Here is a 461,373-nt window from a genome sequence, read left to right as displayed (position 1 = left end):
AGATGTTGATAGAGCAGGAGAGCCGTCAATATAGTAGAGTAAAAATTCAATAAATCATGGCAGACAAAAATCTGCCATGATTTTAGTTTCTATTGATGAAGAAAAATCTATCCTGCATCTTGTTCTGGGTTTTCCCTAACCTTTTCATCAGGTGCTTCGGTAGGAAATTCTTCCGCTAAAGCGGTACCCTTACCATCGGCATATTCATTTTCCTCAGAAGTATAATTGCTATCATCGTTATCCGACGACTTATCTATATCTGCTTCCGTTTGCTTATTGATTTCGATATTGTTTAGTTGCCCATCTTTAGGGTTTGAAGCGTTTTTGCTTTCTTGATTTTCCATGATATCTTTCTTTTAGTTACGAGGTGAATGTAAAATGTAAACAAGGTTTTGTTGGTTTATGTTTTATACCGATGTACTAAGTTTACAACTTGAATTTCCTAATCGCTAAACAATTTTTAACAAATAGTGTTCAATAGCGAAACAACAATATGGGAACTTTCGAAATAAGATTTATGGGTACAGCGTACTGGGTTGATGCACTTACTAATGGTAAGTTTAATGTTTGGGAAGGGACGCAGCGAGTTGGCATGGTTTTTCCCTATACAACAAGATTTGAGGTACAATGGAAAGGGCAAGACGGAATAAAAGATGATTTTGCTGCAAAGCTAGGTAGCTTGATCGCTAAAAAATTTAAAATCTCATAACCTTGAAGACAAACCTTTCGTAATTATTCCCAGAAACTAGCTCGAAAGCATTTTAAGTTTTTGTAATTGTTTAATCTTTTATTGGAGAAAAATTTTTGACTAGCGGAAAGTTGAACTTCGTTGCAAGATTTGCCGAAATACAAAACATTTTATATTGGCTAGTGTTGTTTAAACGAATCCAAAAGAAACTATTAATTGGATCGTAAATAAAACCTAAAATATCATCACTATGGAAAATGTAACTAACACTGTAAGTGTTTTAAATGATTTAATTGAGATTAACAATGATCGCGTAGCTGGTTTTGAAAAAGCCCTAGCCGATATCAATGACGAAAACATTGATTTGAAAGCGCTGTTTCAAACCTATACAGCCCAAAGTCGTAAATTTAGCCAAGAATTAACCGTTTTAAGTGCACAGCACGGTGGCGATGGCGAAACTGGAAACAGTATAGCTGGTACATTGCACAGAGCTTGGATAGATGTAAAAGCTTTGTTCGGTGGCAGTGATAGAGAAAGTATACTTAACGAGGCAGAAAGAGGTGAGGACGCGATTAAAGCTGCTTATAGGCAAGCAATAGCTAGTGGTTCTTTAACTGCCGATACGCTGGACACGGTTACCACACAAGCGAGCGAAATAAATGATGCGCATGACAAAATTAAAGCATTAAGAGACCTTTCGAAATAAGAAAGTCAATATTTAAGAACCACCTTCGGGTGGTTTTTTTATTTAATTTAACTTGATAAGTGGGTTGTAGTTAGCTAGGGGACGATTTATGACGGTATTTAAAGAAAAACTTAAAAAATAAACTTTTATTTAATTGAATTTCAATAAATTATGTTACATTTGTACTTTATTTAAATACAATATAATGCAACAAGGAACAGTAAAATTTTTCAATGAGACAAAAGGTTTTGGGTTTATCGTACCAGCTAATGGTGATAACGAAATTTTTGTACACTCATCAGGTTTAATCGATAGCATCCGCGAGAATGATTCGGTTAGCTACGATGTAGAACAAGGCAAAAAAGGCCTAAACGCAATTAATGTTAAGATAGCTTAAGAGTTTTCCTTCATAAATGGAGAGTCCCGACCTAGGTCGGGATTTTTTTTTGCCATTTTTAAAACATGCTGTTCGCCAAATCAATCTATTAAGCTCCTTATAAAAAGTTATCAACTTCTCTGTAAGCGCTAATTACAGCTAGCTCGCCTGCTTTGTCGGGTTTAGAGTTTCCATGTTCCATTCCCATAACACCTTTATAACCTTTTTTGTGCAGGTGTTTAAATAGGTTCTTGTAGTTAATTTCGCCAGTTGTTGGTTCTTTTCTGCCAGGATTATCACCGATTTGAATATATGCAATTTCATCCCAACAACGATCTATGGTTTTAATTAAATCGCCTTCTGTGCGTTGCATATGGTAAATGTCATATAAAATTTTACATGACGGGCTTTGGACAGCTTTGCAAACTGCATAAGTCTCATTCGTTTTTTGTAAAAATAGTTCAGGCGTATCACTCAATGTTTCTAAAACCATAATTAAACCATGCGGTTCAAATATTTCGGCACCTGCACGCATTGCATCTATAACATGGGCAAACTGATTTCCGTAAGGGAGGTTACGTTCGTAGAAGCCTGGAACTACCGTAAGCCACTTCGCATTACATCGCTTTGCAGCTTCTACAGATTTTTTGCAGGTTTCTATAAACTTATCTTTAAACTCTTTTTTTCCTGTTGCTAAAGATGGTTTCCAATTATCGCCACCGTCTACAACAAATACACCCATTTTCATACCTAGTTTTGATAACAGGTTGCCTACTTTTTCCTGCTCTTCTACAGTTCGGTTTAAATAGCCATTGTCTTCAATCGATCTAAAGCCGTTATCATACATGAATTGAATTTGATCTAAAAAGTTTTTACCAGCGTGGTGGGCAAACATACCTTGATGTGGCGCATAGTCCATATTAAAAGGTTTATTGCTGAGATTATCTTGCTTATTTTCTAAAGCAAATGCATTATTTAGTCCGGCTCCAGTTGTAATAGCGCCTGCGGTAAGCAAGGTGCTCTTTAAAAAATCACTTCTTTTCATTCGTTAATAGTTTTCAGGTATAGTTTCTTCGGTAATTTAGTTGATTAACGAAAGATACAAAATAAGCGCATAGGTAATCTTTCAGTATCAAATTTAGTACTTCTAGGATGAAGGTATTAAGTAGAATTAAACTGCATTGGTAAATCCGGTAAAAATAAAAATGCCCACTTCTTTTGGAAATGGACATTAATTAGTCTGTTTGTTGTATTTTTTTACTACAGATTATTCAGCAACAGCTTGCTCATTTACAAAACCTTCTGCTACTGTAGTCAACGCTACATCTGTTGCTTTTTCGTTATCTAATACCTGTGTAAGTAGTTCTGCAATGTCATCTCTTCCCATTGTGCGAGCAAAGACAGCTAGCGTTCCGTAAGTTGCTATCTCATAATGCTCAACCTTTTGGGCAGCTAAAATTAATGCAGCATCACGAATCATCGTGCCGTCTTCAGTTTCTTCAATAATGCCATCTGCTTCTTCTAACAGACCTTCCATTGCATCGCATTTTTTTGCTGTAGCTTTTTCTTCCAATAATCCAAATACTTGCTCAAGAATTTCGGCATGTTGCTTTGTTTCTTGTGTGTGTTTTTCGAATGCCATAGCCAATTCTTCGCTAGTAGCTGCTTTTTGCATTTTGGGTAGGGCTTTAGCTAGATGTTTTTCTGCCCAATAAATATCTTTAAGTCCATCAATAAAAAAATCCTTAAATTCATTATTTTCAGAGTTTTCTTTTTTTGTTGAGGATGTTTTAGACGCTGCTTTTGTAGCAGGTTTTTTAGTTGCTGTTTTTGCAGCGGTTTTAGTTGTTGCCATAATTATGATTTTTAGGGTTTGATTGTGTTATTTAACGTTAATGCTATTTATTAGTTAATCTTCTTTTTCAGACTCATCGTAGTCACTCCATTGCGCTGTTCCTTCTGGCTCTGAATCAATTACCTCATTGCTTTTAACCTCACTATTTTCTATATCTAACTTTTTGGCTTCCTCTATTTCATCGTCCATGTCTTCTGGTTGAGTAGATAAGCCTTGGGTATCTTTTATATGATCAATTGGGTCTTCGATATATTCCCACTCTTTTCCCATTCCCGGCATTTGGCCCTCATTCCACGGACCTCTGAAATTATTTCCGTTGGATAGATTGAAATATTGTTGCGTAAAACGCGGATCGGCTTGCAAAACAGCAGGTGGAAAGTTGGGCTCGATTGTGGCTAAAGCTGCTTCAAACATTTTATAATGGGCAACTTCTCTAGTCATTAAGAAAGATAGTGTCTCTTTAACGTAGGGATCATCTGTGAATTTCATCAAATGCTCGTACACCAATTTTGCTCTAGATTCGGATGCAAGATTACTTCTCAAATCCACCGTTAAATCTCCGTTAGAATGGATGTAAGAGCCACACCAAGGAATTCCTTGACTATTTGCAAGTCGCGGTCCGCCAGTAGATAGGACAGGGAAGTGCGGATTCGCAGTAAGTGCTGCGTGGATGATAGACTCTCGTTTTTCGCTACCTTCCATTACTTGCATAATTTCTTCTGAATCTGCAGCGTATTTCATTTCTCCATTAACGCCTTTTAAAAGCATCTGAATGGTTGCGCCAACAATTTCTAAGTGCGAAAACTCTTCCGTTGCAATGTCCATTAGCATGTCGTACTTATCAGGATGTGGCATTTTAGCACCGAAGGCCTGAGTAAAGTATTGCATGGCTGCAGCAAGTTCGCCATTCTCTCCGCCAAACTGCTCTAGCAAGATATTGGCAAATCTTGGATCAGGACGTGATACTCTTGCATTAAATTGTAAATCTTTTACATGGTAGAACATAATATTTTAATTAATTGGTTTTTATTTTAGATAAGATGTTCTGTTACTGAACTCCGGGACTATAAGCATATCGGCGACCGATTGTTTAAGTTATTTCGCGAATTACCTTAAGTTTATCATTTTGCGTATTTACCTTGCGGTTTGTACGCTGTTTTTTAATGTAATTTATTGCAAATGTGAAGTTTATGCTGGTTTATTGTTTGCTGATTATATGCAAGAACGTTAAACATTAGGCTTGCTAGTAAAACTGTTTTTACATTTCGTAAAAACTTGAAGTTTAAATATATTCTAAACGAAAAAAGGGCAAAACAGTTAACTGTTTTGCCCTTTCTTAAGGTATGCCGTTTGGGCTTTATTATTTTATTTTTACAATAGCTGGTTTAAGCCATGGAGAACTTAAACGCACCGTTACTTCTCCAGCAGTTTTATCTTTAGTTTGTATATAAACAATCATTTTTCCGTGGAAAGCACGTTGTTTATTATCTGTATAATCACCTTTATCTGCATTATCTCCAGCTTCCATTCCTAATAATCTGGCACCGCCAATAATTTCACAGGTAATTTCATCATCAGCAGTTGCTACCGGAATGCCATCTTCGTCAATTAGCTGTAATTCAATTTGAGCCACTCCTTCTTTTCCTGCTACTGTTACTTCTTCACCTTGCAATACTTTAATTGCGCTAGGGCGTTTGCTCGACTGCAATTGGTGGCGAACGGTTTCTTTTCCGCTGGCATCCATACCAACAACTTCTAACTTACCAGCAGCAAAAGGAATATCCCAATAAATGATACCATTTTTCTGATCGTAAACTTTTGTTTGCCCAACTTCTTTACCATTTAATTCTAAACGTGCCTTAGCAGCATTTGTGTAAGTTACCACACGTATAATTTGTCCGTTTTGATAGTTCCAAATTGGCCAAGCATCCATAGAAGGGGTTTCATTTTTCTGTTGCCCCTGCTCAGATTCTAGCACAGACCAAACATCGGTAGCAGCACCACCACCTTTAAGGGCATAAGTACCTATGTAAGCCATAGGTTTTTCAGACCATAAAGATTGGCGGAAATACCCTCTAGGCTTAATAAAGCCAGCAAAATCTAATAAACCTGAATAAAAACCACGCGATGGCCATCGACCAGATTCACCCAGATAATCGATACCGGTCCACAAGAATTGTCCAAAGATATGTTCATTATCAGTAACTGCTTTCCAAGCAGCATAGTCATGGCGGTTTTCACTGCCAAAAATAACACGTTTAGGGTAAGTTTTATGATCTTGGATATATCTGCTCTCAGTATAATTATAACCTGCAATATCCAATGCGCCAGGATATTCAGTCTCGTTAGACATAGCAACTCCAGCCAAACCCGCAGTTACTGGGCGACTAGTGTCGTATTTTCTAACTACTGCGGCTAATGTTTTAGCAATGTCGCCTAAACGTTTTGCATCTGGCGCATCTTTTTTATAACCTCCAAAAATTGGCTGTGTAAACCCACCTTCGCGGTTACCAGCAAGCACAGGGTGCGAGTAAGGGTCATTCGGATAATCAACTTCGTTACCAATACTCCATGCAAAAATAGAAAGGTGGTTACGATCTCTTTTTACCATATCAGCAAGGTCTCTTTCTCCCCATTCTTTAAAAGTGTCGAAAGAACCTTGATAGCCGGGTGTACCAACGTTCCAACCCTGTAGCCATTTACGTTTCGGAAATTCCCATTCGTCAAATGCTTCGTCCATTACTAAAAGACCTAGTTCGTCGCATAAATCGTATAGCGAAGAAGCTTGAGGATTATGGCTGGTACGAATAGCATTTACACCCAGAGATTTTAACGCCAGCAATCGACGACGCCATACTTCTGGATAAACTTCGGCACCTAAAACACCAGAGTCATGGTGTAAACAAACACCTTTCACTTTAGTATTTTTGCCATTTAGTGCAAAGCCTTTATTGGCATCAAACGTGTACGTACGGAAACCTGTAGCAACAGTTGAGCTGTCTATAATTTTATTGTTTTGGCTAACAGTGGTGCGCAAACGGTAAAGGTTAGGTTCATCTATACTCCAAAGTTTTGGGCTTTTTACATTTAGATCAGTTTTTAATTCTTGATTTGCGTTACCTGCAAGTGTTACTTTAGTAGATTTTTTTGCAACGACTGCGCCACTTTTATCCAAAATTTCGCTCAAAACTGTTAACTGCACTGCAGATGTCGACTCATTTTTCAACGCAGTTTGCGTATGCAGAATTCCGTCTTTTCCTTTTACTTCAGGATATGCGTATACGCCCCATTGCTCTAAATGAACCGGATTTGCACGTACTAGATAAACGTCGCGGTAAATTCCGGATCCTGTATACCATCTAGAATCTGCATCCTGGCTATGATCTACACGCACAGTAAGTTTATTTTCTGCCCCGTATTTTACGTAAGGTGTAATATCATAATTAAATGAGATATATCCGTTAGGACGTTTACCTAAAGACTTTCCATTTAAAAAAACTTCACTTCGGTTATAAACGCCTTCGAAATATACGTATAGCTTCTTTCCTTCATCCTCTTTAGCAATAGTTAATTTTTTTTGATACCAGCCTATTCCTCCAGGCAAATATCCGGTAGCGCTTGCAAGAGACGGATTATAAGTTTGTTTAATAGTCCAATCGTGAGGAAGTTGAACGGGGCGCCACGATCTGTCGCGAGCATCTATTGTTTTTTTCGCGTCTATATCACCAAGGTGAAAACGCCAATTTGCATTGATCTTTTCTGCAGCGCCAAAGCCTGGTTGGGCATACAAATTTGCCGTTGCAAGCAAACTTAAGGCTAATGCAAAAATCGAATTCTTAAATTTTATCATGTTTTTTTGTGTATTTAGGCTATTAGGGTTCGCTTGTTAAAGCTTTGAAGCCGAAAAATAGGTAAAACTTTTTAAATGTTAATAAGACGGTTATAAAATTGTTGCGTAAGATGCCTTATTATCAAAATAGAAAATGATTTTTTGATTTAACTTTAAATTCTAAGTAGGGTTGGTACAATGCCTATGTACATCTTTGTTTGATGAATCTAATTTGGCGATGGTATTGTAAAAATAAAACGGCTCCCCTTGGTAAGTTCTGATTCTACTGAGATTTTACCACCCAGCTTTTCCAATAATACCCTAACAGTGTGTAAACCAATGCCCGTACTACTCTGTTTAAACCTATCGGACTGATTTAGTGTTACATTTCTGTCGAAAATTCTCTCTAGCTCGTTGTTTGCAATGCCTATACCGTTGTCTTCTACAATAAATTGAGTGTGCATTTCATTTTGAGCACACGATATTTTAATACAACAAGTCTGTTTATCGTTATAACGAATGGCATTTGTAAGAAGGTTTATAAAAAGTTGCTGTAAAGCAATTTCAGATGTAGTTATATGCAAACCATTTTCTGGATAGGAAATCTTCACGTTTTTAGGCATTGTGATCATCGAAACTACCTTTTGTAAAAAAATAATTATTGGGAACGAATGATGGTTCTGTGTGAGAATTTCGGGTCTAAGAGAATAAGCGAGCATGTCGCTAACGAGTTTAGCTAAATGTTTTGCTGCATTTAAATTGGTGTTTGCGAATTTTAATCCTTTATCGTCGTCGTTTTTTTTCAAATGCCTGATCAATAATTCGGCACTTAGCGAGATATTACTGAGTGGATTTTTTATGTCGTGGGCAGCAGTGGTGGCAAACCGTTGCATAAATTCATTTGTTTCTGAAAGTTGCTTGTTTAACTCTTTTAGGCCTGCTAACTGCTTTCGAAGTTCCATTTGAGCCATAACTTGTTTGGCCAAAATTTTCATAGCGTTAAGTTGCCTATCCGTTAGTTCTTTTGGAACCCTGTCTATAACGCAAAGTGTTCCAAGCGGCATTCCGTCTTGTGCAAGCAATGATATACCTGCGTAAAAAACAATGTTTGGTGCTGATGTAACTAAAGGATTGTTTGAAAATCGAAGGTCGGTTCTGGCATCGCGAATCTGCATGAATCCTGACGAGTCAACAATAGTATGTGCGCAAAAGGCTTGTTCTTTGGGCGTCTGGTTAACTTCCAAACCAACTTTACTCTTAAACCACTGTCGTGTATCGTCTACTAAGGTGATTAATGCTATAGGTGTGCCACAGATTTCTGAAGCTAGTTGAACAAGTTCTTCAAAATCCGCCTCAGGCGCCGTGTCCATCATTTTGTAAGACTCCAGTGATGCCAAGCGTTGACTTTCGAACTGGGTTTGAGGGGTGATTTTTTGCAATTTGCTGATGCTATAAGTGTTATCTGTGTTGTTTTGGTAGATGTTAAACTTGCTTGATCACTAACTTCAAGAAAACATGATCGTAATAATTAAACGCTGTAATATTAAAATGTTGATAGTAGCTCTATTAGCATCGGCAAATTTTGAAGTTGTTAGTTTCACTAATTTGTGACTTATTAAACAACAAAAAATTAATTTGGTTTTTTTTGGTACACGATTATTGCGACTTTGCAATCAAATTAAAACAGCTATTTAAATGAATATTGTTTTAAACTGTAATCCAAACTTAAATCAGGTGTTTTTGTTAGAGATTTGTTCTATAAATTGAAAATGTTATTTATGAAAAATTATATAAGGCCATCGATAGCAACGCTTGAGGCACTAGAAACTGCTCCAAGTATGTTTTTGGTACTATCGCCAGACCTGTATATTTTAACCGCCAGTGATAAATATTTAGAAGCCACACAAAATAAAAGAGAGTTACTTGTTGGAAAACATATTTTCGAAGCTTTTCCCGATAACCCAGAACTGCCTGATGCAAACGGTGTTAAAAATATTAACGATTCGTTACAAATAGTTTTGAGAACAAAAAAACCTCATTCAATGCGATTTCAGCGTTACGATGTTCCTGATATATCTAATCCAGGAAAATTTATTGTTCGTTATTGGGATCCTAGTCATACGCCAGTATTAGACAAAAATGGTGATATTAGTTATATCATTCAGCTGGCAACAAATGTTACAGATCAGGTATTGGTCAGACAAGAACTTTTAGAACGCGAAGAAGCGCAGGCCGAGTCCGCAATAGAGCTTAGCGCATTAGCATCCAAACTAGATTTAGCAGAACAAGAACTTTTAATTCTTAATATAACCTTAGAGAAGCAAATACAGCAACGGACAGTGGATTTGGAGGAAAGCAATAAGGCTTTATTTTCTACTGTACAATTACTTGAGCAATCTAATTCCCTTCTGCGCTTAAGCGAGGAGAATTTACAAGCAGCTTTTAATGCTGGAGATCTTGGCAGTTGTAGCTTGGATTTAAAAACAGGTAGGGCAGAGATGTCTGCGAGATATCGATCGCTTTATGGGCTACCGCTAACTGGAGAAATAACCTGGGAGATGGTAACAGCAGCAGTTGAGCCCGAGTTTTTGGCGGAAGTTGATATGGCGATGAAAAATGCGTTAAATTACGGCACTCCTGTTGATAGCACCTACGCTATTCGACATTTGGAAACTAAAGAAAGAAGGTGGATGCGAGTTGCCGGAAAGGTAAGAAAAGATGAAGCCGGCTCTTTTTCTCATATTTACGCCATAGTAATGGATGTAACCATTGCAAAACAAGATGAGCAACGAAAAAATGATTTCATTGCGATGGTTTCTCATGAACTAAAAACCCCGCTAACTTCAATTAATGGATATTCACAACTTCTTAATAGATTGTCTAAACTAAAGGAAGACAGTGCTATATCCGGATTGTTGGAGAAAATGGAGCGACAGGTTAAGAAAATGTCGATAATGGTAGATGGATTTTTAAACATCTCGCGACTAGAATCAGGGAAAATTCAAATAGAGGCAAAAGAATTTGATCTTTCATCACTTATCTCGGAAGTAGCAGAAGAATTTTCAGCAATGGTTTCTTCGCATAAAATAGTCGTTGCAGAAGTTTCCGAATTTAAGGTAATGGCAGATAGGGACAAAATTGGACATGTGATTAATAATTTTTTGTCGAATGCCGTAAAATACTCGCCACAGGGAACAGATATAATCTTAAAATGTGGTAGTGATGAAAATGTTGTAATACTTAGCGTAGCTGATAGTGGTATAGGAATTAATAAAATGGACTTGCCGAAAATTTTCGATAGGTATTATCGAGTGCAAGGCACACAAATAGATTTAGTATCTGGTTTCGGTATAGGACTATACTTATCTGCTGAAATAATAAAGCGACATAATGGTAAAATATGGGCCGAAAGTGAATTAGGAAAAGGTTCTGTATTCTATTTTTCTCTTCCGCTCAATCCGTAAAATTACTTAGTTCGGTAGCCAAAGTTCTTTTAACCCAGGTTGATGTTGCAGTATTTTCAGCTATGCATTGCTCAATTATTTGGCCAGCCGTTTCAATTTTTAAAGTGTCAACAAGTTTGGCTAAAAATTGATATTGGCTAAGTTTGTTCTCTTGAAGCTGGAGTATGTGGCAACTAATATAGATATCTTGGATTAGACTTTTTTCTTTTTTAAGTTTAATAGGATTGATGCTCAGAATATCTGCCGATTGGTTTGGTTTCTCTCCTAAAAGTTTTTTTACCAAACCTAGTCGCTTAACATGGTTGTTTATTTCTGTTTGCTCCGGATGTATGGCTTTTGCTAGTTCAGGCGTCAGTACTACACGATACATTTTTAGGTACGTTTTTGCACAAGATTTTTCGAATTCTATAAGGGCATCAGTCACTCCATGTAGCAATTTTTCCAGCTCATTACATTTTCCCATAACTAACTTACAAATGGCGATGAATCTGAATTGTTACTTTTCGCCTCTATTTTTCTTCCTTCGTTATGATGGCTATTTGTCCCAGTCTCATCATCTGCTGCGTGTAGATTGTCATTCAAAGAATTTGTAATCAATTTTGTAACAGTCTCCCGCTGTTCAACCCTTTGCTCAGGCATCTCGCCAGTACTTGCCGATTTTCTGCTATAAAAATTGCTTTCGTTAAAATGATGGTGAGCATAAAATTGTTGCTGATCGTATTCGGCAACGGTCTCCTCTAAACGCAAAGCTGCCGGACTACCAATTATATTCCTTATTAACTGTTCGGTGCTGTTGCTAATTTCTTCTGCCACATAATTAGGTAGTAAATTAAACTGATCTGCGTGTATGTTAGGTAAAATTATCTCATTATTGCTGGGATGAAGAGTAGCAAGACCAACGGGGATCATAATGCTTTTGCCGTTTAAATTCATCCCGTTTTCAGTCAAATCTATTATTAGGTAGCGAACCGTCATTGCATTCGTGTCGTAAAGAAGATCAGCTACAAAACCTACGTACGCTCCACCCTCGGTTTTCACTTCCCAATTTAATACATCCTGCTTCGCATTCAGAGTACCTAAATTGTCGTTTTTAAGAGAAGCCAAGTGTTTATTTGTGTTTTCCATTTTTAAGGTTTTAAAAGCTTTAACTATATCGATCTAAATTAAATCGATTGAGCTAGGAGAACACGCCTGATGGCGATTTGTTTTGTCGCCTAAAAAATGCACGCTAGCTTTTTATAGTGAATTTTGTTAAGTAATTTGTACGATGGATTTTGGTTGTCAAAATCTATCTAATCTCTGTGAATGAAAATAAGCTAAGCTACGCTACCGGTAATTCTTTTGGAAATCTGCTGGCTTAGATTTTCAATATCAAATGGTTTTGAAATAAAATCGGCAGTAGGACATTGGAGCTTTACGTCGGCTATGTCTTTGTGTGCTGATACCATGATAATTGGTACATTGCTCGTTAAGGGGTTTTGCATTAGTTCTGAGCAGAGCTGGATCCCATCGCCATCTGGCAGCATTACATCTAACAGATATAGGTCAGGTATTTCTTTCTCAAATTCCTTAAATTCTGCAATGGTAGCAAATGTGCTAATGTCATAATCTTCACCTTCTAGTATGTAGCAGTAAAGCTCACGTAGGTCATCGTTATCTTCGAGTATAAAAATTAGCTTTGCCATATAAAAGTTTTTCAGGGTATATGTAAATTCTAACCTAAAAAGCTGGCATTTGTTTCAGAAATCGTTTTATTATAAGCTAATAAATAATTAACTACTTATTTTTGGCACGATTAGGCTGATCAAGGTATACGTTAATTTTAAAATTTAAAGCCGAGGAGATATTCTTATCCTTTTCAACTACTAACTGATGCTGTGCCGAATTGTATTTTTCGATAAAGGTAGCCGTATTAGCATTAAATTTTAGAAAACCTTCGTCAAAATAACGTTCTTCAATCTCATCCGACGAATCCATAGATGAAAATGTAAGAGGGCTGATGAAACTTGTTTCATTAAGTACTTTTAACCAGTGAAATTTCTCTGAAGGAGATGCATGCTCTGATAAATCAGTTCTTTTAATTTCCACTATAGAAATTTCAGAATTCTGCATTAGATAAAGACATTCAAAAGAAGGCATAGCGATAATTGTTTCGGCTACAAATATAGTTCATCGTTTTAATACCTTTATTTAGACTTTTCCACAGCGTCAGTTTATTTTGAATGTATTTTGCAGAATGGTAAAAATATTTTTTTTCGTAAAACATTTAGGTTATTGCTACGTTTAATACAAGAGAGCGTTAATTTAGATGAGCGGGAAGAGCCTTTGGTTTTTCCCGCTTTCTTTTTTATACCTACTGTTTTGTTTGCCAAACTGAGCTATGGTTTGCCAAAATTTTAACAAACTGTTAATAGTTGTAAATATTTTGCTTTTAACAAGCTGATAAGCCCTAGCTTTGCAAAGAAAAATAGATAAGATTTAGACTTAAATACCTTGAACGGAAAAATTATCGCTCTGCGATTAAACAACCAAGACCTGGTTGATGCGTTGCGTAATACGTTAACTGTTATTACCCCAATTGCACTTTTGTATTTTTACGGGTTTTCTGCTGCAGCTTTCGGCATAGGTACTGGCGCACTATTAATTTGTCTTACAGATTTGCCAGGTAATCGTTCAAACAAATTATTTAGTGCTTGGAGTAGCATCTCAACTTTTTTTCTCGTTGCGACTATTACTGCATTTTCAAATTTTAATAAAATCGCTTTACCATTTGTGGCTGGGTTGCTAACTTTTTTGTTAGTAATGATGGCGTCTTTTGGTCAGCGTATGGCTGCCATAGGTAGTATGGGTTTGGCGGTTGTTGCTTTCACAATTGGCTTACAACCTGGTAATCCGCTAGAATACGGCGTTTTTATAGTTGCAGGAGGGGTGTGGTATTTTATTGTGAGCTTGGCACTAGCTTGGCTTTTTCCCTATCATTCTCTTGAAAGGGCTTTAAGTAAAACTAGAAAAGATACAGCTAAAATGATGCGTCTAAGAGCATTAGGCTATGACGCAAGTGCCTCTTTAACAGGTTTTAATGCTAACAACATTAAGCTACATTTAAAACTTACAGCCAGCCATGAGTTAGTTAGACAACTTTTATTGGGCGATAAATTTAATATTGGTTTTGAAAAGGAAACTCCAAAACGACTTTTAAAGCAAAGCATTATACTGATAGACCTGTATGAGCAAGTAAGCGCCCTACACTACGATTATAAAGAAATGCGTAAGCAGTTGCAAAATACGGGCGCATTAGAATTTATTAAAAGAGCAATAGAAATAACCGCTGATAGGTTAGATGGGACTAATTGCAATAAAGTTGAGTTTGATAATTTGGTTTTGGAAATCGAAAAGATAGCATCTCGACCCCCAAAAAACAATCAATTGATTACTGGTATTTTATTAAACCTTAAAGAAACAGGTTTGCTTGCATTTGCTTTAGACGATAAACACGAGTTGGACACCAAAATGCAGGTTGGGCAGTTTGCAGCATTTTTAACCGAAGGCAATCTTTCTGTCGATAAACTTAAATCTCAACTGAATTTTGGCTCACAGCTTTACAGATTTGCGCTACGTATGTCGTTTTTGATCACTGTAGTAGTTATTTTGATAGGTTATCTTCCAAATGGAAATTACGGCTATTGGTTGCCCTTGACAATAATCGTAATTAGCAGGCCAAGTTATGGGATGACATTGAAACGAAACAAAGAACGCATTATAGGTACATTTGCTGGGTTAATTTTAGGTTGGTTTTTAGTTAAGGCTAATTTGGGAGATACGCTACAGATAAGTCTCGCAATTTTGTTTTTGTTCGTGTTTTTCGCTTTTCTTTTAGTGCGCTATTGGGTTAGCGCAACCGGAATAACTTTAGCGGTGGTATTATTCCTTTCAATTTATAATGGCTTTCCAGAACAGATTCTAGCAGAGCGATTAATTTTTACCATATTGGGTTGCGCTCTAGGTCTTGGCGCCACATTTCTGTTTCCAGTAAGGCACTTGTCCAACCTAAAAATATCGGTGCAAAATGCTGTGGCAACAAATAAAAACTATCTACTAGCAGTTGTAGAAGGCGTTAATGAAGATGTGATTGATGTGAAGTTAGCTAGAAAACAATCTTATCTTTCGTTGTCGGCACTGGCAGAAAATATTTCGTTAGTTAAAAACGAACCTAAATGGAAGAGAAAAGAATACAGGGCCTTAAAACAAATTGAGCTTCTGTGTTTCCAGTTAAATGCGTTAACGGCAGCGTTGCCCATAGGAGATGGTTTAAACAAAAAACACTTGCTAACTACCATATCAGATTTGGATTACAGTTTACAAATGTTTTCTAATCTGCACCATGGAAACCTTTTTTCTATACAGCCACTTGAACAACTTTCTGGAGAATTGACCATAACCAATGTAGCCTCTAAGCTCAAGGCGATTCTCGTTTCCTAAATTTTTATTGAATTATAGTTTTACGGTATTTAGCTTCCGCAATTTAAATTCGCGTTGTTTTTTTCAGCTAATTCAATTGGCGTATAGTCTGATAATATTAGTGCTTTGCCTTTCTTAACACACACATCGTGTTCAAAATGCACAGAAGGTTTACCATCTAAAGTTCTCACCGTCCATCCGTCTTTTGCTATAAAAACATCTTTTTTACCAAGATTAATCATAGGCTCAATGGCCATAACAAGGTTTTCTTTAAGCATAAGTCCAGAGCCGCGTTTGCCGTAATTTGGCACTTGAGGATCTTCGTGCATGTTTTTACCTAAGCCATGTCCTACAAAATCTCTAACTACGCCGTAACCTTTTTTCTCGCAATGTTGTTGTATAGCGGCGCCAATATCACCTAGTCTTTTTCCAACTACCGCTTCGTTTATTCCAATAAATAACGACTCTTTAGTGGTTTTAACCAGTTCCAAAACCTCTTTGCTCGCATCACCAATTACAAATGTGTACGCATGGTCCCCATGATATTCATTTTTAATCACACCCACATCCACAGAAATAATATCTCCGTCTTTTAGAATCTCTTTGCCAGGAAAACCATGCACCACAACATCATTAACCGATGTAATGATATGATGCGGAAAGCCTTGGTATTTATAGAAAGATGGAACAGCTCCATTATCTAAAATATATTCATTGGCTAGTTTGTCAATTTCAATTGTTGCTAAGCCCGGACGTAATATTTTGGCTATTTCTGAAAGAGTTTGGCTTACTAAAAGTGCACTGATTTGCATCAGTTCTACTTGCTCATCGGTTTTGTAGATTATCATCGGCGCAAAATTACAAATAAGTTTTATAAAGTTTTTGTTAAAATATTTCGCTAAAAGCGCATCAAAACCAAGGGCTGGTTTTAAATAGTATTAGAGAATGATTAATAAACTTCCAATCCAAAATACTCTCATCAATTTAAAAAGATAATCGTCCCATTTTCGAATAGTAAACTAATTCAAGCGAATCTTTGCCCATATCCAGCGAATTTAAATTTCCAGGTATTTAAATCAGATAGCTATAGTATTTTACGTAACGAAACGTAATTGTTGCTTTTTATCAAATCAAAAGAAATTAAATATTATGGGTTGGGACATTAGCTATCATCCAATTGATGAAGAACAAATGAAGGCTTGGTACTTCGATGTATTGGAAAAGAAGGCACTAGTTAATACATTGGCAAGCCAGCACGGCATTGAAGATTTTTATCAGCAAAAATACATCGATACCATAAATGTGGCTTTAGAAACTGGTTCGGATGATAATTTCGAACATACACACGGCTATTACATTGCGGTTATTCAAGGTTTCTTCGAAAAATATTTTTACGTACGCGGAGGTGCATTGTCTTTTGCAGATAGCGATGTGTTTCAAAAATATTTCAAGCCGTGGGAAGCGATTATTCCCGAACATAGATTTGCCCAAAAAATTCATAACCGTATTGTAGAAAACTATAGTTCGGGGGTTTACATTCCTAAGGAGAAAGTAACACAGTTATTAAATGATTATAAAAATGATGCGCTTATTAAAACAGCATTGGACGAACTTTTTTCGCATGGGCGCATTGCAGTGTTTTTAAAAGCTTTAGCTTACGCTGATGGAAAAGGTTTAGGGCTGTTAGAAGCAACAGAAGTATTAGAGCCTAATCCGCTAGATTTAAACAGTTCTGCTTGCTATTCTAATTTGTTTAATTGCGATCCTGAGGGAGCACGCCTTTATCAAGAAACGGCAATGGCTCAGTTTGCAGAAATTGAAAAACGGGAAGGTTTGGCAGAAGGAACCATAATAAACAACGCAGAACACGTGGTAAACCATATCCAACCTGCAGAACCAAAAGAGGAAAAAGGATTTTGGAAAAAATTATTCGGTAAATAAATCTGCAGATATGCTTATCGATAAAAATAATTCAGAAAAAGAGTTAAATACAGCAAAGTTAGAGGCTGATGGTATGATGTACATCCAAACCAATCAATGGCTTTTGGCTTACTCGGCTTTTCTTTATTTATACAAAAAGGCAAAAGATAAATCGGTAGCCTTATTATACAATATGGCGCTATGCCATTACTCAGCCAAAGAATATTCAAAAGCTATCGCGATGTTGGGAGAGGCGCAGATGAAAATCGCTACGCCATCAGCTTTGCAAAATGCTACAAATCATTTACCAGATAATTTATTAACGGATGAATATGACAACCGCTTGTATCGCCTTGCGTTGAACGAAACCGCAGTTGCCTTAATCAATAGTATTATCAAATTACGCATCCGCAGGTTGCTGGTCGATTTAAATTTGGAACTCGAAAACTGGCAGGAAATCATTCGTTTATCGGCTTTGCCTGATATGGAAAAATGTAAAAACGTACAGGAAGCGTTGGCTATCGCAAAATCTAAAACAAACACCTAAGAAAACAAATGAATTTGTATCAAATTGAACAAGCTTATATCCAGGGAAGAGACCTTGCCAAGATAAACGAATTATACAAAACCGAAATTGCCGATATTACCGAAGAACAGCAAGTGGAAGTTTGGAGGCAGGTTTGTGGTTTCGCCAATGTAGAAATGATTGATTACCTGATTGCGAAAGGTTGGCGAACCGCAGGTGTAGAAGATAGTAACGGCGATACGCTGTTGCACTTTTTAGCTACGCCACTGCGTAGTTATGATTACTTTATTGCTGAAAAGAGGGTTTACGAATGCACCAAAAAATTATTGGAAGCTAAGGTTAGTCCGCTCAGAAAAAATAGCCAGGGTGAAACCGCTTTAATGTTGGCCGCAAGAGTAGGTTATACAGAAATGCTGGAAGCATATGCCGAAACTGGTGCCAAAATAGATTTTACCGACCGTAATGGAAATACGATACTGCATATTTTAGCATCAAATTCTTCTTCTGCAATTTCTGATTATGAAAAATCCTTGGAACGTTTAATGATCCATCAGAGAGACGGAAACTATGATGAAAACAATCAGCGTTATCTTCAAGAGCGAAGACAATTAGAATGGAGGCACCATGTAGACAAAGCGAGGTTCAACCAATTTATCACATTTGCTATTGTAGGTAAAGAATTTGGGATAGACCCTTTACAGCGCAACAACGAGAAAAGAACGGCGGTTGATGTGGCTATTGGTCAGAAAGCTAAAACCATAGCAGCCATTTTAAAAGGTCTAGATTTTAACGACCAAGAAAAGGTATCGCTATATTTTAACGCTGGCGGAATGGATTTACATCAAGCTTGTGCTGAAAAAGATTTAGAGGCTATTGATGCGTTAATTAAACTTGGCGAAGATGTAAACGATATTTACGATAAAGAGGGCGATCGGTTTAACGGAATGACGCCTTTAGCCATTGCAATGCAAAAACATTCTGTAGAGATCACGGATTTGTTATTGAAAAATGGAGCAGACGCCACAACTGTAGATAGCAAGGGCTGGCATCCTTTTAGGCATTTGTACGATATAAATTCTACCATTGCTGTTCACATCGACCTTTTCCATAACAAAGTATTCCAAAAAATATTAAAAGCCTATCTCGATGCAGGCTTCGATATCAATTCGTTTTTAGATGATGAGGAGAACACGCTTTTAACCCTATCTGCCAAATACGCCGACCGTTTGATGATGCACAACAGCTATACGATTTCGAAAGTATTGCTTGATGAGGCAACTTATGCTGGCGCTGATGTTAATAAAACCAATCGCGATGGTATTTCTGCTTTAATGTATTTATGCGCAACCGGATTGGAACGTGGCGAAAAAAGCTTACTTACACTTTTGGAGCAGGGCGCATCTACAGAACTCATCGATAAAAATGGCAAAACAGCCTTGATTTATGCGGTGAATAATGATAGAAAATCGGATGCGCAAACCTATTGCGAACTGATGGCAGAATTTGGAAATCTGCTGATTGATGCTAAAGATAATACCGAACAATCTGCCTTAGATTATGCCGTAGCCAAAGATAATGAAGCGCTTGTGGCCTGGTTAGTCGGAAAAATGTAATTCAAAAAATCAAAATTAACATCAACATAAAATGGATACGATATTTTTAAATGCCTGTAAAAATAACCAAAAAGCAATTGTACAAACTTTATTAAAAAAGGGTGGGATAAATTTCGATAAACGTGATGCAATGGGCAATACGCCTTTGTTTTATTCTTGCCAGAAAGGGGCAAGAGACATCGTTAAAATTTTAATAGAAGGCGGTGCTGATGTAAATCTGGCCAACAACCAAAGTGCCACACCTTTGCATATTGTTTCGCAAAGCGGAAATAAAGAAATTGTAGCCTTGTTATTGGATAATGGAGCGGATATTAATGTAACTGATAAAGAAGGAAAAACCGCCTTGATTTATTCGCTGGCAGAAGGAAGAACAGAATTTACGAAGTTTTTATTATCTAAAGGAGCGGATAAAAGCATTAAGGATAACGAGGGCCATAGCGCATTGGATTATGCTACGAGCAGAGGTTTGCGAGATACGGTAGCGTTGCTGGCTGGTCAAGGTGATGATAAAAATAGTTCAGGTAACACGCCTTTGCATCAGGCGGTTTGGAACAATGAAGCGGAAGTGGTTGGTGCATTATTGAAAATTAACACAATCGATATCAATGCGATCAACGATCAGGGTGACAGTGCTTTGGTGTTGGCGTGTATGCAAAATAATCTACGAATTGCCCAACAACTAATTAATGCTGATGCTGACATGTTGCTAAAACGATTGGATGGCAATTCGGTTTTGCACTACAGCACCGGCCGGGGAAACAAAGAAATCGCCAAACTATTGGTGGAGAAGGGAATGGATATCAACACTAAAAATAATGAAGGCGAAACACCGTTAATTGTAGCTTCTATTTGCGGTTTTAATGAAATTTCAGCTTTGCTGATTGACAATGGCGCTGATGTAAATGAGAAAGATAACGATGAACATTCTGCTTTGCATTATGCTTCAGAAAAAGGCTACAATGAAATTGTAGAGCAGTTAATTATGGCCGGAGCCAATTCGTAAAATAAACTTATTTATATGCCATGGCGAAGAAAAAGAAAACACTTCCTAAAGATTTCCGTGAAATACTGGACGCAAAAGACTTCGAAAGTTTTAAAAAAGTATTTGATACTTGCGAAATAGATGCCCGGGGAGGTTATGGGAAAACGACGGCACTCAGTTTTTATCGCATTCCGAATGATTTTGTGCGTTGGTTGGTAGCGCAAGGCGCTGATTTAGAAGCTGTAGATAATTATCAACGTACGGCACTTCATGAACAAGCCAGCATTAGGGGTGGCGATGTGAGTGTTTTTTTAGAGCTTGGAGCGAATGTAAATGCCGTTGATACGTATGGTGCGACACCCTTACACTTTGCAACAGGACACGGTTTTAATGTAGATGCGGTTAAAAAGCTGATTGAATACGGTGCAAATGTTAAAGCAGTAGATGATTATGAGCAGACGCCACTCGAAAGTGCGCTCAGTAATGCCAGAAACATGGACCTTCAGGCACTGGCGAAAATTTCAAGCATACTTCTTAGTGCAGACAATAACATTACGCAAAAAATGAAAGATGCGTTAGTTAAAAAGGGAGAGGATTTTGAATTTCATCGGGAAAATTTTAATAAAGATTACCTGCAAGAAACCGAACAAGCACTCGATCAACTCTATAAAATTTTTGATGTTCCACCTGTAAAAAGGCGTTTGATGCATGACGGCATATCACCAATTAAAGTAAATGGAACTACCTGGCAAGAACAGTATGAAGCGTTGTGGGAACTTTTAATACCGTCTAGCGGTAGTGCTAAAACGGTGCAGGGCGAAGTGGTGCGTATTGCCGGAAAAGTGAGAGATGAAATACATCGGAATGGTGGTGGAAACTGGAACGCAGATTTTAAAAAGATGTTGGATGCCTTTGGCCTACATCTTAAAACAGAAAATTCTCTTGCTACCGCTGATTTGGAAAAAGCTGATCTGATTATAAAAGATATTCGAAAAAATGGAGATGGTGACGACGATGAACTTCATTTTTTATGCGAGTTGGCTACCAAGTGGGTGCTAAAAAATCCAAATCCAGTTAAGTTAGAAAAACCTGCTTATAAAAGATAAACAGCAATACATCAATCAAATACCTTAAGAAAAACGTCATGATTATTTTTGGAACACGATCAAAACTTTTAAATGCATTTGGTACACAACAAACTTGCAACCATTGCAATACTGGTAAGTTAAGTGTAGCCTACACAATAAACTACTTCCATATTTTCTGGATACCAATGTTTCCCATTGGTAAAAAAGGCATGACCCAATGCCCACACTGTAAACAGACGCTAACCGAACGGGAACTTGATTCGCAAAGTCGCAATTACCTACAAAGTCAAAAAGGTAATGCTAAAACACCATTAAGATACTTTGCCGGCTTAATTATAATCGGCTTACTAGTCTTTTCGGTAATTACAATTAATTTCTTAGATAAAAAGGGAGGCTATATCCGAAACCCTGAAATTGGCGACGTATACCAGGTAAAAGGCTTTGATGAAAATCAGTTTGTATTATGGAAGGTAACGGCCGTAGAAGGCGACAGCGTGGTGTTTGCAACCCACAAAAACAATGCCCTCAGTCAGGCTGAAATAAATGATGAAACTGTGTTTGGAAAACTTGATGCAGATTTCACGCCTAGCACTTTGAAAATGTCCAAAAGCAACATCAAAAGTATGACTAAAAACAACAAAAATCTGGTGGCGATATTTAGGAAATAAAGCGCTAAACAAAGCTTGTTAATCAATATGCTTAACCTGATATCAATTTAGAATAAAAGAACATGAGTTACGATTTAGCCATTTGGAAACGCTCTGACAGGACGAAAACCGCCATGCTTTTTGAATGTTATGATGCCATAATTGAAGATAATAGCCATACTGCTATGGAGTTTTTTAATGAAAATGAATTTTTAAATGGCTTTGAAGAAGAGTTTGGCAAAAGACAAAAAGGATACTTTGGAAAGGAGATAGACGATTGCCCATTTTTATTTTCTACAGGAACTGGAGAATTTGGCAACTGGGTATTGATGCACCTTAATTCGTCTTCACAGCAAATTACTACCAATAAAATTATTGCTGTTGCCTTAAAACACGGACTTATGGTTTACGACCCTCAACGAAAAGCTGTTTGGGGTAATAAGAGACCAGTTAAAAAAATAAGTTGATATAAAAAACGAACAACAAAATCAATAAGATCACAATGGATAACAAACCTAAAAAAGATCTCATGAATGGTATTGCTGGAAACTTTAAGCCACTGATGATACTTTTGGTGGTGTTAATTTATTTTGGCATTACGATAAAACGCTACGCTGACAAACACAACAAAAGCTATGAGCAGGTTTCCATTACAAAACTTACAGGCATTGATGATAAAGAGGAGTTTGAACTTACCGGTTTTAAAATTAAGGAAACCGAAATAAAGGGACAAGAAGAAGGAGGTATCGGGCTTTATGTTAATGAAACTGATGCTAAACCCAAAGCTACGATTGTCGTAAAAGATGTAGAGAATTTTTTAACAAGCTTTAAAACTAAAAACAAAATTATAGCGAAGCCTTTTAGAGGAATACATCAGGGTTCGCCTAAATTTTTGCAAAATTACATTATAAATTATGGTGTAGAAGATGAAAATAACGAATTGAAAACCTTGCTGGTTCATGAGGAGTATTTCAGTTGGAAATCTGTGCTTTTGGAGTTGTCACTCTATTTAGCGGTCATTTTATTTCTGATAATCATGCTCCTGTCGAGAATAAAGTTTTACTAATAGCAACACAATTAATCAATAAAAAATATCAATATGAAAACAATTAAAACCATCTTAGCCGTAGTAGTAGTGCTATTTATCGGGGTCGTATTTTTCTATACCAGTAGCAGTGTTAAAATTGCAAAGGAAATCGAAACTGGTTATACCCACCACAACCAGACCATTACGTTGGAAGGAAAATTTAAGGCGCCATTTCTTACACGAACCGGCAATTCAATTTCTATGGAATTTGAAGTTTACAACGATTTCTTTATCATCCAAACCGGAAATAAAACAATTACCGGTGTGAAAGTAAATTATGGAGAAGGAAAAAATTCAGTATTAATTGATGTTCCTGAAGATAGCCGAAAATTCGAACAAAAAGATGTGGTGATCTTTGATAAGGATGGTAATAAGTTAACCACCAGTGACAAAGTGAAAATAACAGCACAAATTGTTTACCCGAATAAAGGCGTTAAAAAATCATCAACTGTAAAAGATTACAGCACCGGCAAGGTAACAGTTAAAGATGAAGGTGAAGATTTTGGTTACGAAATATCAAACGTAGTGATCGAGAAAATTTAATCATTACTGGTACGGGTGCTAAGCTCGTACCAGTTTCATTTAGTTTATAAATTGTGGCTAAAAACCTATTTATATTAATTGTTTTTTTAATGTGCGCCAGTTTAGGGAGGGCACAAAATCAACCTTTTCCAAAAAAAGCTTTCGCTGGTACCTGGGAGCATGAACAGAGCCATCACAACTTAGTTCTGATTATCAAATTTGAAAAAGGCAAAAATTATGCAACGGTTGTAGATGTTGGAACGGGAGAGGCGCCAGCTTTTCAATTGAAAGCACAAATGCAGGGCAATGAACTGCTCATTAATCCAGAAACACATGTAAATGATCTTTATATCCGATTATCTGTTAAAAACAATAAATTGCTATTTAAAACCCAAATAGCTATTTGGGGAAGGAATGGAAAACCACTGCCACCTAAAAAAGATGGTTACACGGTGCGGATTTATAAAAAGGTTAAATAAGCTTTTCGATTACAAAAGCTTTAATCCTTATATTTACGGTGAACCTAATCACTTCCCAATGTTTAAATCTAGGCTTACTTTATTTCTTATAGCAATTGTTTTTTCTGCAAATTTGGCTAGTGCGCAGTCCAAGAAATCTGCCAGTGGCGATACGGTTAAAATAATGCCAAAAAGCGAATGGAAAGGTGTGGAGGGAAGACCGTATAAGCAACACGTTCCAATCAAAATCACCGTCCATCATGAAGGTGGTAAAGTTTTAACTAAAAACGATGATGCCAAACAGCGATTAAAAAATATCCAAACTTGGGGTATGGGCCCCGATCGTAAATGGGCAGACGTTCCTTATCATTTATTAATTGCTCCAAACGGAACTGTCTACGAAGGCAGAAACCCGCTTACGGTTGGCGAAACGAACACCGAGTATGATCCAACTGGGCATTTGCTGATTTGTTTTTTGGGTAATTACAGTCAACAAAAACTGGATGAAAAACTGCTTAAGGTTTTAGTAAATCTATTGGCAGATCAATGCATAAAATATAATATCTCTGCTAAAGAAATCTCTACCCATCGCGATCATAGCCAACAAACCACTTGCCCCGGCGAAGACATTTACTCTTATTTTAAAAGCGGTTACATAGTAAAAGAGGTAAGAAAAATGCTTAAGAGGCGAAATTTTAATAACTAACCCAATAGTCTTTGCTGAATTTTTCAGTTGCTAGTATTGAGTTTTGCTTTCAAGAGAGCTCGCTGTCTATTTTAGCTCTTTTTAGCATGAAAGACTCTGACCTGCAGTGAAGCGGAAAGCTACACAGTAAAATAAATTCAGGGTGACGATCTGTTTCATCTAAATGTTAATATCGAGCATTTCTTTGCTAAAATAGATTAATACCTACTTCCATTTTCTTTTTAGATTTATAAAATTATCCAATCATCAACTGTGTTTAGTTTTCATTTAGCATAAAATACGATTGATGTAAATAGATTATATATGAAATGCTATAAAATTTTCTTGCGTATCTCGCTAATAACTTCAGTTTTAATTTCAGTTTTTAATAATGTTAAAGCACAAAGTGGAGACCAAATTTTAGATGGAATTGGCGAGACCGGAATGGTTGCCCGATACATTTTTGATGGCGAATTAAAAGATTGGTCCAGAAATAATTTGCATGCTAAATTTCAGGGCGGACAAGCAAAATTTGTAAACGATACAAGGTTCGGTAAAGTTTTATCACTTAATGGCGGAGCTAATGATTTTATTACGCTCCCAAAAGAAGCACTGACTGATTTAGAAACCATCAGCATTTCTGGATGGATTTTTTTACGCTCCAATCAAGCTAACCAATATCTATTCGATTTTGGTAAAGACGTCTCAAAGCATTTTTTTGCAACACCTACCGGAACAAATAACCAGGCAGGTTTTCAAGCATTAATAACTAAAGATAAAACTAGCCAAAACGGTGCTATTTCGCCAGCTTTAGAAGTAAATAAATGGGTACATGTAGCTGTGGTAATTGATGTTGCATCGAAATCAATCATCACCTATGTAGATGGAAAACCAGCGGGAGAAGCTAAAAACATGGCAATAGATTTAACTTCGGTTTTTGGTGCGCAGGGCGGTCAAACTAATACACTCTATATAGGAAAATCTTTCGCTCAAGGAAATAACAATCTTAATGCTTTACTTCGCGATTTTAGAATTTACAGAGTTGCCTTAAGTAGAAGGCAGGTTGCAGGCATTTACAACAATGCTACTGGTACACCAAATCAAAGTGCTGTAAATGTAGGTAAACGAGAAGACGATCTCCAAAAGTTTGATGCTAATCATCAACAACTTTATAATTCTTATTTAACTAGCGTAGCTGATGTAAAAGTGGAAACCGTAATTGGTAATTTGCCAAGGTTACCTAGCTATTTGCAAGGAACTTATAAGAATGGAATAAAAGATCAAAAAGTTCGTGTGCTTTGGCCAGAAGCAACAGACAATACGGCTGTTTTAAAAGCCGGAACTTACACAGTGGTGGGTCGTGTAGCAGGTACCAATTTTAAGCCAAAGGCGATTGTTACGGTTAAAAATTCCAATAAATCTGCTACTCCGGTTTCTAAATTAACTACCTTTCATTTAAGTCAGGTTGCTTTAAAAGCCGATGAACATGGGCATAACACAAAATTCATCGAAAACAGAAATAAGTTTGTAAACACCTTGGCAAAAACAGATCCTAACTCATTTTTGTACATGTTTCGCCATGCGTTTGGCCAAAAACAGCCTGCCGGCACAAAACCCTTGGGAGTTTGGGATACTGAAGATACGAAGTTAAGAGGCCATGCAACGGGGCATTACTTAACTGCAATTGCACAGGCCTATGCTGGTACGGGTTACGATAAAGTGCTTCAAGCCAATTTCGCCAATAAAATGGACATAATGGTTAATACGCTTTATGATTTATCCCAGTTATCTGGTAAACCACAAAAAGCAGGTGCCATTTCGGTTGCTGATCCTGCTTTGGTTCCATTTGGACCAGGTAAAACAGAATATAATTCAGATTTAAGTCAAGCTGGTATTCGTAACGATTACTGGAATTGGGGAAAAGGATTTATCAGTGCTTATCCGCCAGATCAATTTATCATGTTAGAAAATGGTGCCAAGTACGGCGGACAAAAAACTCAAATTTGGGCGCCATATTATACTTTGCATAAAATTTTAGCAGGGCTGATAGATGTTTACGAAGTTACAGGCAATAAAAAAGCACTTGCAATAGCAGAAGGAATGAACGAATGGGTTTACGCCAGACTGAGCAAACTCCCTAAGGAAACTTTAATAAAAATGTGGAATACCTACATAGCGGGCGAGTATGGAGGTATGAACGAGACATCTGCAAGGTTGTACAGAATTACCGGCAAACAAAATCACCTAGCTACCGCACAATTATTTGATAATACCAGAGTGTTTTTTGGTGATACCAACCATTCGCATGGTTTGGCAAAAAACGTAGATATTTTCCGTGGACTGCACGCCAATCAGCACATTCCGCAGATTGTGGGTAGTATCGAGATGTATCGCGTTTCTAACAAACCAGAATATTATAAAGTGGCCGATAACTTCTGGAACAAAGCGGTTAACGATTATTCTTACAGTATCGGCGGTGTAGCAGGTGCTCGTAATCCTGCAAATGCCGAATGTTTTGTCGGTCAGCCAGGTACCTTGTACGAAAATGGTTTCTCTGAGAGCGGACAAAATGAAACTTGCGCAACTTATAACATGCTTAAATTAACAAGTGATCTTTTTCTTTTCGATCAGCGAGCAGAGCTGATGGATTATTACGAACGTAGCTTGTACAACCATATTTTAGCATCGGTAGCCGAAAATACACCAGCAAATACTTATCACGTTTCGTTGCGTCCAGGCGCTATGAAACAGTTTGGTAATCCAGACATGACTGGTTTTACCTGTTGTAATGGTACCGCTATAGAAAGCAGTACAAAATTGCAAAACACCATTTACTTTAAAAGCAAAGATAACAAAGCACTTTATGTAAACCTGTTTATTCCATCAACGTTAGATTGGAAAGAACGAAAAGTAAAAATAGAGCAAACCACAAATTTTCCGAAAGAAGACCATACCAAGTTAACGATAAAAGGCAGTGGTAAATTTGATGTAAATGTGCGTGTGCCAGGTTGGGCAAAAAAGGGTTTTATCGTAAAAATTAATGGTAAGGAACAAAGTTATACGGCAACGCCAGGTAGCTACTTAAACATCAACCGTACTTGGAAAGATGGAGATGTAATAGAATTAAAAATGCCTTTTCAGTTTCACCTAAATCCAGTTATGGATCAACAGAACGTAGCGAGTTTATTCTATGGACCAATTTTGCTTGCAGCGCAAGAACCTGAGGCAAGAAAAGAGTGGCGTAAGATAACTTTAGATGCCGAGGACATCAGTAAAACTATAAAAGGAAATCCACAAGAATTAAAGTTTACAATTGACGATGTGGTTTTTAAACCGTTTTATGATAGTTACGGTCGCCATTCTGTTTATTTAGATGTAGAGTTGAAGTAATTAAAAACCTTATAGAATTGTTAATCAATTCTATAAGGTATCATTAACCGCACATTTCGCTGCGGTAATCCTTTTTAAGAAATAAGATAAGGTTTTGGCAAAAACTACATAACCTACAAAAATAATGTAGCCGGCTTGTAAAGAGCTATGGTTAACGGTATTTGTATATATTACGTCGTCTTTCATATTAAGCCCAGAAAGTTGACTTTCCAAAATTCCGTTTAATCCCATATAGGTCATTATAATGCCTACCACCATAACATCGGCCATATCCCATTTTCCAGATTCAAAAGTCAAATAACGAATTACTTTATTTTCTGAAATTGCTGGTTTACATAACATGTGCAAACCTCTTGCTGCCATTCTTAATAAAGGTAGTATAATCACAAACAGGATGATCAAAATTCCAACAGTAATAGAATCTGGTTTTGGCTGTTTGATAAGTACATCGGCTATGCCCACTATGCTTTTGCTTTGGTAAAATAAAACCTGATTATCAAACACAACTTTTTCACCCATCATACTAAATTCAAGTATGCTTAAACGTGCATCTACTTCTATAATAGATACGGTTGTACCAGTTATTAATAACGACAAGGCTTGAAGTAATGACATTATAAATAATGTGGTTTGTAATTGTAATTTGTTTCTTAAGGCAATCCATAAAAGAATGGTTGCAACCATGCAGGCAAGCATAGCATAAGCATAGTTGTAAGTAATTTTTCTGCTTTCTTCTAATTTAGATTCTATGCTTTTATTGTAAGCTTTTAAATCTTTAACTCCGTATTTACTAAAAAGTTGGTTAGTGGCCGAGTTGATAACAACTTTGGTGCTGTCGTATGTTTCGTTAGCAAGTTGCTCAAATTTTGATGTCGCAATGTTTTTTATCTTGTTGGTAGCTTTTGGGCTATTTAATCTATCTACAATAGTTTTAGCAAAAGATGGAACTTGTGCGTGCAGTTCTTTAGGGTCTACAAATTGTTTAAAGGCAAATTTTTTAAGTTTATCGCCAATGCTTTTTTGGGGCTTGGTAAAGTCTTTAGTAATTTGATTTACCATTGCGTGTAGTTCTTTCTCAATACTTTCACGCATATCTGCTTTCTGATCTTTGGTAACCTTAAAATCTTTTATCTTTTTGGTAACAATTGTTGAGAGTTTATCTCGCCATAAATCTACCGAGAACACCCCAAAAGTTATGCTGTTTACCGTGCTGTAATCTTCTTTTAGTTGCTCCTGAGCTTTAGAAATTGTATGAAGTTGGTAGCCGAAGTAGCACTGCGCAGCCAATAAAACACCTAACCCAATTATCAAGAGGATGTTGGCGATGGTAGCTTTTTTAGCTTTCGGTTTTTCTGATGCAGTTGTCAAGGCGTGAATATAATAGGGTTTGTAAAATGTGTTAGTTAAATCTTTAGTGCGAATCGTGTGGACTAATAAATTTTAAAATAGTAGAAAGTGTAAGTCCGAAAAGCACAAAAGCGATAAAAATTATAAAGCCTGGTTGTAATGCGGTGTTATGTGTAGAAATTAAAGCGAGCGAACTTGCAGGCACGTTAAGTTTGCTAAGTTGGCTTTCCAATAAGCCATTTAGTCCTATGTAAGCCATCAAAATTGCAATAACAATTACGTCGGCCATACTCCATTTACCAGACTGAAAAGCGAAATATTTAATGAATTTGTTTTCTGCTAAACTTTTTCTGCCCAAAAGATGAACGCCGGTAGAGCTTAATTTCATAATTGGAAATAGGATACTAAACACTAAAATTAATACGCCAACTAAAATTGACTCTGCACCAGAACCACCAAGTAGCACCAGAACTACATCTAATATGCTCTTACTCTGAAAGAACAATACTTGATCTCTAAATGTGATATGTTCGCCGAGAAGCACAAAATCCAAAGATCCAATTCTTGCATCTACTTCAATCATTGAGGCTGTAAGCCCAACGCCTAGTAATATAAATGCAAATAGTAAAGACATTATAAAGAGCGTAGAATGCAAGGGTTTTTGTTTGCGCAAAATCCACCATAAACTTAAAACTACCACTATGCAAATTAACATGGCGGTACTATAAGTGTAAGTTTGCTTCGTTACCTTATCTAGTTCTTCTTTTACCTTATTGTTTAGCTGCTGTATAGATGAAACATTATATTTTTTATAAACCTTGTTAATGGCAAGTGCGTTAGCCGTTAGAATGCTATCAATTTGATCAGTTTCTTCTACTTCTGCAAGCTTTGCCATAGCCAACGCACCTAATTGTTTTTTGGCACGTGGATTATCAAATTTCGCAATCATTTCTCTAGCTAAAATTGGCGCTTGTTTTTTAAAGGTATCTACGTCTACAAAGTTTTTAACTGCAAATTTTACTAGTTTTCCTCTAATCGATTTTTTTTCTGGTTTGGTAACCATTGCTTCTGCTTTGTTAATTAGCGCAAGAATTACCTGTTCTATTTCTTTTTGTAGTTGTTTCTTTTGTGCAGGAGTAATGTCAAGGTTTTTAACTTGTCTGTTAACGATGTCTTCAATTTTGTCATGCCACTGATCGAGAGAGAATAAGCCTAGACTGATATTATTCATGGCTGAATAGTCTGTTTTTAATTGCTCTTGCTTTTCAGAAAGCTCGTGCAAGCGATAACCAAAGAAACCTTCGGCTAATAACAGCAATCCTAAACCTAGGATGAGTAAAATTTTCGGGAAACTTGATCCCTTTTGCGGAGTTGGATTTTCTGGTGCGGACACGTGGCTTTTATTTAGCTTATAAATTCGATAACACTAATATTGGATGCTTTGTTTTAACACTGGGTTTAAATTAAATTAATTGTGCTAGATTTTTAAAAAATCGATTTGCTAGTTAGTTAATTTGCTTCAAAACGCTGTTTTAAAAAAGTTCGATCTTTGGTTAGTAATAGCCGGTACGGCATTGGCTTTTTAACCTATCTGCACAGTTTTAAGTTTAATAAACCCGATAGGAGTGAGCATGAAGCGAAGCGAAATAAAACGTATAGCGGGACCAAATTTGCCACAAATTACCATCGATGTTTTTCGAATTTAATTGCTTTATTGCCAGTTGTATTTATAGCACAACAATTTAACAATCAAACCATTTGATAACTTGTTTTTGAAATAAACTTAGCTTATCTTTGCGCTCAATTAATTAATTTATTAAACTTTAGTATCATTCAAGAATGTATTTAAGTAAAGAAAAGAAAGCCGAAATTTTTACAACACACGGCGAAGTAGCAACCAACACTGGTTCTGCAGAAGGTCAAGTAGCGTTATTTACATACCGTATTGCGCACTTAACAGAGCACTTAAAGAAAAATCGTAAAGATTTCTCTACACAGTTATCACTTCAAAAATTGGTAGGTAAACGCCGCGGTATTTTGGCTTACCTATACAAAAAAGATATTGAGCGCTACCGTGCTATCATCAAAGCTTTAGCGCTTCGTGATATCATTAAACAAAAATAAGCGCAGGTTTATCACTGAAAGCCATTCTTTAGGGAATGGCTTTTTGATTGCAAAACAAAAAGAAACTATATAAACAACGGTGTGTAGAAAGAGGAAAACGCACCATAATTCTATTTAAATGAATGTAATAAAAAAATCGTTCGATTTGGGCGATGGAAGAATTGTAGAAATTGAAACTGGTAAATTAGCTAAACAGGCTGATGGTTCGGTAGTAGTAAAAATGGGCGATACGATGTTGTTAGCAACGGTTGTATCTACTGTTGGTGCTAAGCCAGGTACTGATTTTTTACCTTTATCGGTTGATTATCAAGAGAAATATGCGGCTACTGGCCGTATTCCTGGAGGATTTTTACGTCGCGAGGCAAGATTATCTGATTATGAAGTGTTAATTTCTCGTTTGGTTGATAGAGCGTTACGCCCTATGTTCCCTTCAGATTACCACTCTGATACACAAGTAATGATTTCATTAATCTCGGCAGATAAGGATATTATGCCAGATTGTTTAGCTGGTTTAGCGGCATCTGCGGCTTTATCAGTTTCTGATATTCCTTTTAACGGTCCAATATCTGAAGTACGTGTAGCTAAAATTGATGGCAAATTGGTAATTAACCCATTAGCTAGCGAATTAGAACGTGCAACTTTAGAGTTTATGGTTGCTGGTTCTGCTAACGACATAGGCATGGTTGAAGGTGAGTGTGATGAAATTCAAGAAGATGAAATGGTTGAAGCTTTAAAATTTGCACACGAGGCAATTAAAGTTCAATGTGCTGTTCAAGTTGAATTAACTGAAGCTACAGGTAAAACTGTAAAACGTGAATATAACCACGAAGACCATAGCGAAATTTTAAAACAACAAGTTTATGCTGCAACTTACGATAAAGTTTATGCTGTAGCTAAATCTGGTTCTAATAAAGACGAGCGTAAAGTTGGTTTTACCAACATCATTAACGAGTTTTTTGAGGCTATGCCAGCAGAAACTGAAGATTTAACTAAAGCAATGGCTAAACATTATTACCATGATGTGCAGTACGATGCAATTAGAAATCTTTTATTAGATGAAGGTATTCGTTTAGATGGTCGTAAGACTACAGAAATACGCCCAATTTGGAGTGAAGTTGGTTATTTACCTGCAGCACACGGATCGGCAGTATTTACGCGTGGCGAAACCCAATCTTTAACGTCGGTTACTCTAGGTAGTAAAGATGATGAGCAAATGATTGATGGTGCTTTTATTAATGGTTATAACAAATTCTTATTGCACTATAATTTCCCTGGTTTCTCAACTGGCGAAGTTAGACCTAACAGAGGTGCTGGACGTAGAGAGATTGGTCACGGTGCTTTAGCACAACGTTCGTTAAAGAAAGTATTACCAGAAGGAGCAGATAATCCTTATACCATTCGTATCGTTTCTGATATTTTAGAATCTAACGGTTCATCATCAATGGCAACTGTTTGTGCGGCTACTTTAGCATTAATGGATGCAGGTATTAAAATCAAAGCGCCGGTTTCTGGTATAGCAATGGGTTTAATTACTGATGAGAAAACTGGTAAATATGCTATTCTTTCTGATATTTTGGGTGATGAAGATCATTTAGGTGATATGGACTTTAAAGTAACTGGTACTGAAAAAGGTATTGTTGCTTGTCAAATGGACTTAAAAATCAATGGTTTATCTTACGAAGTATTAACTAAAGCATTATTACAAGCTAAAGAAGGTCGTTTACATATCTTAGGCGAGATGAAGAAAACAATCGCTGAGCCTAATGCAGATATGAAACCACATGCTCCACGTATCGTTTCATTAACTATTGATAAAGAATTTATCGGTGCTGTAATAGGCCCAGGCGGTAAAATTATTCAAGAAATGCAACGTGAAACTGGTGCTTCAATTTCAATTGAAGAAGTTGGCAATAAAGGTATCGTTGAAATTTTTGCTGATAACAAAGCTGCAATTGATGCTGCTGTTGCACGTATTAGTGCAATTGCCGCTAAACCAGAAATTGGTGCTACTTACCAAGGTAAGGTAAAATCAATTATGCCTTTTGGTGCTTTTGTAGAAATTATGCCAGGTAAAGATGGTTTGCTGCACATTTCTGAGATTTCTTGGGAGCGTTTAGAAACTATGGATGGCGTTTTAAAAGAAGGCGATAAAATAGAAGTTAAATTGTTGGATGTAGATAAACAAGGCAAAATGAAACTTTCTCGTAAAGTTTTGTTGCCAAGACCAGAAAAACCTGCAGCTCCACAAGCATAATCCAATTCGCTAGGTCACTAATGTGACAATTAGCTAATTTTTAAAACCCTTTCAGTTTTTGCTGGAAGGGTTTTTTATTTTCCTTTTCTTCATTCCACCGAAAAGGTGGGATTCGTAACGCAAATAATGATAATTAATAACATTACGATTGCATTAAAGCTGACAATGACGAAAATACTTGTATTAACTTATTTTCTTGAAAAGCAATTTTAGTAAACAAATTTTCCGTTAGTCTGGCTTTCCGCTATATCTTTATTAATGTCCGCTACGCTAAAAAACAATTAATAAAGGATGTCGCTGCAATCCAGTTTATAAAAATAAGGCAATGCTAAAATTTTAAGCCTGCTACTACAAAGTTCCCTACTAGTTTTGTAACTTGCCTTTCTAAGAAGTCGAGTTATTGCGATGCACGAAGCGATCTAAAGCACCTTACTATTTTTGTAAGATTGCTTCGTGCCTCATAATAACGATACGATAATAAATTAGTAAAAAATGAAACACATTATAGCCCCATCCATACTTTCTGCCGATTTTGCCAATCTGCAACGCGATATTGAAATGATTAATAATAGCGAAGCTGATTGGTTTCATATTGATGTAATGGATGGTGTTTTCGTTCCAAATATTTCGTTCGGCTTTCCGGTTTTAAAGGCGGTTAGGCAATATGCAAAAAAGCCTTTAGATGTGCATTTAATGATCATAAATCCAGATCAATACATTGAAGAATTTGCAAAGAATGGAGCTGCCATAATTACAGTTCATTATGAAGCATGCACACATTTGCACAGAACTATTCAACTTATAAAAGCGAACGGATGCAAGGCAAGCGTAGCTTTAAACCCTCATACACCAGTAGAATTATTAAAAGATATTTTGGTTGATTTGGATATGGTTTTAATCATGTCTGTAAATCCGGGCTTTGGCGGACAACAGTTTATTCCGCAATCGCTAAACAAAATTGCTACCTTAAAGCAAATGGCTTTACATGTTAATCCTGATTTGATTATCGAAGTTGACGGTGGCGTGAGTACGGCAAATTTAGCGAGTTTAATTCATGCAGGTGCCAGTGCTTTTGTAGCAGGAAATGCAATTTTTGGAGCGCAAAGTCCGCCAGACATGATATCCTCAATGAAAAAAATTGATGCCAAATTATTAAATAGCTAATTTCTTGAATGCGAAAAGTATACCTGTTGCTTTTATTCGTTGTGCTGTGCATTGCTTCGGTAATTGCACAACCATTGGTTAGAGTTACAGGCAAAATACTCGATCAAAAATCTTTTCCACTTCAACAAGTAACAGTTGCTGTTTTAGGTCAGCAAGAATCTACTGTAACCGATGAGAATGGTGACTATACGATCTATTCAAAAACCACTCATTTTACTTTAAAATATAATCTGTTAGGTTACAAACCGATACTTTTAATTGTTAACGAAAATGTAGCTGGTAGAATTGTTCGGGATATTTCTCTCGTTCCAGATATTAACGAATTAGAGCAAGTTACAGTTACCAATAAACAAAACCAGTTAAGTAATACCAGCACCATTAACATTTCCGACCTTATTTCCAGGCCTTCGGTTTCTGGCAATTTCGAATCGATGTTAAAAACACTTCCGGGCGTTTCTACAAACAACGAACTTAGCTCTCAATACAGCGTTAGGGGAGGTAACTTTGATGAAAACTTGGTTTACATTAACGATGTTGAGATAAGCAGACCCGTTTTAATACGTAATGGGCAACAAGAAGGTCTCAGTTTCATCAATAGCGATTTGGTTACTAGGGCAAAGTTTTCTGCCGGTGGCTTTGAGTCTCGTTATGGAGATAAGCTATCGTCTGTATTAGACGTTAGATACGATAGGCCCGACAGCAACCACACCTTACTTACTGCAGGCTTAATGGGCGTTTCTCTTAGTACTAAAAATGTGTCAGATAAAAGCTTTTTATTAACAGGTTTACGCTATAAAAATAATGCTACGGTTTTAAATCGACAAGATAATAAAGGAAATTACAGGCCTAACTTTGGCGATGCGCAATTTCTTTATCAGTATAACGTTTCAGAAAAGTTCTCGCTAAGCGCACTCGGAAATTTAAATGTTGGCGAATTTAAGTTGATTCCCGAGGATAGAGAAACGCAGTTCGGTACACTTAATACCCAGCTTCGTTTAAATATAGATTACAACGGGCAGGAAATAGATAGTTACAGAACTTTTGGAGGGGCCATAACAGCAACCTTTAGCCCGCAGTCTAATTTGGTGGTTAAATGGATCAATAGTTATTTTAATACGAGGGAAAGAGAGCGTTTTGATATTGAAGGACGGTATGTTTTTGATGAACTAGAAACAGGTTTCAACTCTGTTGGTTTAAGCCCGGTTCGCATAAATAGGGGATTAGGTACTTACTTGAATTATGCTCGCAACAGCTTAAATTCTCAAATAATTAGTTCGGAAGTTAAGACTGACCAAAATTACGAAAACCACGTGTTTTCATGGGGTGCAAGGATAGAAAACCAAAGGTTTACAGATCAGCTCAACGAGTATCATTTAACAGATTCTGCCGGATATATTTTGCCTTACGAAGGTAAAAAATTTAACTTAGAGCAAACTATAAAGGTAAATAATGAGGTTAATTTTTTTAATTATTCTGCATTTATACAAGACAGTTACGCCTTAACTGATTACGCCGACTTACAATTAGGCGTTCGTGGTAGCTACAGTAGTTTATCTGATCAGTTGTTGATTAGCCCGAGGCTATTGCTGGCTTACAGACCATCAAGTAATAATAAAATTATTCGATTTACAGCCGGGATTTACCAGCAAGCGCCAAGTTACAGGAGTATTAGGGCTTATGATGGATTACTGAATTTAAAACAAAAGGCACAGCGCTCTTATAATGTTAGTGGTGGTTTGGATTACGCTTTCGACGGTCTTGGCACAAGGTTAAAGTTTACTTCTGAGGCATACTTTAAATATGCTGATCGACTTATCCCTTACGTTGTTGATAACGTTAGGATAAAATATTTAGCCAACGAATCTGCAAAAGGTAGAACTGTAGGAGCGGACTTTAGTATTGGTGGCGAGTTCGTTAAGGATCTGGTATCCTATTTTCGTATCTCATTTATGCATGCCGATCAGGATATTAGAAACGACTCTTATCAAAGAAAGAATAGCCTTGGGCAAATAGAAACCATTTATCCAGGTTACTTAAAGCGGCCAACAGATCAACGTGTAAATTTCTCGGTATTTTTTCAGGATAGGTTGCTAAAAAGCCCAACCTACAAAGTGCACCTAAATATGCTTTACGGTTCTAGGTTGCCAATAGGAGCACCCTTAAACGAAACGTACAGCGACGATTTTCAAATCCCCGCCTACAAAAGGGTCGATATTGGATTCTCAAAGGATTTTTTAGACGATGCAGCGTTAAGAAAGCCCAAGTTTTTAGATAAATATTTTAGCTCTTTTACAACTTATTTTGAAGTATTCAATTTACTTAACATAAACAATACGGTTTCTTACTTGTGGCTTAAAGACGTAGATAACGTGCATTATGCAATTCCCAACTATTTAACAGGGCGTCAATTTAATTTCAAATTAATATTAAAGTTTAAAAACCGCCCGTAAATTAAGTACAAAGTGTTAGATTTACACTTATAAAAACTTAATATACATGAGACATAATTTTGGTGCAGGACCCTGTATTTTACCACAGGAAGTGTTTAAACAAGCGTCTAGAGCTGTTTTAGATTTTAAAGACGGATTATCAATTTTAGAAATTTCGCATCGTAGCCCAGAGTTTGAGGAAGTGATGGCTGAAGCCAATAAATTGGTAAAAGAACTGTTAAACGTACCATCTGGTTATTCCGTTTTATTTTTGCAAGGGGGCGCAAGTTTGCAGTTTGCAATGGTGCCAATGAACTTGTTGCCTGAGGGAAAAACAGCAGCTTATTTAGAAACTGGTGTTTGGGCTAACAAAGCTATTAAAGAAGTTAAATTTTTTGGCAAAGCCGATGTTGTAGCATCATCAAAAGAAGCAAACTTTACCTATATCCCTAAAGATTTTTCTATTCCAGAAGATAGCGCATATTTTCATTATACTTCAAATAACACCATTTATGGTACAGAATTATTTGAAGTCCCGGTAACAAAAGTGCCCGTAGTTTGCGATATGTCTTCAGATATTATGAGCCGTGTAATTGATGTTTCTAAATTCGATTTGATTTATGCCGGTGCTCAAAAAAATATCGGCCCTGCCGGATTAACCATTGTTATAGTTAAGGATGAAATTTTAGGCAAAACAGGTCGTGCAATTCCCTCTATGTTAGATTATAATTCTTATAAGGATAACGATTCTATGTATAACACACCGCCCGTTTTCTCTATTTATACCGCTATGTTAAACTTAAACTGGCTAAAATCTAAAGGTGGTGTAGCCGAAATTGAGAAGGAAAATAAGGCAAAAGCCGATGCTTTGTACAGGGAGATAGACAGAAATCCTTTGTTTAAAGGTACTTGTGCTGTAGAAGATCGCTCAAGAATGAATGTTTGTTTTGTGATGGAGAATCCAGAATTAGAAAAACCATTTGCAAAATTTGCTGACGACCGAGGTTTCGAAGGTTTAAAAGGACATAGGAGCGTAGGTGGTTTTAGAGCATCGATGTATAATGCTTTGCCAATAACAAGCGTGCATGCATTAATAGATTTAATGCAGGAATTTGAAGAGAAAAACAAAAACAATTAGTTTTTTAATCTCAAATAAAATAAATATTTCTTACGAAGACTTTTAAAGGTTATGATAAAAATACTTGCCAATGATGGCATAGATCCAATAGGGAAGCAGTTACTGGAAGATGCGGGTTTTCAAGTTGATACGCAAACTATTCCGCAAGAACAATTGGCAGAAGCATTATTGAACTACGATGCAATTACAGTTCGTAGTGCTACAAAATTAAGAGCTGCATTAATTGATGCTTGTCCAAATATTAAATTAATTGGTCGCGGTGGTGTTGGTATGGATAATATTGATGTTGAATACGCTCGTGGCAAAGGTATAAATGTGGTTAATACACCGGCTGCTTCATCGCTTTCTGTGGCCGAGCTAGTTTTCTCTCATCTATTTACCGGAATTCGTTTTTTGCAGGACGCTAACAGAAAAATGCCTTTAGAAGGTAATACCAAATTCAACGACCTTAAAAAAGCCTATGCAAAAGGGGTAGAGCTACGTGGCAAAACCATTGGTATAATTGGATTTGGCAGAATTGGTCGCGAAACGGCAAGTGTAGCACTTGGTTTAGGCATGAATGTTTTAGCTTATGATTTACATCCGTTTAGTGGTAATATTACGCTAAATCTTCAGGGTGGTATAAAAGTAGATATTCCTGTTACTACGGTTAGTTTAGCAGAAGTAATTGCACAGAGTGATTTTATTTCTTTGCATACACCATTTGCGGATAAACCTATTTTAGGTAAGGATGAGTTTGATGCAATGAAGCCGGGCGTAGGTATTGTAAACTGCTCACGCGGTGGTACAATAGATGAATTGGCTTTAATAGAAGCTTTAAATTCTGGAAAGGTATCTTTTGCTGGTTTAGATGTTTTTGATAACGAGCCTACGCCACTGCAGGCAATTTTAGATCATCCAAAAATTTCACTTACGCCGCATATTGGAGCTTCTACAAACGAAGCGCAAGAGCGTATTGGCACGGAGTTGGCAAACTTGATCATCGATCATTTTAACAGAGCTTAGCTATAACAATATAAAGCCTAAAGCATTTGTAGCCTTAACGGTGTATTAAGCTTTAGGCTTTTTTATTTCGGCTCATTTTAAAGAATTTGTAAGCGCCCAATACCTAAAACCCAAAACAGCTTTCTGTAGGGTAGATAATTTCATAGGATCTTGTTTGTAGTAGCTCGGCAAAATCAAATTATTTAATTTCACCAATAATTTAAATGCTTGTTTTTTCATACGATTTAAGTGTTTGGTGTTTGCGGTAAAATAAGTAGCCTAAAATCGCACTAGCAATTAAAGAAAGCGAAAGTAAAAAGATTAAAATACCCTGCTTGTTATCAGCATTGTCACTGGCTTTCGTTAATAATTCATTTTGCTGCTGAAGTTCTTTAATCGTTTTTCTGTAATTCTCAATTCGTTCAGCATTATTGTTTACCGTGCTTTTAACCTGTTCTACCTGCAAATCCTTATAATCCATTAATACCTTTAGTTCCGTAAAAATATCATTGTCGGTTATTGCTATTTCCCTTAATATCTCGTTAGAATTTCTGATGTCTTTTTTGGTCTGTAAGCCGAAAATCCCGGTTTTTGAATTTAGGCTTTCGTCATATTGCCCAAACTTGGCACTTCTATTTGCCAAGAGCTGATTAACCTTGGCACGTTGTAATTCATAACTTGTACTATCTTGCGCAAGAGCAACTATATAGCTGGATAGCAAGCAGAAAAGAGCAATTTTTTTTATCATTTTATGAAATTGTTACTGTTCAATTAGGCTCCACGCTTCAGCCTTGCTGGCAAAATTTATCTTAACTTTTAGCCAAGTGTTTGTAAATAATGCAGAGTTTCTATATTTTTCCAAAGCCATTGCATTTTCCCAATAACTAATGGTGAAAAATATATCGCTTGCAGTCTCGTGTTGCAATAATTTAACACCTAAGCAGCCTTCAAAGTTTGCAATGAGTGGTTTTACTTCTTTAAATATGATTTTGAAATCTTCAGTAAAAGCACTTTCGAATTGCATTTTAACAATACGTGTAAGCATAATTTTCCTAAAAAATAAATAGTAAGATAATCGTTAAGAGACTTTGGTTGAATCGTTATCTAATTTTTATCTATGGATGGAATTCAACTCTAACAATATCGTTCAAGTGCAGTCCCAATAATCCACTTGCTTTGCCTTTGTTTATGGCAATTTCTAAATGGTTACTAATACCAAACAAACATAGCTTTTCCCCCTCTGGAACCTCGTTATAATGCCAGCTCAACTGAGTAATAGTTTCGCTCTTTCTAAAGTACAAAGTAAAGTCGCGGTTGCGCTGAATTTTGGTGAAAAGATCTTTTGTGATATTAGTAATTACGTTGCAGAAAGTATCAATATAAATTACGCTACCTCTAATTATATCTCTCTCAATTACAGGATGTAAAAGCATTCTTTGCTCAATATCTTCTGTAGGTAAACCAATGTCTTTTAATTTGCCACCTTTTGCTAAATGTATGGCTGCTTTTACAAAAATATCCACCAACGGAAAATGCAGATATTTCAAGTCTTGCATAATGTTTAGTTCTACCAACTCATCTGGTTTTTCGTCAAAAAGAAGCGAAAAAATTCCATTGTCGGCACCGACAAAAAAGTGGTCTTTGTAACGAAGGGCAACGTATTTTGTATTCTCATTAAAAACAGAATCAATACCAATTAAGTGTACAGTATTCTTAGGAAAATACGGATAGGCGTTTTTTAGAACAAAAGCCGCGTAAGAAATATTATAAGATGGAACTTCGTGAGTAATGTCTACAATATTAGCACTAGGCAAGATTGTCAGGATACTGCCTTTTAAAGCAGCCTGATAAAAATCTTTAGTACCTAGGTCTGTTGTTAATGTTATTATAGCCATTAAAAATTCAATATTTATTCTTATTCTTGTGTATAGGCAAATCGCCTACAAATATTCAATTTTTAAATCGAAATATACACTCCAAAATTAAAAATACAATATTTTGAACGAACTAAAGCTAACATTAGAAACAACAGACCAAGTACAATTTTGGGGTGCTAACAACGAACATTACGAGCTTATTAAAGCGGCTTTCCCTAAATTAAAGATTGTTGCCCGAGGCAATGATGTAAAAGCTTTAGGTGATGAGGCTGAATTAAAAGCATTTGAAGCGAAGTTTGAAGCCCTTATTGCTCATTTAGAAAAGTACAGAACACTTTCTCATAACGAAGTAGAAGCAATTCTTGGATCGAAGAAAAAATCTACAGAAACTACAGAGGCAACTTTGGCTCCAGTAAATTCTGGAGAAACGATTGTATTCGGCAATCATGGCTTAATGATAAAAGCCCGTACAGCCAATCAACGCAAAATGGTTGAGAGTATTGGTAAAAATGATATTCTCTTTGCCATCGGCCCTGCCGGAACTGGAAAAACTTATACCGCAGTAGCATTGGCAGTTAGAGCGCTAAAAAACAAAGAGATTAAACGTATCATTTTAACCAGACCTGCAGTAGAGGCAGGAGAGAGCTTAGGTTTTTTACCCGGTGATTTAAAGGAAAAAGTTGATCCATATTTACGTCCGCTTTATGACGCTTTGGACGATATGATTCCGCCAGATAAACTGAAATTGTATCTAGAAAACAGAACTATTGAGGTTGCTCCTTTGGCTTTTATGCGTGGAAGAACATTAGATAATTGTTTTGTGATTTTAGACGAGGCACAGAACTCTACTGATTTGCAACTGAAAATGTTCTTAACGCGAATGGGGCCAACTGCTAAGTTTATAGTAACCGGCGATATTACCCAGATAGATTTGCCCAAAAAAGCGCAATCTGGTTTACATAACGCATTACGTATTTTAGGCGATATAAAAGGGGTGGACATTATTTACCTAAGTGGCGATGACGTAGTTAGGCATAAGCTAGTAAAAGCAATTTTAAAAGCTTATGGCGATATTCAGTAATGCAACAACTCATCCTTAACGGTAAATATGTATTGGTTTTTGAGCCCTCTGGTAGCAAAATTAGAATTGTAGTTTTGGACGGTGGGCTTGAATCGGTTTGCAGAAAAGAGACGCTTAAGAATTTAACAAGGTTTTTAGTATCTGAGGAAATTAAAATTTTTAAAGGTCGACTGCAATTACGGAAAATAAACAATGCCATCGAAATCATAGTTAAGGGTAAGCCGATTGCTATAATTTCTTCTGCTAGTTTAGAAAGAATATTAAATAATTTACAATAATTTTAGCCCTGTAGCATCAAAATCGACAGGGTTTTTATTTAAAAATTGTATTTTTATAGCCTCATGAAAGCAATAAAAGAAACCAATTTTAATTTCCCAAAGCAAAGCAATTTTTACAAAGGTAAGGTTCGCGATGTGTATACAATTGACGATCAGTTAATGGCAATGGTGGTAACAGATAGAATCTCTGCATTTGATGTTGTTTTACCAGAAGCTATTCCATTTAAAGGACAAGTTTTAAATCAAATTGCAGCTAAATTTTTGGCAGCAACTAAAGATATTGTACCTAATTGGGTTTTGGCTACGCCAGATGAGATGGTTACTGTTGGTAGGATTTGTGAACCATTTAAAGTAGAGATGGTAATTAGAGGTTACCTTGCCGGGCATGCTTCGAGGGAGTATAGCTTGGGCAAACGTAGTGTTTGTGGGGTTGCTTTACCAGAAGGATTAAAGGAAAACGATAAATTGCCAACGCCAATTATTACGCCGACAACTAAAGCGGCGGTTGGCCATGATGAAGACATTTCTAAAGAAGACATTTTGGCTAAAGGAATTGTTTCTTTGGTTGATTATGAAAAATTGGAAGCTTATACGCAGGCATTATACAAACGCGGTACTGAAATGGCCGCAGAGCGAGGTTTGATTTTGGTAGATACGAAATATGAATTTGGTAAAGTTGGAGAAGATATTTATCTAATCGACGAAATTCATACACCAGATTCTTCTAGATATTTTTACGCAGAAGGCTACCAAGCAAGACAGGATGCCGGAGAACCTCAAAAACAACTGTCGAAGGAGTTTGTGCGTAAATGGTTAATCGAAAATGGATTTCAAGGTAAGGATGGTCAGGTTGTGCCAGAAATGACAGCAGAAATTGTAGATTCAATTTCTGAACGTTACATAGAACTATATGAGCAAATTACGGGCGAAAAATTTGTTAAAAACCCAGCAGAAAGTATTGCAGATAGGATAGAAAACAATGTTTTAAAAGCTATTGACCAATTATTGTCGAAGTAAATAGCTACTTTAGTAATTATATAAAAATAAAATTTATGAAGTTTTCTACAGATAAGCACGAAAAATATGTTGTTTTAAAGTTAGATGAACCTAGGTTTACCAACGATAATACACCGGCATTAAAATCGGAATTTATCTTGTTAAATACCGAGGGCTACCGCAACATTGTATTAGATTTATCGGAAGTTGAAGAGTGTAATGATTCTCAAGATTTAAGTTGCCTTTTAGTAGGTGACAGATTATGCAAAAGTGCCGGTGGAATTTTTGTGGTATGCTGTGTAAAAAACGCTATAGCAAGCATCATAAAAATGTCTAACCTTCATCAATCGGTTACTTTCGTAAATAAGCTAGATGAGGCAACGGATTTAATCTTTATGGAAGAAATAGAGAAAGAGTTACGTGGCGGTGTAGATAAAGGTTAATTTAATGACGTTTGAAGTTACTATTTTAGGGAGTAGTTCTGCTACCCCAATGTTTAACAGAAATCCTACGGCGCAACTTTTAAATTGTAACGAAAAATTTTATTTAATTGATTGCGCAGAAGGAACGCAACAACAACTTCTAAAATTTGGGCTTAAGGCGTCTAAAATAGATTATATATTTATTAGTCATTTGCATGGCGACCATTATTTTGGTTTGATCGGCTTGCTATCAAGTATGCACCTTAACGGTCGAATAAAGCCTTTGTATATTTATGCACCAGAGGCGATTAAGGAGATATTAGAATTACAGTTTAAATATTCTGATACTACGTTAAAGTACGAGTTGATTTATTTTGCAACCGATGCAACGAAATCTGAAGTTATTTTAGAAAATAATGATTTAAAGGTCGAAACCATCGTTTTAAACCACCGTATTCCTTGTACAGGTTTTAAGTTTACGGAAAAAAAGCGCTTGCGCAAATTGTTAATTGATAAACTGGAACAGGATAAAATTCCTGTTGAGTTATATCCGCTATTAAAACGAGGAGTAGACTTAGATTTGCCAGATGGAACCGTTATTAAAAACACGGATTATACGACAGATTCTGCTAAACCTAAAGCTTATGCTTATTGCTCTGATACTTTGTACGACGAGCGGTATTTCGATACGATTAAAGGTTGCGATACACTTTATCACGAAGCAACTTTCTTGCACGATATGTTAGATAGAGCTAAAGAAACACATCATACAACTGCGCTACAAGCTGCACAAGTTGCAGAAATAGTAGGGGCGAAGAAATTGTTGATTGGCCATTTTTCGTCACGCTACAAAACGTTGGGCGAATTGCTAGAAGAAGCTAAATCTAAGTTTTCGGCTACCGAACTTGCAATAGAAGGAAATACCTATCAGCTTTAAAAAAAATAATTCAGTCATAAAAAAACCGATTAGAAATTCTAATCGGTTTTTTTATGTCGTCTAATAGACCGCTTATTTATCTTTTTTGTTTCCTCCACCAAATACAGAGAAGTGTACGTAACGCTTCGGATTAGCTTTTAAATCTATCATTAACGCATCTAGATTTTTAGAAGCATTAGATAGGTTGTTGTAAAGTTCTTCATCATTAAGAAGCTTTCCTAAAGAACCTTTTCCAGCTTTTAAGTCAGCCATACTAGCTTGCAAATCAGACATAGCTGCATTTGCTTTATCTATAGTTTCTTTAAAGTTTATCGCGGCAACTTTATCAGACACGGTGTTTAGGTTGGTTAAAACTGCATCAATCTTAGCGCCGTTACTTTTAAAGTTTGCAGTAATTGCTTCTACGTTAGATAAAATTCCAGACAATTTAGCACTTTCTGATCCTACTAAAGCATCAACCTTTTTAGAAGTTGATTCTAATGAACCTAAAGTTGCAGCAATACTTGTAAAACTTTTATCAACGCTTTTCTGAAAGTTAGGATTCAAAATAGAGTTTACACTCGTTAAAATCGAATCCATTTTGGTGATAATCAGCTCTGCTTTTTTCTGAACCGGTTGCACAGACTCCATTAAGCTCTTTTCTACGTTTGCATTTAATACGTAGCCATCTTCAGCTATTTCAGTACTGTTACCTAAAACCATTACAATTGCCTTACCGCCTAATAAATCGGTGCTTTCTAAACGAGCTATGGTGTTTTTTGGAATAGCATATTCTGATTTTATTTTTACGGTAACCATAATGGTGCCATCAGGTTGTAATTCTAACTTATCAACTCTACCAATTTGAAAACCGTTAACTAATACAGGTTTTGATACGGTAAGACCATCAACCTGAGTGTATTTAGCATATAAAACTGTTTCGCTAGAAAAAATTGAATTACCTTTCAAAAAATTATATCCAATAATTAATAAGGCAATTGCTGCAGCCGCTAATACGCCTACTTTAGTTTCGTTTTTTATTTTCACGTAGTTTGTTGTTTGTTAATTCTCAATTTCTTTTTTGTACTGTTTTACTGCATCAACAATTGCTGTTACAATTTCGTCCTGGCCCGCGGCCGAGTTGATATATTCTTCTTCGCTAGGGTTAGAAATGAAACCGATTTCTGTAAGCACCGAAGGCATTGCAGCACGTTGCAAAATCAATAATCCTTGTTCTTTAACACCTCTGTTAACCCTTTTGTTTACGTCGGTATAGTTTTTTTGGATCATTTTAGCCAACGATAAGCTTTTTGTACGATAAAGCGAACGGTACAAAGATAACATAATTAATTCCTCAGGATCAGTTGGGTCGTAAGTACCTTTCTTTTTATAGTCTTTGTCTTGTAAAATTTCTTCATTTTCACGCAAACCAGCATCCATCTCGTTGATGCGTCTGTACGCACCAACAAAAGTTTCTGTGCCACTGGTTGTACTGTTTTTAACGTATTTGTATTGCGCAACTTTTTTGCCTTTTACTGTTTTGTATCCAGTAAGTACTCTTTTATCAGGCATGGAATTACAGTGTATGGAAATAAACAAATCCGCTTTTGCCTCATTCGCAATTTCCGCTCTGCGGTACCAATCTACATCAACATCTGTTTTGCGGGTTTGTATTATTTTAATGTTTGGCAGCTCTTCTTCAAACTTTTTGCCCAGCCTTAACGCTACTTGTAAGGCTACATTTTTCTCTAAAGAAAACGAACCTGCAGCGCCAGATCTAAAGCCACCATGGCCAGCATCTATTACAATGGTTTTAATTTTATAGCCTTGGGCAATTACATTACTTGAACTTAGAGAGATGATTAAAATAGATAAGAAAAGTAGTGTTTTTGTAAATCGCATTTTTGTGTGTTTGCTGCAAATTTATAATAATAATATTAAATTAGATTTCTACGCTTTGTTTATAACTCTGTATCGCCTTTAAGATACATTGCGTAATCTCTATTTGCCCATCTTCAGAGTTCATGTAATCTTCTTCTGCCGGATTGCTTAAAAAGCCAATTTCGGTTAAAATTGCTGGCATACTTGCACGAGCCAATACCGCTAGGCTTTTTTCTTGCACGCCACGGTTTACGCGACCAACTTTTACATATTCGTCTTGAACAAGTTTGGCAAGTTTTAAACTTTGGGTTCTAAAAGTATTTTTCATTAATGATAAAATAATTGCGCTCTCTGCATCATCTTTACCAAAACCATCGTAGTTTTCCTTGTAGTTATCTTCCAGAAATATCGATGCATTTTCTCTTTTGATGTACTCGTCTTGCTCATCTAAACGGCCACTACCCGATACAAAGGTTTCTACACCTCTGGTAGAAGTACTTTTTGCATACCGAGTTTTGTAAATAGGAACTTTTTTGCCTTTTTTATTCTTCGTATATCCGCTAATATATTTTGTAGGATAAACGGGCATGTCGTTGCAGTGGATAGAAATAAACAAATCTGCTTTTGCATTATTAGCAATTGCAATGCGCTCGTATAAGGGAACAAACGTGTCATCATTACGTGTGTAAATAACCTTAACGTCTTTCATGCTTTCTTCAATAAGCTTGCCTAAACGCAATGCTGTTCTGAGCGCAACTTCTTTTTCGGTAGAGTAGGCACCTCTAGTTGTGCCGTCTTTGCCACCATGACCTGCATCTATTACAATTGTTTTAATTTTGTATTCTTGCGCAACTAACTGATTTACTGATAGTAATGTTATTAGTGCAGAAATAAATAACATCAAAATACTATTTGACCTAAGCAATGGTATATTTTTCATTAATTTTGAACGTTTTGGGATAAACATTATTGCAAAAATAACATTCACACACGAAATTGAAACTTTTACGGGATATCATTTTTTTATTTTGCGCTCTTTTACTAACATCTGTTGGTAATAAAGTAAGTGCATCTTCTAATTTCGCCTTTCAGCAAACGAAGCCACAGCAAGATACGGTTAAGAGAGATACGACGCGTAAAATGAGAAAAGCTGGTGGCTTAAATGATAAGATGGAATATGCTTATGATGATTCTACCAGAGTTGATAGAAAAAATGGCATTCTTTATCTGTACGGAAACGCAAGGGTAATTTACGAAGGATTTGAATTAGATGCTGACTACATTAGGTACGACTCAAAAAATAACTTGATTTTTGCCAAAGGTTCTAAAGACGAAAAAGGAAAGTATGTTGGTCGTCCGATTTTTAAAATGGGCGCAGAAGGTTCATCAATGGCCGATTCCTTAACGTATAATACAAATACTAGTCAAGGTGTGGTTTTTAATGTGCAAACTGAACAAGAAGGTGGTTTCTTCTCTGGTGGAAAAACAAAGGTACAACCAGATAACGAGTTTCACGTATCGGGTACCACTTACAGTACCTGTAATTTGCCACATCCGCATAACCACTATGGTATTCACATCACTAAAGGTATTGCAACTGAAAACCAAATTATTACTGGGCCGGTTTACATGGAGTTTGAACAAGTTCCCTTGCCGATAGCCATTCCGTTTGCTTTTTTTCCCAAGCCTAATAAAAAATCGTCTGGTATTATTTTGCCAACGCCACAAGAAGATCAAACAAAAGGTTTCGCATTATTAAATGGAGGATATTACTTAGCGCTTAACGATTATTGGGACGCAAAAATGTTAGGGAACATTTTTACCAATGGTTCTTATGATTTGAGTTTGGCCACAAATTATTTAAAACGCTATAAGTTTGGTGGCAACTTTAATTTAGCTTATTCTAACACCAGAAACGGTTTGGAAGGTACACCAGAATTCGAACCGCAGAAAACCTTTAACATTGCCTGGTCGCACAGCCAAAACCCATTAGCCAGACCAGGAACAACCTTTAGCGCCTCAGTAAATGCAGGTACTAGTAGTTATTACAGAGTAACAGGCGCAAGAGCAACCAATGATTTTGATCAAATTGCCCGTAACACCATGAGTTCTAGTATTTCTTATGGTAAAGTTTTCGGTGATGGATTATTCAATTTTACATCCGCCTTAACGCACTCGCAAGAAACGCAGAACAAAACCATTAGTTTAACCTTGCCACAAGTGAGTTTAAATATGTCGACCATTAGTCCTTTCGATCCAAAAGACAGGGTGGGCGAGCAAAAATGGTATCAAAAGCTAACCATGGGCTATAGTATGGAGGCGAGTAACCGAGTAAACACCACAGAGGATCAGCTTTTTGATAAAAATGGATTAAACCGTTTTGTAAACGGTATGCAACATAATATACCAATCAGTTTGCCTTTTAACGTACTGCAATATTTAAATTTTAATGCCACCGCAAACTATTCGGAAAAATGGTACCTGCAAACCATTAATAAAAGAGCATTATTAGAAGATAATGGTTCTTATACTACTGCAATTGATACTGTAAATGGTTTTAAACGTGTAGGCGAATATAATTTAAGTATGGGTATGTCAACCAAATTGTATGCAAAAAAAGAATTTGCAAAACCCATTGGTAACATAAAAGCCATTAGGCACGTTTTAACGCCAAATATTAGTTTTAACTATCGCCCAGATTTTTCTCAAAGAAGTTATTACAAAGATCTACAATATTATACCAACGACTTAAGACCAGGGCAATCTGTACCAACGGAGTTTAACGGTTCTGGTTATGTTGTAAACAGTTTCACCGGCCAGCGTGAGCGATATTCTATTTTTGAAGGATCTCTATTCGGCGGCCCAGGTGCTGGAAGGCAGGCTGCTATTGGTTTTTCGGTAGATAATAATGTGGAGTTAAAAGTTCTTTCTAAAAAAGATACCACAGGAACTGGAGAGAAGAAAATTCCGATCATTCAAGGTTTAACTTTTTCTAGTTCGTATAATTTTGCTGCCATTGATAATAAAAAACTTGCGCCAATTAATTTCTCTGGACGTTCTCAGTTTACAGATAAATTAGGATTTAACTTCAGCGGATTGTTTAACCCTTACACAGTTGAATTAGTTGAAAATAAAAATAGTTTGGGGCAAGTTATCTCAACCCAATATCAAGAAACAGATCGCTTGGTTTTTAGGGATGGAAGATTGCCTCGTTTAACTTCATTTACTTTTTCTACCGACTATAGTTTGAATCCAGAGGCTTTAAAAAGCCGAAATGAGAATATGGATGTGTTGAAAGGTCAAAACCAAAATCAAAATATTGCTGGTAGAACGCAAGAGCAAATTGATGCATTAAATGCAGTAAGTCGAGATCCTAATGCCTTCGTAGATTTTAACATCCCTTGGAATATTTCTTTATCTTATAGTTTTAGCTACAATAATGCTTTAGGCAGAAGAGAAACCAGATCTATAAGTAATAGTTTAAACTTTAATGGCGATTTTAATTTAACGCCAAAATGGAAAGTTCAATTTAACTCTGGCTACGATTTTACCAGAAATCAGATTTCGCCGACATCATTTGCAATTTACAGAGATTTACACTGTTGGGATTTAAGTGCAAATTGGGTTCCGTTCGGCGCTTACCAAAGTTACTCAATCGATATAAAAGTAAAAGCTTCTGTATTACAAGATCTTAAATTGAGTAAGCGTAAAGGTTTTTACACGAGATACTAAAACACATTTTTATGTTTGCTGAAATCATCACCATTGGAGACGAAATTTTAATCGGACAGATTATAGATACAAATTCGGCCTGGATGGCCAAAGAACTGAATAAAATTGGTGTCCAAGTAAAGCAAATTACATCGGTTTCTGATGGTGCCGAGCATATTGTAAATGCCTTAATCGAGGCTAAAACAAGAGCTGATATTATTCTTATTACCGGAGGTTTAGGCCCAACAAAAGACGACATCACAAAACTTACTTTGGCCAAATATTTTAACATGCCTTTAAGGTCGGATGAAGCAACTTTAAAACATGTAGAATCTTTTTTCGCTCGTTTAAACCGCCCAATGTTAGACGTAAATATTAGACAAGCAGATGTTCCCGATGGATGTACGGTTATCCAAAATAAAAATGGTACAGCACCTTGCATGTGGTTTGATGTAGAAGGTAAGATATTTGTGTCTATGCCTGGCGTTCCATTTGAAATGATGTATTTAATGGAAGAAGAGATTTTACCAAGAATTACTGCAAGTTTTAAATTACCGTTTATAGTACACAAAACAATTCTAACAGTTGGTTTAGGCGAATCTTTTTTAGCAAAAGAAATTGAAGATATTGAAGACGCTTTGCCGAACCATATCAAGTTAGCTTATTTGCCACGACTTGGACAGCTTAGGCTGCGATTAAGTGCTGTTGGTAATAATGAAGCTATTTTAAAAGAGGAGATAGACGTAGAAGCACAAAAAATTATTGAGCGAATTAGACCGAATGTTGCAGCAGAGGAAGATTTGGCTTTGGAAAAGGCAATTTTAGATTTGATGCAAGCGAATAACCTCATGCTCTCTACTGCAGAAAGTTGTACCGGAGGTTATATATCTCATTTAATTACGCAGCATGCAGGTTCGTCTGCAGTTTTTGCCGGTGGAGCAGTTACGTATTCTTACGAGATGAAGGAATCTGTTTTGGGTGTTAAGCATGAAACTTTGACAACATTTGGTGCAGTGAGTGAAGAAACAGTTAGAGAAATGGCGCAAGGAGCTATAAATCATTTTAAAACAGATTATGCAATTGCTGTGAGTGGTATTGCGGGGCCAGACGGAGGTCTGCCTGGAAAACCCGTAGGTACGGTTTGGATTGCTGTTGCTTCTAAAAATACTGTGGTTAGTAAATTATTCACCTTTGGTAATAAAAGAATACAGAATATAGAACGTTCTGCTACAGCTGCTTTAGGCTTGTTACTCAATCTGTTAAAACAAGATTTAAAATAAATAGTTAAAAAGGTGTACTTTTGCGCCACGTTACCAATTATAAACACAGCTTTAATATATGGCACAATACGAATTATTGTTACCAAAAATGGGAGAAAGCGTTGCCGAAGCAACCATTATTAAATGGAGCAAGCAGCCGGGAGATACTATTCAGTTAGATGATACTATCTTAGAAATTGCCACAGATAAAGTAGATTCTGAGGTTCCGTCGCCTGTTGCAGGGAAGCTTATTAAACAACTTTTTGCTGCCGATGATGTAGTTCAAGTTGGAGCGGTAATTGCCATTATAGAAACTGATGCTAATGCAGAAAACGTTGAAGTTGCTGTAGAAGAATCAAAACCTGAGCCTGAAAAAGTTGAGCCCACAGCAGAAACTATTCCTGGAATTAGCCAACTGCCAGTACAGAATACCAACACTAATGCACCAGATTTTAAAAATACAGATCGTTTTTACTCGCCGTTGGTAAAAAGCATAGCTGCAGAAGAAAATATTTCTATAGAAGAACTTGCGGGGATTAAAGGAACAGGAGCTGAAGGTCGTGTAACCAAAGACGATCTTTTAAATTATATTCAAAATACTAAAGGCGGTGTAAGCGAGAAAAAAGTTGAAGTTGTACTGCAAGCCCCGCCACCTTTGCCACAACAAGAGAAATCTAAGCCAGCTCCAGCACCAAGTTTAAGTGGTGGTGATGAGATTATAGAAATGGACAGAATGCGTAAACTGATTGCCGAGCACATGGTAATGAGCAAGCATACTTCGCCTCACGTAACTTCTTTTGTAGAAGCTGACGTTACCAATATGGTGATGTGGAGAGACAAAGTGAAAAAATCTTTTGAGCAACGTGAGAATGAGAAAATTACTTTTACCCCAATTTTTATTGAGGCGGTAAGCAGAGCGATAAAAGATTTTCCGATGATTAACGTAACCGTTAACGGAACGCAAATTATTAAAAAGCGTGACATTAATATTGGGATGGCAGCGGCTTTACCAAGTGGAAACCTAATTGTTCCGGTAATTAAAAATGCAGATCAGCTTAACTTAGTTGGCTTAACAAAAGCAGTTAATGATTTAGCTTCTCGTGCTAGAAACTCTAAATTAAAACCAGACGAAACCCAAAATGGAACGTTCACTTTAACAAACGTAGGCTCTTTTGGTAATGTTATGGGTACTCCGATTATCAACCAGCCACAAGTTGCTATTTTAGCTGTAGGCGCTATTAAAAAGAAACCAGCAGTATTAGAAACTGAATTTGGTGATGTAATTGCTATTCGCCATATGATGTTTTTATCACTTTCTTATGACCATAGGGTAGTAGATGGTGCATTGGGGGGTTCATTTGTTCGCCGTGTGGCAGATTATTTGGAGAATTGGGATATTAACAGAGAGATTTCTTAAGATTCCGTCATTGCGACGAAGGACGCAATCTCATTTAAAAATTACAATTTTTATCAGGTTTGTGGCATACCGCAGACCTTTTTTTTTGAAAACGCCAATTGTTAAAAGTTATAGAAGATGTCATTTGAGCTTTCTTTATTGCTGTGAAAACGGGAATCGTAATGCAACAATTAACCAATTTAATCTTTGTTTAGCATTAAGATTGCCAATCGAATGGGCAATGAAGAATCAACTAAATTGAAAATAAGATTTTTTAAAAGCAAAAGCCTCGAAATCCATCGAGGCTTTTTGCAATCAAAACAAAAACAAAAAAATATTCTAGTTCGCAAAAACGCCTTCTTCGGCAATTGCTGCTATATCTTGTTGACTATAAGTTAACTTGCCGGTTTGTGCAATAAATACATCTTTATTTAAAAGTAGTTCTCGGTTTGCAATTAAATTTTTAAGACTAATGCTACCGATAACATATTTGTAGTCATTGCGAGAGAAACGCTCAGAAATATTTTCGATCTCCAACTTTTCTACAGTATATTCATGCACATAACGCAAGTACACTTCAATGCTAACTTTATCTGTATGTATTAAACCATTTTGTTGATGGTATTTTTTGTACTCGTAGCGGTAATCATACCTTAATGCCGCGATATCAGACAGAACAGCAGCGCCTGTAGGGTGGCCTCCTGCACCTTTTCCAAAGAAAAACTGTTTGTCGGCAAATGCAGCCTGAACAGTTACGCCATTATATTCGTTTTCTACATTGTAAAGGAAATCGTCGGCCTTTACAAATTTTGGCAAAACAAAAGTAACCACTTGTTTAGTGCTAATTTTTCTAGCAGTAGGTACTAATTTGATCTTAAAATTCTTCTCTCTAGCATATTGTATATCGGCTTCCGAAATGTTTTGTATACCAACGTTTAGGATTTTATCCGGATTTATAAATAAACCGTAAGCATGGGCTGTAGCTATAGTTAACTTGAATTTTGGATCGTAGCCGCCAACATCTAATATTGGATTTGTTTCGGCAAAACCTAAATCTTGAGCTTGCTTTAAAGCGGTATCATAAGCTAAACCTTCGTTAAAAATTTTAGACAAAATGTAATTCGACGAACCATTAAAAATTCCACTTATACCATGTAAAAGTTCATTGTCATAATATTCTTCCAAGTTTCTGATAATTGGAATACTTCCGCAAACCGCACCTTCGTAAAGCAATGATGTGCCGTGTTTTGCCTGCAGTTCAACTAACTCTGCCAAATGTGTAGCAATCATTTTCTTATTTGCAGAAACAACATTTTTTCCGCTTTGCAAAGCAGCTTTAGTGATATTAAATGCCGCATCCGCATCGTCAATTAATTCAACTATGGTATTTATTTCTGGATTGCTTAAAATTTCATTATGATCGGTTGTAAAAAGATGCGCATCTAAAGTCCTCTTTTTATCAGGGTTTTTAATTGCTATTTTAACAATTTCTAAATTTAGGTTCTGACCACGGATAATGTCATGCAAGCCTTGTCCCACAACGCCGAAGCCAAATAATCCGATTTTTAGTTTCTTACTCATTTTTTGTTGTTTATCGTTGTTCGCTTGTCGTTGTTAGTTTGAAACGCTACACGACTAACGAAAAACGTTTTATGCAGTTCTACTTAATTTTATAATTTTTTTGTTTGCACTCTCTTTTAAAAAGTTGCCTATGATATTGGTTAATTTATCGGTTTCAATTAAAAAACCATCATGTCCATAAGCGCAATTTATACTTGCAAATGTGGCATCGGTAATGTGTTTTGCCAGAAACTGCTGTTCGTTTATTGGAAATAAAACATCGTTTTCAATTCCGACCACCAAGGTATTTGCTTTCAATTTTGATAATGCATCTGTTATGCTTTTTCTACCCCGTCCTACATTATGGCTATCCATCGCTTTGCTTAAATACCAATAGCTATAGGCGTTAAAGCGTTTGCAAAGTTTTTCGCCTTGGTAGTTTTGATACGATGCAGCTCTATAATCGCCGGTTTTATCATTAATACTTTCCAATTGGGTATCATTATATGCTTGATAAGTTCTGTACGATAACAAAGCTATACTTCTAGCCACTTTTAAACCTTTTAAACCACCTGCTGGTTGGTTAGCGTAAAAAGTTCTGTCGGTACTAATTGCTAGGCGCTGGCTTTCGTTAAAAGCAATTCCCCAAGGAGAGTGGACCGCATTTGTAGCCACCAATATTAAGTTTTCAATTGTATTTGTGCCGGCTAATGACCATTCTAATACTTGCTGACCACCTAACGAACCGCCAATTAAGGTTTTAATTTGAGTTATGCCCAAGTGGGTTGCAAGCAAATGATGCGCTGCTGCTAAATCTCTAATCGTAAATTCTGGAAATGATAAATAATACGGCTGTTTTGTAATTGGATTTTCACTTAACGGATTTGTTGTGCCGTAGTTTGAGCCAATAATATTAGCGCAAATTATAAAATGATCCTTTGGATTGAACAAAGCATTTTCGCCAAATAAACCTTTCCACCAGTCTAACACATCTGCATTTGCCGTTAAAGCATGGCATGCCCAAACTACATTATCTTTATTGGCGTTTAATTTGCCGTAAGTTTGGTAGGCGATTTCCAGATTTCGTAGTTTTTTTCCACTCTCAAGCTTAAATATTTTTGGATATTTATAAACTTCAGATGCGGTGTTAAAATTTTCGGTATTTATATTTTTAGACATTTTTTTAGACTGTAGGTTGTAATGAATCGGTTGTAGTTTGACTTTCAATTAAAGCAAGCGATTGCTCGAAATCGGCTTTGATATCGTCAATATGCTCTATGCCGACAGAAACACGTAATTGATTTGGTGAAACACCAGCAAGTATTTGTTCAGCCTCGCTTAATTGCTGATGCGTGGTTGCAGATGGCTGAATGATTAACGTTTTTGCATCCCCAACATTTGCTAAATGGCTTACCAATTTTAAATTATCTACAAATGAAATCGCATTTTCTTTGCTTCCTTTTAGTTCGAAAGATAAAACTCCGCCAAAACCATTTCTTAAGTATTTTTTCGCATTAGCGTGATAAGGGCTACTTTCTAATCCTGGGTAGTTTACACTAGCAACAGCTGGGTGTTTTTCTAACCAAGTTGCTAGCGCCAATGCATTTTCTACATGGCGTTGCACGCGAAGCGATAAAGTCTCTAAACCTTGGATCAGCTGAAAAGAGTTGAAAGGAGAGATGGCAGGACCGAAATCTCTTAAACCTTCTACTCGAGCACGAATAATAAATTGAATGTTGCCGAAAGGTCCTTCCTGACCAAAAACATCTCCAAAAACTAAACCATGGTAGCCTTCAGATGGTTCGCTAAATTGAGGAAATTTTCCGTTTGCCCAATTGTAATTGCCACCATCTACTATTACACCGCCAATGCTTGTTCCATGTCCGCCAATCCATTTTGTTGCAGAAGCTACAACAATATGCGCACCATGCTCTAAAGGTTTAAACAGATAGCCTCCAGCTCCAAAGGTATTATCAACAACTAACGGTAGCTCATGCTTCTTTGCTAAAGCAGCAATTTTCTCAAAATCAGGAACGCTAAATGCAGGGTTGCCAATGGTTTCTAAATAAATTGCTTTGGTTTTCTCATCTATTTGTTCTTCAAAATCTTCTACACTATCTATACTAGCAAATTTAACCGCTATGCCTAAACGTTTAAAAGCAACTTTAAACTGATTGTAGCTACCGCCGTAAAGGTGTTTAGAAGAAACAAAATTGTCTCCAGCTTGCAAAATATTGTTTAGGGCAATAAACTGCGCTGCCTGACCAGAACCAACGGCCAAAGCTGCCACACCGCCTTCAAGTGCTGCAATTCTTTTTTCGAAAACATCTGTTGTTGGGTTCATCAATCGGGTATAAATATTACCAAACTCTTTTAAGCCGAAAAGATTTGCGCCGTGCTCAGAGTTTTTAAAACCGTAAGAAGTTGTTTGGTAAATTGGTACTGCTCTAGATCCTGTTGTTGGGTCTATTTCTTGGCCAGCGTGTAATTGTAATGTTTCGAATTTATATGTAGTTGACATAATTTAAATGTTTATTTTTTCTTGTAATTAATTTGAACTTTAGCAGATTGCATAAAGTAGGGCGTATCCCGCTTCGCGGGACCTTCAGAATTGAAAAGAAAACAAAGCCGAAGTTTTTTGAATTAGTACATGCAAATGCACATACAATTGCTTGCCTGGATATTACAGCAGAAAATATTTACATTAAAAAATGCAGTTGAACTGTTAGGTTCTGAAAAGAAGTTATCGCTTTGCGAAATTGGATTTACTGTTTTCATCTACTTAATTTATATTTCCAAACAACACCATGTTGAGTGGTCAGGAATTGGCACCTTCTCCGTTTGGGAGGGTTGCCAGTGGGTCAAAGAGCCTGTCTCTCGCCACTTCTTTATAAATCAAATCCTAATTAGGTTTGATTTTTACTTCGCTTTCGCCAAATAATATTTCAAATGTCAGAATTAAATTTCAATTAACAAAATTTTATTTTGAAAATTATAAAAATTATAATTTAGCCCTAATTTATTCTAATAATATGCAACTAGACTACATTAAGTGCTTGATCTATATCTGCAATTAGATCATCAATATGTTCTAAACCTACAGAAATTCTAATCAAGTTTTGAGGTGTTTTGGTTTCGGGACCTTCTACAGACGCTCTATGTTCTATTAAACTTTCAACGCCGCCTAAGCTAGTTGCTTGAGCAAATATTTTGACGGTATTTACTACATTTCGGGCATTCTGAGCATCTCCCTTAACTAAAATAGAAAGCATTCCGCCAAAACCGCTCATCTGCTTTTTAACGATTTCATGTTGTGGATGGCTAGATAACCCAGGATAATACACTGCTTCAATTTTTGGGTGTTTTTCTAGATGTTGTGCTAATTTGCTGGCGTTTTCGCAGTGTCCTTTCATTCGGTACGCCAGTGTTTTTAAACTACGTAACAATAAAAAACAATCGAAAGGAGATGGAACGGCTCCGCCAATTTGTTGGATGTTTCGGATTTTTGCCCAAAAGTCATTTGTAGCAGCTGTTGTCAACGAACCGCCAAGTACGTCGCTATGCCCGCCGATATACTTTGTTGTGGAGTGCATTACAATGTCGGCTCCCAGCAAAATAGGATTTTGCAAAATCGGCGAAGCAAAAGTACTATCTACAGCGAAAATCAAATTGTTTTTTTTGCAGATTTTACCAAGTTCCGCAATATCAGTTATTTTTAAAAGTGGGTTAGAAGGTGTTTCAGCCCAGATCATTACCGTGTTCGGGTTAATGTAATTTTCAACTTTACTTAAATCTGTAAGGTCTATAAAATCTAATGTTAACGTATCTTCAAAAATACTTTGTAATTGCTTTTTAAAACCCCAGTACATATCATCTGGTGCAATAATATGGCTTCCGGGTTTTAGTGCCTGAAAAACAGCCATGCCAGCTGTATTGCCTGAGGAAAACGCACAAGTTTCTGCACCGTGTTCCAATACTGAGATCACTTTTTCTAATGCATCTCTATTTGGGTTGCTCACTCTACTATACATGTGTCCACCCGGATAACCTCCTGTTTCGTCTCTAAAAAACGTTGTCGAAAGACTTATTGGAATGGTTACATCGCCTGTGGCAGATTTTACTAAGTTTAACGTATGTATAGCAGCGGTTTCTGGTTTCATCTTTTTTTAGCTTAAAAACAAGGATTTAAAACAAAGCTAAATTAAAATCTTATGCAATTTTTACGTTTTGGCAAGATTTATGTAATTAGCCTATCAAAAAACAAGTATATGAAAAGAATATTTTTAATAGCAGCCCTATTTTGTACTTCGCTAATAGTGTTACAAAGCTGCTCGCCGAAAACAACTACTGGAACTGTTGCCGCTAAACGTGGTGATGTAAGTGGTAACTGGGTTTTAAACGACATTACTTTTGATGGAATTCCTGAAATTGCGGTGAAGTCATTTTTGGGCGAAAGTTCTTACAAATGTTTTGTAGGTAGTACATGGAGCTTAACAAACAGTGGTAACGGTAGCTACAGTTTACCAACAAGTACTACTTGTGCAGCTAAAACTCAAACTATATTTTGGTCGGTAAGCACAGCCGATGAAACCTTCCAATTCAAAAAACTTTACGAAGGCGATAAAGCTAAAAATGTAACTGATGGCTACCGTTTAATGTTGGCTAGCGCTGATAAAACTAATATGGTAATTAAATCGCCAATTGAATATGGTAACAGAACAGCTTATATCGTTTTAAACTTTACTGCGGCCGCGAAATAGATTTTTAAACAAAAAGTATTTGCCTAAAGCTCCAATTTATTGGAGCTTTTGTTTTTTAAGGCGATTTAATATCTTTTTGTAAAATTTCTAAATAACCCATTTTTACAAGAAAATGATGTTCAATAACCTCAATATCGTACTTTTGCCTAAATAACAAAACCGTATCGTTGTGCAAACATTAGATCTTCTACTAAATAATCCAAATCTTTCGGCACCCTTAAAAGCTATCGCACAGAAAGTTGCTGGCGGTAATCGCATCAGTTTTGACGAAGGCGTTTACCTTTACGAGCATGCAGAACTTGCTTATTTAGGTGTTTTGGCTAATTATATTCGCGAGAAAAAACATGGCGATAAAACTTACTTCAACAGAAATTTCCATTTAGAACCTACAAATCTTTGTGTTTACGACTGTAAGTTTTGTTCGTACTCTCGTTTAATTAAGCAGAAAGAAGAAGGTTGGGCATTAACTTTAGAGGAGATGCTAGATGTAGTTAAAAAATACGATGGTGAGCCAGTAACAGAAGTTCATATTGTCGGCGGTGTTTTGCCTCAATACGATGTAGCTTTTTACAGTGCTTTGTTTACTGCAATTAAACAACATCGCCCAGAGTTACATGTTAAGGCACTTACACCTGTTGAGTATCATTATATCTTTAAAAAAGCAAAGATTGATTATGCAACTGGGATGAAGCTAATGAAAGATGCTGGTTTGGAATCTATTCCGGGTGGTGGTGCAGAAATTTTCGATCCAGAAATTAGGGTACAAATTGCTAAGGATAAATGTACCGGCGAACAATGGTTAGCTATACATGAAGAATGGCACAAATTAGGTATGCGATCTAATGCAACTATGCTTTATGGTCACATAGAGTCGTTTAAACACAGGGTAGACCACATGGAGCAATTACGTCAATTGCAAGATAAAACTGGCGGTTTTCAAACCTTTATTCCTTTAAAATTTAGAAACCAACATAATCAAATGAGCAATGTTCCGGAGGTTTCGGTAATTGAAGATTTGAGAAATTACGCGATTGGACGTATTTACTTAGATAATTTCGATCATGTAAAGGCGTATTGGGCTATGATTAGTAGGGAGACGGCACAAATGTCTTTAAACTTTGGTGTTGATGATATTGACGGAACTTTAGACGATACTACTAAAATTTATTCTATGGCAGGTGCCGAAGAACAAAATCCGGCAATGAGTACAAAAGAATTAGTTGATTTGATTAAACAGGTTGGTCGTAAGCCAATTGAAAGAGATACATTATATAACGTGGTAACAGATTATAGCGAAGTTGTCTTCGAAGAAGATGTAAAACCATCATACTATAAATTACCAGTGGTAAATTCCTAAAATCCAAAAACGGGAAATTATTGTAAAACAACATTAAGCATTAACAATTAAAATTAGAAAGCCCTTTAGGGTTGGGGTATGAAAGAAATTTACATCATCCGCCACGGCGAAACAGAGTTAAACAGACAAGGTATTGTTCAAGGTAGAGGTGTAAATAGTGATTTAAATGATACTGGTAGGGCACAAGCTGCTGCTTTTTATAATCGTTATAAAAATATAAAATTTGATAAGATATATACTTCTGAATTAAAACGTACCCACCAAACTGTTAACAGTTTTATAGAACTAGGCTTGCCTTGGCAAAAATTAGCTGGTTTAGATGAGTTGGCATGGGGAATTTGGGAAGGTAAGCCCAATACCGAAGAGGCGAGAACCGCTTTTAGAGAAGTTACCGAAATGTGGCAGGGTGGAAACTACGAAGTTGGTTTTGAAGGTGGCGAAAGCCCAAATCAGGTTAAAGCCCGTTTGCTAGAAGCTTTAGAAGTAATTACAAATAATACCGATGAAGAACTTGTTTTGGTTTGTATGCATGGTAGGGCTATGCGTTTGTTGCTTTGCTTGCTATTAGAAAGACCAATGTCTGATATGGGTGATTTCCCTCACCAAAATACAACACTATACAGAATGAGCTATGAAAAAGGCAAGTTTAATGTGATAGATTTTAACAATACCGACCATTTAAAAGACTTGAAAGATACCAGTGAAGAAGATTAAAATTTCAGCAGTTTCTTATACAAATACCAAACCATTTATTTACGGAATTGAGCATAGCGATATTATTAATGAGGTAGATTTAAGCTTAGATATCCCTTCAGATTGTGCTAATAAGTTAATTGATAATAAGGTAGATATAGGTTTAATTCCTGTAGCCACAATTCCATTAGTTTCAAATGCAAATATCATTACCAATTATTGTATCGGGTCTATCGGTGCAGTAAATTCTGTTTTTATTTTTTCTAACGTACCTGTTAACGAAATCAAAACAGTTAAGCTCGACGCTCATTCTAGGACATCAAATAACCTAGCAAAGGTTTTGCTGAAGTTTCATTTTAAGGTTGATGTTGAATTTACCACAAACCTTGAAGCGGAAACTGATGCATTTGTTTTAATTGGCGACAGGACTTTCGGAAAAAAAGGTGATTTTAAATTTGCTTATGATATGGGCGAGGAGTGGATGAAGTTTACAGGTTTACCTTTTGTTTACGCTGCTTGGGTTGCTAATAAAACCATTCCCGAAGAATTTGTGAAAGATTTTGATAAGGCGTTAGCACAAGGTTTGGCAAATAGAGAATCTGTTTTAAAAGAATTGCCCGTTCTACCAAATTTCGATTTGAAAGATTATCTGTTCGATAAACTAAACTTCGATTTAACAGATGATAAACGTAAAGCACTTAATTTGTTTTTAGACTATATAAAGCAATTAGATTAAATTTTGAAGAAAAAATTTAAAAAGCATGTTAGAAGAGCGAAATATGTTTTTTACAGAGAAACACTTATCGACTTTAAAGAGCATTTCTTCACCTTTATTGGTGCTTTTTTAGGTATAGGCTTAATTGGATTATTAAACAGTAAGTATTTTACTGCAAATGATAATCTTTTCTTGATTGGCTCTTTCGGTGCTTCGGCGGTATTAATTTACGGAATTATAAATAGCCCGTTAGCGCAACCCAGAAACGTAATTGGCGGACATGTACTTTCTGCCCTAGTTGGTGTTACTATTCACAAACTTATTCCGGGAGAACTTTGGCTTAGCGCTGCTTTATCTGTAGCTATCGCGATAGTTTTAATGCAAATGACTAAAACGCTACATCCGCCTGGTGGAGCGACTGCGCTCATTGCTAACATTGGCTCACCGAAAATACACGAACTTGGCTATATTTATGTGTTAAGTCCCGTTTTTACAGGAGTGTTGATCTTGATTTTAGTGGCGATAGCTTGTAATAACGCTACCGCCAAAAGGAGTTATCCTAAAAATAAGGAATGGTATAAAATTTGGAAACCGAGATATCGTAAGCGAAAAAAAGACGCTTAGTGTTTAACTGCAGTTTTCTTTTTAGTAGTTTTTTCCTTAACCTCAGCAGTTGCAGATTCCTTTTTTGTGCTAGTCTTTTTTACAGCAGGCGCTTTAACAGCTTTTTCTTTTGTCTCAGCAGTAGCTGTTTCCTTTTTAGTAGCAACTTTTTTTACAGCCGTAGCCTTAACAGTTTTTTCTGCAACTTCTTTAATTGCTGATGCTTTTTTAATTGGCTCTTTTTTCTCTACAGGAGCTTTTACAACCTCATCAGCAACTTCAGTAGTTTTTTCAACCAAAGAAGCGTTTTCAGAAAGGTACTTAGCTAGTAATTGTTCTAAATATAATGCTGGTTTCGGCATGTTTACAACAGTGCCAGGTTCTTTATCTTGCGATTGTTTAACATAGGCACTTTTGATTTTACCCCATTCTTTAGAATAAAGTTTTATAAACATTTCTACAAACTGTTCGGTAGTGTAATTTTTGTTCAGTCTGCCTAAAACTGCTTGTATCTTTTCTTCTTTGCGATGTAAAATTGCCATTGTTGTAATTTATTTGTGCAAATATAGTTATATTAAAAGTATGTTAAGCTTATGTTTTAGTGTTATGAGCCGATTAGAAAAATTATTCGGCTCAATAAAGTAGTGTTTTTTGAGCCGATAATTATTTATGGATATTTTAAAATTAACTTATGGATCAAATAGGAATAAAATATTCTGTAGTTATTACTCCAGACGACAAAGGAACCTTATATGTAGATGGGTTGAAGGATGAACTTTTTTCTGAAATCGGATGGTATAATAGCAGAAGTTCAAAAGCTCATGTAACCATTTGCGAATTTTTCGCTAGCGAACAAAAGCTTAATGCTGTCGTTAGGAAATTAAAGGAAATAGCATGTTTCGAGAAACCGATTTATTTAAACTTTGAAGGTGTTGATTCGTATCCAAACGGTGCGGTGTTTATAAAACCAACTGAGGATACTAAAGCTCCTTTAAAAGAATTGATGGTTAGGGTTCAGAAACAATTAAATATCAAAACCTCCTACAAAAGTAAAGATCCGCATATATCCATCGGGAGGCAACTGAGAACTGAAAATGTTCAAATTGCTTCAAAAATGTTTGAAGATGCTAAGTTGAGCTTTAACTGTTCAAATATTTTTTTGAGGAAATTTATTGGGGAGAAACAATTCGAATTATTTTCAACCGACTTTCCGTTTTTAGGTTTGCCACCGAAACCTGATGCCCAAACGAGTTTGTTTTAGGTAACCTTGCGTATTGTTTTTTGTAGCGAAGAGAGTTTTTAAACCCGATGGAAATTACAGCTCCCGATTTTTAAATCGGGATTACAATGAACAGCGGGACAGACGATAAAATTTGAACTGTATTTGCTTTTCGAAAAGAAAAAAAAGATTAATCTTGGCTACGAACGGTTTTACAGGTTTTAAGCTCTTAACATTTGGTGTTTTTTATCCACAAAAACTTCAACGCTAAGGCTCAAGATGCTATATTTACACTTTAGTAATTTAGATAGATTTTGGCCAAAGCAAAGGAAACCGTAACACCATTAATGCAACAGTATAACACCATAAAGGCGAAATATCCTGGGGCGTTATTGTTATTTAGAGTAGGAGATTTTTACGAAACATTTGGTGAAGATGCAGTTAAGACATCCCAAATTTTGGGTATCATTTTAACGAAGAGAGGTACCGGTCCAAACGGTGCTTTGGAATTGGCTGGCTTTCCGCATCATTCTTTAGAAAATTACCTTTCTAAATTGGTTAGGGCAGGTCAGCGGGTTGCAATTTGCGATCAACTTGAAGATCCAAAAACTACAAAAACGATTGTAAAACGTGGGGTTACAGAGCTGGTTACGCCAGGTGTTGCTTATAACGATAATATTTTAAGTCAGAAATCTAACAATTACCTGGCGGCCGTGTTTTTTGATAAACAAAGCATTGGTGTAGCGTTTTGCGATATTTCTACAGGCGAGTTTCTTGTTGCGCAAGGAAGTAGCGAGTATATAGACAAGCTTCTACAAGGTTTTAAACCTACGGAAGTTGTTTTTCAGAAAAGTAAACGACAAGATTTTTTAAATCTTTTTGGCGATAAATTTTATACTTATACGCTAGATGATTGGGCATTTACAAACGATTACGCTAACGAAATACTAACTAAACATTTCGAGGTTGCTTCTTTAAAAGGTTTTGGGGTTGATAAGCTACAGTCTGGCATTGTTGCAGCTGGGGTGGTTCTGTATTACTTAGGCGAAACCGAGCATAGAAATTTGCAACATATTTCTTCAATTTCAAGAGTCGAAGAAGATAGGTACATGTGGTTGGATCGTTTTACCATTCGAAATTTAGAATTGGTAAGTACTGCCAATGATAACGGCGTTACACTTTTCGATGTACTTGATCAAACGAGCACTCCGATGGGTGCCAGAATGTTGCATAAGTGGATTATTATGCCTTTAAAAGAACTCAAACCTATACAAGAGCGTTTGGGCATGGTAGAGTATTTTGTAAATGACGATAATTTATTACAAGAATTACTGTCGCATATTAAGCCGATTGGCGATTTAGAAAGATTGATTTCTAAAGTAGGTTTGCAAAAGGCTGGTCCGCGAGAATTGCTACAGTTAAAAAGGGCTTTAATCCATATAGAAGAAGTTAAAAAACTTGCAGAAAGCACTGGTAATCAGTTTTTAATTACCCTTGCTTCTCAGTTAAATCCATGCTTAAGCATAAAGGAAAAATTAGAGCGGGAGTTGCAAGAAGATCCTCCAGCTTTACTGATTAAAGGAAATGTTATTGCAGATGGGATAGATGATGAGTTGGATAGGTTAAGAAAAATCGCCTTTGGCGGCAAAGAATACTTAGTTGAAATACAAAAAAGGGAAGTTGCTACTACCGGAATTCCATCGTTAAAAATATCTTTTAACAACGTTTTTGGCTATTATCTGGAAGTTACGCATACGCATAAAGACAAAGTGCCTGAAGGTTGGATTAGAAAACAAACCTTGGTTAACGCAGAGCGATATATTACGCCAGAACTAAAAGAATACGAAGAGCAGATTTTAGGCGCCGAGGAAAAAATACAAGCCATAGAAGTGCGATTGTATAATGAATTGATGTATCAGGTATCGCATTACATTAAGCCAATTCAGCTAAATGCTTATCTAGTTGCACAATTAGATGTTTTGTTATGTTTTGCGCAATTAGCAGTAAAAAACCATTACGTAAAACCAGAAATTAACAATAAAAAGGAGCTTGATATTAAGGGTGGAAGGCATCCGGTAATAGAAAAACAATTGCCAATTGGGCAAGAATACATTACCAACGATGTTTTTCTGGATAACGATACACAGCAGATTATTATCATTACAGGTCCCAATATGTCGGGTAAGTCGGCTATTTTAAGACAAACCGGTTTAATCGTGTTAATGGCACAAATGGGCTGTTTTGTGCCTGCCAAATCGGTGAATATTGGTTTAACCGATAAGATTTTTACACGTGTAGGAGCATCGGACAACTTATCTAGTGGCGAAAGTACGTTCATGGTAGAGATGAATGAAACTGCAAGTATTCTGAATAATATTTCAGACAGGAGCTTAATACTATTAGATGAAATTGGTCGCGGTACCAGTACTTACGATGGAATTTCTATTGCCTGGGCTATTGCAGAGTTTTTGCATGAGCATCCAACGGCCAGACCAAAAACATTGTTTGCAACCCACTATCACGAGCTAAATGATTTGGAAAATACCATGTCTCGTATAAAAAACTACAATGTAACCAGTAAGGAGATGGCTAATAAGGTTATTTTCTTGCGTAAGTTGGTTCCTGGAGGTAGCGAGCATAGTTTTGGTATCCACGTTGCAAAGATGGCGGGCATGCCAGCAAAGCTGATTAATAGGGCAAACGAGATTTTAAAACGTTTAGAGATAGATAGAACCGAAGGCCAGAGTATAAAAGACAGCATCAAAAAAGTACAAAATCAGGCCTATCAGCTACAAATGTTTGCAATTGATGATCCGACGCTTGTGAAGATTAGAGATACGCTAAATAACTTGGATGTAAATATTTTAACACCAGTTGAAGCGTTATTAAAATTAGATGAAATCCAAAGACTGATTAAACAATAAGTCTTAGCAATCAATTTTATAATGACGAGAACTTTAAATTTCAGGTATTTTAATTTTTTCCTGATGGCAATGGTATTATTTCTAGCTTCTTGCGGATCTAGAAAATATACAGCGAAACCAGATACTAAAGCTAGTAAAGCTGCCGATGCAATGGCAGCGTTAAAAAGCAAAGATTTGTATAAGTTTATTACGGATTGGACGGGTGTCAAATATCGGCTAGGCGGTTTAGACAAAAGCGGGATCGATTGTTCAGGCTTTGCACTATTGCTTACCAAAAATATTTATGGTCAAACTTTACCACGTCGATCAAAAGATCAGGCAAACGCAGTTAAAAGTCGAAGTTTAAGTAATTTAAAAGAAGGAGATTTGATATTTTTTTCTTTCGGCGGTGGCGATGTAGATCATGTTGGCGTTTATTTAAATAACGATTTTTTTGTTCATGCATCTACCACTCGCGGGGTAATTGTAGATGATTTAAATATGCCTGTATATCAAAAAGCAATAGTAAAAACCGGCACTTTAAAATAGTTTAGGCTAATAAAAAAATCAATTAAAATTATCCCATATGGTTATAATAACACTTAGAGAAAGACCGGAAAACATTAACAACGTTAAATTAAACGGTCTATATTTACAGTTTGCAAATCTTTTAGCAGAGTTGAGAACCAAGCAGTTAAATTCCAATTTAATTAGCTCCATCAACTCGGATGTTGAGGAAATAAACGATTCTTTATTCGTTGGTGATGATTTAAAAAAACTTGTAAAACAGAAGCAAACAAGCATTTTAAAACGACTTGAAAAAGAGTTTAAGTTCACGCCCAGGAATTACTATAGAAACCTTTGGATGGTTTTAGGACTTAGTGCTTTTGGTTTGCCTATTGGAATGATTTTCGGGTTCAGTATCGGAAATATTGGTTTGATGGGAGTTGGTTTGCCAATAGGGATGGCCGTTGGTGCCGTTGTAGGTACTGCAATGGATAAAAAAGCGTTAGATAACGGAACGCAACTGGATTTGGAAATTAAATATTAGTGCTAAGCATCCAACTACCGTTTTTTAATAAATTACTGTTTTCGAATATTGAATATAAAATAAAACTATGCGTAAAATTTTTAGCTTAATTTTTCTGCTTTTCGCTCTTTCGTTAAATAGCTCTATCGCTCAAACAGCGTTGAAGGTTGGTCAAACTGTGCCAAATATTACCTTGCTAAGTACTAGCGGCGCCATGTACGATTTCAATTCTCAGAAAAATGCAAAAGGCTTTATTGTTATTTTTATGACTCCAACTTGTGATCATTGTATAGCCTACGAACCAAGAGTTATGGCTTTAGATAAAAAATACAAAGCTAAGGGATATCCGGTTGTTGCCATTGGACCGTATGGAGATAATCCCATAAAATATCCGCTGGATGCGATGCCTGAAATGAAAAAATTGGCATTAAACAAGGGTTTCACTTTTCCATATTTATCAGATACTAACTTTAAGTACACATTTATGTTGGGGATAAAAGAAACACCAACTGCAGCAATTTTACAAAAAACTTCTAAAGGTTTGTTAATCAAATATATTGGAAGAATAGATGATGAAAATAATCCGAAATTAACGCCTAAGAACAAATTTGTTGAGCAACAGGTTAGTAAACTGCTGTAAAAATTTACCAAACGCTAATTCATGAAAAAGTATATTGTAATTTTCTTTTTACTGTTTGTTTTTTTTGAAACAAAAGCACAAGTTAAATTGCTAACTTTAAAAGAGTTAGATGCCAGAGTAGCCAAAGGTAAAGATACTACATACGTTGTTAACTTTTGGGCCACTTGGTGTGGGCCTTGCGTTGAGGAGCTCCCAAATTTTGAGAAGTTGCAAAAAGACAGTATGGCAAAGCCGATAAAGGTTTTGCTAGTTAGCTTAGATTTTAAATCGAAATTGCAAAGCCAAGTAATACCATTTGTTAGTAAAAACAAATTGCAGAGCGAAGTTTTTGTGATTAACGAACCAGACCAACAAGCATTTATAGAAAAGGTAGACAAAAAATGGTCTGGTGCAATACCGGCCACTCTTTTTGTAAATAAAGACAAGAATAAACGTGCTTTTTTTGAGAAAGAATTTACTTATCAGGAACTGATAACAACATTAGAAAACTTAAAATAATTACGATGAGAAGAATTTTATTTGCTTGTTTTATAATGCTAGGCATTACAGCTCAGGCTCAAACTGGCTACCAAGTTGGCGATCTTACCACTGATTTTAACCTTAAGAACGTTGACGGCAGGAAGGTTTCTTTAGCTAATTACGCGGCTGCAAAAGGGTATATTGTTGTGTTTACTTGTAACACCTGCCCAGTTGCTAAAGCTTACCAAGATAGGGTTGAGGCCTTAAACAAAGAATTTGCACCAAAGGGATATCCGGTAATTGCCATAAATACAAATGACCCTGTAGCATCACCAGGTGATAGTTTTGAAAAAATGCAGGAACGAGCTAAAGAAAAGAGCTTCAGCTATGCTTATTTAGAAGATCCAGATCATATCTATACCAAAAAATTTGGTGCTACTAAAACACCACATACATTTGTATTGCAAAAAACTGCAAAAGGAAACGAAGTTGCCTACATTGGTGCAATAGATAACGACCAACAAGAAGAGAACGAAAGCAGAGAAGTTTATGTGAAAAATGCTGTTAACTCGTTGCTAAATGGTAAGAAACCTTCGGTTACCACTACAAAAGCGGTTGGTTGTTCAATTAAATGGAAGAAACAAAGTACTACAAAATAAGCTTTAATGGTTTTGCAAACTAACTTTGCAAAACCATTTTACCTATAAGAATGCCTGAGACTAAAGAAGATTATTCGTTCTGGACTAAATATAAAAAATTCGCCTCTACAGAAATTATAATGTATCTCGTTATGATTGTCGGGATAGCTTTAGGAATTATTTTTTTAAGCTAAGGATAATTTTTAAGTGGTCGGCTACGTTAACATCTGCCATAAATTTATGAAATAATTCATAGCTGCTTGCAGGGTAAGTGCCGTCGTTAACACTAAGTTTTCTATAATAAATAAGCTTGTTTTCATTTAGCGTAGCTGTACTTTCATATGTTCCAAAATCGGTTTTAAAAGTTTTGCTAATCGGGGTTATAAACGGAATTACATTTTCCGGCAACTGATAAATGACCGTATCTACATCGGTAAAACCTCTATTGATATAAACTGGCAAAATTCTATTTTTCGAGTCGGAAACTGCATTTTGAATGTTGAATGCGTTTAATTCAAAAAACATTTTGCCTTCATTTAAAGTAGCGTAATTTCTAATGTCGACAGTTAAATTTTCAGTTAATTGCGGATTTACATCCTTGTATTGCTGATATTCTATTTTATCGAACCTGATGTTGTTTACGTTGTAATCTTCTTGCAAGGCTTTTTGTTGTTCGGTAAAAGGCTTGTAAAGTATGTTTTGCCTATTGTCATATTGTGATCCCGAAAAATTAGTATTAAGCGTTCCGGAAATGTTTCCTTGAGCGTCTACTACTAAATCCGCTTTGCGAACTTGCAGGTTAGCCTTTGTAGTTAGTTTTGGCGTTCTTAGTAACTTTCCACCATCTTTTGTGCAGGCCAAAACAGTTCTGTCATCAGTAAAATCGCTCAAAAAGCCAAATGGAATTTTTTGATTAGTGCACTCTAGCCAAACCGTATCGGCTTTAAGTGGCAGACATAAAATTACGTGATTACCTTGATTCATGCTAGCGTAAGATGCATCCAAGTCTATTTTTTGCGTTCCTGCTTCTACAACGCAGTAATAAGATTCTATACCAACCACTGCAAGTAGGCTTTGCATATAATTAACCAGAGCTTTGCAGTCTCCATAGCCTAATCTATCCACGTCGGCAGCACTGTAGGGTTGAAATCCGCCAATGCCGATTTGTATGCTGATATAACGGGTTTTTTCTTGCAAGAATTGGTAGATTTTTTTTGCCTTAGCTTTATCGTCTTTTTCGTTTTTAACAAGATCTTTAATAGTTTCTACAGTTGCTACTGGTAGCGCTTGTCTGTCTTTTAACAATTCAGAATAATACCATTTGCCTAATTCTTGCCAATTATTATAACTGCCGTGATGTTTGAAATAGCTAAATTGTTGTGGTGCAATTTTAACGCTTGTTTGGTAAAAATGCTTTAGCGGACTGTAGGGTTCAGCCTTAACGGCTGGTAAATTATTAGCCTTCCATGTATAGGTTTTTTGCTTCTCATCTGCTGTTTCTTCGGCGTTAGCCAAGTGCTGGGCTTTTATGCGTAAAACTTCTGCAGGTTTGCAAATAAAGGTATAAGTGCTTTTTTCAACAGCTACGTCGTTAGCTGGCTTAGGTGTCCAATCGGGGATGATTAGATTTTGCTTAAACCTAATTTCGTAATTGTAAACCACAGTATAAGGGTAGGTATTAACCGATGGAAGAAAATGTTTGATTCTGCTATCTTCGAACAAGGAAAAATCTTGCACTGCGCTTTCATCTCTAAAATCGCTTTGCGAAAACTTGCCCATTAATTTACCAACTTCATTGTAAACTTCTCCTTTAATACTTTTGATAGCAGTATTTTTGTCGTAAAATAAAACCAGTCTTGCACTGTTTTCTCCATTTTTATTAAAAACAGTAATCGCCTGTTTTACACTGTACATTACATTATCAACGGCCTTCATGTCTACAAGGGTTTCTTGATTCCTGATAATTGCATTTGCACGAGGGCGTAAATTTGCAGGGATCAAGTCCACATCGTAATTATCTTGCGCAAGGCAGAAAACTGTATTTAATAGGAGTAGAAGTGGCAAGATTATCCGTTTCATTAGTTGCTAGCTTTTAACAATACATCAGTCTTTTGATTTTGGATAATCTTGCTGTAAAACTCCTTCAGGTACAAATATTCTTCGGCACCATAAATAGCCTTATTTAACTGTAACATTTGATTTACACTGAATTGGGTATCCGTTAGATTTGTTTGTAGCAAGTACCGGCCACCGTTATTTGGCAAGCCAATTGCCATGTCTTTAGGTTTTTCTTGCAGGTTTAATTTTTCTGGTAACTCGATATTTATTACAATTCGTTCATCGCTTGCAGCGCCCATATCAATAGGGTAAGTTCTATCATTTAAGTTAAATGGGTTTTTCGCAATGCGACTAACTATAAAAGGGCTAATATAAAATTGAGATTTGCTAGTGCCATCGTGGGCGGAGAACTCCACATCAAAAACTTCAACCAAAGGTTTCTCTACACTATCAACGGCAGAAATTTTATGATTTGAAATTTTTGTTTTGTTCAACCTCTCATCAACTTTCTCAAAATATTCATCAACAGAATTAAATTTTTTTATCTCCCTACGTTTATTAAATGCGGCGTAGCCGAAATAAGTTGTACTTAAATTTCCTATAATTTTTCCTTCGGCATTCAATTTTCCATTTAGTACAAAACTGGTTGTGCTTTTTTGATCTGCTTTTAAATCAATCCAATAACTAGGTTTTTTAAGGTTAATAACTCTTCCTTGATCGTTAATGCAACGCAAAGGCAGTAAGCCAAAAGGAAGTAGAGGTTCGGTAGCATCTAAAAGGTAACTTTTTTCGCCAATGTTCACTTTAGCAACAACATAATTAAAATCGGTTATTACCGGATAAAGTTTGTTCACTAAACCATTTTCCCTGGTTGATAAAATAACAGCTTCTGCATCTAAATTGGCGGCGCTTAAGGCTGCAATTAAGCTAAGGTTAATGTCTGCCACATTTCCCGATCGGCTATCGATTACATTTTTTATGTTTTCTTCGCTGTATTTTCCGTAATAATTGTTCCATTTAATTTGCTTTTTTATATAGTTGTAAATAGCTTTTGCTTTACTCAAATCATCTGGGCTTTCCTTTATCAAATCTGGAACAATTTCTTTAAAAACATCTTTACGTTTCATCTGCGAGCCTAATTTTTTATCTCCTACTAGATCAAAATCTACATCTTTCCAGGTTTTAGTATAACTCTTTTTACTGCCGTTTAGCATGTGTTCTTCAGCTAACTCAAAGTGCATTGCCGACATAAAGTTGCTCGCAGCAGTCATGTAATCTTCCTCAATAAACGCTGGTACATTTTTCATAATGTAGGTCATTTTAGAGCAATCTAAGGCCTGGCCACTTAATCGTAAGCACTCTCTGCTAACTTCCGCTTTTTGATCTGTTAGTTTATAAAACCCTCGTAAAGAAACATTGTAGTTGAAATTTGCGGGTATATAGGCTAAATACTCACTATGTAGTTTGGGTATATCGCTCTGAAAATACCAACTTCTAAAATTGAATATTAACGGCGATTGAATGCGATATTTGTATTCAATTATAGATCCTTCTTTAATGTTAGGAAGTGTAAATTTTGTTAATGATTGGTATTTGCTTCTGTTTTCGGTAAAAAGCGCTTTTCTATCCATAACCGTCTGTACAAAATTTTCATTAATATAGTTATGTGTAACCGCATTTACGTCTTGCACATACTCTTGTATATTATCGTCTTTGTAAGTCGGAATCACCACATCGGCATGTTTAAAACCTTCTTTGTTAAAAATTTTTATTTTAACGTGGTATTCAAAAAGGATAACTAGCCTTCCGGTAGCTTCATCTAATTGTAAACGAGCAGTTCCAAATTCTTTTAAAACAACAGCGTTAGCATTACTATCAATTGTTTTTCTGTCAAAGTCATTATCATTATGTGTTGCCGAACCGTAATTAAAGTCTTGAGAAAAACTGTTAAAGGCGATAAATACAAAACAGAGAGACAAGAGATATTTCATAAAATGAAGAGGTTAATTTGAGTTGTTAAATGGTTAGAGCCTAAAAATAGAAAAATTAATTCAATTAAAAATAAAAGGAAATTTGGCTAATTAGCCAATCATTTTTAGCACTTTTGAAGAAGCCGATGTAAGCAACATTTGGCTAGTATTACAGCTATATAAAATGAAATTAAATTTAAAACGTCCGCTAGCATTTTTTGATCTTGAAGCTACCGGAGTAAACGTTGGATCGGACAGAATAGTAGAAATTGCAGTTTTAAAGGCAATGCCAGATGGTTCAGAAGTTATTTTAACCAAAAGGATAAATCCTGAAATTCCGATTCCATTAGTAACCTCTCTAATACACGGTATTTACGATGAAGATATTAAAGATGCACCCACTTTTGCACAAGCTGCTGAGGAGATTGCAAGTTTTATTGGCGACGCCGATCTAGCTGGATATAACTCTAACAAGTTTGACATCCCAATGCTATTAGAGGAGTTTCTGCGTGTGGGAATAGATTTTGATATGAGCGACAGGAAATTTGTAGATGTGCAAAATATTTTTCACCAAATGGAACAGCGTACGTTGAAAGCTGCTTACAAATTTTACTGTGAAAAAGATATTATAAACGCACACTCTGCAGAGGCTGATATTAGAGCAACTTACGAAGTTCTACTGGCTCAGTTGGACAAATATGCAGACGCCGATTTTGAAGACAAACAAGGTGTAAAGTCAAAACCGGTACAAAATGATGTTGATGCCCTGCATCAGTTTACTAATTTGAACAAAGTGGTAGATTTTGCCGGAAGAATGGTTTATAATGAAAATGGTGAAGAGGTAATTAATTTTGGTAAGCACAAAGGACGCACCGTAGAGCAGGTTTTTGATGCTGAGCCAAGTTATTATGCTTGGATGAAACAAGGCGATTTTCCGCTTTACACTAAAAAGAAGTTAGAAGAAATTTGGAACCGTTGGAGTAAAAAGAAAGATGAGCAAAGGCAAAACCGTCAGCCTAATCAAGTAAGTAAGCATACGACAGCACAAAACAAACCTAAAGAAAAGCCCGCACAACCGATTAATAATGATATGTTGGAGCAGTTAAAGATGAAGTTCGGAAAATAGTATTTAGCCTTTTATATCTAAAAAAAATCTTAGTTAAGCTGATTTAAATAGGTTAATTGTTCTTAGGTAGTTTAATAATATAAAAATTCTTAAAGCGAGCGAGTCTTTTCGCCCTAAGTCGTTTTTAGTAAAAAATAATCCAAATATTAAATGATAAGTCAAAAAATTAGACAAACTTATTTCACACTTGCGGTAGCACTAACCGTATTTTCTGCTAGTTTCGAAAATGCCAAAGCCCAATTGCCCATTGATCCTATTTTTCAAAAAGCCTATCAAAACGGCACAAGAGATAAAAGTGGGGCGCCAGGTAAAAAATATTGGCAAAATAGTGCTAATTATAATATCAACATCGATTTTAATCCAGAAACAAGATTGATAAAAGGGCTTGTTGATATTACCTATTTCAATAACAGCCCAACCGCACTAGAAGAAATTTGGTTCAAGCTTTATCCAAACCTGTATAAAAAAGGTGTTCCTCGCAAATCGAAACTTAACGCAAGGGATTTGGGAGAAGGGGTAAAAATAAGTAGCATTTTGGTAGACGGAAAAGCGAAAGATACTTCGAGCTTAATTATCGATGGCACAAATATGCACACCGATATTCCTGCATTGGCTTCAGGAAAATCTGTAAATTTTAAAATCGCTTTTAGCTACACCTTAAACAAAGGCTCGCACCAAAGAACCGGACAAGTAGACGACGGCGCACATTTTGTGGCTTACTTTTTTCCGAGAGTAGCAGTTTACGACGATGTTGATGGTTGGAACAAAATCCCTTACAGTGGGGCAGAAGAGTTTTATAATGATTTTAGCAATTTTAAAGTTGCTATAACTGTACCGAAAAATCACGCTGTTTGGGCAACTGGCGATTTAACAAACGCCTCTGCGGTATTTACAAAAACTGTTGCCGACAAATTGGCTAAAGCCGAACAAACCGAAAACACAATTAACGTTATTGATAGCTTGGATTTAGCTCAAAATAAGGTAACCGCACCAAATGCTTTTAACACATTTAAATTTGATGCAAAAAATGTAGTGGATTTTGCTTTTGCAACCAGCAACCATTACCTTTGGAAATCTAACAGTTTGGTGGTAGACCCTAAAACAAAACGCAGAACTAGGATTGATGCAGTTTTTAACGCAAAACACAAAGATTACTATGAAGTAATAGATTTTGCCCACAAAACTGTTCATGCAATGAGCTATAAATTCCCTAAATGGCCTTTTCCATATAATCACATCACGGTTTTTGATGGATTAGATCAGATGGAATACCCAATGATGGTAAATGATAATCCGACAGAAAATAGATTTGATGCAATTACCTTAACCGACCACGAAATTTTCCATACCATGTTCCCATTTTATATGGGTATAAATGAAACTAAATACGGATGGATGGATGAAGGTTGGGCAACTATAGGCGAATGGTTAATCTCGCCAATGATCGACACAACAATTGTAGATGATTACGGTATTTTACCTACGGGTAGTAGCTCCGGAAATAAAGATGACAGCCCAATAGTAACCGTAACAACCGAATTAAAAGGAAGTGGAACGTTTACTAACTCTTATCCTAAACCGGCTTTGGGCTATTTGTTTGTTAAAGATTATTTAGGCGATGAACTTTTCACCAAAGCATTGCATCATTACATAAAAAACTGGAATGGTAAACATCCGATGCCTCACGATTTTTTTAATAGTATGAATACAGGCGCTGGAAAAAATCTAGATTGGTTCTGGAAACGCTGGTTTTTTGAAGAAGGGGTAATAGATATGGCTATTAAGAATGTAGCAAAAACTGATGCCGGATATGCAGTGGTTGTCGAAAACAAGAGTAATAAACCACTTCCTGTTGATTTAACGGTCACTTTTTCAGATAAAACTACAGCTCAACTGCACCATACAATTGGAGTTTGGGAAACAGGAAATAGCACTTTTAATGCTCCAGTGTCAACTACAAAAACAATTACAAAGGTTGTATTGGGCAGTACGCATGTTCCAGATAAAAACAGAAGCGATAATACCTTTAATGTGAAAAATTAGAAAAGCAAAAGCACAAGCCCGATTAACGTTAGTCGGGCTTTTTGCTACAATTTTTTGCCCAAAACCCTTTATTAAAACCGAGGGCAAAAAGATTTTCGCTACAATCCCGTTTAGTAATTAAGGAAAATGCAACAATTTAAGTTTTTAGGTCTGTGCAACATCATTAAACTTTAATTGTCTTTTAAAGCGATGAGAATATTTGAAACATTAAAGCCAGCGAATAAGGAAATTAGTAAATACGTCAGTTATTACTATTTGGATATTGCTACCGAAACAGACTATTGCAACGAATATATTTGCTATCCACATTATAATAATACGGTATCGCTCTACAAAAGTCACGGAGTAAGTTTTGATAATAAACATTCTCAAATCCGTTTCACGTTAGGTTCAAAACCTATACAAATATTCACGCCACTAAGAGAGCATACGCTTAAGGTTACCCAAATAGGACCGGTTCATAAAATAGGGATTGTCTTCGAACCATTTGGTATTAACCAATTTATATCATCTTCAATTGCAATAAACAATAGATTGACTTCACCAGAATTTACATTATTTGAACAATCGTTTTTAATAGACTTGTTTCAAGAAAATGACTTTTCAAAAATGGTGAGCAAACTAGATCAGTATTTACATTCTAGGTTTTCAGAAGTACAAAATCCGTATCTCAGCAAAGCTATTACGCTGCTACACGAAAGCACCGAAGAATTAAACATAGATGAACTTGCAGAAACCAAATTAGGCATTAGCAGAAAGCATCTTAACCGTATTTTTAAAAAATACATGGGCACTACTGCTCAAAAATATAAATCCATAGTAAGGTTTAGGCAGTTAATGAATTATAAACTGCAACATAAAAACAGCAATAATTTATCATCATTATCACATCAAGCCCATTACACTGATCAATCTCATTTTATAAAAGCTTGTAAACAATTAACTGGTTTAACGCCTTCTCAGTTTTTTAAAGACGGTAAAATTGTTGGCTCGGAAGATACCTTTTGGAAGTTTATTCGTTAAGGTCACAATTTTACAATTCTGTCGGTACTTAAACTAATAATTTTGGTTATTCAATAGCTTAAATTATGAAAAAATACATCATCCCAATTTTATTCTTGTTATCAGCTTTACAGGTTAATGCCCAATCCTATAAAAAACTAGCAGACAGTGCTTTAAAATTAATGTGGAGCGCAAAAGACGAAAGCGGTTATCGAAAATCTTTCGATTTGTACGAAAAAGCATTTAATTCTTATCCAAAAGATATAAATGAGTTAGGGTATTACAAGGCAGCGGTTTTAGCTGGTGAGTTAAATGAGTTCGACAAAGCCTTTATCTATTTGAACAGATTACTTGAATTAAATACCGACCTTAATACAACTTGGGGCTCGCTTGCTGGAAAATACACAAAATCTGAGTATAAAAATTTACTGAGCGATAAACGTTGGCCAGCTATTGAAGCAAGAGCACAAAAAATGAAGGCAGACTTTTTTAAAAAGTTAGCCGACAAACAAGCAGAATTTCAAATTTCGGCACTTAAAAGAATGGATTTTTCTAAGTTTAAAACTGGCGAAGAAATTTATCAAACGATCAAAAATTTCAATAATTATCAATCTAAAAAGGAAGCTGGCTATTCCATAAAATTTAAAGTAACCGATAGTTTATTTACATCATACTATGTGAGTTTGCCAAATAACTACGATCCGACCAAACGATACGCATTGATGTTTTTCTTGCACGGGGCAGTGCAGTCAAACGGTTTTTCTGATTATCAGAACGAAAGTATTTTAGAGGGATGGAATAGGTTTTACACCAAATATGCGAAGTTGAATGATGTAATAATGGTTTATCCGCAGGGTTCAAAAAAATATAATTGGATGAGTCCTGACGATGGATTTTTCATGATTCCGGCAATGCTTAAAGAAATTAAACAAGCCATTAATATAGATGATGATAAAGTTTTTATAACCGGCCACTCTAATGGCGCAACAGGGTCATTCTCTTACTTGATGAAACAGCAAAACCCATTTGCGGGTTTCTATGGTTTTAATACGCAACCGAAAGTAAGAAATGGCGGCACTTTTATTAGAAATATCGCTAATCGTTCTTATTTTAATGTTTCTACAGACGAAGATTATTATTATCCGCCAGATGCAAACGATAGCTTAAATGTAATTATGAAAGATTTGAAAGCTGACTACCAAGACCACCGTTACAATGGTTGGCCACATTGGTTTCCACAATTCGATGAATCGGAGCCCGTTTATCCTTTGATGTTTGCGGATATTAAGAAACGTAAACGTAATCCATTTCAGCCTAAAATTTATTGGGAAACAGATAACCTACAAAATGGTAAAGCTGATTGGCTGCAAATAACCGCTTTAGATACTTTAACAAAATCTGCAACGTGGCATCATAAAATTAATTTCAATATTTATAAACTTCTTTCGTACGATAAGAACGAAGATTTGGTTACGAAAGATACCTTGGTTAAGGCTTTTAATTTCCCAAGAAAATCTGGTGCGATAAAGGCGTCATATCAGAATAATAGGTTCAATGTAGAAACTTCAAACGTTACTGCGTTTAGTATTTTTATATCTCCAGAAATGGTTGATATTAAACAGCCGATAACTGTTTACGTTAACGGCGTGAAAAAGAAAACTCAAAACGCCATCTATAACAAAGAACTGATTATGCAAAACTTTAATGAGACGCTGGACAGAAAAGCTATTTGGATAGATAAAATTGATGTCAGTTTATAATAAATTAGTAAGAAGTAGGGTAGAACGGTTTTGCAATTAAACCTTCATCGCTAAGTAAGTAATTTTTGGTGTTGCTTTTTAAGACCTTTTGTATCGTAGTTTTATATTCAATTCCGTTATCGTTTACGATGAAGTTATTCTGTATTAATCTAACACCGTGACTGTAATCTGCCCAATTATTAGTGTGTTTGTTGTAAACTGGCTGTATCGGTTTTCCATCTAATTTATGCCAACCATAAATTACCACTCTTTTGGTCTTTTCACCATAAATTTTATTACTGATAATAATGTCTTTTTTGCTTCCAGCTGTTAATTCGCTTGCAATGTGCTTTAAAATATATGGGTTTAGTTGTAATTTAATGCTGTCGTTATGCGCAATAAAAATCGGTACTGTATTCATTAATTTAGATGGCGAAATTGGTTGTGGCGCAAGTTTGATTTTGGCATTTTTATAGATTTGATCCACCATTCTTTTGGTGGGTAAGCTTGTTTTTGTAAGCTTGGCAATTCTCTGTGCTAGCACAGGTGTCATCGGGATATAAAAGAAATCGTTGTCGTTACCGATACAGAAATAATCAGGCAGTACAAAATAAGTAATAGAAACTTTATCTGTGCCTAAATCCCAATCTGTACTATCCGTAACTTGTTGTAGAGAACGCAAAAAGTCTGGAACATTTCCACTTTTTATCTCCTTATAAATCTGTCTTTCGCGTTTTTTCAGAGTTATGGTACTATCGGAAATAGCTTTTGCAAAGGCGCTACCAGTCATAGCATCCGCTTTGCGTTGTTTTAACTGCAAAGTTTGGGCATTTAATTTTAATGTGAAAACTAGCAGTGGTATTAGGGTTAGGTATCTCAAGGTCCTTCGATTTTTTACTAAAGTTATAGAAATAGCTTCAAATCGGCCATGCCAAAAAAAATCCCAGTCAATATATAATTAACTGGGATTGTTATAAGATTTAGATTTGATTACAAACCAATCAAACTAACTGTATCTCCGTTGTTGTCAACAAATTTAGGATCATCTCTTTTAGATTGTGCTTTGTTGGTTACGTAAGCATTTCCAGATTTTTTGTCAACTATTACCGTATTAGGGTAAGTGCCAGTTTTTAAATCTGCCAATACCTTATAATCTTTCGCATCGATAATTGTAACTGTACCAGCTTGTCTGTTCGCAACATACACTCTGTTTTTAGCAGCATCTAAAGTAATACCTAAAGCACCTGCTCCAGTTTTAATGGTTTGCAAAACTTTACGAGTTTTTAAGTCAATTACCGTAACATCTGCAGACTTTTGGTTAGCAACAAAAACACGGTTATTTTTAAGGTCTAATGCCAAGTTCGTAGAACCTTCGCCACCAGTAGCAATAGAGTCTACTAACTTACCTTGCTTAATGTCTACAATACCGATTTGGTTAGAACCCATATTGGTGATATACAGTTTTTGTTCTTTTTTATCGATAGCGATACCTGTAGAAGTTTTTCCAGTATTTTCAATTACACTTTCTAATGCATTGGTTTTACCATCGATAACCCAAATTTTGCTACCACCACCTACATCGGTAACATAAACTTTGTTCAAATCTTCGTCTACAATTACTTCCCTTGTGTGAGATTTATCACTTGGTCCGGCGATAGTTTTAACCACTTTTTTTGTTTTAAGATCGATAGCACTAACCGAGTTTGTGCGTGTATTAGTGGTGTACAAAGTTTGCGTTTTTTCGTTAATACCTATACCGAAAGCAGGAGCATCAGTTACGGCAATACTATCTACAACTGCTAATGTTTTAGCATCTAATTTGTAAATAGCTTTAGTGCCAACAGAAGTTACATAAACTGCGTTTCCTGCTTCGCTGTAAACTAATTCGTAAATGCCTTTTCCAACTTTTGCGGTTTGCTTTACGGTTTGCGCTTGTACTGCATTTGTTGTAAATGTGCTAATTGCTAGCACTGCAGCAACTTTTGCGAGAGATTTTATTGTTGTCATAATTTATATGTATTTAGGGTTTAATTTGTTGTTAACCAATTATAGAATTCTGCAAATGCACTTCTCCAATACCAAGCACCATGTCTTCCTTCGGGATTTATGGATACTTTGATAGCTGCACCAGAAGCCTTAAATTCTGCAACTGCTTTGTTGATGTCGTCGTTCATTTTTACAAAACTGCCATCGGGTTTGGTTCTGTTTTCGTTACCACCGCCGTAAAAGAAGTAACGTTGTTTCTTTATGGCAGGTTGATTTAATTTAGTTGCGATTTCTTTGTTGATATTACCATGATCTAACCAAATAGAAGGGGAGAGCACACCCAAAGTTCCAAATACATCAGGGTAATTTAAGCCAGCATAAAATGTAATTAAACCACCCATTGAACTTCCAGACATAAAAGTATTTGCCTTGTCTGTTTTGGTTCTGTAGTTTTTATCGATGTAAGGTTTTAAAGTACTAACCATAAAATCGAGGTATTTTTTACCTTCAACATTTGCATTATCTGGGTTGTCTGTATAGAAATATTCCTGTACGCGTTTCAACTTATCTTCATCGTGTTCTACGGCTACTACAATAACTTTGTTCTTAGCTTTGTCAATAGTTTCATCAACTCCCCATTCCAACGGGCCAATTCTACCTTGTGAGGTTGCTTCATCAAAAAGATCCTGACCATCGTGCATGTAAAGTACAGGGTATTTCTCCTTAGATTTTTCATAACCCTCCGGAAGATAAATCCATATTTTACGCTTTAACCCAAGTTGCGGTACATCAAACTGATTCGATAATAAATGTACTTGGTTTGAAGCCGTGGAAGGTGGAAAATCATCTCTCCAACCTTCAATATTTACGTTAATCAAGGTATCTTTTGTAATTATCGCTTTGCGTGGTGCCACTAATCTACCATCTGTTGTACTTTCTAAAGTTGGCCAATTTCCTCGGGTAAACTTAAATTCAAGCAAGCCAGGTTTTACATTGTTTATGGTGAATTTTTGCTTGCCTCCAATTGCGTTGCTCAATAACGAAACACTATCGCCAGGTGCCCATTTATTAAAAGCACCTGTAATATAAATTGGGTCTTGTTGGTGTTGCTTCGGTTTTTGATGCAACACTACCTCAACCTTATATTGGCTTTTTGCAGTTAAGCTTGCGCTAATTAAAAGTAATATCAAAAAAGGTTTAAACATTTTTTACTGTGTGATTTTGTAAAATCCAGAGATAGAGCCACCTTCAGTTACATTAAATAATGAACTTGCCGAGGTTAAATCATTATTTAACTGATAGTAACCGTTAAGATTTGCAGATGGAGCATTAACGCGTAACAATAACTTGTCATCAACCTTAATGGTTCCAAACGCCGCACCAGGGTTGGTAACTTTCGGTACACCATTAATTTTTGTGCGTGTTTTGGTAGCTACATCAATAGTATAATATTCCCAAATTTCTGAGAAGTTGATATTGCCCGCTTGGCCACCTGTTAAAGCAGTTGAAGGAATTACGGTAATGATTTTTCCATTGGTTGCGAAAATGTTCACAAATTTGCCACCAGTCATGATATCATCCATTTTTAAATCCCAAGTCTTATCGATATCAGTTTCTGAAGCTTTGATACGAACAATTTTAGACTTGCCACCTAAAGCGCTTCTTCCTTGGGTAACGATGTATAAATCGCCATTAGTGTCGAAACTGTACATGTTGTTGTCATTTACGTAAGCAATACTGCCTGTATCTTCTATAGTAATTGTTTTTTCGTAAGTACCTGTTGCAATATCAATTACAGCGATATAAACGTCTGCGTAAAAATCATCCCAGAAACCTTTTTGAGTACCGTTGGTTTTCGCATAGGTGATGTTTGCGTAAAGCTTTCCGCCTTTAACTGCTAAAAATTTTTGACCGATAGATCTGTATAAAATACCAGCTTCGTTAGCCCCTCTAGCATTTACGGCAGTAGCCAAGTCAATTTCTCCAGTTCTTGATAGGGCAGTAGGATCAAATTTTTGAATTTTTAGTGGAGCGGAACCATCCCAATAAAAGCCAGTTGTTGCGTTTGCTACAACAAAATTTCCAGAACCATTAGTGGTATTGTCTAATGCTTTTAAGAATTTATCTGAAACAACTTTGTTAGATGCATTAACCGTTAAACGCTCAATACCTAATTCGTTAGCAGTAGAACCAAACATTTTTAGTAATGAATTACCGAAAGGTCTCCAACCGCCCATACCCATTCCTTGCAAAGAGGTTGAGTTAATATTTGATACATTACCAGTTGGAATAGCGTCAAAAGAAGTTGCGTAACCAGGCTTGGTAAGATTATTATCACTCATTGTAATCATTACGTATTTACTGGTTGGCGTTGGTTCAACAACACCCGGGCCTTTAGACTTGCTACAAGAAGATAAGCCAGTTATTGCAGCAATAGCTACAATTAATCCTTTGAAATATAATTTGTTCATTTTATGATGTAATTTAATTTTAAGTGAAAACTTCTACCTGCTTTTTGTACTCGGTAGTTGTCGTAAAGGTTATTGTCTAATAAGTTTTTTGCTTCTACACCTACAGAAAGCTGATTATCAAGAAAAGCGTAGTTTGCACCTACAGTTACCAAATGCTGATTTGGTATAAGGAGTAAACTATTAATATTGGCAGAGCTACCTAAGCCTAAAAATCCGCCAGATTCTAATCTTTTTGGAATGGTTTCTAAGTAATATTCCCTAACAAAACTGTAATATCCGTAAGCTTTAAATTTGTTTAAATTGTAGTTTAAGCCAGCATTGGCGAAAAAGTAAGGCGTGTTTCTTAACCTCGCATCGTTTTTTTCTGCGCCACCATCTGCTGTCGAAACATCAAAAAGTCTTAAATCCTGAAATGTAGCATTTGCGTTTACGATTAGATTTTTAGTTAGATAAATATTTCCATCAAGCTCAACACCATAACCTTTAACATTTTCTTGGTTTTCGAAATGTGCATAAGGCTGTTGTATAGGCACTAAAAGGATTAAATTTTTAGTTCGGCGATAAAAAGTATTTACTTCAAAAGTATAAGAAGAAGATTTGTTGTAACGATATCCTAAATTGAAATTTAAACTACGTTCTGGCTTAAGGTCGAAGTTTGGCACGACAAAAATAGCATCACCAAATAGCTCGTTTTGATCTGGTAATCGATTTGCATATTCTGCAGAAAATCTCACTAAACTTCTATTGTTGATTTCGTACTTAACCGCGTCGGCAATTCCCCAGCTGTTATCACTAATACTTTTAATCTCGTTGCTAAAAATGGGTCTAGCCTCGTAAGCTTCTACACCACTTGCAGAATAGTTAAAAAATTTGCCCATTAATACGTGGTTCAATTTTTTATCAAAGAAATCTGACGAAATACCGAGAGATGTTACCAGTTTTCTGTAAGATGATTTAATGCTTAAAATATCAATGTCCGTTCCTGAAAATCTTGCACCTAATGGATCGGAGCCATCTCTACTAGCACTTGTAAATACGTTATTTAGTTCTAAATTGTGGTTGTCGGCTAAACGAAATGACAGGTTTGTACGACTCGTAAAATTTCTGCTGTCGATATCAGAGTTTGAAGGTTGCCTGCTTTCACCAACTTTTAATGGGTTAGGGGTGAAGTTGCCAAACCAATCATATTGCCCGCGTAGAGTATCAATTCTGTTAATGTTTAAGTTGCTATAAGTTAAAAACTGATTGATGTTTAGCTTATCGTTAAACAACGACTTTTTATAATTTATAGATGGAATTATAGATGATTGCTTGCTTAAAACTGCCCCATACGGATCGGTCATTAAAGCTGGGTGCTGTTGCTCGCGACGATTGCTGAAGGTGCTCAATTCAAACTTAATTTCATCGGCCCAAGTTCTGTTACTTAAACCCGCGTAAAACTGTGCGAAATATCCAGTGTAAGCATTGTGAAACAGCGGTACATTAGCATCATATTGGTTTCTAGTAATGGGATCGGTTGCTCTAATTAAAGCCTCGTAATTATTGTCTGAGTGATTGAAAAAAGCATCAACTCCGGCAAACCATTTACTTGCAGTATCAGTATAAAATCCGTTTAAATTAAAACGATGCGTGTTAAAGGAAGCTAACTCATAACCCGTCTCCAAGTATTTTTTAGAAGGTTTTCTACTAATTAAATTTACAGCACCACCCAAAGCATCTGCACCTAATGCAACGGGTAAAACGCCTTTAAATACTTCGATACGTTGCAACATGTTTGCTGGTAAAGCCGATAGCGTAAAACCATCGCCCAAATAATCTAATGGAATTCCGTCTTTAAAATATTTAACAGATTTACCTTGGAAGCCATTTAAAGAAACATCTGATGAAGCACCAAGTCCGCCAGTCTGCCTAATTCTAACACCGGCAGTTCTGTTCATTAATTCTGTAACGGTTGCCGGTTTATTATAGGCATCCTGTAAATCAATAACTGTAGATTTTACAGCTTGTTCTTTTGCTTTATCAGTTTCTGTTTTGCCAACAATGGTTACGTTATCCAACGTATTTATACTTTCTTTCAATACAAAATCGAATACGCGTTCGCTGGCGGTAACTTTTATTTCCTTCTCTAGTTTTAGGTAGCCCACAGCATTAAGTATAATCTTATATATACCGTTTGCATTTAAACTTACGCTATAATCGCCTTGCGCATTCGTAGTTGTTTGCTTTGCATTGATAACTACAGTTGCGCCCGAAACAGTTTGCCCATGCTGATCGAGCACTTTGCCCTTAATATGTACATTGTTTTGTGCTTGCGACTGACTAACTAAGCAAAATGTCAATATAAACATTAAGGCGAAAAGCGTTTTATATAGGTTAAAATTATTCATCTAAGCATCAACCATTATTTGTAAATATCCATTAGAACAATTTTCAACCCTTGCTTCAACTTGGTAAACTTCTTTTAACATAGTTGGCGTAACAACCGCGAAAGCTTTGCCCGAACTATAAATTTTGGCATTATTTAAAACCACTAAAATATCTGCCCAACGAGAAGCCAAATTCAAATCATGCAATACCATAATTACAATATTTCCTTTACTAGCGTATTCTTTAATCATCTTCATTACCGTGATTTGGTGATTAAGATCTAGGGCACTTGTTGGTTCATCAAGCAACAGGATTTGTGGTTTTCTAACAATTGCCTGCGCCAAACTGGCCATTTGTCTTTGTCCGCCAGAAAGGTTGCTTAGAGGTTCTAAAGCAATGTCAATCAAATCCATTTGCTCCAAAACATCGAAAGCTTTGGTTTTTGTCTGCTCAGAATTATCATTATGATCTAATGTATACACTTTTAAAGCGGTAATTAATGCTTCCAGAACGGTCAATTCAACATCTGTTTTTTGATGTTGAGGCATATAGCCAACAATTTTTGATCTGTTCTCTTGCGAAAGTTGCACCAAATTGTCGTTGCCTAAATTAATTTCGCCTTGCACATTTATTAGTGAGGCAATAGATTTTAACAGAGTTGATTTTCCGGCGGCGTTGGGGCCTACTAGTGCAACAATATTGCCGGCATCAATATCGGTTACGTTAAAGTGCTCGAATATTCTTTTCTTCGGATAACCGGCAGACAGATTTTTGATGTTTAGCATTTCTTTCATTACTTTTTGCCCTTTCTGATAATTAAGTAAAGAAATACAGGGATTCCCACCAAAGAGGTAACCACACCAACTGGAACTAAAGCGCCCGGAACTAATAATTTACTAGCTACAGAGGCTAAAGACATTACCAAAGCGCCTGTGAGTAAACTTGCAGGGAACCAATATCTATGATCTTCGCCAATTAGCATTTTTGCAATATGCGGACCAACAAGCCCAATAAAACCGATAGTTCCTACAAAGGAAACCGCTGTTGCCGAGAGGAAACTGATTCTCAGCATTGAAAAAAATCGTAATCTTTTAACGTTTATGCCAAAACTTTGTGCTCGTTCCTCGCCTAACCGTAAAGCTGTCATTTTCCACGATGCCAGCATAGAAAATGGAATAATAATAGCCACAACAATAGAAAGTACTTGAACTTTATCCCAGTTAGATCTAGCTAAACTGCCCATATTCCAAAACACCAATTGCTGTAATGCTTCTGGTGTAGCAATAAAATGAAGTAATGCTACTAAAGCGTTAAAAGTGAAAACGAGTGCGATACCAAAAAGCACCAAAACATCTACACCTGCGCCACGCCATTTTGCTAATGCTTGCAAAAGCAAAACCGAGCCAAAGGCGAAAATAAAAGCATTTCCGGATACAATCCAGTTTTCTGATAGAAATGGAATGCCAATACCTAAAATAATTGCCAAACCTGCTCCAAGCGATGCTGCTGCAGATACACCTAAAGTAAATGGACTGGCCAATGGATTGTTAAGGATAGTTTGCATTTCTGCACCGGCTAATGAAAGTGCCATCCCCACTAAAACCGCCATTACAGCGTAGGGCATTCTTACTTTCCAGATAATAATACTAGTGCCTTTGGCTACTGAATCTGGCGTAAACAAAGCTTTTAAAACGTCAGAAAATTTAAGTAGGGAAGGACCTGTAGAAATATCTAGGCAAAAAGACAGCAAACATGCAATACCTAATGCAATTAACACCAGCCAACGTCTGCTTAGTTTTTTAGCATAAAGTTGCTCAACTTCTTTTCTTTTTGCCTTTAAAACAGGAATATGCTGATTTGTAACGCTCATTCTTATTTTAAGCTAATAAAGTAAGTTCCTGTCATTGGAACGGACAGGAATTTCTGGTTAAGTTCTTTTAGAGATGCTTCTGGTGTTACATCTTTAAACAACGTGGGATGTGACCATTTCGCTACCGCTTCCGCTGCCAAAATGTTAAATGGAGATGCGTAGAACAAATGCCATAAACCATAAACTTTACCTGTTTTTACCGCTGTTAGCTCTGATAGCACCGGGTCGGCAACACGTTTCGAAATACTTTGCCTTGCTTCTGTGGCCGGAATATCCTTACCTAAAACAACACCTTTTCCTCTAAAAGAATCTACTCCGGTTGCAATATAGATTTTAGGATCTGCGGTTAAAATATATTCTAAATTAAGCTGGCCAAGTGGTGCAGGAATTACATCTTCGCCAATGTTTTTCGCACCAGCAAGGCTGATGAATGGCGTCAAATTTCCTTTACCAGCCGTAGAGAACTGATTCTCGGTTGTGCCGGCTTTCATATCGATAAATACTTTTGGTCTCGCTGGTCTAGCTTTTGCTATTCTATCCGCTATGCGTTTTTTTCGAAATTCATAAAAAGCGATAAACTCGTTTGCTTTTTTTTCTTTGTTTAGTACTTTTCCTAAAATACGCATGCTAGGAACCGTATTTTTAAAGGGATCTGTCCTAAAATCTATAAAAATTACGGGGATGCCTGCACTTTGCAATGCCGAGATAATTTCTTTATGTGTTTGGCCTGGACCATGACCTTTAATACTAAAAATAGCAACTTCTGGTTTAGAAGCGATGGCTTTTTCAACGGAGAACGTTTCGGCATTTGTGCCCACAACAGGAACTTTATCTATGGCCGGAAATGCAGCTTTGTAATCTGCGTATTCAGAACCCTTTTTAAAATCAGCAGACCAAGATGCAATTAAATTTACGGGATTTGGATCTAATATATTCAAGGTAATTAAATCTCGACCTTCACCAAGTAACACTTTTTTAGCTGGCTTTTTTAATGTTACCGTTCTACCTAAAACATCTTTAATTATAACTTGTTGCGCATTGGCAGATAATGCTAGTAAAAATAGAATGCAAAATGATTTTAAAAACTTCATGCGACAAAATTAACATTATTTAGACTGATTAAAAATAATAAGGCGATTGTTTTTATTATTTATAGGTTAATGACAATATTGTTACTGAAACGAAATTAGTCTGCCCGTTTTGAGGAAATTGAGAAGGGATGTTATGAATAAAACCCAATCAATAACATAAGGTTAAATGATTGGGTTCAGTTAGTAATTAGACTAGACTTCGGCGCCTGCCGAATCTGAATTTATAGAATTTGTTTAGCTTTTGCTTAACAATGAGTTGATTATGAATACCTTTTAAAGCACCGCTAATTACAATAAAAAGCAATACCAATAGTGGTTTTAGCAGGATTAACGCTAATAAAATGATAAATATATCAACTACAATGATAAGCATGAAAGCAACTTTTAATAAGCGCATAACATGTTTAATTTAATTGTAAATGAATTTGTTTTGTCCCTATTCGCGGTTAGGCTAGGGATTAATGTATAAAGTCCTTGCTACTTTTAAGGTAAGCATCTCCTAAACTAAATTGTATAATTAGGAAAAGACGATATACCTGCAAGCTATTACGCAATTGCTGTTGAAGACAATGTTTGGATAATATGAGGTGTAAATCGCTTTGCATTTTAACTAATGTAGTGTTTTTAATATCCTTAAGCGAATTTTTGTTTAACCATGACATTTAAATGCCATAGCAGAATTACTGATGTAAGAAATCTATATTTCTTTTTAAGCCGTTAAATTTTGTCCTCTTAACTGCGGAACCTTTAAAAACTTTTTTAAAAATTTCATCCGTCATGTCTATTAAATCTTCTTTTTTTAGGTCCAACAATTCATGTGTTGGCTTAAATGCAGGTTCTTGATGAGGAGTAGCAAAACGATTCCATGGACAAACATCTTGGCAAATGTCGCAACCAAACATCCAGTTTTCCATTTTGCCTTTAAACGCTGTTGGTATTTCGTTTTTTAGTTCGATGGTTAAATAAGAGATGCATTTACTCCCATCAACGGTATAAGGGGCAATTATGGCGTCGGTAGGGCATGCATCAATACAGCGGGTACAAGAGCCGCAGTGGTCGGTAATAAAAGGGTTATCGTATTCCAACTCTAGATCGATAATCAGCTCTGCTAAAAAGAAAAAAGAGCCTGCATTTTTGCTGATCAGGTTTGAGTTTTTTCCTCGCCACCCCAAACCAGATTTTTGCGCCCAAGCTTTGTCCATCACAGGTGCAGAGTCTACAAAACATCTGCCACCAACCTCACCAATGTTCTGGTAAATGAAATACATCAACTCTTGTAATTTTTCCTTTATCACAGTGTGATAATCTTCTCCGTAAGCATATTTGGATATTTTCGGCGCAGTAGGGTCTGCTTGCTTTTGAGGTGTAAAATAGTTTAGCGTTAATGAAACTACCGATTTAGATCCTTCTACCAATAGCCTGGGGTCTAAACGTTTATCAAAATGATTAGCCATGTAGGCCATCTCGCCATGATGGTTGTTATTTAACCAATTTTCCAATCTTGGAGCTTCCTCTTCTAAAAATTCGGCTTTGCTAATGCCACAGGCCATAAAACCCAAGCGTAAAGCTTCGGCTTTTATCATTTGGCTGTATTTTGCATTGGTGCTGAACATTATTTTGCAAAGATAGCCTTTTAGCATAAAAACCATTTTACATTATTGATTGTTATAATGAAAACTAAAATCAAACGTCATGGAAAATTCAACGCCTAATAATAACGAACATACAGAAGACCCAAATAAAAAAGCGCCACCGATAGAAACTGATTACGAGGCGCATAAAAATAATCCCGGACCAGCGCCCACGGTTAACGAACCAGATAACAAAGGAGCGGGGCAAGCAATGAAATGGATTATTCCAATAATTGTGGTGATTTTGTTAATTATTTATTTCTTGTTTTTTAGAAATAATGTATCAAACTAGTTAATCTGAAAATTATAAATAAGAAAGGACCTTTTTAACAGGTCCTTTCTTATTTTACGTATTAGGGAACTTAGTTTTATGATTTTAATAACTTTACCTGATAAAGATCTTTTCTTCTGTCTTTTAGTATTTTAACTGTTCCGAAATGATGTAATTCGTCAAGCAAATGTAGGTCTACATCTACAACCAACATCATCTCTGTATTTGGTGTGGTTTCTGCTTTTACCGCATTTGTAGGAAAGGCGAAATCTGAAGGAGTGAACACTGCCGACTGTGCAAATTGGATATCCATATTATTTACTTTCGGCAGGTTACCTACGCAACCAGCAATGGCTACGTAACATTCATTTTCTATAGCTCTAGCCTGAGCACATCTTCTAACTCTTGTGTATCCGTTTTGCGTATCTGTTAAAAACGGAACAAATAAAATCTGCATCCCTTGGTCTGCGTATATTCTGCTCAATTCTGGGAATTCAACATCGTAGCAAATTAATATTCCGATTTTACCACAATCTGTATCGAATACGCCAATTTTATCGCCACCCGTCATTCCGTAATATTTTTGCTCATTCGGCGTGATGTGGATTTTACGATACTCTTCGGTTAATCCATTTCTATGGCATAAATATGTAGCATTATAGAGTTTGTTGTTCTCTAAAATCGGCATACTTCCTGAAATGATATTTACGTTGTAAGAAACAGCATATTCCTGAATTCTTTTAACAATTTCTTCTGTTTGCGCAGCTAACATTCGCATGGCTTCCATTTCTGGTAAATGGTTGTAAGGCTGCAGTAGGGGTGTATTGAAAAACTCCGGGAACATGATGAAATCAGACTTGTAACCGCTTACGGCATCTACAAAAAACTCTACTTGTTCATAAAAAGCATCAATATCAGGAAACAGACGCATTTGCCATTGTACCAACCCAATTCTAATTGTTTTTGCAGACCTGGCCGAAACATTATCTTGATAGTAGATATTATTCCACTCGATTAGCGTTGCGTACTCTTTCGACTCTAAATCTCCAGGAAGGTAATTCTTTAAAATTTTTCTAACGTGAAAATCGTTAGAAATCTGAAAACTTAAAGTTGGGTCGTAAATTTCCTTTGATTTAACTTTATCAATATACGCTCTTGGCGACAACTCATGCGCATGCTCATGGTAACCTGGAATTCTTCCACCAGCAATTATACTCTCCAAGCTTAAAAGTTCGCAAAGTTCTTTCCTGGCTTCATAAAGTCTTCTGGCCAATCTTAAACCGCGATAATCGGGATGTACGAATACTTCGATTCCGTAAAGTACGTTACCGCCAGAAGTATGTGTAGAAAAGGTGTATTTGCCTGTTATTTGTTCGTATGTATGGTTGTCGCCAAATATGTCATAATCAACAATTATTGAAAGTGAACAAGCTACAACTTTATTATCTACCGAGATACATAATTGGCCTTCTGGAAAGATGTTAAGCAAATTTTGTATATTGGCTTTGCTCCAAATGCCGTTTCCGCTAGCATCATAGGCTTGTACCATCGATTCACGTAAGTCTTTATAGTCCTCGATGGTGAGTTTTCGTATTTCTATATTCATAGAATGGGGTAAGGGCAAGAAAGAATTTTCGAGCCTCGATTTTTAATTAAATTTTGCTTTATCAACAGTCGAAAGCCTAAAAAAGTTTGCCTGTTTGCCCCAGTTTTATACGGTTAAGGTGTTTGTATGCGGCCTCTGTTACTTCTCTACCACGTGCCGTTCTCATCAAATAACCTTCTTGAATTAAGAATGGTTCATAAACTTCTTCAATTGTTCCATCATCTTCTCCAACTGCTGTAGCAATGGTTTTTAACCCCACCGGACCGCCTTTAAATTTATCGATAATAGCTAAAAGTATTTTATTGTCCATTTCATCCAAACCATGCTCATCAACATTTAAGGCAGTTAATGCGTAACGAGCAATTTCTGTATCTATACTTCCGTTACCTTTAATTTGGGCAAAATCTCTGGTTCTTCGTAGTAATGCGTTAGCTATACGTGGCGTACCTCTGCTTCTCCTGGCAATTTCGTAAGCTCCTTCTTCTGTTATAGGAGTATTTAATATAGACGATGAGCGTAAAACGATGGTCGTTAAAATTTTGGCATCATAATAAGCAAGACGAGAATTTATACCAAATCTTGCCCTTAATGGCGCAGTTAGCAAACCAGACCGGGTTGTAGCGCCCACCAAAGTAAATGGATTTAAGCCGATTTGCACCGAACGGGCATTTGGCCCGCTTTCTAGCATAATGTCTATCTTAAAATCCTCCATTGCAGAATATAGGTATTCTTCTACCAGAGGTGATAAACGATGTATTTCGTCTATAAAAAGGATGTCGCCGGTTTCTAGATTAGTTAGCAGCCCCGCCAAATCGCCTGGCTTGTCTAATACTGGTCCAGAGGTAATTTTAATGCCTACACCCATCTCATTTGCAATAATATGTGATAAGGTAGTTTTTCCTAATCCTGGAGGGCCATGTAGTAGAACATGATCTAAAGCTTCGCCTCGTAGTTTGGCCGCCTTAACGAAAATTTTCAAATTTTCTAAAATCTTATCCTGACCAGTAAAGTCTTCAAACTCTTGCGGGCGTAACACTTTTTCAATATCACGCTCTATTGGGTTTAGATTTTCTGAAGATGGATCGAGATTTTCGTTCATATTACAAAGATATATTTTTAAAGGTGTTATTAAATCTAATTCTGAAATTGAAAGATGACGATTTGAAAAGCAGTTGCATTGAAAATAGGATAAGAAAGCCCTGCTTTTTGTTCCAATCTTTTTACACACTAATCCCCTGAAGGGTAGTTGTAAAAAGTATTTCCACTTCAATCAGGTTTAAAATATGCAGATATATGCTACTATGAGTGTTTTTAATAGCACATGCCTAAGTATTTAGCCCCGACTGAAATGATAGCTCCCGATTGCTAAAAGCAAATTGGGACTAAAATGTAAGGCGGGACTAGCGGTAAATTTTAGTAGGAATTTGCGCTTCAAACAAGATTAACTAAACTTGGCAGCAACTTTTGCTTCTTTAACACCGTTACTATAATCGTAAAAACCTTCTCCAGATTTGACACCTTTTTTGCCAGCCATTACCATATTTACCAAAAGTGGGCAGGGTGCATATTTCGGATTGCCAAAACCATCGTGCAAAACATTTAAAATAGCCAAGCACACATCCAAACCTATAAAATCGGCGAGTTGTAAGGGGCCCATTGGGTGCGCCATGCCAAGTTTCATTACCGTATCTATTTCGTTAACGCCGGCAACGCCTTCATATAAAGTGTAAATAGCCTCATTAATCATAGGCATTAAAATTCTATTCGCAACAAAACCAGGGTAATCGTTAACCTCGACCGGAGTTTTTTCTAATTTCTTAGAAAATTCCATTACCAAATTAGTGGTTTCGTTGCTGGTAGCGTAACCTCTAATTACTTCAACCAATTTCATTACCGGGACTGGATTCATGAAATGCATTCCTATTACTTTGTCGCCACGATTTGTTGACGCTGCAATTTGCGTAATAGAGATAGAAGAGGTGTTACTTGCCAAAATTGCCTCTGGCTTAGCAAATTGATCTAAATCTTTAAAAATTTTAAGTTTAAGCGCTAGGTTCTCTGTTGCAGCCTCAACTACTAAATCTGCTTCGCCTACGCCTTTGTCAAGTTCGGTAATTGAAGTTATGTTCGTTAGTGTTTGCACTTTTTGTTCTTCTGTTAAAGTTCCTTTTGCAACTTGTCTATCTAAGTTTTTAGTAATTGTTGCAATTGCTTTTTCTAACGCAACAGTGTTGATATCTATCAGGTTTACTTTGAAGCCATATTGCGCAAATGTGTGCGCAATACCATTGCCCATAGTTCCAGAACCTATTACAGCTATGTTTTTCATTTGTTGATTTGATTAGGTTTCAAAACTACAGAAAGAAAACAAAAATGAAGGATAGAACTTGCCATTTTGTGGTGTCTTATATTTTAAATATTTTTTTGCAAAGTTATTTAGATGGATACGCTAAAAATGAGCTTGCGGAAAAACGATTTAATTTTATATTAAAAATGGTTTTAATAAGATTTTAACATTATTAAACGTTTATTTTACGTTAAATGTTTGTAATTATTTTGTTGCAAAAAAGTTTTATCGCTGTATATTGCAATTTAATTAACCAAGTATTTATTCAAACACATGTAAATGAGACAAAAATTACTAATGTTATTTGTTTTGAGTTTTTTGCTGATTAATGCAGCGTTTGCTCAAAGCAAAAAGGTTACTGGTAAAGTTTTAGGAGCGGAAGACAGTCTTCCGATTCCTGGAGTTTCAGTAAAAATTAAAGGAACCACAAATGCGGTCCAAACCGAGAACGACGGATCTTATTCCATTACAGTGCCAAATTCAAGTACAGTTTTAGTGTACTCTTATTTAGGTTTTGTAAATGTTGAAAAAACCGTGGGAAACCAATCCGTTTTAAATGTATCCCTACAATCAGACAGTAAAGTTTTAAATGAAGTTTTAGTTGTGGGTTATGGAACTACCACAAAAGGTGCGTTCACTGGTTCTGCAGCTAACATTAAATCCGAGGAATTGGCATTAAGACCAATTACTAACGTTAACACCGCTTTGGCTGGTGCCGCTCCTGGTATCCAAGTTAATGCTGGTAACGGTCAGCCTGGTTCTGGTCCTTCTATTAGAGTTCGTGGTTTTGGATCAATCTCGGCATCTAACGATCCGCTATACATCGTAGACGGTGTACAGTATTCGGGTAGTATTTCAAATATCAACGTAGACGATATTGAAAATATTTCTTTACTTAAGGATGCTGCTTCTTCCGCTTTATATGGTTCTAGTGCAGCGAATGGTGTAATTATCATCACCACTAAAAAAGGTAAACAAGGCGAGCCTAAACTTACTGTTAGAGGTGTGCAAGGTATCACTTCTAGAGGTATACCTGAGTACGAAACTGTTGATGCTTACCAATATTATCCATTGGCATGGCAAGCTTACAGAAACAGTTTAGTTTATCCGGTTTCTGGAACAGCACTTACTTTGCCTGCTGCCAATGCAAGAGCTACAGCAGACATCAAAGGATTGTTGGGTAATAATCCTTTTAATGTTGCTAATAATGCAATTGTTGGTACCGATGGATTACTAAATCCAAATGCAAGTTTATTATATAACGATTTAGATTGGAGAGAGCCACTTATTCGTACAGGAAATCGTGGAGACTATGGTATGAATTACAGTGCAGCTACCGAGAAGTCTGATTACTTTGTTTCTCTAGGTTATGTTACTGAAAAAGGCTACATAATCAGATCGGACTTTAACAGATTTAACGGTCGTATAAATTTGAATGCGAAACCAATGAGCTGGTTTAAAACCGGTTTAAACATTTCTGGTAACATCACTAAGAGTAATCAAGCAGATGCAGACGGGGCTGGAAGCATTGTAAACCCATTCAATTTCTCTCGTGGTATGGGACCAATTTATCCAGTTTATGCACATAATTCTACAACTGGAGATTTCTTGTTAGACGCTAATGGTAACCGTATTTTTGACACCGGAAACTTGTCTAGTTTAGGCATTCCTAACCGTCCGTCTGGAGCATATGCAGGCCGACACATTTTGCAAGAGACTTTGCTTAACCAAACGCAAATAAAGCGTAATGTTTTAGGTGCAAGAACTTATGGCGAGATTACTTTCTTAAAGGATTTTAAATTTACTACAAACGTTGCGGTTGATATTAGCAATTATCAGTTCGCAGATTATCAAAACAAAATTGTTGGAGATGGTGCGCCAAACGGTAGAGCAAGAAATACTAATTCAACAACAACTTCTTACACTATTGAGCAGTTGTTGAACTATAATAAAACTTTCGACAAGCACAATATTGGTGTGTTGTTAGGTCATAACAACTACGATTATGGTTACAAATATTTAACCGGAGCTCGTAATACGCAAGTTGTGGACGGTAACTACGAATTAATTAACTTTACTACTACTACTGATTTAAACTCTTATACAGATGATTATAGAAAAGAGGCCGTATTTGCTAGATTAAACTACGATTATGATGGAAAGTATTTTTTCTCAACGTCATTCCGTAGAGATGGATCTTCTAAATGGGCTCCAGGCAAACAGTGGGGTAATTTCTATTCATTTGGCGGAGCTTGGATTCTTAGTCAAGAGAAATTCTTAACTGATGTTAAGTTTTTAGATTATTTGAAATTGAGAACATCTTATGGTTCTTTGGGTAACGATGGTTTATCTGGATACTATAAATATCAGGCGTTTTATAATTTAGATAATAACAACGCTTCAGAACCAGGTATTATTTACAATAGTTTGCCAACACCAGATTTAACTTGGGAAACTAATACACAAGCTGATGTTGCTGTAGAATTTGCAATGTTTAAAAACCGATTAAGTGGTAGTGTAGAGGTTTTTGATAGAAGATCTAAAGATTTATTGTTCAATGTTCCGCTTCCGGTTTCTAATGGTATTGCAACTGTTGCGAGAAATATTGGAACCATGTGGAATAAGGGTATAGAGGTTCAACTAGCTGGTGATATTTTGAAATCAAAAGATTTTAAATGGGATGCAAATATTAACTGGACATTAACTCGGAATAAAATCACGAAAATGCCGACGGAAACTCCTGAGATTATCAGTGGAACTAAACAGTTGAAGGTTGGACATTCTTTATACGATTTCTGGTTACGTCAATGGGCCGGTGTTGATCCGGTTGATGGAGCAGGTTTATATTTAATTAATCCATTAAGCCCAGGTACTGCAGCAGATACAAGAACAATTGACGGCCAATCTTACACAGTTAACCCGAACAATGCGCTTTATGCATACAAGGGTTCTGCGATTCCGAAATTCTACGGTAGTTTTACCAATACGTTTACTTACAAAGCAATCTCTTTATCTGTATTGTTAAACTATCAAGTAGGAGGCAAATTTTACGATGGAAACTACCAATCGTTAATGAGTTATAGCGGATACGGAGGTTCTCTACATGTTGATGCATTAAATGCTTGGAAACAAGTTGGCGATCAAGCAAGTATCCCAAGGTTAGATGTGGGCAGATCTACAAACTATAACGCAACGTCTACACGTTTCTTAGTAGATGCATCTTACTTAAATATGAGATCTGCTACTTTAGCTTACACATTGCCAAGTACTTTTGTAGCTAAGGCTGGTATAAGCAATGCAAGAGTTTATGCTTCTGGAGAAAATCTTTTCATGCTATCTAAACGTAAAGGTTTAGATCCAACGGAATCATTCACTGGAACTAACTCAAATAACTACACGCCATCACGTATTGTTAGTTTTGGCTTAAACGTTACATTTTAATTAGGGTAATAATGAAAAAAATTAAAAAACTATATATCCCATTTGTTATTGTAGCATTAACATTTGGTTCTTGTAAAGACGATTATTTAGATACCAAGCCAACCGACAGAATTGCAAAAGCAGATGCTATTGCAACCACCACCAACTTAATGGCATCGATCAATGGTATCCACAGATCTTTGTACGTACAATATTCTAGACAAGAGGAAGGCGGCCAGGGTGCTGTAAACTTAAACATCGACTATATGGGCGATGATATTGTTAATACAGTTAGTACAACTGCGTATGGCGTACATAAATGGCAAACACATAGAAGTGCTTCGACCTTAAACAACGCGTTTATCTACACTTTCTATTACAAAATTATTGCTAACGCGAATATCATAATTGAGAACATAGATAATGCAACAGGACCTGAAGCTGATAAAAAAGCGATTAAAGGTGAAGCATTAGCTTATAGAGCCTGGGCGCATTTTGTATTAGTTCAAGTTTTTGGTAAGCGTTATGATGCTGCCGGAAATAACACCCAAGCAGGTATTCCGATAATGATTACTAGCGAAATTGGTGGAAAACCTAGATCTTCTGTAGAAGATGTTTATAAACAAATAAATCTAGACATTGATGCATCTATAGCTTCATTTGCAGGAGCAACTCCTAGGCTAAATAAATCGCATTTTAATTTGGCAGTTGCAAAAGGCTTAAAAGCACGTATTGCGCTTACACAAGGGAAATGGGCAATCGCTGCGCAATTTGCTAATGAAGCTAGAACAGGTTTGAATTTAATGACTAATGCAGAATATCTTGCAGGTTTTAACAGTTACGAAAATCAAGAGTGGATGTGGGGAAGTAAACAAGTAGAAGATCAAACCACATACTTCTACTCTTTCTTCGCCTATTTGGGAACCTTTAACTCATCTGCAAATAGAACTGTGCCAAAAAGAATGAACAGTTTGTTATATGCTCAAATTCCTGCAACAGATGTTCGTAAGCAACTATGGGATCCAACCGGTACCTCAACTTCATTTATTGCTTATAATCAACCTGTTGGCGTAGTTTCAAGTTCTGCGGCAAGTTTTAAGCAAGGTAAATTTAGAAATGCTGGAGCAACTAGTGTTGGCGATGTTGTAAATATGCGTGTTGGTGAGATGTTTTTAATAGAAGCGGAAGCAAGAGCTAGATTAGGAATAGCAGGAGCGGCAGCAGAAACCTCATTGGCTCAAAATGTTTTATTTACATTCGCTAAAAACCGTAATCCAAGTTATGTATTAACTACAAATACTGGAACAGCATTATTGAACGAGATCTTGATACAACGCAGAATCGATTTATGGGGCGAAGGTTTTAGATTTTTCGATTTAAAACGTCAAGATTTACCTCTTAATAGAACTGGAAGTAATCATACAACTGCTTTATCAGGTGTGTTATCGGTAGCTGCCGGAGGACCAGAATGGCAATGGGCTATTCCGCAAGATGAGATAAATTCAAATCCAGCAATTGGTCCAAGTGGTCAAAATCCATAATCTATTTACTAGATTGGCAAAACAAAAAATCCCGCTATACAGCGGGATTTTTTGTTTTATGGTGCTAACCTATTCACTTGCCATTTTCCGTTAATTAAATCGTATTTTAATCTGTCGTGCAAGCGACTAGACCGGCCTTGCCAAAACTCAATGGAAGTTGGTATAACAATGTAACCACCCCAATGTGCCGGCTTCGGAATAGTTTTACCTTGATATTGGGAAGTTAGTTCCTGGACCTTTTGCTCTAAAACAGCTCTGTTGCTAATTACTTGGCTTTGCGGAGAAACTATGGCACCAATTTGACTTCCTTGCGGACGAGAATGAAAATAGGCTTCTGAAGTTTCTTTGTCTAATTTCTCTACTTTTCCTTCAATTCTAACTTGTCTTTCTAACTCGCCCCAAAAAAATACCAGGCAAGCATACGGATTTCTTTTAAGTTCTTTTCCTTTTGTACTTAGGTAGTTTGTATAAAAGCTAAATCCATTTTCATCAGCGCCTTTTAAAAGTACGATACGAGCATTAGGTTTGCCACTTTTATCGGCTGTTGCTAATGTCATTGCATTGGGCTCAAATATTTGCGCATCTAAAGCTTCTTTAAACCATTTTTCAAACTGAATGATAGGGTTTTTATTCGCATCATTCTCTGTTAATTCTGCCGACTTATAGTCTTGTCTTAAGCTTTGCAACAGTTCTTTTGTTAACTCCATATTATGAAAATAGTCTAGTTTTAAATTTTTTGTTAAATTTCGTAAATGTTAAGTGAAGTACAACCATCATCTGGAAAATTATTAATTTCCGAACCCTTTTTAAATGATCCGAATTTTAAACGGTCTGTAGTTTTAATGACGGAACATGAACAAGAAGGAACGGTAGGTTTTATATTAAATCAGCCTAGTAATATGTTGCTTAAAGATTTGATACCTGATTTATGGCAAGCAGATTTTCGTGTTTTTATAGGCGGGCCGGTTGAGGTTGATACCGTACATTTTGTGCATAGGTGTTACGATAAGTTGAATAGCGGCGAAATTATCGGCGATGGGATTTATTGGGGAGGTAATTTTGAAACCTTAAAAATTTTATTGAATAACAATGCAATTGATGAAAGCGAAATCAAGTTTTTTCTAGGTTATTCTGGTTGGTCGGCTCCGCAATTAAAAGACGAAATTCAAGAAAATACTTGGATCGTGGCAAATGTTTATCACCCCGATATTATTTTTCAGCGCAACGAAGAAGAACTTTGGCGTGAGGTAATTATCAATTTAGGACCTCGTTATGCACATATCAGCAATTTTCCATCGGATCCAAGTCTGAATTAATTTGAGATTTTCAATTTTGATGCGGATTGAACGGATATAAAAATTAGGTAGGCTGATTAGTTAAATCTTTTACAATTGACAAAATTTGGCTCTTAAGCTCCGGAATATCCGTTATAACTACATCCCATACGATGTCATAATCAATCCCAAAATAGTTGTGTATAATCTTGTTTCTTAAATCAGACATTTCTCTCCATGCAACTAAAGGATATTTTATTTTTAAATCTGGATTTATCTTAGAACTGGCTTCACCAATAATTTCCAAGCTTCTACAAATTGCTTTAGATAAACGTTCATCATTGATAAAATCTTCGTAATCGTTCTCCTCACTTTCACTCCAGAGGTAATCGCATTCTTTTAGGATATGCTTTAAAAACTCAATTTGAGAGTGCAACATATTCAACTGAATTTAAAATATGGGGGCCAATATATGGACTAAGCGATTGTTTTGTTACCAAATCTACCTTTCGACCAAATAGTTTTTCGAGAAAATAATTTAAAGACATAAAATTTTTGAACGTTTTACTTTCCTTTTTTATGTCTACTAACAAATCGATATCACTGCTCGAATTAACGTCGTTGGTTAAAAAAGAACCAAAAAGTCCTATTTCTTTTACACCATAATCTAATAGTTGCTTTTCATTAGATTTAAGTTGTTTTAAGATTTCGGTTTTGGTAATCAATTTCTCCATAATTAAAAATAGGTAAATAAAATTTAACCAGCCATAGACGCGGCGCTCTCTTCAACTTTTTTTCTAAGCTCGTCTTTGTACGCTTGCATTTTAGCCACCAAACGCTCATCAGCGGTTGATAAAATTTGAACGGCTAGTAAACCAGCATTTTTAGCTGCGTTTAAAGCAACAGTAGCTACCGGAATACCATTTGGCATCTGTAGAATCGATAAGATAGAATCCCAACCATCAATAGAATTTGAAGACTTTACTGGGACGCCAATTACTGGAACAGTAGTAATTGAAGCAACCATGCCTGGCAAATGCGCTGCGCCGCCAGCACCAGCAATAATAACTTTGATTCCTCTCTGTGCCGCTTCTTTAGCATAATTAAACATGCGGTCTGGCGTTCGGTGGGCAGAAACAACCGTCATTTCAAATTCTACACCAAACTCTTTACAAATCTCAGCAGCATCGTTCATGATGTTTAAATCAGATTTGCTACCCATTATTATGCCTATTTTCATTCTATTAGTTTTTTGTTGGTTTTGATAATTAACCAACGTTTCGTATTTATTTTTGGTCCCTTATCTTTAGTCTTTGCTCTTAATTCTTTGCTCCTTTATCTTTGCTCTTTTCTTTGATTGCTTTACCCTTAAGATATAACTTTCAAAGTTTGTTGCACAAATCGGGCTTTTTCAATAGCATGGTCTCTGTTTTGATCTACAACGCTAACGTGCCCCATTTTACGAAACGGCTTAGTGTATTTTTTACCATATAAGTGAACATAAACACCATCAATGGCCATTATTTTTTCTAACCCATCATATTTGGCAACACCATCGTGTCCTTTTTCACCTAGTAGGTTAATCATTACAGCATTGCTAATTGAACGAGTATCGCCTAAAGGTAAATTAAAAATAGCACGCAAATGTTGCTCAAACTGCGAAACATAATTGCCTTCAATTGTTTGGTGACCACTGTTATGTGGACGTGGAGCCAATTCGTTAACCAAAATTTCTCCGTTTTTAGTCACAAACATTTCTACTGCTAAAATGCCTGTTATGTTTAAAGCTGTTGCAATGTCCACAGCAATTTTTTCTGCTCGTTCTTGTATCGATTCTGGGTAAGTAGAAGGCGAAATTAAAAATTCTACCAAGTTCGCCTCGGCATTAAATTCCATTTCAACCATCGGAAAGGTTTTCATATCGCCTTTGGCATTTCTAGCAACAATTACAGCAATTTCCTTGTCAAAATCTACCAATTCTTCAATTAGCGACGGAGCATCAAAAGCATTTTCAACATCAGCAGCAGTATTAATTTTCATTACACCTTTGCCATCGTAACCATCTCTACGTTGTTTTAAAATGTAAGGGTAAGAGAATGCCGAATTTAACATCTCTTCTTTGGAGTTTACCAATTGAAATGGCGCAGTTGGGATATCGTTTTCCTTAAAAAACTGCTTTTGTATACCTTTATCCTGAATTAACCGAATTACCCTAGCTTGCGGAAAAACCTGTTTTCCTTCTTTTTCAAGTTGTTCTAAAGCCTCGATATTTACTTTTTCAATTTCAATGGTAATAATGTCTGCCTTTTTGCCAAAGTTGTAAACCGTATCAAAATCAGTTATCGAACCACATTCAAATTTATTGGCAATGTGCTTGCAAGGTGCATCAGCATCTGGATCTAAAACCAGCGTAGTTAAGTTATAGTTAATTGCTTCCTGAATCAGCATTCTGCCCAGTTGTCCGCCACCTAATATACCCAGTTTTAATTCGCTTATCTGTTTTGCCATTGCTTAAAAAAGATTGTTATGTCGCAAAAATAGCAAAAAATAAGAGCCGAATGGGTTTTTATTGGTGTTTTTTACAGAAGCGCAAGTAAGGTGCAACTATCTATATTTGTTCCCGCCATTCGCTTTATCTTTTGGCAAAACTTAAAAAGTTTTTGTTGCCAAAAGTATACCGCTGCTGTCGGAGGCTATTAGCAATTAATTCTACAACTATTACCGACTAAACTTGCTAACTTTGGCGCTCTAAAGCTTTTGCGTTTTAGCCATAAGCTTCAATAAAAATGGATGCAATTATAATAGGGGCGGGTGCCTGCGGGTTAATGTGTGCTGTGCAAGCAGGCTATTTGGGAAAGAAGGTTGTTTTGTTAGAAAAAAACAGCAAGCCTGGTGCAAAAATCCTAATTTCTGGCGGTGGAAGATGCAATTATACTAACCAATGGGCTAGTGCCGACCAGTTTATTTCGGCTAACCCACATTTTCTAAAATCTGCTTTTAAACAATGGACGGTTGAAGATACCATCGGTTTTTTTGAAACCTACGGTATTATTGGAAAGGAGAAAACTTTAGGACAGCTATTTCCGGATGATAAAAATGCAAAAGACATTGTAGAAGTTTTTACTTCGCTTTGCGAGGAAATGGAACAAAAAATATTGTGCAACGCCGAGGTTAAAACAATTGAAAAAACTGCTAATGGTTTTAAAGTTTCTTATTTAATTGGTGATAAAACCAAAACGATTGAAGCACATAAAGTTGTAATTGCGAGTGGTGGCTTACCGATACCTAAAATGGGCGCTACTGATTTCGCTTTGCGTTTTGCAAGAAATAACGATTTAAATATTGTAGATACGGCGCCTGCCTTAGTTCCCTTAACCATTACTGGAAAAGACGAAGAATGGTATGCTCAACTGTCTGGCAACTCGGTTTTTTGCGAGGTAAGCAACGACGAAATTTCTTTCGAGGAAAATATTTTATTTACACACTGGGGCTTAAGTGGACCTGCTATTTTACAGATTTCTTCTTACTGGCGTAGGGGCGAGGCTTTTAACATCAATTTATTACCCAATCAAAACATAGTTGAAGTTATTGATACAGAAAGAGCAAACAATGGTAAAATACTTATATCAACCTTGTTAAACCGTTTTTATGCAAAGAAATTTACAGAAGCGCTAGGCAAGTTTTTACCTTTAAACAAAACTGTTGCAGATTTGACCAAACTTGAAATAGAATTGGTTAATCAAACCATACATTTTTTTAAAGTTAAGCCAGCCGGCGATAAGGGTTACGATAAGGCAGAGGTTATGCGTGGTGGAATTGACACCAATGAAGTGTCTTCTAAAAGCTTAGAATGTAAAAAAATACCAGGTTTGTACTTTGGTGGCGAGTGTATGGACGTTACAGGTTGGCTTGGTGGTTACAATTTTCAGTGGGCCTGGGCAAGCGGATTTGTAATTGCTCAAAATCTGTAGTTTATAAAAAGCTAACAGCCAACTAACGCTTGTAGTTTCTAAACCAACTGGTAATCTTCATTTGAATTACGCCTAAAAAGGCTTCTCTAAATATTCTTGTACTCATTTTAGAAGTTCCTTCGGTTCTGTCGGTAAAAATAATCGGTACTTCAACAACGTTAAAACCAAATTTGATGGCAGTAAATTTCATTTCTATCTGAAAAGCGTAACCTACAAATCTAATTCTATCCATCGGGATAGTTTCTAAAACGATTCTGCGATAACACTTAAAGCCGGCGGTAGCATCTTGAATGTTAATTCTTGTTATTAACCTAACGTACATTGATGCGAAATAAGACATCAGAACACGTCCCATTGGCCAATTTACAACGTTTACCCCTTTAACATATCTAGAACCTATTGCAACATCTGCACCGCCGTTTACAAATTCGCTAGTTGGTAAACAAGCACCACGCAACCTTACTAAATCTTCTGGGTTGTGCGAAAAATCGGCATCCATTTCAAAAATGTACTCGTAGCCTTTTGTTAAAGCCCACTTAAATCCGTGAATGTAAGCTGTACCTAATCCCAATTTGCCACTTCTTTCCTCTAAATGTAATTGAGTTGGGAATTCCTCCTGCAATCGCTTTACAATACCTGCCGTACCATCGGGAGAACCATCATCTATAATCAACAATTCAAAAGGAAAGGTTAAAGAAAACACCTTGCGAATAATCTTTTCGATATTTTCTTTTTCGTTATACGTAGGGATAATAACTAAGCTATCTGACACTTTAGATTTGGTTGTTGATTTTACGATTTCGGTTTGGATGGCGAAAATAGCTATTAAAAACCAAAAGCCCGAAATTTCTTTGCGGGCTTTTGGTTAAATGATGTTAAAATATTTTAATGAACACCGTTCATCCATTTTTTTAGTAGTGGGTTTAAAGCGAATAATAATAAACCTGCAACAATTGGAATAATGGTGAATATTAAGAAGAATGTTGATATAGAATATTCTGTGCTAATTTTATCAATTAAGCCACCAGTTTTACCAGCTAACCAATTACCTATAGCTGTACAGGTAAACCAAACACCAAACATTAAACCAACTAATTTAGCTGGTGCAAGTTTACTAACGTACGATAGCCCAACAGGAGAAACGCAAAGCTCACCAACTGTATGGAAGAAATACGCGAAGATTAACCAAAACATGCTAACCTGAGCAACTGATGCTCCAGCTGCGATATCTTTTCCGCCGTATGCTAAACCTGCAAACCCTAAACCTACAAATACCAACCCTAATCCAAATTTAACTGGTCCTGATGGATTGAATTTAGTTTCCCATAATTTAGAGAAGAATGGTGCTAAAGAGACAATGAAGAAAGAGTTAAGGATACCAAACCAAGATGCAGGTACTTCGGTTCCGACTGCTGTAAATTCTTTTTGCACTTTCCAAATGGCAAGACCCCAGATAATTACAAAACTTAGTGCTGTAAAAATAATCGTAGCCGGATACTTGGCAAAAATTTGTTTAGCTAGACCAAATAAAACTACCGATACTGCAAGAAGAGGGAAAATGGTTAATGCTGCGTCTGCCCATTTAAAAATAGTGCCTGCGCTACCATCTAATGTTCTCAAAGTATAATCCTTTGCAAAGATGGTCATAGAGCCACCAGCTTGTTCGAAAACCATCCAAAAGAAAATCGTAAATATCGACAATACGAAAATTACTAATAGCCTTTCGCTAACAACTTTTGCTGGTAATTCTTCTACTTTAGATTCTACTTTTTTAGTAACCGTATTTAATGCCGAACCTATCACGCCAAATATTTTTTGACCGAAATAGAACTGCAACATTCCAAAGAACATAAAAATGCCGGCTAAACCGAAGCCCCAGTGCCAGCCTATTTTTTCACCAACATAACCGCACATTAAAATACCTAAAAATGCGCCCGAATTAATACCCATGTAAAAAATGGTATATGCTGCGTCTTTTTTATCGCTAATAGCTGGGTACAATTGACCTACCATCGAGGAAATATTTGGTTTAAATAAACCATTTCCAGCCATCATCAACACAAGTCCTAGGTAAAAGAAGTTCATATTAATACCCTCCATTGCCATTGCAGCATGCCCCAATGTCATAATTAAAGCGCCTAAAATTACTGCTTTGCGGTAACCGGTCAATTTATCAGCAATTAAACCGCCCAGAATCGGAGTTAAATAAACCAATCCTGTATACCAAGCATATAAACTTAATGCTTCTGGTCTGGTCCAATTCCAACCGCCTTTACTGGCTTCGCTTACTAAGAAGAGTACTAATAAAGCTCTCATTCCGTAATAACTAAACCTTTCCCACATTTCTGTAAAGAAAAGTACAAATAAACCAACCGGGTGGTTAATCAGCTTGTCGGTTGCTACACCATTATTTTCTAGGTGTAAATCTAATACCTGATCTTGGCTCAGGCTGGAAGAGTTTTCTACTGCCATTTTTTTAGTTTAGGGTTTGTGTGTTATTATTTAGCTGCAAAAGCAGTTTATAAAAAATTATTTAATTCCGTATTCTTTCATTATTCCGTTAAGCCATTTCAACAAAACAAATCCTATAATTGCCGAACCCATCAATAAAGAGAAGTTTACCCAAAAGAAGTTTGCTTTGTCATCATAGGTATCCCACAAAGTGGATAAAACGCCAGAGAGCTTATTGCCAATTGAAGTTGCTAAAAACCAACCGCCCATCATTAATGAGGTAATTCTAACCGGACTAAGTTTTGATACTAAAGACAATCCCATCGGACTTAAAAATAATTCACCGATGGTAATAATTCCATAGGTTCCCATAAGCCAAAGTACAGATACTTTTTCTGCGCCGTTATTGCCTACGTAAACTGCGCTAACCATAACCAATACAGAAATTGCCGATATAAATACCCCAAAAATGATTTTGGTTGCTGTACTTGGTTCGCTATTTCGTCTACGTAGCCAAGTAAAAAATGCAACAACTAATGGTGTTAACAAAATTACCCAAGCCGGATTAATAGATTGCGTTAGGTTAGTAGCCCACAAATCAACTGTGCTATTTTCTTGAGGTAGTTTTTCTTGTGGTATGTTTTTAAAATAAGTAGGATAGTTAAACTCTTTTTGCACTACGCCATCTTGTTTTTGTAATCTAAAAGCTTCGTCGTACAAAGGAATACTATCTTTTTTATAAGTTAAAGTTTGAGATAAGCTTAAAGTTGAGAATGTTGCTTTAGCAGTTGGGTTGCTGACTTCTCTATCGGTATATCGATCAGCCCAAGTGGTTAAGGCAGTTCCGTTTTGTTTAAAAACTGCCCAGAAGAGAATTACTACTGCGAAAATTGTTAGCAGCGCTGCAATTGGTCTTTTTTCTTCCTTTTTGGCTTTGAAAAATAGCGTGCTATAGAAATAAATTACGGGTAAACAAGCAAATATAAATGCGTCAGTAGAAGTAGAACCAACTAATGGATGACCTAAAATTTTGCTTGGTAAAATCCAGCCTATAACGCCAGCAATAACAGAAGGGAGTAAGATTAACAACGTAATTTTCAAGAACGACATATCGCCTTCGGCGACTCCTTTTTTTACGTCAAAAGCTCTGTAGTGTTTTAAGCCTGATATAAAAACAATTACACCTATGAACATACCAACACCTGCTGCTAAAAATGCATATTCCCAACCCAGCATAATGTAAAGCGCTGCGCCAAAAAAGTTGCAAATAAAAGCACCAACATTAATACCCATGTAAAAAATGTTGTATCCGTCGTCTTTTTTATCTTGGTATTCTGGTGTAGAATAAATATTACCGAGTAGGGTAGAGATGTTAGGTTTAAAAAATCCGTTACCAAAAATTACCAGCGTCATTGCTAAATATAGCATTGGCAAGCTGTGTACACCCATTAGACAGTAACCAACCCCCATCATAACACCGCCAATGATGATGGATTTAGCGTAGCCTAAATATCTATCGGCAATTAAGCCACCTAGAAACGGTGTTAAAAATACTAGGGCAATGAAAGTTCCATAAAGGTCTGCAGATTCTGCTTCAGTCATTGCGAAGCCAGCTTTTACATCTTTAAGGTAAAGGGTAAAAATTCCAATCATCAGGTAGTATCCGAAACGTTCCCACATTTCTGAGAGGAAAAGAAACTTTAAACCTTTAGGATGTTTGGTAGAAGTTGCTGTTGGCATAGATTAAAAATTTGCAAGGCGCAATATAGGCACATCAACTTGTTCTCGCAAGTGTTAAAACCACGGCAAGTATCAAAATTAATTTCTCTTAAGGATAACTGTTGATGCTTTTACGGGTTTTCCATAGAAATCATCGTTAGCAGAAGGTTCGTTTTTAAGTTCTACATCTTCAACTAAAGTCAGCTTTCCCCAGTTAAGTTTATAGCCGTCAAAACTCAAATCTGCAGCGTAATACTCGAAATTGCCAACCATTTTAGGATCGTAAGGAGCCAAGTGGTCAAATACAATCATGTTAACATTTCTGTCAACCGTTAATGTCATTGTATTTTGTTTGTTGTATTCGAAAATCACTCTGTTTTTTAGTGGGCCATTTTTTACGGTTTGGAAAATGTTTTTGCCAAATACTGGTTCACCTTTTTCAAAAGATAGTACATCTATTACTTTTTTAGTGGTTTTAGTATTGTTTCCTTTCCAACCTAAAAAAATAAAATAAGGCGATTTACCATTTACTAAAACGGGAATCATTTCGTAATAACGTGCGCCCAACCAATTTTTATTGGTAGTAATCATATCAGTATCTGCCAAGCTAGAGCTGCCGTCGATTAATGGAAATAATTTAAGTGTTCCGTTAGCAGTGCCCATTTGTATGGCACCGTAATATTTATAAGTTCCTTCGTTTGTAGGTACAAACCAGGTAATAATACGAAAAGAGTTATCGGGCGATTTTAAAATGGAAATTCTTTGCAACGAATCGAAATCAAAATTGAAAGAATTATTGATTTTTAAAGCAACTGTAAGTTTTTTGATGAAAAGCGCATTTTTTTCAAAACGATCCATATCGTCGGTTGCATTTGCCACTTCGTTACTCAAAGCTTTTAAGGTATCTTGATATAGATTAAGCTGAGGTTTATTATCTACCGTAAAAGTATGCTGTGCATTTAATTTTGTATTTGCACAGCATACGATTAAAAATATAATGATTGAGCTTTTAATCGCTTTTAGCATTTATTTATTTTGATTTTTCTTATTAACGTAGGTTTTCGATAACTATTGCACTGGCACCTCCACCACCGTTGCAAATTCCTGCTACACCAATTTTGCCGTTGTTTTGTGCTAAAACAGAAAGTAAGGTAACCACTATACGAGCGCCAGAAGCACCAAGTGGGTGACCAATTGCCACAGCACCACCATTAACATTAACCTTATCTTCTTGTAAGCCTAGTTCTTTGTTGTTGGCTAAAGAAACTACCGAAAAGGCTTCGTTGATCTCGAAGTAATCTACGTCTGCTGTTGTTAAACCAGCTCTACTTAAGGCTAAGGGAATTGCTTTTGAAGGAGCAGTGGTAAACCATTCTGGCGCTTGTTGTGCATCAGCGTAAGCCAGAATTTTAGCCAATGGTTTTAAACCTAACTCTGCAGCTTTTTCTGCACTCATTAATACCAAAGCTGCTGCGCCATCATTTAAGGTTGATGCATTTGCCGCGGTTACTGTTCCGTCTTTTTTAAATACTGGTTTTAATCCAGGTATTTTATCAAATTTCACAGCGTTTGGTTCTTCATCCTTTTCAAAGAGTGTGATTTCGCCCTTTCTGTCCTTAATTTCAACCGCAATTATTTCATCATCGAACTTGCCATCTGCTTGCGCCGATTGCGCTCTTTTATACGAGCTAATTGCAAAATTATCTTGTTCTTCTCTACTAATGTTACATTCGCTTGCGCACAATTCGGCTGCAGAGCCCATGTGGTAATCGTTGTAAACATCCCATAAACCATCTTTTACTAAACCATCGGTAATTTGGCCGTGGCCCAAACGGTAGCCGTTACGAGCTTTATCTAAATAATAGGGAACATTGCTCATGCTTTCCATGCCACCGGCAACTACAATTTCGTTTTGGCCAAGGGCGATACTTTGTGCTGCTAGCATAATTGCTTTTGTGCCAGAGGCACATACTTTATTGATGGTGGTAGATGGCAAGTCTGGCAACCCTGCAAATTTTGCAGCTTGCGTAGCTGGTGCTTGGCCTAAGTTGGCCGAAAGCACGTTGCCCATGTAAACTTCTTGAATATGTTCTGGCTTTAAACCAGCTTTTTGTACTGCAGCTTTAATGGCAAAACCACCTAATTGAGTAGCCGAAAATGAGGCTAATGATCCACCGAAACTTCCGATGGGGGTTCTTACTGCGGCAACAATTACTACTTCTTTCATGATATATTATTTTTGATATTTGGTTGCCGCAAGTTATAAAATTGAAGCTTATTTAAAGCACAAAAGTTGATTTATGACTTGTAGCTGTGGCTTTGTAACCTAAACCCGACCGACAGCGTTCCCGTTTTCTTCGGGATTAGCAAAGGGCGGGGCAGCATTTGCCAAATGGTTGCTGACCTTGTTTTTCGAAAAGAAAAAAATAAGATTTGGGACGGAGTAAGTTATTCCTCAGTTTTTTTTCTGGCTTTACTTCTGCTTTTGGCTTTTATGGCCTCGTTTAGCAAATACTCAATTTGCCCGTTAGTGCTTCTAAATTCGGCGCTTGCCCAATGTTCTATCTCTTTCAATAGATCTTGGTTAATTCTTAACACGAAAGCTTTTTTATCTTTATCTGACATCTGTTTCTATGGCTCCTATGTGTTGTGTTGTTTTTAAATTAATAAGAAATAGGTTGAGAGAATCTATGTCTGCTATGCTGAAAAGTAATTTTTTTCCGCCTTTTAATTCTAATTGCAATCCTTTGTTTTTGTCGTTAAAAATAAAAGCTTTATCCTTTAATTTAAACCAAAGGCGATGTCTAGTTCCCCAGCCTCCATATTCGGCAAGCGCATCGTATTTTCTAATATACATTGCATCAATACTTGTAAATGGAATATGCTTTGTCTTTCTGGCAAATGGCCAAAATCTATAACTTACACCTTCCTTGCTAATTTCTAGGCAGAATCGGTTTTGCTGAACAATATATATAATGATGAAGGGGAGTAATACGCCCAATATAGGGACAAAATAAATTTCCTTTAGTTGTTGCCATGACATACCGCCCTTTGCAAGAAAAGTTATACTTAAAATAATGATGGCTTCTATACCAAAAAGGATATAGAGCCACCAAAGATTTAGTTTCTGTTCTTCTTTAAATATCATTAATTATACAATGTGCCTGTATTAACAACTGGTTGTACGTTTCTATCGCCACATAAAACCACTAATAAATTACTAACCATGGCAGCTTTTCTTTCTTCGTCAAGCTCAACAATGTTTTTTTCAGATAGTCTTTCTAAAGCCATTTCTACCATGCCAACAGCGCCTTCTACAATAAGTTTACGAGCTGCGATAACAGCTGTAGCTTGCTGACGTTGTAGCATTGCACTTGCAATTTCTTGCGCATAAGCTAGGTGAGAAATTCTAGCCTCTGAAACTTCAATACCGGCTCTAGACAAACGCTCATTTAGTTCTTGCTCTAAAAGGACGCTAACTTTGTCTGCACCATCTTTTAAAGTAATTTCGGTACTTTCATCGTCCATATGGTCATAAGCGAATGTGTTTGCCAAATGCCTAACTGCTGCTTCGCTCTGTATGTTTACATATTGCAAATAGTTTTCAACCGCAAACGTTGCTTTAGCGGTTTCGTTTACCTGCCAAACAATTACGGCTGCAATTTCTATTGGGTTACCCATTTTATCGTTAACCTTAAGCTGTTGGCCGTTTAAATTACGTGCTCTTAATGAGAGTTTTCTTTTTACAGTTAAAGGGTTAACCCAGAAAAAACCATCGGCTTTTACGGTGCCAACATATTTTCCAAACAGTGTTAAGACCTTGGATTCGTTAGGGTTAACGATAATTAATCCTGGTAAAACCAAAACAAAGTTTAGCAAAAGAGTTATGGCTCCCAGTAAAAAATACTCGGCAACTAATGCGCAAATACCGCCAACTAAAAGCAGTAAGAATAAAAATAAGGTTAAATAACCTGAAGGTGGTTTGATAATTTTTTCTGTATACATAATGATATTAATTTGATATCATAAAAAGACAAAATAATTTTTAGAAAAGCAAATGTTTTTGCGATAAAAAGTATTTCGAAAGTTGATGTTTTCTGTAGAAAGAGGTTTTTAAATGTTTAATCACCGTTAAACGCATATCTATTATTGTCGCAAATTTTTGCTGTTTAATAGGCTATTGATAAAATAATAGTAATTTTGAATATATCAACTTTTTAAGTTTTGGCTAAAATCAATAAGAATTCCCATAAAGTTCTCTACCGCAAATACTCATCTAACATTAAATATGTAATGATGGTGCTTTGCGTTCTCGTGATTACACTTTACCTGCCTAAGCAACCTCGATTTAGATACGAATTTGAAAAAGGAAAAACTTGGCTAAACAAAGATCTTGTGTCGCCCTTTAGTTACGCAATTTTAAAAACTAATCCGCAACTGGCAACTGATAAAAAAGATGCCTTAAATAATGTATTGCCAATTTATAAGTTTGAAGATGATGTTTTAACCGCACAAACCGAAGGATTTAACAACGAGTTTGATGTTAAATGGAAATCGAATGATTTAGCTGAGGGGGAGAAGCAACAGTACAAAGATCAGGCGTTAAAAATGCTGGAGACTGTTTACAAACGTGGAATTATAGGGCTAACAGCTAAACATCAGAAAAATGCAAAGCACTACGAATTTTCTCTTTTGCGCAATAATGTTTCAGAAAAAAGTAATTCTCAAGATGTATTTACGGCAGAAAGCGCATTAGATTTTTTCAAGAATAATTACAAAGCCATAGATTTAAAAGTAAAAGAAACCATTCTAGACTTGGTTGAAAGTCATTTAAAACCTAATTTAATTTTTGATGAAGAATTAACAAAAGTTGTAGAAAATAGCACTGTTAACAGTCTTTCCACTACAAAGGGAATGGTGCAAAAAGGCGAAATTATCGTTTCGAAAGGCATGTACGTTGACGATGAGGTTTATCAGAAGCTATTGTCTTTTAGAGAAACGTACGAAGCGCAAACCAAAAGTGTGGGCGATAATAAACTGGTTTTTTTAGGTCAGGTATTTTTGGTTGGGTTTGTTATTAGTCTATTAATGGTTTTCTTATATCTTTTTAGAAAAGATATTTTTGCAGACAACCGACAGCTTTTATTGATTTTGTTGGTTGTAACCTCGATGTTGTTGGCGCTAACTTGGGCTATAAAATTACAACTCGATAGTCTCTATCTTATTCCATTCTGTATTGTACCTATCATTATTAGAATTTTGTTTGATACGCGTTTAGCGCTGAACTTGCATTTGCTCGTAATTTTAATTGCAGGATTTTTTGTGCCCAACAGCTTCGAGTTTGTTTTCTATCAAACAACTGCAGGTATGGTAGCAATTTACAGCATTAAAAATCTAGTTAAACGAGAACAGTTATTAATTTCGGCATCTTTTATTTTAGGGGCATACTTTGTTTCGTTTGTTGGCATCGCTTTGCTTAGAGAAGGAGATTTCTCTCAAATAGAATGGACAAAATTTTTACCTTTTGTATTTAGTGTTTTACTTTCTTTACTAGCTTACCCGTTAATATATGCTTTCGAACGCGTTTTCGGTATAACGTCTGATGTGGCATTAATTGAGCTTACAAATACTAACAATAAGTTGCTTAGAGAACTGGCTTTTAAAGCTCCTGGTACATTTCAACATTCGTTGCAGGTAGCCAACCTTGCCGAAGCAGCCATCTTTAAAATTGGCGGTAATGCTTTACTGGTTAGGGCAGGCGCTTTATATCACGATGTGGGGAAAATGGAAAATCCCCAGTATTTTATCGAGAACCAAAATACGGCGCTAAGTCCGCATGATAAATTGCCTTACGAGCAAAGTGCGCAAATTATTATTAAGCATGTACACAAAGGTATTGAGATTACCAGAAAGCATAAGTTGCCAGAAAGTGTAATTGATTTTATCCGGACGCACCATGGTAATACCCGAGTTGATTATTTTTACCAATCTTTTCTTAAAAACTCACCAGAAAAATTCGTCGACGAAAACATTTTCCGCTATCCCGGGCCAATTCCTTTTTCTAAGGAAACGGGCGTTTTAATGTTGGCAGATTCGGTAGAAGCAGCATCGAGAAGCCTTAAAAATCCAGATGCACAAAGCATAAGTGATCTAGTAGAAAGGATAATTGATTACAAATTGGAGCAAAACCAGTTAGATGACTGTGATTTGACATTAAAAGATTTGGAGACTATAAAGCTGATTTTCAAGACGATGTTAATGAGCATCTATCATGTGCGAATAGATTATTTACAAAGTGTGTAATTTTTTTTTGTAAACATGATTGAATTACTATATTTGCAACCTCGAAACGGAGATTTCGAGAATAGGAGAGGTGCCTGAGTGGCCGAAAGGAACAGTTTGCTAAACTGTCGTACTGGTAACGGTACCGCGGGTTCGAATCCCGCCCTCTCCGCAAAGCAAAAAGCCCGAAATCAAATTGATTTCGGGCTTTTTGCTTTTGGCATTTTTTGAAAATGAACTTGTATCACGTTCATCAAATCCACTAATTTCAAGAAATGAACAAAATGATTTTTACCTACAGTTAAAAGAACGTAATCTTTTTATAACTTGAGCCACCTATTGTATTAATGTTATGAACGAGTCCCGAAAAAGAAATGATGGAGGTCGAGATAGCAATGTGGACTATCAGCAACAACTTTATCTGTACCAGCAAAGAATTTCGAACATTTTAGAGAGTTTTACTGATGCTTTTTTTGAGGTTACCAACGATTGGACAGTAACTTATTGGAATAAGCAAGCCGAAGTATTGCTAGAAATGCCCAGAGAAATGATTCTTGGTAAAAACCTTTGGGATATTTATCAGGATGCAATTTCTTTGAAATTCTATAAAGAGTATCATCGAGCAGTAAAGGAAAATGTATCAGTAAGATTTGAAGAATACTACCCATCAAAGAAATTGTGGTTCGAGGTAGCCTGCTTTCCATCTGGAGAAGGCTTATCCGTTTATTTTAAAGATATTACCGAGCGTAAGCGATCTACCAGGCTCTTGGAGCTGGAAAAGGAAAAGTACAGTAGCCTTTTTAATTTTAGCCCCTTGCCACAGTGGGTTTATGATTTGGAAAGCCTGAAATTTCTAGATGTTAACGAAGCCGCCATTAAACATTACGGTTATACTAGGCAGGAATTTATGGCAATGACTATTGTACAAATTCGACCTTTGAGCGAGATTCCAACACTGAGGAAATTGTTGGCATCGAATTTTTCTGAAGAATCTTCTGGCAGAAGCAATGTAAAACATCAAAAGAAAAATGGAGAAATTATAGATGTTTTTGTAGAAGGCAATACCGTAACATTCGATGAAAAAAAAGCCAGACTAGTTATGGCAATCGATCGTACCATCGAGGTTCAATCTAGAAAAACGATGGAAGAGAGCATAGCAAGATTTAACATTGTGTCTAAAGCTACCAGCGATGCTGTATGGGATTTGGATGTTAAAACCGGAGAGATGATATGGAACCAAGGGATAGAGAAAATTTTTGGATACTGTAAAACCAATTATGATTATGATTGGTGGCGTGGAAAAGTGCATCCCGATGATCTTGATGAGCTTTCGGATAAGTTTGATAGGCTAGCAAGGCAACATGAGGAAAGAGTTAGCCTCGAATATCGATTTTTACATGCAGATGGGACGTATCGGTGTGTTTTAGATCGGTCTTTTGTTTTATTTAATGAAGATGGTGAACCCAAAAGGGTAATTGGCTCTATACAAGATATTTCCGATAGAGTAAATCAACTTAAAGCAATTGAAGCGCAGAACGAAAAACTTAAGGAAATATCGTGGTTTCAGGCACATGCAGTTAGAGGTCCTTTATCTAGCATTATTGGTCTTACCGCTTTAATAGAAATTGAAGGAAAGGCCAACGACGAAGTTCGCGAAATTGCCATTCGTTTAAAGGCATCGGCAGATAGTTTGGACAGTGTATTAAGGGAAATATTGCAACGTACGTAATCTGTAAATTTTTGGAAAGCACTTCCGGGTCAATAAATAAGGCCAGTCCCGCTTTCCGTTACAATATTTTTGTTAATGTTACCACCACTCTTTTCATGCTAAGCTTGGTCAAAGTATCTACATGTCTACAAAAATCTTTCGCCAAGCTAAAGATAACATTAACAAAAAGTATTTTCATTGCAATCGGGTTTAATATGCAAATTCAGTACAGCTATAAATTGCAATCATATACTTATACATCCTAAGTTAAAATACATCAAATTCCTACCTTAGCCAATACCGAATCAAATTAGAAACTAAAATGAGTCAATCTAAAAATAGCATAGATGAAATTTGTCCAAATAATAGGGGAGAATGGCGGGCATGGCTTAAAGAAAACCATAGTTTACAAGAATCTGTATGGTTAATATATTATAAAAAGAAGAGTGTTTATTATTCCATGTCTTGGAGTGATGCAGTAGATGAAGCGCTATGCTTCGGTTGGATAGATAGTGTAAGAAAGTCGTTGGATGACGAACGTTTTCAGCAATTATTTACTAAGCGTAAGCCAAAAGGAACGTGGTCAAAAATCAATAAAGAAAAAATAGAACGCTTAATTAACGAAAACCTTATGGCAGACGCTGGTCTAGCCGTAATAAAAAGGTCAAAGGAAAACGGCTCGTGGGATAGCCTTAACGAAGTTGAAGAATTAAAAGTTCCAGACGATTTGTTCAATGTGCTACAAAGAAATTCTGAAGCCGAATTTTTCTTTAACGCTTTAAGCAAATCTACAAGAAAAGCAATGTTGCAATGGATAGCCTTGGCCAAGCGTCCCGAAACGAGAGAGAAAAGAATTGAAGAAATAGTAGAATTAGCGTCCAAAAGGCAAAAACCTAAGCAGTTTTAGGTGGTGTAGTATCGAAAATGGCATCATGTTTAAGTTTCTATCAAAATTAATAATTTGATAAACAGCTAGCTAACTAATAATGTGGTAAAAATAAAATCAAATTGCCGACTTAGAATTGTTTAAATGATATTTTTTTTATCTTTGCGCCACTGAAAAGCTGTTGTTAGAAATAAATCAGAATAAAATTTGAAATTATTTTTTAGCTAAGCACTTAGTATTTAATTAGATAAGATTGGTGTTAATTCTTTTCTAGCTTAAATTGAAATATTTTGCAATTAATTTAGGTTTTTGATAGAAAAACATTAAATTTGCACTCCCTGTTAAAGGGGTAAAGGTGATACCAAAGTTCGGGATGTAGCGTAGCCCGGTATCGCGCCACATTTGGGATGTGGAGGTCGTAGGTTCGAATCCTGCCATCCCGACTAATATAAAGCCTCTTTTACATTTGTAGAAGAGGCTTTATTGTTTTTTTATAATTTTTTCAGAATCAAATTTAATACATTGCTAAGTACGGGGTTGTGGTCATCTGCTCTCCAATTGATATATAAATCTGTTTCGAAAGGGAGTTTTATAAACCTTAGACCTGTACTTTCATGGTGCAAATAAGAATCTGGTAATATTGCAATACCCAAATGTTTTTTTACTAATGCAATAATAGTAGAGCCAAATTCTGATTGTAAATAAACCTCAGGAACTACATCGAATGATTTAAAAAAGTTTTGAATAATTAAACCGTAACTACTTCCTTCGTCAATAGTTGGTAGGATAAAACGTTGTTCAGCCAAAGACAATGTCGATACATCTTTAATAGTTTTGTAAGGATGGTCTTCTGGCACTACCAACGCTAAATTATCTGTGTAAATTTTGGTCGATTTTATTCCTGAAGTATTATTGGTATCTCTAGTAATAGCTAAATCAATTTTATAATTGCTAAGAAACGCTTGCTGATTTTCATAAAGAACCTGTACCAACTCAATTTGTAGTTTCGGAAACTCGCTTGAAATTGTAGCTAAAAGATCTGGCATTATCGAAGCCGAAATTGAATCTGGATGGGCAATTTTAATGGTGCCACGTTCACCTAAATGAATCTGCCTAGCAAAGTTGTGTATAAAATCAAGTTCATTTAATTCTACTTCCCATTTTTGTTTTAAAAAACTTCCTGCCGGAGTTAGCTTTACATTCCTTTTGTTTCGGTCAAATAAAACAACATTTAACTCGCTCTCTAACGATTGTATTTGCCTGCTAAGTGCAGATTGTGTTATATTCATTTTAGCAGCCGTGTTCCAATAGTGTAGTTCGTTTGCTAGCGCTATAAAATATTTTATCGATCGTAAATCCATTAATGCAAAATAATCATTAATAAATGAAAAAATAGCATTTCATAACATTTATTGTTGGCGTAGATTTGGCCTATGGAGAATATTGAAATAAAACAGATTACGATTGATGATATAGAAGCGCTACAAGGAATAAGTAAACAAACTTTTCTTGAAACTTTCTCGGCAACAAACGACGAGCATAATATGAGTAAATATCTTGAAGAAAATTTCTCAACAGATAAACTAATTGTAGAACTTGAAAACACTTGTTCGCAGTTTTATTTGGCTTATCTAAATGCTCAAGTTATCGGTTATCTGAAGCTTAATATTGGCAATGCCCAAAAGGAATTTCCTGATGAAAATGCTTTGGAAATAGAAAGGATTTACATTTTAAATGCTTTTCAAGGTAAAAAAATAGGGCAAATGCTTTACGCTAAAGCTATTGAAATTGCTGAAAGTTTGCAGGTAGATTATGTGTGGTTGGGCGTTTGGGAAAATAATTTGAAAGCGATTGGTTTTTACGAAAAAAACGGCTTTAGGCCATTTGATAAACATATTTTCAGACTAGGAAATGAAGAACAGACTGATATCTTGATGAAGAAAATTTTATTTGTAGCGCAAGTTAACCATTAGCCAAATGGAAAAAAAGAAATTATTACTGTTGTTATTAATTCTGGGAACAGCTTTTTGGGGAATTTCATTTTCTGTTACCAAATTGGCAATAGGGCAGGAATCTGCAGGTACATTTTTATTTTATAGGTTTTTGGTAGCCACTCTTGTGCTTTCGTTGGTTTTCTTGAAATACGTAAAACAGATGAGTTGGTCCGACATGAGAATAGGAGCAACTTTGGCCATACCCTTATTTTTGGGAATACATTTACAAACACTCGGTATAAAATTCAGTACTGCATCGCAAACTGCTTTTATTGCCGGAACTAGCGTAGTAATTGTACCGTTGCTTAAATTATTTTTTTATCGCATTGCGGCGCCTTCTAAAACTTGGTTTGCTGCATTAATTGCATTGGCGGGTTTATCTGTTATTTCAATAAAACAACATTTTGTAATAAATACTGGAGACTTGTACACACTTTTGGGTGCCGTAGCTTTTGCAGTATACTTAATCGTGGTAGAAAAAAAAGCAAGTTTAAAAAGTCTTGTTCCTACCATTGTGCCCATGTTTGCAACCTGCGCTTTGCTAACTTTTGGGTTAGCTTTAACAGACGGTGATGCAGTTTGGCTACCAGCGCAAAAAACATTTTGGCAAGGTGTTATTTTTTGTTCACTCTTTTCTACGGCATTTATGTACACTGTATCTAATATTGCACAACGTTATATTAGCGCCGAAAGAGTTTCGGTTATCTATCTTTTTGAACCTGTCTTTGGCGCAATAGCAGCGTTTTATATTTTAAGTGAGGATTTGTCCTGGAAACTGATTGTAGGAGGTGGATTAATTTTTCTAGCGACCTTAATTTCGGAGATAAGTTTTAAAAGCATTTTCTTTCGCAAAAAGTCGTTAGTTTAAGAATTTTGAAAAGGCGCATTTAGCATGAATGACGTATTCTACCTGAAAGCTTTTTTTCGTTGATGTCTGCCAAAGGCTAATGATATTTGTTAATAATATTTTATTGTTGATAAGAAAATTTGCCTCCTCTTGTAAATTGTCTAAACTTCGTACTTCACAAAAAAGTAAAAATGGAAGATTTAAACGCATTAAGCCAGGTTGCAGAGTTTCATAAAACATTTAAGCACCCAATTTTAGAACAAGCTACAATTCCTTCTAAAGAAAGAAGCCAGTTAAGGATAGATTTAATTGCCGAAGAACTTAAAGAGTTACAGGAGGCAGTTAACGATGCTAATATGGTAGAAATTGCTGATGCTCTTTGCGATTTACAATATGTTTTAGCAGGAGCAGTATTGGAGTTTGGCTTGGCAGATAAGTTTAAAGTGTTATTTGACGAGGTTCATCGCTCTAACATGAGCAAAGCATGTAAAACTTTAGCCGAGGCAGATGCAACTATTGCACATTATAAAGCTAACGGAAATGTAAACGCTTACCACAAAGAAATAGACGGATTGTTTTTGGTTTACAGAGATGGAGATCATAAAACATTAAAATCTATTAATTATTCTCCTGCAAACTTATCTGGATTATTAAAATAAATATTACTATAATTAACAAAATTTAAAAAAATAGTATGGTAGTAGTAGAAAGTTATCAGGAGTTTGAAGCTTACTTAGGTAAAGAAATAGGGGTGTCTCAATGGCATACAATTGATCAAGAGCAAATTACCAAATTTGCAGATGCAACGTTAGATCATCAATGGATACATATTGATGCAGAGAAAGCAAAAACAGACAGTCCTTTCAAAACTACAATAGCTCATGGTTACTTAACTTTATCGCTTATCCCATATTTATGGAAACAAATTGCTGATATCCGTAACATAAAAATGGAGATAAACTATGGTATAGAAAGCTTCAAATTTGGGCAGGCGGTTTTGGTAAACGATCAAGTTCAATTAAAAGCAAAATTAAAGAATATTGTAAATTTAAGAGGCGTTACCAAAGTAAATATCGAAGCAACGTTAGTAATTAAAGATCAGGCAAAACCTGCTTATGTTGGCGATGTGATGTTTCTTTATCACTTTATAACAGCGTAACAAGTTTCTTTATAGTTTAAAGGTCTTGCTTAGTAAGCAAGACCTTTTCTTTTTGCTATATAATTTGGGTATTTGTTAATATATTTAAGCATTGAAACTAACCAAATAATTTCATCGCTTTTATAACGCTTTATACCTATGTTTAATTGGCTACTACTTTTGCCATACGCTCGGTTACTAGTGTTGCCATTTGCTTCTGTTGATGGTTTAAGTATCGTATTATTGTTTCTTATTATTATTAGCGCTGTGTTGACTATTCGTTTTTGTCTTAAAGCGGAACGGAAAAGTAAGGCCGATAATAAAATCTTAACCAAAACAAAAGCCGAGCTTTGCGTCAAAAATCAAGTTGCAACCGATTTGGGAAATAAATTGACCGAGCGAAACAAAGAGCTTCGACAAAAATCTAAAGAACTTCTTCAAAAAACCATCCTTTTAGAAAAACAAACTTTAGAATTGTTGCATAAAAACACTGTTCTAAAACAGCAAGAAGAGCAAATTTTACGATTAAACGTTTTGCTAGAAATAGACCACTTTCCCACGATTGTAACCGCGTTTAAACATCCAGTAAAACTAATAGATGATGATTTAGAACATTTTGCGAAACAGTTTGCAGAAAAAGAAAGCTGTTATAAATTTTTAGCAGACGTTAAGTGGCAGGCAGGATATCACTGTAAAAAATGTAATAATACCAATTACTGTAATGGTAAAAACCCGTTTAATAGACGTTGCACAAAATGCACTTACGAAGAATCTGTATTGTGCCAAACGATATTTGAGAATAACAGAATCCCTATTCAAAAAGCATTTTATTTATTGTACTTAATTTATTGCTACAAAGGGAATATTTCCTCTCATCAACTTTCAGAAAAACTTGGTATTAGGCAAAGCACTTGTTGGACTTATGCTTCGAAAATTAAAAAAATAATGGAAGAACGTAAAAAGGAGTTAAAATGGTTGGATAAAAACGGTTGGAGTAAATTGGTCTTAACTAGTAATGTGGCATTAAAACAATAATTATGAAATTGAAAATTACAATGGTTGCGGTTTTATTTACGATTGCAAGCCTGGGCTATGCGCAAAAAGTAAACGTTAAAAAATCAATGCAAAGTGCTATGGCGCAAAGCGATGTTTTAATCAGCAAAGTCGATTCGGCCAGAAAAATTAAACCCGATCAAGTATCACCACGTACGGTAGAGAATGGTAAGTTTAAAATGGTATCATCTCGAGATTGGACAAGTGGCTTTTTTCCGGCACAACTTTGGTTTTACTATCAATTTACTAAAGATGAGAAATGGTTGTGGTTAGCAAAAAAGTATACTGAGGATATTAAAAAAGAACAATTTAATAAAACTACACACGATTTGGGATTTATGATTTATTGTCCGTTTGGGAATGGTTTTAAATTAACGCAGGACACAGTTTATAAATCGGTTGTCGTGCAGGCTGCCAAGTCGCTCTCATCAAGATTTAATGCAAAGGCTGGCGTAATAAAATCCTGGGATCATAATGGTGATAAATGGAAGTATGCCGTAATAATTGATAATATGATGAATTTAGAGTTGCTTTTTGAGGCTACTAAATTTACAAGAGACTCATCATTTTATAAAATTGCCGTAACCCATGCAAACAACACAATTAAAAATCATTTCCGCCCCGATTTTAGTTCCTATCACGTAGTGGATTATGATACAGTTTCTGGAAATGTACGTAATAAAGTAACAGCACAAGGTTACGCTAAAGAGTCTGCATGGTCTCGTGGCCAAGCTTGGGGCTTGTATGGTTATACGCTATGTTATCGCTACACAAAAAATCCTGTTTATTTAGAACAAGCAGACGCTATCGCGAACTACATTTTGAATAGTAAAATTACACCAGCAGACGGCATTCCATATTGGGATTATAATGATCCGGCAATCCCGGATGCACCGAGAGATGCTTCGGCCGCCGCAATTACAGCATCAGCACTTTACGAGTTAATGGATTATAGCAAGGATAAAAAGCGCTATAAAATGGCTGCAGATAAAATACTCTCATCATTAAGTACTAACAGTTACACAAATGCCATTGGTGAGAATTATGGTTTTATTTTAGCGCATAGTACAGGTCACCGCACGGCAAATTCTGAGGTAGATGTTCCAATTAATTATGCTGATTATTATTACATAGAAGCGCTATTGCGAAGTAAAAGGTAATGAGAATTGAAACTAAGTGCATTTAATGATATAAGCAACTCTAAAACGCGTTAAATTTAGTTTTATAACCATTTGTTAATCAATTGATAAATGATTTAGGTTTTGTATTTGCTATATATTTTTTTAAAATTTTATAAAAAATGCAATTGAAATTATATCTTTGCACCACTAAACCGATAATTCGTTTGTTTGTTTAGGGATGCCTCCATAGCTCAGCTGGATAGAGCACCGGTTTTCTAAACCGTAGGTCACAGGTTCGAATCCTGTTGGGGGTACAAAAGCCTTAGAGAAATCTAAGGCTTTTTTCGTTTAAAAAGTTCGACTCCGGCGCTGAGTACAAAAGATTGCAATAGATTTAGCTAAGATTAAGATTTTGTTGTATTTATTACAGTATTATAAATTTTTGGGTAATATTTTCTACGTAAATTGAAATTTGCAGAGTAATTATTTCTACAAATTGTAGAAATAATTACCTTAATCAAATATTGTTCCTATTTTAGTTGCAGATTATTACCTATTATGTTTTGTTTAGCGCAGTCACGCTTTTGCGGTGCATGCTCATTTTGAGATATGTATTGCATGAGGTTACTAAGTTTATTGAGGCTATCATTGTTGGCTTCACAGCTACCGCTGTGTTGTATAGCCTTTGTTTTACTTTCTTTATTTGCTGGCCCTAGTTATGCAGAGGGTAGCAAAGATTTTTACCCTGCTGACGCAAAGGGTAATAGGGCTTTTTTGTACGCAAACGTCGACCCAACTAATTATACAGATCGTTTTCCATTCAAAACCCGAGGTGCTCATTTTGTTTATGCAAAAGCAGGCGAAACAATTGCGGTTGCATCAAGTGCTATTGGTGTAAACAATGGAAGGATAATTGTAACATCACCGGATGGAATCAGCACCACTTACAATGTAAATAATAATGTAGGTCTTATTCCAAACAGATTTGCCGAGTTACAAGGACCGGGGCTGGGCTACACACCAATCAGTATTTCTGTCACAACGGCAAGAGAAGGGGTTTGGAGCGTAGAATTTTTAGCGCCTGTTGGAAATGGAACCAGTAGCGATATTACTCCACCGGATGTATTGGCAAATGGGAATTGGAATCAACAGACCAACACAAATTCAAATTACATAGCAGCTTGGGATGTTTCTGTAAGAAATGTTGCAGGATCGGCTTGGATAAATGGGCGTGTATATACCAATGTTTTGAATCTGGGGATTAGAAACAATTTTACCAATAGCTCAAAAGGTTTTTATGTAACTAATTATGTTCTTACCGAAGATGGAAGAGCTTACCGTGTACAAACCAATGGCAATAATGGCTATGCTTTCACTTTTTTTTCTAACAATAATGGTTTTGCTGTAAATGGGGTAGCTACTTACAAAAGTTTAAATGCCTCTACCAAGATTGCGCTTTCTGGTCTTCATGATCCAAGAACACTCGATAACACCTTAAACAAAACCCATAAGATTTTTTATAACAAGCCTAATGCAGATTTACCCGAAAGTGGAGCCGCTTATGTAACGGCGGCGAATCAATCTACTTGGCTAAAAAGAAATGCCGTACTGCCCATTATTACCGATTTGAAATTTGCTGGTGTAGAAGGTACAGAAGGGAAGATTGGTTATAAAGGAGCGAAAATTACTTTTACTGCTTCTTCACCTGGTAGTTATCAAATAACTATTCCAGTGGTAAACGGCGCCAATCGTATTATCAACGGCGCAGCAGTGCAAGGATATAATGAAGTATTTTGGGACGTAAAAGATGGCAATGGAAATTTGTTGCCACCTGGCCCCATTACGCCGTTGGTAGAAACTTTCTTAAGGTCGGCAGAAGTGCATTTTCCATACATTGATATGGAAATCAATCCTCAGGGAATTATTATTGAACTAACAGAGAACACCACCGCGTATGAAGTAAATCCATTAAATACCGTCCTATCAGAGTATAGCGATATTGTTTACTGGGATGATGTGAACATTACTAATGCGGGTGTGCCGGGGCGTAATAGTTCTAATCCGGTAACTAATTTAACAGGACAAAGCAGTAAGGTTAATGGGCATAAGTTTGGTGCTTATAGCGAAAACAATCAATTTGGCGACGAACGTTCCATGGACACTTGGACCTATATCGAGAGTGGTAAAACCACAAAAATGGTCAACATTGAAATTCGGCATGCAGATTTAAAAATAGAATCAATTAATCCAGATTTATCAAAATATTTTTCAGATCGAACGATTACTTACACCGTGCGGGTTCAGAATGACGGTCCTTCGGCTGTCGATAGAGCGCAATTAGCCATTGCTTTGCCGACTGGGTTAACCATTAATTCGGTTTCAACGAATAATCAAAGTACAGGAGTGGTAGTAAATAATGCAACTACTTTTGCGCAAAAATACACTGCTTTGCTCAACATTCCGAACCAAGGAACAATTGATGTATTAGTTGTCGCCAATTTTGCAGGTAATTATAATCAAATATTCGCAGATGTTAAAGCGAGCATCTTAAGGCCGGCAGATTTAAGCGATCCAGATGCAACAGGCAATAATCCGGCAGAATCGATAGATGCGGATGAAGAATGTTTAAATGGATCCTCGTCGGGCACGGGCTTATGCAACAACATTAAATATAATACGGTTAATGGCCAGGATTTATGCCAAGGAAGTGCCATCAATCCGGTTTTTTACCCGTTATCTGCGGATGGAACACAATTTGAAAACTCTGCGTTGCCTCCGGTATTAAGTTTACAAGATGTTTCTGGAATTCGAACAGTAAGCGGAACCCTATCTAGTACTGGTATTTACAACTTCTATATTAAAACGTTAAATACCAAAAGAACGCAAACCAATGTAATCGTAAGATCCAACACATTACCAGATGCTACCGCGACTGGTCCGTTAAATGTTTGTGTAGACGCTACTGATAACCCTGTAATCACATTTAAGGGTTCGAGCGCACTAAATGCCTTCGAATTTAGCTACAGTATTAACGATGGAGCGCCGCTCACGGTCTCAACAGTTACTGGTTCTGATACTGCAACAGTTACGGTACCATTAACAAGCGTGGGTGTATTCACATATAAATTGCTATCGGTTAAAGATTTAACCACGGGCTGTAGCCAAGCAAAAAGTCTATCAATTGCTGTGGATGTACAGCCGAAACCAACAAAAGCACATATTCAATTAAACAATTAATAAAAACAACAATGAAGATCATTATCAAATCAATCCTAGTAGCATTTAGCATTATCTTTGGTTTAAATGCAACAACCAAGGCGCAAACAACCTATTACCCAGTTTATTTATGTGATGGTGGAACAGCTACATTGCATACCCCTGAAGAAACTACGCTCGTAAATGGCGATAAAGTACACTGGTATTTGGAGGGAACCGAGGTTATTGTTAACACCTACAATGGTACGCCTAACTCAACAGATATTATTACCTCTACTTCTCTTAATCATGGTGTTAACAACTATACAAGTAGAATAGAATCTGTGGCGGGCTGTTTGGGCGATATGTCGGATGCATTTCAAGTATATAGACTACCTAGCAAAACACTTGCCTTAACTACAAATAAGGCAACTTATTGCGGAGAAGATGCTACTTTAAGTTCTATAATTACGGCAACCACTACACCACTTCATCCTCTACCAGCCGGCATTGAGTATGAATATGTTTGGTCGGCCACCAAAAATGGAGCAAATGTTACTCCGCTTTCAAGTATCGGCTCTGATAATGCCTCAAAAACAGATGTAAATAATTTTACGCTTACAACTACTGGCGCAGGTACCTACGTATTTAATGCTACGGTAAAGTATGTAAAAACTACTGCTAATACAGGCGTGCTAAAATCAGGAGATAATAAAGGTTGTGAAGTTACTGCAACAGCTACGCAAACCGTAACGGTAACGCCAAAGCCTGTTAAACCTACCATCGTTATACAATAATTTTAATTTTTGCAGACTAAAGTTTGAAACTTAACCGGTATATATTACTGGCATTTTTCGTACTGCATGTTAATTTAGTCTTTGCACAAGCAAAGCCTAATGTTGTTAGGATCCCTTTGGGTTCTTCAGTGAAATTTGCAGTAGGAGATCAGGCTGGATCTTACTCGTTCCAATGGTATCGAGATGGAAAGCCTATGCCTAATGGTACCGAAGCAGTATATGTTGCAAGCGTGGCAGGCTTATACCAGGTGGTTTCTATAAACGAATCGGGATGCAAATCAGATCTTTCGGATGGTTTTTTATTAATAATTGAATATGCGGACCTTGAAGTTCGCAAAGTATCAGAAGCCCGGTATGTTGGGCCTGGAGAAACTTTCGAATATCAAATTTCGATACATAATAATGGCAATAGCAATGCAACAGGAATTGAGGTGATAGATAGGTTGCCGGGTAACCTTAAATATTTGGGAGTTACCGGAGAACCGGCCGGAACATTGAATGTAGTCGGTCAGGATATTTCCTGGAAGATTCCGGCCTTGGCTAATAACGAGAAAATGGTATTGTCTATAAAAACTACAGCCATTAAAGCTGGAAGGGTAACTAACACAGCTAACGTAACAGCCGTTGAGCCTGACCCTAATTTAGCAAATAACTCATCAACAGATGTAAAGGAGATTATCGGAAAAGTGGCGGTACCTAATGTAATAACACCTAATGGCGATGGTAAAAATGATGTGTTGTACATAGATGGATTAGAAATTTATCCAGAACATAGCTTGTCTATTTTTAACCGATGGGGAAGTGAAGTGTACAGGAGCAAAGGTCCTTATAAAAACGACTGGAATGGAAACGGACTTAACGAGGGCACTTACTACTATTTATTAAAGGTGAAAGAAAAAGATGGTAAAGAAAGAAGCACAATAAGTTGGATTACATTGATAAAAGATTGATATGTGTAAATTAATCAAGTTTATTTTTTTACTGTTCATTGCGGGCCCATGTTCAGCTCAGCAGGATGCGCAGTATAGCCAATATATTTTCAACGGCATCTATATCAATCCTGCATATGCCGGATACCGAGAGCGTGTAAATATAAATGCAACCTACAGAAATCAGTGGGCTGGCGTTGAAGGAGCGCCAAGAAGTTTTTCTTTAGCTGCAGATGCACTTATGCCTAATGAAAGGGTGGGCTTATCGATGATTGTAAATGCAGAACAACTAGGTGCGCAGAAAAGTATATCGGCTTTTGCCAATTATGCGTACCGTTTACCGGTTAACGAAGATGGCACTTCGAGGCTAGCTTTTGGTCTAGGCTTGGGCATTGTGCAATCTACCTTAGATGGAAATATGTTAAATCCACGCGACCAGGGAGACAACTATGTACCTAATGGTGCAGTTAAGCAAGTTCTTCCAGATATTAATGCTGGTGTGTTTTTCTCTACTCGAAACATGTATGTTGGTGCATCAGTTAATAATTTGATTGGTAAATATGTGCTGGATAAAAAATCTTTAGATTACAACTTTCCGACACCAAGACCACATTTTTATTTAACCGGAGGCATGCTTATTCCTGTTGTAGATTACGTTGTGGATTTTAAACCTCTCTTCTTAATTAAAGACGATATAAAGGGGCCGACGTTGCTTGATGTAAATGCTTTTTTTCTATTTAAGCAAACCATTTGGTTGGGAATGGGATACAGAACCGGCATTAAATTGTATGAGAAACCTGCTCTAATTGGTAATATTGGTAGTAGCAATGCGCTAATTGGAATGACCGAAATATTTGTTAGTCAGAATTTGCGACTGGGCTATTCTTACGATCATAGCATGAGCAACTTATCTGGTTATGCTAATTCTACCCATGAAATTTCTATAAGCTGGAATTTTTTTACGGAGAAGGAGAGACGATTAAATTTCTGTTATTTCTAATTTCTCGCTAAAATCAATAAGCAATAATATTGGCCTTTAATTTGTATTCTCATTTATTACTGGAACTCTGAATCCATAAGTTGCTACATCACATCATCTAACTGTACAATTTTCTATTTTATCGTTGTTATAGAGGGAGTTTTAAGGTTTTTTAAAAGCTCACGCTGATACTGAATGCCGAAATTTGATGCTTATTGCCAATCTAATTTTAAAAAGGATAATAGAACTTAAGCTATATTTGTCCCAAACTGTTTATAATTATCATGGAAAATGTCGTACTCATTATCGACGATGAAATTAAGATTAGAAGTCTTTTGGCAAGGATAATCGAATTAGAAGGTTATAAAGTGCTGCAAGCGGCAACTGCCAAAGAAGGTTTAAAGCTTTTGAAGGAAAATGAGGTGATGGTGGTAATTAGTGACGTGAAACTGCCCGACGCTAATGGTGTTGAATTGGTTAGTGAACTAAAGAAAATTCGTCCCTACATCGAAATAATCAATCTAACAGCATTTGGCACAATAGCGGATGGAGTAAACGCCATGCGGAACGGTGCCTTTGATTATATTACTAAAGGCGATGATAATGATAAAATTATCCCCTTGGTGTATAAGGCAACTGAAAAAGCCAAACTTCAGGTTAGAGTTTTTGATTTAGAGAAAAAGGTAGCTCGAAAATACAGTTTTGACAGTATTCTTGGAAATTCACCAGCAATAAAAGAGGCTATTGCGCTGGCTCAACGTGTGTCTGCAACTGATACTACCGTTTTACTATTAGGGGAGACGGGCACCGGTAAAGAAGTATTTGCGCAGGCTATACACCACGCCGGATCAAGAAGGCTAAAACCTTTTGTTGCCCTTAATTGTAGTGGTTTTAATCCCGAACTGTTAGAAAGTGAGCTGTTTGGCTATAAACAAGGTGCTTTTACAGGTGCAAATAAAGATAAAAAAGGGTTACTGGAAGAGGCTAACGAAGGCACGCTATTTCTTGATGAGATTGGTGAAATGAATATCGATTTGCAAGCGAAACTTTTGCGAGTATTGGAAAGCCAAACTTTTATTAAAGTTGGAGATACACAAACCAGCAACGTTAATGTTAGGATTATTGCGGCCACCAATCGGGATCTGGGAGCAGATTCTGCAAGAGGAACATTTCGTTCAGACCTTTTCTACAGGCTTTCTGTATTTTCAATTGATCTGCCTAATTTGTCACAGCGTAAAGGAGATATTGCAACTATAGCCAAATATTATCTTAAGGAGTTTACTGCAAAGGTAAACCGATCGGAGGTTACCATGGATAGTGCATTCCTTGATTTTCTTTACGCCCATCAATGGAAAGGGAATGTCAGAGAATTAAAAAACATAATCGAGCGTGCAGTAATCCTAGCAACTGGCAATACGCTCGGTCCAGAACTGCTACCTTACGAGTTTCACAATCAACCGATACCTCAAAATTCTATGGAAATGGCAACAATTGAACGCCAGCATATTACAAAGGTACTTTCTTATACACGCGGAAACAAGACTGAAACGGCAAGGCTACTCGGAATCGGATTGACCACGCTTTACCGAAAGATTGAAGAATATCAGATATCTACATTTTAAGAGCTCAGCTCCAATATGAAAAAAACCCTTCCATTTTGGAAGGGTTTTTTTATGTCCTATTTTTTAAATCCGGGGTTAGATTTTATATCTAGCTGTTTCATAGATTTTTATAGAGGTTTCATGTTTTGTGGTACGTCGGTTGGTAAGTAGGTTTAAACATTTAAAATTATGACCATTATTCTAACTCTCGTAATCCTATTGCTCAGTTGGGCGATGTACAAATCAGTCGACTGGTTCGAGAAAATCTAACAGCACATGACCACATTATTCATCATCTCTGTACTTGTATTCCTGTATATGGTTTACGTACTAATCAAACCCGAAAAATTTTAACAGACGCTCTTTTCGAGCATTAAAAATTTAAAAAAAATGGACACAGAACTACTCGGCATCGTTGCCACGTTCCTACTTACAATGGTAATTGCAATCCCTATGGGAAAGTATCTTGCCAAAGTCTTTGCGGGAGAAAAGGTGTGGACGGATTTCCTTAAACCGCTTGAAAACGGAATTTATAAACTATCCGGCATCAATATTAAAGAACAGATGAATTGGAAACAGCATCTAAAGGCACTGCTTACCATTAATATCTTATGGCTGGTTTACGGCTTTTTTGTACTTATACTGCAAGGTAAATTACCTTTAAATCCGGATGGAAATCCCAGTATGGCTCCAGACCTAGCTTTCAATACCATCATCAGTTTCGTAGCGAATACCAATCTTCAGCATTACTCAGGAGAAAGTGGAGTGAGCTATTTAACGCAGCAATTTGTACTGATGTTTCTTCAGTTTGTTAGTGCAGCAACCGGAATTTCCGCGGCAGTGGTACTGTTTAAGGCATTTAGGGATAAAACTACCGTTGAACTGGGTAATTTCTGGGAGTTCTTTGTGCGATCCATCACTCGTCTTTTATTACCAGTTGCAATAATTGTTGCTTTACTGTTAACATTTAATGGCACACCAGCAAGCTACGATGGTAAGGATCAGTTTATCTCCATGCAGGGAGATACGGTTAATGTATCACGTGGTCCAGCTGCGCAAATGATAGCGATAAAACATCTAGGCACTAATGGCGGTGGATATTTCGGTGCAAATTCTGCGCACCCATTTGAAAATCCAAACTATTTAACCAACACAGTTGAGATAGTTGCACAAATGCTCATTCCCTTAGCAATGGTTATAGCTTTTGGCTTTTTTATAAGAAAGAGAAAATTTTCGTGGATGATTTTTGGAGTGATGACCATTGGTACTTTACTATTGCTTATACCCGCCATCACTTCTGAAATCGGCGGAAATCCTGCAATCGCCAAAATGGGTATATCCCAATCTACAGGAGCAATGGAAGGTAAGGAGGTTAGGATTGGGCCTACGGCAACCGCTTATTGGAGCATTATAACAACTGTAATTTCAACCGGTTCGGTAAATGGGATGCATGACAGTACTATGCCGCTTACCGGCATGTGGCAACTACTTGCAATGATGATAAATTCATTCTACGGTGGTTGCGGGGTAGGTTTGCTTAACTTTTTTATCTATTTGATTATCGCAGTATTTATATCGGGTCTGATGGTTGGTAGAACGCCCGAATTTTTAGGGCACAAGGTGGAAGCAAGAGAAATCAAAATTGCAGCAATTATAACCTTGCTCAGTCCATTTTTAATACTAACTGGAACGGCAATGTCCAGCTACGTTTTTACGAATGTTGCCGGTGCAGATTGGGCGGTACAGCCCAAATCCTGGCTCAATAATCCTGGCTTTCACGGATTTTCTGAAATGCTATATGAGGTAACTTCTGCCAACGCTAATAATGGTTCTGGTTTTGAAGGTCTTGGTGATAATAACGTTTTCTGGAACGTGCTTACAGGTGTGATTATCTTTCTCGGTAGATTTTTACCAATCATCGGACCCGTTGCTATTGCAGGTCTGCTTGCTTCCAAAAAGTTCATTCCAGAATCTGCAGGTACGCTAAAAACGGATACAAAAACCTTTGCCCTGATGACTTTTGCGGTAATCCTTGTGTTAAATGCTCTTTCCTATTTTCCTGCCTTAACACTTGGCCCTCTCGCAGAATATTTTACCATGATAAAGTAACCTAGAAATGAAAACTAACAATAAATTATTTGAACCCGCTTTGGTGCAAACTGCACTTAAACAATCGTTGGTTAAGCTCGACCCACGTATAATGATCAAAAACCCGGTAATGTTTACCGTTGAGATTGGTACCCTGATAATGGCTTATGTAACTATTTACTCCATCAGCAACGAAGGGCAAGGCTCATTTTTATACAACTTTTTTATCTTTTTAATACTGTTGCTAACTGTCTTGTTTGCAAACTTTGCCGAGGCCATTGCAGAGGCGAGGGGAAAGGCACAGGCAAATAGTTTACGCAGAACCCGTGAGGAAACGCCAGCGAAGTTGGTTTTGGAAAACGGAGAGACAGCGATTCGTTCTTCTAACCTGCTTAAAAAAGGCGATGTTTTTATTTGCGAAGCTGGTGATACTATCCCAACAGATGGAGAGATTATAGTAGGAATAGCAACAATTGACGAATCGGCAATTACTGGCGAATCTGCTCCAGTTATCAGAGAATCGGGGGGTGATAAATCATCAGTAACGGGGGGAACAAAAGTGCTGTCCGATCAGATTAAAGTAAGGGTAACTACCGAACCTGGCGAAAGCTTCTTAGACAAAATGATTGCCTTGGTTGAAGGTGCATCCCGACAAAAAACACCAAACGAGATTGCATTGACAATACTTTTGGCCAGCTTCACCTTAGTGTTCATTATTGTTTGCGTAACACTGAAACCCTTTGCCGATTATGCCAATACGCCTATCACCATCGCAGCATTACTATCTCTCTTCGTATGTCTTATTCCAACAACTATTGGCGGATTACTTTCGGCCATCGGTATTGCCGGAATGGATAGGGCGCTGAGAGCCAATGTTATTACCAAATCTGGTAAAGCTGTTGAAACTGCTGGCGACATTGATGTGCTATTATTAGACAAAACAGGGACAATAACTATCGGAAACCGAAAAGCAACTAGTTTTTATCCCACTAACGGCGTAACTATCGGAAGGTTTGCAGATGCTTGTGTACTGAGTTCACTAGCCGACGAGACGCCAGAAGGCAAGTCGATAATTGAGTTGGCCAAAGGCGAAGGACACATCGTTCTGGAAACTGCGCCTAATAGAGCTGAGTTCATCAAATTTACAGCCGAAACTCGTTCGAGTGGAATAAATACGACGGACGGTAGAAGAATTCGCAAGGGAGCTTACGATTCGATAAGAAATATTGTATTGGAAGCAGGAAACGATTTCCCTATGGATATAGAAGATCAGGTAAAAGCGATTTCTACCAATGGCGGAACACCTTTGGTAGTTTGCGAGAATGAAAAAGCATTAGGCGTAATAGAATTGCAGGACATCATTAAACCTGGTATCAGTGAGCGTTTTGAGCGTTTGCGCAAAATGGGCGTAAAAACGGTAATGGTTACTGGTGATAATCCACTGACGGCAAAATATATAGCCCAAAAAGCTGGTGTAGATGATTTTATCGCGGAAGCAAAGCCCGAGGACAAAATGAACTACATTAAGGAGGAACAAGCTCTTGGGAAATTAGTTGCCATGATGGGAGATGGAACCAACGATGCGCCGGCACTTGCGCAGGCAGATGTAGGTGTTGCAATGAACAGCGGTACGCAAGCTGCAAAAGAGGCTGGTAACATGGTAGATCTAGATAATGATCCTACCAAATTGATTGAGATTGTAGAAATTGGAAAACAACTTCTAATTACAAGAGGTACCTTAACTACTTTTTCTATTGCAAATGATGTTGCAAAATATTTCGCCATAGTTCCTGCACTTTTCATTGCCTCGATCCCTGCTTTGCAAACCTTAAACATCATGGGATTAAACAGCCCAGAAAGTGCAATCATGTCTGCTGTAATTTTTAATGCTATTATCATCCCCATACTTATCCCGTTGGCGTTAAAAGGTGTTGCCTACAAACCCATTGGTGCAACAGCACTATTAAGAAGAAATCTTTTTATCTATGGTATAGGTGGTGTGGTAGCTCCGTTTATCGGCATCAAATTAATTGATTTGTTTATTGGCCTTTTTGTTTAGGCTGTAAAATTTAAAAAAAATGAAAAAATATATCACGCAATCAATACGTCTAACATTAGTTCTAATGGTGCTTTTATGCATATTATATCCATTGAGCATTGCCTTGGCAGGAAAGATGAGCAGCGGAAATGGAGGTGGAGAAAAAATTACAAGAAACGGAAAAGTAATTGGCTATGCACTGCTCGGACAGTCCTTCACAAAACCTGAATATTTTTGGGGGCGACCTTCTTCAGTTGATTACAATGCTGCAGGATCGGCAGGCTCAAACAAAGGCCCTTCTAACGAGGATTACCTGAAATTGGTTTCTGACAGAATAGACACCTTATTGAAGTATAATCCTGGCATCAAAAAGTTAGATATTCCGGCTGATATGGTAACGGCATCTGGTAGTGGGCTTGATCCAAATATTTCTGAACAGGGTGCAATCATCCAAATTAAAAGAATAGCCACCATAAGAAAAATTGACGTTCGCAAAGTTGCCGAGTTGGTTGTTAAAAATACTAATAAACCAATTTTGGGATTGTTTGGACCAAGTTCTGTAAATGTACTTAAACTAAACCTGGCCCTCGACGAGCTTAACTAAAATTGATCTTGCGTGTCGAGCTTGGTTGCTATGCAGTTGCCTGCCATAATCCAGCGATAAAAATGCCACACCACAACTATTTTTAAAACATCCCATATATAATAAAAAGAAGATTAACATTATGAAAAAAATAATATTTACGGCGATAGCTATTGCCGTTTCGATATTTACTTATGCACAGGAAACTGCAAAAATTAAAGTTAGCGGGTATCTGGAAACTTACTACGGATATGATTTTAACAAGCCCTTGGATAACAATCGCCCAAGCTTTGTCTATTCGCACAACAGACATAACGAGGTTAACTTGAACCTTGGATTTATCAAAGCTGCCTACGATAGTGGCGGGGTACGGGCAAATGTGGCACTTATGGCAGGTACCTATACTAATGCAAACTTGGCTGCCGAACCTGGTGTTTTGAAAAATATTTTTGAGGCAAATGCTGGGCTAAGGCTAAGTGAAACACAAAACATATGGGTTGATGCAGGCATCTTTTCGTCTCACATCGGTTTCGAGAGTGCAATCTCAAAAGATTGCTGGGTACTTACAAGAAATATATCTTCTGAAAATACGCCCTACTATGAATCTGGTGCCAAAATTAGCTATGCGTCTGCAGACGGAGAATTTACAGCAACCTTACTTTACCTAAACGGTTGGCAAAAGATTAATAGAACTAATGGCAACAGCAAACCTGCTGGAGGAATGCAACTGAGTTATAAACCTACTGGAAAACTGACGTTAAACTATAGTAATTATTTAGGTAAAGAAGGTGAAAATGCAGTAGCAGTAGCCAGATTTTATCATAATTTTTATGCAATTGCACAGTTAACAGATCAGTTTGGGCTTACGGCTGGATTTGATTACGCCACGCAACAAAAGGTGAAAGGACAGTCCGAAAAAAGCGAGATCATATCTCCAGTGCTTATTGCACAGTATAAGTTAGACCCAAAATTTGCCGTTGCAGCAAGAGCTGAATATTATAAGGACCCCGACGGTATGCTTATCAACACCGGAACCGACAAAGGTTTCCGTACCACGGGTTACTCGCTAAACATAGACTATGCGCCCATTAGTAATGCAGTAGTTAGGTTAGAGGGTAAGGTTTACGACAGCAAAGACAGGATTTTTACAAGAGATTTGGGATTGGTTAACCATAATGCATCAATTACTGCGAGCATTGCGGTATCCTTCTAAATTTGTGGTTGCTAATAAAATAAATAGTGTCTTTACTAAACTTAAATTAATCGTGTAATTGTGATTAGCTTAGTGCCTTTAACGATTGCATCTGGCTCGTTGTTTTTGTAAAAAAACGTTTCAAATTTATAAGGTGATACCGATCTCGAAAAGCCGTAAAAAATATTGAAGCTCATTTTGTTTGTTCTTGTTGTTTTATTGATCCTTGGGCTTAGTATTATAAAATAGAACGATTTTTATGCAATAGTTAATGTAAACTCATGGAAGAGAATAGAGAAGAATCGGTCGGTAGGTTTCTAGACCTTGTAAAAAAATCAAGACGAGGAAAGCTAAAGATATACCTAGGCATGAGCCCAGGCGTTGGCAAAACTTACCGTATGCTCCAGGAAGCGCATGCACTTTTTAACAGTGGTTTAGATATATGTATTGGGTATGTGGAAACACATAAACGAGTTGAAACCGAGATGCTTGTAGATGGGATTCCGATTATTTCCAGGAAAAATATTTTCTATCGCGGTAAATTTTTAGAGGAGATGGATGTGCAAGCCATTATAAATAGACGCCCAGAGATTGTTATTGTTGATGAGCTTGCGCATACAAATGCAGAAGGAAGTAAGAATTCGAAACGCTGGCAGGATGTGTTTGATATTCTCGAGGCAGGTATCAGTGTAGTCTCGGCAGTAAATATTCAACACTTAGAAAGTATAAACGAGGAAGTAGAACAGATAACCGGCGTCACCATAACCGAGCGAATTCCAGATAAGATATTGGAAATAGCCGATGAGATTGTAAACATTGACCTAACAGCCGACGAGCTAATTACAAGACTTAAGGAAGGTAAGATATACGATAAAAGTAAGATAGCGCAAGCATTAGGAAATTTTTTCCAGCCCGATAAGATTCTTCAGCTAAGAGAATTGGCATTGAAAGAGGCAGTACATCAAATAGAGCGTAAAATCCACGTTGAAATTCCCAGATCGATCAAACTCCGTTCCGAGAAGTTCTTGGCCTGCATTTCATCAAATGCCCAAACAGCAGGCATCGTTATAAGAAAAACGGCAAGGTTGGCTTCTTACTATCACTCTCCGTGGATTGTTCTTTATGTGCAGAGCGATAGAGAGCGTTTGGATAAAATTCGGCTTGATAAGCAGCGCCATTTGATCAATCACTTTAAGTTGGCAACAGAGCTGGGAGCAGAAGTTGTAAAGGTTACCAATAACCATATTCCGCAGGCAATTATAGCTATGGTAGCCCAGCGAGATATTACTACGATCTGTATCGGAAAACCACATCTCAATATTTTTCAGATTATTCTTCGAACGGCTATCTTCAACCAATTGCTCCGTAGTATGGCAACTAGGGATGTTGATATAGTAGTTTTATCCTAGCATAAAATTAATGGTAATTTTAGAAATTAAAATATAAGACATGAAAATCAAAACCAAACTGCGTGCAGGATTCGGCTTTTTATTTATTATTATACTTGCATTCGGACTTATTGCACTTTTTTTTCTCAACTCTATATCCTCAAAGGCCAAGTTTATTTTAAAAGACAATTATGAATCTATAGGTTTCGTGTCTCAAATGAGAGAGGCGCTCGATAAGGGAGAACGACCATTGTCTAAGCAAAATGCAGAACTTTTCGAAAAAAATCTTAATCTGGAAAAGCGAAATATTACAGAACCGGGAGAGAAAGTGGCAGTAGAACGATTGGGAGTTGCTTACAGTAAATTCACTAACAATGCAATGTCCACAACTGCTAAAGAGTTAGAAAGGGAAATACGGTATGCGCTTAGGGATATCGAAGAGCTGAACATGAAAGCTATTAGTAATAAAAATGAATCTGCTAATAAAGAATATTCTCGTGCCGAGACTTTTATTGCCCTTTCAGCCTCTTGCTGTTTTGTAGTGCTGCTTACGTTTATCTTTAACTTTCCTGGCTTTGTCGCCAACCCTTTGGCTGAATTCAGTAGCGCAATAAAACAGGTAGGCAACGGAAACTATTTGCACAAACTTCATTTTAATAATAACGATGAGTTTTCTGAATTGGCTGTATCTTTCAACAGCATGGCAAAAAAGTTGCACGACTGGGAAAATAGTAATATTTCTAAACTAAAGTCCGAGAAATCAAGGATTGAAGCCATTATCGCTCAAATGCAGGATGCAATTATCGGTATTAATGAAAATGGAGAGGTGTTATTTCTTAACAAATTGGCGGCTCAACTTTTGGAAGTTAACGAGAAAGAAACCATTGGTCAGAATGTAGAAGAACTAGCGAAAAAGAACGATTTGCTAAGACGCGTCACTCAACTTAATCAGGATAACAAGCTCTTGAAAATATTTGCAGATGAGCGGGAATCCTATTTTGAGTTGGAATCAAGAGAAATAGTAATTCCGAATATCCAAAGCGATGAGGCTGAGCCCATCTCCACCTCGAGTAAGTCGGCGGGTAAAGTATATGTGCTTAAGAATATTACGCAGTTTAAAGAGCTTGACGAGGCAAAGACCAATTTTATAGCCACCGTGTCTCACGAGCTAAAAACGCCATTGTCTTCTATTAAGATGAGTTTGAAGTTGTTAACCGACAATAGAATTGGGGCGGTAAACAATGAGCAAATGGAACTGCTAACGCATATACAAGAAGATAGCGATAGGTTGCTAAAAATAACTAGCGAGCTGTTAGATCTTTCTCAGGTAGAAAGTGGTAATCTAAAACTCAATTTTGCGATGGCTAAACCGGAACATATTGCAAAGTTTGCAATTGATGCGGTAAATTTTCAAGCTGAGCAGAAATTGATCCAATTGGAACTTAAATCTGAAAGTAACCTCCCTGAGATAAATGTAGATGTTCAGAAAACGGTTTGGGTACTGGTTAATTTTCTCTCAAATGCGCTACGTTACAGTTCAGAACAATCTAAAGTGCTTATAAACGTCCTTTCTAAGGATAATTCAATCGAATTTTCGGTTAAGGATTTTGGAAAGGGAATTGAGGAGAAGTATTGTAAGCGTCTTTTTGATCGCTATTTTCAAGTACCTACCGATGGACAAAATAAATCTGGTTCTGGTTTAGGTCTGGCCATTTCAAAAGATTTTATAGAGGCAGAGGGAGGTGAAATTTGGGTAGAAAGTTCGGTTGGCGAAGGAAGCACTTTTGGATTCAGGTTGCCTAAAAGTTAATTTAAGTTGTTTCTGACTGCATTATTTGAGAATCGTACAGTTTATGTCTTAGTTTTGCAAAGGATTAATATTTTCCAATTCAACATTCAAATAAGCGTTAGCTATTGCAGATTAAATAATAAATTGCCGATTAAAAAATGAACAATCAAGTTAGTGAAAACCCGCAGGTGAGTATGGTTCCAACCTTTCATGAACTAATAAATACACCATTTCTGCAAACAGTAAATGCGATTTGTTGGCAAAGAAATCTGGTAGGGGATTTCAGAGAAATTGTTTCAAAACTTGAACTAAGAGATGATCTTACCAATATTTCGGTTGATGAGTTGCTAAACTTGTCCCTTACTGATAATGGTGAATTGGCAAGGAATATTATTCTAGAAGATTTAAGGTTATTGTCGGATGCAGGTGCATCACCATCACTTAATTTAATTAAAAATTATGAACGTGATACAGGTTTGGATTTCATTTCAACCGATGTGTATTCTTATCACGTAGATCGTTCGCCTGTAGAAACAGCTACTTTTTTATGCACTTATTATGGTGCCACAAGTGATATTTTGCCAAATGATCAGGCCGAACAGAAAATTCTGAATCCTGAAATTCGCCTTAAGCTAAAACAACTCTATGATGGTGCGGAAATTGGCTTTGAAAACTTTCTTAGCGAAAACTTTTTTGATCTTCACTATCTCCAAAAACCCGGCGCAAATCCGTATAATTTAGGATTAGGTAGTCTGTGGAAATTAGCAGTCGACCATCCGGGGCAAGTTGTTTTACCCTGTATCCACAGAGCACCTATAGAAAACCACGGTGAATACAGGCTGCTTTTGATTTGCTGAAATTTACAAAAGTAAGTTGAATCTTTCCCAATACAAATTTGAGAACGCATACGAGGATTAGCTAGAAATAGCTATTTAAAATCAATTACGTTTTTAGTTTGTTCAGTGGGTATGTTTACAAATACAATCATATCTAACAAGATCTTAGCGATTGCTCGAGAACGTGGATTGCTTAAAAGCGTATGCCCATCTGAAATTGCCAGAATGCTTTTTCAAAATGATTGGCATTCGCATATGGAACAAATACGTAAGGTAGCAATAGCTCTCGAAAAGCTCGGGAAAGTAATTATTACCCAAAATGGCATTCCGGTATCAACAGACTTTATAGAAGGTCCAATCAGAATAAAAATCAGCAAGCTTTAAGCTCAGCTAAATGTATTGCAAACTGGCTTTATCTTGCGCAAATTGATGATAGCATATTTCCATTTGACGACACTAGCCATTCAGTTTAAAAAAATCAATGGACGTAATCGAAACAAAATCAGCTTCAATATACTTTATTAATAACGATTATCTAGGTTGCTTAGGAACCTTAAAGAAGATGACTTAACTGTACGCAAAAGCGATGCGTATGCCGAAAATTACTTTAAGGTCTTGTTTGTGACAATTAATGATAAATTAAAGTTGCTTAAAGAATGATATAACAAAACAAATCCATTGAAAACTACCGATATGGACAGGAGAAAATTTTTATCACAATCAACCATTGCATCGGCAGGAATATTGGCCTCGGTCGCCATGCCGGCAATCGGTAGTACGTTTAATCAATTAATTATGGCAGAAAAAACAAATAAAGAACAGCGCTATCGTCCACTTACACTTTCAGGCTTTGGCGGGGTGGCGGCTGGGAATGGATTTCATGAAAATCCGGATAAGGACGTTTATGAGGCACTTGAGGCCGCATGGCAAGCTGGAGTGAGGTTCTACGATACCTCTCCATGGTATGGCCTCGGCTTAAGCGAGCGCCGTTTTGGACATTTCTTGCGTAATCAGAAACGTGAAGATTATACGCTCTCTACAAAAGTAGGTAGAATGCTTACTGCTGATAAGGATTTTGTACTGAAGCAAGGGATATGGAAAGGTAAGCTCAATTTCAACTATAAATATGATTATACTGCGGCCGGTGTTCGTAGAAGCGTTGAAGATAGTTTGCAGCGTTTAGGGCTACCGTACCTTGATATCGTATTCATCCATGACTTATCGCCAGACAACGGCGATATGAAAGAGAAATGGGTGGAATATTTCGATGTGGCCCTTAAGGGAGCAATGCCGGAACTTACTAAAATGCGTGAGGAAGGGCTTATTAAAGGCTGGGGGCTGGGTGTTAATACGCTGGAACCAGCAATTAAAACAATCGAAAAAGCAGATCCAGATATTTTTCTCTCTGCTACGCAGTATTCCTTGATCAAACATGAAGATGCACTTGAAAAACTGTTTCCGTTATGTGATGCCCGAGGAATTTCGGTAGTGGTAGGTGCACCGCTTAACGCCGGTTTTTTAGCTGGAGTAAACCGTTACGACTACAGTGGCGACTTCCCGGCTGGTTCCAGAGAAAAACTTGAAAAGCTAAAGAACATTGCTTCTAGGCATAATGTAGACCTTCGTACTGCGGCATTACAGTTTGCAGCAGCTCCAAAAGTAGTTTCTGGCGTTATTCCAGGTGCTTGGAATGCAGTGCAATCAAAAGCTAATGCAAATTCTTTCGAAGCTTCTATTCCAAAGCAATTTTGGGATGAACTTAAAAGGGAAAACCTTATCGCTTCATCGGCTGAAACACCGGGATAATCATACCTAGTTCATCAATAAACCGGCCGTAAGCCTTATTTACTTATTGTTTGAGTTTATCAAAACGATTAGGTTAACCGTGTTATGAGGTAGGCATAAAATGACCACGCAGAAATTGCTAACATATCTAATGATTTTGAGTAATGCTTGAAATGTCCTGATATTAATCGGGACATTTTTAATTTTTTAAATCTGCTGGTATACTTTTTAGTAAACAAAACTTCATCCTAGGGGTTAACATTCAGTGAAGATTGCTAGCTATAATATCAACGGAATTAATGGTAGGCTTGCGCTGCTATTGCGTTGGCTTAAGGAATCAAATCCTGATGTAGTTTGTTTGCAGGAACTTAAGTGTCAAGACAAAGACTTTCCTCAATCTGCGCTTTTAAAGGCTGGCTATCACTCTATTTTTCAAGGTCAAAAAAGCTGGAACGGAGTTGCCATTTTAGCTAAACAAGAAATAAAGGAAACTAAACGAGGATTGAATGGCGACCCAGCAGATGAGCAATCCCGCTACATTGAAGGATTTGTATTTGGCATGGTAATCGGTTGTATTTATATGCCAAATGGAAATCCGGCACCCGGACCAAAGTTTGATTATAAACTTAGTTGGTTTAAAAGATTCTCTTCCCATGCAAAAAAATTACTTGCATTTGATTTGCCCGTACTCCTTGTTGGCGACTTTAACGTAATCCCTACCGAACTTGATACGTACAAACCGGAAAAATATTTAGCTAATGCGCTCTTTTTTCCAGAGATAAGGAAAGCTTATGAGAAACTATTGAAACAAGGTTTTACAGACTCCATCAGAAAGCTTTATCCTGATGAGCGCATTTACACGTTCTACGATTATTTGCGAAATGCTTTTGATCGCGACGCCGGCCTACGTTTAGATCATTTATTACTTAACCAAACAGTTCTACAACGGTTATCCGCCGGAGGCATTGATAAGCATGTAAGGGGCTGGAAGAAATCCAGCGATCATTGTCCGGTGTGGATTGTACTTCGAGACGAGTAATTTTATCACTTTAATAGATGCAAATCAACTTTTGTTATGACTCATAGGTGACCAGCCAGCTAACTAAGGATGATTAACTTCGTATTAAATAGTAAAGAAATGAAAAATATAGGATTTCTATCTTTCGGCCATTGGTCCGATCATCCATCATACCAAGCCCGTACTGCTGGCGATACTTTGCTTCAATCTATTGACCTAGCCGTTGCTGCCGAGGAGATTGGTTTGGACGGCGCATATTTCCGGGTTCATCACTTTGCAAGGCAACTTGCCTCGCCCTTTCCCTTACTGTCGGCAATTGGGGCCAAAACAAACACCATTGAAATTGGCACTGGTGTAATCGATATGCGTTATGAAAACCCATTGTACATGGTAGAGGACGCTGGTGCTGCAGATTTGATTTCTGGAGGACGACTGCAATTGGGCATTAGCAGAGGGTCGCCAGAGCAGGTGGTTGATGGCTGGCGAAAATTTGGTTACGCACCCAGCGATGGCGAAACGGATGCCGATATGGGCCGTAAAAAAGCTTTAGAGTTTTTGAAGCATTTAGATGGAAAAGGTTTTGCCGAACCCAATCCAAACCCAATGTTTCCCAACCCTCCTGGATTGCTTCGTCTGGAACCGTATTCGAACGGTTTGAGAGAAAGAATCTGGTGGGGTGCAGCCTCTAATGCCACCGCTGTTTGGGCAGCTGAAAACGGGATGCACTTACAAAGTTCTACCCTTAAGTTTGACGAAAGCCGTAAGCCTTTTCATATTCAGCAGGCAGAACAAATAAGATTGTATAAAGAAGCTTGGAAAGGAGCAGGCCACCAACATGAACCTAGAGTATCGGTAAGTCGTTCTATTTTTGCATTAATGAACGACCAGGATAGGTATTATTTTGGTCAGCAAAGCAAAGGTGCCGATAGTTTCGGTTACATAGAGCCAACTCAACGGGCTGTATTTGGAAGGGGATATGCAGCGGAACCCGATCAGCTGATAAAGGAGCTTGCGCAAGATGAGGCAATAGCGGAAGCCGACACCTTGCTTTTGACGGTACCAAATACTTTAGGTGTAGACTACAACGTTCACGTTCTTTCTTCAATTTTAGAACATGTTGCTCCTGGGCTGGGATGGCGCTAGTTAAGAGTCGAACGAATCGGTATATGCGATAGCTTGTTATTTAGCGATGAAACTAATATAGAGTGTTAGTTAAAATGGTTTTTGTAAATATTTGAAAATTAATATTATAAAATTTATTAGGTTTCGTTTTGTTTCGGTTTATATGGTTAATAATTTGGGATTTCTAACTGCCTAGGGTTGATGGTCTTAGTTTTTTGAGCTGAAGCATCAAAATATTATGGGCTTTAAATATTCATCGCTTCTTATTTGATTTAAATATTTATGATACAAATATTTAAGTGATTTTATATAAACTAAAGATTTCCATAAATTTACTTTGCTGAATTTACATTTTGCTTAAGCTATAGACATTACCGTGTGCTACGCGACTATCCTTAGCAAAAAATATAAGTTGGGCAAGTTCTATTTTGAACTCAAGCTTCCGTAATTGCAAAAGGGATAGATATTTGGGTCCTTACTATTTTTCGCTTGTACGCTCATTTATCTTTTCATCTGCTAATTCTTTATCTTCTTGCGTTGCTACCGGAACATTGTTATGTTTTTCTGCTTTCGGGTTGTAGCATAAATCAACACACATAGAAAAATGGTCTGATCCACAGTTAGGCAATCTTTTTATAGAACTCAGCGCAAAATCTGCGGAACAAAAAATATGGTCTAAAGGGAAACGTAGAAAGAAATATTTTGCATTAAACGAGTTGAAAAATCCTCTGCCACGGCGTGGATCTAGCAAACCGCTAATTTTACCAAAAAGTTCTGTAGTATAACTCCAAGCAACATCGTTCAAATCGCCCATAACAATTACAGGGTACTTACTTTCCTTTGCCTTTTCGGCTATTAAAAGAATTTCCTTATCGCGTTCTGTAGAACGAGGATTTTCTTGCGGTACTGGCGGCTCTGGATGTAAGCAGTAAAGTTTAACCAATTGCCCAGACGGAAGGTCTATTAAAGTCTCTATGGAAGGAATATCGTTTTTAACCAAATATTTAACATTACCATCTAACAGCTCGAACTTCGAGTAAAAAATCATTCCGTATGTGTTACGCAAAGGTGCCTTAATTTGGTACGGATATTTTGGTATAAGCGCATCCATTTTACTTTCCCACCAATCGTCCGTTTCTACCATCAAAACTACATCAGGGTTATAAGTGTCAATCAGTTTCAAGTATTCCGTTGCTTTTTTATTTTCTTGGTAAACATTTGCAATAAATAACTTTAAATTGTTTTTGCTATTGGTGTCGCTTGTGCTAATTATTTGCTTTTTGCCGAAAATCGTAAACGGGAAGATTAAGAAAATTAAATAGCCAAGATTTACTAATAGGAGAGCTGAAACAATTTTGTCTGTTATTGTAACGGGGAAAGCAAATAAAAAAATCGCTAAAACCAAACCAACGTTTAATACCAATTTCTGCAAACGCGGATATTCGAAAACCCTGAAAATCCAAAAATCGTGTCGAATGAAGGGAATTAATGTAGATAGAATGGTGAAAATACTTGTATATAATAATATGTCGCGTATCATTTTCGGCAGATAGGTTTTATAGCGCTTTTAAAAGCTGCGCTAAGATAGTATTATCGCGATTAGGATACGAATAATAAGAAACTAAAACAACTGTAAATTAACCGACGAATTACTAGTTGCCGTACGATCTTGGGCTACGAGAGCCTGTTTTCTATGTTTTTCAATCCAAGAAACGTAATTTGTGGTATCCATTGGCACTGCTAGCAGATTTGCGCCAATTTGCATTACGTTAATTTTATGTTCTATGTGTTGTCTTAATTTTTGCAATTGATGCTGTAACTGCTGTTGGATTTTATTCTTTGGCTTAATTCTAATTAGTTTTAATATGGGGTTAATAGATTTTAAATTAAGCTCTTTTACAAAATATTCCTTCGCAGCCATAATGCGCTCATGTAAACTCGCTTGTTCTGCAAATCCACCTTGATGGTGTAATTGTTTAATTTGGGTTTGAAATTTTTCTAAAACAGCGGTCATCGTTATAATACTTTCTTCAAGTACCTTAAACTGGGCTTTTAATTCGGGATGCGCTTTCATCACATCATTATCTTTGCTAATTGACTCAAGTTCGTTGCCGATGCTAGTAAAAGAGAAATGGTCTAATACAATTTTAAGGATGAATTCTTCCTGCGATTTAATCAACAGCTCATCCAAATCTGCTAAACTCAATGGTTTTAAATAAGCAAGAACTTCTCTGTTAGAGCGTAAACTATCTTTATTTATTTTCGATTTTAAAATCAGTCCGTTTAATGTTTTAACCCGACTTAAAGCCACATAAACCTGACCGGCAATGAAAGATTTTCCGGCGTCGATAATTGCGTGATCAAAAGTTAAACCTTGGCTTTTATGGATGGTAACAGCCCAAGCCAATTTAATAGGGTATTGAGAAAATTCACCCACTTGCTGCTGTGAAACTACATCGTCTTCATTTATTTTGTATTCAAAAGATTGCCATGAACTTTTCTGCAACAGTAGAGAATCTTCACTCGGGAACGCAACAAAAATGTCTCCGTTTGTAATGGCTTCTATTTTGCCAATTTTTCCGTTGTAAAACTTTCTTTCTTCGCCGGTATCGTTCTTAATAAACATTACCTGTGCGCCAACTTTTAACCTAAGTTGTTGTTCGGCCTGTAAGCCTAGTTCTTTAAAATCGCCGTCTATTTCTGCATCCACAACAAATTCTTCCGCATCAATTTCGTCTAACTTTTTGTTGTTTATGGCAGTTGCTTCTGCATTATGAGAGGTGATGATGATTGGGTTTAAACCATCGCTACTTGCATGTTCCGGCTCGTAACGTTCGTTTAAAAGTTTCAAATCTTCCTCGTCAATTTGGTTGTTTCTTATGTCGTTTAGTATTTTTATAAAAGTTTCTTCGGTTTGTCGGTAAACAGTAGTAAGCTCTATTTGCAAAACCGGGTAATTTCTGATAACCAAAGAATCAAAAAAATAAGGAGAGGGATAGGCTCTGCTTAAAAAAGCCCAATCTTCTCTTTTAGTTACTGGCGGAAGTTGGTACAAATCACCGATTAGGAGCAATTGTATGCCTCCGAAAGGTAGGTTGTTTTTCCGAACCGAGCGAAGTATGGCATCAATTACATCCAACACATCACAACGAACCATAGAAACTTCGTCTATAACCAACAGCTCAAGCTCGTTAAAAAGTTTAAGCTTATCTCTATTATAGCTTAAATCTGACACGGTCGATTTTATAGATGTTATGCCAGATTGTAAATGCTGGAAACTGATATCGCCAGGAAAAAATGAACCCGGAGGAAGTTGAAAAAATGAATTTATTGTAGTTCCTTTTGCATTTATTGCCGCCACACCTGTAGGTGCGATTACTGCCATTTTTTTAGCGGTATTGGCTTTTATTTTTTTTAGCAGTGTTGTTTTACCAGTGCCGGCCTTTCCAGTTAAAAATACAGACTGATTAGTGTATTCTATAAATTCAAAAACTTTATCGGCTAAGGTATTTGGCGTGGCATCACTCATCATCTTACAAAAATAACCAAATTAAAAAGCGACTGGAAAATAGTTCTTAACAGAATTAAATTAACTTATTTCATCTTGGTCTGGCAACACCAGTAAAGGCAATTTCGTAAATCGGGCCAGTTTTTTGGTGTGGCTAATTTCAAAAATTTCGGCTAGCAATGTGTGGTTTCTATGGATCATGGCAATAATAGAAATCTGTGTGTTTTCAGTAATCCATTGTAAACCATTGTAGATATCACTATTGTTCAACTTCTTATAGTAAACACGATCATAGTTAATTTTATTGGTGATGCAGTTTAAAAAGTGCTTAGCCTTATTTCTGTCTTCTTTTTCTGGTTTTGCAACGTGCGCCAATAGTATATCGCTATTAAACGGGTAAAATAAAGAAATTAATTTATGCACTGCGTTTACATCGCTTTCACGTAAATCTGTCGCAAATGCAATCTTTTTCAAATGATCAAAACTACTTTGTTTTGGTATTAGCAATATTGGAGTTTTAGCTTTCTCAATTAGCATTTTGCTGTTGCTACCAATAATAAATTGCGTCAATTTTCCCGCCCCGGCTAATCCCATTACAATTAAATCTATATTTTGCGCTTCGCACAGCTTGTCTACAACTTCTTTTACAGCACCAATCTCAACACTATAGGTTATTGGCACGTCGCTGTTTTCTGTTAAAAATCGTTCTAAAAACAAAGCTAAGTTTCGGTCTGCTTCATTTTTAATGTCCGCATATTCTTCTAAAGGCCATACAATTAATCCAGACATAGGGTTATTAGCTGGAACTTTTATGGCATGGAAAAAATGTAAACTAGCAGGCAATATTTTTGCTAGAGCAATTGCGTATTTGCTGGCGTTGCTTGCATAGTCAGAAAAATCTATAGGGACTAAAATCTTTTTCATGGCTTTATTTTTCTTTAAAGAACTAGTTGTGGATTTTTAAAATCCTACTAATAAGTGAAATGCGGTTTGCATCAGCAATATGGCGATTCCTATAATCACATATTTCCTGCTACTTTCTTCAGCTACCTTTTCTGCAATATTTCGTTTTTTCATCTCTTTTTATTTCACCCAAAGTTAGTTTCGTATGCTTGCTATAAAACTGATAATCATCATATTATGTGATGATAATAAACATCGGTATTTTTTGGTTTAAATGGACTGCTAGCGAAGTTTGCTAGTTTAGTGCAGAGCAAAAGTGATAGAAATCATTTTTTAGCGTGATAGATACAACAGCATCATCATTGAGATATAGATAGTTTTGAGATTTAAAATTATATAAAAGTCAATGGCACATAATTTTCACATCCCGGTACTAGGTTTAGGTTTTTCTATAGATACACCGCTTAAAGTGGCTCGTTACGGCATATCATCTGTTGTTTCCATTGTTGATGATGAATTAACGGAGAGAATGAGGCAATTTCATTCTGAAAAAAATAATGCAGCCTACCAGCCAATTAAAAAAACAGAAAAGGATTACAGGGCTTTAAGGTTAACGGCTTATTTAAATTTGTTGGATGATTTGGTTGCAAAGCAATTCGAAGTGATCAAAAAATTACCTTTTGAGGAAGGAAATGACCTGTGCAAGTATTTTGAATTGATGCCGGAAGACTCGCAACTTAAACAAGGTTATGATTTAATGATGGAGTTTGAACCCGGAGAAAGGCGAACAATTTTCGAGAACATATTACGTGCGAAAATGAATCGTGGTAACATAGACGTAAACATTATGGCCAAGGTTGATAAGATGAACTATGTTAACGACGAATTTACAGGCGATGAAAATACTGATGCAATGGCAGCATTAAGGGGATTCGCAAAAAGTAAATTAACCTCTTCGTTAGTTTTATCTGCAGGAATGAATCCTCATTTGTATAGTTATTTAGCTAGTTTTGAAGATTTTTTTCCAAATGAACAGGGTGAGTTGCGCAAAAAAGTAATATTAAAAGTGAGCGATTTTCGCTCTGCGTTTATACAGGCGAAGTTTTTAGCGAAAAAAGGAATTTGGGTTTCTGAATTTAGAATTGAATCTGGTTTAAATTGTGGCGGACATGCCTTTGCTACCGATGGCTTTCTGCTCGGACCCATTTTAGAAGAATTTAAAACGCGAAGAAATGAGATGCTTGCAGAATTGTCTCAGCTTTACGTAACTAGTTTGGGCGGGCGAGCGAGTTTAACTAAGGTGCCACAGCAGAAAATTAGTGTGCAAGGCGGTATTGGTACTGCAGAAGAAAATAGATTTTTGTTAGACTATTATAAAGTGGATGGAACTGGCTGGGGAAGTCCATTTTTATTAGTGCCAGAAGTAACCAACGTAGATGTTGAGACGGTAGAAAATTTAAAGAATGCAACAGAAGACGATTACTACCTAAGCAATGCATCTCCACTGGGCATCTTGTTCAATAATTTTAGGCATAACAGTATAGAAAAAAAACGATTGGAGCGTATTGCGAAAGGCCGACCAGGAAGCGCATGTACAAAGAAATATCTGTGTAGCAATACAGAGTTTACAGATCAACCTATCTGTACGGCATCTAGAGAATATCAAAACCTTAAGATTAAACAATTGGAGACTGCCCATCTTTCTGAAGAAGAATTTAAGCATTGGTTCGATTTGATAACCGAGAAAACTTGTTTGTGCGAGGGTTTGTGCGCATCTGCTTATTTAAAAAACGATATGTTAAAGCCCAAAGAGAATAATGCTGTAGCAATTTGTCCGGGGCCGAATTTAGCCTATTTCTCTAATGTTTACTCTCTAGAGGAAATGGCAAAACATATTTATGGCAAGTTAAACCTGTTGGTTTCAGTTAAGCGACCGCACTTTTTTATAAAAGAACTAAACCTCTATATCGATTATCTTCAAACTGAACTAAAAAATCATATCGAAGATCTTAACGGTAAGAAAAAGAAATATTTAACTAATTTTAAAAACCAATTGCAAGAAGGAGTTAATTACTATAAAAAAATGTATAGCGAAACATCTGGCAAGGCCTTACTTATTCAAGAACTTGATTACAACGATTTGCTCGCATCAGAAAGTAAACTCCATAACACACTTATTTAATTTAGTGATTATTTTAATCGCTAAAAATGGCAAAAACAATATATTTGGCTTAAATGGAAAGAGCTAGACTACTAAATGCAATTATCGAAAATGCTATTGATGGAATTATTACCATTGACGATAAAGGAACGATAGAGCATATCAACTCAGCTGCGTTAACGCTTTTTGGATATGAAAAAGAAGAGTTAGTTGGCAAAAATGTATCCACGTTAATGCCCCAACCAGATAAAGAAAAGCACGATGGATATATTGGGAACTATAACCAAACTGGCAAAAAACACATTATAGGCATTGGCAGGGAAGTATACGGCCAGCGAAAGGATGGCAGTACTTTTCCGTTTAGGCTAGGTGTAAGTGAAGTAAAGTTTAGCGATAGAAAAATTTTTACAGGTTTCATTCATGATTTATCTCGCCAAAAGGATGATGAAATAAGAATCAAAAGTTATACGGAAGAGCTGGAGTTAAAAATTAAAGAACGTACGCAGGATTTAGTAAAACTGATTAACGAATTGGAGAGTGCTAAGGAGCATGTTAGCGCATTGTTCGAAAAGGAGCGAGAATTGAATCAGCTTAAAACTAGATTTGTTTCCATGGCATCTCACGAGTTTAGAACGCCGTTGAGCTCAATACAGTTATCTGCTTCATTGATAGATAAATATACAGTTAAGAATGATGTTGCTAGTGTAGAGAAACACACTGCTAAAATCAAAAATTCAATTAATAATTTAACCACCATATTAAATGATTTTTTGTCGCTAGAAAAGTTGGAAGCTGGTAGAGTAGAAGCTAATCCTACCTCATTTAATATCATAGCTTTTGCAGAAGAGATTACCGAGGAAATGCAGTTGATTAGTAAACAAAACCAGCTGATTGTATACGAACATAATGGTACTAAGGCCGATGTTTTTATTGACCAAAATCTCCTAAAAAACTGCATAATCAACCTTATTTCTAACGCTATTAAATATTCTGGCGAAAATACCATGATACAGTTTAACAGTACGGTTAGCGATAATGAGTTGATTATTGAAGTAATTGATAATGGAATCGGTATTCCGGATGTTGATCAAAATAATTTGTTTGAGCCGTTTTTTAGGGCACATAATACTGGCGATATTCCAGGTACAGGTTTGGGCTTAAACATCGTAAAACGATATGTTGGGTTAATGAATGGCACGGTTTCTTGCAAAAGTTCACAGAATGTAGGTACTACGTTTACATTGACTTTTAAATTTTAATTTACACTTGTAATGGCAAAGAAAGTTTTAATAATAGAAGATAACGACGATATTAGAGAGGGTACTGCGGAGATGCTTGATTTGGCCGGTTACGAAACCATTACCGCTAATAATGGAAAGATTGGTGTGGAGCTAGCGGTAAAAAATCTTCCTGATATCATTTTATGCGATATTATGATGCCCGAGCTTGATGGCTATGGTGTACTTTACCTATTGCATAAAAATCCAAAAACAGCTTCCATACCTTTTATTTTCATGACGGCCAAAGCCGAGCGGGCCGATATGCGTAAAGGCATGGAAATGGGAGCAGACGATTATTTAACCAAGCCATTTGATGACGTTGAGCTGTATAACGCTATAGAGAGTAGGTTAAAACGTAGAGTTAAACCAGAAGGATTTCAATCTACACCGGCTGATAAAGAGGCTTTATTTTTTGAATTGAAAGGTAAGGGTAAATCTCGTTCTTTCGCTAACAAACAAATTATTTTTGTTGAGGGCGATGAGCCAAACTACCTTTATTATTTAAAAAGTGGTCAGGTTAAAACCTATAAACGCTTCAAGGATGGAAGAGAATTGTCATCTACCTTGTATAACGATGGCGACTTTTTCGGTTATGAAAGTTTATGTAGTGGCTCTTCTTATGCAGATAATGCGGCAACGCTTTCGAACTGCGAAATCCTCTTGATCTCCAAGACTGATTTTATCGATTATTTACTTAATCATCAAGAGATTTCATCTGCATTTATAAATCTATTATCAACCAGCGTTAGGGCTAAAGAGGAACAAATGCTACAGCTGGCTTACTTCTCGGTGCGTAAACGTGTCGCTGAAGCCTTGATTCAAGTAGCCCATAAATTCGGCGACAAAGAATCTGATACTTGCACATTAAAAATTTCGAGAGACGATTTAGCTGCACTTGTGGGCACAGCTAGCGAAACGGTAAGTAGAATGCTAGCCGATTTTAAAGAAGAAAACTTGATAGAAAAAACAGGTAATGCTATTAATATCAAATCAATTAAGCGTTTGAAAGAGATAAAACAGTAGGTTGCTTGCGTTTGGCGTTGATCGTTATTCGTCGTTCGTTGTTGGTTTGCAGTTCGTCCTCACGTAGTTTTAACTGTCTACCATGTCGAACCAACTAAAACTTAATCGCACCCAAGATTTTTAGCTTGTAAAGCTAGGGTTTTTCCAATTTAAACTTTTTAAACGCTAATTCGGTATTCAGGGCTTAGGACTTTTTATTTTAAAGTTTCTGTGGCAGACTTTCTACCTGAACTTTTTACCTTTAACTTTCCACTTTTGACTTACCGTGATGAAGATCACTTTTTTGTCTAACCAACCTCATCTACGTTAGCGAAAGGCATAGGTAGTTTTGCATACACAATTATTCATCGTATGAAAGCTATTGCTTATAATATTAAACCTAATGAAAAAGAATGGTTGGTTTTGGCCAATTACAAAAAGCATGACATTACCATTATTGCTAATAGCTTAAGCAAAGAAACTTTGGCTTTTGTTAATGGAAAGGAAGCACTATTGGTTTTTAACCAAGACAAAGTGGATGCAGACTTAATTGCAGGTTTAAGGGCTAACGGCATTAAATACATTGCAACTACCTCTTTTACTACAGACCATATCGATTTAAATGCGGCAGCACTCGCTGGGGTAAAAATTGCAAATGTTCCGTTTGAAGATGGTGCAAACACCAGTTTTGAAGGTATGCAGCAGGTTATAAAAAACCTTGATCAATGGGCGGCAGGTATTTGCGTGGGTAGTGCATGTGCTTGTGCATTAAACTGTCGTGCACATAAAAAGGAGGGCTAAAAATGGAAACATTAAGTCTTTTAAAAAAATATAACGTGGCGGCGCCTCGCTACACAAGTTACCCAACTGTTCCGTATTGGGATATAGCGAAGTTTACAACAGAAAAATGGCTAAATGCCTTAAAAACAAATTATGCCAATAATAGCTCTGAAGGCATAAGTGTTTACATTCACTTGCCTTTTTGCGAGAGTTTATGTACTTATTGTGGTTGCAATACACGCATCACCAAAAATCATGGTGTAGAAGTTCCTTACATTGAAGCGGTTATTAAGGAGTGGGAGATGTACTGTGAAGTTTTGGGCGAAACACCTAAAATTAGAGAATTGCATTTGGGCGGCGGAACACCAACTTTTTTTAGCGCCAAAAATCTGAAAACTTTGTTGGATGCCATTTTAGGTAAGCAACATACCATCGATCAAATAGAATGTTCTTTCGAAGGGCATCCAGACAATACAACTGTTGACCACCTTCAAACACTTTACCAATTCGGTTTTAAACGTGTAAGCTTAGGCATTCAAGATTTTGATCCACATGTACAGCTGATGATTAATCGTTTTCAAACAGTTGAACAAGTTGCCACCATAACTAATAAGGCCAGAGAAATAGGTTATGATTCGGTTAATTTTGATTTGATCTATGGCCTACCTTTTCAAAATTTAAATGGTTTAGCTAATACAATTAAAGAGGTTATCAACCTAAAGCCAGATAGGATTGCATTTTATAGCTATGCCCATGTGCCTTGGTTAAAGCCTGGCCAGCGACGCTATACCGAAAGAGATATTCCCAAAGAGAACGAAAAGTTTGCGCTGTACCAATTAGGAAGAGAAATATTGTTGGATGCCGGGTACAAGGAGATTGGTATGGATCATTTTGCCCTAGGTAGCGATGCGCTTTTCAAAGCAAGTGAAAACAGAAAATTACATCGAAATTTTATGGGCTATACGCATCAGTATACCAGCATGCTTTTGGGTTTGGGCGTATCTTCGATAAGCGATAGCGGCAATGCTTTTGCACAAAACTTAAAAACCGTTGAAGCATACCTTAAAACTATAAATAAAGGAGATTTCGCTTTGGAAAAAGGTCATTTACTTACTGATTTAGACCTCTATATCCGTAAACACATACTTAATTTGATGTGCCAAAACGAGACGAAATTTAGCAATCAAATTCCTTTAATTATAAGCGAGCGATTAGCACCAATGGTTGCTGATAAAATTGTGAAACTGGACGATTACAGCGTTACAGTCTCTGAGATCGGAAAATCGTTTTTAAGAAATATATGTATGGCTTTCGACGAGCGGTTATGGCAAAAACAACCAGCCACAAAGGTTTTTAGTACAGCCATTTAAAACATCAACCCTTAACAGCTATGAAAGTTCAGGATACCATCACAGATTCGGTTTGTTACCACTGCGGAGAAACGCTGACCAATTATAAAATCGATTACGACGATAGGAAATTCTGTTGTGTTGGATGTAAAAGTGTTTACCAGATTTTATCTGAAAACAACATGTGCAATTATTACGCTTACAATCAAACACCCGGACAAAAACAACAAAGCAATGCACATTTCGAATATCTAGATGAAGCATCAATAGTTGCTCAATTAATTGATTATAAGGATAATGAAAATACAATCATTACATTTTATATGCCCGCTATACACTGTAGTTCATGTATTTGGTTGTTAGAGCATTTATATAAAATTAATCCTGCTATCTATAATTCTAGAATAGATTTTCTTAAAAAACAGGCTACTTTAAGTTTTAAGCATAGCGATATTTCTTTACGTGAGGTTGTAGAATGTTTGAGCCAGATTGGTTACGAACCCTTAATCAGTTTGCAAGACGTAGTTAAGGAGAAAAGTAAATCAGTTAACAAAGAGTTGATTTTAAAAATTGCGGTTGCTGGTTTTTGCATGAGTAATGTAATGCTATTCAGTTTTCCTGAATATTTTGGCTTATCAGGATTGGAAAAAAACTTCCAATATCTATTTGGTTGGATAAATCTTGCTTTTTGCATTCCGTCTACATTTTACTGCGGTAAAGAATATTTTACCTCGGCAATAACTAGCTTAAAACATAAACACGTTAATCTTGATACGCCTTTGGCATTAATTATTGCGGTTTTGTTTATCCGCACTGCTTATACTATAGTTTTTGATCAAGGTCCGGGTTTTGCTGATACGCTAACAGCACTGATATTTTTATTGTTGATGGGCAAATGGGTAAAACAGCGTACCTACCATCATATTTCTTTTGATAGAGATTACCGTTCGTATTTTCCTATTGCCATTACTACGCTTCAAGATGGGAAAGAAAAACCTGTTGCTATTAACGAATTGGCTATAGGTGATAGGTTATGGATTAGAAACGGAGAATTGATTCCGGCAGACGCCATTTTAATGAAAGGCGATGCATGGCTGGATATGAGCTTCGTAACCGGCGAAGCAGAGCCTCAACAAAAAGTTTTAGGCGAGATGGTTTACGCCGGTGGCCGACAAATGGGAGAGGCCATTGAAGTGGAAATTGTTAAGCTGGCTTCGCAGAGTTACTTAACGGGATTATGGAATAAGGATCATTACAAAACTAATTTCAAACGCAAAAACTTTAACGACGATATTGCGAAATACTTTAGTATAGGTGTTTTTGTAATTGCATTTAGTGCCCTAGCATATTGGTTTTATCAGGGAGATAGTACAAAAGCTTGGTCGGCATTTACCGCAGTAATTATTGTCGCTTGCCCTTGTGTTTTGGCATTAAGTACGCCTTTTACATTATCTGCAATTCTATCTGTATTTGACAAAAGAGGATTTTATGTAAAAAACACTGATGCAGTAGAGCAACTGGCAGATTGTGATACCATTATTTTTGATAAAACTGGAACATTAACTACTACAGAAACTGCAACCTTGCATTTCTCAGGCTTCTTAAATCACGAAGAGCAATTATTAGTGGCATCATTGCTCAGGAATTCTTCGCACCCATTAAGTCAGCATATTTTAAAAAATCTTGGCGCCAATAAGTCTTATCAAGTGGTTGATTATGTAGAAACGCCGGGTAAAGGTGTAAAAGGCTTGGTTAATCAGGTAATGGTTTATGCTGGTAGCAAAAACCTTTTGCCCTTGGGCATAGAGCATGATGATAGCAACGGAGTACACATTGTAATTGCAAATATTTACAAAGGTTGTTTTAAAATTCAGCAGGAGTGGAGAGATGGTTTACAGCCTTTAATTGCCGATTTAAAAAACGATTTTGATCTAAATATTCTTTCGGGGGATACAGAAAAAGACAAACAACAATTGCAACGATTTTTCCCAGCCCAAACCAAAATCCATTTTGAGCAAAGCCCAGTACAGAAGCTAAATGCCATTTTAGCTAAACAAGAAGAAGGTAAAAAGGTAATGATGCTTGGAGATGGTCTAAACGATGCCGGTGCACTAAAACAAAGTAATTTCGGTATTGCCCTAACAGATAACATTAACAATTTTACGCCAGGTTGCGATGCAATTTTAAAAGGAAGCTCGTTAAAATATCTGCCCAATTTCGTGAAGCTTAGCAGAGATGGGCTGACCATTATAAAAATAAGCTTTGCTATTGCATCTGCCTACAACTGCGTTGGCTTATATTATGCCGTACAAGGAACTTTGTATCCACTTGTTGCAGCGGTTTTAATGCCCCTAAGCACCATCACCATTATTAGCTTTACCAGTATAGCCACCAGATTATACGCACGTAAAAATAAACTTTTATGAACATCTTATATTTTTTAGTGGGTTGCAGTGTGGCTATGGCACTCATTTTCTTAGGTGCATTTATCTGGTCACTTAAATCAGGGCAACATGATGACGTTTACACTCCTGGCGTAAGAATTCTATTTGACGACGAGGTAGTTGATACTGTAGATACCCGAAAAGCAGATCCAAATCCGAAAAGTGACGATAATCACAATTAAGGGTAATAGCTGTCATCAGCTATGCTTGCCATGCTAAATACCTTTGCTTAATAACAAAACACAATATTTTCTATTTATGATGCAGCTAGAAAAATTTTCTTACGACAACAAAATCGTCCGCGACTTTGGTATTGCAACAATTGTTTGGGGCATTATAGGCATGACCGTAGGTTTGCTTGTAGCCATGCAATTGTTTAAGCCCGAAATGAATATGGGCAACCAATACACCACTTTTGGTAGAATTAGACCATTACACACAAATGCCGTAATTTTTGCCTTTGTGGGGAACGCTATTTTTATGGGTGTTTACTACTCTTTACAACGTTTGCTCAAAGCACGTATGTTTAGCACAGCCTTAAGTAAAATCCATTTTTGGGGCTGGCAATTAATTATCGTTTCGGCGGTAATCACACTCCCTTTAGGTTTTACATCATCTCATGAATATGCAGAATTAGAGTGGCCAATCGATATTGCCATTACCGTTATTTGGGTAGTTTTTGGTGTCAATATGTTCGGTACTATTTTTAAACGTAGGGAGCGTCATTTATACGTAGCCATTTGGTTTTACATCGCAACTTTTGTAACCATTGCTGTTTTGCATATTGTTAACTCGTTTCAGCTGCCAATATCGTTCTTAAAAAGTTATTATGTTTTCGCTGGCGTTCAAGATGCATTGGTGCAATGGTGGTATGGACATAATGCTGTAGCGTTTTTCTTAACTACGCCATATTTAGGTATGATGTATTACTTTTTGCCTAAAATGGCAAATCGTCCGGTGTATTCTTATAAATTAAGTATTCTTCACTTTTGGTCGTTAATATTTATCTACATCTGGGCTGGCCCCCACCACTTGCTATATACCTCTTTGCCAGGTTGGGCCCAATCTTTAGGCGTAGCTTTTTCAATAATGCTTATTGCACCAAGTTGGGGAGGTATGATTAACGGCTTGCTAACCTTACGTGGAGCTTGGGATAAAGTTAGGGAAGATGTAACCTTAAAGTTTATGGTGGTTGCGCTTACCGCTTATGGTATGGCAACATTTGAAGGTCCAATGCTTTCGTTGAAACAAATAAATGCTGTTGCTCACTTTACGGATTGGATTGTAGCCCATGTACATGTTGGTGCACTTGGCTGGAATGGTTTTTTAACCTTTGGTATTATGTATTGGTTGGTGCCAAGAATCTACAAAACTGAGCTATACTCTAAAAAAATGGCATCGTTCCATTTCTGGGTGGGCACATTAGGTATTTTGTTTTACGCAGTGCCAATGTATTGGGCAGGTTTTACACAAGGTTTAATGTGGAAAGAGTTTACCCAAGAAGGCTTGTTAAAATATCCTAACTTTTTAACTACAACATTGCAAATAATACCGATGCATGTTTTGCGTGGAATTGGTGGTGCACTATACTTATCTGGTGTAGTTGTTATGGCTTACAACTTAGGAAAAACTATGTTAAAGGGTAGTTTGGTAGCCGACGAAACTGCCGAAGCAATGCCTCTAGCGCCGGAAATTGAAGAAACTGATCCTGCAGATAAAAAATGGCACCGCGTTTTGGAGCGCAAGCCGATGAAGTTTATGGTGTTCTCTTTAATTGTAATCTTAATTGGAGGTATGATAGAGATGATGCCAACGTTTACTATCGAATCTAACATACCAACCATTGCATCTGTTAAACCTTACACACCTTTAGAGTTACAGGGTAGAGATTTATACATTAAAGAAGGATGTGTAAACTGCCATACCCAAACCGTTCGACCATTCCGTTCAGAAACTGAAAGATATGGCGAGTACAGCAAAGCTGGAGAATATGTTTACGATCATCCATTTTTATGGGGAAGTAAAAGAACCGGACCAGATTTGCACAGGTTAGGAGGGAAATACTCTAATGCTTGGCATTTTAACCACATGTTAGATCCCAATTCAATGTCGCCTGGAAGTATTATGCCTCCGTATCCTTGGCTAATTACACAAACCTTGGATATTTCTACTACAGAAGCCAAAATTAAAGCGATGCAAACTTTAGGTGTTCCGTATCGTAAAGGCTTTGAACTAGAAGCCAACGACAAGTTGAAACAACAGGCAGAAGAAATTTCGGCAGACCTGAAACAGAACAACATCAATGTTAAAAGCGACAAAGAAATTATTGCTTTAATTGCCTACTTACAGCGTTTAGGTGCAGATATCAAAGCTAACAAATCAACTATTCCATCAAATCAATAGTTATGTTTAAACAATTAAAAGACTTAGCAGGAGGCGAATTTTACTTAATTACTTCGCTTATCATCTTTATGGTTTTCTTCCTTATTGTGGCGGTTTATCTGTACAAAATGAGCAAGGGCCATATCCAAATTATGAGTAATCTACCTTTCGAAAACCAACAAAATAATACCGATGAAGAGGACTAAATTATTGCTTTCATTTATGTTTCTTGGCTTTGGCGCTTTTGCCCAAACCGAAGAAGTTGTTGCACCGACTATTCAAGCGCCTAGCTTAGGTTTAAGTACAACTGAAATATTAATCATCGCTCTGCTTTTATTTGCCATAGTTTTATTGCTGGTTTCGGTTACGTTGTTTAACGCATTTAAAATAATGTTGAAGGAAAAAACTAATCCGCAACCTTATATTAAATTTAAAGCAGATCCTTTACTAGATTACGATGAATGGCTTGTGCAGAATAAAACAAAGCCAAATATTTGGACAAAGCTACTTAGTTTAAGACCGATTGAGGAGGAGAAAGGTTTAGAGATTCCACATGCTTATGATGGAATTAAGGAGTTGAATAATCCGATACCAGCTTGGTTTAATGTGCTTTTTTATGGAACCTTGATTTTCGCAGCAGGCTACCTGTATTATTACCATGTTGGCGAATATGGAGAAAGGCAAGACGATGAGTATGCTACTGAGATCGCTAAAGCAGATGTTGCAAAACGTGCTTTTTTAGCAAAATCTACCACCAATTTCGATGAAAATACTGTAAAGATTGACGCCACTCAGGTTGCCAATGGTAAAATGGTTTTCGATGCTAACTGCATTGCTTGTCATGGCGATAAGGGCCAAGGATTGGTGGGGCCGAACCTAACAGATGAGTTTTGGTTGCACGGCGGAAGCGTAAGTGATGTTTTCAAGGTAGTTAAATATGGTGTGCCGGCAAAAGGAATGGTAAGCTGGGAGAAAAATTTAACCTCACAAAAAATAAGTGAGGTTACCAATTACATTTTGTCTTTGCAGGGTTCAAATCCGGCAGGTGCAAAAAGTGCACAAGGGGAGAAATATGTATCGAACAGTGCAGAAGGAACAGTAGCAAATGATACAACCGCAAAAAAATAGCAAAGAGAAAAAAGGACGTAACTTCCTTTATCCGAAAAAACCAGCTGGTAAGTTATACAACTATCGTAAATGGGTAAGTTATGTTCTTTTGCTATTTTTATTTGCTGCACCGCATCTAAAAATGGGTGGCGAACAAATGGTGTTAATCAATTTTATCGAACGCAAATTTGTATTCTTTGGATTGATATTTACACCGCAAGATTTTTATCTATTTGCATTGGCAATGTTGGTAGTGCTAATTTTTATAGTTTGCTTTACGGTAGTGCTAGGCAGATTATGGTGCGGATGGGTTTGTCCGCAAACCATTTTCATGGAGATGGTTTTTAGAAGAATCGAATATTGGATTGAAGGTGATGCAAATCAACAGAAAAAGTTAGATGCCCAACCTTGGACACGTGAAAAGGTTTTAAAAAAAGGTTTTAAGCACAGCATTTTCGTTTTTATATCATTCTTAATAGCTAATACTTTTTTAGCTTATCTAATTGGCTCGCAACAACTCTACAAAATTATTACCGAACCAATTAACCAACATGTTTCAGGGTTTCTGTCAATCTGGTTATTTACTGCTGTTTTCTATTTCGTTTTTGCCTACGTTAGGGAAGTTGTTTGTACGGTAATTTGTCCTTACGGAAGATTACAAGGCGTTTTATTGGATAACCAAAGCTTAATTGTAGCGTACGATGAAAACCGAGGTGAACCTAGGGGCAAATTACAAAAGGCGGTGATAGACTCAAGCAAAGGCGATTGCGTAGACTGCGGATTATGCGTTCAAGTTTGCCCAACTGGTATAGATATTAGAAAAGGTACGCAGTTGGAGTGTGTTAATTGCACGGCTTGTATCGATAGCTGTAACGAGGTAATGCTTAAAATACATAAACCCGAAAATTTAATTGGTTTTTACAGTCAGGATTTTATTGCTGAGAGGAAACCATTTAAGTTAGGTATTAAAGCATACGGTTATACGGCCGTTTTATTTGTGGTGATTCTGATATTCTCATCTCTAGTTTATAAACGAACCGAGGTACAAACAACAGTTTTACGTGCAAGTGGCACAACTTATCAGGCTAGGCCAGACGGAACTATTAGCAATCTATACAATGCAGAGTTGATTAACAAAACCAATAAAGACATCAACTTTGTTTTTAGATCTGATAACCCGGATGATAAAATAGAATTTATACAAAAGACCGGGATGTTGCCTAAGGAAGGGACAGTTAGCATCACTTTTTTCTTGATTAAAAATCCGAAGGATTTAAAGAGTTACAAGACAGATGTTAAGTTCGAAGTAAACTCAAATAATAGAATAGTTAGCTCGGCAGAGACCACGTTTTTTTCGCAACCACAATAAAAATAAAGCTTATGAATTGGGGCACAAAATTAGTTTTAGGGATGGCAACTTTTATGTTGTTTGTAATTGGTATGGTGGTTTATATGTTCAGCGTACATGGAAACGATTCTTTGGTTGAAGAAGACTATTATGAAAAAGGACTCGCTTACAATAAAGAATATGATGCTAAACGAAATACACTTTTAGACAAAGCAGAGCCAGTAATTAAGATTGAGGCCAGTAAAATTATAATTCAGCTTAAAGACAGCGCCACTTACCATTTAAAGATAAATAATGCTTCTAAAGCTAAAGAAGATAGGTCGTCAAAAGGGGAGACCATAGGCGAAGCCAATTTAATTATTGTAGATAGCCAACTATTTAATAAAGGCCTTTGGGCTCTGGATTTGAAGTGGACCAGCAAGGGCAAAAATTATCAATATAACAAAAACATCACCTTGTGAGCAGTTTACATTTAGCTTTTTTAATGGGTTTGTTGGGGAGTTTGCATTGCGCTGTTATGTGCGGCCCGTTGATGCTAAGTTTACCCTTGCAAAAAGCTAGCTTCTTAAAATCTGCTTTTCAGGTTATATCCTATCAATTAGGACGCATTTTAACCTACACGCTTTTAGGTATATTGGTAGGTTTTATTGGAAATAGCTTTAGCGTTTTCGCAAATCAGAAAACCTTAAGTTTTACCATTGGGATTGTATTGGTTGTTTTTGTTGGTTTACAATTAAGTGGTAGGTACAGTAAATCACTCAGCTATCTTCAATCTATAATGCTAATACCCGTAAGTAAATTAATGGGCAAAATATTTGGTATGCCATTGTGGGGGTTTCTTGCCGGTTTTTTAAACGGCTTAATCCCCTGCGGAATGGTGTACTTGGCGCTTGCTACTGCTTTAAATAGTGCAAGTGTTAGAGAGGGGGCAAGCTTTATGTTTTTGTTTGGTCTAGGTACAACACCATTAATGCTTTTAATTTCCTTTGGCGGTATCTATTTAAACAAATACATTCGTTTTAATACTCAAAAACTAGTGCCTTGGTTTATGTTGTTTATGGGAGCGTTATTTATTTTACGTTCTGCAGATTTGGGCGTCGCATTTTTATCGCCCGATACTAAAACACATAACCATCAGCATCAAAATGTAGTTGAATGTAAGTAGGTCGCTCAAAATGTATTTTAATAGAATTTAATTTTTATAATTAAATTGTTTGAGAAGGTTGCACAAGGGCAACCTTTTTTATGTCTTAACTTTCACTATGTAATTTTTCAAGGACATGATCAATCATTTTTGAATTTGTTAAAACTTTAGCTATAATTGTTTTGTTTAAATATTATTCAAAAAAGTTAAACATTGCGTTATTCCATTTCAGATTTAGAGCAACTTTCTGGCGTACATGCCCATACCATTCGTATGTGGGAACAGCGGTATAATGCGCTAGATCCTCATCGCTCTGCTGGTAATACGCGTTTTTACGATGATGAACACCTAAAACGCTTACTAAATATCGTAAGCATCAATAAAAAAGGACTAAAAATCTCTAAAATATGTGCGCTTTCAAATCAAGAAATCAAAGATTTGATAGACGAACAAATCTTAAGCACAAAAAATTCGGAAAAAGAGTTAGAGTTTTACATTTCTCAATTAATTAATGCAGGCTTAAATTACGACGAGAAGGAGTTTAGCTTGTTGTTGGATGAATGTATAAGTTTACACGGTTTGAGCAAAACCTATGTCGAAATCATTTACCCGTTATTAGTTCGTTTGGGTTTAATGTGGCAGAAGGATAGCATATGTACTGCTCAGGAACATTTTTTAACCCATATTATTCGCCAAAAAATTTTCCTAGCAATTGATGAAGTAGAATTTACCGATCAGTCTACCGAAAAATGGTTGCTGTTTTTACCAGAAAATGAAACCCATGAAATAGGTATTTTATTTGCCAATTATTTATTACGCAAAGCTGGAAAAAGAGTAATTTACTTGGGTGCTAATGTACCTTCTTCTGCAGTTAATGATGTGGTAAAAAGCACCAAGATAAACTGCTTACTTTTGTTTATGGTGCAAACAAAACTTGATGAACACCTCCAGACTTATTTAATGCAAATTAGCAATCAGTTTAGTCATTTAACAATTTATATAGCCGGCAGTTCGGCACTTTTTAAAGGTGTAGAGTTGCCCAAAAACATAATTCATATCGCTACCATCAATCAACTAGAATCTATGATAAATCCGCGTACCAATGTTCACTAGTGATAAAGAAAATATAGCTGTTATAGGTGCTGGTTTTGCAGGTTTGAGTGCGGCCGCTTATTTAGCAAAGCAAGGCTACGCAGTAGACGTTTTTGAAAAAAACGAAACTATTGGCGGTAGGGCAAGACAAATGGACGTTGTTGAAGGTTATAAATTTGATATGGGCCCAAGTTGGTATTGGATGCCTGATGTTTTTGAGAAATTTTTTAACGATTTTGGTTATACAGCCACCGATTTTTACAAGCTTACATTATTAAATCCTTCATTTTCTGTTGTTTTCGAGGGTGAGGTGCTGGATATTCCAGCAAATTACCAAGAGTTGAAAGATTTATTTGAATCTATTGAACCTAATAGTGGTAAAAAGTTAGATGCATTTATGCAAGAAGCCGAGTTTAAGTACAAGGTAGGAATGGAGAATTTGGTTTATAAACCTGGCTTGTCGCTAATGGAGTTTGCAGATTCTGATTTTTTAAAGGGCGTTTTTAAACTACAGGTTTTTACATCGTTTAGTACCCATGTTAAAAAGTATTTTAGTAATCCTAAATTAATTGCATTGATGGAATTTCCGGTGCTTTTTTTAGGCGCAACACCAGAGAATACACCTGCACTTTACTCGTTAATGAATTATGCTGGCTTAAAACTTGGTACATGGTATCCAGAAGGTGGTTTTGGCTCAGTAATACAAGCTATGAAAACGGTTTGTGTTAGTTTGGGTGTTAATTTTCACTTAAACGAAGCTGTTGAGAGTTTGAGCGTGGTTGGTAAAGATGTACAACAACTTAAAACTGCAAACGGATTTCATCAATTTGATGCAGTAATTGCCGCTGCGGACTACCAACATGTAGAATCTAAATTGTTGCCAGAGGAATTTAGAAATTATGATGCTAAATATTGGGACAAGAGAGTTTTAGCACCTTCTAGTTTAATTTTCTATTTAGGTGTAACCAAACGAATTGACAAGCTTAAACATCATACTTTGTTTTTTGATGAGGATTTGAAAGTTCATGCAGATGAAATATATTCAAACCCACAATGGCCAAGTAAACCTTTGTTTTACGTTTGTTGTCCTTCTAAAACAGATTCTACCGTTGCACCAGAAGGTCATGAAAATTTATTTATCTTGATGCCGATTGCTCCAAACTTGCAAGATACAGAAGCTTTGAGAGAGCAATACTTTAATTTAATTATGGATAGGTTAGAGGTTTACTGCCAGCAAGATATAATTAGTGCAATAGATTATAAAAAGAGTTATTGTGTTAAAGATTTTATAAGCGATTACAATTCTTATAAGGGTAATGCTTATGGTTTGGCTAACACTTTAATGCAAACGGCAAATCTAAAACCATCAATTAAAAACAAAAAACTAAACAACCTTTTTTACGCAGGTCAGTTAACCGTTCCAGGCCCGGGAGTTCCTCCTTCAATAATTTCGGGCAATGTTTCTGCAAATCAAGTTCATAAATACTTAACATCCCTAGTTCATGAAAGAAATATTTGATAAAATCTCGGCTGAATGTAGTAGAATTACTACTCAACGCTACAGCACCAGCTTCTCTTGGGGTATTTATTTGCTTCGAAAGCCTTTGCGTGCGCCCATTTACGCCATATACGGTTTTGTAAGGTTTGCTGATGAAATTGTAGATACTTTTCACGATTACGATAAAAAGTATTTGCTAGATAAATTTAAAAAAGATTGTTTTGAAGCTATAGAATTCGGTATCAGTTTAAATCCGGTTTTAAATTCTTTTCAAAAGGTTATTAACGAATATAAAATAGATCACGATCTGATAAATTTGTTTCTAGATAGTATGGAGATGGATTTAGAACCTGGAATATATAGTAACGATAAATATGAAAAGTACATTTTAGGCTCAGCGGAAGTAGTCGGCTTAATGTGTTTATATGTTTTTGTAAATGGCGATAAAGAGCAGTATGAAAAGCTAAAACCATATGCAATGAAACTTGGTTCGACCTTTCAAAAAGTGAATTTCTTACGAGATGTAAAGGCCGATTACCAACAACTAAATCGTAACTATTTTCCTAATGTAAGCTTGGCAGAATTTTCAGACTATCAAAAAGAAGCCATTGAGAAAGAAATCGAAGAGGAGTTTAAACAGTCTTTGATTGGTATTAAACAATTGCCTTTATCTAGCAGACAGGGCGTATATTTAGCGTACATTTATTACAAGTCTCTTTTCGCTAAAATAAAAAGGGTTAAGGCAGATGAAATCATGAGCAAAAGAATAAGAATTTCAAATGGCCACAAATTAGGCTTAATGCTAGATTCTATGATTAGATATAAGATTAACGTGCTATGATGAATGTTTGCTTTATTTTTATGCTAACCTTTAGTTTGTTATCTGCAGTTGATGAGATAAAACTGATAGAGCTTAGAAATTTATATGAGCAAGCAATAAACAATGAGAAAGCTAATTTAAGGTTAGCTAACCTCATCCATAGCGACAACAATAGTGCAACAATAATTGGCTATAAAGGTGCAGGTACAATGATTTTAGCAAACCATGTTTTTAGCCCAATAAGCAAGTTAAACAAATTTAATAGAGGCAAAAAGTTGCTCGAACAAGCGGTTAAACAAGATCCAACTAATTTAGAGTTACGCTATTTGAGATTAACCATACAAACCAACGTACCTAAGTTTTTAGGGTATAGTAAAGAAATTAATACAGATAAGACAATACTAATTAATGGTTTAGAACAGTTATCTGATAAGGATTTAAAAAATAGAATAGTCGATTATCTACTAAAATCTTCTATTTGCACTAACGATGAGCTTAAAAAAGTGAGTTTATGGAAGAACAAGTAATTTTGGTAGATAGGAACGATGTAGAAATCGGTATTATGGGCAAAATGGAAGCGCATTATAAAGGAGCGTTACATAGAGCATTTTCGGTATTTATTTTTAATTCTAAAGGAGAATTGCTACTGCAACAGCGGGCTTCAGATAAGTATCATTCTCCCGGACAGTGGACAAATACCTGTTGTAGCCATCCCAGACAAGGAGAGGTTACAATTGCTGCCGCGAAAAGACGTTTAAGAGAAGAAATGGGACTGGATTGTCAGTTAAACTATGGATTTAACTTTTTGTACAAAGCTTCGTTCGATAATAATTTGATTGAGCACGAGTTTGATCATGTTTTTTTTGGCATTAGCGATAGGTTGCCGATTATTAATAAAACTGAGGTTATGGCCTATAAGTATATGGACATGAGTTTACTTGGCGATGATTTGATGGTTAACCCATCGAATTATACAGCTTGGTTAAATATATGTTTTGATAAAGTTTTAGAATTTAAAAATACGGTTTATGTTTAATTGGATAATATATGTTTTGATAGTTGTCGCCACATTTATTACAATGGAGGCAGTTGCTTGGTTAACCCATAAATATATTATGCATGGTATATTTTGGTTTTTACATAAAGATCATCATCAAAAAGATCATCCCAGTTTTTTTGAGAGAAATGACTTTTTCTTTTTAATATTTGCTATTCCTGGTATTATTTGTTTGGCCTTAGGTTCATTTTACGGAAATAATATTGCGCTTGCTATAGGTATTGGTATAACAATTTACGGAGCGGCGTATTTCTTTGTCCATGATATTTTTATACATCAAAGATTTAAGGTGCTAAGAAATACAAATCATTGGTATTTTAAGGCGATTAGAAGAGCACATAAAATGCATCATAAACATGTTAACAAAGAATACGGAGAATGTTTCGGTATGTTGTGGGTGCCTTTTAAATACTACAGAGAAAACAAAGCGACCAAAACATCATGACGAAATACACCTACTTGCTGGTAAATTTTTTTACCATCATTGTTCCCTTTATCTTTTCATTCCATCCTAAATTAAAATTCTATAAAACTTGGAGAGCTTTTTTTCCCGCAGTTATAATTACCGCAGTTTTTTTCCTAGTATGGGACCAGTATTTTACCAGGTTAGGCGTTTGGGGATTTAACGATAGGTACGTAATAGGAATTTATTTCGGCCATTTGCCTCTAGAAGAACTGTTATTTTTCTTTTGTATTCCTTATGCTTGCGTTTACACCTACCACTGTTTGGATTTATTCATCAAAAGAGAATTTTCGATGTTTGTAGAAAAAGCTATAACCAATGTATTTATTGTAGTTTTTCTTGCGGTGTGCATATTGCTATATCATCAAACTTACACCTTATTCGCTTTTTTAACATCAGCTTTGCTTTTAATTTTAGCTAAATATGTGTTAAAAGTAAAATGGTTAACTAAATTTTATATTATTTACGGCGTGCTATTATTCCCATTTCTGATAGTTAACGGCGTGCTTACCGGTACGGGTATAGACGAACCCGTAGTTTGGTATAATGAGGCAGAAATAATAGGATTTAGAATATTAACCATTCCTTTTGAAGATGTTTTCTACGGCATGGCAATGGTGCTGATGAATATGTTAATTTACAAAAAACTTCTAAGAAAATTTTAGTGTAAAAAAAAAGCTGTTTTACAACAGCCCGTATAATCCATTTTTAGGATAACTTATTTTCATTTGTTGAATACCGACTTGCTCCGGTTGTGCTTTGATAACTTTGTTTTCGTTGAAAGTATTCTCCTTAACTGGCAAATCAACTAGTTGGTTAGAACTTGAAGTAACGGCTTTTTGCAAATCGGTAGAAATAGTAGTGTTTAACATAGGTAGATGGTATTAGAATTAGCAATTATTTTGTTTCAATTGTTTTAAATAGGATATTATCATTTCGCAATCCATGCTTCTTGTTGCTCGAATCGCCGATTTTAATTTCTCTGCACTCACATTTAGTCTGTTAGTCCAATAAGTTAAATCTTGTTCATCGGCTATTTCAATTATAGCCTGATTATTTTCGAAGATATACGACTGATTTACCATTAGCTTGTGATTTGAATATACTTGTAACAAAGTAGAATTGGTTTGGTTTTCAAATAGCTAATAAAAAAATAAAATATCATCAATTTCTACAAACAAAAGCGCTTAGCCTTGGTTTTTAAATGAGAAATCGTTGTTTTCAATCGAATTCAATCAAAAAATCAAATATTATGACAGAAAAAGTTTTAGGAGTTATACTTGGCGGGGGCCAGGGTTCCAGATTGGCGCCATTAACACATACAAGATCTAAGCCGGCAGTGCCAATTGCAGGTAAATATCGTTTAGTTGATATTCCTATTTCTAACTGTTTAAACTCGGGCATCCACAGAATGTTCGTATTAACGCAATTTAACTCTGCATCCTTAAATAGGCATATAAAAAACACCTACAACTTCAGCCATTTTAGCGCAGCCTTTGTCGATATTTTGGCTGCAGAGCAAACGGTTAACAATGCCGGATGGTTTCAAGGTACAGCAGATGCCGTTAGGCAATGTATGCACCACATTGTTAGCCATGAATTTGATTATATTTTAATTCTTTCTGGAGACCAGTTATATCAAATGGATTTTCAGAAAATGATAGCGGAACACATTGAAAAGCAAGCTGCTGTTTCAATTGCTACCATACCTGTAAACGCAAAGGATGCTCCAGATTTTGGCATTCTAAAGGCAGATGATGATAATATGATAACTTCGTTTATCGAAAAGCCGAAAACTGGTTTGGAAGATTGGGTTTCTGATACCGGCGCTGAGATGCAGGCGGAAGGAAGAAATTATCTAGCGTCGATGGGTATTTATGTTTTTAACCGCGAATATTTGATTTCAATCTTAGATAACAACCCGGAAGAGAAAGACTTCGGTAAGGAAATTTTGCCTAGAGCCATCGGTTCTACTAAAGTTCTCAGCTATCAGTATGAGGGTTACTGGACAGATATCGGTAACATAAGTTCATTTTTTGAAGCAAATTTAGGTTTAACCGACGACTTGCCGAAGTTTAATACCTTCGATCATACACACACTATATTTACTCGCCCTCGTATGTTGCCACCGTCTAAAATTACAAATACACTATTAGCAAAAACGGTAATTGCAGAGGGCTGTATCATCAATGCCGAAAAAATTGAACACGCAGTTTTGGGCATTAGGTCTAGAATTGGCGTAGGCACCGTTATAACCAATGCTTATATAATGGGTAGTGACAGGTATCAAAACCTTGAAGAAATACAGAACGAAACCAATGCAGGCAGACCATTGATTGGTGTGGGAGATAATTGCATTATCAACAATGCAATAGTTGATAAAAACTGTCGTATTGGGGATGGTGTAGAAATAAACGGTGGCACACATTTAGAAGATGGCGATTATCCACTTTACGCTGTTAAAGACGGAATTGTGGTAGTTAAAAAAGGGGCGGTTTTAGCCAGTGGAACAAAAATTTAAATATGACAGAAAAGCATTTATACGGTACAGGAATAGTTGGAAATTGCGCTTTTATAGCACACGTAAATTTAAATACGGATATATCTTGGTTATGCTGGCCACGTTTTGATAGTTCTTTTGTTTTTGGTAGTTTATTGGATACCGATAAAGAAAAAACCGGAGAGTTTTCTATATTACCACAAGGTGATTTTACAACAAAACAGTATTATATAGAGAATACCAATGTACTTAGAACCGAAATAACTGCTGAAGATGGCACTTATAGGGTAACTGATTTTGCGCCTAGGTTTAAAGAAAACGACAGGTATTTTAAGCCACTTATGTTAATTCGTAAGGTGGAGCCTATTGTTGGAAATCCGCGTATAAAAGTAAAATGCAAGCCTGTTTATGATTATGGAAAGCGTAAGATGAAAGCCACTATGGGCAGTAACCATATAAGCTTTACGGGCGACACTGAAAATATGCAACTTAGCACCAATATTTCGCTTAATTATATACTGGACGAGAAATATTTTGTACTAAATGAAGCGAAATATCTGATTTTAATTTATGGTTATGAGCTAAATAAACCGATTAACAGTACAGCTGAACGCTTTTTAAAGGATACCATTGCTTACTGGCGTTTATGGATAAAACACTCTTCAATTGCATCATTTTATCAACCCATTGTAATTCGCTCTGCGTTGGTTCTAAAAATTCATCAGTACGAAGATACAGGAGCTATTATTGCCGCTAGTACTACAAGTTTGCCAGAGCATCCGGGTAGTACCAGAAATTGGGATTATAGGTATTGTTGGCTTAGAGATTCATTTTACGTGCTAACATCGCTAAACCACATTGGGCATTTTGAGGAGATGGAAAAATACTTCAATTACCTCTCTGATATTTCTTTCGCTAACGATAAACGTTACCAACCTTTGTATGGCATAGCTGGTGAAAGAGATATAACCGAATATACGCTCGATCATTTAAGTGGGTATCAAGGTGAACAGCCAGTTAGGGTAGGTAATCAGGCTTCAGAACACATACAAAATGATATTTATGGTCAGGTGCTTATATCTATGTTGCCACTCTATACAGACCATCGCTTTGTTTTCTCAGAGCGAAGTGATTCGCTAAAATGGATAGATCATGTTCTTTCTAAAATTGAGAGTACCATCGATGAAAAAGATGCTGGTATTTGGGAGTTTAGAAATATTGCAAATATGCATTGTTATAGCAATTTGTTTCAGTGGGCAGGAGCACATGCCGCACTAAAAATGGCCAAGACAATAGGAAATAAAGATTTTGAAGATAGGGCGAATGTGCTCATTGAAAAAGCATCAGCTCATATTGAGGCTTGTTATGATCCCGTTAGAAAAGTTTATACCAACGGTGTCGGTAGTCCTCATTTAGATGCAAGTACATTACAGCTTATCGTAATGAATTACTTAGATCCTGCGTCGCAGAAAGCTAAAGATCATTTAATAGCCTTAGAGAAAGAGCTCAAAACTGAAGATGGATTATTCTACAGGTATCTACATGCAGATGATTTTGGAAAGCCTAAAACGACGTTTCTCATCTGTGCATTTTGGTATGTTGAAGCATTGGCCTGCGTTGGCAGAACTGATGAGGCTATAAAAGAGTTTGAGAACATCATTAAATATTGCAACCACCTAATGTTATTTAGCGAAGATGTGGATGCTAAATCTGGTAGCCAATGGGGTAATTTTCCACAAGCTTATAGCCATGTTGGATTAATGAATGCAGCTTATCGTATTGCGATTAAACTAGATAGACCAATATTTTTGTAAATTTACTGAGGTAAAAAAAAGCCCGTTTCATATGATAACGGGCTTTTTTTTTAAATATTTTTAACCTTTTCTGCAATTTTAGCAATCGCTTCGAACATATAAAGCGCTCCATTGATAGCTTTCGGGTGCTGATCTTCTGGAAGTTCGTTTAGCACAGCTACAAAATTCTTCCAGTTGGGCATTAGGTTATCTTTATAAATACCGTAGTAGTTAAACTTATAGCCTGTAGAGAAATTTGGATTTAAGTTGAGCTGTTTTATAATTACTGCACCCCCCATAGTTGCACCTTCTAAAACATACATCGCTCCTAAAGCTGTTGCTTCATCAAATTCGATAATGTTATTAAGCAAATGAAATTTCTCTGAAATGCTAGAAGCACCAATATTTGCATCTTGCAAATCAAGTTCGAGTGCGTTTAACTTGTAACGTTTATCAATATCTAATGCTTTTGCATTTTCCGCGTTAATTGCCTTGTGTATAGCGTCTTCGTAAAGCAGGTGAGTAATGTAGTTGGTGGTAAGTATTTGCCTGTATTGATCTTGATTTAGCGTTTTCCCCATAATGTTTTTTACAAACATTAATTCTTCTAACTGATCATGCTGTGTGCTAGTTGCTTCTTTAAGTTTCTGCTGTAACATTCTTTAATTAATATTCTTATTCTGATTGAACCAAAAATCGTGTAAGGATTTTACGCAATCAACTAAATTTGTGTAGCCTGAAGGTTTGGTTACAAAGGCGTTTGCGCCAAACTCATAAGACGCTTTAACATCTTTTGGGTTATCTGAAGTAGAAAATAGAATTACAGGAACGTATTTTAAAAATGGAGTTTCCTTTATCTTTTTTAAAACATCCAACCCAGACAAACCTGGCAGGTTTAAATCTAATAAAATAAGTTTTGGGCGCTGTTTGGTAACAACAAAATTGTTAAGCTGTTCAATTGCACTCATGCCATCTACTACAACGCCAAGGGTTAGCTCGTTTTTTACTTCCTTTACCGCATGCTCCAGTATAAACGCATAATCTGGATCATCTTCCACACAAAAAATATCCGGGGTAATCATATAATTATTTTTTTAATGCTATATAAAAAGTAGTTCCTTTTTCTAATTCACTTTCAAACCAGATCCTACCATTGTGTCTTTCAATAATTCTCTTTACTATCGCTAGTCCTACACCTGTACCTTCAAAGTCTTTAACATTTTCCATTCTTTTGAAAAGTTCAAAAACCTTATCATGGTGGTTTACATCAATACCAATGCCATTATCGCTAATAGAATAAATTACTTCTTCACCTCTTAACACTGCGTTGATTTTAACCGTTGGCTTTTCGGCTTTTGAAGAATATTTTACCGCGTTACCAATAATGTTTGAAAAAACCTGCCCTATCAAAGTTTGGTCTCCGCTTACTTGGGGGCATTCTGAGACTATAATTTCTGTATCGAACGCTTTATATGCTGCTACAGAAGTATTTACAGCTTCGTCAATTAACTCTTGCATATTAATTTTAGAAAGTTCGAACTCAGCCCTGCCAACGCGAGCTAGTTTCAGAATTTCGTCTATTAAAAACTGCATTTTATCTGCTCCACTCAACACTCTGCTTAACAGGTTCTTGCCTTGCTCATCTACTGTGTTGTTTTTAAGAAGAAACAATTCTGTATAACTTTTAATAGATGTTAATGGTGTTCTCAAGTCGTGAGAAATAGTATAGCTAAATGTATCTAATTCTTCGTAAGCAAGTTTTAAACGCTCATTTAGCAGTCTTATTTCGTTAGCGGTTTTGTTTATTGCATTGTTGATTTTCTCTCTTATTTTAAGTACTCCGCTAATTTCTGTATTGCTCCAACTTAAAGAGGTATTTGCAACAATTTGGGCCCAAGTTGCGAAAGAGTTTCTAGGAGAAATTTTAGCTTCTCCGTTCGGTAGCATTTCTATCTGCTTATCTGGATTACCAGCCCAATTGACTGTTTGCAACTGTTCTGGTTTAAACCATACAATTAATTCACCCATATCTTTAGATAACATGCATGCTAAAATGCCACTTCCGATATTTTTAAATGCAATGCCTGGTTTGTACAGCGTTGATAATTGCTTGGTATGGTAAATAGTTTCCGTCATGGTTAATTTTAACCAATCAAAAAGCTCTTTTAATTCTTCGTTGTTAGGTGTTTCGCCTTTCGTGTAGATTTTATCTTCGAAAACAAGCGCAACTCCTTTCGCATTTACAATGTCTAAAAGGGTAGTAGGATATGCGGTTAAAGCATTAACGATAACTTTATCACGTTCCAGATTTTCACTGAGTTCGTTTAACCTTGCCGTGTAATGATTTTGTAAATCTGTGTCTTCTTCAACCTGCCTATATTCTAAAGCAGATGAAAGTATATTTCCAATTAATTTACATCCTTCTCTAGCTTTAAAATCAATAAATTTAGGTGAGTAATTGTGGCAAGCAATTAAGCCCCATAGTTCGCCTTGCGATATTAAGGAGATGCTAAAACTACTTGCAACCCCCATGTTTTTTAAGTATTGTATATGTATCGGAGAAACTGCACGTAACGTAGATTGCGTTAAATCTAAATGATCAACGGTCGAATCTGCACTTATTGCAACACTTTCTACATTAACATCTGCAATAATGCGAGTTAAATTAAGTTTATATAATTCTCTCGCTTGTTTTGGTATATCTGAAGCAGGGTAGTGTAAACCGAAAAATGGTTCTAATTCATCATTCTTAACTTCACTTACAACTTCTCCGTGCCCATCCTCATGGAATTTATAAATCATGATACGATCGTACTCGATCATGTTTTTAACTTCCTGAGCGGCCTTCGTTAATAATTTATCTAAAGATTTGTTAATTAAAATTTCTGAAACAGCTTTTCCAATCACGTTCTGGATATCGTACTCCAAAGTTGCTGGCTCGAATTCTAATACAAAACTTCCGTTGGATTTATGAATAATTAAATAAAACGGTTGTTCATTTATTTTAATTTTATAAGGATTGATAATATCAAAACCAGCCTGTCTGGCACCAAGCGTAAGTAAGTTTTCAAGATCTACAACTTCCGCTTTATCCTGCAATACCTTGTTAAAAAAGGAAATATTCTTTCCTAAAATTTCTTTTGGTTCTACGCCTAAATGTTCTTCTATGTTATCGCTAACGTATTTTATAGCGAAGTTATTTGAGTTAACTGCAACTAAAAAACCGTGTGCCTGTATTTTTCCTGGGATATGGATTGGCTCTACATCACAGTTGGTAAGATTGGTTTCCGCCATTCGGATATTCGAAATAAATGTTTCGGTACAATAATAGTTAAATAAAAAAAGATTTTAAATAAAATCTATAAGGAGCGTTACAACCTAAAGTACTAAAACAAATTAAAAAGCCCCAAAGTTTTTAGCTAAGAGGCTTTTTATAGTAATTAAAAGTTAATTTATGTTATGCAATTTTGCACTTCAGTTCTTCGTAAACCTTCAAGAATTTTTTCAAATGCATTCTTGCATAATGAATACGGGTTTTTACAGTACCGATAGGCATATCAAATTCTTCGGCAATTTCATGGTATTTGTAACCTTCGAAATAACGCATAAACGGCTCGTACAAATTATCTGGTAATGTTTTTAATGCTTTGCTAATATCGCCGTTAATAAACTTTAGCTCACCTTCATTTCTTGTGCAACTTAGCATCAATTGTGCCGATGATATTTCTTCCTCCGTAGAAACAACGCGTTGCACCCTTGCATTTCTGCGGTAATTATTTATAAAAGTGTTTTTCATTATAGTAAACAACCAAGCTCTGAAATTAGTCTCGGGCTTAAATTTGCTAAAATAAGTAAAGGCTTTTAAGAGTGTGTCCTGCATTAAATCAGCTGCATTCTCTTCATCATTGGTAAATCCCATTGCGTAAGCTTTTAACTTAGCGTGGTATGGACTGATCATTGTGTCGAAGTTTAACGATTCTGTAGCCATGTCTTTCAATTGTTTAGGTTTAAGGATGATTTCCTAAACGAACTCAAACACTATACCATGTAAGTAGGATTAATTTTAGTGGTTTTACTTATAAAATTTAAGAAGTGCCTTTAATTAATAATAAAGTAACAATGTTTAGCAAGTGCTTTAAAAGATAGCAATAAATCACGTATTTATAACCATTAAATTTGGTATTTGCCACGTGCTTTAATTTATATGAATTGGTGGTGTTTGCTGTTTTATAAAGCTGGATTCTATTTTAATAGACAAATTTCTTTATTAATGATATTGTGAGTACAACATGATTTACTTTAAACGAGCAAAAAAAATAAGTGAGGTGGAAGACTAATTAATGTGGCGAGCAATTTGATTTTCCAAATCCTCCAGATCAAAAGGCTTTTCTATGTAGACATCGCATTTTGCATCTGTAATAACTTGAGGCTTTAAGATACTTGCCGAAAACATGATAACAGGGATATGCTGGGTAACTGGATTTTCCTTGATTAGCTTACACATCAAATCGCCATTTGTTTCGTGCAATAGATAATCCATTACAATTAGATCTGGTAATTCTTGGGCTAGATATGCCGACAATTTTTTAGGATGATCAAATAATTTTACATCGTAAATATTGGATAGTGCTACTTCCAAAATATCTAAAACCACCAAGTCATCGTCTAAAACAGCAATAGTTTTCATATTAATTAATTGGTAAAGTAAACCAAAATTCGCTCCCTTTTCCTACTTCACTTATTACACCAATGTTGCCATTGTGCCTTTTAACAATATCTGCTGAAATGTATAGCCCCAATCCCAATCCAGACACTTGGAAATTGCTTTCGTCTGCTCTGTAATAACGTTCAAACAGGTGCGGTATTTTCTCGGGTAAGATACCGTTTCCGCTATCCTTAACAGCAATGCGTATATCGTCATCAACTTTGTTAAAACTAATGTTTATCTCTTTAGAATCTGGAGCGTATTTTACCGCATTGTTTACAAAATTGCTTACCACCTGACTAATTCTATGCTCATCGGCAGTTAGGATTAAACTATGGTCGCCCTCTACAACAAGTTTATATTCAGCGGCAATTTTTATATGCTCGATGCTTTCTAAAATCATTTGGCCTACGTTAAAATCCGTTTTTCTGAGATTAATGTTTCCTTGGCCCATCTGACTGACATTTAATAAATCATCAATTAGTTCGGTTATTCTATCCATACTGCGTAATGACTGATCTATTAACCTAGGGAACATAGTTGGAGATGGGCTGTTTTTTATCCGCTCTAACAATTGTAAGGAAGCTTTTAAACTTGTGATTGGTGTTTTTAACTCATGACTTGCAATGGATATGAAATCATCTTTCTGCTGTTGAAGTTTTTTAAATTCTGTAATATCTAAAACTGTACCTAATAAACGTACGGGAACATCATCTCTATAATACACGTTTCCTTGAACCCTTATCCAGCGTATACTTTTATCGTTATGGATAACTCTTGCCTCATAAAATAGTTTACCCGTTTTACGGGCTAATTTTCTTGCTTCATAGCCAATATGCTTATCATCTGGGTGTATGGCATCTAATAATTGCTCACGTGTATAAGGTTTTTTAACGTCAAAAATTGCATCGAAACGCTCAGATGATACTACTTCGTTAGTAATCATGTTATGGTCATAAGTACCTATCTCTGCAGCTTCAACTGCTAACCTAATACGCTCTTCAACATCTTCAATATTTTTTCTGGCGGTAACTTTGTCTGTAACGTCCATACCTAAAACCATAATCATGGTAACGAGGCCTTTGCTATCAAAAATTGGGTCATATACAAAGTCTACAACAACCGACTCGGTTTTTCCATTTCTTAATAAGTGAAGCTCGTGCTCCTTTGCAAAAAAAGGTTTCCCGGTATTGATAACCGTATCCATTATGGGCTTGTATACTTCGGCTGCCTCTGGAACCGAGTTCCATATTGGCCTATCTTGTAAATCTTCCCTTTGTCTACCAACTAGTGATAAATAATTATCATTAACGTCTTGAACAATTAAATTAGACGCGTTTATAACACAAATTCCAACGGGTGCTTGTTTAATTAGGTTTTTAAACCGCCATTCGCTTTCCGTTAAATCTGCATTAATGATTTCTAGGTTGTGCTGATATTCAATTAACTCCTCGTTACTGGCTGTAAGCTCCTCATTAGTTGCCGCTAGTTCTTCGTTAATGATTTTAATTTCTTCGTTAAGTTCCTGCTCGTTTTTGTAGCTACGCTCTAGATTGTGCCTTGCAACTACGTTATCCGTAATATCTTCGGCAGAAACAATAAGCCCAACAACCTCCTTGTTATTATTAAGCAAAGGGTCGTAATAGAAACTTACGTATTTGGTAGCTGGGCCACTTGGGGAGTTGTAATGGAAAATCTGCTCTTTCTGTCCGTAACCAATGCCGGTATCGTAAACCTGACGTAAAAAAGCAGGGAAGGGTTGGTCTTCAATCTCCGGCAAAATATCCATTAATTTATTACCAGTAACCATCTCTATGGTTTTATCCCATAAATCTACTAGAGGTTGGTTTGCGATTTCGATAATCCAATCGCGTCCACGTAGTATCATTAAAGGATAATGGGCATTCATAACCAAACCTTTTAAACTAGCTACCGTTTCAGTTAAAACTCTAGTACGATCATTAACTTTTGCCTCTAAGCTATGGTTTAGCGTTTTTAATTCCCGCTGGGTTTCGCCTAGCTTCTCTATAGTATTTAGTAGCTGTTCGTTACTTGCAACAAGTTCTTCGTTCATAGAAGCCACTTCTTCTTTCCCAGCCGATAATTGCAAATTAAGATAATCCTCCTTGGCAATTGCATCAGCAAATTTTTGTTTTGCCAAAACATTATCGGTTACATTTTTTGTTGTAATTAGGAGAAAAAAATCATCGGTATGCACAGCTTTAACCGGAATAATTTCTAATTGCCACCAGCTTACGATCATATCATCGGTAGCAGATGGTAAATCATACCTGAAAACTGGTGTAAGAACAGTACTTTTGGTAGTCGATGCTTCTTCAAGCGACTGAGCTAAGGTGTTTACGCCATCTTGGCTATCGAGATTAGTGTGATACACATCCCAAATGCTTTTACCTTTTATATCTTTTTGTTCGGCATAGGTGGTTGCTACAAAAGCTTGGTTATATTCTAATATAGTATATGTAGGTGTATCAGCTTTAAGAATTATACGAGGAACTTCCGTATTAAATAGGGCTTGAAATAACGGTGCGTTGAAATAATCCATCAAGTAAAACTAAATAATTATGTGAAAATTATCAATGAAAACTACAAAATTTAGCTTTAAAACACACTATTTTAACTTTGGTTTGGTAAATCTATTTTTATTAATTCCGTGTGTTCCATCGTAAGTATATATACCGGTTCTACATTTAACACGTTGGCAATGGCATACAAACGTTCGAGGGAAATTTTACAATATCCCAATTCCAATTTACTATAAGCATTCTGAGAAATTTTCAGTTGCGAGGCCAAGTAATCTTGTGTATAATCTCTAAATTCTCTTAGTTTTCTAATATTACCGGCTACATTCTTAGCCTTTAATGCTAATTGATCTTCCATAATAATAAGGTTTTTTACACCATTTAATTACGGTCGAAAAGTAGATTTAGTTTTTTATCCTTAAAACGGGCTTATTTTTCAGTTGTTTTATTTCGATGAAAATCTAAGTTGTAAGGTTAGTACGGCCCGTGTTTTTATTTTCACACAACTGTATGCTTTATTATATTCTTTTCTGTTGTTTTAAAAATGGCCTTAAATAAATCCATTAGCGCAACAATGGCGTTAATGATAGCAAATGACCTTTTAATTCGTTATTGAGGGGAAGCTGAAAACCTAGAATAGAGTAGGCATGAGTAAATTGTAAGATTATGAAAATGCAAGAATTGAATTTAACAGAATTAAAAGAGATTAATGGTGGTGGTTTGTTTGGAAACAGTGATTCATCAAGTTCAAGTGGTTTAGGCGGTGCATTAAACATTGGTAACTTGTTATCTTTTTCTAACACAACTACAGACGGCGACGAATCTAGTAGTACCAGTTTCTCTTTAGGTAACAACATCGGCGGAAGTTTAGCTGGTATATTTGACAGTCTTAGAAGCTAATCTTAAATGAAAATTAATTTTCAAGGAAAGGGAGAGCTTATAAACTCTCCTTTTCTATTTTAAAATTTAAACTTTTTGCCATGGAAAATTTATCTGAGGATGAACTAGTACGAATTAATGGTGGTAGCGCATCAGTTTTAGGACCCTTGGGAATTAAACTATCCATTACAAGTTCAGTAAATAGTCTATTATCTATTACGGTTAATACCACTTTCGGAAGTAAACAGAGCGAGCATAAACTGACAGTTGGTGAAAACATAGATTTCGGTTTGACAACTGGCAACATCTCATAAACTAAATTTAAATAATAATAGAAAAGGCCAATTTTTGGTCTTTTTTTTTGTCCTTTAAAATCTAAATTTCATTCAAATCGTATATAAAAGTATGGACAGTAATAAATTTATTTTTCCGCAAGAGATAATTGAGAATACTGCAGAATATCATTTTCAATCTCATCACTCTATTACCAAAGTGGTTTACCAGCTTTTATTGGTAGCATTAGTTTTAGCGCTGTTTGCTTTATTTTTTGTTAAGGTTGATGTAAATGTTCGCAGTACAGGGATTTTTAGACCCATTGCCGAACGTAATGAAATTAAACCCTTGGTTACAGGTCGTATAGATTCGCTTTTTGTGAAAGAGAACATGTATGTAAAAGCCGGCCAAGTTTTGTTAACGATTAAAAAGGAGACTATTGAAGGACAGAATGAGCTTAATAAGTTTAGACAGAGCGATATAGATGCGCAATTGCAGGATTTAGAAAAACTGATTACTGCCTATAAAAAAAATGATTGGTCTAAAAAACTGATTTTGGTATCTGGTGTATACGGTCAACAATACAGCTTGTTTATGCAAAGGGTAGCCGAAGCAAAAACACGTTATCAAATGGCTTACAAAAATTATCAACGTTATTTAACACTTTACAGAAATCAAGCCGTTTCTGCAATAGAATACGATGAAGTTAAGCTTCGTAAGGATAACGTTTTTAATGAGTTATCTTTAATTGGCGAGGAGCAGGGGAGTAAGTGGCAGACCGAGCTAAATCAACTGATTATTCAAAACCAGCAACTAGGAACACAAAGTAAACAGTTTCAGGAAGAAGAAGAATTTTACACCATAAAAGCACCATTATCTGGTACGGTACAACAATTAAAAGGTATCCAAGCTGGTAGCTCAATTACCGCTAATGAAGTTTTAGGAGAAATTTCTCCCGATTCGGGATTAATTGCTGAAACCTATGTATTGCCAAAAGATATTGGTTTATTAAAAGTTGGTACAAAAGCGAGGTTTCAAATTGATGCTTACAATTATAACGAATGGGGCATGGTAACCGGAAAAGTTATTTCAGTTTCTAACGATATTTTTATGGATAAAGGTGCCCAACCATTCTTTAAAGTTAGGTGTTTGTTGGATAAAAATGCCCTAAAGCTAAAAAATGGTTATATAGGCAAAATAAAAAAAGGCATGACACTGCAGGCTCGATTTTTTGTAACCAGACGTACGTTATTTCAATTGCTATACGATAAAGCCGATGATTGGTTAAATCCAAATGTTATTCCCGATTCTAAAAATATGCAAGCTGGGTTATGAGTTTAAGAAGCACTTTCAATAATTTGTTCAAGCGGATAGGCTTTAATAAAAAGGCTGATAGAAAAATTGTTAAACAGCACGATGTTACCGATTGTGGCGCAGCTTGTTTAGCGTCTATAGCAATGCATTATGGTTTAGATTTGCCAATCGCCCGCATTCGGCAGTATGCTTCTACAGATAAGAAAGGAACAAATGTTTTAGGTTTAATGGAAGCTGCCAATCGCCTTGGATTTACTGCCAAAGGGGTGAGGGGAAGTTTTGAAAACCTCTTTGAAATTCCTTTGCCTGTTATTGCACACGTTAAACATCAAAATTTAGATCATTATGTTGTCTTGTATGCGGCTAACGAATCATACGTTGAGGTTATGGATCCAGCTTACGGCGAGCTGCAGCGCTTAACTCCCGATGAGTTTAGGCAAAAATGGACTGGAGTTTTGGTGCTACTTCTACCAGGCGACGATTTTACAGCAGGAACTGAGAAAATCTCTTTAGAACGTCGGTTCATTTACCTATTGATGCCCCACAAATCGGTATTGCTTCAGGTTTTAGTTGGAGCGATTTTTTATACCATTTTAGGTTTATCAACATCCATATTCCTTCAGAAAATCATCGATAATGTGTTGCCGGAGGCGAACACGAATTTGCTGAATTTAATGGGCACTGTAATGATTATCATCATTTTGCTGCAAGTATTCATTAATCATGCAAAAACATTATTAACTATAAAAACAGGACAGCAGATAGATGCACGCCTAATTTTAGGCTATTACAAACATCTTTTAAAATTACCTCAACAGTTTTTTGATAATATGCGTGTTGGCGAAATTATCTCAAGAATGAACGACGCCGTGAAGATTAGAGCATTTATTAACGATGTTTTGGTGGGCTTTGCTGTAAATATCTTTGTCCTTATTTTTTCGTTTGCATTAATGTTTACCTACTATTGGAAGCTAGCGCTAATTATGCTAACGGTTGTGCCATTATACGCACTTATTTATTACATCTCAAATAAAATTAATAAAGAAACGCAGCGTAAGCTGATGGAAAAAAGTGCTGAATTAGAAAATCAGCTTGTTGAATCCGTAAACGCGGTGAGCACAATAAAGAGATTCGGCCTGGAACATTTTGCTAACCTTAAAACAGAAATTAGATTTATTAACCTCTTAAAAACTGTTTATAAATCTGGTACCAACTCCTTATGGATTGGAAATGCAAGTGGTTTTATCTCCAGTTTATTTTCTGTTATATTACTATGGGTAGGCGCAAGCTTTGTACTAAAAAATCTAATCACACCTGGAGAACTGTTATCATTTTACGCTATTATTGGATATTTTACCGGGCCTGTAATTAGTTTAATCGGTATGAACAAGGTTTTTCAAGACGCTAGAATTGCAGCTGATAGACTTTTTGAGATAATGGATTTAGAGCGTGAAGAGAGCGACAATAAAACCGATATAACACCTGATATGGTTGGGGATATCAATTTCAAAAATGTAGATTTTAGGTATGGAACGAGAGTAACGGTTTTTGAGCAATTTAATCTATCGATACAAAAAGGCAAAATTACGGCGATAGTAGGAGAAAGCGGATCTGGTAAAACTACACTTCTTTCTTTGATGCAAAATATATATCCACTGCAGTCTGGGCATATCATGATTGGGGAATTTGATATCAACTATATTAATAATGAAAGTTTACGTAAGGTTGTTTCGGTAGTACCCCAAGACGTACATCTTTTTGCCGGAAATGTTATCGATAATATTGCTGTAGGTGATATGGAGCCAGACTTCAAGAAAATAATTAGCATCTGTACACAGCTAAATATAATAGATTTTATCGAGCGATTGCCAAATGGCTTCCAAACTTACTTGGGCGAGAACGCTACCAGCCTTTCTGGCGGACAAAGACAGCGATTGGCGATTGCTAGAGCGCTTTATCGAGACCCCGAAATTTTAATTTTAGACGAAGCTACTTCATCTTTAGATTCTACATCTGAAGAACATATCCATAAGGCAATAGAGATGTTACGAATGCAGGGCAAAACCATTATATTAATTGCTCATCGGTTAAGCACGGTGGTAAATGCTGATAAAATTGTTGTGTTAAAAGATGGAAAACTTGTAGAAGAGGGAACTCATAAAAAATTAATAAAAAATAAAAATGCGTATGCTGCCATGTGGCAAAAACAGTTTCCTATGATGGAAGTTTAAAGAAAATTTATGTAAACCTTATTATAAGCGAACTGTTAATAATAAAAAGATGCATATTATGGAACCACAAAATCAGCCACAGAACAATAAAGACGTTAAACCATCGGAAGAATTAGAAAAATTACTAAATGTTAGTGATGAAGAAGCAACCGAGTCTTTACCAGAAACTACCGGAACAGGAGGAAATAGGCCCGTTTTCAACGGCGATTCGTTAATCATTAAAAAAGAAGGAGAAGATAATTCTAAAGAAGAAGATTAATTGATTGTTGCAAGGATAAATAAACTAAAAACCCGCAAAATATGCGGGTTTTTTTATGGTGTGCCTGCCCTCCACGGATCGCCCGTTCACAGGACTTTTTTGTCTGCTTTAATTGATAACAATTTAGTAAATGCTTGGTTTTAATCAACGCAATATTTTTAAACATTGTGTTAATTACTAACAAACGAAATCTTAAAGTATTAAGAAAAAAGAATGGATTGGGCGGAGAGTAGAAATGTTATTAAAAAGAAAACGGAGATACAACCGTAGTCGCATCCCCGTTTAAATTAACGCTCTCACGACAAATATAGAAAGCTTTATCGTAACCCACAATTTTATTTTAATTTAATTGCGGTTTTTACCTTAAAGCGCTGTAAATGGGCGAGATTGTTTTAGCAATTATTTTAATTTATCTTTAATGGACTTAATCTTGTCCAAGTGTCCCTTAACAATAGGAGCTGTTTTTGCAGCAAAAGCTTTTAGATCTGAATCTGTACCATCTTTGGCTTGCTTATCTAACAAATCGTAGGTTTTTTGATGATCATCAACCATCATACTAGCATATTTTTTGTCAAAATCACTTCCACTTTTAGCACTTAAATCCGTCAACATTTTCTGATGCTCGTCATCTAGCATTCCGGGAAGGGTAATGTTTTTTACACCCGCCAGGGTTTTCAGATCTTCATTTACCTTTCCATGGTCGCTAACCATCATATCTGCAAATGACTTAAGTTCTACATTGGTTGCTTTTTGTACAGCAACTTTACTAAATTCAACTTCTGCCATGCCACCCATTGCAGCCTTAGTTGCAAAAGATGCATCATCTTCGTTAACGGCAATGCCGCCTGTTGTTGTACTATTAGAGGTAGTGTCTTTAGCTTCATTTAAACTATCGGCTACTTCTTTCGAATCTTTAGTTTCGTTGCTGCAGCTTTGAAATGTAAAAGCTGCTACAGCAATCATCGAGATTATTCCTAATTTTTTCATAGTTATATTGCTTTTGTTTAGATAGAAAGAACAAGGACTTTAATTAAAAGTTTAATTTTTTTCTTTTAGCTCTGTTTCTATTGCGAGCCCAACCTCAAAAATACTAATTTGGTGTAGTTCAGGTTTTTCTGGGTCGTTAACACCCATTTTGTACTCGTAAAGTGGCAATTCGCTAATTTCAATCTCGTGCTCGGGTACCCAGGCCCAACCCAATTCTTCCTTTTTTACAGCGCCTATTATACCGCCAAAATATGCAAGACGATAATAGTTTTCGGTAGGGATAACGGTTAGAGTTAAATCGCTTCCCAAATGATTAATTGTAATATTAAATGGTTCCATAATTTTTAAACTAAGTACAAGCGATTTTGTTTAGCTAAATATTTAAAACCTATAAACGTTAGCATGCAACCACAAAACCAAGAACCGAACGGCAAAGCCGAAAATGAAAAAAGAAATGATATTGATTTAAACAGCGAAGAAAAAACAGGCAAAAAAGAGATAGACGAATCTCAAAACGATATTGCCGGAAATGCAAATGCAAATGTTCCGGAAGAGGAGCAAGAAGATGCTGAAGATGAATCTGCAACCGATGAGCAAAACGATGCTTTTTCTGGCGATTTTGCAGAACCACAAAAAGAAGATTAACGCCAAATGAACGAAAAAGTAGAGGTTACTCGAATTGCAATTTTAGGCGGTGGACCAAGCGCCTTGTTTATGTTTAAAAGATTAGTTGAATCCAATCATCCAAATTTAGAGGTTACTATTTTCGAAAAGAAGAACCGATTAGGTGTTGGTATGCCCTACGGAACAGGCGGCGCTAATAGAGAACACATCACAAATGTGTCTGATAATGAGGTTCCTAATTTTGTATCTTCAATAGAAGAATGGTCGAAAATGGCCCCAGAACAGATGTTAGCTGAATTTAAAATAGATCCAGACAACTTTAATGAGTACAAGGTATTACCAAGATTATTTTTTGGCGAGTATTTAGCGGCCCAATTTGATCTATTACTTGCTTTGGCAAGTGATAAGGATATTGTAACCCACGTTAAATATAATTGTAGCATTGCCGATGTTGTTTTTTTAGATGATGACATTGTTAAAGTTATTGATGAAGATGGCACCAGCTATTTATTTAATAAGGTAATAATGGCCACAGGCCATTCGTGGCCGAGAAAGTTCGAGTCCGAAATTCCAAATTATTTTGATTCCCCATATCCACCAGCGAAACTAAAACTTAAATTAAACCACGAAGTTGCTATAAAGGGCGCATCGCTAACCGCAATTGATGCTGTTAGAACTTTGTCTAGAGCAAACGGAAAGTACTTTTACGAAAATGGAAAGCTGCATTACAGCTTGGATGATGGAAGTGAAGATTTTAGAATTGTGCTCCATTCTATAAGTGGTTTATTGCCTGCGGTAAGATTTCATTTGGAAGATTCGCGATTAAAGAACGATTCACTTTTAAGTATCGACGACATTAAAGCACACAAAGCAGAAAATGGTGGTTACGTTTCTTTGGATTTTATTTTTGAGAAAGACTTTAAAGAACCATTTCAGGAAAAAAATCCATCATTTTATGATTGGATAAAAGATATGCAATTGGAGGATTTTGTAGACGCAATGATGAATATGCGTGAAAAAATTGAACCATTTTTATTGTTAGGCGTAGAATATGATGAAGCAGAGCGATCGATAAGAAAACATGAATCAATCTACTGGAAAGAAATGTTGGCGATATTAAGTTTTTCTATGAACTACCCGGCAAAATATTTTAGTGCAGAAGACATGTTGCGCCTTAAAAAGAAGCTAATGCCTCTAGTATCGTTGGTTATCGCATTTGTTCCGCAAAGTTCTTGTGAGGAATTATTGGCTTTACACAATGCAGGTATTTTAGATTTAATTAGTGTTGGTGCAGATAGTGAAATTGAAACCTTAGTTGAAGGCGGTGTGATTTATCATTACAAAAATGATGATGGTGAGACAGTAGCAAAGAAATATAATACGTTTGTTGATGCTGTTGGGCAACCACATTTAGAATTTGAAGATTTTCCTTTTGCAAGTTTGCGTAATAACGGAAATATCAGCCCTGCTTTATTAAAATTTAAGCATCAGGATAAAGCCAAAGAGGTGCTTGATAGCGGGAATAAAAAGGTTAAACAAATAAATGGAAGCTACTACCTAGATGTACCCGGAATTGCGATAAACGATGACTTTCAGGTTATTGATGCCAACGGTAAAGAGAGCAAAAACTTTTTTATAATGGCTGTGCCGTATATAGGTGGTTTTAACCCAGATTATTCTGGTATAGATTTCTCTGAAGAAGCTTCGCAGAGAATAATGAACAGCTTGTTTTAATAAAGCTGTTCATTAACTCGGTTAACAAAGTCATCAATATCGAAGGGCTTATTAATAAAGTCCTCTGTTTCGCATTTTTTCTTTGCGTCGCTGTATATTGTGTTTGCCGACATCATAATAATTGGAATGTGTTGGGTTCTTCGGTTTTCCTTTAATTCGTCGCATATATCTAAACCGTTGCCATCCGTTAACATCACGTCAAGTATGATTAAATCTGGCTGTGCAAATTGAATACCCTTTCTAAAACTCTCTACGGTATCAAATCCACTAACTTCGTGCTGTTCTTCTTTTAAAATTTCTTCAATGATAGCTCTAATGTCATCATTGTCATCTAGTACAAAAATGTTCTTTCTCATCTGCTAAAACCCCATAAGTTGTTAAAGCATAACTGAATAAAATATTAATTGTTTAAAAATTTTTATAAAAACCAACTATGCTGGCAAAACTGCATTACTCATTTGTTTAACTTTTTTGTTATAGCTCCAATAAAATACAATAGGGTATACGAAAAGGTTAAAAATGGTATTTGTTATTAACCCGCCAATAACTACTACCGCTAATGGTTTCGATGCTTCAGAACCTATTCCGGTACTTAGAGCAGCAGGCATTAATCCTATTGCTGCCATTAAAGCTGTCATTAACACAGGTCTAAACCTAGTTGCAACTCCGTCTCTCATTGCATCGGTAAAAGTCCACTCTGCTTTATGCTTTAATGTAGCTATGTTAGATTTAAATTTGGTAAGAAGTATTACACCGTTTTGTACGCAAATACCAAATAACGCTATAAAGCCAATGCCTGCAGAAATATTGAAGTTTATGCCAACAATTAGCAGAGCTAAAATTCCTCCAATCATTGCAAAGGGCACATTATTCAATACTAAAAGCGCATCTTTAAAATTACCAAATAGGATAAACAGAATGAAGAAAATTAGCAACAAACTTACAGGCACAGCTTGGCTTAACCTTGCTGTAGCTCTTTGCTGGTTTTCGAAATCGCCTGCCCATTCTAGCTTGTAATCCTTTGGTAATTTGATTTCTGCATTAACTTTTTGCTGTGCTTCTTCAATTACACTTCCCATATCTCGGCCACGGATAGAGAATTTTATCGCTCCGTAACGTTTGTGCTTATCGCGGTAAATCATACTTGGGCCAGTAATTTTTTTAATGCTTGATATTTCTCCAAGCTGCACATTACTACCTCCAATTGTTGGCACGCGTAGTTGGCTTATTGAATTTTCATCGTTCCTAAAGTTCTCTGGATAGCGAATAATCAAATCAAATTTACGCTCACCTTCATAAATTTCTGTTGCTGCCTTACCGCCAATTGCCATTTCTATAACCGCATTTGCATCAGCTGTGCTTACGCCATAAAGTGCCATTTTTTTTTGATCGAGGTTTATTTGCAGTTCTGGCTGACCCAGATTTCTCAAAATACCCAAATCTTCAATACCATCTACAGTTTTTAAAATGGCTTCTATTTTTTCCTCTTGCTGTTCTATAAATTCAAAATTTTCGCCAAACATTTTAACAACAATAGATCCTTTTACACCAGATACTGCTTCTTCGACATTATCAGAAATAGGCTGAGAGAAATTTAAACTAATGCCCGGAAAGCCCTTTAGTTTCTCTTGCATACGCTCAATTAACTGTTCTTTGCTTTGCTTACGTTTCCATTCTTTTTTAGGAAAAATATCTACATGAAATTCCATATTGTAAAAACCAGTCGCATCTGTTCCGTCGTTAGGCCTTCCGGTTTGAGACATCACTTGTTTTACCTCATCAAAACTCAAAAATATTTTACGCATATCGTTCGATAGTTTTTTGGTTTCATCGAGCGAAATACTTAACGGACCAGTAGCACGAACGTAGATGGAACCTTCATCTAAATTTGGTAAGAACTCTGTGCCTAAAAACTTAAAGCAAAAAGCCCCGACAACAAGAATGATGATAGAAACTGAAAAAACTAATTTTTTTCGCTTAAAACAACGGTCGTAGAAACTTAATGTAGCTTTAGTAATCCATTGTAAAAATACGTTGTGTTTTTCTTTAACATTCTTTTTAAGCAGCAAACTCGCCATTGCCGGCACTAAAGTAAAGGTTAAAATTAAAGCGCCTAAAAGCGCAAAACTTAAGGTCCAGGCCAAAGGCGAAAACATTTTTCCTTCTACTTTTTCGAATGTGAAAATTGGTAGTAATCCCGTGATGATAATTAGTTTGGCAAATAAAATCCCTTTTCCGTTTTCTAAACAGGCTTCTTTAATAAAACCCAATTTGCTCACTTTGTTAAAGCGTTCCATACCAAGTTTTTTTGCCCGATAATCTAGGGTAACGAAAATTCCCTCTACCATTACAACCGCACCATCTATAATAATACCGAAATCTATAGCACCCATAGATAGCAAGTTGGCGGGCATTCCTTTTAGTTTAAGACATATAAATGCAAACAAGAGTGCCAGTGGAATAATTATGGAAACGATTAACGTTGTGCGCCAGTCGGCCATAAATAGAAACACGATTAATGTAACGAACAAAATTCCTTCGAACATATTCGTCATCACCGTGCTAATAGAGTAGTTAACTAAATCTTCTCTATCGTAAAACGGATTGATTTTTACATCATCTGGCAAAATATTGTTATTAATATCTTCGATTTTTTGTTTAAGCCTTTCAATTACTTCGCTTGGGTTGTTACCTTTTCGCATTACAACAATACCTTCAACCACATCTGGATCTAAATCTCTACCAACTTGCCCCAATCTAGGCAAAGCCGATTCAGCAACATCAGCAATGGTTTTTACATAAACAGGTGTTCCGTTTACGTTGTCGACCACCACGTTTCTAATTTCATCGATGTTGTTTAAAACCCCAATACCTCTAACCACATACGCTTGCCCGCTTTGTACTATCACATCGCCACCTACGTTAATGTTGCTTTTAGAAACTGCCTCAAAAAGTTCTGTAGCACTGACACCATATTGTATCGCTTTTTGCGGATCAACGGTAATTTGATAGGATTTAACCTCGCCCCCAAAACTAACAACATCGGCTATGCCGGCAACAGATAAAAGTTCTCTTTGTATAACCCAATCTTGTAGGGTTTTCAACTCTCTAACCGTTTTCTGATCGCTAGAAAGCGTATAACGAAAAATTTCGCCAGTCGGTCCGTACGGTGGTTGCACTTCTGGCTGTAAACCCTCGGGCAAATCGGCGTCTTCTAAATGGTTATTAACCTGAACCCTAGCTTCTGCATAATCCACATCGTCTTCGAAACTAACTTTTACAATAGAAAGCCCAAATAGGGAAGAAGAGCGAATACTGGTTCGCTTCTCTGTTGGGTTCATCGCTATTTCTAGCGGTCGGCTTACAAATTTTTCTACTTCCTCCGCACTTCTACCCGGCCATTGGGTAATTATGGTAATGTTGGTATTTGTAACATCCGGAAACGCATCAATAGTTGTGCTTTTAAAACTCAAATACCCTGCAAGAATTAAAACAAATGTGGAGAAAAATATAAAGTACTTATTCTTTAAAGAGAAGTTGATAATGCTTTTAATTAGCTTATTCATGTGTGCTGATTAATAATTTGAAAAAAGAAAAAGCGATTTGGCTTATTGGTTTTTGAGACTTTCGAAGAGAAAAACCTGTTTAGACGAAATCACTACATCGCCAGCTTCAAGTCCATTTTTTATAAAAACTTTGTCAGCAGTTTTACTACCCAATTCAACTTTCTGAACGCGTACTTTTTTATTTGCATCTAGCACCAAAACGTAGTTTTTATTATCATCAAAAATGATTGCCCTAGCACTTACCAATGGCAAATCTGTATTAGCTGAACCACTAACTTTTACGGTTCCGAGCATGCCTGGTTTTAGTAAAAATGAAGGATTTTGTATGGTTACCCTGGCATTCATAACTTTACTTTCCGGATCTATAAGATTGTAGATTTTATCAATTTTACCAGTAAATGTTTGATCTGGATAGGACAGGGCCGAAAGACTAACTTCATCGCCTGCTTTAATTTTAGAAATATCAGATTCGTAAATATTTATCATAGCCCAAACGTTTGATAAATCTGCAATGGTAAAAAGCCCAGTGCTGTAATCGCTACGCAACTGCATATTATTGGTTACATTTTTATCAATTACGAAACCACTTATCGGCGATTTTATAGTATACAAACCTGTTTTGCTACCTCCATTTAATTTTAGCACAGCGGATGCTCTTTTTAGCTCTGCACTTTTTATGTTAAATTCATTTTTAGCTTCCTCAAACTCTCTGGCAGAAGACAAACCACTTTCATACAGTTGTTCAGCTTGCTGTAAAGCTCTTTTGGCATTTTTAAGTTCTGCGTCTGCGGTTACTACCTCTTTATCAAAACCAGCCATTTCTGTACTTATAACCGTGGCTAAGGTTTGTCCGCTACTAACTTTATCTCCAAGTCTTACTGCTACGCGATTTACTGTACCGCTAACCATCGGAAAAAGCTCTGCTTTTCGTTCTTCATTTGCAGTAATCTTTGCCGAGAAAATTAAATCTGTTTTTCTGTTTGCTTGTTGTACGGTATCTTTAAGTAAACGATTAATTAATGAGTCTGTAATTGCAAATTTCTCTGGCTCAATACCGGGTTTTTTATCGCTACATGCGGTTGTTAATCCAATTAAGAAGATAGCAGTTGTAAAAAATGTATTTTTATATCTAGTAAGCATATTATTTAAAAATGTTTGATCCGGTAACAAAGTTGATTTCCTCTCTAGCGCTTAATCGCTGATATTTAAGTTGGTTAATTTGTAAAGTGGTTTCCTTGTAAGATTCGTACAGATCTAAAAACTCTATTAAACTGATATTGCGTTCTCTAAAATTTTTAATTAAACCATTTATAAGCCGATTGAAATTTTCACTAAAGGTTTCATCAATTTCTTTCGCCATATTCTCATTTCTAACTGCAGTTTTTAAACTGTTTGAAACCTCTAATTCTAATTGTAAACTTTGTTTTTTTAGCAAGGAGTTAGCTTCATCTATACTAAATTTTGCTTTTTTAATTTCGCCCTGATTGCGATTGAAAAGCGGAATTGGAACGCTAATGCCAATGCCTAGGTACTTTTCTGGATAGTTTCCCTTTAAATCGTAACTTAAATTAAGCTGTACATCTGGTATGGCCATTGCTTTTTGCAACTGCAGGTTATGCTCGTTGTAACGAACGTTGCTTTGCGCCAATTTTAAATCTGCTCTGTTTTGAATTGCTGAATCTAAAAGTTTAGCATAACTAAGATTTTGAAGCGCTTTGTTATCTAAATCGCTTTTATCCACCATTAATTTTATCGGCGTATTAGCCGAAATGCCCATCAGCAATTTTATATCTCGGTAGTCATCTTCCAAATCATTTAAGGCTGATGTTAACTCACTTTTTAAGCCAATTACTAGGGATTTTATTCGCATTAAATCTTTTAGAGCGATGTTTCCTTGATTTAATTGTGCTTCGTAAACCTTTTGTAAAGCTTCGCTTGATGCAATTTGCTGTTCGATAACCGATACAGAGTTTTGTGCAAAATAAATTTTATAAAAGGTATCTCTAAGCTCAAAGCGAAGCGATCTCATCAAATCAAAATATTGAAATTGAGCTAATTGCACGCCTGTTTTTGCTAACGCGATGTTTTTATTTCTCTTACCTGCAAGCTTAAATAACTGAGAAATGGAACCTGCGTACTGCCCATAAGCATAGGAGGTTTGTAAAAATTTCTTTGTTTCGTGGTTGTACAGTAAGTTCTCGTAACTCAATTCCGGGTTTTCGAAAAGTCTTGCGGTTATTACATCTGCTTCGGCAATATTTACTTGTTGGTTGCCTACCAGTAAATCGTAATTGTTTGCAATTAATAGCTCTGTAGCTTGATTAATGTTTAGGTGTAAACTGTCTGTTTGTGCTGAACTTTCAAAAGTGTAAAGGATAGAAAAAATGAAAATTAAGCTGTAAATTTTCTTCATGCGGCAAAGCTATCCTTGCCGAATTAAAGGCTAATTAAATCGAAATTAAAAGCGGATTAAAGTTTTGGAAGGAAGATGCTGAAGATGGTACCGTTGGGCTGATTGGTATTTATTTTTATATGACCCTTAAATAAATCGATGATTTTTGCTGTGAGATACAAACCCATTCCTTCGCCTTCTAAACCTTTTTCTTTAGAACGCGAATAAAAAGGTTTAAAGATTTCGACTTTAATATCATCGCTTATTCCAGTTCCATTGTCTGCAATTGATAAAATAAAAAATTCATCGCTTTGCCTAAGTGTGCAAGTAACCGATTGATTGTTTGAGAATTTAAAAGCATTTCCAATAACGTTATCTAACGCAATTTGTAAAAGGGTTGCATTTGCAAGTACATTTACTGAACTACCTTCATTGATTTGCAGGTTCAGAATTAATTCAAGATCATGTTTGTGTCTCCAATCCTCCATAATTTTGTCTAGCAAACTACTTAAGTTTACTGTTGAAAGTTGCGAGCTGGTAATTTCTAAATCCATTTTTGCCAGCGCCAAAAGCGCTGTAATAATATGATCTATTTTTTCTGTTTCTGCTAAAATTTCCTTTAGTTTTTGCTGATAATGATCTGTATCTCGATCTTTAGAAAGTGCCAGTTCAGTTGTCATCATTAATCGCGTAACTGGCGTGCGCAACTCATGCGAAGCATTATTAATAAAAGTTTTTTGAAGAATAAACGCCTGCTCTAGTTCTGCAATAAGATTGTTAAAACTATTGGCAAGTAAATTTATCTCATCTTTGTTTTTAGGTTGTTTAAATCTGAATGCTAAATTTTTCGCATTTAATTGTTCAACATCTGCGGTAAACAATTGCAAGGGCTTTAGCATTTTATTGGCAATCCATCGGGCAGAAATTAGTAGAACGACAACAATTGCCAAAAATGTTCCAACCATTATTTTTAGCAGTTTGGCTAAGCGATTATGCGAACCTTGGTCTGTGGCAGAAGCTAAAATCACAAAATCGCCCTGATTGTCTTTATAAAAAATACCTACTACTTGATTTTCGCCGTCGAGAAACTTTATTTTGCCAGTTTTCCGTACTTTTTCAATAACATTTTTGGTCCAAAACTGTGTCGAATCTCCTATAAACGTGGCTTTATCTTTTTCATCATAGATTCGTATAACCTCTCCATTTAATTTTTGCAAGTATTGCTGGCGAACAGTATTTAAAGCATCTCTGCTAATTTCATCGGCTTCGAGGTAAAGTTTCGCAGTAACCATCGTTCTGTCAGTTAATCGCTCAAAAAAATCCGCTTCCAAAAATTTCATAAAAGCAAAATAGATCATGCACAAAACACCAAACAACATGGTTGTACTTATTAGTGTAAAGTATAGTGCAATTCTATTTTTTATCTTCATTATTTAAAAATATAGCCCATATTAATTTTGGTATGGATTAATTTTCTGTCGAAATCCTTATCGATTTTCTTTCGTAAAAAATTGATGTAGACATCAATAACATTGGTGCCAGTTTCAAAGTTGATTTCCCAAGCTTGCTCTGCAATAAACTGTCGTGATAAAAGTCTGTTAGGATTTCTCATAAAGAGCTCTAGCAAAACGAATTCTTTAGCGCTTAAATTGATGAGTTTTCCGCTTCGCCAAACTTCCTTGCTGTAAGTGTTCAAAACCAAATCTTCGTAAACTAATTCATAAGATTGCTGTTTTTCCTCAATATTTTGTCGCCTAAGCAATGCGCTAACCCTTGCCAGCAACTCTTTTAAATGAAAAGGTTTTACCAAATAATCATCTGCACCAGCTTCAAGTCCGGTAACTTTATCGTCTACGGTGCCCATTGCTGTTAGCATTAAAATGGGAGTGGAGCTGTCTTTTTTTCTAATCTCCTTACACAACTGTAAACCATTTATGCCGGGTAGCATAATATCAATAATCAATAAGTTAAAGGCCGATTCTCTGAATACACCTAGCGCATCTAAACCATCGTTAACGGTAACTGCACTGTAACCATTTTCGGTTAAAGCTTCGCTTAAAAGCGATGCAATTTTAAAATCGTCTTCTGCGATACCAATCTTTAGCATATCAGCAAAAGTAGTTAACTGTATCAATTATTCAATTTAATAGGCTATATTTTGATCCAAAACACAATCAGTTTATGTTAAACTAAGGCAATTTGGTTTCGATTTCTGTACTTGCCCGGAGACGATCCTGTAACCTTTTTAAAGATTCTGAAAAAATAATTTACGGTTTCAAAACCAGTTGCGTAGGCAATTTCTTCGAACGTTGCATTTCCGGTAATCATCAAATACTGCGCTCTTTCAATTCGTTTTTCGTTTATATAACTTATTGGGCGTAAACCTACATACTGCAGAAACAATCTCGAAAAATAATCGATATGCAAGTTTGCACGCTCTGCCAATTGTTTTACTGTTAAATCGTCTTTTAAGTTAATTTGTATGAAACTCATTGCCTCTAGTATTTTAGATGGAATAACATTAGATGTGTTTTCCTTAAAATTTGGCATACTTAAAAATCTAGACAGCAACTGAAAAAGAATACCATTGGTTTCCATATTTTTGGCCAAAGTCTGAAAACTGTTTAATTCCAAATAACTTTTATAATACTCGTCTTTTTCATAAACTTTCGGATTGTCTGAGCGATTGATACCTCGCCCCGGATTAATCTCCATCATTCGCTTAAAATTTGTCAGGTCTATAGGCTCTGCTTTAACTTTTACCAGTTCTCTATTATTTGCAAAAAGCGATTTTCCGTCGGCAGATTCTTCTAAAAAATGTATAAAATACTGACTCAAATATTCATCGCATTTTAAGCTACAAAGCGTATAGCTAGGTATAATGTAAATAAAACCAGGTTCTAATTTGAGGTTAGTCTTCGCGTTAGAAAGCCATCCTTCGCCTTCATCTATAAAGTAAATCCTGTAATACGGACTTACGATATTACGGTAGTTCCATTTTTGATCTAATTTAACATAGTCGATATGTAATAGGGAAAAGTTGTATTTAAATAATCGCCGGTCCATTTTTCTAAAATAGTTAAATAAGTCTGATTTGTATAATATAAAGTCTTATTCATACAATTAAAAAAAATAAGCAGAAATTATATTTGTAGCTGTTGAAATAGATTGAACGCATAAATAAACCCACTTATCTGAATTTTGTAATAACCAATTTTACGGATAAGTATATAAATGATCTAAATGAAGAGACGAGAATTAATAAAAAGTTTGGCTACAGCCGTTCCGGCATTGGCAATAGCAAGCAAAGTAAATGCAACTTCTTTATTTGTAGAGCAAGGCATAGAGCCAGTAGCGGCAGGGCCGTTCTCTCCAAATTGGAATTCGCTTAGTAGTTACCAAACACCAGAATGGTTTCGTAATGCAAAGTTTGGCATTTGGGCACATTGGGGACCGCAATGCGAACCTGAATTTGGAGATTGGTACGCAAGAGAAATGTATATGGAGGGAAGCCGCCAGTACAAATATCATACAGAAAAATACGGGCATCCATCAAAATTTGGGTTTAAAGATGTAATTAACGAATGGAAGGCCGACCAATGGGATCCTGCTGTGTTGGTTTCAATGTACAAGAATGCTGGAGCTAAGTATTTTATGGCCTTAGCAAACCATCATGATAATTTAGATCTTTATAAAAGCAAATACCAGCCAAACTGGAATTCAACGAAAGTTGGGCCGAAGAAAGATCTGATTGCCGGATGGAAAAAAGAAGCTGAAAAAAATGGATTACACTTTGGTGTTAGTGTACATGCTGCACATGCTTGGAATTGGATGGAAACCGCACAACGTTCTGATAAAAGCGGACCTTTAGCTGGCGTTCCTTATGATGGTAAATTAACCAAAGCAGACGGAAAGGGAAAATGGTGGGAAGGATTAGATCCGCAGGAATTATATGAGCAAAACCATGCTTTAAGCGACGGCAGCTTAGATAACGGTAAAATTCATAGTCAATGGAACTGGGGAAATGGAGTTTCTGTACCAAGTAAAAAGTACATAGAGAAATTCTATAACCGAACTATGGATTTGATCAACAGTTATAACCCAGATTTAATTTATTTTGATGATACAGCGTTGCCGTTATGGCCAATAGATGATGCCGGACTTAGAATAGCTGCTCATTATTATAACAAAAGCGTTAAAAAACATGGAAAGGTAGAAACCGTTATTTTTGGTAAGATCCTAGATCAAATGCAACGTAAATGCATGGTTTGGGATATTGAACGCGGACAAAGCAATGAAATTGAGCCACTACCTTGGCAAACGTGTACTTGCATAGGAAGCTGGCACTACGAAAGAGGTGTCTACAACAACAAGCGATATAAATCTGCAAAAACTGTAGTGCACACTTTAATAGATGTGGTAAGTAAAAACGGAAATTTATTATTGAGTGTACCGGTTCGCGGTAACGGAACTATTGATGAGTTGGAAGTAGCAATAGTGGAAGAAATTGGCGAGTGGATGAAGGTTAACAGCGAAGGTATTTATGATACTAGACCTTGGAACGTCTTTGGAGAAGGGCCGGCGATTGCTTCGGCCGCAGCTTTATCTGCACAAGGTTTTAACGAGGGCAAAGGTAAACCGTTTACCGCAAACGACATTAGATTTACTACAAAAGAAAATATACTTTACGCATTTGTTTTAGGCTGGCCCGAAGATGGAGTGATCAGTATTATAAACCTAAGAAAAGGAAATCCGAATTTCAGCAGAACGATTAATAGTATTTCCGTTTTAGGTCTGGGAGATAATTTAGCCTTCACACAAACAGATACAGATTTAAGAGTAACCTTGCCTCAAAATAAGCCAAAACTTTCTTATGCATTAACTTTAAAAATAGCTTAACGAAATTGAAAAGGCTATCCATCCAGATAGCCTTTCTTACAAAACAAAAACTGATTAACCTCTTGGTTATAAAAATAATTGACGAGTCAATTGTGGTTTGGTAATGGATTCGAACCATTCTAAAAAGTTTATGAAACTCTGCCTCGCCACTCGGCCAACCAACCAATTAAGAGATAGCTCTATCCAGAAACTATCTCTTTCAAACCAAATATAAATGTGTATGAACACGCAACCTGAAAGGGTTGACGATGCAATAATAACAAAATTTTATTTTGTATACTAATTTAGTAGTCTTTATTTTTTTGATAATTTTATTTGGTTACATTTATTTTACAATTGGTCAGATACTGTAAATTGATGCTATTCACATACCTGAAAATCAGTGGGGTATTAGTCAATAATCTGCTAAAAATTAAACCTGATTTTTATGCGTAGCAACATTTAAGTTGCCTGTTAAGTAAAAAGATGTAACTTTGTTGCATCTGTGAGAATCGATTTGAACATATTAAGAGCAAGTAAAAGAATATTGGCGTCGTTTTTGGCGCTTATTCTCTTTGTAACTATCGTTGTTCAAGGTTTTCATTCGCATCATCAAATTGCTGAGAAAGATAATAGCGCCAAAACGCATTACGCTCTCGATGTAGAAAAATGTTTCTTATGCGATTTTCAACATCATCAACAAAAAGAGTTTTTTTTAAATTCGCCTCCAAATCTGGTTTTTGTAAATGAGTTGAATAGTTGTGTGCGCACTTATTTTGCTTTTGAGTTAGTTGAAACACTCATCCGCCAGAGCTCAGACAGAGGTCCGCCTGCTGTAAATAGCTTCCACAATTTCTAGAAAATAAACCTATCGGACTATTGTTATCCGACGCAGGTATATTTTAGTCTATTTAGATTTTTGCGCTTCGAGATTATGCCTCGAAACAAAAAAACAGCAATATTTTATTTGTCATTTTTTAGTAGAATGACGGCTTCAGCTATGTTAAGATATCTTTTACTATTTGTATTCTCGTGTTTTGTGTTGCAGGTTAAAGCCCAGAACTTCAACATCTCTGGTTTAATAACTGATGAATTTGACGTTCCAAAAAACAATGTTAATGTCCAGATTAAACGTCTTAACCGCGTAGTTCAATCTGATGAAAGCGGATTATTTTCGTTCCAAAATTTAGCTTCTGGTAAATATAAAATCTCTATTTCATCAGTGGGCTTTAAAACCAAAAATATAGAACTGGAACTTAAACAGGATACTAATTTAGGAACAATTAAATTGGTGCAATCGGCCAATTCATTGCAACAGGTAACCATAAGCGAAAAGTTGGGGGAAAGCAGAAAGAAGCAGGAATCTTTAAATGTTGAAACCGTTAATGCCGATTTTATAAAGCGTAATTTGGGTGGTAGCTTAATGAAATCATTAGAGCGAATGCCTGGAATTAAAACGATAGGTATTGGCTCTGGGCAGTCGAAACCATTAATCAGGGGTTTGGGTTTTAATCGCGTTGTAGTGGTAGAAAATGGTGTAAAACACGAAGGTCAACAATGGGGCGCAGATCACGGCTTAGAAATTGATCAGTTTGCTACAGATAGGATAGAGTTAATAAAGGGCGCTGCTTCATTTGTATACGGATCTGACGCGATTGCCGGCGCCATAGATATCAAACCTAAAGCTCAGCCAGAAAATAATAGTTTAGGCGGTTCGGTAGATCTAGTTGGCAAAAGCAACAATAACCTCTACGGTACATCAGTTAATTTGTTTGGCAGAGCCGATAAATGGTTTTTTGATGGCAGAGCAACATTGATGAACTATAGTGATTATCGTGTGCCAACGGACTTGGTACAAGTTTACAATTATCCGGTTGCATTAAAAGATAATTACGTAAGAAACAGTGCAGGGCGAGAAAACAACCTTCATTTTAATGCAGGTTATGTAACAGAAAAAATTAAATCTATTTTTTATGTAAGCAATACAAATAGTAAAAGCGGTTTTTTTGCAAATGCGCATGGTCTCGAACCCCGACAAGTAGATTTATCATTGCATGACGCCTCCAACAGAGACATCTTGATGCCCTATCAGCAGGTTAATCACCTTAAATTAATTAATAAAACGGGCATAACGTTAGACAATCATCAGGTAGACATTGAATTAGGCTATCAGCATAATTTTAGGGAAGAATACAGCATGTATGTAAACCATGGTTTTATGCCGGCTATTTATCCAAGTAGCATGTCAATTCCTCAAAATTTAGAAAGAGAATTTGATAAAAAGGTTGTGTCGGCAAATGTAAAAGATCGTGTCGCCTTTGGCAAACATCAATTGAGTTTTGGGCTAAATATAGAAAATCAACAGAATGGAATTAGCGGATGGAGCTTTTTAGTTCCTGCTTTCAAACAGTTTACAAGCGGCGCATTTTTGTATGATAAGCTGGAAGTTAACGAAAATTTAATTGTTCATGGTGCATTACGATACGACTATGGCCAAATCAACATCAGTCAATATACCGATTGGTTTGCATCTGATATGAATACTCCCAACGGCACGGTTTCTCAAAATTTAATCAGAGCTAATGCTTTAACCAGAAATTTTAACAGTTTCATTTGGTCGGCCGGTGTTAACTATAATCTTAACAAATTCGTGTTTAAAGGCAACCTAGGGAAAAGTTTTAGGATGCCAATTGCAAAGGAGCTTGCAGCCAACGGGGTAAACTATCATTACTTTAGTTATGAAAAAGGCGATCCGAATTTATCACCAGAAAAATCTTATCAACTTGATGTAAGTTTAGGCTACAACGAAGAAAAATGGTCAGTTCAACTCAGTCCGTTTTTCAACTATTTTCCAAACTACATTTACCTTAATCCAACAGCTCAGCTTGATTATTTTTACGGTGCAGGCAATCAGGTTTTCCAATATGCGCAAAGCGAGGTAATGAGATATGGTGCCGAATTGCAGTTTAAGTATCGTTTTACAGATAACCTAAGTTCGGAAGTTTTAGCTGAGTATCTCTATGCAGAACAACTTTCTGGCGATAAAAAAGGGTACACTTTACCTTTCTCGCCTCCGCCATCAGCTTTGCTAAATTTAACTTACGAGCCTAAGTTTAACAATAAGCTAACGGGAACCTACTTTGCTGTAGATTACCGAATTACAGGCAGACAAGACAACATTGTGCCGCCTGAGAAAAAAACAGCTGGCTACAGCATTTTTAACTTAGCCATTGGCACAAAACTTAAAACCGGAAAACAACAATTTGACATTAGCTTGCAAGCGCAAAATTTGTTTAATACCAAGTATTTAAATCATACCAGTTTTTACAGATTAATCGAATTGCCCGAAGTTGGTAGAAATTTGATTTTGTCACTTAAAATTCCATTCTCGTTTGTAAAAAATGATTAAAAAGCATCCAAAATATCGTTTTTTTAGCGTTTGGGCAATCTCGATTTTGTTCTTGGGAACTATGCTGGTTAATAGCCTCCATTATTTGGTTATTGCACACAGCGGTAGTATTGCGACAAATAAACCCCATGTGCAAAATGCAGATCATTGTTTGATTTGCGACTTTACTTTTGGCGCAAGTGAGTTGCCAAATCAGCATTGGTCAATATCCCTTTTTTATACTCCAATTAGTAAAGTTAAGCGTTATGTGATTGTTAATCGCGTTAGTAAAATAATTAACCAACAGTTTAAAAGAGGGCCACCTAGTGTGTAAGGTTTCGCATAAAAATTAATGTCTCAAAAACATATTATTAAACATTATCCCTCATTTAAAAACATGAAAAAATTAAACATAAAACCATTTTTTGCTATTCTATTTACAGTTATCATTCTTGCATCTTGTAAAAAAGATAAAGACGAATTTTCTCCAGCGCCAACAATTACAGGCTTGGAAATTGGATCTAATAACAGCAAAATAGGTTACCCAGGTAACGATATCCATATTGAAGGAGAAATTTTTGCGCCTGCAAATTTGGCAAGCGTTGCATTGGAAATTCACCCAAAAACTGGCACAGGTTGGAAATTTGAACAGGTATACACAGAAGGTTTTGTTGGGCTAAAAAATGCCGAATTCCATAAGCATATCGACATTCCAGCGAATGCGGTTTTAGGTTTATACCACATCCATATTAAAATAACCGACCAAGCTGGCCAAGTAACGGAAGTAGAAAGCGAATTGGAACTTAAAAAAGACGCAAGCTTACCAGTTGTTACAGGTTTTGAAGTTGGTGCAAACGCAACTGGTACAGATTTACATATGGAAGCAAACGTTACGGCGGTAAACAAAATTGCAAGAATTGTGGCAGAAGTTGAAGGAACAGCTTGGAAAAAAGAGTTTGTTTATACCGACGCAGCAATGGTTGGACAAACCACCTACAATTTCCACAAACATGTAAACATTACCGAAGCGCCAATAGGCCATTACCATGTACATTTAAAAGTGGTTGATCAAGCAGGAAAGGAAATAGAAGTTGAAGAACATTTCGATAAGAAATAAAGAGCTTTTTGGGCATAAGCCCAGATAGGAAAAGTTAATTAGTTTAGTTTTAGCCTGGTAACCTAGCGTTGCCAGGCTTCATAAAATTTATAATCATGAAAAATTATTTAAAAAACATAGGTTTCGTTGCTTTGGTTGTAATCGCGTTTTCTGCCTGTAAAAAAGACGAGGATGCAATAGATACTACTTATCCCGAAATTGATTTAACTATTGCCAACGCTTCCCCGGTACAATGCGCAACGTTGGTTAGAGGTGAGAAGTTTACGTTTAGAGCCAAGTTTACAGACAATGTTGCGCTTGGATCTTACAGTTTAGACGTGCACCATAACTTTGATCAGCATAATCACACTACAGAAGTAAACGCATGTGCCCAGGATGCAAAAAAAACTGCGGTTAAACCATTTTTATACATAAAGGACTTTAGTATTCCGACAGATTCAAAAGAATATGTTGCTACTGCAGAAATAGATATTCCAAGCGATGTAGATGCCGGTGACTATCATTTTTTAATTAGGTTAACAGATAAAGAAGGCTGGCAAACAATAAAAGGAGTAAGTATTAAAATTAAGTAGATTGATGTTTCTTCTTTTGAGCGGGCATCTAATTCATCCAGCTTTGGGACTGATTGTTTGGCCGGTTTTAACCCTCCTTGTTTGCGTTGGTGTAGCATTGCTATTGAAAAAAATCTTAGAAAAGTAAAGCATTTTAATAGCTTTGCAAATATTGAGATTGATAATTTATGTTGAGGACGAAGATATTTTTAGGAGCTGTTTTTTGTTTAAACGTAACATTTTGTTTCGCCCAACAGGTATTTGACTGCGAGAAGGTTTTAACTACTGAGCCGTATTTTGTAAAAAATGAGGTAAGCCAAAACGATAGTTTGTACTTAAAGGATTTATCAATTTTAAAACGTTGTGGCGGATTTGCCGATTCGGACAGTTTATTGTTTAAAGGCTCTATTTTTTTAGCCATTATGGATAAACAGCTAGAAGACACAAGCAATATTACTTACGCAAAGGTGGTAAAAGCCATAAACCAGTTTAAGCAAACCAATACTTATAAAGAATTTTTAGACGGGGTAACGCTTTACAGAAATTTAGAAAGCAAAACCGCAAACACCAAAACTTGGGAAACTGATAAAACCTTGTTTGTAAGATTAGGTTTTACCGAAGCGGATTTAGAAGATTTTAGAAACTTTATAGCAGAAGAAAAGCATCAAAAACTAACTTATAAACAAGCTTATATCTTGTATATGAAAGAAATTGATGCTTTAGAAGTTAAGCAAAATTGAGCTTAACGGTTTTTGAATAATCCTTTTAGGTATTTGCCGGCGTTACCGATGTTACCAATTTGCTCGCTAATGGTTTCAATTAAGTTACTATCTGCTTGTTCTATGTTACCCATGTTGATGCCAGATTCTAATTGTTTAGGGTATAGCATGATTAAACTTTGCGAAGCAAAATAATTGGCAAGATAATATGGTAATTTTGCCATTTGTGGTAAATAAGAGTTGTTTCCCTTACGTGAAGAAACGATAACAAATAGATCATTCTTTTTCAGTTCACTGCTAAAAATTAAAAAGTCGTCCCAGTTTTCAAAAGTTTTGTAATCTATAGTTGGTGCATCGGTGGTTCTTTCCGCTAATTTTTTAACCTCTAAATTAGTTCGGTTGGCACCGTAAAACATCATCGGTATACCGGCTTGCTTTGCCATGTTCATCAGCTTTCTTAACCAATGCGTAAAACCAGGATCACTTTCGGCATCTGCCGGAGTAACAACCAATATCCGTTTAAAGGTATTAATGGGTTGCGTTGGTTTATAAATGTAAATAGTCTCGTGAATTCGTCTAATGATATTTTCGGCCTTCGGACCTAAAAATGTATGTTGGTCTGCTCGTTTATGCAAACCGATAACTACGTCAGATACTTCATGTTCTTTTATGGTGTAGACAATACCGTTACTTATGCTGGAATCGTAACGCACTATAGGGACAAGGCTATTTTCAGATGCATTTGCTCTAGAAACAGCTTTTTCCATTATTTTTTTAGAAACTGAAGCTTTATTGGTTCCGTTTTGCTCATCGTCAATTACATTTAGCCCGTAAATAGAATTTACACTTCTGTGCGATTGCAACATCACACCGAAGTCTACTAATTCCTCTACCATATCTGGATGTGCTAAAGAAACCAAAATCTTCTCGTTGTTTTCTTGGCTTGGTTGCTCTTGTTGATCGCTTTCTAAAGCTAATTTTTTAGATGCACTTTCGGTTACGAAAGAACCAACCCCACAACTCACTAAAATTAATAGGATAGTACCGTTAAGTACATCTTCATTTAATAATCTAATGGGTTCACCACTGGCTGTTTCGCCAGTAATGATGTTGTAACCAACTAAAATGATAGCTAAGGTAGCAGCAGCGTGGGAGGTACTTAAACCAAAAATCATTTTACCCTCAGTGGCTGATAGCTTAAATATTTTCTGGGTTAAAAAGGCAGCGAAATATTTAGTAACCAGGGCGGCAGTAATAATTACACCGGCAACTTTTAGTGCACCCCAACCGTTTACAAGAACGGTAACGTCTACCAACATACCTACGCTTATTAGAAAGAACGGTATAAACAGCGCATTGCCTACAAAGTCTATACGGTTCATTAGTGCCGAACTGTGCGGTACAAATTTGTTTAGCACCAAACCCGAGAAAAATGCACCGATTATAGCTTCTACGCCTGCAACTTCGGCCAGAAAAGAAGCCAGAAAAACCATTGCCAAAACAAAAATATATTGCGAAATACTGTCTTCGAAATGTTTAAAAAACCATCTGATTATAAACGGAAAAACAGCAAACACAATCCCAACAAATATCATTGTAGATGCACCTAATTGAAACCAAAAAGATGCCGATACATTTTCCTTGGTCATACCTGCAATACCAGCAAGAATTAATAGTGCAAGAATATCGGTAATCATGGTACCGCCAACTGTCATGCTAACGGCTTTATTTCTAATCACACCATATTTACTTGCTATTGGATAAGAAACCAAGGTATGTGTAGAAAACATACTTGCTAGTAATAGCGAAGATAAAAAACTGTAACCGAGCAAGTAATAACTCGCCAAGCAACCGATAATTAACGGTAGCAAAAAAGTAAGTAATCCGAATACAGCAATCTGTTTTCTGTTCTTTTTAAATTCGGCCAAGTCTATTTCCAAACCGGCCAAAAACATAATGTAAAGTAACCCTACTGTACCAAATAGCACAATACTTGCGTCCCTTTTTAATAAATTTAGTCCGTAAGGACCAATTATAACACCGGCTATAATTAAACCAATAATATGCGGAACTTTAATTTTATTAAAAAGGATAGGAGCGAAGAGGATAATAAACAATACCAACGAAAAAATGATCACAGGATTTCGTAGAGGTAATGAAAAATCTAAGGTAGATAATAAAATCATAGTCATTTTATTTAGCACGAGTTGCTGAGAGCGAATAAACTATCTTACAGTCTTTTTGAATAACGTCTCTAGATCCATCCATTGCATTGTTTTTTGTTAGTTTAAGTACTGCATTTATAGTTGTGGTGGTGTTCGGATTTTCATCGGCAATTTTAATCGTATTGCCCTCTATTATGCCCAAATAAGTTCTAATTAAAGTTTTGCCAACGTAGGCTTTAACATTTATGTTCTGCTGATCGTTTGAGATCTCCCACCTTTCGGTTTTCGAATCGCCAATTGCCGAACCTTCGCAACTGGTTTCAACGCAGTTCATTTTAACGGTCCAGCTACCAACAACCTCATCAATGTAAATAGAAGCAGAATCGGTAAGGTCTGTGGTATCCACCTGTTTTTTCTTATCAAATTCTTGTTGCTCAATTTTTAAACGTTGTTCCCAAAGTAGTAACTCTTGTTCTTTTTTGGTGTTAGTAAGCTCACGTTCTCGAAGATTTTTCTCTCGTTCGCCAACGCCACAGGATTGTAAAATGAAGACGAAAAAGAATAGCAGTGCGTAAATAATTCTCATGGTTTATAGTTAGTTTATTAAGATCATTCTATGCAAAATAACAAAATTTTAACCGTTTTAGATTGTGTAAAGGCTAATAATTGATTTATTGTAAGATGAATTTATTTGCTTGGTTTGGGTATGTTAAGTGAATTAAATAACTGTTTTATAACAGGTTAATACTGCGTTTTTATATTAATTAAAACCTTTTCGTAAAAAGTCTTATTTATTAAATTAATAATCAACCTAAAAACAAAAACGATGAAAATTAAATTAATGACCCTAGTTATGCTTGCAGGTTTAGCATTAGCAAGTTGTAATAGTACGGATAGAAAGGACGCAAGTACGGCAGACTCTAACAGAATTGATACGAATAGAAATGCAGCATCCAGCAATGCTAATATGAACGATGGTTCAATGGGCGATACAACTGGAATGACTAATGATTCAACAGACACAACTTCAAAACAATAAGGTTATGAGCAACGAAAATAAAGATCCGATTGAACCTGAATCAACTGATAATCCAGGAGAAAGGCAAAGAAGTACAGATAGATCTGCGAGTTCTGGTGGCGTACCTGAAGAAAGTAAAGGCAATCATAAAAAACAAAATAAGGAAAGCCACAAACCTACTGCAGACAATGGATCGGAAGATAGTACCGATGCCACTGAACCGGAAAATGTGGATATCGAAAGCAGGCAAGACAATGAGCAGGACCAATTAGATGACAGCGGTAAAGACAAAGATGCACTAAACTAATTTATTCTTAAACCAGCCCTGAAACAACTAGTTTCGGGGCTTTATTTTTTCTGGCAATATGCAATAATGTTTAGCTATAAATATTTTAGTTGCTTAACTTAGGCTAAATCATTTTATGCCATGTTTAAAAAGCAATTATTAACAATACTATTTTATAGTTTTTTAGGGACTGTTCTAGCGCAACAAGATAAAGCTGAAAATGAAATAAAGAACATAATGAAAGATTTAGATGCAGTTGGACTGGCCGTTGCTGTTGTAAAAGACGGAAAATTAACTTACACAAAATCATTCGGTCTACAGGATAGAGAAAGCAAGAAAGCGCTTGAGACGGATGCCATTTTTCGAATTGCATCAATATCGAAATCTTTCTCTGCAACAGCAATAATGCAATTAGTACAAGATAAGAAATTTTCTCTAGAAGACGACTTTAGCGATTTGGTAGGTTTCAAGGTTAGAAACCCGAAATTTCCGAATACTAAAATCACTTTAAAAATGGTCTTGTCGCACCGATCGAGCATTAATGACAAAGAAGGCTATTTTAATTTAGACGCGATAAATCCTGATAAGAATAAAAATTGGGCAAATTGTTATAATGATTACGAACCTGGAAAGGGTTACCAATATTGTAACTTAAATTTTAACATGGTTGGTGCTGTAATCGAAAAATTCTCTGGTAAAAGGTTTGATAATTACATTAAGACAAATATTTTATCTCCTTTAAATTTATATGGGGGTTATTGTGTTGATTCTTTGGATGCTGCTCGCTTTGCCACTTTGTATGAATATGATGCCAACACTAAAAGTTTTACACCGGCAGTTGGTGCTTATAATCCAAGAAGAGAAGAGCTTAAAAACTATACTTTGGGTTACACAACGCCTATTTTCTCGCCAACTGGCGGAATGAAAATCTCAGCAACAGACCTAGCTAAGTATATGATAATGCACATGAATTATGGATCGGCAAATGGTACGCGGATTATCTCTAGAAAAAGTGCGAAGATAATGCAAACGAAATTATCTGAAGAAGAAGGATATGGATTGGCTATTACAACGGTCAAAAAATTAATCGAGGGCAAGACTTTGAAAGGTCATACTGGTTCTGCATACGGTTTATATAGTTCTATGTTTTTTGACCCAAAAGAGAAATTTGGATTTGTAGTAATTACAAACGGATGCAACCCAATTTACGTAGACGGAATGAATAGCCTAACAAGTAAGACTATAAATATATTATACAAACATTTTATTTCGAATTAGGGAATTTAAAATATAGCGTTTAAAAATTTTTTCGAAAAGTGCCATTGCGTAAAGTAATGGCACTTTTTGCATTTGTAGAATATCAAATTGGCCGTTAGATACGAAATTAATTATTAAGCAGTTTTATTAACTATAAAGAAATTAAATAATGAATAAAATGAATAAATAGCTATCACAGAGCAATTTATAATGAATGAAAGGAACAATGAAAAAGAGGTAATTGCTTACTACACTTGTAGAAGTAACGCAATTAAATCCCTATTGTATGAAGCTAATTTCTACTCAGAAAGTACGTCCAGCCATTCTGCACGCATTTATTTTTCAGTTCCTTTTAATAACGTTGGTTTTATCCAATTCGTATGCGCAGATTAGAAACTATGCAACCGAAGCATTTGTTAAATCTTTTAGAGTGGATCAGCCTTCTAACGCAACTAATGCGTCTAATACTGCTGCTGTTATCCACTCGTACGGTGGTGTGTTGCTAAACGTTGGCAGATACAGTGGCGAATTGGAATTGAAATTTCCAACAACATTGCCAGCTAACACCACCACATTCGTTAGGATAGATTTCGATCAAGCTATTTTAAACAATCTTTTAGGCGGCAGTTTAGGAAGCGCATTAGCAAATTTGTTAGGTAATGTGGTTTTAGGCGACCATTATTTTGAAGTTGGCGCCAGAAATAGTAATGGCGATTTAAAGGCATTTGGAAGAAGTAGCGTCGGTTTCACAGATCAAAGTATCCGTATAATTAGAGATAAAGATGGTCTTTTTTATGTAGCAATAACACCTACGGAAAGTTATGATCGGGTTTTTATAAAGGACGTAACTAATGCATTGTTAATTGGCGCTACAAATCAAATGCAAGTATTCAATGCTTTTTACATTACTGGGCAGGCCAACTGCGCAGATGCGTTTGCAACTTCTTTTGAAGGAACTGGATTAACGGTTGATGTTTTAGGTTTGGGTAAGGCAGGTGTTACAAATCCGCAAAATGCGATAGATGGTGTAGATGGAACATTTTCAGAAATTAGCTTGGGTGCGCTTGGCGTTGGCGGTTCTATAACTCAAAATGTGTTTTTTAACTCAAACTCTAAAGTAGGCGATGAATTTAGCCTGCGTATGCGCATAAATCAGGCTTTACTTAGCGCTAACGTTTTAAATAATATTGATGTAATTGCTTACGATGGTAATACGCCAGTTTTTCAACGTAGTTTAAATAGCTTAATTAATTTGGATTTGCTTGGTTTGCTAAATAACGGCCAAACAGCTAGTATTCCTTTTGCACCTACACAATCTTTTAATAGAGTTAGTATTACATTAAGATCTTTATTAAATGTTGGACTAACGCAAACCATTAGTTTAGATGGAATTGTGAGCTCTGCACCTCGACCGACGTTCACGGCTCCAAACACCAATAGCGTAAATATTTGCTATAACACAGGTGCAACGCTTTCTGCAAACACTACGGCAGACAACGAACTTGTATGGTATGACGTTGCCACAGGAGGAACAGCGTTGGCAACTACAGCATTTAATGTTGGATATCCAACTGGATCACTCACTGCAAACAAAACTTTTTACGTAGCAGCTAGGCGAATTAATTGCACAAGCGAATCTATTAGAGTTCCAATTGTTGTAACCGTAAATCCAGCTTTAGTTTTTAATACAACTGCTTTACCAAATGCAAACGAGGGTAATGCATACGCCAGGCAAATTGCAGTTGCCACTGGTGGTACTGCACCTTACACTTACGCTGTATCTGGTACAAATGCTTTACCAGCTGGCTTAACGCTATCTGCTAGCGGACAAATAACCGGAACGCCCACAGTAACAGGAGATTTCCCATTTAGCATTACCGTAACAGATGCTAAAAACTGTACTGCAACCTCTAGCTATAATATAAAAGTCACAGCCAGACTAGCTTTGGCAAGCACCACGCTTGCAAATGGAACTGTTGGCACTGCTTACACCATTCAGCAGATTCCGGTGGCTACAGGAGGAAGTTTATCCTACACTTACACTGCCGGTTCTCTGCCACCAGGATTGCTTTTTAATGAGACAACCAGAGAAATAACTGGAACACCAACTGTAGCGGGAACATATACATTTCCCATCACTGTAACTGATACAGACGGGAATGTAGTTACTACGAATTATACTATAGTGGTAGATCCTGCATTAGTAATTGCCTCGTCGCCACTTGTTGATGGTATCGTTGGAACTCCGTATCAAACACAAACTATTTTGGCTGCGAGTGGTGGCACAACACCCTACACTTATGCAGTTTCTGGATTACCTCCGGGTTTAACCTTTAATGAAGCTACCAGAGAAATAAGCGGAACTCCTACAACAATAGGTAATTATCCAATAATTGTAACTGTAACAGACGCGGCAGGAAGAAACGCAACCGCAAACTACAGCATAAATGTTTTAAGTCCTTTAGCACTTCCTGCAAAAACTTTAGCCAATGGAACAGTTTCAGTTGTTTATCCTACAGATTTTTTACCAGAAGCTACAGGTGGTGTAGGTCCGTATACGTACAATACATCAACACTTCCACCCGGACTAACCTTCGACGCCAACACCAGAGCGATAGGAGGAACCCCAACTCAAGCAGGAAATTACAATATCACTTTAACCGCAACAGATGCCAACAACAGAACGGTTAGTAGGATATATACTTTAGCGGTTAATGGAACTTTAACCTTGCCTACAGCATTACTTCCAGATGGTACTGTTAACACTACTTATCCAACCCAAACTTTGCCAGCTGTAACTGGCGGAACTGGACCTTACACTTATGTTGCCTCAAATTTGCCACCCGGATTAAACTTTAACGTAAACACAAGGGAGGTAACAGGCACGCCAACGCAAGGCGGATCATACACAATTTCTGTAGTTGCAACAGACGCAGTCGGAAATATTGTTAGAACGGATTATGTTATCATGATAAATGTTCCGTTGCCGATTGTAGCAAATACAAGTATTTGTAGCGGAGCAGCTGCAACATTAAATGTTACTAATTTACAACCAAATATAACTTATAACTGGTATGGTTCTACTGGTAATGCGCCGTTAGCAACTAATAATAATGGAAGCTTTACTACGCCAATAGTAACTTCGTCAACAACGTTTTATGTGGTTGCAGTTTCTGGTACAGCAACTAGCGAAAGAGTCGCGGTATCGGTAAATGCAAATCCATTACCAAATCCGCCAACAGCAATTACGCCAAACCCAGTAATTAGTACTGGTGAAAGCACGGTTTTACAAGCAACAACAAATGGTACAAATACAATACAATGGTATGATGCAGCTTCTGGCGGAAACCTTCTTTTCTCTGGAGCAAGCTATATAACGCCACCAATTACTACCAACACTACTTTTTACGCAGCTGCAGTTAGCTCAGAAAGTTGCGCAAGCGCTAACCGTACCGCGGTAACAGTAACCGTTACAAACAATACAACAAGCCCGAATTGTAACGCAGCTAATGTCCAAAGTACAGGTGTTAATGGTCTTTGTATTTTGTGCGGAATTGACGGTGCCGGAAATTCTACCGATGCTGATCTAAATAACTACACCAGAATTACTTTAGGTGTTGGCGTGGGGGCAACTGGATTTCAGCGCCTAACTTTTCCGCAGGCTGGTATAGCTACAGACAGCGTAAGGCTAGATTTAGCATTGCCTACCGGATTACTTGATTTAGGTTTGTTGAATGGAATTACCGTTAATATATTAAATGGAAACAATGTTGTTAAAATATCCCCATTAAATAGCTCATTACTTAATTTGAGGCTATTAGGCGGAAACAGGTTTCAAGTAACCATACCTGCAGATCAAGCATTTGATAGGGTTGAGGTTAGATTTGGTGGAACTGCCTCTGTATTAACTAGTCTAGATGTTTACGGTGCCGAAATTATTTATCCGAGACCTGCTGTTTCATCAACAGGAACAAATATTTGCGCTGGGTCTGTTGCCAATTTGAGCGCAACGCCAAACGGCGGAACATCAATTACATGGTTTGCTGTGCCAACAGGCGGAGTAGCGTTAGCTAGTGGCAATACCTTTACAACCCCAATATTAAATACAACAACAACTTATTATATTGAAACCAGCAGAAACAACTGCTCAAATTTAGAAAGGCTTCCCGTTTTAGTTAACGTTACACCAGCTTTAGCAGTACCAATTATTACAAATCCGGGAAATGTATGTGATGGCGCTGTTGCAACGGTTTCGGTGAGCAATCCAGATCCTTCTTTAACCTATAACTGGTTTGACGTAGCAACTGGCGGAACACCAATATTTACGGGGATAACTTTTACCACACCTGCACTCACCGCAAACAGAACTTATTACGTAGAGGCTGTTTCAGGCTTATGTACAAGTTCAACTAGAGCAACTGTAAACTTAAACGTAAACCCTCGTCCGCTTGCTGCAACAGTAACAGCTTCGGCGACTGCTGTAAATACTGGTCAAACGGCCGTATTAACTGCAAGTTCGGCAACAGTAGGGGTTAATTTTAATTGGTATACAAGTTTAACAGCAACAACGCCAATTTTTACTGGTGAAACATTCGTAACTCCACCGTTAACGTCTACAACTAATTATTATGTAGAATCGGTTATTGTTGCAACCGGATGTACATCTGTAAACAGAGTTCAAGTTACGGTTACTGTTAACAATAATAATAATCCAAATTTAGTTCCGTGCGAAGCCGCAGTATCACAAAATAACGGTGTTTCAGGTTTGCTAACTGTTCTAGCAGGCGTTTCAAATCCCGAACTAGCCGTAGATGACAATACGCAAACGGGATCAACTTTGTTAATGCCAGTAGGTGTAGCAGGTTACGTATATCAACGATTGAATTTCGGTACACCTTCTAACTTAGGTGATACAGTAAAAGTGTTAATAAGTTCGCCGGGAAGATTATTAGGCTTATCTATTTTGGGCGGCGTTCAAATATCAACAAGAAATGCTGGAACAAGCAATCCGGGTATTTTAAGCTTAAATAACCCTTTGGTGCGTTTAGAATTACTTAGTGGAACTAGTCAAGCACTAATAAGTTTTGTTCCCGGAGCTCAATTTGATGAAGTAGAAATAAGACTAAATTCAGGTTTGGCTGGTGCCTTAACTTCGCTAAACGTTAATTACGGACAACGAGTAATAGCTGCACCAACCGTGGCATCTGCTAACGTTACAGCTTGTGTTTCTCAACCATTAACTTTAGCGGTTACAAATGCTAGTCCTAGTTTAATCTACAAGTGGTACGATGAAGCTGGCACATACCAAACAGGTGCGGATGGCCCAACCTTTACAATTGCTAACGTGACAGGAAACACAAAATATTTTGTTGCTGCAAGTTCTGCTACTGGCTGTTTGAGTGCCAGAACAGAAATAAACGTAATTGCTAATCCAATACCACCAACTCCAGCTTTAGTAACAAATGCAGTAAATACTTGTAGTGGCAATACTGTGGTTTTACAAGTAAATAATCCGCAAAGCGGAATAACATATAGATGGTACGATGCGAGCAACACCTACTTAGCTGGTAGGGATGGGGTTAGTTTAACTGTAGCGACCGTTACTGCGAATACAAGTTTTTCAGTAGAAGCTGTTAACTCTTGTGGTGTTCCATCAACGCAGAAAGCAATAGCAACGATTTCAGTTGGAACAGTCGATCCGCCAATAGTTCCTCAAATAAATGTAAGCGTTAGTTCGGGAGCTAGAGCAGTTTTAGTTGCTAGTTCAAGTATCGATGGGGCAGTTTTCAATTGGTACACAGTACCTACTGGTGGCGTTTCTGTATTTAATGGCGCAACTTACGTAACCGATCCTATAACAGCATCTACAAGTTTTTACGTAGAAACTATAGTTCCAGGCCCTTGTCCACCATCTAGTAGGGTTAAAGTTGATGTTACGGTTGTTCCGAATGGCGGAACCGAAGTACTGCCTTGTGGTTTTGCAAGTACTAATTTAGCCGACGGAATAGTTGGTGGAGCTTTAGGTGGTGTTTCAAATCCTACTTTAGCAACAGATAATTTAGGTGAAACCGCTTCGTCTTTAGCGATATCACTTGGAATTTTAAATTCGTCGGTATTCCAAAGAGTTGGGTTTGATAGTGGGTTATCTAATATCGGAGACACCTTAATCGTTAAATTATCCTCACCTGGAAAACTACTTTCATTAGCGGTTTTACAATCCCTAACATTAACAACTTATCAAGGCGCCAATAGTAATAACGATCCATTAATAGTTACAAACCCGCTAATTAACCTTGAGTTGTTAAGTGATAATAGCGCAATTATACTAACCTATGTGCCAACCTCAAGGTTTGATGGAGTTGAAGTCAGACTTTCATCAGGTTTAATTGGAGCCTTAACTTCTATTGATTTTAATTATGCGCTTAGAAAAAATCTTTCGCCTCAAGTAGTAGCTACAACTGCAAATGCTTGTGTAGGTACACCTGCCATTTTAAGCGTAAGTAACTCAATCACTGGAGTAATTTACAAGTGGTATTTAGAAAACGATTATCAAACTGGAAAAGATGGAATATCTTTTTCTACACCTACAACGCTAAGTGCCGGTACTTACAATTATTTTGTGAGAGCTTTTTACAACGGATGTGAGAGCGCAGGCACCAGGGTTACCGTTACCGTTTTAGCTCCACCAGCTGCGCCAGTTATTTCAACAAATCCACCTACGGCATGCGGAAATGCCCCAGTAACGCTTTCTGTTGAGCCGGCTAACAACGTCAGCTTTAACTGGTATGATGTTAACGGAAATATTTTAGTTGTTAACAACAGAAGTTACACAACTCCAGCAAATTTGGCTCCGGGAACTTATCAGTTTTTTGTTGAAGCTGTAAATAGCAATAGTTGTGCTAGTGCTGCAAGAACTACGGTAACGTTAATTGTAAATCCGACAGCAACTGAAGCTGATATTACAATAGCCGGCATTACTAATCTTTGTGGAGCTACTACAACTTCATTAAGTGCTAGCAGTAGTACCATCGTTTCACCAGTATTTAAATGGTACACAGATGTTGCATTAGCAAATCTTGTATTTACCGGCGCTAATTTTTCACCTACCGGATTAACTGCTACCACAACTTATTACGTAACAGTTAGCGGAGCAGAAAAATGCGATAATTTGCCTGCGGATGCTAAACGCGTAACCGTATCCGTTAATCCAACTTCATCCGCTTCTGATATTACTTTAGCAGGAAATGGTTCAATTTGTGCGGGTTCTGCTACAACAATAACAGCAAGTAGCTTAACCGTAGATAATGCAATATTCAGTTGGTATAGCGATGCTAACTTAACCAACAAGGTTTTCGAAGGGGCAATTTTTACAACACCAGAATTAACCGCGACAACAACTTACTACGTTACAGTAAAAGGTTCTAACAAATGCGAAAATTCTCCGGCAAATGCAAGATCTGTTACCATCACAGTTAATCCCGCAGCAACTGCAAGCGATATTGTAGTTAGTGGAAACTTAGAACTTTGTTTTGGATCAACGGTTACTTTAACCGCAAGTTCTGCAACAATTACCAACCCTGTATTTACCTGGTATGCCGATGCAACATTAGCAACGCCATTATTTACCGGACCAGTATTTAATCCAGGCCCTGTAAATGTTACTACAACGTACTTTGTAACTGTTAAAGGCGACAACAGATGTGAAAATGGTGCAACAAATGCGAAAGCTGTTATTGTTGTAGTAAAACAATATGCAACAGCGGCAGATATAAACTTAAATAATGCAGATGTTTGTGCAGGAAGTGGCGCTACTTTGGCAGCATCTAGTTTTACAGTGACGAATCCAGTATTTACTTGGTATAGTGATGCGTCTTTAACCAATCCGATATTTACCGGACCAACATATTTAACTGGTCCACTTTCTGCAAATACAACATATTATGTTTCTGTTAGCGGAGATAATAAATGCGGTAACCGCGCTATAGACGCAAAAGTTGTTACTGTTACAGTTAACAGTTTGTCTACTAGTACAGATTTGATAGTTAATGGCCCTACAACAATTTGCGCAGGTGGAAGCATAACTTTAGAAGCAAGTAGTCCTTCCGTTAGCAATCCAATTTTTACTTGGTATGCTGATGCAGCATTAACAAATTTAGTTTTTGTAGGATCTACTTTCGTAAGTCAGCCATTGTTCGCTCCCGCAACATTTTACGTAACTGTTAAAGGTAGCAACAGATGCGAAAATAACTCAGCTACTGCAAAAATTGTATCGGTATCTGTTACATCAAGGCCAATTAACCCGATCGTTAGCATGGCCGGTCGTGATATTTGTAGCGGTGCTACAACAACACTTTCGGTTACTAACCCAGAAACTGGTGTAAATTACGAATGGTACGATTTAGCAACTGGCGGTGCGCCTGTTTTTACTGGTGCTTCTTTTACCACACCAATTTTAAATACTTCAGCAACTTATTATGTGCAAGCAACAAATGGTGGAAATTGCGTAAACACGAGTGGTAGAGTTACAGTAAATGTAACAGTAACCCCACGCCCAGCAAACCCAACGCTAAATTCAAATAATGTAACTGTATGTTCGGGTAACACTGTAGTGCTTATGGTAACTAATCCAGCAGCGGGAGCAACCTATAACTGGTTTACTTCTGCAACTGGTGGAACTGCAGTAGGTTCGGGTATTAACTTCACTACACCTGCTATAACTGCCAATATTGTTTATTACGTAGAAGCATCAAACGGTAGTTGTTTCGCTAGTGCTAGAACAGCTGTAAATATTACTAGCCAAGCATTGCCTTTGGCGCCTACAAATGTTGCTGCAACTAGTGCAACAATTTGTAGTGGATCTACTACAGCATTAAACATTGTAAATCCTGATGCAAACTTAACCTACAGATGGTATGCAAATAGCTCTGGCGGAACAATGTTAGCAGAAGGCATAAGTTATACGCCAACAGCTTTAACGGCTACAACGACTTTTTACGTTGAAAGCGTCGCAATTACTGGCGGATGTTCAAGCCCTACAAGAACTGCCGTAACAGTAACGGTTCTACCCGTACTTGCAACTCCTGTAGTACGCGTACAATCTGCTGATGCAGCAAGCGTAACGTTTGAATGGAACGCAGTAGATGGCGCAATAGCTTATGAAGTTTCTAGAGATGGAGGCGCAACTTGGACAACGCAAACTTCAACAACAATTACCATAGCCGGCCTTAAACCAGATCAATTGGTAAGTATCACCGTTAGGGCAAAAGGACAAATAGATTGCCAAACAAGTGCAAATGCTGGTCCTGTAGAAGGTAAGTCTGGTAATCCTTTTGCCGATGAACTTTACATACCAAATACTTTTACGCCAAACGGCGATGGTAAAAACGATATTTTCTTAGCCTACGGTAATTCTATTGCCAAATTCAGAATGAGAATCTATAATCAATGGGGAGAGTATTATTTCGAATCTACCTCGCTAGATAACGGATGGGATGGCAGATATAGAGGCAATTTGCAACCTAACGGTGTATATGTTTATTACATCGATGTAACCTTTAATAGTGGGGCGACTAAGCTTTACAAGGGCACCATAACCTTACTTAAATAATACCAAAAATTGCAACGAAATACCTAAAACGAATCAGATGAAACACAGACTTATAATTATCGCAATACTAGGATTAAGCTTAAGTACAAATTTGGCAAAGGCTCAAATCGATCCGCATTTTTCGCAATATTATGCCAATCCGTTATGGTTAAACCCTGCTTTAACTGGCGTAACAGATGGCGATTACAGGGTTAACGTAAATGCTAAGCAACAGTGGAGTAACTTAAATAATGGTTATTTAACTGCTGGTGCATCTTTTGATATGGCACCAGCCAAAAATCTCGCTTTAGGCGGCATGGTTATCAATCAGCGGGCAGGCGATATTGGTTTTAATCAATTAAATGCTGTCGCTTCTGCCGCATACCGAATCAGATTTGGTAGGGAAGGAGATCAGATTGTTAATTTCGGAATGCAGGTGGGTGTAATAAATAAAAGTATTGATCAATCAAAAATCACGTTAGGTAGCCAATATAACCCCGTTACAGGTTACGATCCGGGAATGGGATTTAATGAAAATATTAATGCCAACAACTTTCTTGCTCCAGATGTAAATGCAGGCATCATGTATTTCGATGGGAGCGGATATAAAACTGTTAATGTTTTTGGTGGTGCAAGCGTTTCGCATCTAACTCGTCCTAAAGATAAATTTATAGGTGGCGAAGAAAGATATCCTATGCGATTTACGGGGCACGGTGGAGCAAGAATAGTGATGAATCCGATGCTGAGTATTACACCAAATTTTATTTATTTAAAACAAGGTAATGCCCAAGAAATAGCTGGCGGCGCATATGCACAACTAATGCTCGGTACCGAATCAGATTTGTTGTTCGGTTCAAATTACAGAGTTGATGATGCCGCTATCGCTTTTTTAGGCCTTCATTTGAAAAGTATGGTTGTTGGTCTTAGTTATGATTTTAATACTTCTAACCTAAATAGAGCTACTGGCAGTCGGGGTGGTTTAGAAGTTTCCATATCGTTTACCAGTAGAAAAGGCATCGTAGGTCCAAATTTTTTCTGTCCACGTCTTTAATATCAAATCTATGCGCACTATCATCATTATATTTATCAGTTTAATAAACCTATCTGTGGTTAATGCACAGATGACAGCAGATTCTAAACGCGTTGCCGACGTATACTTTTTAAATAAAGAATATTACGCAGCAGCAGAGTATTACAAAAAAGCGTTGCAAATTTCTGCAGATAGTACAGGTTTCGTGGTTCCTCATGGCTTCGAAAAGAAAATACAAGAAGAAAGCCCAAAAAAGAATGATTACGAATATGCGGTTTATCAACTCGCTACATCATTACGCCTGTACAGAAACTTTCAGGATGCAGAGAAGTGGTATGCGATAGCCACGAGTTTTACTAATGCAAAGTATGCACAGAGCGAATTTTGGTATGCAACCTGTCTGCGTGCTAATTTTAGGTTTGATGAGGCCATATTAGCATTCAGCAACTTTGCCAAGAGGTACACACTGAATGATGGCTACAAGGAATTGGCAAAGTTTGAAATTGAATCTTGCAAATTTGCACTGGCCGAAATCAAGTATCCTAGATTGTTTAAGTTAGATCGATTAAGTGCAAATATTAATGAAAAAGGCTCAAATTATGCTCCAATTCTAATTGAAGATGATTTTTATTTCACATCATCAAGACCAACTGGCGGCAGTGGGAAGAGCGAAATTTTAACTAGCACAGCTTCAAATAATAAAGTTGTTAAAAAAGAAACGCCATATATTAATGCCATTTACGTTGCCGATAATGCAGAAAACGCCACATCTGTAAGTAAAGTAAATGTTAATCTTAAACAAATGGAATTGGCGGCAACAAGTTTTCATCCCAACGGAAATACAATGTATTTTACCGCATGGATTAATAAGGATGAGCGAACGAAAAGTATTTATCTGTCTAAAAAAATAGGTGAAAATAAGTGGACAGACCCAGTAGTTTTAGGAGGTGAGATAAATGTAAACGGATTTAACTCTATCCAACCCTCCGTTACTAAAGATGGAAAATACCTCATTTTTTCGTCTGATAGACCTGGCGGTTCTGGTAAATACGATTTATGGTATGCCATTATTAGAGCCGACGGAACTACAGGGAATGCTGTTAACATGGGAGAGAAGATTAACACCAAAGGCGATGAACAGGCTGCATATTATAACCCGAAAACTCAAAGGCTTTTGTTTAGTAGCAATGGGAGAGTTGGTATGGGGGGGTATGATTTTTTTGAAACTACTGGCGACTTTGCTGATTGGCAGGTACCAATAAATTTAGGCTATCCGTTTAACTCTGCCAAAGATGATATGTATTTTACTTCGTTAGATGATTTAGATACAGAGGGTTACATCAGTTCAGATCGAGAATCGCTTTGTTGTTTAGAAATTTTTAAGGTTAAAAGAGAAACACTTTTTATTAATGGGAAACTTATAGATTGCAAAACACAAAAACCGTTGGAAGGCGCAACGGTTACCCTAACTGGCAATGACATGCGAACACAAACTACGCAAACGAATGCCGATGGATTATATAATTTTGGCATAAATTCTAATAGAGGCTTTAAACTAAACGCAGTTAAGGATTTATATTTTGCTAAAAATTTAACTTACGGCTATGAGAAACTTGCAAGCGTTGATACATTAAAAAGTGATGAGCTTTGTTTAGTGCCTTTTATAGTTGATAAGCCTATTGTGCTGGAAAATATTTTGTACGAGTTTAACAGTGCCGAACTTACGCCATCATCACAAGCTACCCTTGATTATTTGTATAATTTGATGGTAGATAACAAAAATATTGAGATAGAACTTGGCGCACATACAGATAATATTGGCAAAGCAGATTACAATATGGATTTGTCTCATCGTAGAGCAAAATCATGTGTAGATTATTTGATAAATAAAGGAATAAACCCCGGACGTTTAGCAAGTAAAGGTTATGGTTTAACCATGCCGATTGCAGCAAACCAATTAAAAAATGGAGTTGATAACCCGGAAGGAAGGGCCTTGAATAGAAGAACGGAATTTAAAGTAACCAAAAAATAGTTTTAATTTTGTCTATATATACGATGTAGATCTGAATAAACCCAGGTCTACATTTTTGCTATCCAGCAAACTTATTTTCCTATAACTGTACTCTTCAACCTTATCTTGCTCTCCCAATTCTTTATAAATATTGATAATTAGATTGTACATAAAAATCTGATTTACGGTAATGTCATTCCTTTCGTAAATATCTAAGCATTCTTTCGCATATTTTAATGCCGAATCAAAATCTTTTCTATTTCTGCTTTGTTCTGCTTTGAGTGATAAAAAAACCGATTGGGTATATAAAGTTGGGCTCACCTTATTGTCCACAGCGTATAGCTTAGCCAGCAGATTTTCCATCTTATCAGTTGTTTCATCTGGTTGCACTCTGGCGCTTGCCTGTGCCAATAAATTTAACAGATAAAGAGAAAACGTTTTTCTGGATTTTAAAAGCTTTGGATGAAGTCTGGTTATGGTGTTAATAATCTTCTTCGTTTCAAACTGATTTCCGTAAAACAGATTTAAAACAAACATCATAAGATAACTTAATACCTGTCTGCTGTTGGGCAAATCGGTTGCTTCCTTTAGTTCGAAGTTACTGTCGTTTTTAAACCGCTCAATAGTTAAAATTTGTTCATCTTCACTTAGTGTAATTCCCTTTAACCGCAAATAAATTAATTTTGCAACTTTGTAAGGGTTAACTTCCCAAGCAGAACTGTGGCTTTTTAAACTTTTAAGTTGGTTTAATCTGTAAAGAATTTTGTCCTGATCTAAGCTCATGCAATCAAAAATTGCAAGTATAGACTCGTAAAACAACTTAATTTCCCCATCGTCTGCAACGTTTATTAAGGATGCGACTGCGTCTTTATAACTAGAATCTACAAAATCGAAATGAATGAGGTGTTTAATTAATAGGTTGTGTAAATTTTGCTGATTTATCGCTTTTTTAATTTCGGGATGGAATTTATTTCTGAAGTTTAAATTTTCGGCAATAAAGTAAACCAAATAGTTTTTTTCGTAATTATTCAGCTTTAAATGTAAAACTGCAGAGAGTTCTCTCAGTTGTCCCAAATTTATCATTAACCTGATTGCCCATTGCAATAGCTGAAAACGAACCTGGTTTCCGGTATACTCGCTATCTATTGCCCCAAAGAATTTCGCATCCGGATTTTTCTCGAAAAGGTCGTACAGCTCTATGAATAAAAAATACTCGAAAACGTGAGACTGTACAAAACGAACATGCTCTTCTATAAATCCATTCACCAATCGTTTCTCCTCAACAAGGATTCCATCTGCCAATAATTCCATATAGGCATTTTTAAAAACCGGAAATTCCTTTATTAAATCGGCTTTTAAAACAACATTTTCCTTTCGCCCGTAATTAGTAAGATGGATAAGTTTTTTGCAAAATGAAACCTTCTCGGTAGCATAGGTTGAATTGTAAACCTTTTCTTGTATAAACCTCGCAATTATTTCGAAAAAGACAATATTGGTGTAAGATTCGAAATTTGCATATTCTTCTTTAAGAAGGTAATACCATTGAATATGAAAAGGGAATTTTAGTTGGGATTTAAGTTTATTGCTAATAGAATCGAAGGGAACATCACTTAGTTGCTCAAATATTTGTTTTACTTCAACCTCATTTAAAGGAGGCACGTTTGAGCTATCTCTTAAATTAAAATAACTGCCGGTAAACCATTTCTTTTTTAAAAAGTGCGAGTATCGCATGCGTTCATAAAATCTGTTCCAAGTTGTGGAGCGCATGGTAAATATTAGCTTTATATTATCGCTTCCGTCAATTGCACCGATAAAGCCTAAAAGCCTGTCGAATATTTGAGGTTTATATATTTTCTTGATAATTAATTCAGAAAAACCATCTATTATAACTACAAATTTTGTGTATGAAGTTTTCCAATGTTCATCAAAGTATCTTATTAAATCTGTCTCTGGATTTAAGCCAAGTTTTTGTTTTATTCTATCTTCTAAACTAAGTTCAAAAAGCTCACTATTAAATATGTGATCGGCATTTATCAAAAGAACAATGTCGTTTTGATGTGGTGCATTTTTTTCAAAAAACATTTCTTGCACCAAATGGCTAATTAATATACTTTTTCCGTAGCCAGGTTGTGAAACAAAAGCTGTAAAATTGAAATTGCTGTTGTAGAAGAAATCGAAATCATGTCGGGCAAATTTACGCGGAACAGTCATCTCGTAAGGTACGGTACACCTGTTTTTTAAATTTTGCAAAGTGTATTGGGATATTCTTAGCGCTTTTGCTCTGATTTGGCTAAGATCCTCATTTGTTATGATAGTAGATACGGTAGAATCCTCCACTTGCTCTTCAAGCACACCAACATATTCTTTAAGTGTGTTAATGGTAAATTTAGAAAAGTCGTGTTTTATTTCAGCAAATCCGAAAAGACGTTTGATAGTTGTTTCGCTGATGTTCTTTCTTAACTCTTGTTGTATAGATATAGAAATGACCCTACAATCTGATGGGCTGATTATTTTTATTCCAGCTTTAGCTAAAATTAACCGTTTTAAATCTTGAAGGATTAACGTGTAGGGCATGTGTGGATGAGCTGCGTTTTAATTTAACTATTTTCTAAATATAGGCCATTAAATGAGAATTTTATAAACGTCATTTCGACGTAGGTTTTATGTAATATACAACTTTTTGTAATAATCTTCAGGTATACAGTTGATTATCTACGATATATATACATTTAATCATAGGTTAATTGTTTTAACTGAATGAACAATGAACAAAATGAACAACCCAAAGTTTTAAGATGTTATTTTCAGTTAATATTTTTGATATAAAATTGCTTTAATCAAGTATTTTCCGAAATACTAGCCCAAAAACTACTTTTCTGCCACTAATTGATTACTTAGATAATTATTTTTATTTTTTGAGTGTGTAATTTCCAGCTTAATTTTTTCGTTGAATTTATTCCACAACTATAAAGGGAATGCTTAGTGAATTTTTAAATCTAAAATTGCAAAATCGGAAATAAATTCCCCGTATTGGGGAATAATATCTCTTTGATGGGTAATTTATTGCTCGATTTTTAAAAATGGAATATTCTGTTAGGCTGAGGAATTGAGATTTGAGGAATTTTTTTCTCTACAACTTACATACTTTGGTCTACGTTAACATTTGTTTCTTATACTAATTTAGTTAAATAGACTTAAGATAACTTACCTGAAGATATCTTTTGGCTATAAATTTGCCTAAAGGTTAATAATTAATCGATAAACAAACTAAGCCATGATAAGAGAAAATAGAATAATGATTGTTGACGATAAACCGAAAACTAAAGGTTCAGCAAATCAAATGGTGGGAAATCAAAATCCGCACTGGGAGGTTATGGTTATGGGCAGTGCTCTTAAAGCGCTCAATTACCTAGATGCTAAACAGGACAAGATCGAAGAACTTCCATCGCTAATTATTTTAGACTTAGATATGCCAGCAGTAAATGGAATCGGTTTTCTAGAAAGGTTCTCTCACTACAACGATAAATTCAAGAACGCCTGTAAAATCGTTGTTTTAACAGAAGCTAACAATACCGAGGATATGGATTTTATAACTTCTGATCCATGTATCACTAAAACAATGCAAAGACCGTCTGGTAAAAGTCAGTGGGCGCCATTATTTGATATTGTAAACTAAGACTGCTGTTCTTCTAAGTTCTGCTCTTCCTTTTTTGCTATAATCTTTTGTTTCTTTAAATCTATCCTTATTAGGTTATAAAGACTCATATATACATTAGCGATCCAAACTATAGAGAAACCGGCAATTACATAGCCTCTCCAATCGCTGTATAGCAATTTATAATTAGTCATTACGAGCATTAAGATAGTTACGTAATGGCTAAAACAGTATTCGCAGGTAAATAAGTAAAAAAACTTCCGCTTATAAAGCTTATCGCAATTTTGCGATCTGTCTACGCAAAATTCTCTTGCCTCTCTAAATACTTCTTCTTTGGTAACTGTCCATGCCAAGCATGCAACTGGTATTGCTAAAATGAATAATGTTTGCATAAAGACACAACCACATTAAAAGCATTTGGTTTTCAGATTAGCGTTTTTATAAAACCATTTACGTTCTCAATCCTTTGTTATTAAATAGCAAAATTAAAATGGAAAATAAATCTACTAAGAAAACGCAAAAGCCAAAAATCAACCCTGTTGAACGAAAAACAAATGAGGAGATTGAAACCGATGAAAATGGAAATCTTTTTATCGGGGGCAAACAGGATGAAAACAATACTAAGAAAAGCAGTGATGAAAATTTTGAGGGGATAGAAGATTAATTTGTTCAAATTGTGTCACGTAATTAAAATAAATAGGAATATCGGAAAAAGTCGATATATATTTGTGCTATGGAGCAGATTGAAGTATTTAAAGCGCTAAGTAATAAGACTCGCTTGCAGATATTAGCTTGGCTTAAAGAACCCGAAAAGTTTTTTCCAGATTACAAGTTTGCAAATGAACCGGAGTGTTTAGGCGTTTGTGTTGGTCATATTCAGCAAAAGGCCGGATTAACACAATCTACGGTGTCAGAATACTTGGCAATTTTGCAAAGGGCAGGTTTAGTAACCGCAACCAGATCTGGCCAGTGGACTTACTACAAGCGTAACGAAGAAACGTTTGCGCTTTTAAGCAACCTTATAGCTTCAGATTTATAGCATTTATATTTATGGATAATAAAAAATTGACAGATTTAACTTACTCTGTGCTAGATCTGGCATCTGTAGTAGAAGGAAAAACTATTGCTGATACATTTAACAATAGCGTTATACTAGCGCAACATGTAGAGAACTTGGGTTACACCAGATATTGGTTTGCAGAACACCACAATATGATTAGTGTAGCAAGTTCTGCAACGTCGGTACTTATCGGTCACATTGCGGGTAAAACCGAAAAAATTAGAGTTGGTTCTGGCGGTATCATGTTGCCAAACCACTCGCCATTGATTATTGCAGAGCAATTTGGTACTTTGGCAACTTTGTATCCCGATAGGATAGACTTGGGTTTAGGAAGAGCACCTGGAACGGACCAATTAACTGCTATGGAAATTAGAGGTGGAAGAGTTAATATGCCTCACAGTTTTCCGCAGGATGTTTTGAAACTTCAAAAGTATCTATCGGCTAGCAATAGCGGGGCTAGCGTAAGGGCAATCCCGGGCGAAGGTACAGATGTACCTTTGTGGATTTTAGGTTCGAGTACAGAAAGTGCTCATTTGGCAGCATCTTATGGATTACCTTATGCATTTGCCACACACTTTGCACCTACCTATTTTATGGAAGCTATACAGATTTACAGGCAAAACTTCCGACCATCAGCTATGCTTAAAGAACCGTATGTAATGGCTTGCGTAAATGCCGTAATGGCCGATACTGATACAGAAGCAGAGAAATTATCGACTTCTTTAAAACAACTGTTTATGGGCATTGTAACAGGAAAACGACAACTATTGCAACCACCAGTTGATAATATGGATGATGTTTGGGACGTAATGCAGGAAGAAGCTGTAAACCAAATGTTAGCGGTTTCATTTATAGGAGGTCCGGCTAAAATTAAAGCGCAAATGCAATCTTTTTTAAATCAAACAGGGGTTAATGAAGTAATGGTAACTTCACACATTTACGATCATACCGCGAGACTTTATTCCTATCAATTATTTGCGGAAATGCTCTCCAAATAACTTGAAATAATATAAAAAAATGGCACTTGATCACATCGGGTGCCATTTTTTATGTTCAAAATTATTATCTTCCACAAAAATAGCTACCATGAAAAAACTAATCGTATTTCTTTTACTGCTGATAAACTTAAATGCTTTTGCCCAAAACTCATATTGGCAACAACAGGTAGATTTTCAGATTGATGTTGCTTTGAATGATATAGAAAAAACATTAAATGGAAATGCAAAAATCACATATAAAAATAACTCGCCTACAACCTTAGATTTTATTTGGTTTCATATTTATCCAAATGCCTACAAGCAAGAAACAACCGCTATGTTTCAACAAATTAAGAGTGATCCTTCCAGAAAAAAGAAAATGGCAAACTATACTTACGGCAGTATAGATGGATTAAGTTTTAAGCAAGATGGCAAAGTTGCTACTGTAGAACCACATAACAATCCGCAATATATAGACGTGGTTAAAGTGCTCTTGCCAAATCCTTTAAAGCCCGGAGAAACTGCAAATATTACAACCGATTTTAGCGTAAAATTGCCAAGCTATTTTTCTAGGTCTGGCTTTGCGGATGGCGAATTTATGGTAACGCAATGGTATCCAAAACCTGCAGTTTTTGATGTTAATGGGTGGCATGAGTTCCCATACTTAGACATGGGAGAATTTTACAATGACTATGGAAACTATAAAGTTAATATCACATTGCCATCGGCTTACGTAGTTGGCGCAACAGGTGTTTTAAAAACAGAAGACGAATTATCGCAATACAGAACTATAGGTGCAAAAAATAACGCAGAGCGAAATGATAAGCCTACACTTTACGTTGCAAAAAGTAATGCAACTAAAACACTAAGCTACGAGATGGAAAACGTGCCAGATTTTGCTTGGTTTGCTGATAAAAACTTTGTGATACAGTACGATACCGCAAAATTGGCGTCGGGTAAAGTGGTAGATGTTTTTACTTATTTTCATAACAAGAAAAAAAAAATTTGGACAGCTAGCGTAGATTATACAAAAGACGCTTTGAAGAAATATAGTAATTGGATAGGAGAGTACGAGTATCCAGTTGTACAAGTAGTAGAAGGTCCTAAAAACAACTCGAGTGGCGGTATGGAGTATCCGACAATTACATTAATTACAAGCCCTGATGCAAAACCAGCATCTTTAGATGCAGTTATTACACACGAGGTTGGTCATAATTGGTTTATGAGTATTTTAGGCAGTAATGAGCGTATGCATACTTGGCAAGATGAGGGTTTAAACACTTATTTTCAGTTTAGGTATGAAGCCGAAAAATATAAAACGAACGCTGTTTTTGGTAATGCAATTCCGGAGAATATTAAAGCTTTACCAGCCGATCAATTTTTGGCGTCCGTTTATAACGCAATGATTAATGTGCCAATTAAGCCAGCTATAGATACGCCAGCTGATAAATTTGCATCTGCACAGGATTATTCGATGACATCGTACGTGAAAACCGCACTTTGGCTTTACATTTTAGAATCTAATGTCGGAAGAGAGAAAATGGATCAGGCATTTAAAACCTATTTCAACGATTGGAAAAACAAACATCCTAGTCCTAATGATTTGAAGGCGAGTTTTGAGAAATCGCTTGGTGTAAATCTTGATGATTACTTTAAATTATTAAACAAAGAAGGCGATTTTAAAAATTAATTACAGAGACTCACGAAGCTTTTTTTATTTGTCTAAGCTTCGTAAGTCATAAATCTGAAGTTTATTCGATTTACCTTAAGCATGGCCTTTTTCGGCATCTTCATCTGTTTGTTCTTCATTCTTAACTGTCTCTTCAGCCTTTAGCTTATCTAAATCGGTAGGTCTGGTTTTATTTCCGTTACCACTATTTTGTATAGAACTGCCATAGCCAACTGGTTTTTTATCTTCGTTAGCGTTGTTTAACGCATCTTGCGAAGTTGTTTCACTTACATCTTCCATCTTAAAATTATTAAGGTTAAAACTTGTTAAATTACAGTTCAGAAGGCAAAATGTTTTATTATGCTGTTTCTATTTTAATGGGATTTGTTAATAATTTATGGATAGGACATTTGTCCGCTATAATCAATAAACGTTTTCTATCGTCATCGCTAATCGCTCCAATCAATTCAATTTTTCTAGTAATGGTTGTACTTTTGTCCATTTCGTCCTCCGGACAAATTGCTAAACTAATTTTAATTTCATCCAAAGGAATTTCTTTTCTATCAGCATACATTCTTACTGTTATTGCAGTACAGCTTCCCAAACTTGCTAATAATAAAGCACCTGGATTCATTCCTTCATCCGTACCACCTAGAGCTTCGGGCTCATCCGCATAAATAAAATGTCCGCCGGCGTAAACTTTGGTTTTGTAGTTGGATTTGTCTAATTCAGTTATTGCAGTAATTATCTCTTTGCTCATATCTTTTAGTTTAAATGGCTAATTTAGTGTAAACATTACATAAAATGGAAGAACAAAATAAACCACAAAGTGTATTAGAAAACTTCAAATTATTTACTGGCAAAGAAATTACACAGTCTCCATCGCCTTTTATGAATTGGTTAAAACCTACATTAATTCATGCTGAAAAAGGCAGTTTACATTGTAGTTACGTAATTAGAAAAGAGATGACTAATCCGCATAAAATTTTGCACGGTGGTATTACGGCTGGTATAATAGACGATTTAATTGGTGCTACAGTTTTTACTTTGGGTCTTTCTGCAAAATATACAACGGTAAATAACAACATAGATTATTTTGCGCCCGCCGTAGAAGGAGATATTATTACTGCAAAAACTACTATTGTTAAACAAGGTAGAACAATTATAAATTTGCAATGCGAAATCTACCTACCTGCAAAAAACAGATTAATAGCCAAGGGATATTCTAACATGCTTAATGTGGGTTAAGGAAATAAAATAATTTTATTTTAACATTGGTTAAACATTTGATTTACAGATTTGTTATTACATCACCCTAAAACCAAATTACCATGTTGAGCAATTATTTAAACCTCCAGTTTGACGTAAAAGGAAAAACCTTTAAAGGATTTTGCATGAGGATTCAAGATGATTTTCATCTAACTTATGCTGTAATTTTAGAAGATTGCCACTCGTTTTGCATTTGGCTTGATGAGAAATCTTCCAAATGGTATTCGTCTAAATTTACCAATTTAGACCAAAGCGTTTTAGATCAAATCATCGGTAGAATTGACAGCGAAACCCCTCCAAACTACGCTGTCTAATCTTCATTTGCTTATTTAGATTAATTTTTGTTCAAAATAACGAGCTGTTATAAGTTTTAGTTGATGTTTTTTGCTAAATTTCAAACAACTTAAACTTAATTAACAGAATATGAACAGAAAATCTATCTTAATCTTATTAGGATTTTTACTGTTTGCAACAGCTACCTATGCTCAAAAAACAATTAGAGGAAAAGTAACAGATGTTGCAGACGGTGTTGGAATCCCCGGTGTAAGCGTACTTGTTAAAGGTACAGCTGTTGGCACCACTACACAACCAGATGGTACGTACACGCTTAATCTTCCGACCGGAAGTACCACGTTGGTTTTTAAATATCTAGGTTATGAAACCAAAGAAGCTGTAATCGGAGCGGGCGATGTTAACGTATCGCTAAGTTCCTCGCAGCAAAACTTAGATGAAGTGTTAGTAGTAGCTTACGGAACAACTAAAAAAAGCACCTATACAGGATCGGCCGCTTCTATCAAGCCAAACAAAGATTTACCACTTACATCATTTGAAAATGCCTTAGCTGGAAGAACTCCAGGTGTACAAGTGACACAATCTTCTGGACAGGCTGGCGCAACTGCAAGTATTAGAATTAGAGGTATCGGCTCTATGAGTGCTTCAAACGAACCTTTGTATGTTATTGATGGTGTGCCAGTTGTTTCTGGTAACGCTGGGCAAATGAGCGATTATACGATGGCTACCAATAATATCATGAGTTCGCTAAATCCGGCCGATATTGAAACCGTTACAATATTAAAGGATGCAGCCGCCTCTTCTTTGTATGGTTCTAGAGCGGCCAATGGTGTAGTTATCATCACCACAAAAAAAGGAAAAAGTGGCAAGCCATCAATTACCGTTCGTTCTTCTGTTGGTTTTACACCAACTTGGGCTACCGATAATTACGAAACCGCTGGACCGCAAGAACAGATAAATATGTTATATAGCATACTTTACGATTCTCGTATTGCAGCGGGCAGAACTCCACAACAAGCTAACGAACAAACCTTGATGCGATTGAACTCTAGAAACTGGGCTCCTGGCACAACTTATGGCACGCCAACAACCGGCTATGGTTTTGGAATCCATGGTTACGAATTTTCGACTCAAGGAACTAGTATGTATGAAAATGTAACCATAAAAGGTAAGACAGACGGTGTCGAAAATCGTGATGGAAAATTTTACGACTGGGAAAATGCACTGTTTAGAACTGCAATTTATCAAACAAATGACGTAGCAGTAAGTGGTGGCGATGAAAATACGAAATATTATACGTCGTTTGCTTATACAAAAGACCAAAGTAGGGTTAGAGTTAACGATTTTGACAGGTTTTCAGGCAGGCTAAATCTCTCGCAGAATATAGGTAAATATGTAGAATTAGCCACAAATATCAACCTAGCAAGAACCAGTCAATCTGGATATAACGATACTAGGAACACAGGTTCTAATTACTTTTTACAAACTAGGAATCTTTTGTGGGGGTTCTATTGGCCTACAGATTATAAAACCGGTTTGCCTTTTACCGCTCGTTACAATAGTTTAGCGCAAAATGCTATTTATTATGATAATGAATGGGAAAACTCATCGGTTACTAAAAGGATAACCGCAAACGAAACGGTAACGGTTAAAATTTTGCCAGAGCTTAATTTAAAATCGATATTCTCTTACGATAATTCTCAAATTACCGACGATTTATATTACAGTGCACTGCATTTTAATGGCGTAGCCACAAAAGGAAGTGTAAATGCTTTTACAACAAATGTTAACAAACTGGTTTCATCAACTACTTTAAATTTTAACAAAAGTTTTGAGAAACATAACTTAGGTTTATTAGCAGGTTTTGAGGCTGAAAAAAATAAAACAGAATTTCAACGTTCTACAGGAACAGATTTACCATCAAGCGCTCTACATACAGTTGCTACCGCTGGTGTAACAAATGCATCTGCTTACGATTGGGGTAATTCAATTGTTTCATTTTTATCTCGTGCGGAGTATGATTACAACCAACAGTATTTCCTTTCGGGATCTTTCCGTAGAGATGGCTCATCAAGATTAGACCCACGGGTGCGTTGGGGTAATTTCTGGTCTATAGCTGGTGCTTGGAAAATAAACGGCGAAGAGTTTATGAAAGACCTTACCTACATAAGCAACCTACGTTTAAGGGCTTCTTATGGTACAAACGGTACAACACCTACTGCAAACTTTGGTTGGAGATCATTAACCGGTTACGGCTCTAAATACCTATCTCAACCCGGCGGTACCTTAACTCAAATCGCTGATCCGAATTTAACTTGGGAAACCAGCTATTCTACAAACTTTGCATTAGAATTTGGATTATTTAACAACAGAATTACAGGTTCAGTTGAGTATTTTAATAAAGATTCTAGAGATTTATTACAAGATGTACCAACGTCAATGATCACTGGTTTCAGCTCAACTTTAAGAAATGTCGGCGAAATGAATAACCGAGGCATTGAAGTTGATTTAGGGGGAGATATCATTAGCAAAAATGGTTGGAGATGGAGTGCAAATGTTAATGCAACTTTCATTAAATCAAAAGTAGCGAAGCTTAATGGTGGTAAAGATATTATTTGGACCGACCCAACTGGTGGCGATGCAAGAGCGCAATATATTTTTAAAGAAGGACAACCAACATATAGCTTTTATGGATTTGAGTGGGCAGGAACTAATCCGGCAGATGGTAAAAATGTATGGTATAAAAATGGAGCAACAGCAACAACTACAGATTTTGTGTACAACGGCAGACCAGCTACCAGTACATTTGGAAACGCCGCACAAATTATTTTGGGAGATGCTTCTCCTAAAGTTTATGGTGGTTTTAATACCGATGTTGAATATAAAGGAATTTCATTGGCGTTAAATTTCATCTATAAAATTGGTGGTAAAATTTACGATGGTGCCTCTAAAGACGTTGCAGACGATGGTTATTACTGGGAAAGAATTCGTTCTCAAGAATACTACGATAATATGTGGACTCCAGGAAATCCAAACGGTACATTACCAAAACTTAGTGGTTTAGATTTAACTGATGCTATACAGTACAGTAGCAGGAATTTGTATGATGCTAGTTTTATGCGTTTAAAAAATGTAACGGTAGCTTACCGTTTACCAACAAATATCATTAGCAAAATCGGTGCTTCAAATGCAAGAGTTTATTTTAATGGTTCAAACTTATTAACGTTTTCTAAGTTTAAAAATGCTGATCCCGAGGTTAACTCTTACGGTACGAGAGGATGGGAAACTCCATTTGGAAAAACCTACACGTTTGGTTTAGAGTTCGGTTTCTAATATTTAAAGAATTTAAAAATGAAAAAGATTAACATATTTTTATTGGGGTTGCTTATCATTGGGCTTTCCTCATGTAAAAAGTTTCTGGATGTAAAGCCAAGCAATTCTGGCGATTCAGACTTAGCAATACAAACTCCGGCAGATGCACAAGTAATGATTAATGGCATAATGAGAACTATGAGTAGTGCTGATTATTATGGCCGTAACTTTATGCTTTATGGAGATGCAAAAGGTGGCGATTTTACCATCTTTTCTCAAGGACGTGGACAAGATGGTTTATATACTTTCAATCATCAAGTAACAAGTGGTTCTAACGTGGGCTTTTGGTCGCAAATTTATTACGGTATTTTGCAGGCTAACAATTTGCTAGAGAACATTGCTAAACTCGAGGCAAATGGTGCAACCGGCTTTGGTAGTGCAAAAGGACAAGCTTTAACGGCACGTGCAATCATGTATTTCGATTTAGTGCGTTTATACGGTAAATCTTACGATGATGATAAAACATCTTTTGGCGTTCCCATTGTGTTAAATAAACTAACCTCAGATGCACAACCATTAAGAAGTACTGTAGAACAAACTTACACGCAAATTTTAAAAGATTTAAAAGATGCAGCGCCACTTCTTCCTAAAACTAAAACCAACGGTTACATCAACTATTACGGCAATTTAGCAACCCAAGCAAGAGTTTATCTAACCATGAAAGACAATGTAAATGCTTTGTCGGCAGCACAAGAAGTTATAGGGGCAACAAGTTTATATACCTTATATACTAATGCAAACTGGGTAACATCTTGGACAACTCAATTCGGATCAGAATCTATTTTCGAAATTGGTGTAGTTCCTTTGGAAAATGATCTTACAACTGGTTCGCTTGGTTTCTACCACAGACGTAGATCTCATGGCGCAACAACGGCGCTAGGTTGGTTTACAGCTAGTAGTTATTTTTTAACTAGACTTGGGCAAGATGCAAACGATGTGCGATGGGGTATTATGGCTTACGACGAGACTGCCGGTAACGCAAGACTTGGAGCTATATATAAATACAGCGGTAGCACTACCTTAGCTGGCGATGGAAAAGCGACGCCAACTGCTGTAAATCTTAAACTTATCAGACTTTCGGAAATGTACTTAATTGCTGCCGAAGCAATCTTACCTACAAATCCTGGGCAAGCTGCAACATACTTGAATAATATCCGTAAGAGATCACCAAATTTGGCACCTGCAACTGCCGCCACAGTTTCTGTAGATATGATTTTAGACGAAAGGAGCAAAGAATTTATAGGGGAGGGACAACGTTTCTTTGATATGATCCGTTTAAATAAATCAATTACATTTAACGATGAACTTGGCGCAATTCCTGCAAGTTTTAGAACTAAAACTATCGACAGAACTTTCTTTAGAACTCGCTTGCCAATTTCGCAAACAGAAATAAATGCAAATCCTGGAATAGGAGCGCAACAAAACCCTGGTTACTAAATAACCAACGTAATTAAAAAGTCCCGCTATTAACAACAGCGGGACTTTTTTATTTAGAAAAGATACTTAGTTGCTACTATCAACGGTTGCCCTGCACTTTGTTACAAATCCTCGTTTCGTACCTCAACTGCGGGTTTTTCACTTCGTTCAGGTTTATCAAATAAAGCACCTACTAAAAAACGAGTGTCCACTTTCTGAGCTACAAGAGTTTATAGACGTTCTGCTAAAAAACCTACAAACTACTTCCGAAAAATAAGTAAGCTAACCCGATAGCAGTACAAACTCCAACCAAATCGGCTAAAAGCATAGCACCAACTGCGTAACGAGTATTTTTAATGCTAACCGAGCCAAAGTAAACGGCAATTACATAAAAGGTAGTATCAGAAGCACCTTGGAAAATACCAGACAGTTTACTTGCGAAAGAATCTGCACCGTAGGCCGTCATGGTATCAACCATCATCCCTCTGGCAGCACCACCGCTTAAAGGTCTAATTAACGCGGTTGGCAGGGCTTCTACAAAACGTGTATCGGCACCTAAAAATGCAAACACATTCTTAATGCCCAAAATTACTACATCAAAAGTTCCACTAGTTCTAAGCATACTAATGGCCACCAACATACCTACTAAATATGGAATAATTTTTACCGCAGTTTCGAATCCATTTTTTGCACCATCAATAAAAGCATCAAATACATCAATCTTTTTATAAATCCCCCCTAAAACAATAGCAAAAAATACAAATAAGATAAGGCCGTTGCTTAGCATGCCAGAAAACGACTTTATACCACTTGCATCAAGAGAGGTTACGTACCAAACCAACATTGCAATTATTGCCGATATACTTAAAATCCAGCCTACAATAACTGGCTGAAATAAATTTATTTTTTGTTTGATAGATACAATTGTCATTGCTGCCATTGTGCCTACAAAGGTTACAATTAGGCAGGGAATAAAAATGTCGGTAGGATCTGAGGCATTTTGAGACGCACGAATAGCTATCACGCTTACCGGAATTAAACTCAAACCTGCCGCATGCAAACAAAGAAACATTAACTGAGAATTGCTGGCAGTTTCTTTATTCGGGTTTAACTCCTGCAAACTTTCCATCGCTTTTAAGCCAAAAGGAGTGGCCGCATTGTCTAAACCTAAAAGGTTAGCCGAAAAGTTCATAATCATATGTCCCATAGAAGGGTGTCCCTTCGGAATCTCAGGAAAAAGTTTGGAAAAAAACGGGCCAACGATTCTAGATAATAAACGAATTCCGCCAGCACGTTCGGCAATGCTCATAAATCCCATAAAAAGTGCCAGTATGCCAATCAATTTTAAGCAAAGTTCAACTGATGTCCAGCAAGTTTCTATAATACCATTTACTTTAGTTAAGTTGGTTGGGTCATCGGCTTTGCCAACTACCATCCAGCTAAAAATTTCTGATTGTCCGAAGAAAAAACATTTTATTGCAGCAACAACAATTGCCACAATTATAAAACCAGACCAAATTCTACTTAATGCCATTTAGTTTATAAAGATTAGAAGATTGAAAGTAATAATTTTTAAAACAATATTCCGTCTTGGAAGGATAAAATTGTACTATCGCCTTGCAAAAGACTAAAATGTGCACGTTTAAAAATTTCAATGTTGCCCTTAATTTTTAAGTTGGCTATCGAAAAAACTTTATAAGCATCGCAGAAACTCAAATCGCCAATATCTTCAATACTGTAAATTCTTTCTGTTGTTAAACCACATTTCGTTGGGCACTCTTCATAATTTATCCCAATGCTAACTTCAATGTCATTTAACATCACATTGTGTATTAAAACATGAAAAATTTGTTTGTTATTTTTAGGGATAGTAAAGTAGTTTGCTAATTTTTTTTGTTGATAGGATTTAGAACTTATAGCATTTAAACCGCTTAATATAGAACCGAAATAATACTTTCTTATCTGCTGTTTTTCCAAATCATCTTTAAAACCCCCAGCTTCAATTAGTATGGTAGAGGTTCCGGCTTTCTGGAAATTATCGCCAAAAGCTCTTGGTTCAAATTCGTCGTCAAACAATCCAATTTGCCCTGGCAAAAACGCATTAATCTCATCAAAAATCTTAGCTATAACCAACATCGCACTTTCTCTTGTTTCATTCACATTTAGCTCCTCATCGTAAGCAGGAGCTAGAAAAGACAGGGTAGCGGGCTTTATAGATTTAGATACACTCCATAACGTAGTCTGATCGTGCAAGTTAAAACCAAATTGAGGGTTAATTTCATCTCTAGTATTTTTTAAAATTTGAGCTTCCTTGCTGGCTTGTTTTAGGTAATCTCTGTTTATATCTATCTGCTGTGCATTTCTTCTTGTAAAAATCTCTGCGCCGTCAGGGTTTACCATCGGAATAATGAAAAGCTGGCAGTTTGTATTTAATTCCTTCACTAACTCGTTATCACTTTGCAAAAAATTAAACAAGTCAAATAAGGCCATCGTTCCCGTTGCTTCATCGCCGTGCATCTGGCTCCACAACATTACCTTTATCTTGCCATTTCCCCATTTAACAAGATTTATGCTTTTCCCATTGTAGGAATCTCCGAGTTTGCTAATCTGAAAATTTGCTGAAAGTTTACTAAGCAAATCCATCACATCGCTATGCTTAAAAAAGCGATCTTTTAATTGATGTGCTTTGAAAGTGTCATGATTAGAAAGAATTGAGTTGATATCCATGTTTTTTAAATAAAAATCGTCATTGCAAGTAATGCGAAGCAATCTTTTCTGTTAGGTAGATTGGCCTCGTAATAAACTCCTCGCAATGACGATCTGATTATTTTAGTTGAAAAATTTTAAGGTTTTTCGTCGGTTAATTCAAAACCCCAAGTTTTTCCTTTTTCAGTAGCTGGTACACCACTAACCATCCAAACTGGAGCTTTTGCACCTTTTAAATAGTAGTCGAAAAACTGTTGTTCTCTAATTTGTATATCTTTTCTGTTTTGGCGTTGCACTAAATTGTGTGCTTCGTTATTATAGTTTAACAACCAAACTGGTTTTCCTAAACGTTTTAAACCAGTAAACATCTCAATACCTTGATACCAAGGCACCGCTCCATCGGCATCGTTTGCCATAACCACAACTGGTGTATTTACTTTAGGAAAACTAAATAATGGAGAGTTTTCTATGTACAATTCAGGTTTTTCCCACAAAGTTGCACCAATTCTACTTTGAGTTTTTTCGTATTGGAATTGTCTGTTCATACCACTTTCCCAACGGATACCGCCATAAGCCGAAGTCATGTTTACAACCGGAGCACCAGCCCAAGCCGCCGCATACATATCTGTTCTGGTAATTAGGTGAGCCACTTGATAACCGCCCCAGCTTTGACCTTGGATACCAATTTTGGCACCATCAACCCAGGTATTTTTCTTTAAGCTCTCTACACCAGAATTAATAAATTCTTCGGCAGATTTACCTGGATAACCAGTTTCGTAGCTAATATCTGGTGCAAATACCAAATAGCCATTACTTACAAAAAACGGAATGTTTAAACGAGAAGGAGTAGGAGCTGGAGCTTGATAGCTATATAAACCATCAGAAAGTTTTTCGTAGAAATAAACAATCATTGGATATTTCTTAGTTGGATCGAAATTTTCTGGTTTGTATAAAATACCTTCAGATTTATAACCTTTTGGCGTAGTCCATTTTACCAATTCGGCAGTTCCCCAATTGTAGTTTGACTGCTGAGGATTTGTATTACTCAATTTCGTATTAGTTTTTAAATCTTTTGAAATGTAAACATCAGGAGAATTTACATAATCGCCTTTATCAAACATATACTGTTCGGCATCTTTAGCTTTAACTACATTGCTATATTTTGTTGGCGCCATAACCACCAACTCAGGAGCTTTATTATCGTTAATTGCCTTTTTATAAAATCCATTTTGTTTAGTAGCATTATCAAAAGCATCCAACAATAACACTTCTTTTTTACCAAAAAATCTAAAGTCAGGGTTATACCTTTCTACTCTAAAAGTAATGTTACTTGTTCTGCCCACACCGTTTGTTAAGTTTTTAGGCGCTGTTTTTCCGTCTGGAGAAAACTGCCAAATGTCGTAACGATCGTATAATAAAACACCTTTGTCATCCTCTAACCAACCGGCAATACCGTAACTGTTAGGCAACGCAGGAACATCATTTTCTTCGTTATAGAATTTTACAGACATACCGTTGTTAAGTACGGTAGTTTTGCCAGTGGCAACTTCATAGGTGCTCCATAACATGGTTTTGTCATTGTAATAAATAACAAAATTACCGTTAGGTGAAACAGAAGCATTGCCATCTAAACTTTCGATAATCTTTTTACGCGTACCAGTTTTAACATCAACCAAATAGTAATCTCTTATGCTACCGCCGGTCCATTGTGAGGGTATGCGATTACCATAATCTGTAGAGGCTAATACAAACGAAGCATTACCTTCGTTTACCATAGTTGCATCTGGAAGTTTTGCATCTGTTAAGGGTACAATTTTTGGATCTGCGCTGTAAATGTCAATGGCAGATAAATAACTTCTTTTCGATTCTCTGTCGGCATTTTTCAACTGCATTGGTTGCAGATAATCATCTTTATAACCCCAAATATCCAATTTGGCATTTTCAAAATCTACCAGCGTTGTATCCTTAGCTTTTTTAACAGGTGCTATACCAAAAAACAAACGGTTTCCATCTTTACTAAAAGTAATTCTGCCGTCGCCACTTACACTAAAACGTTCAGGCATTCCAGGCATATCACCGTCAACTAACACTTGCGCTGTATCTAAGGTTAACGAGTTGTAGTAGACGCTGTAATCCTTAACCTCTTGTTTTTCAGGACTGGTTTCGCCCAAAAACGCTAGGTGTTCGCTGTCATCGTCAAATGTAAAACTCTTAAAGTTTCCTTTTCCTTTAAACAAGGTTTTTAAAGTTCCTTTTTCTGTGTTGTACAAGAAAACACCTTGCTGTGCATCTTTATCTTTTTTACTGCCAGAACTTGCAAAAACCAATAGTTTACCGTTTTTGCTAAAACTATAGTCGGTTACATATTTAAAGATGCGATCTGTGCCTGCTGTTAAATTTTTAACAACCAAATCGGTCCCTTCTTTAGCTGCACCTCCCGCTGGCTCATCATCTGCAAAGAAATAATCGCCATCGTTTTTTTGCTCTGTAGCAGGAGTGGTAGGTTTAGCCTTTTTGCTAGTATCTAGCGGTTTTTCTAAGTTATAAGCCAAAATTGACGCACCATTTTCCGGAAATTTAAACGATTTAACTCTAGGAATTTTGGTTACAGCCAAAGTAGTTAAGTTAGCAATTCCTAAAGTATCCTTTGTCATTTCATCGGCTTTTTTCTTTTTGATTTTAGCCTGTCTTGTATCTTTAAAGAATGGTTTTATAGCAAATACCGCAAATTTTGCATCGGGACTAAACTGTGTAAAATTTGCTCTCGGAACCTTAAGTTTTTGTGTGCCCAAGGTTTGTTGAAAGAACAAATTAGCGTCACCTTCTTGCGGTACTACGCTGTAACTTGCCCAGGCTCCGTTGTTGCTGAGTTGTTTTGAGCCAATGGCTTCCCAAGCGTCGTAAACAGAATGATCTAATGGCTTTTTTTGTGCGTATGCAGAACTTGCAAGCACCAAAAGCGCAACGGTTAGTTTTTTATACATAATAGTTTTAGTGGTTTTTCGGAATTCGGTATTAAATTAACGTTAAAAATTGTAAAATTCTGCCAATATGCAGAAAATGTATATCAAATTTTACACAAAAAAAGATTGCCGTAATAGCACTGCACCTTTCCAAGAATTATAAAACTTGTTTTCTAATGATTTTGAAAAGCAGTGTCAGTAATAATATTTAAGTTACTCGGGCTTTACACTATAGTTAAGGCTACGCCTTAAGCTGCCGTTTCAATCCCGTTTATAATGCAATGTATTTGCCAGTTTTGAAAGTTGCAATACGCCTAAACGAGTTGAAGCTTCTTTATTAATCGGTTTTTTCTAATTCACAATGTAGCCTGTGTGTAGGTTTTACAATAGAGCTTGCAGGTTCCTCCAGTGTGGGAATGACAAAGTGCTTTTTGATTTGTCGTTCAGTTTTTTCTGTCATTCAGTGCGAAGCGAAGAATCTGGTTTCGTATATCTTAGATAGATTCCTCGTCCTTCGGAATGACAAATTAATATAAGAAGAAGCAAGTTAATGGGTAGCTGGTGCAGAAAAACCAACCAAAGAATTGCTTTGCGTTGTAATCTAAACCTGACTTAGCGAAAATCCTTTTACGATGAGGATTTCGTGAGAGTGGAGTAAAAGATTGAAGCGAGGGCAGGGCTACTATTGCCAAGCAATGCTTCCTTGCATTTTCAAACATCTTAAGCAAAAAAATAATACACAAAAAAACCGCAGAAGTTCAGCGTAAATCTGCGCATCTGCGGTTATTTTTTTTCAGTTGACAATTTGCAATTCTGCTTCTATAACAGTAAAACGAAAATTGAAAACTGCTAAATTATTTTCCTTTTTTCTCTTGGTTTTTTGCTTGCGCTTGTGCTCTCATGTAATCATCTAAACGAGCTTGAAACTTCGATTTTTGCTTTTCGCCCTCTGGTTTTGCTTTGTTTTCCTGTAAAATAGCGTGTATTTTATCGTCGTTAACCATTGTTCTGATTAAGTACTGTTGCAAGAAAGTTAGCATGTTAGCTAAGAAATAGTAATAGTTTAAGCCTGATGGATAACTGTTTAACACACCTAAGAAAATGATTGGCATAATGTAACCAATGTATTTCATTTGGCCCGTTGCGCCAGAAATTTGGTTGTTAAAGTAAGTGTAAATTAACGTAGATATTGTCATTAAAATACACATTAAGCTCAAGTGGTCACCGATAAACGGAATGGTGAAACCAAATTTGATAAAATCATCATAAGTAGAAAGGTCGTTCATCCAAAGAAAACTCTCGCCCCTTAACTCGAAAAGGTTAGGGAAGAAGAAGAAGAACGCCATTACAAATGGTAGTTGTAGCAACATTGGCAAACAACCACCTAAAGGATTTACACCTACTTTTTTATAAAGCTTTAAATATTCTTGCTGTAATAATGTTGCATTGTCTTCGCCAACTTTAGCTTTAATTTCATCCATCTCTGGCTTTAAAATTCTCATTTTAGCCATTGAAATGTACGATTTGTAAGTTAAAGGCGACATTGCTAACTTAAGCAAAATGGTTAATACCAAAATGATTAAGCCATAACCCCAACCGAAACTTTCTAAAAAGTTAAATACGGGTAATACGATCCATCTGTTGATGTATTTTAAAGGCCAATAACCCATATCAACCAATTTCTCGATCTCGTGACCTTGATCTTTTAGGTGAGAGAATTTATTGTCGCCAAAATAAAAAGTCATTGGATAACTTTGATTAGCCAATTGGTTAAACGACAACTTCATGTTAGCATTATACCATTTTATTTTACCGGGTTCTGTAGAAATTTTAACTTCTAAGTTACCTTTGTTAAAAGGAGTTTGAGGAAGTAGTACCGCCGAGAAAAAGTGTTGTTTAAAAGCAAACCATTCGATTTTGCCATCATTAAGCTCTTTCTTTTCTTCGGCACCCATACCTAAATGATCTGGGTTTTCATCTACATATTTATAGTATGGCGAAGAATGCTCTTGCTCTTTTTTTGCATCTTTTTCTTGCGCTAGCAAAGTTGTTTGCCAGTTTAAGTTAACGCTATCTCCTTGTACAACTTGGTTTAAACCGTTTAAGCTAATGTTAAATCCTACATTATTACTATTCGGTTTCAAATCGTAAATGAAATCAACATATTTATCTGCGCTGTAATTGGCACGCATAGTAATGTTGGTAGCAGTTTGTGTTGCTGTAAAGTATAAATCGTTGGTATTTACAATTTTACCGTTAATGTTTAAGTTTAAACCGAACTTATCATCGCTACCGTTAAACAACACAACTGGTTTATCGTAATAGGTTTTTAAGCCTTTTACTTCTACACTTTTAATTTTACCGCCAACATTTGTTAGGGTTAGTTTTAATTTATCGTTTTCTAAAACCGAAGTTTGTGCAGTTCCTGCTAAGTTTGCACCAAATGGACCAGCTAAAACTGCCGAATCTGGTTTAGTAGTTATTGCGGGAGCAACTGGGTTTTGAGTTGCAGGTTTTGCTCCAATTTTTTTAAGAGAGTCAGCTGTTATTCTTTCTCTTTCTTTTTTCATATCTGCCTCGCTAGGCTTCATGAAAAAAACAGCTCCTCCTAAAATAACCATGATCAGGAACAGACCTGTGAATGTATTTCTATCCATTATAAAGTATTAAACGCGTATTAGTTTGTTTTCTTTTTCGCGTGCTCCATTGCAGCGGCGACAAATTTAACAAAAAGTGGGTGAGGATTAGCAACTGTTGATTTTAATTCTGGGTGAAATTGTCCACCGACGAAAAACGGATGGTTTTTTAACTCCACAATTTCAACCAAATTGCTCTCAGGGTTAATTCCAGAAGCGATCATTCCAGCTTCTTCATATTGTTGTAAATATTTATTGTTAAACTCGTAACGGTGTCTGTGCCTTTCGGTAATATGTTGCTTGCCGTAAGCGCTAAAAGCTTTTGTACCTTTTTTAATATCGCAAGGATAAGCTCCTAAACGCATGGTACCGCCTTTTGCAGTTACGTTTTTCTGTTCTTCCATCATGTTAATTACCGGATGCGATGCGTTTTCGTCGATTTCGGTTGTATTAGCATTTTTCAATCCTAAAACGTTTCTTCCGTATTCAATAACAGCGCACTGCATACCTAAACAGATACCGAAGAATGGAATTTGGTTTTCTCTAACAAATTTAATTGCTTCGATTTTACCTTCAATACCTCTGCTACCAAAACCCGGTGCAACTAAAACCCCATGTAAATGACCTAATTTCTCTTTTACATTATCGGCGTAAATGCTTTCGGAAGGGATATACTCTACACGAACTTTACATTCGTTTTTAGCACCAGCATGTATAAAAGACTCGGTGATTGATTTGTAAGCGTCTGGCAGTTCTACATATTTACCAACTAAGCCAATTTTAATATCAGCAGTTGGGTTTTTTAAACGTCCCAAGAAATCTTTCCAGCTTTCCATGTCTGGTTCGTTTTTACTAGGTAGTTTTAATTTGCTTAAAACGGTTTTGTCTAACTGCTCTTTCATCATTAGCAGAGGCACGCTATAAATAGACGATGCATCTATCGATTCGACAACTGCATTGATGTTAACGTTACAAAACAACGCGATTTTTTTTCTGATTTCTGGACTAATGTGGTGTTCTGTACGACAAACCAAAATATCCGGCTGGATGCCGTACTCTAATAAGGCTTTTACTGAGTGTTGTGTAGGTTTTGTTTTTAACTCGCCTGCGGCTGCCAAATAAGGTACTAGCGTTAAGTGGATAACGATAGCGTTGTTTGCGCCTTCTTCCCATTTAAACTGACGAACGGCTTCTACAAATGGTAGAGATTCGATATCGCCAACTGTACCACCAATTTCTGTAATTACGATATCAAAATTGCCACTTTCGCCCAAAATACGCATGTTGCGTTTAATTTCGTCGGTAATGTGCGGAACAACTTGTACTGTTTTACCTAAGTAATCGCCTTGTCTTTCTTTGTTAATTACGTTCTGGTAAATGCGACCAGTTGTAATATTATTAGCCTGAGAAGTAGGGGTGTTTAGGAAACGTTCGTAGTGACCTAAATCTAAATCTGTTTCTGCACCATCTTCTGTAACAAAGCATTCGCCATGTTCGTAAGGGTTCAATGTTCCCGGATCGATGTTGATATACGGGTCGAATTTTTGGATGGTTACACGGTAACCTCTAGCTTGTAAAAGTTTGGCCAATGAAGCGGAGATGATGCCCTTACCTAAAGAGGAAGTAACACCGCCCGTAACAAAAATATACTTAGTCATGTTGTGAGTTTATGAAATTAAACAGGTTTTAACGCCTTTTTAATTGTTTTTGTACGGGATACAAAGGTAGGAAAATATCTGGGTTTTTAATTTATAGTTTTGATAATTTTATCCAAAGGTATTATACGCTTGATTTAGATGAGCTTAAAATGTAAAAAAAATGCCCAACTTTCGCTGGGCATTTATTAGGGATGAGCGTATTCTATTTGTCTATCATTTTGAAGTACCTTACGTAATCAATTTCCATTTTTTGAGGAAAAATGCTATCGTCTATTCCTTGAGCACCACCCCAATCGCCACCAACCGCAACGTTTAATAAGATATGAAACCTTTTATCGAATGGCCATACTTTGTAACCTGTACCTTCATTTACAAACTCGAAAACCTGGATATTATCAAAATAACCACGAATTGCATACGGGGTCCAATCTACACGGTAAGTATGAAATGATGTGCTTGCATCGGCAATTATTTTACTACTGGTTTTTGCTGTGTTTATTTTAAAATAATATGCTTCGGTATGCGTACTAAAATGAACTCTGTTCTGATCGTAGCCAACATGTTCCATGATATCAATTTCGCCAGACTTTGGCCAATCACCATACGAACGATCCGTCGGTAACATCCAAATGGCTGGCCAAGTGCCTCTTCCAGTTGGCAGTTTAGCCTTTACTTCGATTCTGCCGTAGGTTACGTCCAACTTATTTCTAGTTACCAAACGAGTACTGGTATAACTCATTCCGTTCATGTTTTCCTTCTTAGCAGTGATTGACAACATGCCGTTATCTACGCTTACATTAGAAAGCGCATTGGTGTAAAGTTGTTTTTCGTTGTTCCCCCATCCAGAGCCACCTAAATCGTAATCCCATTTTGTGGAAGAAGGCAAACCTGTGTAGTCAAACTCATCAGCCCATGTCGGATTTGCATCAAAGGCCCATTGTTTGTCTACAATTACAACAGGTGCAGGCGGAATAATAATGGCTTCTTCAACATCCTTACCAGAAGAACAAGATTGGCATGATAGGATAGAAGCAGTAGAGAGCGCAATTAAGAAATATCGTTTTTTTACTTTCTTTAAAAACATAATTAAGGATTTTAAAAACCGCCCAATTACAACTGGGCGGTTAATTAATTGCTATTTAAATTCGAAATCATCTAAATAGAAGATTCCTGGATTCTGATGGCCTTCGCCACCCAACTGAACTACAATTTTATCATAAAGTACTTGTGAAGCATTTGGACTGAAATCGAATTCTAGCTCAATCCATTTGTTGTATTGTGCCGAGGTTATCGTTTTCACAACTTCTAATTGTGTTTGCCAAGCATTACCGCCAAGTAAAGAGTTTTGCAGTTTTACTGCTACAGTCGGTTTTACTTTTGTAAAATCATTTTCTCCTGGAAAATAAACTTTCAATTTGATTTTGTTTTTTGTTGATAAATCAAAACGGTAAGGCATGGTAACGTTCAGGTTTCCATACTGACCAGCTTCGCCAGATAATTTTTCGTAATAACCCACTTTAGCTGAGGTGTTAATAGGGAATTTTGAAGGATTATCGTAAGACCTAACGTATGTTACGTTTTCGCTAGTCCAAGTAAATGATGATGCATTTTGAAAATCATCTGTTAAGTTAGCAGCTTGGATAGGTTTTAATACTGGAGGAACTATTGGCCTTTCAAATCCTTTTCTAATTAGCTTTAAATACCAAGCATTTCCAGAATTTGCTTTATCTAAACATCTTAACCACATTTCATCAGCAGTAATTGAAAGAATTTGATATTGAGATACGCCAAGGTAATAAGCAATAAATCCGTTTCCGCCAATTGCGATAGTCTTTTTACTTCCGTCTACTATTATGTTCCAGCTCATGGTTGCTGGTGGTGTATAATTAACTGTCGGATCGCTTGAACCGGCTGGTCCACCGATTCCAGGAGCGTTTGACGCGTTTGCAAAGGTAGTTCCGTTGTTTACGTACTTGTAATTTAGTGCAGCTGCCGTCATGGTAAAGGTCATTTCATCATCGTAGAAACCATTTGTAGCTTTTTCGTTCGGTCCAGCTTGGTACCATTCTGGCGTTGTTCCGGTAATTGGTCCGACACCCAAATGACCCGGCTGTGTTTTATCGATAACCCAAGTTTTCCCTGCAGGATTGCTTAGTCCGCCCGAAAGCAAGGTGTATGCCTCATCGCTTAGCATAGAAGCATTTGTTGTAGCGATGGTTACCGTCTTTGTAGTTTTAACTGGATCGCTTCCGGCGGCGATTAAGGTTAATGTAACCGTATAAGTTCCGGCAAAAGGATAGGAGCCTTTAGCTTCTAAGCCTGTTGCTGTTGCGCCATTTCCGAAATCCCAATGTGCGGTTATGCCTTTATATTGAGACTTAAAATCTAGTATATTTGGATTTGCGCTTGTAGGTGTGGCGCTAAACTGTACGTCTGCAGCATTCGGCATAACTCCCAGTTCTCCAGTTGTTTCGTCTTTTTTACAAGAAGAAAATATTGATGTTACCAATACCAGCAAAATACCGATTGATACGCTAATGTTTTTATTTAAAATTTTCATTGCTTTAAAAATTAGTTATAACCAGGGTTTTGTTTAATAATTCCTTTGGTAACGTCTATTTCTGCTTGCGGAATAGGAAGGTATTCGCTTTTTCCAGCCTTATAGCCCAACGGACCCAAAACTGTAACTGCTCTACCTGTACGCACTAAATCGAAAAATCTATGGCCTTCGGTAGCAAGTTCCAATCTACGTTCGTTATAGATATTGTCTAAAGTAGCAGGGACTGCTGTTAAACCAACTCTTCCTCTAACGGCATCTAACAGTGCTTGCGCTCTTGTAGGATTTGAACCCGATTTAACTAAAGCTTCTGCCTGCATTAGGTAAGTGTCTGCTAATCTTATTTCTATCTCATTTATTTGCCAGTTAAGCTCTGCTGTTCCTACTGTAGAACGATAAGCCTTTAAAGGCGCATATTTTTTAATAAAATAATCGGTGTTTTGATAACGTTGGTTGTAAGTTGCGCCTGCTGTTTTAAGCGCAGCGCCGTCAATAATTGTTGCGCTAAAACGAGGATCTGTTTTTAACGCATTTACCAAATCTAAGGTTACCGGGCAAAATCCCCAGCCACTAGAATAGGTATCGCCAACATAACTGTCCATACCAATAAATTGCGGCGCAACATTACCTTCACCACCGTTAATCCATCCCCAATCTCCCCATGCAGCGTTGTTAGAGTGGGGAATTTCTAATATCGATTCTGTATTAAACTTATTAGCTGGGTTAAAAATATCAGCATAAACTGGCATTAATTTATAGCCATAAATGTTGCCGTCTTTGTTAATATCTTCGAATAAAGTTGCAGCTTCTGCAAGTTTTGCATTGTCGTTTTGATATAAAAGCACTTTACCCAATTGCGCTTTTGCTGCACCTGCAGATATTCTACCTTTTTCTGCAGACGAAATTGTTGCGGGCAAACCAGCAACCGCTTCACGAAGATCTTTCTCTATTTGCGCATAAACCAATGCAGGAGTAGATTGCGTTTGCTTATACAATTGATCTGTAGGCAATACATCTACAATTAGAGGCACGTTTCCAAACCATCTAACTAAATCGAAATAAAAGTAAGCTCTTAGAAACTTTACTTCTGCCACAATTCTGGTTTTAAAAGCCGGAGTTAATACGGTTGATTGATCGATTTTGCTTAAAATTAAGTTAGCACGATTGATTCCACTGTAATTTTTGCTCCATAATCCACCTTGTGGGCCAACAAACGAATTCATATTAAAATTATCATATGCAACCCAACTTGGCTGATCTGATGCATTACTTCCGCCTGCCCAGCAATCATCAGAAGCTGCGCTAAGCAACGGTTGTTTCATGGTGTATCCACCAGTATTGCCCCATTGCATTACATCATACACAGCAATTACGCCCTGCATAAATTCCTTTTCGTTTTTATAGAAATTGTCTTCCAAAGTTGTGCCTTTAGGCTGTAACTCCAGAAAATCTTTTTTACACGATACAAAAATCTGCATTATCACAACTATTGCGACAGTGCTTTTTATATATTTCATTTTCATCATTATATGTAATTAGAAACCAACATTTATACCAGCAAAATATGTTCTTGCTTGAGGATAAAACCCACGATCTATACCAATGCTTCCACCTCCAATTTCTGGATCGAAACCTGTGTATTTTGTTAGCGTTAATAAGTTGTTAGCCATTAAATAGAACCTAATTTTGCTAATTCCAGCTTTCTGGGTTAGCCTGTTTGGTAGGGTGTAGCCAACTTGCAAAGTCTTAATTCTGAAATAAGACCCATCTTCGATAAACAAACTCGAAACCCTGTTATAATTTTCGTTCGTATCTTCTAAAGTTAATCTCGGAATTCTGTTACTCGTTCCTTCGCCAGTCCACCTACCTAAAATTGAAGTTTGGTAATTTGCAGTACTCAAATCAAATCTTCTGGTGGCATTAAAAATCTGGTTTCCGGTAACACCTTGTCCTAAAACTACCATATCAAAACCTTTATAAGCGGCATTAAAAGTTAAACCATAGGTGAAGTCAGGAGTTGGATCGCCTATAATTTCTCTATCGTTAGGATCGATTAAACCATTGCCATTTAAATCTCTAAATCTAATATCACCTGGTTTAGCATTTGGCTGAATTGGAGTACCAGCTTCGTTAACATAGCCATTTATTTCTGATTGATTTTGGAATAAACCATCACTTCTGTAGCCATAAAAAGAGCCAATGGCATAACCAACTTTGGTACGGGTTACTTCTAATCCCGGAGGACCAACTCGCTGTCCGTCAAGAAATTCTTTGTCATCACCTAAATAAACAATTTTGTTCTTAACGAACGAACCGTTAGCAGCCACTTTAAAAGAAAACTCGCCAATTGTTTTTCCGTAACCAAGTTCTAATTCGAAACCAGAGTTTTCTAAATCTGCAATGTTCCCGATTGGACCATTATTACCTACGTAGCCTGGTACAGCAATTTGCAATAACATACCGCTGGTTTTTTTCTTGTACCAGTTAGCAGTTAAACTTAAATTTCCGAACAAAGTTGCGTCTAAACCAATATCTGTTGAAGATGTTTCTTCCCATCTTAAATCTGGATTAGATAAGGCGTCTGGACTTACACCAATATTTAAACCGGCAGCAGTTCCTAAGGTATAATTACGTCCACCACTTACAGTAGAGATATATCTAAAATCGCCAATATTATCGTTACCTGTAACGCCGTAAGAACCCCTAATTTTTAAGAAGGTTAAGTATTTGTTTTGTGGAAAGAAATCTTCTTTAGTAACTACCCAACCAGCAGAGGCAGATGGGAAGTAACCAAATTTATTGTTTGAACCGAAACGAGAAGAACCATCTCTACGAATAATACCTGTAAATAGATATTTCTCGTCGTAATCATACGTTAATCTTGCAAACGATGAATTTAATGTATTTAGATATTCGCCTCCGCCAAAATCACGATTTTCTTTAGGCACTGAAAACCTTAAAGATGCATCTCTTAGATTTTCTACAGGTATGCCCTGCAACTGGCCGTTCTGAGATTCTCCTTTGTTTTTTTGTGCAGAGTATCCTAATAAAGCGGTAAAATTATGGTTCGATATTGATTTGTTATAGCTAACCGTATTTTCTAACGACCAAAATAAACCTCTATTTGCATTTCTGTTATAAGAGTTTACCAGCGCATTAAATGTTGAGCTTAAATAATGTACCGGCGTAAAGCTTTCTCCACCCCAAAAAGCTAAATCTACACCGCCTTGCGATCTGAATTTTAAACCTTTAAGTATTTCTGCTTCAACATAAACGTTTCCGACAATTTTATCAGACCAACTTTTGCCTTGCGCAACGGCTAAAGCTGCAACAGGATTTAATATTTCTGATTGAGCGATTGTAGAAATACCATAAGGCAAACCTTGTGCATTTCTTACCACTGGCTGATTACTGTAAGGTGGCAAATTAAACTTAGCTGGATCGGTCTCAATAAGCGGTGTAATCGGATCCATATTAATTGCTCTACCAAGAGGCGAGCCATATTCTGTATTGGTACCAACACCTACAGAATTTGTTCTGGTATAACCGATGGTTTGACCGAATTTAATAGCTTTTGTAATTTTGTGTTCGGAGTTAAAACGAGCGGTAAACCTTTTGTACTTAGAGTTGCTTGTTGCCACGATACCATCTTGATCGAAATAGCCGAAAGAACTATAGTAAGTAGAAACTTCGTTGCCTCCAGCAATGCTCAGCTCATGATTTTGAATTTTAGCGCTGTTATTAAAAACAGTTGCTTGCCAATCTGTACCTTCGCCGTATTGAGAAGGGTTTGGAAAGCGTGGCGTAGTTAAGGTAGGTGTTTTCGCATACTCAGCCTCGTTATAAATAGTGGCAAATTGCGTTGCATTCAATAAATCGAGCTTTCTTGCAGGTTCTTGCGTACCTAAATAAGTGTTGTAGTTAACACTCATTTTACCAGTTCTAGTACCTTTTTTAGTAGTTACAATGATAACACCATTTGCTGCTCTTGCACCATAGATTGCTGCAGAAGCCGCATCCTTTAAAACCTCAATAGATTCGATGTCTGCTTGGTTTAGGTAATCTATACCGCCGCCAACTTGAACACCATCTACAATATATAAGGCTTCGCTGTTGTTAATTGAAGTTGTACCGCGAATACGCAAGGTAGCGCCATCTCCTGGCTGGCCAGAACTTGTAGTAATGGTTAAACCAGATGTTCTGCCTTGTAACGATTGCTCAATACGTGTAACAGGCATATTTTCTAAATCAGAAGCTTTAACCTGAGAAATTGCACCGGTAACAACGCTTTTCTTTTGTGTACCGTAACCCACAACAACAACTTGATCCAAATCGTTTTGCGAGTCTAATAATACCACAGTAATTGCTTGCCCGTTGTTAACGGTAATAGTTTGAGAAGACATACCAATTAAGGTGAAAACCAATTGCGTTCCGGGTTTTGGGATTTTAATCCGGAAGTTCCCGTTTTGGTCTGTGGCCGTGCCTTGTTTGGTGTCTTTAATTAATACGGATACACCAGGAATTGGCAAGCCGTCGTTAGAAGTTACTTTTCCTGTCGCCTCAATTTCCTGGGCGCTTACACGCAAAGAAAAAATAACGGAAAACAGCAAAAGAATGAACGTAAATCTTCCTTTCATAACAATTGTTTTAAGTTTATATATTGGTTAGTTATGTAAGCAGAAGTAGAGCTGATAAACAGCCGTAATTTCGGCGAACATGTTAAAACAAATATAATTAGCTATTTAACCTTTACCTAAAAACAACCTACTACAATACCCATACAAAGCACCCTTTTTTCTTTATAATTAACTTGTTTACGCAATGTTTGCATACAACATGCATAATTTTATTATCTTCATAATAGATTATTCTTGTAATCGAAAAACCAAATATTTACTGAGCTATACTGAACGATATGAAAGCTACAAATACGCTTTTTTTATGGGTGATATTTCCTTTATTTCTTTTTGCGCAAGACCCGATTGGTTTGCCACAAGTGAGTAGCTACACGAGTATCGATTACAAAGCAGGTACACAAAACTGGGGCATCGCACAAGATGCGAACGGCGTTCTATATTTCGCCAATAATGAAGGTATGCTAACCTTTAATGGTGCTTACTGGAAATTACATGTAACACCAAATAAAACCAATGTTAGGTCTGTTAATATCGAAAAATCGGGCAAAATCTACATCGGAGGACAAGATGAGATTGGTTTTTTTGCACCCAATAAAAATGGCGTTCTAGTCTACCATTCTCTTAAACATCTCGTTCCCGAAGGAGAAAGGCAATTTGCTGATATTTGGGATATTAAGATTAATAAAGACGAAGTGTTCTTTAGAACCGTTAATAAGATTTTCAGACTTAAAAACAATAAAATTGATGTTTTTGTAACAAGGGATGCTTGGGTTTTTCTCGGTTTGGTTAATAATCAAATACTGGCCCACGAAAATAAAGTTGGGCTGAAAATATTTAAAGACAATCAGTGGATTTCCATCTGCAATGATAAAAGAATACAAAATGCTACCATTACATCGGTTTTACCATACAGCCAAGACACATTATTAATTACAACATTAAAAAGCGGAGTATTTCTTTTAGCTGGAGAAAAGCTAATCGATAAAAAAACTGTTAACGATAAAATTTTTATAAACGACAGGATTAATGGGGCAATTCAAATAAACAAGGACCTTTATGCAATTGGTACAACATCCGCTGCGCTTTTAATTATAGATAAAAAGGGAAATATAAAAAGACAATTTTCATATACGGAGGGATTGAATAATGCAAATATTAGAAGTGTTTTGGTAGATCAACATCAGAACTTATGGGTAGCGTTGGATGATGGAATTGCATTTATTGCTTTTAATAGTGCAATAAAACATATCTATCCGGATAAGAACAAGCAAGTTTCCAGTTATGCCAGTAGAATATTTGACGATAAACTCTATATCGGAACTTCTAATGGACTTTTGGCCGCCGATATAAATGTTAATCAGGCAGATATCAGCAACTCGCAAGCAATATTCAAAGAGGTTTCGAATACCAAAGGACAAACCTGGGGATTGGCAGAAATAAACAAACAACTACTTTTAGCTACTGAGGACGGAGGTTCGCTGGTAAAGAGTTACAACGCGACACAACTTTACGATGGTTTAGGCACATGGCTTTACCAACCTCTGTCAGATAAAAGCATAGTCGCAGGCACATATACCGGTTTACAACTTATCGAAAATAATACAAACCAGTTTAAGGTAATGGGTACTTTATCTGCTCTAAACGAACCGTTAAGGTTTGTAGTAGTAGATGCAACACGCAACTGTGTTTGGGCATCGCATCCTTATCGTGGTATTTATAAGTTAGACTTAGATCAATCAAAACAACGAATTATAAAAACCACACTTTTAACTAAAGACGACGGTTTGCCACTGACTTTGTACAATTATGTTTTTAAAGTTAAAAACAAGGTGGTTGTGGCAACTTTCCACGGAATTTATGAGTACGACGATAAAAAGAAGAAATTTTTTCCTAGCTTGTTTTTTAGTACGATTTTTAAAAAGCTCTCTATACAATTACTAAAAGAAGATAACGATGGAAATATTTGGTTTGTAAACCAAAAGCGGGTAGGTGTTGTAGATTTTAGAAAAAAAAGTGGAGGCAAAAATTTTACAATCGTAGAAATGCCAGAACTAACCACAAAAATTGTAGCAGGGTTTGAAAATATATATCCGTACAACGAACGCAATATATTTATTGCTGCCAACAAAGGATTAATTCACATAGATTATAAAAAATATGCTGCTAACCTTTATAAGCCTAATGCTTTGCTTGGCGAAATTAGAGTGGGCGATAATACCGATAGTATTATATTCGGTGGATATTTTTCGAAGACGAACAATATCAAACAGAAATTAGATTTTCGCTACAACTCTTTGCATTTTGAGTATGCATCAACTTTGTTTGAACAGAAAGAAAATATAGAGTACAGCTACCAGCTAAAGGGATTTGATCAGCACTGGTCTGCATGGAGCAATAAAAGTGAAAAAGACTATACCAATTTGCCACATGGCGATTACACTTTTTTGGTTAAAACGCGTAATAATTTAGGAAATGAATCTGCTCCGGTAAAGTATGAATTTAAAATTTTGCCGGCGTGGTATAGGAGTACCTTAGCTTACGTTATTTATTTTATGCTATTTGGGGTAGCTTTTTATCAACTCATTAAATTTCAGGAAAGAGCGCATAAGAAGCAGCAAGAAAAGCTAAGGCAAAAACATCAGGATGAAATAGAAAGAAACGAACAGCAAATTACTAAACTTCAAAAAAAGCAGTTGGAGGCTGATGTTGAGTTTAAAAATAAAGAGCTTGCAACTGCAACTATGCACCTGGTACAAAGAGGTAAGTTACTTTCTAAAATAGGAGACGAGCTCTTGCCATTAGTACAACAAACTACTAGTGTAGATACTGCAAATGATTTAAAGAAAGTAATTAGGCTTTTAAACGATGCGAAGAAATTGGATAATGATTGGAATCAGTTTGCGATACATTTTGATCATGTACACGCTAACTTTCTAAAAAATTTAAAAGATAAATTTCCAAATCTTAGCCCGAGCGATTTAAAATTATGTGCTTATCTAAAATTGAATTTATCTTCGAAAGAAATGGCGCAATTGTTAAACATTACGCCTAGGGCGGTTGAAGTGAGTAGGTATCGTTTAAGGAAAAAACTGAACCTAAAACCTGAGGTAAATCTTTTTGATTTTTTATTAAATGGTGCTACTAAAAGTTAACAGCACTTGTAGTAAACCTTAACTTTTTGCTCGGTTATAGAATAGGCGATATACATCTTTGTATCTTTACCAAGCCTATATCCAAAACCATTTAACTGACTTTCTTTTAATTCGTTATAGAATGCTAAATCAGGATTGTTCTTACTGGGCTCCTCGGTTTCTGTAACTGCAGGTTCTAAGAATTGTTCATCGTCTAAAAAATATGAAACTTCATTGGTAAGAAATTTCATTTTCTCGCTTTCCTTCTTCAAATCTTCGCTAGCTAGGTAGCTTTTTAAAAGAACTTGGGTATTTATTTCTTCCTTATAAATTTCTTTACCGTTATGGCTTTTAATGGTAAATACGAATTTCATATCATCGCTACTTTCTCCTAATAAAGCAACTTTAAAGGTATCTAATGCGATCGAATCAGAAAAAGCAGACAATTTGGTTTTCTCCAATTTGTCTTTTGGAATTTTTTCGCTGTTACATGCTGTAAATATTATACTTACCAATAAAAATAGGGGTAGGATATACTTCATAAAAACGAGATATTATTCTTATATAAAATTGCTTGTATTCTTATCGCAAAGCGAAGAACAAACAAGTTGCTATCTAGAACAAACCGTTTATTTCCGCTTCAATAGATTGAATTACGGCTCCTAAATCTTCCGGGTTATTAGTAAAATCCAACTTGTCCTTATCTAAAATTAATAACTTTCCTAAATCGTAACCTTTAATCCAAGCTTCGTATTTTTCGTTTAACTTAGATAGATAATCTATTCTTATGCTTGCTTCGTACTCGCGACCTCTACGCTGTATATTATTAACCAATGTAGGTACAGATGCACGTAAATAGACCAATAAATCTGGTGGTTTTATAAAGGAAGTAATGTTTCCAAAAATAGCTCTATAATTATCATGGTCTCTAGTGGTCATTAAGCCCATGTCGTGAAGATTTTCAGCAAAAATGTAGGCATCTTCATAAATGGTTCTATCCTGAATTACGTTACGAGCGTTATTTTCAATTTCTGTTAACTGCTGAAAACGACTATTTAAAAAGTAAATTTGAAGATTAAAGCTCCAGCGTTTCATATCGCTATAAAAATCTTCTAAATATGGGTTATTATCTACAGCCTCATATAAAGCTTCCCAACCGTAATTTTTTGCTAATAAACTGGTTAGAGTAGTTTTACCAGCGCCTATATTTCCAACAATTGCTATGTGCATATTTTATGAGTTTTGCGTTTGGGCAAAGGGTTAAGCTGTATTATAACTACAGTTGCTAACCGTTAACGCAATATAAATTAAAAACTTTTAAAACCTATTAATTCCCTTACTTCTCTAATTGTTTTTTGCGCACTTTCTCTTGCTTTTAAAGCACCATGTTTTGCAACCTGACGTAGATAAGAAGTATCTGCAGCAATTTCGTTGATACGTTCGCGAACAGGAGCAGTAGTTAGAATCATATCTTCCGCTAATTGTTTTTTGAAATCTCCGTAACGAATAGCCATTTTATTGTATTGCTCGTCGAAATGTGTCAATGTATCTTCAGAAGAAACAATTTTCATTAAATCGAACAAATTTTGAATTGCCTCTGGTTTTTCTTGAAATTCTGCTGTAGGACCACTATCTGTAACTGCTCTGCTTACTTTTTTACGGATAATTTCTGGTGTATCTGATAAATAAACCGCATTTCCTTCGCCTTCTGATTTACCCATTTTGCCTTTCCCGTCTAAACCTGGCACTTTAACCAAGTTTTTACCATAACTAAATGCGTAAGGCTCAGGGAAATATTCGTTGTTGTACAAACGATTGAAGCGATTACCAAAAGTACGAGCCATTTCTAAATGTTGCTCTTGATCTTTACCAACTGGAACTTTCGTTGCCTTATGGATTAAAATATCAGCAGCCATTAAAACAGGATATGTTAGTAAACCAGCATTTACATTATCAGGATTACCTCTAACTTTATCTTTAAACGATGCGCTACGTTCTAACTCGCCCATGTAGGCGTTCATGTTTAAGTACAAATATAACTCCGCAATTTCCGGAACATCAGACTGTATATAAATGGTAGATTCTTCTGGATCGATACCACAAGCAAGATATTCGACCAAAACATGTTTTACATTGCCATGCAAATCTGCCGGTGTTGGATGAGTAGTTAACGAGTGTAAATCGGCAATAAAAAAGTAGCAATTATAATCGTGTTGCATTTGCACGAAGTTTTTTACTGCACCATAATAATTTCCTATATGTAATCTGCCAGTAGAACGGATACCACTAACAACTGTTTCTTTATTCATGGGTCGAAATTAGCAAAAAACCTACAAATGGAATTCAATTTTTTGTCTTTTTGTTCAGGTTAAATTTTGTAGCGACTTTGAATTATGCGAGCGTGAGGGATAGACGCGAAAATCCTTTTATTTTCTTTCTACTGTTGCTTGAATTTTTGGCTAACCCGAAAATAAAAGGTTGTAGCAAATAGCCCGACCCTTGGGGCACGCCCAAATTTTGATTATTTGAGAATTATTTTAGAACGTTGGCGGGGACGCCTACGAATGAGCCTTCCAGCGTTGGCGTCCTCGTCAATACTCCTTCGTTAATTAAGAATTATTTAGAACGTTGGCGGGGACGCCAACGAATGAACGTTCCAGCATCACTCCGGCGTTGGCGTCCTCGCCAACGATTAATCCAATCACAATATACACGCCCAAATTAGTTAGCATTTAATGTGAGATTTTTCAAACCCGAAAATCCTTATCTTCGCCGAATGTTAGAAATTGTTTACCGAGACGAACATTTGATTGCGATTAATAAACCACATGGTTTGTTGGTTCATAGATCTAAAATTGCAAATGATGCGAAAGAATTTGCGCTTCAGATGCTACGAGATCAGATTGAGCGACATGTTAGTCCGGTGCATAGGCTAGACCGTAAAACCGGCGGATTATTGCTTTTTGCATTTGAGAAAGAGATAGAGGTTGCTATGCACAAACAATTTCAGGAAGGTTTAGTTGATAAGAAATATCTGGCTGTTTTGCGAGGTTATGCGCCAGATGAGGGGGAAATTGATTATCCCTTAGCAAAAGAAAATGGCAATATGCAAGATGCTTTTACAGCTTTTAAAACCCTGCAACGTAGTGAAATTGATGTTGCCTTTGGTAAACATGAAACATCGAGATATTCATTGGTAGAAGCAACGCCTACAACTGGCCGTATGCATCAGTTACGCAGGCATTTCGCACATATTTTCTACCCAATTATTGGCGATAGAAAGCACGGTTGCAATAAGCAAAACAGGTTTTTTAAAGAAGAATTTGAAATGACAACGATGCTTTTACACGCTTCTGAGCTAGCATTTAGCCATCCAGTAACTGGCGAAAGGATTGTTTTTGAGGCAAGTGTGCAACCTGAGTTTAAGCATGCATTGGAACTTTTAAAGTTCAGTTAATTGTTTTGTTTTTTGGTTTGTTAGTTTTTGAACCAGAACACAATAATTGGCTTAAATATTGAGTTTAAAAATAAATATGAAAAAAAATCTGTCTGCGCTTTTGATGCTCTCTGTTTTCTTAGCAAGTTGTTCTTCTATTTACATGCCAAGCGTACCAAATACACCAATGTTAACTACGCAGGGCGAGGTTGCTGCAGGTGCACACATATCTTTAAAAGGAAATTTCAATTTCAATTCTGCCTATGCGGTAACTAATCACGTTGCTGTTTTAGCTAATGGAGCGTTTATGAATAACGAACGCGATAAAAAAGACATTAAACATAAAATGATTGAATTTGGCGGTGGCTACTTTAACACCTTTGGGCCAGACAACAACAGGATCTTGGAGGTTTATGCAGGTTTAGGTAGTGGTAAAAGCGAACGTGTGTTTAGAGATTTTGATAATGATGTACTGGTTAGTACTGAATTTCAGGAAGCTAACTACAGTAAAAAGTTTATTCAAGTTAATTATAGCTCTAAAAAGAAAAACAATTTAAGACTGTTTGGTGTAAATTTTGGCTTAAACTATGGTACAGCTTTGAGAATGAGCTTTGTTAAAACAAACGACTTTTATAAAAACAATATTTTACAACCCAACGAAGACAATATTTTTCTTGAACCTGTATTTTTTACCCGAATGATTTTAAGCGAACAAGTTCAGTTGCAATATACCAGTGGCAGTAACATTGGATTAAAAAGCAGAAAGTTTTTAAATGCAGGAAATTCTGTTTTTAGTGTTGGTGCCGTTGTAAATTTAGGTAGAGCTCCTAAAAGATAATGCTAAAATTTGTAGCTTTACGCAAGCACATTTTTAATGAGTACCGACAAAATTCAGCATCGTAAAATTATCCATATTGATATGGATGCATTTTATGCGTCGGTAGAGCAAAGAGATTTTCCTCAATATAGAGGTAAGCCGATTGTAGTTGGCGGTTCGCCCGAAGGCCGTGGAGGTGTAGTAGCAACAGCCAGTTACGAAGCCAGAAAATTCGGCATAAAATCTGCAATGCCCAGTAAAAAAGCGCAACAACTTTGTCCGTATGTAATTTTTGTAAGACCCAGATTTGATGCATACAAAGACGTTTCTAGAAAGATTAGAGAAATTTTTAGTCGTTACACCGATTTGATTGAACCACTTTCTTTAGACGAAGCTTTTTTAGATGTGAGCGATGACAAATTGGGCATCGGCTCTGCCATAACCATTGCCGAGCAAATTAAACAAGCAATTAAAGATGAGCTTAATCTAAGCGCATCGGCGGGGGTTTCTATTAATAAATTTACCGCTAAAATAGCATCAGACATGAACAAACCTGATGGATTGACTTTCATTGGTCCATCTAAACTTGAAAGATTTATGGAGAAGCTTGCCGTTGAAAAATTCTTTGGCGTGGGGAAGGTAACGGCCGAAAAAATGAAACGGCAAGGCTTGCATACAGGCAAGGATTTAAAACAGCTTAGCGAACAGAGGCTGATGCAACTTTTTGGAAAAAGCGGAAAATTCTTTTACAACATTGTTCGTGGAATTGACAACAGACCTGTACAGCCGCATCATGAAATAAAATCGATTAGTGCAGAAGATACTTTTTCTTACGATTTAGAAAGGGGCGAAGAACTTGACGACTGGCTGGAGCAAATTTCTAAAACTGCCTTTAGACGATTGCAAAATTATAAGGTTTTTGGTCGCACATTGACTTTAAAAATTAAGTTCGAAGACTTTAAACAGATTACCAGAAGCATATCTTTTGCTACGCCGATAATGGATATAGAACAAACGCTGTTGGTAAGCAAATCGCTTTTAGCAAATGCAGATTTAGGTGGTAAAAAAATACGTTTACTTGGCGTAGGATTCTCCAATTTCGGAGAGAACAGAATGCGAGATAAATTTGAAGGCTACCAGCATTCTTTGTTTCCGCAATTTGATAACAATTAATCTATTGTTAACATTATACAAACAATAAACTTTTATTTTTATTTAATAGATAGTATTAATTAAACCTGTAAAGAATGAAAGTGAATATAGTTGTAATAGCAATATTAATTGTAGCCATTTTAGCCTTTGTTTATTTTGTGATAAAGAGGAATAAAAAAGATCAGAAAGATTTGGAGCAAGAGTTAAATGAAAAAGAAACTAGTATTAATAAAAACGACGGCCCAAAAATTTAACTAATAAATGTGCTGCCAAAATTGTTTGTTTCGTTAAAATATTTTCTGAGCGTAAGTATGGAAAGTCTAATTTTTGTTTTAACGGTTCCTAACGGGATGTTAAGATATTCGGCAACTTCCATTTGCGTATAGCCTTCAAAATAAACCAAATCCAAGATGTTCTTCTGATCAGGTTTAAGGTGTTGCATTAATTGTCTAACTCCAATAGTCTCTGCATTAAATGAAACATTGTTTCTGCGATCTATTAAATCAACTTTTGTATCTCCCAAGTCATCAGTTTTACTAGAATTAACGTAATTTTTGCTTCTAACTTGATCTATTGCTGCATTTTTCGCCAAATTTGCCATCCAAGTAAATAATCTGCCTTTACTACTGTCGTATTGAGCAATCGACTTCCATATTTTAACAAATGTATCTTGTAAAACGTCTTCAGCAACCTCATCAAACTTTACAATTCTGCTAATTATGCCCATTAAAGAACCTGCATACATTTTATAAAGTTTATCAATTGCGACTTTGTCTCCTCTTTTTAATCCATCTACTAAAAAGTTTTCTGGCTGATAAACTAAAGTAGGACTTTCAGTTCTTTTTTTGTTTATAAGAAAGGGCAGCACGTATGCAATCATTACATTTTTATTATGTTAAATGTTCTAACATACAAATCGATGTATTGTTCGCGGTATTCTTATAAGCTATGCGATTTTAAAAAAACAGTTAGTATACTTGAAAATTTAGGCGATTTGATCATCCAAGGTTTCCAATAAAAAATCAATATCGAATGGCTTTGCTATAACCTCGTCGGCGCAAACTTCTTTTACTTTTTCTATTTTTGGGTGTGTAGATAACACAATAACTGGGATATGCGTTGTGCCTTCAGCAGCCTTAATTTTACGACAAAGCTCTGTTCCTTCTATAGTTGGCTGCACAATATCTAACAGAATTGCATCAGGTTCAAACTGTATAACCTGCTCAAAAATATTTTTTTCATTAGTGTAAAGCCTGTATTCGTAACCGGCTTGCTCTAGAACTATAGCAATTACATCAAGGATCTCCTTATTGTTCTCCACCACCAAAATTCTTTTCTTCATACCTTGTTAAAGATTTGCGTTATCTAGGTTATTTCAGTTTAAAAACCGATGGCTAAATGTAATTAAATGACTGCGTTTACAAAACAAAAATTAAATTTATTTTGGCAATTCCTCTACACGTATAAGGACAGGTGCAGATGACAAAGAATGGAGAAAAGCAATTACGGCATCTTTTTCGGCATTACTTAATCTAATGCCTCTCAAAAGCTTATCATTTTTTGGTAATAACGGATCATTCATTTGCGCTGGTTTAACTCGCTGATCTGGCATACCAATGTTGTACATGTTCATTACCCCGTCTATATCGGCAAATAAACCGTTGTGGAACCAAGGTGCCGTACGCATTACATTTCGTAAGCCTGGAGTTTTAAACTTACCAACGTCTTCTGGTTTTTTGGTAACATTATACAAGCCTAAATCTTCGTACTTACGACCATAATAGGTTAAACCATCATTATGAAAATCGTTATCGGTAAAGAATGGCCCATTATGGCAATTCATACAACGGGCTTTGGTTCTAAACAAATGTAAGCCCAAAACTTGCTGATCTGTTAGTGCTTGCTTGTTATTCGCCAAAAATCTATCGAAATCTGTGCGTCGGCTACTTAAACTACGCTGAAAGGTAGCTAAACTGGAAGCTATCCGTTCGTTGGTAATATCTGTTGTGCCGAATGCTGCTTTAAAAAAAGGTGCATATCCTTTAATTTTTCTTAGTTTTTTTGGTAACGATTTAACATCTTGATGCATTTCGTTATGTGCCTCGACCGGCATTGAAGCTTGTTCTTCTAAACTGTTTGCCCTGCCATCCCAAAATAGCTTTTTAAAAAACCAAACATTTTCTAAAGAAGGCGCATTGCGGATGTTATTTTGATGATCGTGACCGACAGAAACCTGGCGACCATCGGCCCAGTTCAAATCCGGAACATGACAACTAGAGCATGATATTTGGTTAGAGCCAGATAGGCGAGGGTCGAAGAACAAAACCTTGCCAAGTTCTACTAGCTTTTTAACAGAATCGTTTTTTAAGTTTAATGGAGACGGTAGTAATTGGCCCAATTCTTCAAACTTAACGCCAGCATCAATGGTTGGTTTTGGCCATTGAGAAGTTGGTTTAGAATATAGTTTGCGTAGCGAATCTACCGGAATATCATCGCCCACCAAAAAATCGGTAGTTCTAAAAGAGAGCGACAATAAAAATGCGAACGTTACCGCCAGCGCAAACAATACTTTCTTCATGGGCTAAAAATACAGATTTAAGCTGATATTATTAAAAAACCTATCTTTTCCTGGAACACTAGTTAATGTTCTGTTGATGTTCTGTAACTCGCCTCTACGCATATACGTACTTGTAATTTTAACGCCAGCATGTATTTGTGTAAACAACGGAATATTATAATTAGCTGATAGTGAACCACCGTATCTGGCAGCGGTATTATATGCATAATCATGATAAATTACGTCTTTTGTAAAACTACCCTCATTAAGTAATAATACATTAAATTGAGAATCCAGGTATTGTGTGTAAAATCCACTAATACCTATTCCTAAGTTATGTGAGTTCTTGTCTGTGTGATTTATACTATAACCTAAATTGTAGTTTAAACGATTAAATTGGATGTTATTACCAGCAATCCCATCTATCTTTTGCTCTTCATATTTACTTAAACTGCCTACAAAGTTATGAATGTATTGGTTTTGTTTAAGTGTGTAAATTGCCTTTGCGTTAATATTATTATTTTTAAAAAGATAGCTGTTTGCTAAATATTTAAGAACATAGTTGTCACCTGTATTTGTTTGGTAACCTAGTTCTACACTCACGCTATTTTTTCCTAGATTCTTTAACCAAAGTAATCTATATTGCTCGTTAACGATGTTAAAGTTTACGAAATGTTCAATCCCAACGCTAGTTCTATAATTATAGTCCTGTTTTTCTTTAATACTTTGGTAGCTCAAGTTGAAATTTCCAAAATTATCGTTATTATATGTCAAGTAGGCATCTATTCCGTTTCTAGTTGAATTGTTCTGGAAAGTTCTTCTAGTGTTAAAAATTTCTGGTTCTCCGTAACCGCTAATTAAATAGTTATTGAACTCAGGAATTAAGCTTCCTTGTGATAGGCTAGCATTTTTATACGCAACATTTACTTTTTCAAGTCCATATCCATATCTATAACCGGCCCCAATGCTTAACTGTTTAGTAAAATGGTATCCAATTGTTCCGATAAGATTAAGTTGGTAGTCACCGATATCGCCACGTGGATCATTTGTTGAGTAATGATTTCCAATTCTGTAATCAACACCTAGTCCAATTGGTAGATTATTATTAATGAAATTTCTGCTAGCTAGTGCTTTTAAATTATAAAGTGCACGTTGGTAACTAACGCTTTTTTGAGATCCGAAATAATAAGGATTTGCTATATTATTTCTTGTTTGATGGGCAAAAGATACGCTATCTTCTACAACTCTTTGATAAGAAAATTGCCCCCAAATACTTACAGACTGCAATTGAGAGATGCCTTCTGTACTAAAATTGGTAAAATTTAACTTCTTTGGCATTTGCGCAAGAGTTAAACCACCTTTTTCAAAACTGTACGTTGCCGTTAAATTATTGAACTTTGAAGGCATTAGCGATTTGATGTAAAAAGGACTTGTCTTTGCAAAATTGTAACCAGCATAACTTGCTGAGTCGGTTACAAAATTTAGATTTGTTGTGCCAACGTTCGTCGTATCAATTTTCTGTGCAAAAGCAACAGTAATTGTGTTAAAAATGATAAGTATATAGATATGGATTTGCTTCATTTTATTTTTGCGGAAATTTTTGCTGGCTATTATTTAAATCCTCTTGGAAGAGCTAACGGTAAAAAATCAAAATCTTCTGCCGAGTTATTGGTGTCTTTCAGGATTCTTCGTCCATCTACTGTACGTTCTGTTTTTCTAATCACCGACTGAGATGAATATGCGCCATTTGGCACGTAACAGTAAAGTGCATCTAAAGCTGGGCCTAGTTTTTTTGGCACTCTAGCGGCAGCGGTATTTTGCTGAGTTTCTACAGCATCTATAATAAAGCTGTTAGGTATTTGGTAAAACTTGTCTGCTGTAGAAGATGGCGCAGCTATGCTCGGATAGGCGTAGCGATTTAAGTCTTTTATATCTATGCTTCCTTTATTTTTAAAAATTACATAACCCATTCTACCCGGATTGTCTAATATTAAATCAGTTCCGCTGTAGGATAAAACTTCTACATTAGGCACGTTAGGATTATCAATATCAGATGCAAGGGGTCTTGGAAGAAAAGGAGCGTAGTATGCTTCAAAATCAGCACCGCTTAAATCAACAGTTATAGAAGGGTCTCTAGCTGTAATCGTTTTTCCATCACTACCAACAAATGGCGCCTTATGATTAATTGCGGTTTGTGCCAAAACAATACTTTCGCCAGGTTTTACTGGGTATTGTTTACCTGTACCCGGTATCATTAGCAATGCTCTAGTGTAAATGTAATCGTTATTTGCATCTATATTCGCTGGCATTCCTTGAGATTTGCTCCAATCAAATTGGCTATTAGGTAGCCTATGCATATTAATGGCGGTAAAGTTTTGTATACCAATAGCTTCACCAATATAAAGACTGTCTGCATATAATACCGAATCGCTATTATTGTAAATTTCTATAAACTGATCTCGGAAACTAGACCCAGTTGTTGTATTTGAGCCCGCGTAATAAATCTGTTTAATTACCCATGGTCCAGTAACGCCTGAGATTAATTTTAAACTAATACTTTGCCTGTCTTCAATCGTTATCGTTTTTGCCTTTTCGGATGCGTTAAAGATAACTTCCTTATCAACAGTTTCTCCGGTTAAAGTGGTATATGTCGTGGCAGGTATTTTTATGGATGCCGAGATATCGTATTCACCTGGCGAAATGGAATCTAGCGCCAATACTCCATCAGCATTCGTGTAGTATTTTTGCTCTATGTTAGTTTTAATGTTTTTAAACTTTATTTCTATTTGCGCTTTAGGTAAAACTTTTCCTAATTCGTCAGACGAATAGGAGGTAGAAACCTGAAATCTGACTGGATGAATTCCAGTAGTATCTTCTTGGTATTTTTTGCACGCGTTAAAAACAATTGCAATTGAGATTATAACTATTGACGCAATTCTTGTAATTTTCATATGCTAAAGTTTTATAGATAGTTCTGCTCCGAAAGTGGGGGCGTTGTTTGGAAACTTATAGGTGTTAGCGGTAGTTAAATAATATGGCTGATAATTAAATACATTGTATACGTTAAAAGCGAATTTGAATCTTTTCTTTATCTCTTTTGCTATACTGAAATGGTAGTTTGAGATAATTTTTGGTAAATCATTTTCTTTCTGCTCTTCAGGCGTTATATACAAATGTCCATAAGAAGGATTACTCTGATCAAAATTTGTTATTGGAACATATTGATTAATTCTATCATAATAACCAAGTGGGATTCTAGAGCTTGCTGTATTAATTGTTTTGTTAAGGATATCAAACTCTGCAACAAATTGTACTACCAAGCTTAATTTTGGTATGTGGGTACTGCTAGTAATTCTACCGTTACTAAAATAAGCCTTTGTATTAGTCGGTTCGTAGACGCCAATAAACGCATAGTTAGGGTCAGTTGGAATTGTATTTGGAACTTTGCTGCTAAAACTATTCGATGTAGAACCATAGGATGTTCTAAATAAACCGCCACTTAGGTTAAAAGAGGTTTTAATCTCTTTGATTTCAGGTGTGTTTAAGATAACTTCGAACCCTTGATTATCGGAAGATAAATCGTTTTTAAACGTAAAGTAGTTCATAGCATAAGGTCTTAGACCTGTTTGTGTTACGGTTGGTTTTGCACCTGCATTTTGGGTGGCAGTATACATCGGCAACTCAATAGTCTGAAAATTTTGCACTGTTGAAATTCCATTTCTAGACTTTTTATTAAACGCCGCCACAGATAGATTAAATTTATCAAGCTTTATTTGTGCCGATAGTTCTATACTCTCACTTTTAGACGGTTTCAATCCGTCACTTGTAGGCTCATATCGTTCTACATAAACTAAATAAGTACTCTCATTAACTTTACCATTATAAGAATTTAGCAGTGGGATTTCGTAAAAAGTTGGTCCAGGATACCGCTGAGCTAAACCTGGCGATTTGAATGAAAGCCCATAAGCAACACCTAATCTAACGTGTTTGTTAAGTTCGTAATTAATATTTGTTCTCGGCGAAAGGGACGCGTAGCCATTCTGAATATCGGTTCTTACACCGGCTCTCACATTTAACGGTTTACCTAATAAATTAGCTGTGAATTGATCTTCTAAATAGAAGCCAACATCTTTCTGAGCTATTGCTAATCTAAAATCATAGAATCTTTCAGAGCTAGTTGCTCCTATAGAAGTGGTGGCAACTCTTGGGCCACTTCGTGGCTGATTTGGGTCTATTGTCTGCCCTAGTCCATTATTTGCGCTATAACTAAAGCTTGTACCAAATGATAGGTTATGAGCAAGATCTCCAGTTCTAAATCCACCAGTAAAATCTAAGTTTGCACCGGCATTTATTGGCTTACCATCAATTAAAGATTGAGCTGTGTAAACGCCAGTGTCGTAAGTCCCTTCATGTATACCTGTCGTGGTTGCCGTTGTGTATAAAATGTAAGGTTGGTTAACAAGTTCTTCTTTATAACTAACCTGATGCCCTGTTGAATATCTCAAGCTTAAACCTACGTTTTTCAAAAATCCTGTTTCAAAACGATAATTGCTTCTGTTTGCCATACTAAAACTCCAGCTATCAAACCTCGTTTTAGTACTTTTTTCGTCGTCTGGATCAAATCTAATCCCATCTAAATTTCTTCCGTAATCTATACTAAAAGTGTTTTTTAACTGATTTTTGTTGCCAAATGAGTTAGTCCACATGGCATTGGTATTTACTCTCCGATAAGCCTTTAATTTATCGCGATTATCTTCGTAAGAGTTAACATAATTTACGCCAACGTTTATAGCCCCATATTTCGGATTAAGTTCAAAACCTTTCGAAAAGCCGTATGAGGTAGCGTTGTCTCTTAGCTGCATTCGAACATAAGTAGGCGACTTACCAGCTTGCCTTTCAATAATTACTGCACCGTCTGTTAAATCGCCATATTTTGCTGGTGCAATACCTGCAATTACCTCTATGCTCTCGATATTATCTGCGGGTATTTGCCTTAAATCTGTACCTCCGAAGGTGTAATCGCCAGAATAAGAAGTAGAAGGAATACCATTTACCACCGGTGATGGTGCACCATTTAACCCATAATTGCCACTACTTACAAAAGATTGTCCTTGTCCAGCTCTACCTACATTAAAGCTTTGCATATTCGCGTTATTACTAATCACATTTCCATCCATAATTATAGCAATACCAAAAGCATTATTTAATTCAAAATCGCCCCGTCCGGTGCTTGTTGGTACATAAGCGGATCTTAAATTTAAATTCTGTACTCGTTGTAGAGAAGGTGGTTGTATTTTTCTGTTCGGTATCTGGTTTAATAAATCATTAACACTTAATGCTGGAGTTTGCTCAATCAAATCCCTGCTGATTATTAACGAAGAATTTGTGCTTCCAGAGTAGTTTCGTTTGGCATTGATTTCAATGCTTTCTAAACTTAAATCGAGCGTTTTTAATGCAATGTTGCCCATGTTATTCTCTCCTGATTTAATAATCAAAGGCATTTTAAGTGTTTGATAACCGATAATCGAGAACTGAATATTAACACTGGAGTTCGTTAGAATGCCAGTTATCTTAAAGACACCATTTTTATCGGTAACAGCGTATTGGTTTGTTTCAGTTACCTTAACGTTAACAAGTTCAATTGGCAAACCTTTCGCATCAACAACCCTAGCGGTAAGAAGATTAGCATTTTGCGCACTTCCCCTGTGCGCAAATAATAAGACGATGAGTAAAAAATATAACTGTTTCAATTTAGACTGATTCTAATTTGGCGCAAAGGTGTAAATTTTACACCAACTACGCAAGTTATTTAGAATAATTCTAAGTAGTGTTTAGAGTTAAGTGGTTTAACTAACTTTATATTAAATAATTACAGTGCATTATTGCTGGCGGAAATTAAAATGAGATGAGAATATTAAATCCCCTTAATCGCATTTTCCTCGATGAGCATTTTGGTTTTTTGCTGAAATCTATAGAAAAGTAGGATAGAAGCCGTAAGCAAACCAAAAGTTAAACCGTACCAGATACCTTTAACACCTACACCCAAATATATCCCTAAGAAATATCCTAGTGGGATACCAATAATCCAATAAGAAATAAAGGTGATAAACGTTGGAATATTAACATCGCCAACACCACGTAAAACGCCTAAACCTACTACTTGTGTTCCGTCAAAAAGTTGAAAAAAGCCAGCAATGATTAGAAGTTGGGCAGCTATATTAATCACTACTACATCATTAGTAAAAATATAAGGCAGTAAATTATTTGCCAGTATAAACAAAATCGCAGTTGCCGACATAAAGACCAGCACTACATGGTAACTCGCAATGGCCGATCTGCGTAAATCTGTAAAAGATTTTTTGCCCAGATTATTACCAGTTTTTATCGTTGCAGCCGAGGCTATTCCACTGGCTAACATATAAGTAAATGCTGCTAAAGACAACGCTGTAAAATGGGCCGCCTGCTCAATTTTTCCTATAGTACCAATTATAATTCCTGCTCCACTAAATGCGCTAATCTCGAAAGAGTATTGCATTGCAACTGGCGCACCTAATTTTATAATTTTATTGATTCGGAATTTCTCTATAAAAGCAAACTTGAATTCGGTAAGGTAAATTTTAAAATTCTTTGATCTAAAAACATATATGCCCATAACTAACGCCATTAAAACCCTATCAATAAGCGTGCTTAAGCCAACACCTTTAACACCCATCGGTGCTATACCAAACATTCCTTTTACAAAAATAATCCCAAAAATAACGTTGATAACGTTACCCCAAATAGAAATCATCATCGCTTGTTTAGTAAAACCTAAACCTTCGGTAAATTGCTTAAAGGCTTGGAAAATCATTAAAGGTATTATTGAGAAACCAAGAAAATTTAAGTAAGGTTTTGCATAAGCAACTACATCTGGAGATTGACCTAGATGGTCTATAACGCTAATTGAAACGCCGTAAACCAACGCATATAGTATGATGCTAAAACCAAAGTTAATAACCAAGCTATTGGCTAGCAGTTTGCCACATTCTTGGTAATTCTTACTTCCGTTAGCTTGTGCAATTAATGGTGTTAAACCATAAGAAATACCTAAGCCTAATACCAATATTAGCATAAACAAACTGTTTACTAAAGAAACTGCCGCAAGCTGTACTGTACCAGCAAAGTGCCCAACTATAATTCCATCTGCCAAGTGCACTAGTGTATGGCCTAATTGCGAAACCACAATGGGTAGGGCTAATGTTAAGTTTTCTTTGTAGTACGGTTTGTATTTGGTGTATAAGCTTTGTAACATAAGGCTACAAAAGTGATGTTTTTATTTCTAATTTATTATCATCAATTTGTCGAAGAGCAACAAATATTTAGGTAGATGTAGACCAGCCGATAAAATAAGAGTATTTATCCCGTTACGATACAGCCAACAGACTTTATTATTTTAACTGATTTGCTGTAAAATACTCTTCCTTTTCTGAAGTGTTAGGCGTTAAAATGCCTGCTAAAATAAAGCTGACAATTATTTTTTGCGCCTTTTTATAAGAACTCCGCGTTAGTTTGCTAAAGTCTTTCAGGGTAATTCTGCCATGTTCTGCCAAATAAGATAGTAATTTTTTCTCTTGATCAGAATAAAAAATAAGTTGACCAGATTCGTTGTTGTGCTCTTTTAAAACGTCTACAATAATTTTGCTGGCAAGAATACTTTTATCGTTAACTCTAAAGTAAACCCACCATTTTTTTTGTTCATCCAAAGCGTAGTGTGGTTTTATTTCACTTTGTGGTATATCTACAACCAACACAAGTTTATCATCTACATAAATTTCTTCGAATTTAGGTTCTATAGCTGGTTTGCAACAGGTATGCGCCGCTTTAGTAATCATATATCTTTCTTCATCTTCAGATTTCACCCCTTTTATGGTTCCATCATCGGCTACGCCAATTAAAAGTTTACCACCCTTATTGTTAGCAAATGCAACCAATGTTTTGGCAATTTTTTCTGCATTGCTGATGGTTTTCTTAAAATCTAGGCATACGTTTTCGCCTTCTAAAATTAATCTCTTAATATTCATTTACAAAGGCAATTAAATAGCTACACGTTGTTTTTCGCCAGGATATTTAGTACGCAAATAAACCTCGTTCATTACAGTAGCACATAAATCTCCATTTTTGTTAAAAAGCTCCATCGGAAAAGATTTCACAAATTTTCCAGTCTCGTTTAAAGCATGCTCCGCCTCCTCAATCATTTCATCCGTTATGCGTAAAGTAAAATATAAACTTGTTAAGCCAGGTTTTAGATATTGTATAGATGCACTTTTTAGCCAGACTCTAACTTTAAATCCTCTGCGTTGCATCAACTGATCGAACAAAATAGCATAAAATGGATCGGTGGCAGCATAAATTGTACCGCCAAAAATAGATCCATTATAGTTTCTATTTAAAAAGCTATTGCTAATTTTCACATCGACACCTCTAAAACCCGGATAAAATTTCTTAACCCAAATACGCTGAAAAAGTAAAGGTGGGTATAAACACATGGCCCATTTAAGGGTTCGTTCTGAAACTATCATTACCGTTAAATATCTGAAATACTATTGAGCTTTAAAAATCTATGCAGGTTAATAAATGATTAATCATCTTTAAAAACTTGTTTTCAACTTTACACTTAAAACATATTAAATGTTAAATTTCTGCTTTAACGCTTATTATTTATCCAACATTTAGGTGGTTGTAATCTCAATTGTTATTTTTGGTGAAAATCATATTTAAAATAAACCGTTTTGATTAAAGCTTTTTCCGTTAGAAGTCTATTTGCGCTCATTTTTTTCTATTTTGTAAGTCTATCCTTCGCATTTGCACAAAAGAACTATACCTTAAGTGGTGTGGTTAAAAGTAGTGCCACCGGCGAAACCCTAATTGGCGCAAGTGTTAAAATTGTAGGACTTGCACAAATAGGGGCATCAACAAATTCTTATGGTTTTTACTCGTTAAATCTGCCAGAAGGAAATTACAAAGTTGAGGTTTCTTACGTTGGCTATACTACTCTTGCAAAAGATTTGGCGATAAAAGCTAACGCAAAACAGGATTTTTCTCTAGAAGAATCGAACAATCTGAACGAAGTTGTAATTACAAACGTTAGAAGAAACGAAAATGTAATTAAAGCACAAATGGGCGTTGAGAAGCTTAATGTTAAAGATATTCAAAACATTCCGGTTCTTTTTGGCGAGAAAGATATTTTAAAAACCTTGCAACTTTTGCCGGGAATTAAATCTGCCGGCGAAGGTAATAGTGGCTTTTACGTAAGGGGCGGAGCAACCGACCAAAATTTGATCTTATTGGATGAAGCGCCTGTTTATAATGCTTCCCATTTGTTAGGATTCTTCTCTACTTTTAATTCTGATGCTATTAAGGATGTAACTGTTTATAAAGGCGGCATGCCGGCACAATACGGCGGAAGATTATCTTCTGTTTTAGATGTGCGGATGAATGATGGAAACAAAAAAGAGACGACCTTTGAAGGTGGTATAGGGCTGATTTCGTCTCGGTTAAAGGTTGAAGGACCATTTGTAAAAGATAAAAGCTCTTTTATGGTAAGTGGCAGAAGAACTTATGCCGATGCGTTTTTAGCATTTGCGCCAGATACATCTTTAAGAGGTAATACGCTCTTTTTTTACGATTTAAATGCAAAAGCAAATTATCAGTTAGATGAGAAAAATACCATTTACCTATCGGGATATTTTGGCAGAGATAAACTTGGGCTAAACAACACTTTTGGCTTTAATTGGGGTAATGCTACTGGAACCTTAAGATGGAACCATTTATTTAGTGATAAATTATTCTCCAATACCTCGTTAATTATGAGCAAGTACGATTACGAGATAGAAAACTTGCTTAACGGAAGTGAATTTAAGGTAAGTTCAAGCATTAAAGATTTTAATTTCAAACAAGATTTCTTGTATGCCTTGAATAACAAACACGAGTTAAAGTTTGGTTTTGAAGCTATTCATCATACTATTGCACCTGGAGAGATTTCTTCGCCTAGCACTTCGAGCGTAAACGAAATTAAGATTGAAAATAGAAAAGGCTTAGAAATTGCTACCTATTTTTCTGATGAGTTTGATGTAAGTGACCGAATAAAAATGGTATATGGTTTAAGGCTTTCGGCTTTTTCTGTATTGGGTGGCAGCACTTATAAAACATTTGATAACGATGGTTTTGAAACGAGTTCTGCTTTTTACGGCAATGGCGAATTTGTAAAAACTTATTTCAATCTAGAACCTCGTATTTCGGCAAGTTACCAGTTGGATGAAGACAAGTCTATTAAGGCATCTTACACTCGTAACGTACAAAATCTGCACTTAATGTCTAACTCTACGGCAACAACGCCAACCGATTTGTACATTATGAATAGTTTAAATACCAAACCAGAATTGGCTGATCAGTTTTCGTTTGGTTACTTTAACAATTTTAAAGATAACAATTACGAGTTTTCTGCCGAGGTGTATTACAAGCCAATGCAAAACCAAATAGAATATAGAAACGGAACGGATTTAAGGGGAAACCAAAATGTTGAGGCCGATTTGGTGTATGGTAAAGGCAGGGCTTATGGCTTGGAGTTATTCTTTAAAAAGAAGTTCGGAAAATTTAACGGTTGGGTAGGTTACACTATTTCTAAAACCGAGAGACAATTCGACCAAATTGAAAATGGCAATTGGTTTAATGCCAGACAGGATCGTCCGCATGATTTATCGCTGGTGGGTATTTACAAGCCGGGTAAAAGATGGATTTTCTCCTCAACTTTTGTTTACAGTAGTGGTAATGCAGTTACATTCCCTATCGGAAAATATAACCTGGATGGAAAAACAATTTTCTATTACGGCGAAAGAAATGGCAATAGAACACCAGCTTCGCATCGTTTAGATGTTTCGGCTACTTTAGAGGGCAAGCCAAACAGGAAATTTAAATCGAGCTGGAACTTTGGTATTTACAACCTATATAATAGAAAAAATCCGTTCTCGCTAGAATTTAAGGATAACCCCGATAATCCTTCTCAAACCCAGGCAATACAGAACTCACTTTTTGGCATTATTCCATCAGTTACTTGGAACTTTAAATTTTAAAAATGAACAAATTATCAATAAAATATAGCTTAACAATTATTGCAGTTTTTGGATTTTTATTCTCATCGTGCGAAAAAGTTGTAGACTTAAATTTAGATCAAACAGAACCTAAATTGGTGATAGAAGCCATATTAACAGATTTAGATGTTAGGCATATTGTTTCTTTATCAAACACTAAAAATTTTGATGAGGACAACACTAAAGTGCCGGTTACAGGAGCTTCCGTGTCAATTAAGGAAGAAAACGGGCCTACTATAACTTACACGGAACAAACGCCAGGCAACTATCTATCAACTAGATACAAAGGTGTTCCCGGTAAAAAATACGAGATAACTGTTGTAGTTAAAGGCGTAACTTATTCTGCCAGTTCTGTAATGCCAATGCCAGTTCGTATTAAATCGCTTAACCAGTTAGATTTAGATTTTTTCGGAGAGTTGAATAAAATAGTTCAGGTAAATTATAACGACCCGGCTGGCATTACAAATTACTACTACAACCGAGTTTTTGTAAACAACCTAAAACGCGATAGATTTTATTTAGAATCGGATAGGTTTAATGATGGAAGAGAAGTAAAAAACAATATATTTTTAGATGATCCAGAATTGGTTGCTGGCGATAAGGTTAAAGTTCAGTTGCTTACAATTGATGCGAACGTTTATAAATACTTATTTTCCATCAATCAAATTTCCGGCAGTGGTGGTCCGCCAACCACACCAGCAAATCCAGAATCTAACTTCAACAATGGTGCTTTAGGTTTTTTCAGCGCATCATCTTTTTCGGTCGATTCTTTAGTGATTAAATAAAGGTTATAAGTTAGACCGGTATTATTAGCAACTTTAAATTTGTTCTTATTCAGCGCAAAGCAAAGCGTCTATCTAAAAGTTTGCAGGGCGTGCAGATTCCTCCAAAGTCGGAATGACAAAGTGCTTTAGGTTTTGTCATTGAGTTTTTTGTCATTCAGAGCGAAGCGAAGAATCTGCTAAAAGGTTTTGCAGAACGTATAGGTTCCAAAAGTTATAATAACCTTGCAATTTAATTATAAACTCAATCCGACTTTATATCCTCATTCAAAAATCTCCAAAATTTATTCTCCGTCTCTATTAAAGCGTTTTTCTTGGCTCTAGACCAACCTTTAATTTCCTTTTCTCGATCTATGGCGTGATCCACATATTGAAATCTTTCAAAATATACTAGATAGAAACATTTATACTTTTTTGTAAATGAATAGGAGTTTTCACCAGCTCTATGCTGTTCCAATCTAATCTCTAAATCATTTGTTACGCCAGTGTATAAAACTGTTCGTTCAAAATTTGTAAGCATATAAACGAAGTAGTTGTGGCCAATCATTATACAAATTAATAAATACGTAAGCTATCTCAAAACGATTTGTTTATCAAACAATGATTTTGTTACTTAATTATTTTTGTCATTCAGAGCAGAGCGAAGAATCTGTCTAAAAGTTTGCAGGGCGTGCAGATTCCTCCAAAGTCGGAATGACAAAGTGCTTTAGGTTTTATCATTTAGGTTTTTTGTCATTCAGAGCAAAGCGAAGAATCTGCTCGATAGGATTGTATACTCAACAGATTGCTCCAAAGTTGGAATAACAAATCTATGCCTAACAAAGCAACTTATATCCTAAACCTCTAACATTAATTATCTCAACGGCTGGATCCTTTTTTAAGTGTTTACGCAGTTTTGTAATAAAAACATCCATTGTTCTGGTATTAAAGAAACTGTCGTCTCCCCAAAGAGACAAAAGTGTTAGTTTTCTATCGGTAAGTTTATTTTTGTTTTTATGCAGCAACAACAATAGCTCTGCCTCACGACTTGAGAGCTTCACAATCTCGTTAGCGTAAATTAACTCTTGTTTTTGAGGATAGAACTGATATTTCCCTATTGCTATTTGGGAAGACTGCACGTCTTTGAGTTTTCCGCTACGTTTTAAAAGTTCATCAACACGAAGAAATAGCTCATCTAAACTAAAAGGTTTTTTCAAATAATCGTTTCCGCCACTTTCGTAACCCTCTATTAAATCTTTGGTGTTGGTTTTAGCCGTTAAAAATAAAATCGGTGTATGTTCATCAACCTTTCTAATTTGTTTAGCTAACGTAAAGCCATCTACGGCAGGTAACATCACATCTAAAATCAATAAATCTATGTTGCCATTTAAAAACAAATTGTAACCTTTTTTACCATCGTTTGCATATACAACCTGATAGTTTTTTTGAACCAAGCTATCTTCAATTACTTTAGCCAAAAATGGCTCATCCTCAACCAACAAAATTTTACATTTATCCATTTTATGCAGGTAAGGTTAAAGAGAATATTGTTCCCGAAGGTTGGTTATCGACCACCGAAATTGAACCCTTGTGCTGCGAAATCACTTTTTTAACGTAACTCAAGCCTAAACCATAACCTTTAACATCGTGCATATTTCCAGTCGGGATGCGATAAAATTGATCAAATATTTTTGATTTGAATTCATCGGCTATGCCAGGTCCGTTATCTTTTATGCTGAGACAAATGTTTCCCCCAGCGTTAAATAAATTAATATTAATTGCGGGGTTAGCGCTAGTATTATACTTTACAGCATTTTCGATAAGGTTGGTAATTGATCGATAGAGATGGGATTTGTTTCCTAATATTTTAAATTCTCCTTCATCAAAATTAGTGCTTATCCTTAATTCTGTAGTAAAATCGGCCAAAACATCATTAATAACCTGTTTCAAGTCAACTTGTTCGTCCGTTTTAAAATTTAAGGTTTCCAATTTTGCATTTTCAAGAATCTCGTTAGATAACTCGTTTAGCTTTCGCGTTTGATACAGGATGATATCTAAGTATTTTGTAGAGGTTTCCTCATCAGGCTTAAACTTTTGCAATGCTTCGGCAGTAACTTGTATAGAAGAAAGTGGCGTGTTTATTTCATGCGTCATGTTGCTGATAAACTGGTTTTTGATATCCACCAATTTATGCTGGTTAAGTAAGGTTTTTATAGTGTAATAAAAGCAGAAAATGGTAATGCCAATCAATAGAACCGAACCAATAATTAGCCATTTCATCTCTCTTAAATAATACTGACTGGGATTTTCTAAACTTGCGAAAACCATTGAGTTAACGTACGGTTTTCTAAACGCGGTGTTAACTTTGTTGGTGATGAAATTTTTATTATTACCATTTCTCTCGTTAAGTTTAAACGAGGTTGATATTTGTCTTTTAGCTAATTCCTCTTTATAAATTTTCACAAAATTTTCGGAGTTCATTCTGCTTTCGCTAAATGATTTTTCTAATCTATGACCTATCCCTTGCGTGTAATAGTGCACGGTAGCATCATTTAAATCTGCTTTTACAATCTCCGCAAAATGATTAATAAAAGCTGCTTTAGCTTCTGGCGTAATTTTGCCAACTTTTTTATGAAATGAGCTTATGCCCATTGTAATCTGATCAGCCTTTTCGTCGGCATAGTAGGGAACAACATCTTTGATCGTAAAAGCAGTACTATGTTCTTTGTTATTCGTATCGCAGCTAATTTCAACTATCGCCGGATCGTTCATCCATTTTTTGACCTCAGTTACCAATTGCAATCGTCTTTGCTTCATTTCTCTATCAACCGCAACATCTAGAGCATTATTAGCATCCTTCTTAAAATTAGCAACCACAGATTCGTAGTTTTTATAATTCCAATAAAATTGTAGACCGGTAATACCCAGCACACAACAGCTCATCAATATTAAAACAAAAACTATCTTTTTTTGCATGTACAAACATAAGTCGCAAAAGTCGAAATCAGAACTGCGTTAACACTAATTAACTCAGCGTTAACTACGCTTAACTATCGTCTTTGTTTCTTCTTCCCACTTTTGTGTAAATATTTAAAATATGAAAAAAATACTTTTCGTCGCACTGCTACTATGTAATTATGCCATTGCTCAGATTAAAACTGGCGAGCAAGTTCCAGATATTGAATTTAAACAATTGTTAAATTCATCTTTAAAAACTGCAAAATTAAGCCAATTTAAAGGCAAAATTGTTTTTATAGAATTTTGGGCAACCTGGTGTTCGCCATGTGTTGCGGCAATGCCTCATTTACAAGAATTGCAAAAAAAGTATAAAAATCAATTACAGGTTATTACTGTAACGGCAGAAACAGATAAAAGGATTGAGCTATTCTTAAAAACACGACCATCAAATCTAATATTTGCAATAGATACAAGTTATAGCCTTGCCAAGTTATTTCCACATGCTACAATTCCACATTCAGTATTGATAGATGCTGATGGAAAGCTGATTGCAAACACTCTTCCTGATGAAATTAATGAAATAGTGATCGAAAAATTGCTAAGAAAACAAAAAGTTGCGTTAAAGGAAAAGGTTGACAACATGTCTGCCGATTTCATAAAGGATTATTTTTTTGCATCAGATACTGTAAAGTCTCGTTTGATGATCCAACCCGAAATTAAAGGTGGGCCGGGTATGTATATTCAGCACAAAAGTAGTTTAGCTTTTGCAGGCAGAAGGCTAACAATGATTAACCTAACCTTAGAAAGTATATATAGGCTAGCTTATGGAGATTTTGCATATGGAAGAGTAATGGATTTAACAGGAAATGAGGAAAAGAATAAAAAGGAGATGTTCTGTTTAGACATTATTACCGAGCGGAAGGAGGATTTATTGCCTACGCTAAAGACGGAGTTATTAAAACGTTTCGAGCTGCAAGCAAAAATTACATCGTTGTTAAAACCAGTTTATGTATTAAAAATTGCTGATATAAATAAAGTAAACAAAATTTTGTTAAGCGATAAATCTGAAAAGGAAGGATATGGTGGCGGCTCTGGAACTTTTTCTGGTGATGCAGTAGTTTTTGCAGATATAGCTGAATATCTGGAAAGTTTTGGAATAGTTAATTTACCAGTTGTTGATGAAACCAATACAAATAGAAAGTTTAATATCCAAATGGTTTACCAGCCTGAAAAGCCTGAAACATTAACCAAATCCTTAGCCGATTTAGGACTAAAGCTAGAGAAAAGCGAACGAAAAATAGAAATTTTAACCTTGTACAAATAAAATATCGAATGATCAAAAAAATAATTATAACCTATTTACTATTAGTGAATTGTGCTTTTGCCCAAAACACAAATCAAGGTTTAAAAATGACATCGACCTATGGTAGCGACAATAAAGAAATTTTAGATTTACAACGTTTTGAAGGGATTGATTTTTATCGCATAAAGTTCTCTGGCGATGAGCTAAAAGCAAAGACCTATAAAATTACCGTCAAGGAAATTTGGGGTGGAAAAGTAAAATCTGAGAAGACAGTAATAGATACTAAAGATTTAGCTAACGCGGGATTAGATAAAGTTGGCGATACTACATTAAATATGAAAGTTATGTCGAGAGTTATGCCAAACAACAAATTGAAAGTTTCGTTTATGTTTGATAGATTTTCGAACACCAAAGAATACAAAGCGCTAAAAACTAACGATTACAGCTTAAGGAATTTGGCCGATGAAAGTAAACTTCCGATAGGATATGGAGAGAAATTTTATTTTATGGCTAGCATACTTCCCTATGAGCGTGCAGATGGTTCTAAATCTTGGTGCGAAGTTGGCAGTAATGGAAAAGACATAGAAAACTGGGGCAAAAAATTTGGTGTTAAACATTATTTATTGTTCGAAATGAAATTTGAATAATTTTAACTTCAACCATTTATCTAAAAATTTTGTTGTATAGAAAACCATTTCAGGTTGCGCCTCGTAATTGATAAAAACTTACAAAACAAAAAACGAAATGAAAACAAAATTTTTAAACTTAGCATGCGCAGTTGCCCTAGTAGCTATGGTATCTGCATGTGGTGGTTCATCTAAAACAGACGATGCAAGCGGCGATACAACCGCGATGGATACAAATGTAGTTGCTGACGATATGTCTTCGGATACTACAGCCGGCGTTATGGTTGGTGGTGCTATGATGGTACCTTCTAAAAACATTGTAGAAAATGCAATGGGATCTAGCGATCATACAACTTTAGTTTCAGCGGTTAAGGCTGCTGGGTTAGTAGAAACCTTAAGTGGCGCCGGTCCATTCACCGTATTTGCGCCAACAAATGAGGCTTTTGCAGCGGTTCCTAAAGCTACGCTTGATAATTTAATGAAACCAGAAATGAAAGCTGACTTAACCAAAGTGCTTACTTACCATGTAGTACCTGGATCTTTTAAAGGCGCTGATTTAAAAGATGGTCAAGAATTAACTACTGTTCAGGGTCAGAAACTTAAAGTTTCTATTGCTAATGGTCAGGTTAAAATTAATGGTGCAAATGTTACCATAGCCGATGTAGTTTCTAGCAACGGTATTACACACGTTATCGACGGTGTTTTAATGCCTAAATAAGATTTTTAGTTAATAGTTATTTAATTTTTTAAGCCTTTTTCACATTGTGGAAAGGGCTTTTTTCATTTGTAGATTTTTCGTAGTTTAAACTTTTTAAAACCATTATAAACTTATGAATGCCTCCAACAAGCGAAACGTTGCGCTTATTATTCTTGTAGCCGCATTAGGCTACTTTGTAGATATCTACGATCTGATTTTATTTTCTGTTGTCCGTATTAAAAGTCTTAAAGATCTCGGCGTAGCCGATGATGATATGCTAAGTATTGGATCTACAATTATAAGTAGCCAGATGTTCGGGATGTTAGTGGGTGGTATTCTTTGGGGTGTTTTAGGCGATAAGAAGGGACGGTTAAGCGTTTTATTTGGTTCCATCATTTTATATTCAATAGCCAATATTGCAAATGGTTTTGTAACCTCGGTAACCGCCTATACTATAATCCGTTTTATTGCGGGTGTAGGTTTAGCAGGCGAATTAGGTGCCGGAATTACGCTGGTAACCGAGAGCATGAGCAAAGAAAATAGGGGATATGGTACCATGATTGTAGCAGGTGTTGGTTTGTTTGGTGCAGTTGCAGCTGCTTTAATTGGCGGTGGCGATTACTTTAGCTGGCGTACTAGTTATTTTATTGGAGGGGGAATGGGCTTATTACTTTTGTTACTTAGGGTTGGCTTGGCAGAATCGGGTATGTTTACCGAGGTTAAAAACTCCAATATAAAAAAAGGCAATATCTTAATGTTGTTTAATAACGCAGGGCGATTTAAGAAATACCTTTGTTGCATTTTAATTGGTTTGCCCTTATGGTTTGTAGTTGGCGTACTTATCACCTTTTCGCCAGAGTTCGGGAAAGCGCTAAATGCTAACGGAGTGTTAAACGCGGGTCAAGGTATAATGTATTGTTACATTGGTATTGCCATTGGCGATGTAGTTGCCGGATTTCTTTGCCAGATGCTTAAATCGAGAAAGAAAGTGATGCTGATTTTCTTGATGTTAACGGCAGTAGCTGTTTTAATCTATTTATATTCTTTTGGCCTTACGCCCGAAAGATTTATTTGGTTAAGCTTAATGCTTGGATTTGCTTCTGGGTATTGGGCAACTTTTGTAACCATCGCCTCAGAGCAGTTCGGTACTAATTTGCGTGCAACTGTAACCACTACTGTTCCAAATTTTGTGCGTGGTTCTTTAATACTCATCACATTTTCTTTTCAGTTTTTTAAGGATGAAATTGGAATCTTACAGAGTGCGATGTTGGTAGGCGCAATTTGTTTGGTAATTTCCTTAATCGCGTTGAGCCAACTTAAAGAAACCTTTAACAAGGATTTAGATTATGTTGAGGAATAGTAATTTTAAGTTTATTGGTAATCGTTGTTTGTTTTAGATAGGATGTTATTAGCATTGTCAAAAAAATGTACTTTATAACGATATGACATTTACAAACATTTGTTAAGCCATACCTTTACGTTGATATTTCGAGCCGTACTTGTTAGGTTGATGCTCGCAATCAGAATTTGAGTTTTTAGCTCCCGATTTTTCGGGAACCGTATTTAATCAGAAGCATAATGTTTAGGGAAAAAGTAGCAGAGGCGTACAAGCAAATTCAAGATAGTATTTGCGAAGGTTTGGTTTTAGCCGATGGAAAAGCAAAGTTTGAAGAAGAAATTTGGGAACGAGATGGTGGAGGTGGCGGAAGAACTAGAGTTATGCAAGCAGGTAACGTTATCGAAAAAGGTGGCGTAAATTTTTCGGCAGTTCATGGTACATTGCCAGAGGCCGTAAAAAAAGCTTTTAAGGTAGAAAGTGATGAGTTTTTTGCTACAGGTGTTTCTATCGTAATGCACCCTGAAAATCCTTTCGTGCCAATTATACATATGAATATTCGTTATTTCGAAATGGATGAACAAACCCGTTGGTTTGGTGGTGGAATAGATTTAACGCCACATTACGTTATCCCAACAGATGCACGTTTTTTTCATCATAGGTTAAAACAAAGTTGCGATACTTTTGATGCCTCATTCTATCCGAAATTTAAGGCAATTGCCGATGATTATTTCTTCATCAAACATCGTGAAGAGACTAGGGGAGTTGGTGGAATTTTTTATGATAGGCTAAAACCCGAAAATACAAGTTTAGAATTTGATCAGATTTTGGATTTCTCGTTAGCCATAGGCAATACATTTTTACCGGTTTATACTGAACTAATAGACAGAAATCGCGATGCTGAATTTACCGAAGAACACAAAGAATGGCAATATTTACGCCGTAGCCGTTATGCCGAGTTTAATTTAGTTTATGATGCAGGCACAAAATTTGGCTTGGAAACTAACGGTAGGATAGAAAGTATTTTGATGAGTTTGCCACCAACTGCGAAATGGAACTATAATCCGCAGGTTTTGCCAGAAAGCGAAGAAGAAAAGACGTTAAGCTTACTAAAAAAAGGAATTAATTGGGTTTAACCCAGTTAATGATTACTATTTTTTTAAGGATAGGGCAAATTGGAAATCCTGTAAATATAATCAAAAAGCCTCGCCGATTTAATGGCGAGGCTTTTTCGTTTAGTGCTCGATTGTAATTTCATCAAAAAATGTATGAGCCTTTCCACCAGCACCTTCATGCCAAGTTGGTAGTTCGCCGTAGTTTTTAGCTACAATTTTGATGTATCTGCAATCAACGCCAATTTTTGTAGCCAATTCATTAATTTGGATGGTATAATCTTTAGCATCTGTTGGTGCGTTAACCGTTCCAATTAATTTAAAGTTCATATCAGCTCCGGCTATATAAAACGATGTTTGTGGCGCAAAAACGATCCAAGCTTGCGTATCCTGCAAGGCGCCAATACTTACCGATTTTACAAACTGGGTTTTACCTAAATCTAAAATAGCTTCGAAATCTCTGCCCCAGAAACCCTGCCAACGGTTACCAACACGCCAATTTAAACTTCCTCTAACACCATCAATTAACGCGTCATTTCCTCCGCCAGTAAAACTCTTATTAATTTCGCTGTTAATTTTTATAGTATAGTTATTATCTATTTTCTTATAAGTTGCAGAACTTATAAAGCTAGTTTTAAAACCATTTTTATAAGCAATTGCTTTTACCGTCGTTCCATCATTTATAGTAAATTCCTTTGTGTACTTTATCGCGTTTTTATTGGGTTCTTTACCATCCAAAGTGTAAAAAATCTCTGTATTTGGCAAAGCCGAAGAAATATTTATAATTGCCTTGTCTTTAAAAGTTTCCTGCGGACCTTCGATAATAGGATTTGGCACAATAAGATTTTCGGTGATCTGCATGGTAGGCTTTTGCAAAGTATTAAGAAATTTTAAATCTGGCGTAGCCGACAAAGTAAAATCTATTTGAGCGCCGTTTCGCAAATCTTCAAAATCAAAAAACAGTTTTTTATGCTTCTTTCCATTCAAAGCAATTCCTTTTAGGTAATAGTTTGGAACATTTTTATTCGGAGCGTTTATTTCAATTTTCTTCCCATTCTCTAGACTAACGGTAATTTTTGTAAACCAAGGAGTACCTAAATTATATACGTTATTACCCGGCGAAACTGGATATATGCCCATTGCACTCATCACTAACCAAGCGCTCATCTGTCCACAATCTTCATTGCCAGATAAACCGTCAGGCTGATCGTGATATTGTTCGTTCATTATTTTATTAATGTAATATTGAGTTTTGTCTGGCCGAGAGGTGAAATTAAAAAGGTAAGCCATATGGTGGCTCGGCTCATTTCCATGCGCATATTGCCCGATTAACCCGGTAATATCGCTTTGGTCTCTGCCTGTTAATCCCTTATCTGTGGTAAATAATTCATTCAGCTTTGCTAAATATTTTTTTTCTCCACCCATTAATTGCATATGGCCATTAATATCTTGCTGGGTACTAAAACTATAGTGCCAAGAGTTACCTTCAGTATAATTGTTGTTTACTTCTGTTGGGTTAAATGGCTTCCACCACCCACCATTGTTCCTAGCTCTAATATGCCCGCTAACAGGATCGTAAACGTTTTTCCAATATTGTGCTCTAGTTATATAAGTTTTATACTCCTCATTAGCACCAATCATTTTCGCAAACTGTGCAATACTCCAATCATCGTAGGCGTATTCTACCGTTTTCGAAGCACTTTCATGTTCAATATCGGCCATTACAGCACCAAATTTTGCGTAAGTATCTAAACCAAACTGTTTGCGGTTAACAGACTGCACCATAGCTTTTAAAGCTTGTTTTGTATCGAAATTTCTAATTCCTTTAGCATAAGCGTCAGTTATTACCGGAATAGCATGGTTACCAATCATGCAAAAAGTTTCTTCATTGCCTAATGGCCAAACTGGAAGTTGCCCGGCTTGCTCATACATGGCCAAAAATGTTTTAACAAAGTCTAGCGTTTTCTTTCTATCCAATAAAGTTAACAGCGGATGCTCTGTTCTGTAAGTATCCCAAAGCGAAAAAACGCTGTAGTATTCAAAGTCTTTAGCAACGTGAATTTTATTATCCAATCCTCTATACCTGCCATCTACATCCATGTAAAGATTTGGATTTAGAAAGCTGTGGTAAAGTGCAGTATAAAATGTAGTTAACTGACCTTTCTTTCCATCTTTCACATCAATTTTCGACAGCATTTTATTCCATTCAGCCTCCGCTTTGCTTAATGTTAACCCAAAATCGAAACCAACTTTCTCACTTTCTAGGTTTTTTAGTGCACCTTCATCGTCTACAGCAGAAATAGCTACTTGAGACAAAATTTGCTCTTGTTCGGTAGTTGCAAACCTGATGTACATTTTGATGTTTTTACCGCTTGCTTTCTTAAGGCCAATTTGTAATTTATCATCAATTACAATTCCATAACTCTTAAATGGCTTATTGTATTTAACATGGAAATAAAGTTCTTGTCCTTTTGCCCATGCACTCGATTTTCTATAGCCTTTAATTTCCCTATCATTAACTACTTCAATCCAACTATCCAATACTTTATCCCTGTGTTTTAGGTCGATGATGATATTTGCTTCATCTGATTTTGGATAGGTAAACCTATATAGTCCAGCACGTTTGCTTGTAGTAATTTCTGCTTTAATTTGATATTTATCTAAAAAAGTATTGTAGTATCCCGGACTCGCTTTTTCGTTTTTTTTCTGAAACGGAGATGCATAGTCTTTATTAGCGAATTGTGGCTTCCCAATAGTTGGCATAAATAGAAAATCGCAGTAATCTTCTATTCCTGTACCACTTAAATGTGTTTGTGAAAATCCGTAAACGGTATTGTCTGAGTAATGATAACCTGAGCAACCGTCCCAACCGTCTAACCTCGTATCTGGTCCGGGTTGTATCATACCAAAAGGTAAAGCCGGACCGGGGTAGGTATGTCCATGTCCACCGGTTCCAATAAATGGATTTACAAATTTAGTGTAGTTCTTAGGGCCCTGTGCATGAGCTTTAGCAACAATTAAAAGAAATAGTAGGGAGATTTTTAGAAACTTCATCAGTTGGTACTTTTTAATTCAGTAATTTTCATTCTAGAAAATGGGTAACCGTTACAACCTTTTTTCGGATTTTTACGATCTACGTAAGCGGTTTCCTCAGCAACTTTATCGCTTTCCGCATCATAAACTGTCAAGCAAAAGCCCCATTTAAATGGTTCCATTCCAGTAAAGGTCATATAGTCAATTCGGGTATATTTATTTGCATCAGCTTTATTATTCGAGTCGTTTTTTGCAATCAAATACTGTAATTCTGGATTCCATTTTATGATATGATATTTAGTATTTGGATGCTGAATCCAAAGCGTGTCATTTACGGTATAGGTAATTTTATAGTCGTCGGTAAAGTTCCCCATAGCAAATTCTGGCGCCTTATTTTTCGTTGTTTGTGCAAAGCTTGAAACAAGAAAAAAGGAGAAAATTAAGGTCAGTATTAGTTTCATTTTTGTGTTTTTTGTTTTAAACGAATGAATAAGGTTAAAGAAATGATGAAAAAGCATGTAGCAAGCAATTTCAAGACAGATGAAACTGCTACCATATAGAATGTGTCAAACAATTCGAAAGAAGTTGTTTGATTAAAAATGTAAGATGCAATTAATAAACCAACTGCAATAACATTCGAATAGTTTGCGGTTTTCATTAGCTTGATGCTAGGTTCAGTACCATTTGTTCAACCAATTCTGCGGAAGTTTGTTCGTATTGGTACTCATCCTCAACCTTACCCATTTTACTTGTCACATTTCGATATTCCATTTTGCTGGCAACTTTTTTTCGAGCCGATGAATGAAAAACACTTGCATTAGTTTGGCGTTTAATGGCAACAATATTTTGCGGATTAATACCAGCTCCTGGCATAATCTCAATTCTGTCGTTTGCTTGTTTTACCAGTGTGTTAATAACCTGAGCGCCACTTAAAGCATTTTCTGCCCCGCCAGAAGTGAGCACGCGTAGAAAGCCTAGCTGAATTAAGTCTTCTAAAGCTTCCTGTAAATTATCGCTCATATCAAAAGCTCTATGAAAGGCTAGGGGCATTGGTTTAGCTAAATCTAACAGTATGGCACAACGTTCTTTATCAATTTTTCCATTTGCCAAAAGCAAACCTGTTACTGCACCTTCACAATTAAGTTCCTTGCATAAAATGATGTCTTGTTTCATGATTTCAAATTCATCATCGCTGTATAAAAAATCTCCGCCCCGTGGACGAATAATTGGCCAGACCTGCAAATTCAGATTCTTCTTGCAAAGTAAAATTTGTGCGTAGCTAGGTGTTGTACCACCTTCGGCCATATTTTCACAAAGTTCTACACGTATGGCGCCACCTTTTTGCGCTTCCTTTGCAGAAGCATAGGAGTTGGCACATATTTCAATGCCAGCTCCAATATTATTTAATGGAGAATGTTCTCCTTGCATATTCTTTTGTTAAATTTAATATTAATCTACCAAACCTACTACTTTCCAGCCAGTTGCAGTTTTAGAAGTGCCCAATTTTTGCACAGATTTTCCACCGTCCGGATACCAGCAAATTTCGGTAATAACCCAATAATCATCTGTTATTTTTTCTCTTAAAGGAAATGCCCTTTTTAAGGTTGAAAAGTTAGGCCATTCGGCTTCTGTAGTATGTTTAACAAAACTCAGTTCTAAAACTTCAGCTGTTTGCTTAATCATATCGTCATCTCCATCTAAATTCGGCATCTTTTGCAACATCAGCTTTGCTTCAGTGTAAAAATCCTTACAACTAACAGCCTTGTCTATGTCACGTTCATCATAGGCATTTTCTAAACAAAGAATTGCACCTTCAGGTGTGGTATTGTCCATTTTGAAATAATCTATTCCTTCATCAATATACATTCCTATACTTTGATCAAAATCGGTCTTGTCTTTATCAGGAATACCATCTCTAATTGCTCTCAAGGTGTATCCGCCAACTAATCTTCCACCTTCAATAATCATCCAATCAGATATAAAATCTCTATCTACACCAATTTTCTGATCAAGTTTAACCGTTTTTACGTCTACTGGATCATTACCCACTGTTCCAAATAGATTTCCTTCTTCATCAAAGTGGGGTTCTGTTAACCAAATATGTTCGCCGATTTCGCCATCCATAATTCTAACTTTAACAGAGAAATAGGATTGGTGCTCCTGCGGGCTTTTTAGACTTTCTTCAAAATGCCACAAAGTTAATCGGGCTTTTTCAATAGCCCAATTCATCCTTTCGTCTTCATTAGGCACATAAACCATATCTGGTTCGCCTTTGCGTTCGGCCACGTTTTTCTTGCCGAAAATTTTTGATAGTAATCCCATAGTTATTTGTTTTAGGTAAATGCAATTTAATGGGGAGATTGTTTTTAATGATTTAATAGTAACTTTTTCCTTTTATTACAAGGTCTTGTTTTTTAGTATCGCAAACTGCAAACGTAAAGCCTTGCTGAATGGCATATGCGCCGTATTCACCTTTTTTATTCATTGCCAAAAAACCTACCTGAATATTTTTAGCTGTTTCAGGTTTCTTTTTTATAATTCTCATTACAGCTTCCTTACAGGCTTCTTCAGGCGAGTATCCTTGGCGCATAAGCTCTACCACCAAAAAAGACCCTACGTTTCTAACCACTTCCTCGCCAACGCCGGTAGAGGTGGCACCGCCAACTTCATTATCTATAAACAAGCCTGCGCCAATAATTGGGCTGTCGCCAATTCGACCATGTAATTTATAAGCCATACCACTGGTGGTACATGCTCCAGATAAATTACCTTTTACATCCATAGCAATCATACCAATAGTATCATGATTATATTGGTTTCCAGGAAGTTTTTGTGGCGCAACCTTATCGTAAAGTTTATTTTCGATATTCATTACAGGTTGATATTTTGCTTCTTTAAGCCATTCCTTCCAAGCTTTTTCGCTAGATGGTGTTAACAAGTTCTCTTTTTTAAATCCTTGTTCCAAAGCAAATTGTAATGCACCATCTCCAGCAAGCATAACATGTGGGGTTTTTTCCATTACTTTTCTAGCAACAGAAATTGGATGTTTAATATGTTCTAGTGCTAATACAGCGCCAATATTGCCGTTTTCATCCATTATGCAGGCATCTAAAGTTACCTTGCCATCTCTGTCGGGTAAACCTCCATAACCAACAGACTGATTACTTTCATCCGCTTCTGGCACCCAAACTCCTTGTTCAACCGCATCTAAAGCCCGCCCATTATTTTTAAGAACTTTCCAAGCATCTGCATTTGCCGCTACGCCAAAATCCCAAGTAGAAATTACAATGGGTTTGTTTATAGCATCGCTGGAAACGTTTGAGATATTATTTGCAAATGATGTTTTAGTTACCGCTAACATGGCCGTAGAAACTGCCGATGCTTTAATAAATTTTCTTCTGTTAAACATGTTTTATTAGTTGGCGATTATAGATTAGGATAAAGTAAAATCATCAGCGTCTTTTAGAAACGGGAATTGTCTTCTTACTTTCTCAAGATCTGGGTAATTAATACTAAAAGTATACAAATCCTCATCTTCTGGTTTGTAATAAACCGTATTGCCATAAGGATCTATGCACATTGAGTGTCCGCTGTGATAGATTTGATTTCCGTCATGACCAACTCTATTTACACCTATTACATAACATTGGTTTTCTACGGCACGAGCATGAATAAGGGTACGCCAATGTGCAGAACGTTTATCTGGCCAACTCGCAACTAATAGCAAAATATCGTATTCGGCATTTTTATTACGCAACCAAACCGGAAAACGTAAATCATAGCAAATCGCTAATCTTATTTTCCAACCTTTAAGCTCAACTATAAGCTGTTCATTTCCGGCGTTAAAGGTTTCGTCTTCGTCGCCCAAACCAAATAAATGATGCTTGTCGTAATGCTGATATTCTCCGGTTGGAAGCATCCAAACCATTCTGTTATAATATTTGTCATTTTCTTTAATGATCAAACTTCCGGTAACTACACAATCGTAGGTTTTGGCAGTATTTGCCAACCACTGCATCGTTTTGCCGTCCATTTCTTCAGCAAGTTCCTCGGCTTTCATTGTAAAACCGGTATTAAACATTTCTGGTAACACAATTAGATCCGTTTTTTCGCGTACGCCACCAGATAAACGAAGCGAAATGTTTTGTAGGTTTTTGTCTATATTCTCCCAAAACAAATAGGCCTGAAAAACAGTAACCTTTAGGTTTTGAATATTGAGATATTGTGGACTTTCCATTTTTTATAATTTTATAAGGGATGAAAAATTATAGTTTTATCAATCGTTGTACAGCTTGCTCTAAGGTCGAATTTTCCTTTGCAAAGCAAAATCGTAGAATTTTCTCGTTGTTACTTCTGGTATAAAATGCCGAAACAGGAATACTCGCTACCCCATATTCGGTTACTAGTCTTTTAGCAAATTCTAAATCGTTCTCTTCGCTAATTTTTTCGTAGCTTACACATTGAAAGTAAGATCCTTTACATGGTAATAGGTCAAATTTTGTTTGTTTTAGCAGTTGCTGAAAATAATCTCTTTTCTCCTGAAAAAAAGTTGGCAGTTCATTATATATATCGCTTTGCGATAAATAGTTATATATACCAACCTGCATTGGTGTATTAACGCTAAAAACGTTAAACTGGTGTATTTTCCTAAATTCAGTAGACATCTTAGCTGGCGCTAGGCAATATCCTATTTTCCAACCGGTTGTATGAAGTAATTTACCGAAAGAAGCGACAATAAAGCTACGCTCTCGCAATTCTGGATATTTAGCTACACTATGGTGTTCTTCACCATCAAAAATAATGTGCTCGTAAACCTCATCGCTTAAAATTAACACATCGGTATCTTTAGTAAGTTTAACCAAGGCATCCATGTCAGCTTTGCTTAAAATACTCCCAGTTGGATTATGTGGGCTGTTTAAAATAATTAGCTTGGTGTTGGCAGAAAACATTTTTTTTACCATTTCCCAATCAATTTTATATTCTGGTGCGTGCAATTCAAATGGTTTAACCAAACCACCTAAAAGTTTTACCGTAGGTGAATAACAGTCGTAGGCGGGTTCAAAAATAATTACTTCATCACCAGGATTTATAATGGCGGCCAATGCAGTAAAAATTGCTTGCGTACCACCTGCCGTGATAGTAACTTCTGTATCTGGATCGTAACTTGCACCGTAGATCCTGTCGGTTTTATCAGCTATTAATGCTCTAAGTGAAGGCAAACCCGCCATAGGCGCATATTGATTATGGCCATCCTTTAACGCGTCGGTAACAAATTGTATTAATTTGGGGTTGGTTGCATAATCTGGGAAACCCTGCGAAAGGTTTATAGCGTTATGCGTTTGGGCTAAATTAGACATCACCGAAAAAATGGTAGTGCCGATAGTAGGTAGTTTAGAATTTAATATCATGTATTACGAAAATAGCAATAAAACATTAATTTCTATTCTATTAAAATAGTTGTATTTTAGCTATCATGACTTTTAAAACAAAAGAAAGCCGATTGCTTCTAGTTCTGGGAGCTTTTTTTGTGGCCAATGCCATACTATCAGAATTTATTGGGGTTAAAATTTTTTCCGTTGAGCAAACCTTGGGTTTTAAAAAGTTTGATATTAATCTTTTTGGCGTTCCTAATCTTTCATTTAACATGTCGGCAGGGGTACTTACTTGGCCAATCATTTTTATAATGACAGATATCATAAACGAATATTTTGGTGTAAAGCAAGTTCGGTTTTTATCAATTCTAACATCGGTTTTAATAGGTTTTGCATTTTTAGTTGTTTGGTTGGCAATGAAATTACAACCAGCTGATTTTTGGTTAGTGCAAAAACAAAATGGCCAAGAAGTTAATATGGTTTTAGCGTTCGATGCCATTTTTGGTCAGGGGATGTGGATTATTGTTGGTTCGATAATTGCCTTTTTAGTAGGGCAAATGGCTGATGTTTTGATTTTCCATCGTATAAAAAAGTTTACTGGAGAAAAAGCGCTTTGGTTAAGAGCAACTGGTTCTACGGTTTTTTCTCAATTGATAGATAGTTTTGTAGTAATTTATATCGCATTTTATTTAAACCCGGCGTTTAACTACAGTTGGCAAATGGTGGCGGCAATTGGTTTGGTAGGTTATACTTACAAGTTCATAATCGCGTTAGCTATGACACCAATTTTATACGTAGTACACGGTATTATAGACAGATATTTGGGAAAAGATTTGGCGCAAAGAATGATAAAAATGGCTGGCAGGGGTTAATATTCTTTATTTTGCAGAATTTAAAACACAAATAGGCATTATTAATGTTATTGCATAGCATATATCAAGCTATGGCGATCATTTTACAGCATTTTTTAAAAGATTTCGAGACTATATTATTGGGAGATAAGGACTGGAATTTTATTCCGGAAATTATGTTTCGTACGTTAGTAATGTACCTTATCGTGCTATTTAGTTTGCGCATTTTAGGTAAAAGGGGGGTAAAACAGCTCTCGGTATTTGAATTGGTTGTAATTATCAGTTTGGGTTCGGCCGCCGGTGATCCGATGTTTTATGAAGAGGTGGGAATACTTTCTGCCTTAGCAGTTTTTATGGTTGTAGTACTTGCCTACAAAACCACCTCTTATTTTGTAGGAAAAAGCAAAAAGGTAGAGAAACTTTTAGAAGGCAGTTGCACTTATTTGATTGAGGATGGCGTCTTTTCTATCGAAAACTTTAAAAAAGAGACGCTTGCACAGGATGAGTTTTTCTCCGAGTTACGCTTAAAAAGCGTTTCGCATTTAGGGCAGGTAAAATTAGCAATTATTGAAACATCTGGTAGTATAAGTGTGTTCTATTACAAAGATGAAGACGTTAAAATGGGTTTGCCTATCTTACCATCGTTATTTTGCGAAAAAACAAAGCTTATTTTAGATACGGGAATATATGCGTGTAGCTTCTGCGGCAAAACGGAAAAATTGAATGTCGGGACGAGTTTTTGCAAAGTTTGCGAAAAAGATGAATGGATTAAAGCTATTGATGAAAAACGGATAGCATAATATATTTGAAAACAATTACTTACAGATTACTTTAACCTGTACATAGGTATTGAAAAATGGTTATTTTTTGTTACCTTTGTGCAAATTTTAAAACATTAATGAAGATATTTATCACAGGTTTGCCAACTAATGTTGGAGAAGAAGAATTAACAGCTGTTTTTGGAGATTTCGGTCAAGTGAAGTCACTAAAAATTATTTTTGACCGCGAAACTGGCGAGAGCCGTGGTTTCGGTTTTGTAGAAATGCCAGTAGAAGAAGAAGCGAAAGAAGCAATTAAACGCATGAATGGTGGTGACTACAACGGAAATAGAATTAAAGTTGTTGAAGCTCAGGACAAACCAAAAGGAGAAGGTGGCCAATCTAACAATGGTGGTGGCTTTAAACGTAACAACAACAGAGAACGCAGTTACTAGTAACTAATCTTTGTTTTAATTAAAACGTGCAAGTTCAGTGAGCTTTAGCTTGCTGTATTTCAAATTTATATTATTGCGGGCATACGTCCGCATTTTTTTTGCCCAATTTTTCGGTGGATATTATTATCTTAGTTAACCAAATATTTAGCCGATGAAAGTTGATTATATAGCCTTATCGGTTCCTGTTTTCTTTATTTTAATAGGAATTGAACTTGCTTATAGTTTTTATAAAAAACTAGGATACTATCGATTAAATGATTCTATCTCAAACCTTAGCCAAGGCATAGGACAACAAGTTACCGGACTTTTTATGAAGACGGCTTTATTCTTCGGCTATACTTATATTTTCGAAAATTGGAGATTAGTAACCATGCCTAAAAACGTTTGGGTTTGGATAGCCTTGTTTATAGCCGTAGATTTCTTTTATTATTGGTTTCATAGGATGAGCCATCAAGTAAATGCACTTTGGGCAGCACACATCGTACATCATCAATCAGAAGATTATAATTTAACGGTAGCGCTTCGTCAATCCTGGTTTCAAGGTTGGTTTTCGTGGGTCTTCTACCTTCCTTTAGCTTGGTTCGGTTTTGATCCGGTTATGTTTTTAACCTTAAGCGCCTTTAATACCTTATACCAATTCTGGATACATACACAGGCGGTTAAAAGCATGGGAATTCTAGAACATATAATCAATACGCCATCGCATCATCGCGTACATCACGGTTCAAATCCAAAATATATTGATAAAAACCATGCTGGCTCTTTAATTATTTGGGATAAAATGTTTGGCACCTTTCAAAAAGAAGAAGAGCAGGTTTACTATGGAATTACAACACCTTTGGCAAGTTGGAATCCGGTTTGGGCAAATGTACACTATTGGAAAGAACTATTGGAAACTGCAAGTCGAAGCGATACGCTAAGCGATAAAGTTAATGTCTTTATCAAGCCTCCAGGCTGGTTTCCAACATCGCTGGGCGGATTTAAATCAGCGCCTGAGATTGATGAACATAACTACAAAAAGTATGATTCATCCTACAATCGCCAACTAATTAGTTACGTCTTGGTTCAATTTACTATTGCTTTAACAGCTGGTTCAGCTTTGCTATTTTTATACGAAAAAATGCCCCTTAGCCAAAATATGGTTATTGCTATTTTCACCATATCCACTCTGTTAAGCTGTGGTGCCTTACTAGATCATAAGAATTGGTTAAAGTATTTTGAATATGCCAGGTTAATATTAACCTTATTTGGGCTGTATTTATTTAGAGATTTAGCTATTTTTAAAACGCTTGCAATTTCGTTAGCAATTACCCAAATTATTTCGTTTTTTTGGTTTTACTACATCGATAAAAAAGCCCTACATGTTAAGGAGATACCTAGAGTTTAGCATTGCATTTGCATTTATTTTTATTGTTCAAATACTGATGCAAATTGCACCAGTAACCAGTAATGTGCTATTGGGTAATTTCGAGTTTGTTTTTAAGCCATTAATCGTAATCTCTTTAATGGTTTTCTATTTTTACCAAACCAAACTTAAAGGTAGATTTGCCAAACGCATATTTTTTGGATTATTTTTCGGCTTGGTGGGCGATGTTTTGTTGATGTTTAATCATATTAATCCTTCTTTTTTCATTTACGGATTGGTAGCCTTTCTTATTGGCCATTTACTTTATATCACCGCATTTTATCTCGATTATAAATATAATCCTTCAATAGAAAAAAAAGCAACCAGATGGGCATTGTTAATTTTTGGTGTTTTTTGTTTGGGCTTTTATATGTTATTGAGGCCTTATCTAGGCAATATGAAAATTCCTGTAATGGTTTATGCATTTGTAATTTCATTGATGGGGATAATGGCCGTAAATAGGAAAGGCAGGGTAGGTAGTGTGAGCTATAAATTAATTTTAACTGGTGCCGTATTATTTATCTGTTCTGATGGCATTTTAGCTTATAACAAATTTGTAGAAGGTTTTAGGTTCGCTGGTGTTGCAATTATGGCTACTTACATGCTGGCGCAATACCTAATTACCGTTGGGGCTATCGAAAGGAAATTGAAAAAGTCGGTTAGTAAGAAAAAAGGCGCATAAATATAAGTATGTGTTATAAATTTAAACAAGGATAAAAGCTAATTCTTCTTCTTATCTCTATCTAAAACGGTAAATACTTGTACCAAACGCTCGCCGTTTTCATCAACTAAAGTAAGTGAATGTTTGCCCGGCAAAGCATCAATAGCCATTTGATGAAAAGACTTTGTGCTCCCTATGTATTCCTTATCAATGTGCCAATAAATCTTACTTTCTTGATTTCGATGAGCCGCATTAAAAACAACTTTTCCTCGTGTACCATCTAGCTCGATTGGTATGTAAACCACCGCATTGTTTTTTGGGTAAATTAAGTCCATAACAGCAGTCGTTCCGCTTTCATTACAACCAGGCATAAAAGGAGGGAGTGTTCTATAATCGCTATTTTTAATTTTGTAATAATATTCCATTGACGGGGGTAATATAAACCATTTCTCATGTCGCATCTGAGATGGGTTTACGCAATTATCCGTTACCCTGTAACGACCAGTCTGATCTAAGTGGACTAATTTATGATAGGGGCAGGTAGCGGTTTTTTCGCCGGCAAAGGGTACTAACTCGTTAACTTTTGTAGAACAGAATTCGCCGGCTTTATAGCCACTTTCTCTACAAACCGCAATTGTTTTTAACTTGGTTTTAGGAGTTTGAAACCATTTGCCTGCAGGAAGTTGCTTAAAAATATCGAACATAACAGGAGCGGCGGTTTCTATACCGACTAAGCCTGGTCTACCTTCTCCATCGGCATTGCCTACCCAAACACAAACAACATAATTCGGCGTAACACCAACCGACCAAGCATCTCTAAAACCAAAACTTGTTCCAGTTTTCCAAGCAACACGCTGTGATGAAGAAAATTGCTCCCATAATCCTTCTTCCCCCGGACGCATCACTTCTTCCATTGCATTAAATGTGGCCCATAATGCACCATGATCTAAATACGAATTAGGTTCTGAATCTATTTTCTTTTTATTCTGATTTAAGTCCTTGATGTATTTAGGTGGGTCATAGTCCAAAGGGTTATAAGCTCCCTTAAAATCGTTAAAATGATTTAGTGTACGGCTCATTCCTAAGTAAGCTCTGGCCAAATCCCACATGGTAACTTCGCTACCGCCTAAAACTAAAGATAGACCATAATGGTCTGCCGGTTGATTAAGCGTAGTAAAATTCAGTTTCTTTAACTTGTCGTAAAAACGCTCGTACTTATATTGTTGCAACATTTTAACTGCGGGTATGTTTAACGATCTGCTTAAGGCCTTATCCGCCTTAATTGCGCCATCATAACCTAAATCATAGTTCTGTGGAGAGTATCCGCTTATTTGGGTTGGCACATCGGCTACTAATGTGTGTGGCAAAAGCATCCCATCGGTAAGCATACTTGCATAAAGTAAAGGTTTTAACGTACTACCCGGACTACGTGGCGCTTTAACCATATCCACGTGGGTTTCTAAGGCGGGTAAATCTGGTTGGTAGCAATTACCTATGTAACTGATTACATTGCCTGTTTTAACGTCTAATACTAAAGCAGCAATGTTGTTAATGTCGTTGGCTTTGTAGCGATTATTGTATCGCTTAAGCAAATCGTTTAGCTTTAGCTGTAAATCATAGTCTAAGGTAGATTTAAGCTCAGTTGTAGGGACTTTTAACTTTGAAAACTCTTCCTTAAAACGATTAAGCAAATGTGGTGCATTTTGAGGTAGCGGAAGCGGTTTGCCCGGAATTGGTTCTTGTTTGGATAAGTTAGCTGTGCTTTTATCTATAATTCGTAAAACGACCAATTTATCCAATAAGTCATTTCGCTTTTTTATAAGCTTTGCCGAATTTTTACCAGGATGCACTAGAGAAGGACTATTTGGCAGGACTGCTAAAGTTGCCATTTCTCCCCATGATAAATTTTCGGGCCTGCGACCAAAATATCGCCAACTGGCAGCTTCTAAACCAACTACATTACTGCCGAAAGGAGCGTTAGATGCGTACAAGCTGATGATTTCGTTTTTTGAATGCGTGAATTCTAATCTCGTTGCCAACCACATTTCGGTTAACTTTTGCCAAATATTTCTGTCTTGCTTACGCGATAAACGAATTACTTGCATCGTTAAAGTACTTCCGCCACTAACTACACTTTTAGATTTGATGTTTTGCCTCGTAGCTCTGGCCATTGCAACAGGATCTACGCCAAAGTGAAGAAAGAAACGCTGATCTTCAAAAGCCGTAATACATTTTATAAATTTATCTGGAATGGTATCGGCCACTGGAAAACGCCACTGACCATCTTTTGCAATTGCTGCACTTAACAAGCGACCGTCGTTAGCTTCAACCACAAAGGAAGTCGGGGACTTGAAGAGTTGATTGGGCAAACAAAAAATGAAAAACAAGAAAAACGCTAAGCATATGATATCTAAAGAAATTAATGTTTTTACTTTGCTACTCATCTATTATCTACGTTTTAATAGGATTATGTTAGAAAGAATTGTTATGTATTTCTTTATTTATTCTTTTTGCATTGCAGATTCTGGATAAATTCAGAATGACAATCAAAAATTACAGTTAAAAAGAAATCTCTGTCAGAGACCTAACAGAGATTTCTTTTTAGCAACAAAAAATTATTTAGTTACCTGAACCCATTTGCCTGCTAAAGTTGCGCTGATATTATTGTTGTACATCGCTTCGCATTGTACTGGCGCCAGATAATATTTACCTAGGTATGATGCATTTAACAGCACTTTATAAGTAACCGTTTCGTTTTCACGTAAGTTAAAATAAGTAAATACACGATCATCCCTAACATCGCGATAGGTGTAAGGCGATGATGCTAACATACTTTCGTTGTCGTTTAATCGCGTGTTTATGATTTCCCATCCCGAAGGAAAGATTTGAGTTAAAGCCATTTGCTCGTAATATCCTTGCTTACCAGGGTTTTTAACTACCACTTCTGCGTAAAAATCAGTGCCTTGCTTTAACGTAGTAGGATCTAAAACCCGTCCGTTTAAAGTTTTGTAACTCACATTCATTTCTAAAGCATCTGGATTATTAGGCAGATAGTTATTTTGACCAGGCAAAGGTTGACCTTGCAAAACTAAGCGAACAAATAACACGTTAGCTCCTGCGTTGGTAACACTTACAGCATTACCTTTAAAATTAACAGCGGTTTGATTTAAATATTGCTCGCTACTAACATTGCCTTTTGCACCATCTAAAATATAACTGTATTGCAACTTATTGCTACTGCTGTTTTGTCCGCAGAATTTAGCTATAGCTAATAAACTGTATGCGGTGGTTTGTGTACTATACCATGTATCCTGACCCAATCTCGATGCAACTTTTAACAGCAATTGCGCTGCCTTCGCCTTTTGTCCCATCAGGGTTAAGGTTTCCATAATCATTGCTTCGTCTCTTAAATCAGATCCGTAAGTTCCGCCTAGTTGAGTGTATGGCTCTACGTTTTGCGCTAAACCAGCAATTAAACCACTTGCTGCAGCAGATTGACCTGCAAGTTGATAAGCGGCCGCTAATCTCCATTTTGCTGCCACAGACAAATATTCAAATGCTCGTAATCTATTCATTGCAGCCATTTCTGGTTTTTTAGCCAATGCTAATACATATAGTCTATAAGCTTGGCTTAAATCGCCACCATAAAAATTATTGCTATTTGGAACCCAATTATTAGCTTTAGTTTTTTGGTAACGAATCAATTCATCAACCATACCAACCGGAATAGTGTAACCTTGGTTTTGGGCTTCGATTATAAAATGTCCGGCGTAGTTGGTTCCCCACTCATCAGATGAGCCTTCACCTGGCCAGTAACTTAAACCGCCTTCATTTGTTTGGAAGCCTTTCAAACGGTTAATTCCAGCTTTTATATTTCGCTCAATTTCGGTTTTCTTTTGTGCACTAACTTGCGTTAACCTATCCAGCATCAGTTGCGGGAAAATGCCAGAGGTAGTTTGTTCTACACAACCATGCGGATATTGGATCAAGTAGCTTAATCGTTTATCTAAATTTAACGATGGGATAGAAGATACCTCTAAAGTACCTTTATTCGTTCCAGCCATACCAATTGCACTGTAGTTAGCACGCCAAGTTTGTTTTGGCTGTACGGTAGCAGCAACCACATTTGTTATGTACGGATTTGGATTTCTAACATCCATCTCTACATCGTAAACGGTTTTTTCATTTCCGCTTTGCGCAATAATTTTAACTTTTGCTACGCCAACGGTATTTGGCGCTACAACTTGAAAGTAAGTCATTTGCTCGCCAGCTTTTGCAAATTGTAACTGCTGAACTTTAGTGCCCGCGACCATTAAATTACTACTTTGCAACTGTACCGAAACATTGCGTAAATTATTGTTGGTGGCAAAGATGTTAACTGGTAAAGTAAAACTTTCACCCGGACCAATTACCCTAGGCAAGGTTGCTAGAACCATGAGTGGCTTTTTAACCTCAACCGCTTTTTCGCCAAAACCATAAGCGCCATCTTGCGCTGCTACAACCATTGCTCTAACCGAGCCAATGTATTGTGGTAAGGTAAACTTATGTGTTTTGTTTTCGCCTTTGGCTAAGTAAAATGGCCCCAAGAATTTAACAACTGGCTTAAACCTATTTGCCTTAGCAGGATTTAAGTTTTTGTTAACCGAACCGTCTCCACCAATACTTAAAATTCGTTCCAAATTTCCACCCCAAGCGCCTAAAACCTGATCAAATAAATCCCAGGTTTTTACACCTAAACCTTCTCTAGCATAAAATACGCTGTGAGGATCTGGAGTTTTAAATCTAGTTAAATCCAATAAGCCCTCGTCAACCAAAGCAATGGTATAGGTCATCGCCTTTCCTTTTGCTTCGCTAACATTTATTGTGCTTTCAACCTCCGGTTTTAAGGTATTTGGCATTTTTATAATGGGCTTTAAAATCGTTTCTGGGTCTTCAATTTTCAACGGAATAGCGCCATACATTCTTATCGGTAAATCGTTTACGGTTTGAGCATGTGGTTGCAACAAAGTGATGTTTGCAAATACATTCGGAGCCATATTTTTCTCGGCCTTAAACTTAAACTGTGTCTGACCTTTATCGGTGTTAATCCAATAAGTTTTTAAAACGCGACTACCATTTTCTATTGATACTAAAGCTCTGCCATTTTCTCCTGTTGGGATGGTCAGGGTAATATCTTCGCCTACGTTATATTTCTCTTTGTTAGCTGTAAAAGATAACATCGAAGCTTCCGTTGGGTTGTTGCTTTGCTCACGTTGTGCCCATCCTGGCCAATCTATGTAAACGGATTTTCCGGTAGTATGACCGCCATTTTCATCGCGAACTAAAATTAAATATCGTCCCCATTCTGGTTCGTCTATTCTAAAGCTCCAACTACCTTTACCGTTACTTAACGAAATATTGTCTTTCTGAACCAATTTGTTGTACTGGTTTTGGGTAAAGTTAGCATAGCTATTTTGGTCATCTTGTTCCCACCACCAACGCCACTGCACTTTATACAATTCTACTTGTACCGATTTGCTCGATGCCAATAATTTTCCGTCTCTATTAACGTTTACAATATCAATTTTATGGTTTTGCCCAGTTAAAAGCATACCACTTAATTTATCGCCTTGCGGTGTTTTTATACCTAAATAATTACTATAAACATGGTATGGAATACTGAAGTTATCTATACTAAAATTCCCACCTGGTTCAAAAACCTTTGTGCTAAAGTTGGCACGCAATACGCCCGGAGCAGTATTGCTCTCACTTAAGTTTGTATTTACTACAGCATTCCCTTCGCCATTTAGAGTTCCCTCAAATATGGTTTTAATTTGAGATTCGAAAATTACCGTCGGATTGTCGAATGTATACTCGTCAAAGCCCTTAAATTTTGTTTGGGTAGTATTTAGGTTAACATCTACTTTTGCTTTAAGATTTTGCGCTGGTGTGCCAAATAACCACTTTGCAGACAAGGTTGTAGCAGATGAAGCGCCATTACCTAAATATGTTTTTCCACCTAAATCGAAGTTTATTTTCAATCTATTTGGCATAATGGTTTCAATCTTGATGGTTTTTGAAAACGATGCGCCACCAACTTTAACCTTTGCCAGCCAATTACCGGTAGGGGCAGTGTTATCGGTAGCAGTTTTAAAAGTATAAACCCCATTTAAGGCGTTTGCATTAATCATCCTTTTAACTAACTGACCTTTCGGGTTGTAAAACTCAAAAGTAGCTGGGTAATTTGCCGGTAATTTCTTTAGTTTATCTTCCAAAACAAAAGAAAGATATACGCTATCGCCAGGACGCCAAACGCCTCTTTCACCATAAATAAATCCTTTAATTCCTTCTTGAACCATATCGCCACTTACGTCAAAACGACTTAGTGGGAGCGAATTTCCATCATCCAGTTTTAGGTAACCGCGTTCCGTACCATTTTTAGCAATTAGCAAAAAGGGCTTACGTTTTAAATCAAAACTTGCTAATCCGTCTCCATCGGTTTTAACAGTTGTAAGTAGTTGACGTTGGTAATCTAAAAGCTCAATAGAGACACCGCTTAGGGGTTTTGCGCTAATCAAATCTGTAGCTACAACTAACATACTGTTATCGTTACCACGTTTTGCAACCAAACCAATGTTTGAAGCTAATAAATTTCTGCTTGCCCAACGTTCGTTAGTGTAGTAAGAATCTGTACACGGATTTTCTCTATCATCCCACCTATAGTTTCTTGGGTAATAACTATCGTAACGTTCCCAAAAATCATCGTCTTCATCTATCTTCTGGCCATAACCACCACCGTAGTAATCGCCCTCTTCACTATCAGTTTCCTCGCCATTTTCTGCACCTGATGTAGTACACTCATAAACGTTATATTCCTTTCTAAAACCAATAGTTACACGATACATTGCACCGGGTTCGGTTTTAATCAGCTTATCCAAATCTAACGTAAAACGAGTTTTTTTATGCAGGTTAACAGCTTTATCTTCGTCTAAGCGAATGGTTTTTTGCACTACAGGTTTGGCAACACGCCTTAACTCATTTCCTTCTTTGTAATTATTTACTTGGAAAAACTGCGGAATATTATTTTCGTAAATTTTGATGATGGTAACATCTACAGCTTTTAAATTTACCGACTCAAATGGCAAAACCAACTTCCCAGAATTCGGCAAAATAGTACCCGTTCCGGCAATGGTAACAGACGGCAATTTATCTTCGAAAACAATGTTTGCTGCTTTTGCGCTTTGTAGCGTTCTATTATCTATATCAATTATCGAGGCGTTTACACCTACGTTGTAATTGCCTTTAAGTTCATTAGGCGAATAAACTTTAATTTGGCTGGCATCTATGGTAAAACGTAGGTCTTGCAAATCGCCTAGAGAGATTAAACCGTTTAAATCTTGCGCCACATTTACAGGCATTGAGGTTTGTACCAATGCATAATCTTCCTGACCCTGAACTGCTTTAATATCAAGAACTTTGAAAACGTTCAAAGCAGGTACGGTAACGGTTTCCTCACCCTTATTATCATCAGCATCAATTACATCTCCATCCCATCTTAAAACTAAGGGTTGCTCTTTATTTTGTTTCTTAATGCTATCAATTACAAAAGTAGATTTGTTTTTTTCTGGCTGGTGCGACCATTTTACACGTAGTTTGTTTCCGAAATCCACCTCTAGCGCTTTCTCAATTTCCTTCTGCTCTTCATTATCGGCAGTATTAATCTCGCCACTTAATTTCATGTAAGTTTGCGAAGTATTGTTTTGAGAAACTAATCCATTTTGCGTTAAACTTAGTCCCGGTTTTATTACCTTAAAATCAAATTCAAACTCATCCAAACCTTTTTCGGTAGTTGTAATTAAACCTAAATTTAACGTTGCCTCGTATTTCTGATCAGGTTTTAAAGGCTCGTCTGGTCTAAACTCAATTGTTTGTGCATCAACCCAAAATGTTTTACCTTTTATATTGGGCGAGAAATCCAACAAATCTCTTTCATCGGCCTTGCCCATATCGCTTACACTTGTTACGGCGCTTGCCAAATGAATTTTAATGAAACTCTTTTTAGAAATAGTTCCCGAGGTATAAGACTCTACATATTTAGCATAAGCCTGCTTGTCTTGCTGTTTCCTCTTCCTAGTAAAAAAGTAGGTTGCTGTTCCTAATAAAATAACTGCTAAAATGCCAAAAATGATGTAGCGCCTATTTTGTTGAGCGAAAGATTTTACTGAGTTTTCCATGTAATTTGCACCGGTAAAAATGTTACTAAAACTAGCAAAAGAATTATTAAAACAACTTTATTAGTTTTCAACTAATAATTAAAATTGTTCACAACCAAAATATTTGGTGTAGTTTGAATAAAACTTTGTAATCTAATTTATATAAAACGAAATAACATTTTTGCACCGTTTATTATTTGTAGTAAATAGCACATTATTCGTTAGAAAAAAATAATTAATCGTTTTTACTTGTTTCGAAGGTTTTAATAGCAAAGAGTTCCAGCTATTCGACAAATGAGTTTTAGAAAAGCAATTGCGTACGTAATCGGTTCCGAAAGCCCGTCTTTCCGCTAAATCTTTTTACCTCTAAATCCCCTAAAGGGGAATTGGTAAAAAGGATATCGCTACAATACGGTTTAGGTGGCAAAACTTGTAAAGATTACAGAAATTAAGTGAGAGGTTAGGATACCTATTTAATCATTACACCCGGCTTGTTGAGTAGGGGAATGCGGATGAGATTACTATCAATAATGCTTTCTGGCAGAAAAATAAACTTTTTATCGAATATGTCCTTACCAATATAGTAGCTTAACCAATACTCATTCGTTAAGCCAAAAACTGCCGGATCAATTGCTTCTATTCCAGCTACAGACTGAGCCGGAACATCGCCAATAAAATGCCTTAGCAGAGATGTTTTCACTTGTTTGCCATCTTTTTCTCCATAACCTTTCGACGTAACAAAGACATTGGTTAGAGGCTCGTTTTTTAAATTGACTAAATAAACCGTCCAACTGCCAACTTCTGGTGTTTCGCCAACTAAGGCTACAGCAATGGCAATATCTTCTACAATATTTTCTGGTAAATCTGACTTCATTTAGAACAAGGATAAATGAGCAAAGAACAAGGAACTCATGTCTTTGATCTTGGTTCCTTGTTCTTTATACTTTCGTTATTTTTTCTTTGCTACCGCTTTTTTCTTAGCAGGTGCTTTTTTCTTTTTAGGTTCAAAAGCGTCTGGTACTTGCGCAACAATTAACTTTTTAACATCCTCTAAAGAAACCGCTGCCAATTCTTCGGCAGTATATTTTTGTTTGGTTGCAGGGTTGTTACCCAATTTTAGCATATCTTTTCCGAAACGGATAAATGGTCCCCAACGGCCGTTTTCAATGGCAATCTTTTCATCATTCCACTGTTGTATGAAACGATTATTTTCCTTTTCTATTTTCTTATCAATTAATTCTTTGATATCATTTTTTGAAAGGTTATCAAAATTGTAAGCTTTAGGAACGTTAATAAATAAGCTATTCCATTTTATAAAAGGACCAAATCTACCTGTACCTTTTGTAACCGGCAAACCTTCGTATTCTGCAACTGGTGCATCAGCAGTAATTTTCTCGCCAATAATTTCAATTGCTCTGGCTTGGTCAACAGTTAACGGATCTTCATTTTTAGGAATAGAAATGAAAGCATCGCCCCATTTTACATAAGGGCCAAATCTACCAACGCCTACAGAAACTTCTTTACCCTCATAATCTTCTAACTGAAACGGTAATTTGAATTGATCTAAAGCTTCTTCTAAAGATACAGTGCCAACAGATTGATTTTTATTTAAGCTAGCATAACGTGGCTTATCTTCTTCATCGTCACTAATTTCGCCAATCTGAACCAATGGGCCGTATCTGCCCACTTTTGCATAAACATTTTTTCCACTTACGGGGTCTACACCTAATAAACGTTCGCCGTTTGCACGCTCTGCATTTTCCAAAGTATCTTCAACCTCAGTGTGGAAAGGTTTATAGAAGGAGTGGAGCATTTTTGTCCATTCCTGCAAACCTTGAGCAATTTCATCAAACTGTTTTTCAACTTTTGCAGTAAAGTTAAAATCTACAATGCCTTTAAAATGTTCTACTAAGAAATCGTTTACAACTTCACCAATATCAGTTGGGAAAAGTTTTCCTTTTTCGGCACCAGTAATTTCAGATTTTATTTGTTTACTAATTTTACCACCGGATAAAACCATGCTTGTAAACTCCCGCTTCCTTCCATCACGTTCTTCTTTTACCACATAACCTCTATTTTGAACTGTAGAAATTGTCGGCGCATAAGTAGATGGTCTACCAATACCTAATTCTTCTAGTTTTTTTACCAAGCTCGCTTCAGTATATCTAGCCGGCGGACGAGAGAAACGTTCGGTAGCGGCTAATTCTTTCAAAGTTAACACTTGCCCTTTGGCTAACGGAGGTAGCAAATTGCTGTTTTCGCTATCTTCGTCTTCGTCGTCTGTAGATTCTAAATATACTTTTAAAAATCCATCAAACTTTAGCACTTCGCCTTCTGCTAAAAGCGCTTCTTTCCTAGTACTGATACTTATGTCGGCTGTCGTTTTTTCAAAAACAGCTTCGCTCATTTGAGATGCAATGGCACGTTTCCAGATTAAATCATATAAACGTTTTTCGGCATTGTCGCCATCTACACTATGTCTGTTAAAATAGGTAGGGCGAATTGCTTCGTGGGCTTCTTGCGCACCAGCAGATTTGGTTTTGTAAACCCTTGGCTGGTGGTATTTATCTCCCCATGCAGATTTGATTTCATCTGCAGCAGCTGCGATTGCAGTCTCAGAAAGATTAACAGAATCCGTTCTCATGTAAGTGATCTTACCACTTTCATATAGCTTCTGTGCTATTTGCATTGTTCTACCAACAGAATAACCTAATTTTCTAGAAGCTTCTTGCTGTAAGGTAGAAGTGGTAAACGGCGCTGCCGGATTTCTTTTAGCAGGCTTAACTTCTAAACTGCTCACCGTAAAATTTGCGTTAATACAGTCTTGTAAAAATTTTTCAGCTTCTGCTTCTTTTTCAAAACGCTGTAGCAGTTCTGCTTTTACGAGCTCTTTTCCCTTACCGGTGGTAAATTGTGCGGTAATTTTAAATGCAGCCGTGGCATTAAATTTATTTACTTCCCTTTCTCTATCAACAATTAAACGTACGGCTACAGACTGAACCCGGCCGGCAGATAAAGATGGTTTTACTTTTTTCCATAATACTGGAGAGAGCTCAAAACCCACCAAACGATCTAAAACACGTCGAGCTTGTTGAGCATTTACCAAGTTATAATCTATTGTTCTTGGTGTTTCTATCGCTTTTAATATAGCTGGTTTTGTAATTTCATGAAAAACGATGCGTTTGGTATTGCTTTCTTTTAAACCTAAGGTCTCGTACAAGTGCCAAGATATAGCTTCTCCTTCGCGGTCCTCATCGGATGCTAGCCATACCATTTCGGCACCTTTTGCTAATTTCTTAAGTTCGGCAACAAGCTGTTTTTTGTCAGCAGGCACTTCATAAGTTTGGGCGAAATTGTTATCAATATCAATTCCCATGTCTCCTTTTACCAAATCACGGATGTGACCATAACTAGACTTAACCAGAAAATCTTTTCCTAAATACCCCTCTATGGTTTTAGCTTTTGCAGGTGACTCGACGATCAGTAAATTTTTTGCCATTCAGAACGTTTTTCTGCAAATAAAACTATAAATTAGAGTAAAATCAAAATCGAGCTGGCATTTAATTTAAAAATACTATATAAAAAATCAAGCTAACTAACTCTTTTACATACCTTACCGTATCTAATCAGCATATTTTAAAAAAAAAATAAAATAATTTTATTTACGCTTGAATTATTTTATCAAACCAATTACGTGCTATCTTCGTTTCTAAAATCAAAAACAATATCATGATCAATACCTTATTAATTTTATTCGGCTTGTTAACTACGGTTGCGCCAGAAAAAACTATTTACGATTACAGCATTAAAACCATTGATGGTAAAACTGTAAAACTTTCCAAATTTAAAGGCAAGAAAGTGTTAATTGTAAACACTGCATCTAAATGCGGTTATACAAAACAATATGAGGATTTAGAGAAATTGCACAAACAGTATGGAAAAAATGTTGTGTTAATTGGTTTTCCGGCGGGTAATTTTGGCGGACAAGAACTAGCAACAAATACAGAAATACAGGATTTTTGTAAAAAGAATTTTGGAGTTACGTTTTTATTAAGTGAAAAAGTAAGCGTTAAGGGCGATGATATGACTCCTTTATTTAGTTATTTGACCAAAACCGCAAATCCTGATTTTACAGGAGATATTAAATGGAATTTCGAAAAATTTCTAATTAACGAAAAAGGACAGTTGGTTCATCGTTATCGCTCTGCGGTTAAACCCTTAGATGAAACTGTGGTTAAAAATTTCTAATCTCTATTTTAAACAATCTTTATCCCAAAGCTTAATCAGCTCTGGGATTTTTTTTAACCATAAACTTTGACATGAACTATACACCATTTTTTATTTTAGCGCTATTTTTATTAGTTGCGTTATATTTTATCTTTCGCAAGAAAAAAGTTATGCCTGTTGTATTAAGCAAAGCTGATATTAAATTACTAGAAACAAACGTTGAGTTTTATAGCAATTTGAATGCGCAGAAAAAAAAGAGATTTGAGCAAAAAGTGGCCAATTTTTTGGCTGTTGTGATAATAAAAGGTGTAGGATTTGAGGTTACTGCCCTAGATAAACTTTTAGTAGCTGCTAGTGCGGTTATTCCGATTTTCGGATTTGATGATTGGCAATACAAAAACCTGCAAAATGTGCTTTTATATCCTGATACTTTTAACAGCGATTTTGAATATGAAGGTGGTGACCGAAACATAATGGGAATGGTTGGCACAGGATATCTGAATGGTCAAATGGTTTTGTCTCAATCTGCTTTGCACCATGGTTTTTCATCAAGCGCAGGAAAAGGAAATACAGGCATACACGAATTTGTTCATCTTTTGGATAAATCTGACGGTGCAACAGACGGTGTGCCAGAGAATTTTTTAAAACATGAGTATGCCGAGCCATGGATAAAGATGATGCATGAAGAAATGGAACGGATAGCTGAAAACAAATCAGATATCAATCCATATGCTACAACCAACCAGGCAGAATTTTTTGCAGTAACAGCAGAATATTTTTTTGAAAAACCAGAACTGCTTAAGGAGAAACATCCAGCCATATATAATAAGTTAAGTAAAATTTTCGGTCAAGATTTGGCGCAATAATATTACATACATTTAATGTTCAGGCTTTGTATCTGTTTTAATTGCATTTATCTTCGCATTAAATAATAAATGTAATGCAGCATACTAAACGTCTTCTACTTTATACAATTTCCATCGCCTTGCTTAGTGCTTGCAGCTCAAAATATGCTTTGGTAAAATCAAATAGGGAAGAGTATAACATTAATAATAGTCTGGCGGTTGATAGTACAATTATTAAAACCTATTTGCCTTACAAAGCCGAACTTGATAAGGAAATGAACCAAGTAATTGGTTACACTGACGTTACATTATCCAAAAGTTCAAATCTTCCGGAGTCTGTTTTAGGTAATTTCTTTGCAGATGCAGTCTTAAATCAAGCAAAAAGGATAGATCCGAATATAGATTTTGCAATCCCTACCACCAATGGCGGAATAAGAAATGATATTGCCAAAGGCGAAATTACGGTATCAAAAGTTTTTGAATTAATGCCGTTTGAAAACGAGACAGTAATTTTTACCCTAAAAGGTAGTGATGTATTAGATGTACTAAAATTTATTGCATCTTCTGGCGGACAGCCGGTTGCTGGTGTTAAAATGAAAATAGATAATAAGCTTCCTAAAGACATTTTTATAGGTGATAAAGCATTTGATGTAAATAAAAATTATGTGGTGCTTACATCTGATTATATTGCAAGTGGAGGCGATGGAACGACGGGGTTTTCCAAACCAATTGCTAAAAAAGTTTTGGGTTTAAAGGTAAGAGACGCATTATTGCAAGAGATTAAACAGCTAAATGCAAATGGAAAGAGAGTTAATACAACATTAGATGGAAGAATTGCTAAAAATTAATCGCCGTAATTTTATTAGAACTGGTGGAATAGCTAGTGCTGCAGTTGCGTTGAGCATAAATTCTTTAGACGCATTTGCTAACGGCCGTTTGCAAAAATTAACCATTTTGCACACTAACGATGTTCACAGTAGGATAGAGCCTTTTCCGATGGACGGATCTCGGAATCAGGGTTTAGGTGGGAGCGCAAGAAGAGCCGCATTGATCAAAAAAATTAGAGCTGAGCAGGATAATGTGCTGTTACTTGATGCTGGAGATATTTTTCAAGGAACGCCCTACTTTAATAAATTTGGTGGCGAGCTAGAGATTAAATTGATGAGCCAGATGGGTTACGATGCAACTACGCTGGGCAACCATGATTTTGATAATGGTGTAGAAGGTTTTTATAAACAATTACCTCATGCTAATTTTCCTGTTCTAATCGCAAATTACGATCTTTCAAACACACAGTTATCAAAATCTACACAGCCGTTTAAAATCTTTAAAAAAGCCGGACTAAAAATTGGGGTATTTGGTTTAGGTATAGAACTAAAGGGCTTGGTAGATCCTAAAAACTATGGAGAAACGCAGTATTTAAATCCGATTGTAAAAGCGAATGAAACCGCCTCTATATTAAAGAATGGTTATAAGTGTGATCTTGTAATCTGCTTATCTCATTTAGGTTATCGATATAGAGACAACGCTGTTTCTGACCAAGTTTTGGCTAAAAACACAAGAAACATTGATTTGATTATTGGTGGACATACGCATTCGTTTATGGATGTTCCTGAAGATGTAAAAAACTTAGATAATAAAATAACTACCATTAATCAGGTAGGATTTGCGGGAATTAATCTAGGAAGAATCGATTATTATTTTGAAGCTTACAAGGATAAAAAAATGAAGTTCGGCACACCTTATTTGATCAATAATAAGCTAGATTCTTAATGTGTTCGTCATTCCCGTAAAAACGGGAATCTTAAAGTAAGCAATAGCATTTGCCAACTTTCGCATTACGATTGCCAGTCGAGCTGGCAATGACGCATCAAATAAGTGAATCGTAAAAGAGGAAATGGGTGTTCAGTATTTTGTCATTCACCGCAAAGCGAAGAATCTATTGTAAAGAATCCCGGTTATCAGATTCACCCAAAATCGGAATTGCAAATTTTAGTTTAAACTAAAAAACCACCGCCCAACAAATCTTTTCCTTCGTAAAATACAGCAGATTGACCTGGTGCAATTGCAGAAACGTTATGATCAAAAACCACACGCATTCTATCTTTCTCTTGCACAATAGTACTTAACATGCCAGCATCTTTGTAACGTATTTTAGTTATTACGTTGTCTAAAGGCTCGTTAATGTTCTCATACTTAATAAGATTTATATTTCTTACCATTGCCTCTTTACGCTCCAATTCATCGGCTCTGCCTAAAACTACCGTATTACTTTCTGGCAAAATTTGCGTAACAAACATAGGTTCGCCAAAAGCAACGCCCAAACCTTTACGCTGACCAATGGTATAAAAAGGGTAGCCTTTATGTTGCCCGATAATCATACCTTGGCTATTGATGAAATTTCCACCGGCAACTCGGTCTTCCAAATCTTCAACTTTGTGTTTTAAGAAGGCTCTGTAATCATTATCCGGAACGAAACAAATCTCGTAACTCTCGCTTTTTTTAGCAAGTTCCTCTTGCCCCATATCCATTGCCATTTGGCGAATATCTGATTTAGCAAAACTGCCCAAAGGGAATTTTGTACGGGCTAAATTCTCTTGAGATACACCCCAAAGTACATAAGATTGATCTTTATTCTCGTCTAATCCTTTAGAAATGACATATCTGCCAGAGTCTTGTTGGCGAATATTAGCATAATGACCTGTTGCAATAAACTCGCAATCTAGTTTGTTGGCACGTTTTAGCAATGCTTCCCATTTAATGTGCGTATTACACAAAACACAAGGGTTTGGCGTACGACCAGCCAAATATTCGTCTACAAAATTATCGATTACAAAATCGCCAAATTCATCTCTAATGTCTAAAATATAATGAGGAAAACCATAGTTTACGGCAAGCGTACGTGCGTCGTTTATACTATCTAAACTGCAACAGCCAGTTTCTTTGCTACTTCCACCAGACGTAGCATAGTCCCAGGTCTTCATGGTTAGGCCAATTACTTCATAACCTTGCTCATGCAACATTACTGCCGCTACCGAACTATCAACCCCGCCACTCATGGCCACCAAAATTCTACCGTGTTTGCTCATCTTTTTATTATACTGATGCAAAAGTACAGATTTTACGCCAATTCAATTATTTACGCAGTCTGCATAATGTAAAAAAGCCTAACAATGTTTAGTGTTCAATAGTAGTTCTAACTAGGATAAATTAAATTTAAAATGTAACAAATTAATTAATAAGGTTAACAGAAAGGCCTCTGATAGTGATTTACTAAATCCTTTTAGTTTATTCATAAATAAGTTTTCGCACTAGATGTTAATTTTATAACTTAGGTTTTTATTTCTATAGTATAAAGATAAAACATGAAGAAAATCTTAATCTATTCGTCGATTTTGTTAAGTGCAATTACTGTTAATGCGCAGCAAAATTTGGCCAAATATGTTAAACCAATAATTGGTACCGAAAAAATGGGACACACTTATCCTGGTCCAACGGTGCCATTTGGTGCGGTACAGTTAAGCCCCGAAACAGACACTATTCCGTACGAAATGAATGGAAAATATAACGGCGATGTTTACAAGTACTGTGCGGGTTATAGATATGAGGACAAAACAATAGTGGGCTTTAGCCATACGCATTTTAGCGGAACTGGGCACTCAGATTTAGGCGATTTTTTAATTATGCCTACACAAGGCAAATTGCAGATGAATCCCGGAACGGCAAAAGATACCAAATCTGGTTATCGCTCTGCGTTCTCTCATGCAAACGAAACAGCAGAAGCTGGCTACTATAAAGTAAAGTTAGATGACGATAACATTACTGCTGAACTAACAGCCACCAATCGTGTTGGTTTACATCAGTACACATTCCCAAAATCTGATCAGAGCCATATTATATTAGATTTAATGTCGGGTATTTACAACTACGATGATAAAACGGTTTGGACTTATGTACGCGTGGTTAATGATACTTTGGTTACGGGATATCGCCAAACTTACGGGTGGGCAAGAACACGTACAGTGTATTTCTCTATGAGTTTTTCTAAACCGTTTAAAGGTTATGGACAGAAAAATTACGATGCTAAGCAAGCTTACAGAGGTTTTTGGGGTAAATTTGATCAAACGAAAAACCACCCAGAAATTGCAGGCAGAAAAGTAAGAATGTACTTCGACTTTGACACAAATGAGGGCGAAAAAGTGAAAATTAAATTTGCTATATCTCCAGTAAGTCAAGAAAATGCATTGCAAAATATGCGCTCTGAAATTACCGGTTGGGATTTTGACAAGGTTAAAGCTCAGGCTAAAGCATCATGGAATAAGGAATTGAATAAAATTAACATCGATGCTTCTGAAGACGATAAGACCAATTTCTATACGGCAATGTACCATGCTTTTATCAATCCAACTACTTATATGGATGTTAATGGGCAGTATAAAGGATTAGATCAAGGCATACATACTGCAAACGGTTTTACAAACTATACCACATTTTCGTTGTGGGATACTTACCGGGCTTTACATCCATTTTTTAATATAATGCAACCTAGCCGCAGTAGTGATATGGTTAAATCTATGATGGCGCATTACGAACAGAATTCGTTAAAAATGTTGCCTATTTGGTCGCATTATGCCAACGATAATTGGTGCATGAGTGGTTATCACAGTGTATCAGTAATTGCTGATGCGGTTATAAAAGGGGTTTACTTGGGTGATGCAAACGCTGCTTTAGATGCCTGTATAGCGACGGCCAAAAAGCGTAATTACGAAGGAATTGGCTATTACATGGATATGGGTTACATTCCTGCAGAAAAAAGCGGTGTGTCGGTTTCAAATACGTTAGAGTATGCTTATGACGATTGGTGTATTGCTCAATTGGCCAAAAAGCTAAATAGGGAAGACGTTTACCAAGAGTTTATAAAACGTTCTGGAAATTGGAAGAACAACTTCGATCCATCAATTGGTTTTATGAGACCCAAAATGGCAGATGGAAGCTTTAAGAAAGATTTTGATGTTTTAAATACACATGGACAAGGTTTTATAGAAGGAAACAGCTGGAACTATAGTTTCTTCGTTCCTCATGATCCAACAGCGTTGATGAATGCAATGGGTGGTAAAAAGAAATTTACCGCTCGCTTAGATACCTTGTTTACCATGCATTTGCCTGATGAGTTTTTTAAGGATACAGAAGATATTACTCGTGAAGGTATTATAGGCGGTTATGTACACGGAAACGAGCCTGCACACCACGTGGCTTATTTCTATAATTGGACAGACCAGCCCTACAAAGGACAAGCACAAATTCGTAAAATCCTTAAAATGCAATACAAATCAACTCCAGATGGTTTAGGTGGAAATGACGATTGCGGACAGATGAGTGCGTGGTATATGTTTTCGTCTTTAGGCTTTTATCCTGTTTCGCCAGGTGGAGATGAATACGCCTTAGGCTCTCCTGCGGTAAAAAATGCGAGTTTGACGCTAGAAAACGGTAAAAAATTTACAGTAGAAGCGATTAACCAAAGCGATAAAAATGTTTATGTACAAAAGGTGCTTTTAAACGGTAAGCCTTTAAACAAACTATTTATTACACATGGTGATATTACCGGAGGTGGCAAACTGACTTTCTATATGGGTGCCAAACCTAAAAAAGTTTAGTTATAGTAAAGTACTTATTAAGAGCCATTGGTATAATACCAATGGCTTTTTTTATGTTGCTCAAATTCAAACACCTTCTTAATTGTGGATATTTAATTGAAGGTAGCTAAGGATATTTTTGAGATATTTAACCCGCAAAAGATTTGAAAATATAAGGATGAAAGTAATTATTGCTGAAAAACCTTCTGTGGGTAGAGAACTTGCAAAAGTATTTGGTGCAACCACTAGAAAAGATGGTTACATTGAAGGAACTGGCTATTCTTTTACCTGGGCTTTCGGTCATTTATTGCAATTGGCACCGCCACAAGAATATGGCTTTATTGGCTGGCGTAGGCAACATTTACCTATGTTACCTGCAAAATTTAAATTATCAATTCGTAAAATTAAAACCAAAGATGGTTTTGTAGAAGATCCCGGAGTTAGGAAGCAGTTAGATATAATTAAAAAGCTTTTTGATGAAGCTACAGAAATTATCGTAGCAACGGATGCTGGGCGAGAAGGTGAGTTAATTTTTAGGTACATCTATTATTTTCTTAAATGCAAAAAACCTTTTAAACGTCTGTGGATTTCATCCCAAACTGACGAGGCTATAAAAGACGGTTTTAGGAATTTAAAGCCTGGAACTGATTATGATACTTTATTTAACTCGGCACATGCCCGTTCGCAAAGCGATTGGCTCGTTGGTATGAATGCTACGCAGGCTTTAAGTCTCTCGGCTGGCAATAAAACCGTATTATCTTTAGGCAGGGTGCAAACGCCAACATTGGCTATGATTTGTGCTAGATTCTTGGAAAACAAAAATTTCGTACCGCAGATATATTATCAAATTGCCATTCAGCTGGACAAAGACGGACAGTTATTTAAAGCTATATCTGTAGCCAACTACAAAACGCAAACAGAAGCACAAGAGGTATTTGATAAAGTTGAAGATGTAACTTCTGGAAATGCTACCGGAGGTAATATTACGGCTGTTGAGGCGAAACCACGAAAAGAACCGCCACCACTTTTGCACGATCTAAGTTCATTGCAGCAAGAGGCAAACAAGAAAAATGGTTTTACAGCAGATCAAACCCTAAATTTGCTTCAGAATTTGTACGAAAGCAAATTAGTTTCGTATCCACGTACTGGAAGTAGATATATAGGTGATGATATATTTGCAACTGTACCTCAATTAATTACATCTCTTTTAGAGCATCCAATATTTGCCAATCAGGCAACGTTTTTGCAAACAGCTACTTTAAACAAACGCAGTGTAAATGCTAAAAAGGTTACAGATCACCATGCGGTTTTGCCAACTGGTGTTAAGCCTTATAACCTAAGCAAAGACCATCAAGCAGTATATGATATGGTTGCTGGTAGAATGCTCGAAGCATTCCATCAGGAATGCGTAAAGGAGATTACTAAAATCACTATCGAATCGGGAACTATTTTTGTAGCAAACGGTACGGTTATCCGCTCTGCGGGATGGAGATCTGTATTTAACGAAGTCGAAGACGAAAAAAAGGATGAAGAAAATCCGGCTTTGCCAAAAGTAAAAGTAGGCGAATTATTACCAATTGTAAATAAAGCCTTGCTAGAAAAACAAACCAAGCCTAAACCTCTATATAATGAAGCTTCTTTGCTTAAAGCTTTGGAAACTTCTGGTAAAGAAATTGAGGATGAAGAGCTTCGTTATGCAATGAAAGACAGTGGTTTAGGTACACCTGCAACTAGGGCAGCAATAATAGAAACCTTGCTGACGCGAGAATACATTAAACGCGAAAAACGGAATTTAGTACCTACAACTAAAGGTTTGGCTGTTTATGAAGTGGTTAAGGATAAAAAAATTGCCCAGGCAGAATTAACCGGACAATGGGAGAAACGATTAGAGGAAATTCGTTCAGGAGCATCTGTAGCAGATTTTCAGGCAGAAATTACTGATTACACGAAAACAATTACCGAAGAATTGCTCCTAGCCGGAATAAGTATTTCTGCCCAGATAAACGAGCTTACTGCCTAGCTTTTTTTAGCGCTTAAAAGTTTAGATTCTAGTTGCTTTCCAAATCGTTTTACAAAAAAACCTGCAATTAATTTGGTAATAAATCCTTCTTTTTTCAATAAGGTATTATTAATTGTTCTTGCTAAAAACTTTCCGGTAGGATTATAAACAAATGGCCTATTTTCTAAAATTTTCTGGTTCGATGATTTTCGCTGAAATATTTTAGCAGGCAAATTTTTAACTACAACGCCAGAATCTTTTTTCAGACCGCTCTCTCGTTGTTTTAGTTCTTTTTTAATTACTTTAATCTCTTCTAATAAAGCTTGATGGTTTGTAAAAGTTTGACATCTTTTCATAGGCGAAATAGTTTATTTTATATATTTCTAACACTATAAAGGCTATTGGGTTTTGATTTATTGACATTAGTACGCCTTTTTTGGATATTTAGTTATCTTTAAACTGTTTATGAATCGTAAGTATTTCTTGTCGTTAATTCCGGCATCGCTTCTGTTAAATCCTTTAAAATCTACTGCAAATCAGTTAGATGAATTACCATATAAGAGCGTAAAAATTCCTCCGTATTTAAAAAGTGGCGACACGATCGGTATAACTTGTCCGGCGGGTTATATTACGCTAAAAGAAATAGAACCGGCTATTGCGCAGATGAAAAGCTGGGGTTTTAATATTGTAATTGGCAACACGGTTGATAAAAGAGATTTTACTTTTGGCGGTACTGACCAGGAGCGGTTGGAGGATTTGCAACAAATGCTTAATGATAGAAGCATAAAGGCCATAATGTGTGCCAGAGGCGGTTATGGTGCAATCAGAATAATTGACAAATTAGATTTCGAAGGCTTTCGTGCTTCGCCTAAATGGCTAATAGGTTTTAGCGATATTACAATCCTGCATACGCATATTAATACCAATTGGCGTGTAGCAAGTATCCATTCTAAAATGTGCAATAGTTTTCCTAGCAATTGGTCTTTAGCAGAGCCGATACAGATAGACACTATAAATTCTATACAACAAGCGCTCAAAGGCGAAAAAATGAAATACAGCGCACCCTACAATGTAAATAACCGTATGGGAAAGGTAACAGGGGAGTTAATTGGTGGAAACTTACGTTGCATTGAAAACTTGGCAGGTAGCGATTCGGAAATTGATACTGCCGGCAAAATATTATTTGTTGAAGATACCGGAGAGTACTTGTACAGTATTGATAGGATGTTTTATAATTTGAAGCGAAGCAGAAAATTAAATAAACTGGCCGGTTTAATTATTGGCGGTTTCAAAATAAAAGAAGATACGGAAGGAGATAAGTTCGGTAAAAATCTTGCAGAAATTGTAATGGATAAAGTTGCCGGTTTTGATTTCCCTGTTTGTTTTGATTTTGCGGTTGGACACCAGAAAGCAAATTTCGCTTTAAAGTGTGGTGTTCAGCATCGGTTAGAAGTTTGGGAGAGCGGTACAAAATTAGAGGAAGCCTAGTATTACATCTAAATATCTATTTCCTATTAACAAATCACATCTAAGCGTCGATTCCAATTCAATATTTTTACAACGTATTGGAACTAGCGGTTGAGAAATAAAATTTATTTTTTGCAGGAAAAGTTCATGTTCAAAACATACTTGATACGCAATTTCTAATAGACCTGGGCCTAAACTTTTATGAACCTAAATTGCAGCTCCTACAATTCTATAAGTTAGATTATCTAAATTCTGTTTAGTCATTGCTTTATTATTCAAATTAGATTAAATAATAGAAATGATTAACTAAATATAGCTGTAATAAATTAAAAATCTTATGGAGAGAAAAACTATGTTTCCTTTGCTTCTATGTGGTAAACTTTTTAGGCCGATATATGATAAACCGCTGTTTCCTGTAATCTAGAAGCAACAATAATTTCGGTGCCGTTGGCGTGGGCGCCGAATAATTCCTTTACCAAATCTGGGCAATTGTTATCCTTACTTAAATGCGATAAAAATAGATGGCTCAAAAAGCTGGGCCTATGATTTATAAATAATTCTAGCGCTTGTTTATTAGAAAGATGGCCGTTTCCACCACGAATCCTGTGTTTTAGGAAATATGGATATCGTCCGTTTTCCAACATCTCCTCATCGTAATTGGCCTCTAAAAAAACTGCATTACATTTTCTAAAGTTGTCGATAAGATTTGCGCAATGTCCGCCAATATCAGTAAATACACCAACAGTTATCCCATTGCAAGTAATTGTAAAACTATGTGGTTCTGCAGCATCATGTAATTTTGGAAATGCATTAACTTCCAGATTGCCTATAAAAATTGGCTGATAAGCGTAAAATGCGTTAATTAGATTAACTTGGAGATTTTGCTTACCGCGTAATAGCGTTGGCTCCGTTATGTAAACCGGAAGCTGATACTTTTTTGCAATAACAGGTAAACCTTTAATATGGTCGCTGTGCTCGTGGGTAATAAAAATCGCTTTTACCTTTTGCATATCTAAGCCTAGTCTATTCATCCTAATTTCGGTTTCCTTGCAAGATAGGCCTGCATCAACCAAAATAGCTTCATCGGTATTGCCAATATAAAAGCAATTGCCGTTGCTGCCGGTGTTTAACGAACAAATAGAAAGCGACATGGTACAAAGGTAAATCAAATAGCAGTTTTTCTGAGTGATATTTATTCACATTTTTGCTTAAACAAGTTTCTAATTGAGGTGTTTTTAAACAAATGCAAAACGATGGAAGAGAAACACAATAATGCTACGCCACAGCGACCAGAAGGAGCTAGGCCTTTGGATGCAAATTTGATACCTATCAACATTGAAAAATTTGTTACGCAAATTAAAAACGAGGAAGCGTATGATAAAAATGGAAAGAACGCGATCACGGTTTTTAAAAGTGAAAACATAACCATTACAATTGTTGCACTAAAGGCTAATGAAGTTATCCATCCTGGCAAAGCAGAAAACTGCGATATTATAACTTTGCAAATATTAGCGGGACAAATATCGTTTTCTAGCGGAGATACCGAGCTACAAATAGGAGAGAAAGAATTGTTAACTATTCATCAACAATTATCGTTTAACGCAACTGCTAAAACAGACACAATATGCCTTCTAACGGTTGTGAGATAGGTTTTTTAACATTTTTTTATTTTTTTTTCAAATTGGTTGTTTTGCCTAACAACTTGAAATTTAGGGGCTTTTGTGTAAAAAGTGGCTTAGCGATATAATCAGAGCCATAAAAAACTTTGAAACTTACTTGTTTATTAGGTTTAAATGATATATTTGAATCAAATTAAAACTAATAAAAATGGAAAAATTCTCAAAAGTTAAAGAAGTAATTGCTTCAATTGAAGCTGATGTTGAAAAATTTTATAACGGTGGCAACTCTGCTGCTGGTACTAGAGTACGTAAAGCAATGCAAGATCTTAAAGGTTTAGCTCAAGATATTCGTACTGAAGTTACAGAAAAGAAAAACAGCGCAAAATAATTTTTGAGCTCAATCATTACGAAGAAAAGACCTCGCAATTGCTAGGTCTTTTTTTGTTGCCAGTATTTAACGTTCTCTGCAATTTTTATTATATTTAGTTAAATACATTTTGACATGATTTCTGTAAAAGTTAGTTACACTGTAAAACCAGCGTTCGTAGAACAAAATAAAAAAAACATCAGTGCGTTTTTAGATGATTTCAAAAAAATTAAAGATGCCAACTTTTTGTACAATGTATATTTGCAAGAAGATAATTTAACTTTTTTACATGTTTCTATGTACGAAGATGAGACAGTTCAAAATACAGTATTAAACACACCTTCCTTTTTAAAATTTCAATCAGAGAGAGACCAAAGTGGTTTAAATAATTCTCATCAATTAGAAAAACTTCAACTACTAGGCTCTTCTTTAAGCTTAATTCAATAACGCTACCCTCTATTACCTCCATCTATGATTCACGAAAATTTACTCTTGATCATGGCATTGTTTTTCGCCATGACCTTACTCTATCTATTAAGCCAAAAATTAAAAATATCCTATCCAATTTTATTGGTAATCGGCGGTTTGGGTATTTCTTTTTTTCCGGGCGTTCCCGTAATTAATATAGATCCGGATTTGGTTTTTCTAATTTTCTTGCCTCCTTTACTTATGGAAGCAGCTTGGTATACCTCGTGGAACAGCTTTTGGAAATGGAGAAGGTCTATAATGGTAATGGGTTTTGGTTTGGTATTTTTCACGTCAATAGCTATCGCGTATTTTTCTGTTAGCATTATTCCTGGTTTTACTTTAGCGCTGGGTTTTCTTTTAGGTGGAATAATTTCTCCGCCCGACGCAGTTGCAGCATCCTCCGTACTTAAAGGTATGAGCGTACCGAAAAGAGGAACAACTATTTTAGAAGGAGAGAGTTTAGTTAATGATGCAGCATCTTTAACCGTTTTTAAATTTGCATTGGTAGCGGTGTTAACTGGCGAGTTTGTAATGCAAAAAGCTGTTACCGATTTCATAGTATTATCTATAATGGGTGCTGTGGTAGGTTTGGCGATAGCTCACATCCTTTATTTCGTTTTACGCTACTGGGCAAAATCATCTAGCATTACAACGCCAATTACTTTAATAGCACCTTATTTAATGTATATTACTGCAGAACAATTTCACTGGTCGGGTGTGTTGGCAGTTGTAAGCGGGGGGTTATTTCTATCTTTCAGATCGAAAGACTTTTTTAACTATCATACCAGAATACAGAGTAAAGAGGTATGGGAAACGCTTGGCTTTCTACTGAATGGATTTGTTTTTATCTTAATAGGATTAGAGCTTCCGTTAATTGTAAATGGCTTAGAAGGTTATTCTATGAAAGAGGCTATTGTTTATGCATTGCTAATTAGCCTAATAATTATCGTTTTACGCATAATTTTAGTTTATGTTGCCGCATTTTTACCACGAATTTTATCTAAAAAAGTAAGAGAAAGAGAAAAGAGTCCGGGTTATAAACTGCCGTTTATTATTGGATGGGCAGGCATGCGTGGCGTAGTTTCCTTAGCATCTGCATTATCCATTCCATTAGCATTAGATAACGGTCAAGCTTTTCCACATCGCAATTTAATTCTCTTTATCACCTTCGTGGTAATTTTAGTTACGTTGGTTTTTCAGGGTTTAACTTTACCAATTTTCTTAAAAGTACTTAAGGTAAAAGAAGTTGATGAATTTAGGCCAACTCATGAACAGATAGAAGAAATTAGATTATCCTTAGCAAAAGATTCAGTAGCACATTTAGATGCAAACTACGCAAGCGAAATGGAGCAGTATGAAACCATTAAAAGAGTTAAGGAGCAACTTTTACGAAGTATTGGCGCTACAGAAAATGCCGCACAAAACAATACAAAAGATTCTTTGGGAGCAGTAAGAAAGCTATACGTTGAAGTAATGCTTGAACTTTTACAGCTAAGACGACAAGGCCTTTACAAATTTAGTAAAGAGAAGCGTTATGACGATGAAGTGATTAAAGAAATGGAAAATAGTTTAGATTTGGAAGAAGCTCGTTTAAAGAAAACGTAAAACGCTGTGCAAAAGCGTAATTTAACTTTGTGGTATATTGTTTGTTGTAATAGTTAAAAAATTAAATATTATGAAATATTCAATATTAGCACCAATAGCTTTCGTAGCTATATTTGTTATGCAAGGTTGTGTAAGTAATAAGAAATATCAAGAACTGCAAAGTAACAACTCCAAGTTGCAACAAAGTAACGAAGAACTCAATAAACGCTTGCAAGGAAGCGAACAAGATTTGAGCGGAAGCAGGGTAAGGGTTAAAAGTTTAGAAGAACAAATTGCTTCAGAAAAGGCAAATGTCGCCTCCCTACAAGCTGCGCTAGAGAAGTGCTTAAATTCTAGTACGCAGGGAAACGTTAACATATCTAAACTGGTTGACGAAATAAATTCTTCGAACAAATACATTCAGCAACTGGTGAATGCCAAAAACAAAAGCGACTCGCTTAACATGGTATTGACGAATAATTTAACCCGATCATTAAGTAGGGAAGAGATGACCGATGTAGATGTAAAAGTTCTTAAAGGAGTAGTTTACGTTTCGTTAGCGGATAATATGCTTTATAAATCTGGAAGTTATGAAATTGCAGATAAAGCGGGTGCAACTTTAGGTAAAATAGCTAAAATTATAAAAGACTATAATGGATACGATGTACTGATTGAAGGTAACACCGATAACGTACCAATTACGCAAACCAATATTAGAAACAATTGGGATTTAAGTGCTTTAAGAGCATCGTCTGTGGTATTATCTTTGCAAAATAATTACGGTATTGATCCGAAAAGATTAACAGCAGGTGGGCGAGGAGAGTACAATCCGGTTGCAAGTAATGACACGCCAGAAGGCAAAGCTAGAAATAGGAGAACCCAGATTATTATAACCCCTAAACTAGATCAGTTTATGGAGTTAATTGGAAAAGCTCCAGAAACCAGCAAACAGTAAGCTTGTTAAATATTAAAAAAAGGTGTTTATGGTTAAGCTATAAACACCTTTTTTTGTGGAATAAATATTTAACATTTATTTAATAGCTTATTTGTAGCTTGCATTATAGTTAACATAAAATGATAAAAAAATCTATAATCAATCTCTCAATATTTTCGCTATTAGCATTAAGCGTTCAGGCACAAGAAAGCAAGCTTAAAGTCAGTCAAACAACTAATTCTGATAAAAGCGTTCGCCTTAATTTCGAAAAAACGGATCCAGGCACGCAAACTTTAGTATTAAACTTTAGAGAGATAAATAACTCCAGCGGTAGCTTAACGCAAAGTTTTACGGTAAGTGGTTACAGTGGAAGTTTTTTAACCCTAAATCCAACAAATAAAAATCAAGGTATTGGTCTTTCCTATTCGTACCGTTACATTAGAGGTAAATTTAATCCGAAATATGATAATGCATTTGTTTATTTGTTGCCGTATGAAAATGATGTACAGGTAAAAGTTAGCGAATCGAGCTTTTTAGGCGCAACTTATTTTGGTAGTACCACACCAGAAGATTGGAAAGTTTATAGGTTTTACACAAAGGATGAAGAAAATGTTACCGCTGCAAGAAAAGGTGTGGTTGTAGAAATTGTAGATACTTTTGAAAGCGATAATGCCGGTGTTGCTTATACGAGTAAAACCAATCATTTAATAATTGAGCATAGCGATGGAACGCTAGCTACTTACAGAGGACTAAAAAAAGGCAGCTTTGTAGTTAAGTTAGGGCAAACAGTATTTCCTGGAACTGTTTTAGCAAAAAATAGCAAATATGGATCAAACGATAGGTATAATATTTCCTTTATGGTTTCTTACCTTAAATCTAAAGATTTAGAAGCAAATAACAGTCAAAACAATAAAACTTCAAAAAGCTATTATGGTTTTATCACACCACAGTTTTTTACATCAGAAAAACCGAATGTGGTTTTAGAAGCTGATGCTTTTTACACGGTTGCGCAAAGCAAAGATATTGTGCAAAAGGAGTTTACAAAAAAAGAGCTAAAAAATATAAAATAGAAAAAAAGCAGTCTCGATTAAAAGACTGCTTTTTAAATTTTATTTTTTTAGTGATGCCATATCTATTACGAAGCGATATTTCACATCGCTTTTAAGCATTCGCTCGTAAGCTTCATTAATATCTTGCATATTTATCAACTCAATATCAGAAACGATATTGTTAGCACCACAGAAATCTAACATTTCTTGTGTTTCGGCTATGCCGCCAATTACAGAACCAGCAACAGATTTTCTGCCCATTATCATTGGCACAGTCTGTAAAACAGGCTCCAACGCACCCAAATAGCCAACCAATACATGTGTACCGTTAATGTTTAGTGTTTCAACATAAGGGTTTACATCATGCACATAAGGTACGGTGTCAATAATTAGGTCAAATTTGCCACGTACTGATTTCATTTCATCTTTATTAGTAGAAATGATTACTTGATCTACTCCTAATGCCTTAGCATCGTCAGTTTTGCCAGGAGTTCTAGAAAACAAAGTCACTTCCGCACCTAAACCTTTAGCAAGTTTAATAGCCATGTGTCCTAATCCGCCCAAGCCTACAACCGCAACTTTAGAGCCTTTGGTTACATTCCAATGTCTTAATGGCGACCAAGTAGTAATTCCCGCACATAGAAGAGGGGCAACTGCAGCCAAATCTAAATTTTCTGGTACGGCTAAAACGTAATTTTCATCCACAACAACTTTTTCAGAATAGCCACCAAAAGTCTGTTGGTTCAGGTGTTTGTCTTTTCCATTGTAAGTGCCCACAAAACCGTTTAAGCAATATTGCTCTAAATCTTGTTGGCAACTGCTACAAGTTCTGCAAGAATCTACAATACATCCAACACCAGCTAAATCGCCTACTTTAAACTTGCTAACTGCAGAACCTACATTTGTAATTCTACCTACAATTTCATGACCTGGCACAGCTGGATAAATCGTTCCGCCCCAATCGTTTCTGGCCGTGTGTAAATCAGAGTGACAAACACCACAGTATAAAATTTCAATTTCTACATCGTTTGGTGTAACTGCTCTTCTATCTATTTGTATTAATTTTAAGTCTGCATCTACAGCCGCTGCTGCAAACGCCTTAACATTTGTTGTATTGCTCATCGTTATTTTTATTTATTACAAATCTATAAAAGGTAATAGAATGACGTGTTTCATATTCGTAAAAAATAGGTAAATAAACACATCAAAACTGGTAAGTATATGTTTTAACAACAGTATAACAAATTAGTTTTTTGTAATTCCTTTGGGTTTTAAAAAAAAATTATGTTTAATTTTTTTCTTTTTGATATTAGAAAAAACGTATAATGTATTTAATTTTTACAGCGCTAAGTTTGGTCACTTATGTATAAACAATAATAAATTGATCAATTTAAGTATACCTATTTAACAAGCAAACAAACACATTAATTTATTGTTGTTTTTTGAACAATTTATTTTACATGAATAATATGCCAATGCTCCTCGACACTGAGCAATTGCTCGGAATGATGAAGTTGATAAAAAATCCCATTTCGGTGCATGCAGGAGACGATGCTACGGTGCTATATGCCAACGATTATATGTTAGCGGTTTGGGGTAAAGACAGCTCGATTATTGGCAAGCCATTAGAAGTGGGTTTGCCAGAAATGAAAGGACAGCCTTTTAGAGAGATGTTTGCTACTTCGTTTAGAGAAGGTAAAACTTACACTGGAACAGAAACACCAGCAGATCTTGAGCTACAGGGAAAACTTGACACCTATTATTTCGATTTTAGCTACCAGCCGGTACGAAATTCAAACGGTGAAATTATAGCGGTGATGAACTCTGCAATTGACGTAACGGAAAGGGTGAAGCATAGGCAAACATTAGATAAAGCAAAACTTGATGCGCTTGTTTTGGAGAAAGAGCAAGCAATAAATGAACAACTTGTAGCAGACAAATTGGAACTTGAGTCTCAGGTTTTGCTACGTGCAAGAGAAGCTGTAGAAAACGCACAGCAATTTAAACGACTTGTAGAGCAGGCACCGGTAGCCATTGCAGTGTTTCGTACCGAGGAGCTTTTTGTAGATATTGCGAATGAATCTATATTGAAAATATGGGGCAAAGATTCATCTGCTATTGGTTTGCCACTTTATAAAGCAATGCCGGAGCTAGACGGACAACCTTTTATTGGCATACTAAAAAATGTAATTGTTTCTGGCAAGCCTTATTTTGGTAAAGAAAGCAAAGCTTTTGTAATGCACAGAGGAGTGTTAACCGAGGGTTATTATAACTTTATTTGCCAGCCTCTTAAAAATCCTGATGGTACGATTAGTAGTGTACTGCAAATGGTAACCGACGTTACCGCTCAGGTTGTTGCAAGGCTTGAAGTACAGCGTACGAAGGAGATGATGGACATGGCAATTGATGCTGCGAACCTCGGTTCTTGGAGAATCGATCCTGAAACGAAAAATTTGGAATATAACGATGCGCTTGCAAGGATGTATGGATACAGTGGAGATACCCCTATGACGTTCGACCAGGCTATTTCTCAGGTTACTGAAGAGCATAAGACTAGATTATTGTTAGAAATTGATAAGGCGTTAGATATGGGTGGATTATACGATGTTACTTTTGAACAGCGCCGTTTTGATAGTGATGAAATAATTTGGCTAAAATCTTTTGGAAAAGTAAATCTACATGAAAATGGGCAACCTGTTTTTACAGGTTTTGTAATGGATGTTACTGAAGCAAAAAAAGATGAGCAACGCAAACATGATTTTATAAGCATCGTAAGCCACGAGCTTAAAACTCCACTTACCTCGTTAAATGGATATCTGCAATTGTTGCAACGGATGTCGAAAAAATCAGAAGATTTGCAAACTGGCCGGATTGCAGATTCCGCTGTTCGACAACTAAAACGTATGAACGAGATGGTTAACGGATTTTTGGATCTTTCGAGGCTTGAAGCTGGAAAACTGATACTAGAAATGGTAACATTTGATTTTGAAAAACTGGTTAATGAAATGATTGCGGAGGCCGAACTAGTAGATTCTTCTCACCGATTTGAGTTGCTAAATTGTGATTCCGTACATATAACCGGAGACAGGTTGAAGATTGCAAGTGTAATATCAAACTTACTTAGCAACGCAGCGAAATATTCTCCGGGATCAGACTTAGTAACGATTAGTTGTGATAAAATCGGAGATCAAATTCATTTTTCTGTTAGCGATAGTGGAATCGGTATTGCTCCAGAACACATTGATAATTTATTTGATCGTTTTTATAGGGTAAATTCGTCGGGCCAGGTTTCTGGTTTCGGGATTGGACTTTACCTTAGCAAGGAAGTGATTACCAGACATCAAGGCAAAATATGGGTAGAGAGTAGGCTTGGAGAGGGCTCCACGTTTCACTTCTCTTTACCCGTAATTTAGTCATTTAATACAATCATTCGGTGAGTAAATCATAAACGTTTTGCGTTGCCCACCAAAGTTTTTTGAATCCATGCGAATTTTTGGCAATTCCATTAAAGCAAAAACCCTGCTAATCGTGCGATTGCAGGGTTTTATACGTTTTGATAGTCTTTGGTGTGATCCCGCTGGGATTCGAACCCAGGACCACTACATTAAAAGTGTAATGCTCTACCAGCTGAGCTACGGAATCATTCCTTTTGTTTAAGGAGGTGCAAATATAGAAATTAAAATTAATTAGCCCAATTTTTTATTAAAAAATATTGAGCCTATATTAAGCTTTATCTAAAAAAACATCTACGTTTTAAGATAATTAATTGATAATCAATTAATTTTTACAAGGCGCAGTTTCAAAAATAAATTTGATTTGTTCAAAATTAATAGGCTTATCCTTCGCAAAATAAGATCTACCCATTGAAGTCTCAATTACACCAACCCCTAAAGCCAGTTTGTTATCCTTCCTTAGAAAAGCTAATGGATTTTTATAAGTCTGGTCTTTTGAAGTGGATTGGTGAAACGTATAATCTACGAAGAGTGTGTCATTATTAAACTTACCTGCTACTGTACCTGTATTCGAAGCTTTTTCTGCATAATTAATTACTAAATCACCGTTAATATTTCCATTGTCTGAAATTCTTAAGTCTAGGTGCGCCGTATCTTTTCCGTCAATGGCAATATAACATTCTTTTGTTGCTGTGCTATCAACTAAACTAGCGTTAGTTTTTTGTTCACCATTACCACAACTGGCTAGAAATGGCAATAGGACAATGACCAAGTAAAGTTTTGAAATTCGTCTCATTGAAATAGAATTTAGTGTATAAATAAAATAGTTATCACGATGTTTGGATAATATAGGAATTATAAGCTCAATATAAGCTTTTGTAGCATTGCATTTACAAAAACGCAAACAATTTTGATGTTTTTTGTATTTCAATAGTATATAAATTTTATGCTATGGAAAATTTAAGTCAAGAGAATAAAGCAGGTAAAAGCCCTCAGCCAAACGATCAGGTTCAATTAGAAATTGAAACCGTAACGCCCGAAACCGAAAAAGATGTGGTTCCTACACAGCAGTCAGAAAAAACTGAAAATAATAATGAATCTCAAGATCATGTAGCTAATTCCAATCAGGCAGACGGAAACACTGAAACTGATGATGATCAGGTAGTTAACGACAATGAGGAAGATCAGGAGGAAGGAAGTAGTGAACAACAATTGCCTGCAGAAAATAAAAGCGACAATAAGGAATCTGCAGAAAAAGACGCTGATGCAGAAAACGACGAGGATGGTAGAGACAAAAAACAAGAGGGGAGCTCTACAGACCCAGTTTCAGATCAGATAGAGACAGTAACTCCGTAGTTAGCATAAAAAAGAGCCTTCCGAAATTTGGAGGGCTCTTTAATTATCTATGATTTTTGTACGTACTTTACTTCTTCATAAGGCTGAACCAAAACCCATCCTTCCCCAGCAAATTCGAGCTGAAATGATTCGCCACTTCCTCTGCCGATAAAAGAACCGAAAGTAATGTTGGTTTTTATTTTAGGCGATAAATGCTCAGACCATGCTACAGTTGCATTTGGATCAGTGAAAACCGGCTGGTTCGGAGTAACCTTTAGTAATATTGGCTCGCCGTGTGTAGTTATTGCAATGTAACCAGAACCAGATAATCTAACCTGAAATAATCCACCAGACATCATCCCGGCAACACTTTTAAGCATCTTAATATCGTTGCTAATTCCTTCTTCCAAGGCCAAAACATCATTTCCGTTTACAAAAATGGCTTCGTTTTGCAATTTTATTATTTTCACTTTTTTGCCTTCATCGGCGAGGTAAAGTTTCCCACTTCCAGAAGCAAACATAAGCGAAGTACCTTCTCCAGAGATTGCCTTTTTTAGCAGGCCACCTAAACCTTTGCTAAGCATTCCTTCTCTTTTAAAATCTATATTGCCAATGTATGCAACCATAGAGCCTGCTTTTGCCAGAATTTTTTGGTTTCGCATATTTATTTCTAGCATCGCCGGTTTTTCAAGCTCAAAAAAATCATTCTCACTTGGGTTTTCGGCAGATTCGTTAATGAATTCTGTTAAAGTATATTCTCTTTTTTCCATTTTCAAATATTTAAATCAAAGGTTTTTTTTATAAATATAACACATAAGCTTTCATATCAAATAAACATTTTCAATGCGTTTTTTATGAAGTTCTTAGCCGTTAAAACTTTTCAACATAAAGATGCATATTGAGGGTTATTTTGCTAAATTCGCAAGGTTATAGAAAAACCTAATTTAAAATTTGCGATTAGCGCATGTTGGTTGGCATTTTAAACGCTTAACACGATACGTTTAACGCAAAACAAAAAAGATTTATGGCAGAAGATTTAGAAAATCAAGAGAACGATAAAATAATTTCAATAAATATAGACGAGCAGATGAAATCTGCTTACATCGATTATTCGATGTCGGTTATCGTAAGTAGGGCTTTGCCTGATGTGCGAGATGGCCTAAAACCAGTGCACAGACGTGTTTTATACGGTATGTTGGATTTAGGTTTAGGTGCCGGAAAACCTTATAAAAAATCTGCCCGTATTGTGGGTGAGGTTTTAGGTAAGTATCACCCACATGGTGATTCATCTGTTTATATGACGATGGTACGTATGGCTCAAGAGTGGAGCTTACGTTATTTAATGGTCGACGGACAGGGAAACTATGGATCAGTGGATGGAGATTCACCTGCGGCAATGCGTTATACGGAGGCACGCTTTCAGAAAATTGCTGAGGAAATGTTGGCCGATATCAATAAGGATACTGTAGATTTCCAGTTGAACTTTGATGATTCGTTACAGGAACCAACCGTGCTTCCATCTAAAGTACCAAATCTTTTAATTAACGGTTCTTCGGGTATTGCCGTAGGTATGGCAACAAATATGGCTCCTCACAACTTAACGGAAGCTATCAATGCCACGGTTGCTTATATAGAAAATAACGAAATTACCATTCCTGAGTTGATGAAACACATCAAGGGACCAGATTTCCCGACAGGAGGTATCATCTACGGATATAACGGTGTTCAAGAAGCTTTTGAAACCGGCAGAGGCCGAATTGTAATGCGTGCCAAAGCAGAAATAGAAAGCACTAAAGATCGCGAGACAATTATTGTTACAGAAATACCTTATCAAGTAAATAAAGCTCAAATGATTGAGCGTACAGCCGAATTGATAGGAGAGAAGAAAATTGAAGGTATTTCTAACATAAAAGATGAATCGAACAAAGACGGTATTCGTATAGTTTATGAAATTAAACGCGATGCAAATGCGAGCATTGTATTAAATAACCTTTATAAACAAACTGCTTTACAAACTTCGTTTAGCGTTAATAATATTGCGTTGGTGCACGGACGCCCGCAAATGTTAAACCTAAAGGATCTAATACGCCACTTTGTTGATCACAGACATGAGGTTATAACACGTAGAACGAAATTTGAATTAGCAGAGGCTGAAAAACGTGCGCATATTTTAGAAGGTTTGTTGATTGCTCTTGATCATATTGAGGAAGTAATCAAGTTAATTCGTGCATCTAGCACTCCAGAAGAAGCCAGAACTGGTTTAATGGAGAAGTTTGGACTAACAGATATTCAAGCGAGAGCAATCTTAGACATGACGCTTCGTAGATTAACAGGTCTAGAGCGTGATAAGATCAAAGAGGAATATGCCGAGCTGATGAAAACTATCGAGTATTTGAAATCTATTTTAGCTGATGAAGGGCTAAGAATGAAGATTATCAAAGAAGAACTGACTGAAATGCTTGAAAAATATGGCGATGAAAGAAGAACGGAAATTGTTCATTCTGCCGAAGATATGAGCATGGAAGATTTCATCGTTGACGAAGAAGTTGTAATCACGATTTCTCATGAAGGTTATATTAAACGTACTCCAGCGTCAGAATATCGCACACAAGGTAGAGGCGGAAAAGGCGCAAAAGGTAGTGTTTCTAGAAATGAAGATTTTATTGAGCATTTACTAATTGCTACTAACCATAATTATATGTTGTTTTTTACAGAAGCAGGTCGTTGTTTCTGGTTAAGGGTTTACGAAATACCTGAGGGAAGCAGAACAAGTAAAGGAAGAGCGTTACAAAACATCATAAATATCCCTAAGGAAGAAAAAGTTAAAGCTTATATTAAAGTAAAAAATCTAAAAGACCAGGAGTATTTAGAGAACAACTTTATTATTATGTGTACTAAAAAGGGTACCATCAAGAAAACTTCTTTAGAGGCTTATTCTCGTCCACGTGTTAATGGTATTAATGCAATTAACATTAATGAAGGAGATCAATTACTAGAGGCAAGTTTAACTACAGGAAGTAGCGAAATTGTAATGGCACTACGCTCTGGAAGGGCAATTCGTTTTAACGAAAAAACCGTTAGACCAATGGGTAGAACTGCAACTGGTGTACGTGGTGTTACGTTGGCACACGACAAAGATGAAGTTGTAGGTATGATTGCAATTGATGATCCGGAAGCAACAGTATTAGTAGTTTCTGAAAAAGGTTACGGAAAACGTACCGATATCGAAGATTATCGCGTTACAAATAGAGGTGGTAAAGGTGTTAAAACTATTAATATTACCGAAAAAACTGGCGCATTAGTTGCTATAAAAAATGTAACAGATGCTGATGACTTGATGATTATCAATAGGTCTGGTATAGTTATTAGGATTGTAGTGAGCGAGTTACGTGTTATGGGAAGAGCAACACAAGGCGTTAGATTAATTACTTTAAAAGGTAATGATGAAATTGCTTCTGTAGCTAAAATAGAACACGAGGATGAAGAAGAAGAGATTGAAGAAGCAACTCTAGTAGAAGGAGAGGAAGCAGTTGAAGGCGATTATACTACCGAAAATAACAATCCTGATACGGAAGCTGAAACAGAAGAGAATTAATATAATTTCGAATAAAATAAAAGACAAAATGAAAAAATTACTTTTAAGTATATTAATTGTAGGTACTAGTGCTACACTTGCCAATGCTCAAAAAAGTGAAGTAACGGAAGCTAAAAAAGCTTGGGATATTTACGGTTTGACAGCTGGAAAGCAAACATTCGACAAATCAATGGCTGCGTTAAATGCTGGTTTAAAGCATACAGATAATGCCATTGCCAATGAGAAATCTGCTGTTATGCCAGAAGCTTGGGGCTACAGAGCATTATTTGCTTCTGCAATTGCCTATACAGATTCTGTAGATGCGGCAAATGCGTCAGCTAAAGAAAAAATTGCTGAAGAATCAATCGAAAAACTGAAAACTTTAGATGCGAAAGGTTCTCAAAAGGAAAACATAGAGCTTGCTAAGGTAAATATCCGCAATGCGATAAGTAATAGAGGTGTTAAGGCCTATAATGCAAAAGATTACAAAACAGCATTAACATCATTTAACCAGCTTATTGCTTTAAATCCGCAGGATACTGCAATGTACATGAACGCTGGTGTAGTTGCTAAGATGGATGGAAATTATCCAGAAGCAATTAAACATTTTAAGAAAATGACAGAGTTTAACGGTCCAGATGCTAAAAACTACCACATCGAACTTGTTAATATTTCGTTAACTAACTTAAAAGACACTACGGCAGCTTTAGAAGCTGTTAAAAATGCACTAGCAAAATATCCGGACGATCCTGATTTTGTTGGTTATGAAACTGATATTTACATTAATAGAGGTGACATTGCAAAATCTCAAGAAGCATTGAAAAAGCTTATCGCTAAAGATGATAAAAAAGCAATTTATCATTATTTAATGGGTGACACTTATTATAAACAAGCTTTGGCCTTGCAAACAGAGAGAAGTAAGCTAAGTGCTAAACAAACAAAAGAGTTTGATGCAATTTCGGCTAAAATGTTAGCTTTCATAGATCAATCGTTACCACACTACAAAAAGTCGGTTGAACTTGATCCAAAATTAGTTTCAGGCTTAGAAACATTGAAACAAATTTATGCATTTAAGAACGACACAGCTAACTACGAAGCTATAAAAAAGCAATTGGATGCACTTCCAGCAGCTAACTAATTTAAATTACTAAATATTTTAAGAGGGATGAATTTAATTTATCCCTCTTTTTTTTGTTATTTTGGCAATAAATATCCCATTAAAAATGAAATTTAGTTTATTATACTGTTTTGTATTTCTAGTAAGTATCAATTCATTTGCACAAAAAACGCAAGTTGTTGCTGCTCAAAATAGCGTAGGTAAATTGCAGGCAAGCATTACTAACAAAGAAGATTCAAAAAAACAGTTAGCTATTATAGGAGAGGGGATAAAAGCGGTTGAATTAGCAGAGAAGGATAAAAAAACTACAAATTGGCCGGAAACTTGGGCGGTAAAATCCTATCTGAGCTCTTATATAGCTGTTATCGACGATAATCAGAGTAATGCCGACAAATATTTTGACTTGGCAAAAACTGCGTTAGATAAAGCCATTAAACTCGATAAATACCAGGCAAATGCTGAGCTTATCAAAGCGTCAACCTATAACATCAATATTAAAAAGCAAACAGAGGGTAATTTAGCTTATAACAACAATGATTTTTCGACTGCGTTTGAGCTGCTAAAACAAGTGAGCGATTACTTTCCAAATGATACAACATTAGCTGTAAACGTTGGAATTTGCGCACAAAATATTAAAGCGTATGATGAAGCGCTAGAATATTTTAAACGTGCAAAGGAAAACGGAATCAGAAACCCTTTGGTTTTCCAAAACATTGCAAATATATACGCATCAAAATTCGAAAGTGAGCTAGCGATTAAAACTTTGCAAGATGGTCTACAAATTAATCCATACCATCCGTTTTTGACAAATGATTATATAAATTTATTGCTGGATAGCGAAAAATATGATCTGGCCTTAACTGCGATTGAAAGTTCTATAGCAGTTGATAAACGCAGTAAATTACTTTATTTCTTAGCTGGATATTTAAAACAGTCGCAACAGAAAAATAATACTACAGCAGAATTAGCCTACAATAAGGCATTAAATATTGATCAGAATTATTTTGACGCTTTATACCAATTAGGCTTAGTTTATATCAATAATGCTAACGACGCTTTAAAGAAAAAAGAAATTCAGAAATTTAATTCCTTTACCAATCGTGCGGAGTTTACTTTGCTTAGAGCGCATGAGATAAATATTAACGATAGAAATACTATCCAATTATTAACTGAAATTTACACTCGTAAAAATCAGTTGGAGAAAGTTCAAGATCTAAAACGTAAGCTTAACGAGTTTTAAATGTACTAAAGCCATAGGGAAGATTATACTTCTATTTGGATAACTTAACATAATGTTAATTATAAGACAATAAATAAGTTCGTTTCTAAGTCTTTTTTGGCCAAAACAATATCGTACAGATTCTAGTAATTATATAAGATTTACTGCTACTTTTGATAGTATGAAAAATCTGGAAGCTAAAAAATCAACCTTAGGTTTTATCTTTATCACAATTCTAATAGATTGTATAGGATTTGGAATTGTGATTCCGGTTTTACCAGATTTAATCAAAGAAATCTCCGGCAAATCAGTTGGTGAAGCTTCTGAATATGGAAGTTTACTCTTAGTTGCTTATTCCATAGCTCAATATTTATTTTCGCCAATTGTTGGTGGTTTGAGTGATAAATTTGGTCGTAGGCCAATTTTACTGATCTCGTTATTAGGTTTAGGAATTGACTACATATTTCTTTCGTTTGCTCCAACATTAGCTTGGTTGTTCATCGGTCGTGTAATTGCTGGTATTACTGGCGCAAGCTTTACTACGGCAATGGCGTATATAGCAGATATTAGCACACCAGAAAAAAAGGCGCAGAATTTCGGAATGATTGGCGTTGCATTTGGTATTGGATTTGTTGTTGGCCCGTTGCTAGGCGGACTATTTAGTAATATGGGATTAAGAGTTCCGTTTATGTTAGCTGCAGGTTTATCGCTAATAAATTTCTTGTATGGATATTTTATACTTCCAGAATCCCTTGCCGAAAATAAACGTAGAGATTTTTCTTGGAAACGAGCTAACCCAATCGGTTCGATTGTTAGTGCCTCAAAATACCCAGCCATAATTGGGTTGGTTTTTTCGTTATTTCTCCTTTACACAGCTAGTCATTCTGTACAATCAAATTGGGGTTATTATGTAATGGAAAAATTCAATTGGAATTCATCAATGATTGGTTATTCACTTGCGATTGTTGGTGTTGCAGTGGCAATTGTGCAAGGCGGATTAATTAGAATTGTAATCCCGAAAATTGGCAGTAAAAAGGCAATTATATTAGGTTTGAGTTTGTATATTGTTGGCTTTGCTTGTTTTGCTTTTGCGCCAAACGGATTAATGATGATGGTTTTTATTTTACCATACTGCCTAGCGGGAATCGGAAATCCAGCTATGCAAACTATAATTTCAAATCAAGTACCAGATAATGCGCAAGGCGAAATTCAAGGCATTGTAACGGCCATGCAAAGTGCCGGGGCTATATTAGGCCCAATTTCTATGGCTTTCATTTTCGCTCATTTTATAGATAAATCAAACAATGCGATCTATTTTCCGGGCGCACCGTTTATTTTTAGTGTAATTTTAACTTTGGGAGCATTAATAATTACAATTTTCACCCTCAGAAAACATCATTAAAGTAATTCGGTAGCCAAATTTGCTAGCTCACTCCTCTCCCCTTTTTGTAATGTTATGTGGGCGTACAGTGGATGTTTTTTAGCATTTTCGATCAAATAAGAAAGACCATTGCTTTCTGAATCCAAGTAAGGAGTATCTATTTGGTAGATGTCGCCCGTAAACACAATTTTTGTATGTTCTCCCGCTCTTGATATAATGGTTTTAACTTCGTGCGGAGTAAGGTTTTGAGCTTCGTCAATAATGAAAAATATCTTTGTAATTGTTCTTCCCCTAATAAAAGCTAGAGGCGCAATTTGAATTTTTTCAGTTCTAACAAGTTCGTCTATTTTTAACTGCATTTTCTCGTCGTCAGCAAACTGCTCTTTTATAAACTTCAAGTTATCCCAAATAGGCGCCATATACGGATCTACTTTGGCCTTAACATCACCAGGCAAAAAGCCAATATCCTTGTTACTAAGCGGCACAATTGGTCTTGTAATATAAATTTGGCGGTAGTCTTTACGTTGGGCAAGAGCGCTGGCCAGTGCTAATAATGTTTTACCGGTTCCGGCATTTCCCTGTATGCTAACTAACTTAATATCGGGGTTTAATAATGCATCTATAGCGAACGACTGTTCGGCATTTCTAGGTTCAATATTGAAAATATCTGAGTGCTTAATTAACCTCAATGTTTGATCTATCTTACTGTAAAAAGCGTTTAGTAATTTCTTTTTATTCTTTATCGAATAAAAATGGTTTGACAACGTGTAGGGCAAATCGATATCCTTAGTACTTAATATTCCATCTGCGATTAGGCTTTCTATCTTTGACTCAGGTAAATTATTAATCCCGCTTTTACCTGTATACAGTTCGTCGGCGTTTTTTATTTTGCCAGTTTCATAATCTTCGGCATTTAAACTAAGTGATTTTGCCTTTAACCGTAGGCATATGTCTTTAGAAACTAAGGTAACCTTACAATCGCTATTTTCCTCCTTTAGCACCAATGCGGTATTTAAAATTCTGTTATCAAATTTTCCTTCGCCAAATATTTTTTCGGCATCTTGTTTTTTAGGATGCTCATTTAATGCGATTTTAAATTTGCCTAAGTTGCTTTTTTTAAGTTTAAACCATTTGTTTATAGTATTATTTTTTGATGCCTGATCTATAATTCTGATGAAGTTTCTAGCCTCGAAATTTCTAGTATCATTTCCACTTTTAAAATTGTCCAATTCTTCCAATACTAAAACTGGTACGGCAACATCATGTTCTTGAAAGCTATTTACAGCATTATGGTCGTACAAGATAACAGAAGTATCGAGTACAAATATTTTCCTTAACAATTTATCAGCTAATTTTCGCTTTGCAACCATAATTTAAAAATACCTTTTAGCAGTCAAAATTTTATAGTTATTTATAAAAATGGGCTAAAAAAAAACGGAGCGCCTCTTCTTTCGATTTGGTTCTCCGTTTTAACCTTACATTAGCCATAGCTAAAAATAAAGCATCAATTGAATTTACTTTTCCAATATTCTAGCTCAGCTATTTTTTCAAAGGCTAAACTCGTATAAATTATAACTATTATATCATTCCGTAGATTTCCATAATTGTTATAATGCCTGATAGTTGATAAAATTTAGTTGGTTTTAAAACCGTTGCTTTCAAATTTCGTTATCCTTTCGGACATCGTAATTTTATGAGCTTCTAAATTACCATGTTCTTATCTTTCGATATTAACATTTCATCAATTTCATTTTTCAATAAAATTAATTTTATCGCTACAATCTCAAAAAATTTAATGTTTCCATCTCGTTTTTTGTTTTAGATTATCTATCTGACTGTCAAAGTACTTCGTTATTGATATGATCTAATTTAGCGCTATAATCAACATCCTGCAAGAAAAATCATTTTATTTTATAAACAAGTTTTAAACCAAAAGCAACCGGTTATTAACAAGTTTTTAACATCATTTTATGCGGTAAAAATTAAAATTTTGACGATTTGCTAATGTTGCTAACAAAGTCGTATTAAATTGCTTATCAACAATTTGTATTTAGAAATCAAATAATCTGTCAGTTATTTCTGCTTAAATTCTTATTTATATTTAAAAAGCTAAATTAAAATCGTCTTTTGGCAAACGTTCTTTCGGTAAAATTGTAGTTTTGTATATGCTCCATCGGCCAATTAGAAACATACAAGATTTTTTGCTCAGCACCTATTTTGCCGATGGTATTCGTATCACAATTGGTGTTCTTTGCCCTTCTCTAATAATGGCGCAATTTGGCATGCTTCAATACGGCATGACCTTATCTTTAGGCGCTTTATGTATTAGTGTTGTAGATTCTCCCGGACCAATTACGCACCGAAGAAACGCGATGTTAATTACTACGGCATTGTTGGCGATAGTTTCTATTCTTGTTGGTTTAACCAATCAGAGTATACTTGTAAGCGGTGTGCTATTGGTTTTTTGCAGTTTCTTTTTCTCCATGTTCTTTGTTTACGGCGTTAGAGCTGCATCAATAGGTACGGCAGTTTTGTTAATTATGGTTCTAAGTATTGATGATATTAGACCCTGGAAAGAAGTATTATTTTATACCTTACTAATTTTTCTTGGTAGTATTTGGTACACCCTACTCAGCTACTTGGTTTATCGTTTGCGCCCTTATAGACTTTTGCAACAAACCTTAAGTGAATCTATACAACAGATTAGCGAATTTTTAAGAGCTAAGGCTAAGTTTTATAAGGAAAATACAGACTATGAAAAAAACTATGCTGAACTGTTGCAACTGCAGGTACATGTGCACGAAAAGCAAGATGAGGTTAGGGAACTGTTATTTAAAACACGAGAGATAATTAGAGATGGTACGCCAGAAAGTAGGTTTCTATTATTAGTTTTTGTAGATACGGTTGATTTGTTTGAGCAAGTAATGTCCACCTACTACAATTACAAAGAATTGCATTTGCAGTTTGATTCAAGCGGTATTTTGAGAAGGTACGAACGATTGATCAATCAGATTGCTAGCTCATTGGAAAATGTTGCTTTTGCTTTAAAAAGTGGTGGCACACCGCATATTGAGAAGGATTTATTGCGTGGTGTAGAGAAACTAAAACATAGAATTTCTGTACTCGAGAAAAATAAAAACCAGCAGTATAATACGCTAGGTTTAATAGCACTCAAAAATATAGAGGTTAACATTGAGAATATTTTAGGGCGTGTTAAAACTATTACGGGCTATTTTAATAAAAGCGAAAAGAAGAATCTTAAGAATAGAGAAATTGATGTAGATAGGTTTGTAACTAAGCAAAATTTTGATTTTAAACTATTTTTTGAAAATTTAACCTTCAGTTCCTCTACATTTAGGCATTCTTTACGTGTGGCTATTGTTATGTTAATCGGCTTTGCCGTAGCTAAAATATTAGATTTTGATCACAGTTACTGGATTTTGTTAACGATTTTGGTAATCTCTAAACCTGGATTTAGCTTAACGAAACAGCGTAATTTTGAGCGTATAATTGGTACCGTAGTTGGTGCATTTATAGGAATGGGTATTTTGGTTTACATCCATGATAAAAATACGCTCTTTGTTATTTTGCTCGTATGTATGATCGGCAGCTATAGCTTTCAGCGGAAAAATTACGTGGTAAGTGTACTTTTTATGACGCCTTACATACTTGTTTTGTTCGACTTTTTAGGGATGGGAAGTTTATCTATTGCCAGAGAGCGGATTTATGACACGCTGATTGGCTCTGGCATCGCTCTGCTTGCAAGCTATTCGTTGTTTCCTAACTGGGAACATGAAAAATTAAAGCAGGCAATGACTGATATTATCAACGCAAATCGCAACTACTTTAATCAGGTAACTTTACTTTATTTTAATAAAAACGATCATAATTCTACAAACTACAAAGTAGCCAGAAAAGAAGTTTATGTAAGTACATCTAACCTGGCATCGTTATTTCAAAGAATGTTCTCTGAGCCGAAAAGCAAACAGTTGTACATAAAGGAATTACATCAATTCACTGTACTAAATCATTTACTTTCATCTTATATTGCAACCTTATCGCTATACAATAAGGAACATGATTTTCTATTTGAAAATTTTGAAGAGTTAAAACCTGTTTCAGAAAACACCATTTATCTACTTAATGAGGCTGCAGAAAATATAACCTTACATAAAGAAGAAATTAGAAATGTTCCGTTAATAAGAAGAAAAGCACAACCAGATGTTAAAGAAGATAGTCCGAGTGCTATTATCTCTGAGCAATTTACTTCGATACAGAAAGTAGCTTATGATATTTTCAAATTAGCTGAAAAACTTAAAATCTAACTTTTACTCGCCTCTTTTATTTTACAAGGCAAAATTGGCAATTCAATTTTATCTCCATTGTTTAAGTTGAAAACAATAAAGCCATCGCATTTTGTTGCATTAGCTAAAACTTTATCTAAGTTAAGTTTCACAGTAATACTTTTTAGATTTTTATCATCACTTAAAAAAGGTCTGTTAACTAGTTCGTAATTAATTTTATAGGCTTTTTCTTGTTGTCTTATCATTATCGAACTGATCTTCTCCAATGCTGTATTGCTAACAAGTTCAAATTCATAAGATGATTTTTTGCCGTCATTAACTAAAAAAACCGTGTATGCATTATAGGTTCCGCCATTTCGTTGATATTGATAATCTATATTTATGCGTTCATTTTTAATAAATGCTATAGAAAATACACAAAGGCAAAACAATAGATAAGGTATATATTTTTTCATATTAAAATTTACAGGTGTTTTTAAATTTGATAAAGTCTTTATCTCTAAGTATTAACGAAAGTTCGAAAGTTCTGGGTTGGTAATGCGCTATTTTATTTGCTATTACAGAATAATTAAGTCCCATTGAAATATTTGCTAAGTCGAAGCCCACGTACGGAAAGAACATTTTCTCGTTAGATTTATACCATAGGCCTGCATTTAATTTTACGCCGCTATCATAAGACGGTTTGAAACCTATAACGCTACCAAAAATATTATCTGTACTTTTCCCTTGTTTCATGTAATGGGCACCAAAATTAACCTCTATCAAGTCGTTAGAAAGATACCTGAAACTCAGATTAATAGTGTGCCGTAGTGGTTGTTTTACTCTTACATCTCCTAAAACAGATTGTTCTGGCCTAGTTAAATGGAACGCAGCGTAGCCTGCAGAGGCCGAAACTTTATCGGTAGATAATGCCAAATTTGCACCAACATTAAAATCCAGATATGATAATCTATCACTCCTTAAATCTAAATAATTAGGTAAAGCCATATTAAAGGAACCATTTTCAAACTGAGATGCAACTGTTAAAGCATCATAATCCAAAGCTTTTGTAACGTAAGATATTTGAGGTGCTAGAGCTATTTTAAATGTATGATCTGGATCGAGATATTTATAGTACGACATACTAATCCCAAAATGATTAGACTTTAAAACTTTATTAAAAGATTCGTCGAAAAGTCCGCTTAGGCCAATACTAAAAATGTCATCGTAATAGTATTCATCTTGTAGTTTGATTTCGGCGGAAGCACTATAGGTATTATAAGAGTCACCCACATTGGCCCATTGTTGCCTAACATTAACGGCTGCACGATATTTGCCTTCAAAATATCCTGTTAAGGCTGGATTGAGCGTTAACGGCGAAGCAAAATATTGAGAGAACTTTGGATCTTGCCCAAAAGAATTTTTACAAATGAGCAAACAAACAAAAATTAATAGTTTTTTCACGTTAGCAGGTTTTATTGGCGCACATTTTAAGGAATCAAAACTGTTTTGCCTTTATTCGTAAAGGTCTTACCAATTCTGCTAATACCTTCGGCAAACCAACTGTAGGTTTCAAAAGGTTGCAAATTATTTTTATAGGTTCCATCCCACCCGTCACTGTCCTTGGCACTACTTGTTTCGTAAACCAAATTTCCCCATTTATTATAAACTCTGAAACTAACTAGTTTTTGAATGCCATCTATAAAAGGAAAAAGTTTATTATTCGTTGATTTTAATGGTGTAAACGCTGTAGGAACTATAATTTTCGGTTCAGAAACTAATTCTACCTCAACCTCTCCTACTACATCGCAACCGCTAAGGTTACTTAATGAAATATAATATTTACCAGACTTTGTAATCTTATCAGGATTATCAAGTTTGTTTCGCATTTTATCATCAAACCAATAACCAACTTTAGTAAAGTGAGTGCTTCCTTTTGTTACCAAAGGCGAGGTTAAATCAATAGTTTGACCAATAAATGCCTTACTTGGCTGGTTTATAACAATGCTTGGTTTCTGATTTACGGTTGTAGTAATCTCTTTTGATACGCTACAGCCAGCGATGTTTGTGGCGGTTATAATAAAAGTTCCGCTACTGACTATTGCGTTGGGATTTTGAACTTTTAGACCCGTTAATTTATCAACAAATGAGAAATTTAATGCTTCTGTTGAGCCTTCGTATAACCCTTTATTAGTTAAATCAACTTTATTTGGTGCGCAAACTGCCACAGGATTTTTGACAACTAAAACAGGAAACGAAACAAATTCAACATAGATTTTATTAGAAACAATACAACCATTTTTATTCTTCGCAATGATGTAATAGTATCCAGTCTGGTCTACCGAGCTCGGGTTATCTAATATTATCTTAAAACTATCGTCCTTGAAATAAGAAAAGGTTAAATCTTCATCACTACCAACCTTGTATTTTTTATCGGTAATGTCTATAGTTTGTGTATTGCAGGCTAAAGCAGGATTAGTTATTTTCAGAACCGGTTTATCAAAAATTTGTACCATTACTGTTTTAATGAGCGTACAGGTTTCATTTTCAAATTGTATATAATAAGTTCCGTTTTTATTAATTGATTTTGGATCTGTAACTGCTTTCGTTAGTTCTATGTTTTCAAAATACCTAACCTTCACTCCACTAGGCACATTTTTTTGCACAAGGTGCGATGTTAAATCTATAGGGCTATTATCGCAACTATTAATACTTGCAAGCACCTCAGCTTTTAAACTTTCATTTAAAATTATATCTATAAATTTTACTTGGCTACAGCCGTTAGCTCCAATTGCTTTTATAAAGTACCTACCTGGCTTGTCGATTTTATTTGGTTCGGGAACAAGCGTAGTTAAAAGTTCGTTTGCGTAGAATTGATATGTAGTTGAGATAGATTTATTTAGTAGAATTTTATCTGTAGTTAAATCAATCGATGAACCTTCGCAAATAGTTGTTTTAGCTAGCAACTGGAAATCGAAATTTTCGTTCTTTATGACAGTAAAAACAGTGTTTTTACAACCAAAACCTTCGTACGGAATTAGGTCTAACAAAACCTTTTTGCCTGGTTGCAAGGCTGGTTTAACAACCAGTTTCTCCCCTTCTCCGTATTTAACAGATCTATCTTCGTTATACCAAAGGTACTTTTCGTAACCTGCAGGACCGGTTAAATTAATTTCATTGGATGAATCGCAGTACGAATTTCCCTGAATAATGTCATGACAATTTTCAATTACATCTACATAAGCATAACCAAAATGGCCACTTAGTGCACAATCTGCGGTTGTAAATTCGAGTACAATCGTTTTCCCCTTGTAGTCGCTTAAATTAATAAAAACAGAAGTCCAATCTTTATACAATACTCCTTCTTTTACAGGAGATTGCTTAAAGCCAGGGAGATTAGATGTAGCAACATACTCGAACGAAGCACATTTTATATAATTATTGGTGGATAGGTCTAAAACGTTTGCAGTAAACCTGGCTTGTTGGCTATGGCTATGTCCTGGCGGATTTTCGAATACAACCGCATACTGGTAAGTTATTCCAAAATTTTCGGCATTTGCCGGAACTTCGATGGTATACGTCAGTCGTTCTGCCTGCTTACCCGTTCCGTCATCACCTAACTTAACCGCATAATTACTTCCATTGGGAGAAATTGTCGAAAAACCGCCGTAATAATCCTTTTCTGTTTTCTTGCTAATAATTGTATGTCGGCCATTAATAGGAGTTATTTTGCCAACAGTTACAAGATTAGCTCCAGCCGCATCTAAAGTTACGGAGCCAGCAAATGACTGCCATTTACTAAAATCACCTTTCTCAAACCCGATATTATCCGGGCAAGTTTGGGCTACCGAGAAACCTACTCCAATAAATATTGAAATAAGGAACAAACAAAACAATTTAGGCATTTCAATTGGGAGATTGAATAGGTAATTCTAAAAATAATTTTCTTAATTATCAAAATTATTTCAGAATAAAACATTCGATATAATGTCTCAATTAAACATTTTAACTATTGGTTTGTTAAATGGTAAAACTAATAGGAATAGAAAATGGAAAAATTATATACAGCTAGTGTAATTGCCACTGGCGGACGAGATGGTCATGTAAAATCAAGCGACGGTATTTTAGATATTGAATTAAGACGACCTAAAGAAATGGGCGGCCAAGGCGGCGCTTCAAATCCTGAACAATTATTTGCAGCAGCTTGGGGAGCTTGTTATTTGGGAGCGTTGGGAAGTGTTGCAGATCACGAAGGGATTGACGCCAGTGAGGCTACAGTGAATGTACAAGTATCATTTAATGAAGATGGTAAAGCGTTTGCTTTGTCTGCAGAATTAGATATTCATATTCCAGGATTGGGGCACGACGAAACACAACGTATTGCCGAAATGGCCCATAAAACCTGTCCGTATTCTAAAGCAGTAAAAGGGAATATTGAAGTTAGAGTTTCTGCAGTTTAAGTTTTAAAGCAATAACTTGCTTGCCAAGCCTAACAAAAGTAAAAAGCCGAAAACATCTGTAAATGTTGTTATAATGATAGATGATGCAATTGCGGGATCGATGCCTACCCTTTTTAATATTAGCGGAATACTCGATCCTGTAATGCCGGCGATGACCAAATTTCCCGTCATAGCTAAAAATATAACTAAGCCTAACATAAAGTTAGAATCAAAAAAGTAAGCAAAAACTAACACGATTAATCCCGTAACTGCCCCGTTAATTAAACCTACAGTAAATTCTTTTAATACAGTTCGGTAGGCTTGGTTATCCGTTAAATCGTATAAAGAAATACGCCTTACCGTTACTGCCAGTGCCTGCGTTGCTGCATTACCACCCATACCAGCAATAATTACCATGTAAGCAGACAGTACGGCTAAAGAATCTAATGTTGATTCATAGTGCCTAATTACCGCAGAAGCTAGAAATGCTGTTGCAAGATTTATTATTAGCCACGGCAAACGAGATTTTACAGCTTCTACCCAGTTACCGCTTAGTTCCTCATCTTCAGATACACCAGAAATTTTTAATATATCTTCTGTATTCTCCTCTTCTAAAACATCTATAACGTCATCAAACGTAACGCGACCCAATAGCCGCATTTCGTTATCTACCACGGGTATACTGGTTAGATTATATTGGGAAATTAGTTTTGCTACCTCTTCCTGATCGGTATCCGCTTTAACAAATACCGCATCTGGATTAACCATTTCGGTAATTTTGGCATTACCTTTAGCCTTTATAATATCCTTTAAAGAAACAATACCTTTAAAAACGTTAAAATCATCAACAACGTTTACGGTATAAAACTCTTCAATTTCTTCGCTTTGTCTAATAATTTCATCAATAGCATCTTTTTTGGTGAGATTTAGGTTGATGCTAATAAATTGCGTATTCATCAAACCACCGGCAGAATCCTCTTCATAGCTCATTAAGTTTCTAATGCTCGAAGCATCATCGTCACTTAATTCTTCTAAAATTTCTTTCTGTTCGTGCTCGTCTAGCTGAGAGATAATGTCGGTCGCATCATCATAATCAAGTTCTTCAACAATTTCGGTACGTTTATCTGGATGCAATTGAAACAGTAACTCTTCTGGGTGAGTTTCTTCATGCATTTCAGAAATTACTTCCGATGCAGTTTCAACGTCGAGCAAATTGATGATTCTTTCCCTATCATCGCTACTTATACTTTCAAAAAGTATCGCAATTTCTGAAGCATGATATTCTGCAAGCGTAGCTTTAAGTAGCTCATCATTGCCACTTATAGCTTGCTTTATTTTTGAAATATCAGTTTTATCAAAGTCAAAAGATTGCATTGCGCTAAGTTAAAAATAATTTGATGTTGGGACGCTAAAATGTGTTTAGGCTTTGATTTATTTTGTAGCAAGGCTTGATGCCGGTTTTTGACGATAAACTTGAGTGAACTAAACCCGATAGCGTGAATGCCATTTTTTATGGCAGCAACAATAGCGGGACGGGACTTTTTATAGTAGCACAACTAGTGCTTTTCAAAAAAGTTACTTAAACCATCCTTTACGCCAAAAATAAACTACTTGAACCACAGCAATTATACCCATAACAATCATAGTATACAGGTAACCATGTTCCTGATATAGTTCTGGCATATTTTGCGGTAATACTTTGCCAGTAACTGGATCTTCCCTACTAAAATTCATTCCATAAATACCTGCAATAAAAGTTAATGGAATAAATATTGACGAAATGATTGTTAAAACCTTCATAATTTCGTTCATTCTGTTACTGATGATTGATAGATACATATCGATGTTACTTGCAGAAATCTCTTTAAGCGACTCTACCATATCAATTATCTGTATGCAATGATCGTAGGCATCTCTTAAAAACATCTTGGTCTGATCAGTAATTAACGGACTATCTGAACGCAACATGTCATTCATTTTGTCTCTTTCTGGCCAAGCAATACGCCTAACTGTAATTAACTGGCGCTTAATGGATTGTGTGTCAAACATAATAGAGCGTTCTGGCTTATCCAAAAGTCTATCTTCAATATCATCTAATTCGCCACTCCAAAAGCCTAAAACCGAGAAATACTCATCTACAATCATATCCATTAAGGCATACATTAAATAGCTGCTTCCTCCGGTTCTTATCGTTCCCTTACCTATTTCTAGCCTTTTTCTTACCGCATCTAAGCAATCTTCGTATTTATCCTGAAAGGTAAAAAGTGCGTTTTTAGTAAGCACAAAAGAAAGTTGCTCATTTTCTAATGAATTTTCCTCATCAAGATATAACATCCGGCTAACGGCGAAATCATAACTTCCATACTCTTCATATTTCGGTCGCTGATAGGTTCTGGTAATATCTTCTAAAACCAATTTATTAATGCCGAATTCTTCATTTAAAATTTCGAACATCTTTAAAGAGTCGAAGCCTTTAATTTCTACCCAATAGGTTTTGGCATCGTCAGTAATAAGTTGTTTCAGTTTGTTTATGTCCGAAAGCTCTGTTACTTCATAAACATCAGGATTATAAGCATGCAGCTTTATTATTGGCTTAAGCGAATGCTCATCTATGTAAACTAAACCAGGGCTACTACCCGGTAAAGGAATAGTGTAGTTATGTTTTTTGTGTTTATGTTTACGCGGTTTGGCCATTTTCTAAAAATAAATTTTTGATTGCGGACCTTGGTTAAAAAGTAAATCTACAATACTTAGGTTAGGGATAAATTCGTTTCTATCGCTAAACACTTGAAAGTAGTTTTTCGTTTCTACCAAATTATTTTCATTTTTAGCAAAGCTATTCCTAAGGTCTACTCCTTCAGTTAATTCTTTAAAATATTCATCGCTAAAATTTATTTGCGCATTAATTTTAAGTTGTTTAAAAAGCCAATGAAGCAACTCTAAATTGTAGTCGAATAAAAAGTCGAATTTCTTTTCGTAAAAATAGGCCAAGCCATCTTCGTAATACTCAAAATATGCAGAACTACGGTAACAAGTTTGCATACTTAGCCAATGCAGGCGTTGCCATTTAAAGTCGTAACTTATTTTAACGTCTTTAACGGGAGTATGCACTTTTGAGCCTTTTACAACTGGAATTGTTAAATCTAAAATACCATCTGGAGAAGCTATTTTAACTCTGTTTCTATAGGTTTGCTTTATAAAATGCTCGTGCTTCTCGATTGTGATGTTGAAGTTGTGTTCTTTTAATTTAGAGAAATAAGCTACCGGAGGCAGATAGAAAAGCGGAAATAGCGGAAGGTTTGGCATTGTTTACTTAGAATTTATATTTAACCGACGAAATTAACCATTAATATAGGCTTTTTAACAATCGACTTGTTCTTTTTATATAATTTAGCAAGCTCAAACTTTTTAAGGTTTAAATACTCTGTAAAACATGGAACCTCGCGTAGCTGTAGTAATACTAAATTGGAATGGAAAAGCACTTTTGGAACGCTTTTTACCCAGTGTCATAAAAACAGCCTATCCGAATTTAGAAATCGTATTGGGCGACAATGCCTCTACTGATAATTCTGTTGACTACGTAAGGAATAATTTTCCAACAGTTACAATCATAGAAAACGATAAAAACTATGGTTTCGCTGGCGGGTATAATCACATTTTAGAAAAGGTTAACGCTGATTATTTCGTTTTATTGAATTCTGACGTTGAAGTGCCGGAAAATTGGATATCTCCGGTAATTAATTTAATGCAAACCGATGAAAAGATTGCGGTTGCACAGCCCAAAATTAAATGGCAACAACAAAAACAACAGTTTGAATATGCTGGCGCAGCAGGTGGTTATTTAGATATGTATGCATTTCCTTTTTGCAGAGGAAGAATTTTTGATACTGTTGAAACCGATTTGAACCAATATAATGGCAGTAATGAGATTTTTTGGGCAAGTGGCGCAGCGTTTTTTATTAAAAGCAAGACTTGGTTTGAAGTGAAAGGACTGGATGCGGATTTGTTTGCACACATGGAAGAAATAGATTTGTGCTGGCGATTAAAAAACCTAGGTTATAAAATTGTTTGTTGCACTGATGCTGAAGTTTACCATTTGGGCGGAGGAACTTTAAATGCTAATAATCCGTATAAAACCTATTTAAATTTTAGAAATAACTTAATTATTATGCAAAAAAATCTTCCAAAAGAAGATGCATATTTTAGGATATTTATAAGAATGTGGATTGATTTAGCAGCTTGGTTTCAGTTTTTGCTTAAAGGAAAACCAAAATTTACGCTCGCTATCAGTAAGGCCCATTTCCATTTCTTAAAAGAGCTTAACAACACGGCAAATAAACGTGCTACAAAGCAAACTCCCCTATTAAAACATAGTGGAGTTTATAAAGGCAGTATTGTATATAGTTATTTCGCTAAGCGCATCAAAAAATTTAGCGATTTGAAATTTTAATGGTTTTACGGCGCTGAAAGTTCTTCCTTAACGGTTTTTTCTAACCAGTATATGGTATTTTGGGCGAAACCTAAAGTATGGAATTTTACTAATCCATCTTTACCAATTACAACATGGGTTGGATAAGCTGTAATTTTGTGCCTCTCTGCATAAAACCTTCCATTATCTACAATATTGTAAGAGAAAGGAGTTGTTTTTAGAAACTCTTTTAAATCATATCTATCATCCAAGGCAATACCTAAAAACAGAACATTCGTACTGTCTTTAAATTTCGCTTGTAGTTTGTTCAATTCGGGAATTTCTTGTTTACACGGCAGACAATTGATAAACCAAAAGTTAAGTACAACGATTTTACCCTTTGTATCTTTGATATCGTACTTGTTACCGTCAATATCAGTTAGCTTATAACCAGAAAATTTTTCTCCATCTTTAAAAGAAGTGGTTGGCCTTGGTTTTGGCAAGGTGGCGTTCATTGATTTTCTTCGTTCTTCTACAACCGACTTTTCCTGCTCAGTCATTTTATAAACTACAAATTCGGTTGAGCCAGCGCTTCTTTTTAGCTGGAAATCGCCGGTTTGCATTAACTTTTGCCAAATAGCGTATGGCAATACAGTACCTTCACCATCTTTTACAACGGTATTTTCATCTAACTTTGTAACAGTTCTTGTAACTTGTGCATAGCTGTTTAAAGCGAAAAGAACTAAAATAAGAGCAATTAACTTTTTCATTTTATTTTGATTTTAAGAAACTTTCCAATGCCAATCTGTATCCATCCAAACCAAATCCGGTTAAAACGCCTTTACAATTTTTACCTGTTAAAGATACGTGCCTATACTCTTCTCTAGCGTAAATATTTGAAACGTGAACTTCAACTACCGGAGTTTTAATAGCAGCAATAGCATCTGCAAGTGCCACTGAGGTATGCGTATATCCACCTGCGTTAATGATAATTCCGTCGTAAGAAAAGCCAACTTCATGCAGTTTATTAATTAATTCTCCTTCTACATTGCTTTGAAAATAATCAATTTCAATAATAGCATAGAGTTCACGTAGCTTTTCTATATAACTGTCAAAACCCTCAGAACCGTAAATACTTGGCTCTCTTAAACCCAAAAGATTTAAATTAGGCCCATTAATAATCTGTATTTTCATTTTTTAGCTTGAAATATTGTAACGTTGCAATGTTATAAAAAAAACTTAACAAAATAATGATTGCGTCTGCCCATTTAAAAGGATTTTCTGCTTACCTCAAACTAGAGCGTTCGCTTGCGGGAAACTCTGTTCAGGCTTACTTAAATGATGTAGAAAAATTAAACCAATATTATTTAGCGGTAGATAAACCACTTGTGCTTAAGAACGTAAAACTTAAAGATTTAAAAGATTTTGTAAGCTGGTTAAATGATTTGGGTGTGCAAGCCAATACGCAGGCTCGTGTAATTTCTGGATTAAAAGCATTTTTCTCTTACTTAATGCAAGAAGAAATAGTTAGCGATAACCCAACCTCTTTATTGGCAACTCCAAAAACCACCAGAAAATTACCAGACACTTTAAATATTATAGAAATAAATAAGCTTATTGACGCCATTGATGCATCTACCGCTGATGGGATGAGAAATAAAGCTATAATTGAGTTGTTGTATAGTTGTGGTTTGCGTGTTAGCGAGTTATCAGATTTAAAACGATCAAATATTTATCCCGACACTGAATTTATTAAAGTTGTTGGAAAAGGTACAAAAGAACGTCTAGTACCCATTGGAGGCACTGCACTTAAGTTATTACAGATTTATATCGAACAAATTAGAGTTCATCTACCTATAAAAAAAGGGCAAGAAGATTTCGTGTTCTTAAATAGATTTGGGAGCAGATTGTCTCGTATTTCTGTATTTAATTTGATTAAAACCTTGGCCGAAAAAATTGGATTGAACAAAAATGTAAGTCCGCATACTTTAAGGCACTCCTTTGCCACACACTTAATAGAAGGTGGCGCCGATTTAAGGGCTGTGCAAGAAATGCTTGGCCATGCAAGTATTACTACAACAGAAATTTATACGCATTTAGATAGAGATTACCTAAAAAGCGTAATTACCCAATTTCATCCCCGCTCTTAATCCTATAAAGAAGCTTTAACCATTCTATCCTTACCTTGCATGTCTTTCCTTAACTCTATGTTATTAAAACCCTTATGCTTTAATAAAGAGACTGTCTCTTTACCTAAATATTCGTTTATTTCGAAGAATAGTAAACCGTGATCAGCTAAATTTTCCATCGCGAACTCGGCAATTGCATTATAAAAAATCAATGGATTTTCATTAGTGACAAAAAGTGCCCTATGCGGCTCATTAGCTAACACATTTTGATGCATTGCTTGTTTTTCATCTTCTTTTATGTAAGGCGGGTTACTAACTATGATATTGATTTTCTTGTCGAATGATGTTTTTAGATTTAGTATATCATCAGTAATAAAAGAAATTTCGGCGTTGTTTAACAAAGCGTTCTCTTTAGCTGTGGCAATAGTATCTATAGCAATATCTAAGGCATAAACATTTGCCAGAGGCTGATTTCTTTTTAATGCTATGGCTATACATCCACTTCCAGTACCGATATCTAAAATATTTATTTCTAATGAATTATCTATTTCATCTAAAATCCATTCAACCAACTCTTCTGTTTCGGGCCTAGGAATTAACACAGCTTGATTAACCTTAAATTTTAAACCATAAAAATAGGCTTCTCCTAAAATATACTGAATTGGTTTCCCACTTTTTAATGACGATATTACATTCTCGAAGGCTGCAAATTCGGCATCGGTTACCAAGCGTTGTTTATTAACCAGAAACGCAGATCTATTGTAGTTTAATAGCGAATCTATTGTTATAAAAAATATTGATTGTGCTTCATCTTCATCATACAAATCGATTAAACTTTGTTTAAAATAATCAGATAGTTCTAATAGTTTCATGGCTGGTAAAATTAACCAAATAATTTTGGTTTAAATTATAGTTGCCAACCTAAAATTGAGCACTTAAATAGCTACTTTTGCAACAATGAGCGATCAAATTTATATGCAACGATGCCTGGATTTAGCAACTTTAGGTGAGGGTAACGTTAGTCCGAACCCAATGGTTGGTTGCGTAATAGTTAGCAATAATAAGATTGTTGGCGAAGGTTATCATCAAAAGTTTGGGGAAGCACATGCCGAGGTTAATGCAATAAAAAACGTATTTGACAATTATAACGGTACTGCAGAAGAATTATTAAAAGAATCTACTGTATATGTAAGTTTAGAGCCTTGTGCGCATTTTGGCAAAACTCCGCCCTGTGCAGACTTATTAGTTAAACACGAAGTTAAAAAAGTAATAATTTGCAATACAGATCCATTTGCTAGCGTAAACGGAAAAGGTATTGAAAAGTTAGAAAGAGCTGGAATTAACGTTGAAACAGGTTTACTGGCGGAAAAAGGTTTATTACTTAACAAAAGATTTTTTACCCGAATTTCTAAACAGCGACCATATTTAATTTTAAAATGGGCGCAAACATCTAATGGATTTTTCGCACCTGTAGATAAAAGCCAAAAATGGATTACCGGAAAAATTGCCAAAGATTTAGCGCACAAATGGCGTAGCGAAGAAGATGCTATTTTAGTTGGTAAACAAACCGCTTTGGCAGATAATCCGCGACTTACAAATAGAACAGGAACGGGAAAAAATCCTATCAGAATTTTAATAGATAAAAATCTGAGCATACCTACTAACTATAACCTGTACAACAACGAAGCGAAGACCATCATTTTTAATGAAGTTAAAACAGATGTAATTGGAAATATGCATTTTGTGCAAATGGAAGATATGCATTTTTATTTAGCTCAAAAAATTGCTTTTCAGCTTTATCTAATGGATATACAATCTGTTATCATAGAAGGTGGAGCTGTGATATTAAACCAGTTCATTACTGCTAATTTATGGGATGAAGCTAGAATTTTTACTGGCGGTGTAGAATGGGAAAATGGTATGCAAGCCCCGAAAATAATAGGTAATATTACAGAAGAGTACAAACTGGGTCCAGATACGCTAACTATTTATAAACCGAACAACCAAATATGATATTTTTAGCGCTAAGTATTGCCTGTAGTGTTACGGTAGGCGTGCTTTTCAAATTCGCAAAGCGATACCAAATAAACATTCTACAAGCCATTACTTGGAATTATCTTTTTGCTATAGCATTAAGCCTGTTCTTTTTCAAACCAGATTTTGGCGCTATAAATTTGAAAACCAACCTAACAATTTATTTAGTTTTAGGAGTTTTATTGCCATTAATATTTATTTTTCAAGGGCTGGCAGTTAAACAAGCTGGTTTAGCAAGAACAGATATAGCGCAACGTCTATCGTTATTTATATCGCTTTGCGCCGCTTATTTCTTATTTGATGAAAATTTTGATAGGTTGAAATATGCTGGGATTTTCTTCGGCTTTGCTGCCATAATACTAACAATGTATAAGAAATCTACAGGCATAAAATCGCAATACGGTTGGCTATATTTATTAATGGTTTTTTTAGGGTTTGGCGTTATTGACGTGCTGTTTAAGTTAGTTAGTAAAATTGATGCTGTACCTTATACAACTTCCTTATTTTTAATATTTTGTATATCATTTGTTTTAGCTATAGTTTATATTGTTTACTTAGCTGTAACTAAGAAAACCAAACTTCAACTTGTAAACTTTTTGTGTGGTTGTGTATTAGGTTTTTTCAACTTTGGCAACATTTTATTTTATCTAAAAGCGCACAGGTCAATGGCCGATAATCCGTCGACAGTATTTGCCGCAATGAATATGGCCGTAATTATTTTTGGCAGTTTAATAGGCATTATTGTCTTCAAAGAGAAGTTGAGTAAACTAAATTATGCCGGTTTGATTTTAGCGTTGGTAGCTATCATTTTAATAACTTTATCTAAATTACATGCTATTTGACGATACTTATAAAACTATAGAAAATCCATCAGAGGGTATTTTTAGAGACAAAGGCAGTAAGTTTATAAGTTACGCGTTTCCAATATCCAGCGAAGCTGAAGTAAAAAATATTATTACTTCTTTACGAACCGAACATGCCAAAGCACGACATTTTTGCTGGGCAATTAGATTAACTCCAGACAGAAACATCTTTAAACTAAATGATGACGGAGAACCATCCGGAACAGCAGGTAGACCGATTTTAAACACACTCCTCTCAGTAGACCTAACAAATATCCTCGTAGTGGTTGTTCGCTATTTTGGCGGTACGTTGTTAGGCGTGCCAGGATTAATTAACGCTTATAAAAGCGCTACTGTTGAAGCAATTAACGCAAACACGATTATAACCAAAACAGTTAACGAAGTTTACCAAGTTGAGTTTGATTATTTGGTGATGAATGATGTGATGCGAGTAGTAAAAGATGAACAACTAACCGTATTGTCGCAACAGTTTGATACAAATTGTTTATTGAAATTTGAAGTTAGAAAAGCTCAATTAAACACAGTTTTAGGAAAATTTGAAAAAGTATCCGCCATTAAATTGAAGTATTTGGCAACAGTTTAGCACTTGTTTTTAAGATATTTAGCTAAGTTTGCTTTAACCATTTGTAGTAAGTTATGCAAAAATTATCAGAAGCTGATTTAATCATCAACCCAGACGGGAGTATTTACCATTTAAATCTTTTACCGGAAGATATTGCCGACACAGTTATTACTGTTGGCGATTTAGATCGCGTTGCGGAAGTGAGTAAACATTTTGATAGCATTGAAGTAAAAAAAGGCAAACGCGAGTTCATTACACACACTGGTTACATTGGCAAAAAAAGAATTACAGTCCTATCAACTGGTATTGGAACTGATAATATAGATATTGTTTTTAATGAACTTGATGCGCTTGTAAATATTGATTTCGAATCTAGAACTGTTAAAAAAGAGCTCAAATCATTAGATATTATCAGAATTGGTACTTCTGGGGCAGTTCAAAAAGACATCCCTATGGGAACCATTTTGGCATCTAGTTTTGGTTTGGGTTTTGATTCATTAATGCATTACTATATACACCAAGTAAGTGGTGACGAACATACGTTGCTAGATAGTGTTAAGAGCCATTTCTCACATATTAAAAATATACATCCTTACATTACCGCTGCTGACCCATCTTTGTTAAATAGTATTGCTAGGGGTATGGAAACAGGAATTACGATAACTGCACCAGGTTTTTACGCTCCACAGGGGCGACAAGTACGGGCTAAAAATGCAGTTCCGAATTTTATTGAACTATTAAATTCTTTTAATGAAGGAAATAACCGGATAACAAACTTAGAAATGGAAACTGCTGGGATATACGCATTAGCGAAAGCACTTGGACATAAAGCGCTTTCGATAAATGCAATTTTAGCGAGTAGAGTTAATTTTGAATTTAGCACCGAGCCAAATAAAATTGTAGAAAAAGCTATAAAAATGGTTCTAGAAAGACTTTAAGCTAGCGAGCTGGAATATCTTCCACCACCATCTCGGCACCAGCAGTATCTAAATAAGTAACAGTCATTTTTTGAAGGTCAACAATCCACTTCTCTACTCCTGCCATTGCTGCTTGCTTGCAAAAAGTCTGATAGTCGCTTGCACCCTGTTGATGAACTTTTAGTGCTTCTTTCAAATCATCGACAGATGATTGTTCATCGATCATTAGTGTTTCGTACACAGCTTCTCCTTCGGCCGTATTATCGTTGGCACCGTAATAAACAGTCATGCCGTTCATTACAAATACGTCAAATCGTTGTACACCTAAATCCTTTAAATCCTTGGCCAACTGCGGAAAGTCCGCTCCCGTTTCTACTTTCTGCTCAGCGCTTTGTATTTGCTCTATGGTAAACATAATTTAGTTTGCGATTACTTTATAAATGGTTGTTTGGGTATATACTTCTTCGGGTTCTAAAACTGTATTCGGAAAATGAGGAATGTTTACAGCATTTGGGTGGTGTTGGGTTTCCACACAAAAAGCATCAAACTCGCCATACTCTTTTCCATTCTTACCATTTTTTACCGATAGGTGTTTTGCTGTATAAAAATGGGCTACAGGTTCGGTGCTATACACCAACAAAGACAAACCACTGTTTGTTTCAGTTGTTTTACTTGCAAGTGTTAACTCTCCATAAGTTTTATCTAAAACATACGATTGATCATATCCGGCAACCTTATCCCAATTCTCTTCTATGGTTCTCGCAACCGTAAAATCGTGTATAGAATCTTTTACCGGCAATAAATTTCCTGTTACTACGAAATTTTCATCTTGTTCCAAATAACTACTTGCATTCATTTGGTGTATGTGTTTGCCGATTTTATCGCCCGTTGTGGATAAATTGAAATAACTGTGATGCGTTAGATTTATTGGCGTTGCTTCATCTGTGTCAGCTTGGTAAGATAAAATAAGCTCATCATTATTGGTTAACTCGAACTTGAGTTGCACAGCTAAATCTCCGGGGAAATTTTCTTCGCCATCCAAACTAAAATGCTGAAATGTTACACTAGCGTGAGGTGCTTCGCTAGTTGAGGTTATATCCCAAACTTTCTTATCAAATCCTTCTAATCCACCATGCAAGCAGTCTTCACCGTTATTTTTTGCTAGCTGATAGTCCGCGCCATCAACAACAAACTCCCCCTTTCTTATTCTATTCGCATACCTACCGATAACAGCACCTAAATACGGGTAGTTTTTTAAATATTCCTTATCTACATAACTGGAAAAGTTATCGAACCCTAAAACTATGTCTTGCTGTACGCCAGCTTTATTGGTAACTACAAATTTATTAATTATGGTTCCGTAGTTAAATATGCTAACTAACGTACCCTTATCGTTAACTAACTCTACTGCAAATACTTCTTTATCGCCAATTTTATGTCCTGTTGTAATCTTATTAACCTTCATGTATCGTTCTAATATTGGGGTCTAAAATACAATTAAATGCCTTATTTGTCTTATTAAAATGGTAGCATTTTTATGCATGTTAATCATTTTTTTTAAGTTTGCTAAATGCAAAAACTAAAATTAGACGAATTAAACCGTGTAAGCGTGGCAGAATTTAAGGCGCAAGAGAAATTGCCTGTAGTAGTAGTGTTGGATAATGTAAGAAGTATGCATAACGTAGGCTCTATATTTAGAACTGGCGATGGATTTTCTATTGAAAAGGTTATTTTATGTGGTATTACCGCTCGCCCACCACACAGAGAAATCGAAAAAACCGCGTTGGGCGCTACGCAATCTGTAGATTGGGTGCATTTTGAGGATACTAACATGGCGATTAGCTCTTTAAGAAATCTGGGATACGAAATTATAGCTATTGAACAAGCTGCAAACAGTACAATGTTAAATACCTTTACGCCTACAACAGACAAGAAATACGCTTTGATTTTTGGAAACGAAGTTAATGGGGTTAGCGATGAGGTGATGAAAAACGTAGATAGCTGCATAGAAATACCGCAATTTGGTACTAAACATTCTTTTAATATTGTAATTTCTGCCGGTATAGTTTTATGGGATTTCTTTGCAAAAATGAAGCTTTAAACCCACCTATTTTCATACAACTGTATATTATTCTGTACAGTTTTTTAACATTTCGTTAACATTATAACCAGATTAAAATTCCTATATAATGCGCTGATAGCTTGCGCTTTGTAACAGAATTATTATTTTCTGGCATTGTTTTTCTAGGTACGCCGATATAGAGACTAAAAAATCTCACCTATTAAAACACAAAAAATATGAACTTTAAAATTACAAAATCTGCACTTTTAGTGGCCTTAGTAGGCATTTCAGGTTCAGTTATGGCACAAGAGACTCCATCAACTGATGGCTCTCGTTTTTCTACTCAACAGTTCCGTACATGGTCAGTAGGTGTTCACGCTGGCGTAACCACTCCTCGAACTTTGTTTGATGGAAAATTTAGAGACTTCCAAACCGCTAAAGAAAATTTAGGTTACGGAGGTTATGTTAAGAAACAGATTTTACCCTCTTTAGGTATCCAGGCTGAATTTTTAGCAGGTAAAGTAGAAGGCTTAAGAGCACAAACTGGCGTAGATGCTTCAGGCAACCCTACGTATTTAGCTGGTTCTGGCTTTGCTAGCAGAATGGAATGGGCTGGTGCTGTAACTGCGGTTTACAATATCGCAAACATCAGTATCAACCAAGAAAATGCAATGTTAATTCCTTACGTTAAAGCCGGTGCTGGTTACATGTCATCTAATGCTTCAACCTATAATACTGCAACAAGCACATATCAAGGTTATGATGAAAGATGGTACATACCAACAGGTATTGGTTTTAAATTAGGTATTGCTAAAGGTATCAACTTAGATTTAGGTTACGATATCAACTTTGTTAAATCATCTACGTTTGATGGAGTTAATAGAGCTACTAACGACAAGTTTACCTACGCTCACGCTGGTTTAGAGTTTGCGTTAGGAAGCAAAGAAAAACCTCAATTGCAAAACTACAGCTCATTAGCTGCTTTACGTATGCAATCTAAAGAAGAAAGCGAAGCGTTAAGAAGAGCTTTATCTACAGCAGAACAAAATGCACAGAGAGACAGAGATCAGTATGCGAAAGATATGGGCGATGACGATAATGATGGTGTAGCAAACAAATTTGACAAATGCCCAGGTACTGCAGCAAATACTGTTGTAGACGGTTCAGGTTGTCCGATTAAAGTACAGAGAGAAGTTGTTAAAGAAACTAAAGTAGTAGTAACAGAAGCAGATCGTAAAGTTGTTGATGAAGCTATTAAAAACTTAGAATTCGATTTAGGCAAATCTACAATTAGAGCTAAATCTTATACTACTTTAAACAGAGTTGCTGCTTTATTAGTAGAGAAAAACTTCAGCCTAAAATTAGCTGGTCACACAGACATTACTGGCTCTAGAGAATTAAACTTACGTTTATCTAAAGATAGAGCAGAATCTGTAAAAGCTTATTTAGTATCTCAAGGTGCTAACGCATCTCGTATTGAGGCTACAGGTTACGGTCCAGATCAACCAATTGCTAGTAATAAAACTGCAGATGGTCGTCAACAAAACCGTCGTGTAGAATTCAGTTTATTCTAATAAAATATAACAAGATAAAAGAAAAGGCCTTCAAGAAATTGGAGGCTTTTTCTTTTTTTATAACTTGACCAATTTTATACATTTGACATATATTTACCTATTATGAATAATCTTTTCTTGAAGAAGCTACAAATTAAAGAAGGTTTCAAAGTTCTGCTCGTTAATGCACCGCAAAATAGTGAGGAGATAATTGGATCTGCCGATCAAGTTGATGTAATAACTGTTGTAGATGAACCAGACGCAATTTTAATTTTTGCCAGAAATAAAGCCGATTTTAATCAACTATTAGGTGTGTATGCGAAAGAAATAAAATCAAAAACCATTTGTTGGATTTTTTATCCAAAAGCAAAATCTGCGTTGGCTAGCGATTTGAATCTTATGCAAAATTGGCATGATTTAAAAAAATACAGCCTTACTCCTTGCGGTTCTGCGGCCGTAGATGAAATTTGGACGGGTTTGAGGATTAAACCAGAAACCGAAATGAAAAAATCGGGATTAGGGAACAACGAAATTGCCAATAGCGATTTGGGTAAATACATCGATGTTACAAATAAAATAATTACGTTACCTTCTGATTTATTAGCTGAATTAGAAAAGAATGTATACGCTTTAAATTTCTACCACAAACTTTCTTACTCAAATCGTAAAGAATATGTGCTATGGGTAATTTCTGCGAAACAGGAAAAAACTAGAAATGAGCGGATTAAAAAAGCTTTAGAGAAGTTAGCTTTAGGCAAGAAAAATCCAAGTGAAAAATAAAACATAATTTCAATACGAGCCTGACGAGAAAATATTACAGGCTCGTAATGAAATGACTTAAGCTTCCAATACTTTATCTGGCGTAATTGGCAAACTTCTAATCCTTTTGCCGGTAGCGTTAAATACGGCGTTAGCTACAGCTCCGGCAAAGCCGATTAAAGCTATTTCTCCCATGCCTTTTGCACCCATCGGATTAACGATATAATCTGGTTTATCTATAAAAATCACATCAATTTCTGGTACATCTGCGTGAACCGGCACATGGTAGTCTGCAAAATTGTTATTTACATACTTTCCATAGCGATTATCCAACAATGCCTCCTCTGTCAAAGCCATACCAATACCTCCTACTGCTCCACCAACCATTTGGCTTCGTGCTGTCTTCGGACTGATAATCTTACCAGAATCACCGACAGATACAATTTTACTTACCTTGACCACGCCTGTAAGTTTGTGAACCTTTACTTGCACAAAGTGGATGGAAAAAGAGTACATAGAATATTCTTTGCCTTGTTGATTTGCCTGCGATTGTTTTGTAACCTCAATCATTGGCAGATTGTTTTTCTTCAATACCTCAACAAAGTTTGCGGTTGTGCTCATGTTAGCATTTGCGGCTAATTCTGCGATAGTAGATTTTAACGAAACGCATACATCATTAACAGCAGTACCCACGGTAGACAAAGTTGTAGATCCTCCTTGGCTTGGTGCCGGAGGTAGTGACGAGTCTCCCAGTTCAAAACTGATTTTTTCTACTGGAATATTCATCAGCTTACTTGCTATTAAAACCATTCCTGTTCCTGTACCTGGACCGATATCGCTCGTAGCACTTTGCAAAACCAATGTTCCATCAGCTTTTAAAATACCTTTTACAGTCGCCCTTCCTCTACTTGCGTTAAATACCCCAATACTAACGCCGTATCCAATTTGCCAAGCGCCTTCTGTAATACTGCCAGGTTTATTTTTTCTATTACTCCATCCTACCTTAGCCGAACCAAGCTTATAGGCCTCTTTAATATTTTTACTTGAAAAGGGAAGTTTTTTCTGAGGATCTTGTTCCGGGTCATTTTTCATTCTAAACTCCAGCGGATCCATATCCAACGCATGCGCCATTTCATCAATAGCACTTTCCAATGCAAATGCACCGGTTGCTTCTCCTGGTCCACGCATCCAAATTGGCACACTTAAATCCAACGGAACAACATAATAATTGGTATTAACATTGTCAGAGTCGTACATAAACTTTGTCATATTTACTACACCTTCTGTAAAGTTTTCGTAAACTGAAGTTTGCCCGAAAGCAGTATGCGTAATTCCTGTAATTTTCCCATCCTTTGTTGCGCCTAAGCCAACTTTTTGGTAAGCAGAAGGACGATTACCTACCATCGTAAACATCTGATCTCTGGTAATAACCAACTTTACCGGCCTTTTTAAATGTTTGGAAGCCATAACCGTGGCGATTTCGACAGGCCAGGTTTTTAATGCCATTCCGAATCCACCACCTACAAATTCAGACTTAACCTGAATATTTTCTTGTGGAATTTTAAAAACGTTAGCAATGGTTGCCTGTGCAGCTTTTACGCCTTGTGTTTTTGCGTAAACAGTTACTTGATCATTCGTGCGCCAATCTGCAATAATCCCGTGTAGTTCCATAGGGTTATGGGTTTCAATTGGCATTGTGTAAATCTGCTCAATTTTAACTTCGGCAGTTTTATAAGCATCGGCTGTGCCCCTAACATAAGGTGGCTGACCTTGAAGTTTTTTTGCGCTTGGGTTGTTAATACTTTTTACAAAGTCTGTGTTAAATGCGCTTTTTTCATAACTAACTTTAACTAGTGAAGCGGCATAAGTTGCACGCTCAAAAGAATCAGCAACGACTAAAGCAATGGGCTGACCGTTAAAAAATATTTCATCAGTATAAAATATTTTCATTGGCGAACCACCAGCTTGCTCATATCCGGGCGCCACTGGTTTATTTAAATGCGATAAAACATCTAATACACCGGGCGCATTTTTAGCAGCTTTTGTATCAATTCCTGTTATTTTCCCTTTGGTTATACTACTTGTAACCAAAACACCATAAGTTAATCCGGGTAACTGATACTCAGCGAAGTACTTTGCTTTTCCGGTTACTTTATCTATACCGTCTACGCGGTCGTTTTCATCTACAAAAAAGTTCATTAGGCTTTAGCTTTTGCAACAGTTAATGCTTCAATAATTGAATTAGGCGCTAATTTTAGCTTAAAATCATTTTCTCCAAATCCTTTTGCTCCGTACATGGCAATTCTTGCAGCGTCTTCAAAATTACTTGCATTTGCGGTTTTGCCTTTCAAAAAATTCTCTGCTTCAACCAAACGCCAGGGTTTGTGTGCAACACCGCCCATAGCTAAGCGAGCATTTTTAATAATACCTTGACTTATCTCTAACGCAGCAGCTACTGAAACTAATGCAAAAGCGTAAGATGAGCGATCTCTTACTTTCAAATAATGAAAATTCTTATATAAGTTATTAGTTGGAATTTCAAGCCTCACAATTAATTCGCCTTTTTGCAAATTATTATCTTTTTCTGGCGTACTTCCGGGTAAACGGTGAAAATCTGCAAAACTAATTTTTCTTTCGCCTTTGGCATTGGCAATTACCACTTGCGCATCTAAGGCTACCAAACCTACGCACATATCGCTCGGATGCACGGCAATGCAACTTTCTGAAGTTCCGAAAATAGCGTGCATTCTATTATAACCTCCAATAGCTCCACAACCAGTACCAGGTTGGCGCTTATTGCATGGCATAGTGGTGTCATAAAAATATCCGCAACGAGTTCGTTGCATCATATTTCCGCCAACAGTAGCCACATTTCTCAACTGTGCAGATGCGCCAGATTGCAACGCCAAAGCCAACAGCGGAAATTGTTCTTTAACTATACTATCTTCTGCTAATGCCGAGTTAGAAACCATGGCACCAATATGCAAAACATTGTTTTTAAGTTCAATTTGAGCTAGTGGCAGCTTATTTATGTCAATTAGTTTCTCTGGTGCAGTAACACCACGTTTCATCAAATCAATTAAGTTGGTTCCACCAGCGATAAAAGTTGCTTTCGGATCTTTAGAAACTAAGCTCAATGCAATTTTTACCACACTTGCCCTCAAATATTGGAAGTTGATCATATCGCGGTTCCCTTCTCCTTAACTTCTTGTATGGCATCAACTATGTTAGGGTAAGCCCCACACCTACAAATATTCCCGCTCATATATTCTCTAATTTCTTCCTTAGAATTTGCATGTCCTTCTCGAACACAAGCAACAGCGCTCATAATTTGTCCGGGTGTGCAATAGCCACATTGGAAACCATCATGTTTGATAAATGCTGCTTGCATTGGGTGAAGTTCATCGCCTTTAGCTAAACCTTCAATCGTGGTTATGCTTTTGCCCTCGTTCATAACTGCCAAACTTAGGCAAGAGTTCACTCGTTTGCCATCAACGTGTACTGTACAAGCGCCGCACTGACCATGGTCGCAACCTTTTTTTGTACCAGTTAAATGTAGCTGCTCACGCAGTAAATCCAAAAGTGTAGCTCTTGGTTCAACTTTTAGCACATAAGGCTTGTTGTTTACTTTTAAATTAAGTGGTATTTTCTCAAAAAGTTCTGCAAAACGCTCATCAACTTTTCCTTCTGCCGCCTTCAAAACGGTTAGCGGTGTTAAGGATAGCGCTGTAAAAAGCGAGCTTTTCTTCAAGAAATCACGACGTGTATCACCAGATTGGTTATTGTCAAGTTCGGCCATAGTGGGTTTAAATAACAAAAGACTTTGTCTAATATCGTTATTTAACATCCGTATTTTATACGCTATTAGCTATTTAGAAGGATTCTATTTATAAAATTTATAAGCGTTTTTGATAAATTTTTGCGCTCAGAATGTTTCAACATTATTTCAGCATTTGTGTCGTTTGTCTTTAGTAGCGTAGCGGAAAAATTATGGTCCAAATTGAAAAAATAAGTAGAAAAACAATGTCAGTAGCTTTTGGCTTATGCCTGCTGTCCATTTTAGCCCTTATTCTTCGGTGCTACGAACACCCTTAAGTTTAATAGTACAAAACTTGGTTCTTTTGGAAGGATGGTTTCCTTAGAGTCTGCAACTACCTCTCATTTATTTATTTAATTTTTTCGCACGGATACATATCACGAATGTAAAATATTCCATCAAAAACCTCGATCCAAACAGCCTCATTGTAACCATGGTGTTTGCCTTTCATGTTAAAATATTCCGTTGACTTTGGACTTAATCCTCTAATTTTTTTAAAGTCTATAAAAGCATATTTAGTATGATCATCTATCCAAGTTTCAAAACTATTTTTTTTCAGGGAAGATACATTATAAGTTTTTGGGTTCGTAATCCTTCCTGCTGTTCCTAATTTTGAGCTAAAACCTAATATATAAGTTTGTGAATTTAGCAGGCTATCTCTTGTGAAAAAATGCCCCATGTTTGTCCAATTTTCATTACTGAAAACAGGTTTAATTAAATTCTTATTTTTAAGTATATGCTCACTATGTGCCCAAACAATAATCTTTTGATTTGGAAATTTATTATTTACCAACCATTTTAAATTTTCAGCCATTTGCCGATCCCTTATTTCCATATAATCTTTTCCTTTAGTTAAAAAAGAAATACTACTCTTACAGCTTTCCTGTAAATTATGTAAAACCAAAAATTCAAAACTTCCTTCCAAACTTTTGGGAAGCTGATTAAATATGGTGTCAATTTGATTGATAAACAGTCGGTGCTTGGCTAAATCTTTACTTATTCTAGTTGAATCTATAAATGGCAAAAATGAACTTTGATAAGATTTTGCATTGACAAAGGAAATGCCTTTAGCTTTTAAGAAATCATCAATAAATATTTTAAGTGTATTGCTATGCTGCCCATGCACTTGACTATCAAAACCTGTGATAGTTATTGGATTTTTATCTTCAAAACTTTTAGGAATATAATTATAAAATAAATTATCACACTGCTTACAGTTAGTCCAAATAGAAAAAATATTCTTTTGCAAAAATGTGTCTATTTTTGCCTTTTGTTTTTCAAGTTTATCCCAGCCATTATTAAGTGCGAAAAAATCGCTTTCAAAAGCCAAAACATTAAATCCTTTCTTCTCATGCAGGTATTTAATTAAACGGGTTTTAGCTAAAAATGTTGGTGCATCTCCATGATCTTGTTCACCCAACATTACTATTTTCGAATCGTCAATAGCTTTTCCAAATACTTCAAGATCGCTAAAATCTAAAGAGTCTGGTTCAATGGTTCTAATTGTATTTATGTTTTTCTCAACAAAGTCTTTAATCTTCTTTTGCCCATAGGTTTGCAATGTAATAAAGATAAAAAATAGAACGAGTAAATTTTTAGACATGGATTTCATTTTGTTTAAATCTACACAGCAAGAATGATATACTAAAAATATTAACAAGCTTTAACAGAATCGATTTACTGTAAATAATTTGAAATAATAATTCATAAAGTGAGATTAACATTGCTCGCTCTAGTCCAACACGGCCTCGCAATGACGGATTATTGAACAAAAAATACCAAAGAAACTCAGATATAAAATCTGCGCATCTGCGACTATTAGTATTGATGTACTCATTCGACTACCCCACCGATTTCGGATCGGAACAAGTTAGGATGACAGCCAAAAAGGATGCCGCTTCAAGAAGGTTTATAGAACAAGGGCAGTGGTCCTTTTGCAATTAATTTTCCATAATTATATCTGTTAAAATTAACGCGTTAACAAATAGATTTTTCATCGGCGTGCTCTGTCTAAATGAAATAAACGCAAAAAGCCACAGAAAACTCAGACTTCAAATCTGCGCATCTGTGGCTAATTATTTTTGTCATTCCGAGCTTGCGAGGAATTTATAAGTGATTTATTAATAAACCCTTCGACTACCGTTAGGACGACAACCAAGTTAAAAACCTATATCGTCTATATATGTTAGAAAAACTAAGCGTAGGCAATCGCATCCTTAGATGGCAATTTGCTGTAACCCATCAAATATTCGTCAACCTTTCTAGCAGTTTCCCTTCCTTCAGAAATTGCCCAAACCACTAATGACTGCCCCCTGCGCATATCGCCTGCGGCAAAAACCTTAGGTATATTAGTTTGGAAATTGCCTTCAATCGCTTTAACATTTCCCCTTTCATCAAGCTCTACTCCTAGTTTGTCTAACAAACCTTGTTTTTGAGGATGCAAAAAACCCATCGCTAATAAAACTAAATCACATGGATAATCTTTTTCCGTTCCGGGAATTTCTTTAAAACCTAAAGCTCTTCCATTAGCATCAATTTCCCATTGTACTTCAATAACACTTAGCGATTTTAAATTACCATTTTCATCAGCATTAAACTTTTTAGTATTAACCGCCCAGTTTCTACTTGCTCCTTCCTCGTGTGATGAAGTTACCTTTAACAACATCGGATATTGAGGCCAAGGCATATTTGCTGTACGGTATTCTGGTGGCATAGGCATAATCTCAAACTGTGTAACCGATTTAGCACCCTGACGATTTGAGGTACCGATACAATCAGAACCGGTATCGCCACCACCTATTACAATAACATCTTTACCTGTAGCCAAAATCTGTTTACCTAAAAAGTAACTATTGCTTACACGTTTGTTTTGTTGCTTTAAAAAGTCCATTGCAAAATGAATACCTTCTAATTCTCTACCTGGTAAGTTTAGATCTCGAGGAATTGTTGACCCGCCAGCCAAAACGATGGCTTGATAATCACGCAAAAGCGTACTTAACTCAACGTTTTCGCCAACATTTGCATTACATTTAAAGACAACCCCCTCTTCTTCCATCATCTTTATACGACGAGCTACAACATCTTTTTGCAACTTAAAATCAGGAATTCCGTAACGTAATAATCCTCCAGGAACGTCATCACGTTCGAAAACTACTACTTCGTGCCCCGCTTTATTTAATTGCGCCGCTGCAGCCAAGCCTGCAGGCCCAGAACCTATTATGGCGACTTTTTTCCCTGTTCTAATTAAGGGTGCATTTGCTTTAATATAGCCTTTGTTAAATGCAATTTCAATAATATGTTTTTCAATTTCCTCAATAGAAACAGGTGATTTGTTAATGCCTAATACACAAGCGCTTTCGCAAGGTGCAGGACAAATTCTGCCGGTAAACTCTGGGAAATTATTAGTACTTAACAATATTTCTGCAGCGTTTAACCAATCACCTTTGTAAACTGCATCGTTAAACTCTGGAATTACATTGCCCAACGGGCAACCAGATTGGCAAAACGGAACACCACAATCCATGCAACGGCCAGCTTGTTTATTTAATTGGTCGTCTGCAAGTGGGTTTACAAACTCGTTATAATGCTCTAGGCGTTCGTTAGGTTGTTGTTTAGATGGCGAAACTCTTTCGTACTCTAAAAATCCTGTAACTTTTCCCATCTTAATTAATTTTAACTTGTTTACGTTTTAATAAAACTGCTTTATATTCTTTAGGGAAAACCTTTACAAAGTGCGAAGACTGATTTTCCCAATCGCTTAATATAAATTCTGCAACTCTACTGTTTGTTAGTCTAATATGGTTTTTTAGTAAGGTAGTAATTCTCGATTCGTCTTCTTCCTGCAAAGGATCCAGATCAACCATTTCCTTGTTACATTTTTTAGCAAATGTTTTGCTTACATCATATATCCATGCTATACCGCCACTCATTCCGGCGGCAAAATTGCTTCCAGTATCACCTAGAACCAAAACCTCTCCTCCGGTCATGTACTCGCAACCATGATCCCCAACACCTTCAACAACAGAAGTAGCACCAGAATTACGTACTGCAAAACGCTCACCCGCTTTACCCCTAATATATAATTCGCCAGATGTAGCTCCATAAAGCGCAACGTTGCCAATAATTATATTTTGCTCTGGTACGTAGTTAATATTGCTAAATGGATAAACAATTAGTTTCGCTCCAGACAAACCTTTTCCTACGTAATCATTTCCCTCGCCTTCTAGTGTAAGGGTTAAGCCTTTAGTTGCAAAGGCACCAAAACTTTGTCCGGCAGAACCCATGCACTTAAAGTTGATAGTATCTGGGGCTAAACCAGCACTTTTATGCACTTTAGAGATTTCGTTGGACAACATTGTACCTATAGCTCTATCGGTGTTTTTTACATCGAAACTAGCAAAAACAGGTTCGTTGTTAACAATTGCCGGCTGTGCTTTTTCAATCAGTTGATGATCTAAGACGGTATCTAGTCCATGATCTTGGAATTCGGTTTGATATAAAGGCAATCCATTATCTGGTTCTTTGTAAAGAATTGGAGCCAGGTTAACATACTTCAATTTCCAATCGGCATCTACAATTTCTCTAGTTTGCAAATATTGCGATTGACCAATCATCTCGTTAATAGTTCTAAAACCGAGTTCAGCCATAATTTCACGAAGTTCTTCGGCTAGGAAATGGAAAAGATTAACAACGTGTGCTGGATCACCAGTAAATAACTTTCTCAAGTTTGGATCTTGCGTAGCAACACCAACCGGACAAGTATTTAAGTGGCATTTACGCATCATAATACAACCTGTTGTAACCAGAGCTGCAGTTGCAACACCCCATTCTTCTGCACCTAACAAGGCCGCAATTGCTATATCTCTACCAGTCTTCAATTGACCATCTGTTTGCAAAACTACCCTGCTTCTTAACCTGTTTTTAACAAGGGTTTGATGTGCTTCTGCCAAACCTAATTCCCAAGGTAAGCCAGTGTGCTGAATAGAAGTTAGAGGAGACGCACCAGTTCCACCATCATATCCAGAAACTAAAATTACATCTGCGTGGGCCTTTGCAACACCTGCCGCAATGGTTCCTACACCTGCTTTAGAGACCAATTTAACGTTAATTCTGGCTGCTCTATTTGCGTTTTTAAGGTCGAAGATTAATTGGGCTAAATCTTCGATAGAATAAATATCGTGGTGTGGAGGCGGCGAAATTAATCCAACTCCCGGCGTAGCATGACGAACTTTTGCAATCCAATCATCTACTTTGTCACCAGGCAACTGTCCGCCCTCTCCAGGTTTCGCACCTTGTGCCATTTTAATCTGCAGCTCATCAGCATTCGTTAAATAATTACTGGTTACCCCAAAACGAGCAGAGGCTATTTGTTTAATTGAAGAACGCATCGAATCGCCGTTTTCCATTTTTTGGTAACGGATATCATCTTCTCCACCTTCTCCGGTATTACTCTTTCCGCCAATCCTATTCATCGCGATAGCTAAAGTAGAATGTGCCTCGTGAGAAATTGAACCAAATGACATCGCTCCCGTAGCAAAACGTTTTAAGATAGATTCAGTTGACTCAACTTCATCCAGTCCAATTGCTGGCCTCGAATAATTAAAAGTCAGCAAACCACGAATGGTATATGCCTGTTGCGTTTGCTCGTCTATTAATTTAGAGTAGCGCTTAAAAGTATTGTAATTATTTGTTCTAGTTGCGTTTTGTAGCAAGTGGATTGTTTCAGGATTGAACAAATGTTTTTCTCCCCTACGTCTCCATTTGTAAGTTCCACCTGCAGATAAAATTGGTTCTGCTTGTGTTTTAGGACCAAAACTACGGCGGTGTTTAATTAAGGTTTCTTGCGCAATTTCATCTAAACCTAATCCACCAATTCTAGAGACTGCACCTGTAAAATGTGTATTTACAACTTGTTGGTTAATTCCTAAAATCTCAAAGATTTGCGCACCATGGTAAGACTGTAAAGTTGAGATTCCCATTTTAGAGAAAATCTTTAACAAGCCGTTATTTACTGCATAGATATAGTTTGAGATTAATTTCTCTGGTTTTAGACCGCTTTCTTCATCAAAACCTCTGATAGTTTCTAATGCTAAATAAGGATTAACGGCTGTTGCGCCAAAACCGATCAAGGTTGCAAAGTGATGCACTTCCCAAACGTCGCCAGCCTCAACCACAATACCAACTGCACCACGGTAACCTTTTCTAATTAAGTGATGGTGTACCGAAGAAACCGCTAAAAGCGAAGGAATTGCAGCGTGTTCAGAGTCGATTGCCCTATCCGACAATACGATAACCTGAAAACCGTCTTCAACTGCATCTACGGCGTAACGACAAAGACGATCTAGCGCTTTCTGCATTGCACCTGGTTTGCCATCTGCTCTAAAATACATTTGTAGCGTTTTAGATTGGAACAAACCTGTATCTATACTTCGTAATTTCTCTAATTCTAAATTGGTTAATATTGGATGTTTAATACCTACACAATGACATTGCATCTGATTCTCTTCCAGCAAGTTACCATTGTTACCCATGAAACCAGCCAAGCTCATAACCACTTTCTCGCGGATTGGATCGATTGGTGGATTAGTTACTTGGGCAAACAATTGCTTAAAGTAAGATGATAGATGTTGAGGTTGCTTTGATAAAATAGCTAACGGCGTATCTGTTCCCATTGAACCAATGGCTTCCTTGCCTTCAATCGCCATCGGCTTTAATAGCAAGTCTATATCCTCTCTGGTGTAACCAAAAACCTGTTGATATTTAAAGATAGAATCATCGGCCAAGTTGGTGAACATTACACGTGGTTCTGGCAATTCTTCTAATTTAATTTGATATTGGTTAATCCAATCGGCATAAGGTCTGCGGCTACAAACTTGTTGCTTTATTTCATCATCGCTTATAATCCTGCCCTGCTCCATATCAACCACAAACATTTTGCCCGGTGTTAAGCGACCCTTTTTTATTACCGTACTTTGGTCAATTGCTAGGGCACCAGATTCAGAAGCCATAATTACTCTATCATCGCTTGTTAAGGCATAACGAGACGGACGTAAACCGTTACGATCTAGAGTTGCACCAATTAATCTACCATCTGTAAACGCAATAGCAGCCGGCCCGTCCCAAGGCTCCATTAGCGAAGCATGAAATTGATAGAATGCCTTTTTAATCGGATCCATATCTTCGTTTCCGTCCCAAGCTTCTGGAATTAACATCATTAAAACATGTGGCAATGAACGACCCGCATGCAATAGCAATTCTACTACGTTATCTAAACACCCCGAATCAGATTGCGTTTCGTCAATTACCGGAAGAATCATATTTAGTTCTTCTGGGGTAAAATATGGCGACGCAAATGATTTCACGCTACTTCTAAACCAGTTTAAATTTCCTTGCAAGGTATTTATTTCGCCGTTGTGGGCTATAAACCTAAACGGCTGTGCTAAGCGCCAAGAAGGGAAAGTGTTCGTTGCAAAACGCGAGTGCACTAGGCCAAATGCAGAAACCATGCGTTTATCGCTAAGTTCTGTAAAATAGCTTCTAACTTGTAAAGAAGTAAGCTGACCTTTATATATAATAGTGCGAGAAGAAAAAGATACAATATAAAAGTGATCCTTACTTCCGGCAACGGTGCTGTAAATAGTTTTGGTTAGATAGGTTTTTAAAACGAAAAGTTTACGTTCAAAATCTGCACCTTCGGCAATATGATAAGGTCTGGCTACAAATACTTGCTCAATTTCTGGTTCAACAGAAAGTGCCATATTACCAATGTCGGTAGTATCAACCTGCACTTTTCTAAAGCCTAAAACTTCTAGTCCGAGTTTTTCTGCAGTGCGATAAATAATCTCTCGGCATTCTTCTCTTTCGCGTATTTCTTTAGGTAAAAAAAGCTGTCCAACGCCATAATCGCCATAAGCTGGCAAACTAAAGCCCGCCCTTAAGCATTCATCAAATAAAAACTCATGCGGAACTTGAATCATAATCCCGGCTCCATCACCAGTGTTTGGTTCTGCGCCACAAGCGCCACGGTGATCTAGGTTTTCTAAAATGGTTACAGCATCAGAAATAATCTGATGGGATTTCCTCCCTTTTACGTGCGCAACGAACCCGATGCCGCATGCGTCGTGTTCGAAACTTTTTCTGTAAAGTCCTTGGTGTTCATTCAAGTGGTTCATTTATGTAGGTTAGTTAGTGTATAGAGAACACTAAGATAGTTAAAAGGAATTACAAATTACATTATCAGTAAAATTTTTAGGATACGTTAATTTATTTATCTCATACGCAAGCTATAATTACAATTTTAATAATTGTTAACGTTGTCAATTGCTAAATTGGCAATACTAAAAAATACTATTCACGCATAGTATAAGCGTTTTCATTTTTGTTAGAAAAGCCAAACACAGCTACAATAATCACGTCAGTCTGGCTTTACATTATATCTTTTGCTCACAAAGTGAGGCAAAAGGATGCCATTTCAATCCAGTTTATGAAGCAAAAGCTATACAACTATGAGTGGTTGAATTTTGCGAGAGAACTACTGCCTTAGAAATTATAAACCTTATTGCAATGGAAAGCCCGCAGGTGAGGTACGAACCGAGGACTTGTAATGAAAAGAAGGACCGAAATTGCCGATACACGCCAGCATTGTTTTTCGAAAAAGATAGTTGTTAGCTTATTTTATCGCCATTCTGGAATGTTTTCACAACAATTGAAATTCTAATCAACTAACTATCAATAGTATATATTTATTTATTATAATTAGCAAAATTTAGTTTTGTAAAACGCTTCCTTTTTCTACCTTTGTGCCGGGCAAGTCTTTTACGATCAGCTCCCTTTGAACTCCCCCAGGTTGGGAACAAAGCAAGGGTAGAAGGTTGTAGCGGTGCGATAAAAGTTGCTTGCCCATTTTTTTATTCCCTACCCCCTGAAGGGGGAATTTAAATTCTTCAGGGTTTTAACTCGAACCTTTTACACTAAGAATTAAATAAACATGAAATTTTTTATTGACACTGCTAATCTTGACCAGATTAAAGAAGCACAAGATTTAGGAATTTTAGATGGTGTTACCACCAACCCTAGTCTAATGGCTAAAGAAGGTATTACTGGCGAAGCCAATGTTACCGCTCATTATAAAGCTATATGCGATATTGTTGACGACAATGTAAGCGCAGAAGTTATTGCTACCACTTACGATGAGATTATTGCTGAAGGTAAAGCTTTAGCCGCTTTAAACCCTAAAATTGTGGTTAAAGTGCCAATGATTAAAGATGGTATTAAAGCAATTAAATATTTTACAGACAACGGAATTAAAACTAACTGTACTTTAATTTTCTCTGCCGGACAAGCATTACTTGCGGCTAAAGCTGGTGCTACTTATGTTTCGCCATTTTTAGGTCGTTTAGATGATATTTCTACAGATGGTTTAGCATTAATTGAAGATATCCGTCTGATTTTTGACAACTACGGCTATCCTACTCAGATTTTGGCAGCTTCTATCCGTGGCCCTTTGCATATTGTTGCTTGTGCTAAATTAGGTGCTGATGTGATTACGGCTCCATTGTCAGCGATTACTGCATTATTGAAACACCCACTAACCGATAGCGGTTTAGCTACCTTCTTGGCAGACCATGCTAAGGCTAGCGGAAAATAAGCCTTTTTGCAATATTAATATAAATGTAAATAGCCTCACAAATTTGTGAGGCTATTTTTTTGTTAAGCTTTTTTTTATAGCGTAGGCTTAGTTTACAGTCTGATTTACATCGGTGCATTTAGCTTTCGTATTAAAAACTGCTAACTCGCTAAAACAGCTTTAACGGCATCGTAATCAATTTGTTCATCGGGTTCAATCAAAATCCCCTTTACTCCTGCCCCATTAGCGGCTTCCACATCTCTAGGCTTATCACCAATCATTACTGATAAAGCTGGATCGATGTTATATTTCGCAATGGCATCTATCAACATTCCCGAACCTGGTTTTCTGCAAAGGCACGGATCATTAACTGTTGGGTGGTGCGGGCAATGATAAGCGTCTGTAAAGACTGCGCCTTCTTTTTTATATGCTTCAAATAAGATTTGATGCATTTCTGCTAATGTTTCTTCGGTATACCTTTTTAGTGCAATTCCACCTTGGTTTGTGATAACGATTAGCAAATAACCTTCATCGTAAAACTTTTTTAGGGGAGCTATTTGATAGGTTAAAACTTCAAAATCTTCTACCTTACAGATATAATCATATATCTCGTGATTTAAAACGCCATCTCGATCTAAGAAGATAGCTTTATTCTTTAAATTATCCATTGTAACAAATATAGTTTAACATCTTAAAAGTTGTAAGATTTATAAAACTTAAAATAAAAGTTTGCTGTTAAGTATTCAATTAAAAAGAAAACATATGCCTTTTATTGAAAATACAACAACAGATAGCAATAGCGTAAAAATTCATTATGAAGACTTTGGTACCGGCAAACCAGTAGTTTTAATCCATGGTTGGCCAGTATCTCACGAAATGTGGGAATATCAGGTTGCCGAAATTGTAAACAACGGTTTTAGATGCATCGCTTATGATCGACGTGGCTTTGGTCAGTCTGACAGACCTTGGAGCGGTTACGATTACGACCATTTGGCAAGCGATTTAAATGCATTAATAAATGAATTAGATTTGAACGAGGTAACGCTGGTAGGTTTTTCTATGGGCGGTGGAGAAGTAATTAGATACATTAGCACCTACGGAACAGCTAAAATTGCAAAGGCAGTTTTAATAAGTTCAATTATTCCATTGGTGCTAAAAACCAGCGACCACGAGGAAGGCGTGCCAAAAGAAATGTTCGACGATATTATCGCCAACATATTTAAAGATCGCCCTGCGTTTTTAACTACTTTTGGAAAGCAATTTTTTAATGAGGGCTTGCTAAACAAACCTGTAAGTAGCGAAATACAGGACTGGATGCACCATATGGCAATGATTAGCAGTCCAAAAGCAACAAGAGATTGTGTTAGATCTTTTTCTGAAACAGATTTTAGAGCAGAGTTGGCAAAGGTTAATGTTCCAACGTTGATTATCCATGGCGATGCGGATCAGACGGTGCCAATTGAGGCAACCAGTGATTTATCTGCGAAAGGAATCCCAAATGCGGAATACGTTATTTTTGAAAATGCGCCACATGGTTTATTTATAACGCATAAAGACGAACTGAATGAGCATTTAATAGCATTCTTAAAAAAATAACTTCAAATACCTATGAAATGTGAGCCTATCGACAATTGTTGATAGGCTTTTTTTGTGCTTAGCTTTGAGTTCAAAGAATGCTTAAAATAAATTACCTTTATTTTTTTAAATCATAAAATGAATAAAGAAGAATTTAAGCCATTTGTGTCGGCAGATAAAAACGTTGCGGAGTTTACTATAAAATCTATATTACTAGGTTGTATTGCGGGGATCATTTTTGGCGCTGCTACGGTATATTTAGCATTAAAAGCTGGTTTAACTGTTTCCGCATCTATCCCAATTGCAGTTCTTGCGATTACTTTAGGGAAGAAATTTTTCAAGACAACTATTTTAGAGAATAACATTATCCAAACTACTGGCTCTGCCGGTGAATCGATAGCAGCAGGTGTTGTATTTACCCTACCGGGATTTTTGTTTCTAAGTACCGGCATTGGTGGGCAAAGCTCCGGAGAAGCATTCTTTAATTACATGACTATTTTAATTCTTGCCATTTTAGGCGGGATTTTAGGAACGTTGATGATGATTCCTTTAAGGAGGTCGCTAATTGTAAAAGAACATGCCAACCTACCTTACCCAGAAGGAACTGCTTGCGCATCGGTTCTTCAGGCCGGCGAAAAAGGCGGAGATTTTGCCCGTACCGCATTTTGGGGTTTGGGTTTTTCGCTAGTTTACGCTATGTTGCAAAAGGTATTTCATGTAATTGCCGAGGCGCCAACCTGGGCAACCAAACAAGCCAACAAGTTTTTACCATCAGCACAAGTTAGTGGAGAAATTACACCAGAGTATTTAGGCGTTGGATATATTATCGGTCCGAAAATAGCTGGTGTTTTAGTTGCCGGTGGTGTTTTAGCTTGGTTGGCCCTAATCCCATTACTATCTACGTTAATTGATCCGTTAATTGCAGCCAAACAATTGGTTAAGCTAGGTTTGCTGGCAGATATTACAAAACCTGGTGGCTCCGGAAACTGGGATCCGATAACGCAAACTTTTGCCGATTACCCTAGGGCAATTTACCAAGCATTTGTTAAACAGATTGGAGCAGGCGCTGTAGCGGCAGGCGGATTTATAACTTTACTAAAAACCATTCCGACAATCATATCGTCGTTTAAAGAAAGTTTAGGTTCAATTAAAGAAAACAAGGCCGGTGGAACTATTAAACGCACCGATAGGGATTTATCTATAAAATTAGTTGGAATTGGCAGTTTGGTTTTAATTCTTTTGATGGCCATTTTACCACAAATCCCGGGCGATAGTATTGTAAATAAGTTGATTATTGGTGTGCTGGTAATCGTTTTTGGTGCCTTTTTTGTTACCGTTTCTAGTAGGATTGTAGGCTTAATTGGTTCTAGTAACAACCCAATTTCGGGTATGACCATAGCAACAATTATGGGCACCTGTTTGGTTTTTATAGCTGTTGGTTGGACAGGAAAAATTTATGAACCGATGGCTTTGGTTGTAGGTGGAATGATTTGCATTGCAGCAGCGAATGCAGGCGCAACATCACAAGATTTAAAAACGGGATATTTAATTGGAGCCACGCCAAAATACCAACAAATTGCACTATTTATTGGCGCAATCGTATCGTCTATTGTTATTGGTTTAACTGTTAAAATTTTAGATACGCCAACACAAGAAATGCTAAACCAAGGGATCCAACATGCTATCGGGACCGAAACTTACGCTGCACCGCAAGCAACTTTAATGGCGACACTTATTAAAGGAATGTTATCTTTTAACCTAGATTGGCAATATGTTTTGGTTGGTGTTTTTATTGCGATAACTATTGAGCTTTGCGGTATAAATGCACTTTCTTTTGCAGTTGGTGCCTACTTGCCTTTATCTACTACTTTGCCAATTTTTGCCGGTGGCGCTATAAAAGGTTTGGTCAATTGGAGAGAGAAAAACAAAAAGAAAACTGCCGAGGAAGAAGAAATTGCTCCCGGAAATTTATTTGCAACGGGTTTAGTTGCCGGCGGTGCAATTGCAGGCGTTATCGTGGCTATTTTAATGGTTATTCCTGCAGTTAGAGATAATTTAGGCAAGGTAAACGTAGAACCTCTATTTGCAAGCTGGTTTGGAGAGGGTGGCTACCAAATTTTAGGCGTTTTGTTTTTTCTACTGATGGGCTTTGTACTTTATAATATAAGCACAAAGAAACAAGATAAAATCGATTAAGGTTGCGTTATTAGAATTTGAAAAGCAGTTGAAGTACATTTATTTTGGCTCTGCCCTGCTGTAAATTACATCCCGATTTTGTTAATGCTCACGCCCATTGGCACGGAATGCGGGGTTCCATTTCCTTCGGATTTAGTAAACAGGATCAACTGCCTTGAACCAAGTGCTACTGGTTTGGTGCCATAAACCTGATTGAGTGGAATAGCCCGGAATTAGCGAAGCGAAATGAGGACTATAAGCGAAAGCAGGGCTAAAGTTGCAATGAAATGCTGACATTCATTTTCAAATAACAAAACTATTTAAGTGTAATATCTGCCGTTAATTCTGCTTTGCCAGAAGATTTGCCAACCAATAATTGAAGCTTGCCAGGGATAATTTCCATTTCTTCGGTGGCTTCGTTGTAATGCATAATATCTTTAGCATTAAGCTCAAAAGTTACCATTTTCCGTTCGCCTTTCTTTAGATTAATACGCGTAAAGCCTTTCAGCTCTTTAATCGGCATCGTGCTTCCAAATTGCTTTATGTACAATTGTACAACTTCATCGCCATCAAAATTACCAATATTATGGACGTTAAGGCTAACCTTTAAGGGCTTACTGCTATTTAGTTCAGTGGCAGACAACTTTAAATTACTGTAAGCGAACTTTGTAAAACTCAACCCATAACCGAAAGGGTATAAAACGGGTTTTGTAGTATAACGGTAAGTTCTTCCCTGCATACCGTAATCATCAAACTTAGGAATATCATTAACGGATTTGTAGAACGTTATAGGCAATCTTCCTGCTGGGTTATAATCTCCTGCCAGCACATCTGCCAAAGCCTCGCCACCCTTTTCTCCACCGTACCAAGTTTCTACAATAGCATCTAGCTCTTTTTCTTCCCAATTAATACTTAATGCGCTACCGTTTAGCAGTACCAAAACAATAGGCTTGCCAAGTTTTTTAAGCTCTTTAAGCAGTTCGGTTTGTACAATTGGCAAATCAAGATTGGTTTTATCGCCTCCTAAAAAACCTGGTACTTTTACTTTCAAATCTTCGCCTTCTAGCCTAGGCGAAATTCCCCCTATGAATACAATTAGCTCAGCTTGTTTTGCAGTTTTAATCGCTTCGTCATAGTCTGATTTTTTATCGTAACCTGGCGTATCTATCACGTTGCAACCTTTGGCGTATAAGATGTTGCTGGTTGAAAATTTATTCTTTATTCCTTCGAGCGGAGATATAACGTGTGCAGGTTCGCCATTATAGTTTCCAAGTAAAATTTCGGCATCATTTGCATTAGGTCCAATTACAGCAATATTCTTTAAATTGCGTTTTAACGGTAACGTTTGTTTTGCATTTTTAAGCAAAACGATACTTTCTCTAGCCATTTGCAACGCTTGTTGCTGATGTGCTTTATTGTTTACAACGCTATAAGGAATTTTAGAATAAGGATTATCGCTTTCGGCATCGAACACTCCAAGTTTAAATTTAGCTCTTAGCAATCTGGCCACTGCGGTGTCCAATTCGCTCTCTTTGAGCAAACCGCGTTTTATTGCAGGTATAACCGCCTTTGCATAACCCCAGCATTGGTTATCGGCACCAGCTTTAATCGCTTGCGCAACGGCTTCTACACTATCTGTCGCAGTTTTATGAAACATGTAGAAATCGTACAAGGCGCCACAATCAGTTGCTACGAAACCTTTAAAATTCCATTTTTTTCTAAGGATGTCATTCAGCAAAAATGAATCGCTACAGCAAGGTTTACCGTAAAGCCGATTGTATGCACACATAAATGAATAAACATGACCATCTTGAGCCAACATTTTAAACGCAGGAAGATAAGTTTCCCATAAATCGCGTTCGTTCGGTTTTGCATCAAACTCATGTCTTTGTGGCTCTGGCCCGCTATGTACAGCAAAATGTTTGGCTGTGGTTATGGTTTTAAAATAATTCGGATTATCGCCTTGCATACTTTTTACAAAGGCTACACTCAGTTTTCCTGTTAAATATGGGTCTTCGCCAAAAGTTTCGTGCCCTCTGCCCCATCTTGGGTCTCTAAAAATGTTTACGTTAGGCGAGTAGAAATTAAGTCCCATGTAGATCTCTCGTTTTCCTTCTCGAGCAAATTGATGGTGCTTGGCCCTCGCTTCGTCGCTTACCGCCGTACCCATTTCAAATATGCCTTTTTCGTTAAAAGTGGCCGCCAAGCCTATTGGTTGCGGAAACGAAGTAGCTAAGCCCGCTCTTGCCACACCATGTAAAGCTTCGTTCCACCAATCGTAAGCGGGTATCTTCAACCTTTCTACCGCCGGCGTAGCGTTATGCATTTGCATCGCTTTTTCCTCCAACGTCATTCGTTTTAACAAATCCTCAACCCTTGTCTCTAATGGCAATTTATTATTTAGGTAACGAAATTCTTGTGCACTGCAGAAACTAACCACAAGAAAAAAAGGTATGATTAAAAATTTTAGGCCTACTTTCATTTATTTGTACGCTACCGCGATTTGCTTACTAGATCCTAAACCATCAATTCCTAACTCAATTTCATCGCCAGGTTTCAAATACCACGGATGCGGTTTCTGACCTATACCTACCCCTGCAGGCGTTCCTGTAAAAATGATATCACCAGGCAATAACGTCATAAACTGGCTGATGTAGGCTACAATAGTTGGCACATTAAAGATAAGGTTAGCGGTATTACCATCTTGAACCAACTTTCCGTTAACCTTTAGCCAAAGGCGGAGATTACCAATTTCAGCAATTTCGTCTTTAGTTGCTAGATACGGGCCTATCGGAGCAAAACTATCGCATCCCTTGCCCTTTGTCCACTGTCCGTTTCTTTCCATTTGGAAAGCACGTTCGCTATAATCGTTTGCCAAACAATACCCGGCAATATAATCTTCAGCTTCCTCTAATGAAATGTAACTTGCCTTTTTCGAAATAACGATAGCAAGTTCTACCTCCCAATCTGTTTTTTCGCTTCCTTTCGGGATAATTAAGTTATCATTTGGCCCTACAATTGCCGTTGTAGATTTAAAAAATAAGATTGGCTCTTTTGGTATAGGAGAATTAGTTTCTTGCGCATGATCTACATAATTTAAACCCACGCATACTATTTTAGAAGGCCTCGCAATTGGGCAACCCAAACGTACATTAATAGCAACTTGCTTAAGTTGATTATTTTCTACTACCGATTCGAGTTTCGACAGACCATCGTTATCAAAAAAATCTTCATTATAATCTTGTACAAATTCAGAAACATCAAAATAATCGTCGTTAATAATTACCCCGGGTTTTTCTTTTCCGGGCTCGCCGTATCTAATTAGTTTCATAAATTTTATCGTTTGCGATTATTTTAGCTTTTTTGCAGTATCCAATTTTACAAAAAATAAGGCTAAAGACAGCACACAACCGCAATATTTTGGTGTTTTTAAGTTTATTTTGAAAGCTCAAAATAATTAATTCCCTTATAAATCAATAAACTACGTTCGTAAACAAAAAAAACTTTGCATTAAGTTGATGTTAACCCTATATTTGCATCACTTTAAAGGGAAACGCACAGCGAAAAACTTTAAATGATTCCGTAGCTCAGCTGGTAGAGCATTACACTTTTAATGTAGTGGTCCTGGGTTCGAATCCCAGCGGGATCACACCAAAGACTATCAAAACGTATAAAACCCTGCAATCGCACGATTAGCAGGGTTTTTGCTTTTAGGGAACTGCCAAAAATCGCATGGATTCACAAAACTTTGGTGAGTGATTCGGTGAGTAAGGCGAAACGGTTAAATTTGACTCACCGAATTGTACATAATCAATTATTGTACAGGTTGTTACATACTGAACATCTTGCGTATTTTAAGAAGCAAAGCTATGTTTGTTTAACTAAAATCGATAGATTATGAAGACCAATTTTAGCCTGCTTTTCTACCTTAAAAAGCAAAAGAACTATGTAAGTGGAAATGTGCCGATCTACATGAGGATTACCGTAGAGGGAAACCGTGCGGAAATGGCCACCAATCGGGATTGCGACCCCAAACGATGGAACGCGAAGGGCGGCCGAGCCGTAGGAACAAAAGAAGACGTCAGGATGCTGAATACACATCTAGACCAATTGCAGAATGCGGTCTACTTTGCCCATCAGTCCGTTTTTGATCTCGGGATGCCGATTACAGCAGGGTTGATCAAATCCAGTTATCTTGGAACACTCTCAAATTCCCATACACTTCTTGAAGCCGTGGCAGACCACAACATGAAAATGGAACAACTTGTCGGCAAAGATTATGTTCGTGGTACGTTGAACCGCTATAAGGTTCTGGAAACGCACCTAAAGGTTTTTATCCGCTTAAGATATGGCGTAGCTGATATGGACATCAGAACTATAAATCAAACTTTTCTAAACGGATTTGACCACTATTTGAGGTCTGATAAGAAATGTGCGAATAACTATGTGGTAAAGAACATCAAGAACTTAGGAAAGATCCTTCGCATTTGTTTGGAGAAAGAATGGATAGATAAATCGCCATTCACAGCTTATAAGGGCAAGACTAAGAACGTCGACCGCTTTTTCCTGAACAAAGAGGAATTGGCAAACATCGCAGGAAAAGAGTTCCAATCGGAAAGATTAAAACAGGTTAGGGATGTATTTATATTCTGCTGTTTTACGGGCTTGGCCTATGTGGATGTTTTTAAACTGAAACATGAAAATATCAGAAAGGGAATTGATGGAGATCGATGGATTTTCACCAATAGGCAGAAAACGAAAACAAGGTCGTCAGTTCCGCTCCTTCCAACGGCAGTCGAAATCATTGATAGATATGCCACCAACAAAGTTTGCCTCAACAAAGGTTTGCTCCTTCCCGTTCCTACTAACCAAAAGATGAATGAATACCTAAAGGAAATCGCCGACCTATGTGGAATTGAAAACAAACTGACCTCGCATATTGCACGCCACACTTTCGCTACAACGGTTACGCTTTTGAACGGTGTGCCGATTGAAAGCGTTTCAAAAATGCTCGGGCACACCAATATTAGGACTACACAGCACTATGCGAAGATCTTGGATATGAAGGTAAGCGAAGACATGGCACTGTTGAAAAAGAGATTAGCAATTATTTAATATTGGACATAAATTAAGCCAGTCATCCACAAGAATATTGAGCTTATTATTTATAAAAAATCAAACGATGTGAGTGGAGAAACTAATGGATTATTAGTTCCTGACGAGATTATAATGAATAAAATCTATTATATCAGGGGTCAAAAAGTTATGCTGGACAGTGATCTTTCAGAATTATACGGGTAGAGAACAGACGGTTAAACGACAGGTAGCAAGGAATGCAGACAGGTTTCCCGAAGATTTTATGTTTCGTTTAAATGATAATGAGTTTGAAAGTTTGATGTCGGAAATTGCGACATCAAAGCGAGGTGGTAGAAGAAAGCTCCCTTACATGTTTTCTGAACATTGCCTCTTAATGCTTTCTAATATATTGAACAGCAAACAGGCAATTCAGGTCAATATCTAGGTTATGCGCATATTTACCCGTATCCGCCAAATGTTTGTGGATAATACAGAAATCCGTTTAGAGATTGAAAAAATAAAGAATAAGCTGGATAATCAGACAAGAATATGGAAATCTTATTTCGTTCTCTTGACGAACTCTTAGAAAACGGGAACAGCTAAATCTTCCCAGAAAACGGATTGGATATATGCCTGATGATCTTTAAGCATCACGTTAAATTCAAGGAACCAATTGGCTCATTGAATTTAACTTATTTGAATTGCAAAAGTTACACAATTAAAAAAGGCATGCGCCCCGAATTAGCAGATAATGAAGGTATAGTGGTAACTGTCCGATAAAAGCTTAAAATGCCCGATAAATGTCCGTTAAACTTTAAAAGCAAAAGTGGATGGGCAAACCACTCCAACCCGTTTGGCAAATCAAATTTCAAGGTGCCGAATTGGCACCTTGAATATTATGGTATTTTTAATTGGCTTGTAATTGGCTCACAAGACAAAATGGTTTGTTCTATTGGTTGATAACATTAATTGCTCGTTCAAGCACTTCGTCTTTTCCATTTTTAATCCCTTTTATGGTTGGCTTTACCACAATATCAGGAACAATCCCAACACGTTGTGTTTCCTTTCCGTTGGGATAGTATATACCAATGCCAGAAATCATTGTTCTAAGACCACCTGGCAATACGATAGTAGAAACGTTTCCATCGGCACCTGCTGTGGTGCTTCCTACTATGGTTGCATTTTTAACCGCATGGAAGGCCATTGCAGTATATTCGGCCTGGCTTTGCGAATTTTCGTTCAAAAGTACCACTAGCTTTCCCTTGTAACCGTTATCACTGTTGTATTTGTTATTGCCACTGGTAATTTTTGGTCCCTCCACAAACGAAAATTCTCCCGGATTGTTTGGATTTCCAATCGTAAACTTTACAAAGGATGTGGGTTCGTCTACAAAATAGCCGCCAAGAGAAAATGGAACAAACGTACTCGGATAGTTACGGATATCGATGATAATACCTTTTGTCTCTTTAAAAGCCTTCTTTATTTCTGGGATGTTTTCTGGTTTAATATTGGCAAGGGTGATATAGCCAATATTTCCAGGCAACAACTTATAACATTTTTGGCTGCCATCTACTTTGTACCAATGGTACATGCGTAGATCTTTCCGCTCATAGGTGGGCACATTAACTTGTCGTTTCTGACCCTCAGACAGGTAATTCAAGGAAATCGTATTGTTGGGGCTACGCAAAAGGTCTATAGACATATCTCTAAGCCTAGCTGCGCTATTGGAAGCAGGATAATAAGTTTTTAAACTATCGACCAGTGAATTAATCGTCTTGCCATTAACATGCGTGATTACGTCACCGATTTTCACTTTTGCCAATCCTGAAAATTCTGGATTAAAGTAATCAACAACCACCAATTGGTTCTCCACGAATTCTGCCTTGAAGGCCGCAAATCTGGTCCCTTTTAGCGCATTACTTTTCTCGCGTCCTCCCCATAAGTTTGCGTGGGTGTCGTTCACCTCTCCTATCAGCTGTGTGGCGGCAAGTTCATATGCGAGCCTGTCTTTTGCATTCAGGAATTTTGGAATATACTCCCCCAATACGGTATCCCATTTTTGATCTGTAAGATGCCTGTAGGGGAAAAAATAATTGATCATGTTCCAGTATCGATAAAGAGATAATAACCTAAAGCCAGCATCTGGATTGGTCATTTCTAAATAAGGCTTCTCATTAGAGAAGTTCGGATTTCCCACACCAGGTTCAAGTGCTATATAATAGTTCTTGCCTTGGTTTCGGTTATTGTATAGATCAGTAAGTTGGCTTTTTAAGTTAGCCGATAAACCGGCATTATTGATCCAAGATATATCAGGTTTTAATACGGCCTCGGCTGGAGTATGTTTGCAGGTGTTGCATGCCGACAGCACACCATAATTTTTAATCCAGTTTGTAATAAGATTATCTCGTTGCTGTTTGTCTTTTACTTTGATGTAATCTGGTAGGAACCTAAAAAGTTCGTAGTCCCAGTTATATTTGCCCTTTGCAATTTCTGGATGATGATACTTCATTAGTCCCCAAACTTTTCCTAAAAGCTCAAGGTTATGAATTAAATCTTGATTTAATGTAGGAAAAATAATTTTCGAGCCACCGTCAAAAGCTTTATCTGCTTGGGCTGCAAATATTTCTTTTTGGAAAGTTTTTATTTTTGGATCGCCTAACTCCATTCCATCGATTGTTATCTTCAGATCGTCCAGCCACATTTTTCCTTTACCTACCAATAGACCTCCGAAAACTATTTGTTCGGTTTCCTTTGGTTTAAGTGCCAAATTTATTTCAAAAGTAGCCCAATCTTTAGTTCCCGAAACACCTCTGTTAGACATATTATCAAAGCCGATCTGCGGATCTATACGAATCCATAGGCCAGCATAGCCCTCAGTTACATTTTCTGTCTTGATGAAACCAGATAGGCGAATGGATTTGCCCTCGTAGTTGGCGGGAAGGCTTATCGACAGCGCTCTGTATTCCTTTTTGCTACCAGTATTTTCTATAACAGCGGAAAATTTTCCGCTTTTCTTGTGCACCGAGTCTACATAAACTTTGTACTCTTTATCTCCAAATGCTGTCCACTGTGATGGGAAACCATTTCGGTGCTGTTCGAAATCAAGGTTTAGTGCTTGTGTCAGCTTGGCTTGGGAACAAGCACTCTGTACAAATGAAAATGCAAGAAGTGTCGCAATAGTTAGTTTACTCGTTTTGGATAGCATTAAGTTTTTAGTCGTAGTCTTACGCCTCATTAAAGATATTATAGTTCTCATGATCAATCTGAATTCTATTTTCATAAAGTTGGTTCCAATTATTATAAATTTCAACAATCGGCCACTTTCCCCCTTCGTCAGTATTTTCTGACCAAGTCAAATGTACAACAGCAAAGGTGAACTCTGCATTCATTACATTGAAAAGCACGTCGTCATTATCTTCTCGTCGCGCTAAAGTCCTAACTTTTTTCCCATATAATATATGCCCTGGACTCAGTTCCGATGCAAGTTGGTCATTTAAGTTTTGGTCAGTCCAATACCAAGGTTCAGGTAATGCTTCGGTTTGATTAAAGTTATTCATGGTTTCTAGGCTTGCAACTAACTTAAAAAATAGGTATAACTTAACGGACATCGACCATTTTCAAGCAGATATGTATCATAATTATAATTCTTTTTAAAAGTATAAATAAATTAATATTTATGGATACCCGACCTTAAGAATGGTTTAATAAATATGACTAGCTGTAAATTTAAAATCTCATATTTGGGTTAAATCAACAAGCTCATATGACTAAATTTTATCTCAGTGTTTGTTTATCTTTATTTATAGCTGTTTCAGCTAAGGGTCAAAGCCAATATAAAATTAGTATAGCGTTATTTCACTAATCAATTCCTAATTCCTTATGCATTTGGTGCCAAGCTTTACCTAACTCAATAGTTTCTAAGGCTATCTTTTTCTTATCTTCTGGCAGACATTGAATACAGGTTTGGAACTGAATACCCTTATAATGCTCTTTACACTTTGGACATAACTCCATCCTTTTAATATCGTAACTAAATGCACATTTCTTGCATGCAGTTATCGTATCTTCAAAAGAGAGATATTTAATATTGTCATTTAAATAAAGTAAAAATGCTTCTTTCTCTATTGCTCCTGCATTATCACTTTTTACTCCATCTCTTTGCAACCAATATCTTACGCTTGATAAGTTGTGCTTATTCCTCCATTTTCTAGACACAAAACATTTATCTTTTACCTCAATAGCATCTTCATTCTGATGAAAAATAGAGACAAGATCTTCCACTGACTTGTAATGTGCTTCATCAAATTCGTGACGACATGCTGTACAAAGATATTGGGGACGCTTCGTAACTCTTTTATTAGGGTTGCTAAACTTGCAATTCGGGCAAAATGGAACAGGGAGGTAATCGTAATTGTTATTTATATACTTAATAAAATCAAGCGTAATGATGTTAGAGTTAGCATCTATATTTTCTCTTGCATAAGCCCTAGTTACTTCCAGTATATATTCGGGAAATCTTCTAGGGTGTGACAAATGCTGTAAGGTCAAAACTTTTTTACTGTCACATATTTGGCATTTGTCTTTTATGACTTTAGCCCTTCGCTCTTTCCAATCCTTTGTGTGCCATGATTGTTTTCCCTCTTTGAAGTCTTTCCAATATAACTCCTTAGCAAGTTCTACTTCAATCTTCCCATTTGTCAAATTTTCTCTTAATTCTATAAGCTCATTATACGTCAACATATTATCAGTTGTTAATCCAAATCTAAGCTATACGAACAAATAAGAACTTATTCGTTAGCATTTTAAAATTGGCGTGACGATGTTATCGACGCCTGTATTTTCGTTTTCTGATAGGCGTTGGCTGAAAATACTTATAAAGCAGATATCCGCCAATTCCAAAGCCTAGCAACTTTAGTAAATCTGTTTTATCATTGGCATTTTTAGAGTGTGATATACCTTTTTTAAAACCATAGATCATACGCTTTAAATCTTTGCCTTCTAGAACATCTAACTTTAGTTGTTCAACATCAAAGTCTCTAAGATAATAACTCAGGTCTATAATTAAACAATCTTGCATCTTCTTGCTAAAAGTCAGCTCTTTATCCCAGCTTATTGGATTAGAAACAATTACTTCTACAAATAAGGTTTTGTCATTACTTTTCAGAGTAATATCTGGCTTGTATTTATCCCACTTCTTTTCAAGTAACACCTCCACATATTCAAACTCTAGACCATCCGGAAGTTTTATTTTGCTATTTTGAGCGATGATTTCTTTAACTGTAATGTGCAGTAATGTCTCAGAGGTTGCATTGCAAGTTAAAGTGCGATGCTTGAAATGCTTAGTATCTGCAGAAACATTCAAAACACAGGTCAATTGTTTACCACAATCCAAACAAATGAAATCATGCTTATTCTCGGGGTTAACACTTTTTATGTGAATTGGTCCATTAGTAAACTTATGCCTACCTAAAACAAAGTGAGCGCTCATAATGTAATTATAATAAAAAAGAGCCATAATCTTTATGGCTCTTTCAAATCTAACGTTATTATTAATAATGTTTGAAGCCGGACGGCAATATGGGTGGACTCTATATTTCAAAGAAACTTAATATCCCAAAAACCGCTGATGCTGTCTAGCTTCTTCTTCTTCTTCTTCTAGGTAGTCTTCATAGTAAATGTAATTCCTTTATATGCATTTCCTAATAAGAAACTGAAATCAATTCATTACATAATGCGCCACTCTGGATATTTTCTGGATTATATTTCTTAAGTGGCAGTATTCTTGTCTTGTTATACCTCCTCATATTTAATCACCAATACTTATTGTTAAGTTTGTATTCTAGTTATCATCTGAAGTCTCCTTTTTAAATAAATTTTCAGCCTTGCCAGATACCAGTTTCCCAACCACATTATGTCCATGCAAATTGGGACTTAGAGACGCATCTTCTACATTTATAGCCTCTTTAAAAAAAATGAGTTTATTAAACGGATGTCATTAACTACATTTAATTAAAATTAAGATTGCCAAAATTAAAATTTTAAAGTTAGACGACAACCTGTTATTACCAATCGCTGTGGGAATCACAGAATTCAAGTCAAGATAATGCAATACTCATCGCTATGATAAATATCGATCTGGTAATTATGGCTTTAAATATTATAACTATGAAAAATCAAAGGAAAACAATTCAGTTGTCAGTAATAATGATGCTGATCTCTACTTTTTCGATAGCACAGACTATTTCACCTAGAGATAGGATATACAATGCTTTGGGAATGAATCAAAAACTTTATGAATCAGAGGATTACAAAGGAAGGAGCTTTGTGTTTGCTGTATGGCTTTCCGTAGACAGTAAAGGCATGGTAGACGATGTAATATTTTCAGATAATAGCATTCTTTATTTAGGTTTACTAATTGATTTTAAAGCTATGAAAAGGAAACTTTTAGGTACCGAGATCATTGCACACAAGAACGAAATGCTAACCCAACTTTTTACATTGAACAGAGGAGATCAGGACTTAATTAGCAACGGGGACGAATTAATTAAATGTTGGGCAGGAATAGACAGGACTTCCAGCATTCTGTCCGAAAACAAAAGAACACAAGTCTTTCTGAGGCCCATTACAATAGTTGGCCCAGGAAAAAAAAACATAAATTAGCACTGCAGAAACTTGAGGTTCGCTAATGCTTTTGACATTGTTCAAACTTCAACTTGGACTACTTTTCCAGCTTTAAGTCCTTATACAGAAACTTAAGCATATCACAAGGATCGACATCTATCGCCAATGCTACGAGATATAATTCTGAGGCTCTCAGGAACGAGTTGCGCTTTGTTGTTAGCCGGGTCATCCGGGTTTTACTAATGCCGGTTTTGAGGCTAACCTGGGACTTGTTAACCGACCTTTGAGCCAAAAACAGCCCAAACTCCGTGAGTGTATCGTTATCGTTAGTTGCCAATTGAATTTTATTTAACTCCTAAAATACTGCGTTTTTGCAGGCCGCAAATGCGCGGGGGGAAATCCGAAGCTACCGCCCAGGACGTTGGTTTTGTTGCGCCTGCCGCCTACGCCTTTTCCTTTCTGCAAGCTCCAATGGACTTACCTCGGGTTCGATCGACTGCACTGGTTCTAGCATGGCCTCGATAAAGCTACCGATCGATTCCCCTCTCTCTTTTACCATATCGGCAACCGAGTGAAAATGGCCATCTGCTATATTTCTTGCCAGTCCATTAACATGCTCAAAATTATGGTGCTGATTTCTGGACATTTCAAGAATATCCATCTGTTCCCTCTGTGCGGTGGTGCCGTTCTTCTGGACGTTGGCATGCGCAAAAGTCTCCCTTAGCCCCCTATCAAAGTCAAAAAGCCTATCAAAGATGGTTTCGCCCGATTGCTTGAAAGCCACTCGGTTGAACTGCCCCAGCTTTTTGGAATGTTCCTCATTTTTCCCCTTCGAATTGTTCATGGGGCTCAGCTTGATTTTGTTGGTGGCATCCTTCCGGCTTACGATGATGTGGACGTGCATCTGGTTGCCCTCCTTTTGCTCGCCACGTTTCCTTTCACCGCTTATTACCTCTTTGTCCCTGTGGCCATAGTAGCGGTGGTTCTCGATCTTGCCGAACCACATCAGGTCTTTCGCGGAACTGATGCCGTCACGTTTGAAGTTCCTGGCATATTCGCACATTACCTCTTCGGCATATTGTTTCAGCTGTTTCTCCATTTCCGTTTTGCCATAGCTTTCTTCAAGGTGTTTCAGTTCCTTTTGGCTGGGGCTGATGTTGATCAGAAAGAACTTTGCATCTGCCTTGCCCAGTTTGGCAATGTTGCTGTCCAGGGCATTACGCACCTCATAGGGCTCGACAATGCTGCCTGTATGATTGAACCAAAGTTCGGGCTTCAGCTTATCATCGAGTCTGTTTTCCTTTTCAAGATAGTGTACAAGTCCCCTGCTGCTTCCCTTGTTGCTTGCCGTTGCGCTGTCGGTAATATTGATGTACATATCAGAGCAGTGCTATCTGTTTGCGTGCCTGGTCGCCCAGTTCCTCTTTTTCCTTGCCCGATGTCATCATGCCCATACGTTCCCGTTCTTTGATGTAGCTGTTTAGTATCAGCATGAAATTCTTTTTTAGCCTTTCCTTGGTGCCTATTTTCATTTCGATACTTCCCATTACCTCGGTCAACGTCAACAGTTTTTTCGCCTGTGCCAACTGGTTAGCCAGCACATCGTCATTTTGTTTCAGCACCCGACCATTAAAGGAATCAACTATCTTTCCCATAGCTTCAAGCATCCTGGCCAAATCACGTTTGATGGGAATGAGCAGTTCGGTCTCCTGTGTCTTGATGAAGCCGATGTATTCCTTCTGCCCTTTAAGGATGGTGTTCTTCAAAAGTTCGTCGTTCAGGTCGGTTGGATCTTTTTTGCTCCGGTAGAAATAATCGAGCATCTGGGAAAATACCAAACGCTTTGACCTTCCCAATTTCAGGGCTATCTTCTCGAACTTTACATCGTCCTGCACAGAATATTTTACCGTTCTCAATGTTTCCCGCATATCTGTATATCTTTATAACCAGTTATCTCGGACCCTTAAGGGGGTTCCAATTTTGACTCCTATGCCACTTTCGCAATGGACGAGAACCCCTGGAGGGTTCTCGAAACCCCCACGACGTAGCGTGGGGCAAGCAAAGTAGGGCTCCGCCCAACTTCCGCTTGCTCCTTTGACTCGTCCTAAAATACGTTTACGGTTTATCACTCTTGATCCTGCAATAGATTGACAGCAGCATCGTACTCCTGATATGGATTTACAATAGTACTGTTTTTGTTGTAATAATTCTTCCATAATTGCGTGGGTGTAGTATTGCCTCTATGCACCACCTCGGGAGTTAGATTTCCAATGCTCATATGTGGCCTTTCCTCGTTGTAAAGCTTGATAACAAAGTCAAGAACCTGCTTCCCCTCCTCTAGGTCGTTGACCGTGTAGCTGCTCAGGTATTCGTTCTTGATAATGCCATTGAGTCTTTCGGCAACTGCATTGTCCCTTGGATCGCCAGTTTCGGTCATGCTAATCTTTACCTCACTTTCCTCAATGATCTGAACATATTCATTGCAGCAGTACTGAAGGCCCCTGTCTGAATGGTGGCAGAGAAATTCAGTATCCTGGGCATCCAGCAGGGCCATCTTCAGCGCCTTGACCGTTTCAATAGACAAAAGGTTATCAGCAACGTTGTATCCCAGAATTTTTCTTGAAAAGGCATCAGTAATGAAGCTGATGTACAAAAATTTGTCGCTGATCTTCCAATAGGTAATATCACTGACCCATAACTGGTTGGGATGAGTGGGCACGAAACTCTTGATCAGGTTCGGAAATTTTCTGTACATGTGGAAGGAATTGGTTGTTGAAACCCATCTTTTATACCTTTTCACAAGCAGTCCATGCGTGGATAATAGTTCGAACAGGGCATCCCTACCCATTTTTATCTGATGTTCCAGCAGAAATGGCTGGATCAGTTCATAAAGTTTTCTTGTTTCCATGTGTCTATGATCTTTCTTCATGTTGATGATTTGTTTTAGTACAAGCTCTTGCTCAATGGTGGTACTTTCATTGCGCCACCAATGCTGATAATAGGCCTGTCTGCTCATTCCAAGTACTCGACAGATGCGTGCTAGGCTGATATTCCTATTTCTGTCCTTCATTTCATAGATTACTTGGTGAACGACTTTTTTCTTATATCGATCTTAAGGTCGCGTTCGGCTATCTGGATCATGACCAGATAGGCCTGTTCCCGCAGGTGGCTATCTTTTAGCTCCTGTTCGAGTTGATTTGTCCTGAGAATGGTTTCATTTCTGACAGGTGCCGCCTGTGGTTTGCTGGTGGTTGGTAGATCCATAAAGAAGGAGACTGGTTTTTTAACAATATCACCCTCAATGTACCCTAATTGCCTCATAAACTTCAGCAGCTTCCCTTTTCCTTCTTGTCACCGGTATATTTTTCCCAGATCTTTTGCTTTGGAAGACCACTGGACAGGTAATCCTTAATGATTGTGTGTTTCTGCTTCACGCTGAAGTAGATCGAAGGCTTTGCCGTTTTCCTGATTTTTGTTTCCATTTTTTTAAATTTTTAATGTAAACGCATCTTAGGACAAGACACTTTTTTCCGAAGATGGAAAAGGACCTTTCTGCATAACGCCGGTCCCTCATCTTTCATAGGAATCCAACAAAGTCACCCCGCTGCCAAGGCTCGGATGATAGGAAGGCTCATACGCGATATAACCCCCTTCCACCAGATCCGTAATGCATTTGTGATAGGTTGCAAAGGAACGGATCGCAGAATGTTCCATCAGTTCCCGCCTTGAGATCCTGAAGGGGTTTTCTCCCCCGGCGCGTTCGTGACCGACCAGTAGCGCCGAATAAAGGCTTCGGTGCGATTGGCGGAAAGCCCTGTTCCCGCTCACCGACCTCACGAAACCGGCCAATCTTTCTGCCACCCCAATCATCTGTTGCCTATCCTTTCCAACAGACCGGCAACATCGGAGTACGCGTAGTAGAATATTCCCCCGATCTTATCGTGTGGAAGCGTGCCCTTGATCCGCAGGTTCTGCAATGTCCCTGGAGATATCTTCAGCAGATGCCTCACTTCCGAACTTCGGAGCCACTGTTTTGATTCCATTTTACTCTCTTCCTGTTTTCTCGACTTTCTGATCTCCTCGATCAGTTCTATTTTCAATTGTTGTAGATCCTCCACCGTGACCAGGTTCAAATTCGCCATAATACCTCCAATTAATCCAACAGTGACACAAATACAATTGATCGTTATATATATTGCATCTGCATTTCGTTCAAATTTCAAGAATCGATATGTTAGTCTATAGGGCTTTTGTTGGAGAGTGTCAATGATTTTTCGTCAGATTGGAGTAACTTAACCATACTATTATGGTTCGCTGACTTATCTGGAATAGAACAACTCATTGGAGAGATCAGTGGATTTCCTGCATCAATCCCGGAGCAGTTTGGCCATGGCATTAATGGCGTACTGCAACTACTGAGAACCGACCTCTCTCCTCAGGATTGCCATGGTTTTTGTAATGTGCTTCTGGAAAGTACTAACCGGGATGGATAAGGAGCTTTTGGGTACCATCAAAAGCCCAAGGTGGAACGACAGGGTCAGAAATATGGCCGTAAAGGTATGGCTGGCCACTGCTCCCCAGCCAAAAGAGATCCATGGGATTATTTGTGAACTATCTTTCATAGGCCAAAAGTGGCATTGGCGGCTGGTCTGCTACTAGGAGAACCAGACCGGCAACATCGGACACTACATCAATCTGGCCGAGAAACAACTTCCCATCGATATCCTGGAAATGGAGAAATGGCAGTCAGAACTGGTCGAATATGGACTGGAACAGGGTTCTGAAACTTTCTTGCAGTGGTTTTTCGATCAGTTGAAGATGGAGAGGAACTTTGACTGCAACGATCAGAAAGCGGAAACCTGGACACAGCTGATCTCCGAGAACGCAAGGGATGTGGATTGGGTGCTGGAGAGCGCACTTGGCTGCCTGGATGCTGTAGTGATCAAACCGGAAACATCTATGTGGAGCAAAAGGAAAAAAATCGTCCAGTCGCTACTGTCCCAAAATATACGGGGAATTGCCGAACGTTTCGAACGGGTAAAGGTTGTTTATCAAGAGCGCATCTCCTTTCATAAGGTCAAATACCCTGCTGCAAAAGAACATCTTAGGTTCCTAAGGGCCTTCGAGGATGCCTATTATCTGGAAAAGTCCGAGGATTTCGAGCCAGGGCTGATCGCCCAGGTGCTGGCAGTGGTATAGTCGGAAAGCAACCAAGGCCCGCCCGCATCCGTTACCGATTAGACAATAATTTTTTTCCTCGCATCTGAATAGACATGCTGCTCCGCTAGCGGCATTTACCAGCGCAGGTAGCGATAACCCAAAATAAAAATGGCTCCCGGCAGGTTTAAAAAACCGGATATTTTAGTTAATTTTCGCAATGGATCAGACTCTCGAAAAATTTTTCTGCCAGGGGTGCGGAGGCGAACGCAAGCATGTGGTACTCTTTGAAAAAAAGACCAGCGGTTCGGAAGACGAATATAATTTCCAGTGGATAAACCGGTTCCGTATCATCGAATGTGCGGGCTACGAGAACATTTCCTTTCTGAAAATGTACGGGGACAATTTCATGATGCGGGAAGACCAGGATGGCGAAATGGAGTACTATGAGGATGCCGACGTCTATCCGCCCTATCTGGAGCAGGGCGAGGAGCTCAGCGGAATCCACCAGTTGCCCGAGAATATCAAGAGCATCTATAGGGAAACCATCAATGCACTCAAGGTCGGTTCGCTGCTGCTGACGGCAGCAGGCTTCAGGGCGGTGATCGAGGCCACCTGCAATCACCTGAAGATCAAACAGGCGAATCTGGCGGAAAGGATCGATCTGTTACACAGCAATGGATACCTGAGCAAAGCCGAATCCCGCAGGCTGCATTCCATTAGGTTCCTGGGCAATAGCGCATTGCACGAGATCCAGACGCCAAAGGCAGAACAGTTGGTGATCCTGCTCGGCATTGTCAACCATTTGCTGAGCAACCTGTTCATCAGCGATAAGCTGATCAAGGGAAAACTGGATATCCCACTGGATAACTACGACGATTTCGTCAACGTCATCAAACGATCGGTGAGTAAAGAGCTCATCGGAAAAGAGGTTACGCTCGACGCCCTGCTAGACAAGGCCAAGCGGCTCATATCCACCAAAGACTATAAGTCCTTCCGGACATCCTTTGTAGAGGAATCCGGAAAAGGCAGTTTTGATTTCCTTGAAGTCGCAGATGCCGAAAGCGCCAAATTCAAGATCATCAAACTGCCCAGGGTGGTCAACACCTTTGATTTTTAACCTCTAGCAAATAGGCAATAAACTGATCATAACCTAAGACAAATACCGATGAGGATATACTTGGATACCAATATATTGACCAAGCTCGATGACCATCCCCAACTGAAAGGGATTTTAGATCAGTATAGCGAATATTTGAACATCGTCTACTCCGAAGCGCACATCGACGACCTCAGCCGGAGCGGTAACCGAGAAAAGACGATTGAGGATCTCACTAAAATCCGTGAGCTGACCCATGGTCAGTGTATGTCAAAATACCTCAAACAGCAGCATGTTACCTACCAGAAAAGAGATCCAGTTGAATTTTATGAGACCACCCTGGAAACCAGTTTCAGTGCGGCAAACCTGGAGGGCCTTGACCAGATTTTTGCTGGGGTCGACTTTGCAGCATTGGGGATGCAGGATCCCATTGAAACACTGAATTCGGCGCTGGCAACGTTTAAAGAGACGGTCCTCGACAATCTTTCCAGTCCAGAATACGACTATTCTACCTTATTTAAACAATCTGGCCAACAGCTTTCCATGCAGTCGCTGATCGCCGACTTGATGAATTTGGTCAATGGTTCTCCGGAATCGAAAGCCTTCTTTAAGCACGCGAGAAAATTGATGGATGAACATGTCGAACAGCGCAAGTCGCTGAGCAATCAGACCGATCCCATTGCACATCTCAACAGCATATTGCCCAGTTCTGCCATGGGGCGCAGTTTTGAAGATTTCAACGCCATGGCGATGGAAATCGGAAAGACGAACTTTACAGATCAGGGCGAAAAAGAGCGGTTTGTGACCAGTTATTCCAATCTCGATCTGATGGGGTTCAGAGCGGACAGCAAAATGTCCGTACAAAATATCAACACCGACGCCACGCACGCCTATTTCGCCGGGCATTGTGAACTCTTCATTACCCAGGACCAGAAACTGAGCGCAAAAGCCCAGGCGGTATACCGAGAATTTGGCACCGATACAATCATCGTAGATGTAGCAAAGGCGGTCAAATTGATCACGGAACTGATTCCCCTTACTGGCACCCTCGAAGATCTGATAGCTGAAATCGGTACTCACCCCCGGGCAGGTATAGTCGAGTGCCACTCTGAGGTGGCGACTAGAATCACCAGTACCGTAAGTTACCTGGATAAGTTCATGCTCGGCTTTTTTGATGAATACCTCGAGCACAGCTATCCAGATGGAGGCTTCCTCACCGTCTATTACAAATCGATCCCAACCTTCAACAAATGGTTATACAGTCGGGAATACGCGCTGTTGACCAACAAACTGGTTGCTGTCTTGGGCCATGACAACTATGGAAATGGAGAATTCGGGAAGTGGTCCAGCGAATTTCCGGCAGAAGAGCAATTGTGGAGGGGAAGGTACTGGGGTAATAAGAACGTCCAAATTGTACTCAAACAGACAGAAGAGTATGGTATAAGCCTGTTTATCGATAGCCCTTCGGTAACAGAAGAGCAAAATCCAGGAGCCCCCTCAACCGGACCAGATGAGCCTCATAAATAGCAGAAGAAAAAATCAAGTGTTATAGATACTATGTGAAAACTGTTCCTTTATTCAAGGAAGAGACTGGTGTGACGGAACTGAATTTGTGGTCAACCTTCCCGAAAAGTACCGCAAACAGCACGAAGAATTGTATCCCATATACTGGGAAATTATAGATATTCATCATCCAATTAAAACGAAAACAGACATCTAGGAATTCTCGAAGATTGTCCATTGAGTCGTCAAATGTCCAGAATATCAAGTTATCCGATATATTGAGACATTTTATCCTTGAGTGTTGAGATCAGCGATTAATCCTCCTCTAGTTTCCTGATAGTCGTCCCTTCCCAGGCTGCTTTCAATATTGAATAACACGTGACTACCATGATTTTGCGAAAAAATATCTCCCAACTTAATTATGTACTAAAGATCGAGAGCTTTGCGATGCTGGCGGATATCAAAAGGGAGACTGCCGATGCGATGTAGTAAAATGCTACTTTTTTTATCCACATTCTTTAAAAGAAATGGAAGCTAAACAAAAAACCTAGTATTTTAGGATTGCAATAGTAGATAACCCACTGATTCATCTGAGAATATTTACGGAAAACTGCACTGCACAACCAATGCTCAACCCTATGGACTATCTCAAGCACCTTAAGGACCTTCGCACCAAACTTGCCGGACAGCAGATGTCCCTTTTGATCGGTTCGGGTCTCAGTAAAAATGTAAGTGAAAAATTCCCGTTATGGAATGAGATGCTGGTAGACTTAGCCTATGAACTTCATCAAGATGGTATCGACAGGGACTATCTATCATACAAATCCAATTTGGCTACCCCATTGGGAGAAGCCGAGTTCAGGAAAGCCGCCTGCGGAAAGATAATCTCAACAAAGGGCTCTTTGGAAATAGTTTCTGAATACATCCGAGTAAAGGGAATTCCCGAAAGTATCGTTAGCTACATCGAAGATAAGGTGCCCTGCGCATACCGCAAGGATGGGAAATACTTTATGGAACTCAATGGAGACATCGAAGAAATCCCCAAGGAAAAACTTGCGCTACATCGTGCCCTTATCGAACTTCCCTGGAACAACATTTTTACTACCAATTATGACCATTTGCTAGATATCTGCATCGACGACAATCGATACGAAAGGCTTTCGGACGAAATCGACACTCTTTACTTTGAAATTTTGCAGTTACAGCAAAAGATTGCAAACAATGAAAGTGAGCTTGAATCCATCGAGGCTCCAGAGCTAACATATAAACCTACGGGCGACCCATCAAAGGCGCTCGAGCAGAATATCCCAGAACCAACCGAAGAAAATCAAAGCAGAACCAACAGACGCAACGAACTTTTCTATGCAATTCATCAAGGGAAAATGGACCTCAAAAATCTTGAGGATATCTCAAAGGATAAAATTTTCGAGCTAAACGGGTGCTACAGGATTGTGACCAGCGCACAAGGACTCAGCACAAAAAAGCAGAAGAATATTGTCAAATTGCATGGATCGCTCCGCAGTTTAGAGCAGAGAGAATCACATCTTTTTGGTTTTGACAACGATTCCAGGAAGCACTATATAATTTCAAAGGAACATTATGATTCCTACCCAGAACTTCACGAAGCATTCACCCAGGTGATGAGGATCTCACTGCTACAAGAATCATTTTGTCTTATCGGATTCTCCGGTGTCGACCCAAACTTTCTAGGATGGATCAACTGGGTAAGGGATATACTTTCAAAATCTGCAAGAACGGCGGAGGGCAAAAAGACCTATAAGATATATCTAGTCGAAACTTCATGCTCTACGGTGCCAAAGGATAGGCAACTTTTTTTCGAGAACCACAATATTATCAGGATCCCCCTACTTGATCCCGTTGTAATCTCTGCAATGCAGGCAGACGTGGGTAGGTCGTCGGAGGTCAAAGACAGGAGTACATCACTCGAACTGTTTTTGGCCTTTTTGAACAATGACGACCACCTGAAACCAGACCTTCCAACTGCCAACCTCGCCGTCCGCAGGGAACAGCGGCAGCTGTGGGACCGTTTGCCGGTAATAGACCCTTTGAAAATAGCGGATCTGCCCGATTTAAGCTCTACCCTTTCAAAACTAGAGAAAATCAGTGGAGAAATCTGGATTCCGGATCTTGGTTATGCTTCGATGCACAACCAACACTCCCTTACTGGTTTTTCGCATACGAAAAATTTCTTTCCGGTTCTGTTGGAACGTGATGATATACAGCAAATGGTCACCTTAGCGATCCAACAGCTGTATATACCCATACGGAACATAGTGACATCCGAACTTGTAGAACAGCTCCTAAAAAATCCTTTGACCAGCACAGCTATAGTTCGTATGATTCAGCGCAATGATGTCCTTGAGGCAGTTTCGGACCGACATATGGTGGATATTCACGATGAAATGCTACGGCTGGCATATTCATTCCAGTTCGATACGCTACTGGCCCAGCTACAAAATTGGGAACCAGAAGGAAAAGACGTCATCCTGCGGGCTGGATTATTCTCGTTATTCAATCAAAAAGATGCAAGGGAAGGACTGGAAAGGGCCATACTTGAAGACAAACTGGAACGAGGAGAGCAGATGCTGTACGGACTGGAAATGCTCAACCATATCCCAAAAGGCTCGTTCGGAGGAGACAAGCGAATCATGAGGATGATTGCCAGCTACGAACAAACGGGCTACCGTCCGTTACAGGAGACCATAAAAAGACTGTACGGCCAGATAGATAAGCAGCAGTCTAAGGTAAGACCCTATGGACAGAACAGGTATTCAAGATCTAGGTCGATGCAGATGACCCGTACTTCCGAAGCGGAGGCGTCAATCCAGATCCTGATGCTACTTGCAGAATCGGGTTTCCAGATGATGATACGCAACATCTATCTTTTGCCAAACGAAAGCTGGCACAAGATCTTCAAGGCTGGATTCGACTACTACCCGATGCCATTTCTTTTTTATAGCCTGCAGTACAACAACAAGGACCTACTCAAAAAAATTGGTCAGGAGTATGCCTTCTCCACCGACGAAAAGATTACTTCAAGGCTAACTGAGATTTGCACTGCACTTTTCGGACTCTTGGACCAAAAGTATTCCCAGTTCACCAATGCCAGCAGTCATGTCCTCTCAACAATGATCATCGGAGTTTCACCGCATATTTGGCAGGAATATTTTTCTGCATTGTGGAAAAAACTGATTGAATTGGGAATTGCATTTGACAAAGAACACGATGATCATCATGTCGGATTGGTCAATACCGCAATCAAATTCATCAATTCACCTGAATTGCTTGTTTCGATCATTTCGGATTGCATTCAACAGGCCGCTCAGGGACCTGCAGACCAAGCCATTGGCTACCTTTACCACCTCAACCGAAACTTTTACTTCAAAAAGCTCGATAAAAACCCTTTACATCGCGATTTTATCAGCCAAAAACTCGAAAAGATAATTGAGGATCTCAGCGTAGAACGCATAGAGTTGATGTTCATATTGGGCAACTTGCACGACTTCCTCAATAAGAAACAGCTGTGGGCGATACCAGATAAATTGGCGGGCTTTGAACTTGAAAAGATCGATACGGCAAGGGTATGGAGGATCATAACCTATTTCTCACAGAACCATCCCGAATTGAAAAAAAAGAGCAGGACCTGCATCCTCGGTCATCGGCTGCTGTGGCATACCGGGATTAACGGCAACAGTATCGCTGGCGGAATTGATGAGCACATTCCACTGACGGCAATTTCCTCACCCTCACTGGGAGAGAAAAGTCTCCGATGGGAGCCCCATGAGATTGAGGCCATCTATAACCGACTTGTACCAACGCTCAATGATATCGACCGCTTCGACCTGCAAGATAGCTGGATCAGCTTTACCGATGTACTGGAAGAAATGTGCGAATTCCTCGATACCAATGCTCAAGTCCTTGAAAAATTTCCTGATTATGTTCAGGTTGCCGAAATGGCAAAACTTGCCCTTGCCAAAAACAGGAATTTTGAGGATATCGGGGAAGGACTGACCAGCAGCGACCATAATGAATTCCTAACTGCCATTTCAGAAATGAGTGAGCAGGTTTACGCCGGACAGATGGACAGCGAATTGGTAACGGTGCTACTGAACAAGTTGCTACTGCAATCCGAGCCTGGAATTGAAGCTACCTTGAGCTACATAGCAAGCTGGGCATCAGATAAGGACAGGCCAGACAGGTTTAGGATCTTTCAAGGGCTAATTACCAAAATACTTGTCAAGTACGACCGTCAGATGCTGGAAGATTGCGACATCGCCTTTGTTGAGGAATATCTCATTAGATTGGCATTTATGCTCTATAAATGGGGAGTTGAAGACCCAATCGTAGAAACTTGGCTTCAACGCGGTCGTGCTTCAAGTTTCAACAACGTTATACAGTTCCTTCTCAAGGCCGAAATCGGCAACGAGATTGATCAATGGGATTAAGGTTCATAATGTGCATTCTATCCGGATACTGGATGTATTGGTATTTGTTGTGTGGCAGTCAATAAAGTTGGAAATCAGTTGCCGTTTTAAATTTTTATCGCACAAAGCTATGGCTATTGAGCGAAGAAAGCTAGCTTCACATCTAACCAAAAATTGGCACTATTGAATAGACTTGTTTTAATCGGAAATGGCTTCGATCTTGCGCATGGGCTGAAAACCGCCTACACCGATTTTTTGCTATGTTACCTCAAAAGATCTTTCACTTACGCCGGAAAGGACCAGGAACTATGAGGACAAACTCATCAGCATACAGTTTAAAAATCCCAATCTTTTTGGAAGCAGCTACTGGGGTAAACCAGGGATTATCGAACTGATCGACTGGCTTTATATGCACGGGAAGCTTTACGAATTTTTGACGGTGAGTTCAAATTAACGGAGGAACATAATTTTGTGTTTGGTGCATGCCATGCGGAAACAAATCCTTTCCTGATGAAACTCATCGAAAACTGTTCCATTACCACTTGGGTAGAGATCGAAAACATCTTTTACGAGGAGCTAAAAAAGATATTGATAGCTGAAGATATCAAAGAGCAACAAAATATTCCTAATATATGTAAAAAGCACCCACTTACTCCTGTTAAAAAAAATGAACCGAAGAATTCTAGATACCCAAGGCACTGGTAAATTTGTGGCCGTACTGCAACGTGGTATAAACAAAAAATCGCATGCTCAACATACGTTAGGTGATTTTGTACCCAGTGATGAAGTCGAACCTGTACCAAAAAAGCCACTCAACTCTAAGTGGGTTTTCTTTTTATTTGACAATCCTGTTGAAAGGCATTAACGATTCGTACCCCGGAAGGATCAAATCCGAACCACTTATTGGAAGATTAAAGGCTTCTAGCTTCGTTTGACGACTTTGCAAGCTACCGGATAGTTACCATTGCCGAACCAAACGGATTTGCCAGCAAGCGCTTGACACACATAATGCAAGGCGACACTCGTGTTGACCTGCACGAACCTTAAAATTGGCTGGATGGTGTAATTTCTATTTTGGTAAAGCTATGGGTTCACCATTCATCATTCCAATGCCATAGCTATGTCCAACGCCTTCCAGCACATATTCAGATACAAATATATTATAGTCTAGTCTAAAGCGCTTACATGGCTTTCAAGGATTTTAGGGATCTCAGGATATTTCGTATATTTGCATCAATAAAAACTGTTAATCTAAGATCGTAGTTAATTAACACAAATACTATGAAACATAGATTTCATGTTAAAGGAAATCCGATCACGGTTTCCCATTTTTATGCCGAGCTGACGGATAATATCCTCGCTGGCCAATCAGTAACCCTTATCAGTCCAAGAAATGGCTCCATTGCGGTTCGCACCGTCTGGCGGGTGATCGAATGGAACGGTAATGTCAGGTTTATCGACCTGAGGTAACTGACGAAAAAGGTTCGGCACATGTGCCAAACCTTTTTTAACCTTCTGCCCCGTTAAAAAGCCCATTCTCGATCTGCTGGTTCAAAACCAATGTTGCATCCTTCAGGTCTTCTGCTAAATCGGCGACTATTGCATTTTCAGGATCAATAGCTACGCTACCTCCCAAGATACCGAGCATTGCATCTTCTAGAAGTCCGATGGCAGCTTCAATGTTGAACTGCTCAGTTCCGCCATAGCCTTTTGCCTCGAAAAGAACATTCGCCCTGCCCTGGTCCTGTATTGCTGTTTCCATGTGCCTGTAGATCAACCTGTGTTGCGGGAGCTCAAGGAGCCTTGCCAACGCACCCGCTAATCTTTCAATTTTTCTCATGGGCACTGGACTACAAATGCCACACCGAAAAAAAACACCTAATGCCGATAGTGGAATATAAATGAATTTATCTGAATTAAGAAATAATTATGACCTATACGATGTAAAATCGAACTTTCGACCCGATAAATTCTCTAAAAATATTTTTCTGCCCTGAAGTTTCGCCCTGGTCTGACATCAGAATTACTGTAGCCTGCCCAGCACACCCACTGTCCCAATTGGCAGACCGGCAGAAAACGAATGTTAACAACATTGTGGAAAACAAATCTCGCCAGCAGGAGATTTTTTGGCCACATTTACATTAGATTATATTTTGTAATTTCGCAGGGAACTTAACGCCAGCAATGTACACCAGTCCAAACGTCAACCGCATTGAACACCAATTGAACCTCTTCGGGATCTCTAGGGGCGAACTATTGGATATGCTGAACCAGGACAGGGTCAAACTGCTCGGTCAGGAAGACGTGTTCGGCGAGAACATCAAGATCAGTACGCTCAAAAAGATCGATGAGATATTTGGAAAGGGTCTGGGCTACTATACAGATCCTAAGGATCCCATCCAGTCCAAGGACGAGAGTATTTTTTTCCGTAAGGACCATTTCAATGCAGACCTTAACCTGGGTGCAAGACAGATAGTCAACAGGTTCGAACAAGAAAAACTCTCCTTTTCGGTGCTGGCCAAACTTTCGGACTTCAATATTAAAAGACAGCTCAAGGTATACAGTACCAAGCAGGATCCAAAGCTGGCAGCAGAGGAGATTAGACCGATTTTATACCCGCGGTTCGTAAAGGATCGGAAAAAATTCCTGGAAAACTTTATCGCAAAGCTGGGCGAGCATAACATCATCGTTTTTGAATTTGTCGAAACGCACAATAAGAAGAACAAGGCGAACATCAACGGATTCTATCTCTCTCCCAATGTGATCGTGCTCAAGCGCAACCAAAAATCACTAAAGCGGGAAATTTTCACTCTGGCGCATGAACTGGGACATTACCTGCTCAATGAGGAAGAGATCGATGACAACATCAGTGAGGAAATGTCTGCAAAGGGAAACAAGCTGAGCGATATCGAGCGTTGGTGTAATGATTTTGCCTATTATTTCCTGGTAGGCGAATACGAAAAGGAGATTGCCGCGATCCAGACCGCAAGCGAGGCCAACGATTATTATACCGATCTGATCGAGCAGGTCTCCGAGCGCACCCATCTAAGTACGCTTTCGCTCTACACCAGACTACTACTGTCCCATAAGATCTCCCCGGTGAGCTACAAGACGGTCACCGATAATATCCTATCGAGTATACGCGAGTGGGAAGAAACTGAGAAAAAGCGGATGGAGGCAGAAAAGATCAAGGCACTAGCTGAAGGTAGAAAAGCGCCGGGCGGCAGTCCCAAGCCGATTATCTCGCCGATGTTTCTTGAAACGATAAAAAGCGCGCTGTATACCGGGCTGATCAACGAAGCGGAATTCTGCAAGAGGCTCAACATCAAGAGCGAAAAAATAAACAGCTACCTATGATCAGGGCGATAATGGACACCTCTTCCCTGCTGGCCATTGTCAGATACTATCTTCCTTTCGACAAGGAGGACCAGCTAAAAACGCTGCTACAACAGAAATTCGAATCAGGTGAACTCATCATCACCGATAAGGTACTCCAGGAATGCAAACAGACCGCCAAGGGAATAGTCGTCGAGGAACTGGATTTCATAACGGCCAAACCTGCACTTATAGCAAAGACTAGCGACCTATTGCCTGGAAAGAAATTCCATAATATGGTGGACAACCAGTTCTGCAACAAATTCCTGGTAAAGCAAAAGGGGATCACAGAAGTCGAGTTCGAAAACGAAAAAGGAAGGTTCCTGGCAAGCGCTGATGCATCCCTGATTTTGTATGCATTAAACCTTAAGTCGGCCGATGCAGTCGTGGTCACTGAAGAAACAAAAACTGCAAACGATGGCAAGATATTCAAAAAAATACCTGATAACTGTTCTTCGATCGGCGTAAACTGCATGAGCCTACCTAATTACCTCAAAGACCACATCAGATTGGGTACTGAACATCAATTTTCGCTATTTAGCTAAGGTCTAACTTTAAATGAGTGGGAAGAGAGACTAACTTAATATTCCCAGTTCTGCCAAAACATCTTTCTTTAACTTGCTCAGTGGTCTTTTGATCAACCATTGGTCTTCATAATATACCCCAAATGCTAGGCGATATATCTCCGAATTAGTCACAGAAGTTCTTAATATCGCTTTTAGCGAAGCTAAATATGTTTCTGAGTAAGCTTTTTTTAGGTAAATCAATTCTCTAATTTCTTCCCTGTGCGCTTGATATATATCATTTAGCTTCAACGATTCGATACTGTCCAATGTGAAATTATTGGCGCTAACAATCTTGCAATGAGCATTCAGGTGATCTTCAAGTGTATAGGAAAACTTAAAATCCAAAACCTTGTTGATATTAGTGTGCTTAAAATAAGGATGAAAAATATCCCTCAGTGCACTGGAATTGGCACCTTTAACACTGCTATTGCATACATTGCAGCTAGGTATAAGATTAAAGAAAGACAAGGCCAATAAAGGATATTCCGATTTTAGAAACCAATGATCAAAAGTAGGTCTCACGATAAAGTCTCTGGCAATAGTGATAATGGTATTGGTATACAACCGGTTGCAGTAAACGCAGGTCTGTATATCAAGATTTTCAGCCAAATTGTATGCATTATAAAACCCAAACGTATTGTCCAAATTCTTATTGATAAACGCATCATATCTAAACAATTTCTTGATGCTTGCTATTTCTCTTTTGCTCTTGAACTTGCTTTTTAACCTATCTAAAACGTCTGGATATCCATCGATAAGATCGCGGAGGTTTTTGTCATCGTTTAAAAACTTGGAAACATTTGAATGGATCCCTGTAACCAATCTGATTTTCCGGTCAAGCCCTTTTGGATGGGCTTCTATAAAATGCTCCCCAAGAAGTTTCTTTTTAATAATATATCTGATGTTCGACAAATGCTCTTCCCTGGCATGTTGGAATTGAGTAGTGCTTTGATCAATATAAAACATTAGATTCGTTTCCTCCTTTCTTCGAGCCTCTGTATTTCCAAATCCAAAAGATCCTTTTCGAAATCCTTGTTCCCTGTGCAGTCCGATAGCATCTCTGCAAGCTTGAACTTGATAATAGGCTCATCGATAGTATAAATCAGTCTTTCGATATCCTCAATATTCTGTCTTGACAACTGGTTTTTTAGCATTGCATTTATGGCCCAGTCGATTGCTCCAGCAACGAAACTTCCAATCTGACCATCTTGGATAAAAAATGAATCCTTCAACAAGTCTGAAATATTAGCGCCAAACGTGCGAATTCCAGACGACTCCTTGATACGCGATACAAAGCCATTCTTTTCCAGAAAAACGACATTGTTTTTGGGAAAATCAGAAAGCGTTAAGGGGTCATGGGTTGAAATGGTTACTTGAATTTCATACCCTCTGAAAATTATTGGAATAACTTCCCTGATATATTTGATGTATTCCTTCTTCCACTGGGGATGGAAAGCATTGTCCCCCTCATCCAAGAGAAGAAATATATTTTTTCCGATCTTAGAGAGCGAATCAGATGAATGGAAATCTATGTCGATCTTGTTTTTTATATTCTCCGAGTGCGAATAAAGCGTACTGAATAGATCTAGGAACCCTTCCTCGCCAGAACTTGGCACGATATCCGGGACATAGGTAAACATTGGTCGTTTATCATATACAAACCAGTCGTTTATAAATGACTGGTTGAATTTATCATAGATGGTTATAATCTCAAATGCCTGTTCCTCCGTAACCCATATATGTCGCCAATTGTCGTTATCAAGTATTTCTGGAGATACTATTTTCATTATGTAATCTATGAATTCTATAAGGGAGATGTGCTCACTAAAACTGTACTTTTCCTTAGTGACCACCCCTGCGTTCTCTAAAAACCATAACATAGAATCCCTCACCGTTCTGTTCTGGATTTCATGTTCGTAACCAGCAGCGATAAAACCTTCTTCCAGATATCGGTTTCCTCTTGCTTCCAGCACATTCACCAGCTTGCCCAGCGCGACTTCGTAGAGGTCATATTCAAAACGGATCAATCTCTCAATAGCCTCTTTTTGTTCATCCTCGAGATCGTCACGCTCAAAGTATTCTGCGAATTTGGCGTCCTGCTCAACAGGCATCTTCTCGAAAATTTGGCTAATGGCGGGCCTCAACTGCGATGAGGTTTGGTGAAACGCATGAGTGTTATGAACATCTGCATCAAAATGGTTCAGTTCCATTCTAACATATCCGAAAACTGGCAATGGTACTTTCTTAGCTTCCAACTGTCGATAAAAGTGGTTGAACTTTATCCATCGCTTTACTTTTTCGGAATTATGGGCTTTTAAAAAGTCTGCCAATTGTCCACTACTACCATGATTATCAAGTGTAATAACCGCAAACTTTGAAAGATCTTTCCCATTAGTCCTCACCGCGTCTTCAGTCCGGTCGTGCAGGTATGGTGTGTAATAGATCCTGTGTATACTTTCTATGTTGTCGGTGATTTCATAAGTACCGTCTGCTTTTTCCAGAACATATTTACAGTGATAAGAGTTTGCAAGGGCACGCATGAGAGTGGTTTTGCCACTTCCATTGTTACCGACAACAGATGAAACCAGTGAAATCCCCTTTTTACTGAAAATATCGTCGATATAGAACTTGTTCGGTTCTACCTTGGATAGTTGGCCACCTTCAAAAGTATATAGGTTTTTACCCCCGAAGTTGATGGTCAACGGAGGATGTGACTCACCGAAAACATTCGGCAAATAACCTTTAGGAATGTGAAAAGCTGCAATTACCATAACCGAAATATTATCAACACCATCTAAAGGTTAATATGATCCAATTTAGATCTTGAATAAAACTAACAATAAAAAATTAAACTTTACCACAAGTAAAAAATATGAACATTCCGCTCATTGGTAGCGATGGAAATCGTCATCCCTTATCCCAAGGAAACTGGCTATGTCCTTATGCTTGCCCACATTGAAAGCCCCTTGTGCGCGGCAAAGAACTTCTGGTAGCGCTCACTGGCATTCAAATTCACCAGTTCAGCCGCATGGCTCACCTTCATCTTTTCGTAATACGCCCTGATCTTCTCCACAAGCAGCTGCACTTTGATGCAATTCTCCCTCAAGGTCGTAAAGTCACCATAGGAAATTTCCAATAGTAAACTGTCCTCCGCCCACTGGCGCAAGTCTTAAGCGCAGCATTACTTGTGCATATTAAAAAAATAAAGACAACCAAAAAAGCCAATTATGTCTAAGCGGGTTTCTCTTTACTTGACAATCCGGTTGACAAGACTAACCCAATTGTACTCCCAACGTGATTCGAACTCAGAAAAAAGGTGTATTTTTTTGACTTATGAAATAAAAGGTTTATATTTAAATAATAGCAATTGCAACTAAAAAATACAGACAAAAAGGTGAGTGATTCGGTGAGTCGCTTTTCAAAAACCTTCCAGATAGCCCTTAAACGCTGAAAAATGAACGTAGTTCACATCCCAGCGGGATCACATAAAGCCTCAGAGAAATCTGAGGCTTTTTCGTTTAAACAACGTAAAGAATTGCAAGTCTTTTGCATTCTTAATCCGATTGAGACGCTATGTTTTTGGGATTTCTGTGAAATTAAAGTTAATTGAATTTACTTGGTTGTATAACTGGTTAATTTAATAAATACATCCAAAAAAGCATAGCATAAAACCAAACTATGCTATACTCTTGCAGCATGTAGCTTTTTAAAATATTTTGAATGGAATTGTGCGTGTGCTGACCTTATATTTTACCTTTTCCATTTTACCTTTAAAAGCATATCTTTGCACAAAGATGAAGAACATACGTAATTTCTGCATAATTGCACATATCGACCACGGTAAAAGTACTTTAGCCGATAGGTTATTAGAATATACAGCCACAATTTCTCAGCGTGAGGCACAAGCACAATTGCTTGATAATATGGATTTGGAACGTGAGCGTGGAATAACGATTAAAAGTCATGCTATACAGATGAACTTTAAAGTTGAAGATGTAGAGTATGTTTTTAACTTAATCGACACTCCGGGTCACGTAGATTTTTCTTACGAAGTTTCTCGTTCTATTGCTGCGTGTGAAGGCGCATTGCTAATTGTAGATGCTTCGCAAGGTATACAAGCCCAAACAATTTCTAACTTGTACTTGGCTCTAGAGCATGATTTAGAAATTATACCTATTTTAAATAAAATGGATTTGCCAGGCGCAATGCCAGAGGAAGTTAAAGACCAAATTATTGATTTAATTGGGTGTAAACGCGATGAAATTATTCCCGCTTCCGGCAAAACAGGCATGGGCATTCCAGAAATCCTACAAGCTATTGTAGATAGGGTTCCTGCACCGGTTGGCGACCCCGAAGCACCTTTGCAAGCCTTAATTTTCGATAGTGTTTTTAACTCGTTCAGAGGAATTATTGCTTATTATAAAGTAGTTAATGGCGAAATTAAAAAAGGCGACAAGGTAAAATTCATCAATACTGGCAAGGAATACTTAGCAGATGAGGTTGGTATTTTGAAATTAGATATGTCGCCACGAAGTTCTGTTAAAACGGGAGATGTTGGTTATATCATTTCTGGAATTAAAGAAGCTCGTGAAGTAAAAGTTGGTGATACGATTACCACTACCGCAAGACCATCATTAGATGCAATTCAAGGATTTGAAGAAGTAAAACCAATGGTATTTGCAGGTATATATCCTGTTGATACTGATGAGTTTGAAGAACTTAGAGAAGCCATGCACAAGTTGCAATTGAATGATGCTTCCATCGTTTTCGAACCAGAAAGTTCTGCTGCCTTAGGTTTTGGTTTCCGTTGCGGATTCTTAGGAATGTTGCACATGGAGATCATTCAAGAGCGTTTGGAGCGTGAGTTCGATATGACGGTAATTACCACGGTTCCTAACGTATCCTATATTGCCCACACCACCAAAGGCGAAGAAATCTTTGTAAATAATCCGTCTGATTTGCCTGATCCAAGTAAATTAGATTCTGTTGAAGAACCGTTTATCAAAGCAAATATTATTACCAAGGCAGATTTCGTTGGACCAGTAATGTCACTTTGTATCCAAAAAAGAGGAACAATTGTAAACCAATCCTACTTAACGTCTGATAGAGTTGAGTTAGTTTTCGAAATGCCGATGGGTGAAATTGTGTTCGATTTCTACGATAAATTGAAAACAATTTCAAAGGGCTATGCTTCGTTCGATTATCATCAAGTTGGTTACCGGAAATCTGATTTGGTACGTTTAGACATGTTGATAAACGATGAACCAGTAGATGCCTTGTCTTCATTAATTCACCGTAGTAATGCTTATGATTTTGGTAAAAAAATCTGCGAAAAGTTGAGAGAATTAATTCCTCGTCAGCAATTTGAGATTAAAATACAAGCTTCTATCGGGGCTAAGGTTATAGCCCGCGAAACATTGAGTGCCTTACGTAAAGATGTTACTGCTAAATGTTACGGTGGAGATATTTCTCGTAAACGTAAATTACTTGAAAAACAGAAAAAAGGTAAAAAACGTATGCGACAGGTTGGAAACGTAGAGATTCCGCAAACTGCATTTATGGCGGTTTTAAAATTAGATTAAAACAATTATTAGAATATAGTAGGTGGTATTTCCAACACCACTCACCTATCTAAATACTGATTACTAACTACTAGATACTTATAATGCAACTACTCGACGGCAAATTCGCATCAGAAAAAATAAAAAATGAAATAGCTACAGAAGCAGCGTCTTTTTTAGCACAAAGTGGACGTAAGCCTCATTTAGTAGCTATTTTGGTTGGTAATGATGGTGGTAGCGAAACTTACGTAGCCAGCAAGATGAAAAACTGCGAAAAAGTTGGATTTAAATCGTCGTTGTTTAGATATGATAATACAGTTACTGAAGCAGAGCTTTTAGCCAAGATCGAAGAAATTAATGCAGATGCTGATGTTGATGGATTGATCGTTCAGTTGCCTTTACCAAAGCATATCGACCCCGAGAAAGTAACAGAGAAAATCGATTATCGTAAAGATGTTGATGGTTTTCACCCTGTGAATTTAGGTAGAATGATGCGCAATTTACCTTGTTTCATTCCAGCAACGCCTTATGGTATTTTGTTGATGCTACAAGCTTATAATATTGATACAACCGGAAAACACTGTGTAGTTGTAGGCAGAAGTAATATAGTAGGCAGCCCAATGAGTATTTTAATGGCTCGCAACGCTAATCCGGGTAATTGTACGGTTTCGCTTACGCATAGTAAAACTAAAAACTTAAAAGAAATGGTTTTGCAAGGCGATATAGTTGTAGCCGCAATTGGCAGAAAGAACTTTGTTACCGCTGATATGATTAAGCCAGGTGCAATTATTATAGATGTGGGTATAAATAGAGAAACATCAACAGAAACTAAATCTGGTTTTAAACTTTACGGTGATGTAGATTTTGAAAATGTTGCTCCAAAATCATCTTGGATTACCCCTGTGCCGGGCGGTGTAGGTTTAATGACAATTGTGGGTCTGTTAAAAAACACGCTAGCATCTGCCAAAGGCGAAATATATTCTTAAGGCCGAATACCGATAGACAACTATTTAATTGGGGCTATTATCCGTTTCGATGATTGCCCCTTCAAGTTAAGAAAACAATTTTCTTATCCAGCTTTGCTTTAGCCCTACGTAAAGTCCGTCTTCCTTTATTTCCGTTGGATAGATATCGATATAATCGCCTTGTCCTTTTGCGCCCCGGCCTGTACTTAGGCTGTATTCATACCGGTGTATAGGGCAAACAATATTTCCATTTTTGCACCAACCACCACTCAAAACTCCTCCGGCATGCGGACAACTATGTTGGGTTGCGTAATAGTTTCCATCGTTTTTAACTAAACATATTTTCTTACCGTCAACTTTCAAAGTCTCTATAAAATCTTCCCGTTCCAATTCTTGTTTTGACAAAACCTTTACCCAAATCATCTTTTGTGCTGTGTTGAATGTGTATATTTGCGCTCTAATTTACAAAATGGCACACAATATACCAGAAGACGGCACACTGCTTCCATTAATGGAAGAATTTTACACCATACAAGGCGAAGGATTTAATACCGGGAAAGCGGCTTATTTTATTCGCTTAGGTGGTTGTGATGTTGGTTGTCATTGGTGTGATGTTAAAGAAAGTTGGGATGCAGAATTACATCCACTTACAAATACAGATGATATTGTTGCTAAAGCAGCCACCTTTCCGGGAAAAGCTGTGGTTGTTACCGGTGGAGAGCCACTTATTTACAATCTTGATTATCTTACTAAAAAGCTTCAAGAAAAAAATATTTTAACCTTTATAGAAACTTCTGGCGCTTACCCCCTTTCTGGCTCTTGGGATTGGATTTGTTTATCTCCTAAAAAATTTAAAGCACCTAGGCCAGATATTACCGCCTTTGCGAACGAGTTAAAAGTGATAGTTTTTAATAAAAGCGATTTTGAGTGGGCAGAGAAATACGCAGAAACAGTTTCGCCAAACTGTAAATTGTACCTACAACCAGAGTGGTCTAAAGCCAGCACAATGACGCCATTGATTGTAGAATATGTAATGGCAAACCCTAAATGGGAAATTTCATTGCAAACGCACAAATTCCTTAACATCCCGTAAATAATCTATTTTTTAGTTAAATTAGCCATCAACCTAAATAATGGATTGATGAATAAGTTTATTGTTTCGTTTTTATTAATCTTTGTGGCATTAAACGCAGAAGCGCAAGTTTCGACGGTTAAAAAAGCACAAGATAATTTCGAAGATGCCCAACAATACCTAAGGCAAAACATTTACGACGAAGCTATTAAATATCTAGATGCGGCGGTAAAAGCAGATCCAAAATTCCAGTTTGCATACATTCAGCTTGGCGATATTTATCGAAGGATGAAGTCGCATCCTAAAGCAAAAGAAAATTACCGTAAGGCTGTGAGCAGTGCCGCTACCATAGATGCAAGGATTTATTATGTATTAGGCGAAAGCGAATTACTTACTGGCGACTATACGGAAGCAAAAGTTAACTTTCTTAACTTTCAAAAAAACTATGCTGGATCTGATACCGATCTTATTTCGAAAACAAAAAAATATATTCTTGATTGCGACTTTGCGGTAGAAGCTATAAAAAAGCCAACCAAATTTGAACCCATAAATATGGGATTTTATGTAAACAGCGAAAACAGAGATTATTTTCCCGCAATAACTGCCGATGGGCAAACCATAATTTTCACTAGGGTTGTTGATGGTAATGAAGATTTTTTTATTTCTAGCAAACAAAACAACGAGTGGCAAAAAGCGACATCATTGAGCAAGGTAATTAATACTGTTAACTATAACGAAGGTGCGCAGTCTATATCTCCTGATGGTAAATACCTTTTTTTTACAGGCTGTAACCGACCTGATGGCCTAGGCAGATGTGATATTTACGTAAGTCATAAAGACGGAAATGATTGGGGAAAACCGAAAAATTTAGGCAACATTATCAACTCCGAACATTGGGAATCTCAACCTTCTATTAGCCCAGACGGGGGAACCTTATATTTCGTTAGCAACCGACCAGGCGGTATTGGTGGTTATGACATCTGGAAAAGCATGCTTACTGAAGATGGAATATGGACAGATCCGGTAAATTTAGGTCCGCAGATAAATACGCCATTTGATGAGAACACACCTTTTATGCATGCTGATGGTAAAACTTTATATTTTTCTTCTAACGGATGGCCAGGTTTTGGCGATAAGGACATCTTCTACAGCCGATTAAAAGATGATAGTACTTTTTCAACTCCTTTTAATATGGGTTATCCCATAAATACGTTTAATGAAGAAATCGGCTTAATAGTAACTGCAGATGGAACCGAAGGATTATTTTCTTCTAATTTAGGTGGTGGGTTTGGCGATTTGGACATTTATCGTTTTAAAATGCCTGATGTAGCTAAACCAAAAGCTATAACTTATGTTAAAGGCTTTGTTAGGGATAAAGAAAGTAAAGATTTGCTGGAAGCAACTGTTCTAATCATCGATTTAAAAAATAACCATGCTGTTTTTAACGACTACACATCTGCCAAAACTGGAGATTTTTTAGCGGTAATGCCTCTCGGCTCAGACTATTCTTTTAATGTAGATGCTGAGGGATATTTGTTTAACTCGCAACGTTTTGAATTAAAAGAAGCCAGCGCATCTGAACCTTATGAGGTAGAAATACTTTTAGAGAAGATAAAAACGGGGAATAAAGTTACTATGCAAAATATTTTCTTCGACACCAATAAATTCGATTTATTGCCCCCATCGGTTATAGAGCTGAATTTTTTAATTGATTTATTAAACACAAATACTGGTGTAGAAATAGAAATCGAAGGGCATACAGATAATGTAGGCGATGAAAAGTTAAATCAAAAATTATCAGAAAATAGAGCAAAGGCTGTGTTAGATTTTTTGGTTAAAAACGGCATTGATAAACGCCGATTGACTTTTAAAGGTTACGGAGAGTCAAATCCTAAATCAGATAATTCTAACGAGCAAGGCAGAAAAGAAAATAGACGAACTGAATTTAAAATTACAAAAACATAATATGGCTCAAAATTATAATAACCATGTAAGGTTTAATCCGTTATTTCACTTTGTTGCAATACCGTTAGCTGTAATTGGCATTGGTTTATCGGTTTATTGTTTATTTAAGGGTAATTTCGGCCTAACTAATTTTTTGTTAGTTCTTGCCTTTATACTTATTACATCAGCATTAATATTTGCAAGGATGAATGCCATTAAAGCGCAAGACCGAGCAGCAAGAGCCGATGAAAGATTACGTTACTACATACTAGCTGGAAAAATGCTGCCAAGTAATCTTATTATGGGACAAATTTTAGCGTTACGTTTTGCAGGAGATGATGAGTTTGTGCTACTAGTCGATAGAACCTTGAAGGAAAATCTTTCTCCAAAAGATATAAAGTTAGCGGTTAAAAACTGGCGTGGCGATTACCACAGGATTTAGGCCCTAATCTTTTTTCCCTTCAAAACTCTAATTTCCGATCCTTCGGCAAGCATAACAGAATTTGGTTTTCTTTGGTTTAGGAATCCAAAATCATTACCATAGTTTTCAGCAAAATCTACTTCTATCAGGTAATCGTTAATTGGATAAACTTCCCATCTAGGATGCTCTACCCCATATTCTGAAGTAACATTTGCCTCAATTTTTGTATAACCCCAATAATGCTCAGTAATAAATTCTGCTTCGCTATCAATTGCAATAGATTCTGCATTTGGTTGAGCCATTACTTTGAATCTATTCCATTTTTTGCTTTTCCAACTATATTCAACAGAAAGTGTATCATCGCTCTGCTCCCATTTATGGCTCATTTTTAAGGTCTGATAATTTTCTTTGTAAATAGTGTTGGCCACAAATGTTATTGCTGGTTTTGGTACAATTTCCTTAACAAAAACAACCCCTCGCTTCCATTCGCCGAATTCATTATATTTTACATAAAATCTTAGGTTAACTTCTTCAAAGTTTCCATGAAATGGAATTCCAAAACCACGCAACTTGGTATTTATAAACATAAAGCCTACCAAGCTAACGTAATATTTTCCTTGCCAATCGTCTAGCTCTGTGAAAGGTGGCAAATACTTAACCAACACCTCCTTATCAACTTCGTAATTTGCTAACGCAAGCTTTCGCCATTCGGCTGATAAAAAGATATTATTGCCTATCATTTGTCCAACCTTTAATTTCCAAGCTCAGACATGAATTTAATCCTCATCAATTGGATTTCTTCCCTAGTGTAATCGGTTTCGCCCAAATCTTTCAATGCCACATCAATAGAATCATTATCTGCTGCCCTGAAATAATCGAAAACCTCATCTTGCCTATCCTCATCAATTACTTCATCAACAAAATATGATAAGTTTAACTTCGTACCAGAGTTTACGATGGCTTCAACCTCCTTTAGAATATCAAAATACGTTATTCCTTTAGAACGGGCAATGTCTTCCAAACCTATTTGTCTATCAATATTCTGGATAATCGAAACTTTTAGAGCCGATTTATTTGCTTGGGTTTTTATCACCAAATCAATCGGACGCTCAATATCATTATCCTCCACATATTTTTTGATTAATTCGATAAAGGGATTACCAAATTTAATTGCCTTCCCATGTCCAACTCCAGATATCTGTTTTAATTCATCTATAGCAATCGGATAATGCGTACACATTTCTTCTAAAGATGGATCTTGAAAAACGACAAACGGAGGTACATTTTTTTGCTTAGCTATTTTCTTACGTAAGTCTTTAAGCAAACCCAACAATTGGGTATCTAAAGCACCAGTACCTTGTTTTACGTCTTCGTCGTCATCCTCAGCAGTATTTTCAATTAGCTCATTTAGAATAAATTTCAAGCTATATGGATTTTCAATAAAATCTCTTCCACCTTTGGTAAGTTTTAAAATCCCATAGCTATCTACATCTTTAGCCACAAAATTATTTAAAACAGCTTGTCGAATTAACGATTTCCACAATATTTCGCCGTCAGCCTTGCCGAAACCAAATTCTGGAAGTTTATTTTGCTCATAGGCAATGGTTTGAGCAGTTTCGCTGCCCATAAATACATTTAATAAATGGCTGTCGTCAAAACGCTCTCCGGTAGATTGAACAAATTTTAAAAAAGTTAGCAAATGCTCTTCGGCTTCAAATTGTTGCTTCGCTTTTTTACAATTATCGCACATGCCGTTACAGCCGGTCTCATTAAAATTCTCGCCGAAGTAATGTAAAATCTGCTTTCTTCGGCAAACACCAGATTCGGCGTAATCTATTACTTCCTTTAAAATCTGAGTTCCTATTTCTCGTTCAGAAACAGGCTTGTCTTTCATAAACTTAGCCAGCTTGTCTACATCTTTTTGCGCATAAAAAGCTACGCAAACGCCTTCTCCACCATCTCTTCCTGCCCTGCCCGTTTCCTGGTAGTAGCCCTCCATGCTTTTCGGTATATCGTGGTGTATTACAAACCTCACGTCTGGTTTGTCTATCCCCATTCCAAAAGCAATCGTTGCTACAATTACTTCTGCATCCTCCATCAGAAACTTATCTTGCGTTTCGGCCCTAACTTTTGGTTCTAAACCAGCATGATATGGTAATGCCTTGATGCCGTTTAAATTTAAGCTCTCGGCAACCTCTTCTACCTTTTTGCGACTTAAGCAGTATATAATTCCAGATTTACCGGTATTATATTTAATGTACCTGATAATCTCTTTTATTACATCCTTTTTTGGGCGTATTTCATAAAATAGATTTGGTCTGTTAAATGACGATTTGAACAATGTCGCATCTGTCATTTGCAGGTTTTTTATAATGTCTTGTTGTACCTTGGGCGTTGCTGTAGCGGTTAATGCAATAACAGGAATATTATCTCCCAAACCGGCAATCACTTGTCTGATTTTACGGTATTCTGGTCTAAAATCATGCCCCCATTCCGAAATACAATGGGCCTCATCAACAGCAACAAATGATATTTTTAACAGACGCAAAAAATCTACATTTTCTTGTTTGGCTAAAGACTCTGGTGCAACATATAAAAGCTTGGTACTACCATTTAACAAATCCGTTTTTACCTGTGTAATTTCGGTTTTGTTTAAAGACGAATTTAGAAAGTGTGCTATACTGTCGCTTCCACCAAAAGCCCTAAGTTGGTCTACTTGGTTTTTCATTAGCGCAATTAAAGGCGATATTACAATCGCTGTTCCTTCGCTCATTAAGGCCGGCAATTGATAACAAATAGATTTGCCACCACCGGTTGGCATAATTACAAACGTGTTTTTTCCCTCTAAAATATTGGTAATGATGGGCTCTTGGTCTCCCTTAAAATTATCAAAACCGAAAAAAGTTTGTAGGTTGTCAAACAACGACTTTTTAACGTCCATTTTTTGTCTCAGATATTGTGTGTTATTATTGTTCAAAATAACATAATTTTGAGTTAATTAAAGTATTAATATACTAAAAAATTCTGTTTAAAAAGTAAAAATCCGATACATCTACCCAGTTTATTTTAAATAGACAATATTGTGCTACCAAGTAGCATCATCCACTATAATCGCTAAAATTTACCTGCACGAATTGTATTCAACGAAAAACATGTTTAAACTTCTTGTTGCACTTATAAAGTAACTTAACAATCTACTATTTTATTATAAAATTAAAAAATTAGTATCGTAGGCTAAAGAAACAAAAAACTGTTTATCGTTAAAATTGTTAAGCTAATTGCATTATCAACTTGGTAGCAACAATAAAATCTTATTGGCATTACAACTAATAAGAATGATACATTTGAATGACCATTTGTTTAAGATGATAATTGAAATAAAACTATATTTGTTTACATGAATAAGAATAATTACGCTTTAATAATGGCCGGTGGTGTCGGAAGCCGCTTCTGGCCAGTAAGTAGAACAGAGTTTCCTAAACAATTTATAGATTTTTTTGGTGTCGGAAAAACACTTATTCAAAGTACATACGATAGATTCCTTCAAATTTGTCCGCCAGAAAATATTTTTATTGTAACAAACGATATTTACGTTGATTTGGTTAAGGAACAAATTCCAAGCATTGGTGCAAACCAGATTTTAGCTGAACCAATTATGCGTAATACTGCACCTTGTATTGCATACGGATCTATGAAAATTGCCGAGCTAAATCCAGATGCCGTAATTATTGTAGCTCCATCAGATCATACCATAGCAAACCAGCAAGGTTTTATAGATGCGTTAAATCATTCTATCCAGGCTGCCGCACATAATAATGTACTTATAACACTTGGTATTAAGCCGAACAGACCAGATACCGGCTACGGCTACATCCAATATGTAGACGAAGTGTTACCATCAGACGAATTAATTCACAAGGTTAAAACATTTACCGAAAAACCAAACTTAGAATTGGCGCAAACCTTTGTTAAAAGCGGCGATTTTCTTTGGAATGCAGGCATTTTCATTTGGTCGGCAAAAGCGATAAACCAAGCCTTTGAGAAACATTTGCCAGATATGCATGAGATTTTTGTGCAAGGAAATGCTTTTTACAATACAGAAAATGAAGTTAAGTTTATAGCCAACGCATACTTGCAATGCACCAATATCTCCATCGATTTTGCTATCATGGAAAAAGCTACGAACGTTTATGTCTTGCCAGCAGATTTCGGGTGGTCTGATTTAGGTACTTGGGCATCCATATATGAAATGGCCGAAAAGGATTACGTTGGTAACGCTGTTATTCCATCAGATCAGGTAATGATGTTCGATTCTTCTAATTGCATGGTAAATGTACCGAGCAACAAACTGGTAATTTTGCAGAGTCTACACAATTATATCGTAGTAGAATCAAATAACACGCTATTAATTTGCCCACGTTCCGAAGAACAAAACGTTAAAAACATAGTTGCTGATGTAAAATCGAAATTCGGCGGAAAATTTATTTAATATATTCAGAAAAACAGTGTTGGTGGCACTTGGCAAAATGAGTCCCGCCAATACTTCAATCCCCGAAAAAACCCGTGAAAAAAGTAAGCAAATCTTTAAAACTATAGTCCACGCTTCAATCGGGCATTTACGCGTATGTTGGGTTTAATTTTTAACGCTCAGTAAATAAAACCCCGATTAAATGCACCGCCTATCATCATTAGCCCGGATTGAAACGGCATCGCCCGATTTTTCATCGGGCATATAGTGTAAAGCCGGAGGACACTTTAATAATTAAACTAAAACTGCGCTTCAAATAAAAGTGCTATTGTCTTTGTCTAATAGCCTCGTATAAAATTACACCTGCAGCAACAGACACATTTAACGATTCAATTTTTCCGGCCATTGGTATCTTAGCCAAATGGTTTGCTACACGTAATAATTCGTTAGAAATGCCTTCATCTTCAGAGCCCATTACAATTGCAGTTGGCAACGTGTAATCTGGAGTATAAATTAAATCGTTTGTTTTTTCTGTGCATGCTACAATCTGCAATCCGCTTTCTTGTAGAAACAAACAAGTTTTATGTAAATTATTATGTCGGCAAATTGGAATATTAAACAAGGCCCCTGCCGAAGTTTTAATAGCATCGGCATTAATTTGGGCTGCATTTTTTAACGGTACAACTATGGCATGAACGCCAGCACAAGCGGCAGTACGAGCAATAGCCCCCATGTTTCTAACGTCGGTAACGCTATCTAAAACTAAAATAAAGGGTGTTTCGCCACTTTCGAAAACTGCAGGTATTATGTCTTCTATATTCTGATAAGTAATTGGAGATATAACTGCTATAACGCCTTGATGATTTTTTTGAGACATGCGGTTAAGTTTCTCAACCGGCACTACACTTAAGGGAATTAATGTGCCGTGCAAAAGCGACTTAAGCTCGGTAAACAAATCACCCGAAAGTCCGCGTTGCAGGTAAATCGTTTCAATATCTCTTCCAGCTTTAATAGCTTCAATTACAGCTCTAATACCAAAAACAAACTCATTGTTTTCTTTTACGCGTTGCGGTCTCCTAAAATTATCCATACTTTTTATTGTGGCACAAAAGTAAACTAAATATTTTTATTGTAATTGCACAAAAGCTTATTAACATTTTAATGTTTACAAAAGACTATAAGTTGTTAAAACAACAGCAAAAATGCAACTTGTTAATTAACAGCTTGTTTAAAAGAAAATGAAAATAGACCCTTTCTTTTGCATAATTTTGGGGTTATGAATAACGATAACGAACAACAGGGACAGGGAAAATTTACTACCTCGGCAAGAAAGAGCAGATTATCAAGTTCTTTTAACTCGATGGGCAAAATTCCACCTCAGGCAACAGATTTAGAGGAAGCGGTTTTAGGTGCATTAATGTTGGAGAAAGATGCTTTGTCTACCGTTATTGATATTTTAAAACCAGAAGTTTTTTACAACGAGGCGCACAAGAAAATTTTTGAAGCTATACAACAGTTATTTCAAAAATCTAAACCGGTTGATATTTTAACCGTAACTTCTGAAATGCGTACCAATGGCACTTTAGAAATTATTGGTGGCGCTTATTATATTACAAATTTAACTAACCGTGTTGTTTCTGCAGCCAATATCGAGTATCATGCTCGTATTATTTCTCAAAAATATATACAGCGAGAACTAATCAGAATTTCTACAGAAATTATAACTAACGCCTACGAAGATACTACAGACATTTTCGATTTGCTCGATCATGCAGAGAAAAACCTGTTTGATATTGCGCAAAACAACTTACGTAGAGATACGCAGAAAATGGATGAGATTGTTAAACAATCTTTAGCAACGTTAGAAGAGTTGAGAACAAAAACTGACGGCTTAACTGGTGTTCCGTCTGGCTTTACAGATTTAGATAGAATTACCGGTGGGTGGCAAAAATCTGATTTGGTTATTATTGCAGCCCGCCCTGCAATGGGTAAAACCGCCTTTGTACTAACTTGTGCAAGAAACGCAGCGGTTGACTTTAAAAAACCCGTAGTTGTTTTCTCGCTAGAGATGTCGTCGGTACAATTGGTTAATCGTTTAATTTCTGGTGAAACGGAAATTGAGCAGGAGAAAATTAGAAAAGGAAACCTGGCAGAATGGGAATGGCAACAATTGCATAGCAAAATTGGCACTTTAACCGAAGCTCCTCTTCTAATTGATGATACACCTGCTTTGAACATTTTTGAGTTTCGAGCTAAATGCCGTCGTTTAAAATCGCAGTACGATATACAGATGATTATTATCGATTACTTGCAGTTAATGCATGGTAAAGGTGAAGGTGGCGGTAACCGTGAGCAGGAAATTGGTAGTATCTCCAGAGCGCTAAAATCTGTAGCTAAAGAATTGGAGGTTCCTGTATTGGCACTGTCTCAATTAAGTAGAGCGGTGGAAAGCAGACCTGGTCAGAATGGTAAAAGGCCAATGCTATCAGATTTACGTGAATCTGGATCTATTGAGCAGGATGCGGATATGGTGCTTTTCTTATACCGACCAGAATATTATGGTATTACAGAAGATGAGAACGGACGTTCGAACGCTGGTGTTGGTGAGGTAATCATCGGAAAAAACCGTCATGGTGAAACAGGAATTGTTCCTTTACGCTTTATTGGTAAATACGTTAAGTTTGCTGATTTGGAAAGCGATTTTATGGGTCAAAATAGTTTCTCTGCAGAGAGTTCGATGGCGCCTTCGGCGAGTTTCGATAAGCCAGATGGAAATGTTATTATCAGACCATCTAAAATGGATGATTTTAATGATGATGAACCACCGTTTTAATTAGCCAATATTAAATAAAATAGCCTAAAAGTATGCCTGCCAAAATAATAAATGGCGGGCTTATTTTTGTAAAATTCAATATACAAAACGTACCTATTATTAAAAGTATTGGTAACGGTTGAAACCCTATCGGCTTTGCCAGCAATATAAACGCTGCAATTATAAAACCTACACTTACCGCATTAATTCCGGATAACGATTTTTTTATTCTGGTTATCTTCTTTAGATCATCCCAAAAAGGAACAATAAAAAGCACAAGAATTAGGCCGGGTAAGTTAATGCCAAGTACAGCTAACAAACCACCAAAAGACTGACCCAAAATCCCATAACCACCCTGTTTCATACTTAAGGCACCTAAATAACTCGTAAAAGAGAAAGTTGGGCCAGGTAAAACTTGTTGCAAAGCAAAGCCTGATATAAAATCTGATTGCAACAAATATTGTTTCATTTGTACAAATTCGGTAAACATTAAAGGAACCAAAACTTGTCCGCCTCCAAAAACAAACATTCCGTTTCGGTAAAAATTCTCAAAAAGTCTAATCGGTAAACTAAATGGCGATGTACGGTTAATGAGCGCTCCTAAAGCACCCATAAGTAAAAGAACGCCAATGAAATAACTTAATTTCCTTGGATTAATATTAGAAAATAAACGAACTCTAATATCCGTTTCTTCCTTAGGCGTACCAATCGCCGAAGAAACGATTCCTCCTATTAAAATAGATAAAGGAAATACGTAAGCATTTTTTAACACCAATGTGGCTACTACAGCACCAATAGCCAGTAGAATGGAAATCTCGTTTTTTAAAACCTTTTGCCCCAAATTATAAGCGCCATAAGCTACAATACCTAAAGCAATTGGGTGAATAAATTCGAATACATCGGTAAAACGCTGCTTTTGATCTAGTAGCGCATAGCTAATCGCCGCTAAGGTCATAATGGCTGCTGATGGAATTATCCAAATTAAAAACGTAACAATTGCAAGCTTTAAACCCCCAACTTTATAACCAATACCCACTAATGTTTGCGTGGAAGCCGGGCCAGGTAAAACTTGAGCTAAGGCGTTCAATTCCAACAAATCTTCTTCAGACACAAAACGCGTAGACTTTACGAAATAGCGAAGCAATAAAGATATGTGCGCTTGCGCACCACCAAAAGCAGTAAACGTAAAAAAGAATACATTTCTAATAAACAATAGTTGCCTGTTAGTCATTTTGGCGGTGGTTTAGATATTGTTTCTAGTCGTCTTCATAATCTAAGCCAGCAGCAGAATTATAGGCGCCTTGTAGCTCAGAAAAAGCATGCATATCTCTTTTTCCGCGAGCAATCTCCATCCCTTTTTTATAGATTAAAATTGCCTCTTCTGTATTGCCTTCTTTTTCGTATAACTTACCCAAATGATAGTATGTACCAACGTAGTTAGGATGCTCGTTTACCAATTTTAAATAGTAAGTAAATGCATTTTCTTTGTCATTTAATGAGTTGTATTCTGTAGCTAATGCGTATAAAATAAAGCTATCGTTAGGTTCGCTCTTTAAAAATTCCAATAACTTAGCTAATCGAGTGTTTTGCATTTTAATTCCCTGCTTTTTTAATTAGATTTGCACAAAGACAATTTAATGGAACCATAGTTGTGTTGATAATTTTGATTCCAATTACCTTTAATCAAATATATACATATGAAAATATTAGTTTGTATTAGTAACGTGCCAGACACGACGACAAAAATAACTTTTACCAACGATAATACACAATTCAATACTGCAGGAGTGCAATTTATTGTAAACCCTTATGATGAGATTGCTTTATCTAGAGCAATTGAACTTTGTGAAGGTGGGAAAGGAACGGTTACGGTTATAAATGTTGGCGAAAGCGCTACAGAACCTACCATTAGAAAAGCACTTGCTATTGGCGCAGATGATGCTGTTCGTGTAAACGGAACTCCAAGAGATGCTTATTTTACAGCTTTTCAAATTGCAGAGTATGCTAAAGCAAATGAGTTCGACATCATTTTATGTGGCAGAGAATCTATTGATTACAACGGATCTCAAGTTGCTGCAATGATTGGCGAATTTTTAGATATTCCATCTATTTCCATTATCAAAAAATTAGATTACGATGGAACAACTGCCACTATAGAGAGAGAAATTGAAGGTGGTAAAGAAGTGGTTACTGTTACAGGAAAATTTGTTGCAAGTTGCGCAGAAGGTACTGCTGAGCCTAAAATACCAAATATGAGAGGAATTATGTCTGCTCGTACAAAACCTTTAACTGTAGTAGAAGCTGTAGCTGTTGACGAATTGGCTAAAGTAACCAAGTTCGAAACGCCTGCTCCCCGTGGTACGGTAAAGTTAATAAACGCAGATACCGCCGAAGAATTAATTGGCTTATTGCATAGCGAAGCAAAGGTTATATAAGCCCGTAAATCCCTAAGGGGAAATTTAACAATCAAAGAATAAATTTTACTAAAATCCTGTTAAGGAAATAAATTATATATGTCAGTATTAGTATATGTAGAACAAGTTGACGGAAAGTTCAAGAAATCAGTTTTTGAAGCCGTTTCGTATGCAAAAGCAATCGCAGACAGTCAGAGCACAAACTTAACCGCTATTTCAATAGGCAATGTTGCTGAAGGAGATTTAAAAGAGTTAGGTAAATATGGTGCTTCAAAAGTTTTAAACGTAGCAAACGATCAACTTAAAACCTTTGTTAACCAAGCTTACGCTTCAGTTATTGCTGAGGCTGCCAAAAAAGAGAATGCTGATTTAGTTGTACTATCTAACTCTTTTTCTGGAAAAGGTTTAGCACCTCGTATTGCAGTAAAACTTAAAGCTGGTTTAGTAGATGGTGCTGTTGAAATACCAACTACAGAGGCTGGTTTTTCTGTTAAAAAAACAGCATTTTCTGGAAAAGCATTTGCAGTTACAACACTAACATCTGCAAATAAGGTTATCGCTTTAAATCCTAATGCTTTTGGCGTAAAAGAAAACGTTGTTGATGCGAGTATAGAAAGCTTCTCTCCAGAAGTGAAGTCTACAGATTTAACAGCAATTGTAAAAGAAATTGTTAGAGCCACTGATAAGGTCTCATTGCCAGATGCAGAATTAGTTGTTTCGGCAGGTAGAGGTTTAAAAGGACCGGAAAACTGGGGAATGATTGAAGAATTAGCAGATTTATTAGGCGCTGCTACGGCATGTTCTAAACCAGTTTCTGATGCAGATTGGAGACCACACTCAGAACACGTTGGCCAAACCGGTATTGCAATTAGTCCAAATTTATACATCGCTATTGGTATTTCTGGCGCTATACAGCATTTGGCTGGCGTAAGTTCATCAAAAGTTATTGTTGTAATTAACAAAGATCCAGAAGCACCTTTCTTTAAAGTTGCAGATTATGGTATTGTTGGTGATGCCTTTGAAGTTGTTCCAAAAATTATCGCTGCTTTAAAAGCACACAAAGGATAGTTTTACAAGAAACCTCGTGGGTTTTAGAACCTACGAGGTTTTTATTTATAAATATGAAAAAAGTAAAACTTGATATAGTAGGTTTATCCTATAGCCAAACACAATCTGGTGCTTACGCCTTAGTTTTAGGCGAAGTGAACGGTAGACGACGTTTACCCATAATTATTGGTGCATTTGAAGCTCAAGCAATTGCAATAGAAATAGAAAAGATGACCCCTACGCGTCCATTAACGCATGATCTTTTTAAAAGTTTCGCTAACATATATAACATTGAAATTTCTGAAATAATTATATACAACTTAGTTGATGGTGTATTTTTCGCTAAATTAATTTGCACTGATGGTCAAAATACCCAAGAAATTGATGCACGTACATCAGATGCAATTGCATTAGCAGTTAGGTTCAATGCTACTATTTATACCTACGAATTTATTTTATCATCTGCAGGAATTGTAATTGAAGGAAATGATTTTCTGTTTTTGGAAAATATGGATGCAATTACAAAAGAGCATAGCTCTGAAGATATGCAAACTTCCATTCCTGTGTCTGGTTATCAATCTTTATCTACAGAAGAACTTCAGCAAAAACTTGAAGAAGCTTTAGCAGAAGAAGCTTACGAAAAAGCCGCAAGAATTAGAGACGAAATTGCTAGGAGAAATGCCTAAAACCATATAGCCTTAAATGATGAGCAAATTTGCTCCTTCATTTATTTGACATCGTTATCGTTATTATTTCAAATTAATGATAACTTACGGCTACAAAACTAAACAACAAAAACATTTTTATGAATATTAAGTTTCGCTTAACTCTGATGAGTTTTATGCAATTTTTTGTGTGGGGAGCTTGGCTTATCACCATTGCAAATTATTGGTTTGGAACTAAACAATGGGACGGTGCACAATTTGGGCTAATTTTTGCCACAATGGGTTTTGCGTCTTTATTTATGCCAACTATTACCGGTATTATTGCCGATAAATGGATAAATGCAGAGAAACTTTATGCAATACTTCACATACTTTACGCTTGTACGCTAATTTATATACCGCAAGTAGAAACACCAAATGCTTTCTTCTGGACTATATTCTTAGCCATGTGTTTTTACATGCCAACTATCTCATTAAGTAATTCAATCTCCTACTCTACCTTAAAATCTAACAATTTAGATTTGGTAAAAGACTTTCCACCAATAAGGGTTTGGGGTACAATTGGTTTTATTGCCGCCATGTGGATGACCAATTTAACCGAAAGCAAAGCAAGTGCAAACCAGTTTTATATAGCTGGTATTGGTGCCTTAGCATTAGGCATTTACGCTTTTAGCTTACCAAAGTGCCCACCTTCTAATTCATTGGAAGAGAAGTCTACATTAATGCAGAAATTTGGTTTAGATGCTTTCAAATTATTTGCCAACTATAAAATGGCTTTGTTTTTTGTATTCTCTATGTTTTTGGGCGGTGCTTTACAATTAACCAACGCTTATGGCGATGTTTTTTTAGATGAGTTTAAATTACTTCCAGTTTACGCAGAATCATTTGTAATTAAATATTCTACCATAATAATGTCTATTTCTCAGGTTTCCGAGACGTTGTTTATTTTAGCAATCCCATTTTTCTTAAAACGTTTTGGCATTAAAAAGGTAATGGTAATTGCTATGTTGGCTTGGGTTTTCCGCTTCGGTTTATTTGCCTACGGCGATCCTTCTGGCAACTTATGGATGATCATACTTTCATGCGTAGTTTACGGAATGGCTTTTGATTTCTTTAACATTTCTGGCTCTTTATTCGTAGAAACCTCAACTACTCCAAAAACACGTTCGTCTGCACAAGGTTTATTTATGATGATGACCAACGGCTTTGGAGCTGTATTGGGTAGTGTTATTTCTGGCTGGATGATCCAAAAATATTTTACAGAATCTTATACCAATATACAAGCTTTAGCAGCACACGTTAATGCAACTTCAACCGATAAACACTTATTAAACTTTTTAAGTGAGAAAGGAATTTCAGTTTTAGAAAACGGCAATTTAAGTAGAGCATTGGATGTAAAAGATTGGCATAACATCTGGTTAGCATTTACCATTTACGCTTTGATAATTACCGTTCTTTTCATGATATTTTTTAAGCATAAACATACTAAAGCCCAAGAAAAGGCAATAGAAGCAATCACCCATTAATTTTAGCCGGTACCTACAATGTCATCTAGTAAACTTAGAAAAGAAAAAGATTGCCTTAATTGCGGCCACATTGTCGAAGAACATTTTTGCCCGCATTGCGGACAGGAAAACATCGTAGTTAAAGAAGATGCTATGCACATGGTAGCACACGCCATTGCAGATTATTTCCATTTCGAGAATAAGTTCTTTGGCACTTTAAAACCGCTTTTGCTAAAACCTGGTGAACTTACAAAACAGTATGTAGCAGGTAAAAGGGTATCTTTCATCCACCCTATCCGCTTATATATTTTTGTAAGTATTGTTTTCTTTCTATTTACTTTAGGTGGTAAAATAAAAGAAGGTAAAAAAGAAAAAGTTGTAGAAACTACCCAGCTTTCTAAAAAACAGCAAGACAGTATAGCGCTAGCTACTGTAGAAGAAAACCTAAAGTATATTCCTGGTGGCAACAAACTTAGAGATAGTATTCTTAACGAGGCTAGAGAAGAAATTGCAAAAGACACCGTTGAAAACACCAAGAAGAATAAAGGAGTAAGCAAACTTAAATTTGGCAGAGAGTCTTGGTCTAGTTTAGACAGTACTGTTCTAGCCTACGAAAACAAACAAGCGGCTCTTCCCAAAAAAGACAGAGATGGCTTTGTAAAGCATTACGTTGTTAAAAGATTTATAGAAATAAACCAATACGAAAATCCGCAACAGAAATTTGTAGAGGGCTTATTACATAACGTGCCCAAAATGATGTTTTTGTTACTGCCATTATTTGCATTAATTTTAAAGCTAGTTTACATTAACAAAGACAAATATTACTACGAGCACTTAATCTACTCTTTCCACGTACACTCCGCATTATTCTTGGCTGTGCTGTTTACTATGGCATTACAGTGGGTATTTAAGTTATTCTTCCCTATAAACGGAATTTTGGCTACCGCATGCTTTTTTTACATGGTTTGGTATATTTATCGTTCATTGCGTACTTTTTATGGTAGCTCACGCTGGGTAACTATATTAAAAATATTTTTTCTAAACTTTTGTTACATAACCGTTTTCACTATTTGTTTATTGGTTATTATGTTAGTTAGTTTTGCCATGACTTAGCAGAATATTTAATTTTAGAAAAGCCCGGTTAATGCTACTATCAGCGTTAATCGGGCTTTTTGCTATATCTTTTTTAACTTCCTTTGCCCCTGGCCCCAGGCTCACATTAAAAAAGGATGTCGCTTCAATCCCGTTTACCATTGTGGTTTTGCTACTGCTATGAGAGATTGTTGGTAGCCAAGCACAGCTACCTTTTAAAGATAAACCCGATGGAAATGATAGCTCCCAATTTTTCATTGGGACTATAATGTACAGCGGGACTAATTTCGCCAAGAGCTACAAAACCGATCTTTTCAAAAAACGACGGCAAACAAAAAAGCCAATGCAAAATTGCAATGGCTTTAACTATTTTATTGGTATGTATTACATATGCTTATCTACATCGCCAACGTATATTTGACGTGGTCTACCGATAGGTTCTTTGTTCTCTCTCATTTCTTTCCATTGTGCAATCCATCCTGGTAAGCGACCTAAGGCGAAAAGTACAGTAAACATCTCTGATGGGAAACCTAAAGCTCTGTAAATAATACCTGAATAAAAATCTACGTTTGGATATAATTTACGATCGATAAAATATTGATCTGTTAAAGCTGCCTGTTCTAATTTTTTAGCAATTTCTAATACTGGATCGTTGATACCTAAACTTTCTAAAATATCATCGCAAGCTTTTTTAATAATTTTAGCTCTCGGATCAAAGTTTTTGTACACACGGTGTCCAAAGCCCATCATACGGAAAGGATCATTTTTGTCTTTAGCCTTTGCAATCCATTTGTCAGTGTCGCCACCATCTTCTTTAATTTTCTCTAGCATTTCGATCACCGCCTGGTTTGCCCCACCGTGTAGTGGTCCCCAAAGAGCCGAAATACCTGCCGAAATAGAAGCGTAAAGATTACAGTCTGATGAACCTACAATTCTAACCGTAGAAGTTGAACAATTTTGCTCGTGGTCTGCATGAAGGATTAGTAATTTATTCATGGCACTAACGATTTTTGGATTCGGTTCAAAATCTTCCGTACGCTGACCGAAAGTCATCCATAAATAGTTGGTAATGTAATCGTATTTGTTTTTAGGATAAATAAGTGGATGTCCTAAAGATTTTTTGTAGATGAAAGCCACAATGGTTGTCATTTTGGCTAACATTTTAATAATGGTTTCGTTTTTTTGCTCTTCAGATTGATTTGCCTCTAAACTTTCTGGATAAAAAGTAGAAAGCGAACAAACTAACGAAGATAATTGAGCCATTGGATGAGATTTTGAAGGATAACCATCAAAAAATTTCTTCATATCCTCATGAATCAAAGTGTGCATGCTAATATCACTTTGGAATTTATCTGCCTGTTCTTTTGTAGGCAATGCACCATAGATTAACAAGTACGCAACTTCTAGGAAAGATGCTTTTTCAGCTAATTCTTCAATTGGATAGCCACGATATTTTAATATTCCTTCTTCTCCATCTAAAAACGTAATGGCACTTTTTGTAGCGCCTGTATTTTTATAACCAAAATCTAAAGTTACGTGACCTGTTAAATCTCTCAATTTTGAAATATCGATGGCCTTCTCACCTTCAGTTCCCGTAATCACCGGAAACTCATAAGTTTTACCGTCTATCTTAATCTCTGCAATAGCTGACATATATTATAGTTTTATATAAATAACAAAAATAGTTAATCTGTTTTAAAAATAGGTTTTTTGCTCAAACTATGCTGTTAAGTTGCTGTTAAATTTGGCAAAAACGTGTAATTTATTTGTGGCTCTTATTTGGTTTTAATCTCTTCTAAAACTGCGCCACACTCCATCATCTCCGAACCGTAGTAAGGGTTTTGGATTTTTTTCTCCGAAGCTAGCCAATCACCACCATCTCCTTTGTTAGCCATAGGGCAATGTTGAACGTAAATAGTTCCTTCGGTTAGTTCTGCATGTTTGAAAAGACTTATAACATCTGTGCTAAGCGCAGTAAATTCTTTACGTTGCATGGCTATATCATCCGACTTTTCGATATTTTGCGCTGTTAGCGCAGTATTTTCACAACCTGAATAGGTTTTCAACTCTGTTGCTAGCTTAGCTGCTGCAGTTTTAGCATCTTTAGCATTTGAAGCCACTAGTGCATTTTTAAGACCAATGTAACCGCCGTATATATTTTGCAATTTCGTGTCTTTAAATTTAACTGCAGTGGTCGGTAAATTCTGGGTTGTGTCCCCGGTAGCCGAATCTTTGAGCTCGGTAGATTTGTTTTCAGCACTATTGCAAGCCATTAACAATGCAATGGACACTATGCCGAAATAACTTTTTATTTGCATATTTTTTTGTCGTTCAACCACTAATAATATGAAAAATCAAATAGTGGTAGGTTTATATTTTGTTTCTTGCTCAAAATAGCATTTAAAATTTAAACCACAAAAAAAGCCTTCTAGATTTGGATGTTTTATTTAATTATTAGATTTATATTATAAAACCAAAACGGGCTCAAATGAATCATTTTAGCAAATCTTGGTCAAAAAAAAATCTCCAACTATTTAAAGCTAGAGATTTAATCTCTCTAAATTTTTAAGGTATTATTAAAAATTATAACCAATCCTAAGTGCAAACTGGCCATTAACCGGCTGGTAAGTAGACGAAGTACCGTCTTGCTGATAACCTTCATAACGAACGCCTAAATCTAATCCACTTTTCCATTCGTAACCTGTTCCACCACCAAAAATAAACGAAGTTTTAGATCCATCTTTAATGCCAAAACCTGCACCAACATTTGCACTTAAGTACATTCTTTCAATTGCAAATACTTTAACGCCGCCAATGGCCGGGATAAAATCATAATCTGCTATGATACTGTTTTCTTTTGCCATTAATCGAGTATAGCCACCAGATGCGGTTAATGCCACATATGGAGACAAATCCCACTGCAAACGTAAATCTGCGTTTAATGCGTAACTGAATGGCGACTTTTCTGTTGTAATACCGGCACCAACGCCAGCACCAATTTTGAAAGCCATACCACTATTTGTCGTGGCCATCGTTGTCATTTCTTGCGCTTGTGATTTTAAAGAAGTAGATGTGGCAAAGGCAAGTAGCGCAATTGCGAAAAATTTAGTAGTAATTTTCATAGTTGTAATTTTAAGGTGATTAATTGTTACGCTATTTACGAGTAGCTTAGTAAATCGGTTTCGCGAAAATGAAAATATTTTAAAAATTATTTCACATAAAAAAGCCCCAGATTATCATCTGAGGCTCAATTGATTAAATTATTTTAATTAAAGTTTAAAACCGTATGCTAAACGAATACCTGCATAACCTACGTTTCCGTTATTTGAGTAACCTTCGTATTTAGCTGCAAGATCTAAACCGTTACTCCAAGAGTAACCAATCGCTGGAGAATATACGAAGCTTGTACCCGTGTTATCTCCAACAGCAAAACCTGCACCAGCTTCAGCTAAACCATATGCACCTGCTCCGCTATCGTTAAAAAAGTACTTTAGACCAGCTTTAACTGGAATAAAACCAATATTCAAATCAGAATTTTTGATACCAATATTAGTATATCCAGCTGTTACAGGAACAGATAATTGTTTATCAAGATCAAATTGATAACGAATATCACCACCAATAGCCAAATTAGTACCTGCACTAGTTCCAGCACCAACATTTAATCCAATACCAAACTTAGGAGCAGACTGTGCATTTGCATTAACTGAGATAAATAAAGCAGCTACAGCTACTGTAGAAGCTATAATTTTTGTAATTTTTTTCATTATTAAATATTTAAGGTTAATTTTTTGTTAGAGCAATCGCTCTAGATGCATATTAAACAAATTGTATGCCATAAGACGTGCCAAAATGCATTACAACAAATAACCGATTGATAGTGAGGTAAATTATTGGTCATTCAACATTTTAAATCAAAATCCTAAAAATACTATTAGTTAAACAAATTAACTCCAAAAACAACAACATAAACTATTGATTAATAACTATTTGTGTTGAAAACTTATTGAGTGTTTTTTAGCTCAACCTGTATAATAATTTGATAATTTCATCCATTATTTAAAACATAAATCTATTAAAACATGAATTTTTTTAAATCGGTTATGATGCTGCTATTAGCAACAGTTATGTTGTACAGCTGCAAACCAAAAGACAATGACATTAAAACAGAAGTAGAAAAGAAAATTGCAACAGTTGAAATGACTGCTACAACTGTCGACGTTAAAGACGGCGTTGTAACAGTAGGTGGACAAGCAAAAGATGATGCAGCTAAAACTTTAGCTGAGTCAAGCGCTAAAGAAGTTAAAGGTGTAAAATCTGTAGTTAATAACATTACAGTTGTTGCTCCAATTGTTATTGCAACAGACGATGTTTTAACGCAATCTGTAAAAGATGCCGTTAAAGACTACCCAACTGTTGTTGCAACTGTTAATGCTGGAGTTATAAATTTAACTGGTAGTATTACAAAAGATGGTTTGCAAAAACTAATGATGGCTTTAAGTTCTCTAAAACCAAAAAAAATAGACAATAAATTAACGGTTAAGTAATTACAAAATGGCTTTACAAGATAAATACAAACAATTAATTGATACAGCAACAGCAAATGGCGTTGCCGATTTACAGGTAAGAGAGCAAGATGGTGTGCTTTACATTGACGGAACGGCATCTAGCGGGGCAATTAAAGATCAGCTTTGGGATGTTTATAACGCAATCGACCCAAATTTCACATCTGGTGATTTAATTTTAAATGTTAATGTGGCTATAGATGCAGCTGTAACCAAAGTTAAAGTGGTTACACAAAGTAGCAACCTAAATATTCGTAAAGGCCCAGGTACAGACCAGCCTATTGTTGGAAAAGCTGCGCACCACGAAATAATTACCTTAGTAAATAGAAGTAATGAACAATGGTGGTTAGTAAGAACCAACGATAATGAAGAGGGCTATTGCTACGCTCAATACCTAGAACCTGTTGAAGGTTAAAAAATAAAAAGCCTAGCTAATTGTAGTTAGGCTTTTCTTTTGCTGTATAATTTCAATTGTTTTTTTTAGCAAGGCTGATTCGCCTTCTTCTGTAGACAACCAATTTATATCAATCCCATCTTTCTCCATCTTTCTAAAAAAAGTCATCTGTCTCTTTGCATACTGGCAAATTGCTGTACCTAGTTTATCTTTCAATTCGCTATAGCTGATTTCGTTTTTCAAATATGCAACCACAAACTTATACTCTAAACCATAAAAGATTAGTGTTTCTGCTGGTACGCCAATTGCCAAAAGATTTTCCACTTCTGCTATCAAACCGTTTTCCAATCTAAAATTCAGCCTGTTCAAAATTTGTTGCCTACGATATGTTATGTCACTTTGTAACCCGATTACAATTGGAGAAATTGGAGGATACTCTGTTAAGGGCAAGTCATTATAGGATAAAAATTCTGCAATTTCTATTGCCCTAATTAATCGCTTAGCAGAATTTAAATCGGCATGTAAAGTAAGTTTCTCGGGATATGTATTCAGCTTTTGCTGTAATTTATTTTTTTCTAAGCCTACTAATTCCGAGCGTAGTTTTTCATTTTTAGGAACAGCAGTAAATGGTTGATTCTGGAGAATACTATGAATATACATTCCTGTACCACCGCATAAAATTGGCAATTTGTTCTTCTCTCTAACAGATTTTAAAGCACTATAAAAATCTTGTTTAAAGTTATTTACGTTATAAAATTCTCCTGCATCTTTAATATCAATTAAGTGATAAGGAATATCATTGCCGCCGACAACGTACTCGCTTAAATCTTTACCAGTGCCAATATCCATCCCCTTAAAAATTTGGCGACTATCTGCGCTGATAATTTCTCCCTCTAAATGATAGGCAATTTTAGTGGCCAGATTAGTTTTTCCGGATGCTGTTGGACCTAAAATTATAACTAATGAAGATGACATTACGTGTAATAAAGATATTTCAGGTTCCCTGTATTAAATACTTGCTGGTAACCGTTTTCTGTTAAAAATTTTTGTAAAGTTAAGGTTTTTTGTTGCTCAAATTCGTCGAGTGTTTCTTGTGGAACTTTATTTGCCAGGTAACGGATACCACTCTCCATATTTAAAAAGAAAAATATTGGTTTTACAATTTCGGTAAGCTCAAAACCCATTTTCTCATACCCCTTTCCAATAGACCAATCTCTATCTGCGTAAGTCATTAGATCGTTAACTGGATTTAACTTTAAATAGTGTTTTATTAGTTTGCTTAACCCTCCTACCACTGTAATGCCAGCTTTTGTCGCAAAACGAACAAGCTCTGCAGATTTGTAATTTTCGCCTTTGCTTTTCATCGGCCTTGCCATACTAAAACTAGCAACAGCAATTATATCATCTCCGTTAAATAGACCATAATGAAGCTTGGCATTGATATATCCTTGTAAGTGATTATCGTCTAAAAAATCTTTCGCTTCCAAAATGCTAATTGATTTGATTTTAGCTTTACGACCGTGGAATCTATCGTTTATTTCCGAAAAAGAACGGAATCTACTTAAAACCTGATTTCTTCTATTGAGCCAAACATCTTGCCACAAATGCACCAGTTGTTTATTGATTTGCTGATAACGCTCTTGCAGAACAATATAATCATTAGGCAAAAGATTTTGGTGTATTGAAATAAGATTTATCGCTAAGTTTTCTGTTTCAATGATATTGAATTTCGTTTCTTCTACAATATCGGCTTCATGGCAAATAGCTTGTAATGTTAAAAATACGTCTTCTTGCCAAAAAGGATTTATACCCACTCGTTATGCTTAAAATGTGTAAATGTTGTAGCCAGAGCCACTGAAATTTTCTCTAATAACAAATCATCTAGCTCTGTAATTTTAAGGGATGATTTATCGTTCAACAATTTTAACAATTCTGGATGAAATACTGAAGTTTGATCACCATTTTTAGTTTCCATAAATTTCAAACTAACGTGATCTTTTTTAATTTCTACTCCCGCAAAAAAAATCTCATTTTTAACATCACCTTCTGTTGCTATGGCCTTTGCGGTAAATAGTTGATAAGAAGTTTCTGAATTTACAGTAGCATTTAATCCTTGTACAGCGTAGGGTTGTATTTCTGCTCTAATAGTTTGAAAAATTTCTACAAAATCTGTTTTCATAAGTTTAGTATTTATGCTAATAACAACATTATATAAACGTTTGTTCTTTTAATCTGCTATTTCTAACCACCATTTTTTTGCAGTTGTTCCATCATCCAATTTAAACGTTTGACCAGGGATTGGGGTCAATATGTTTATATTTTGTTTTTCTGTACTTTCTACCAGCCTCTTAATTGGCTCGTCCCAATCGTGTAATGCTAATTTAAATTTTGCCCAATGTACGGGAAGCAATTTTTTAGCTTTTAAATCTATACTAGCTTGTGCAACTTGTTCTGGCATCATGTGTATTAGTGGCCACATCAAATTGTACTGTCCGCACTCCAAAATTGCAACATCAAAAGGTCCGTAAGCTTCGCCTATTTTTTTGAAATGCGTGTCATAACCAGAATCTCCACCAACATAAATACTGTTGTTTTTAGTCTTAAGTACAAAAGACGACCACAAAGATTTGTTTCTGGTAAAACCACGACCAGAAAAATGCCTTGCCGGGGTGGCAGTTATGCCTGTACCATTTTTTGTTGTCATATTTTGATCCCAAATTAGCTCAGTAATCTTGTTGGCTTCTATTCCCCAAGTTTCCAAATGTTCACCCACGCCCAAAGAGGTTACAAATTCTTTGGTTTTGTTTTTCAATTTGAGAATCGTATTGTAATCTAAGTGATCGTAATGATCATGAGTTATAATTACTACATCCAAATCTGGCAATTCTTCTGCTTTAATAAAATTGGTTCCTAAAAATTGCTTAGAACCTAACCACTGAAAAGGCGATGTTCTCTCACTGAATACTGGATCAACCAAAATGTTTACCCCATCCACTTGTAATAAATACGAAGAATGGCCAAACCAAGTGATTTTCAATTCCTCGCTTTTAGTAAAATCTGGCATCCCGTGAGGAATTGGTTTTGTAGGAGATGCTTTATCATTGCCCTTTATCATTTTACCAATAATGTCTAAATACGTTATATTATCTGGCAAATTGGGTGTAGGCGATAAATTTTCTATTTGTCCATTTTTATAGTTTGGTAATTTTTTAAGGCGTTCTAATCGTTTTCCACCTGGATGTTTTCCAAATACTGGCAGATTTAAAATCCAGATAGTTGCTATAACCAGCACAACAACTACGGCTAATGTAATATAAAGTTTCAAGGTTTCTGTTTTTCATACAATGATAAAAACAATTAAATTTTGTTACAATTAATTAAGATAAATGATTTTGAAAAGACAGAAATAAAAAAGCGCCCAAGTAATTAAACTTGGACGCTTTTAATATAATTGGTATTAGATTAATTTTTCTTCTGAACTCTACCGCTTTTTCTATCTTCTGCTCTACCAATAGCATAACCTGCACCTGCACCAGCTAGACCGCCAATGATAGCACCTCTACCATCTTTTTTATCAATTAATACGCCACCTAAGGCACCAACACCAGCACCAATTGCGGTACCTTTTGCGGCATCACTCCAACCTTTTTTCTTGGTTGTTGTGGTTGTAGTAGTTGTACCTGCAGATGAAGTTGTTCTTGTACCGCCACCAGAGTAACTAGCATTTGCACTTCTTCTGGCTGCAGCAAGTTCTGCTTGGTGTCTTTCTTCAACTTTACGTTTTTCGTTTTCTACTTCTGCTCTTCTAAAGCTATCAAGTTTCAAACTATCTTTAACAGCTACAATAGCTTGTTGCTTTGCTAATGCATCTTCTTTTTCTCTGTTGCCACATGAAGCTAATACTGTAGCCAATGTAACTATTGCGAATATCTTTTTCATTTGGGTTAGATTTTTAATAACTAATAATTAACATCCTTGAAAAAATAATGCCAAAAATTAATTTACCATTATTTTTAATTGCCAATTTCATTTACCAAAATCGACTTTATTACACAACAAACAGAATCAACATTTAGTTTTTCGGGTAATTTTTATTAAATTTGCATTAAACGGAAAATCAGTAAACTTTTCTCCTAATTACCACTTCAAGGATAATTTGAAATTATCGCATTCTAATTCAAAAAAGGTGTCCGTTGCCTACATAGAATGAATTTTAGTCTTTTAATTAGTCAGTTCGGCTTCCAAAATACGGTAAGTTGGAGAATAGTATTTTTTAATTATAACTATAATATTATGGCAAAGTCTCAGGCAACTTTTATGAAAAAGCAACTTGAAAAAAATAAACAAAAGAAAAAACAAGAAAAACAAGAACGTAAGCAAGAGCGTAGGGAAAACTCTACAGGTGGCGATTTGGAAAACATGATGGCCTACGTAAACGAGTTTGGTGAAATAGTAGACACTAAGCCGGAAAACAAATAATTTAAAATTATATCTTGCGCTAATAAGATAATAGAATTTGATGGAACTAACCGTTTGGGGCGCAGCGCAACAAGTTACTGGGAGTATGCATTTATTGCAAACCAGTAACTATAATATATTAATAGATTGCGGACTTGACTACGAAAAGGGAACTTATCAGGAAGAAAATCAATATTTCCCATTCGATCCGTCTGATATTGACGTTGTAATTTTAACACATGCGCATATAGATCATTCTGGCAATTTACCAACTTTAGTTAGAATGGGTTTTGAGGGGCAAATTCTTTGTACTGCCCCTACTGCAGATTTAAGCGAATTACTTTTACTAGACTCTGTAAATATATTTTTAGGAAAGCAAAGCCGAAAGCCTAAACGTGGCAAAGGACGTTCGGGCCCGGCTCCATTATATTTACAAAAGCATGTAATGGAAACTGTTGATCGTTTTGTAACCATAGCATTCAACAAACCGTTCAAAATTAATGGTAGTATTTCTTTAACTTTCGTTCCAGCTGGCCATTTATTAGGAGCAGCTGCGGTAGTTTTAGAAATTACAGAAAACGGGATTTCTAAAAAAATAGGTTTTACGGGAGATATTGGCAGAAAAAATTATCCGGTTTTAAAAGATCCAGAAACTTTACCTCAATTAGATTATCTGGTATCTGAATCTACTTACGGTGGCAGAAATCATACGCATGATAAAACACTTGAAGAAACATTAGTAGATGCAATAAGTGAAACTTGCGTTAAAAGCCCTGGTAGACTGATTATCCCCGCCTTTAGTATTGGCCGGACGCAATCGTTGGTTTTCACTTTAAATCAAATATTTAGCAAAGGTTTGCTACCTCCTGTACAAATTTTTGTAGATAGCCCCTTGGCTAATCATGCAACTGAAGTTTATCGTAGGCATCATAATTTGGTAAGTGAAGAAGCAAAAGATTTCTATCAAACCAAAGGTGATGAATTTGAGTTTGATAATTTAGCTTATGTTCAAGATAGAAAAGAAAGCCAATCTGTTATGAATTATCTGGAACCCTGCATCGTTATTTCATCTGCAGGGATGTTGGAAGGTGGCAGGATTCAAGATCATCTATATTACAATATTCAAAACTACTATTGCACCATACTATTTATAGGATTTTGCGCAAAAGGCACTTTGGGAGACAGATTATTGCGTGGTGATCCTATCGTAAGATTGCGCAATAGAGATTTAATGGTTTATGCATCTATTAAAAAAACAGATTTGCTCAGTGGTCACGGCGATCATAATGATTTGGTAGCTAATGTGAAAAGTCAAGATCCTGCTAAAATTAAAAAAGTATTTTTAGTGCACGGAGAAGATAAAAGCATGAATGCTTTAGCTACTTCACTGAGTGTAGAGGGTTATAGCGTTAGCATTCCAAAAAAAGGCGAAAAACATATTTTGGATTAACAAAATATGTTTTTCGCCTTCAAATATTTTTACCTCTAAAATTACCGCACTAGTTGTTCAAACAACTTGTTTAAAGTTTCGTCTGCATCTATACAAAAGCCAGGATGAACTTTAGAACTTTGTACTACCGTACTTCTAGTCGCTGTTAGCCATCTAAATCTCGATGCAAGATCCAACTCTCCTATCGGCCCGGCATTTATACCAATACAAATATGCTGTATAGCTTTTAAATTCTCCAAAACAGTTTCCTGGTCAAGTCCACATTTAAAACAGCTAAATTTTTGCTCATCAATTTCAAACAAACATTTTAAAAATTTTTGTTTTGCACAGTATAGAATAACCCCAACATTAATAAACTCTTCTCGTTCTACCCTTGGCACAACTCGAATTACCGCATACTCAAATAAGCTTCTCTCTTGCATTTTGTGCTTCATTTACAAAAACTTCAGAATTGACAATTCTAGTATTTAAAAATTGCGCATAAGCTTCTCTTTGTGCTCCGCTAGTAGCAAATATCGTTTCATCCAGCCACTCATCTGGTATTAAATCTAAAATTTGGCCTATTAAATTTGGAGTTAATACAGCTTTAAGTGATTTATCTACCTCTAATAAATCTGCTGCTTGCGCTAATAGCACATGGTCTTTAACCAATGTAAATGGCTTTTTGGCTTGCTCTTCCCAATTTTGCCAAGAATGGTGAAAGTATAACGATGCGCCGTGATCAATCAGCCATAACTCTTTATGCCAAAAAAGCATGTTTGTATTTCTCGCAGTGCGATCCATATTCGTTAACAAACAATCTAACCAAACAATTTTAGATGCTAATAACGAATCGATTTTATTTACGGTAGGATCAAAAGTGATAGCGCCAGAGAGATAGTGCAAAGCCAAATTTAAACCAACACTAGCTTTCAGCAAATCTTGAATTTCCTCATCGGGTTCTGTACGGCCAAAAGCCTCATCTAATTTAGCAAATACCAATTCAGGGACGCGTAAGCCTAACGCTCTAGCTATTTCTCCTCCAATAATTTCAGCTATTAAAGCCTTGTGCCCTTGTCCAGCACCTTTAAATTTTAGCACGTACAAAAACTCATCATCAGCTTCTGCAATTGCGGGCATAGAACCACCTTCTCTCAATGGGGTAATGTATCTCGTTACATTTACGGTTCTGTAGGTTAGCTTAATTTCTTTTGTTTTTTCCATCTGTTATCAATCAAAAGTAGAAATTTTACGATACTTTATCCCATAAAAAAAAGCATCTCTTATTCGGAGATGCTTTTCTTTAAATAACTAACAAAAGTTTAGTTCTGCTGTATTACGTGATAATTTAAAGATGTTGAACTTGCCGCATCAAACCAAACAGTATATATTTTACCAGTTTGAAATGTAACACCAGGAATTGATATCGGCGTGGTAGAACCTAAAACTGTAGCAGTTAAGCCAGTATTAACATCTATTGTACTATAAACACTGCTACGGGTGTATTGTAAACCTGTAGCTAAAGCAGCACCTCCGGTAATATTAACATTAATTGTATTTGTTAGTGCAGCACCAATATTTACAAATCTAACTTTAGCTTTGCCTGTAGCCGGAGCAACAGTATCATCTAGAAAACCTATAATTCCACCAGAACCATTAGCATTGCTAACGTAAAAAACGGTAAAACTATCATTGGTGTTAAGCCCTAACCCGGCTGTTGCGTTTACCGTTGTGCTACCTGTGTTTTTGTAACTTATGGTACTATTACCTGCTTTTATGGTTAAATATCCAGTAGCTTCGCCATAGGCGACAGGAGTTGTAGATATTTTGGTATCATTCTGAAAAAAATCCTGAGCTAACGACCCCTGAACTGTATTTACAACTTTCAAAGATGCATCTCCGTAAACAACAGGTTCATTTACAGAATTGTCTTTTTTACAGGATGTAAAGGTTAACGTTAAAATTGTTAAGAGGCTTAAAATAGGTGTTGCGGATAGTCTACTATTAATTTTCATAATGAATGTGTTTAACTGCAACATTTTTATCAAAAATTACGCCATTTATATTACGGAAAAATTGATTTTCTGACAACGAACGTTTTATTTACAATTAGATACAGGTTAATTTTTTATCGATTAGTTAATTAAGTAAATTATAAAATTAAATTTTAAATTATTAGTTTAAATGAAATTATATTTTATAATTATATATATAAATAAGATTATATTTTGTTAAATTGGTTTTATCTAGCCTATGAACAAAGTATTTATTTTAACAATCTCCATGTTTATAATTAGTTTGTGTTGTTTTGCTCAAAACAATACTGGTGGCCGTTTGCTTGGCATGGGCAATAACACAATAGCAGTTAAAGATATTTGGAGTATTAACGGAAATCCTGCCGGCATTACAGGTTTAAATAAACCTACCCTAGCGCTCAGTTATGGAAAATCAATTACCAGCACAGAAATAAGCAATCAAGGTTTAGCTTTTGTAATACCCTTCAACAGAAATTTTGCCGGACTAAGTATCCAACGGTACGGTATAACGGAGTATAACGAAATAAATGCAGGGATTGCGTTAACAAAAGCTTTTAGTGAAAACTTTGCTATCGGAATAAAACTCAATTACCATCAGATCAAAATTACTAATTACGGTTCTACAAATGGTTTTTCTGCGGATGTAGGTTTAATGTACAAGTATAACGGCAACTTAACTTTCGGCGCTTTCGTATCCAATCCAACTCTGCAGAAATATAAAACACAAAACCTTTCCGCACAGATACCAACCATCTTTTCGTTGGGTGCAAGCTATAACGCATCTAACAAAATTTTAGTTGCAAGCTATATTAAAAAAGAACTTGATAAAGCTTTTGATGTTGGCCTGGGTATCGATTATAATATATTCGAGGTTTTAAGTTTACGGGGTGGCTTAACAGCAAAATCCTTTAAGCAATATGCTGGTTTCGGCATAAGATACAAGCATTTAACTTTTGACGGCGCCGTAGAAAGTGATCCGAATTTAGGCTATTCACCTCAAATTGCGCTGGCCTATGCGTTTTAAATTAATAACCATATTGCTTCTATTTATCAGCTTTGCTACAAAGGCGCAAACACAAGATGATAAATTTGTGCAAGACTTAATTGAAAGCTTGGCTGAAAACCTGCCCGAAGATTTCGATTTATCTGAGCTACAAGACAGATTATTATTCTACAAGAAGCGACCGATAAACCTAAATAAGACGACTACAGAAGAATTAAATAGTCTAATTTTTCTTTCGCCATTGCAAATTAGCAACCTTTTTACGCATTTAGAAAAAAATGGAAAGTTGATAGATGTTTTAGAATTGCAAAGCATCCCAAATTTTGATCTTGAAACGGTACAGCGACTGTTGCCGTTTGTAACGCTTAACCAAACTGACTTGGTTGATAAAATTACCTGGAGAAATTTACGCGTACTGGCAGACAACGATTTAGTTATACGTATGGCCAGGTTATTAGAAAAGCCGAAAGGCTTTACAGAGTTACCCGGAAGCAGATATTTAGGATCTCAAGAACGTTTTCTATTTCGTTATAAGTACAACTACAGTAATCGCGTTTCTGCTTCGTTAATATTCGAGAAAGACGCCGGCGAATATTTTTTTAAAGGTGACAAACAATTTCTTTTCGATTTTCAAACCGCACACGTTGCAGTCTACAATACCGGGCGATTTAAGAAAATTGTTGTCGGCGACTATTCCCTACAATTTGGACAAGGTTTAACACTTTGGACTGGATTTTCTTTTGGCAAAGCGCCAGATGTTGCATCTGTTGCAAAGAAGGATATCGGCCTGAGAGCTTACACCTCTGCTAATGAATATTCTTTTTTAAGAGGTTTAGCCACAACAGTTTCGCTTACAAAACGTATAGACTTTACTCCTTTCGTATCATTTAGAAACTTAGATGCTAGTTTGGATTTGAATGAAAACAGAGAATCGGTGTTAGCAAACTTAAGTGAAACAGGCTACCATAGAACTGCAACAGAAATTAAGAATAGAAATAGCGTTAGCCAACAAATTTTTGGTGGTGTAGTTCAATATCAACATAAAAATTTAAGCATTGGAGCTATAGGCTATCTTACAAAATTCGATAAGGCTTTTATAACCGGAACTCAACTCTACAGAAAATATAATTTTACGGGTCTATCGTTAACAAACGTTGGTGTAAATTATAACTACAGTTATAAAAACATCTATCTATTTGGAGAAGCCGCTAAAAGCCTCAACAGTGGTTATGGATTTTTAAACGGCGCATTGATTAGTTTATCTTCAAAAGTTTCCGCAGTTGTGTTACATCGCAATTACCAAAAAAATCACCACAACTTTTTTAATCAGGCTACAGCAGAAGCCAGTGAAGCGTTTAACGAAAATGGATTTTATGCGGGGTTGAACATCACGCCGGTAAAAGCTTGGAATTTTTCTATTTATGCAGATTATTTCAAATTTCCTTGGCTTAAATTTAGAATTGATGCACCTTCCAATGGATATGAATATTTAGCCCAACTAACCTACACCCCAAACAAAACCTTTAAGGCATTTTTAAGATATAAAAGTGAACTTAAACAACAAAACACAGATTTAGATGTGGCAATAAATTACTTGGATCATGTTAAAAAAGAATCTTATAGAGCAGATGTAAGTTGGAAGTTATCTAAGTCTTTAGGTTTTCAAAACCGAGTTGAAGTATCACAATTTAAAAAAGGCCAACCTACAGCAGAGTTTGGATATATGATCTACCAGGATATCTCCTATACCCCTAACCTATCAAAATTTAATGGAAACTTAAGGGTTGCATATTTTAATACAGCCTCTTACAACAGCAGAATATACGCTTACGAGGATGACGTACTTTATAATTTTTCTTTTGGCATGTACAGCGGAAGGGGATTTAGAAACTACTTAAACCTAAAATACAAATTAGCAAAACGTTTAGATGTTTGGGCAAGATACGCTATGTTCATTTATCAAGGTGTAGAAACCGTTGGCTCTGGTTTGGACGAGATAAAAGGCAACAAAAAAACTGAAGTTAAATTACAAGTTCGTTACCAATTTTAATAGCATTGACATTTAAAGCAGAAATAATATTTGTTAGGATTTTAGTTCCATTTATACTGGGAATTATTTGCGCATATATTTCGGCAACTAAAGAAAGTTTATTGCTTATAGCAAGTGTAAATGTTATTCTATTTTTCGTTTTACTGATAATTAATGCATTTTATAAAAAGTTTAAGGCTTATCAGTTTAAAGGAATTATTGGTGTTTTGTTTCATTTATTCTTTTTTGCCTTCGGCGGATTAATATGCATTTTGCATAACCAATCTTTTAAAACAGACTATTATGCCAATGAAGATTACGAATACTTAAAAGTTTGGATTGCTAATGAACCTGAGCAAACAAACGACATATTGAGATTTGAAACTAACGTTACCCAAGCTTATGTACATGGTGAAGCTGTAGAAAAGTCTGGCAAATTGTTACTTGCTTTAAAGCTAAATGAAACTAAGCCAATAAAACTTAAATATGGGGATGAACTTTTAGTTTCTGCCCAATATTTAGCAGTCGAACCATCCTACAATCCCGCCGAATTTGATTTTAAAGCCTGGCTTGCAAGTAAGAATGTTTATCATCAAAGTTTCGTAAATCAAGATCATTTAATAAAAATTGGCAAGAATAAAGGAAACTCATTAATAAATTATGCCTTAGACGTTAGGCAAAGGCAAGTTGCTATTTACAGAAAACTGATAAAAAATGATGAAGCCTTCGCAGTTGCATCAACTTTGGTATTGGGCTACAGAAGCGATTTAAGTAAAGAAACACTTAATGCCTACTCTAAAACCGGTACCATACATGCACTTTCGGTTTCGGGAATGCATGTTGGCATTATTTACCTTTTTCTTAATTGGGCACTTTTCTTTCTCGATAAAAAATTAATCGGGCGAATAGTAAAACTTGTCTTAATCTGCTCCCTCATCTGGTATTATTCGCTTTTAACAGGTTTTTCTCCTTCTGTGTTAAGATCTGCCGTAATGCTTAGTGTTTTTATTATTGCAAAATCATTTAATAGAAACAGCAATAGCTACAATATATTGGCGTTTACCGCCATATGCCTGTTAATTTACAATCCATTTCTGGTTTGGGATGTTGGTTTTCAGCTATCGTTTTTAGCTGTTTTTGGATTGATATACCTCCAGCCAAAAATATACAGTTGGATGTATATAAAAAATAAATGGCTGGATAAATTATGGGCTACAGTAGCTATGAGTTTGGCTGCCCAATTGGCAACCTACCCTCTAAGCATTTACTACTTTCATCAATTTCCAGTATATTTTATTGTAGCAAACCTATTTATTTTAATTCCGCTAACGCTGATGATGTATTTAGGGATAGGAATTTTAATGTTACGGGTATATTTTCTAGCTCCACTATTTGAGTGGATTATAACTTTTACCAATAACGGATTAAAGTGGATCGCCGAATTGCCTTTTTCTGGAATAAATTCTATTTGGATAACAAAATGGCAATTGTTTGCACTTTCCATCATATTGTCCATGCTAATTTATTCGCTTAGTAAACGTCCAAACAAAAAGCTGTTTTTTACTTCAATAATATTATTTATTGCTTATCAATCCGTTGTTTTGGTTCAAAAAGAAAACTTTTCGGGTCAGCAAAAAATTATACACTTTACCCTCAGAAAAAACTATGCAGCTGCCTTTATTAACGGTAATGGTGCAACATTGCTTACAGATTTAACAAAAAGCGACAAAAATTTCGAGTTTTTTGTAAAGCCTGCGCTAGATCAGCTTCAGGTTTCAAAAGTAGATTTCTTAGCCATGAGCAGTGATACGGTTATGGAAAGTTTCGTCAAAAAGCAAAATCAAATCGTGTTTAATAATTATAGAATTCTAGTAATCGATAGCTCGTTGAATTACAAGAACATCAAAAACAAACCTAGCTTCGAAAGCGTATGGTTGCATAAAAATCCTAAGCTAAAAATTGAGCAGTTAGCAACAGAAATCGATTTTAAAAATTTACTAATTGATGCAAGCAATAAAGATTATCGAATTGAAGAATTTGTAAATGATGCAAACAAAAAACGATTAAATCACTTTGTGTTAAAGAAAAATAAAGCATATTTGGTAAACCTAAAATAAACCAGTTGTATGGCAGAAGATTTGGTACTGTATGAAGTAAGTAACAGAATTGCAACCATAACTTTAAACAGAGTTGATAAACGTAATGCGTTAAATCCAGATTTAATAAATTTATTAACCGAAACTTTTTTAAAGGCCGGCGAAGATGATGAAGTTAAAGTAGTGATATTGAAGGGCAATGGCCCCTCATTTAGTGCGGGTGCAGATTTAGCCTATTTACAGAAAATACAAGGCAATTCGCACGAAGAAAATTTAACTGACTCTAACAATTTAAGAAAATTATATACCGCAATTTACTATCTTCCGAAAGTTGTAATTGCGCAAGTTGAGGGCCATGCGATAGCGGGTGGTTGCGGTTTAGCAACAGTTTGCGATATTATTTTTGCAGTTCCAGAAGCAAATTTCGGATATACCGAAGTTAAGCTAGGTTTTGTACCGGCAATAGTGTCCTGTTTTTTAATGCGTAAAACGAGTGAAACGATTGCCAAACGAATACTTTTAACAGGAGATTTATTTAGCGCAGAAAAGGCTTTAGAATATAACCTGATTACTTATGTAACAAAAAAAGAGGTTATCAATCAAACTGTAAATGATTTTGCGATTAACCTTTGTAATAACACATCGGCAAACTCGTTAATGGTAACTAAGCAATTAATAAACGAAACCACCAATCCATTTTTAGAAAAAAGTTTAGATATGGCGGTTCAGATTAATGCAAGGGTAAGAGAAAGCAACGATTTTAAGAATGGAATTGGCGCTTTTTTAAAGAGAGAAGAAATTAAATGGTAAACTAAAATTAAAACTAATACAATGTTTAAATCTTTTAAAACTGGCGTAATTGCCGTAATCTTAATTAGTAGTGCTGCTTTCGCACAAGCACAAAAGAAAATTTCTGCCGGCACTTTGGTATACACCATGAAAAATGCTGAAGGAGATTCAGAGCAAACAATTAAATTCAACGGCGACATTTCTAAATTAGAGATAGCTGCTGGACCGGCCACTATTGGTATTTTTAACGATAGCAAAAACGGAACAGGATTGGTTTTAGTTGATGTACCAGTTGCTCAAATGCAAAAAGCGGCAAAAATGTCTAAAGCTGATGTAGACAAGCAAACTGAGGCATTAGGTGGCGGGAAATTATCTGATTTTAAAGCTACTGGCGAAAAACAAGTTATTGCAACGTATAACGCAGAAAAATATACCTATAAAAATGCTGCTGGCGAAAGTTATGAGGTTTGGATTACAAAAGATGCTGAAATTCCTTTAAATATGTTTACAGGAGAATTTAAAGATGTTAAAGGTACGATAGTTAAATTTACTGGAAAAGGCGGTACTGTAACCTTAAAATCTGCAACAGAGGGTAAAGTTGATGCACTATCTGTTACTGAAATCCCGAAAGGTTACGACGAAATTACTTACGAGGAATTACAAGCTATGCAAGGCGGTGGCCAATAATAGCTAACCTAATTACTGCATCAGGCTTTTATCATTGGTTTTTATTAAATTAGCCGCCAATGCTAAAAGCCTGATTTTTTTTGCGCTTTTTTTCAGTTTGCTTTTTTTAACGCAAAGCGAATTACTAGCAGATATCAAGAATCATATCAACAATTTATAAAACTATAACATGAAAATTACCAAACTTCTAATTGCTGTAGCTGTATTAGCCCTTACAGGCGCTAATGTTGCTAAAGCGCAACGTGGTGGTATTAACTGGACAAAGGATGGCAATGGTTATTACACCAATGCTGGCGGAGAGATTGTTAGTATCACTTTACCAAAAAACGAGCGTAAAACTGTTATCAGCAGAAGCTTGTTAACCGCACCTAACACGCAAAATCCAATACCTGTTAGAAGTTTTCAGCTTACAGATGATGGTACTAAAGCGTTAATTTACACAAACACAAAAAGAGTTTGGCGACAAGATAGCCGTGGAGATTATTGGGTTGCCGATATCACCAATAATAAATTAACCCAAATAGGTAAAGATAAGCCGGCGTCATCTTTAATGTTTGCCAAATTTTCTCCAGATGGCAGCAAAGTAGCGTATGTAAGTGGCCACAATGTTTATGTAGAAGATTTAGCTACTGGAATTGCAAAAGCTCTTACTACCAATGGCACCGACAGAATGATTAACGGAACTTTCGACTGGGTTTACGAAGAAGAATTTGGTTGCCTAGATGGTTTCAGATGGTCGCCAGACGGAAAATCTATTGCCTACTGGCAAATTGATGCTACCAAGATCAAAAACTTTTTAATGATTAATAATACAGATTCTATCTACGCATTTAATGTACCGGTAGAATATCCAAAAGTTGGCCAAGATCCTTCGGCTTGCAAAATTGGTGTGGTTGATATTGCTACTGCAAAAACCAATTGGTTAGCAGTTCCTGGAGATAACGTACAAAACTACATTCCTCGTATGCAGTGGATCCCTAACACCAATGAGATTATTTTGCAACAACTAAATCGCCAACAAAACGAGAGCAAATTATTTGTAGCTAACGTTACGGCAAATACAATTACCGAAATTTACAAAGAAAAAAACAATTCGTGGATAGATGCTCAGGATCAATTTATTTGGTTAAACGGCAACAAGGAATTCATTTATCAAACCGAAAAAGATGGCTACAACCACTTTTATCGCGTTAGCAAAGACGGTAAAAAAGAAACCTTAATCACCAAAGGCAACTACGATATTATTGATTTAAGCTTGGTTGACGAGAAAAACAATACCATCTATTTCATGGCTTCGCCTACCAATGCTACCCAAAAATATCTTTACAAAACAAAGTTAGATGGTAAAGGCAAGCTAGAAATGGTTACGCCTTCTGTTTTACCGGGTACGCACAGCTATTCAATTTCTCCTAACGGATTATTTGCTCGCCACAGCTACAACAGTTCTACCGTACAACCGGTTACCGAGTGGATGAATTTTGCTGCAGGTCAGCCTTTAACTATGGACGGTAGCATTACTACACAGTTATCTAAACAATCTCCGCCAAAAAACAAAGTCGAGTTTTTTAAAGTAACCACAGAAGACGGTGTTGAACTAGATGGCTGGATGAAAAAACCTGATGACTTCAATCCTAACAAAAAATACCCTGTTTTATTTTACGTTTACGGCGAACCAGCGTCGCAGACAGCGGCCGATGTTTGGGGTGCTGGAAACAATAACCTGTACGCGGGCGATATGGCAAAAGATGGTTATATCTATATTTCTATGGATAACCGTGGTGCACCTGTTCCAAAAGGCACTACCTGGAGAAAATCTATTTACAAAAATATAGGTATCCTTAATATTCGCGATCAGGCAATGGCAACCAAAAAATTATTGGCAACCTACTCTTTCTTAGATAAAGATCGCGTTGCGGTTCACGGTTGGAGTGGCGGTGGTTCATCTACATTAAACTTATTGTTTCAATACCCAGAAATTTACAAAACAGGTATCGCAGTTGCTGCGGTTGCCAACCAATTAACCTACGATAATATTTATCAAGAGCGCTACATGGGCACGCCTTTTCCAAGTACCGAAGCTTATGTAAAAGGATCGCCAATTACACATGCTAAAAATTTGGTTGGTAACTTATTGTACATACACGGTACCGGTGATGATAACGTACATTACCAAAATGCAGACATGTTGATTAACGAATTGGTAAAAAACAAAAAAGTGTTTCAATTAATGAGCTATCCAAACCGTTCGCACAGTATTAGCGAAGGCGAAGGAACTAGACAGCACCTGGCATTAACCTTTACAAAATTCTTAAAAGAAAACTGCCCTCCAGGAGCAAGATAATTCTTTTAAAAACATACGCAGAGCCACAGTTACTTATAGCTGTGGCTTTTTTATTAGAAAACATGCTGTAGTGTCATCTAGTTACACTCGGTCCCGCCCTACTTTACAATCTTTTTGTTTTCGTCATAATCTCTGGCAGAAAGATATTTCCGCATATTACGCATTATCCAGTTCGGTGACTAAAGCCAGTAAAACAAAAAGTATTTCCAATACGGTCGGGTTTATTTTACGCAGGCTTTTTCTACTATTGGCATTGCCTAAACAAAAATTAAGAAATAGCAGAAATTTAATCTTACAAACTAATCGCCAAAACGGCTAGCGCCACAACCAGCGCAATACCGAAACTTAGCAAGGTACCAATTAGCACGTATTCGGTTAGTTTTATATCATGGGCATCTTTTAAATCTCCAAACCTAAAAATAGACTTTGCCGCTAATAGAAAACCTACTGCCTCAAAGTGATGGGTGCAAACAAAAAGATAGATGAGTAAACGCTCCATAATGCCTATATATTTACCAGCATCTTGTAATGATGTTGTAGATAATCCTGTTGTGTTAGTGGCATTGGGCATCCATCTGGCAATAACTACTCTTATAAAAACTGCTGCTGGCGAAGTAAGCAGTAGCGCACCGAAAGCAAAGAGCAGAAAACGGTCGTTATTTAAAAAACTAAAATCAATATTATTTCCGTAATAATAACTCCAGCATATAACTATTGCCGTAATATGCAAAAGCTGATCTATAAAAAACCATAGCCTTTGCGTTTTTATTTTTTGGAAACTAAGTTTCATAGCATCTATAACTAGATGAGTAGCGCCTATTACTAAAGCAATCTTCCATACGTTAAACGACATAAAAACCAAAAATATAAGGGCAACATGTATAGCTACATGGCAATACAGCTTGGCCGATTTTAGTTTTAGCTGCTCTTTTTCTGTAACCCAACTATTTGGTTGCAAAAAGAAATCGCCCAGTATGTGTGCAAGCAAGAGCTTAATTAAGGCAATTTCCATTAGTTTTTAATTAGTTGATTCATTTGGGTTCTGTACCTATGTTCTAGTTCCATTATTTCTGTAAAATGTGCCCTTTTTAAAGCTTCGCTAACCGAAGATTGGCTTCTGCCGGCAAGTTTTGCAATTTTATCTTGTTTGGTATTTTGATTTTCTATAGCATATTTAACCATCTCAGCACTAATCTGCCCCCAACTATCCATGCTAATTAAAGCTAATTTAATAAATAAATTCAGCTCTTCATTTACTGTTGGCCAAGGTGTTGTAATAGCCATATTTACCTTATTTGTTTTTAATGTATCAAAAGCGTTTCCAGAGTTTATATAAGCCTCGCCATTTGCTTCTGTAACCTTAGCAGCATTTACGCTTTTTTTTCCAATGCCAATGCCAATACGCACATCTGCTTTTTTTAAAGTTTTAATGCAAGCCTTTATGTAAATGGCGTTAATAAGAGCATCTTGTGCGCTCAGCTCTACCTGAAAACTATCTCCCCTAAAAATTTCCCATTTTATTTGTTTACCGAAAAGATTGCCTAATGAACTCTTAAGCGTATTTATCCAATCTGGAGGCAATGCTCTTGAGTTAATAATATCTCCTGTTATAACTGCTTTCATAAAACTAATATCGGGTATTTATCCGATAATTCAAAATATCGGCTAATTACCCGATAATTCAATTTATCGGCTTTTTACGCGATAATTACTTAAAAAACTTAATTCTAGCTTGGTTGTTTATATCGATATGGCATTAATTGAATTTACAAACCGAGGTATTTACTGCAAACAAGGCAATTTTTACATAGACCCCTGGCATCCTGTAGATTATGCTGTAACCACACATGGGCATGCAGATCATGTGAAATGGGGCAATAAAAACTATTTATGCCATGAGCTAACAAAACCTATTTTAAAACAACGTTATGCCTTGGAAGATAATGTCGAAACTTTACCATATAATAAAGAAATAGATATTAATGGCGTTAAACTGAGTCTTTTTCCGGCAGGACACGTTATTGGATCATCACAAATTAGATTGGAATATAAAGGAGAAATTTGCGTTGTTTCTGGCGATTACAAAGTTGAATACGATGGCATTAGCACGGCGTTTGAGCCTGTAAAATGCCATACATTTGTTTCCGAAAGCACTTTCGGCCTGCCAATTTATACCTGGCAAGCTCAACAACTTATTTTCGACCAAATAATAAGTTGGATTACAGACAACAATTTAAAAGGAAAAACCAGCATTTTAGTTGCGTATAGTTTAGGCAAAGCACAACGATTAATTAAAAATCTTGCTGGCCACTATCCTATCTATGTACATAATTCTATAGCAAATTTAAACGAAGGTTTTGCAGGCGCTGGCGTACAACTTCCAGAAACGATTAGAATTACACCCGAAATTAAAAAAGACGAATTACAAAAAGGTATTGTAATTATACCCCCAGCTTTAGCAGACGGAAGGTGGGTAAAAAATCTTCAACAGCCTGCAATAGGCGTTTGCTCAGGCTGGATGGCAGTTAGAGCAGGCCGAAGATGGCGTAGCGCCGATGCCGGATTTGCGCTAAGCGACCACGCCGATTGGCCAGGTTTACTTGAGGCTATAAAAGCTACAGAAGCTGAGAAAGTTTTCGTAACACATGGTTCGACAGCTGTTTTTGCAAAATATCTGAATGAAATCGGCATTAGTGCCGAAGAAGTTACTACAAAATATGGTGCTGAAGATGATGACATAATTGGAGAATCAACTGAAAATACTGTAAAAGAAGAAATCCAATGAAACGATTTTCGCAACTAATTCAGGAGTTAGAGCTTAGTAATAAAACCAACGATAAAATTGCGGCGCTGGTAAGTTATTTTAACGAGGCGGATGACAGAGATAAGCCTTATGTAATTGCAATGTTTACTGGCAAAAAACCTAAAAGGCCAGTAAACACATCCTTAATAAAACAATGGGCAATAGAACTAAGCGGTATACCCGAATGGCTATTTGCAGAGAGCTATAGTAGTGTTGGCGATTTAAGTGAAACCATTGCTTTAGTACTTCCGCCAGCAGAAAGAAATATCGACAAACCTTTGCACCAATGGATAAATGAGCTTGCTCAATTAAACGGAAAAGACGACGAGGCTAAAAAAGAGTATATCTTAGATACTTGGAACAGCCTTAATACTCAAGAACGTTTCATCTTTAACAAGCTAATTTCGGGTAATTTTAGAATTGGTGTTTCCAATAAAATGCTGGTTAATGCCATTGCCAAACAAAGTGATGAAGATAGCAGCAAAATAATGCACAGCATTATGGGTAAATGGCAACCTGATGAAATAACGTATTTGGGTTTGATTGAGGGTGCCCACGTAAACACCGATAACTCTTGGCCATACCCGTTTTGCTTAGCCTATGCTTTAGAAACAGAACCAGAAAATTTAGGCGATACAACCGAGTGGCAAGCAGAATGGAAATGGGATGGCATACGCGGACAAATCGTAAAACGAAACGACGAACTTTTCATTTGGTCTCGAGGCGAAGAATTGGTTACAGATCAATTTCCAGAGTTACATTTTTTAAAAGATGAGTTACCGAATGGTGTAGTTTTGGATGGAGAAATACTTTCAATAAAAGATGGCAAAGTACAATCATTTAGCACTTTACAGCAAAGATTAAATAGAAAGACAATTAATAAATCTCAATTAAACGATGCACCGATTGGTTTTTTCACCTATGATATTTTAGAATTTAATGGCGAAGACATTAGACAGGAACCGTTAGAAAAAAGACGATCAACTCTAGAAAATGTAATTGGTGGTCTAGTTACTAAAAATATTGCGTTGCTATCGCCTGTAATAAATTTTAAAAGTTGGGAGCAATTGGCTACAATTAGAGAAACCGCTAGAGAAATAAATAGCGAAGGCATAATGCTTAAAAAGCTAAGCTCTACATTTCATACTGGGCGTAAACGTGGCGATTGGTGGAAATGGAAAATAAATCCGTTTACGGTTGATACAGTTATGATTTATGCCCAAAAAGGTAGCGGACGACGGGCTAACTTTTTTACAGATTATACTTTTGCAGTGCGTGATGGGAATAAACTGATCACTATTGCCAAAGCTTATTCGGGCTTAACAGACAAAGAAATAAAAGAAGTAAATTCATTCGTAAACAAAAACGCTATCGAAAAATTTGGTCCGGTTAGAACGGTTAAACCAGAGTTGGTATTTGAAATTGCATTTGAAGGTATTGCAGAAAGCAAACGTCATAAGGCCGGTTTAGCATTAAGATTTCCTCGTATCGCCCGTTGGCGAAAAGATAAAAAAGCTGATGAAATAAATACTTTAGACGATTTAAGGCAACTATTGGCATCAACGTTATGAGTTTAACAAAAACACCAGGCTATAAAAAAGTAGCTAATTGGCTGAAAGCTGATGGTAAAAAGCCTTTTGATTTTCAGAAAGAAACGTGGAGCTACTATGCCGATGGTTATAGTGGGTTGGTAAACGCCCCTACTGGTTTTGGTAAAACTTTCTCGGTGTTTTTGGCCGTTGTAATTGAGGCTCTTAATCAAAAAGGTGTCGCGAAAACAACTTCAAAAGATCGATTACAATTGATATGGATTACGCCACTAAGATCGTTAGCAAAGGACATTGCAAGAGCAATGCGAGAGGTATTAACAGAACTAGATTTGGACTGGTATGTTGGCGTTAGAAATGGTGACACTTCTCAGGCAGAAAAACTGCAACAAAAAAAATCTATGCCCGAGATTTTGCTTATAACACCAGAAAGCTTACACTTATTGTTAGCACAAAAAGGCTCATCAACTTTGTTTAAAAACCTAAAATGTATTGTTGCCGATGAGTGGCATGAACTTTTGGGCAGTAAGCGTGGCGTAATGGTAGAACTAGCCATATCTAGAATTAAAGGTTTGCAAAAAGCTGCTAAAGAATACTATTTACGCGTTTGGGCCATCTCGGCTACCATTGGCAACATAGAGCAAGCTTTAGAGGTAATTGAACCAGATATTAACGCAAAGCGGATAATTGTTAAAGCCAAACTGCACAAAAAAATAGAGATAAAATCGATATTACCAGATTACATAGAGACTTTACCTTGGGCTGGGCATTTGGGTTTAAAATTGGCTTACAAGCTTTTGCCAATTATAGAAAAAAGCAAAACCACACTTATTTTCATCAACACTCGCGGTCAGTCTGAAATGTGGTATCAGCATCTGCTAAATTTAGATCCGGAACTTGCTGGGCGAATTGCCATACATCATGGTTCTATAGATTTTGAACTGAGAAATTGGATAGAAGACTCGCTACATACCGGTTTGCTTAAAGCGGTAATTGCAACCTCGTCTTTAGATTTAGGAGTAGATTTTAAACCGGTTGATACGGTTGTGCAAGTAGGATCACCTAAAGGCGTAGCCAGGTTTTTACAACGTGCGGGCAGATCTGGGCACTCGCCTGGAGAAACTTCCAAAATTTATTTCCTGCCCACACACGCGTTAGAGCTTGTAGAGGCTGCGGCAATTAAAGAGGCAGCAAAAGATAATAATATAGAAAGCAGAGAACCGGTTATAATGGTTTTTGACACGTTAATTCAATACCTTGTTACGTTGGCCGTGGGCGATGGTTTCGATGATGAATTAATTTTCAACGAAGTTAAAAGTACCCATGCTTTTAACATGCTTTTACCAGAAGAATGGAATTGGTTAATGCAATTTATCACCTCTGGTGGAGACAGTTTAACTGCTTACCAAGAGTTTAAAAAGGTAATAAAAGACGAAGATGGACTTTGGAAGGTGAAAAGCAGACAAATTGCAATGCGCCACCGATTGCATATCGGAACGATTGTTAGCGACGCTATGCTAAAAGTAAAATTTCTCTCTGGTGGCTATATCGGTATGGTTGAAGAATATTTCGTTTCGAAATTAAAACCTGATGACAGTTTTACGCTTGCGGGCAGAATATTAGATTTTGTGCAGATAAAAGATATGACGGTTATTGTTCGCAGGAGTAAAAAGAAACGGGCAATGTCGCCAAGTTGGCTGGGCGGTCGCTTACCCTTATCTTCAAATCTCGGGCAGGTGCTACGTAAAAAATATAACGAGGTACTAAATAAAACACATCAAGAAGAAGAACTAGATGTAGTTTATCCCCTATTTTTGGTGCAGCAAGAAAGATCTCATGTGCCCAGAAATGATGAATTATTAATTGAAATGATTAACAACAGAGAGGGATTTCACCTCTTTGCCTATCCGTTTGAAGGAAGATTAGTACACGAAATTTTAGCTGCTTTGGTTGCTTATAGGTTAAGCAGATTAGTTCCTATCACATTTTCCATCGCGATGAACGATTATGGGTTTGAATTATTGAGTGATACCGAAATACCTATGGACGACGCAATTGCATACGAAGTATTTTCTCCCGATAATTTAACTGAAGATATTACACTGAGCATCAACTCTACAGAAATGGCACGCAGAAAATTCCGCGATATAGCTTGTATTGCTGGCTTGGTGTTTCAAGGCTATCCCGGCAAATACGTTGCAAATAAACATCTCCAGTCATCGGCAGGTTTGTTTTTTAATGTTTTTAGCGATTACGACAAACATAATTTACTTTTGCGCCAGGCTTACGATGAAGTGTTCTATTTACAACTGGAAGAAGCGAGGCTTTTAGAAGCATTACAGAGAATTCAGAATAGCACCATAGTTATTACCAACCCGAAAAGGTTTACACCGCTTTCTTTTCCAATTAAGGTTGATAGTTTACGAGCTAATATGAGCTCAGAAGAATTAGAACACAGAATTGAGCGGATGAAAGCTGAAGTTTTTAAGTAATACTACTAAATGACGATAACGATTAGAGCAGAAGAACTGATTTTAGATAAAGAACGAGCAATTTATTTCCCTGCACAAAAGATATTAGCTATAAGCGATTTACACTTAGGAAAGGCGGCACACTTTCGCAAAGCTGGTGTTCAAGTTCCATCTACCTTGGCTCAGAGCGATTTGCAACGCCTAACAACCTTATTTAATCACTACCAACCTTCTACTTTGCTTATAAATGGCGATATGTTTCACCATGAA

391 protein-coding genes, 6 tRNA genes, 1 other RNA gene, 1 pseudogene and 1 riboswitch (2 of these 400 only partly in view) are annotated in these 461,373 nt (G+C 36.6%); of the genes and pseudogenes, 222 read left to right on the top strand and 177 right to left on the bottom strand.

From position 1 onward, the window contains the following. On the top strand, positions 1-34 hold the 3' portion of the coding sequence (locus DUT69_RS09935; RefSeq protein ID WP_113653073.1) for a hypothetical protein. It extends 263 nt beyond the left edge of the window; only the last 34 of its 297 coding nucleotides appear in the window; its start codon lies beyond the left edge, outside the window; its stop codon occupies positions 32-34. A gap of 73 nt (positions 35-107) precedes the next feature. On the opposite strand, the gene DUT69_RS09930 is transcribed toward DUT69_RS09935, so the two are convergent. Then, a complete protein-coding gene (locus tag DUT69_RS09930) occupies positions 108-344 on the bottom strand; it encodes a hypothetical protein (protein ID WP_113653072.1) in 237 nt (78 codons plus the stop codon). Between the two features lie 149 nt (positions 345-493). Here DUT69_RS09930 and DUT69_RS09925 point away from each other — a divergent pair, with 149 nt between their 5' ends. The 3 genes from DUT69_RS09925 (at position 494) to DUT69_RS09915 (ending at position 1,770) form a co-directional block, all read left to right on the top strand. Then, positions 494-709 carry a hypothetical protein gene (locus DUT69_RS09925; RefSeq protein ID WP_113653071.1) on the top strand — a complete coding sequence of 72 codons (216 nt, stop codon included), beginning with the start codon at positions 494-496 and terminating at the stop codon, positions 707-709. 229 nt (positions 710-938) lie between these two features. Next, a complete protein-coding gene (locus tag DUT69_RS09920; RefSeq protein ID WP_113653070.1) occupies positions 939-1,394 on the top strand; it encodes a ferritin-like domain-containing protein in 456 nt (151 codons plus the stop codon). 184 nt (positions 1,395-1,578) lie between these two features. After that, positions 1,579-1,770, top strand: coding sequence for a cold-shock protein (locus DUT69_RS09915; RefSeq protein WP_113653069.1), 192 nt, complete (start codon positions 1,579-1,581; stop codon positions 1,768-1,770). A 97-nt stretch (positions 1,771-1,867) separates the two neighbouring features. On the opposite strand, the gene DUT69_RS09910 is transcribed toward DUT69_RS09915, so the two are convergent. From DUT69_RS09910 to DUT69_RS09890, 5 genes are all read right to left on the bottom strand, one after another. Then, positions 1,868-2,794 (bottom strand): hydroxypyruvate isomerase family protein, encoded by a 927-nt coding sequence (locus DUT69_RS09910; RefSeq protein ID WP_113653068.1) that lies wholly within the window; start codon positions 2,792-2,794, stop codon positions 1,868-1,870. 222 nt (positions 2,795-3,016) lie between these two features. Next, positions 3,017-3,604: a YciE/YciF ferroxidase family protein gene (locus DUT69_RS09905; RefSeq protein WP_113653067.1), complete on the bottom strand. Its 588-nt coding sequence runs from the start codon at positions 3,602-3,604 to the stop codon at positions 3,017-3,019. 54 nt (positions 3,605-3,658) lie between these two features. Further along, positions 3,659-4,609, bottom strand: a complete 951-nt coding sequence (locus DUT69_RS09900; RefSeq protein ID WP_113653066.1) for a manganese catalase family protein — start codon at positions 4,607-4,609, stop codon at positions 3,659-3,661. Between the two features lie 355 nt (positions 4,610-4,964). Then, positions 4,965-7,454 (bottom strand): sugar-binding domain-containing protein, encoded by a 2,490-nt coding sequence (locus DUT69_RS09895; protein ID WP_113653065.1) that lies wholly within the window; start codon positions 7,452-7,454, stop codon positions 4,965-4,967. A gap of 206 nt (positions 7,455-7,660) precedes the next feature. Continuing rightward, positions 7,661-8,872, bottom strand: coding sequence for a GAF domain-containing sensor histidine kinase (locus DUT69_RS09890; protein ID WP_162796240.1), 1,212 nt, complete (start codon positions 8,870-8,872; stop codon positions 7,661-7,663). Between the two features lie 339 nt (positions 8,873-9,211). Between DUT69_RS09890 and DUT69_RS09885 the strand changes: the two genes are divergently transcribed. Continuing rightward, on the top strand, positions 9,212-10,897 hold the full coding sequence (locus DUT69_RS09885; protein WP_113653063.1) for a PAS domain-containing sensor histidine kinase: 1,686 nt from the start codon (positions 9,212-9,214) through the stop codon (positions 10,895-10,897). On the opposite strand, the gene DUT69_RS09880 is transcribed toward DUT69_RS09885, so the two are convergent. The 4 genes from DUT69_RS09880 to DUT69_RS09865 all read right to left on the bottom strand — a co-directional run bounded on the left by DUT69_RS09880 (position 10,887) and on the right by DUT69_RS09865 (position 13,009). Beyond that, on the bottom strand, positions 10,887-11,360 hold the full coding sequence (locus DUT69_RS09880) for a DUF892 family protein (RefSeq protein WP_113653062.1): 474 nt from the start codon (positions 11,358-11,360) through the stop codon (positions 10,887-10,889). The two genes, DUT69_RS09885 and DUT69_RS09880, sit on opposite strands and share 11 nt — an antisense overlap. A gap of 2 nt (positions 11,361-11,362) precedes the next feature. Further along, positions 11,363-12,022: a PRC-barrel domain-containing protein gene (locus DUT69_RS09875; RefSeq protein WP_113653061.1), complete on the bottom strand. Its 660-nt coding sequence runs from the start codon at positions 12,020-12,022 to the stop codon at positions 11,363-11,365. A 191-nt stretch (positions 12,023-12,213) separates the two neighbouring features. Then, on the bottom strand, positions 12,214-12,582 hold the full coding sequence (locus tag DUT69_RS09870) for a response regulator transcription factor (RefSeq protein WP_113653060.1): 369 nt from the start codon (positions 12,580-12,582) through the stop codon (positions 12,214-12,216). 91 nt (positions 12,583-12,673) lie between these two features. After that, positions 12,674-13,009, bottom strand: coding sequence for a hypothetical protein (locus DUT69_RS09865; RefSeq protein ID WP_113653059.1), 336 nt, complete (start codon positions 13,007-13,009; stop codon positions 12,674-12,676). A 381-nt stretch (positions 13,010-13,390) separates the two neighbouring features. Between DUT69_RS09865 and DUT69_RS09860 the strand changes: the two genes are divergently transcribed. Beyond that, positions 13,391-15,376 (top strand): FUSC family membrane protein, encoded by a 1,986-nt coding sequence (locus tag DUT69_RS09860; RefSeq protein ID WP_113653058.1) that lies wholly within the window; start codon positions 13,391-13,393, stop codon positions 15,374-15,376. Positions 15,377-15,405: 29 nt separating this feature from the next. On the opposite strand, the gene map is transcribed toward DUT69_RS09860, so the two are convergent. Further along, positions 15,406-16,203, bottom strand: coding sequence for a type I methionyl aminopeptidase (gene map, locus DUT69_RS09855; protein ID WP_113653057.1), 798 nt, complete (start codon positions 16,201-16,203; stop codon positions 15,406-15,408). Between the two features lie 301 nt (positions 16,204-16,504). Here map and DUT69_RS09850 point away from each other — a divergent pair, with 301 nt between their 5' ends. The 12 genes from DUT69_RS09850 (at position 16,505) to DUT69_RS09795 (ending at position 28,273) form a co-directional block, all read left to right on the top strand. Then, positions 16,505-17,296, top strand: a complete 792-nt coding sequence (locus tag DUT69_RS09850) for a hypothetical protein (protein WP_113653056.1) — start codon at positions 16,505-16,507, stop codon at positions 17,294-17,296. A gap of 10 nt (positions 17,297-17,306) precedes the next feature. Next, entirely contained in the window at positions 17,307-17,822 is a 516-nt protein-coding gene (locus DUT69_RS09845; RefSeq protein WP_113653055.1) for a hypothetical protein, read from the top strand. Positions 17,823-17,830: 8 nt separating this feature from the next. Further along, a complete protein-coding gene (locus DUT69_RS09840; RefSeq protein WP_113653054.1) occupies positions 17,831-19,414 on the top strand; it encodes an ankyrin repeat domain-containing protein in 1,584 nt (527 codons plus the stop codon). Between the two features lie 31 nt (positions 19,415-19,445). Then, on the top strand, positions 19,446-20,417 hold the full coding sequence (locus DUT69_RS09835; RefSeq protein WP_113653053.1) for an ankyrin repeat domain-containing protein: 972 nt from the start codon (positions 19,446-19,448) through the stop codon (positions 20,415-20,417). A 20-nt stretch (positions 20,418-20,437) separates the two neighbouring features. Then, positions 20,438-21,502 carry an ankyrin repeat domain-containing protein gene (locus DUT69_RS09830; protein ID WP_113653052.1) on the top strand — a complete coding sequence of 355 codons (1,065 nt, stop codon included), beginning with the start codon at positions 20,438-20,440 and terminating at the stop codon, positions 21,500-21,502. A gap of 38 nt (positions 21,503-21,540) precedes the next feature. Next, positions 21,541-22,152, top strand: a complete 612-nt coding sequence (locus DUT69_RS09825; RefSeq protein ID WP_113653051.1) for a zinc ribbon domain-containing protein — start codon at positions 21,541-21,543, stop codon at positions 22,150-22,152. A gap of 62 nt (positions 22,153-22,214) precedes the next feature. After that, positions 22,215-22,598 (top strand): aldehyde dehydrogenase, encoded by a 384-nt coding sequence (locus DUT69_RS09820; RefSeq protein ID WP_113653050.1) that lies wholly within the window; start codon positions 22,215-22,217, stop codon positions 22,596-22,598. A gap of 35 nt (positions 22,599-22,633) precedes the next feature. Then, positions 22,634-23,197, top strand: a complete 564-nt coding sequence (locus DUT69_RS09815) for a hypothetical protein (protein ID WP_113653049.1) — start codon at positions 22,634-22,636, stop codon at positions 23,195-23,197. Positions 23,198-23,230: 33 nt separating this feature from the next. Further along, positions 23,231-23,761 carry a hypothetical protein gene (locus tag DUT69_RS09810; protein ID WP_113653048.1) on the top strand — a complete coding sequence of 177 codons (531 nt, stop codon included), beginning with the start codon at positions 23,231-23,233 and terminating at the stop codon, positions 23,759-23,761. 89 nt (positions 23,762-23,850) lie between these two features. Further along, positions 23,851-24,219: a hypothetical protein gene (locus tag DUT69_RS09805; RefSeq protein ID WP_162796239.1), complete on the top strand. Its 369-nt coding sequence runs from the start codon at positions 23,851-23,853 to the stop codon at positions 24,217-24,219. A 58-nt stretch (positions 24,220-24,277) separates the two neighbouring features. Continuing rightward, positions 24,278-24,904: an N-acetylmuramoyl-L-alanine amidase gene (locus DUT69_RS09800; RefSeq protein WP_162796238.1), complete on the top strand. Its 627-nt coding sequence runs from the start codon at positions 24,278-24,280 to the stop codon at positions 24,902-24,904. A 303-nt stretch (positions 24,905-25,207) separates the two neighbouring features. Next, positions 25,208-28,273, top strand: coding sequence for a beta-L-arabinofuranosidase domain-containing protein (locus DUT69_RS09795; protein WP_113653045.1), 3,066 nt, complete (start codon positions 25,208-25,210; stop codon positions 28,271-28,273). Positions 28,274-28,303: 30 nt separating this feature from the next. On the opposite strand, the gene DUT69_RS09790 is transcribed toward DUT69_RS09795, so the two are convergent. Together DUT69_RS09790 and DUT69_RS09785 are read right to left on the bottom strand one after the other, a co-directional pair. Next, positions 28,304-29,641: a paraquat-inducible protein A gene (locus DUT69_RS09790; protein WP_113653044.1), complete on the bottom strand. Its 1,338-nt coding sequence runs from the start codon at positions 29,639-29,641 to the stop codon at positions 28,304-28,306. 43 nt (positions 29,642-29,684) lie between these two features. Beyond that, positions 29,685-31,013: a paraquat-inducible protein A gene (locus DUT69_RS09785; protein WP_113653043.1), complete on the bottom strand. Its 1,329-nt coding sequence runs from the start codon at positions 31,011-31,013 to the stop codon at positions 29,685-29,687. A gap of 446 nt (positions 31,014-31,459) precedes the next feature. Between DUT69_RS09785 and rpsO the strand changes: the two genes are divergently transcribed. The 6 genes from rpsO to DUT69_RS09750 all read left to right on the top strand — a co-directional run bounded on the left by rpsO (position 31,460) and on the right by DUT69_RS09750 (position 39,734). Continuing rightward, complete coding sequence (gene rpsO, locus DUT69_RS09775) at positions 31,460-31,744, top strand: 30S ribosomal protein S15 (RefSeq protein WP_113653041.1); 285 nt, start codon at positions 31,460-31,462, stop codon at positions 31,742-31,744. Between the two features lie 118 nt (positions 31,745-31,862). Next, entirely contained in the window at positions 31,863-33,998 is a 2,136-nt protein-coding gene (gene pnp, locus DUT69_RS09770; RefSeq protein ID WP_113653040.1) for a polyribonucleotide nucleotidyltransferase, read from the top strand. A gap of 492 nt (positions 33,999-34,490) precedes the next feature. Beyond that, entirely contained in the window at positions 34,491-35,162 is a 672-nt protein-coding gene (rpe, locus tag DUT69_RS09765) for a ribulose-phosphate 3-epimerase (RefSeq protein ID WP_113653039.1), read from the top strand. A gap of 8 nt (positions 35,163-35,170) precedes the next feature. After that, positions 35,171-37,612, top strand: coding sequence for a TonB-dependent receptor (locus tag DUT69_RS09760; RefSeq protein WP_113653038.1), 2,442 nt, complete (start codon positions 35,171-35,173; stop codon positions 37,610-37,612). Between the two features lie 46 nt (positions 37,613-37,658). Next, positions 37,659-38,729 (top strand): 3-phosphoserine/phosphohydroxythreonine transaminase, encoded by a 1,071-nt coding sequence (gene serC / locus DUT69_RS09755; RefSeq protein WP_113653037.1) that lies wholly within the window; start codon positions 37,659-37,661, stop codon positions 38,727-38,729. 51 nt (positions 38,730-38,780) lie between these two features. Continuing rightward, the gene (locus tag DUT69_RS09750) at positions 38,781-39,734 is read left to right on the top strand and encodes a D-2-hydroxyacid dehydrogenase (RefSeq protein ID WP_205314246.1); all 954 of its coding nucleotides are present in this window, start codon (positions 38,781-38,783) and stop codon (positions 39,732-39,734) included. A 199-nt stretch (positions 39,735-39,933) separates the two neighbouring features. On the opposite strand, the gene DUT69_RS09745 is transcribed toward DUT69_RS09750, so the two are convergent. The 3 genes from DUT69_RS09745 to DUT69_RS09735 form a co-directional block, all read right to left on the bottom strand. Then, the gene (locus DUT69_RS09745) at positions 39,934-40,461 is read right to left on the bottom strand and encodes a hypothetical protein (RefSeq protein ID WP_113653036.1); all 528 of its coding nucleotides are present in this window, start codon (positions 40,459-40,461) and stop codon (positions 39,934-39,936) included. A gap of 12 nt (positions 40,462-40,473) precedes the next feature. Continuing rightward, positions 40,474-40,758 (bottom strand): putative quinol monooxygenase, encoded by a 285-nt coding sequence (locus DUT69_RS09740; protein ID WP_113653035.1) that lies wholly within the window; start codon positions 40,756-40,758, stop codon positions 40,474-40,476. 70 nt (positions 40,759-40,828) lie between these two features. After that, complete coding sequence (locus DUT69_RS09735; RefSeq protein WP_113653034.1) at positions 40,829-41,608, bottom strand: SAM hydrolase/SAM-dependent halogenase family protein; 780 nt, start codon at positions 41,606-41,608, stop codon at positions 40,829-40,831. 103 nt (positions 41,609-41,711) lie between these two features. Here DUT69_RS09735 and DUT69_RS09730 point away from each other — a divergent pair, with 103 nt between their 5' ends. The 4 genes from DUT69_RS09730 to DUT69_RS09710 all read left to right on the top strand — a co-directional run bounded on the left by DUT69_RS09730 (position 41,712) and on the right by DUT69_RS09710 (position 45,304). After that, complete coding sequence (locus DUT69_RS09730) at positions 41,712-42,671, top strand: PhoH family protein (RefSeq protein WP_113653033.1); 960 nt, start codon at positions 41,712-41,714, stop codon at positions 42,669-42,671. Between the two features lie 341 nt (positions 42,672-43,012). After that, positions 43,013-43,966 (top strand): phosphoribosylaminoimidazolesuccinocarboxamide synthase, encoded by a 954-nt coding sequence (locus DUT69_RS09720; RefSeq protein ID WP_113653031.1) that lies wholly within the window; start codon positions 43,013-43,015, stop codon positions 43,964-43,966. A 35-nt stretch (positions 43,967-44,001) separates the two neighbouring features. Beyond that, on the top strand, positions 44,002-44,388 hold the full coding sequence (locus DUT69_RS09715) for an STAS domain-containing protein (protein WP_113653030.1): 387 nt from the start codon (positions 44,002-44,004) through the stop codon (positions 44,386-44,388). 4 nt (positions 44,389-44,392) lie between these two features. Then, a complete protein-coding gene (locus tag DUT69_RS09710) occupies positions 44,393-45,304 on the top strand; it encodes a ribonuclease Z (protein ID WP_113653029.1) in 912 nt (303 codons plus the stop codon). Between the two features lie 72 nt (positions 45,305-45,376). Here DUT69_RS09710 and DUT69_RS09705 read toward each other — a convergent pair whose 3' ends face one another. From DUT69_RS09705 to DUT69_RS09695, 3 genes are read right to left on the bottom strand one after another with little or no spacing between them, the layout of a single operon-like run. Further along, a complete protein-coding gene (locus tag DUT69_RS09705; protein ID WP_113653028.1) occupies positions 45,377-46,330 on the bottom strand; it encodes an MlaD family protein in 954 nt (317 codons plus the stop codon). Positions 46,331-46,345: 15 nt separating this feature from the next. Continuing rightward, positions 46,346-47,185, bottom strand: a complete 840-nt coding sequence (locus DUT69_RS09700) for an N-acetylmuramoyl-L-alanine amidase family protein (protein WP_113653027.1) — start codon at positions 47,183-47,185, stop codon at positions 46,346-46,348. A gap of 40 nt (positions 47,186-47,225) precedes the next feature. Continuing rightward, entirely contained in the window at positions 47,226-48,104 is an 879-nt protein-coding gene (locus DUT69_RS09695) for an N-acetylmuramoyl-L-alanine amidase family protein (protein ID WP_240186689.1), read from the bottom strand. A 56-nt stretch (positions 48,105-48,160) separates the two neighbouring features. Between DUT69_RS09695 and DUT69_RS09690 the strand changes: the two genes are divergently transcribed. The 3 genes from DUT69_RS09690 to DUT69_RS09680 are packed head-to-tail and all read left to right on the top strand — an operon-like array spanning position 48,161 to position 53,551. Continuing rightward, on the top strand, positions 48,161-50,896 hold the full coding sequence (locus tag DUT69_RS09690) for a putative LPS assembly protein LptD (RefSeq protein WP_113653025.1): 2,736 nt from the start codon (positions 48,161-48,163) through the stop codon (positions 50,894-50,896). An 11-nt stretch (positions 50,897-50,907) separates the two neighbouring features. Then, positions 50,908-52,155 carry a competence/damage-inducible protein A gene (locus DUT69_RS09685; protein ID WP_113653024.1) on the top strand — a complete coding sequence of 416 codons (1,248 nt, stop codon included), beginning with the start codon at positions 50,908-50,910 and terminating at the stop codon, positions 52,153-52,155. A 58-nt stretch (positions 52,156-52,213) separates the two neighbouring features. Next, positions 52,214-53,551 carry a dihydrolipoamide acetyltransferase family protein gene (locus DUT69_RS09680; protein ID WP_113653023.1) on the top strand — a complete coding sequence of 446 codons (1,338 nt, stop codon included), beginning with the start codon at positions 52,214-52,216 and terminating at the stop codon, positions 53,549-53,551. A 318-nt stretch (positions 53,552-53,869) separates the two neighbouring features. Here the strand turns inward: DUT69_RS09680 and DUT69_RS09675 are convergent, their stop codons facing one another. The 4 genes from DUT69_RS09675 to DUT69_RS09660 all read right to left on the bottom strand — a co-directional run bounded on the left by DUT69_RS09675 (position 53,870) and on the right by DUT69_RS09660 (position 59,250). Then, on the bottom strand, positions 53,870-55,111 hold the full coding sequence (locus tag DUT69_RS09675; RefSeq protein WP_113653022.1) for a homoserine dehydrogenase: 1,242 nt from the start codon (positions 55,109-55,111) through the stop codon (positions 53,870-53,872). Between the two features lie 69 nt (positions 55,112-55,180). After that, a complete protein-coding gene (locus DUT69_RS09670; RefSeq protein ID WP_113653021.1) occupies positions 55,181-56,269 on the bottom strand; it encodes a homoserine O-acetyltransferase family protein in 1,089 nt (362 codons plus the stop codon). Between the two features lie 4 nt (positions 56,270-56,273). Beyond that, a complete protein-coding gene (locus tag DUT69_RS09665; protein WP_113653020.1) occupies positions 56,274-57,611 on the bottom strand; it encodes an O-acetylhomoserine aminocarboxypropyltransferase/cysteine synthase family protein in 1,338 nt (445 codons plus the stop codon). A gap of 263 nt (positions 57,612-57,874) precedes the next feature. Beyond that, positions 57,875-57,987, bottom strand: a riboswitch (SAM riboswitch). A gap of 141 nt (positions 57,988-58,128) precedes the next feature. Continuing rightward, positions 58,129-59,250: a trans-sulfuration enzyme family protein gene (locus DUT69_RS09660; RefSeq protein WP_113653019.1), complete on the bottom strand. Its 1,122-nt coding sequence runs from the start codon at positions 59,248-59,250 to the stop codon at positions 58,129-58,131. A 108-nt stretch (positions 59,251-59,358) separates the two neighbouring features. Here DUT69_RS09660 and DUT69_RS09655 point away from each other — a divergent pair, with 108 nt between their 5' ends. The 5 genes from DUT69_RS09655 to DUT69_RS09635 all read left to right on the top strand — a co-directional run bounded on the left by DUT69_RS09655 (position 59,359) and on the right by DUT69_RS09635 (position 63,239). Further along, a complete protein-coding gene (locus tag DUT69_RS09655) occupies positions 59,359-59,850 on the top strand; it encodes a lipocalin family protein (protein ID WP_113653453.1) in 492 nt (163 codons plus the stop codon). Positions 59,851-60,019: 169 nt separating this feature from the next. Beyond that, complete coding sequence (gene mqnE / locus DUT69_RS09650) at positions 60,020-61,207, top strand: aminofutalosine synthase MqnE (RefSeq protein ID WP_240186688.1); 1,188 nt, start codon at positions 60,020-60,022, stop codon at positions 61,205-61,207. Between the two features lie 78 nt (positions 61,208-61,285). Continuing rightward, the gene (locus DUT69_RS09645; RefSeq protein WP_113653017.1) at positions 61,286-61,921 is read left to right on the top strand and encodes a histidine phosphatase family protein; all 636 of its coding nucleotides are present in this window, start codon (positions 61,286-61,288) and stop codon (positions 61,919-61,921) included. Further along, positions 61,908-62,636, top strand: a complete 729-nt coding sequence (locus DUT69_RS09640; protein ID WP_113653016.1) for a menaquinone biosynthetic enzyme MqnA/MqnD family protein — start codon at positions 61,908-61,910, stop codon at positions 62,634-62,636. The genes DUT69_RS09645 and DUT69_RS09640 overlap by 14 nt, the downstream gene beginning before the upstream one ends. A 3-nt stretch (positions 62,637-62,639) precedes the next feature. Further along, positions 62,640-63,239, top strand: a complete 600-nt coding sequence (locus DUT69_RS09635; RefSeq protein ID WP_113653015.1) for an HPP family protein — start codon at positions 62,640-62,642, stop codon at positions 63,237-63,239. Here DUT69_RS09635 and DUT69_RS19355 read toward each other — a convergent pair. After that, complete coding sequence (locus DUT69_RS19355) at positions 63,236-63,760, bottom strand: hypothetical protein (RefSeq protein ID WP_205314245.1); 525 nt, start codon at positions 63,758-63,760, stop codon at positions 63,236-63,238. The two genes, DUT69_RS09635 and DUT69_RS19355, sit on opposite strands and share 4 nt — an antisense overlap. Positions 63,761-63,909: 149 nt before the next feature. Here DUT69_RS19355 and DUT69_RS09625 point away from each other — a divergent pair, with 149 nt between their 5' ends. The 7 genes from DUT69_RS09625 to DUT69_RS09595 all read left to right on the top strand — a co-directional run bounded on the left by DUT69_RS09625 (position 63,910) and on the right by DUT69_RS09595 (position 70,128). Then, complete coding sequence (locus tag DUT69_RS09625; RefSeq protein ID WP_113653014.1) at positions 63,910-64,479, top strand: 2'-5' RNA ligase family protein; 570 nt, start codon at positions 63,910-63,912, stop codon at positions 64,477-64,479. A 272-nt stretch (positions 64,480-64,751) separates the two neighbouring features. Continuing rightward, the gene (gene mutS / locus DUT69_RS09620; protein WP_113653013.1) at positions 64,752-67,361 is read left to right on the top strand and encodes a DNA mismatch repair protein MutS; all 2,610 of its coding nucleotides are present in this window, start codon (positions 64,752-64,754) and stop codon (positions 67,359-67,361) included. Between the two features lie 21 nt (positions 67,362-67,382). Then, on the top strand, positions 67,383-67,889 hold the full coding sequence (locus DUT69_RS09615; protein WP_113653012.1) for a C40 family peptidase: 507 nt from the start codon (positions 67,383-67,385) through the stop codon (positions 67,887-67,889). Between the two features lie 37 nt (positions 67,890-67,926). Next, entirely contained in the window at positions 67,927-68,391 is a 465-nt protein-coding gene (locus tag DUT69_RS09610) for a hypothetical protein (RefSeq protein WP_113653011.1), read from the top strand. Between the two features lie 67 nt (positions 68,392-68,458). Next, positions 68,459-69,010: a redoxin family protein gene (locus tag DUT69_RS09605; RefSeq protein WP_113653010.1), complete on the top strand. Its 552-nt coding sequence runs from the start codon at positions 68,459-68,461 to the stop codon at positions 69,008-69,010. Positions 69,011-69,031: 21 nt separating this feature from the next. Continuing rightward, positions 69,032-69,508, top strand: a complete 477-nt coding sequence (locus DUT69_RS09600; protein WP_113653009.1) for a TlpA disulfide reductase family protein — start codon at positions 69,032-69,034, stop codon at positions 69,506-69,508. A gap of 5 nt (positions 69,509-69,513) precedes the next feature. Next, the gene (locus DUT69_RS09595; protein ID WP_113653008.1) at positions 69,514-70,128 is read left to right on the top strand and encodes a thioredoxin family protein; all 615 of its coding nucleotides are present in this window, start codon (positions 69,514-69,516) and stop codon (positions 70,126-70,128) included. Between the two features lie 156 nt (positions 70,129-70,284). On the opposite strand, the gene DUT69_RS09590 is transcribed toward DUT69_RS09595, so the two are convergent. Beyond that, positions 70,285-72,186 (bottom strand): DUF3857 domain-containing protein, encoded by a 1,902-nt coding sequence (locus DUT69_RS09590; protein ID WP_113653007.1) that lies wholly within the window; start codon positions 72,184-72,186, stop codon positions 70,285-70,287. Further along, positions 72,186-74,156, bottom strand: coding sequence for a DUF3857 domain-containing protein (locus DUT69_RS09585; RefSeq protein WP_113653006.1), 1,971 nt, complete (start codon positions 74,154-74,156; stop codon positions 72,186-72,188). Before DUT69_RS09585 ends, DUT69_RS09590 begins: the two co-directional genes overlap by 1 nt. A 163-nt stretch (positions 74,157-74,319) precedes the next feature. Here DUT69_RS09585 and DUT69_RS09580 point away from each other — a divergent pair, with 163 nt between their 5' ends. The 4 genes from DUT69_RS09580 to DUT69_RS09565 all read left to right on the top strand — a co-directional run bounded on the left by DUT69_RS09580 (position 74,320) and on the right by DUT69_RS09565 (position 80,066). After that, complete coding sequence (locus DUT69_RS09580; RefSeq protein ID WP_113653005.1) at positions 74,320-75,261, top strand: 3'-5' exonuclease; 942 nt, start codon at positions 74,320-74,322, stop codon at positions 75,259-75,261. A 150-nt stretch (positions 75,262-75,411) separates the two neighbouring features. Next, positions 75,412-77,304, top strand: a complete 1,893-nt coding sequence (locus DUT69_RS09575; protein WP_113653004.1) for a M1 family metallopeptidase — start codon at positions 75,412-75,414, stop codon at positions 77,302-77,304. A gap of 189 nt (positions 77,305-77,493) precedes the next feature. Beyond that, entirely contained in the window at positions 77,494-78,327 is an 834-nt protein-coding gene (locus tag DUT69_RS09570; RefSeq protein ID WP_113653003.1) for a helix-turn-helix domain-containing protein, read from the top strand. A gap of 65 nt (positions 78,328-78,392) precedes the next feature. After that, positions 78,393-80,066, top strand: coding sequence for a hypothetical protein (locus DUT69_RS09565; RefSeq protein ID WP_113653002.1), 1,674 nt, complete (start codon positions 78,393-78,395; stop codon positions 80,064-80,066). Positions 80,067-80,070: 4 nt separating this feature from the next. Here DUT69_RS09565 and DUT69_RS09560 read toward each other — a convergent pair whose 3' ends face one another. From DUT69_RS09560 to queG, 9 genes are all read right to left on the bottom strand, one after another. Beyond that, positions 80,071-80,925: a hypothetical protein gene (locus DUT69_RS09560; protein ID WP_162796237.1), complete on the bottom strand. Its 855-nt coding sequence runs from the start codon at positions 80,923-80,925 to the stop codon at positions 80,071-80,073. Between the two features lie 110 nt (positions 80,926-81,035). Then, positions 81,036-82,052, bottom strand: coding sequence for a YncE family protein (locus DUT69_RS09555; protein WP_113653000.1), 1,017 nt, complete (start codon positions 82,050-82,052; stop codon positions 81,036-81,038). A 20-nt stretch (positions 82,053-82,072) separates the two neighbouring features. Beyond that, positions 82,073-83,236: an alpha/beta hydrolase gene (locus DUT69_RS09550; RefSeq protein ID WP_113652999.1), complete on the bottom strand. Its 1,164-nt coding sequence runs from the start codon at positions 83,234-83,236 to the stop codon at positions 82,073-82,075. A 3-nt stretch (positions 83,237-83,239) separates the two neighbouring features. Further along, the gene (locus DUT69_RS09545; protein ID WP_113652998.1) at positions 83,240-84,502 is read right to left on the bottom strand and encodes a hypothetical protein; all 1,263 of its coding nucleotides are present in this window, start codon (positions 84,500-84,502) and stop codon (positions 83,240-83,242) included. Further along, on the bottom strand, positions 84,499-86,850 hold the full coding sequence (locus DUT69_RS09540; protein WP_162796236.1) for a TonB-dependent receptor: 2,352 nt from the start codon (positions 86,848-86,850) through the stop codon (positions 84,499-84,501). Before DUT69_RS09540 ends, DUT69_RS09545 begins: the two co-directional genes overlap by 4 nt. Before the next feature lie 39 nt (positions 86,851-86,889). Continuing rightward, entirely contained in the window at positions 86,890-87,663 is a 774-nt protein-coding gene (locus DUT69_RS09535) for an ABC transporter ATP-binding protein (protein ID WP_113652996.1), read from the bottom strand. Beyond that, complete coding sequence (locus DUT69_RS09530) at positions 87,663-88,739, bottom strand: FecCD family ABC transporter permease (protein ID WP_113652995.1); 1,077 nt, start codon at positions 88,737-88,739, stop codon at positions 87,663-87,665. The genes DUT69_RS09535 and DUT69_RS09530 overlap by 1 nt, the downstream gene beginning before the upstream one ends. Before the next feature lie 2 nt (positions 88,740-88,741). Next, a complete protein-coding gene (locus tag DUT69_RS09525; protein ID WP_113652994.1) occupies positions 88,742-89,830 on the bottom strand; it encodes an ABC transporter substrate-binding protein in 1,089 nt (362 codons plus the stop codon). A gap of 680 nt (positions 89,831-90,510) precedes the next feature. Beyond that, positions 90,511-91,413: a tRNA epoxyqueuosine(34) reductase QueG gene (queG, locus tag DUT69_RS09515; protein WP_394341241.1), complete on the bottom strand. Its 903-nt coding sequence runs from the start codon at positions 91,411-91,413 to the stop codon at positions 90,511-90,513. Between the two features lie 109 nt (positions 91,414-91,522). On the opposite strand from queG, the gene DUT69_RS09510 reads away from it, so the two are divergent. Then, a complete protein-coding gene (locus DUT69_RS09510; protein WP_113652992.1) occupies positions 91,523-91,753 on the top strand; it encodes a hypothetical protein in 231 nt (76 codons plus the stop codon). Positions 91,754-91,829: 76 nt separating this feature from the next. Here the strand turns inward: DUT69_RS09510 and DUT69_RS09505 are convergent, their stop codons facing one another. The 3 genes from DUT69_RS09505 to DUT69_RS09495 form a co-directional block, all read right to left on the bottom strand. Then, positions 91,830-93,338: a carbon-nitrogen hydrolase family protein gene (locus tag DUT69_RS09505; protein ID WP_113652991.1), complete on the bottom strand. Its 1,509-nt coding sequence runs from the start codon at positions 93,336-93,338 to the stop codon at positions 91,830-91,832. A gap of 76 nt (positions 93,339-93,414) precedes the next feature. Next, entirely contained in the window at positions 93,415-94,437 is a 1,023-nt protein-coding gene (ruvB, locus tag DUT69_RS09500) for a Holliday junction branch migration DNA helicase RuvB (protein WP_113652990.1), read from the bottom strand. 342 nt (positions 94,438-94,779) lie between these two features. Continuing rightward, positions 94,780-95,667 carry a 3-hydroxybutyryl-CoA dehydrogenase gene (locus tag DUT69_RS09495; RefSeq protein ID WP_113652989.1) on the bottom strand — a complete coding sequence of 296 codons (888 nt, stop codon included), beginning with the start codon at positions 95,665-95,667 and terminating at the stop codon, positions 94,780-94,782. A gap of 297 nt (positions 95,668-95,964) precedes the next feature. Here DUT69_RS09495 and DUT69_RS09490 point away from each other — a divergent pair, with 297 nt between their 5' ends. Both DUT69_RS09490 and DUT69_RS09485 read left to right on the top strand, forming a co-directional pair. After that, positions 95,965-99,126 (top strand): SusC/RagA family TonB-linked outer membrane protein, encoded by a 3,162-nt coding sequence (locus tag DUT69_RS09490; RefSeq protein WP_113652988.1) that lies wholly within the window; start codon positions 95,965-95,967, stop codon positions 99,124-99,126. 11 nt (positions 99,127-99,137) lie between these two features. Beyond that, positions 99,138-100,646, top strand: coding sequence for a RagB/SusD family nutrient uptake outer membrane protein (locus DUT69_RS09485; protein WP_113652987.1), 1,509 nt, complete (start codon positions 99,138-99,140; stop codon positions 100,644-100,646). A 56-nt stretch (positions 100,647-100,702) separates the two neighbouring features. On the opposite strand, the gene pdxH is transcribed toward DUT69_RS09485, so the two are convergent. Continuing rightward, a complete protein-coding gene (gene pdxH, locus DUT69_RS09480) occupies positions 100,703-101,353 on the bottom strand; it encodes a pyridoxamine 5'-phosphate oxidase (protein WP_113652986.1) in 651 nt (216 codons plus the stop codon). A 45-nt stretch (positions 101,354-101,398) separates the two neighbouring features. Between pdxH and DUT69_RS09475 the strand changes: the two genes are divergently transcribed. After that, a complete protein-coding gene (locus tag DUT69_RS09475) occupies positions 101,399-101,962 on the top strand; it encodes a YqgE/AlgH family protein (RefSeq protein ID WP_113652985.1) in 564 nt (187 codons plus the stop codon). Between the two features lie 43 nt (positions 101,963-102,005). Here DUT69_RS09475 and DUT69_RS09470 read toward each other — a convergent pair whose 3' ends face one another. The 4 genes from DUT69_RS09470 to DUT69_RS09455 all read right to left on the bottom strand — a co-directional run bounded on the left by DUT69_RS09470 (position 102,006) and on the right by DUT69_RS09455 (position 104,428). Then, positions 102,006-102,359 (bottom strand): HepT-like ribonuclease domain-containing protein, encoded by a 354-nt coding sequence (locus tag DUT69_RS09470; RefSeq protein WP_113652984.1) that lies wholly within the window; start codon positions 102,357-102,359, stop codon positions 102,006-102,008. Continuing rightward, the gene (locus DUT69_RS09465; protein WP_113652983.1) at positions 102,340-102,654 is read right to left on the bottom strand and encodes a nucleotidyltransferase family protein; all 315 of its coding nucleotides are present in this window, start codon (positions 102,652-102,654) and stop codon (positions 102,340-102,342) included. The genes DUT69_RS09470 and DUT69_RS09465 overlap by 20 nt, the downstream gene beginning before the upstream one ends. Positions 102,655-102,677: 23 nt before the next feature. Continuing rightward, positions 102,678-103,160: a 5-(carboxyamino)imidazole ribonucleotide mutase gene (gene purE / locus DUT69_RS09460; RefSeq protein WP_113652982.1), complete on the bottom strand. Its 483-nt coding sequence runs from the start codon at positions 103,158-103,160 to the stop codon at positions 102,678-102,680. Between the two features lie 128 nt (positions 103,161-103,288). Then, entirely contained in the window at positions 103,289-104,428 is a 1,140-nt protein-coding gene (locus tag DUT69_RS09455) for a 5-(carboxyamino)imidazole ribonucleotide synthase (RefSeq protein WP_113652981.1), read from the bottom strand. A 278-nt stretch (positions 104,429-104,706) separates the two neighbouring features. On the opposite strand from DUT69_RS09455, the gene DUT69_RS09450 reads away from it, so the two are divergent. Continuing rightward, the gene (locus DUT69_RS09450) at positions 104,707-105,891 is read left to right on the top strand and encodes a BaiN/RdsA family NAD(P)/FAD-dependent oxidoreductase (RefSeq protein ID WP_205314244.1); all 1,185 of its coding nucleotides are present in this window, start codon (positions 104,707-104,709) and stop codon (positions 105,889-105,891) included. Positions 105,892-105,913: 22 nt separating this feature from the next. Here DUT69_RS09450 and DUT69_RS09445 read toward each other — a convergent pair whose 3' ends face one another. From DUT69_RS09445 to DUT69_RS09410, 8 genes are all read right to left on the bottom strand, one after another. Further along, complete coding sequence (locus DUT69_RS09445; protein ID WP_113652979.1) at positions 105,914-106,663, bottom strand: polyprenol monophosphomannose synthase; 750 nt, start codon at positions 106,661-106,663, stop codon at positions 105,914-105,916. Between the two features lie 113 nt (positions 106,664-106,776). Then, a complete protein-coding gene (locus DUT69_RS09440; protein ID WP_113652978.1) occupies positions 106,777-108,363 on the bottom strand; it encodes a peptide MFS transporter in 1,587 nt (528 codons plus the stop codon). 57 nt (positions 108,364-108,420) lie between these two features. Next, the gene (locus DUT69_RS09435) at positions 108,421-110,082 is read right to left on the bottom strand and encodes a peptide MFS transporter (RefSeq protein ID WP_113652977.1); all 1,662 of its coding nucleotides are present in this window, start codon (positions 110,080-110,082) and stop codon (positions 108,421-108,423) included. Between the two features lie 78 nt (positions 110,083-110,160). Further along, positions 110,161-111,087, bottom strand: coding sequence for a hypothetical protein (locus DUT69_RS09430; RefSeq protein ID WP_113652976.1), 927 nt, complete (start codon positions 111,085-111,087; stop codon positions 110,161-110,163). A 22-nt stretch (positions 111,088-111,109) separates the two neighbouring features. After that, on the bottom strand, positions 111,110-112,288 hold the full coding sequence (locus DUT69_RS09425; protein WP_113652975.1) for an acetyl-CoA C-acyltransferase: 1,179 nt from the start codon (positions 112,286-112,288) through the stop codon (positions 111,110-111,112). 221 nt (positions 112,289-112,509) lie between these two features. After that, positions 112,510-112,686 (bottom strand): Arc family DNA binding domain-containing protein, encoded by a 177-nt coding sequence (locus DUT69_RS09420; protein ID WP_113652974.1) that lies wholly within the window; start codon positions 112,684-112,686, stop codon positions 112,510-112,512. After that, positions 112,676-113,209, bottom strand: coding sequence for a hypothetical protein (locus DUT69_RS09415; protein WP_113652973.1), 534 nt, complete (start codon positions 113,207-113,209; stop codon positions 112,676-112,678). The genes DUT69_RS09420 and DUT69_RS09415 overlap by 11 nt, the downstream gene beginning before the upstream one ends. Continuing rightward, positions 113,209-114,066, bottom strand: a complete 858-nt coding sequence (locus DUT69_RS09410; protein WP_113652972.1) for an SPFH domain-containing protein — start codon at positions 114,064-114,066, stop codon at positions 113,209-113,211. The genes DUT69_RS09415 and DUT69_RS09410 overlap by 1 nt, the downstream gene beginning before the upstream one ends. A gap of 219 nt (positions 114,067-114,285) precedes the next feature. Between DUT69_RS09410 and DUT69_RS09405 the strand changes: the two genes are divergently transcribed. The 5 genes from DUT69_RS09405 to DUT69_RS09385 all read left to right on the top strand — a co-directional run bounded on the left by DUT69_RS09405 (position 114,286) and on the right by DUT69_RS09385 (position 119,380). Further along, positions 114,286-116,364: an HD family phosphohydrolase gene (locus tag DUT69_RS09405; RefSeq protein ID WP_394341240.1), complete on the top strand. Its 2,079-nt coding sequence runs from the start codon at positions 114,286-114,288 to the stop codon at positions 116,362-116,364. A gap of 64 nt (positions 116,365-116,428) precedes the next feature. Beyond that, positions 116,429-116,515 (top strand) — tRNA-Ser (locus DUT69_RS09400). A gap of 180 nt (positions 116,516-116,695) precedes the next feature. Continuing rightward, positions 116,696-118,072 carry a PAS domain S-box protein gene (locus DUT69_RS09395; protein ID WP_113652971.1) on the top strand — a complete coding sequence of 459 codons (1,377 nt, stop codon included), beginning with the start codon at positions 116,696-116,698 and terminating at the stop codon, positions 118,070-118,072. Positions 118,073-118,373: 301 nt separating this feature from the next. Next, a complete protein-coding gene (locus DUT69_RS09390; RefSeq protein WP_113652970.1) occupies positions 118,374-118,958 on the top strand; it encodes a YdeI/OmpD-associated family protein in 585 nt (194 codons plus the stop codon). Between the two features lie 348 nt (positions 118,959-119,306). Continuing rightward, positions 119,307-119,380 (top strand) — tRNA-Pro (locus DUT69_RS09385). Between the two features lie 48 nt (positions 119,381-119,428). Here the strand turns inward: DUT69_RS09385 and DUT69_RS09380 are convergent. Continuing rightward, entirely contained in the window at positions 119,429-120,298 is an 870-nt protein-coding gene (locus tag DUT69_RS09380; RefSeq protein WP_113652969.1) for a LysR family transcriptional regulator, read from the bottom strand. A gap of 72 nt (positions 120,299-120,370) precedes the next feature. On the opposite strand from DUT69_RS09380, the gene DUT69_RS09375 reads away from it, so the two are divergent. From DUT69_RS09375 to DUT69_RS09255, 24 genes are all read left to right on the top strand, one after another. After that, the gene (locus DUT69_RS09375) at positions 120,371-120,910 is read left to right on the top strand and encodes a GNAT family N-acetyltransferase (RefSeq protein WP_113652968.1); all 540 of its coding nucleotides are present in this window, start codon (positions 120,371-120,373) and stop codon (positions 120,908-120,910) included. Positions 120,911-120,914: 4 nt separating this feature from the next. Further along, positions 120,915-121,799, top strand: coding sequence for a DMT family transporter (locus DUT69_RS09370; protein ID WP_113652967.1), 885 nt, complete (start codon positions 120,915-120,917; stop codon positions 121,797-121,799). Positions 121,800-121,969: 170 nt separating this feature from the next. Further along, a complete protein-coding gene (locus DUT69_RS09360) occupies positions 121,970-122,437 on the top strand; it encodes a pyrophosphohydrolase domain-containing protein (protein ID WP_113652965.1) in 468 nt (155 codons plus the stop codon). 35 nt (positions 122,438-122,472) lie between these two features. Then, positions 122,473-122,937, top strand: coding sequence for a MaoC family dehydratase (locus DUT69_RS09355; protein WP_113652964.1), 465 nt, complete (start codon positions 122,473-122,475; stop codon positions 122,935-122,937). A gap of 138 nt (positions 122,938-123,075) precedes the next feature. Then, a complete protein-coding gene (locus DUT69_RS09350) occupies positions 123,076-123,951 on the top strand; it encodes a hypothetical protein (RefSeq protein ID WP_162796235.1) in 876 nt (291 codons plus the stop codon). A gap of 2 nt (positions 123,952-123,953) precedes the next feature. After that, positions 123,954-125,129 (top strand): glycoside hydrolase family 88 protein, encoded by a 1,176-nt coding sequence (locus DUT69_RS09345; RefSeq protein WP_113652962.1) that lies wholly within the window; start codon positions 123,954-123,956, stop codon positions 125,127-125,129. Positions 125,130-125,330: 201 nt separating this feature from the next. Further along, a tRNA-Arg gene (locus DUT69_RS09340) sits at positions 125,331-125,404 on the top strand. 304 nt (positions 125,405-125,708) lie between these two features. Next, positions 125,709-128,327 (top strand): DUF11 domain-containing protein, encoded by a 2,619-nt coding sequence (locus tag DUT69_RS09335; RefSeq protein WP_162796234.1) that lies wholly within the window; start codon positions 125,709-125,711, stop codon positions 128,325-128,327. A gap of 11 nt (positions 128,328-128,338) precedes the next feature. Continuing rightward, a complete protein-coding gene (locus tag DUT69_RS09330) occupies positions 128,339-129,082 on the top strand; it encodes a hypothetical protein (protein WP_113652960.1) in 744 nt (247 codons plus the stop codon). Between the two features lie 128 nt (positions 129,083-129,210). Next, positions 129,211-130,032, top strand: a complete 822-nt coding sequence (locus DUT69_RS09325) for a T9SS type B sorting domain-containing protein (protein WP_162796233.1) — start codon at positions 129,211-129,213, stop codon at positions 130,030-130,032. A gap of 1 nt (position 130,033) precedes the next feature. After that, complete coding sequence (locus DUT69_RS09320; protein WP_113652958.1) at positions 130,034-131,011, top strand: PorP/SprF family type IX secretion system membrane protein; 978 nt, start codon at positions 130,034-130,036, stop codon at positions 131,009-131,011. Between the two features lie 263 nt (positions 131,012-131,274). Next, a complete protein-coding gene (locus DUT69_RS09315; protein WP_113652957.1) occupies positions 131,275-132,612 on the top strand; it encodes a sigma-54-dependent transcriptional regulator in 1,338 nt (445 codons plus the stop codon). A gap of 255 nt (positions 132,613-132,867) precedes the next feature. Further along, entirely contained in the window at positions 132,868-132,945 is a 78-nt protein-coding gene (locus tag DUT69_RS19555; RefSeq protein WP_113653450.1) for a potassium-transporting ATPase subunit F, read from the top strand. A gap of 36 nt (positions 132,946-132,981) precedes the next feature. Beyond that, positions 132,982-134,700: a potassium-transporting ATPase subunit KdpA gene (kdpA, locus tag DUT69_RS09305; RefSeq protein WP_113652956.1), complete on the top strand. Its 1,719-nt coding sequence runs from the start codon at positions 132,982-132,984 to the stop codon at positions 134,698-134,700. A gap of 7 nt (positions 134,701-134,707) precedes the next feature. Next, positions 134,708-136,738, top strand: a complete 2,031-nt coding sequence (gene kdpB, locus DUT69_RS09300) for a potassium-transporting ATPase subunit KdpB (protein ID WP_113652955.1) — start codon at positions 134,708-134,710, stop codon at positions 136,736-136,738. 19 nt (positions 136,739-136,757) lie between these two features. Then, positions 136,758-137,321: a K(+)-transporting ATPase subunit C gene (locus DUT69_RS09295; protein WP_113652954.1), complete on the top strand. Its 564-nt coding sequence runs from the start codon at positions 136,758-136,760 to the stop codon at positions 137,319-137,321. A gap of 121 nt (positions 137,322-137,442) precedes the next feature. Beyond that, the gene (locus tag DUT69_RS09290; RefSeq protein WP_113652953.1) at positions 137,443-138,513 is read left to right on the top strand and encodes a porin; all 1,071 of its coding nucleotides are present in this window, start codon (positions 137,443-137,445) and stop codon (positions 138,511-138,513) included. Positions 138,514-138,773: 260 nt separating this feature from the next. Further along, positions 138,774-139,901: a sensor protein KdpD gene (locus tag DUT69_RS09285; RefSeq protein WP_113652952.1), complete on the top strand. Its 1,128-nt coding sequence runs from the start codon at positions 138,774-138,776 to the stop codon at positions 139,899-139,901. A gap of 40 nt (positions 139,902-139,941) precedes the next feature. Beyond that, positions 139,942-141,690, top strand: a complete 1,749-nt coding sequence (locus DUT69_RS09280) for a HAMP domain-containing sensor histidine kinase (RefSeq protein ID WP_113652951.1) — start codon at positions 139,942-139,944, stop codon at positions 141,688-141,690. A gap of 137 nt (positions 141,691-141,827) precedes the next feature. Then, positions 141,828-142,526 (top strand): DUF1826 domain-containing protein, encoded by a 699-nt coding sequence (locus DUT69_RS09275; RefSeq protein WP_113652950.1) that lies wholly within the window; start codon positions 141,828-141,830, stop codon positions 142,524-142,526. Between the two features lie 111 nt (positions 142,527-142,637). Continuing rightward, a complete protein-coding gene (locus DUT69_RS09270) occupies positions 142,638-142,889 on the top strand; it encodes a DUF3253 domain-containing protein (protein WP_113652949.1) in 252 nt (83 codons plus the stop codon). 294 nt (positions 142,890-143,183) lie between these two features. Then, positions 143,184-144,311, top strand: coding sequence for an aldo/keto reductase (locus DUT69_RS09265; protein WP_205314243.1), 1,128 nt, complete (start codon positions 143,184-143,186; stop codon positions 144,309-144,311). 244 nt (positions 144,312-144,555) lie between these two features. Then, a complete protein-coding gene (gene xth / locus DUT69_RS09260) occupies positions 144,556-145,329 on the top strand; it encodes an exodeoxyribonuclease III (RefSeq protein WP_113652948.1) in 774 nt (257 codons plus the stop codon). 99 nt (positions 145,330-145,428) lie between these two features. Continuing rightward, positions 145,429-146,451 (top strand): LLM class flavin-dependent oxidoreductase, encoded by a 1,023-nt coding sequence (locus DUT69_RS09255; RefSeq protein ID WP_113653448.1) that lies wholly within the window; start codon positions 145,429-145,431, stop codon positions 146,449-146,451. A gap of 457 nt (positions 146,452-146,908) precedes the next feature. On the opposite strand, the gene DUT69_RS09250 is transcribed toward DUT69_RS09255, so the two are convergent. The 3 genes from DUT69_RS09250 to DUT69_RS09240 form a co-directional block, all read right to left on the bottom strand. After that, entirely contained in the window at positions 146,909-147,970 is a 1,062-nt protein-coding gene (locus DUT69_RS09250; protein ID WP_113652947.1) for an endonuclease/exonuclease/phosphatase family protein, read from the bottom strand. Between the two features lie 81 nt (positions 147,971-148,051). Then, complete coding sequence (locus DUT69_RS09245; protein ID WP_113652946.1) at positions 148,052-149,962, bottom strand: ATP-dependent DNA helicase; 1,911 nt, start codon at positions 149,960-149,962, stop codon at positions 148,052-148,054. Positions 149,963-150,019: 57 nt separating this feature from the next. Beyond that, positions 150,020-150,862, bottom strand: a complete 843-nt coding sequence (locus DUT69_RS09240) for a universal stress protein (RefSeq protein ID WP_113652945.1) — start codon at positions 150,860-150,862, stop codon at positions 150,020-150,022. A gap of 385 nt (positions 150,863-151,247) precedes the next feature. On the opposite strand from DUT69_RS09240, the gene DUT69_RS09235 reads away from it, so the two are divergent. The 20 genes from DUT69_RS09235 to DUT69_RS09140 all read left to right on the top strand — a co-directional run bounded on the left by DUT69_RS09235 (position 151,248) and on the right by DUT69_RS09140 (position 171,433). Continuing rightward, positions 151,248-153,023 (top strand): hypothetical protein, encoded by a 1,776-nt coding sequence (locus DUT69_RS09235; RefSeq protein ID WP_113652944.1) that lies wholly within the window; start codon positions 151,248-151,250, stop codon positions 153,021-153,023. Positions 153,024-153,076: 53 nt separating this feature from the next. Next, entirely contained in the window at positions 153,077-154,261 is a 1,185-nt protein-coding gene (locus DUT69_RS09230; RefSeq protein ID WP_113652943.1) for a PAS domain-containing sensor histidine kinase, read from the top strand. Between the two features lie 12 nt (positions 154,262-154,273). Then, positions 154,274-155,305, top strand: a complete 1,032-nt coding sequence (locus tag DUT69_RS09225) for a response regulator (RefSeq protein ID WP_113652942.1) — start codon at positions 154,274-154,276, stop codon at positions 155,303-155,305. A gap of 351 nt (positions 155,306-155,656) precedes the next feature. Further along, positions 155,657-156,085 carry a Rossmann-fold NAD(P)-binding domain-containing protein gene (locus tag DUT69_RS09220; RefSeq protein WP_113652941.1) on the top strand — a complete coding sequence of 143 codons (429 nt, stop codon included), beginning with the start codon at positions 155,657-155,659 and terminating at the stop codon, positions 156,083-156,085. A gap of 2 nt (positions 156,086-156,087) precedes the next feature. Continuing rightward, on the top strand, positions 156,088-157,434 hold the full coding sequence (gene hemN / locus DUT69_RS09215) for an oxygen-independent coproporphyrinogen III oxidase (RefSeq protein WP_113652940.1): 1,347 nt from the start codon (positions 156,088-156,090) through the stop codon (positions 157,432-157,434). A 20-nt stretch (positions 157,435-157,454) separates the two neighbouring features. Further along, the gene (locus tag DUT69_RS09210; RefSeq protein WP_113652939.1) at positions 157,455-159,839 is read left to right on the top strand and encodes a heavy metal translocating P-type ATPase; all 2,385 of its coding nucleotides are present in this window, start codon (positions 157,455-157,457) and stop codon (positions 159,837-159,839) included. Beyond that, positions 159,836-160,039 (top strand): cbb3-type cytochrome oxidase assembly protein CcoS, encoded by a 204-nt coding sequence (gene ccoS, locus DUT69_RS09205; RefSeq protein ID WP_113652938.1) that lies wholly within the window; start codon positions 159,836-159,838, stop codon positions 160,037-160,039. The genes DUT69_RS09210 and ccoS overlap by 4 nt, the downstream gene beginning before the upstream one ends. Positions 160,040-160,118: 79 nt before the next feature. Next, on the top strand, positions 160,119-162,260 hold the full coding sequence (gene ccoN, locus DUT69_RS09200; RefSeq protein WP_113653447.1) for a cytochrome-c oxidase, cbb3-type subunit I: 2,142 nt from the start codon (positions 160,119-160,121) through the stop codon (positions 162,258-162,260). A gap of 2 nt (positions 162,261-162,262) precedes the next feature. Continuing rightward, a complete protein-coding gene (locus DUT69_RS09195) occupies positions 162,263-162,445 on the top strand; it encodes a hypothetical protein (protein WP_113652937.1) in 183 nt (60 codons plus the stop codon). Then, entirely contained in the window at positions 162,432-163,367 is a 936-nt protein-coding gene (locus DUT69_RS09190; RefSeq protein WP_240186687.1) for a cbb3-type cytochrome c oxidase N-terminal domain-containing protein, read from the top strand. The genes DUT69_RS09195 and DUT69_RS09190 overlap by 14 nt, the downstream gene beginning before the upstream one ends. Then, a complete protein-coding gene (gene ccoG, locus DUT69_RS09185) occupies positions 163,345-164,715 on the top strand; it encodes a cytochrome c oxidase accessory protein CcoG (protein WP_113652936.1) in 1,371 nt (456 codons plus the stop codon). The genes DUT69_RS09190 and ccoG overlap by 23 nt, the downstream gene beginning before the upstream one ends. An 11-nt stretch (positions 164,716-164,726) precedes the next feature. Continuing rightward, on the top strand, positions 164,727-165,155 hold the full coding sequence (locus tag DUT69_RS09180; RefSeq protein ID WP_113652935.1) for a FixH family protein: 429 nt from the start codon (positions 164,727-164,729) through the stop codon (positions 165,153-165,155). After that, positions 165,152-165,859 (top strand): sulfite exporter TauE/SafE family protein, encoded by a 708-nt coding sequence (locus DUT69_RS09175; RefSeq protein ID WP_162796232.1) that lies wholly within the window; start codon positions 165,152-165,154, stop codon positions 165,857-165,859. The genes DUT69_RS09180 and DUT69_RS09175 overlap by 4 nt, the downstream gene beginning before the upstream one ends. Positions 165,860-166,051: 192 nt before the next feature. Beyond that, positions 166,052-166,951, top strand: a complete 900-nt coding sequence (locus DUT69_RS09170) for a MerR family transcriptional regulator (protein WP_113652933.1) — start codon at positions 166,052-166,054, stop codon at positions 166,949-166,951. Next, positions 166,941-168,449: a phytoene desaturase family protein gene (locus DUT69_RS09165; RefSeq protein WP_113652932.1), complete on the top strand. Its 1,509-nt coding sequence runs from the start codon at positions 166,941-166,943 to the stop codon at positions 168,447-168,449. The genes DUT69_RS09170 and DUT69_RS09165 overlap by 11 nt, the downstream gene beginning before the upstream one ends. Beyond that, positions 168,433-169,269, top strand: coding sequence for a phytoene/squalene synthase family protein (locus tag DUT69_RS09160; RefSeq protein WP_113652931.1), 837 nt, complete (start codon positions 168,433-168,435; stop codon positions 169,267-169,269). The genes DUT69_RS09165 and DUT69_RS09160 overlap by 17 nt, the downstream gene beginning before the upstream one ends. Then, on the top strand, positions 169,266-169,775 hold the full coding sequence (locus tag DUT69_RS09155) for a hypothetical protein (RefSeq protein ID WP_162796231.1): 510 nt from the start codon (positions 169,266-169,268) through the stop codon (positions 169,773-169,775). Before DUT69_RS09160 ends, DUT69_RS09155 begins: the two co-directional genes overlap by 4 nt. Further along, positions 169,760-170,284 carry an isopentenyl-diphosphate Delta-isomerase gene (gene idi / locus DUT69_RS09150; protein ID WP_113652929.1) on the top strand — a complete coding sequence of 175 codons (525 nt, stop codon included), beginning with the start codon at positions 169,760-169,762 and terminating at the stop codon, positions 170,282-170,284. The genes DUT69_RS09155 and idi overlap by 16 nt, the downstream gene beginning before the upstream one ends. Beyond that, on the top strand, positions 170,277-170,750 hold the full coding sequence (locus DUT69_RS09145; protein ID WP_113652928.1) for a sterol desaturase family protein: 474 nt from the start codon (positions 170,277-170,279) through the stop codon (positions 170,748-170,750). The genes idi and DUT69_RS09145 overlap by 8 nt, the downstream gene beginning before the upstream one ends. Then, positions 170,747-171,433, top strand: a complete 687-nt coding sequence (locus DUT69_RS09140) for a lycopene cyclase domain-containing protein (protein WP_113652927.1) — start codon at positions 170,747-170,749, stop codon at positions 171,431-171,433. Before DUT69_RS09145 ends, DUT69_RS09140 begins: the two co-directional genes overlap by 4 nt. Before the next feature lie 18 nt (positions 171,434-171,451). Here the strand turns inward: DUT69_RS09140 and DUT69_RS09135 are convergent, their stop codons facing one another. Both DUT69_RS09135 and DUT69_RS19550 read right to left on the bottom strand, forming a co-directional pair. Further along, on the bottom strand, positions 171,452-171,640 hold the full coding sequence (locus DUT69_RS09135; RefSeq protein WP_113652926.1) for a hypothetical protein: 189 nt from the start codon (positions 171,638-171,640) through the stop codon (positions 171,452-171,454). Positions 171,641-171,658: 18 nt separating this feature from the next. Beyond that, positions 171,659-171,853 (bottom strand): DUF3606 domain-containing protein, encoded by a 195-nt coding sequence (locus DUT69_RS19550; protein ID WP_113652925.1) that lies wholly within the window; start codon positions 171,851-171,853, stop codon positions 171,659-171,661. 167 nt (positions 171,854-172,020) lie between these two features. Here DUT69_RS19550 and DUT69_RS09125 point away from each other — a divergent pair, with 167 nt between their 5' ends. Together DUT69_RS09125 and DUT69_RS09120 are read left to right on the top strand one after the other, a co-directional pair. Next, positions 172,021-173,289: a glucose-1-phosphate adenylyltransferase gene (locus DUT69_RS09125; RefSeq protein ID WP_113652924.1), complete on the top strand. Its 1,269-nt coding sequence runs from the start codon at positions 172,021-172,023 to the stop codon at positions 173,287-173,289. 2 nt (positions 173,290-173,291) lie between these two features. Then, the gene (locus tag DUT69_RS09120; RefSeq protein ID WP_113652923.1) at positions 173,292-175,082 is read left to right on the top strand and encodes a glycoside hydrolase family 15 protein; all 1,791 of its coding nucleotides are present in this window, start codon (positions 173,292-173,294) and stop codon (positions 175,080-175,082) included. A gap of 50 nt (positions 175,083-175,132) precedes the next feature. Here DUT69_RS09120 and DUT69_RS09115 read toward each other — a convergent pair whose 3' ends face one another. From DUT69_RS09115 to DUT69_RS09085, 7 genes are all read right to left on the bottom strand, one after another. After that, positions 175,133-175,720, bottom strand: coding sequence for a biliverdin-producing heme oxygenase (locus tag DUT69_RS09115; RefSeq protein WP_113652922.1), 588 nt, complete (start codon positions 175,718-175,720; stop codon positions 175,133-175,135). 3 nt (positions 175,721-175,723) lie between these two features. Then, positions 175,724-176,143 carry a response regulator gene (locus tag DUT69_RS09110; protein WP_113652921.1) on the bottom strand — a complete coding sequence of 140 codons (420 nt, stop codon included), beginning with the start codon at positions 176,141-176,143 and terminating at the stop codon, positions 175,724-175,726. Between the two features lie 4 nt (positions 176,144-176,147). Further along, positions 176,148-178,355 carry an ATP-binding protein gene (locus tag DUT69_RS09105; protein ID WP_240186686.1) on the bottom strand — a complete coding sequence of 736 codons (2,208 nt, stop codon included), beginning with the start codon at positions 178,353-178,355 and terminating at the stop codon, positions 176,148-176,150. Between the two features lie 163 nt (positions 178,356-178,518). After that, complete coding sequence (locus tag DUT69_RS09100) at positions 178,519-179,049, bottom strand: RNA polymerase sigma factor (protein ID WP_113652919.1); 531 nt, start codon at positions 179,047-179,049, stop codon at positions 178,519-178,521. Between the two features lie 345 nt (positions 179,050-179,394). After that, on the bottom strand, positions 179,395-179,748 hold the full coding sequence (locus DUT69_RS09095; protein ID WP_113652918.1) for a response regulator: 354 nt from the start codon (positions 179,746-179,748) through the stop codon (positions 179,395-179,397). Between the two features lies 1 nt (position 179,749). Next, on the bottom strand, positions 179,750-182,329 hold the full coding sequence (locus DUT69_RS09090) for an ATP-binding protein (protein WP_113652917.1): 2,580 nt from the start codon (positions 182,327-182,329) through the stop codon (positions 179,750-179,752). 71 nt (positions 182,330-182,400) lie between these two features. Next, on the bottom strand, positions 182,401-182,664 hold the full coding sequence (locus DUT69_RS09085) for a helix-turn-helix domain-containing protein (protein WP_113652916.1): 264 nt from the start codon (positions 182,662-182,664) through the stop codon (positions 182,401-182,403). 308 nt (positions 182,665-182,972) lie between these two features. Here DUT69_RS09085 and DUT69_RS09080 point away from each other — a divergent pair, with 308 nt between their 5' ends. From DUT69_RS09080 to DUT69_RS09060, 5 genes are all read left to right on the top strand, one after another. Next, complete coding sequence (locus tag DUT69_RS09080) at positions 182,973-183,206, top strand: hypothetical protein (protein ID WP_113652915.1); 234 nt, start codon at positions 182,973-182,975, stop codon at positions 183,204-183,206. A gap of 80 nt (positions 183,207-183,286) precedes the next feature. Further along, complete coding sequence (locus tag DUT69_RS09075; protein WP_113652914.1) at positions 183,287-183,499, top strand: hypothetical protein; 213 nt, start codon at positions 183,287-183,289, stop codon at positions 183,497-183,499. A gap of 91 nt (positions 183,500-183,590) precedes the next feature. Further along, a complete protein-coding gene (locus DUT69_RS09070) occupies positions 183,591-184,793 on the top strand; it encodes an HlyD family secretion protein (RefSeq protein ID WP_113652913.1) in 1,203 nt (400 codons plus the stop codon). Further along, entirely contained in the window at positions 184,790-187,003 is a 2,214-nt protein-coding gene (locus tag DUT69_RS09065; protein WP_113652912.1) for a peptidase domain-containing ABC transporter, read from the top strand. Before DUT69_RS09070 ends, DUT69_RS09065 begins: the two co-directional genes overlap by 4 nt. Positions 187,004-187,061: 58 nt before the next feature. Then, positions 187,062-187,262, top strand: coding sequence for a hypothetical protein (locus DUT69_RS09060; protein ID WP_113652911.1), 201 nt, complete (start codon positions 187,062-187,064; stop codon positions 187,260-187,262). A gap of 399 nt (positions 187,263-187,661) precedes the next feature. Here DUT69_RS09060 and DUT69_RS09055 read toward each other — a convergent pair whose 3' ends face one another. Continuing rightward, on the bottom strand, positions 187,662-188,249 hold the full coding sequence (locus tag DUT69_RS09055; RefSeq protein ID WP_113652910.1) for a DUF4142 domain-containing protein: 588 nt from the start codon (positions 188,247-188,249) through the stop codon (positions 187,662-187,664). A gap of 51 nt (positions 188,250-188,300) precedes the next feature. After that, on the bottom strand, positions 188,301-188,588 hold the full coding sequence (locus tag DUT69_RS09050) for a hypothetical protein (protein WP_113652909.1): 288 nt from the start codon (positions 188,586-188,588) through the stop codon (positions 188,301-188,303). Between the two features lie 63 nt (positions 188,589-188,651). Between DUT69_RS09050 and DUT69_RS09045 the strand changes: the two genes are divergently transcribed. After that, complete coding sequence (locus DUT69_RS09045) at positions 188,652-188,894, top strand: hypothetical protein (RefSeq protein WP_113652908.1); 243 nt, start codon at positions 188,652-188,654, stop codon at positions 188,892-188,894. A 6-nt stretch (positions 188,895-188,900) separates the two neighbouring features. Next, entirely contained in the window at positions 188,901-190,607 is a 1,707-nt protein-coding gene (locus DUT69_RS09040) for an FAD/NAD(P)-binding protein (RefSeq protein ID WP_113652907.1), read from the top strand. Here the strand turns inward: DUT69_RS09040 and DUT69_RS09035 are convergent. The 7 genes from DUT69_RS09035 to DUT69_RS09005 all read right to left on the bottom strand — a co-directional run bounded on the left by DUT69_RS09035 (position 190,604) and on the right by DUT69_RS09005 (position 199,631). Next, positions 190,604-190,963, bottom strand: a complete 360-nt coding sequence (locus DUT69_RS09035) for a response regulator (RefSeq protein ID WP_113652906.1) — start codon at positions 190,961-190,963, stop codon at positions 190,604-190,606. The two genes, DUT69_RS09040 and DUT69_RS09035, sit on opposite strands and share 4 nt — an antisense overlap. 75 nt (positions 190,964-191,038) lie before the next feature. Further along, a complete protein-coding gene (locus tag DUT69_RS09030) occupies positions 191,039-194,173 on the bottom strand; it encodes an efflux RND transporter permease subunit (RefSeq protein ID WP_113652905.1) in 3,135 nt (1,044 codons plus the stop codon). A gap of 42 nt (positions 194,174-194,215) precedes the next feature. Continuing rightward, positions 194,216-195,313, bottom strand: a complete 1,098-nt coding sequence (locus DUT69_RS09025) for an efflux RND transporter periplasmic adaptor subunit (protein WP_113652904.1) — start codon at positions 195,311-195,313, stop codon at positions 194,216-194,218. Between the two features lies 1 nt (position 195,314). After that, positions 195,315-196,586 carry a TolC family protein gene (locus tag DUT69_RS09020; protein WP_113652903.1) on the bottom strand — a complete coding sequence of 424 codons (1,272 nt, stop codon included), beginning with the start codon at positions 196,584-196,586 and terminating at the stop codon, positions 195,315-195,317. A gap of 56 nt (positions 196,587-196,642) precedes the next feature. Next, positions 196,643-197,995: a sensor histidine kinase gene (locus tag DUT69_RS09015; RefSeq protein WP_113652902.1), complete on the bottom strand. Its 1,353-nt coding sequence runs from the start codon at positions 197,993-197,995 to the stop codon at positions 196,643-196,645. Then, entirely contained in the window at positions 197,995-198,699 is a 705-nt protein-coding gene (locus DUT69_RS09010) for a response regulator transcription factor (protein WP_317047210.1), read from the bottom strand. The genes DUT69_RS09015 and DUT69_RS09010 overlap by 1 nt, the downstream gene beginning before the upstream one ends. 50 nt (positions 198,700-198,749) lie before the next feature. Next, positions 198,750-199,631, bottom strand: coding sequence for an AraC family transcriptional regulator (locus DUT69_RS09005; protein WP_113652900.1), 882 nt, complete (start codon positions 199,629-199,631; stop codon positions 198,750-198,752). A gap of 177 nt (positions 199,632-199,808) precedes the next feature. Here DUT69_RS09005 and DUT69_RS09000 point away from each other — a divergent pair, with 177 nt between their 5' ends. Beyond that, a complete protein-coding gene (locus DUT69_RS09000; protein WP_113652899.1) occupies positions 199,809-201,464 on the top strand; it encodes an alpha-L-fucosidase in 1,656 nt (551 codons plus the stop codon). Positions 201,465-201,557: 93 nt separating this feature from the next. Here DUT69_RS09000 and DUT69_RS19205 read toward each other — a convergent pair. After that, positions 201,558-201,628: transfer RNA gene (locus tag DUT69_RS19205), tRNA-Met, on the bottom strand. Between the two features lie 332 nt (positions 201,629-201,960). On the opposite strand from DUT69_RS19205, the gene DUT69_RS08995 reads away from it, so the two are divergent. The 6 genes from DUT69_RS08995 (at position 201,961) to DUT69_RS08970 (ending at position 207,239) form a co-directional block, all read left to right on the top strand. After that, a complete protein-coding gene (locus DUT69_RS08995) occupies positions 201,961-202,302 on the top strand; it encodes a hypothetical protein (protein ID WP_162796230.1) in 342 nt (113 codons plus the stop codon). Positions 202,303-202,443: 141 nt separating this feature from the next. Next, positions 202,444-204,852 (top strand): TonB-dependent receptor, encoded by a 2,409-nt coding sequence (locus tag DUT69_RS08990; protein ID WP_113653445.1) that lies wholly within the window; start codon positions 202,444-202,446, stop codon positions 204,850-204,852. Further along, the gene (locus tag DUT69_RS08985) at positions 204,845-205,165 is read left to right on the top strand and encodes a hypothetical protein (protein WP_113652897.1); all 321 of its coding nucleotides are present in this window, start codon (positions 204,845-204,847) and stop codon (positions 205,163-205,165) included. Before DUT69_RS08990 ends, DUT69_RS08985 begins: the two co-directional genes overlap by 8 nt. Positions 205,166-205,228: 63 nt before the next feature. After that, on the top strand, positions 205,229-205,948 hold the full coding sequence (locus DUT69_RS08980) for a DUF4625 domain-containing protein (protein ID WP_162796229.1): 720 nt from the start codon (positions 205,229-205,231) through the stop codon (positions 205,946-205,948). 95 nt (positions 205,949-206,043) lie between these two features. Then, complete coding sequence (locus tag DUT69_RS08975) at positions 206,044-206,520, top strand: DUF4625 domain-containing protein (protein ID WP_113652895.1); 477 nt, start codon at positions 206,044-206,046, stop codon at positions 206,518-206,520. 167 nt (positions 206,521-206,687) lie between these two features. After that, a complete protein-coding gene (locus DUT69_RS08970) occupies positions 206,688-207,239 on the top strand; it encodes a hypothetical protein (RefSeq protein ID WP_113652894.1) in 552 nt (183 codons plus the stop codon). Between the two features lie 2 nt (positions 207,240-207,241). Here the strand turns inward: DUT69_RS08970 and DUT69_RS08965 are convergent, their stop codons facing one another. Then, on the bottom strand, positions 207,242-209,404 hold the full coding sequence (locus DUT69_RS08965; RefSeq protein WP_113653444.1) for a cation:proton antiporter: 2,163 nt from the start codon (positions 209,402-209,404) through the stop codon (positions 207,242-207,244). Between the two features lie 7 nt (positions 209,405-209,411). Continuing rightward, positions 209,412-209,969, bottom strand: coding sequence for a hypothetical protein (locus DUT69_RS08960; RefSeq protein ID WP_113652893.1), 558 nt, complete (start codon positions 209,967-209,969; stop codon positions 209,412-209,414). 240 nt (positions 209,970-210,209) lie between these two features. On the opposite strand from DUT69_RS08960, the gene DUT69_RS08955 reads away from it, so the two are divergent. From DUT69_RS08955 to DUT69_RS08930, 6 genes are all read left to right on the top strand, one after another. Continuing rightward, positions 210,210-210,422 (top strand): hypothetical protein, encoded by a 213-nt coding sequence (locus DUT69_RS08955; RefSeq protein WP_113652892.1) that lies wholly within the window; start codon positions 210,210-210,212, stop codon positions 210,420-210,422. Between the two features lie 4 nt (positions 210,423-210,426). After that, positions 210,427-210,708, top strand: a complete 282-nt coding sequence (locus DUT69_RS08950; RefSeq protein ID WP_113652891.1) for a hypothetical protein — start codon at positions 210,427-210,429, stop codon at positions 210,706-210,708. A 120-nt stretch (positions 210,709-210,828) separates the two neighbouring features. Continuing rightward, on the top strand, positions 210,829-211,965 hold the full coding sequence (locus tag DUT69_RS08945; protein ID WP_113652890.1) for a serine hydrolase domain-containing protein: 1,137 nt from the start codon (positions 210,829-210,831) through the stop codon (positions 211,963-211,965). A 265-nt stretch (positions 211,966-212,230) separates the two neighbouring features. Continuing rightward, positions 212,231-221,551, top strand: coding sequence for an Ig-like domain-containing protein (locus tag DUT69_RS08940; RefSeq protein ID WP_113652889.1), 9,321 nt, complete (start codon positions 212,231-212,233; stop codon positions 221,549-221,551). 37 nt (positions 221,552-221,588) lie between these two features. Then, entirely contained in the window at positions 221,589-222,581 is a 993-nt protein-coding gene (locus tag DUT69_RS08935; RefSeq protein ID WP_113652888.1) for a PorP/SprF family type IX secretion system membrane protein, read from the top strand. A 10-nt stretch (positions 222,582-222,591) separates the two neighbouring features. Next, a complete protein-coding gene (locus DUT69_RS08930) occupies positions 222,592-224,592 on the top strand; it encodes an OmpA family protein (protein ID WP_113652887.1) in 2,001 nt (666 codons plus the stop codon). A 12-nt stretch (positions 224,593-224,604) separates the two neighbouring features. Here the strand turns inward: DUT69_RS08930 and DUT69_RS08925 are convergent, their stop codons facing one another. Beyond that, the gene (locus DUT69_RS08925) at positions 224,605-227,145 is read right to left on the bottom strand and encodes a hypothetical protein (protein ID WP_113652886.1); all 2,541 of its coding nucleotides are present in this window, start codon (positions 227,143-227,145) and stop codon (positions 224,605-224,607) included. A gap of 700 nt (positions 227,146-227,845) precedes the next feature. Here DUT69_RS08925 and DUT69_RS08920 point away from each other — a divergent pair. Next, positions 227,846-228,247, top strand: a complete 402-nt coding sequence (locus tag DUT69_RS08920; RefSeq protein WP_113652885.1) for a response regulator — start codon at positions 227,846-227,848, stop codon at positions 228,245-228,247. On the opposite strand, the gene DUT69_RS08915 is transcribed toward DUT69_RS08920, so the two are convergent. Then, a complete protein-coding gene (locus DUT69_RS08915; protein WP_113652884.1) occupies positions 228,244-228,618 on the bottom strand; it encodes a hypothetical protein in 375 nt (124 codons plus the stop codon). The genes DUT69_RS08920 and DUT69_RS08915 overlap by 4 nt on opposite strands. 98 nt (positions 228,619-228,716) lie before the next feature. Here DUT69_RS08915 and DUT69_RS19200 point away from each other — a divergent pair, with 98 nt between their 5' ends. The 4 genes from DUT69_RS19200 to DUT69_RS08900 all read left to right on the top strand — a co-directional run bounded on the left by DUT69_RS19200 (position 228,717) and on the right by DUT69_RS08900 (position 231,953). Next, positions 228,717-228,890, top strand: coding sequence for a hypothetical protein (locus DUT69_RS19200; RefSeq protein WP_162796228.1), 174 nt, complete (start codon positions 228,717-228,719; stop codon positions 228,888-228,890). Positions 228,891-228,959: 69 nt separating this feature from the next. Continuing rightward, positions 228,960-229,265 (top strand): ArsR/SmtB family transcription factor, encoded by a 306-nt coding sequence (locus tag DUT69_RS08910; RefSeq protein WP_113652883.1) that lies wholly within the window; start codon positions 228,960-228,962, stop codon positions 229,263-229,265. Positions 229,266-229,276: 11 nt separating this feature from the next. Further along, positions 229,277-230,284, top strand: coding sequence for an LLM class flavin-dependent oxidoreductase (locus DUT69_RS08905; RefSeq protein WP_113652882.1), 1,008 nt, complete (start codon positions 229,277-229,279; stop codon positions 230,282-230,284). An 88-nt stretch (positions 230,285-230,372) separates the two neighbouring features. Continuing rightward, positions 230,373-231,953 (top strand): M1 family metallopeptidase, encoded by a 1,581-nt coding sequence (locus tag DUT69_RS08900; RefSeq protein ID WP_113652881.1) that lies wholly within the window; start codon positions 230,373-230,375, stop codon positions 231,951-231,953. Between the two features lie 75 nt (positions 231,954-232,028). On the opposite strand, the gene DUT69_RS08895 is transcribed toward DUT69_RS08900, so the two are convergent. Then, positions 232,029-232,232 (bottom strand): hypothetical protein, encoded by a 204-nt coding sequence (locus DUT69_RS08895; protein WP_113652880.1) that lies wholly within the window; start codon positions 232,230-232,232, stop codon positions 232,029-232,031. Positions 232,233-232,290: 58 nt separating this feature from the next. Then, positions 232,291-232,692 (bottom strand): OsmC family protein, encoded by a 402-nt coding sequence (locus DUT69_RS08890; protein WP_113652879.1) that lies wholly within the window; start codon positions 232,690-232,692, stop codon positions 232,291-232,293. A gap of 44 nt (positions 232,693-232,736) precedes the next feature. On the opposite strand from DUT69_RS08890, the gene DUT69_RS08885 reads away from it, so the two are divergent. From DUT69_RS08885 to DUT69_RS08870, 4 genes are all read left to right on the top strand, one after another. Beyond that, entirely contained in the window at positions 232,737-233,180 is a 444-nt protein-coding gene (locus DUT69_RS08885; protein WP_205314242.1) for a PaaI family thioesterase, read from the top strand. Positions 233,181-233,263: 83 nt separating this feature from the next. Continuing rightward, the gene (locus DUT69_RS08880) at positions 233,264-233,515 is read left to right on the top strand and encodes a hypothetical protein (protein ID WP_113652878.1); all 252 of its coding nucleotides are present in this window, start codon (positions 233,264-233,266) and stop codon (positions 233,513-233,515) included. Between the two features lie 109 nt (positions 233,516-233,624). Further along, the gene (locus tag DUT69_RS08875; protein WP_113652877.1) at positions 233,625-236,825 is read left to right on the top strand and encodes a SusC/RagA family TonB-linked outer membrane protein; all 3,201 of its coding nucleotides are present in this window, start codon (positions 233,625-233,627) and stop codon (positions 236,823-236,825) included. An 18-nt stretch (positions 236,826-236,843) separates the two neighbouring features. Next, positions 236,844-238,301, top strand: coding sequence for a RagB/SusD family nutrient uptake outer membrane protein (locus DUT69_RS08870; protein ID WP_113652876.1), 1,458 nt, complete (start codon positions 236,844-236,846; stop codon positions 238,299-238,301). Positions 238,302-238,533: 232 nt separating this feature from the next. On the opposite strand, the gene DUT69_RS08865 is transcribed toward DUT69_RS08870, so the two are convergent. The 9 genes from DUT69_RS08865 to DUT69_RS08825 all read right to left on the bottom strand — a co-directional run bounded on the left by DUT69_RS08865 (position 238,534) and on the right by DUT69_RS08825 (position 255,437). After that, on the bottom strand, positions 238,534-239,814 hold the full coding sequence (locus DUT69_RS08865; protein WP_113652875.1) for a nucleoside recognition domain-containing protein: 1,281 nt from the start codon (positions 239,812-239,814) through the stop codon (positions 238,534-238,536). A 38-nt stretch (positions 239,815-239,852) separates the two neighbouring features. Next, entirely contained in the window at positions 239,853-241,007 is a 1,155-nt protein-coding gene (locus DUT69_RS08860; RefSeq protein WP_113652874.1) for a M14 family zinc carboxypeptidase, read from the bottom strand. A gap of 116 nt (positions 241,008-241,123) precedes the next feature. Next, complete coding sequence (locus DUT69_RS08855; protein ID WP_113652873.1) at positions 241,124-243,970, bottom strand: alpha/beta hydrolase family protein; 2,847 nt, start codon at positions 243,968-243,970, stop codon at positions 241,124-241,126. Between the two features lie 833 nt (positions 243,971-244,803). Then, positions 244,804-246,606 carry a membrane protein insertase YidC gene (gene yidC / locus DUT69_RS08850; protein ID WP_113652872.1) on the bottom strand — a complete coding sequence of 601 codons (1,803 nt, stop codon included), beginning with the start codon at positions 246,604-246,606 and terminating at the stop codon, positions 244,804-244,806. A gap of 20 nt (positions 246,607-246,626) precedes the next feature. Then, positions 246,627-248,243 (bottom strand): CTP synthase, encoded by a 1,617-nt coding sequence (locus DUT69_RS08845; protein ID WP_113652871.1) that lies wholly within the window; start codon positions 248,241-248,243, stop codon positions 246,627-246,629. A gap of 202 nt (positions 248,244-248,445) precedes the next feature. Then, positions 248,446-249,327, bottom strand: coding sequence for a glycoside hydrolase family 16 protein (locus DUT69_RS08840; protein ID WP_113652870.1), 882 nt, complete (start codon positions 249,325-249,327; stop codon positions 248,446-248,448). Positions 249,328-249,378: 51 nt separating this feature from the next. Further along, positions 249,379-250,803: a PKD domain-containing protein gene (locus tag DUT69_RS08835; protein WP_113652869.1), complete on the bottom strand. Its 1,425-nt coding sequence runs from the start codon at positions 250,801-250,803 to the stop codon at positions 249,379-249,381. 11 nt (positions 250,804-250,814) lie between these two features. Continuing rightward, a complete protein-coding gene (locus DUT69_RS08830; protein ID WP_162796227.1) occupies positions 250,815-252,317 on the bottom strand; it encodes a RagB/SusD family nutrient uptake outer membrane protein in 1,503 nt (500 codons plus the stop codon). A gap of 18 nt (positions 252,318-252,335) precedes the next feature. Further along, a complete protein-coding gene (locus DUT69_RS08825) occupies positions 252,336-255,437 on the bottom strand; it encodes a SusC/RagA family TonB-linked outer membrane protein (protein WP_113652867.1) in 3,102 nt (1,033 codons plus the stop codon). A gap of 278 nt (positions 255,438-255,715) precedes the next feature. Here DUT69_RS08825 and DUT69_RS08820 point away from each other — a divergent pair, with 278 nt between their 5' ends. Further along, the gene (locus tag DUT69_RS08820; protein WP_113652866.1) at positions 255,716-258,589 is read left to right on the top strand and encodes a triple tyrosine motif-containing protein; all 2,874 of its coding nucleotides are present in this window, start codon (positions 255,716-255,718) and stop codon (positions 258,587-258,589) included. Here DUT69_RS08820 and DUT69_RS08815 read toward each other — a convergent pair. The 3 genes from DUT69_RS08815 to trpS form a co-directional block, all read right to left on the bottom strand. Then, a complete protein-coding gene (locus tag DUT69_RS08815; RefSeq protein WP_113652865.1) occupies positions 258,586-259,110 on the bottom strand; it encodes a hypothetical protein in 525 nt (174 codons plus the stop codon). The two genes, DUT69_RS08820 and DUT69_RS08815, sit on opposite strands and share 4 nt — an antisense overlap. Before the next feature lie 73 nt (positions 259,111-259,183). Then, the gene (locus tag DUT69_RS08810; RefSeq protein ID WP_113652864.1) at positions 259,184-259,798 is read right to left on the bottom strand and encodes a deoxynucleoside kinase; all 615 of its coding nucleotides are present in this window, start codon (positions 259,796-259,798) and stop codon (positions 259,184-259,186) included. A 77-nt stretch (positions 259,799-259,875) separates the two neighbouring features. Beyond that, positions 259,876-260,877: a tryptophan--tRNA ligase gene (gene trpS / locus DUT69_RS08805; protein ID WP_113652863.1), complete on the bottom strand. Its 1,002-nt coding sequence runs from the start codon at positions 260,875-260,877 to the stop codon at positions 259,876-259,878. Positions 260,878-261,344: 467 nt separating this feature from the next. Here trpS and DUT69_RS08800 point away from each other — a divergent pair, with 467 nt between their 5' ends. The 4 genes from DUT69_RS08800 (at position 261,345) to DUT69_RS19195 (ending at position 264,227) form a co-directional block, all read left to right on the top strand. Beyond that, positions 261,345-262,025: a pseudouridine synthase gene (locus tag DUT69_RS08800; RefSeq protein WP_113652862.1), complete on the top strand. Its 681-nt coding sequence runs from the start codon at positions 261,345-261,347 to the stop codon at positions 262,023-262,025. Positions 262,026-262,101: 76 nt separating this feature from the next. Then, positions 262,102-262,842 carry a hypothetical protein gene (locus DUT69_RS08795; protein WP_113652861.1) on the top strand — a complete coding sequence of 247 codons (741 nt, stop codon included), beginning with the start codon at positions 262,102-262,104 and terminating at the stop codon, positions 262,840-262,842. 36 nt (positions 262,843-262,878) lie between these two features. Next, the gene (dinB, locus tag DUT69_RS08790; RefSeq protein ID WP_113652860.1) at positions 262,879-263,994 is read left to right on the top strand and encodes a DNA polymerase IV; all 1,116 of its coding nucleotides are present in this window, start codon (positions 262,879-262,881) and stop codon (positions 263,992-263,994) included. A 74-nt stretch (positions 263,995-264,068) separates the two neighbouring features. Beyond that, complete coding sequence (locus DUT69_RS19195) at positions 264,069-264,227, top strand: hypothetical protein (RefSeq protein ID WP_162796226.1); 159 nt, start codon at positions 264,069-264,071, stop codon at positions 264,225-264,227. On the opposite strand, the gene DUT69_RS08785 is transcribed toward DUT69_RS19195, so the two are convergent. The 9 genes from DUT69_RS08785 to DUT69_RS08745 all read right to left on the bottom strand — a co-directional run bounded on the left by DUT69_RS08785 (position 264,224) and on the right by DUT69_RS08745 (position 275,088). Further along, on the bottom strand, positions 264,224-264,853 hold the full coding sequence (locus DUT69_RS08785) for an RNA polymerase sigma factor (RefSeq protein ID WP_113652859.1): 630 nt from the start codon (positions 264,851-264,853) through the stop codon (positions 264,224-264,226). The two genes, DUT69_RS19195 and DUT69_RS08785, sit on opposite strands and share 4 nt — an antisense overlap. 105 nt (positions 264,854-264,958) lie before the next feature. Further along, positions 264,959-265,315: a response regulator gene (locus DUT69_RS08780; RefSeq protein ID WP_113652858.1), complete on the bottom strand. Its 357-nt coding sequence runs from the start codon at positions 265,313-265,315 to the stop codon at positions 264,959-264,961. A 96-nt stretch (positions 265,316-265,411) separates the two neighbouring features. Continuing rightward, positions 265,412-266,551: a cytochrome-c peroxidase gene (locus DUT69_RS08775; protein WP_113652857.1), complete on the bottom strand. Its 1,140-nt coding sequence runs from the start codon at positions 266,549-266,551 to the stop codon at positions 265,412-265,414. A 3-nt stretch (positions 266,552-266,554) separates the two neighbouring features. After that, positions 266,555-268,111, bottom strand: a complete 1,557-nt coding sequence (locus tag DUT69_RS08770; RefSeq protein ID WP_113652856.1) for a DUF6850 family outer membrane beta-barrel protein — start codon at positions 268,109-268,111, stop codon at positions 266,555-266,557. A 29-nt stretch (positions 268,112-268,140) separates the two neighbouring features. Continuing rightward, positions 268,141-269,481 carry a DUF4876 domain-containing protein gene (locus DUT69_RS08765; protein WP_113652855.1) on the bottom strand — a complete coding sequence of 447 codons (1,341 nt, stop codon included), beginning with the start codon at positions 269,479-269,481 and terminating at the stop codon, positions 268,141-268,143. 3 nt (positions 269,482-269,484) lie between these two features. After that, complete coding sequence (locus DUT69_RS08760; RefSeq protein WP_113652854.1) at positions 269,485-272,280, bottom strand: TonB-dependent receptor domain-containing protein; 2,796 nt, start codon at positions 272,278-272,280, stop codon at positions 269,485-269,487. Positions 272,281-272,444: 164 nt separating this feature from the next. Next, complete coding sequence (locus DUT69_RS08755) at positions 272,445-273,821, bottom strand: MATE family efflux transporter (RefSeq protein ID WP_113652853.1); 1,377 nt, start codon at positions 273,819-273,821, stop codon at positions 272,445-272,447. Positions 273,822-273,957: 136 nt separating this feature from the next. Further along, positions 273,958-274,590, bottom strand: coding sequence for an AlbA family DNA-binding domain-containing protein (locus tag DUT69_RS08750; protein WP_113652852.1), 633 nt, complete (start codon positions 274,588-274,590; stop codon positions 273,958-273,960). 12 nt (positions 274,591-274,602) lie between these two features. Then, positions 274,603-275,088 (bottom strand): DUF4442 domain-containing protein, encoded by a 486-nt coding sequence (locus DUT69_RS08745; RefSeq protein ID WP_113652851.1) that lies wholly within the window; start codon positions 275,086-275,088, stop codon positions 274,603-274,605. Positions 275,089-275,298: 210 nt separating this feature from the next. Here DUT69_RS08745 and DUT69_RS08740 point away from each other — a divergent pair, with 210 nt between their 5' ends. Together DUT69_RS08740 and DUT69_RS08735 are read left to right on the top strand one after the other, a co-directional pair. Continuing rightward, complete coding sequence (locus DUT69_RS08740; RefSeq protein ID WP_394341238.1) at positions 275,299-277,638, top strand: TonB-dependent receptor; 2,340 nt, start codon at positions 275,299-275,301, stop codon at positions 277,636-277,638. A 2-nt stretch (positions 277,639-277,640) separates the two neighbouring features. Further along, positions 277,641-278,441, top strand: coding sequence for a DUF4249 domain-containing protein (locus DUT69_RS08735; protein WP_113652850.1), 801 nt, complete (start codon positions 277,641-277,643; stop codon positions 278,439-278,441). A gap of 241 nt (positions 278,442-278,682) precedes the next feature. Here DUT69_RS08735 and DUT69_RS08730 read toward each other — a convergent pair whose 3' ends face one another. From DUT69_RS08730 to DUT69_RS08720, 3 genes are all read right to left on the bottom strand, one after another. Then, complete coding sequence (locus DUT69_RS08730) at positions 278,683-278,985, bottom strand: GIY-YIG nuclease family protein (RefSeq protein WP_113652849.1); 303 nt, start codon at positions 278,983-278,985, stop codon at positions 278,683-278,685. Positions 278,986-279,253: 268 nt separating this feature from the next. After that, positions 279,254-279,937: a response regulator transcription factor gene (locus tag DUT69_RS08725; RefSeq protein ID WP_113652848.1), complete on the bottom strand. Its 684-nt coding sequence runs from the start codon at positions 279,935-279,937 to the stop codon at positions 279,254-279,256. A 1-nt stretch (position 279,938) separates the two neighbouring features. Continuing rightward, positions 279,939-281,393, bottom strand: a complete 1,455-nt coding sequence (locus tag DUT69_RS08720) for a sensor histidine kinase (protein ID WP_113652847.1) — start codon at positions 281,391-281,393, stop codon at positions 279,939-279,941. Positions 281,394-281,514: 121 nt separating this feature from the next. Here DUT69_RS08720 and DUT69_RS08715 point away from each other — a divergent pair, with 121 nt between their 5' ends. The 5 genes from DUT69_RS08715 to hemF all read left to right on the top strand — a co-directional run bounded on the left by DUT69_RS08715 (position 281,515) and on the right by hemF (position 286,473). Beyond that, complete coding sequence (locus DUT69_RS08715) at positions 281,515-282,699, top strand: redoxin family protein (protein WP_113652846.1); 1,185 nt, start codon at positions 281,515-281,517, stop codon at positions 282,697-282,699. Between the two features lie 8 nt (positions 282,700-282,707). Next, positions 282,708-283,325: a hypothetical protein gene (locus DUT69_RS08710; protein WP_113652845.1), complete on the top strand. Its 618-nt coding sequence runs from the start codon at positions 282,708-282,710 to the stop codon at positions 283,323-283,325. A gap of 97 nt (positions 283,326-283,422) precedes the next feature. Beyond that, a complete protein-coding gene (locus DUT69_RS08705; protein ID WP_113653441.1) occupies positions 283,423-284,022 on the top strand; it encodes a fasciclin domain-containing protein in 600 nt (199 codons plus the stop codon). Between the two features lie 112 nt (positions 284,023-284,134). After that, positions 284,135-285,361, top strand: a complete 1,227-nt coding sequence (locus DUT69_RS08700) for an MFS transporter (protein ID WP_113652844.1) — start codon at positions 284,135-284,137, stop codon at positions 285,359-285,361. 215 nt (positions 285,362-285,576) lie between these two features. Continuing rightward, positions 285,577-286,473, top strand: a complete 897-nt coding sequence (hemF, locus tag DUT69_RS08695; protein WP_113652843.1) for an oxygen-dependent coproporphyrinogen oxidase — start codon at positions 285,577-285,579, stop codon at positions 286,471-286,473. Between the two features lie 99 nt (positions 286,474-286,572). Here hemF and DUT69_RS08690 read toward each other — a convergent pair whose 3' ends face one another. The 7 genes from DUT69_RS08690 to DUT69_RS08655 form a co-directional block, all read right to left on the bottom strand. After that, complete coding sequence (locus DUT69_RS08690) at positions 286,573-289,503, bottom strand: GH92 family glycosyl hydrolase (protein ID WP_113652842.1); 2,931 nt, start codon at positions 289,501-289,503, stop codon at positions 286,573-286,575. After that, positions 289,503-289,943, bottom strand: a complete 441-nt coding sequence (locus DUT69_RS08685; protein WP_113652841.1) for a hypothetical protein — start codon at positions 289,941-289,943, stop codon at positions 289,503-289,505. The genes DUT69_RS08690 and DUT69_RS08685 overlap by 1 nt, the downstream gene beginning before the upstream one ends. 196 nt (positions 289,944-290,139) lie before the next feature. Then, positions 290,140-290,910: a copper homeostasis protein CutC gene (locus DUT69_RS08675; RefSeq protein WP_113652839.1), complete on the bottom strand. Its 771-nt coding sequence runs from the start codon at positions 290,908-290,910 to the stop codon at positions 290,140-290,142. Between the two features lie 21 nt (positions 290,911-290,931). Beyond that, on the bottom strand, positions 290,932-291,804 hold the full coding sequence (locus tag DUT69_RS08670; RefSeq protein WP_113652838.1) for a YegJ family protein: 873 nt from the start codon (positions 291,802-291,804) through the stop codon (positions 290,932-290,934). 52 nt (positions 291,805-291,856) lie between these two features. Beyond that, complete coding sequence (locus DUT69_RS08665; RefSeq protein WP_113652837.1) at positions 291,857-292,891, bottom strand: N(4)-(beta-N-acetylglucosaminyl)-L-asparaginase; 1,035 nt, start codon at positions 292,889-292,891, stop codon at positions 291,857-291,859. A gap of 24 nt (positions 292,892-292,915) precedes the next feature. Next, positions 292,916-293,719, bottom strand: a complete 804-nt coding sequence (locus tag DUT69_RS08660; protein WP_205314241.1) for a nitrilase family protein — start codon at positions 293,717-293,719, stop codon at positions 292,916-292,918. A gap of 28 nt (positions 293,720-293,747) precedes the next feature. Further along, on the bottom strand, positions 293,748-294,890 hold the full coding sequence (locus DUT69_RS08655) for a methionine aminotransferase (RefSeq protein WP_113652836.1): 1,143 nt from the start codon (positions 294,888-294,890) through the stop codon (positions 293,748-293,750). A gap of 65 nt (positions 294,891-294,955) precedes the next feature. On the opposite strand from DUT69_RS08655, the gene DUT69_RS08650 reads away from it, so the two are divergent. From DUT69_RS08650 to DUT69_RS08630, 5 genes are all read left to right on the top strand, one after another. Beyond that, positions 294,956-295,726 (top strand): queuosine precursor transporter, encoded by a 771-nt coding sequence (locus DUT69_RS08650; RefSeq protein WP_113652835.1) that lies wholly within the window; start codon positions 294,956-294,958, stop codon positions 295,724-295,726. 71 nt (positions 295,727-295,797) lie between these two features. Then, entirely contained in the window at positions 295,798-296,505 is a 708-nt protein-coding gene (locus tag DUT69_RS08645; protein ID WP_205314240.1) for a DUF421 domain-containing protein, read from the top strand. Between the two features lie 98 nt (positions 296,506-296,603). Beyond that, entirely contained in the window at positions 296,604-296,918 is a 315-nt protein-coding gene (locus tag DUT69_RS08640; protein ID WP_113652834.1) for an RNA recognition motif domain-containing protein, read from the top strand. 151 nt (positions 296,919-297,069) lie between these two features. After that, on the top strand, positions 297,070-298,305 hold the full coding sequence (locus tag DUT69_RS08635) for a sterol desaturase family protein (RefSeq protein WP_113652833.1): 1,236 nt from the start codon (positions 297,070-297,072) through the stop codon (positions 298,303-298,305). Next, on the top strand, positions 298,280-299,005 hold the full coding sequence (locus tag DUT69_RS08630) for a lysoplasmalogenase (RefSeq protein ID WP_113652832.1): 726 nt from the start codon (positions 298,280-298,282) through the stop codon (positions 299,003-299,005). The genes DUT69_RS08635 and DUT69_RS08630 overlap by 26 nt, the downstream gene beginning before the upstream one ends. A gap of 38 nt (positions 299,006-299,043) precedes the next feature. Here the strand turns inward: DUT69_RS08630 and pbpC are convergent, their stop codons facing one another. From pbpC to topA, 4 genes are all read right to left on the bottom strand, one after another. Next, the gene (gene pbpC, locus DUT69_RS08625; protein WP_113652831.1) at positions 299,044-301,428 is read right to left on the bottom strand and encodes a penicillin-binding protein 1C; all 2,385 of its coding nucleotides are present in this window, start codon (positions 301,426-301,428) and stop codon (positions 299,044-299,046) included. A 171-nt stretch (positions 301,429-301,599) separates the two neighbouring features. Further along, on the bottom strand, positions 301,600-307,197 hold the full coding sequence (locus tag DUT69_RS08620; protein ID WP_113652830.1) for an alpha-2-macroglobulin family protein: 5,598 nt from the start codon (positions 307,195-307,197) through the stop codon (positions 301,600-301,602). 448 nt (positions 307,198-307,645) lie between these two features. After that, on the bottom strand, positions 307,646-308,050 hold the full coding sequence (locus tag DUT69_RS08615) for a hypothetical protein (protein WP_113652829.1): 405 nt from the start codon (positions 308,048-308,050) through the stop codon (positions 307,646-307,648). Positions 308,051-308,125: 75 nt separating this feature from the next. Beyond that, a complete protein-coding gene (gene topA / locus DUT69_RS08610; protein ID WP_113652828.1) occupies positions 308,126-310,675 on the bottom strand; it encodes a type I DNA topoisomerase in 2,550 nt (849 codons plus the stop codon). A gap of 230 nt (positions 310,676-310,905) precedes the next feature. Here topA and DUT69_RS08605 point away from each other — a divergent pair, with 230 nt between their 5' ends. The 4 genes from DUT69_RS08605 (at position 310,906) to DUT69_RS08590 (ending at position 314,021) form a co-directional block, all read left to right on the top strand. Continuing rightward, positions 310,906-311,424: a glutathione peroxidase gene (locus DUT69_RS08605; protein WP_113652827.1), complete on the top strand. Its 519-nt coding sequence runs from the start codon at positions 310,906-310,908 to the stop codon at positions 311,422-311,424. Positions 311,425-311,573: 149 nt separating this feature from the next. Next, positions 311,574-312,269: a M90 family metallopeptidase gene (locus DUT69_RS08600; RefSeq protein WP_317047209.1), complete on the top strand. Its 696-nt coding sequence runs from the start codon at positions 311,574-311,576 to the stop codon at positions 312,267-312,269. A 74-nt stretch (positions 312,270-312,343) separates the two neighbouring features. Further along, entirely contained in the window at positions 312,344-313,096 is a 753-nt protein-coding gene (locus DUT69_RS08595; RefSeq protein WP_113652825.1) for a 5'-nucleotidase C-terminal domain-containing protein, read from the top strand. Then, positions 313,074-314,021 (top strand): metallophosphoesterase, encoded by a 948-nt coding sequence (locus DUT69_RS08590; RefSeq protein ID WP_113652824.1) that lies wholly within the window; start codon positions 313,074-313,076, stop codon positions 314,019-314,021. Before DUT69_RS08595 ends, DUT69_RS08590 begins: the two co-directional genes overlap by 23 nt. 224 nt (positions 314,022-314,245) lie before the next feature. On the opposite strand, the gene mnmA is transcribed toward DUT69_RS08590, so the two are convergent. Further along, entirely contained in the window at positions 314,246-315,337 is a 1,092-nt protein-coding gene (gene mnmA, locus DUT69_RS08585; RefSeq protein ID WP_113652823.1) for a tRNA 2-thiouridine(34) synthase MnmA, read from the bottom strand. A 276-nt stretch (positions 315,338-315,613) separates the two neighbouring features. Between mnmA and DUT69_RS08580 the strand changes: the two genes are divergently transcribed. Together DUT69_RS08580 and topB are read left to right on the top strand one after the other, a co-directional pair. Further along, positions 315,614-317,902: a GH92 family glycosyl hydrolase gene (locus DUT69_RS08580; RefSeq protein ID WP_113652822.1), complete on the top strand. Its 2,289-nt coding sequence runs from the start codon at positions 315,614-315,616 to the stop codon at positions 317,900-317,902. A gap of 157 nt (positions 317,903-318,059) precedes the next feature. Beyond that, on the top strand, positions 318,060-319,901 hold the full coding sequence (topB, locus tag DUT69_RS08575) for a DNA topoisomerase III (RefSeq protein WP_113652821.1): 1,842 nt from the start codon (positions 318,060-318,062) through the stop codon (positions 319,899-319,901). Here topB and DUT69_RS08570 read toward each other — a convergent pair. Beyond that, positions 319,898-320,236 carry a hypothetical protein gene (locus DUT69_RS08570; RefSeq protein WP_113652820.1) on the bottom strand — a complete coding sequence of 113 codons (339 nt, stop codon included), beginning with the start codon at positions 320,234-320,236 and terminating at the stop codon, positions 319,898-319,900. The two genes, topB and DUT69_RS08570, sit on opposite strands and share 4 nt — an antisense overlap. Positions 320,237-320,345: 109 nt before the next feature. Between DUT69_RS08570 and DUT69_RS08565 the strand changes: the two genes are divergently transcribed. Beyond that, positions 320,346-321,368, top strand: coding sequence for a S66 peptidase family protein (locus DUT69_RS08565; RefSeq protein ID WP_113652819.1), 1,023 nt, complete (start codon positions 320,346-320,348; stop codon positions 321,366-321,368). Here DUT69_RS08565 and DUT69_RS19545 read toward each other — a convergent pair. Continuing rightward, positions 321,354-321,542: pseudogene (locus tag DUT69_RS19545) on the bottom strand (GxxExxY protein); the annotation flags it as partial. The gene DUT69_RS08565 and the pseudogene DUT69_RS19545 sit on opposite strands and share 15 nt — an antisense overlap. A gap of 188 nt (positions 321,543-321,730) precedes the next feature. Then, positions 321,731-322,498 (bottom strand): MBL fold metallo-hydrolase, encoded by a 768-nt coding sequence (locus tag DUT69_RS08555; RefSeq protein ID WP_113652818.1) that lies wholly within the window; start codon positions 322,496-322,498, stop codon positions 321,731-321,733. A gap of 102 nt (positions 322,499-322,600) precedes the next feature. Between DUT69_RS08555 and DUT69_RS08550 the strand changes: the two genes are divergently transcribed. The 6 genes from DUT69_RS08550 (at position 322,601) to DUT69_RS08525 (ending at position 327,389) form a co-directional block, all read left to right on the top strand. Continuing rightward, positions 322,601-322,996 carry a cupin domain-containing protein gene (locus DUT69_RS08550; protein ID WP_162796225.1) on the top strand — a complete coding sequence of 132 codons (396 nt, stop codon included), beginning with the start codon at positions 322,601-322,603 and terminating at the stop codon, positions 322,994-322,996. A 178-nt stretch (positions 322,997-323,174) separates the two neighbouring features. Beyond that, positions 323,175-323,354, top strand: coding sequence for a histone H1 (locus DUT69_RS08545; RefSeq protein ID WP_113652816.1), 180 nt, complete (start codon positions 323,175-323,177; stop codon positions 323,352-323,354). Between the two features lie 114 nt (positions 323,355-323,468). Continuing rightward, positions 323,469-323,780: a hypothetical protein gene (locus DUT69_RS08540; protein ID WP_113652815.1), complete on the top strand. Its 312-nt coding sequence runs from the start codon at positions 323,469-323,471 to the stop codon at positions 323,778-323,780. A 51-nt stretch (positions 323,781-323,831) separates the two neighbouring features. Beyond that, on the top strand, positions 323,832-325,406 hold the full coding sequence (locus DUT69_RS08535; RefSeq protein ID WP_240186684.1) for a Na+/H+ antiporter: 1,575 nt from the start codon (positions 323,832-323,834) through the stop codon (positions 325,404-325,406). 70 nt (positions 325,407-325,476) lie between these two features. Next, positions 325,477-326,340, top strand: coding sequence for an OmpA/MotB family protein (locus DUT69_RS08530; RefSeq protein ID WP_113652813.1), 864 nt, complete (start codon positions 325,477-325,479; stop codon positions 326,338-326,340). Positions 326,341-326,459: 119 nt separating this feature from the next. After that, the gene (locus DUT69_RS08525; protein ID WP_113652812.1) at positions 326,460-327,389 is read left to right on the top strand and encodes a M23 family metallopeptidase; all 930 of its coding nucleotides are present in this window, start codon (positions 326,460-326,462) and stop codon (positions 327,387-327,389) included. Positions 327,390-327,428: 39 nt separating this feature from the next. Here the strand turns inward: DUT69_RS08525 and DUT69_RS08520 are convergent, their stop codons facing one another. Next, on the bottom strand, positions 327,429-328,490 hold the full coding sequence (locus tag DUT69_RS08520) for an NAD(P)-dependent alcohol dehydrogenase (RefSeq protein WP_113652811.1): 1,062 nt from the start codon (positions 328,488-328,490) through the stop codon (positions 327,429-327,431). Between the two features lie 347 nt (positions 328,491-328,837). On the opposite strand from DUT69_RS08520, the gene DUT69_RS08515 reads away from it, so the two are divergent. Beyond that, on the top strand, positions 328,838-330,781 hold the full coding sequence (locus tag DUT69_RS08515; protein ID WP_162796224.1) for a PAS domain-containing sensor histidine kinase: 1,944 nt from the start codon (positions 328,838-328,840) through the stop codon (positions 330,779-330,781). Positions 330,782-330,937: 156 nt separating this feature from the next. Here DUT69_RS08515 and DUT69_RS08510 read toward each other — a convergent pair. Next, a tRNA-Lys gene (locus DUT69_RS08510) sits at positions 330,938-331,010 on the bottom strand. A gap of 135 nt (positions 331,011-331,145) precedes the next feature. After that, positions 331,146-331,751: a hypothetical protein gene (locus tag DUT69_RS08505; RefSeq protein WP_240186683.1), complete on the bottom strand. Its 606-nt coding sequence runs from the start codon at positions 331,749-331,751 to the stop codon at positions 331,146-331,148. Between the two features lie 20 nt (positions 331,752-331,771). Here DUT69_RS08505 and DUT69_RS08500 point away from each other — a divergent pair, with 20 nt between their 5' ends. After that, positions 331,772-332,176 carry a hypothetical protein gene (locus DUT69_RS08500; protein WP_113652808.1) on the top strand — a complete coding sequence of 135 codons (405 nt, stop codon included), beginning with the start codon at positions 331,772-331,774 and terminating at the stop codon, positions 332,174-332,176. Between the two features lie 47 nt (positions 332,177-332,223). Here DUT69_RS08500 and DUT69_RS08495 read toward each other — a convergent pair whose 3' ends face one another. Then, the gene (locus DUT69_RS08495; RefSeq protein WP_113652807.1) at positions 332,224-332,925 is read right to left on the bottom strand and encodes an AIM24 family protein; all 702 of its coding nucleotides are present in this window, start codon (positions 332,923-332,925) and stop codon (positions 332,224-332,226) included. A gap of 254 nt (positions 332,926-333,179) precedes the next feature. On the opposite strand from DUT69_RS08495, the gene gyrA reads away from it, so the two are divergent. The 4 genes from gyrA (at position 333,180) to DUT69_RS08475 (ending at position 339,467) form a co-directional block, all read left to right on the top strand. Beyond that, the gene (gyrA, locus tag DUT69_RS08490; protein ID WP_113652806.1) at positions 333,180-335,750 is read left to right on the top strand and encodes a DNA gyrase subunit A; all 2,571 of its coding nucleotides are present in this window, start codon (positions 333,180-333,182) and stop codon (positions 335,748-335,750) included. Between the two features lie 28 nt (positions 335,751-335,778). Beyond that, complete coding sequence (locus DUT69_RS08485; RefSeq protein WP_113652805.1) at positions 335,779-336,867, top strand: tetratricopeptide repeat protein; 1,089 nt, start codon at positions 335,779-335,781, stop codon at positions 336,865-336,867. An 85-nt stretch (positions 336,868-336,952) separates the two neighbouring features. Then, positions 336,953-338,086 (top strand): tetratricopeptide repeat protein, encoded by a 1,134-nt coding sequence (locus DUT69_RS08480; protein ID WP_113652804.1) that lies wholly within the window; start codon positions 336,953-336,955, stop codon positions 338,084-338,086. A 160-nt stretch (positions 338,087-338,246) separates the two neighbouring features. After that, positions 338,247-339,467 (top strand): TCR/Tet family MFS transporter, encoded by a 1,221-nt coding sequence (locus DUT69_RS08475; protein WP_113652803.1) that lies wholly within the window; start codon positions 338,247-338,249, stop codon positions 339,465-339,467. On the opposite strand, the gene DUT69_RS08470 is transcribed toward DUT69_RS08475, so the two are convergent. Next, positions 339,464-340,816, bottom strand: coding sequence for a PhoH family protein (locus DUT69_RS08470; protein ID WP_113652802.1), 1,353 nt, complete (start codon positions 340,814-340,816; stop codon positions 339,464-339,466). The two genes, DUT69_RS08475 and DUT69_RS08470, sit on opposite strands and share 4 nt — an antisense overlap. Positions 340,817-341,611: 795 nt before the next feature. Between DUT69_RS08470 and DUT69_RS08465 the strand changes: the two genes are divergently transcribed. After that, positions 341,612-343,771: an FUSC family protein gene (locus DUT69_RS08465; RefSeq protein WP_113652801.1), complete on the top strand. Its 2,160-nt coding sequence runs from the start codon at positions 341,612-341,614 to the stop codon at positions 343,769-343,771. Here DUT69_RS08465 and DUT69_RS08460 read toward each other — a convergent pair. The 3 genes from DUT69_RS08460 to DUT69_RS08450 are packed head-to-tail and all read right to left on the bottom strand — an operon-like array spanning position 343,768 to position 347,616. Then, the gene (locus DUT69_RS08460) at positions 343,768-344,205 is read right to left on the bottom strand and encodes a hypothetical protein (RefSeq protein WP_113652800.1); all 438 of its coding nucleotides are present in this window, start codon (positions 344,203-344,205) and stop codon (positions 343,768-343,770) included. The genes DUT69_RS08465 and DUT69_RS08460 overlap by 4 nt on opposite strands. A gap of 1 nt (position 344,206) precedes the next feature. Further along, a complete protein-coding gene (locus tag DUT69_RS08455) occupies positions 344,207-345,193 on the bottom strand; it encodes a PorP/SprF family type IX secretion system membrane protein (RefSeq protein WP_162796223.1) in 987 nt (328 codons plus the stop codon). Between the two features lie 26 nt (positions 345,194-345,219). Then, positions 345,220-347,616 (bottom strand): gliding motility-associated C-terminal domain-containing protein, encoded by a 2,397-nt coding sequence (locus DUT69_RS08450; RefSeq protein ID WP_162796222.1) that lies wholly within the window; start codon positions 347,614-347,616, stop codon positions 345,220-345,222. 162 nt (positions 347,617-347,778) lie between these two features. Here DUT69_RS08450 and DUT69_RS08445 point away from each other — a divergent pair, with 162 nt between their 5' ends. Beyond that, on the top strand, positions 347,779-348,189 hold the full coding sequence (locus DUT69_RS08445; protein ID WP_113652797.1) for an organic hydroperoxide resistance protein: 411 nt from the start codon (positions 347,779-347,781) through the stop codon (positions 348,187-348,189). 3 nt (positions 348,190-348,192) lie between these two features. Here the strand turns inward: DUT69_RS08445 and mgtE are convergent, their stop codons facing one another. The 3 genes from mgtE to DUT69_RS08430 all read right to left on the bottom strand — a co-directional run bounded on the left by mgtE (position 348,193) and on the right by DUT69_RS08430 (position 351,474). Further along, entirely contained in the window at positions 348,193-349,542 is a 1,350-nt protein-coding gene (mgtE, locus tag DUT69_RS08440; protein WP_113652796.1) for a magnesium transporter, read from the bottom strand. A gap of 201 nt (positions 349,543-349,743) precedes the next feature. Further along, positions 349,744-350,862, bottom strand: coding sequence for a magnesium/cobalt transporter CorA (gene corA, locus DUT69_RS08435; RefSeq protein WP_113652795.1), 1,119 nt, complete (start codon positions 350,860-350,862; stop codon positions 349,744-349,746). A gap of 3 nt (positions 350,863-350,865) precedes the next feature. Further along, positions 350,866-351,474: a WbqC family protein gene (locus DUT69_RS08430; RefSeq protein WP_113652794.1), complete on the bottom strand. Its 609-nt coding sequence runs from the start codon at positions 351,472-351,474 to the stop codon at positions 350,866-350,868. A 127-nt stretch (positions 351,475-351,601) separates the two neighbouring features. On the opposite strand from DUT69_RS08430, the gene DUT69_RS08425 reads away from it, so the two are divergent. Beyond that, positions 351,602-352,618 carry a glycosyltransferase family 2 protein gene (locus DUT69_RS08425; RefSeq protein WP_113652793.1) on the top strand — a complete coding sequence of 339 codons (1,017 nt, stop codon included), beginning with the start codon at positions 351,602-351,604 and terminating at the stop codon, positions 352,616-352,618. A gap of 5 nt (positions 352,619-352,623) precedes the next feature. Here the strand turns inward: DUT69_RS08425 and DUT69_RS08420 are convergent, their stop codons facing one another. Both DUT69_RS08420 and aroQ read right to left on the bottom strand, forming a co-directional pair. Next, positions 352,624-353,346 carry a TlpA family protein disulfide reductase gene (locus tag DUT69_RS08420; protein ID WP_113652792.1) on the bottom strand — a complete coding sequence of 241 codons (723 nt, stop codon included), beginning with the start codon at positions 353,344-353,346 and terminating at the stop codon, positions 352,624-352,626. A 1-nt stretch (position 353,347) separates the two neighbouring features. Next, positions 353,348-353,770 (bottom strand): type II 3-dehydroquinate dehydratase, encoded by a 423-nt coding sequence (gene aroQ / locus DUT69_RS08415; protein WP_113652791.1) that lies wholly within the window; start codon positions 353,768-353,770, stop codon positions 353,348-353,350. Between the two features lie 56 nt (positions 353,771-353,826). On the opposite strand from aroQ, the gene xerD reads away from it, so the two are divergent. Next, positions 353,827-354,726 carry a site-specific tyrosine recombinase XerD gene (xerD, locus tag DUT69_RS08410; protein ID WP_113652790.1) on the top strand — a complete coding sequence of 300 codons (900 nt, stop codon included), beginning with the start codon at positions 353,827-353,829 and terminating at the stop codon, positions 354,724-354,726. A 2-nt stretch (positions 354,727-354,728) separates the two neighbouring features. On the opposite strand, the gene prmC is transcribed toward xerD, so the two are convergent. Beyond that, a complete protein-coding gene (gene prmC, locus DUT69_RS08405) occupies positions 354,729-355,577 on the bottom strand; it encodes a peptide chain release factor N(5)-glutamine methyltransferase (RefSeq protein WP_113652789.1) in 849 nt (282 codons plus the stop codon). A gap of 85 nt (positions 355,578-355,662) precedes the next feature. Here prmC and ribD point away from each other — a divergent pair, with 85 nt between their 5' ends. The 4 genes from ribD to DUT69_RS08385 are packed head-to-tail and all read left to right on the top strand — an operon-like array spanning position 355,663 to position 359,102. Beyond that, positions 355,663-356,718, top strand: coding sequence for a bifunctional diaminohydroxyphosphoribosylaminopyrimidine deaminase/5-amino-6-(5-phosphoribosylamino)uracil reductase RibD (gene ribD / locus DUT69_RS08400; protein ID WP_113652788.1), 1,056 nt, complete (start codon positions 355,663-355,665; stop codon positions 356,716-356,718). After that, a complete protein-coding gene (locus DUT69_RS08395; RefSeq protein WP_113652787.1) occupies positions 356,715-357,581 on the top strand; it encodes a DMT family transporter in 867 nt (288 codons plus the stop codon). Before ribD ends, DUT69_RS08395 begins: the two co-directional genes overlap by 4 nt. Further along, complete coding sequence (locus tag DUT69_RS08390) at positions 357,571-358,185, top strand: IMPACT family protein (RefSeq protein ID WP_113652786.1); 615 nt, start codon at positions 357,571-357,573, stop codon at positions 358,183-358,185. The genes DUT69_RS08395 and DUT69_RS08390 overlap by 11 nt, the downstream gene beginning before the upstream one ends. 53 nt (positions 358,186-358,238) lie before the next feature. After that, positions 358,239-359,102, top strand: coding sequence for a nucleoside phosphorylase (locus DUT69_RS08385; RefSeq protein WP_113652785.1), 864 nt, complete (start codon positions 358,239-358,241; stop codon positions 359,100-359,102). A gap of 1 nt (position 359,103) precedes the next feature. On the opposite strand, the gene DUT69_RS08380 is transcribed toward DUT69_RS08385, so the two are convergent. Together DUT69_RS08380 and DUT69_RS08375 are read right to left on the bottom strand one after the other, a co-directional pair. Further along, a complete protein-coding gene (locus DUT69_RS08380) occupies positions 359,104-359,496 on the bottom strand; it encodes a DUF1398 domain-containing protein (RefSeq protein ID WP_113652784.1) in 393 nt (130 codons plus the stop codon). 3 nt (positions 359,497-359,499) lie between these two features. Continuing rightward, positions 359,500-360,546, bottom strand: coding sequence for an aldose epimerase family protein (locus DUT69_RS08375; RefSeq protein WP_113652783.1), 1,047 nt, complete (start codon positions 360,544-360,546; stop codon positions 359,500-359,502). Positions 360,547-360,651: 105 nt separating this feature from the next. Between DUT69_RS08375 and DUT69_RS08370 the strand changes: the two genes are divergently transcribed. The 3 genes from DUT69_RS08370 to DUT69_RS08360 all read left to right on the top strand — a co-directional run bounded on the left by DUT69_RS08370 (position 360,652) and on the right by DUT69_RS08360 (position 363,476). Beyond that, entirely contained in the window at positions 360,652-361,182 is a 531-nt protein-coding gene (locus DUT69_RS08370) for an RNA methyltransferase (RefSeq protein WP_113652782.1), read from the top strand. Positions 361,183-361,379: 197 nt separating this feature from the next. Then, entirely contained in the window at positions 361,380-362,717 is a 1,338-nt protein-coding gene (locus DUT69_RS08365) for an OmpA family protein (RefSeq protein ID WP_113652781.1), read from the top strand. Between the two features lie 102 nt (positions 362,718-362,819). Then, a complete protein-coding gene (locus DUT69_RS08360) occupies positions 362,820-363,476 on the top strand; it encodes a YdeI/OmpD-associated family protein (RefSeq protein WP_113652780.1) in 657 nt (218 codons plus the stop codon). Between the two features lie 57 nt (positions 363,477-363,533). Here the strand turns inward: DUT69_RS08360 and DUT69_RS08355 are convergent, their stop codons facing one another. The 6 genes from DUT69_RS08355 to gltB all read right to left on the bottom strand — a co-directional run bounded on the left by DUT69_RS08355 (position 363,534) and on the right by gltB (position 375,443). Next, positions 363,534-365,654 carry a xanthine dehydrogenase family protein molybdopterin-binding subunit gene (locus tag DUT69_RS08355; RefSeq protein ID WP_113652779.1) on the bottom strand — a complete coding sequence of 707 codons (2,121 nt, stop codon included), beginning with the start codon at positions 365,652-365,654 and terminating at the stop codon, positions 363,534-363,536. Beyond that, positions 365,654-366,637, bottom strand: a complete 984-nt coding sequence (locus DUT69_RS08350) for an FAD binding domain-containing protein (protein WP_113652778.1) — start codon at positions 366,635-366,637, stop codon at positions 365,654-365,656. The genes DUT69_RS08355 and DUT69_RS08350 overlap by 1 nt, the downstream gene beginning before the upstream one ends. Then, on the bottom strand, positions 366,634-367,254 hold the full coding sequence (locus DUT69_RS08345; protein ID WP_113652777.1) for a (2Fe-2S)-binding protein: 621 nt from the start codon (positions 367,252-367,254) through the stop codon (positions 366,634-366,636). Before DUT69_RS08345 ends, DUT69_RS08350 begins: the two co-directional genes overlap by 4 nt. Before the next feature lie 367 nt (positions 367,255-367,621). Further along, positions 367,622-368,875, bottom strand: coding sequence for an erythromycin esterase family protein (locus DUT69_RS08340; protein ID WP_162796221.1), 1,254 nt, complete (start codon positions 368,873-368,875; stop codon positions 367,622-367,624). Positions 368,876-369,466: 591 nt separating this feature from the next. Then, the gene (locus DUT69_RS08335) at positions 369,467-370,933 is read right to left on the bottom strand and encodes a glutamate synthase subunit beta (protein ID WP_113652775.1); all 1,467 of its coding nucleotides are present in this window, start codon (positions 370,931-370,933) and stop codon (positions 369,467-369,469) included. 1 nt (position 370,934) lies between these two features. After that, on the bottom strand, positions 370,935-375,443 hold the full coding sequence (gltB, locus tag DUT69_RS08330; RefSeq protein WP_113652774.1) for a glutamate synthase large subunit: 4,509 nt from the start codon (positions 375,441-375,443) through the stop codon (positions 370,935-370,937). A gap of 632 nt (positions 375,444-376,075) precedes the next feature. On the opposite strand from gltB, the gene ffs reads away from it, so the two are divergent. Both ffs and fsa read left to right on the top strand, forming a co-directional pair. After that, an RNA gene (gene ffs, locus DUT69_RS08325) (signal recognition particle sRNA small type) lies at positions 376,076-376,175 on the top strand. An 83-nt stretch (positions 376,176-376,258) separates the two neighbouring features. Beyond that, positions 376,259-376,918 (top strand): fructose-6-phosphate aldolase, encoded by a 660-nt coding sequence (gene fsa, locus DUT69_RS08320; protein WP_113652773.1) that lies wholly within the window; start codon positions 376,259-376,261, stop codon positions 376,916-376,918. Positions 376,919-377,058: 140 nt separating this feature from the next. Here fsa and DUT69_RS08315 read toward each other — a convergent pair whose 3' ends face one another. Further along, positions 377,059-377,565, bottom strand: coding sequence for a D-glycero-alpha-D-manno-heptose-1,7-bisphosphate 7-phosphatase (locus DUT69_RS08315; protein ID WP_113652772.1), 507 nt, complete (start codon positions 377,563-377,565; stop codon positions 377,059-377,061). A 94-nt stretch (positions 377,566-377,659) separates the two neighbouring features. Between DUT69_RS08315 and DUT69_RS08310 the strand changes: the two genes are divergently transcribed. Continuing rightward, on the top strand, positions 377,660-378,493 hold the full coding sequence (locus DUT69_RS08310; protein WP_113652771.1) for an alpha/beta fold hydrolase: 834 nt from the start codon (positions 377,660-377,662) through the stop codon (positions 378,491-378,493). Positions 378,494-378,610: 117 nt separating this feature from the next. Continuing rightward, the gene (locus DUT69_RS08305; RefSeq protein WP_113652770.1) at positions 378,611-380,668 is read left to right on the top strand and encodes an OPT family oligopeptide transporter; all 2,058 of its coding nucleotides are present in this window, start codon (positions 378,611-378,613) and stop codon (positions 380,666-380,668) included. A gap of 295 nt (positions 380,669-380,963) precedes the next feature. Here the strand turns inward: DUT69_RS08305 and DUT69_RS08300 are convergent, their stop codons facing one another. After that, on the bottom strand, positions 380,964-383,129 hold the full coding sequence (locus DUT69_RS08300) for a glycoside hydrolase family 3 C-terminal domain-containing protein (protein WP_113652769.1): 2,166 nt from the start codon (positions 383,127-383,129) through the stop codon (positions 380,964-380,966). Next, positions 383,130-383,978 carry a fumarylacetoacetate hydrolase family protein gene (locus DUT69_RS08295; protein WP_113652768.1) on the bottom strand — a complete coding sequence of 283 codons (849 nt, stop codon included), beginning with the start codon at positions 383,976-383,978 and terminating at the stop codon, positions 383,130-383,132. It lies immediately after the preceding gene. 245 nt (positions 383,979-384,223) lie between these two features. Here DUT69_RS08295 and DUT69_RS08290 point away from each other — a divergent pair. The 3 genes from DUT69_RS08290 (at position 384,224) to DUT69_RS19430 (ending at position 386,168) form a co-directional block, all read left to right on the top strand. Then, positions 384,224-384,296: transfer RNA gene (locus DUT69_RS08290), tRNA-Lys, on the top strand. Positions 384,297-384,544: 248 nt separating this feature from the next. Next, positions 384,545-385,762: a site-specific integrase gene (locus DUT69_RS08285; RefSeq protein WP_113652767.1), complete on the top strand. Its 1,218-nt coding sequence runs from the start codon at positions 384,545-384,547 to the stop codon at positions 385,760-385,762. Between the two features lie 160 nt (positions 385,763-385,922). Beyond that, entirely contained in the window at positions 385,923-386,168 is a 246-nt protein-coding gene (locus DUT69_RS19430) for an ORF6N domain-containing protein (RefSeq protein ID WP_240186682.1), read from the top strand. 504 nt (positions 386,169-386,672) lie between these two features. Here the strand turns inward: DUT69_RS19430 and DUT69_RS08275 are convergent. The 4 genes from DUT69_RS08275 to DUT69_RS08260 all read right to left on the bottom strand — a co-directional run bounded on the left by DUT69_RS08275 (position 386,673) and on the right by DUT69_RS08260 (position 391,211). Further along, entirely contained in the window at positions 386,673-388,979 is a 2,307-nt protein-coding gene (locus DUT69_RS08275; RefSeq protein WP_205314239.1) for a S41 family peptidase, read from the bottom strand. Then, positions 388,948-389,280 carry a hypothetical protein gene (locus DUT69_RS08270; protein ID WP_113652765.1) on the bottom strand — a complete coding sequence of 111 codons (333 nt, stop codon included), beginning with the start codon at positions 389,278-389,280 and terminating at the stop codon, positions 388,948-388,950. Before DUT69_RS08270 ends, DUT69_RS08275 begins: the two co-directional genes overlap by 32 nt. Before the next feature lie 301 nt (positions 389,281-389,581). After that, positions 389,582-390,463, bottom strand: a complete 882-nt coding sequence (locus DUT69_RS08265; protein ID WP_113652764.1) for a hypothetical protein — start codon at positions 390,461-390,463, stop codon at positions 389,582-389,584. Positions 390,464-390,545: 82 nt separating this feature from the next. Then, positions 390,546-391,211 carry a competence protein CoiA family protein gene (locus tag DUT69_RS08260; protein ID WP_162796220.1) on the bottom strand — a complete coding sequence of 222 codons (666 nt, stop codon included), beginning with the start codon at positions 391,209-391,211 and terminating at the stop codon, positions 390,546-390,548. A gap of 632 nt (positions 391,212-391,843) precedes the next feature. Here DUT69_RS08260 and DUT69_RS08255 point away from each other — a divergent pair. Further along, positions 391,844-392,383 carry a hypothetical protein gene (locus tag DUT69_RS08255; protein WP_113652762.1) on the top strand — a complete coding sequence of 180 codons (540 nt, stop codon included), beginning with the start codon at positions 391,844-391,846 and terminating at the stop codon, positions 392,381-392,383. Positions 392,384-392,441: 58 nt separating this feature from the next. On the opposite strand, the gene DUT69_RS08250 is transcribed toward DUT69_RS08255, so the two are convergent. The 6 genes from DUT69_RS08250 to DUT69_RS08225 all read right to left on the bottom strand — a co-directional run bounded on the left by DUT69_RS08250 (position 392,442) and on the right by DUT69_RS08225 (position 396,567). Continuing rightward, positions 392,442-392,636, bottom strand: coding sequence for a helix-turn-helix domain-containing protein (locus tag DUT69_RS08250; protein WP_240186713.1), 195 nt, complete (start codon positions 392,634-392,636; stop codon positions 392,442-392,444). Positions 392,637-392,750: 114 nt separating this feature from the next. Continuing rightward, entirely contained in the window at positions 392,751-393,722 is a 972-nt protein-coding gene (locus tag DUT69_RS08245; protein ID WP_113652760.1) for a DUF5712 family protein, read from the bottom strand. A 1-nt stretch (position 393,723) separates the two neighbouring features. Then, positions 393,724-394,272: a BfmA/BtgA family mobilization protein gene (locus DUT69_RS08240; protein ID WP_113652759.1), complete on the bottom strand. Its 549-nt coding sequence runs from the start codon at positions 394,270-394,272 to the stop codon at positions 393,724-393,726. A 197-nt stretch (positions 394,273-394,469) separates the two neighbouring features. Further along, positions 394,470-395,414, bottom strand: a complete 945-nt coding sequence (locus DUT69_RS08235; RefSeq protein ID WP_113652758.1) for an IS3 family transposase — start codon at positions 395,412-395,414, stop codon at positions 394,470-394,472. An 8-nt stretch (positions 395,415-395,422) separates the two neighbouring features. Continuing rightward, positions 395,423-395,608 carry a hypothetical protein gene (locus tag DUT69_RS08230; RefSeq protein ID WP_113652757.1) on the bottom strand — a complete coding sequence of 62 codons (186 nt, stop codon included), beginning with the start codon at positions 395,606-395,608 and terminating at the stop codon, positions 395,423-395,425. A gap of 602 nt (positions 395,609-396,210) precedes the next feature. Next, complete coding sequence (locus tag DUT69_RS08225; RefSeq protein ID WP_317047208.1) at positions 396,211-396,567, bottom strand: helix-turn-helix domain-containing protein; 357 nt, start codon at positions 396,565-396,567, stop codon at positions 396,211-396,213. Between the two features lie 508 nt (positions 396,568-397,075). Between DUT69_RS08225 and DUT69_RS08215 the strand changes: the two genes are divergently transcribed. From DUT69_RS08215 to DUT69_RS19185, 7 genes are all read left to right on the top strand, one after another. Next, positions 397,076-397,543: a hypothetical protein gene (locus DUT69_RS08215; protein WP_113652754.1), complete on the top strand. Its 468-nt coding sequence runs from the start codon at positions 397,076-397,078 to the stop codon at positions 397,541-397,543. A gap of 178 nt (positions 397,544-397,721) precedes the next feature. After that, positions 397,722-398,621, top strand: coding sequence for a DUF4145 domain-containing protein (locus DUT69_RS08210; RefSeq protein ID WP_113652753.1), 900 nt, complete (start codon positions 397,722-397,724; stop codon positions 398,619-398,621). A 48-nt stretch (positions 398,622-398,669) separates the two neighbouring features. After that, entirely contained in the window at positions 398,670-400,127 is a 1,458-nt protein-coding gene (locus tag DUT69_RS08205; protein WP_113652752.1) for a hypothetical protein, read from the top strand. Positions 400,128-400,741: 614 nt separating this feature from the next. After that, the gene (locus DUT69_RS08200; protein ID WP_162796219.1) at positions 400,742-404,569 is read left to right on the top strand and encodes an SIR2 family protein; all 3,828 of its coding nucleotides are present in this window, start codon (positions 400,742-400,744) and stop codon (positions 404,567-404,569) included. A 153-nt stretch (positions 404,570-404,722) separates the two neighbouring features. Beyond that, the gene (locus tag DUT69_RS19540) at positions 404,723-404,860 is read left to right on the top strand and encodes an AbiH family protein (RefSeq protein WP_394341236.1); all 138 of its coding nucleotides are present in this window, start codon (positions 404,723-404,725) and stop codon (positions 404,858-404,860) included. Positions 404,861-405,215: 355 nt separating this feature from the next. Further along, a complete protein-coding gene (locus DUT69_RS19190) occupies positions 405,216-405,413 on the top strand; it encodes a hypothetical protein (RefSeq protein ID WP_162796218.1) in 198 nt (65 codons plus the stop codon). Between the two features lie 416 nt (positions 405,414-405,829). After that, a complete protein-coding gene (locus DUT69_RS19185; RefSeq protein WP_162796217.1) occupies positions 405,830-406,018 on the top strand; it encodes a hypothetical protein in 189 nt (62 codons plus the stop codon). 37 nt (positions 406,019-406,055) lie between these two features. On the opposite strand, the gene DUT69_RS08185 is transcribed toward DUT69_RS19185, so the two are convergent. Further along, entirely contained in the window at positions 406,056-406,310 is a 255-nt protein-coding gene (locus DUT69_RS08185; protein WP_162796216.1) for a hypothetical protein, read from the bottom strand. Positions 406,311-406,732: 422 nt separating this feature from the next. Here DUT69_RS08185 and DUT69_RS08180 point away from each other — a divergent pair, with 422 nt between their 5' ends. Together DUT69_RS08180 and DUT69_RS08175 are read left to right on the top strand one after the other, a co-directional pair. Continuing rightward, the gene (locus tag DUT69_RS08180; protein WP_205314238.1) at positions 406,733-407,905 is read left to right on the top strand and encodes an ImmA/IrrE family metallo-endopeptidase; all 1,173 of its coding nucleotides are present in this window, start codon (positions 406,733-406,735) and stop codon (positions 407,903-407,905) included. Beyond that, positions 407,902-408,468, top strand: a complete 567-nt coding sequence (locus DUT69_RS08175) for a DUF4411 family protein (RefSeq protein ID WP_113652747.1) — start codon at positions 407,902-407,904, stop codon at positions 408,466-408,468. Before DUT69_RS08180 ends, DUT69_RS08175 begins: the two co-directional genes overlap by 4 nt. A 30-nt stretch (positions 408,469-408,498) precedes the next feature. On the opposite strand, the gene DUT69_RS08170 is transcribed toward DUT69_RS08175, so the two are convergent. Further along, entirely contained in the window at positions 408,499-409,455 is a 957-nt protein-coding gene (locus DUT69_RS08170) for a hypothetical protein (RefSeq protein WP_113652746.1), read from the bottom strand. Beyond that, on the bottom strand, positions 409,455-411,260 hold the full coding sequence (locus tag DUT69_RS08165) for a hypothetical protein (protein ID WP_113652745.1): 1,806 nt from the start codon (positions 411,258-411,260) through the stop codon (positions 409,455-409,457). Before DUT69_RS08165 ends, DUT69_RS08170 begins: the two co-directional genes overlap by 1 nt. Before the next feature lie 1,023 nt (positions 411,261-412,283). On the opposite strand from DUT69_RS08165, the gene lepA reads away from it, so the two are divergent. Together lepA and DUT69_RS08155 are read left to right on the top strand one after the other, a co-directional pair. Beyond that, positions 412,284-414,071 carry a translation elongation factor 4 gene (gene lepA, locus DUT69_RS08160; RefSeq protein ID WP_113652744.1) on the top strand — a complete coding sequence of 596 codons (1,788 nt, stop codon included), beginning with the start codon at positions 412,284-412,286 and terminating at the stop codon, positions 414,069-414,071. A gap of 83 nt (positions 414,072-414,154) precedes the next feature. After that, positions 414,155-415,036 carry a bifunctional 5,10-methylenetetrahydrofolate dehydrogenase/5,10-methenyltetrahydrofolate cyclohydrolase gene (locus DUT69_RS08155; RefSeq protein ID WP_113652743.1) on the top strand — a complete coding sequence of 294 codons (882 nt, stop codon included), beginning with the start codon at positions 414,155-414,157 and terminating at the stop codon, positions 415,034-415,036. A gap of 66 nt (positions 415,037-415,102) precedes the next feature. Here the strand turns inward: DUT69_RS08155 and DUT69_RS08150 are convergent, their stop codons facing one another. After that, the gene (locus DUT69_RS08150; protein ID WP_113652742.1) at positions 415,103-415,438 is read right to left on the bottom strand and encodes a Rieske (2Fe-2S) protein; all 336 of its coding nucleotides are present in this window, start codon (positions 415,436-415,438) and stop codon (positions 415,103-415,105) included. A gap of 46 nt (positions 415,439-415,484) precedes the next feature. On the opposite strand from DUT69_RS08150, the gene DUT69_RS08145 reads away from it, so the two are divergent. Genes DUT69_RS08145 through DUT69_RS08135 form a run of 3 tightly spaced genes read left to right on the top strand, consistent with a single transcriptional unit; the run spans position 415,485 to position 418,473 of the window. Beyond that, positions 415,485-416,108, top strand: coding sequence for a 7-carboxy-7-deazaguanine synthase QueE (locus DUT69_RS08145; RefSeq protein ID WP_113652741.1), 624 nt, complete (start codon positions 415,485-415,487; stop codon positions 416,106-416,108). Between the two features lie 48 nt (positions 416,109-416,156). Further along, positions 416,157-418,052 (top strand): OmpA family protein, encoded by a 1,896-nt coding sequence (locus tag DUT69_RS08140; RefSeq protein WP_113652740.1) that lies wholly within the window; start codon positions 416,157-416,159, stop codon positions 418,050-418,052. Between the two features lies 1 nt (position 418,053). Then, positions 418,054-418,473 (top strand): DUF6526 family protein, encoded by a 420-nt coding sequence (locus tag DUT69_RS08135; protein ID WP_113652739.1) that lies wholly within the window; start codon positions 418,054-418,056, stop codon positions 418,471-418,473. Here the strand turns inward: DUT69_RS08135 and DUT69_RS08130 are convergent. Together DUT69_RS08130 and recQ are read right to left on the bottom strand one after the other, a co-directional pair. After that, entirely contained in the window at positions 418,470-419,192 is a 723-nt protein-coding gene (locus DUT69_RS08130) for a YqjF family protein (RefSeq protein WP_113652738.1), read from the bottom strand. The genes DUT69_RS08135 and DUT69_RS08130 overlap by 4 nt on opposite strands. An 11-nt stretch (positions 419,193-419,203) precedes the next feature. Beyond that, the gene (recQ, locus tag DUT69_RS08125; protein ID WP_113652737.1) at positions 419,204-421,393 is read right to left on the bottom strand and encodes a DNA helicase RecQ; all 2,190 of its coding nucleotides are present in this window, start codon (positions 421,391-421,393) and stop codon (positions 419,204-419,206) included. Between the two features lie 456 nt (positions 421,394-421,849). Between recQ and DUT69_RS08120 the strand changes: the two genes are divergently transcribed. After that, the gene (locus tag DUT69_RS08120; RefSeq protein ID WP_113652736.1) at positions 421,850-422,941 is read left to right on the top strand and encodes a mannose-1-phosphate guanylyltransferase; all 1,092 of its coding nucleotides are present in this window, start codon (positions 421,850-421,852) and stop codon (positions 422,939-422,941) included. Positions 422,942-423,245: 304 nt separating this feature from the next. On the opposite strand, the gene rlmB is transcribed toward DUT69_RS08120, so the two are convergent. Continuing rightward, positions 423,246-424,010, bottom strand: coding sequence for a 23S rRNA (guanosine(2251)-2'-O)-methyltransferase RlmB (rlmB, locus tag DUT69_RS08115; RefSeq protein WP_113652735.1), 765 nt, complete (start codon positions 424,008-424,010; stop codon positions 423,246-423,248). Between the two features lie 186 nt (positions 424,011-424,196). Between rlmB and dnaB the strand changes: the two genes are divergently transcribed. Beyond that, positions 424,197-425,753: a replicative DNA helicase gene (dnaB, locus tag DUT69_RS08110; RefSeq protein WP_113652734.1), complete on the top strand. Its 1,557-nt coding sequence runs from the start codon at positions 424,197-424,199 to the stop codon at positions 425,751-425,753. Positions 425,754-425,763: 10 nt separating this feature from the next. On the opposite strand, the gene chrA is transcribed toward dnaB, so the two are convergent. After that, positions 425,764-426,963: a chromate efflux transporter gene (chrA, locus tag DUT69_RS08105; protein WP_113652733.1), complete on the bottom strand. Its 1,200-nt coding sequence runs from the start codon at positions 426,961-426,963 to the stop codon at positions 425,764-425,766. Between the two features lie 25 nt (positions 426,964-426,988). Beyond that, complete coding sequence (locus DUT69_RS08100) at positions 426,989-427,324, bottom strand: tetratricopeptide repeat protein (RefSeq protein ID WP_113652732.1); 336 nt, start codon at positions 427,322-427,324, stop codon at positions 426,989-426,991. Between the two features lie 105 nt (positions 427,325-427,429). On the opposite strand from DUT69_RS08100, the gene DUT69_RS08095 reads away from it, so the two are divergent. The 5 genes from DUT69_RS08095 to DUT69_RS08075 all read left to right on the top strand — a co-directional run bounded on the left by DUT69_RS08095 (position 427,430) and on the right by DUT69_RS08075 (position 432,476). Then, positions 427,430-428,167: an electron transfer flavoprotein subunit beta/FixA family protein gene (locus DUT69_RS08095; protein WP_113652731.1), complete on the top strand. Its 738-nt coding sequence runs from the start codon at positions 427,430-427,432 to the stop codon at positions 428,165-428,167. A gap of 78 nt (positions 428,168-428,245) precedes the next feature. After that, positions 428,246-429,214, top strand: coding sequence for an electron transfer flavoprotein subunit alpha/FixB family protein (locus tag DUT69_RS08090; RefSeq protein WP_113652730.1), 969 nt, complete (start codon positions 428,246-428,248; stop codon positions 429,212-429,214). 53 nt (positions 429,215-429,267) lie between these two features. Further along, positions 429,268-429,879: a bifunctional nuclease family protein gene (locus DUT69_RS08085; protein WP_113652729.1), complete on the top strand. Its 612-nt coding sequence runs from the start codon at positions 429,268-429,270 to the stop codon at positions 429,877-429,879. Between the two features lie 119 nt (positions 429,880-429,998). Next, complete coding sequence (locus DUT69_RS08080; protein WP_113652728.1) at positions 429,999-431,384, top strand: nucleoside permease; 1,386 nt, start codon at positions 429,999-430,001, stop codon at positions 431,382-431,384. Between the two features lie 18 nt (positions 431,385-431,402). Then, positions 431,403-432,476, top strand: coding sequence for a DUF3667 domain-containing protein (locus tag DUT69_RS08075; protein WP_113652727.1), 1,074 nt, complete (start codon positions 431,403-431,405; stop codon positions 432,474-432,476). Positions 432,477-432,839: 363 nt separating this feature from the next. On the opposite strand, the gene DUT69_RS08065 is transcribed toward DUT69_RS08075, so the two are convergent. The 4 genes from DUT69_RS08065 to DUT69_RS08050 form a co-directional block, all read right to left on the bottom strand. Next, positions 432,840-434,108: a citrate synthase gene (locus DUT69_RS08065; protein ID WP_113652725.1), complete on the bottom strand. Its 1,269-nt coding sequence runs from the start codon at positions 434,106-434,108 to the stop codon at positions 432,840-432,842. A 122-nt stretch (positions 434,109-434,230) separates the two neighbouring features. Then, positions 434,231-434,773, bottom strand: a complete 543-nt coding sequence (locus DUT69_RS08060; protein WP_205314237.1) for a DUF3347 domain-containing protein — start codon at positions 434,771-434,773, stop codon at positions 434,231-434,233. A 258-nt stretch (positions 434,774-435,031) separates the two neighbouring features. Beyond that, a complete protein-coding gene (locus DUT69_RS08055; protein ID WP_113652724.1) occupies positions 435,032-435,577 on the bottom strand; it encodes a hypothetical protein in 546 nt (181 codons plus the stop codon). Between the two features lie 147 nt (positions 435,578-435,724). Next, a complete protein-coding gene (locus DUT69_RS08050) occupies positions 435,725-436,222 on the bottom strand; it encodes an outer membrane beta-barrel protein (RefSeq protein ID WP_113652723.1) in 498 nt (165 codons plus the stop codon). A gap of 315 nt (positions 436,223-436,537) precedes the next feature. On the opposite strand from DUT69_RS08050, the gene DUT69_RS08045 reads away from it, so the two are divergent. Next, positions 436,538-437,002, top strand: a complete 465-nt coding sequence (locus DUT69_RS08045; RefSeq protein WP_113652722.1) for a BON domain-containing protein — start codon at positions 436,538-436,540, stop codon at positions 437,000-437,002. A 7-nt stretch (positions 437,003-437,009) separates the two neighbouring features. Continuing rightward, a complete protein-coding gene (locus DUT69_RS08040; RefSeq protein ID WP_113652721.1) occupies positions 437,010-437,435 on the top strand; it encodes an SH3 domain-containing protein in 426 nt (141 codons plus the stop codon). Between the two features lie 12 nt (positions 437,436-437,447). On the opposite strand, the gene miaA is transcribed toward DUT69_RS08040, so the two are convergent. The 5 genes from miaA to DUT69_RS08015 all read right to left on the bottom strand — a co-directional run bounded on the left by miaA (position 437,448) and on the right by DUT69_RS08015 (position 441,353). Beyond that, complete coding sequence (gene miaA, locus DUT69_RS08035) at positions 437,448-438,389, bottom strand: tRNA (adenosine(37)-N6)-dimethylallyltransferase MiaA (protein ID WP_113652720.1); 942 nt, start codon at positions 438,387-438,389, stop codon at positions 437,448-437,450. After that, positions 438,389-439,228, bottom strand: coding sequence for a hypothetical protein (locus tag DUT69_RS08030; RefSeq protein ID WP_113652719.1), 840 nt, complete (start codon positions 439,226-439,228; stop codon positions 438,389-438,391). Before DUT69_RS08030 ends, miaA begins: the two co-directional genes overlap by 1 nt. Beyond that, entirely contained in the window at positions 439,219-439,593 is a 375-nt protein-coding gene (locus DUT69_RS08025; protein WP_113652718.1) for a hypothetical protein, read from the bottom strand. Before DUT69_RS08025 ends, DUT69_RS08030 begins: the two co-directional genes overlap by 10 nt. 48 nt (positions 439,594-439,641) lie before the next feature. After that, positions 439,642-440,739 carry an MBL fold metallo-hydrolase gene (locus tag DUT69_RS08020; protein ID WP_113652717.1) on the bottom strand — a complete coding sequence of 366 codons (1,098 nt, stop codon included), beginning with the start codon at positions 440,737-440,739 and terminating at the stop codon, positions 439,642-439,644. Between the two features lie 137 nt (positions 440,740-440,876). Further along, positions 440,877-441,353: a YMGG-like glycine zipper-containing protein gene (locus tag DUT69_RS08015; RefSeq protein WP_113652716.1), complete on the bottom strand. Its 477-nt coding sequence runs from the start codon at positions 441,351-441,353 to the stop codon at positions 440,877-440,879. Positions 441,354-441,620: 267 nt separating this feature from the next. Here DUT69_RS08015 and DUT69_RS08010 point away from each other — a divergent pair, with 267 nt between their 5' ends. Both DUT69_RS08010 and DUT69_RS08005 read left to right on the top strand, forming a co-directional pair. Continuing rightward, positions 441,621-441,893, top strand: a complete 273-nt coding sequence (locus tag DUT69_RS08010) for a hypothetical protein (protein ID WP_240186681.1) — start codon at positions 441,621-441,623, stop codon at positions 441,891-441,893. A gap of 40 nt (positions 441,894-441,933) precedes the next feature. After that, positions 441,934-443,322: an MBL fold metallo-hydrolase gene (locus DUT69_RS08005; protein ID WP_113652715.1), complete on the top strand. Its 1,389-nt coding sequence runs from the start codon at positions 441,934-441,936 to the stop codon at positions 443,320-443,322. Positions 443,323-443,363: 41 nt separating this feature from the next. On the opposite strand, the gene DUT69_RS08000 is transcribed toward DUT69_RS08005, so the two are convergent. From DUT69_RS08000 to DUT69_RS07990, 3 genes are all read right to left on the bottom strand, one after another. Continuing rightward, entirely contained in the window at positions 443,364-443,744 is a 381-nt protein-coding gene (locus tag DUT69_RS08000) for a DUF3037 domain-containing protein (protein WP_113652714.1), read from the bottom strand. After that, complete coding sequence (locus tag DUT69_RS07995; RefSeq protein WP_113652713.1) at positions 443,722-444,525, bottom strand: HipA family kinase; 804 nt, start codon at positions 444,523-444,525, stop codon at positions 443,722-443,724. The genes DUT69_RS08000 and DUT69_RS07995 overlap by 23 nt, the downstream gene beginning before the upstream one ends. A gap of 98 nt (positions 444,526-444,623) precedes the next feature. Then, complete coding sequence (locus DUT69_RS07990) at positions 444,624-445,316, bottom strand: DUF4397 domain-containing protein (RefSeq protein ID WP_162796215.1); 693 nt, start codon at positions 445,314-445,316, stop codon at positions 444,624-444,626. 238 nt (positions 445,317-445,554) lie between these two features. On the opposite strand from DUT69_RS07990, the gene DUT69_RS07985 reads away from it, so the two are divergent. The 6 genes from DUT69_RS07985 to DUT69_RS07960 all read left to right on the top strand — a co-directional run bounded on the left by DUT69_RS07985 (position 445,555) and on the right by DUT69_RS07960 (position 454,282). Then, a complete protein-coding gene (locus DUT69_RS07985; RefSeq protein ID WP_113652711.1) occupies positions 445,555-446,361 on the top strand; it encodes a PorV/PorQ family protein in 807 nt (268 codons plus the stop codon). Continuing rightward, on the top strand, positions 446,351-448,390 hold the full coding sequence (locus DUT69_RS07980) for a ComEA family DNA-binding protein (protein ID WP_113652710.1): 2,040 nt from the start codon (positions 446,351-446,353) through the stop codon (positions 448,388-448,390). The genes DUT69_RS07985 and DUT69_RS07980 overlap by 11 nt, the downstream gene beginning before the upstream one ends. Positions 448,391-448,395: 5 nt before the next feature. Continuing rightward, a complete protein-coding gene (locus tag DUT69_RS07975; protein ID WP_113652709.1) occupies positions 448,396-450,486 on the top strand; it encodes a ComEC/Rec2 family competence protein in 2,091 nt (696 codons plus the stop codon). Between the two features lie 9 nt (positions 450,487-450,495). Next, the gene (locus DUT69_RS07970) at positions 450,496-451,275 is read left to right on the top strand and encodes an enoyl-CoA hydratase/isomerase family protein (protein WP_113652708.1); all 780 of its coding nucleotides are present in this window, start codon (positions 450,496-450,498) and stop codon (positions 451,273-451,275) included. 21 nt (positions 451,276-451,296) lie between these two features. Beyond that, a complete protein-coding gene (locus DUT69_RS07965; RefSeq protein ID WP_113652707.1) occupies positions 451,297-451,941 on the top strand; it encodes a hypothetical protein in 645 nt (214 codons plus the stop codon). A gap of 169 nt (positions 451,942-452,110) precedes the next feature. After that, complete coding sequence (locus tag DUT69_RS07960) at positions 452,111-454,282, top strand: S9 family peptidase (RefSeq protein WP_113652706.1); 2,172 nt, start codon at positions 452,111-452,113, stop codon at positions 454,280-454,282. A gap of 292 nt (positions 454,283-454,574) precedes the next feature. On the opposite strand, the gene DUT69_RS07955 is transcribed toward DUT69_RS07960, so the two are convergent. Further along, positions 454,575-455,294, bottom strand: coding sequence for a DUF3307 domain-containing protein (locus DUT69_RS07955; RefSeq protein ID WP_113652705.1), 720 nt, complete (start codon positions 455,292-455,294; stop codon positions 454,575-454,577). Continuing rightward, a complete protein-coding gene (locus tag DUT69_RS07950) occupies positions 455,294-455,905 on the bottom strand; it encodes a SatD family protein (RefSeq protein WP_113652704.1) in 612 nt (203 codons plus the stop codon). The genes DUT69_RS07955 and DUT69_RS07950 overlap by 1 nt, the downstream gene beginning before the upstream one ends. A gap of 127 nt (positions 455,906-456,032) precedes the next feature. Between DUT69_RS07950 and DUT69_RS07945 the strand changes: the two genes are divergently transcribed. The 4 genes in view from DUT69_RS07945 to pdeM are tightly spaced (at most 9 nt apart) and all read left to right on the top strand, a layout consistent with a single transcriptional unit that may run on beyond the window. Next, positions 456,033-457,067 (top strand): ligase-associated DNA damage response exonuclease, encoded by a 1,035-nt coding sequence (locus DUT69_RS07945; protein ID WP_113653434.1) that lies wholly within the window; start codon positions 456,033-456,035, stop codon positions 457,065-457,067. Then, complete coding sequence (locus tag DUT69_RS07940; RefSeq protein ID WP_113652703.1) at positions 457,064-458,656, top strand: ATP-dependent DNA ligase; 1,593 nt, start codon at positions 457,064-457,066, stop codon at positions 458,654-458,656. Before DUT69_RS07945 ends, DUT69_RS07940 begins: the two co-directional genes overlap by 4 nt. Then, on the top strand, positions 458,653-461,124 hold the full coding sequence (locus tag DUT69_RS07935) for a ligase-associated DNA damage response DEXH box helicase (RefSeq protein WP_113652702.1): 2,472 nt from the start codon (positions 458,653-458,655) through the stop codon (positions 461,122-461,124). Before DUT69_RS07940 ends, DUT69_RS07935 begins: the two co-directional genes overlap by 4 nt. A 9-nt stretch (positions 461,125-461,133) precedes the next feature. Then, positions 461,134-461,373, top strand: the start of a protein-coding gene (gene pdeM / locus DUT69_RS07930) for a ligase-associated DNA damage response endonuclease PdeM (RefSeq protein WP_113652701.1). The gene runs 399 nt beyond the window's last position; the window shows 240 of its 639 coding nt (coding positions 1-240); its start codon is at positions 461,134-461,136; the stop codon falls past the right edge of the window.

Origin of the sequence: Pedobacter namyangjuensis (genome assembly GCF_003313325.1) — a bacterium.
Lineage (GTDB): Bacteria > Bacteroidota > Bacteroidia > Sphingobacteriales > Sphingobacteriaceae > Pedobacter > Pedobacter namyangjuensis.
Note: the sequence above shows the minus strand (reverse complement) of the source record. Positions and strands in the feature narration are given on the sequence as shown.

Excerpts from the sequence above, each read along its gene's own strand:
- DUT69_RS09930 (WP_113653072.1), bottom strand. The coding sequence starts at position 344 with ATGGAAAATCAAGAAAGCAAAAACGCTTCAAACCCTAAAGATGGGCAA.
- DUT69_RS09925 (WP_113653071.1), top strand. The coding sequence starts at position 494 with ATGGGAACTTTCGAAATAAGATTTATGGGTACAGCGTACTGGGTTGAT.
- DUT69_RS09920 (WP_113653070.1), top strand. The coding sequence starts at position 939 with ATGGAAAATGTAACTAACACTGTAAGTGTTTTAAATGATTTAATTGAG.
- DUT69_RS09915 (WP_113653069.1), top strand. The coding sequence starts at position 1,579 with ATGCAACAAGGAACAGTAAAATTTTTCAATGAGACAAAAGGTTTTGGG.
- DUT69_RS09910 (WP_113653068.1), bottom strand. The coding sequence starts at position 2,794 with ATGAAAAGAAGTGATTTTTTAAAGAGCACCTTGCTTACCGCAGGCGCT.
- DUT69_RS09905 (WP_113653067.1), bottom strand. The coding sequence starts at position 3,604 with ATGGCAACAACTAAAACCGCTGCAAAAACAGCAACTAAAAAACCTGCT.
- DUT69_RS09900 (WP_113653066.1), bottom strand. The coding sequence starts at position 4,609 with ATGTTCTACCATGTAAAAGATTTACAATTTAATGCAAGAGTATCACGT.
- DUT69_RS09895 (WP_113653065.1), bottom strand. The coding sequence starts at position 7,454 with ATGATAAAATTTAAGAATTCGATTTTTGCATTAGCCTTAAGTTTGCTT.
- DUT69_RS09885 (WP_113653063.1), top strand. The coding sequence starts at position 9,212 with ATGAAAAATTATATAAGGCCATCGATAGCAACGCTTGAGGCACTAGAA.
- DUT69_RS09880 (WP_113653062.1), bottom strand. The coding sequence starts at position 11,360 with ATGGGAAAATGTAATGAGCTGGAAAAATTGCTACATGGAGTGACTGAT.
- DUT69_RS09875 (WP_113653061.1), bottom strand. The coding sequence starts at position 12,022 with ATGGAAAACACAAATAAACACTTGGCTTCTCTTAAAAACGACAATTTA.
- DUT69_RS09870 (WP_113653060.1), bottom strand. The coding sequence starts at position 12,582 with ATGGCAAAGCTAATTTTTATACTCGAAGATAACGATGACCTACGTGAG.
- DUT69_RS09865 (WP_113653059.1), bottom strand. The coding sequence starts at position 13,009 with ATGCAGAATTCTGAAATTTCTATAGTGGAAATTAAAAGAACTGATTTA.
- map (WP_113653057.1), bottom strand. The coding sequence starts at position 16,203 with ATGATAATCTACAAAACCGATGAGCAAGTAGAACTGATGCAAATCAGT.
- DUT69_RS09850 (WP_113653056.1), top strand. The coding sequence starts at position 16,505 with ATGGGTTGGGACATTAGCTATCATCCAATTGATGAAGAACAAATGAAG.
- DUT69_RS09845 (WP_113653055.1), top strand. The coding sequence starts at position 17,307 with ATGCTTATCGATAAAAATAATTCAGAAAAAGAGTTAAATACAGCAAAG.
- DUT69_RS09840 (WP_113653054.1), top strand. The coding sequence starts at position 17,831 with ATGAATTTGTATCAAATTGAACAAGCTTATATCCAGGGAAGAGACCTT.
- DUT69_RS09835 (WP_113653053.1), top strand. The coding sequence starts at position 19,446 with ATGGATACGATATTTTTAAATGCCTGTAAAAATAACCAAAAAGCAATT.
- DUT69_RS09830 (WP_113653052.1), top strand. The coding sequence starts at position 20,438 with ATGGCGAAGAAAAAGAAAACACTTCCTAAAGATTTCCGTGAAATACTG.
- DUT69_RS09825 (WP_113653051.1), top strand. The coding sequence starts at position 21,541 with ATGATTATTTTTGGAACACGATCAAAACTTTTAAATGCATTTGGTACA.
- DUT69_RS09820 (WP_113653050.1), top strand. The coding sequence starts at position 22,215 with ATGAGTTACGATTTAGCCATTTGGAAACGCTCTGACAGGACGAAAACC.
- DUT69_RS09815 (WP_113653049.1), top strand. The coding sequence starts at position 22,634 with ATGGATAACAAACCTAAAAAAGATCTCATGAATGGTATTGCTGGAAAC.
- DUT69_RS09810 (WP_113653048.1), top strand. The coding sequence starts at position 23,231 with ATGAAAACAATTAAAACCATCTTAGCCGTAGTAGTAGTGCTATTTATC.
- DUT69_RS09805 (WP_162796239.1), top strand. The coding sequence starts at position 23,851 with ATGTGCGCCAGTTTAGGGAGGGCACAAAATCAACCTTTTCCAAAAAAA.
- DUT69_RS09800 (WP_162796238.1), top strand. The coding sequence starts at position 24,278 with ATGTTTAAATCTAGGCTTACTTTATTTCTTATAGCAATTGTTTTTTCT.
- DUT69_RS09795 (WP_113653045.1), top strand. The coding sequence starts at position 25,208 with ATGAAATGCTATAAAATTTTCTTGCGTATCTCGCTAATAACTTCAGTT.
- rpsO (WP_113653041.1), top strand. The coding sequence starts at position 31,460 with ATGTATTTAAGTAAAGAAAAGAAAGCCGAAATTTTTACAACACACGGC.
- pnp (WP_113653040.1), top strand. The coding sequence starts at position 31,863 with ATGAATGTAATAAAAAAATCGTTCGATTTGGGCGATGGAAGAATTGTA.
- rpe (WP_113653039.1), top strand. The coding sequence starts at position 34,491 with ATGAAACACATTATAGCCCCATCCATACTTTCTGCCGATTTTGCCAAT.
- DUT69_RS09760 (WP_113653038.1), top strand. The coding sequence starts at position 35,171 with ATGCGAAAAGTATACCTGTTGCTTTTATTCGTTGTGCTGTGCATTGCT.
- serC (WP_113653037.1), top strand. The coding sequence starts at position 37,659 with ATGAGACATAATTTTGGTGCAGGACCCTGTATTTTACCACAGGAAGTG.
- DUT69_RS09750 (WP_205314246.1), top strand. The coding sequence starts at position 38,781 with ATGATAAAAATACTTGCCAATGATGGCATAGATCCAATAGGGAAGCAG.
- DUT69_RS09745 (WP_113653036.1), bottom strand. The coding sequence starts at position 40,461 with ATGATAAAAAAAATTGCTCTTTTCTGCTTGCTATCCAGCTATATAGTT.
- DUT69_RS09740 (WP_113653035.1), bottom strand. The coding sequence starts at position 40,758 with ATGCTTACACGTATTGTTAAAATGCAATTCGAAAGTGCTTTTACTGAA.
- DUT69_RS09735 (WP_113653034.1), bottom strand. The coding sequence starts at position 41,608 with ATGGCTATAATAACATTAACAACAGACCTAGGTACTAAAGATTTTTAT.
- DUT69_RS09720 (WP_113653031.1), top strand. The coding sequence starts at position 43,013 with ATGAAAGCAATAAAAGAAACCAATTTTAATTTCCCAAAGCAAAGCAAT.
- DUT69_RS09715 (WP_113653030.1), top strand. The coding sequence starts at position 44,002 with ATGAAGTTTTCTACAGATAAGCACGAAAAATATGTTGTTTTAAAGTTA.
- DUT69_RS09710 (WP_113653029.1), top strand. The coding sequence starts at position 44,393 with ATGACGTTTGAAGTTACTATTTTAGGGAGTAGTTCTGCTACCCCAATG.
- DUT69_RS09700 (WP_113653027.1), bottom strand. The coding sequence starts at position 47,185 with ATGCGATTTACAAAAACACTACTTTTCTTATCTATTTTAATCATCTCT.
- DUT69_RS09695 (WP_240186689.1), bottom strand. The coding sequence starts at position 48,104 with ATGAAAAATATACCATTGCTTAGGTCAAATAGTATTTTGATGTTATTT.
- DUT69_RS09685 (WP_113653024.1), top strand. The coding sequence starts at position 50,908 with ATGTTTGCTGAAATCATCACCATTGGAGACGAAATTTTAATCGGACAG.
- DUT69_RS09680 (WP_113653023.1), top strand. The coding sequence starts at position 52,214 with ATGGCACAATACGAATTATTGTTACCAAAAATGGGAGAAAGCGTTGCC.
- DUT69_RS09675 (WP_113653022.1), bottom strand. The coding sequence starts at position 55,111 with ATGAGTAAGAAACTAAAAATCGGATTATTTGGCTTCGGCGTTGTGGGA.
- DUT69_RS09670 (WP_113653021.1), bottom strand. The coding sequence starts at position 56,269 with ATGTCTAAAAATATAAATACCGAAAATTTTAACACCGCATCTGAAGTT.
- DUT69_RS09665 (WP_113653020.1), bottom strand. The coding sequence starts at position 57,611 with ATGTCAACTACATATAAATTCGAAACATTACAATTACACGCTGGCCAA.
- DUT69_RS09660 (WP_113653019.1), bottom strand. The coding sequence starts at position 59,250 with ATGAAACCAGAAACCGCTGCTATACATACGTTAAACTTAGTAAAATCT.
- DUT69_RS09655 (WP_113653453.1), top strand. The coding sequence starts at position 59,359 with ATGAAAAGAATATTTTTAATAGCAGCCCTATTTTGTACTTCGCTAATA.
- DUT69_RS09645 (WP_113653017.1), top strand. The coding sequence starts at position 61,286 with ATGAAAGAAATTTACATCATCCGCCACGGCGAAACAGAGTTAAACAGA.
- DUT69_RS19355 (WP_205314245.1), bottom strand. The coding sequence starts at position 63,760 with ATGGCAATTTTACATCGCAAAGAAGAAAAGATACAAGCAGTTTTAGGC.
- DUT69_RS09625 (WP_113653014.1), top strand. The coding sequence starts at position 63,910 with ATGGATCAAATAGGAATAAAATATTCTGTAGTTATTACTCCAGACGAC.
- DUT69_RS09615 (WP_113653012.1), top strand. The coding sequence starts at position 67,383 with ATGACGAGAACTTTAAATTTCAGGTATTTTAATTTTTTCCTGATGGCA.
- DUT69_RS09610 (WP_113653011.1), top strand. The coding sequence starts at position 67,927 with ATGGTTATAATAACACTTAGAGAAAGACCGGAAAACATTAACAACGTT.
- DUT69_RS09605 (WP_113653010.1), top strand. The coding sequence starts at position 68,459 with ATGCGTAAAATTTTTAGCTTAATTTTTCTGCTTTTCGCTCTTTCGTTA.
- DUT69_RS09600 (WP_113653009.1), top strand. The coding sequence starts at position 69,032 with ATGAAAAAGTATATTGTAATTTTCTTTTTACTGTTTGTTTTTTTTGAA.
- DUT69_RS09595 (WP_113653008.1), top strand. The coding sequence starts at position 69,514 with ATGAGAAGAATTTTATTTGCTTGTTTTATAATGCTAGGCATTACAGCT.
- DUT69_RS09590 (WP_113653007.1), bottom strand. The coding sequence starts at position 72,186 with ATGAAACGGATAATCTTGCCACTTCTACTCCTATTAAATACAGTTTTC.
- DUT69_RS09585 (WP_113653006.1), bottom strand. The coding sequence starts at position 74,156 with ATGAAATATCTCTTGTCTCTCTGTTTTGTATTTATCGCCTTTAACAGT.
- DUT69_RS09580 (WP_113653005.1), top strand. The coding sequence starts at position 74,320 with ATGAAATTAAATTTAAAACGTCCGCTAGCATTTTTTGATCTTGAAGCT.
- DUT69_RS09575 (WP_113653004.1), top strand. The coding sequence starts at position 75,412 with ATGATAAGTCAAAAAATTAGACAAACTTATTTCACACTTGCGGTAGCA.
- DUT69_RS09570 (WP_113653003.1), top strand. The coding sequence starts at position 77,494 with ATGAGAATATTTGAAACATTAAAGCCAGCGAATAAGGAAATTAGTAAA.
- DUT69_RS09565 (WP_113653002.1), top strand. The coding sequence starts at position 78,393 with ATGAAAAAATACATCATCCCAATTTTATTCTTGTTATCAGCTTTACAG.
- DUT69_RS09555 (WP_113653000.1), bottom strand. The coding sequence starts at position 82,052 with ATGACAACAATAAAATCTCTCGCAAAAGTTGCTGCAGTGCTAGCAATT.
- DUT69_RS09550 (WP_113652999.1), bottom strand. The coding sequence starts at position 83,236 with ATGTTTAAACCTTTTTTGATATTACTTTTAATTAGCGCAAGCTTAACT.
- DUT69_RS09545 (WP_113652998.1), bottom strand. The coding sequence starts at position 84,502 with ATGAACAAATTATATTTCAAAGGATTAATTGTAGCTATTGCTGCAATA.
- DUT69_RS09540 (WP_162796236.1), bottom strand. The coding sequence starts at position 86,850 with ATGTTTATATTGACATTTTGCTTAGTTAGTCAGTCGCAAGCACAAAAC.
- DUT69_RS09535 (WP_113652996.1), bottom strand. The coding sequence starts at position 87,663 with ATGAAAGAAATGCTAAACATCAAAAATCTGTCTGCCGGTTATCCGAAG.
- DUT69_RS09530 (WP_113652995.1), bottom strand. The coding sequence starts at position 88,739 with ATGAGCGTTACAAATCAGCATATTCCTGTTTTAAAGGCAAAAAGAAAA.
- DUT69_RS09525 (WP_113652994.1), bottom strand. The coding sequence starts at position 89,830 with ATGAAGTTTTTAAAATCATTTTGCATTCTATTTTTACTAGCATTATCT.
- queG (WP_394341241.1), bottom strand. The coding sequence starts at position 91,413 with ATGATAAAAGCCGAAGCTTTACGCTTGGGTTTTATGGCCTGTGGCATT.
- DUT69_RS09510 (WP_113652992.1), top strand. The coding sequence starts at position 91,523 with ATGGAAAATTCAACGCCTAATAATAACGAACATACAGAAGACCCAAAT.
- DUT69_RS09505 (WP_113652991.1), bottom strand. The coding sequence starts at position 93,338 with ATGAATATAGAAATACGAAAACTCACCATCGAGGACTATAAAGACTTA.
- ruvB (WP_113652990.1), bottom strand. The coding sequence starts at position 94,437 with ATGAACGAAAATCTCGATCCATCTTCAGAAAATCTAAACCCAATAGAG.
- DUT69_RS09495 (WP_113652989.1), bottom strand. The coding sequence starts at position 95,667 with ATGAAAAACATAGCTGTAATAGGTTCTGGAACTATGGGCAATGGTATT.
- DUT69_RS09490 (WP_113652988.1), top strand. The coding sequence starts at position 95,965 with ATGAGACAAAAATTACTAATGTTATTTGTTTTGAGTTTTTTGCTGATT.
- DUT69_RS09485 (WP_113652987.1), top strand. The coding sequence starts at position 99,138 with ATGAAAAAAATTAAAAAACTATATATCCCATTTGTTATTGTAGCATTA.
- pdxH (WP_113652986.1), bottom strand. The coding sequence starts at position 101,353 with ATGGAGTTAACAAAAGAACTGTTGCAAAGCTTAAGACAAGACTATAAG.
- DUT69_RS09475 (WP_113652985.1), top strand. The coding sequence starts at position 101,399 with ATGTTAAGTGAAGTACAACCATCATCTGGAAAATTATTAATTTCCGAA.
- DUT69_RS09470 (WP_113652984.1), bottom strand. The coding sequence starts at position 102,359 with ATGTTGCACTCTCAAATTGAGTTTTTAAAGCATATCCTAAAAGAATGC.
- DUT69_RS09465 (WP_113652983.1), bottom strand. The coding sequence starts at position 102,654 with ATGGAGAAATTGATTACCAAAACCGAAATCTTAAAACAACTTAAATCT.
- purE (WP_113652982.1), bottom strand. The coding sequence starts at position 103,160 with ATGAAAATAGGCATAATAATGGGTAGCAAATCTGATTTAAACATCATG.
- DUT69_RS09455 (WP_113652981.1), bottom strand. The coding sequence starts at position 104,428 with ATGGCAAAACAGATAAGCGAATTAAAACTGGGTATATTAGGTGGCGGA.
- DUT69_RS09450 (WP_205314244.1), top strand. The coding sequence starts at position 104,707 with ATGGATGCAATTATAATAGGGGCGGGTGCCTGCGGGTTAATGTGTGCT.
- DUT69_RS09440 (WP_113652978.1), bottom strand. The coding sequence starts at position 108,363 with ATGGCAGTAGAAAACTCTTCCAGCCTGAGCCAAGATCAGGTATTAGAT.
- DUT69_RS09435 (WP_113652977.1), bottom strand. The coding sequence starts at position 110,082 with ATGCCAACAGCAACTTCTACCAAACATCCTAAAGGTTTAAAGTTTCTT.
- DUT69_RS09430 (WP_113652976.1), bottom strand. The coding sequence starts at position 111,087 with ATGCTAAAAGCGATTAAAAGCTCAATCATTATATTTTTAATCGTATGC.
- DUT69_RS09425 (WP_113652975.1), bottom strand. The coding sequence starts at position 112,288 with ATGAAAGAAGTAGTAATTGTTGCCGCAGTAAGAACCCCCATCGGAAGT.
- DUT69_RS09420 (WP_113652974.1), bottom strand. The coding sequence starts at position 112,686 with ATGTCAGATAAAGATAAAAAAGCTTTCGTGTTAAGAATTAACCAAGAT.
- DUT69_RS09415 (WP_113652973.1), bottom strand. The coding sequence starts at position 113,209 with ATGATATTTAAAGAAGAACAGAAACTAAATCTTTGGTGGCTCTATATC.
- DUT69_RS09410 (WP_113652972.1), bottom strand. The coding sequence starts at position 114,066 with ATGTATACAGAAAAAATTATCAAACCACCTTCAGGTTATTTAACCTTA.
- DUT69_RS09395 (WP_113652971.1), top strand. The coding sequence starts at position 116,696 with ATGAACGAGTCCCGAAAAAGAAATGATGGAGGTCGAGATAGCAATGTG.
- DUT69_RS09390 (WP_113652970.1), top strand. The coding sequence starts at position 118,374 with ATGAGTCAATCTAAAAATAGCATAGATGAAATTTGTCCAAATAATAGG.
- DUT69_RS09380 (WP_113652969.1), bottom strand. The coding sequence starts at position 120,298 with ATGGATTTACGATCGATAAAATATTTTATAGCGCTAGCAAACGAACTA.
- DUT69_RS09375 (WP_113652968.1), top strand. The coding sequence starts at position 120,371 with ATGGAGAATATTGAAATAAAACAGATTACGATTGATGATATAGAAGCG.
- DUT69_RS09370 (WP_113652967.1), top strand. The coding sequence starts at position 120,915 with ATGGAAAAAAAGAAATTATTACTGTTGTTATTAATTCTGGGAACAGCT.
- DUT69_RS09360 (WP_113652965.1), top strand. The coding sequence starts at position 121,970 with ATGGAAGATTTAAACGCATTAAGCCAGGTTGCAGAGTTTCATAAAACA.
- DUT69_RS09355 (WP_113652964.1), top strand. The coding sequence starts at position 122,473 with ATGGTAGTAGTAGAAAGTTATCAGGAGTTTGAAGCTTACTTAGGTAAA.
- DUT69_RS09350 (WP_162796235.1), top strand. The coding sequence starts at position 123,076 with ATGTTTAATTGGCTACTACTTTTGCCATACGCTCGGTTACTAGTGTTG.
- DUT69_RS09345 (WP_113652962.1), top strand. The coding sequence starts at position 123,954 with ATGAAATTGAAAATTACAATGGTTGCGGTTTTATTTACGATTGCAAGC.
- DUT69_RS09335 (WP_162796234.1), top strand. The coding sequence starts at position 125,709 with ATGAGGTTACTAAGTTTATTGAGGCTATCATTGTTGGCTTCACAGCTA.
- DUT69_RS09330 (WP_113652960.1), top strand. The coding sequence starts at position 128,339 with ATGAAGATCATTATCAAATCAATCCTAGTAGCATTTAGCATTATCTTT.
- DUT69_RS09320 (WP_113652958.1), top strand. The coding sequence starts at position 130,034 with ATGTGTAAATTAATCAAGTTTATTTTTTTACTGTTCATTGCGGGCCCA.
- DUT69_RS09315 (WP_113652957.1), top strand. The coding sequence starts at position 131,275 with ATGGAAAATGTCGTACTCATTATCGACGATGAAATTAAGATTAGAAGT.
- DUT69_RS19555 (WP_113653450.1), top strand. The coding sequence starts at position 132,868 with ATGACCACATTATTCATCATCTCTGTACTTGTATTCCTGTATATGGTT.
- kdpA (WP_113652956.1), top strand. The coding sequence starts at position 132,982 with ATGGACACAGAACTACTCGGCATCGTTGCCACGTTCCTACTTACAATG.
- kdpB (WP_113652955.1), top strand. The coding sequence starts at position 134,708 with ATGAAAACTAACAATAAATTATTTGAACCCGCTTTGGTGCAAACTGCA.
- DUT69_RS09295 (WP_113652954.1), top strand. The coding sequence starts at position 136,758 with ATGAAAAAATATATCACGCAATCAATACGTCTAACATTAGTTCTAATG.
- DUT69_RS09290 (WP_113652953.1), top strand. The coding sequence starts at position 137,443 with ATGAAAAAAATAATATTTACGGCGATAGCTATTGCCGTTTCGATATTT.
- DUT69_RS09285 (WP_113652952.1), top strand. The coding sequence starts at position 138,774 with ATGGAAGAGAATAGAGAAGAATCGGTCGGTAGGTTTCTAGACCTTGTA.
- DUT69_RS09280 (WP_113652951.1), top strand. The coding sequence starts at position 139,942 with ATGAAAATCAAAACCAAACTGCGTGCAGGATTCGGCTTTTTATTTATT.
- DUT69_RS09275 (WP_113652950.1), top strand. The coding sequence starts at position 141,828 with ATGAACAATCAAGTTAGTGAAAACCCGCAGGTGAGTATGGTTCCAACC.
- DUT69_RS09270 (WP_113652949.1), top strand. The coding sequence starts at position 142,638 with ATGTTTACAAATACAATCATATCTAACAAGATCTTAGCGATTGCTCGA.
- DUT69_RS09255 (WP_113653448.1), top strand. The coding sequence starts at position 145,429 with ATGAAAAATATAGGATTTCTATCTTTCGGCCATTGGTCCGATCATCCA.
- DUT69_RS09250 (WP_113652947.1), bottom strand. The coding sequence starts at position 147,970 with ATGATACGCGACATATTATTATATACAAGTATTTTCACCATTCTATCT.
- DUT69_RS09245 (WP_113652946.1), bottom strand. The coding sequence starts at position 149,962 with ATGATGAGTGATGCCACGCCAAATACCTTAGCCGATAAAGTTTTTGAA.
- DUT69_RS09240 (WP_113652945.1), bottom strand. The coding sequence starts at position 150,862 with ATGAAAAAGATTTTAGTCCCTATAGATTTTTCTGACTATGCAAGCAAC.
- DUT69_RS09235 (WP_113652944.1), top strand. The coding sequence starts at position 151,248 with ATGGCACATAATTTTCACATCCCGGTACTAGGTTTAGGTTTTTCTATA.
- DUT69_RS09230 (WP_113652943.1), top strand. The coding sequence starts at position 153,077 with ATGGAAAGAGCTAGACTACTAAATGCAATTATCGAAAATGCTATTGAT.
- DUT69_RS09225 (WP_113652942.1), top strand. The coding sequence starts at position 154,274 with ATGGCAAAGAAAGTTTTAATAATAGAAGATAACGACGATATTAGAGAG.
- DUT69_RS09220 (WP_113652941.1), top strand. The coding sequence starts at position 155,657 with ATGAAAGCTATTGCTTATAATATTAAACCTAATGAAAAAGAATGGTTG.
- hemN (WP_113652940.1), top strand. The coding sequence starts at position 156,088 with ATGGAAACATTAAGTCTTTTAAAAAAATATAACGTGGCGGCGCCTCGC.
- DUT69_RS09210 (WP_113652939.1), top strand. The coding sequence starts at position 157,455 with ATGAAAGTTCAGGATACCATCACAGATTCGGTTTGTTACCACTGCGGA.
- ccoS (WP_113652938.1), top strand. The coding sequence starts at position 159,836 with ATGAACATCTTATATTTTTTAGTGGGTTGCAGTGTGGCTATGGCACTC.
- ccoN (WP_113653447.1), top strand. The coding sequence starts at position 160,119 with ATGCAGCTAGAAAAATTTTCTTACGACAACAAAATCGTCCGCGACTTT.
- DUT69_RS09195 (WP_113652937.1), top strand. The coding sequence starts at position 162,263 with ATGTTTAAACAATTAAAAGACTTAGCAGGAGGCGAATTTTACTTAATT.
- DUT69_RS09190 (WP_240186687.1), top strand. The coding sequence starts at position 162,432 with ATGAAGAGGACTAAATTATTGCTTTCATTTATGTTTCTTGGCTTTGGC.
- ccoG (WP_113652936.1), top strand. The coding sequence starts at position 163,345 with ATGATACAACCGCAAAAAAATAGCAAAGAGAAAAAAGGACGTAACTTC.
- DUT69_RS09180 (WP_113652935.1), top strand. The coding sequence starts at position 164,727 with ATGAATTGGGGCACAAAATTAGTTTTAGGGATGGCAACTTTTATGTTG.
- DUT69_RS09165 (WP_113652932.1), top strand. The coding sequence starts at position 166,941 with ATGTTCACTAGTGATAAAGAAAATATAGCTGTTATAGGTGCTGGTTTT.
- DUT69_RS09160 (WP_113652931.1), top strand. The coding sequence starts at position 168,433 with ATGAAAGAAATATTTGATAAAATCTCGGCTGAATGTAGTAGAATTACT.
- DUT69_RS09155 (WP_162796231.1), top strand. The coding sequence starts at position 169,266 with ATGATGAATGTTTGCTTTATTTTTATGCTAACCTTTAGTTTGTTATCT.
- idi (WP_113652929.1), top strand. The coding sequence starts at position 169,760 with ATGGAAGAACAAGTAATTTTGGTAGATAGGAACGATGTAGAAATCGGT.
- DUT69_RS09145 (WP_113652928.1), top strand. The coding sequence starts at position 170,277 with ATGTTTAATTGGATAATATATGTTTTGATAGTTGTCGCCACATTTATT.
- DUT69_RS09140 (WP_113652927.1), top strand. The coding sequence starts at position 170,747 with ATGACGAAATACACCTACTTGCTGGTAAATTTTTTTACCATCATTGTT.
- DUT69_RS09135 (WP_113652926.1), bottom strand. The coding sequence starts at position 171,640 with ATGTTAAACACTACTATTTCTACCGATTTGCAAAAAGCCGTTACTTCA.
- DUT69_RS19550 (WP_113652925.1), bottom strand. The coding sequence starts at position 171,853 with ATGGTAAATCAGTCGTATATCTTCGAAAATAATCAGGCTATAATTGAA.
- DUT69_RS09125 (WP_113652924.1), top strand. The coding sequence starts at position 172,021 with ATGACAGAAAAAGTTTTAGGAGTTATACTTGGCGGGGGCCAGGGTTCC.
- DUT69_RS09120 (WP_113652923.1), top strand. The coding sequence starts at position 173,292 with ATGACAGAAAAGCATTTATACGGTACAGGAATAGTTGGAAATTGCGCT.
- DUT69_RS09115 (WP_113652922.1), bottom strand. The coding sequence starts at position 175,720 with ATGTTACAGCAGAAACTTAAAGAAGCAACTAGCACACAGCATGATCAG.
- DUT69_RS09110 (WP_113652921.1), bottom strand. The coding sequence starts at position 176,143 with ATGATTACCCCGGATATTTTTTGTGTGGAAGATGATCCAGATTATGCG.
- DUT69_RS09105 (WP_240186686.1), bottom strand. The coding sequence starts at position 178,355 with ATGGCGGAAACCAATCTTACCAACTGTGATGTAGAGCCAATCCATATC.
- DUT69_RS09100 (WP_113652919.1), bottom strand. The coding sequence starts at position 179,049 with ATGGCTACAGAATCGTTAAACTTCGACACAATGATCAGTCCATACCAC.
- DUT69_RS09095 (WP_113652918.1), bottom strand. The coding sequence starts at position 179,748 with ATGAAAACTATTGCTGTTTTAGACGATGACTTGGTGGTTTTAGATATT.
- DUT69_RS09090 (WP_113652917.1), bottom strand. The coding sequence starts at position 182,329 with ATGGATTATTTCAACGCACCGTTATTTCAAGCCCTATTTAATACGGAA.
- DUT69_RS09085 (WP_113652916.1), bottom strand. The coding sequence starts at position 182,664 with ATGGAAGATCAATTAGCATTAAAGGCTAAGAATGTAGCCGGTAATATT.
- DUT69_RS09080 (WP_113652915.1), top strand. The coding sequence starts at position 182,973 with ATGAAAATGCAAGAATTGAATTTAACAGAATTAAAAGAGATTAATGGT.
- DUT69_RS09075 (WP_113652914.1), top strand. The coding sequence starts at position 183,287 with ATGGAAAATTTATCTGAGGATGAACTAGTACGAATTAATGGTGGTAGC.
- DUT69_RS09070 (WP_113652913.1), top strand. The coding sequence starts at position 183,591 with ATGGACAGTAATAAATTTATTTTTCCGCAAGAGATAATTGAGAATACT.
- DUT69_RS09065 (WP_113652912.1), top strand. The coding sequence starts at position 184,790 with ATGAGTTTAAGAAGCACTTTCAATAATTTGTTCAAGCGGATAGGCTTT.
- DUT69_RS09060 (WP_113652911.1), top strand. The coding sequence starts at position 187,062 with ATGGAACCACAAAATCAGCCACAGAACAATAAAGACGTTAAACCATCG.
- DUT69_RS09055 (WP_113652910.1), bottom strand. The coding sequence starts at position 188,249 with ATGAAAAAATTAGGAATAATCTCGATGATTGCTGTAGCAGCTTTTACA.
- DUT69_RS09050 (WP_113652909.1), bottom strand. The coding sequence starts at position 188,588 with ATGGAACCATTTAATATTACAATTAATCATTTGGGAAGCGATTTAACT.
- DUT69_RS09045 (WP_113652908.1), top strand. The coding sequence starts at position 188,652 with ATGCAACCACAAAACCAAGAACCGAACGGCAAAGCCGAAAATGAAAAA.
- DUT69_RS09040 (WP_113652907.1), top strand. The coding sequence starts at position 188,901 with ATGAACGAAAAAGTAGAGGTTACTCGAATTGCAATTTTAGGCGGTGGA.
- DUT69_RS09035 (WP_113652906.1), bottom strand. The coding sequence starts at position 190,963 with ATGAGAAAGAACATTTTTGTACTAGATGACAATGATGACATTAGAGCT.
- DUT69_RS09030 (WP_113652905.1), bottom strand. The coding sequence starts at position 194,173 with ATGAATAAGCTAATTAAAAGCATTATCAACTTCTCTTTAAAGAATAAG.
- DUT69_RS09025 (WP_113652904.1), bottom strand. The coding sequence starts at position 195,313 with ATGCTTACTAGATATAAAAATACATTTTTTACAACTGCTATCTTCTTA.
- DUT69_RS09020 (WP_113652903.1), bottom strand. The coding sequence starts at position 196,586 with ATGAAGAAAATTTACAGCTTAATTTTCATTTTTTCTATCCTTTACACT.
- DUT69_RS09015 (WP_113652902.1), bottom strand. The coding sequence starts at position 197,995 with ATGAAGATAAAAAATAGAATTGCACTATACTTTACACTAATAAGTACA.
- DUT69_RS09005 (WP_113652900.1), bottom strand. The coding sequence starts at position 199,631 with ATGGACCGGCGATTATTTAAATACAACTTTTCCCTATTACATATCGAC.
- DUT69_RS09000 (WP_113652899.1), top strand. The coding sequence starts at position 199,809 with ATGAAGAGACGAGAATTAATAAAAAGTTTGGCTACAGCCGTTCCGGCA.
- DUT69_RS08990 (WP_113653445.1), top strand. The coding sequence starts at position 202,444 with ATGTTAAGATATCTTTTACTATTTGTATTCTCGTGTTTTGTGTTGCAG.
- DUT69_RS08985 (WP_113652897.1), top strand. The coding sequence starts at position 204,845 with ATGATTAAAAAGCATCCAAAATATCGTTTTTTTAGCGTTTGGGCAATC.
- DUT69_RS08980 (WP_162796229.1), top strand. The coding sequence starts at position 205,229 with ATGAAAAAATTAAACATAAAACCATTTTTTGCTATTCTATTTACAGTT.
- DUT69_RS08975 (WP_113652895.1), top strand. The coding sequence starts at position 206,044 with ATGAAAAATTATTTAAAAAACATAGGTTTCGTTGCTTTGGTTGTAATC.
- DUT69_RS08970 (WP_113652894.1), top strand. The coding sequence starts at position 206,688 with ATGTTGAGGACGAAGATATTTTTAGGAGCTGTTTTTTGTTTAAACGTA.
- DUT69_RS08965 (WP_113653444.1), bottom strand. The coding sequence starts at position 209,404 with ATGATTTTATTATCTACCTTAGATTTTTCATTACCTCTACGAAATCCT.
- DUT69_RS08960 (WP_113652893.1), bottom strand. The coding sequence starts at position 209,969 with ATGAGAATTATTTACGCACTGCTATTCTTTTTCGTCTTCATTTTACAA.
- DUT69_RS08955 (WP_113652892.1), top strand. The coding sequence starts at position 210,210 with ATGAAAATTAAATTAATGACCCTAGTTATGCTTGCAGGTTTAGCATTA.
- DUT69_RS08950 (WP_113652891.1), top strand. The coding sequence starts at position 210,427 with ATGAGCAACGAAAATAAAGATCCGATTGAACCTGAATCAACTGATAAT.
- DUT69_RS08945 (WP_113652890.1), top strand. The coding sequence starts at position 210,829 with ATGTTTAAAAAGCAATTATTAACAATACTATTTTATAGTTTTTTAGGG.
- DUT69_RS08940 (WP_113652889.1), top strand. The coding sequence starts at position 212,231 with ATGAAGCTAATTTCTACTCAGAAAGTACGTCCAGCCATTCTGCACGCA.
- DUT69_RS08935 (WP_113652888.1), top strand. The coding sequence starts at position 221,589 with ATGAAACACAGACTTATAATTATCGCAATACTAGGATTAAGCTTAAGT.
- DUT69_RS08930 (WP_113652887.1), top strand. The coding sequence starts at position 222,592 with ATGCGCACTATCATCATTATATTTATCAGTTTAATAAACCTATCTGTG.
- DUT69_RS08925 (WP_113652886.1), bottom strand. The coding sequence starts at position 227,145 with ATGCCCTACACGTTAATCCTTCAAGATTTAAAACGGTTAATTTTAGCT.
- DUT69_RS08920 (WP_113652885.1), top strand. The coding sequence starts at position 227,846 with ATGATAAGAGAAAATAGAATAATGATTGTTGACGATAAACCGAAAACT.
- DUT69_RS08915 (WP_113652884.1), bottom strand. The coding sequence starts at position 228,618 with ATGCAAACATTATTCATTTTAGCAATACCAGTTGCATGCTTGGCATGG.
- DUT69_RS19200 (WP_162796228.1), top strand. The coding sequence starts at position 228,717 with ATGGAAAATAAATCTACTAAGAAAACGCAAAAGCCAAAAATCAACCCT.
- DUT69_RS08910 (WP_113652883.1), top strand. The coding sequence starts at position 228,960 with ATGGAGCAGATTGAAGTATTTAAAGCGCTAAGTAATAAGACTCGCTTG.
- DUT69_RS08905 (WP_113652882.1), top strand. The coding sequence starts at position 229,277 with ATGGATAATAAAAAATTGACAGATTTAACTTACTCTGTGCTAGATCTG.
- DUT69_RS08900 (WP_113652881.1), top strand. The coding sequence starts at position 230,373 with ATGAAAAAACTAATCGTATTTCTTTTACTGCTGATAAACTTAAATGCT.
- DUT69_RS08895 (WP_113652880.1), bottom strand. The coding sequence starts at position 232,232 with ATGGAAGATGTAAGTGAAACAACTTCGCAAGATGCGTTAAACAACGCT.
- DUT69_RS08890 (WP_113652879.1), bottom strand. The coding sequence starts at position 232,692 with ATGAGCAAAGAGATAATTACTGCAATAACTGAATTAGACAAATCCAAC.
- DUT69_RS08885 (WP_205314242.1), top strand. The coding sequence starts at position 232,737 with ATGGAAGAACAAAATAAACCACAAAGTGTATTAGAAAACTTCAAATTA.
- DUT69_RS08880 (WP_113652878.1), top strand. The coding sequence starts at position 233,264 with ATGTTGAGCAATTATTTAAACCTCCAGTTTGACGTAAAAGGAAAAACC.
- DUT69_RS08875 (WP_113652877.1), top strand. The coding sequence starts at position 233,625 with ATGAACAGAAAATCTATCTTAATCTTATTAGGATTTTTACTGTTTGCA.
- DUT69_RS08870 (WP_113652876.1), top strand. The coding sequence starts at position 236,844 with ATGAAAAAGATTAACATATTTTTATTGGGGTTGCTTATCATTGGGCTT.
- DUT69_RS08865 (WP_113652875.1), bottom strand. The coding sequence starts at position 239,814 with ATGGCATTAAGTAGAATTTGGTCTGGTTTTATAATTGTGGCAATTGTT.
- DUT69_RS08860 (WP_113652874.1), bottom strand. The coding sequence starts at position 241,007 with ATGGATATCAACTCAATTCTTTCTAATCATGACACTTTCAAAGCACAT.
- DUT69_RS08855 (WP_113652873.1), bottom strand. The coding sequence starts at position 243,970 with ATGTATAAAAAACTAACCGTTGCGCTTTTGGTGCTTGCAAGTTCTGCA.
- yidC (WP_113652872.1), bottom strand. The coding sequence starts at position 246,606 with ATGGATAGAAATACATTCACAGGTCTGTTCCTGATCATGGTTATTTTA.
- DUT69_RS08845 (WP_113652871.1), bottom strand. The coding sequence starts at position 248,243 with ATGACTAAGTATATTTTTGTTACGGGCGGTGTTACTTCCTCTTTAGGT.
- DUT69_RS08840 (WP_113652870.1), bottom strand. The coding sequence starts at position 249,327 with ATGTTTTTAAAGAAAGTAAAAAAACGATATTTCTTAATTGCGCTCTCT.
- DUT69_RS08835 (WP_113652869.1), bottom strand. The coding sequence starts at position 250,803 with ATGAAAATTTTAAATAAAAACATTAGCGTATCAATCGGTATTTTGCTG.
- DUT69_RS08830 (WP_162796227.1), bottom strand. The coding sequence starts at position 252,317 with ATGAAATATATAAAAAGCACTGTCGCAATAGTTGTGATAATGCAGATT.
- DUT69_RS08825 (WP_113652867.1), bottom strand. The coding sequence starts at position 255,437 with ATGAAAGGAAGATTTACGTTCATTCTTTTGCTGTTTTCCGTTATTTTT.
- DUT69_RS08820 (WP_113652866.1), top strand. The coding sequence starts at position 255,716 with ATGAAAGCTACAAATACGCTTTTTTTATGGGTGATATTTCCTTTATTT.
- DUT69_RS08815 (WP_113652865.1), bottom strand. The coding sequence starts at position 259,110 with ATGAAGTATATCCTACCCCTATTTTTATTGGTAAGTATAATATTTACA.
- DUT69_RS08810 (WP_113652864.1), bottom strand. The coding sequence starts at position 259,798 with ATGCACATAGCAATTGTTGGAAATATAGGCGCTGGTAAAACTACTCTA.
- trpS (WP_113652863.1), bottom strand. The coding sequence starts at position 260,877 with ATGAATAAAGAAACAGTTGTTAGTGGTATCCGTTCTACTGGCAGATTA.
- DUT69_RS08800 (WP_113652862.1), top strand. The coding sequence starts at position 261,345 with ATGTTAGAAATTGTTTACCGAGACGAACATTTGATTGCGATTAATAAA.
- DUT69_RS08795 (WP_113652861.1), top strand. The coding sequence starts at position 262,102 with ATGAAAAAAAATCTGTCTGCGCTTTTGATGCTCTCTGTTTTCTTAGCA.
- dinB (WP_113652860.1), top strand. The coding sequence starts at position 262,879 with ATGAGTACCGACAAAATTCAGCATCGTAAAATTATCCATATTGATATG.
- DUT69_RS19195 (WP_162796226.1), top strand. The coding sequence starts at position 264,069 with ATGAAAGTGAATATAGTTGTAATAGCAATATTAATTGTAGCCATTTTA.
- DUT69_RS08785 (WP_113652859.1), bottom strand. The coding sequence starts at position 264,853 with ATGATTGCATACGTGCTGCCCTTTCTTATAAACAAAAAAAGAACTGAA.
- DUT69_RS08780 (WP_113652858.1), bottom strand. The coding sequence starts at position 265,315 with ATGAAGAAAAGAATTTTGGTGGTGGAGAACAATAAGGAGATCCTTGAT.
- DUT69_RS08775 (WP_113652857.1), bottom strand. The coding sequence starts at position 266,551 with ATGAAGAAAGTATTGTTTGCGCTGGCGGTAACGTTCGCATTTTTATTG.
- DUT69_RS08770 (WP_113652856.1), bottom strand. The coding sequence starts at position 268,111 with ATGAAGCAAATCCATATCTATATACTTATCATTTTTAACACAATTACT.
- DUT69_RS08765 (WP_113652855.1), bottom strand. The coding sequence starts at position 269,481 with ATGAAAATTACAAGAATTGCGTCAATAGTTATAATCTCAATTGCAATT.
- DUT69_RS08755 (WP_113652853.1), bottom strand. The coding sequence starts at position 273,821 with ATGTTACAAAGCTTATACACCAAATACAAACCGTACTACAAAGAAAAC.
- DUT69_RS08750 (WP_113652852.1), bottom strand. The coding sequence starts at position 274,590 with ATGAATATTAAGAGATTAATTTTAGAAGGCGAAAACGTATGCCTAGAT.
- DUT69_RS08745 (WP_113652851.1), bottom strand. The coding sequence starts at position 275,088 with ATGATAGTTTCAGAACGAACCCTTAAATGGGCCATGTGTTTATACCCA.
- DUT69_RS08735 (WP_113652850.1), top strand. The coding sequence starts at position 277,641 with ATGAACAAATTATCAATAAAATATAGCTTAACAATTATTGCAGTTTTT.
- DUT69_RS08730 (WP_113652849.1), bottom strand. The coding sequence starts at position 278,985 with ATGATTGGCCACAACTACTTCGTTTATATGCTTACAAATTTTGAACGA.
- DUT69_RS08725 (WP_113652848.1), bottom strand. The coding sequence starts at position 279,937 with ATGGATAAATGTAAAATTTTGTTGGTTGAGGATGAGCCATTTTTGGCT.
- DUT69_RS08720 (WP_113652847.1), bottom strand. The coding sequence starts at position 281,393 with ATGCAAAAAAAGATAGTTTTTGTTTTAATATTGATGAGCTGTTGTGTG.
- DUT69_RS08715 (WP_113652846.1), top strand. The coding sequence starts at position 281,515 with ATGAAAAAAATACTTTTCGTCGCACTGCTACTATGTAATTATGCCATT.
- DUT69_RS08710 (WP_113652845.1), top strand. The coding sequence starts at position 282,708 with ATGATCAAAAAAATAATTATAACCTATTTACTATTAGTGAATTGTGCT.
- DUT69_RS08705 (WP_113653441.1), top strand. The coding sequence starts at position 283,423 with ATGAAAACAAAATTTTTAAACTTAGCATGCGCAGTTGCCCTAGTAGCT.
- DUT69_RS08700 (WP_113652844.1), top strand. The coding sequence starts at position 284,135 with ATGAATGCCTCCAACAAGCGAAACGTTGCGCTTATTATTCTTGTAGCC.
- DUT69_RS08690 (WP_113652842.1), bottom strand. The coding sequence starts at position 289,503 with ATGAAGTTTCTAAAAATCTCCCTACTATTTCTTTTAATTGTTGCTAAA.
- DUT69_RS08685 (WP_113652841.1), bottom strand. The coding sequence starts at position 289,943 with ATGAAACTAATACTGACCTTAATTTTCTCCTTTTTTCTTGTTTCAAGC.
- DUT69_RS08675 (WP_113652839.1), bottom strand. The coding sequence starts at position 290,910 with ATGCAAGGAGAACATTCTCCATTAAATAATATTGGAGCTGGCATTGAA.
- DUT69_RS08670 (WP_113652838.1), bottom strand. The coding sequence starts at position 291,804 with ATGGGATTACTATCAAAAATTTTCGGCAAGAAAAACGTGGCCGAACGC.
- DUT69_RS08665 (WP_113652837.1), bottom strand. The coding sequence starts at position 292,891 with ATGTTTAACAGAAGAAAATTTATTAAAGCATCGGCAGTTTCTACGGCC.
- DUT69_RS08660 (WP_205314241.1), bottom strand. The coding sequence starts at position 293,719 with ATGGAAAGTCCACAATATCTCAATATTCAAAACCTAAAGGTTACTGTT.
- DUT69_RS08655 (WP_113652836.1), bottom strand. The coding sequence starts at position 294,890 with ATGATATTAAATTCTAAACTACCTACTATCGGCACTACCATTTTTTCG.
- DUT69_RS08650 (WP_113652835.1), top strand. The coding sequence starts at position 294,956 with ATGACTTTTAAAACAAAAGAAAGCCGATTGCTTCTAGTTCTGGGAGCT.
- DUT69_RS08645 (WP_205314240.1), top strand. The coding sequence starts at position 295,798 with ATGGCGATCATTTTACAGCATTTTTTAAAAGATTTCGAGACTATATTA.
- DUT69_RS08640 (WP_113652834.1), top strand. The coding sequence starts at position 296,604 with ATGAAGATATTTATCACAGGTTTGCCAACTAATGTTGGAGAAGAAGAA.
- DUT69_RS08635 (WP_113652833.1), top strand. The coding sequence starts at position 297,070 with ATGAAAGTTGATTATATAGCCTTATCGGTTCCTGTTTTCTTTATTTTA.
- DUT69_RS08630 (WP_113652832.1), top strand. The coding sequence starts at position 298,280 with ATGTTAAGGAGATACCTAGAGTTTAGCATTGCATTTGCATTTATTTTT.
- pbpC (WP_113652831.1), bottom strand. The coding sequence starts at position 301,428 with ATGAGTAGCAAAGTAAAAACATTAATTTCTTTAGATATCATATGCTTA.
- DUT69_RS08620 (WP_113652830.1), bottom strand. The coding sequence starts at position 307,197 with ATGGAAAACTCAGTAAAATCTTTCGCTCAACAAAATAGGCGCTACATC.
- DUT69_RS08615 (WP_113652829.1), bottom strand. The coding sequence starts at position 308,050 with ATGAAGTCAGATTTACCAGAAAATATTGTAGAAGATATTGCCATTGCT.
- topA (WP_113652828.1), bottom strand. The coding sequence starts at position 310,675 with ATGGCAAAAAATTTACTGATCGTCGAGTCACCTGCAAAAGCTAAAACC.
- DUT69_RS08605 (WP_113652827.1), top strand. The coding sequence starts at position 310,906 with ATGATCAATACCTTATTAATTTTATTCGGCTTGTTAACTACGGTTGCG.
- DUT69_RS08600 (WP_317047209.1), top strand. The coding sequence starts at position 311,574 with ATGCCTGTTGTATTAAGCAAAGCTGATATTAAATTACTAGAAACAAAC.
- DUT69_RS08595 (WP_113652825.1), top strand. The coding sequence starts at position 312,344 with ATGCAGCATACTAAACGTCTTCTACTTTATACAATTTCCATCGCCTTG.
- DUT69_RS08590 (WP_113652824.1), top strand. The coding sequence starts at position 313,074 with ATGGAAGAATTGCTAAAAATTAATCGCCGTAATTTTATTAGAACTGGT.
- mnmA (WP_113652823.1), bottom strand. The coding sequence starts at position 315,337 with ATGAGCAAACACGGTAGAATTTTGGTGGCCATGAGTGGCGGGGTTGAT.
- DUT69_RS08580 (WP_113652822.1), top strand. The coding sequence starts at position 315,614 with ATGAAGAAAATCTTAATCTATTCGTCGATTTTGTTAAGTGCAATTACT.
- topB (WP_113652821.1), top strand. The coding sequence starts at position 318,060 with ATGAAAGTAATTATTGCTGAAAAACCTTCTGTGGGTAGAGAACTTGCA.
- DUT69_RS08570 (WP_113652820.1), bottom strand. The coding sequence starts at position 320,236 with ATGAAAAGATGTCAAACTTTTACAAACCATCAAGCTTTATTAGAAGAG.
- DUT69_RS08565 (WP_113652819.1), top strand. The coding sequence starts at position 320,346 with ATGAATCGTAAGTATTTCTTGTCGTTAATTCCGGCATCGCTTCTGTTA.
- DUT69_RS08555 (WP_113652818.1), bottom strand. The coding sequence starts at position 322,498 with ATGTCGCTTTCTATTTGTTCGTTAAACACCGGCAGCAACGGCAATTGC.
- DUT69_RS08550 (WP_162796225.1), top strand. The coding sequence starts at position 322,601 with ATGGAAGAGAAACACAATAATGCTACGCCACAGCGACCAGAAGGAGCT.
- DUT69_RS08545 (WP_113652816.1), top strand. The coding sequence starts at position 323,175 with ATGGAAAAATTCTCAAAAGTTAAAGAAGTAATTGCTTCAATTGAAGCT.
- DUT69_RS08540 (WP_113652815.1), top strand. The coding sequence starts at position 323,469 with ATGATTTCTGTAAAAGTTAGTTACACTGTAAAACCAGCGTTCGTAGAA.
- DUT69_RS08535 (WP_240186684.1), top strand. The coding sequence starts at position 323,832 with ATGGCATTGTTTTTCGCCATGACCTTACTCTATCTATTAAGCCAAAAA.
- DUT69_RS08530 (WP_113652813.1), top strand. The coding sequence starts at position 325,477 with ATGAAATATTCAATATTAGCACCAATAGCTTTCGTAGCTATATTTGTT.
- DUT69_RS08525 (WP_113652812.1), top strand. The coding sequence starts at position 326,460 with ATGATAAAAAAATCTATAATCAATCTCTCAATATTTTCGCTATTAGCA.
- DUT69_RS08520 (WP_113652811.1), bottom strand. The coding sequence starts at position 328,490 with ATGAGCAATACAACAAATGTTAAGGCGTTTGCAGCAGCGGCTGTAGAT.
- DUT69_RS08515 (WP_162796224.1), top strand. The coding sequence starts at position 328,838 with ATGCCAATGCTCCTCGACACTGAGCAATTGCTCGGAATGATGAAGTTG.
- DUT69_RS08500 (WP_113652808.1), top strand. The coding sequence starts at position 331,772 with ATGGAAAATTTAAGTCAAGAGAATAAAGCAGGTAAAAGCCCTCAGCCA.
- DUT69_RS08495 (WP_113652807.1), bottom strand. The coding sequence starts at position 332,925 with ATGGAAAAAAGAGAATATACTTTAACAGAATTCATTAACGAATCTGCC.
- gyrA (WP_113652806.1), top strand. The coding sequence starts at position 333,180 with ATGGCAGAAGATTTAGAAAATCAAGAGAACGATAAAATAATTTCAATA.
- DUT69_RS08485 (WP_113652805.1), top strand. The coding sequence starts at position 335,779 with ATGAAAAAATTACTTTTAAGTATATTAATTGTAGGTACTAGTGCTACA.
- DUT69_RS08480 (WP_113652804.1), top strand. The coding sequence starts at position 336,953 with ATGAAATTTAGTTTATTATACTGTTTTGTATTTCTAGTAAGTATCAAT.
- DUT69_RS08475 (WP_113652803.1), top strand. The coding sequence starts at position 338,247 with ATGAAAAATCTGGAAGCTAAAAAATCAACCTTAGGTTTTATCTTTATC.
- DUT69_RS08470 (WP_113652802.1), bottom strand. The coding sequence starts at position 340,816 with ATGGTTGCAAAGCGAAAATTAGCTGATAAATTGTTAAGGAAAATATTT.
- DUT69_RS08465 (WP_113652801.1), top strand. The coding sequence starts at position 341,612 with ATGCTCCATCGGCCAATTAGAAACATACAAGATTTTTTGCTCAGCACC.
- DUT69_RS08460 (WP_113652800.1), bottom strand. The coding sequence starts at position 344,205 with ATGAAAAAATATATACCTTATCTATTGTTTTGCCTTTGTGTATTTTCT.
- DUT69_RS08445 (WP_113652797.1), top strand. The coding sequence starts at position 347,779 with ATGGAAAAATTATATACAGCTAGTGTAATTGCCACTGGCGGACGAGAT.
- mgtE (WP_113652796.1), bottom strand. The coding sequence starts at position 349,542 with ATGCAATCTTTTGACTTTGATAAAACTGATATTTCAAAAATAAAGCAA.
- corA (WP_113652795.1), bottom strand. The coding sequence starts at position 350,862 with ATGGCCAAACCGCGTAAACATAAACACAAAAAACATAACTACACTATT.
- DUT69_RS08430 (WP_113652794.1), bottom strand. The coding sequence starts at position 351,474 with ATGCCAAACCTTCCGCTATTTCCGCTTTTCTATCTGCCTCCGGTAGCT.
- DUT69_RS08425 (WP_113652793.1), top strand. The coding sequence starts at position 351,602 with ATGGAACCTCGCGTAGCTGTAGTAATACTAAATTGGAATGGAAAAGCA.
- DUT69_RS08420 (WP_113652792.1), bottom strand. The coding sequence starts at position 353,346 with ATGAAAAAGTTAATTGCTCTTATTTTAGTTCTTTTCGCTTTAAACAGC.
- aroQ (WP_113652791.1), bottom strand. The coding sequence starts at position 353,770 with ATGAAAATACAGATTATTAATGGGCCTAATTTAAATCTTTTGGGTTTA.
- xerD (WP_113652790.1), top strand. The coding sequence starts at position 353,827 with ATGATTGCGTCTGCCCATTTAAAAGGATTTTCTGCTTACCTCAAACTA.
- prmC (WP_113652789.1), bottom strand. The coding sequence starts at position 355,577 with ATGAAACTATTAGAACTATCTGATTATTTTAAACAAAGTTTAATCGAT.
- ribD (WP_113652788.1), top strand. The coding sequence starts at position 355,663 with ATGAGCGATCAAATTTATATGCAACGATGCCTGGATTTAGCAACTTTA.
- DUT69_RS08395 (WP_113652787.1), top strand. The coding sequence starts at position 356,715 with ATGATATTTTTAGCGCTAAGTATTGCCTGTAGTGTTACGGTAGGCGTG.
- DUT69_RS08390 (WP_113652786.1), top strand. The coding sequence starts at position 357,571 with ATGCTATTTGACGATACTTATAAAACTATAGAAAATCCATCAGAGGGT.
- DUT69_RS08385 (WP_113652785.1), top strand. The coding sequence starts at position 358,239 with ATGCAAAAATTATCAGAAGCTGATTTAATCATCAACCCAGACGGGAGT.
- DUT69_RS08380 (WP_113652784.1), bottom strand. The coding sequence starts at position 359,496 with ATGTTTACCATAGAGCAAATACAAAGCGCTGAGCAGAAAGTAGAAACG.
- DUT69_RS08375 (WP_113652783.1), bottom strand. The coding sequence starts at position 360,546 with ATGAAGGTTAATAAGATTACAACAGGACATAAAATTGGCGATAAAGAA.
- DUT69_RS08370 (WP_113652782.1), top strand. The coding sequence starts at position 360,652 with ATGCAAAAACTAAAATTAGACGAATTAAACCGTGTAAGCGTGGCAGAA.
- DUT69_RS08365 (WP_113652781.1), top strand. The coding sequence starts at position 361,380 with ATGAACTTTAAAATTACAAAATCTGCACTTTTAGTGGCCTTAGTAGGC.
- DUT69_RS08360 (WP_113652780.1), top strand. The coding sequence starts at position 362,820 with ATGAATAATCTTTTCTTGAAGAAGCTACAAATTAAAGAAGGTTTCAAA.
- DUT69_RS08355 (WP_113652779.1), bottom strand. The coding sequence starts at position 365,654 with ATGAACTTTTTTGTAGATGAAAACGACCGCGTAGACGGTATAGATAAA.
- DUT69_RS08350 (WP_113652778.1), bottom strand. The coding sequence starts at position 366,637 with ATGATCAACTTCCAATATTTGAGGGCAAGTGTGGTAAAAATTGCATTG.
- DUT69_RS08345 (WP_113652777.1), bottom strand. The coding sequence starts at position 367,254 with ATGGCCGAACTTGACAATAACCAATCTGGTGATACACGTCGTGATTTC.
- DUT69_RS08340 (WP_162796221.1), bottom strand. The coding sequence starts at position 368,875 with ATGTCTAAAAATTTACTCGTTCTATTTTTTATCTTTATTACATTGCAA.
- DUT69_RS08335 (WP_113652775.1), bottom strand. The coding sequence starts at position 370,933 with ATGGGAAAAGTTACAGGATTTTTAGAGTACGAAAGAGTTTCGCCATCT.
- gltB (WP_113652774.1), bottom strand. The coding sequence starts at position 375,443 with ATGAACCACTTGAATGAACACCAAGGACTTTACAGAAAAAGTTTCGAA.
- fsa (WP_113652773.1), top strand. The coding sequence starts at position 376,259 with ATGAAATTTTTTATTGACACTGCTAATCTTGACCAGATTAAAGAAGCA.
- DUT69_RS08315 (WP_113652772.1), bottom strand. The coding sequence starts at position 377,565 with ATGGATAATTTAAAGAATAAAGCTATCTTCTTAGATCGAGATGGCGTT.
- DUT69_RS08310 (WP_113652771.1), top strand. The coding sequence starts at position 377,660 with ATGCCTTTTATTGAAAATACAACAACAGATAGCAATAGCGTAAAAATT.
- DUT69_RS08305 (WP_113652770.1), top strand. The coding sequence starts at position 378,611 with ATGAATAAAGAAGAATTTAAGCCATTTGTGTCGGCAGATAAAAACGTT.
- DUT69_RS08300 (WP_113652769.1), bottom strand. The coding sequence starts at position 383,129 with ATGAAAGTAGGCCTAAAATTTTTAATCATACCTTTTTTTCTTGTGGTT.
- DUT69_RS08295 (WP_113652768.1), bottom strand. The coding sequence starts at position 383,978 with ATGAAACTAATTAGATACGGCGAGCCCGGAAAAGAAAAACCCGGGGTA.
- DUT69_RS08285 (WP_113652767.1), top strand. The coding sequence starts at position 384,545 with ATGAAGACCAATTTTAGCCTGCTTTTCTACCTTAAAAAGCAAAAGAAC.
- DUT69_RS08275 (WP_205314239.1), bottom strand. The coding sequence starts at position 388,979 with ATGAGAACTATAATATCTTTAATGAGGCGTAAGACTACGACTAAAAAC.
- DUT69_RS08270 (WP_113652765.1), bottom strand. The coding sequence starts at position 389,280 with ATGAATAACTTTAATCAAACCGAAGCATTACCTGAACCTTGGTATTGG.
- DUT69_RS08265 (WP_113652764.1), bottom strand. The coding sequence starts at position 390,463 with ATGTTGACGTATAATGAGCTTATAGAATTAAGAGAAAATTTGACAAAT.
- DUT69_RS08260 (WP_162796220.1), bottom strand. The coding sequence starts at position 391,211 with ATGAGCGCTCACTTTGTTTTAGGTAGGCATAAGTTTACTAATGGACCA.
- DUT69_RS08255 (WP_113652762.1), top strand. The coding sequence starts at position 391,844 with ATGATAAATATCGATCTGGTAATTATGGCTTTAAATATTATAACTATG.
- DUT69_RS08245 (WP_113652760.1), bottom strand. The coding sequence starts at position 393,722 with ATGTACATCAATATTACCGACAGCGCAACGGCAAGCAACAAGGGAAGC.
- DUT69_RS08240 (WP_113652759.1), bottom strand. The coding sequence starts at position 394,272 with ATGCGGGAAACATTGAGAACGGTAAAATATTCTGTGCAGGACGATGTA.
- DUT69_RS08235 (WP_113652758.1), bottom strand. The coding sequence starts at position 395,414 with ATGAAGGACAGAAATAGGAATATCAGCCTAGCACGCATCTGTCGAGTA.
- DUT69_RS08230 (WP_113652757.1), bottom strand. The coding sequence starts at position 395,608 with ATGGATCTACCAACCACCAGCAAACCACAGGCGGCACCTGTCAGAAAT.
- DUT69_RS08215 (WP_113652754.1), top strand. The coding sequence starts at position 397,076 with ATGGAGAAATGGCAGTCAGAACTGGTCGAATATGGACTGGAACAGGGT.
- DUT69_RS08210 (WP_113652753.1), top strand. The coding sequence starts at position 397,722 with ATGGATCAGACTCTCGAAAAATTTTTCTGCCAGGGGTGCGGAGGCGAA.
- DUT69_RS08205 (WP_113652752.1), top strand. The coding sequence starts at position 398,670 with ATGAGGATATACTTGGATACCAATATATTGACCAAGCTCGATGACCAT.
- DUT69_RS08200 (WP_162796219.1), top strand. The coding sequence starts at position 400,742 with ATGGACTATCTCAAGCACCTTAAGGACCTTCGCACCAAACTTGCCGGA.
- DUT69_RS19190 (WP_162796218.1), top strand. The coding sequence starts at position 405,216 with ATGAACCGAAGAATTCTAGATACCCAAGGCACTGGTAAATTTGTGGCC.
- DUT69_RS19185 (WP_162796217.1), top strand. The coding sequence starts at position 405,830 with ATGAAACATAGATTTCATGTTAAAGGAAATCCGATCACGGTTTCCCAT.
- DUT69_RS08185 (WP_162796216.1), bottom strand. The coding sequence starts at position 406,310 with ATGGAAACAGCAATACAGGACCAGGGCAGGGCGAATGTTCTTTTCGAG.
- DUT69_RS08180 (WP_205314238.1), top strand. The coding sequence starts at position 406,733 with ATGTACACCAGTCCAAACGTCAACCGCATTGAACACCAATTGAACCTC.
- DUT69_RS08175 (WP_113652747.1), top strand. The coding sequence starts at position 407,902 with ATGATCAGGGCGATAATGGACACCTCTTCCCTGCTGGCCATTGTCAGA.
- DUT69_RS08170 (WP_113652746.1), bottom strand. The coding sequence starts at position 409,455 with ATGTTTTATATTGATCAAAGCACTACTCAATTCCAACATGCCAGGGAA.
- DUT69_RS08165 (WP_113652745.1), bottom strand. The coding sequence starts at position 411,260 with ATGGTAATTGCAGCTTTTCACATTCCTAAAGGTTATTTGCCGAATGTT.
- lepA (WP_113652744.1), top strand. The coding sequence starts at position 412,284 with ATGAAGAACATACGTAATTTCTGCATAATTGCACATATCGACCACGGT.
- DUT69_RS08155 (WP_113652743.1), top strand. The coding sequence starts at position 414,155 with ATGCAACTACTCGACGGCAAATTCGCATCAGAAAAAATAAAAAATGAA.
- DUT69_RS08150 (WP_113652742.1), bottom strand. The coding sequence starts at position 415,438 with ATGATTTGGGTAAAGGTTTTGTCAAAACAAGAATTGGAACGGGAAGAT.
- DUT69_RS08145 (WP_113652741.1), top strand. The coding sequence starts at position 415,485 with ATGGCACACAATATACCAGAAGACGGCACACTGCTTCCATTAATGGAA.
- DUT69_RS08140 (WP_113652740.1), top strand. The coding sequence starts at position 416,157 with ATGAATAAGTTTATTGTTTCGTTTTTATTAATCTTTGTGGCATTAAAC.
- DUT69_RS08135 (WP_113652739.1), top strand. The coding sequence starts at position 418,054 with ATGGCTCAAAATTATAATAACCATGTAAGGTTTAATCCGTTATTTCAC.
- DUT69_RS08130 (WP_113652738.1), bottom strand. The coding sequence starts at position 419,192 with ATGATAGGCAATAATATCTTTTTATCAGCCGAATGGCGAAAGCTTGCG.
- recQ (WP_113652737.1), bottom strand. The coding sequence starts at position 421,393 with ATGGACGTTAAAAAGTCGTTGTTTGACAACCTACAAACTTTTTTCGGT.
- DUT69_RS08120 (WP_113652736.1), top strand. The coding sequence starts at position 421,850 with ATGAATAAGAATAATTACGCTTTAATAATGGCCGGTGGTGTCGGAAGC.
- rlmB (WP_113652735.1), bottom strand. The coding sequence starts at position 424,010 with ATGGATAATTTTAGGAGACCGCAACGCGTAAAAGAAAACAATGAGTTT.
- dnaB (WP_113652734.1), top strand. The coding sequence starts at position 424,197 with ATGAATAACGATAACGAACAACAGGGACAGGGAAAATTTACTACCTCG.
- chrA (WP_113652733.1), bottom strand. The coding sequence starts at position 426,963 with ATGACTAACAGGCAACTATTGTTTATTAGAAATGTATTCTTTTTTACG.
- DUT69_RS08100 (WP_113652732.1), bottom strand. The coding sequence starts at position 427,324 with ATGCAAAACACTCGATTAGCTAAGTTATTGGAATTTTTAAAGAGCGAA.
- DUT69_RS08095 (WP_113652731.1), top strand. The coding sequence starts at position 427,430 with ATGAAAATATTAGTTTGTATTAGTAACGTGCCAGACACGACGACAAAA.
- DUT69_RS08090 (WP_113652730.1), top strand. The coding sequence starts at position 428,246 with ATGTCAGTATTAGTATATGTAGAACAAGTTGACGGAAAGTTCAAGAAA.
- DUT69_RS08085 (WP_113652729.1), top strand. The coding sequence starts at position 429,268 with ATGAAAAAAGTAAAACTTGATATAGTAGGTTTATCCTATAGCCAAACA.
- DUT69_RS08080 (WP_113652728.1), top strand. The coding sequence starts at position 429,999 with ATGAATATTAAGTTTCGCTTAACTCTGATGAGTTTTATGCAATTTTTT.
- DUT69_RS08075 (WP_113652727.1), top strand. The coding sequence starts at position 431,403 with ATGTCATCTAGTAAACTTAGAAAAGAAAAAGATTGCCTTAATTGCGGC.
- DUT69_RS08065 (WP_113652725.1), bottom strand. The coding sequence starts at position 434,108 with ATGTCAGCTATTGCAGAGATTAAGATAGACGGTAAAACTTATGAGTTT.
- DUT69_RS08060 (WP_205314237.1), bottom strand. The coding sequence starts at position 434,773 with ATGCAAATAAAAAGTTATTTCGGCATAGTGTCCATTGCATTGTTAATG.
- DUT69_RS08055 (WP_113652724.1), bottom strand. The coding sequence starts at position 435,577 with ATGAAAATTACTACTAAATTTTTCGCAATTGCGCTACTTGCCTTTGCC.
- DUT69_RS08050 (WP_113652723.1), bottom strand. The coding sequence starts at position 436,222 with ATGAAAAAAATTACAAAAATTATAGCTTCTACAGTAGCTGTAGCTGCT.
- DUT69_RS08045 (WP_113652722.1), top strand. The coding sequence starts at position 436,538 with ATGAATTTTTTTAAATCGGTTATGATGCTGCTATTAGCAACAGTTATG.
- DUT69_RS08040 (WP_113652721.1), top strand. The coding sequence starts at position 437,010 with ATGGCTTTACAAGATAAATACAAACAATTAATTGATACAGCAACAGCA.
- miaA (WP_113652720.1), bottom strand. The coding sequence starts at position 438,389 with ATGTCATCTTCATTAGTTATAATTTTAGGTCCAACAGCATCCGGAAAA.
- DUT69_RS08025 (WP_113652718.1), bottom strand. The coding sequence starts at position 439,593 with ATGAAAACAGATTTTGTAGAAATTTTTCAAACTATTAGAGCAGAAATA.
- DUT69_RS08015 (WP_113652716.1), bottom strand. The coding sequence starts at position 441,353 with ATGAAAAAGATATTCGCAATAGTTACATTGGCTACAGTATTAGCTTCA.
- DUT69_RS08010 (WP_240186681.1), top strand. The coding sequence starts at position 441,621 with ATGAATTTTAGTCTTTTAATTAGTCAGTTCGGCTTCCAAAATACGGTA.
- DUT69_RS08005 (WP_113652715.1), top strand. The coding sequence starts at position 441,934 with ATGGAACTAACCGTTTGGGGCGCAGCGCAACAAGTTACTGGGAGTATG.
- DUT69_RS08000 (WP_113652714.1), bottom strand. The coding sequence starts at position 443,744 with ATGCAAGAGAGAAGCTTATTTGAGTATGCGGTAATTCGAGTTGTGCCA.
- DUT69_RS07995 (WP_113652713.1), bottom strand. The coding sequence starts at position 444,525 with ATGGAAAAAACAAAAGAAATTAAGCTAACCTACAGAACCGTAAATGTA.
- DUT69_RS07990 (WP_162796215.1), bottom strand. The coding sequence starts at position 445,316 with ATGAAAATTAATAGTAGACTATCCGCAACACCTATTTTAAGCCTCTTA.
- DUT69_RS07985 (WP_113652711.1), top strand. The coding sequence starts at position 445,555 with ATGAACAAAGTATTTATTTTAACAATCTCCATGTTTATAATTAGTTTG.
- DUT69_RS07980 (WP_113652710.1), top strand. The coding sequence starts at position 446,351 with ATGCGTTTTAAATTAATAACCATATTGCTTCTATTTATCAGCTTTGCT.
- DUT69_RS07970 (WP_113652708.1), top strand. The coding sequence starts at position 450,496 with ATGGCAGAAGATTTGGTACTGTATGAAGTAAGTAACAGAATTGCAACC.
- DUT69_RS07965 (WP_113652707.1), top strand. The coding sequence starts at position 451,297 with ATGTTTAAATCTTTTAAAACTGGCGTAATTGCCGTAATCTTAATTAGT.
- DUT69_RS07960 (WP_113652706.1), top strand. The coding sequence starts at position 452,111 with ATGAAAATTACCAAACTTCTAATTGCTGTAGCTGTATTAGCCCTTACA.
- DUT69_RS07955 (WP_113652705.1), bottom strand. The coding sequence starts at position 455,294 with ATGGAAATTGCCTTAATTAAGCTCTTGCTTGCACACATACTGGGCGAT.
- DUT69_RS07950 (WP_113652704.1), bottom strand. The coding sequence starts at position 455,905 with ATGAAAGCAGTTATAACAGGAGATATTATTAACTCAAGAGCATTGCCT.
- DUT69_RS07945 (WP_113653434.1), top strand. The coding sequence starts at position 456,033 with ATGGCATTAATTGAATTTACAAACCGAGGTATTTACTGCAAACAAGGC.
- DUT69_RS07940 (WP_113652703.1), top strand. The coding sequence starts at position 457,064 with ATGAAACGATTTTCGCAACTAATTCAGGAGTTAGAGCTTAGTAATAAA.
- DUT69_RS07935 (WP_113652702.1), top strand. The coding sequence starts at position 458,653 with ATGAGTTTAACAAAAACACCAGGCTATAAAAAAGTAGCTAATTGGCTG.